Below are 461,373 nucleotides of genomic sequence, written 5' to 3' on the forward strand. Positions count from 1 at the left end.
GAAAAGCTTCTAGCGAGATAAAAGGTGCCTGTACCGCAAACCGACACAGGTAGGCGAGGAGAGAATCCTAAGGTGTGCGAGAGAACTCTGGTTAAGGAACTCGGCAAAATGACCCCGTAACTTCGGGAGAAGGGGTGCTTTCTTAACGGAAAGCCGCAGTGAATAGGCCCAAGCGACTGTTTAGCAAAAACACAGGTCTCTGCGAAGCCGTAAGGCGAAGTATAGGGGCTGACACCTGCCCGGTGCTGGAAGGTTAAGGAGAGGGGTTAGCGTAAGCGAAGCTCTGAACTGAAGCCCCAGTAAACGGCGGCCGTAACTATAACGGTCCTAAGGTAGCGAAATTCCTTGTCGGGTAAGTTCCGACCCGCACGAAAGGTGTAACGATTTGGGCACTGTCTCAACCAGAGACTCGGTGAAATTATAGTACCTGTGAAGATGCAGGTTACCCGCGACAGGACGGAAAGACCCCGTGGAGCTTTACTGTAGCCTGATATTGAATTTTGGTACAGTTTGTACAGGATAGGCGGGAGCCATTGAAACCGGAGCGCTAGCTTCGGTGGAGGCGCTGGTGGGATACCGCCCTGACTGTATTGAAATTCTAACCTACGGGTCTTATCGACCCGGGAGACAGTGTCAGGTGGGCAGTTTGACTGGGGCGGTCGCCTCCTAAAGTGTAACGGAGGCGCCCAAAGGTTCCCTCAGAATGGTTGGAAATCATTCGTAGAGTGCAAAGGCATAAGGGAGCTTGACTGCGAGACCTACAAGTCGAGCAGGGACGAAAGTCGGGCTTAGTGATCCGGTGGTTCCGCATGGAAGGGCCATCGCTCAACGGATAAAAGCTACCCCGGGGATAACAGGCTTATCTCCCCCAAGAGTCCACATCGACGGGGAGGTTTGGCACCTCGATGTCGGCTCATCGCATCCTGGGGCTGTAGTCGGTCCCAAGGGTTGGGCTGTTCGCCCATTAAAGCGGTACGCGAGCTGGGTTCAGAACGTCGTGAGACAGTTCGGTCCCTATCCGTCGTGGGCGCAGGAAATTTGAGAGGAGCTGTCCTTAGTACGAGAGGACCGGGATGGACGCACCGCTGGTGTACCAGTTGTTCTGCCAAGGGCATAGCTGGGTAGCTATGTGCGGAAGGGATAAGTGCTGAAAGCATCTAAGCATGAAGCCCCCCTCAAGATGAGATTTCCCATAGCGTAAGCTAGTAAGATCCCTGAAAGATGATCAGGTTGATAGGTTCGAGGTGGAAGCATGGTGACATGTGGAGCTGACGAATACTAATAGATCGAGGACTTAACCATATAATATGAAGCAAATGTTATCTAGTTTTGAAGGAATATACCTTCAATAGTTTGGTGATGATGGCAGAGAGGTCACACCCGTTCCCATACCGAACACGGAAGTTAAGCTCTCTAGCGCCGATGGTAGTTGGGACCTTGTCCCTGTGAGAGTAGGACGTCGCCAAGCAAAAACGAGAGAATATAAAAAACTTATTGACTTTCTAAGTGAATCAAGTATAGTAATGTTTCTCTCGAATGAATATAGTCTGGTAATGATGGCAGAGAGGTCACACCCGTTCCCATACCGAACACGGAAGTTAAGCTCTCTAGCGCCGATGGTAGTTGGGACCTTGTCCCTGTGAGAGTAGGACGTTGCCAGGCAAAATGGAGGATTAGCTCAGCTGGGAGAGCACCTGCCTTACAAGCAGGGGGTCGGCGGTTCGATCCCGTCATCCTCCACCATATATGTCGGAGGGGTAGCGAAGTGGCTAAACGCGGCGGACTGTAAATCCGCTCCTTTGGGTTCGGCAGTTCGAATCTGCCCCCCTCCACCATTTCTTAATTATTGGGCTATAGCCAAGCGGTAAGGCAACGGACTTTGACTCCGTCATGCGCTGGTTCGAATCCAGCTAGCCCAGCCATTAAGAGCCATTAGCTCAGTTGGTAGAGCATCTGACTTTTAATCAGAGGGTCGAAGGTTCGAATCCTTCATGGCTCACCATTTTCTTAAAAAAATATGCGGGTGTGGCGGAATTGGCAGACGCACCAGACTTAGGATCTGGCGCCTTTGGCGTGGGGGTTCGACTCCCTTCACCCGCACTTTTAATAAAATATCTCATACATGTCTTGCGGAAGTAGTTCAGTGGTAGAATACAACCTTGCCAAGGTTGGGGTCGCGGGTTCGAATCCCGTCTTCCGCTCCAATTTTCAATATGACATGCCGGGGTGGCGGAACAGGCAGACGCACAGGACTTAAAATCCTGCGGTGGGTGACCACCGTGCGGGTTCGACCCCCGCCCTCGGCACCATATGCGCCCGTAGCTCAATTGGATAGAGCGTTTGACTACGGATCAAGAGGTTAGGGGTTCGACTCCTCTCGGGCGCGCTTTTATTAACGGGAAGTGGCTCAGCTTGGTAGAGCACCTGGTTTGGGACCAGGGGGTCGCAGGTTCAAATCCTGTCTTCCCGATTTTCCCAAAAACATGGGGCCTTAGCTCAGCTGGGAGAGCGCCTGCCTTGCACGCAGGAGGTCAGCGGTTCGATCCCGCTAGGCTCCACTTTATTTTTTATATGTCGGAGGTATACCCAAGTTCGGCTGAAGGGATCGGTCTTGAAAACCGACAGGCGGCGAGAGTCGCGCGGGGGTTCGAATCCCTCTACCTCCTCCATTTTTTTAAAAAAGTGGTTTAGTTACATATAAAAATGAATAAGATATTAATTTTTTCCTTCATGGAGGTATACCCAAGTTCGGCTGAAGGGATCGGTCTTGAAAACCGACAGGCGGCGAGAGTCGCGCGGGGGTTCGAATCCCTCTACCTCCTCCATTTATTTTTAAAACATAATATCGTCGCGGGGTGGAGCAGTACGGTAGCTCGTCGGGCTCATAACCCGAAGGTCGCAGGTTCAAATCCTGTCCCCGCAACCAATGGTCCCGTGGTGTAGTGGTTAACATGCCTGCCTGTCACGCAGGAGATCGCCGGTTCGACCCCGGTCGGGACCGCCATTTTATGTTGGCTCGGTAGCTCAGTCGGTAGAGCAGAGGACTGAAAATCCTCGTGTCGGCGGTTCGATTCCGTCCCGAGCCACCATTTTTTTATTTTTTTTATTTATGCCGGCTTAGCTCAATTGGTAGAGCAACTGACTTGTAATCAGTAGGTTGGGGGTTCAAGTCCTCTAGCCGGCATCATTTAGGGGCATAGTTTAAAGGTAGAACTGAGGTCTCCAAAACCTCCAGTGTGGGTTCAATTCCTACTGCCCCTGTAAATTATATGGGCCTATAGCTCAGCTGGTTAGAGCGCACGCCTGATAAGCGTGAGGTCGATGGTTCGAGTCCATTTAGGCCCACCATATATTCCGCAGTAGCTCAGTGGTAGAGCTATCGGCTGTTAACCGATCGGTCGTAGGTTCGAGTCCTACCTGCGGAGCCATGGCCCGTTGGTCAAGTGGTTAAGACACCGCCCTTTCACGGCGGTAACACGGGTTCGAATCCCGTACGGGTCATAAAAAAAGAGTCAGCATATTGCTGACTCTTTTTTATTATGTATAAGCCTCTTTTTATCACCTTATTTTCCTGAAATAAATAAAGGGATTTAGGAAAAGCTATGGTATGTATTAAAAGGAGGAGATGAAAAATGACACAAGTTAGAGAACTTATGAGTACTCATATCGTACATTGTACCCCATTAGACAATGTATATGAGGCGGCTGTAAAAATGAAGGAAGAATCGGTTGGATTGATTCCTGTTATTGAAAATCAACAAGTTGTTGGGCTTGTTACTGATCGAGACTTAGTTGTTCGTGGGATTGCTGAAAAGCATCCTGGATCTAATCAAATTACAAATGTAATGACAACAAACATTGTTTCAGTTTCTCCAGATGATTCTATTGAAAAAGCTACAGAGTTAATGGCACAATATCAAATTAGACGATTACCGGTAGTTGAGAGCGGTCAACTTGTTGGGATGCTAGCACTAGGTGATTTAGCTATAAGACAATCAGCAGATGATCAAGCAGGGTTTGCTTTAAGTGAAATCTCGGAGCATACGGAATAAATTATGTATAAAGATCAGATACATTATTCTAGTATATATGGATTAAACTAATATGTTAGCGTGATGTATCTGAGACATTATATAATAAGTATAGAGTCAATATTTTTGACAGTTTTTTTAAATTTGTCATTCCTAATTTTTAATAAGAGAAAAAATGATATACTGAGAGATATAAGTATTATGAGAGATTTTGAATATAACAATATTTATTATTAATGATGTAATAATGAATTAATATTTCCTACATAGATAAAAAGGGAAGGGGAATTATATGAGGGCTGTACAGGGCGATCCAAATTGGAATTTGGTTACAGATACATATATAGAACCAAATAATTTCGCTGAGTTATTTTCTTTGCTTGTACCTTGTCATCCAAAAGGTGAAGGGAAAGAGCGAACTATATTAGTATGGAAAGAAAAAGAATTTTATAAAGAAGAAAATTTAGCGGCATTTATCGTATATGGCATGAATAAAGTAAAGAATTTACCGCAGTTTCATAAAGATGAAATTCCAACTCTAGTACGTATTCTTCGTTTATGTCAAGAGATTGGTTGGTATGAAGAGGCAAATGCTTTTATGATAGCCCAAGGACTAGATGAATTTGTCCAAACTTCATTGGAGTATGAAACATGGGATCTTTTGACGAAAGCAGTTGCTTTAAACTATTTAATTATTAAATATCGTATTGGTGAATTAACAGCTGAGGATGTAGAAATTTGGGATCGAGTTAAATTTAATGAGAAATGTATAACAAATTGTAAACATCTATTATCTCATAAAGAAGTATTGGAATTTACATTCTTTTATATGTGTAAGCGAGCAAAAACACTATCAAAAGAGCAATTAAATAGTGATATGATGAGTCTAGCAATGTATTGTAATACTTTTGTGTATGATTTATATACACATGACTTATTACGAAAGTATCGTAAGTGTACAGAATTCCTATCATATTATGGACCTAGTCAGGCAGTTTTAGCTTGTCAAAGAGCTGTACTTTCTCAAATTTCCGATCGATTAGACCCTTTAAAGACAACTCATGTAGATGATTATTTATATGTGATGAAAGAAATGATGGAGCATATGACGATAGGGGTAATGGATCGGTATGGTCATTTTATTGGAAAGTTACTATCATATGTACCATTTTTCGAAATGATCCAAGTTCCACAGCATGCATATTATTGTGAAGAATTACTGTATATTTGTAAGGGAATTGAATATAAAGAAGAAATACTACGCAATTATATATTTATACAATTACATGATTGTTTACCATCATTCTTTAAACTATTTCTTAAAAATAAGCGTTATGCAACGATTCATGATATTCTTTTCTATTGGTGCGACGATGAACAAAGAATGAGCTTAGAGAAAAAATATAATCTTAGTTTTATTTATGAAAAATATGCTTGTGGATAAACCATATTTTACATATTAAAAATTAATATAAATTAAAAAGGATCTCAAGTTTATGTGAGATCCTTTTTTGTTAGTAAAGCAAGGAGAAAGTAACTAAGATAAGAAATAACATTCCATAAAGGAGAAGTTGTGCAGTATAACTTCCTTGTATACCAAAAAAAGTATTCATTTTTTCATATAAATTCAATATATATTTCATTGGATTATCTTTGAAAGATGGGTACACAGTGTCTGCTCTTTCTAAGCTTCTTGTTCATGTTTTTGGTTATTAGGAACATGAACGTATCTAGCTATGAATAATAAAACACCTATAAAGAATACAGGAAGTACGGTAGATAAATAAAAACCATTATTAATTATATTTGTTATAAGAGCACTCAAAAGAAAAATTGCATTATAAATATGGGCAATTTTTTGTTTTAGCCGCATTTGTAATGCTTCCATAATGATTTCTAAAGCAACAAAAGCAATAATAATAGATAAGAATACAGTGTTCGTATTATAAATGATTAAACAACAGATTAAACCTAAAAAGGCCAGGTATTCAATAAAGAGAGGTATATTGCGTGGCATATAATTTACCTAACTAAATATGGCAGTGGGTTTACTGCATTTGTTTTTTCAAAATTCCATTCCCCATTATGTAATTCAAAATGGAGATGTTGCCCGTATGAATGACCTGTGTTTCCCATATGACCTACTAATTGTCCAGTTTGTACTTGATCACCAGCTTGTACAGTGCGATCCTTCATATGAGCATAAACTGTTGTATATGATTTCCCATTTATTTGATGGGCGATGAACACGACATTGCCGTAGCTAGCCGAATAATAAGATTTCACAACCTTACCCGCAGCAGCAGCTTGAATAGAGACATTTCCTTGTGCTGCTATATCTATACCATAATGCATTTGCTCCCAGCGCATATCAAAAGTGGAGCTGATTTTCCCTTGAGTAGGGAATTTGAAAACTGCTGGAATTGATGCAGGTTGAGCTGTTTTAGCTTGTGCTTGACTTTGATTTTGCACTACATAGTGTTTCGCTACATATCCGTATCCTGTGCCAAAACGAATTTTATACCAAGTACCTACCGTTTCTACTACTTGTACTTGTGTACCATTTTGTAATGAGCCAAGTAGAGTGCTACTTGTACTAGCATTGCTACGTACATTTAATTTTGGTGTTGCAACAGTATAAGAAGGAGAACCTTGTACAGTTACACCTTTTACTAGAGGTGTGGATCCATTAGATACAAATGTTTTTTGTACGTATCCAATTTGACCGTTATGTAATATTTTGTACCAATCCCCTTGTTCACCTTGAATGGTAATGAATTGACCATTTGGTAATATATCTAGAATAGAAGACTCTGTATTAGGTTCAGAACGAACGTTTAATGCGTTTGCATTTACGATATATTGATTCTTTGGTTGAACATTTTTTTTGAATAGAATTGCATCCTTTTTCATATAGCCTGTTTTGTTGTTAACAGATACTTTATACCAATCTTGAGTTGTCTCAAGAATAGTAACAGGGCTATTAAATCGAATGTTATCAATTATTGCACTGTCTGCATGGTTATTTTGATGTAGTGCAACGTTGTCAATTTTTACATATCCAGTTTTTACTGTAGATGGTTGCTTAGCAGCCGCTGTTTGTATATCGGATTCTCCCATAGAAGGAAGTAAAGAAGCAATTGCGATAGTAGTTGCTGTTAAAGCTGTAGCTTTCATATTCATGTAATAAAGACCTCCTCTAGTTGTATAGTTGTAATTTTATTATAGTATAAAGATATAATATATTGGTCGTATTCACATAAATGTAATATGAAATCAATAAAAATAATGTTAGAAGAGAGATTCGTATATAAATATTGTATATATCATTTGTGGGGTCGCATTTATATTTGTTTAACACGTTAAGATTTAATTCGCAATTAAGAAAATTAAAACAGTTGATGATGTCTTATGGCGGTGTTATACTGACAGTGATAATTTTATAGTTTGCTAGGAGGGCTGGTGTTGCCAGCTGAGAGTAAGACCTTAAGTCTTTGATCCTTTTTATTACCTGATCTAGATTATGCTAGCGTAGGGAAGCAATTCGGACACTAACAATGAGTCCCCGTTTCTTTGCGTATAGAAACGGGGCTTTTTTATTTGAAAATTTCATATTAACACCACTAGGGGTGCTTTTCGTGCTGAGAGAGGAATAATCCTTAACCCTTACAACACCTGATCTAGATAATACTAGCGAAGGGAAGTGGAACAACGAATAAATTATAATTTTATTTGCTGTAACCACTTCTTATATACAGAAGTGGTTTTTTTATTGAGATAAATAGATATATAGGAAGGGGAATTATTAATGAAATTTTGTGAAAGATTATTTGATACGGTGCATCCTGTTTGGGAGAAAAGTCATAATCATCCGTTTGTAGTAGGTATGGGGGATGGTACGTTGGAAAAAGACAAATTCCAGTACTATATTATTCAAGATTATTTATATTTGTTAGATTATGCAAAGCTATATGCAATTGGAGTTGTAAAGGCAACGAATCCACAAGTGATGGCAAAATTTGCAGAGCAAATTGATGGGATTTTAAATGGTGAAATGACGATTCATAAACAATATGCAAAAAGACTTGGCATTTCTGCACAAGAGATGGAATCTGCGAAACCATCTGCTAAAAATTTAGCCTATACAAATTACATGATGTCTGTATCTCAAAATGGCACACTTGCAGAATTAATATCAGCTTTACTTCCATGTATGTGGAGCTATTGGGAGATTGGAAAGCGTTTAAATGATATTCCTGGAGCAAGAGATCATGAGTTCTTTGGAGAGTGGATTCAAGGATATAGTTCTGAAGAATACGGTAACCTTTGTATTTGGTTAATAGATTTATTAAATGAAATGGCAGTTGGAAAGTCAGAGAAAGAGCTAGACCGATTAGAGGAGATTTTCTTATATTCGAGCCGATTTGAATATTTATTCTGGGATATGGCTTATCGTAAGGAGATGTGGGGTTTTGAGGAGCAAGAACATACTACAGTTTCATAATGTTTCCTTTCATTATGATGAGAAACCAATCATCGATGAATTAAATGCTTCTATACAAGATAAAGAGTTTGTAAGTATTATCGGACCGAGTGGGTGCGGGAAAAGTACTTTGTTTCGCCTTATTACAGGCTTAGAAGAGGCAAGTACTGGACAGATAGAGCTGACAGAAACAAAGAGTCATCCTGTAGGGTATATGCCCCAAAAAGATATGCTCTTGCCGTGGAGGACGATTATTGAGAATGCGGCTTTACCGCTAGAGTGCCAAGGTGTGGAGAAGAAAGAAGCACAAGTAAAAGCGAAAGAACTGTTACATAAATTTGGTTTACAAGGGTACGAGAAAAAATATCCGAAAGATTTATCTGGTGGTATGAGGCAACGCGTATCTTTTATCCGAACTTTATTAACAGGCGGGGAGATATTATTGTTAGATGAACCTTTTTGTGCATTGGACGCTTTAACGAAGGCATCTTTGCAAGAATGGTTGTTTGAACAATGGAAAGAGTGGGAAAAAACAATTTTATTTATCACTCATGATGTTGAAGAAGCATTGTTTCTTTCTAATCGAATTTTGGTTGTAGAAAATCAACCGATAGCAACTTTAACTGAGCGAATTGTGCCGCTTGATCGTAACCGAACAAGAAAAGATTTATATAAACCTGAAGTGTTAGCGCTTAAAGAAGAGATCCTTAGTATGTTACAAAGGCAGGTACTCGTATGATGAATCGCTTGAAGGAGTTATTACCTGCCCTCATATTAAGTGGAATTTTACTTGCTCTATGGGAAGTAGGCGCAAGAATTGTAGATGAGATGTACATTTTGCCATCACCTTCTGCAATTGTAATGAAGATATGGGCGCTGAAAGATATATTATTTACCGTTCATTTACCTGCAACGTTGTACGTCGTTTTAATAGGCGTTGTTATTTCTATCGTACTGGGCGTAGGGCTAGCAATGTTAATGAATGCGAGTACGTGGATGGAAAGAGCATTTTATCCATTATTAGTAGCTTCTCAAACAATCCCGATTACAGCACTTGCGCCACTATTTGTTTTATGGTTTGGATATACCATTTGGAGCAAGGTTGTTGTCACTGTCTTAATTACGTTTTTCCCAATTGCGGTAAATACGTATGATGGACTGCGTAGTACGAAGAAAGAATGGGAGGAGCTCTTAGTTACGTATGGTGCAACAAAAAAAGATATTTTTCTAAAGCTAAAGTTGCCATCTGCTCTTCCTTACTTTTTCTCAGCGTTAAAAATTGCAGTTCCGCTTAGTGTTATCGGGGCAGCAATTGGAGAATGGCTCGGTGCACAAGCTGGACTTGGATATTTCAGTAAAAGGATGATGACGCAGTTAGACGGAGCTGGTGTATTTGCACCAATTGTATTGCTATCATTGTTAGCTATTTTTTTCGTCATACTTATTTCTATATTAGAAAAGAAATTCATTAGTTGGAGGAAATATTCATGAAATTATTAAAACGCATCTTTGTGTTTACATTATTAGTTGCAATGATTGCAGGGTGCTCGAGTAATTCAGCATCAGATAAGAGTAAAAAAGAGAAAGAAATAACGGTCATGCTTGATTGGTATCCAAATGCGGTGCATAGCTTTATTTATGCAGCCATTGAAAAAGGCTACTTTAAAGAAGAAGGAGTAAAGGTAAATATTAAATTCCCTTCTAATCCGACTGATCCATTAACGTTAGCTGCAGCAGGAAAAGTGACAGTTGGCTTGTATTATCAGCCAGATGTTGTTATGGCTAGAGCAAATGAACAAATTCCAGTGAAATCAATTGGAGCTGTCGTGCGTTCACCGTTAAATCATGTCGTATCGCTGAAATCAGCAGGCATTCAATCACCGAAAGATTTAGAAGGAAAAACAGTTGGATATTCTGGAACACCTTTAAGTGAGATGTATTTAAAAACGATGGTAAAAGAAGCTGGTGGTAATCCAGATACAGTGAAAGTAGTTGATGTAGGCTTTGATTTAGTGCCAGCGTTAATTACGAAAAAAGTAGATGCTGTAACAGGAGCATACATTAACCATGAAGTACCTGTTATGCGTCATGAGGGTCATGAGCCGGCGTACTTTAATCCAGCTGATTACGGTGTACCGAATTATCATGAACTTGTATTTGTAACAGGTGATAAAACTTTGAAAAAGGATAAAGAAGCATTACAGGCCTTTTTACGTGGTGCGAAAAAAGGATATGATTTCATGAAGAAAAATCCGGATGAAGCATTAAATATTTTATTAAATCACCAAGAAAAAGAAAACTTCCCGCTTGTGCCAGAAGTTGAAAAAGAAAGTATGAAAATTTTATTAGAGAAGATGGAAACGAAAGATGAGCCATTCTTATCAGATTCAAAAGAGTCTTGGGAGAAACAAAATAAATGGCTGAAAGACAAAGGAATGACGAAAGAAAGTGTTCCAGCTGATGAGTTATTCGAAAATATTTTAAAGTAGGCGAATGAATATGAAAAATGAGCTCCACGTAATCTCAAATGGCCATATGCCGTTCGAAGAGTTAGTGAATGTAGCGATGCAAATTGAGAGTGAGATTGATTATTTGCATATTCGTGAGCGTGAGAAAAGTACGAAGGAATTATATGAAGGGGTGGAAAGCCTTTTAAAAAAAGGCTTTCCGGCATCTAAACTTGTTATAAATGACCGAATTGATATTGCTGTTTTATTAAATGTCCCGCGTGTACAGCTAGGGTATCGAAGTACAGATGTAAGGTCAGTGAAAGAAAAGTTTTCGTATTTGCATGTTGGTTATTCCGTACATTCTTTAGAAGAAGCGATAGAGGCTTTTAAGAATGGGGCTGATTCGCTCGTTTATGGTCATGTATTCCCAACAGAGTGCAAAAAAGGTGTACCGGCGAGAGGGTTAGAGGAAATTTCGGACATTGCAAAGAGCTTATCGATACCGATTATAGCTATTGGAGGAATTACTCCTGAAAATACAATGGATGTTCTTACAAGTGAAGTAAGTGGAATTGCTGTTATGTCTGGAATTGTAAGTAGTAGTAACCCGTATAGCAGAGCAAAATCTTATAAGGAATCAATAAGAAAGTGGGCGGAAAAACATGTGTAAGAAGTATGATGTAGCGATTATTGGCGGAGGTGTAATTGGTAGCTCAGTTGCACACTTTCTAGCAGAAAGAGGGCATAAAGTAGCGATTATAGAGAAACAAAGAATCGCATCTGAAGCTTCGAAAGCAGCTGCTGGTTTGCTCGGTGTGCAGGCAGAATGGGATGAATATGATCCGCTGTTTGAGCTTGCTAGAGAAAGCCGTGCTATATTTCCACAACTTGCAGAAGTTTTACGTGAAAAGACAGGCATCGATATTGGGTATGAGGAAAAAGGCATTTATCGCATTGCCCAAAATGAAGATGAGAAGGAAAGAATTCTTCATATTATGGATTGGCAACAGAAAACAGGTGAAGATTCCTATTTTCTAACGGGGGACCATTTACGGGAAAAAGAGCCGTTTCTATCCGAGTCAATTATAGGAGCGGTATATTATCCGAAAGATGGTCACGTTATTGCACCAGAGCTTACGAAAGCATTCGCGCATTCCGCGGCATTTTCTGGAGCTGACATATATGAACAAACAGAAGTGTTTGATATTCGTATTGAGAATAATAAAGTGACTGGGATTGTTACGAGTGAAGGTGTAATCACATGCGAAAAAGTCGTTATCGCTGGAGGGTCATGGAGTACGAAATTACTACATTATTTCCATAGTGATTGGGGTACATATCCTGTTAAGGGAGAGGTTGTTGCAGTAAGAAGCAGGAAACCGCTCTTGAAAGCTCCTATTTTCCAAGAGCGGTTTTATATTACGCCGAAGCGCGGTGGCCGTTATGTGATTGGGGCAACGATGAAGCCTCATACGTTCAATAAATCTGTACAACCAGAAAGTATTACTTCCATATTAGAGCGTGCTTATACGATATTGCCTGCTTTAAAAGAAGCAGAGTGGGAAAGTACATGGGCAGGATTAAGGCCACAATCGAATCATGAAGCTCCTTATATGGGAGAGCATGAAGAAATAAAAGGTTTATATGCTTGTACTGGACATTATCGAAACGGTATTTTATTAAGTCCTGTTTCGGGTCAGTATATGGCTGATTTAATAGAAGGAAAGCAGGAGAATCATCTGCTAGATTCATTGCTTTCTAAATCGGTTTAGAAAGGGGATGGAAGTTTGAATTTAAAAATTAATGGTAATCAAATTGAAGTACCAGTGAGTGTGGAAACAGTAGCTGAGCTACTTACACATTTAGAATTAGATAACAGAATTGTTGTAGTAGAGCGTAATAAAGATATTTTACAAAAAGATGATCATAAAGATACATCAGTTTTTGATGGAGACCAAATTGAGATTGTAACTTTCGTAGGAGGCGGTTGATTATGTTAAACATTGGACCATTTTCATTTCATTCTAGACTTTTATTAGGAACAGGGAAATTCTCTGATTTTGATGTACAGCAAAAAGCAATTGACGTTTCTGAGGCTGAAATTTTAACGTTCGCAGTACGTCGCATGGATATATTTGATGCGAAGCAACCTAATTTATTAGAGAAACTTGATGTGAAAAAATATACGTTATTACCAAATACAGCAGGAGCAAAAAATGCTGAAGAAGCTGTTCGAATTGCGAAATTAGCAAAAGCTTCTGGACTTTGTGACATGATAAAAGTAGAAGTTATTGGTGATGATAGAACGTTATTACCTGATCCGGTAGAAACGTTAAAAGCATCTGAAATGTTACTTGAAGAAGGATTTATCGTTCTACCGTACACATCTGATGATGTTGTATTAGCGCGTAAATTACAAGAACTTGGCGTGCATGCCATTATGCCAGGTGCATCACCGATTGGTTCAGGACTTGGTATTGTAAATCCATTAAATTTAAGTTTTATTATTGAACAAGCGACAGTACCAGTTATCGTGGATGCTGGTATTGGTAGCCCAGCTGATGCGGCATTTGCGATGGAATTAGGAGCAGATGGTGTTTTATTAAATACGGCTGTGTCGGGGGCAAAAGATCCTATTAAAATGGCATACGCAATGAAATTAGGTATTGAGGCAGGGCGGATAGGCTTTGAAGCAGGCCGTATTGCACGTAAACGTTGTGCAACGGCAAGTAGTCCTTTAGAAGGAATGAGCGTAGTTGAATAATCGATATTCTCGCCAAGAACTATTTTCTCCAATTGGGGGAGAAGGACAACAAAAGATAAGAGAAAAGCATGTACTTATTATCGGTGCAGGTGCATTAGGTAGTGCAAATGCAGAGATGTTTGTAAGAGCTGGCGTTGGTAAGGTGACAATTGTTGACCGCGATTATGTGGATTGGAGTAATTTACAAAGACAGCAATTGTATGCAGAGAGTGATGTAGAGAATAACCTTCCGAAGGCTGTGGCGGCAAAAAAACGTCTAGAAGAGATTAATAGTGAAGTAAGAGTAGAAGCTCTCGTTCAAGATGTAACGGCTGAAGAGTTAGAAGAACTCGTTACAAATGTTGATGTAATTATCGATGCGACTGATAATTTCGAAACGCGTTTCATTGTGAATGATATATCGCAAAAATATTCTATTCCATGGGTTTACGGGGCATGTGTAGGAAGTTACGGTCTTTCTTATACTATTATTCCAGGCAAAACGCCATGTTTATCTTGTTTATTACAATCGATTCCGCTTGGTGGAGCGACATGTGATACAGCGGGGATTATATCACCTGCTGTATCTCTTGTCGTTTCTCATCAAGTAACGGAAACACTTAAACTGTTAGTAGAAGATTATGACTCGCTTCGAGAGGGGCTTGTATCATTTGATGTATGGAAAAATGAGTATTCATGTATGAATGTGCAAAAGCTTCGTAAACATAATTGTCTATCATGTGGTGAGCAAGCATTATATCCGTATTTGAATAAAGAAAACACTTCAAAAACAGCAGTGTTATGCGGGAGAAATACAGTTCAAATTAGACCACCTCATAAAGAAGAAATGAATTTTGAGCAATATAAAGAATTGCTAAATAATCGCGTGAATGATTTGAATGTAAATCCATATTTATTATCATTTTCTGTTGAAGAAAAGAGATTAGTTGCTTTCAAAGATGGTCGTGTACTTGTGCATGGAACGAAAGATATAAGTGAAGCGAAAACAATTTATCATCGCTATTTTGGATAGAAGAGGATGAGTGGGATGAAAGTGAATAAAGCTTTAACGATTGCAGGATCTGATAGCGGAGGCGGCGCTGGAATTCAAGCAGATTTAAAAACATTCCAAGAGCTTGGTGTGTATGGAATGACGGCTATTACAGCAATTACTGCTCAAAATACGCTTGGCGTTCAAGGGGTATATCCTGTTTCTTTAGAAGGAATTACGGAACAGTTGAATTCAATTGGTACAGATTTAACACCAGATGCTGTGAAACTAGGGATGCTATTTAGTAGTGAAATTATTCAAATCGTTGCAGAACATATTAAGAAATTTGGCTGGAATAATATTGTACTAGATCCTGTTATGATTGCAAAAGGCGGAGCATCATTATTACAACAAGAAGCAGTACAAGCATTAAAGGAATATTTATTACCAGTAGCAACTGTTGTAACACCGAATGTTCCGGAAGCAGAAGTGTTAACTGGGATGGAGATTCAAAATATAGAAGATAGTAAAGAAGCTGCGAAAGTATTGCACGAATTAGGTGCTAAATATGTGCTTATGAAGGGCGGACATGCAGAATATCAAGGTAATGAAGTAATTGATTTACTCTTTGATGGAGAAGAGTTTATTGAATTTAGAAGTGAACGAATTCCTTCGAAGCAAACGCACGGAAGCGGATGTACATTCGCGTCTGCAGTTACAGCAGGACTTGCTAAAGGGTATTCAATTGAAGAGGCAGTTCAAGAGGCAAAACGATTTATTAGTATAGCGATTGAAGAGCCGTTGAATATTGGTAGTGGTCATGGACCGACGAATCATTTTGCGTACAAATTGAATAAAGCATAAGCATAAAGAATGGAAAAGCCAGTTTTACAACTGGCTTTTTTCTGTTTACTTTTTCCAAACACAGGAGTAATATATCAGCCAGAATACATTTTTGTAATATGCTGAGTCCAAATTTATGGAGCGGAGGAACCAATTTGTGCGTTGTCACTAGGGGTGAATCTTTCAATTTTGAAAGTAGGGCTACTCTCAAAGTCCGAATCCGACAGCTAACTTCGTAAGCGTCTTGAGAGAGGGCGGTGCCATGATGGATATATCACTTCGTCGGTCTGATTAGTATAGGAGAATATCAATCTATGTTTGAGTTCTTTTATGCTAAGGAGGATGAGGTACATGGAATTAACGCTTATTTGTGTTGGAGAAGAAAATAAGATAAAGAGTTTAAGAGAGCTAGTAGCATTTCAGCATGAGTTAATTATTTTTACAGCAAATGAAGAGATAGCAGCTGAAGTTAGGAATTGTGGATTTGATTCGACTTATAGCTGTAATAAGGAGCAGGATTTTACTAGTATTTGCGAGCGGATTAAGAAAGTAATTTTACTAGGAGATGAGCTTCCGATAGTTAGCTTTTTCACAGAATGCATTCGTTTCTCTTTTCAAGCGCCTATTACTGTTGTTACAAAGAATAAACGCTATCCAGCCAGGCTCTATGAAACAATTGGAGCTAAATTTGTAGTGTTTACGAACTGTGATAATATTTCTTTTTTATTTTTTGAATAGAGCGGGGGAAACGAAGATGAAGGTATTGTTACTAGGAGATATAGCGAATCGTTGGGTGGCATCGGTAGAGCGAGTTCAAGAATTGGTGGCGCTCGATCCTATTTTTCCAAGGCCATATATAATATTGCCATCGAAAGATGCCTTATATTTAAAAACAGATATTATCGAATATGAGCAGCTAAATGCAGAACTGTCGCAAGTTTATATTCGGGGAAGAAATTTACGTGCATTTTTACGAGGAGAATAAAGGTTGAATGAAAAAAGAGCGAATACTGAGTGCAGCAAGCTATGCACTTCATGTAATTCGCTCTTTCTATTTCATATTTAAAGGATCATTTTTATGAAAAAGAAAGAAAAGACAAGAAAACAGATGAAAGAATATTAATAACACGTAATGTAAGCGTTTAAAAGATGGAATATTTTCTTATTTTCAGTAATTTGCCCCTTTACAAGTTAAATATAGAGGAGTATATTTACTCTCATAAATCATTTATGAAATTTCCAAAAAAAACCTAAAATCGCTGAGTTCCAGAAATGGAGCGGGGGAACCAATTTTGTGCATCGTCACTTGGGGTGAATCTTTCAATTTTGAAAGTAGGGCTACTCTTTAGGCCCGAATCCGACAGCTAACCTCGTAAGCGTTTAGAGAGGAGGTTTACTTTGTGTTGTTCGTTTCGAACACTAAGTAGAGCTTAGTGTTCTTTTTTTGATAACCTGATGGTAAATTTTAACAAAAAGCGAGGGGTAGTTATGTTAGATGTTGTAATGATCGGGATTTTTGTTGGGTTAGTCGCATCGATGGCAAGTCTTGCAAGTTGGTCAGATAAAGTTGTGAAAGAAGGGAAGCAATCATGATGATTGCCTTATCGGTTATTGTTGCAGCGATTACGGTGTACTTAGTATACGCATTATTAAATCCAGAAAAGTTTTAATTAGGGGGAATCATTCATTATGATTTGGGTTGCAGTCGTTATTACAATGCTCTTGTTTATTTTAGTAGCAAAGCCAACGGGGATTTATTTAGAGAAAGCCTTTCAAGGTAGCAAAACGCTAGATAAAGTATTCGGGCCTTTTGAAAAACTTATTTTTAAAATTACGGGTGTAAAAGCATACAATCAAACGTGGAAACAGTACGCATTATCATTAGTTTTACTCAATGGATTCATGATTGTTGTCGTATATTTCATTTTCAGATTACAAGGTGTGCTGCCGCTAAATCCAGCACATATTGAAGGAATGGAGCCTACGCTCGCTTTTAATACAGCGATTAGTTTTATGGCTGATACAAACTTACAGCATTATAGCGGTGAAAATGGTTTATCTTATTTATCACAATTAATCGGGATTACATTTTTAATGTTTGCGGCACCAGCAACGACGTTAGCACTTGTTATGGCTTTTATTAGAGGACTCGCTGGAAAAGAACTCGGTAACTTTTTCGTTGATTTTACGAGAGCATTAACGAGAGTTTTTCTTCCTATCGCATTTATTGCAGCGCTAGTCTTTGTCACACTTGGTGTACCACAAACGTTAGACGGGGCAGTTACAGCACAAACAATTGATGGTGCGAAGCAAAGTATTTTGCGTGGTCCAGTTGCATCATTCGTTTCCATTAAGGAACTTGGAAATAACGGCGGTGGATTTTTCGGGGCAAATTCTACACATCCTTTCGAAAATCCAGGACAAATGAGTAATATTTTACAAATGATGCTTATGATGTTATTGCCAACAGCACTACCATTTACGTACGGACGAATGGTAGGAAATAAAAAACAAGGACGTATCCTTTTCGTTTCACTATTTATGGTGTTTTTACTAGGGTTTATAACGATTACTACAGCGGAATTAAATGGGAATCCAGCGTTAAATGGAATGGGTATTGAACATGTACAAGGAAGTACAGAAGGAAAAGAAGTACGATTTGGAACAGTATTTTCTTCACTATACGCAACAGTAACGACAGCTGCTGAAACAGGGGCCGTTAATACGATGCATGATACATTAACACCGATTGGCGGTTTAGTACCACTCGTAAATATGATGTTAAATACAGTATACGGTGGTGTTGGAGCAGGCTTTGTTAACATTATTATGTATGCAATTATTGCAGTCTTCATATCTGGGTTAATGGTTGGACGGACACCAGAGTTTTTAGGTAAGAAAATTGAAGGGAAGGAAATGAAATTAATTGCGGTAACGATTTTATTTCATCCATTGCTTATTTTAGGATTTTCAGCATTAGCTCTTTCAACAAGTTTAGGAACGGATGCAATTTCTCATTCAGGTTTCCACGGTTTAACGCAAGTTGTATATGAGTATACATCGTCAGCTGCGAATAACGGATCTGGATTTGAAGGATTAGCAGATAATACACCGTTTTGGAATATTACGACTGGTTTAGTTATGTTTTTAGGACGCTATTTCAGTTTAATTACGATGCTAGCTGTGGCAGCTTCGTTGAAAGAGAAGACGGTCGTACCAGAAACAGTCGGAACGTTCCGTACAGATAATGGTTTATTTGGAGGGATTTTTATCGGAACGATTGTAATTGTTGGTGCGTTAACATTTTTCCCGATGTTAGTACTCGGCCCAATTGCAGAATTTCTTACATTGAAGTAATGGAGGGTAAATGATGAGACCGGTAGTAGTAAAAGAAAAACAAGTAAATCAGTTACAAATACATGCTGTAGAAGATGAGGTTAGACAAGCGAAAACGTTGGATCGTGATATCGTGACGCATGCGATGAAACAATCCTTTGCGAAATTGAATCCGAAAGTAATGATAAAGAATCCGATTATGTTCATTGTGGAAATTGGCTTTATAATTACGTTCATTTTATCCTTTCTGCCAAGTAGTTCTAGTAGTGTACCAGGATGGTTTAATATAACAGTTTCTCTCATTCTATTATTTACAGTTTTATTTGCTAACTTTGCAGAAGCGTTAGCTGAAGGTCGTGGTAAAGCACAAGCAGATTCTTTAAAACAATCGAAGAAAGATGTGTTTGCAAATGTTGTAAAAGAAAATGGAGATATTGTTCAAGTTTCAGCAACTGATCTGAGAAAAGGTGACGTTGTTATTGTAAAACAAGGAGAAATGATTCCGAATGATGGTGAAGTAATTAAAGGATTAGCGTCTGTAGATGAATCTGCAATTACAGGGGAATCAGCTCCTGTAATAAAAGAGGCGGGCGGTGATTTTTGTTCCGTAACAGGCGGGACGATGGTCGTAAGTGATGAGATTACAATTGTAATTACGAGCAATCCTGGTGAATCATTTATTGATAAAATGATTTCTTTAGTAGAAGGAGCTGCTCGCCAAAAAACGCCGAATGAGATTGCTTTAAATACAGTATTAACGAGTTTAACTCTTATTTTCTTAATCGTTGTTGTGACGTTGCCGATTTTCACAAATTATCTAGGGTTTCAAATTGATACTGCTGTACTTGTAGCGTTGTTAGTTTGTTTAATTCCAACGACAATTGGTGGGTTATTATCAGCGATTGGTATTGCCGGGATGGACCGCGTGACAAAGTTTAATGTGCTAGCAATGTCAGGGAAAGCAGTAGAAGCTGCGGGTGATATTAATACAATTATTTTAGATAAAACGGGCACGATTACTTTCGGGAACCGAATGGCTCATACACTGCTACCTGTAGGAAATGAAACGATTGAACAAGTAGGAAAATGGGCCGCGATTAGCTCAGTTTTAGACGAAACGCCAGAAGGTCGATCAGTTATAGAATATGTACAAACGAAATCTATATCATATAATAGAGAACTTGCAGAACAAGGTGAATTTGTTCCGTTTAAAGCAGAAACGAGAATGAGTGGTGTTGATTTACAGGACGGAACGAAAGTGAGAAAAGGTGCTGTAGGTAGCGTGATTGAATGGGTTCAATCACAAGGCGGAACGATTCCGAAAGATGTGAATCAAAAAGCAGATTTAATTTCAAAAGAGGGCGGAACACCGCTTGTAGTTGCAGTAGATGATCGTGTTTACGGTTTAATTTATTTAAAGGATACAGTAAAACCTGGTATGCGTGAGCGTTTTGAACAATTGCGCCAAATGGGGATTAAAACGGTTATGTGTACAGGAGATAACCCATTAACAGCAGCAACAATTGCCAAAGAAGCAGGAGTGGATGAATTCGTTGCTGAGTGTAAGCCAGAAGATAAAATTGCGGTTATTAAAGCAGAGCAAGATAAAGGGAAACTTGTAGCAATGACAGGTGATGGTACAAATGATGCCCCGGCGTTAGCGCAAGCTGATGTTGGATTAGCGATGAATAGTGGTACCACAGCTGCAAAAGAAGCGGCCAATATGATCGATTTAGATTCGAATCCAACTAAAATTATTGAGGTTGTAGGAATCGGTAAGCAATTGTTAATGACACGTGGTGCGTTAACGACGTTTAGTATTGCGAATGATATTGCAAAATATTTTGCAATCATTCCAGCAATGTTTACACTTGCAATTCCGCAAATGGAAGCATTAAACATTATGAAATTAACATCACCGCTTTCAGCAATCTTATCAGCATTAATATTTAATGCGGTTATTATTCCGTTACTCATTCCGCTAGCGATGAAAGGTATTGCATATAAGCCGATGAGTTCGAATGCGCTGCTTAGCCGAAACTTACTCATTTACGGGCTTGGCGGGGTTATCGTTCCGTTCATTGGAATTAAAGTAATTGATATGATCGTCGGCTTGTTCATATAAGGAAGAGGGGAAAAAGATGGCGAAGAAACAAAGTATACTATCACCAATTATTCGTATTACTTTTACATTTTTAGTTTTGTGTGGCCTCGTATACCCACTTATTGTAACTGGTATTGCGCAAGCGGTAATGAAGGATAATGCGGATGGAAGTCTTATATATAATGATAAAGATGAAGTAATTGGTTCGAAATTAATCGGTCAAAATTTCACAGACCCACGTTATTTTCATGGACGTGTCTCTAGTATAGAATATAAAGCAGAGGCATCTGGTTCAAATAACTATGCACCGTCTAATCCAGATTTAGAGAAACGAGTAGAGAAAAGTATTGAAGACTGGAAGAAACAAAATCCAACCGTTCCAGTTACAGAAGTACCGATAGATTTAGTGACGAATTCAGGTTCAGGGCTTGATCCTGACATTAGTCCGAAGGCGGCTTCTGTACAGGTAGATCGCATCTCGAAATTAACGAATATTCCGAAAGAAAAGCTTGATCAATTGATTAAGGATCAAACGGAAGGCGCTGCACTCGGTTTATTTGGAGAAGATCGAGTGAACGTCTTAAAGTTAAATTTAGAATTACAGAAACTAATGAAATAGAAACAACGCTACCTCAATCTAAAGGATTGAGGTAGCGTTGTTTCAAAAGAAAGGGTGTGAGTATTTTGTATGCGGATGACTATAAACCGACGTTTCAAAGGCGAACGCCAGAAGAGTATTTAGAATATATTCGTCAGCAAAATCGAGGGAAGTTAAAGTTGTACGTAGGTGCTGCTCCAGGAGTAGGGAAAAGTTATAAGATGCTCTATGATGCTAGAGAAATGAAAAAGGATGGTATTGATATTGTAATTGGTTTAATTGAAACACATGGGAGGGAAGAGACAGAAGAAGCGATTGCTGATTTAGAAAAAGTCCCTTTAAAAGAAATAGATTATAAAGGAAAGGGATTTTATGAGCTTGATGTGGAAGGAATTATAAAGCGTGCACCGCAAGTAGTTGTAGTGGATGAACTCGCGCATAGTAATATTCCTGGATCTAAAAATAAGAAACGTTATATGGATGTACAAGAATTATTAGAAGCAGGCATATCCGTATTATCAGCATTTAATATTCAACATTTAGAGAGTGTTCATGATATTGTAGCTCAAATTACGAATGTCAAAGTACGAGAGCGTATCCCAGATTTTATTTTGCAAAAAGCAAATGAAATTCAACTCGTTGATGCAACGCCTGAGGTATTAAGGAAGAGATTAATAGATGGAAAGATATATAAGGAAGAAAAAATTCAACAAAGTTTACAAAATTTCTTCACACTCAATAATTTAGGGGCACTCAGAGAGTTATCGCTTCGTGAAGTGGCAGATGATATGGATGAGAAAATTAGTCAAACAGTTACAGAACCAATTGGGGTGAAAGAAAAAATTCTCGTTTGTGTACAATACAGTTCAACAGCAGAGAAGTTGATACGAAGAGGTTGGCGCATGGCTGACCGGTTAAACGCTGAATTGTATGTGTTAAACGTTGAGAGGGAAAATATAGATTCTCTTTCAGCAGGGAAAAAGCAAACAATTGAAGAGTGGAAATCGCTAACGAATCAATTTGAGGCGAGCTTTGTATTAGAAGAAGCGAAAGGAAGAAAGCCAGCTGACGTTATTATTGAAGTTGCGAAAAGACTACAGGTGACACAAGTTTTACTCGGACAATCGGCGAGAACACGGTGGGAAGAAATACGAAAAGGTTCTATTGTAAATGAAATTATGAGACAAACGAAGTATATTGATATTCATATCGTTGCGGATCAAAGAGCTTAAAATAGAGACTGGGTTGTTGAGGAGTCTCTATTTTTCTTTTTTCAAGCCTTTTGAATATAATTTCTGAAAGAACTCATATATAATAGAAAAAGATACTTAACATAGTGAATAATTAAAGAGTCAATGTATATAAAGAGGAGAGAATAACATGCTTGAAAATACGGGGTTAGTATTAGAAGGAGGCGGTATGCGTGGTGTATATACTGGTGGGATACTAGAATACTTTATGGAACAAGATTTATATTTTCCATATGTAGTCGGTGTATCAGCTGGTGCTTGTCATGCAGCGTCGTATCTTTCCAGACAAAGAAATAGAAACAAAACGGTCAATATTGATTATGTATCACATCCGAAGTATTTATCGTATAAAAACTTATGGAGAAAACGTCAGTTATTTGATATGGATTTCATTTTTCATGAAATACCAGAAAAGCATGTGCCGTTTGATTTTGAAACATACTTTAATAGTCCCGAACGCTTTCTTGTAGGAACAACGGATTGTGAAACAGGACAGTCTGTTTATTTTGAAAAAGAGGGAACGAATGATGATGCGCTAAATTTATTACAAGCGTCTAGTTCATTACCTTTCATTGCACCAGTAGTAAATTACCGTGGTAAGCAATTGTTAGATGGCGGGATTTCTGATCCGATTCCAGTTCGTAAAGCACAGGAGGATGGATTTAAAAAATCAGTCGTTATTTTGACGAGAAACCATGGTTACGCAAAGAAAAAATCAAAATTTGGCTGGGTTGCAACGAAAGCTTATAAAAAATACCCGAACCTTGTTAACACGATGCTAGCTCGTTATGAAGTGTATAATGAAACACTTCACTACATTGAAAAAGAAGAACAAGCTGGTAATTTATTTGTTATTCGCCCGGAAGTGCCGCTTCAAGTAGATCGTATGGAAAAGGATACGGCTAAATTACAAAATCTATATGAGCAAGGCTATGAAGATGCGAAGAGACAGTTTGCAGATTTACAGGCGTTTTTGCAAAAATAATAATTAGGCTGTGGAGAAGGAGTTCTCTGCAGCCTTTTTTGTATTGCTACTTATACGTTACTTTTTAAAAATGTATTAATGTTTAAGTGTTTAAAGAGTTTGTAAAACATATGGGTTTATTATTGAGAAAAATTGGCTTGAAGGGTATTATGACGATGTAGCGCTACTAAACTATTTAATTTATGAGGTGATTGTTAATGAAAGGAAAGGTTTTTTCAATTACGACTTTAGTATTATTAGCAACATCAATCTCAACAAGTGCATTCTATCCAACTTTAAGTGGTCACAAAAGCGGTAATCTACTATCTTACAGAGCTCAAACGACTACGAATCAAAATGCATCTCGCTGTTCAGTAGCAATTTCTTTTATTAATTCAAATGGAAATAATTCATATATTGAAAGCGCTTCGGATAAATTAGGATCCCATGAATCTGGAAGAGCATTAAATGCTACTGTGAGTAATGGTGCATATAACGCCTTTGGTGCAAAAGGACTATACTCTGAGCATTATGCTAATGAGGATAATGACTATCAAGAAGAGATTCGCAAAGGTAATTTTGATAGTAATGGAAACTTACGATTACAAAGGTACCTTTAATAGTAATAGGAACTTACGATTACAGTAATAAAAAATATTAAACAGTTGTCTTTGTAAATATTTGGATAAGGAGAAGGGGATGTATATCATCTCCTTCTTATTTAAAAGGAGCCGAGTCATGTATTTAGCTTTTAAAAATATAAAAAGCAACAAACTGTTTTCCGTAATTCTTCTTATGTCATTTTTTATTTCTTTTCTTTCTATATCAGTTGCCGCGCTTTTAACAGAGTCTAAACGAAATTTTATATCTGCTTTTCAAATCGGTTTCCCAGAAAAAAATCAAATTTTAACTGTTCCGATAGCGAATGCAACTGAATTGGAAGCGATAATTCCTTTCATACAAGATACTTTTGTGAAAAGTGATATTTACGTAGAGCATTTAAAAGCATTAAATAGTTCAGGGGCAACAAAGATCATAGCTGTGAACTTAAAAGATGAGTATTATTGGACGCCATATATTTCTGAAGGGCAATATTTTCATCGTGAAAATGTAAATGATATGGTTGTTGGTGATCAAACGAATGTAGAGGAATTATATGAATTTGATGATACATATAAAAAAATAGGAACTATATCGAGAAAAGACAGTGACGTCGGCGTAGCAGGCATATACGTTCCACTTCAAAACTTACCTACTATATCTAAAAAAGGTATTATCGCGAGTAAACAATTACAATTAACAGTTGTTAACCCTACATCATCTATCCATAACGAAATAAAAACTTTTATGAATAAGAGCAAAGAAGTAATTTCGGGTGAGGTTCAAATACTGAATGAAAGAGATCTTCAGGAACTAAATGTAACATATATAGATCCAGCAAATAAGTATTATTATAAATTCATTCTTGTTGCAATTGCTTCTGGCATTTCTGCGGTTTTATTTTGGATTTATAAAAAAGAAAGAGAGATTGCATTAAAAAAAGCAGTAGGTGCTTCTAATATGTCTATTTACTGCGAACTATATATTCAAATTTTGTTTATTTCTCTAGCAGCGATATTGTTGGTTTTTCTTACGTTAGAAATATTTTCTGGAACAATTCATACGTATTTTCAGACATACTTATTAAAACCATTAACACTATATGTATTGATATGTAATGTTGTTTTTATAATTTTTCTTACAATGTTTGTTACTATAATTCCAATCAAGCACATTATAAATATATATCCCGGAAAACATTTAAGAACGTAGGAGGTCGTCATGTTTTTTATATTTGATTCTATACGGTCTGTGAAAAAACGGTTGTTACCAAGTTTGATTATAGTAATTTCTTTAATTATTGCATTTTCTTCAGCAATAGAATTTATTAGTAATCTTTCGGGATATCGAAAAATGATGACAGTAGCAAATAATTTATCGACTCATAAAAATTTCTATGAACTTTATGCGACGCAAGATATAACGTTGTTTAGCGAAGAAAAAGCGAAAAGTGATTATCAACATTTCATTCAAGCGTTATCTAATACGATATCAATAACAAATACAACAAATTATTTGTTCCGTAACTATTCACTTAGCTTAAAAAAAGAAAATGGAACGATAAAGACTCTTATTATTGATAAAGATATTAATAAATACTTTCATATACGACTTTCACAAGGAAGATATTTTGAGGAATCGGAATTTCATAAATCAGTATTTGATATTAGACCTGTGATATTAGGTGCTAATTATAAAGAAAAGGTATCTATTGGTGATGTCATACCATCTGGAAAAATGAAGCTAAAAGTAATCGGTTTTTTAGAAAAAAATTCACCATTTACATATCCTCGAAGCGGTGAAATATCGGATAATCGTATTACATTATTAGATGACATGGCTATTTTACCAATTGGAACAGAAGAAATAGAATTTTATAGTGTAGAACTTTTATACAATGGGCTGATTATAGAAACAAATGGAAAAGTGGATATAAATGAATTTCAAAAGAAAGTATTAAAGGTAACAGAAGGTAAGGGGTATTCGTATTATATTACAAATCCGAATAAATTGTTAGAAAATGAAAAGCAAGGCATTGATAATATGTCATACCCCTTATTATTAAGCGGTACAGTTTTATTTTTTTCATTTATATCTATTTTATTAACATCAATGGCAGCGCTTTATATGGAGCGTAAAAATATTTCTATTAAATCAGCATTAGGAGCAAGTACTTTTCAACTATGTCTTACGTTTGTTATTGAGTATATGTTGTTATTCATTTTATCTATATGTATAGGAATTATGTATTTTCAATGGGAGAATAGCGGAGTAATTGAAATTCAGAAAGGGCTAGAAAATAGTACAGTATCTTTCTTTGGAACGTTACAAGTCTCTATAGAATCATTGATTGTTATAGGTGCTCTATCAATTGTAATGATCCTCATTATATATGCAATCATTTACTTCAATGTACTAAAAATAAAAAATACATATATGAAAGAGGTGTTATAGATGATTCAGCTCGCAAATGTGGCTAAGGGATACGGAAAGAGTAATTTTAGTGCTTTAAAAGATATTAATCTTACAATAGAAAAAGGCGAAATGATAGCTATTATGGGGCCATCTGGTTCGGGGAAATCAACCTTACTTAACATTATTGGCTTAATTGATAGCCCCTCTACTGGAAAGTATTTTTTAGATGGCATGGATACGAGTACATTAAAGTCAAACTATCATAAGTATAGAAATAAGGAAGTTGGATTTGTGTTTCAGAACTTTTCGCTACTAGATGATTATACAGTTATTGAAAATGTAATGCTTCCACTTATATATAGAAGAATTTCTCATAAGAAACGTATACAAATATCAAAAGAAATGCTGGAAATGGTAGGGCTTGAGAGGCATATTAACAAATATCCTTACGAGTTATCAGGTGGAGAACAGCAAAGAACAGCAATAGCAAGGGCTTTAGCACAAGATACAAAAATTATACTTGCTGATGAACCGACTGGTGCTCTCGATCAAGAAAACGGGGAAAAAATTATGAGCATTTTAAAAGAAATTAATAAACAAGGAAAAACGGTACTAGTTGTAACACACGATCAAAAGGTGGCTGAATATTGCCAGAGGACGATACGTTTACTTGATGGCAATATTCAATAAACGTTATGGTGTAATGTGGATAAAAGTATGTGATGATACATATGGAAAATGTATATAAAGGGCTTAGACATACTGGATTTACTGCAATGCTTATTTTTGGCGGTGCATTTCTGCTGCGCTGGTTGATTTATGATGAAATGCTACTAAATTAGCTTATTGGGTTTAGTGTAGGAATGATGATGGTTATTTCATCGGTTTTCATTCAAAAGTATAGTAAAGAATTACAGGTAGATGAGAGGTATTAGAAATTGTGAGCTCCCTTTATATTTGGAGGGGGCTTTTTTATTTATGAAAAAAATCCCTCTTTATGAGGGATTTTAATGTGGTAAGAAAACTAATTGATAAGCGAACAAGATCCCGAATAAATACACAAGTGGGTGAACAGCACGGAATTGTCCTTTTGCCACTTTCATAAGTGGGTATGAAATAAATCCAAGTGCGATACCTGTTGAGATACTTGATGTAAGTGGCATGCTTAAGATTACTAAAAATGCTGGGAATGCTTCATCGAACGTATCCCAATCGATATATCGAACTGAACCCATCATAAGGCTACCAACGATAATTAATGATGGTGCTGTAATAGCTGAAACGCCAGAAACAGCGCTCACTAACGGTCCGAAGAATGCTGCTAATGCAAATAGAACAGCTACTGTAACAGTTGTTAAACCAGTACGACCACCAGCTGCGACACCAGCAGATGATTCAATGTAAGCTGTTGATGGTGTTGTTCCGAACATAGCTCCAATTGTTGCTGAGAATGAGTCAGATAGAAGAGCTCGTCCTGCTTTTGGAAGCTTTCCGTCTTTCATAAATCCACCTTGTTGTGCTACACCAAGTAATGTTCCGGTTGTATCAAATAGTGTAACAAGGAAGAATGAGAACACAACGCCGTATAATCCGTAGTTAATTACATCAGATACAGCAGTAATTGGATTTGAAACGATAATTCCTTCTGGTAATCCAGGCATTGATGTAACGCCGTTTGAGAATGTTAATTGACCTGTGAAGTAAGCGATAATACCAGTTAATAACATTCCGATAAATAGTGCCCCGTTTATATTTAAAGACATAAGGATAATTGTAATTCCAAGGCCAGCTAATGCTAGTAGAACTGGAGGAGAGTGAAGATCGCCAAGCCCAACTAAGTTTGCATCATTTTTTGTAACAATTCCTGTTAAGCGCAAACCGATAAAAGCAATAAAAAGACCGATACCAGCAGTCAGTGCATGTTTTAAGTTTTCAGGAATTACTTCCATTAATTTCGTACGGAAAGATGTGAATGATAACAAAATCAAAATCATACCTGCTACGAATACAGCAGAGAATGCAATCGCGAAAGTCATGCCTTCATGAGCTTTTACAACAGAATAAGAGAAGTAAGCATTTAATCCCATACCCGGTGCAATTGCGATTGGTAAGTTTGTAAAGATTGCCATAAATAATGTTCCGACAACAGCTGCAATGATTGTCGCTGTAAATGCTTGTTCAAATGGAACGCCTGCATCCCCAAGGATGACAGGGTTTACGACAATGATATATGCCATTGTTAAAAAGGTAATAATACCTGCCATAATTTCAGTTTTAATAGAAGTTTTATGTTTTGAAAGGTTAAACATATAAACATCCTTTCTTTTTACGAATAATTTTCACAACAGTTATATATAATATTCGCTTTTTAACTATTTTGCAATAGTTTTGCATAAAAACTTTAGAACAATTCATATTTTATGTCGTAAATTCGAATATTAACCGTGAAAATGAGCGTGAATTGCGGTTTTTTAATGTGTAAGTAGTTTTTAATATTGTGTACATTATAAGGGGAAAGGAGTTGAAGGAAGTTATGCCACAGCAAAAAAACTTTTTAACGATGCCAGCGCAACATCAAAATAAACAGCCTGGTATTGAATCGTTAATGAATCCTCGTCCAAAGTTTGAAGATCCTAATTATAAAGGAAGCGAAAAGTTAAAAGGAAAGAATGTATTAATTACAGGGGGAGATAGCGGGATTGGACGAGCTGTGTCCATCGCTTTTGCAAAAGAGGGAGCAAATATTGCGATTGCTTATTTAGATGAGGACGAAGATGCGAATGAGACGAAACAACTTGTTGAGAAAGAAGGCGTGAATTGTGTATTGCTGCCGGGGGATTTAAGTAATGAGCAACATTGTAAAGATATTGTGGAAGAGACCGCCCGGCAGCTGGGGAGTTTAAATGTTCTTGTGAATAACGTCGCACAGCAATATCCGCAGCAAGGGCTAGAGTATATTACAGCGGAACAGTTAGAAAAAACGTTCCGTATTAATATTTTTTCTTATTTTCATGTTACAAAAGCAGCGCTCTCTCATTTAAAGCAAGGGGATGTAATTATAAACACGGCATCTATCGTTGCGTATGAAGGAAATGAAACGTTGATTGATTATTCTGCAACGAAAGGAGCGATTGTCGCTTTTACAAGATCGCTATCTCAGTCGTTAGTACAAAAAGGAATTCGTGTAAATGGGGTTGCACCAGGCCCAATTTGGACACCGCTTATTCCATCCAGTTTTGATGAGAAAAAAGTATCACAGTTTGGGAGCAATGTTCCTATGCAAAGGCCTGGTCAGCCGTATGAATTAGCGCCTGCATATGTATATTTGGCGTCTAGTGATTCGGCATATGTGACAGGGCAAATGATGCATGTAAATGGTGGAGTAATTGTGAATGGATAGTTTTCATTTATAAGAGCAAAGTAAAGTTAATTGCATTTATCCCGCATTAACGGGCAGTAAAATTCCACCTCAAAATTCAGGTGGAGCACAGAAGTTAGGTGGGAGATAACAGCCCGCAAATAGCGGGAGTGGTGAAGGCTAATACTTAGTGGGGGATGGACAAAACCCCCCACCGAGTAAAGTTTCACTTTATTATGATGTTAGTGCTAGGGAGGATTTAAATGAAGAAAGTATGGTTTATCGTAATCCTATTTTTCTGCCTGCCAGCTAGCGTTTTTGCTAATACAGATCATTTAATATTAGTTAACCTTACGACGAATCAGCTGTCTTTTTTTGAAGAGGGAAACTATACTAGAACATTTCCGATAACGACAGGAAGAGATAGCACCCCGACGCCTGAAGGGAATTTTTGTATTATAACTAAATATAAAAATAAAGAATACCATCGTAAAAAAATACCTGGGGGTGCACCGAATAATCCTCTCGGTACGAGATGGCTAGGTCTGGATAAAAAGGAATATGCCATTCACGGGACAAATCGTGAAGGAACGATTGGAAGCCGGGAATCGAATGGTTGTATTCGCATGCACGATCGGGACATACAATGGTTATACGACCGGGTACAATTACAGACAAAAGTAATTATTTCTCGTTTTCATACGAGTCCCGAATATGAAGCTTATAAGCTTGGTTATCGTGTTGTGAGTTGGAATGGTCGTAAAGTAGAAGAAGAACAAATTGGAATGCTTACGTTAGTAGATCGTGTAAATATATATTGGCAAGAACCAAATGGACAATTAACGAAAGTAAAAACGGTATTGCCAAATGAAAAATACGCAGTGTATTCCAAACGAAAAGATGGAACCTATTATATAGGAAACAATTTGTATATTGTAGAGGAAACGGGAGAAAAAATTCGTTATGAGCAATTACCTTATTCGATTTTAAGTAACATATATAAAAGGAAATATAATGTTCCATAATAGCTACCGTGTATAGGCGGTGGCTTATTTGTGATGAAGTTTAGTTGGTTTTAATGATTTCATACCAATCGTGTGCCTACAAATAGTGAGATGAAAAAATTGAAACAGCAACTATTATGTTTTGCTGAATATAATACAGTACAGACTGGGGGGCGGTCACATTATGAAAAGTGAATTTGCATTTAAAATTTTCTTAATCACGACTTGTTTATTTATCGTGTATGTATATGCTTTACTCGTCTTCTCCTTTTATGTTCCATATGTTGATTTAATATTGTTCATCGGATTTATTTGGGCATTTGTTAAAGCGAGGGAAGGGGAGAAGAGTGTATATCGACGCATTACTTTATGCGGGACGGTCCTTCTCGTTATTTTGTACTTCTTTATGATGCATGATTTTTGGAGGGGAATGTAAAAAAGCATACGACTAATCGTATGCTTTTACGTTTAATATTTCGGTTTAAATGTATGACAACAAGTCTCTACACTCGTTGTTACAGAGCTTTCTAGCGTCTCGTTTGTTAAAGCAGCGCTTGTATACGAACTGTTTTCAATTTGACCTGCTTCTTGTGCATCAGGTTGAACAACGATTGCACTTGCTTGACAAAGGTTACCTTGTCCCCAAAATGAGCAATTGGAAACAGAGCATTTCACTTCTGGCATAAAATCCCCTCCTTATACATTAGTGTGGGATTTTACACGCATTTCATGTATAGAAGGAGTTTCCTTTTCTTATTATTTTTTCGTTTGCTCAAGCCACTCTTTTAATTTGTCTTCCGGTTGTTCGCCGCTAATACGGCTCACTTCTTTACCATCTTTAAAATGAATGATTGTTGGAGTACCTTTAATTTTATATTCATCCCAAGGAGCATCTAATTTTTCAATATCCATAACTTTCATATCAATATTCAAGCCTTTAGCCATTGGTACTACGATAGGAGATAATTTTTGGCAATGAACGCAAGATGTTTGATAAAAGTATACTGTTTCTTCTTTTTTCTCTTTTAAATTCTTTTGGAGATCTGAAAGAGAAATTTTGTTTGTGTAGTAGTCAGGACCATCTGATTGACTAGTAGCATTATCAATTTTTTGGCTTGTTGAAGCATTTTTTTCTTCCATTTGTGTTACAGCGAAAATTGCTGCAAACAAGGCGATAATAATACCACCAAATATAAGCATTTTTTTCATTCTTTCATCTCCTTATTTGTTTTTAATTACAATAAAGCTGCAAATAGCGATTGTGATAAAGCCAATAAGAGCTAAAAACGGGATTGTCACAAAGCCGAACCAGTTTATGTATTCTCCCGTACAAGGTACGCGTCCGCAAGCTGCTCCTGCAGCTGATAGTGCTGAAAGTTTTTGAATTGCATAATGATATAAAGAAATACAAGCACCAATACTTGCAATTGGTAAGGAATAACTTGCAATGCGATAATCTTTTTTTACTACAGCAATGCCGAGCCATAAAACGAATGGATACATAAAGATACGTTGATACCAGCAAAGAACACAAGGCTCAAATTTCATGATTTCGGAAAAGTATAGGCTACCTAGCGTAGCAATAAAAGAAGCTCCCCATGCAGTAAATAAAGCATACTCTTGCTTTTTTTCTCGTCCCATATTTTATACCTCACTTATAATAGTTACATACTAAATTATAGTATGAAGTAGTACAGAAAAGAAAGAGAAAATATGTTTATCAATAAAAGTTTTGTAAAAGGAAACTTTTATTGATATAAAAATGTTCAAAAAAGCGCCATTCTCTAAGAGAGAATAGCGCTATATTTTACATTTGAATTTGCTCTACTACTTCTTCTACATGTGACTTCTGGGATGCATGGTCAATATATTGAAATAGGAGCTGCAATTGTTTGTCAACTTCTGGTAATTCTTTACTGTATTGATAAGCGTGTAAAAAGTGTTCAATACGCTTAGAAAATAGTTGGTCATTCGTTTGAACCATTAAAACGAGTAGTTTATCCCAATTACAGCAATACGTGTAATAGAGAGCTTTGTCATAGTCGTTATATGTTTGCACTGTGTTACCCTCCTTACCGAAGAGTTATATATAGTGTGTGACAAGCGAGGAGAAATACACTTGAAAGAATTTGTTAAGAAAAAAAGTGAATGAAAAGAAAAAAAACGAGGAGTCTCCTCGTTTTTTAAGCTTTTGGCATTGGCGTAGGTGTTGGTTTCCCATATCCTTCTTTGTATTTATTATCAATATAATTACGAATTTCAAGCGTTGATTTTCCTTTTTGTTTCATCGAAGCAGATTCAACTGCGATTTCTAAGCAATTTACACAAGTTGTTGCATGGGAATCCCAAACAACTTCACCATTCTTTTTGATTTCACGAATAAAGCAATTTTTATTATTTTTATGTCCTACACTTTCACCACAGCCGCAGTAACAAGGAATCCAATCCAATAGTTCAGCATTTTGTCCAGCGACAGTATAGATTTCTTTCATTTGTGGATCAAGTTTGTCTAGGAAGGTCGGAAGTGTGTCGACTCCTTTTGTCTTTTCTTGAATGTCAGCTTGCTGAGTATGTGATGCGTGGTCATGCTCTTCTTTTGATTCAGAAGATTTTTTTTCATTTGTACCAGTACTCCCGCATCCAGTAAGAATTAAGCTTAGTACTACAAGTAAAGAAAATACATATTTCTTCATAGGCTTGTCCCCTTTGCAAATGTATTAATCAAATTGTATCAAATATCATGGTGTGTCGGGTGAAGATTCTTTCGACTTATTTTTGAAGCGCCATCGTAGTGAATGGAATAGAAATAAGATTGGAATATAAGCGTATACAATATATAAGCCGGCCTGAGAAAGTACGGTATTTAATGTATTGATGCTTTCCCTGTTTGTGAAAAACAAAGATGAAACAAATATAGTCGCGATAAACAATGGCAATGTAATGTTAAATGGTATGTGAAAAGAGTAGTTACTAATACGACAAGCGGACCAAATCGTTAAACAAAGATTAGGTAAAATAATAAGAAACCATAAGAAAATAATAATGTATTCAAATCGCTGAATGAATGGGACTTTAATAATTTTTAGCATTGTTAAAGTAGGCCAAATTGTATGATGCAGTTGGCCCTGACTATAGTACATAAGGGAAACGATTGCTAGTACTACATATAAAATAGTTGTGAAAGCAATCCCGCCATGTGCCCATTTATGTAGTGATTTTCCCTTTTTAATAAGTGGGTAAAAGATAAGGATTGCTTCAAATCCAAGAAACTCTAATGCAGATGCTTTCGCTGAATATAGAATGTCTGCAGGTGAATGGGTGAAAATAGGTAAAATATTACGGACATGTGCGTATTTCATAGGGAAAACTAAGAAGAATAGTACGAAAATCGGTATTATGACGCCCCAAAAACACATTCCTGTTACAGAGCGGAAGCCGCCTTTTATTACATAATACGTCACGAGTAAAAATAATAATGTTAATTTCCATGGCTTAATTGTAGGAAAAACCCAAACTTGAATGACTTCAATATATGTACGAAGCACAGTAAGGCAAAATAAGAGAAGATATGCGGCAAAGCACATAGAGAAAAAGGTTCCAATCCATTTTCCGAAACATGTCGTATGAATGGTCATCAAATCATTGTCTTTTTCTAACATTTTTAACATACAAAACAGTACGATATGAGTTAAGACACCCGCAACAATAAGGGAAATCCAAGCATCATAACCAGCATATTGTGCAATAACTCGTTGGTATCCTAACACGCCTACTCCAATTTGAAGAGAGTGTAATAAAAGAAATGTGAAATAAGGGGAAACAGTCATTGTTTTATTTTGCTCAGCCATTGTAACACCTCACTATTCTCCGATACCAGATTGTACGATATTAACTTGCACATTAACCGCAACGTCTACGCTAGGGTACATTTCTTGAATTTGTTTCATACTCCATTTTCTCGAGTGACTACGAATTTCTTCACGTATACCTACTGGATCAATATCTTTTTCTTGGAATTGTTTTATTAATTCGTTTAAATGTTTTTCAATTGTTTTTTCTACATGTTTTTTTACGTAAGTTATATTCTCCTTTTTAGATAAATCAAGCCAATCAGGAGTGTTTTTTATGAGTCCATTTAGTTTTAAGTGGATGTGAACTTTTGGAAGACTACCGTTTTGAGAAACGTCACAGACACTTTTTCCAGATAAGTTTTGAGTAGCGATTAATCCTTTATGTTTACCTTGACGTATCGGAACTTCGTAACGTCCATTTTTAGTTGGATTAATGAGTAATTTTAATAAAAAAGAGCCTTTTTTATCTGTATACATAGCCACTTTATCTTTTTTTAAAAAAGCGATGCCTTTAATAGAAGCTGATTTGTCTTCGTCAACTTCAATATAGGGAAGAAAGGGATCGCCTCCTGATGAGTAAAAGTTATACAAAAAAATATTTAAAGCGGTCCGAGGAATTGTTTCAGTTTCTATATTTTGCTCAAGTAAATCAGCAAGATAGAGCGATCCATTTGTTTTAACATGCTTGAGAAGTTCTTCTGTTGATCCGTCTACAAGTGCTAGCTGTACGTCTCGGCCAATGTTAGGGTCACGTTGTAAGTTGTTAATAACATCCCCAATTCCACGTTCACCAAATGCTTTTCCAAATAAGACAACACGCATTTGACCTACAGCGATCGTATGTGGCGATTTGGCGTTTAGCTGTGAAGAGATTGTTTCAAGTGTACTTGCAGTAGTTGACTGAGTTTCTGGTTTAGATTGTACGCCCTTTGTATAATCTGGATAGAGAATTGTCCCGCGAAATTTTTTATCTTTCGTTATATCAAATCCACCTACATGAATAATTCGCTGTGTGTCTACTATATTTGGTTGTGTACAGCCTGATTGGAAAATTAAAATGATAATGGAAAAGCATAATAAAATATTTTTCATTTCTCCTCACCATCATGTTTTTCTTTCGCTTTGTTTGGATCATAGCGCCATTTCTTTTTTGGTCTTAGAACAGAAGCACGCTGTGCAGTTTGGCTAAATGGTAAGCGTAGAAAGCCTTCCGCTGTCCCTAAACCGCGAAATGGATATAAAGGTAATAAATAAGGCGATCCAAGTGATTTTAAACGAATTAAATGAGCTAATATGAATACGAATCCTACAATGAGACCTAAGCCCCCAAATGCACCAGCTAAAAGAATAAGCGGAAATCGTAGTATCCGGATAGTAGAAGACATTTTTACAGTTGGTGTTGTAAAAGAAGCGAGTGCTGATAAAGCGACCGCAATTAATAAAATTGTACTTGTTAAAGCAGCTTGAACAGATGCTTGCCCAATTACAATCCCACCAACGATACCGATTGTTTGTCCAACTTTTGTCGGTAATCGTGCCCCAGCTTCGCGAAGTAATTCAATTGTAATTTCTAAAAAAAGTGCCTCTAAAACAGGTGGGAAAGGTACATTAGCTCTAGAATAAATAATAGGGCCAAGTAAATCAGCTGGAATCATTTGATAGTGATATGTTAATACAGCTGTATAAATGGCTGACGAAAATAAAGAGAATGCAGCTCCAAAAAAACGAACCATCCGAAGAAATGAGCCCGCTATCCATGGTAAATAATAATCTTCTGGAGAGACGAAGAAATCGAGTAATGTCGCTGGTCCAGCTAATGCATATGGTGAACCGTCTGTTAAAATGACAACTCCTCCATTCAATAATGCATAAACGGAGCGATCTAAACGCTCTGTAGGGAGTAAAACAGGGAAGGGAGAGTTGCTGTTATCACTAATAAACTGTTCAATCATAGTCGCATCGAAAGGAACATCAAAGTCAATGTCTTGTAGGCGCTGCATTGCAGTATTAACGTGCTGTTCATTCGTAATGCCTTCGATGTAAGCAACTACGACTTTTGTTTTTGATATAGAGCCAACTACAACTTGTTTGAAAACTAATTGCTCCGTTACAATATTCCGGCGAAGTAAGTGTATATTTGTATCAATATTTTCAACAAATCCAACTTTTGGACCGATGACACTATATTCATTTTCTGTATCGTTATATAACCGTGTACCTAACACTGAACTCTCGGCACGAATAAGTGCATATTCTGCTGAGTGAGAATCATTTTTTAGCTGAATAAGTACATACCCACTTAATAATTTTTCACGAATATCATCAATAGAAGGGGCGGTGATAATCTCCTCGAGTGTGACGATATTTGCTATATCGCTTATATTTTCAATGTGATCTAATTCTCTTTTTATAGGTGTTAAAATGAATCGATTAATGAGGAGTGATTCGGCTGTAGATTTATAATAAAACAAACATAACGTCCCATCTTCTACGATGTTATAAGAAACGAAATCACTAGACCCTTTCATAGTTTGAATAAATTCTGGAATGGAACAGATTGTTTTTTTATTCTTTTTAGACGAAAAACGAAACATTTTCTCCCCCCTTACCTACATTATTTACTCGTGTTAGTTTTTGGGAAAGACAGGAATTTATACTTGAAAATTGAAAGTTCATAAAGTGAAACTTTAATCAGTGGGGGTTTTGTTCATCCCCCACTGATTATTAGCCCTCACCAATCGGGCGTTTACGGGCAGTTGATCTCCCACCTAACTTCTTTGCTCCAGCCGAATTTTGAGGTGGGAGTTTTACTACCCACAAATAGCGGGATAAAGAAAAGGAAGAGTATTGAATATCTCTTCCTTTTTGGCAGGCTAATTTGTTTTCTTTTCTTTAATAGACTTCACTAATTTAATCATTTCTGTCCGTATATCTTCTTTTTTAACATTTGATTTTTCCGCAATTTGTTTAATATCCATCCCATCTTTTTTCATTTTCAGTACATCATCGAGAGAAGTATTACTTTTTTGAGCGATGATTGTTAATACCGTGAGCTGACGTAAGCCTATGTTATACTCTTTCATTTTTTGTTTTAGTCCATCTGGTGTGGACTTTTGCATATTTGCTAATTTTTGCAGTAGTGCTTTTTTCGTTTCCTTATTCATATGATGCTTTTTCAATTTACTTGGATCTACACCGAAATGCTGTGCTGTTTTCTCCCAAGATTTATTTTGCTTATAGTAAGCTAAAACGTCCTTAATTTCTTTTTTGCTAATTCTTGCAATGTGGGCAGCTTTCCAAATTTCATGTTTGTTATAGCCGAGTTTTTCGAGAGACTGCATTTCTTCCTCTGAGATTAGCTTATGATGGTGCATTGTTACTTCTTTTGGCGGGGCAGCGGAAGCAGGGAAAACAGACACTCCGCATAATAATGCTGCTATAGTCATACTTACTGCGATTTTCTTATACATGTAAACTCCTCCTAGATGGGTAATGTGGAAAACTTACACATATCATTTCCATAAAATGTGAAAAACTTGTGAACAAGTTAAGTTTTTTTATTCACAGTATAAAAAGAAGTTTTTCTTGGTTTTCCAACATAAAACATTGATTAATAGTGAAAAACTAGGTTATAATCGAAATTGAAAATCAATATCAATAACAAACTTATACATATAGATAAAAATAAGGGGGAGAAAAATATGACTACATATACTTCCATCGCAAATGTGATTAAAGAAAGACGTTCTGTTCGTACATTTACAGATAAAGCAGTAGACAAAGAGCTATTAATTGAACTATTAAACGACGCAACATGGGCACCGAATCATAAAAACCGTGAACCATGGAATTGTAAATTATACATTGGAGAAGGCCGTCATAAATTAGTAGACGCAGTATTAAACTCTTTCACAGAAGAAGAAAGAGTGAAACGCGGCAAAATTTTATCTGACCGTTTTTTAAGCACACCTGCACAAATCGTTGTATATATGAATGAAGATCCGCGTCAAATTCCACGTGACGAAGATTACGCTGCAACATGTGCATTTATGCAAAACTTCCAATTACTTGCTTGGGAACGCGGCTTAGGATGTGTTTGGAAATCAGGTGGATTAAACTACAATCCACTATTTATAGAAGGAATCGGTTTAACAAGAGGCCAACGCATCGTTGGAATTCTTCATATCGGCTATTTTGATAAAGCACCAGAAGGAAAAGCTCGTACGCCGATTACGGAGAAGATGGAGATTATTGAGGGTTAATAGATGAGGCATTCTCGTTTTTTCGGGGGTGTCTTTTTATTATGCAATCAATCCTCATGAAAGCTTGTTCCCCATCATACACTTTCTTAAGGGAAATTGTAAGGAGGGAAAATAATGAGAGCAAGTGACGATAAAGCGCTGCAATATGCGATAGCGGAAATTACGGAAATTGCGACTGGATTTGGGCTTGATTTTTATCCGATGCGTTATGAAGTATGTCCAGCGGAAATTATTTATACATTTGGTGCATATGGGATGCCGACGAGGTTTTCACATTGGAGTTTTGGAAAGCAATTTTTCAGAATGAAATTACAATACGATTTGGGACTTAGTAAAATTTATGAACTCGTTATTAACTCTGATCCATGTTACGCCTTTTTATTAGATACGAATTCTTTAATTCAAAATAAACTAATCGTAGCGCACGTTTTAGCGCACTGTGATTTCTTTAAAAATAATATTCGTTTTTCGAATACGAAGCGAGACATGGTAGAAAGTATGGCTGCAACAGCGGATCGTGTGAAAGCATATGAGCATAAGTACGGAAAGGCAGAGGTAGAAACATTTTTAGATGCCGTACTTGCCATTCAAGAACATATTGACCCGTCACTTATGCGCCCGAAACTTGCATGGAGTATTGAAGATTTAGAAGAGGATGTAGAGAAGAAAAAGATATCACAGTACGATGATTTATGGAATTTAGATGATCGAAATAAAACACGAGAACGACCTAATATGCATAAAAAGAAGAAAATCCCTCCGCAACCAGAAAAAGATTTACTCCTCTTTATTGAAGAATATAGCCGTGAGCTAGAAGAGTGGCAGCGCGATATATTAACGATGATGCGTGAGGAAATGTTATATTTCTGGCCGCAGCTTGAAACGAAGATCATGAATGAAGGCTGGGCTTCCTACTGGCATCAACGCATACTTCGTGAAATGGACTTAACATCTGGTGAAGCAATTGAATTTGCGAAATTAAATGCAGGTGTCGTACAGCCATCAAAAACAAGTATTAATCCATACTACCTCGGTATTAAAATGTTTGAAGATATTGAAGAACGCTATAACAATCCGACAGAAGAAATGAAAAGGCGCGGTGTGAAGCCTGGTTCTGGTCGTGAGAAAATGTTTGAAGTACGGGAAATTGAATGGGACGTATCGTTCCTAAGAAACTACTTAAATAAAGAACTCGTAATGAGAGAAGATATGTACTTATTCCAGCGCCAAGGTAAGGAATATAAAGTAATTGACAAAGAGTGGGAACAAGTACGAGATCAACTCGTAAATATGCGTACAAATGGAGGTTTCCCGTACTTAGTAGTGGAAGATGGAGACTACTTAAAGAATGGGGAATTGTACATTAAACATAGTTACGAAGGAATTGAGCTAGACTTAAAATACTTAGAAAAAGTATTACCTTATCTTCATCAGTTATGGGGAAGAACGGTGCATATGGAGTCGATTGTGGAGAGTAAGGGCGTTGTGTTTTCTTATGATGGGAAGATGGTGCATCGGAAGTATGTGTAATAAAAAGAACGGACAAAGAATTTCTTGTCCGTTCTTTTTATTATATGGAGTTTTTGTTCACCAAACAGGTCGTATGCTCGATGATAATTTTCCTGTATTTTCTTTAGTAACGAATGTTGTTAAATCCTCTTTAAGCATTTGCATTCGTTCTGCACCTATGTTTGCAATCCATCGTTGTTCTATTTCAGCTACTATTTCTTCTTTTACTTTCATTACTGCTAAACCACGCTCGGTTAAAACAATAATTTTACCTCTTTTATCAGTAGGATGCGTTTGGCGCGTGACATAACCACTGTTCTCAAGAGAATCTACCATTTTACTTATGGCTTGTTTTGAAACCCCTAAATATTCAGCTAGTTCTATACCTGTTGCTCCATTAGGAAGGATGCGTTTGAACATAAAACCATGCGCTGGCCTAATATCTTCAAATCCCAATTCACTTAATTTGTCATGTAGTTCAGTAATTAGTGTGCTGAACGATAATGATAAAAGTGAAGTGAGATCTAATTCGTTAAATGTTTGATGATCCATGTATATAACCTCCGCACTTGTAGTCAATTAAGTTGACTATCGGTAAGGTCTATTGTACTATACATAATATAGTCAATCAAATTGACTATATTATGTTGGTAGAACAAATAAAGATTTATTTAAATAGAATCAATGGAGGTTTCACATGGTTAATATCGTTAAAATTAGAGGGAGTGTATTTGCACCGTATACTTTGCTGAAACCTATTCAGGATCCTGCAACAGGAAGAGCGTTTGAATATGCTGGAGATGCACGTGAATTTACACCATATGCTGTGAACACAAAGCGTTCAAGATTAGAACAAGAAGTGAATATTGATTTTTATAAAAGAGAAATTTTCACATATGCAGATGCTTGTATCGTCACTGTGAAAATTACAAATCCAGATGGCTCAATTGAGTATCAAAAAGGAGAAACAAGTACAGAAAACATTGCATGTACAAATATTGTATGGAGTGAAGATGAAGTTTCATTTGAAATGAGAGCAAGTGCAAGTAATCCTTTAAACGCGGCAGCACCTGCAGCTGATTATTTTTTGACTATACGAGTTAATGAAAGTGGTACTGTGCATGTTGAAGGTGTACATGATGGTTTCCCTTGCTATGAATTTTATAAACAAATAGACTTTGGTTCATTTGAATTAATATATACACATGATTTCAGAGAAACGGATGATACCTCAGCAGCACTAGCTGGAGAAATGGAATATAGCTTTAAAACGACAATCTAGATATAAATATAGCGCTATTTTTCAGAAGGAAGTAGCAAACGTAAAAGAGAAAGCTATTGATTATGGGAGCAAAATTGTGGTTTGTTTTACTCAATATTATGCAGTATTTAAAATAATATTATAGAGGTGTTTCTTATGACTAATATCGTTAAAATTAGAGCCAACGTATTTATTCCAATGTCTTGGACAGAACCGCGGAAGGATGCACAAACAGGGAAAGTAATCCAATTCGAAGGTGATTCACGTGAATTTACACCGCATGCGGTAAATACTATGCGCTCTAGAGTTGAGCAAGAGGTAGTAGTGGACTTTTATAAAGAAGAAGTGTTTTCATATGCAAACACGGGTATTACGACAGAGAAGGTTACAAATCCAGATGGTTCTGTGAATAAAAGAACAGGAAAAGCGAGTACTGAAAATATTGTGTGTACTGATATTGCATGGAATTCTGACGGTGTGCAATTCAAAATGAGTGCAAGTGCTAGTAATCCGTTAAATGTGTATGCCCCTCCTGTGGACTATTTATTAACTGTATGTGTGAAAAAGGATGGCAGTATCGATATTCAAGGAGAACATGATGGATTCCCTTGTTTCGAATTTTATAAGCAAGTAGATTTCGGTTCATTTGAACAAATTTATACACATGATTTTAGAAAAACTGGTGATACAGCTGAAGCGTTAGGTGGAGAGATGGATTATAGTTTTACAAAGAGGTTATAGGAAGTATGACAATGGAACGAGGGGTTACTTCATTCGTAAATGAAATGAATTTTTTGTAGTAGATATATTGTATTAGTCATATTATCCCCATGTTTGAAGCTTGTATAGTTACAAATATGGGATAAAAAGAAATGTGAGGAATGTATATGACAGTGAAAATTAGAGTTTATTCTGATTTTATTTGTCCATTTTGTTTTTTAGCTACTGTCCCTTTAGATGGGTTGCAAAGGAAAAAGATGTAGAAATAGAATGGATGCCACTTGAATTACGCCCTATCCCGCATCTTAAAGTTAAACCATGGAAATTGCCTTATGTGGTAGAAGCTTGGAGCTCGTTCATTCATCCTACTGCTAAAAAATTAGGAATAGAAATGAAATTACCTCGTTTATCGCGTCCGTATACTCATTTGCGATATTTACGTACCATGAAACAACTAATTACACTGTCTACAACTGAAATTCTCTTTGATTTCGAATGCCTTACAAACAAAATATTAGCACAAATGTTCGTGTGACGGTATAATTATAAGTATCTTAAAATTAAAGGAGGTCTTGCCTTATGAGTCAAAGAATTTCCTACTATGATGTTGCACCTGATGGCATGAAAATTATGATGGATATGGAGAAGTACACTAAGAAGTCTACAATTAATCGAATTACTAGAGAACTTATAAAGATTAGAGTCTCTCAAATTAACGGTTGTGCTTTCTGCATAGATATGCATACATCCGATGCTCGTAAGATGGGTGAAACCGAACAACGAATTTATTGTTTGAATGCTTGGAATGAATGTGATTTTTATACACCTGAAGAGAAAGTTGCTCTTGAACTATCTGAGCATATTACTCTAATTCCTACTAAAAGAGTTCCTGAAGACCTATATAAGCGAGTACGTGAACACTATGATGAGAAACAATATGTTGACCTTGTTTTGGTAATCAATCAAATCAACAGTTGGAATAGAATTTCTATTGCAATGGGAAATACAGCAACTAAAAAATAATTGCTCTCAACGAACGGAAAATAAGAATAAAATTAAAGATGTTTAAAAAATCACAATACGGTCGTTTCATTTTTCTTTATTACGCAGTTATCATAAACTGTGACATAACCAAAGTTATAAAAGTTATTGTTTCATCCTTTATAACTTTTATAATAATATTATCTTGAAACACGAAGGGACTGAACTATGCGCAGATATCAATATCTTGACCCCAAAATAAACACATAATGGAGGTAAAAATATTGATTACAGAACTACAAACCGAAAGATTAGTTTTAAGAAAAATGAAAGCATCAGACTCAGCTAGCATGTTTACAATTTGGTCTGATCCAGAAGTTACAAAATTTATGAATATCAATAGTTTTACTGATGAAAGCCAAGCGGTAGATATGATTGAAATGCTTGATAAGCTATCTCGGGAAAACAGAGCTATTCGTTATTCGATAATTGAATTAGAATCAAATGAAATTATCGGTTCTTGTGGTTATAATTCATTTGATTTCAAAAACGCCAAAGCAGAAATTGGTTACGATATTAGTAAAGCTTTTTGGGGTAAGGGATATGCGCCAGAAGCCATTCTCTCTTTAATGGATTATGCGTTTAGTACTTTAGAATTCAATAGAATAGAAGCAAAAGTTGAATCTGAAAACATTAATTCAATAAAAGTCTTACAAAAGTTAAACTTTACATTCGAAGGGACAATGAGAAAGTGTGAAAAATCTAATGAAAAGTTTATTGATCTAAGTATTTATTCAAAATTAATAACAGATTAACTTATATTGCTTAGCCTATATTCCTTAAAATGTAGGCTATTCTTATATCTTCTATTTCAAAGTTTAAATAATTTAATAAGTCGAACAGTATTTGTCTACACTTCATTATAAACTATACACTACCGTATTTTTAAACAACTTTGTTATTGAAATGGAACAGTTTAACAACGTAGCAATGCGGATTCACGCCCTCAAAATTAAACAACTTTATTATTATTAGTCAGTAAAGGCTGTCGATTAAGAGTTAGAAAAGGGTAAAGAGAATAAATTAGATGGACTACAATGCAGTGCATTTTTACTATACCCTAGAAGGTTTGACAAAAAAACAAACCGCTTTACAATATACCCTTCAGGGTATATGATATTATACAAAGTTACAAAGTAATGTATAATATAGTTATAATTACGGAGGTGGTTTACAGTGGAATATAATCAAGATATGAAAAATAGATTGAAACGTATTGAAGGTCAAGTTCGTGGTGTGCTTCGCATGATGGAAGAGGGAAAAGATTGCCGAGATGTTATTACACAGTTAACTGCATCCCGTTCTGCGCTAGATCGTACAATTGGACTCGTTGTGGGAACAAATTTAGAGCAATGTTTGCGCGAGCAGTTTGAAACAGGTAATGGCTCAAATGAAGAGTTAATTAAAGAAGCTGTTCAATTACTTGTAAAAAGCCGATAATCTGTCAAACGTATGTGTTGACAGATTTTTAAAAACATTTTAATATACCCCTATAGGTATAAGTGTATAAGTTATAGAGGAATCGACAATGAGTATAAAAGTTGATACGAGTTTAGACTGTAAAGGATTGGCTTGTCCGATGCCAATTGTGAAGACGAAAAAGGCGATGGAAGGGTTGGCAGCAGGGAAAGTTATTGAAATAGAGGCGACGGATAAGGGATCGACGTTAGATATAGAAAGTTGGTCAAGTAAAGTAGGGCATCAATATATCGGAACGAAACAAGAGGGAAATGTATTAAAGCATTATGTACGAAAATCACACGAACATGAAGTAAATGAAGTTGTGAAGTATCCTCATACAATTACGAATGGGGAATTGCAAAATATATTATTAAGTGGTGAAGATTGCACTGTATTAGATGTTCGTGAAGAAGCGGAATTCGTCTTTGGTCATATTCCATCCGCAATTTCGGTGCCGTTAGGTGAATTAGATAGTGCTATGTTAGACAGTGCGAAACCAATTTATGTTGTTTGCCGAACGGGTAATCGCAGTGATATAGCTTGCCAAATGTTGAAAGAGAAAGGTTATTCAAACGTGAAAAATGTCATTCCAGGTATGTTAGAGTGGCAAGGGAATATAGAAAAATAAAATTTTTTAAATGAAAATATACCTATGGGGGTAATTATATGGTCGCTAAGATGTTACAAGCAAAAGATGTTGCAGAGAAAGTTTTATTCGGAGAGTTATTTATTTTAGATGTTCGGAATGAAGCGGATTATGAAGAATGGAAAATTGAAGGGAAACAAATTTCTTCATTGAATAAACCGTATTTTGATTTATTAGATGGTGTAGAACATATTGTAGATGAATTACCGAGGGAGAAAGAGATTTTAGTTGTATGTGCGAAAGAGGGTTCTTCTCAGTTTGTTGCAGAGCAATTGTTAGATGAGGGTTTCAATAATATTTATTATTTAGCTGGCGGTATGAAAGCTTGGAGTGAGTATGTGAAGCCGGTAAAGGTAGGGGATGTACAGGGCGGGGGAAGTATATATCAATTTAATCGTCTTGGAAAAGGATGCTTGTCTTATATGGTAGTTTCAAACGGTGAAGCAGCAGTCATTGATGCGGTGAGAACGATTGAGGCGTACGAAGAGTTTGCAAAAGAGCACGGAGTTACTATTACTAACGTAATGGATACACATTTACATGCAGATCATATTTCAGGTGGACGTAAATTAGCTGGAAAAGTAGGCGGTACGTATTGGTTACCTCCAAAAGATGCGGAGGAAGTTGTTTTCTCTTACGAACCGCTAGTAGAAGGCACTGTTATTACGGTGGGGGGTACCCTAATTAACATTGATGCACTATACTCACCAGGGCATACGATTGGGAGTACATCATTTATTATCGATGAGACGTATTTATTATCAGGAGATATTTTATTTGTAGATTCAATTGGCCGTCCCGATCTTGCTGGGAAGGCGGAAGATTGGGTGAGTGATTTACGAAATACGTTATACAAACGTTATAAGGAACTGTCTCAAGAGTTAATCGTTTTACCAGCTCATTATTCAAAAGTAAGTGAAATGGATGAACGAGGCATTGTGAGTGCGAATTTACAAGATCTATTTAAGGAGAATATAGGATTAAATATTGTCGATGAGATAGAGTTTCGTAAAACTGTGACAGAGAATTTACCACCTCAGCCGAATGCTTATGAAGAAATTCGTCAAACGAATATGGGGAAAATCCATCCGAGTGTGGAAGAAGAGCGTGAAATGGAGATTGGTCTGAATCGTTGTGCAGTTCATGAATAATGGGATAAACAAAAAATGGAGGTATAGATGATGAATATAAAACAAGTATTAGATGCGAAAGGTTTAGCATGTCCGATGCCGATTGTAAGAACGAAGAGAGCGATGGATACTTTACAATCTGGAGAAGTGTTAGAAGTACATGTAACGGATAAAGGGTCAGTTAAGGATATTCCAGCATGGTCAAAAACAGGTGGTCATGAAATAGTAAAGCATAATATAGAAGACGATGTGCTGAAGTTTTGGATTAAGAAGGCGTAGTGAAGAACTAGTTTTGTAAATGCGGAGAGGGTGGTTATATGAATACAATATTAAGTACGCTTTTCATTGTACTTGCTGCATGGTTTGTTATTTCACGTGTTTTACCGGTGAAAGGTGTTCAAAATATAAATGGAAAAGAATTAAAGAGTATAGTGGGAAAACAGGGAAAACACTTTATCGATGTTCGTACAGTAGGTGAATATAGAGGAAATCATATGAAGGGATTTCAGAATATCCCGCTAAATGAGTTAGCTAGTAAAGTAAATCAGTTAGATAAAAATAAGGAAGTAATTGTTATTTGTCAGAGCGGGATGAGAAGTAAGCAAGCAGCAAAAGTATTAAAGAAATTAGGATTTCAGCGCGTTATAAATGTTTCAGGCGGTATGAACGCTTTGTAAGGGGAAAATAGTATCGGGTGTAGCTAGATAATTGGAGCCTTTTTACAATTTTTAAAATACCCCTATAGGTAATTAAGAGGAGGACAACATGGAACAACAGAAGAAAACGACGATTGTTTTATTTAGTGGAGATTATGATAAAGCGATGGCAGCTTATATTATTGCAAATGGTGCAGCGGCGTACGATCAAGAGGTGACTATTTTTCATACTTTCTGGGGCTTAAATGCCCTTAGGAAAGATGAGCATGTGAAAGTAAAGAAAACGTTTATAGAGAAAGTGTTTGGAAAAATGATGCCGCGCGGCGCTGATAAGATGGGATTATCAAAAATGAATTTTGCTGGTATGGGGCCAAAGATGATTAAAGGTATTATGAAGAAGCATAATGCGATGCCTTTGCCTGATTTAATTGATATGGCGAAAGAACAGGGAGTTAAGCTTGTAGCTTGTCAAATGACAGTAGATTTATTAGGGTTAAAAGAGGAAGAGATTATGGAAGGGGTAGAGTTTGCAGGAGTAGGTGTATATTTAGCAGATGCTTCGGATGGGAATGTGAATTTATTTATTTAAATCACCTTCTTTTTAGAAGGCGGGGGATACAATATGAGTTTAACAGTGCTACTTTTTATTATTGGGTTTATAGGGTCGTTTATTTCAGGAATGGTTGGGATTGGCGGGGCAATTATTAATTATCCGATGATCTTATACATGCCAGTATTGCTAGGATTTGCTGGATATACATCACATGAAGTGAGTGGTATTACAGCGATTCAAGTATTCTTTGCAACTTTTGCAGGCGCGTGGGCGTATAGGAAAAGTAACGATATGGATAAAACGTTAGTTGTGTATATGGGAGCTAGTATATTAATAGGAAGCTTTGTAGGTAGCTTTAGTGCGAATTTATTAAATGAGCATGCTGTAAATGTTGTTTACACATTACTAGCTACTATTGCGGCTATTATGATGTTTATACCAAAGCGAAGCAATCGTAAGGGGACAGAAGGAATTACGTACAATAAGTGGCTCGCTAGTTTGTTAGCGTTTATTGTAGGAAGTGTTTCCGGCATTATTGGGGCTGGTGGTGCGTTTCTTTTAGTCCCGATTATGCTAGTTGTTTTAAAACTACCGATACGTACAACAATAGCAACATCTATCGCTATTACTTTTATTTCCTCGATAGGAATTACTACTGGGAAAGTGATTACTGGACAAATAGTTGTTATTCCGGCTCTTATCGTTGCGATAGCAAGTTTATTTGCCGCTCCTCTTGGAGTGAGAGTAGGGAAGAGAGTGAATCAAAAAGTTTTGCAGTATGTATTGTCTACTTTAATTGTAGGAACTGCGATAAAGATGTGGGTTGATATGATATCGAAATAAAAAGATGGTGCTCTTGTAGCACCATCTTTTTATTTACGCCCAAATAACTTTCATTAAGTTCTTATATTCATCGTTTGCCAGTTTATATAGCATTCTCGTATGTTCAAAGACAAGTGCGGGATTAAAGTTTGGTTCTGAGAATGCAAGAGATGTTGAAATATCAATTGCATTTTGTTTGTTTAGCGTGAATTTTGCAAATCGATAAGATGTGTTTAATTCATTGATGACATGTAAAATGTCATTTTTTGATGTTGAATCAGGTACAAGAGCAACATTGAAGCAGTATATATCCACAGCAGGATGTTCGCTTTGGAAAGCAGCAATAAGTTGAATTTTTGCGCCAGCTTCTGTTTCTAATCCTACTGAAAAATGTACCGAACCATCATTTTCATCTATATTTTCTTCCATATATATATCGTTTGATTTTAAGTACTCTTTAAAATCTGAAATGTTATGTTTTACTGCAGCTTTCATATGTATGAGCCCCCTGATAATTGGAATAGATTACTATTATTTATTATAATTTAAAAATATTAAAAAAGATAGTTGGAAAGTTCTGATTTTTCATTTTAAAATAATTAAAAAGAAACAGTGCTCTACCTCCATAGAGCACTGCTTCACTTTATTCATTGTCATTAGACGATGTTTCTGTATCTTCACTGTTATTTTTATTCTTATCTTTAGTTTCATTGTTACTTGATTCGCGTTCACTCGTATTTTCAGACTTAGATTCTTTTGTTTTCTCTGAGCTTGTTTTTTTTGAATCAGAATCAGAATCAGATTTTGTATAGGCAGGTAGTCCAAGGTGACTACGAAGTTCGTTTGTAACATTAGCTAATTCTTTTTTATCTGGATTGTAGTAGTAAGTTCGGCCACCACCAGCTGACTTACTACATGTATCATCACCTTTTGCCATGTAACAGTCTTCACCTTGAATTTGTAATTTCTCAATTGAAGAATCTGCTCCATATTTATAGAATGAAAGCATATCATCGAATGTTAAGTTCGTAACGAATTGGCCATTAATGTCATCAATGATGTTACCAACTTTTGTTACTGATCCAACGCTCGTTAGTTTCTTTAAAATGGCTTCAATAACGAGTTGCTGACGTTGACCACGCATCGCATCACTATCGATGTGCCTTGTTCTAGCAAGAGCAAGAGCTTCTTCGCCATTTAACTTTTGAACACCTTTTTGCAGATGAATTGCCTCAGCAGTATCATTGCTATCTTGCTCAGTAAATTCAACTGGTACATCAACTTCAATTCCGCCCAAATCATCGACGATTTTTATAAATGATTTAAAGTTGAATTTTACAAAGTAATCGACAGGAACATTCGTTAATTTTTCAACTGCATCAATACTTGCTTGTGGTCCACCATCTTTTCCATTTTTGGTAGAACCGAATGCATGAGCGTGTGTAATTTTATCTTTTTTCTTTTCTACTGGAATATAAGTATATGTGTCTCGTGGAATACTTAATAGTTTTACCGTTTTGCTATCTTTATTAAACGTTGCAAGTAATAATGCATCCGTTCTTATAGCTTCACCATATTCTTTCCCGCGGACATCGCTTTCATCAACACCCATGATTAAGACAGAGACATTGTTTGTAATAGGTTTTACAGCCTTATCACGTAAATCAGATTTATCACCGCGCGCTAAATCGTGTGCGGCATTTCGAATAGCAGAAGATGCTTTATTTACTAAAAACCAAGTATAACCGCCACCTATTATTAAAAAGAATAAAATAACGCTTATAATAATTTTTGTTTTTTTCTTACTATTTTTCGGTTTACTTCGTGTATTTTCTTGCAAAGATGGGTTTTGCTCCATTTCTTGTACTCCTTCATTTGGATTGAAATACGACACTCATATCCACTTATTATAATGAAATTTAGCGAAAAAAAACATTACAAATCATTTACATTTCGTAAAAATTCAATTTATTTATAAAAAGTCAGATTTTCTATATTTTATTTTTAAGATGTAGGATAAGTATATGTTGTTTTAGTAGAAATGAAAATATGTATTGTGAGAAAGTGATAGAGAAGTAAGATTTGTTGAAATATAGCCAAGAAGAAGCGATTAGCTTTACATTCATTTTTTATATAATAAAGAAGTATTCTACGGATGAAGGAGAGAGCGTAATGAATCATACATCATTCCGAGCAATTGTCGTGAAAGAAAAGGAAAATAATCTATTTGAAAGAACGCTTGTTGAGAGAGAAGTAAATAGTTTACCTGAAGGAGACGTATTAATACGTGTTCATTATTCTTCATTAAATTATAAAGATGCCCTTTCAGCTACTGGTAATAAAGGTGTAACGAGAACATACCCTCATACACCAGGCATCGATGCAGCGGGAGAGGTAGTTAGTAGTGGAAATAACGCCTTTCAGGAAGGCGATCAAGTTATTGTAACTGGATATGATTTAGGTATGAATACTTCTGGTGGTTTCGGAGAATATATTCGCGTGCCATCCTCTTGGGTTGTTCCTTTACCAAAAGAAATGTCTTTGAAGGAAAGTATGATGTACGGGACAGCAGGTTTTACAGCTGCCTTATCGGTATATAAGCTCATTAGAGCGGGAATAACGCCTAGTACGGGAGATATTTTAGTAACGGGTGCTACGGGAGGAGTAGGCAGTGTAGCAGTTAGTATTTTAGGAAAGCTAGGATATAGCGTAGTAGGGGCAACAGGGAAAATGGAAGAGAAAGAGATGTTGCTACGTTTAGGTGCAAAAAAGATGATTCGCCGCGCGGAATTGAGTGATGAATCAGGAAGACCGATGCTTAAAGGAATATACGCTGGGGTTGTCGATACTGTAGGCGGAAACATGTTAGAAAGTTCTTTAAAGGTAGTTAAGTATGGAGGCTGTGTAACAACGTGTGGTAACGTAGCAGGGCATGAATTAAATACAACTGTATACCCATTCATATTACGAGGGATTAGCCTTTTAGGAATAGATTCAGTTCAATGTCCAGTAGATGTGAGAAGAGAAGTGTGGGCATTGCTAGCCGGTGAGTGGAAAAATTCAGAGCTATTATCTTATACAGAAGAATGTACATTAAAAGAATTAGATGAGAAGTTTGCACTTATACTGCAAGGAAAGTTAAAAGGAAGAACGGTTGTAAAGATGAAATGAAAAAAGAGACGCTAATTTGAGCGTCTCTTTTCCTATTATAATGATTGTTTTAAATTTACTTTTCCTTGTTCCCCTAAAACGCCATCAGCAATATTTACAGCGTGATCACCGATACGCTCTAAGTTACTTACCATATCAACGAAAATGATGCTTGCATCACCTGAACAGCTACGTTCGTTCAGACGTAATACATGACGTTTACGAAGAACACGTTCCATTTGGTCAATTTTACGTTCTTTTGCAATAACCGTTTGAGCTAGTTCAGTGTCGAAGTTTGTTAAAGCATTGATTGCATCTTGTAATGTTGAAATTGTTAATTCAAGCATTTCATTTAATTCAGCTAGTGCTTCATCTGATAGTGAAACGCGGTTTGAAATTTGGAAATCTACAAGTTCTACTAAGTTTTCTACATGATCACCAACACGTTCAATATCTCCAACAACACCTGCTAGAACTGAATGCTTTTCAGAGTCTGTATGTGAAAGTGGTTTTTCTGATAGTAAAACTAAATACTCGGTAATTTTTTTATCTAAATTGTTAATAGCTGCTTCTAATTGCGTAGCCATATCAGCGTGTTTCTTTTCTTGTGTATTTAAAAATTGGTTTGCTTCTTTTAATCCTTGTAAAGAAAACTCAGCCATGCGAACAATTTCTTTTTGCGCTTCTGTTAGTGCGATAGCAGGAGATTGTTCAATAAAGATTGGATTTAAATGTTGCGGTTTGAAATCAATAGCAGAATCTTCGCCGCGAATAAGTTTTGTTACAATCCATGCTAATACAGCGATGAATGGGAATTGAATAAGTGCATTTGTTACGTTAAATGTTCCGTGGGCAAATGCGATTGTCATTTCTGGATTTAAGTTTAAAGATGTTTGGAAATATTGAATTAAACTTGTAAATGGTACTAATAAAATCGTAAAGATAATTGTACCGACGATATTAAAGATAACGTGAACTAATGCTGCACGTCTTGCTGCAATAGAAGTACCAATTGCTGCTAATACAGCTGTAATTGTTGTACCGATGTTATCACCGAATAATACAGGAAGGGAAGCTTGTAAATCGATTGCACCCTGGCCGAATAGTTCTTGCAAAATACCGATTGTCGCACTTGAACTTTGTACGATTAAAGTGAAGACTGTACCAACAACGATTCCTAAGATTGGGTTATCACTCATGCTAACCATTAATTCTTGGAATGACTCTAAAGAACGAAGAGGTTTCATACCTGCGCTCATCAATTCTAAACCGAAGAATAACATACCAAATCCGAATACGACTTGACCTAAAGACTGTACTTTTTTATTTTTAAAGAAGAATAGTAAGATAGCTCCAACTGCCATAATTGGAAGAGCGTATTCTCCGATTTTAATTCCGATAATAAATGCAGTAACTGTCGTTCCGATGTTCGCACCCATAATAACACCAATTGCTTGTCTTAATGTCATAAATCCGGCACTTACAAGTCCGACTGTTAAAGCGGTTGTTCCTGAACTTGATTGAATTAATACTGTAACTAACATACCTGCTAGTACACCCATAAGAGGGTTTGTTGTAAAACGATCTAGAATATCGCGAAGACGATCTCCGGCTGCTTGTTGCAGTCCATCGCCCATGTATTTAATCCCGAATAAGAAAATACCTAATCCACCAATGAACTGGAAGATCATATCTTGAATATTGTATTCCACGCATTCCACTCCTTAAATTTCATGTACGATGTAATTATTAACTAAACCTTGAGGCACTGTAAACGGTTTGTCTATAATTTTTACACTAAATTTACAAAGTACTAAAAAGTTTACAATTCTTTAAAGAAACTCCTGGATTTAATTGGTTTTTATGCATGGTATCTGACTATTTCGTAAAGAAGTCACATTTATCACACTATTTATTGATAGTAAAAATAGGAGAGATAAACTATCCAAATTGGGTGTGCTAAGTAAAGTTTCACTTTATTTATAATGGTTCTTTGCATATTTTTTAATCAAAGTTAGAAAAATATGTAGGGGAAATGGGGAGGTTTGAAATGAGTGTACTGATGAAAGTGAAAAAATGATTGAAGTATATTAATCCACTTCTTTGGAGTGCTTGCAACATTAAAAAAGAGCAATTCGCATATGAATTTGCCCTGGTTTTTTATGTTAAAAAAGTTTGAGTACTTCGTATTGTAAAAACTGTGTGCAGTGTGCTTGTTTATCCTGCTATTTGTGGGAGATAAAGCTACCCACTGATTAAAGTTTCACTTTATTAGGAGTTGTCGTTATGTTTCAAGTTTATGACGACATTTCCCTTTTTGTGTCCTTTTTCAACATATATGTGAGCTTCAACAATTTCCTCAAAAGTGTATTGCCTATCAATGATCACTTTTATTTTACCGTTCTCAACTAGTTCTTTAAGGAAATTTAATGCTTCGGAAGTTTCAGGTGCGTTTTGACTTAATATGAGTTTCATGCGACTTGTCAATTTAGTCCAGAGCATTTGAGCACTTGGTAACGGTTCAACGATATTTATATAGGTACCATCTTCCTTTAACATTTTAATACAATCTGAAAAGGTACTCTTATTTACGGCTTCAAAGATAACATCATAAGCTCCGTCTATAGTAGAAAAATCGCTTGCGGTGTAATCAATTACTTCGTCAGCTCCTAGCGATTTGACCAATTCTAAATTGGAGCTACTGCACACCCCTGTAACTGTTGCGCCGAAATACTTGGAAATTTGTACTGCATAACTTCCGACACTTCCAGAAGCTCCGTAAATAAGAATGTTTTGACCGCTTCGAACGTTAGCTTTCCTAAGGAAAAACAAGGCTGTACGTGCTCCAATTGGGATGGCTGCGGCTTCTTCATAGGATATATTGGAGGGCTTCATGCACACTGCTCCATCTTCAGGTATACAAATGTACTCAGCATAAGAACCGAAATTTGCTTGGGTAGCAGCAAAAACTGGATCTCCTACTTTAAAACGCGTAACGTCTTTTCCTACTGATTCAACCTCACCAGCCAATTCCATTCCAAGTATTTGTTTTTTCGGTTGTTTAAAGCCAAGTGCAATTCGAGCGGGTAGCCAAACCGAAGAGGGAACTGTAAAACTTCTTGAACGAATATCTCCTGCTGTTACGGTTGTCGCATTAATTTTTATTAGTATTTCATTGTCTTTAGGTGTAGGTTTTTCAACTTCTTTCAATTGAAGTACGTCGGGGGGACCATATTTTGTATACAATATTGCTTTCATTAATGTTTCCTCCAATTCGTTCTATATATTAATATCATACGAACAACATGAATAAATAGAACAGCGGTTCACCTTTCAATACAATGCAAAAAGCAGTGCGATTTTTTTGGAATCCACTGCTTTTTTGCATTTGTGTATATATAATTTTTTTAGTGTAAGTACTTTGAAATGGAGCGAGTTAACATTACCCAACGGCTTTTTCGTTTATTTTATCTTTCTGTTTTTGTTTCCGTAAGCTTGTAATGTAAATGAACAGGAAAGCAATAAGTAATAGAGAGGAATAACGATATACAGTTGCATAGTTGGTAAAGTGTGCAATGAATCCAAAAATAATCGCTCCAGCACCAATTCCAAGATCAAATGCTGAGAAGAATGTTGCTGTTGCCACTCCTCTCCGGTGCGGTGCTACTCGGTCAATCATCCATGCTTGTAGTGCTGGTTGAATTGCTCCGAAACCACTTCCGTAGCACGCTGCGGCAATAATTAAGCTCGGAATTGTAGTTGTATATGACAGCAAAATAATACCTGTAAACGTAATAATAACTCCTGGAATGATGACGAATGTATGGCCTTTCGCATCATATAATCTTCCGGAAAACGGGCGGGTTACAGCGATTGCAAGTGCATTAAATAAAAAGAAGAGACTGATATCAGCAATCCCGACTTCTGTAGCAAATAATGTGATAAAGCTCCCAATTCCCCCGTACATTAATGTAATACATAATATTAATAATGAAGGAAGTAAAGCTTTACGCTCAATAAATCCATCGAGAAAGGTACCAGATGTTTGCTGTGGTGGTTGCGGCGATTTTTTGATTTGAAGTAGTTTCGTTAATACTAATGAAACTATTGTGCATGAAAGTGCACATAAAAAAAGAATCGTGAAGTTATATGTTTGCATAAGCCAAAGTCCGATAAGCGGACCGAGCGCCATGGCGATAGTTCCAGAAAGACCGAAATACCCCATGCCTTCACCGCGGCGAGCTTGCGGAATTAAATCTGAAACGACAGTTCCGTATGTAGTCGTTGTAATACCAAAACCAGCTCCGTGTAAAATTCGAACGGCAAGCAATAGGAAAATGGTTGAAGCGAAAAGATAACTGCCCATAGCGAGTAAACAAATAGCGGTACCGATCATTAAAATGATTTTTTTGTTGAATTTTTGCAAGGCATTTCCAGTTAGCGGCCTAATAAAAAGTGCTGCAACGGTAAACATACCGACAACGAATCCGATATTTGAACTTGTGCCCCCAATTTCTTTCACATAAACAGGTAAAGTTGGAATTAACATTTGAAATCCTAAAAACATACATAAGTTTGCTAGAATTAGCGCAATAAACTCTTTTGTCCATAACGGTTCTCGTTTTACGAGTACTGCCTCTCCCATATATTCATCCCCTATATAAAAGTTTTCCCGCATTAACGGGCAGTAAAACTCCCACTGATTAAAGTTTCACTTTATCTCTGTTCTTTCGAGTATATGTATTGGTCAACGTAACAGTCAAGGCGAAAAAACTGACAAATTTGTGGAAAGACTACACAACTTTGAAAAAAAGATGTAAAGTATAGATGTATAGACTAGTAGTTGTTATGAATGATAGAAATTATTTTTTCTTTAAAGAAAGCGGATTCAAATGGTAGTGGGCGAGAAGGGGATACATACTTTTTCACTACATATATTTGAAAAGGTTTACAATATGATGAAGAAAGAGGCGTGTACATATGAGACGATTAGGTATTTCTATTTATCCAGAACATTCGACAGTAGAGGAAGATAAAGAGTATGTAACATTAGCAAGTAAATACGGATTTACACGTGTATTCACATGTTTATTATCTGTAGATGGCGAAAAAGAGACGATTATAGAGGAGTTTAAGGAAACGATCTCTCATGCGAATGCGTTAGGGTTTCAAGTATTAGTTGATATTAGTCCATCTGTTTTTGAACAACTAGGTATTTCGTATAATGATTTATCGTTCTTCCATGAACTAGGTGCTTATGGTATTCGTTTAGATGTCGGTTTCTCAGGTTTAGAAGAATCAATTATGACGTACAATCCATACGGCTTAAAAATTGAAATTAATATGAGTAACGGTACGAAGTATGTAGATAACATTATGAGCCATAGACCAAATCGTGAAAATTTAATTGGCTGTCATAATTTCTATCCACATCGTTATTCAGGATTATCATACGATCATTTCATTAAATGCTCGAAACAATTTAAAGATTACGGTATGAGAACCGCTGCTTTTATTTCATCATTCGATGCAACATATGGGCCTTGGCCAGTAACGGAAGGCTTATGTACGTTAGAGCAGCATCGTAAATTACCGATGATAACACAAGCGAAGCATTTATTTGCGACAGAATTAATTGATGATGTTATTATTGCGAACGCCTATGCTTCAGAGGAAGAATTACAAGCACTAGGTGCATTAAATAAAGAGAAACAAACATTTGATATAGGACTATATGATACAACAACAGAATTAGAAAGAATTATTGTATTAGACGAACCGCATTTTTATCGCGGAGATGTATCTGAATATATGATTCGTTCTACACAGAGTCGTGTGAAATATAAAAAAGAAGAGTTCAAACCGCATAATACGCGCGAAATTAAGCGCGGTGATCTTTTAATTGATAATGAACAGTATGGTCAATATAAAGGTGAATTGCAAATTGCTTTAAAAGATATGGTGAATACAGGAAAAACAAATGTAGTTGGCCGAGTGGTAGAGGAAGAAATCTTCTTATTAGATTATTTACAAGCTTGGGATAAGTTTGGATTTACATTAAAGAAATAGAGAAAATGAAAAAGGAAAAAACTACTGACTTCAGCAGCTTTTTCCTTTTTATCCCGCATTAACGGGCAGTAAAACTCCACCTTAAAATTCAGCTGGTGCAAAGAAGCTAGGTGGAAGATTAACTGCCCGTAAACGCCCGATTGGTGAAGGCTAATAATCAGTGGGGGATGAACAAAACCCCCACTGATTAAAGTTTCACTTTATATAAAGAGCGAGAGGAAGAGCTATGACAAAAGTGCATCAGCGATTAATTTCCATTTTAGAGGAGTTTTTAGAAGAGAAATCGATGTTAAATCGAGCTTTTTTAGCGAGCCGTTTACATGTATCACCGAAGACGATTCAAAAGGATATAAAATTATTAAATGATATATTGGAAGAACACGGAGCGAAAATTGAATCACAAAGGGGGAATGGGTACGAACTAGAAATTATACAAACTAAGAAGTTTGAAGATTTTTGCTTAAATGTATTTCAAAAACAGACGGAAAAGATTCCCACTTCTTATGAAGAAAGAGTAGCTTATATTTTACAACGTATTTTAACGACAGATGGGTATATGAAGCTTTCACAGCTAGCGGAAGAGATTTATGTGAGTAAATCGACTGTAAACTTAATTATGAAAGATGTTACGGATATTTGTAGTCGCTATGAGTTACAAATTGAAAAAAGACCATATTATGGTATACGTATTGTGGGAGAAGAATTTAATATTCGTTCTTGTTTATCACAATATGGTTTACCGCGGTATGACCATACTCCGTTTCATGAGAACTATGAGCAGACGGACACGTATTTATCGTTACCCCATATTTCTCTCATCCGCTCAGTTATACTAAAGTATATCGAGGGAGGAACGATATATTTATCAGATATAGAAATTGATAATTTATCAATTCATATTGCGATTGCTTTAAAGAGATGCAGGGATGATCATTACATTCAAGCACTGCATGTAGAGGAATCTGAACTTATAATAAAGAAAGAATATAAAATTGCGAAACAGATTTTAGGGAATTTAGGGGAAGAGCTAAAACTTCAATTTCCAGAAGAAGAAATTTTATATGTGACGATGCATTTATTAAGTACTGCTGTTACAGCAAGAGATCGCTATGAAAATGTGGAAGAGCTATTAGGGAAAGACGTATATGCATTCATGCAGCATATTCTTTTCAAAGTAGCGGAAGAACGGAATCTTACTTTTTATTATGATGAAGAATTATTATTTGGTTTTGGTGTTCATTTAAAAACGTTATTAAATCGTTTGAAATATAAATTAAATACGAGAAATCCTCTTTTAGCAGAAGTGAAAAAAAATTATCCATATGCTTTTGAAATTGCAGTTCTCGTTGGAGATATAATTGGTGAATATACGGGTGAATCCATTCCAGAGAGTGAAATTGGTTATATTGCCATTCACTTTGGAGGGGCGATGAGCCGTTTACAAGAAAATAATCAAAAGAAAAGATGTTTATTAGTTTGTGCGACTGGTCAAGGGAGTGCACAGCTACTGAAATATAAAATTCTAGCACAGTTTCGAGATAAATTAGAGATTGTAGGTATTACAGGCTATTATCAATTGAAAGTAGAAGACCTTTATAAAGATAAAGTAGATTGTATTATTAGTACGATTCATATACCGAGTGGTTTGCCTGTGCCAGTTATAAAAGTGAATTCAATATTTGATGATAAAGAGATTAAATCGATTGGTCAGCAGTTATTTACGCATGTGAATAATAGTGTGCAGCAATATATTAAGGAAGATTTGATCTTCTTAAATCGTAGTGCTTCTACGAAAGAAGAGGTTATCCAGTTTTTATGTGAGAAAGCTGCTGCGAAAAGTTATGTACCCGCAAACTTTTATGCTTCTGTTATGGAGAGAGAGAACACATCTCCTACAGCGGTTGGGAATTTAGTTGCGATTCCACATCCGATGCAGTTATTAAGTGAACAAACATTTTTGATGTTTTGTACGCTTGAAAAGGCTGTTGACTGGGGAGATAAGAAAGTACAAGTTATTATTTTATTTAGTGTGAAGCGCAATAATAATGAAGATTTACAAAAGCTTTATGATTTTTTATATGATATTATGTCTAGTCAGAATACGATAGAGAAATTAACTCAGGCTGAAGTAATTGAAGATTTCCAAGAGATATTATTATCTTTATAAGAAAAGTATATAAAAACTTCCGTTACATAACGGAAGTTTTTTATGTTTAATTGTATGCGTTTTCATAATAAGATGAAAATATAGAAAAAACATAGCTTGGGGGAACTTAAAATGACTGATATGCAAACTCCATTTTCGTTAATTTTACATGGTGGCAATGCTAGAAGCGCGGCACTTGAAGCAATTGCTTTTGCAAGACAAGGAGATTTTGAGAATGCGAGTGAAAAGATGGAACTTGCTAGTGAGGAAATATCATCTGCTCATCGTATTCAAACGGATTTAATTCAAGAGGAAGCAAGGGGCAATCATGCAGAAATAAGTTTATTATTAGTGCATGCACAAGATCATTTAATGAATGCCATTACAGTGAAAGAACTTGCTGAGGAATTTATTACTCTTCATAAACGCGTGGAAGAGAAAGTGACAGTATAATATGTACATTTTATTATGTTGTGCAGCAGGCATGTCAACGAGTATGGTTGTAAGAAAAATGCAAGAAGAGGCAAAGAAACAAGGGAAGGATTATAAAATTAAAGCAGTCGATTCGGAACTTGTGAAACTGGAAATAAAAAATGCTGATGTTGTTTTAATTGGACCACAGGTGAAGTATTTGTTTCCAGCGGTAGAGTTTCTTGCGAAATCATACGATATACCAGTTGCAATTATAGAGCAACGAGATTATGGCATGTGTGATGGTTTGAAAGTACTTAAGCAAGCTGAACAATTAGTTTTAGCGTGATTATATTTTTTTAAATATAAACATTATAATGTTATAACTTTTGTTTTCGCCAGATTGAACATAGGGAGGGTTATCGATGAATGGTTTTATGAGTTTTATGGAACAGAAGATTATGCCAACAACGCAAAAGATTGCGGGGCAACGACATTTATTAGCAATTCGAAATGGAGTTATTTCTACATTACCGTTAACGATTGTCGGGTCATTTTTCGTTATCTTTTTAAACTTACCAATTGATGCATATATGGAGTGGATTGCACCGTTTCGCCATATTTTAGATATTCCATTCCGATTTACAGTAGGTTTAATGGCTTTATACGCAGCATTTGGGGTAGGGGCCTCACTCGCGAACTTTTATCAGCTCAATCAGTTAAGTGCAGGATTATTATCTGTACTCGCCTTTTTACTAGCATCAGTTGAACCTATTCAAATAACAAAAGCTGTACCAGGTGTTATTGATGCAGGAAGATATATTTCAGTAGGGACATTAAGTGCTACGTCTTTATTTGGAGCTATTGTGACAGCATTAATTGCAGTTGAAATTTATCATTTCATGATTAAGCATAATATCTCGATTAAATTACCAGACAGTGTACCACCAGCAGTTGCAAACTCGTTTGCAGCATTAATTCCAACTTTAGTAGTTATTCTTTTATTCTGGGGCATTCGTTACGGTTTGAAATTTGATGTAAATACAACGATCACATATTTAATTGCACCATTAAAGTCAGTATTAGTAGGTAATAATTTATTCGGTGGTTTATTAACAGTATTCCTAATCGTATTCTTCTGGTCGTTCGGTATACATGGTCCAGCGATTTTAGGACCAATCATTCGTCCAATGTGGGATTCAGCAATTCTTGAAAATATGGAAGTATTCACGGCTACAGGAAATGCACATCAATTACCAAACTTATTTACAGAGCAATTTATTCAATGGTTCGTATGGATTGGTGGATCAGGCTCAACGTTAGCTTTAGTAATTATGTTTATGTTCTCTAAATCTAAGTTCCTAAAAGAGTTAGGTAGATTATCATTCGTACCAGGTTTATTCAATATTAACGAGCCAATTATTTTCGGGGCACCAATTGTAATGAATCCAATTTTAATTATTCCGTTCGTTATTACACCGTTAGTTACAACGACAGTATCATATTTCGCAGTTGTTTCAGGTATGATTCCATTGATGATGGCGAAGCTGCCATTTACGATGTTAGCGCCAATTGCAGCTATTATTAGTACGGACTGGACAATTATGGCTGGTGTACTTGTACTTGTTAACTTTGTTATCTCATTCGTTATTTACTACCCATTCTTCAAAATGTATGAAAAACAACAATTAGCAGGAGAGGAGAAATCAGAATGCTCGGAGCAATTATCATCTTAATTACATTCGTAGCGGGGCAGTGTATTGCGCATTATTCAAAGTGGGTACAAAGTAAATCGTTATTAGTTTTACTACTTGTGTCGATATTATTTATCGGATGTTCAATGGGAGCTTATGTAGCATTTAGCTTACAATCACCATTCTTTATTATCGTACCAACGATTTTATGTGCAACATGTTTATCTGCAAAATATAGATTTACGAGCATGGCATTAATACAACGTGTGAAGGAGATGCAAAAGCATGGAGCGTAAATTAGGAATTTCACTTTATCCAGAGCATTCAACGAAAGAAAAAGATATGGCATATATTTCAGCAGCCGCACGCCACGGTTTTTCAAGAATATTCACTTGTTTATTATCCGTTAATCGTCCGAAAGAAGAGATTGTAGCTGAATTTAAAGAAATTATTAATCATGCAAAAGAGTACAATATGGAAGTTATTTTAGATGTAGCTCCGGCTGTATTCGATCAACTTGGTATTAGTTATAGTGATCTATCATTCTTTGCAGAGTTAGGTGCAGATGGAATTCGTTTAGATGTAGGGTTTGACGGATTAACAGAAGCGAAAATGACGAATAATCCGTACGGTTTAAAAATTGAGTTAAACGTAAGTAACGATATTGCGTATTTAGAAAATATCCTTTCGCATCAAGCGAATAAATCAGCTTTAATTGGTTGTCACAATTTTTATCCGCAAAAATTTACTGGCCTTCCGTATGATTATTTCATTTGCTGTAGTGAACGCTTTAAAAAACATGGTATTCGCACGGCAGCCTTTATTACGTCGCATGCAGCTGGCATCGGTCCATGGGATATTAACGACGGATTATGTACGCTTGAACAACATCGCCATCTACCAATGGAAGTACAAGCGAAGCATTTATGGGCGACAGGGCTGATCGATGATGTGATTATCGGAAATGCTTATGCGAGTGAAGAAGAGTTAGAGAACCTAGGAAACTTAAATCGTTACATGTTACAGCTAAAAGTACAATTTGTAGACGAAGCGACTGAAGTAGAGAAGAGAGCGACACTGCAAGAATTACACGTAAGACGCGGCGACATAACAGAATATATGGTACGTTCTACAGAAGTACGTAAAAAGTATAAAGACGACGATTTCCCAATGCGAGAAAGTGTACCGCAGGAAAGAGGCCAAGTTGTAATTGGTAACAACTCATTCGGAAAGTATAAAGGTGAACTACAAATCATCTTGAAAGAAATGCCGATAGATGAAAGGAAAAATATTGTCGGTACAATTGCTGAAGAAGAACTGTTTTTACTAGATTATGTAGGGGCTTGGACGCAGTTTACTTGTGTGGAATAGGGAAGATAAGGAGGGGGATGCTATGGCATCCTCTTTTTTCTGTTGAAATAGTAGTCTATCGTATATAGAATTCAAAGGGATAGATTTAATTTGGACGGGAGAGAAGGAGATGGAAGAGTATATAGATGATTTATTAGGGCGGATGGCTGATGAAGAAACAGAGATTTTCCATCGTGCTTATGATGAAGCAAAAGAGCTAAATGACCTATTAACTTTCCCTTATTTACAGAAGAAGATAATAAAAGCAAAAAAGCTATCTATGAAGAAAGATATGTATTATTTAATGACGAAACTCGCTATCAATACGAAAGAAATTTGTATTGCTGATTATCTTATAGATCGTTTGGAATATGAAGAGAGCCCGACTCTGTTAAGTGAATTGCTTAGTAATATTTATACATTACCAGAAGTAAGTAGTACAAATAAAATTATTCCTTATATGTATCATAAAAACGATGCTGTTCGTTTTTGGGCAGTTTCTTCCTTAAAGTTATATAAATCATTAGAAGCGGAAAGTGCATTACTAAAGTTGCTGGCTACTGAAGAAAATAAAGATGAGATTACAAATATTTGTTATACTTTGCTTGAGATTGGAACAAATCAATCAATTCTTCCATTAACAAAGCTTGTATATAGTGATAGCGCTTATGTTCGTTCAACTGTTATTGAGGTTTTAGCGAAAATAGGGGGAGCAGACTTACAAATTGTTTACATTGAAGCTTTAAAGGATAGAAATATCATAGTGAAATACGAGGCTGTTCGAGCTATTTATGCATATGGAGATGAAATGGCGACTAAGCCAATTTGCGAACGTGTAACTAAAGTTGTTTCTAGAAGACGTAAAAATGAAGTAGTACCTACCGATGAATCAGAGATTGTTATTGCTCTGCGTTTCTTACATAAGTTTGCTGATCATGAAGAAGTTTTAAAGACGTTTGGTAAGGTATATAAAAAACGAGGAAACTTGTTTATGTCAGAGAGAAAATGGATTCGGGATAATATTAGTTACTTTCAAGAGAAAGAAAGAATGTAAGAATCATAAAAAAAAGAGTTAGCCTCAATAATGAGACTAACTCTTTTTTTAATAATTAGTTTAAAATTTTCACTGTAACTGTTTTACGTCCCCAGTTACTTGATGTACCTTTATCTGGCATTAAAACGTCAATTTTATTTCCTTTAATAGCTCCACCAGTATCACCAGCGATTGCTACTCCGTAACCTTCAACCCATACTTTTGAACCTAATGGAATTACACTTGGATCAACTGCAATAAGTTTCATGTTTGGATTAGCTGTTAAGTTATGGCCTAAAGCTGATTTTACTTGGTCGCCTGCTTTATAACCATTTTCAAGTGGATCTGCTGTGTAAGCTGTTGCTACAACTTGGAACTCACGAGAAGAAGATTGTGTGTTTTTCTCAGTTTCTTTTGCAACAGGTTGTTGTGTAGCTGGTTTTTGAGCCTTATTAGCCGCTTCACGATCAGCTGCCTCTTGAGCCTTAGCTGCTTTACGAGCTTCAGCTGCTGCCTCTTGAGCCTTAGCTGCTTCACGAGCTTCAGCATCTGCCTGAGCTTTAGCCGCTTCACGAGCTTTAGCTGCTTCTTGAGCTTTAGCCGCTGCTTGAGCTTCAGCTGCTTCCTGAGCTTTAGCTGCTTCACGAGCTTTAGCTGCTTCTTGAGCTTTAGCTTCTGCTTGAGCTTCAGCATCTGCCTGAGCTTTAGTTTCTGCTTGAGCTTTAGTTTCTGCTTGAGCCTTAGCTGCTTCACGAGCTTTAGCTGCTTCCTGAGCTTTAACTTCTGCTTGAGCTTCAGCTGCTTCACGAGCTTTAGTTGCTTCTTGAGCTTTAGCTTTTGCTTGAGTTTCAGCTACTTCTCCAGCTTTAACTGCTTCACGAACTTTAGCTGTGTCTTGAACTTTAATTGCTTTTTCAACTTTAACTGCTGGTTGAACTTTAACTGGTGCTTTACCTGTTAAGTAAGGAACATGAACATAAGCTGTTTTTCCGTTATATTCAAATTGAATCCAGTCATTTTGCACTTCGTGTGTTGTTTCGATTACATCATCTTGTTTCAACTTACCAAGAATTTCTGAGTCTGTGTTTGCACCAGCACGTACGTTTAATACGTTTGCTGTTACGTAGTAAGTATCTTTTGTGTAGTCAGCGCTTATGAAAGCCTCTTTACCACTATTTAATTTAACTTTTGACCATCCGTTTTCTGTATGTAAAACGTTAACTTTATATCCATCTAATAACTTTCCGACAACTTGTGATTCAGTAGTTGGGTTTTCTCGTACATTTAGTACATCAGTCGTTACGATTGTTTCTGCTTTAGCAGATGTTGTGAAAATCCCAAGACCAAAAACCGCTGCTGTTGCTATACCCATAAATTTTTTCATAATAGCCTCCATTGCATTTGTTTTCGTTGACCTCATTATAGCAACCATTATTTTCTTATTTGCGGAAAACACAAAACTACAAAGCATTCGTAACGAGGCATTAATATTCTGTAATAATTCCATTAATATCCTGATAGCGTTTTCTTCGCGTTTTTTAGGGGATTAGAACATAGTATTCATAAAATCAATACTATTTTAATTACTAATAGATTAATAATGTATCAGTAGAGTTACACTGTCATTTCTATAACGTTACGAAATAGGGGTATTTAACTGTTTAAATTGCAATTTAGTTATAAAAATATAATTTTTTTGTGTGTGAAGTCATATATATAGGGTTAATTTTAATGAAATAGAGATATAATTGTTACAAAATAAGTTGTAGTATGGAAAAAATTACGCCTTGAATTTGTTCTTTTACATATTATTTTTGTAATAATAGGATTGCTTGATGGCTTTCGCAAGAAATGAAAGTTTAAATGATAAAAAGATATTCGTAACATGAAACATATATAATAGAAGAAACATGATTTAAAGGGACGATATCGTTATGAATTGGTTCACGAATTACAGTAGAATTATCCCGCTATTTGTGGGCAGTAAAACTCCCACCTCAAAATTTGGCTGGAGCAAAGAAGTTAGGTGGGAGACTAACTGCCCGTAAACGCCCGATTGGTGCGGGCTAATACTCAGTGGGGGATGAACAAAACTCCCACTGAGTATAGTTTCACTTTATATAATAGAAGTTAGAGGTTCTTATTTGTGTCAAAACGTCGATAAAATTACATTTGCCTTCAACAAAATAAAAACGTAGGAGTGTATACTCCTACGTTTTTTATTTACTCATATCGTAAACATTCAATTGGATCAAGTTTAGCAGCTTTGTTTGCTGGTAGTAAACCGAATGCAATACCGATTAGCATTGAGATACCTACTGAAAGAAGTCCAAGTTCTTTTGAGATAACGAGTGGCCATCCGGCAAAGGTTGAGACGATCCAAGCGAAGAAGATACCGAGCATGAATCCGATGAAACCACCGAGTCCTGTTAAAATACAAGATTCAATTAAGAATTGCGTTAATACTTTACCGCGCGTTGCACCAAGTGCTTTACGAATACCGATCTCACGTGTACGTTCTGTTACAGATACAAGCATGATATTCATTACACCGATACCACCAACAAGTAAAGAAATAGCAGCAATACCACCGAATACCATTTTCATCATACCGATTGATTCATCTAATTGCTTCGTAAACTCACCCATATCTTGAGCTTCAAATTTATGCTCAAATTTAGGAGCTTTCATTTCATTTAAAACGGAAACGGCTTGTTTTTCTACACTTTTACGTTCTGCTGGAGAAACTAGTGTTAGTTTTACAGAGTCATATTCATTTACTCCGGAAATGACAGGGGCGTTTTCAAGTGACGTGTAACCTTCAGCCATAGCCATTCCGAATTCATTTTTCGTTTCGTACACACCGACTATTTTATATGGTTTTCCTTTTATATCAGTGTATAAATTTGATTCCCAACCGTTAAATAATTTATTGAAAGCTTCTTCATTTAAAATAACAGCAGGGATTGCTTGCTTTAATTCACTATCATTTAATTCACGACCGTGAACTAATTTTATTTTCGCATCTGTCATGAAGGCGCCTGTTCCACCTTTTAAATCAAGAGAGACATCCTTTGAACCAGAAGATGCTTTTACTTTCATACTTACATCTGGATAAACATCTTTAACGCCTGGCACAGTTTGAAGACGTTTTAACATATCAGCTGTAATTTTGGCACTATCAGTTCCGTAATCAGGGTTGTTGTAGTAAATCGTTACTTCCGTATCTTTTCCTTGGCCTAACTCTTTTTTAAACTTTGCATTTGTACCATCACCCATTGAAATGATAGTAATAATGGCGCTAATACCAATAATAATACCTAGCATTGTTAATATAGAACGCATTTTATGAGCAAAGATAGAGGAAAGGGCCATGCGTATATTTTCACTCGTGTTCAAAATTAACCTCTCCAATCTTGGACGATATTTCCGTCACGAATTACAATTTGACGTGCTGCAGCTTCCCCGATTTCGCGGTCATGGGTAATCATAATGATTGTTGAGCCTTGTTTGTTTAATTCGTAAAAGAGGTCCATAATTTGTGTACTCGTTTTCGTATCAAGTGCACCCGTTGGTTCATCAGCTAAAATGAATTTTGGGTTATTTACAATTGCACGGGCAACGGCAACACGCTGCTTTTGACCACCAGATAATTCGTTTGGTAAGTGAGTAGCTCGATCAGCTAAACCAACTTTTGTTAAAGCGGCTAATGAGCGTTCGCGTCTTTCTTTTTTATCGACTCCAGCGTAAATAAGAGGTAGCTCTACATTTTGAAGTGCTGTAAGTCTCGGTAATAACATGAAGTTTTGGAATATGAACCCGATCTCTTTATTACGAACGTGTGCAAGTTCGGTCTCAGACATGTTTGAAATGTTTTGACCAGCTAGTTCGTACGTACCTGTCGTTGGTTTATCTAAGCAACCGATAATGTTCATTAATGTTGATTTACCAGAACCAGATGGTCCCATAATAGAAGTGAATTCTCCTTGGTTCAGTGTTACGTCAATTCCGTGTAATATTTGAACGGATTCTGCACCGTTTTGGAAGGATTTCGTGATGCCTTTTAAGTTAATCATTCAACGACAACCTCCATACCATCTTTTAAGTCTTTTTCAGGTTTAGAGATAATTTGCTCTCCTTTTTTCACTCCAGAAACTTTTGCTTCGCTATCTGTCTCGAATTCAACAGTAATCGCTTGTTCTTTCGCTTTACCATCTTTTACAACGAAGACAACATTTTTGTCACCTTTTTTCACGATGCTGCTTTTCGGAACAATTGTACCAGTTGCTTCGCCAGATTTACTTGTTACGTAAACGTGGAAGCCGTTTTGTAATTCTTCACTATTATCTAATGTGACAGTGAATTGATAGTTAGAAACAGTTTTATTTTCGTCCATGCTCTTTAATGGTGTAGAACCGATTTCCGTTACTTTTCCTGTCCAAGTCTTACCAGCGACCGTTTTTGATGAAACAGTTACTTCTTGCCCAACTTTCATACTAGCAAGTTCATATTCAGAAAGTTGACCTTTTACTTTAAATTGACCAGCGTGACGAAGAGTAATGCCACTCATACCTGTTTTTTCATCAGCAGTTTTTACGATATCGTCAATTACACCATCAGCAGGGCTTGTTACAGAAAGTGTGTTTACTTTCTCTTTTGCTGCTTTAATCATTTCATCAGCTTTTTCTACTTCAAACTTTTTCATTTCAAGTTGTGATTCTAATTGTTGCACTTCGATTTCCGATGCTTTTAATGCTTCCTGAGGAAGGCCGGCATTTTTATCTTTTTGTAATTTTTGTTTCGCTGCATCAATTTGTTTTTGATACAATGTTACTTCTTTTTGTGCGATTTTCTTCTGCATTTCTGCTTCCGTTACACCTTGTTTAGCGGTAGGGTCATTATATTTAAACAGAAGCTGACCTTTTTTTACTTCATCACCTTTTTTAACAGCTAATTCATACGTACCTTTTGTTGGATCGAATGAAATTGTTTCAATTCCATTTGGAATAACTTCGCCGCCAAATTTTTGTGCATTTTCAATTTGTTTTTCCGTAACTTTATAACCGCCATATGCCATTGCTACTTCTGAACTACCGCCAGCTAAAGCAAAATATGATCCAGCTGCAATTCCGATTGCTACTACACTAGTAATTAACACTTTATTTTTCTTCTTCATCTATTTATCACCTTTTCGTTCGTTTTAGTATCTACATTAAGTATAGAAGAGGTGAAGAATCTGACAAATCGTTTTAGCTTACAATAACCTTACAGTTTTGTAAGGTATGGATATGCAAATGTAAGGTAGAGGTTGTCCTAGTGAAACTTATGCTTTAAGCAGATGAATTGACTCGTTGTTTCTTTCTTACAATAATATTGTATGAAGGAGAGGAGGAAGGAAGGAAGATGGAAGCTTATTTTAGTGCGTATCCATTAAAACCATTTATTCCATACTCAAGACAACATGCCATTATATTATTTATTGTGTTGGTGGGGATAATTTTTCTGTATCAATACCAAGATGTATTACGTCAAAGTGAGTGGAATATAACGGTTCGATATGCGATTGCATTTCTATTTGTAGGAAGTGAGATTGGACTTCATATGTGGGAATGGAAAGCGGGTATTTTTGAGCTAGGCACTTCATTACCGCTTGAGTTATGTACGATAAGTTTATTGTTAGCGTCGATTATGATTGTAACGAAAAGTTATCGAATATATGAGATTGTATTTTTCACAGGAATTATTGGTGCCTCACAAGCCATTTTAACGCCAAACGTGCAATATGCTTTTCCGCATTTTCGTTTCATTGAGTTTTTTATCGCACATATATTGCTCATTTGGGCACCGCTCTTTATGACTTGGGTGGAAGGATATCGTCCAACATTACAATCTATTAAGCGTACGATGATATTTTTAAACATCTTAATTCCTATCGTTTCGTTTGTGAATTTTAAAACAGGTGGTAATTATATGTTTTTAGCTCATAAGCCAGAAACTGCTTCATTACTTGATATGTTAGGTCCGCATCCTTACTATATTATTTCATTGGAGATTACGGCTTTGATTGGATGTTTTATTTTGTATATGCCGTTTGCGAAAAGAGAAAAGCATGTGCATACGGAATCGCTGGGATCATAACCTAGCGATTTTTTTATGTTTGAATATTTACAATTCAGAAAATTGAGAATAAAATTGAAGGGTAAATCATAGAGAGAGAAGGGGAAAAATGGTCAAAAAAGTATTTTTGAATGGGATGGAAATGACGATTCAATTTATTATTTCGATTTTGGGGATTATTTGTTTAGGGGCACTGCCGAAATTATTTTATGGATTTGAGCTGCATGTATCAAAGTACATAAAGAGTTTAAAAGAAGTATTTTTGAACTTAATGGATCTCTCCAATTTGCAATATGTGAGAGATAAATTTTTATTCCCACAGTTGTTTGTCCATTATAAAGAAACGATTGTTATTTTTTTGGCCGCTTTTTTCATTTCATTATTTGTAGCATTTTGTATCGTTTATATGATTATGAGTAGTTCACCGCGTATACAACATCGAATTAAATCATTTCTTATCTTCCTAGAATCCATTCCAGACATTCTTCTTATTTTAGTGTCACAAATTTTAGTTATATGGTTTTTTAAACAAACAGGTTTTTTACCTTTTCAAATTGCGTCAATTGGAGGCGAGTCGATTAGAGGATTGCCAATATTTTGTTTGAGTATACCGACTACGATTATGTTTGTAAAAATGTTAGTGCTTCGTTTTGAAAATGAGCTGGAAAAAGATTATGTACTATTTGCTAAAGCGAAAGGGCTGGATCGCTTTCATATTTTAAATCGTCATATTTTACGAAATGTGTTGCTTAGTACACTTTTCTTTGCGAAAACGAATGTTTTTTTTATGTTATCTAATTTATATATTATAGAATGGATTTTTAATACGGGTGGTATTTTTATGTTTTTGAAATCGTATGAGGGTATTAGGGTTGAGGTTTTCATCGTTAGTGTGCTGCTTATTTATATTCCAATTTTTATTTTATTTAAATTGTTTCATTACCTCATTCCAGCTGCGATGAAGGAGAGATTATAATATGTGGACGTATATAAAACGCGATAAAAGGTTTTGGATAAGCATTGGGTTTCTTCTCATATTAGTTCTTTTGAGCATCGGAAATATGATATGGAATGATGGACAGATTAAAAAAGTTACACTGCAATATGATGCGTCAGGAAACCCAGAAGTGCCACCATTTTTACCTTCATTACAATTTTTACTCGGGACAGACCGGAAAGGATATGACCTTTTACATTTAGTCATTGAAGGCGCGAAGTGGACGATTGGTATATCTATTTTAATTGCGGCACTTAGAATGGTAATAGGTGTGTTTTTCGGTGTTGTACTCGGAACATATATAAAAAGAGGCTTTTCAAAGATTGAGGCTTTTTTTGATAGTTTCACAGTTATTCCGACGGTTATGATTGCGTATTTCTTTCTTCAATCTGTGAATAGATTTGGAAGTGGAGAGGAAACAACAACTTTTTTTGAAAGGGCTTCGTTTCAAGTTGTATTACTTGTAATGCTTGTGATGCCAGTTATTGCACTGTATGTTGCGAAGGAAGTTCGTAAATTACAAACGGAAGAATTTATTGATGCCGCGCGCATATTAGGTGGATCAAGAAGACACATTGTTATAAAGCATATTTTTCCGCACCTATATATGACGTTTATACTTGTATTTCTTCAGCAGTTTACGCAGACTCTTACTATTTTACTGCACTTAGGGTTACTGGAAGTATTCTTTGGCGGAACTGTTAAGTTTTTAGGACCGGTAGAAGAAATAGACTCTTACACACATGAATGGTCAGGTTTAATAGGAGTCTATTTTAGATCATTAACAGTGCATCCATGGATTCCTCTCGTCCCAATTACATTTTTCGGGCTTACTATTTTTTCAGGAAATATGATTGTAAAAAGTATAGAAGAGGCGATGATGAAAGTAAGGTTAGGGGGAGAGATAAAGAAGACAGTTGTAGAAGAAGAACAATCTGCCGTGCAGTCAAAAGAAGAGCTATTTACTTTTAAACATATGATGTGAAAATAAAGAAGAAGCAAGCATAATCAATGCTTGCTTCTTCTTTATTTTGTAGAAACTTCACCTTCAGCTTCTGTTTGCGGAATAAAGTATCCGATTATACCACCGATTATTGCTGGAACGATCCAGCCTATTCCTAAGTTATAAAAAGGAATTGTGTGTACGATATTAGCGATAAAACTTGGTATCATTCCCACATTATCAAGTGCATGAATACAGCTAATAATGAATGCCGCGATCATCGCTCCGATATAGACAGAAGGTTTACGTTTCGTATATTTATCAATAAATGATACGAAAATTAAAATGATTGTAATTGGATATAAAATAATTAATACAGGTAATGTAATTTTAATTAATAAGCTTAAGCCTAAGTTTGAAATGATGAAGCTAAAGATACAAACGTATAGTACCAGTTTCTTGTATGAAACATTCGTTAACACTGTTGCGAAATAGTTTGCGAATGCACTTACAACACCGATTGCAGTCGTTAAACAAGCAAAGATAATTGCGATACTTAATAAAACATTCCCGCTTGTCCCAAAGAATTGATACATAACAGTAGCTAATAGCTGACCGCCGTTTTCAAATTGTCCTAAGTTCCCGTTTGAAGCGCCAATATAACCGAGTAAGAAATAAACTATTGTTAAGAAAAGGGCAGCAATGCTTCCGCAAATAATTGTATATTTCGCAATGGATTTCTTAACTTGTATACCGTTTTGGCGAATTGCATTTACAACAATTGTTGATAATACGAGAGCTCCGATTGCATCTAATGTTAAAAAGCCTTCGAGAAATCCTTTGAAAAATGGGATTTCTTTATAGTCACCAACAGGTTCTGCGAACGATCCTGGTGAAAGAATCGCCTTTGTTGCCATAATTGCAATAATTCCAAGTAAAATTGGCGTTAATATTTTTCCGATATGATCTACTAGTTTGGATGGATTTAATGATAAGAAGTAGACGACTGTAAAGAAAATCGCACTAAAGACTAACATAGAGTACCATTGATCCGGGAAGAGTGGTGCGATTCCAATTTCGTAAGATACAGTTCCAGTTCGTGGAATAACAAATAGTGGGCCGATTGAAAGATAAATAATGATAGCGAATACTGCTGCGAATTTTGGATGAACACGGCTTGCTAAAGTATTAAAACTACCACCAGCAAGGGCAACAGCCACGATAGCTAGTAAAGATAAACCGACGTCCGTAATAATAAATCCTGTAATGGAAACCCACATATTTTCTCCGGAAGAAAGACCAAGAAGGGGCGGGAAAATCATATTACCAGCACCGAAGAAAACTGCGAATAGTAGTAAACTAATCGAAAGTATTTGCGCTGGTTTTAAAGTTGTACGCATATAAAGAAAATCCTCCTAATGAGTGTTTTTGTCGAAAATTCAAATAATTTGTCGAGTAACTGTTATTATTTTAAAGGTCTGATGACTAGAAAGCAAGAGGGAATTTTAAAAATATTTTAAAATAATGCGTAAAATTGAATAAATATACTATTTATATGTTAATGAAGGAAGGATTTGACTTTTAACGTAAAAAAACACATATCGCTAGGATATGTGTATTAAAAATAAATTTGTCTATCACGTTCTTCTTTTAAAATTTCTACAGCCTCTCGGAAACGTTGAGAATGGACAATTTCTCGTTCGCGTAAAAAGCGTAAGCTATCATTTATATCGGGATCGTCTGATAAATCAATTAGCCATTGATAAGTCGCTCGTGCTTTTTCTTCAGCTGCAATATCCTCGTATAAATCTGCGATAGGATCTCCTTTCGCTTGAATGTAAGTGGCAGTAAAAGGAACACCACCTGCATTATGATAAAACAAAGCGCTGTCATGATTCGCATAATGCGCGTCTAATCCGGCAGCTTTCATTTGTTCAGGTGTTGCATCTTTTGTTAATTTATAAATCATTGTAGCAATCATTTCTAAATGGGCGAACTCTTCTGTACCAATATCAGTTAGTAAGCCAACGACTTTGTCAGGAATAGTATAACGCTGATTTAAGTAGCGAAGAGCAGCAGCTAGTTCGCCGTCCGCACCACCGTACTGTTCAACTAATAATCTTGCGAGTGCTGGATTACAAGTACTCACTTTAACAGGATATTGTAATTTTTTTTCATAAATCCACATAGTTTCTCTCCTTTATCCCGCTATTTGCGGGCAGTAAGACTCCCACCTCAAAATTCGGCTGGAGCAAAGAAGTTGGGTGGAAGCCCTGCTGCCCGTAAACGCCCGATTGGTGAAGGTTAATAATCAGTGGGGGATGAACAAAACCCCCACTGATTAAAGTTTCACTTTATATTTGCCATGGCCAAGGGCCTTTGCTCCATTCCCATGGAGCGTTAGAATAACTGTTTCCAAACTGCTGAAGTGGTCCGTATCTTTCTTCAATTTTTTGTTTTAATACTCTTCGTTTATAAGAAAAATCGTTGAATTGATTTATAGCTGCAGTATCGTCGGGATGCGTATCTAAATAGAGAGTAAGTTCAACTAATACAAAGTCTAATTCTTGCAGCTCTTCAATCCATTTGTAATATTCATCAGGCAATGTTTGTGTCACGTTTTTATTCACCGTCCTTTTTTGTAAGGATTTTCATAATAATCATAAAAAGCAGGCCATAAAGTCCCTTTTCTTAAAGCTTCTTTTGGTGTGAATTGGGGTAAATTAGTTGGTTGAAAACCCATATATAGGTGCGGGGGAGTTGAATAATATTTCTTTCCAATTGGAGGACAAGGATCGTTTGGACCATGATAAGGTATGTAGGATTTCATGAATTTATCCATGTTACATTCCTCCTTTATAAATGAAATATTCATCACTACGTATTATATTCGTACATAATTGCAAATTATGACTCATATAGAAAACTAATAGAGACAGGGGGAGTGCGGATGGGAAGTATTACAACATGCATTGTATTAGAATCCAAAAACTTAAAGGAAACATTATATTTTTATGAAGGGATTTTAGGTTTTAAACCGAGCGAGGAGAGACCACAATTACGTGTAACAGGTGTTTGGTATGATGTTGGTTCAACGAGAATTTGTTTTGTGGTAAATCGGAATTTACGAGGGCGAGAGAAGGTTGCTAATTTTTCGTGTGAATTAATAACCTTTTCAATTCTTGATATGGAAAAAGTAAAGAGAAAATTACAGTTTTACAAAATATCTTTTGCGGAAGAACAGCATGCGGATGGGGTGGTAATTACTCTTTATGATCCAGATTGCTATAAGCTTCAAATTTCATCAGAGGCATGAGTAACCATAGGGGGGATAGCGTGGATAGAATGTATGAAGAAAGCGCACTGTTTGAACATAAATTTTGGCTCAAAGTTCTCGGGGATCATGCTCAGTTTTTACTAGATGCTTTAGCTCCACAGGAGAAAGAAGATATACAGAAAGCCACCTATTTTGTAGGGAAATTCACGAACTTTTTAAATGAAATTCATACTGTAAATTTTATTGCATTTTCAAAAGATGCAGAACAAGCTGCAGAGGAGATTCGAGCATTTAAATTAAATATTATACAAAAGCAATTGGAAGGTAAAATTGTAATTCATTTTACTCCGACTTTTATTAATCATATGGTGAATGAAGTGGAGGAATATATAACAGTATTAGAATACTTAGGGAGGGGAGAAGTCCCGCCCATTTTTCATGAACTACACTATCATCTCGCGTGGTTAACGGATGCAGCAGGGCATGCTGGTTCTATTTCAGGCGGATTAGATGTTGTGGAAAAAAGATTGAAGGAGAAAAGTGATTTGTTCGCTAAACATTTTGAACAATTTTATTTAAAAGCAGTTGAAATGACAGGTTATTTACGGGCAGAACTGAAACATTTTCCAGCTTTGAAGAAGTTTACAAAAGACGTTTCACTAGAGCTAAAGTTATTCTCGCATTTCCTTCGAGAAGTAGAAGAATTAGAGTTGTCTGAGCAAATATTAAGTTCATTATCAGCCAGGATGGCGGATCATATGGCGAGGGAGGAGTGTTACTATTTATTGAAGTTAGCACAATCCTCAGGGTTAGAGATACCGAAATATAATCCGCTTTAAAAATAGATTGTGGGGAAGAATAAGCAGACAAATTGTAACAGTGATAGAAGTATGTGAACAGGTTTCATTATGAAAAAAATATTGACAAGCCCCTCCAAATATCTTAATGTGATTGTATAAAATTGTGTATCTAAAGGGGAGTAACTTATTACAGTAAAGTCGTCATTACAGGGAGAAACCCTCGGCTTTATTGGCAACGTTTCGTTGTTAGTGAGACCTTTACCAGCAATGGTAAAGGCCCCTTATTGTCTTTTTTAGGACCTTACCATATTTGGTAGGGTCCTTTTTGTATACAAAGAGAGGAGCTAGAAAATGAAAAAACTTTTTAGTAGATTAAGAGTTGTATTTCATGTCCGCCGTTTTGTTCCATTCCTATTTGACTTTTTTACTTCAAAAGAGGTTTCCATAAAGAAGAAAATTTTATCTATTGCTTTTTTAGTTGGGTATGTTGCGATGCCACTCGACTTCATTCCAGACTTCTTGCCGTTTATTGGTATTTTAGATGATATTGGAATTGTGTTATTCATTTTGAATCGAATCGTAAAGATGGCGCCAGTTCAATTGCAAGAAAAGCATAATGTGAATATAGGATAGGGGGTTAAAAGTATGGAGCAAATTATTTTAGATATAATTGAGTATTTAAAGCAGTTTTCTTATTTTGGAGTTGTGTTAGCTTTAACTTTTGAGTTTATTCCAGCAGAGGTAGTTTTGCCGCTTGTTGGGTATTGGGTGTACGAGGGAGACATGAATTTTTGGCTTGCGGTGTTAGCCGGAACACTTGGTGGAACGACAGGACCATTAACGTTATATGCGCTCGGTTATTACGGCGGGCGCCCTGTATTGGTGAAATACGGTAAATACTTCTTCATTAAAGAAGAACAAATTCAAAAAGCAGATGATTTCTTTGAGAAATATGGACCGGTTGTAGCATTTGTTGGACGCTTCGTCCCGGGAGTTCGAACGCTTATTTCCATTCCATGTGGTATGGCGAAAATGAACATATGGAAATTTAGCATATATACATTTGTAGCAATGTTCCCGTTAACGACTTTGTATATTTATTTTGGAATGAAATTAGGTCCGCATTGGGAAAAAGCAGCGGGTGTTGTTGGACAATATATGTTACCTATATTAGTGGTCGTTCTTATTGTTGTAGGTAGTATCTTTATCTATAAATTTATGAAAAAACGAAACAAAACTGAATCTATTTAGTTTATTTTGCTATTTGCGGGCAGTAAGATTCCCACCTCAAAACTCAGCTGTAAGGCAAAGTATTGAGGTGGGAGTTTTACTTTAAATTATGATGTGATTATTTTTGGAAATAGATGAATAGTACAGGCAAAAGACTCTGCAGGACATACACATATAAGGAATAAAAAAGAAAGAAGGGAAAGACTATGTCTTGTGAATGCTCAGGATCAGCGTTAACTTGCTGTCCAGATAAAAATTATGTGCAAGATAAAGTGTGTAGTCCGTGGTCTGCTACTGTAGCTACAACAGCAATTGATAATGTTCTCTATACAAATAATATTAACCAAAATGTAATTGGTACTGGCTTTGTTAAATATGATGTTGGACCAGGCCCAATTACTGTAGAAGCACTTGATTCTGCTGGGGCTACAATTGATACACAAACATTAAACCCAGGAACGAGTATCGCGTTTACGTATCGCCGCTTTGATAGTATACAAGTTGTGTTACCTGCAACACCTGCTGGAACGTATCAGGGAGAATTTTGTATTACGACACGCTATTCACTTTCGTAGAAGAATAGGAGAGGGTTGAAATGGGAATGAGAAGTTCCAGTTTGTCTTGTTGTACTAATAAAACACTTGTGCAAGATCAAGTATGTGCAGACTGGTCAATTACAGGTGCGGGTACTCAAATTGTATATACGAATAATCTTACACAAGAAATATACGGTTCAGGTTATGTAAAATATGATACAGGTGCGAATCCAATTACAGTGGATTTTTTAGTAGGTGCTACAGTAGTCGATACGATTACTGTACAACCGCAAAGTAGTGGTACTTTCACAGTGAGGCACTTTACTACTGTTCGAATTACAACGACGGGAACGACTGTTAATCAAGGAGAGTTTTGTATTACAGTACGTTACTCAATTTCATAACAAGGCATACCTTAAATGGTATGCTTTTTTGAATAGAGGGAGTAATGAAATATTTATTTTATAAGCAACATGTAAATTGGCAACAGTACTTGCCTTCTAAATATAGAGAAGGATTACTTTGTATATTAATAATACTGACGGATTGTAAATCCTTACCCATATAAGATATTGTATTACCAGGAAATACAGTGAAAATATTGGTTACTGCTCCGACGATTTGAATTGTAATTGCTTCGGTGCTGCTAGTACTATTGTAAACCGAGACAGTACCTGATATAAGTAGTATCCCATCACTTTGCCACAGTATCATTGATTGTGATGCACCTTTGGCAGAGGGAATGGTGTTATTAGTTATGAGGAAATTTCCTGCAAATTCATTTGTTACTAGCTCGCAATTTGGATTTGGAGGAGGGGGCGGTGGACAAGGGTCTGGGCAAATGATAGATAAAGGAGCGAAACAGCCAATATTTTTTTTGTTTTTCAATATAACCCCTCCCTTTTAATTTATCTTTTACTACTATTAAATGTAACAGCATGGCCGATGTGCTAAGAATGGACAAAAAAAATAAAATCGTGATAGTTTCATAGGCTCATACCTCGTAATAGTTTTTATAGGGAAAAGTTAGTTGTCTATTAGACAAAACGTGCTCGTATAAATGTGGCAGTTCACATAAAGATAACTGTATATTTACAAAAATGAAACAAATTTCATTTTTAGTTTAAACGAAGTTAATATACGTTCGATACAATAACCATTGTAATTAGTTTATTATATGAGGAGGATTTACGTGGAAAGAACTGCTTTAAGAAAAGTAAAAGGACTTATTGGATTATTGATGGTTTTTGTATTAGCATTCGTGTCATTTCCGTGGAGTACGTCGGTTAAAGCGGAAGAGAAAAAGCAAGAAAAGGCACCAAGTGAGAAGAAAATCGTTTTTCCAGTTGTAAGTGATGTACATATTAAGAATAGTGGAACAGACGATACGTTTCGCTGGAAAAGAGCGATTGAACAGTTTAATACGCTTGCACCAAAGCAAGATGCTTTTGTTATTGTAGGTGATTTCACGGATACAGGATCGCTGCAGCAATATGATCGTTTCATGCAAGTGTATAACGAAAATGCAAATAAAGATGCGGTACGAATGAATTCTCTTGGTAATCATGATTATTGGAACGGCTTATCTGTAGAGGGAGCACAGAAGCGTTTCTTAGAAAAGACAGGAATGGAATCGATTTATTATCATAAAGTGGTAAAAGGGTATCATTTCCTTGTTATGTCTCCAGAGGATGGTACAACACATGGCTATTATTCGGACAAGCAAATTAATTGGTTAAAAGAAGAAATGGCAAAGGCACAAAAAGATGATCCAGAAAAACCGATTTTTGTGTTTTTACATCAACATATTAAAGATACAGTGTACGGTAGTCAAGAATGGGGAACGAAAGATAGTGCAAAAATTAATGCGGTATTAAAAGAATACCCACAAGTAATTACGTTTTCAGGTCATTCACATTATCCGTTAGATGATCCGAGATCGATTCATCAAAAAGACTTTACGTCTGTTGGAACATCTTCTGTAAGCTATATGGAAGTTGAAGGCGGTAAAGTACAAGGGAATATCCCCCCAGGAGCTAGCACATTAAGTCAAGGTTTATTAGTAGAAGTAGATGATAAAGAAGTAACAATTAATCGCCGTGATTTCCATACAAATTCTTGGACAGGCGAGCCATGGAAAATTCAGTTGCCATCAAAGAAAGAAACATTTACGCATGTAGAAGATCGTGATAAAGAAAAGCCATCTTTTGCGAAAGATGCGAAATTGTCAGTATCAAATGTAACGGAAAACGCAGCAACAGTAACATTCCCACAAGCGGTGGACAACCTTCTTGTTCATTCTTATCGTGTACAAGCGAAGGATAAACAAACAGGTGAGATTAAAAATAAGTTATTAGCATTCTCAGAGTTTTATCGTGATCCAGTTCCAAAAGAACTTACATTTACACTTGCAGGATTAGATGGCGGGAAATCATATACACTTGAAGTAGTTGCGATTGATTCGTTTGGCAATGAAAGCGCGCAGCCGTTAACGGCTGAAATTACTACGAAAAAAGATAATATTGATCCGAATGTAAAAGTGCCAAAGGCAGACGTTTTTGATGTGAATTTCTTAGATGGTACATTTAAAGATAACTCACCGTTTGGAACAAAAGGTGATGTGAAAGGGAATGTATCTATTGAATATGATAAAGCGTTGAAAACAAATGTAATGAAATTAAATGGAAAAGCAAATACATTTGGGTATCTTCCATTTTCAGCAGCACAAAAAGAAAAAGTAGCAAATTCATTTACGTTAGAAACTGTATTTTCAATGAATGAAATTCGCGGACAAGGTATTTTGCAAAATACAGAGAGTGGTGGAATTGGTTTTGAGTCTACAGGAAGTGGCTATGTAGAATTATGGGCTCATATTGGCGGAAGCTATAAACGTGTTGGCGTTCAATTAGAAGCAAACAAAACGTATCATTTAACAGGAACGTATAACGGAAGTGAAGTAGCAATTTATGTAGATGGTAAAAAAGTAAATAGTCAGCCAGCTAGTGGGAAAGTGTATCATCCGAACGTGCCATTTGCACTTGGTGCAGATCCAGACAGCAACGGAAATGGTGGTATTCCGTTAAACGGACAAATTGCATTAGCAAAATTATATAGTAAAGCATTAAGTTCTTCAGAAGTAGTAGCAGCATATAACGAGTTTTCTAATCGTACAAAATTAGAGCAAGTAAATGCGTTATATGAAGAGATTGCGAAAGTGAAAGAAGTATTGGCAGGTACTTATGAATTTGGTGAAAAGCCAGGTCAATATTCACAAGAAGCTTTTAATGAATTACAAAAAAACTATGACAATGCTAAGAAAGTGTTTGGGAATATGACAAGTACAGGTGAGCAATTTGTTCAAATGTATAATGAATTAAAAACAGCAAACCAAACATTTGTACAATCAAAAGTGGCAGAAGAACAGCCAAAAACACCGAAAGAAAAATTACAAGTGAATGTTGAAGCTGCAAAAGCAGTAGTGAAAAAAGCACAAGCTGCAAATGTAACGGACGGTTCAGTGAGATCATTGAGCCAAAAAATTACAGTTGCAGAAGCTGTATTAAAAGATGTGAAAGTAAAAGATGCACAGGTAGAAACGATGAATCGTACGTTAGAGCACGCTATTTCACTTGTTGAAAAAAGCATCAACAAGTAAGGTATAAGAAAAAGAAGCTTATCATGATAGGCTTCTTTTTTGTTATACTAAAAGTAGTATAGAAAAAGGGAGCGAATAATTTGGAAGAGAAAAAGCTAAAAAGAATTCTTGAATATGTATGGATCGCCGTTGTGCTCCTTGTAGGATATTATTTATTAAAAGATAAAAGTATATGGGTTCTATTTTTAATGACATTTGTATTAGCGGGATTAGGAACGCTATTTATTAACTTTTTCTTTGATAGTTTGAATGCATGGAGAAAGAAAAAGAAAGAGGCGAAGTAAGGGAGAAGAAGTATACAAAAGTTGCAGGTTATGTACGAACTTGCATCGGTATATTTTTCCCGCTATTAACGGGCAGTAAGACTCCCACCTCAAAATTTGGTGAATACGAGGAAGGTAGTGGGGAGACAATTGCCCGTAAGAGCCCGATTGGTGAGGGTTAATAATTAGTGGGGGATGGACAAAACCCCCACTGATTAAAGTTTCACTTTATCGTTTTACAAGCGTTAACGAAAAAACATAATAGAACGTGAAAATAGCTCGCCTTTATTATAGGCGAGCTATTTTTTATGCTTCTTTTTTCTCATCATTTGTTTTTTCAGTAGCTAAATGACTATGTTTTCTAGAGTAGAAGAAGTAGACGCATAAACCGACTATAAGCCAGACTGCAAAGCTGATCCATGTCGTTTTAGACAAATTAAGCATTAAATATAAACAACAAATAATAGCGACAACTGGTAGTGCAGGTACGAGTGGTGTACGAAAGCCTCGTTTTAAATCAGGATGAGTTTTCCGTAAAATAAGTACAGCAAAGCAAACGAATGAGAAGGCTGTTAACGTACCGATGTTTACTAAATTTGCTAGTAAATGTAGGTCTAAAAGTCCTGCTAATAAAGCTGCAAATACCCCAGTAATCCATGTGTTTAGTAAAGGGATTTTTACTTTTTTATTTACGCGTGATAACGCTTTTGGGAGCAAGCCGTCTCGGCTCATTGCATAAGAAACACGAACTTGTCCATACATAACGACTAAAAGAACGGTTGTCATTCCTGTCATCGCACCAACTGCAAGTAGCCCCGCAATAGTATCTTCGCCAACGAAATGCAGTGCAAATGCAACTGGATCAGAAACATCTAATTGCGTATAAGGAACCATACCTGTTAAAACGAAAGATACGATCATGTATAAAACCGTACAAATAAGAAGGGAACCGATAATGCCAATTGGTAAATCACGCTGCGGTTTTTTCGTTTCTTCTGCCGCAGTTGCGATTGCATCAAAACCTAAAAAGGCGAAGAAGACAGTGGCAGCACCAGTAATAATACCGTCGTACCCGAATGGAATGAACGGTGTCCAATTTTCAGGCTTTACATATTTTGCGCCTGCTATGATAAAGGCGATAATAACTGCTAATTTTATAAGGACCATAATATTATTAATGCGTGCGCTTTCGCGTATACCAAAACTTAAAAGCCCAGTAATGAGAAGTAAAATACAAACAGCCGGTAAATCAATGAGACCACCTTTTCCTGTTCCGGGGGCCGAGGAAATAATGGCGGGAAGGTGTATATTGAACCCTTGAAGCAATGATTGTAAATATCCAGACCAGCCAACAGCTACCGCTGCAACTGCGAGTAAATATTCGAGCATTAAACACCAACCAACGATGAAGGCGACAACTTCTCCTACGGTCATGTATGCATAAGTATAAACACTTCCTGAGACTGGTATAGAAGAAGCGAATTCGGCATAACAAAAAGCTACACAAGCACAAGTAAATGCAGCAATAAGGAATGATAGCATAATACCAGGACCAGAATGTTTTGCTGCTACAATACCTGTTAATACAAAAATCCCTGTCCCAATTACGGCGCCGATTCCTAAAAACGTTAAATCGAGTGCCGTTAATGTTCTATCTAGCTGCCGTGGTGATTCAGTACTAAGCGCTTTTTTTCGTAATAATGACTTCACTTTGAACTCTCCTCCTTTAGTTTTCATCTCCATAACTGCGAATATAGTACGAGCCCATCGGAAAAGAGTATGTAAGTGAATGAAGATACAGTTATGGTATGTAGTTTTTTTGAAATTTCTGGATTAATCTTATTATATTTCAGAATATTTTGTCAAATAAAACTTTAACAAATAAAATGCCGGCTGTAAGGAGAAGCTATGTGCAGACATAGATGCAGGTTAACAATCAGTAGGGATGAAGAATAACCCACTGACTAAAGATTTACTTTATATAGTAGGAGAAGATGCTATGTTATTTTATTTTGAACTTGTCGTCATTTTACTTTGTACGAAATTAGCTGGTGATATTAGCGTTAGACTCGGTCAGCCTTCTGTACTGGGTAAATTAATTGTTGGTATTATTATCGGTCCTGCGGTGCTAGGTATTATTAATAGTTCAGAACTTATTGATGAGCTTAGTGAAATTGGTGTTTTGCTACTTATGTTTATGGCGGGACTCGAAACAGATTTAGAAGAGTTAAATCGGAATTTAAAATCATCATTTGCAGTAGCGGCTGGTGGAATTATTTTTCCTTTCATCGGTGGTTATGTGGCAGGGTTGTTGTTTGGATTAATGCAATCTCATGCAATTTTTATAGGGTTATTACTTTGCGCAACATCGGTTAGTATTACAGTGCAAACGTTACGTGATTTAGGGAAGATGAATACGAGAGAAAGTACTACGATTTTAGGTGCTGCCGTATTTGATGATGTAATTGTCGTTATTTTATTAGCGTTTGTTATGAGCTTTTTAGGAACGCAAGATGTGAATATAACACTGGTTATCGCAAAGAAACTTATTTTCTTTGTAAGTATTGTTTTTATCGCATGGAAAGTTGTTCCGTGGATTATGAAAATGCTCGTACCACTTCGCGTGTCGGAAGCGTTAATTAGTGCGGCTCTTATTATTTGTTTTTCATTTGCTTATTATAGTGAGCAAATGGGAATCGCAGGTATTATTGGAGCTTTTGCAGCAGGAATTGCAATTTCTCAAACAGAGTATAAGCATGAAGTAGAACATAAAATTGAACCGATTGCGTATGCGATATTTGTACCAGTTTTCTTCGTAAGTATTGGAATGGAAATTACATTTCAAGGTATCGGAAGTCAACTTTGGTTCATTATCATTATGACGCTCATTGCAATATTCACAAAGTTAATTGGATCAGGTTTAGGAGCAAGATTAACAGGGTTTAATTTACAATCTTCTATTAGTATTGGTGCAGGGATGGTGTCGCGCGGAGAAGTAGCGCTTATTATCGCAGCAAATGGATTAACTGCGAATTTATTAGCGAAAGAAAATTTCACAGCTATTGTCATTGTTGTTATATTGACAACGATTATTACGCCGCCACTTTTGAAGAAGTACTTTGTATAGAAAGGGCTTATCTGATGTAGGTAAGCTCTTTTTTTTATCGCAAAAAAGCAATGGTTATGCAGCATGAACAGGTTGTAATTATGGTAAAATCTACGTATATGCTAGGGTAAGGAGAGAAATAGGTGAAGATTACGAGGGGGAAAGTTATAGGTGTAGTTATACTTCTTTTACTTTGCATACCATTTATTGTAGGAAAAGAATCAAAAGTAAAAGGTTTTCCGGTTTCTATTTTTTCTTCCTATGTGGAAGGGGATAATCCGAAAGAACATAAGTACACCGCATTTTTACCTGACTTCGCAATTTGGATAGACGGATGGGAAAAACAGAGATCTGAAGGTGAAATAACTGCATATAAAAAAGGGAATCGAACTGTAATTGTTCATCATCCTCCTGGTGATGATGGCTATTATCTCCATGAAGAAGAATATACGAAATAAAAAGCAGCTGTAAGAAGTGGAGGTGAAATGGTGAAAGCTTCAACATTACTATTTAAAATTGAAAATAATATGGATCAATTTTCACCAGCTGAAAAGAAGGTTGCCATGTACATAATGGAGAACGCAGAGATTGTTCCAAATTTAACGACAAAAGAAGTGTCTACAAATGCGGGATCGAGTGAGGCGAGTGTTGTACGTTTTTGTAAAACAATCGGTATTGGAAGCTTTAAAGCATTTAAGATAGCGCTCGTTCGTGAATTAACAATTGTTGATTATAATATTAACGATTTTTCAGTGATGAATACAGAAGATGGACCGTACGATTTGTTTAATAAAGTTACATATGTGAATAAAGCTGCAATTGAGGCGAGTGTTACTGCGATAGATAAGAAGGAACTTGAGAAAGCTGCAGATAGTATTGTAAATGCTAATAAGATCATATTTTATGGTGTAGGTGGATCAGCTACACCGGCGATGGACGGAGCTTATAAATTTACTAGGCTTGGATTTACTGCAATGATGCTATCCGATTTTCATATGATGTTGCCACTCGTAACAAATTTAAAAGAGGGAGATATATTTGTGGCGATTTCAACTTCTGGGCGGACGAAAGATGTGCTTGAAATGGCGCAATATGCGAAAAGACAAGGTGCTACAGTTATTGCGATTACGAAGCTAGATCAATCATCTCCTCTATATAAAGCGGCAGACATTCGCCTTTGTATGCCGGATGTAGAGCAAGATCATCGCATTGCAAGTATTGCTTCACGAATGACGCAACTGAATATGATTGATGCTTTATACGTTATTACTTTTAACCGTATTGGCAATAATGTGATAGATCAATTTATGGAGACGAGAGAAGAAGCTCTGCGGTTACGGAAGTTAAAGTGAAAAGATGGGGCAACCCATCTTTTTTGTGTGGCTGGACATAAATTTGTCATGAAAAGAAATAAAATTTCATAAAATAAGAGAGTAATATTGATTTTTAATTTCTTAAAGTTATAATGAAAGTATGAAATTAAATTTCAAAGAAGGTGACAATATGTTAGAAAATTTATCTACAGAACATCGTAATGAGAAGACGATGAATTTAGATGAGATGAGCATAAAAGAAGTTTTACAAAGTATGAATCAAGAAGATCGAACTGTTGCGTTAGCAGTTGAAAATGAAATAGAAGAAATTGAAAAGGTTGTACAGATTGTTATTAAATCTTTTGAAGAAGATGGACGATTAATTTATATTGGGGCTGGTACGAGTGGTCGTTTAGGCATTTTAGACGCAGTGGAATGTCCCCCGACATTTGGAACAGATGACAAAATGGTTCAAGGATTTATAGCAGGTGGATTGAAAGCGTTTACTAAAGCGGTGGAAGGCGCCGAAGATCGTGAAGAGTTAGCAGAAGAAGATTTAAAAAGTATTGGATTAAACGAGAAAGATACGGTTATTGGAATTGCAGCAAGTGGTAGAACACCTTATGTAATTGGCGGATTGAAATACGCAAGTAGCGTGGGAGCGAGTACAGCTAGCATTTCCTGTAATAAAAATGCTGAAATAAGTAAATATGCAAAACTAAATGTGGAAGTGGAGACAGGCGCAGAAATATTAACAGGCTCAACACGATTGAAGGCTGGCACAGCGCAAAAGTTAGTACTGAATATGATTTCTACAGCGTCTATGATTGGTGTAGGGAAAGTATATAAAAACTTAATGGTAGATGTTCAATCTACAAATGCAAAATTGGTAGAACGCTCAAAACGAATTATTGTGGAAGCGACAGGCGCTAGTTATGAAGTAGCTACAGAGTATTATGAGAAAGCAAATCGAAATGTGAAAGTTGCAATCGTTATGATATTACTACAGTGTGAATATGGGGAAGCACTAGAAAAATTAAAATGTGCGAAAGGATTTGTGAAGAAGGCACTTTAAACTCTGGGGAGGGGGATTCTGTTATGAAGAAAGAAGAGATAATGGCGAGTAGGATTACGGAGCAACTTGGGGGAGTAAAAAATATTCGTGGCATTGCTCATTGTATGACGAGGTTACGATTAACGCTTCATGATGAAAGTAAAGTGAACATGGACCTTTTGAAAAAGGTTGAAGGTGTTATGGGGGTCATTGAAGATGAAACACTTCAAGTTGTCGTTGGTCCAGGAACGGTAAATAAAGTAGCAGCTGAAATGGAAGTTTTAACAGGATTACGAATTGGTGAGGTGGCAGATCATCACCTTGAAGATCTCGGCCAAGAGATAAAGTCAGGGATAAAGAAGAAAAATAATACACCAGTGAAAAACTTTTTAAGAAAAATAGGAAGTATTTTCATTCCGTTAATACCTGGTCTTGTCGCATCAGGAATTATAAATGGGGTTGCTAACTTTGCGAAAAATGCAGGTGCTGACCCGAATGCAACATGGCTGCAAATGTTACTTTTAATTGGCGGCGGTATCTTTACATTCTTAGGCATTTTAGTCGGCTGGAATACAGCGAAAGAATTTGGCGGGACACCAGTTCTTGGGGCAATTGCAGGTATTTTAATTTTCAACCCAGCGATGGCGAATGTAAAATTATTCGGTGAAGCACTCGTACCCGGACGGGGCGGATTATTTGCAGTTATTTTTGCAGCATGGCTTATGGTTGTAGTTGAAAGACAAGTTCGAAAAGCAGTGCCAAATGCAGTTGATATTATCGTGACACCACTCATTACTGTATTAGTGGTAAGTATAGTAACGATGTTAGCAATTCAACCAGTTGCAGGTTTCTTATCTGAAGGAATTACAAGCGGAATTAATGCTATCTTAAATATTGGCGGAGCATTTGCCGGAGCTGTACTTGCCGGAACATTTTTACCTCTCGTTATGGTCGGATTGCATCACGGTTTAACACCGATTCATATGGAATTTATTAATCAAACGCACGTAACGCCTTTATTACCAGTATTGGCAATGGCAGGTGCTGGGCAAGTAGGAGCAGCGATTGCAATTTATGTAAAAACAAAAAACAAACGACTTCGCAACGTCATTAAAGGTGCATTACCAGTTGGTTTTTTAGGAATTGGCGAACCGTTATTATACGGGGTTACATTACCACTTGGGAAACCGTTTCTTACTGCTTGTTTAGGCGCAGCTGTCGGTGGTGCATTCCAAGCAGTTATGAAAACGGCTTCACTCGGAATCGGTGTATCAGGATTATCATTAATTCCGTTAATTGCTGATAATAAATATTTATTATATTTCTTAGGGTTAGTGATTGCATATACTTTCGGATTTATCTTTACGTACTTCTTCGGCTTTAAAGAAGAAATGGCAGAAAACATATAGAGAAAGGGATTCCTTTCTCTTTTTTTTATATTAGTAGAAGGAGAGATTTATATGTTAGGAGTTTCAATTTATCTTTCAAAAGAGCGAGTGGACAAACAAGAAGCATGGTTAAAAATAGCGAAAGAAAACGGATTTTCATCTATTTTTACATCTCTTCACATTCCAGAAGATGATCCGAATACGTATAAAGAGTTAATTCAAATACTTGGGAAACAAGCTCTCGAAAATGAAATGGAATTAATGGTCGATGTCTCTCCAAAGTCGTTACATCATTTAGGAATAACGTATGAAAATGTGGAAGAATTATTGGAGTGGGGCATTACTGGTTTACGAATGGATTACGGCATCGCGCCCAAAGAAATTGCGAGTGTATCTCATAAGATGAAGGTAGCGTTAAACGCGAGTACGATTACAGAATCATTTTGGAAAGAGTTAATTGCGGAAAATATACGAGTAGATCGTGTAGAAGCGTGGCATAATTTTTACCCGCGTCCAGAAACAGGACTAGCAAAGTCATTTTTACAAAAACAAAATAAGTATTTACATGATTGCGGAATAAAAACGATGGCATTTATTCCGGGAGATGGTGAAAAACGAGGTCCTTTATATGAAGGTTTACCAACGTTAGAAAAGCACCGCTATATGCGGCCACTTGAAGCGTATTTAGAACTTGTTCAAGAGTGTGACGTCGATAAAGTGCTAATTGGAGACATAAGCACGAGTCTAGAAAGTGTACAAGAAATCGCGATGGCGCGTAATGGGATTATTCCAGTGCGATATGAGCCATTTACAAATGAAATGGAAGTATTGAAAGTGTTAGAGAAAGTACATACGAACCGGCTTGATCCAGCACGTGATGTCATTCGCTCTGTCGAATCAAGAGAAGGAAATAAAGTTGTATTACAACCGATGAATACAATTTCAAGAAAGAAAGGTAGTATTACAATTGATAATGAATTGTACCGTAGATATGCTGGGGAGATGCAAATTGTTATAAGTGATTTACCTGAAGATGGGAAAGTGAATGTTGTTGGAATGGTGATTGAAGAAGATGTGTCTTTATTGTCTTATATAGGCGCTGGGAAAAATTTTCAACTTATTCTAAGTAATAGAGCGAAAGCTTGAATTAGCACTATTTTGTAAAAAACATTATCCGTAAAGGGGATAATGTTTTTTGGTTTCTTTAAAAAAGTATTTGACGAATGAAAAGAAATACCGTATTGTTTTGTCTTGTGAATAAATGTTCACCATAACAAAACAAAAAAGGGGAGTTCAGAATGAATCAATATATTGGTAATTTAATTATTCGTATCGTGTTAGGAGTTACGTTTTTTGCACACGGTTTAGCAAAGTTTCAATCAGGTATCGATAACGTAGCAGGATGGTTTACAAGCATCGGCTTACCAGGTGGTCTTGCATACGGCGTAGCAACAGTTGAATTAGTTGGTGGTATATTATTGATTATCGGTTTAGGCGTGAGGTATGTAGGATTGTTATTCGCTCTTATTTTGGCTGGAGCTATCGTAAAGGTAAATGGAGCAGCAGGCTTATTAGGAGATGGAAAGAATCCGGGATATGAATTAGATCTTGCATTATTATCAATGGGTGCGTATTTATTCGTTGTAAAAGCAGAAGGATATGTAGATCGTTTCTTAAAAGAGAAAGTAATGAAAATAAAGTAAATTTCATTTTTTAAGTGTTGACTTGACGACTTGTTGTAACTATATTGATTACATCAAGTCGATTAGTAATAAAATGATTCGTATATTTTTTTATTCTAGTTGTAACTAAGTCGGTTACAACTAGAATAAAGCTTAAAGAATAAAGGAATATAAAAGAGTAAATAAAAGTGGAGGAAATAACATGTCAAAATTACATTTAGAGGTTTTTACAGGATCTGAGCAAGCATTTCAAGTTACATCCACAATTGTATACGGAGAAAAAGATGCAATTCTTATCGATGCACAATTTTTATTAAGTGATGCGCACCGTTTAGCAGCTCAAATTATTGAAGCAGGAAAGAATTTAACTCATATTTATGTGACTCATTTCCATCCAGATCACTATTTTGGATTAAATGTATTACATGAAGCATTTCCAGAAGCAAAGATTGTTGCGTTACGGAATACTGTTGAAGATATTCGTAATACATTTGAGAAGAAAGTGGAACAGTGGAAACCATCTATTGGGCATAATGTTCCTCATCAACCAATTGTTCCAGAAGTATTAGAGGGAGATAAGCTTACGTTAGAGGGAAATGACTTAATCATTAAAGGTGGTCTACAAGGTGATACACCTAATAATAGTTACGTATGGATTCCGTCATTAAAAGCAGTAGTTACAGGAGATATCGTTTATAACAATACTTTCGCATGGACGTTAGAAACAGATGCTGAAGCTCGTCATAAATGGTTAGAAACATTAAGTGAAATTGAAAATCTTCATCCTGAAATTGTTGTAGCTGGACATCGTGATTATGATGCACCAAATACAGCAGATGCGATTAAGCATACTCGTAAATATTTAGTAGCATTTGATGAAGTTCTTGCAGGAAATCCTTCAAGTGAAGAAATTCAAACGGCAATAAAGGAACGATTCCCGCACGTTAAAGCGTTAGAAATTGGACTTGTTTTAGCGGCAAACGCATTTGGGGTGAAAAAATAATGGTACAAAAAACAAATTTAGAAATTGTTCGAAGCACATATGAAGGACCATCTTCTTCAAATGCAAAACATTTAGCGGAAGCTCTCTCTGAAAAAGTAGAGTGGACAGAGGCAGCCGGTTTTCCGTACGGTGGAACGTATATTGGTGTAGACGCAGTAATGGAAAATGTATTTAGCCGTTTAGGATCAGAATGGGATAATTATAAAGCGAGTGTAAATACGTACCATGAAGTAAACGGAAAAGATGTAATCATTGCTGAAGGTATGTATTCTGGAGTTTATAAAGAAACGGGAAAATCATTTGAAGCAGAATTCGTTCATATATGGCAGCTTGAAAATGGAAAAATCGTAAAATTCAAGCAATATGTGGATAGTTATATTGTGCGAGCAGCGATGAAGGTTTAAAATGAAATAAGGAAACAAATGGAATCGGCTGTGCGCAGGCGATTCCATTTGTTTATGTGATTATTAGGGGAATGGGGAATACATAATATGAAAAAATGGATTATAGGGACAATTACAATGATTGTAATTGCGATAGGAGCTGTATTCGGTGTTACTAAACTGCTTAATTATATAGAAGAAGAGGAGAAGAGTCTTAAAGCACAAAATGTAATGGGGCAACAAGGGAAGAAAGCAAAGGAAGAGAAGCAACAAGCTAGTGAAGATGAAATTATTTCTACAATGCATAGGATGGTACATCAAAAAGTGAAATCCTCTGAGAAATGGGGATTTATCGAAATGACAAATAAGGAAATTAGTAGTGCGAAGAACGCAGTAGAAAGCAGTACTAATTTTAAATATAAATCAAAGCTACTTTCTACTTTGGAGCGTTGGGAGAAAGGAGACTTTTCACAAACGGTTGAGGAGCATAACTTTTTGTGGGAAATTCAAGGTGGTGATACCGGAAAGGCAACAGAACGCTTATCGCCAGAAGAAGAAAAACAGTATGTGAAAGAAATGAAAGGTAAATAAAAACATCGCCACTCTGGTGGCGATGCTTTTTCATTAAGAATGCTTTCGCACTAAAGTTCTAGTTGGCTGAGAAGCAACGGTTTTAAAATGAGAAAATAAATAACATCCTGTCACGACGATAATTGTCCCGGAAATTTGAATCCATGTTAGTTCTTCTCCAAGGAAAATAAATGCTAAAATAGCTGTGAAAATTGGATTGAAATTTAGAAAAATACCCGATGTAGTAGCTCCTAATTTCTGTACACCAATGTTCCAAAATACCATACAAAGGACCGTTGAAACGAGTCCTGTATATAAAAGTGATGTTATGAAGGAAGAATTAATATTGGAAACAGTGAAGTTGCCTATGTTAAATGGAAGCAATAAAATGACGCCGAAAATACCAGAATATAACGTCGCCATTAGCGGTGTAACTGTTTTTGTCGCCCATTTACTGCAAACAGAGTAAATACCCCAAATACATACTGCCGCCATCATCCATAAATCTCCGCTATTAAAATGTAGTGAAAATAAAAGTGCGAAATTTCCTTTTAAAAGGACGAGCATAACCCCGAAAAATGAAAGAATCATAGAAAGAATTTGAAGTGTATTTACTTTTTCTTTTAGAAATAGCACAGAAAATAATGCAATCGAAATAGCGTTCAATGTAGAAATAAGACCTACATTCGTTGCGGATGTTTTTTCTAGTGCTAAAAATTGAAAAATGTTAAAAAGAACGACTCCTGAAATTCCCATAAGTATTAACGGAAGTATTGCAGAGCGTGGTGGAATGATTTTCTTCTCTTTAAACCATACCATTGGTAATAAACAAATGATCGCAATTAGCCATCTTAAACTTGTCAGTGTCATCGGAGATGCATGATCGACGAGTGATTTCCCAACGACGAAATTTCCTCCCCATAATAAGCTTGTTAATAATAGTAAAAAGACATAAAAATAAGGCATGCTAAAAACCCCTTTGTTGAAATAAGAATGAACTGTAAATAATTTTAGCATTTTTCTTTATTTTCTAATATATTCTTTTGTATAATGGTAAAAATCCGATAAAATATTTCGTTAGAAATATCATTTACAGAAAAATATTCAGTTTTATATAAGTTATGAGATGTTTCTTCGAATAATCATCGGTAAGAAAAAAGGAGGAATTTTGATGGAGTCATCTGTTATTAAAGTGCTTGATGATTTGGATGTGAAAATTTTAGATATATTGCAGAAAGAGTCACAAGTAAGTAATGCAGAGTTAGCACGCCGCATTAATTTATCACCAGCTGCTATGCATGCAAGAATAAAAAGATTAGACGGGGAAGGATTCATTGATAAGCAAGTAGCAATTTTAAATCAAGAAAAGCTTGGATTTGATTTATTATGTTTCATTTTTATGAGCACGAATATTCATCAATCAGATAAGCTGGAAGTGTTGGAAAAAGAATTAGAAGCGATGCCGGAAGTGTTAGAATGTCACTGTTTAACAGGAGAGTATGATTATTTATTAAAGGTTGCAAATCGTGATCGTAAAGAACTGGAGCAGTTTATCAGAAAGTTGAACAAGCTTGGTATTACACGGATACAGACGAGTTTAGCACTTCGTGAAATTAAATATTCGACGGTATTGCCGATACGAAATGAGGAACCGAGCATCGATTAAGTTGCTTGGTTTTTTGTTTGTGTAAAGTGAAACTTTAATCAGTGGGGGTTTTGTTCATCCACCACTGATTATTAGTTGAACCAATCGGGCGTTTAGGGGCAGTTGATCTCCCACCTACCTTCTTTGCTTCAGCCGAATTTTGAGGTGGGAGTCTTACTGCCCGTTAATGCGGGATAAAATTCAGAAAAGTGATTGACGGAGAGAAAAGAGAGATGTATTATTATATGAAATTATGAATTAAAATTCATATAATGTTATAAATATTAACACTGGGGGCAAGGGGATATAATATGAAAATCTTTAATGCGGTTACAAGTGATGTGAAAGAAATTTATAATCTCATTGAAATGTATGCAAAAGAAGGAGTTGTTTTGCCGCGTGCTCTTTTGTCTCTCTATCAATATTTACAATGTTTATATGTTATGAAAGAAGGAGAGGAAGTCGTTGGAGTTGCTGGCTTACATGTGTTAGGAGAGGATCTTGCAGAAGTACGATCGTTAGTAGTTTCGCATACATATGCAGGAAAAGGGATAGGGAGTAAGTTAGTGAATCATGTAATGAATGAGGCGGCAAAGATAAAAGTGAACAGGGTAATTTCTTTAACATATGAAACGGAATTTTTTCAAAAGTGCGGGTTTGATTTTGTGAATAGAGAAGCATTACCAGAAAAAGTGTGGATTGATTGTAGACATTGTCCAAAAGTTGATTATTGTGATGAGGTGGCGATGATACGGTATGTTGGGTGAAATTTTTAGAGAGAAAAAAGGCCCACTATTATTTAAGAAATAGTGGGTATCTATATTTTAGTCAGAAATGAGATGTTGTTAAGAATTTGAATTCGTTTGTCTTACTGTAAAATTATAAAGCGGATCTCTAAGCTCAAAGTTATACGTAGAACCATCGACAAGTCCTACAACTTTATCGTTATCATAAAGGTCAAGCATAAATTGTGCCATTTGTTTTGCAGTATGAAATTTCGGTACAACACCATCATATTGGAACTCATCAATATTAAATGAACGTTTCGCAAATTCTGTTTCAGTTGCAGCAGGAGCTAAAACTTTTGTTTGTAGTTTTGCACCTTGTTCTTTCAGTTCGTGAGATAGTCCTTCTGTAAATGCACTTACATAAAATTTCGTAGCACAGTACGTAACAGCATTAGCTACAATCGTGTATCCACCGCCCGATGAAACGTTAATAAGCTGTGTTCCATCAACCATTGAATAATCTCGAACGAAAAGAGAAGAGAGTATTGTTAGTGCTTCTATATTTACATGCAACATCGTCTCTATTTTATTTAAATTTTGTTCAGCAATTGAGGCGAAATTACCAAAACCTGCGTTGTTAATCCACGTTTCAATTTGAAAACTTTGTAGACTTTCATAAAATTTATAAACTTCTTCAGTGACGGATAAATCAGTTCTTCGAATGACAACATCCAACTCTGGATGCATTTCGTTAATTTTTAATTTTAATCCGTCTAATTCTTCTTGTCTTCGAGCTACAAGTACTAAATTTTTTCCGCGAGATGCAAAGGCTAAAGCGGATTCATAGCCAATTCCTGAACTAGCACCAGTAATAACAGTATATTTCATATAAAAGCCTCCTAAATTCAAATTAATTTATCATGGTTAGATTGTATTTGTTAGAGTATACTCTAAGTCAAATGTTTTTTATAATTTGGATAAGGCAGTAAAATATATGAGAGTAAATGGCGTGCGGAGGGAGTATGGTTATGTACACAATTAGCGAGGTAGCTAAATTATTAGGAGTGAGCACACATACATTACGTTATTATGAAAAGGAGAACATATTAATTGCAAATCGCGATGCAAATGGGAATAGATTGTATGAAGAGTCACATATAAAGTGGTTGCAGTTTGTAATGAAGTTAAAACAAACACAAATGCCGATAGCGAAAATAAGAGAATACGCTAGATTATATTTAGAAGGAGAGCATACAACCGAAGCTCGTTTACAACTGTTAGAAAATCATAAAAAATCTATTCGAACTCAAAGAGAAAACTTAGAAATTACAGAGAAGATGCTCGAAAATAAAATTATTGCATACAAAGGCTCGTTGAAAAGTAAATAGCGTACAAAATATTTCGTTCTTTGTTGCATGTTGAAAAGGGAGTACAGGTCTTTGTTTTGGAATTTATCTATGAGTATTTTATTATAATGTGCCGATAAATTAAAAAAGAGCAGTTAGCTAAAAGCAACTGCTCGATTCAAAGGGATCTCCAAGGGGGGAATGGAGAAAATATTATGTTACTACCATTATTGACAGATTATTAAGAAATATTCATGTGGATTTAAGAAATTTAAAATATTTTTTGGTTAATAGAATCCGGGTGTTGACACTTTATCAATTGGTCATGTAGAATGTTTATGAATGACATTCAGTCATTTTTTCTGTGAAAGGGTGTAGATAAGCAACTTTTATATGTAGTTAGCTTAATAACGGAACAAATATAAGGATAAATGAGGATGATATTGGTTTTTTAAATAGTAGTTAGAGTGAGATTATATTTTTTAAATTAAAAATGACTGACGATCAGTCAGTATATAATAGAAGGTGAGAGATATGAAAAATAAAGCTTGGTTATATGTCATATTAACATGTATTTTTGAAGTCTTTTGGGTGTTTGGTTTTAATACAGCTCATACTTGGTGGCATTGGGTCATTATTGTAGGAGTTATCGCTGTTGATTTTTACTTCCTATCGAAAGCGTGCGAACATCTTGCAACAGGGACTGTATATGCTGTGTTTGCCGGAGCTGGTACGGTAGGTACTTTCCTAATGGATGTATTCCTTTTCGGCGGCAGTTTCAGTGTAGGAAAACTATTCTTTATCGTGATGGTCGTAGCGGGCGTTATCGGTTTAAAATTGGCTGATAATAAAGAAGAAACCGCGGAAGAAACTATGGAAGGAGCTGCTTAAAAATGGGTTGGTTTTTCGTATTTTGTGCTGCAATTAGTGAAATAGTCGGTGTGATAGGCCTTAAAATGTATAGTAAAGATAAGACGTTAGCAAATGGAGCGATTTATATAGGTGGATTTGCAACTTCCTTCGCATTTTTATACACATCTTTCTTGTTCTTACAAGTAAGTGTAGCTTATGCGGTTTGGATTGGCATTGGAACAGCAGGAGCTGTTTTATTAAATATGTTTCTGTTTGGTGAATCAAAAAGTAAGGCACGTTTGATTAGTGTAGCTCTTATTGTATGTGGAGTTACGGGATTAAAGGCTCTTTCATAAGAAAAGGATATTAAAGTTAAATCTCCTAACGATTTGTTGGGAGATTTTTATTATGAAAAGTGCACGATGATTGACAGTACAGCTAGTTATTTTATAAAATGAGTGACAGTCATTCAATACGTGTGTGAAAGGGTTTAGATGATGAATAAAAAAGAAAAAATTGTCTATGCAGCTATTGAAGTGTTTCAGGAAAAGGGCGTTGAAAAAACGAAGATTTCTGATATCGTGAAATTGGCTGGCATTGCACAAGGAACTTTCTATTTATATTTTCCTTCTAAGTTATCTGTTATGCCTGCAATAGCAGAAGTGATGGTTGAGAAGATGATACTTGCAGTGAAAGAAAAAGTACAGAACGATTCACCTTTTTCAAGTAAAGTTGAGCAAGTAATAGATGCGGTATTTACCTTTATAGCTGAATATCGTGAAATACAAGCATTAATGTATGCGGGCCTTGCATCAACTGAACATATAAAAGAATGGGAAGCTGTATATGAGCCTCTTTATATATGGCTAAGTGACTTTTTAAGTGAGGCAAAAGAATCAGGTGAAATTCGTGATTCGGTTCACGCAGAGCGAACAGCGAAGTTATTTATCGCTCTTGTTGAATCAGCAGCGGAACAAGTTTATTTATATGATCATAAAGATGATGAGCAAGTCGAGCTACAAAAGGCAGAAGTACTAGATTTTTTAACACATGCACTACATATAAAGTGAAACTTTAATCAGTGGGAGGGTTCATCCCCACTGATTATTAGTTGAACCAATCGGGCATTTAAGGGCAGTTATCTCCCACCTAACTTCCTCGCATTCGCTGAATTTTGAGGTGGGAGTCTTACTGCCCGTTAATGCGGGATAAAGAAGTAGTAAGATGAACCTGTCTGAAAAGGTAGGTTCATTTCTGCGGGAAACTGAATGATAGTCATTCACCCTGTGTTCATGTATGTGTGGAAGGATAGAGTGAAATTCTAATGAGTGGGGACATCTTTACTCAGTATGAGCCCACAAATAGCAGGATAAAGAAAAAGCTTCTTGGGCATTATTTTTGAGAGGAACTACGGGAAGAGGTGTTAAAAATTGAAGAAACCGATAAAAGAACAAAAGATGGTATTGATCATTCTTTTGAGTAATATATTTATCGCTTTTTTAGGGATTGGATTAATCATTCCGGTTATGCCGTCCTTTATGAATGATATGAATTTAACAGGAAAGACGATGGGTTATCTCGTTGCAGTGTTTGCAATGGCGCAGCTTATTACTTCACCTATTACGGGTCGTTGGGTCGACATTTACGGTAGGAAGAAAATGATAATCATTGGATTATTTATTTTTGGTGTTTCAGAGCTTCTTTTTGGATTAGGTACAGATGTGTGGATGCTTTATGCAGCGAGGGTGTTAGGCGGAATTAGTGCCGCGTTTATTATGCCGGGTGTTACGGCATATGTTGCTGATATTACTTCTATTCAAGAACGTCCAAAAGCGATGGGATATCTTTCAGCGGCTATTAGTACCGGATTTATTATAGGGCCTGGAATCGGCGGGTTTATTGCAGAATACGGTATACGTGTGCCGTTCTTTGTGGCAGCAGTGATTGCCTTTGTTGCATGCGTGATTTCTATATTTATTTTGAAAGAGCCGTTAACGAAAGAAGAACTTGCAGAGATTGCAGCTAATACGAAAGAATCCAGCTTTATCGGAGATTTAAAGAAATCATTAAATCCAATGTATGCAATCGCATTTATTATTGTATTTGTACTCGCATTCGGTTTATCAGCATATGAAACTGTTTTTAGTTTGTTTTCTGATCATAAATTTGGTTTTACACCGAAAGATATTGCTGCAATTATTACGATTAGCTCCATCTTTGGGGTAGTGGTGCAAGTATTTATGTTTGGCAAATTGGTTGACATGTTCGGTGAGAAAGTATTAATTCAAATATGTTTAATTGTAGGTGCAGTATTAGCATTCGTCTCAACTGTAGTCTTTAATTATTGGATTGTACTTCTCGTTACTTGCTTTATTTTCCTAGCATTTGATTTGCTTCGTCCAGCTTTAACGACGTTTTTATCAAAAGCAGCTGGAAAAGAGCAAGGATTCGTTGCTGGTATGAACTCAACGTATACGAGTTTAGGAAATATCGCAGGACCAGCGATGGGCGGAATATTATTTGATATAAACATTAATTATCCATATGCATTTTCAGGTGTTGTTTTAATCGTTGGTCTCGGCATTACATTTATGTGGAGAGAGAGACAGTTAGCTGAAAGTTTTGCGAAGTAATGTAGTGAATAACGAAAAGCCTCTTACTATTTTTATGGTAAGGGGCTTTTCGTTTATAAACTTAATCCAAACCGCTTTAATTCAATAAATATCCCCTCTAATTGCTTTCCTTTATCCGTTAATGTGTACTCTACACGAGGCGGAACTTCTGGATATACTTTTCTCGTTATAATCCCTTGTGCTTCCAATTCTTTTAGGCGAAGCGATAAAGTTTTCGGACTAATCCCGTCCATTGATTTTTGTAAATCACTAAAGCGTAAAGTTCCTTCTATAAGAAGGTCACGAATGATTAAAAACGTCCATTTTGTACTAATTACGTCAAGCGTTTTAGCGATAGGACAAGGTATACCAGGTAAACCTTTCGTTAATACAACTGGATCTATATTGCTCATGGAAATAGCCTCCATAAAAATTTTTTGAATGAATTTGCCTTATCGTATCACAAAACTATCTTTTTGGTAACTATATGAAAAAAATATCACTACTTCCATAAAGGAAGTTAGTGCATATACAATAGCAATACGAAATACAAAGGGTTTGTATGAGGAGGAGGTGATTTCCATGGTTATAAAAAAGTTGTTTGCGTTCCTTAGTTTTTTTGTCATTTGCATTGTGCTTGTAGCATGTAGTGGTGAGCAAAAAACTGAAATTCAGTTATTAAAGGAAATGCCGAAGCCAAAAGCAATGACAATTGATTCTTCATTAAGTAAAAAGGAAGCGACAGAAATCGTGCATGCAGCTCAGCGTTTTTATGCATTTTGGGATACAGGTAAAGAGGATCTTATTCCACAGACTGTTACGGAAAATTTCTTCGATAATATGTTGCCGAAAGGCCGCCCACAAGGCACTGAAGGATTAAAATTTGCGGCACAAAATTTTCGGAAAATCGTTCCAAATATACATTGTGAGATTGAAGAATTACTAGTTGCTGGTGATAAAGTAACGGCTCGTCTTTCTTTTACAGGAACTCATAATGATAAGGAAATCAATTTTTTTGCAATTGATATTTTGCATGTGAAGGATGGCAAGATAACGGAAGATTGGCATTTAGAAGATAATCTTATGCTGAAACAACAACTTGGGTTAATAGCTGAGGAATAAAATAAGGGAGAGAAAAGTGATGAAAAATATATTTATTATAAATGGACATGAAAAATACGGTACGAAAGAAGGTCGATTAAATAGAACGTTAGTTGATTATATGATAACTGTATTAAGTGAGAATCATTATGTGAAAACAACGACGATTCAAGATGGATATAGTATGAAAGAAGAACAAGATAAATTTCTATGGGCTGATGTTGTAATTTATCAAACACCTATTTACTGGTTTAGTGTACCGGGATTATTTAAAACGTATATGGATGAAGTGTATGAATACGGTTTGTTCTTTAAAGGTGCAGATGAATATGGAACAGGCGGTTTATTAAAAGAGAAGCAGTATATGTTTTCTACAACTTGGAATGCACCTGAAAAAGCATTCGGAGATAAGACGAAGTTCTTTGAAGGAGAAAGTTTAGAATCAGCACTTAGTCATTTACATCGTGTGCAGAAGTTTCTTGGTATGAGTCCGTTAAAGAGTTTTGCTTGTTATGATGTGGTGAAAAACCCGGATATTGAGAAATTTTTGATGGACTTGAAGAATCATTTGGCTGAGGTAATTTAATAGTAGTTTGCATCTTTGTGCGTAAAAAGGTTCATCTTTAAACATGTAAGAGAAGGTACTACTAAGGAGGTAGTACCTTCTCTTGCATTCATAAAAATTGCTTAGTTTTTCTTAGCTTAAAGTCTTCATAAGCGGAATTTAACCTTTTATGAAATACGTTGAAAATCTTTACTCATACAGGACTGTTTTAGTTTTTTTGATTTGATTAAATGTTTAATATCAGAGATGTTATCGTATGAAAGCTGAGTATGATAATAGTTAATGTACTCAAGTAATGCAAAAATATAAATAAATAGAGTGAATGATAGCCCACCTAAAGGTAAGTGGGGATACCAAATTACAAAATCAATAGTAAACGTAATAAATCCCGTGATAAGTAATGCTATATTTATCTTTTTAAGTATTTTTAAATATTGAATCATCCTAATGGGTGTAACAGATGTTTTCTCTTTTTTTAGTCTTTTCCACTTTACGTACCAGTAAACAGTTCCTTGTAGTAAGAGAAACTCTAAAAGAAGAAATGAGACCCAAAAAGAGTATAGGGAATATAAATGTAATGTAGGATAAGCATAATTAATTAAGTAACTTGTAAAAATAAAAGTAATGACTGAAAATAACTCACCTGTGTATAGATACGAAAGCCTTTTTTCTAGGTTGCTTTTCATGGTTTTTCTCCTTTTATAAAAAACTACACATTTTAATACGGGGATGGCTGTATCCATAACTTCGCAAAATTCGCCCAACCAAATGAATCTATTGTTACATTTTTTAGAGAAGAGGGATATGTTTTTCTTTTTAAAACGTGATAGTTAAATAAAATGATGTGTTCTGCTTGTAAAAAATCTTCGATTTCATACATGAGCTCATAGCGCTTGTCTTTATTTTCTTCTAATAAAAAGGTATCTAGCAAACAATTGATTTGTTTTTCATAGTGCGGGTCCATGAACCGATTTACGAAGCAACTTTTATTTTTAAATACATTTAAGAATGCAATTTCATGCTCGGCGGCAAACACTTCTCCCATTAAAATGATATCGGCATGTTTATCAATAGAACAGTCCATATAATCTGAAACAAGAAATGGATGAAGCTCTACTTGTATGCCTAAACGGTCGCAACGTTTCTTTAGGAAGACTGTGTCATTTGCACTATCTTTAAACGCGAAGAAGTAAATATGTATCGTTTCACCTTTGTATGTGCTCTTCTTCAAATATTCTTTCGCCTTTTCTAATGAATAGGGTCTTCCCTGAGCTTGGCGACTTCTTTCAGGAAAGAAGCTTGATGCAGTGATTGTTCGATTTCCTTCTAAATCACGGAGGATCGTTTCAACGTCATATATTTCTCTCCAAGCTTTACGAAAGTAAATGTCGTGGTGGGGACCAGGTTTTGTAAAGTTGAAGCTAGCATAAATACAGCCTATTTCTTCTATTTGTATGTCATGTCTTTCATTTTCATTCTCATTTGGTAATTCATAATCAGAATGTATTTTCACATGATCTGGAATACGCCAAAACTCAATACGATCTAGTAATGCACGTTCTTTAAAATAATGCGTGAAAGCTTCTAGTACGATATTATCTTCAGAATAATGATTAAGTTTAAAAGGTCCAGTACCTATATAGTGATGATTTTGGATTACCGTATCATAGGGCAAAATTGCGAGTTGTATTGAACTTACATAATGTAAGAAAAACAAATTCGGTTTTGCTAAATGGAACCGTACTTGCAGTGGTGACGGTGTTTCAATTTGGACAATTTCCTGTGTTAACCATGCGTAAGGAGATTGAGCTTGCTGCAATCTTTCAAATGAAAATTGAACATCTTTAGAAGTTAAAAGAGTTTCATTATGAAAATGTATATCTTTTCGTAAATAAAACGTCCACGTAAGTTGATCCTGACTTAATTCCCACGTATGAGCAATGTGCGGTTCCATTTTTTCTGTAATATCGTTATAAATGACTAATGTATCAAAAATTTGGCTAATAAGATGACCCTCTGTTGTTACAGCCACAAAAGCGGGATCTAATGGTAATATCTTTCTTGATATAGGGATCTTTAATATGTCGTACATATCATTTGAAGGTTCGTATCCAAAATGATGATGTAGTTTATTTTCTATCTTTTTTTGAAGTGCAAGAGGAAGGGGTTCTTTTAAAAGAAGAAAGATATCTTTTAATTTTTCTTGCGCTAACAGTTCATCTGTATAGCATTCAATTGATTCTACTAAACTATGTACAAATATAATTTCAGTTTTATTCCCGCGGCCTCGCCCTGGAGTCCAGTAAATTAGTTGTTCTTCGCTCATTTTCTTTAATAAAATCTTCACGTTTTTCGTACTGCAATATAAAACATCCGCTAATTCTTGTAAGCTATTTCGCATATGTTGTTGATCTTGCGCATGCAACCTTAGTCTAATGTAATAGTCCATAATTTTCATATGTATACACTTCCTTCTATATAAAAGGGGAAACTCTTTAGAATATTCTAACCTTTTTCTTCCTCTTTTTCAAAGTAAAATGAATAAGCATAAGGAGGGGAAAACGATGGGGTTTTGGAGTATGCATCGAAATATAAAAATTAGAATTATAACATCATTTTTAACACGAGCTGTATCAACGATGATTTTTCCGTTTATGGCAATTTATTTTTCAATAAAGTTAGGTAGTGCGGTTGCTGGTGCTTTACTACTAATTAATGTAATAGCTTCATTAGTAATTGGTTTATATGGCGGGTATATTGGAGATCGGCTCGGTCGTAAAAAAGTAATGATTATTGGCCAAAGTATACAAGTCGTTTCCATTGCTTGTATGGGAATTGCGAACTCAGATTATGTAGATTCACCGTGGTTAACGTTTTTATTTATGCTCGTGAACAGCTTAGGATCTGGACTTATGAATCCAGCGACCGAAGCGATGTTAATCGATGTGAGTACACCTGAAAATCGAAAAGTGATGTACAGCATTAACTACTGGGCGATTAATTTATCAATTGCTATTGGAGCGATATTTGGCGGATTACTATTTGAAAACTATAGATTACAATTGTTTATCGTATTAACGGCTGTGGCGGTCATTACTTTATATGTGATGGCTATATATATGGAAGAAGTGTATGTGGCGCGAAAAACTGTAGAGAAGAAAAACGTATTAAAGGATATGGCGGATAGTTATAAGGTTGTGATGAAAGACCGAGCGTTTTTAATTTTTTGTGCAGCAAGTATATGTACATTATCTTTAGAGTTTCAAATTAATAATTATTTAGGGATACGTTTGCAGAAGGAATTTGAAACGATTCACTTTTTCTTCGGAAATGGTTTTACGTTTGATTTAACAGGTATTCGAATGCTGAGCTGGATATCTACAGAGAATACAATTTTAATTGTATTATTTTCGGCGCTTGTTATTAAAATGTTGAAGAGCTTCAACGATTTAAAAATCTTATATGTAGGCTTATTCATTTATACAATTGGATTCACCATACTTGGAACGAGCAATAGCTTATGGATTTTATTAATTGCGGGGCTTTTCCAAACTGTAGGAGAGATGATGTATGTACCGGTTCGTCAATCTATAATGGCGGATATGGTGCCAAGTGAGGCGCGAGGTTCTTATATGGCGATTAACGGAATGGTCTTTCAAGTGGCGAAAATGAACGGTGCATTAGGTGTTATGTTAGGTTCATTTATTGCATCTTGGGGAATGAGTGCGCTGTATTTTATCGTTGGTATGAGCAGTGTTTTATTATTTATGAAGGCGATTGGAAAAGAGAAGTATCAAGATGAACGAAACGTTTCTAAGATTGGATAAAGCTATCTAAAAAGCGAACTGGTTATGCTGGGACTCGCTTTTTAGATAGCTTCTAAAACGGATCAACTTCAGCTAAATTAGGATTGGCATTTGGATTTGTTAATAAGGTTTTTAGTTCACCCACTTCTGAGAGAGCGACGAGAATATAACCACTAATGAGGACGATGAGTCCGATGACTCGTAATGTTTGCAATTTAATGTCACGGCTATTTTCCTCTGAGGTGTTTTGGGGCGTTGCAGGCGGATTGTTGTTCATAATAGAGCTCCTATCTTTTTTATTTATATGTGCGAAATCATTATTAACGTATGGATAGGAATTGTATAGTCATTTTCACTATATGAGAAATGCCTATGAAAAGTGATTATAAATTTTAGGACGAGAAAAGAGGCTGTTATGTACAGCCTCTTTTTCGTTAAAATGAAGAAATCCTCTTCTTCGTTTTCGGTACGATAATAAATTTGATCCATAGCATCCCAATTACTGCAATGATAAAACTATGTAGTAACTGCCCTGTAGCAAAGAGTATAACACTTGAAAATACAATGAGTTGAATACTTAGTAATGTGAGAATTAAGCTGAGAAATTGATTCATTCTTTCTTCAGTAGCAATTGGATATAATGCCACGATAATATTTCCCGAAAAATATTTCCACAGCGAACGAAGCTGCATAGAGATCATGTATAGGACGATGTAAGCGATAGCGCCTTTTACATATAGATTCGGTACGAAATATACGATAAAGGAACCGATTAACCCCAAGCGAATATATATACCAAAATAATCATTCCCACGTAAAAACGATAGTGTATGTAAATAGAAGAAAGTAGCTTGTTTTTTATGTAGTAAAGGTTCGATCCAATTTGTAAGCCATTTTCTGCCGTTTACTTGTTTTTTTAGCTGCGGAACATCAGTGAAGATGCTAGCGAATTGATAAAAGCGTATGTCCATTTTTTCTTCTTGTTCGATTATGTATTCCCACGGTATTCGCTTTGTGGGCTGTTTTTTTGTATATAGGAGTAGGAAGGCAAGAAGTAATAGTAAGCCACCTAGCACAATGATATTTGCAACATAAAACAGCATGTAAATGATAAGGGCGTTACAAGCAATACGAATGATAAGCCATATGTTTTTTTCATAACTATCACGCCATATCCAATGTATGTATATGTTCCAGCCCTTTAGAATCATTAAAATGATAAAGATTGTACATAGAAAAGGTACGGTTAATTGTAATGATTGCATGGCAAGCGGTACGATAATAAGGAACATAAATATAAGCGGGAAAAGCTGAATGATGTAATTATATAGAAGAGATTTTTTAAAATAAGATGTTAATTTCTCTTCTAGCGCTAGTAAATAGACAGCATCAGGTTTTTGAATAAATGTGCGAATTGGGCATCTCGTTATAATGAGTGTAAGTACGATTGTGATGAGTAATAAAGATATTCCTTTAGAAGGATCCGTTTTAAGAAACTTGGCGTAATAATATGCACCTACACATGAGACGAAGATGAAGCTATATAGCAAACCGTTAATCATACGTGCAAAGTATGTGATGGCATTTTGAATATGTTGTTGAAAGCGAGAGCTCCATAGTGATTCGATTGACATGTTTTTCACCTCTTTTTTCTATTATATATGTTTTATTAAGTAAAAAACGAGCAAATTTGAACTGCACCCCAATTGTTAGACACAGTCTAACAATTGGAGGTGCAGTTTTTCTATGGCTAAATTTACAGCTGATGAAAAAATACATATCGTTCTACGTTATTTGAACGGAAATGAAAGTTATCGAGAAATTGGTAAAGCGATCGGTATAAGGGACACAGTAATTTTGAATTGGGTAAACCAATATAAGCAAAATGGTGTGGAAGCTTTTCTAAAACGGTATACAAATTACACACAACAATTTAAACTAGACGTACTAAATTATATGATTGAAAACGGTACGTCCTTATTTGAAACGGCAGCTATCTTTAACATTCCTGCCCCTTCAACGATTATTGTTTGGAAAAAACAACTCGAAACACAAGGAATCGATGCCCTTCAATCAAAGAAAAAGGGGCGTCCATCCATGAAAAAAGAGTCAAATAAACAATCAAAACAAGCACCAGTTGAAGGTTCAGTCGAAGCACTTGAAGCACGTATTAAACAGCTTGAAATGGAAAATGAGTACTTAAAAAAGTTGAATGCCTTAGTTCAAAACAAGGAAAAGTCACTAAACAAGACAAAGCGCAAGTAGTCTATGAATTAAGGCATAAATATTCGGTGAAGGCACTCGTGGAGCTAGCTGATATTCCACGAAGCACGTATTATGATTTAGTAAAGAAAATGAATCGTCCGGATTTAGATGCCGATTTGAAAGCCGAAATTAAAGCGATTTATGAGGAAAATGAAGGTCGTTATGGCTACCGTCGCATTCGTGATGAGTTGACGAATCGTGGTCAGAAAGTAAATCACAAGAAGGTTCAGCGCATTATGAAAGAGCTTGGATTAAAGTGTGTTGTGCGTATGAAAAAATATAAGTCTTATAAGGGGAAATTCGGTAAAATTGCACCAAATATTTTAGCGCGCAGTTTTCATGCAGATGCACCGAATCAAAAATGGGTAACAGACATCACAGAGTTTAAATTGTTTGGAGAGAAACTTTATTTATCACCTGTATTAGACTTGTATAATGGTGAAATTATTACATATACAATTGGCTCTAGACCGACGTATTCACTTGTTTCAGAAATGTTAGAGAAAGCATTAGAACGTTTACCTGAAAATCACCAACTATTGATACATTCAGATCAAGGGTGGCATTATCAAATGAAACAATATGTCCGTACACTTGAATCAAGAGGTATTGTGCAGAGTATGTCTCGAAAAGGAAACTGTTATGACAACGCAGTAATGGAGAATTTCTTTGGGATCATGAAGTCGGAATTCCTCTACATAAAAGAGTTTGAAAGTGTAGAGCATTTTAAAATAGAATTAGAAAAATATATAGATTATTATAATACGAAACGGATAAAGGCAAAATTAAAAATGAGCCCGGTACAATACCGGACTCACTTTTATCAAGCTGCCTAATGAAATAACCGTGTCTAACTTTTAGGGGTCACTTCAATTGCGTTATGCAACTTGCTCGTTTTTCTTTTCGTTATTTTTTTTCTGATCACGATTCATTAATGGATAGAAGGCAAAGCCAATTACGAATAAACCAATCCCGAGAAGGAATGTTTTTATATCGGATGCACCTGTTTTAATAACCCATAGTGCATAGCAAAGTGCGATCGCTGCGACTATGCCATCTGTAATTCTTGCCCGCATTTCATTTTTGTATGTTTCACCAGTTGCGACTAGCTTTAACTGGAAGATTGGTGAAACGAGATATGGAATGAGGTAGGCTAAAGTTGATACTGTAATAACGAATGTATAAGCTTCCGCAATTGTTCCTGATAATGTTGAGAATAAGAACACTTGCGACATAATGTTTGTTAATCGTAGTGAATGAATTGGACTTCCTTTTTTATTTGTTTTTGCGAAGAAGGAAGGGAAGAAACCTTCTTTTGCTGCTTGATAAGGTACTTCTGAGCTTAATAAAATCCAGCCTAATATGGAACCGAATAGGGAAGTAAGAGCAAGTAATGCCATAAGTTTCCCGCCGCCGTGACCCATTGCAGCGTTTAATGCATCTGCTAATGGACGTTCAGAAGCTTGTAATTTATCAACGTGAAGTACACCCATTGTTAAAATTGTAATTCCTAAGTAAATTGCAACTGTTATTAGTAAACCGGCAACTGTTGCACGTTTTACCGTTTTGGGAGAAGTAGCTCGGTTTGATAAAAGAACGGCTGATTCAATCCCGATAAATGCCCAAAGTGTTGTAAGAGCAGCTAAATTTACTTGTGAAAGGAGACCGTGTGATACGCCTTCTTTATCGATCATTGGTGTGTACCATTGTCCAAATTTTGAAGCTTCGAACGCAAATAACGTAACAATGATGAATAGAAGGAATCCAGTCACTTTCGTTGTTGTTGCTAAGAAGTTAAGTTTCCCAGCTCCGCTTACACCGTTTGTTAAAATTAAATGAGTGCCCCATAGTAAAACAGAACAAATAGTAAATGTAAGTAGTTTTCCAACTTCTATATTGAAAGAGCCGATCGAAAACAATAGTCGTGTATCTTTCATAATCGGGAAGAAGAGCGATAAATATCCCGCGAAAGATGTAATGATGGCAACGTTACTTGCCCAGTTTGCAACCCAATATCCCCATACTATGCTGAAACCAGCCATTTTTTTCTTTTTTGGTGATGAGAATAAAGCATATGCATGACTTTGTGGTCCTGTCGTTAAATCAGGACGACGAATTGCTAAATTACCGAAAACAAGAGCTAGCATTAAAACACCAAACCCTGTTGTTAACCAAGCTAAAGTGACACCGAGAGGGCTAGCTGTTTGTGCCAACGTACTTGGCACCATGAAAATACCAGCGCCAACCATGTTACCGACAACGAAAGCTGTTAGTACCCAAAAGCCCCATTTTTTTTGTTGCATAGAAAATACCTCCAAAGTTAGTATAACCAAGTCAAGCGAGGAGATATGTATGTCTTCCTAAGTAAGGAAGAGAAGTCCCAAACAAAACAAAAAAAGCACGTAATTTGCCGCTACATGCTTTCTATCTTATAAGAAACCCACGACATACCTCTCGATAGCTCTCCACAAACGAAACGTTTGTGACAGTTCTGCACTTATTAAATGCAGACCCAGCAAGCGCGCATGGTGGGCACGTCTTACTTCGGCAACCATTCCTTTCTCATTCCTTCATCAATGCCACTACATCTCCTGAAATGATACTTTTAATGATTGCAACCTCTACCTCACCGAGATACGAATGAGGATTTAAATATTAAATTAACGTATTTAAGAGTAACAAATGTATTTTTATACGTCAATTGATATGGTAATAATCAGATTATAGAGAAGAGTTTGTGATTAAAAGTGAGAGGGATTGTTATACAATATTTGAATTTTCGTAATATAATACATGTTATTAGCGCTAGAAGATTGAGAAGGGGATGAAGTATATGTCTGTATGTAATAAAAAATCCGTAATAGGTGTACTAGATTCAGGGGTCGGGGGATTAACAGTTGCTAGTGAGATTATGCGTCAATTGCCTAAAGAGAGCATTTACTATATTGGTGATAATGAGCGTTGTCCGTATGGGCCAAGAAGTGTAGAGGAGGTACAATCTTTCATATTTGAAATGGTTGAGTTCCTCAAACAGTTTCCATTAAAAGCTCTAGTGGTAGCATGTAATACTGGTGCAGCTGCTGCATTGACTGATTTGCAAGAAGCACTTTCCATTCCAGTTATTGGCGTTATACATCCGGGAGCAAGAGCTGCAATTAAAGTGACAAAGAAAGGGAAAATAGGGGTAATTGGAACTGTAGGTACGATAAAATCTAACATGTACGAAAAAGCATTACACGAGCTTGATACATATTTGGAAGTGCATAGTCATGTGTGTCCGACTTTAGCTACAGTTGTAGAAAATCACTTAGAAGATACAGCATATGTAACGCAGCAAGTGAAACAAGCTTTACTGCCATTAACGAAAGAAGATATAGATACGTTAATTCTTGGGTGTACGCATTATCCACTTTTAGAGTCCTATATAAAAAAGGAGTTAGGAGAGGCTGTGACAATTATTAGCTCTGCAGAAGAAACAGCGATAGAGTTAAGTACCATTTTACAGCACAAAGGAATTTTGTCTGACAATCTTAATCCGAAGCATCGATTTTTTACAACAGGCTCTGTTTTATCGTTTGAACATATTGCTGAGCGTTGGCTAGGGTATCAAATTTCTGTAGAATGTGTGAATTTACCTATGGAAAAACAACTCGTGAACTAAATTGTATAAAAAGAAGCTGATCTAAAACTAGATCAGCTTCCACATATAAGATTAAACTAAGTTTAATACAGTTACTTTTTCACGTGTCATAGACTCAAGGCTCTTATGAATACCTTGTGCGCCCATACCTGAACCTTTTATACCGATGAATGGGAAGTGGTCAGGGCCGCGCTCTGTGCGTCCGTTAATTTGAACAGAACCAGTGTCGATTTTGTTAGCAATTGCAAACGCTTTGTTAATGTCTTTTGTGAAGACACTTGCTTGTAGGCCGAAGTCTGATTTGTTAGCAATTTCAATCGCTTGTTCATCAGAAGAAACACGGATGATTGGAAGGATTGGGCCGAATGGCTCTTCCCAAGCAACTTTCATTTCTTCTGTTACGTGGTCAATTAATGTTGGGTAAATTAAGTTGCGCTCACGTTTGTTACCGATAACGATTGTTGCACCTTTTTCTACAGCATCATCAACTAAGCCTTGAACGAAGTCAGCAGATTTGTCGTCGATTAATGGGACGATTGTGCTGTCTTGTTCTGGAGATCCAACTGATAATTTAGCTACTTGCTCTTTTAATAAGTCAACAAGCTCGTCTGCTACATTTTCGTGTACAAGTACACGTTTAATAGCTGTACAACGTTGACCAGAGTAGGAGAATGCACCGCTTACGATATGGTTTGCAGCATCTTGTAAGTCAGCATCTTCACGAACGATACCAGGGTCTTTACCACCAAGTTCTAATACAAGTGGAATCATTGCAGCTTTTTTCGCTAAATGTTTACCTGTGTTTGTACCACCTGTGAACGATACCATATTGATGCCAGGATGTTCTACTAAGTAGTCACCAATTACAGAACCGCGTCCTGTAGCTACGTTTACAAGACCTTTTGGAAGGCCAGCTTTATGAAGTGCTTCAACCATTTTAACACCGCTAATTGCACCTTGAGTTGCTGGTTTGAAGATAACAGCGTTACCCATAATAAGTGCTGGTGCAAGTTTTGCAGCAGATAAGTTTACTGGGTAGTTAAATGGTGCGATTGCTAATACAACACCAAGTGGTGCGCGTTGGATAATCGCAAGTTTAGATTTCGTTCCGCCAGGGAAGCTATCGCCCATCATGCTTTCTCCGTGCATATGAAGAGCTTCTTCAATAGTGTAACGAATGAAGTCAGCTGTACGAACAACTTCTTTTTTCGCATCTTTATATCCTTTACCGACTTCTTTCATAATGATATCGGCAATTTCATCTTGCATATTTACGAGCTCATCAGCCCATTTATATAAATATTTTGCGCGATCTTGTAGAGAAGCTTCAGCCCATGATTTTTGAGCTTCTTTTGCAGATGCAATTGCTTCATCCACTTCTCCTTGAGTAATTGCTTGTACTTGCCCAATTACTTCGTGTAAGTATGGAGATGGAATGTCGATTGTTTGACCAGAAGAGCTTTCTCTCCATTCTCCGTTTAAATAAAATTTGTACGTATTGCTAGTTGTCATGATTAGTCCTCCTAAAATAGCAACTTGTAAGAGTGAGTATAAGGTGATTGTAGGTGGTTTGATAATATTTTTCAAATGAAATGTTTGTGAAAACGATTTCTTATTATTTTTTTATTTTGTATGCCCTTTCTTACAGAAGATTCTCTTATTTCAAACTGAATTATAAGTAGAATGCATCACTTTCATTTTTTGTGATAAAAGATTATTTTATTCTAAACCGAAAAAAATAATTGACAGAATACTTAATAAAGTTGTAAGATTATAAATGGAAAATAAATGAAGGGGGTGTGCGTAATGATTGTAATCGTAAATGTAATGGGCTTAGCTCTGTTAAATGGCGGAAAACATTCATATCATTACGCAACCCGTGCGGATATATAGGACCCTTTTGTCTTATGAGAAGCGTACGTTGCGTATATCGTAACGTACGCTTTTATGCATTCTATTGCATATCGTCAAGCGGCGGTATGCTTTTTTTTGTTTATTTTCCTCGTTACTATAAAAAATCAGAATTTGGAAGGTGGAAAAATGTGATGAAATACTGTGGTTTTCAAAATGTAAATGTGATGGATTTGGATAGCGGATAAAGAAATGTGAATCAAATGAGAACGAGAAAGGAGAGGTTATATTGTTTTCAGTATTACTAAAGTTAAGCTGGTTTTTTAGGGAGCATTGGAAAAGGTATAGTATCGCAATTGGGGTACTTTTAATTGTAAACGTGATAGAGGTAATTCCTCCGAAAGTGTTAGGAATTACAATTGATAATATTAAAACAGGAGCCTTAACGAACGAGGCAATTATGCAATATATTTTTATTTTATTTGGGGTAACGATTGGTGGGTATGTGCTTACTTTCATTTGGCAGCACCAACTATTTGGCGGTGCGTTCGTACTGGAGAAAACGATGCGTTCAAAATTTATGGGGCATTTACTCAAGATGACACCGACGTTTTATCAAAAAAACCGTACTGGCGATTTAATGGCGAGAGCGACAAATGATTTAAAAGCAATCTCCATGACAGCTGGTTTTGGTATATTAACGCTCGTTGATTCTAGTCTATATATGCTTACAATCGTTTGTATGATGGGCTTTTCAATTAGTTGGCAGTTAACATTTGCTGCGCTTATACCGCTTCCGATTATGGCGTATGCGATGAATAGATACGGAAAGAAATTGCATGAAAGATTTACTGTCGCACAAGATGCGTTCGGAGATATGAACGATAAAGTGCTGGAATCAATTGCGGGTGTACGCGTGATTCGTGCATACGTACAGGAGAATGCTGATCAAGAAAGGTTCCATCATTTAGGAGATGACGTATACGAGAAAAATATGAGAGTAGCAAGAATCGATGCATTATTCCAGCCGACTGTGAAAATGCTCGTCGGTCTTAGTTATTTAATTGGTTTAGTGTACGGTGCATATCTCGTATTCCAATCAAAGGTGACACTTGGTGAGCTCGTTTCTTTTAACGTCTATTTAGGGATGATGATTTGGCCGATGTTTGCAATTGGTGAATTGATTAATGTTATGCAAAGAGGAAATGCTTCGCTCGATCGTGTAAATGAAACGTTAGCTTATGAACCAGATGTAAAGAATCCGAAAGATCCAAAGGTTGTACAAGAGCCAGATTACATTCAATTTGATAACGTTACTTTTTCATATCCTTCATCAATTGAAACAAATTTAAAAAATGTTTCGTTCTCATTAAAACAAGGAGAGACACTTGGAGTTGTTGGGAAAACAGGAAGCGGGAAAACGACGCTCGTTCGTCAGCTTCTTCGTCAATATCCACTTGGAGAAGGGGATATTGCAGTTTCTGATGTGAAGCTAGATAAAATTCCGAATGATAACGTACTTGGCTGGATTGGGTACGTACCTCAGGAACACATTTTATTTTCAAAAACAGCGAAGGAAAATATTTTATTCGGTAACAGAGAAGCGACTGAAGAAGAACTTGAAAAAGCGATTGAAATAGCTGCGTTTAAAAAGGATTTAGAGTTTTTACCAGAAGGTTTAGAAACGCTCGTTGGGGAAAAAGGTGTTTCTTTATCAGGTGGGCAAAAGCAAAGGATTTCGATTGCGAGGGCTGTTATTCAAAATCCGGAAATTTTAATTTTGGACGATTCTTTATCAGCTGTTGATGCTCGTACGGAAGCGGCAATTATTGAAAACATACGAACAGAAAGAAGCGGGAAGACGACGATTATAACGACGCATCGCTTGTCAGCTGTGCAGCACGCGGATTGGATTCTCGTTATGGATAACGGTGAAGTTATTGAAGAAGGTTCGCATGAAGCGCTCATTCGAAATGGGGGCTGGTATGCAGAGCAGTTCGATAGACAACAAGGTGAAAGTGAAAGTGCGGATAGTGGGGTGAAAATATGAGTGTTTCAAAACGATTGTTTCAATATGCAATGAAAGTGAAGGGGCCGATCTTTGCAGCGATGGCGATGCTATTTGTTTTCGTCATTGCAGAACTCGCGGGTCCTTTCGTCGCAAAAACGATGATTGATGAGCATATCGTTGGAATAGAGAGACCTTGGTATGAAACAGAAAAGAGTGAGGATGCTGTTTCATATAATGGCGCCTTGTATAAGCGAAGTGATCGCTTTGAAGAAGGTGAGAAAAAAGGGAAAGAAGTCCGAGTGATTCAAGTTGGTTTTCAGTACTATTTTGTGCCGAATAAAATAACGCTTGAAGGAAGTCGTTCTGTTAAGGGTGATGTGCTTACAGTACAAAGTGGTAAGGCTGTGCAAGTGTATAAAACGAAAGCCTTAACGAAAGAAGAAGTATTTGCGTTTTATAAACCGGAAATAAATCGTTTACTATTACTTGGCGGTGGTTATTTCGCTTTACTAGTAGTCGTATCATTATTTGCATACGGAAAGCAGTTCTTCTTACAGAAGGCGGCAAACAAAATTATTCAAATTATGAGGGAAGACGTCTTTTCCCATATTCAAACGTTGCCAATTCGTTATTTCGATCATTTACCAGCAGGGAAAATTGTATCGCGTGTAACGAATGATACAGAAGCGATTCGTGATTTATATGTAACAGTGCTTGCGACATTCGTCTCTAGTATCATCTATATTATCGGGATTTTCGCTGCACTATTTTTACTTGATGTAAAACTGGCGGCACTATGCTTACTTATCATCCCAATTTTAATTGTTTGGGCGATTATGTATAGAAAGTATGCGTCTGTATACAATCATAAAATGCGTTCGCGTTTATCGGATATTAACGGAACAGTGAATGAATCGATTCAAGGGATGCCAATTATTCAAGCATTTCGTCAAGAACATGAAACGAAGAAGGAATTTGAAGAACTCAATGGTGATTATTTTAAATATCAAAATAAAATTTTAAATTTAAATGCAGCAACGTCGCATAATTTAGTGTCTGTATTAAGAAACATCGCTTTTACAGGTGTAATTTGGTATTTCGGTGGTGCTTCATTAAGTGCTTCTGGCCTCCTTTCTCTAGGGATACTATATGCTTTCGTCGATTATTTAACGAGATTATTCTCGCCAATTACGAATATGGTGAACCAACTTGCAAACTTAGAGCAATCGCGTGTTGCATCAGAGCGTGTCTTCGAATTGCTAGAGGAAAAGGGAGAGGTAGTAGAAGAAGAACGTATGCCTCGCTTAACCGGAAATGTGAAATTCGATAATGTTTCGTTTTCTTACAATGGAAAAGATGAAGTGTTAAAAAATATTTCTTTTGAAGCGAAACAAGGGGAGACAGTGGCACTTGTCGGTCATACTGGATCAGGAAAAAGTTCCATTATGAATGTGCTCTTTCAGTTTTATGAATTTCAAAAAGGGAAGCTTACGATTGATGGTCACGATGTAACAGAGATGCCGAAACAAGCAACGCGTGAACATATGGGAATTGTACTACAAGATCCGTTTTTATTTAGCGGGACAGTGGCATCCAATGTAAGCTTAGAAAATGAAAAAATTTCAAAAGATCGCATTGTAAAGGCATTACGTGATGTTGGTGCTGAAAGGTTTGCAAACAACATAGATGAAAAAATTACGGAGAAAGGAAGTACACTTTCAACCGGAGAACGTCAGCTTATATCGTTTGCTAGGGCACTTGCTTTTGATCCGGCGATTTTAATTTTAGATGAAGCGACTTCCAGCATTGACACTGAAACAGAAGCGATGATTCAACAAGCGCTAGAAGTTGTGAAGAAAGGACGAACGACGTTTATTATCGCTCATCGCCTTTCAACAATTAAGAGCGCTGATCAAATTATTGTGCTTGATAGAGGAACGATTTTGGAAAAAGGATCGCATGATGAATTAATGAAAAAGCGCGGGCGTTATTACGATATGTACAAAACGCAAATGGAAGGAAACCAGAGCGCTTAATTTTTAGAAGAACTTGCGATTTTCGCAAGTTCTTTTTTGATCGTATTGTCCGCTCAGAAGTTAATATATTTCACCGGTAGAAAAACTTATAAATAAGTAAGTATTGTTTTACCTTTTTCTTTATAAATGCTATATTAAAAAATGTTACTTATTTTTTGTATGTAGCGGTATTTTTCCATTTTGTTTGATTATGAAGAAAAAGGATAAACTAAATAAGAACATTTTCATTGAAAAATTGTTCGAAATTGCATACAATCAATATAGTTTTTAAATTCCTATCAGAATACTTGGAGGACTACTATCATGAAAAAAATATTTTCAGTGCTTGCAGTAACTACATTAGCGATTGGGATTGTAGCGGGTTGCGGCAAAGAAGAGAAAAAAGATACAGCTAGTCAAGATGCGTTACAGAAGATAAAACAAAGCGGTGAGCTTGTAATTGGTACAGAAGGTACATATCCACCATTTACGTTCCACGATTCAAAGGATAAATTAACTGGATTTGACGTTGAATTAGCAGAAGAAGTTGCAAAACGTTTAGGTGTAAAACCTGTATTTAAAGAAACACAATGGGATAGTTTACTTGCAGGAGTAGATGCAAAACGTTTCGATATGGTTGCGAACGAAGTTGGTATTCGTGAAGATCGCCAAAAGAAATATGACTTCTCTAGTCCATATATTTCTTCTTCAGCAGCATTAGTTATCGCAAAAGATAAAGATAAGCCTGCTACATTTGCTGATGTAAAAGGATTAAAAGGAGCACAATCTTTAACGAGTAACTACGCAGATATCGCTAAGAAAAACGGTGCGAACATCGAGGGTGTAGAAGGGTTTAGCCAAGCAGCTGAATTATTAAGTTCTGGCCGCGTTGATTTTACAATCAATGATAAATTATCAGTGTTAAACTATTTAGAAACGAAAAAAGATGCAAAAATTAAAATTGTAGATACAGAAAAAGAAGCGTCACAAAGTGGATTCTTATTCCGTAAAGGTAGCGACAAACTTGTACAAGAAGTAAATAAAGCGTTAGAAGATATGAAAAAAGATGGTACGTACGATAAAATAACGAAAAAATGGTTCGGTGAAAATGTTTCTAAGTAGTGCAGTGGTCTCAGATCGATTGTCTACATGGATAGATATTATGCAGACTTCCTTCTCGCCTATGCTGAAGGAAGCTGTCTTTACGACAATTCCGTTAACGCTTATTACATTTATTATCGGTATTATACTTGCGACGTTAACAGCGCTCGCGCGTATTTCAGGTAGTCGTATTTTACAATGGATTGCTCGTATCTATGTATCTATCATTCGCGGAACGCCACTTCTTGTACAGTTATTTATTATTTTCTATGGTCTTCCAACTCTTAATATTGAGGTTGAGCCATATACAGCAGCAATTGTTGGTTTTTCATTAAATGTCGGTGCATATGCATCTGAAATTATTCGTGCTTCTATTCTTTCTATTCCGAAAGGACAGTGGGAAGCAGCTTATACAATTGGGATGACATATCCGCAAGCATTAAAACGTGTTATTTTACCGCAAGCAACGCGTGTATCTATTCCGCCGCTTTCGAATACATTTATTAGCTTATTGAAGGATACGTCATTAGCGTCGTTAATTTTAGTAACAGAAATGTTCCGAAAAGCGCAGGAAATCGCGGCAATGAACTATGAGTTTTTAATTGTTTATTTCGAAGCAGGTCTAATTTATTGGGTAATTTGCTTCTTATTATCTATCGTGCAACAAATATTAGAAAAACGTTCAGAACGTTATACTCTAAAATAACCCTTTCATAAAAGGAGTTTTTGTTTTTATGATTTCAATTCAACATTTACAAAAAAGTTTCGGAGATAATACCGTACTAAAACATATAGACTTATCAGTTGAGAAGGGCGAAGTTGTTGTTATTATTGGGCCATCTGGATCTGGTAAAACGACATTCTTACGTTGCCTCAACGTGTTAGAAACGCCGAACGCTGGTAGCATTCGCATCGGTAATAAAGAGCTCGATTTCTCTCAAAAAGTATCGAAGAAAGATATTGTAAATCTTCGTACGCAAACAGGTATGGTATTCCAGCACCATAATCTATTCCCACATTTAACAGCAATTCACAATGTAATGGAAGGGCTCGTTACAGTGAAAAAGATGGGGAAAGAAGAAGCGAAGAAAAAAGCGAACTACTTCCTTGAAAAAGTTGGTCTTGCGGATAAAGTAGACTTATATCCGTTCCAATTATCAGGTGGACAACAACAGCGCGTTGGAATCGCTCGTGCGCTTGCGATGGAGCCGGAAGTATTACTATTTGATGAGCCAACGTCAGCACTTGATCCGGAGCTAGTTCAAGAAGTTTTAAAGGTTATGAAAGAGCTTGCTAAAGAAGGAATGACGATGGTCATTGTAACGCATGAAATGCGCTTTGCTCATCAAATTGCGAACCGTGTTATTTTCATGGATGGCGGTGTCGTTGTCGAACAAGGTACACCGGAAGATGTATTTACAAATCCAAAAGAAGAACGAACGAAGAAGTTTTTACAAATGTTGCAGTAAATTAAGGAAGGTCTCAGGGCATATGCCCTGAGACCTTTTTGCCATATATATTTATTTTTGGAATCCGCCAAGGCTTTGCTCAGCCATTGCAACTAGACGTTTTGTAATTTCTCCACCAACAGAACCGTTAGCGCGAGCCGTAGAATCTGCTCCTAATTGTACACCAAATTCTTGAGCGATTTCGTACTTCATTTGATCGATTGCTGCTGTTGCACCTGGTACTACTAATTGATTGTAAGAACTTTGGTTTGCCATAGGAATATATCCTCCTTAGAGTTATAAAAGTTTTTTGGTTGGACTAGCTGGATTTGAACCAGATTATCGCCCCGTTTGGCGCTAATCCATCGGTAATTAAGTTTGTACTCATAGTATGGATGTTACCTAGAAAGATATACAAAAAAATAATTTGTAAATTTTGTAAAAAATATTTCATCATTTCGTAAATTATGAAATAAGAGTAATCGTTGTATTTTTAAGAAAGAAGGCTAAACTAAGAGCGAAATCATATGCGTTTTTTCATTGTATAACCAGCTTGGCTTACTTAACTTATGATTTGTTAAAGTGAGAAAAATTCCAGCTTAGTAAAATGAAAACTAAATCGGTATTAACTGCATAGTTCTGTTTTAACTCGGGATGGGGCAGAAAAAGGAACTAACCGCGTCTACGCAAGGCTAGATGCTCTCTCCAATCTAAAAAAGAGAGGCTTTTAAACGAAAATATAATTAAAGTGAGAAAAATTCCAGCTTAGTAATATAACACCTAAAAAGGCATCAGCTGCATAGTTCTGTTTTAACCCGGGATGGGGCAAGAAAAAGGAACTAACCGCTCCTATGCAAGGCTAGATGCTCTCTTTAACCTAAAAAAAGAGGCTTTTTAATTGTTTTTAAACGATAACGTATGGAGGAATAACGATGGGAATTTGCCCGCTTTGCAACGCGCTAGAATCACAAACATATTCTTGTCAAAATTGCCAAGGAATACTCCAAGATTATGGGAAAGCTGTAGATTACATAGATGATTACAGTGCATATATGGATCAGGAATTATTAAGTGCGGTAGACGGTTTAACACATAATAATTCAAATGAGTGCTGCAATCATATTTTTTATTGCGGAGTATGTAATGTGGAAACGGAAGTTGTAGTGAAGTTTGTATAAATAGAAAACTTCCACCTTATGAGTGAGGTGGAAGTTTTTGTTTTTGTATTTGTGAGTTAATCATAGGGGACGGGATATTTCCGGTGTCAGGTGCAGTATTCGATTGGATTTGAGATGTTTTTTCTTTCGGACCGCACAAAGAATGTTCAGTTAAATAGATGGCATATTCATAAAATAATTGACGCGTAAGTTCACTTTGTTCTTTTAACTTTTCATCTTGGAATACAGTTCGCCCCGGTTTAGAATTTGCTTCAAATAGCCACGGATTTTCCGCGGTGTCTAAACCAATGTCAAAACCAATTTCTCCAATGTTCCCGGTTACTTGTTGGTCGAGTGCATAACTGATTTGTAAGGCTGTTTGTTTTAGTTTATTTTCAATTTGAACTTGCTTTGTTGAATCAGGAAACAGTTCCTGAAGTAATTTCGTATCACCACCGCTATTTACATGAGTTGTTAAGCTACCTTTGCCGGCGATTTTTGCGACGATTGCACTGACGACCCAATTACCAAAATGATTTTTATTTGTATGAATGCGAAAATCGACGGGTTGCCCTTCGAAGCGGAGCAGTGAGATACCTTGTTGTACGATAAACTTTTTTAAATCATGTCCTTTTAACACATGGTTAAGAAGTGCTTCTAATGATTGATACTTTCTTAGTTTATTTTGTTCATTTTCACGATAACGACAATAGTAGCAATTATCAGTTTGAGAATAGAGTATTTGATGAATATTTCTTCCGAAGCTACCGTGTATTGGTTTCATATAAATGTACTTATACGTACCGAGAAGTCGTTCTACTTGTTCAAAATGTTGAAATACTTCTGTATTTGGTAAGAATGGTTTAATTGAATCTTCTTTCATTAAAAGTTGATGCACTTCCCATTTATTGAAAAATCCCGGATTAAACCACGGAATCGCATAGTCGCTTTCTAAACGTTTTTTTGCTCTTACGATAGGTTTGTAATTTTCTGCTTGCCGATTTGGTAAACGGTCGTAAATGACATTTGGTAAAGGGACTTTGTTTTTTACCCATTTGCTTTCTTGAAAGAAGTACCCTTCAATTGTTTCCTCTTCCCAGTTTATATGTTGAATGCCAAAGACAAATACAAAGGGCTGCAATGTGAATGGTGGTGTTAGTAACTCGCCGAGAGAGATGGAACGATTCCCTAAAGGAGAATTAGAATCATCGTTAAAGCCAGTTGTGAAAATCCCGATTAATGGACCGAAAACAATGGTTTGATTTTGTATGAAGGCATGGATTGTTGCTGAATGCGGTAGTAAAAGTTTAGCAGCAATTTGTTCTCCAATAATGATTTCTCGAGTGAATGAATAATGAATTTTAATACTCTCACATGTAATATAACGTAAGCCAAAGGAAAGGGATGTAATTGGTGGTGTAATAGAAAAAACGTAAGGTAAAGTAATACTATTTGGATTCTCATCTGAAATACTTAATGTATATATGTGCTCTTTCAACGGGGATTTCCTCCTTTCGTTATGGTGTAAATCGGCTAAACTTTAATGGACCATGAAAAATTTGTTCAGCGAGTTCGTCGTTGTACCTAGTATAAACTTCGTAAGACGGCATCGTATTGACGTACATAAGCCAAATGGCACCTTTTTGATCCATAATGGTAGAAAGCTCTAATTCAAATAATGACGAATAGGACTGATCGAGTGTTTTAAACACTTCATTTACAACATCATGTAAAGCATCTTTCAATAATTGAACACCAGTTGAAGAAAGCAAATATTTAATTTTGGAAAATGGATGTAACATGGACCGCTCTGTTACTGAAAGTAAAAATTGCGCTGGGAATGAAGACTTTTGTATGAATTGACCAAGTACTTCCCAATTCTGTTCTTTGTTTTTTTGCATAATGGTTCGAATATGAATTGGATATGATAGTTGATTTGGAGGTTGTAACATTGGATGGATCATATAATGGGATGAGTGTACGTTCGATTTGCACCATGATATAAAGTCATCTGTTCGTTTGAACTTAGTAGAAGTACAATGCTGTTCATTTATTGTATCGATATGAAATGTTTTATGTTTGTAAGTGACTCGATATAAATTTTCATTAGAGTGTATATTGATAGGACGTATAACAATATCTCTTGTTTCTAGTAGTAATTTGAAAATTCCTTGGACCGTTCCTTTTTTTATTTTTGGAATGTAAGGAGAAAGACGTTTATTAGTAAGAAAAAGATTGTGTAAATCACTTGGATTAATAAGAGTGTTATTTAAAAAAGTAGTCGAGGAACGTTTGCGTAATGAATGAATAATCGATTTTGCTTGTTGGAATGCTTTATCCTCCTTGAAATGACAGCGATCATATATATATGAAGGAATGGGAAAGGTTTGATCTATCCAATTTCCTGTATCTGTATCGTAAATAAGACCAGAAACAAGATCTGTCTTTGAATCAATGCTAAACGGTGTGAATTGGGCAACGACGTTATGATAAAGACGAGCTCGCTTAGCGATTTGGGTGTAATACATTTGCTCGTGATGAAATTTAGAAGTTAAAAGACCAAGAACCAACGAAACCACTCCTTTATTAACAGGATGTTTGCATAATAGGCGAAGCTATATATTGCAAATACATTTTTATACCATTATACTTTTGTCCGTATGATGATATGCTATAGTTTTGGAGAAGTGAAAGGTTGATTATGATGAATATATGGTTGAATATGCTAACAACGACAGGACTCGGGGCGATTATTGGAGGGTACACGAATCATTTAGCAATAAAAATGTTATTCCGTCCTCATCGTCCTATTTATATTGGGAAGTTTCAAGTTCCATTTACGCCAGGGTTAATTCCGAAGCGTCGTGATGAGCTTGCTGTTCAATTAGGGAAAATGGTTGTAGAACATTTGTTAACACCAGAAGGAATCGGAAAGAAATTAACAAATGAAGAGTTTCAAGCCAGTTTAATTCGCTGGGCACAAGTGGAAGTTGATAAAGTAATTACGAATGAACAGTCGTTACGGGATATGTTAGAAAAATGGAATTTAGAACATGTAGAAGAAGAGGCGATTCAAAAAATTGAACATGTTATTACAGAAAAAATTCATGCATTTTTAGCAGAGTACTATACATATACATGGGAACAGGCTTTACCTCATTCTGTTCATGAAAAAGTAGAGAATACGATTCCGAATGTAGCATCTTTTATTTTGAAAAGAGGAATTCGCTTTTTTGAAAGTGAAGAAGGAAAGGCACGCCTTTCAAAAATGATTGATGAATTTTTCGCTTCCAGGGGAACGCTGCTTAATTTAGTCGGTATGTTTTTAGGGAATGTAAGTTTAGTGGATCGTGTGCAGCCGGAAGTGATTAAGTTTTTAGGACAAGATGGAACAGAGCGGCTGTTAACTGATGTACTGCAAAAAGAATGGGAAAAGTTAAAAGGAAGAGGCGTACAAGAATTAGAAACGTTTGTAGAGAAAGAAATGATTGTGAAATCCATATTGTCAGCTGTTAAAGTAGAGGAAACGGTGAGTAAATTTTTAAATCAATCTGTGCAGAAAGTATGTGAACCAGTTCGAGAAACAATCGTTGAAAAAGTGCTTCCTAGCGCAGTAGAGAAAGGCTTGAAGTGGGGAACAGAAAATGTAGCGAGCATACTAAACAATCTACAGCTTGCGGAAATTGTCCAGCAAGAAGTAGCTACATTTTCAACAGAGAGACTAGAAGATCTCGTATTGTCCATTACAAAAAATGAGTTAAAAATGATTACATATTTAGGGGCGTTACTAGGAGGAACAATTGGATTTATTCAAGGATTGCTACTCTTGTTCCTTAAGTAATAAAGATGGGGACATAGAAATAAAAGTGAAAATTCTTCACATCTCTTGCATAGTTTGATATGGTAAGAAGAGGTGCCTATGTAAAGGCACGTAAAAGGCAGTGCGAGCGAAAAGCGCTAGCCTTCTAAAGGAGGAAAAATAAAATGACAAAAAACATTCATGATGTTGCATATGAATTACAAAAAGCAATCGCTGAAAACGAAGATTTCCAAACATTAAAAGCAAGCTACGCAGCAGTACAAGGAGATGCAGAGTCAAAGAACTTATTCGAAGAGTTCCGCACGATGCAACTTGGCCTACAACAAAAAATGATGCAAGGTCAAGAAATCACTGAAGAAGACAACCAAAAAGCACAAGAAGTTGTAGCTCGCATTCAACAAGATGCTAAAATCACAAAGTTAATGGAAACTGAGCAACGTTTAAACATCGTTATCACTGACGTTAACAAAATCATCATGCAGCCACTTGAAGAATTATATAGCGCGCAACAACAAGCTTAATAGTGGAAGACGCTCCTAGTATGGGGGCGTTTTTTTTTATGTATACCATTAAGTTTATTAAAGCGCTTTGTGAAAGAAAAACCTGTCTTGAACAAGTTATCAACTTGTGTGAGTTTGTTTAATTTGTAAAATGAAACCCCAATTTTGAAGCAAAAGAAATATAAATTTCTCTCCAAACATATACATCAAAAGGGTAGGGGGGATATGATGGGAAACTCAATTACTATTAGTTTATGCATGATTGTAAAAGATGAAGAACAGACTATATCAAAATGCTTAGAATCGGTCAAAAGTGTTGTGGATGAAATTATTATTGTAGATACAGGTTCAACAGATGCTACAAAAGAGATTGTGAAGAAGTACGATGCGAAAGTTTATGATTTTCAATGGATTGAAGATTTTTCAACGGCACGAAATTTTGCATTTTCTAAAGCTACAAAAGAATATATTCTTTGGCTAGACGCAGATGACATAATAGGTACGGATGATGGAAAGAAATTGCTACAGTTAAAACGTACGTTAGATCGTAGTACGGATGCAGTATCTATGAAATATTATTTAACTTTTGATATAGAAGGAAATCCAACACATTCTTTAAGGAGATATCGATTAGTCAACAGAAGTAAAAATTTTCAATGGTATGGATTTGTTCATGAATATTTAGAGGTGTATGGAAATCTTATAAATAGTGATGTAGGGGTAAGTCATAAAAAAGAAAAAGCATATACTAATCGTAATTTGAAAATATATGAAAAACATATTGAGAGTGGAAAAGAATTTAGTCCCCGCGATGTGTACTATTATGCAAATGAATGTAAGGATCACGGATTATATGATAAGGCTGTTAAGTGGTATTCAAGGTTTTTAGATGAAGAAAAGGGTTGGGTTGAAGATAATATTCAAGCTTGTTTAAAAAGAGCCGAATGTTATTTTGAATTGGGGGACTTAAAAAAATCTATCCATTCTTGTTTACAATCATTTATGTATGACACACCTAGAGGAGAACTTTGTTGCCACTTAGGACGTGTATTTTTGCAACAAAGTGAATATGCCAAAGCAATATATTGGTACCATGCAGCAATTGACGGACCGCGATCAAAAGATTCTCCATTTGTCCGGGAAGAGTGTCATACATGGTTGCCGCATATTCAACTATGTATTTGTTATGATCGAATAAAAGAATATGAAAAGGCAATTTATCACAACGAACAAGCTGCACAGTTTATACCTAATAATCCGAGTATTGAATATAATAGAAAATATTTTGATGGTTTATTTAAAAAATAGTATTTAATAATACTAGATAATTATTTCGGTTGCTGAGAGGAGTCTGATTCATGCTCACAAGTATAATTATATTAACTCATAATCAATTACAATACACAAAAGAATGCATCCAAAGTATTAGAACTTATACAGTGGAACAAGAGTATGAGTTAATAGTTGTGGACAATGCATCAACAGATGGTACTGTAGAATGGTTACAAAAACAATCGGATATTATACTAGTGGAAAATGCAGAAAATATGGGTTTTCCAAAGGGATGCAACCAGGGAATTAAAAAGGCAAAAGGTGATAATATTCTATTATTAAATAATGATGTGGTCGTAACTAAAAATTGGTTAAGAAACTTAATTCGGTGTTTGTATGAAAACGAAGATACTGGAGCTGTAGGACCCGTCACTAATAATGCTGCTTACTATACTGCTATACAAACCTTTTATAAGGATATTCAAGGGATGCAGAATTTTGCAACTTTATATAATCAAAGTGATAAAAATAAATGGGAAGAACGTATGAAATTAATAGGATTTTGTATGCTTATAAAAAAATCAGTGTTAGATGAAGTTGGAGTATTAGATGAACGATTTACACCAGGGAATTATGAAGATGATGATTTGTCGTTAAGAATTTTTGAAAAGGGATATAAATTGTATTTATGTAAAGATACATTTATTCATCACTATGGAAGCGTATCGTGGAGAGAAGACAGTGTTAACTTTTCCATAGTTTTACATGCAAATAATATAAAATTGTATGAAAAATGGGGATTTTATGGTGAAAGTTTATACATTCATTATGATTTACTAGCAATTGTAGATCGATTTGCGCCTGATCAAGTAAATATTCTTCATATAGGAGCTGGATGTGGTGCAACTTTATTAGAAATGAAAAGGCGTTACCCGGCAGTTTCCACATTCGGTGCAGAAGTTAATGAAAAAGCGGCAGCTCTTGCAAATAGGGTAGGTCCTACAACTTCTAGCGAGTATGACAAGTTACACGAGGTATTTAAAGATGAAAAATTCCAGTACATTCTATTATCACATCCTATTGAGCCAGCGCAATTACCTCATGTCATACAATCTATTTCTCAGCTTTTAACGCCAACAGGAACTTTCATTATGACGAAATTCAATTTAGATAATTATAATGCATTAAAAAATTCATAAGAAAATTAATGTTTTTTTAGGTTCCTCTTCGGAGGTGAACTGTATTTGGGAATTTTGGAGAGGAAATGGTTCCTTCTATATATACAAAACCGAAATCCGAGCCCGGATTTCGGCTTTTCGATGTGTGATGAAATACGAAATTACTTTCGTATTTTTGTTAGTTTGGTCACTTGCAAATATACAGGATGGGGCAGTTCAAAGTCAGTGAAACATTATAGGATAGCTCCTTTACTTTGAAACACACGGATGCTTTTCATAATAAAACCGCCATGGATAGTGAACGGCTTCTTCTGCATAATCAATATTAATACGAGGACCAGCTAGTATGTTATGTGTGGATGATAAATGGCCTTCTTCAGGAACTAATTCAATATGTAACGTATCACTTTGAAGTGATACGCCGCGCTCTTCTAAAGTGATTCCGAGTGCGCGGCATAGTTTTCCGGGTCCATTTGTTAAGTTTTTATACTGAGCTTTCGTAATGTCAGTTTTGTTGTAGCGCGCTAGTGTCATGTCTTCGATTCCGTCTACAGGTTCAAGAGCACGAATAAGAACTCCTTGCGGGGTGCCGATTGGTGCTGTAATTACGTTAAAGCAATGATACATACCGTAAATTAAATATACGTAAGCATGCCCTGGTGCGCCGAACATTACTTCTGTTCGATTAGTCCGTCTTCCTCCGTAACTATGAGCGGCCTTATCATCTGGACCTTTGTATGCTTCTACTTCTACAATAATTCCGCTTCGCTTTATGTCGTCTACAATATGAACGAGTTTATGCCCGAGTAACTTCTTTGCGACCTCTAGCGTATCGCCTTCATAAAAAGAAGGTGGTGCCTGCATTGTACTATCTCCTTTGCTAGTCGTATATGTATATAGTAAACCAAATTTTGAGTAGTAATTCTAACTCGTTCTATTTACTACATTTATTTCATAAATTATGGATAGAGTACAACAGCGAAGAGGGGGAGTGCGACATGATTTATCGCTTACTAGCTCTTAATATAGATGGGACACTACTATACAACAACGGAAAAATCGCAAAAGGGTTACGGGAGACAATTGACTTTGTGAAAAGAAAAGATGTATACGTTACATTATTTACGAATCGTAATTTTCAATCTGCTCATAAAATAGCGAAGGCGTTAAAATTAGATTCTATATTAGTTACACACGGTGGAGCTTTCATTTCAGCAACGTTAGATAAGCCGTTCGCTCAAAGGAGATTATCTGAAGAGAAAACCTTTAATATTGTGCAAGTGTTAGAGCATTTTGATTGTAATGTTCGCATTTCTCATGAAAGATATTCAATTGGGAATCGTGAGAGAAATACACCAAACTTAATTGCGCGTACTGTATTATCAAGCGCAGATCCGTTATTTTATCCGGTTCAATTTGTAGATTCGCTAGGGGATGCCCTGCGTGATCATCCAGTAGCTGCACCAAAAATTGATATTGTTTTCCATACGAAAGGTGAAAAAGAAAGAGGGAGGAATACGTTAAGAAAGGCATTTCAAGATGTAGAGTACGTCGAGTGTGATGCGAGGCGTATAGAAATTCTCCCTCAAAATGTATCAAAACTACGTGGTTTACAATTACTTGGGGAGCATTTAAATATTAACCTTAGTGAAATGGTTGCGATTGGAGACAGCACAGAAGACTTAGAGGTAATTGAAAATGTTGGCCTTGGGGTAGCAATGGGGAACGCTCCGGTAGAATTAAAGCAAGCCGCAGACTGGATTACACGTTCTAATACTGAGAACGGCGTAGAGTATATGATTAAAGAGCATTTTCGTAAGCAATTCCCGCTTCCTTTTTTAAAGAATCATAAACATACACCGAAACGATGAAAGAAAAAGGCTTTAAAATGGGAACTGTATCTGAGATCTATACAATTCCTTTGAATACTTTAGGCAACTATTGATGTTGTCAAAACTTTATGACGTGAATGCATCAAGTTGTATAATCTTAGCGGCTGCAACTGGAGAACTAAGCGAAGGTTTAGAAAAACCACCAACAACAGAAAGCTTCCAGTTACAAGGTGTAGTACACATTCTCTGCCACTTATAGGTGTGATTTTTCTGTTACTTGGAATACGTTTAAGATTTATGACTAAAAATAGTTGATAGATGTATAAAAGGCAAAAGAGATAATATTATCTCTTTTGCCTTTTAAGTTAATACAGAAGGATTAAAGTAAAAACATTTAGTTATAAATATTTTTAAGCTTCAATCACGTTAAGCATTCTGTTTATAAATGCAGCAGCGTGAGCGCGTTGTGCCGGTCCTTTTGGTATGAATTGATTTTGGTCATCACCTTTTACAATTCCATACCCGTAAACTCTTTGTAGTTCTTCTTTAGCATAGATTAAGTCTTTGTCTACGAATGGTAGTTCAACTGGTTTTGCAAAAATACCAGCATATTTTAGTGCGCGGTCAATCATAATAACAGCTTCTTCGCGTGTAATTGTAGTATTTGGATCAAAGGTATTATCACCACGTCCGCGGATTATGCCTGCGCTTGCTGCACGATTAATACCGTCTCTTAAAGATGGATGTACTTGTTCTAAGTCTGTGAAATTAGCATTTCCATTTGGTAATTGTAAAGCACGAGTAATTAATGTAGCAAATTCAGCACGCGTTACAAGACGTTCTGGGAAGTACTTGCCGTTCCCTTCTCCTTGCATAATGCCTCTAGCTGCTAATTGACGAATGTCTTGTTCATACCATCCACCTGTAATGTCATCAGTTACTGGATCTTTTCGGTTTTCCTTATAGTATGTTTCAGTTCCTTTTAAGAAAGCATCCCATTGTCCGCGTTGAATCATATATGCAGGGCAGTTTTTTCCTGACCAAAATTGGTGTTTTTGGACATTATCTAGAGAAATATTTAATTCGTTCATTAAATAAGCTGCCAATTTACGGGCATTCTCTACCGCTTTTTCATAGTTTCCATCTTGATTAACGGCAATTTCAATTCCGATAGATTCATAGTTTCCAGTTTTATTTCCAGCATGCCATCCAACTTCATTTACTGGAAGATGTTGATAAATTTCTTTATCATCTACTGTGAAATGCCAAGATGCGGCGCGATCAGCTGTTCCGCGTGCTTGTCTATCTAAGAATTTTGCATGACTTAGAGCATTGGCACCTTTTTCTGGATTAGCCGTTTCGTGAATCGTAATATATTTAGGTACCATCGCGTAGCCAGGGCGAATATCGTCATTTCCTTTTGGGACAATCATTTCTTTAAATGTAACGCCATAAATATTGTTTGTTTGTAGAGTAGCTGGAGCTCTCAATAAATTGCTTTTAGCAGAACGGCCGTTTTTTAATAATGAAGCTTTTGTGCCTTCAAACGTAGCAGAAGGTGCATAAATCCATTTTGATGTTTCATTTATTTGGACTTTAAACCAATTTCCTGCTTGTTCAGTAGGAATAATTACTTGTGGCTGCAGTTTATCCTCTTCTTTAAACGATTGGAATGGTAATGAATGTATGGAAGCTTCTTCTTTCACAATTAATTTTTGATTAGATAGTTTATGAATCTCTTGAACTTCTAAGCTATTATCATTGTTATTTATCCACCCAGCGCCAGCTGGAGTTGTTATGTAGTATGCATTCCCTTTTTTCTTTGTCGCCATTACTACTTGTTCTGTAACCTCTACATTCGATTTGTTTTTTAAATCACTTGAGTCATATAATGAATGTTTTTTTGATGTGTATAGTAGGAATTCGCCAGTGACCTCGATATCCTCTTCATGTGTGCTATGCTCTTTAACATGTTCTTCAATACTTTTGAAAACTTGCTCATCCGTATATACTTCCGCGGATTTTTCAGCACTCTCTGCAAATGAATAAGTAGGTGCCATAACAGTTTGTAATGCAAGAGAGAGGGTTAAAACGCTATAAAGTTTCTTTTTCATATTTGTTTTTAACACATTAGATTGTTGAATCTTGTGTTAATATTCCTCCTTTATATATTTTATTTTTTGCTAAGCCTTAATTTAGCACTACTAAATTTTAACAAGAGTCAATCAGTGTGTCTATATATCTAAATAACATTCGAGAAAAAATATATGTAAGAGAAACAGGTAAAACCTTCTGTATTGACCTGTAAACGCCCTTCAAGTAAACTAAAGGGAGTTTGTAAATGAAAAGGTGATAATGTTGTTAATTTCAATTAAAACGTTACAAGATGATCGTTTTTTACGTCCGCTGCAAAATATTGGCGGCTTATTTTTTGAAGATAGTACGATTGGATTTGAACAAGAGGAAGCAAATCTTATCGTTGATATACACATTGAAGAGAATGTGAAAGCATCGGCTCGTTTAACAGATGTTGCAACCGGAAATGTGTATGAAGAAACATTCGCAAAAGATTTATCTGCTTTCACAGAAGAAAAAGAACGTATGAAGCAAGTGAAACATGTTGTTTCTTACGTATATCTTTCTGTACTTCAACAGCTAACTGGACTTGAACAGAGCTGGGGAATATTAACTGGGGTACGACCAACGAAACTTCTTCACAAACTGCTTCAAAATGGTATGTCAAAAGAAGAAGCGCATAAAGAACTTCGTGAAAGTTATTTAATTCATGAAGAAAAAATTGAGCTTCTTCAGCGTATCGTTGATTGCCAATTAGCGGTTGTTCCGGATTTATACCGTTTGAAAGAAGAAGTAAGTATTTACATCGGTATTCCGTTTTGTCCTACAAAATGTGCGTACTGTACGTTCCCGGCTTATGCAATTAACGGACGCCAAGGATCAGTTGATTCGTTCTTAGGCGGGTTACATTATGAAGTTCGTGAAATTGGTAAGTTTTTAAAAGAAAAAGGTGTTACAGTTACGACGATTTATTACGGCGGTGGTACGCCGACGAGTATTACAGCAGAAGAGATGGATATGCTGTATGAAGAAATGTACGAAGCGTTCCCTGATGTGAAAGATGTACGTGAAGTAACAGTTGAGGCAGGTCGTCCAGATACGATTACACCAGAGAAGCTAGAAGTGTTAAATAAATGGAACATTGACCGTATTAGTATTAATCCGCAGTCATACCATCAAGAAACACTAAAGGCAATTGGACGTCATCACACTGTAGAAGAAACGATTGAGAAGTATCATTTAGCACGTGAAATGGGAATGAACAATATTAATATGGATTTAATTATTGGTCTTCCTGGTGAAGGATTAGACATCTTTAAGCATACGTTAGATGAAACAGAAAAGTTAATGCCAGAATCGTTAACAGTTCATACGTTATCATTTAAACGTGCTTCTGAAATGACGCAAAACAAACGTAAATATAAAGTAGCAGGTCGCGAAGAAATTACTGCGATGATGCATGAGGCGGAAGAGTGGACGAAGAACCATAATTACGTGCCATACTATTTATATCGTCAAAAAAATATTTTAGGTAACTTAGAAAACGTTGGGTATGCAATACCGACGCAAGAAAGTATCTACAATATTGTTATTATGGAAGAAGTACAATCGATTATCGGACTTGGTTGCGGGGCATCAAGTAAATTTGTTCACCCACAAACAGGAGCAATTACACACTTTGCAAATCCGAAAGATCCAAAATCATATAACGATGGCTTCGTGAAATATACAGAAGATAAACTGAAAATTTTAGAAGAGCTATTCGTTTAAGGAGAAGGGGGTTGTTCCAATGTGGAACAACCTCTTTTTATATTGTCAGTTTTTGTCGGTAAGTCGATATATTCAAAAAATCGCCGATATAATTTCATTTACCATCAAACGGTCCATTTGTAAAACTATGTCGATAATAATCAGAAAAATTAGTCAAATTATTAGAGGACAATGTCTACTTATAGACGAAATGATAGATTTATGAAAGAGAAAAGGGGGAAATTGTTGGCATGTACATGACGATAGGGAGAATTTTTGATTTGGCAGTTGGCAAATATCCGAATAAAGAGGCGTTAGTAGAACCAGAAAAAAATATTCGCTGGACATATAAACAGTGGGATGAGCAAATAAATAAAACGGCGCAAGCTCTATTGAAAGAAGGAGTAAGAAAGGGAGATTGTGTATCTGTTTACTTATATAACTGTCGTGAATTTGTAAACGTTTACTTAGCCTGTGCCAAAATTGGAGCGATCTTTAATCCAATTAATTTCCGCTTAAAAGCAAAAGAATTATCGTATATCCTCCAAGATGCAGCCTCGAAAGTAGTTGTCTTTGAAAAAGCAGTTGAATCAACTGTTGCGATGATTGAACGAGATTTTCCAAATTCGTCTTTTTGGTATGTAGAAGACGATACACCTTCCTATGCTAGTTCTTACCATGAAAAAGTAAATGAAGCATCAGCTGAAAAAGTAGATATTGTAGTCGATGAAATGGATTATTGCTCTATGCTTTATACGAGTGGTACGACGGGTCATCCGAAAGGCGTACTACATCGCCATCGTGATATGGCTGAGCATAGTATGATTTGTACGTATTTCATAAAATATAACAGGGATAGTGCCGGACTTGTGGTAGCGCCTTTATATCACTGCGGCGAGTTAAATGCTGGAATCATACCGCGCATTCAAGTTGGTGGAAAGAATGTTATTTTACATCATTTTGATACGGATAGAGTATTACATACCATTCAAGAAGAGAAGATTACGACGTTTTTTGCAGCACCAACGATGTGGAATATGTTACTGCAAAAAGATCTAGCCGAGTATGATTTAACTTCGATGAAGATCGGTGTATATGGCGGGGCTGCGATGGCTCCAGCGCTAGTGAAGGAATGTAAAGAGCGTCTTTATATTGATCTTGTCCAAATTTATGGAATGACAGAAATGGGACCGGTTGTTGCGTTTCTCGTAGAAGAGGATCAAATTACGAAAGCTGGTTCAGCAGGAACACCGTGCTTTAGCCATGAAATTCGAATTGTCAAACCGAACGAAGATGCACCAGCAGAGCCAGATGATATGTTGCCCCCTTATGAAGTAGGGGAAATTATTTTACGCGGACCGACTATGATGGCTGGTTATCATAATCGAGAAGAAGCAAATAAAAAATCGATGTATAAAGGATGGTATCATTCTGGTGATTTAGGCTACTTCGATAAAGACGGTTATTTATTCGTTGCAGATCGCGTTGATGATATGGTAATTAGCGGTGGTGTAAATATTTACCCTCGTGAAGTGGAAGATTTCCTTCATAGTCACCCAGGTGTATTAGATGTTGCAGTACTTGGTGAGCCAGATGAACTATGGGGAGAGCGTGTCGTTGCGGTTGTTGTAAAGAAAGATGAAAATATTTCAGAAGCTGATTTAGAAATGTATTGCAAAGAAAGTGATGAATTAGCAGATTATAAACGTCCGCGTCATTACTTATTTGTAGATGAACTTCCGCGTAATGCGAGCGGGAAATTACAAAAGTTTGTGCTGAGAGAGTCGTTGAAAGGCGCGAAAAACTAGGCGGTAGAGCAGTTATCTATACAAATAAGGCTATCTTTCTTAATAAGGAAAGGTAGCCTTATTATTGTGAAATTATTAAAAATGAGGAGATAGCAAGCTTAAAAAATTTGTATGTACCCTCTATTTATACTTACTTTTTATTATTATAGTAGGATATATTTTATTGCTTACTGTTTTAATTTTAAAACCATATGATTTGTGTTAAATAGGTTGGGTTTTGAAGTGATGAGAAATATTAAAATAGTAAATGTGGATGTGTAATTTCGGAATATGTTCGTTCTTCAGTACTAGTGGAATAAAGTTATTAGGGGAGAATGGTAATGGATAATATTCGAAAGAGAAAAATGGTCAGTCATCAGATGACCATATGAATAAAGTGGTCATTCAGTACATTTTGGTTACTACTAACATAGTAACCAAAATAATATGTAAATGAACAGTCTTGTAATGCATTTTCATAAGTACTAATATTTATTGTTGGCTGCCAAAACAAGCGAACAATATGGTTAATGAATCGTGTTGTTTACTGCTTTGTTTTGCATGATTAAAGATAGTTTGATGCTGCAAATATTCTTTAGTTGTAACCCTTTTTCAGAGTGGTTTAGGGTGGAAAGGATTTCACCGCAGGAAAATTTGATAATTAAAAACGGAGGTGTTATGAGTACATATTTAAAAAGAATATCTGTAATTTGTTTTATTTTTACTGTTATTATTGGACAAGTTTTTATGCCTATTATAAGTCATGCTCAAGAATTAAACACAACAGGATTAGTTGATAGTTTTACATTCGACAAAACGGAATTAAATTATGGAGAACGTTCGGGAATAAGAGTAGATTTTAGTGATAAATCTGGAAATCAAATGAAGGCCGGAGATACGCTAACATTAACACTACCTGCAGAACTAACAGGGTATAGTAAACGAATTGACTTGAAGAATGATGCGGGTGTTAGTTTTGGTACTTGCGAAGTAACAACAACTAATGTGGTATGTACATTTAATGATACGGTTGAGAAACTTCAAAACATTAGAGGCTATTTGTATTTTGAATTCAAAGCAACTAGTAATGTAGGAGTGAATCAAACGATACCAGTTGATACAAATTTAGGTACAGGTTTAGCAACTCAAAGGGTAACAATTAAAGGGCCCACAGAATCGACGGGTTCATCATCATTTAGCTATAAAACAGGTGAAATGGGAGTTGAATGTAAACGCTAGTAGTAACAAGGAACAGTTAGGTGCTGATATTGTTTTGACTGATACTTTACAATCAGGTCAAACGCTGAAGCAGGAAGGGTTTATTATAATAGTCGGAAATACGGGGGTAACTCCGCAACAATTTATCGATCAAGGTTATGGTACGATTACGTTGAACGGTAACTCTTTTTCCCTTAGAGGTTATAAGGATCAGGTAAGTGGTAAGGGTATCAGCATTCGATATAGCTCGATTATAACTGATAGCGGAATGAATCAAGATGAGTTTTATAATGATTATACAATTGATTACCAGATTTTAAATCAGCCACCAGTAACTGTTTCAAAGAATGCATGGGTTAAAAATATAAACGCAGGTGGTGGTGCGCAAGGTGATTTACCTTCTAAAGGAACGTTAAGAATTGTTAAGTATATTGAAGGAGACGAGGGGAAGGTTATCCCAGGTGTTTCTTTTAAATTGTACACAGAGTCAGGTCAGCAAATTGGTGATTCTTATACAACAAATCAAGACGGAGTAGTTGAAGCACCAAACCTTGCTCCAGGTAATTACTATGTACAAGAAATTTCAGCACCGAACTATGTAGAGTTCGATCCGCAAACGAAAATTCCTTTTACAATTAAGAAGGATGATGTAAATGGAATAAAACTTATGGTTCCAAATAAGTTGAAAACTACATCTGTTGCAGGAACGAAAACGTGGAAAGACGACAAAGTAAAAGATCGCCCAGAAAACATTAAAGTAGATTTACTGCAAAATGGTAAAGTCATTGCAACGAAAGAAGTTACTGCAGCAAATGATTGGAAATACGAGTTTGAAAAGTTACCAGCAGTTGATAATGAGGGAAAAGCTCATAAGTATGAAGTAAAAGAACAACCTGTATCGGGATATCAATCGAAAGTTAATGGTTATGATATTACAAATATAAAGATACAGGAAGTAACAGAAGTAGAAGAGCAAGGTAAAGAAGAAACACTAGAAGAACTGGAAGACCCAACTAAACCGCAAGGGCCAACGGTGACAGAAGAACCAAATGAGTTAGAGAAGCCAGAGGTAACAGACAGACCGGAAATCTGGGTGAAACCAGAAGAAGAAGAAAATAAAGAAGAAACAACAGAAGAGTTAACAGAAGAAAAACCGGAAGCACCAAAGGTAACAGAAGAGCCGAATGAACTAGAGAAGCCAGAAGTTACAGAGAAACCGGAAATCTGGGTAAAACCAAAGGAAGAGAAAGTTGAAGAAGAAACAACAGAAGAGTTAAAAGAAGAAAAACCGGAAGAGCCAAAGGTAACAGAAGAACCGAATGTTCTAGAGAAACCAGAGGTAAAAGAGGAGCCGGAGATTTTGGTAAAACCGAAAGAGCCAAAGGTAACAGAAGAACCGAATGTTCTAGAGAAACCAGAGGTAAAAGAGAAGCCGGAGATTTTGGTAAAACCGAACGAAGAAGAAAATAAAGAAGAAACAACAGAAGAAATCGAAGAGTCATTAAAACCGGAAGAGCCAAAGGTAACAGAAGAACCGAATGTGTTCGAGAAACCAGAGGTAAAAGAGAAGCCGGAGATTTTGGTAAAACCGAACGAAGAAGAAAATAAAGAAGAAACAACAGAAGAAATCGAAGAATCATTAAAACCGGAAGAGCCAAAGGTAACAGAAGAACCGAATGTTCTAGAGAAACCAGAGGTAAAAGAGAAGCCGGAGATTTTGGTAAAACCGAAAGAAGAAGAAAATAAAGAAGAAACAACAGAAGAAATCGAAGAATCATTAAAACCGGAAGAACCAAAGGTAACAGAAGAACCGAATGTGTTCGAGAAACCAGAGGTAAAAGAGAAGCCGGAGATTTTGGTAAAACCAGAGGAAGAAGAAAATAAAGAAGAAACAACAAAAGAGTTAACAGAAGAAAAGCCGGAAGAGCCGAAGGTAACAGAAGAACCGAATGTGTTAGAAAAACCAGAGGTAAAAGAGAAACCGGAAGTATCAAACAAACAAGAGGTACAAGATAAAGTAGAAGTACAAAACAAACAAGAAGTACAAAGCAAACAAGATGTACAAAATAAATCTGAAGTACCATCTAGTAAAGAAAATAATAAGCAATCAAAATTACTTCCTCAAACAGGAGGAGCATCAACAGAATCTACTTCTATTATTGCAGGTATGTTTGCATTAATTTTGGGAGCGAGATTGTTTAGACGCCAAAAAAATTAATGGTGAGAGTTAGTTCGGAAACAAAATGTATGTGAAAAAGCGGAGACTATGGGTCTCCGCTTTTTATTATTTTTGCACGCAGCTAAGTGGGATGCTGCTTATTGATGAAAGATTTAAATGAAATGATTATTGTTTTAATTTATACGTTTTAAAATCACATGCTTTATTTTTTTGCGAAATCGGGTGATTAGCGCAATGATAATAATACCGAAGATAATTTTCCAAATGTGTTGTTCAAGTACTAGGAATATAACTTCTAGGTTTTCCCCTAACCAGTAACCACCGATTAAGAAGAAGGATACCCAAAATAGGGCGCCTGAATAAATTGTCATCGCAAAGCGGCGAAACGGTAAGTTGATAATTCCTGCAAAGTATCCTGTGAAGTGGCGAACGCCTGGAATGAAAAAGGCGATAAAGATTAGAAAATATCCGTATTTATCAAACCACATTTTCGTTAAATTAATTTTTCGTTCTGTTAAAAATACATATTTCCCGTATTTCTGAATGAAAGGCATACCAAGTTTAATTCCTAAAAAGTATTGGAATGTCATACCGACACTTGTCCCAATAAAGGATAAAATAATTAAAATTGGTAAACTCAAATCACCTTGATGTGATAAAAATCCTGCATAGGCTAATGTTGGCTCTCCTGGAAACGGAAGAGCAATATATTCTAAAAGTAATCCAACAAGTACTACATAATACCCATATTGCTGAAATAATTCGTGAATCCATTCCATGTTGTGCGCTCCTTTTTACATTGAAGTTGTTACACATCTTCCTCTTTTTCGCGCTAATCGAACTGAAACAATAGTAGTAGAAGAGTTTGGCAGGAGGATTTAAGCCAGTATGATTTTTTGACAACCACTCGCGAGTGATAGGTATACTTAATATAGCTCTTTGCTAATTAGCAAAGAGCATCGAAGTGTAAATGTTACTATTAGTTAAAGTTATAGCGGTACAAAAATACGTTGAAATCTTCTTCTTTTGGTCCAAAATTAATTGCTTTTTCTTGTATACGTTGGAAGTTTTGTCTGTCATAAAATTCATAGTTACATTCATTATCTGTATATAAATATAAAGATGTTACATCTTCTTTTGTCATGTATTGGAATAAATAATTTAATAAAGATTTCCCAACTCCAAGACCTCTAGATTCTTCGGATACGATGAATAATTGTATACAGCCTTGAAAATGATCTTCTTTTCCTTGAATTAGTTCTTTATATGTTTTTTGAACTTTTATAAATGCTTTTAAAAATCCTCTATTCTCTTTATTCGTCATGAATAGTTTCAGCGTGTTAAAGGAAAAGCTAACAGTATTATGGAATCTCTTTAAACGGTTTTTATCTTTTTCAGAATCGCCTAAAATGACACCGATAACTTTATTATCTTTTTCAGCTACCTTACTAAAGGAACTTCCTAAAATGCAACTGTGTAGGTAGAAGTTTAATAGTGAATTTAAAAATTTTTTATCTGTAATGAATTTATTAAACCCAAATGCCTCACCAATTAAATGTTTTATAGGCTCATAGTCTTCCTTAACAAGACTTCTATATTTTACTGTGTTCATATTGTATACTCCCTTTATTAATGTAAATGACTTATTATAAATAGTAAGGTCTCCTCTAAGGGGAGAGTCAATGGTTGCATGCGAAAAAATAAAAAGGAAGAGATTCAGGTGAAAACATTATTTTCTATTGGAGAAGTTGCAAAAATAAAGGATATAACGATAAAGGCATTAAGGTACTATCATAAGATGGGAATTCTTATTCCAAAACATATTGATGAATCAACAGGATATAGATATTATTCTATAGATCAATTCATTCACATTGATATTATAAAAAGTTGTAGAGAGTTGAATACGAGTATAGTAGAACTTCAAGAGATTTTTAAGGAATGCAATACGGACAAGTTGCTGCAATTTTTACAAGTAAAGAGAGCGGAAGCGGAAGAACATATAAAGAAAATGAAAGAGGTAATTGAAACGATTGATGGGTTAAATGAGAAAGTAGGGAGTTCACAGGAAATATTAAAAAGTGATGAAGTGTGTATTCAGTTCTTTGAAAAGCGGAATGTGATTGTAGCGCCATGCAAAGAAGTGGGGAGTTTACAAGAGTTACTGTATTATTCTAATTTAGAGAAAATCATTCAAGATTATGAAGATAAGATGTCAATGGAGATGGGTATTCTATACAATGTCAATGAAAAGTGGGATGTAGAGCCAAAGTATGTTTTTAATAAAGTACAAGATCATGTACATATGGAAGAGATGCCAAATATAAAAGTATTACCGGGCGGGAAATATGTAACATTAGCGTATAGTAAAGAAAATGAAGAAGAACGTAGAAATACTATGATTAAATATACAAAAGAAAACGATATAGAAGTGGAGAGTTTTATTGAAGTAGAGTTAGTTAATGATTTTTTTAATACGGAGTCGTATAGTTGTCAAATTCAAATTTTTATAGGGGATAGTGAAAATAAGAAGTTTTGATTCCATAATTTTATCCCGCTATTTGCCGGGCAGTAAAACTCCCACCTCAAAATTCGGCTGGAGCAAAGAAGTTAGGTGGGAGATCAACTGCCCGTAAACGCCCGATTGGTGAAGGCTAATAATCAGTGGGGGATGAACAAAACCCCCACTGATTATAGTTTCACTTTATGGATGGGACTGTCCCAAAAACGTAACTTTGAAATGGAGTTATGTTCTTATTGTGTAAAATTGCAACATAACTCTCGTTATATCGACTTAACTATAAAATACGACAATGATAGCCTACCTATTAATAAAGGCCGTCCCAAAAAACTTTTGGGACGGCCCTCATTAGTAGTAAGGAACGTATTATTTACGTGAGAAACCTTCTTCATCAAGGTATTCCGCAGCTTCTGGATAAGAGTTGAATGTACCGTCTAAGTTTACGCCAGCGTAAACATTCCACATGTCATCCTCTGAGATAAGAGTAAGAATATGACCATCTTCGTTACGCCATTCCTCTTCGGCAGCAGGTTCCATTGGTGCTACAATTTCCTCTTGCTCCTGTGATAGACGTTCAATTACTTTTTCAATTAATGAACGCAGTTCTTCTTCTGAAAACTCACGGATGTTAATCATACCTTTATCATCTGTTTTATAACCTTTAATGAAGTTTGCATATACAAATCCGTTTCCATTTGGGTGTAAATGATATACAACGTTCTTTTTATCTAAACGACTTTCTTCAAAGTGAAAGTTTACGCGTTTTAATGATACGTTCTTTCTTTCTAATTCCGGGAAAGATTCAATAATTGATAATTTTTCTTCAAAAGTTAGCATAGTGCCTCCAAGTATATAGTAAAAGATTTAATTTGTTCATTATAGCATAGTCAAGTTTGTTTCCAAAGGTAGATTCGTCATATTGCTGTTTTTTAGTTTGATTTGGGAAGGCTATTTATCAATGTAGACGTTTACTTCACGAGACTGTAAAGAGTTTTTTATAAATACGCTAACGAATGATTTGTTTTAGATGTACAATGGAACGTGGACTTTATACAAAGGTGGTTGTTTATATGTTTCAAAAAATAGCAAAGGAATGTTTAGCGGGGTTTACTGTTGCGATTGTTGCTTTGCCGCTAGCAATTGCATTTGGTATTGCCGCAACGGGAACGTCTGAGGGAGCATTGGTCGGATTGTATGGTGCGATTTTTGCAGGTTTGTTTGCGGCGTTATTTGGCGGTACACCGGGGCAAGTAACGGGTCCTACTGGGCCGATTACAGTTATTGCAACAGGCGTTATTGCAACTCACGGATTAGAAGCAAGTTTTATTGCATTTATGATGGCAGGGTTATTTCAAATCTTATTTGGTGTATGTAAGCTCGGCTCTTACGTTCGTTACATTCCGTATCCTGTTGTTTCAGGATTTATGAACGGAATTGCACTGATCATTATTTTAGGTGAAATGAAGCACGTACAAAATAGCTTTCTACTTGTGTTATTAACGATCATTGTAATGATTGTTTCTGGAAAATGGATTAAGTCCATTCCATCAAGTTTAGTAGCATTAGTAGGTGTTACAGTAACGTTGCCGTTATTTTCTTCTATGCTACAAGGAATTACGGTAAACTTACCAGTTGTAGGAACTCTTTCTTTAAATAAGATGATTGAAAAGATAGGTGCAATTCCAGAGGCGATGCCATCTCTTCACGTACCGACTTTAGACGCAAATGGCATGTTAGCGCTTGTATTACCAGCGCTTAGTATTGCTTTACTAGGATCAATTGACTCATTATTAACGTCTGTCGTAATGGATAATGTGACGGGGACACGTCATAAAAGTAATAAAGAGTTAATCGGACAAGGTATTGGTAATGTTGCGAGTGGTTTGTTCGGAGGATTAGCAGGAGCAGGTGCAACTGTTAGATCCATCGTCAATATAAGAAGCGGGGGGAAGACGGCACTTTCAGCTTGTATGCATAGCGTCATCTTATTCATTTTCATTATGGGACTCGGTTCAGTGGTACAATATATTCCGCTTGCTGTATTATCAGGCATTTTAATTTTAACTGGTATAGGGATGTTTGATTGGGAAAGCATGAGGAAAGCACATGTAGCACCGAGAGGTGATGTGATGGTTATGTTCGTGACGATGTTTGTGACAGTGAAATTCGATTTAATGGTTGCTGTTGCATTTGGCATTATTCTTTCTTTCATTATATACATGGTGAAGTGTAAAGAACGTAAATCTTCTATTATAAAAGAAAAAGAAGCGACGTATACGATTCAGGGACCACTTTCATTTCTATCAGTAGATCGTATTTTTGCTTCTTTACAAGATGTGAAGTCACCAGTTAGTTTACGTATGAAAGATGTACGCTATATGGATGTATCAGGAGCTATGGCGTTATTAAACTTTGTTGAGCAATCGGATAAAGTAGGAGCGAGTGTGACACTTGAACATGTACATCCGCATGTTGAAAAGACGATAGTGATGATGGCGAATGATGAACAAAAAGAGAAATTACAGTTTTTGAAAGCTGAGGCAATATAATAATAACCTTCACATGAATTGTATTATAGAGTGTGAAGGTTATTATTATTTGTATATGTTGAATACCTTCTTTTCCCTAAAAAAAGAAAGTATTCAACATATAAGAAATTTGTTATGATAATTTAATGAGAGAAAAGGAAGTCTCTATAGTTCATAACAATTTGTTTGAGAATATATGTTTGAACTACCCGCTAGTTATTTTAGTAGGCTTTACCCGTATTTCCTACAGTACAAAAAAATTTGTACATTGATTGGATCCACACGTCCCCGAATGGCTTGGTTTTCGCTCTACTTCGGTAGGTCCAGAATTTCACGTTGAAGATTTTACATTGTATACTCGCTACAACCTCACATGTTCAGTTTTCAATGAGAAATCTGTACAAAAAAACATACAAAAGAAACGTATGTTTATCTATAAGAAAAGCCGATTCATCTTCCTCAATTTGTGTTTTACACTTACACACAAATTGAGGAAGGAGTCTTCTTGGTTAAGAATGATAAAAGAAAAGAGAAGGAACATGAATAAGAAGTTTGTAAAAGGTGCAGCAATTTTAACAATTACAACTTTTTTGTCGAAATTGCTTGGGAGTTTCTTTCAAATTCCATTGCAAAATATTGCAGGAGATGAAGTGCTTGGTATTTTTCGTCTTGTTTTTCCTGTATATATGATTGCTCTTACATTATCAGTAGCTGGTGTTCCGCTAGCGATTTCGAAATTGATTGCGGAGTTGAATGAAAAAAATAATCAAAAAGGAATTGCGAAATTATTTAAATCGGCATCGATTATAGGAGTGGCATTTGGAGCCTTCGGATGTTTCGTGATTATATTATTTTCTACTGAAATTGCAAATATGCTTGGTGGACAAGAAACAAGGGTGCCGTTACTTGTTACTTCATTGGCGTTACTTGTTGCACCATATATGGCGGTTTATCGTGGTTATTTTCAAGGGTTCGGTGATATGAAACCGACGGGGATATCACAAGTAATTGAGCAATTTGTGCGAGTATTATTTATGTTAATAATCGCTTATATACTAGTATATTGGAATAAGAGTAGTGCTGTTATTACTAGTGGTGCAATGGTTGGATCTTTTCTCGGAGTAATTAGTTCACTTATATATTTGCGTATAAAGTATAATAAAAGTCCATACTATTATAAGGACAGCTCGTATTCGCTTCGAGATTTAAGAGAAGACGGAAAAAGGATACTACAGGTATCGATTCCAATCGCTATAGGGGCTTTATCAATGCCACTTTTAAACTTAGTAGACTCTCTTACAGTGCCACATGTGTTACAAGGATCACCGACAGAGATTCAAGTACAATTTGGAATATATAGCCGTGGCTTTGCATTCACGCAACTAATTGTTGTTTTCGCAAGTGCAATTGTATTTCCGTTAATACCGCTATTAACGTCTGCATTAGCAAAAAGAGATATAAATTTAGCGAAAATAACAGTTCAAAATACAAACAGACTAGCGCATGTTTTGACAGCACCATTAACAATATGGTTAATGGCATTAACAGTACCATTAAATGTGGGATTGTTCACAGATGCAAAAGGAAGCGGTATGTTAGCGGTTATGATTGGCAGTTCATATTTTACATCGGTTATGGTATTATCAATAGGGATTTTACAAGGGATTAACCGCTCTGCACAAGCTGCATGGATTGTTATTGGAGCAAGCTCTGTGAAAGTATTGTTAAACATCGTATTAGTGAGAAAGTTTGGCATCGATGGAGCGGCTTATAGCACATTGATTATATATATATTAATCTGTATCGTAAATCAACTGTGCATTCGAAAATCTCTTTCCTATCCTATTCATATAGGAAGATTTTTTGCTGTAATAGGAATAGCTTGCATTTTTGGATTAGGATTATATGAACTATCTACTATTATAGAGGCTACATCGTCAAGAATAATTACGCTATTTTATAGTGGTGTAGCACTTACTATTACGACAATTTTGTATGGGGTATGTGCTTTGAAATTAAACTGGATATCAAAAAAACAAATACCATTTTTGAAAAAATAAATATATAACTACGAAATTATAGTATTGGCATTTGGGCGTGCTTATTAAGAGGATACATTTTAAAGTATTTCGTTTTTTATGTAAGGAGTTGGCGCCAATTTATGATGTGTGAAAAATTGGTTGCCAAATGTTGGAGGAGATTAAGAGTGCAGTTAGTTTTATCAGGATATTATGGTTTTCATAACATTGGAGACGAAGCTATTCTACAATCGATTATCAAATCGTTAAAAAAAGAAATTCCGAATATTGAACTCGTTGTGATGTCAAATGATCCTGACTATACAAAGGAAATGTACGATGTAGAAGCTGTAAATCGCTGGGACGTAAAGGCGGTTTATGACGTGATAAAAAAAAGTGACGGACTTATTAGCGGTGGAGGAAGCCTTCTTCAAGATCAAACGAGTATGAAGAGCATTTTATATTATACAGGTATTCTGGGATTTGCGCGATTATTAAAAAAGCCCTATTATATTTATTCACAAGGAATAGGACCGATTAGGAAAAGACATAATCGTTTATTAGTAAAATGGCAGTTGTCGAAAGCAGCTTACATATCTGTGCGAGATGAGGATTCTTTTTTCTATTTAAAAGAACTTGGAGTGAAAAAGGATATTGAACTCGTTCCAGATCCAGTTTTAACATGGAAACGAGAGAAACAATCAGATTGGTTACAAAAGCATTCGCTACATGGGAAAATAATTGCGGTTAGTGTACGTTATTGGGGTGCAAATGAAGATTATATAAAAAAGTTAGCTATTGCACTGAAAAAATTGAAGCAAGAAGGGTACCAAATTTTATTTGTCCCGATGCACAGTCCATTTGATCAAGATGCTTCGCGTGAAGTAGCGGATTTAATGGATGAAGAGATTTATATGCTTCCAGATAAAATGGATATTGATGAAAAAATATCTATTTTATCAGAGTGTTCACTTTTAATAGGCATGCGTCTTCACGCTCTTATTTTTTCTGTCGTAGCGAAAACGCCAATGGTCGGAATTTCATACGATCCAAAAATTGATTCGTTCTCACGACAAGTGAAGCAACCAGTTATAGGAAGTGTAGATGGAGACTGGAGTGCCGAAGATTTATATAAGATTGCGAAAAAGCAAATGACGCAGCAAGACAATATACAGCAAGTTTTACAACGGACAATAGATGAGCTTCAGTTGGAAGGCGAACAGGCAACAAAGAAACTCGTTCATCATATAGAAAAAAACACTCTATTAAAAAAATAGAGTGTTTTTTGTATTGTTTTTCTTTACGTAGCAATTTATAAAAAATAATAGTGTTAATATTTGCAGTGATTTAAGTACAACAGAGCTATCCTACGTAGTTATTTCTATAGGAATAGAATTGAATATGAAATCATAAAGGATTCAATATAGGTTTGCGATATCTTAATATAATAAAAAACAAATGATGTTTTATATTAATTTTTGTTTATTATGCCGATATAATTAGTATATAATCAGTTTTGGAATAATAAATTCGTAGATTACGAGGAGGACAACCGTGAAGACTTTTTCAAAAGGTATAACAGCAGTGGCATTAACGGGTTCATTACTTTTAACTCCTATTTCAAGTTATGCGGCAAATGATGATATTACAGGTCATATGTTTGAGACGCATATGCGTTCGCTCATTACTAAAGGAATTTTGATGGGGTATGGAGAGAATGTATATGCACCTGATAAACAAGTAACGAGAGCAGAGTTTGCTACATTAATAGCAAGGTCTTTAAATTTACCGAAAGCTGATTCGAACTTCAAAGATGTACCACCATCTTACGGTTTATATGACGGTGTAAGTAGAGCATTTGGAGCGAAAATTATTAATGGACGTACTAACGAGACGTTTTCGCCAAATGATGTTATTACACGTGAAGAAATGGCGATAATGGTAAAGCGAGCATTAGACTATAAAAATATTAAAATAGCTGTAAGTCCGCTTACCTTTACTGATAAAGATAGTATTAACTATAAAGAGCATGTACAAGTTATGGTGGCTACTCAAATTATTAAAGGGTATCCAGAAGATAATACATTTAGACCACATTTATCAGCTACAAGAGGTATGGCTTCAGCTATGTTGGATCGAATGCTTGGAACGATTGGAAATACTGGGGGAGAAACTCCTATAGAAACAAAGAAATATGTAGTGACAAATGTAAAAGAAAATGGGATAGAGCAAGAACTAGAGCGCTATAGTACATATAAAGAAGCAGTTACAGCTGCGCAAAATAAAGGTATTAATGCAGTGAAGTATGAAAATGAATTCTTATGGATTAAAGATGGATTTGCAAGTGCGAAGCGAGTAGAAGGACAAAATATAATTAATGTTTATGGTAACGATTTACAAACAGTTTATACGTATGTTCAGTATGGAACGGAATTTAAAGTGCTAGAAGTTGGAGAAGATCGTGTGAAAGTTCAACTCTCTGATTTAACAGGTTATGTGAAGAAAAATGAAATTACTTTAATTCCTGAAAATGAAATGAAAAAGTCCTCGTATTATGTAAAAACAGATGGGGATTTATACCATAGATATTATACATATAATACAAGTTCACCTGGATATACAGAATTTAGATATGGTACGGCACCTTCTTTCATGAAGCAAGGACAGCAAATATATAGTGTAGATGGAAAGACGTTTGGAAATGAAACTTTCTATCAATATTTCAATTATTTATCATTACGTTCTAAAACAGAATATACAGCTGAACAATTAGATAGTTACATAAAATCAGTGAAACCAGATTCTCCACTGATCGGTTTAGGAAAGAAATTTAAAGAAGTAGAAAGTAAGTATAATGTAAATGCATTATTTCTATATTCATTAGCAGTTCATGAGAGCTATTATGGAACAAGTGCTCTTGCAAAAGATAAAAATAACTTATTTGGTTTAAAAGCGACAGACGATAGTCCGTATGGTAACGGAGAATCTTTCAATTCAAAAGAAGATTGTATTGAACATGCCGCAAAAGTATACATGAGTGAAGGGTATTTAAATCCAGGACATTGGCGTTATACAGCAACATATACAGGTGATAAAGCTGGCGGTTTAAATATGAAATATGCATCTGATGCGAACTGGGGCAAAAAAGTAGCTGGGCACATGTACCGTTTTGATTCTTATTTAGGTAAAAAAGAATACAACAAGTATAAACTTGCTCGTGTGACGAATGATGTGGAAGTGAAAAAGGATCCGCATAGATCAAATGAAAGACTTTATGGCTTAACTACAAATAAAGTTGTAACAGTTACAGGCGAAGAAACGATAAATGGACAAGCATGGGTTAAAATTATTTCTGATAATCCTGCTGTAAATGAAGCGTATATCGCAAAAGAAAATTTAGAATACGTAAAACACTAATTAAATATAAAAGAGAAAAACTGATTATCTAGATGCATTTTAAAAAAAGGTGCTCAAAAAGCCAGCATAACTGACTTTTTTGAGCACCTTCTTTTTTATTATTCAATTTCAAAATCAACAATTAAGTAAGCGAGTATAACGACGAAGAAAATACTAACGGACGGCGCTGTTAATACGTGGCCGGACATAAAGCCGATTCCGAGTGATAGTACAACGGTGCTAGCTAATAGCATATATTTCACAGTTAATATTTTCTTGAAGTTTGTGATGATGCGAATGAATAATTTAATACCGAAGTATAGAAGTGGTATTAAGTAAATAAGGAAACCGACGATTCCGAATGCAAAGAATAGGTCGTGGAAGTCCATTTCGATTAATTTAATTTTAACCGTATAGTTACCAGCATAGCCCATTCCGAATAATTTTTGTGATAGTGGTGCGTCTTTATAGTATTGTTTGTATACTTTTAAAAACTTATCGCGATCACTGTAAATTAAACTTTTGACCTCAGAGTCTGTTAGCTCACCTTTTGCATGTTTTTTTGCTTCGCCCGGGTCTTCTTTAATTACTTTTCCTTCTTTTCTATCCTTTTCTTCTTGTACTGATTTTTTGTATTCGTATATTTGCATGTGGATGCCCATATTTTTTGCGATAGGAGTATGTGGTGTAAGTACAATTAAACCTCCTAGTACAATAGCGGCAACAACTGTATTTACGAGATATGTGAATCCTTTTCCTTCTTTTTTGCGATGAATCATATATTCAATGAATGAGAATAACAGTGCCACGCCAAGCGTTAGAACAATTGCACCATATCCTACTTTCGTTCCGACCATAATACTTGCATACATCGCAAGTATTGTTGGAATCCAGTAATAGATTTTCGAGAAAGAAGTTGTTTTATGAATCGAATAGAGCACTACGATTGGGAACATAATTGCAAAAATAGAACTTAAATCATTTCCAGCAAAGAACCAACCTCTTGAGCCAATCTTTGAGTGAGGGTAGCTTGGGAAATCTGTACCAGTTTGCATTGCAACAATCAGTGTGATGCTTAAAATTAAAGTTGTATATAAGAAATATGTAATGATTTTATGCAACGTATATTCTTTATTTTTCAACTCTTTAAAGACGATAATATATCCAAACAGTAGCACAATTGGATATATGCTCTTTAAAATAAATTTCACTTCTTCGCCAAATGAAACTGGAGATTTAATCATCATATTATTTGCAAGACCAATTGCTAGTACGATCCCGAGTAGGCATAAATAGAGAATGTACTTTTTCGCTCCAGGTTGTTCTCTATGAAGAAGTAGATAACCTAATGCAAGAAGCATAAAGGCGAAACGGACTACGATTCCAACTGTTGCGCTCATGTGTAATACATAGATTGAAAAAGACGTTAATAAATCTAAAATTGGTTGAAACACAATGAATAGCAATAGGAAATGCGGGAAGTAGTTATCCGTTTGTTTCAACTTATTAACCATATATTCCTCCATGTCTTCATTCCTTTAGTTCAATACCCAAGAGATGGGGATAAAAGCCTTATTTACATAATAAGGCGAATGAATTTCAATATTTGTTTTTTTGCATCAAACTTAAGAATACACCATTTCATTGTAATGGTAAATAGATGAAAAGCATTGATAAACCGACTTTAATTTCTATATTTTTTAACGAAATTGTATGTTTTATACGGAGATATATACAAATTATGAGAAAATTAGACAGAAAATTAAGAAAAAAGAAGGATTTTTAATATGCTTTCTATAATTATATAAGTATAATCTTTATGTGGAAAAGAGGGGTATATATAATGGAAGTAACAAGTAAAACAGAATCTGTTGTTGTGAAATATGAAGGGCGCGTAGCGACGGTTATGGTCAATCGCCCAGAGGTTTTAAATGCATTAGATGAACCAACGTTAAAAGAGTTATTACAAAAGTTGAAAGAAGTGGCGGAAAGTTCTGTTCACGTTGTTGTGTTATGCGGAAGTGGCCGTGGTTTTTCTGCGGGTGGAGATATTAAATCAATGCTTTCAAGTAATGATGAAAGTAAGTTTGAAGGCATTATGAATACAATTTCTGAAATCGTTGTGACGTTATATACGATGCCGAAGCTTGTTATTAGTGCAATTCACGGGCCGACTGCTGGACTTGGATTAAGTATTGCATTAACAGCTGATTATGTCATGGCAGATATATCATCAGTTATTGCGATGAACTTTATTGGAATCGCTTTAATTCCAGATGGTGGCGGCCATTTCTTCCTTCAAAAGCGCGTCGGTGAAAATATGACGAAGAAAATCATTTGGGAAGGGAAAAAATTATCAGCGACAGAAGCGTTAGATATCGGTTTAATTGATGAAGTAATCGGTGAGGATTTCCAAACGGCTGTGAAGCAAAAAATTAATGAATGGTTACAAAAACCAATCAAGGCGATGATTCAAACGAAACAAATTTTATGTGAAGTAAATCGTTCTAATTTAGAACAAACGCTTCAGCTCGAAAAGCGTGGTCAATATGCGATGAGACAAACAGCGGATCATAAAGAAGGTATTGCTGCTTTTCTAGAAAAACGTTTACCAGCATTTAAAGGGGAATAAAGTGAAACTTTAATCCGTGGGTATTTGTTTATCCCCCACGGATTATTAGTCTTACTGCTTGTTAATTCGAGATAAAGGGAAGAAAGTGCTAACACATTTTAGTATAATTGTGTTAGCACTTTTTTTAGGAGTAATAAATGAAGAAAATTATCGGTGTTATCGTTATGATTTTACTTACATATTATGCTTTGCATAGTACACCATCTCTTGCGGTACGGACGGCATTATTCTTTGAGGGACATCCAACTGTTGCTTTCTCTGGTGAAGTGAAGAAAGAACGGGATGTGAAAAAAGAGGCGATTCCTGATGAGTATCAAACCTTATACGGCGATAAGAAAGAAGAACCAGAGCACTACTTCTTTCCGGTAGTAAGGGCGCACGGATCAGGAATTGATATGTTAAGTGCTTGTGTGAAAAAAGAGCGGTTTTTCTATAAAGCAGAGCTCGGGTGTTTTTAAAAATAGGAGGTAAGTGATGTCAACTTATAACAGGTTAGTAAGAGATCGTGTCCCGGAGAAAATTTTAATGTCTGGAAAAACATATACAGCACAAAAATTAACAGGACAAGCTTACATACAAGCGTTAGCGAAAATTGGTACAGAAGAAATTCGTGAATTTGCTTCGATGAAAGATCGTGAACATGCGCTAGATTCACTTGCAGATGCACTTGAAGTTATTGTTTCATTAGCTCGCGCAGAAGGTGCAACAATTGAAGATGTTGAGCGTATTCGTAAGCAGAAAGAAGAAGAGCGCGGCGGGTTTACAAGAGGGATTTATTTGATGGACGTTTCGGAAGAGTAGTTTTATAGAAAAAGCACAGCGTTAATGGAGATAATGCTGTGCTTTTTTGTCATTAAGATTAGGGTAAAGTGAATTTTATTACAATTTAGAAAATTAAACTATATTAGTAGAGGTTTTATAGTAAATTTTGTATACTGAATAGTAGAGAGAATGAGGAGGAAACGACAATGGCACATCATGCAAAAGAAACGATGGAATTAATTAAAGAGCTTGTCTCTATTCCAAGTCCATCTGGAAACACTGCGAAAATTATTAATTTTATTGAAAACTATGTAAGTGAGTGGAATATAGAGACGAAGCGTAATAATAAAGGCGCTCTTATTTTAACGGTTAAAGGGAAGAATGATGAGCAGCATCGTTTATTAACTGCACACGTTGATACGTTAGGTGCAATGGTGAAAGAAATTAAGCCTGATGGCCGTCTTAGTCTATCTATGATTGGTGGATTTCGCTGGAACTCTGTAGAAGGGGAATATTGCGAAATTGAAACGTCAAGCGGTAAGACGTATACAGGTACAATTTTAATGCATCAAACTTCTGTCCATGTGTACAAAGATGCAGGGGAAGCGAAGCGCGATGAGAAAAATATAGAAGTGCGTATTGATGAGCGTGTCTTTTCAGCAGATGCAGTACGTGAGTTAGGAATTGAAGTAGGAGACTTCGTTTCATTTGATCCACGCGTTCAAATTACAAAGAGTGGATACATAAAATCACGTCATTTAGACGATAAAGTAAGTGTAGCAATTCTATTAAAACTAATTAAAAGATTGCAAGATGAAAAGGTAACATTGCCATATACAACACATTTCTTAATTTCTAATAATGAAGAAATTGGATACGGTGGAAACTCAAATATTCCAGAAGAAACGGTAGAATATTTAGCAGTTGATATGGGAGCGTTAGGTGATGGACAAGCATCTGATGAATATACAGTATCCATTTGTGCGAAAGACTCTAGCGGCCCATATCATTACGCTTTACGTAAACATTTAGTTGAATTGGCGAAAGCGAACGCTATTGAATATAAAGTGGATATTTATCCATACTACGGATCAGATGCATCTGCTGCGATTCGCGCCGGATTTGATGTGAAACATGCATTAATTGGAGCTGGTATTGATTCTTCTCACGCATTTGAGCGTACGCATGAAAGCTCGATTGCACATACAGAAGCGCTTGTTTATGCATATGTAATGTCTAATTTAATTGAAGAATAATTTCATAGCAAATAGAGAGGGCTGATTGAAAATATTATTTTTAATCAGCTTTTCATTTTGGGGACAATATGAAGAAGCTATTGATGGGGAGTATCGTTGTAAGTTTAGCGTTAAGTGGATGTTCTAAAGAAAGTTCAGAGGAAAAAGTAGTGACGAAGGTAGAGGATACCGGGGGGAATAAAAGAGAGAGTAGAAAAATACAAGGATCACAAATAAATCCACAAGTGCAAAGTCGCTACACTGTCTCAATGAATTCTACTGAGGGAGAAACGTATACTTTGCATGTGTTTTCGAATAACGAACAACATGAAACACAACAAGAACCTTGGGTCGGTGCACAAGAAGGGGATCAAATATATAAAGGCGAATATCAGCTTGCATTACAATCTACAAGTGAGACATTATATTTGCAAGAGGCGCAAATTGGAGAGTTTGTATTTAATACGTCTAGAAAAAATGGGTTCGTTAGTAAAGGTACACCAGATTTTTTCGTAGCATTGCAGCGTGAATCTTCCAATTTATCAACAGCGAAAGTTTTTTATATTCATAAAGGAAAAGTACTCGAAGTGAAAATTGGCGAAGGTGACATAGGTATTGCCGGAACTTGTTTCAAGGCTTTAGATAAAGGGAAGTTCCTTATAGGGAATTATGATAATGGAGAAGGAATATGGTATTTCTCGACTTTCCAAACAAATCTTGAGACGGGAAAAGCAAAAAGGATCGATGAGATAAAGCTTCCTTTGGAGGAAGGGAATGTATATGTTAAAGACAATTTCAAATGATAGATTAGGAGAAGCGATTAGAGTAATATGTACTAATCGCTTTTTTATATACATTCATTATCAGTTATATATATACGGTTTTTGTTATGTGAAGGGAAAATGCATTTACTATACATATATAATGTTATAAACTATGAAAGGATTAATTATTAGTTAATATTTTATAGTTAGTTTCATGGGAATAATTGTATAAATATGAAGTTTCGAGAGGAGATTTATTTTTCATGAAGTACAAAGCAATAGCCGCAGGTATATTAGCAGCAAATTTACTAGCACATCCAATTAGTAGTTTAGCAGAAACGAAGAAATTTCCCGATGTTTCAGACAATGCGTGGTCAAAAGACGCAATTTATTATTTAGTAGAGAGAAATGTAATTAATGGTATGCCAGATGGTAACTTTATGCCACAAGGAAATTTAACACGTGCTCAGGCGGCAAAGATTATCGCAACAGCAATTGGCGTTAAAGTAGATCCAAACGCGAAGCCATCTTTTAATGATTCAAAAAATCATTGGGCAGCTCAATATATTGCAGCGATTGAAAAGAAGGATATTATTAAAGGACGAGGACCAGGAGTATTTGATCCTGAAGGGCAAGTAACTCGCGCTGAAATGGCGGCTATGCTTGTAAGGGCATATGAATTGAAAAGCCAAGTAACAGGACCAGTTCCCACAAAATTCGCTGATTTAGAAAATCATTGGGGTAAAGAAGAAGTAAATATTTTAGTAGAATTAAAACTTTCTTTAGGTACAGGTGACGGCTGGAAACCAGATAATTCTATTACGCGTGAACAGGCAGCTCAGCTTACTGCTCAAACAGATAAATTTGGAAAGAATAGTAATCGTCCAGTAGAAACAAAGAAAATATATATGGATAGAAAATTCATTACATATCACGGACCATCATTAACATCTGGGATTAGTGCAAATCAGCATGATCCACAAATGGTTGAAGTAAAAGAAGAGCGAGATGGATGGATCAAAATTGCAACAAGTAACGGTGATAAATGGACACCTTTAGTAGAGAAAACAGAAGCTATTAATGAAGGATTCACTACATATGCAGGGGCTTCCCATACTTCTAAAGTACTAGGTACATATGGAGCACAACAAGTAACTGTTATTGAAGAAAGCGGTAGCTGGATTCGCATTCGTACAAATAGTGGTTTCCAATGGGTTGATAAAAATCAATTGAACCCAGTGAAACAAGGGAACTTCTTAGAAGGAAAAGCGATTATTATTGATCCGGGGCATGGTGGGGTTGATCCAGGGCATTCTGGTGTGAAAATGGATGAAAGTGCTATCGTATTAGATACATCTTTACGCGTACAAAAACTATTTGAACAAAAGACACCATTTACTGTTTTATTAACACGTGATGATGATACACGTCCAGGAAATACCCCTGGTGAATCTTTGAAAAAACGTATAGAATTTGCGCAAGAAAATAAAGGTGATATTTTTGTAAGTATTCATGCGAACGGGTTTAATGAACAAGTAGAAGGAACGGAAACATTCTACTACAGATCAGCAACAAATCCAAACTCAGAAGAGAGCCGTGTACTAGCAGAAAAAGTACAAAAACGTTTAGTACAAGCACTTCAATCAAATGATAGAGGTGTAAAAACAGAAGACTTCTATGTAGTGAAATACAATACAATGCCTGCTATTTTAGCTGAACTAGGTTTCATCGATGCTAAAGGCGAAGGTGAAAAACTAGCTACTGAAAAATGGAGACAACGTGCAGCAGAAGCTATTTACGCAGGTATTCTAGATTACTACGAAGCGATGGGTAATGACGTATCTTCTTACCGTTAATAAATAGAGAGAATGATAGAAGAGATTGCTGAGAGGCAGTCTCTTTTATTTATTAAATGAATTATAAAGGTTTCTCTTTATTTCGGGCATGTGATATCATTTAATTTTATATAAATAGTATTCGAGTAATTGTAATCATAACAATTTAAAATGATAAAGGATGATCATAGATTGAATAATCATAGTAAAACACCTGCATGTATATATACGTATGCGTTTCGCGAAGAGGAGCGTGCTTTATGTTACTTGGAAATGCGCTCGTTCTTTGGGATGGAGTCTCACGTTAATATTTTGAAAAGTGAAGTCAAGATTGCTCCGAGTAGAAGTCCGTTTATTAAAGAGCGCGTTGAGGTTATGTATGAAGGAGACGACTTAGAAAGCATCTTGAAACAAGTGGAACAAATTGACTTGGCGGGAGCGACGTTCAAAGTCATCTTCGTTAAAATTAATGACCTTGTTGGAGAAAATAAAATTGAATATGGGGAAAGACGCCTTATTGAACGAGACCTTGGCATGCATATTGAAGGAGAAGCGGATGTTCGTAATCCAGAGCGTGTATTCGGGATTGTTCCTCTTGGAGGACGCTGGTACTTCGGACACTATGTAGAAAGTGATCCGGTTTGGTATCATCATATAAAAAAACCGCATAGCTATTCGACATCACTGAGCACACGTGTTGCTAGAGCTGTCGCAAATATCGCTGTGCCAAACCCAGATGGAGTGCGAGCAATTGACCCGTGCTGCGGTATTGGAACAGTAGTAGTAGAAGCACTTTCTATGGGGATTAACATCGTTGGTAGAGATATAAATCCACTTGTAGTTCTTGGAACGAGAAAAAACATCGCACATTTCGGGTTTGAAGGAACAGTAACAAAAGGCCCAATTGAAGAACTTACTGAGAACTACGACGTCGCAATTATCGATATGCCGTACGACCTATTTACGCACGCAACACCAGAAGATCAACTCTCGATTCTTTCAAGTGCGCGCCGCATTGCAAAAAAAGTAGTCGTTGTCACGATGGAAACAATGGACGACATGATTCATGAAGCGGGATTTGAAATTTCAGACCGCTGTATCACAAGAAAAGGATCATTTTCTAGACAAATTCTTGTTTGTGAATAGGAAAGGTCACCCGTTTATTAAATTTAGATAATAAATTACAGGATAGTTAGTCCATTATGAGGCTGATTATCCTTTTTTATTTACATAATGAATGAAATAAATAAAGGATGTGGAAAGAAGAGAAACTAAATGCATTGGACAACCCTTACTGGACGTGTCGTGCTAAGGGTAATTGTCCATTAGCAGTAGAGCCCCCTTGCTTTACAACAAACGACGGAAAACCTTGTTTTGACTTAGCAGTTGGTATGACAAGATTTGATGTAAAAAAATATGAGCTGCATATAGAAAGTGCAACCAAAATGATTGAAGCTTCAAAGGAATATGGTCGCCAAGATATGGTCGAAGCAAACGAAAAGAACTTAGAAAGATACAAAAACATTTACGAAACGATTAAAAACGGAAATGTCATTTTTGGACGTTTTGAACGTGTGAAGAGACAGTTAGAGGGCAAGAAAAGGAAAGGTGTTAAACGTGGATAATTTTAATCGTGAAGAGCAATTGAGGCAGCTACACGAAAAAAGAAATCAAACAACTAAAATTAAAGTTGAGGAAGCTATTAAACGCTTATTTAACAACAAATACAAAAACTCCATTTTGAATAAAGATTGATCAAAATGGAGTTACTCTTTTTAGCTAAGTATGAGATTTTTATAAAAAAGTTTGATTATTTTACTGAGCCTTAATGAATAATATTTCAAGAATACCAATAAAAAGCATAATCAGTCATAACTGAAGAATCACCCAACTGATGTAACATAGCTGAAATATTCCCTCTATGATAGGTTCCATGATTCACAACGTGTAAGACCATTTCAGATATACTTGTTTCTCTTAATCCTGCCCATGGATTATCCAACATTATTCTCTTTTCAATATCTTCCTGTCTGTTCAAAAAGGTTTTAAACCGGGATGTTAAAGTGTGAAATTCCGTTTCTAAGTCTTCAATGGGCAGTTTCGCAATCTTTTCTTGAATTTGAAATGAAGATTGCATTGCTTCGTTCATACTCTGACCCTCGAGGGTATTAAGCCATCCATATTCCACCAAATAGAGATGCGATAAAACCTTTGAAACAGAAGAAAAGACACTTTTCATTTCCTTTTGATATTTCTCAGGAGAAAGTGTCTTAAGATGATCAATAATCCGTTGATTTGCCCATACATGATAGCTATATAGATTTTCTACATGATTGGCCATACAATCGCCTCCTTATCATCACGTTTTTTAATGTTCTTTATCAGAATGAATTATTCCTTTAAATATTATTACTTATCTGATGAGATCTTCAACTAACCTGCCCCGTTAGTTGAAGTACATTTCTTCACAATGTTTATCGTTAGATTAAAATAAATATCCAACAAGAAAACATCAAACTTTATTATAAATAATCAATCTTTTTTACAAAGCTACACTTGTGACAAAAAAGCTTATTTTTTCGTTTTGTGGTGATTCTGAATTCTTAAGTTGATGGGCATGCCTGTTTGGGTGACCTTTTTTTAGTTTGTATCAATGTGTGATTAGTTGGTAGTTTAGGTGGGTGATTTGCCGGGATTTGTTGAATAGACGATATATCTCGAGAGTAATTTTGTTAGTAAATTACTCTTCTTTCGTTGTCTCTTGTTGTGCGATTAATAAATTGCGTAATACGTGTGCGCGGTAACTTTCTAGTTTTCGTCCTTCATGATAGCGAACACCTAATTTTTTAAGCTCAGCTACGTACCAGCCCTTTGTTCCGTAATACATTGGATCACTTCCTTTTTTCTTTTGAACAGTATATGTGGCGAGGTAAGAGAATTTTCTTTTTTTATTCATGAAATTTGCGAAAACGAACATTGAATATTCAGTCTTATTGTATTATGATTAACTTATTATCGGATGACAGTGATTAGCCTCTCTGTAAGCCCGGGTTTACTTTTGTTCAATTGAATAGCGGAGCTTCTTTCCACTTGAACTTCCTTAGCAGGAGGACGAGCCATACGGATAGAGACAGTAAAATCCAATGTAAATGTGTACATTGTTTTTCTGGCTCTTTTTATTTTTTAGTCAAAGTAGGAGGGGATTTTTAGAAAGCGTTGTCAATGGAAGATGGTGAACGTCCACGCTAATGGAGGGGCTGGTGAATTGTTTGGCTAAAGAGAAAAAGGAGTTACAGAAGGATTTAAAAACTCGGCATATAACAATGATTTCGATCGGCGGGGTTATCGGTGGTGGTTTGTTTGTAGGAAGTGGAACGATTATTCAATCGACGGGTCCAGCAGCGATTTTGTCCTATATTATCGGCGCTTTAATGGTTGTGCTCGTGATGCGGATGTTAGGAGAGATGGCAGCGGAAAATCCTGATAGCGGTTCTTTTGCAACGTATGCGAATAAAGCAATTGGGCCGTGGGCAGGGTATACGATTGGGTGGTTATATTGGTTTAACTGGGTCATTATTATCGCAATTGAAGCGGTGCTTTTAGGCGTGATGATTAACAATTGGTTCCCGTCGGTTCCAGCATGGCTGGCGAGTTTATGTATGGTCCTTTTAATGACGATGACGAATGTATATTCAGTAAAACTCTACGGTGAGTTTGAATATTGGTTAGCGTTTATTAAAGTTATTGCGATTGTTGCGTTTTTAATTTTAGGAGTTTCGATGTTTTTTGGATTTGTTCCAGGAGTGGAGAGACCGAGTCTCGCTATGGTTACGGAAAATGGAGGCTTCTTTCCAAATGGAATTGTCCCTGTTTTACTGAGCGTTGTATTTATTTCTTTCTCTTTATCGGGAAGCGAAGTAGCAGCGATTGCAGCCGGGGAATCGGAAAATCCAGAGAAGAATGTTATACGAGCTATTAATAGTGTAGTATGGCGCCTTATGCTTTTCTTCGTAGGTTCGGTAACGATTTTAGTTATGTTTATTCCGTGGACGGATAAGGAGTTATTAAAACTTCCGTATGCAAGTTTATTTAATATGGCAGGGGTACCTGCAGCCGCAGAAATTATGAATGGTGTTGTATTTTTATCACTACTTTCCGTTATGAACTCAGGTATATATACGAGTTCGCGTATGCTATTTTCACTTGCTAAAAAAGGCGATGCTCCGGCTAGTTTCTCACGGTTAAATAGTAGAGGGACACCGGTTGTAGCGATCTATGCAAGTATCGTATTTGCATTTATTTGCGCGATGTTGAAATTTATATCTCCTGATAAACTGTTTGCGTTTTTAGCGAATAGTTCAGGCGGGGTAACGATGCTGATGTATATGTTCGTTGCCGTTTCACATGTCAGGTTAAGACGAGAGAGGGAAAGAGACGGGGCTGGAAAGCTGAAAGTGAAAATGTGGTTATTCCCTTATCTCACATATGCAACGCTTTTAATGATTATTACGATATTTGTTTCACAAGCATTTATAGAAGATATGCGTATGCAGTTTTACATGACATTATTAGCTACGATTCTAGTAATCATAAGTTATTTTTTAAGAGTTAGAAAGTTCGATAAGCAAAAGTTGAATGATTTTACGATTATAAAAGATTCAGAAGTTAGCATAGAAAAAGAATAAGAAAAGGGGTAATGTTCCATGTTGAAAGAGAAGAAAGATATTACAACTACAAAATCTAGCATATTACATGAAAGAAGAAAAAATGCGGTGCCAGAAGGGCCTTACAATATTACAGAGTTGTATGTGCAATCAGCAAAAGGAGCGATTATTACTGATGTAGATGGTAATGAGTTAATCGATTTTGCGGGCGGAATTGGTATGCAAAACGTCGGGCATTGTCATCCGAAAGTAGTAAAGGCGATTCAAGATCAAGTGGAATCTTCTATTCATAGTTGTTTTCACGTAGCGCCTTATGAAAGTTATATTGCATTAGCTGAAAGACTGAATGAGTTAACGCCAGGTGATTTTAAGAAAAAAACGATGTTTGCGAATAGTGGTGCAGAAGCAGTAGAAAATGCGGTGAAGATTGCGAGAAAAGCTACTGGAAGAAGCGCGATTGTTTCGTTTGAGCGTGCATATCACGGACGTACACTTTTGACGATGTCACTGACAAGTAAAGTGAAACCGTACAAGCATGGATTTGGGCCGTTTGTATCAGAAGTATACAAATTACCATATCCGTACTATTACCGCGCTGAAGAAGGACTGACACCAGAAGAAGTAGACGAGCAAATTTTAGCGTATTTCGAACGCTTTATGTTAGAGGAAGTAGCAAGTGATAATATCGCTGCAATTATTTTGGAACCGCTTCAAGGAGAAGGTGGATTTATCGTTCCGACGACTACGTTCATGCAAGGTGTTCGAAATATTTGTGATAAATATGGAATTATTATGATTGCGGATGAAATTCAAACTGGTTTCGCTCGTACGGGAAGCTTATTTGCAATGGATCATTTCGGCGTAGCTCCTGATTTAATGACTTTTTCAAAATCAATCGCTGCCGGTATGCCGCTGAGCGCGATAACAGGAAGAGCGGATTTGATGGCTGCACCTGGACCAGGTCAATTAGGTGGTACTTTCTCAGGAAGTCCGGCTGCTTGCGCGGCTGCATTAGCTGTTTTAGATGTAATCGAAGAAGAGAATTTAGTAAATCGTGCTGTAGAAATTGGCGAGCGCATGATGGAAGTGTTTAATAGCTGGAAAGATAAATACGAACTAATTGGTGATGTCAGAGGCCTTGGCGCTATGACTGCAATCGAGCTTGTAAAAGATAAAGAGACGAAAGAGCCAGCAGCAGAAGAGGTTAAAGCGATTATGAAGGAAACGCATAGTAAAGGGGTCATTACGATAAGCGCTGGTATTTATAGTAACGTACTTCGCTTCTTACCGCCTCTCGTTATAACAGATGAACAGCTTGAAGAAGGGCTTACTATTTTAGAAGCTGCTATTGCGAAACTATCAAAATAAAAACGGTGGGGGCAGGGGAATGAGGTTTTTCAATTATATAAACGGTGAGTGGAGAGAACCTTCTACGAATGCATACGTGAAAAATTATAATCCGCATAACGGGGAAGTACTAGGTGAATTCCCGTTTAGTTCAGTAGAAGATACACGAGTAGCAATCGCATCAGCGAAAGAAGCTTTTCATAAATGGCAAAAGTTATCGTTTCAAGAAAGAGCAAGTTATTTATGGAAAGCGGCAGCTATTTTAAAAGAAAAGGTAAATGAAATTGGCCGGGATGTAACAAGCGAAGAAGGAAAGACGATTGCGGAAGGAATAGGAGAGACGAAGCGGGCGATTAGCATTCTTGAATATTATGCAGGGGAAGCAAATCAGCCGATTGGAGAGCTCATCCCGTCTGCTAATGAAAGTACAATGCTTTACAGTAAACGTGTAGCAGTAGGGCCAGTTGGATTAATTACGCCGTGGAACTTTCCAATTGCGATTCCAGCGTGGAAAATGGCGCCGGCACTTATTTACGGAAATACGATTGTCATTAAGCCGGCTGAAGTTACGCCAAAATCGGTGTACCATCTTGTAAATGCCTTTCATGAGGCAGGCATTCCAGCAGGCGTTATAAATTGTGTATTCGGAAAAGGATCTGAAGTTGGAGCAGAATTAACGGGAAATCCGGATATAAAAGCGGTATCCTTTACTGGTTCTAATCACGTTGGAAACATCATTCAAAAAGCAGCGGTTGAAACTCAGAAAAAAGTACAATTAGAAATGGGCGGAAAAAATCCGTTAGTTGTATTAAAAGATGCCGATATTGAAAAGGCGGTAAGTATTGCGATAAAAGGTGCGTTTATGTCAACAGGGCAAAAATGTACTGCAACAAGTAGAGTAATAGTCGAAGAGGACATTTATGAAGCGTTCAAGGGTCGACTGTTGCAGCGCACGGAAGTTCTTACAGTTGGGAACCCGCTAGAACCGGATACATTTATGGGCCCATGTGTTTCCAAGGGTCAGCAGCAATCTATTTTATCGATGATTGAAGTAGGAAAAGGAGAGGCTTATTTACTGTATGGAGGCAGCGTGCCGGACGAAGCAGAATTGCAGGACGGTTGTTACGTGTTACCGACTATTTTTGAAAATGTAGATGTAGATGCACGCATTGCAAGAGAAGAGATTTTCGGTCCAGTTATATGTTTATTTAAAGTGAATAGTTATGAAGAAGCGGTTTCTTTAGCGAATGATACAGAATACGGACTCAGTGCATCGATTTGCACGAATAATTTAAGTTTATCGCAAAGGTTTATTGATGATATGGAAGTTGCAATGGTACACGTGAATTCAGAAACTGCAGGAGCAGAACCACAAGTTCCGTTTGGCGGAATGAAAAACTCTAGTGCTGGACCGCGTGAACAAGGAAAAGCGGCGAAAGAATTTTATACAAGAATAAAGACAGTATACGTAGATCAAGTATAAGAGCCAAAAAACATAGTAACGGAGGATGAAATATGCGTAAAGGGACATTTTTTATGGCAGGACACTCGAGACTTCCGAAAGGGATGGCTGTTCGCAGTATGTACGAGACACTAACAATTACAATTGAGGCAGATCATAAATATCATGTCATTATTGAAGCGTCATGTACGCTTGCGACAGAGCATGGTAGAGACTTCGTCGCTCAAATGTTGAGAGGGCATAGTTTGCAAGATGGTATTGAAGAAATCGTTCAAGATATTATGGACCATTATCAAGGAAAAGCGCAAAATGCTATTGTCAGTGCGGTAAAAGATTTGCATCGCCAATACGTAAGTTATTTAAATGATGAACAGCCCAGGGGAGAGTACGAGGAAACAACATCATAAAAACTGTCTAGTTTATCACCGTAAACGAGAGCCAGTTGTATTTCTTTTAAAGGGATACGACTGGCTTTTTACATTGAGGAGGCAAAAACTATGAAAAAATTAAATGAAGTTCAAGTTGTAAAACAAGAGACGAAAAAAAGAGGATGTGCGGAAAGTAAGGGGTAATTAACTGTTACGATTTATTTAACCAATTATAACTAAAGTTAATTAAATATATCAGCAAGCCCTGCTAGTCAAGTGATTGGCTAGTAGTGAGGGTTAACTGCGGGCAATCCCTAAAGCTGATTGAACTACAACGTGGCTAGAAATGGTGAGCGTGAATGTTGCGAAAGCGGAAAAAATCAATCAGATGGTGCAAGGTTAAATCCTAAACACTAGAACAATGGGTCTTCCGCCTCGAATCATCTAAGTCAAAATTGATAAGATGAACGTTCAGCGACTATCTCGTATAACTGACGAGAGTATATCACAAGCCTATGGTGGTGGAAAAATTCTCTATCTCTAAGTAGATAAACATATAGTCTGCGCTCATGTGAAAATATGAGAAGTTCATAAGAGAACTGGCTAAGGAATTGCGCCCTTAGTTGAACAAGATAAATTTTATTGAATCTATCGAACGTATGTGCTATGGTGGATTCAATGAGGTGAGAATAATAATGAAATTTTTACGAGTTAGTCAAGTATCAGAATTAACAGGTTTGCATCCGAGTAGTTTCAGGAGAATGCACCAAAGTGGTGAATGAGTGCCTGAAAAGATTACTGCTGGCAAAACACGCTATTATTCAGAAGAACAGGAGGTCGTAGAAGACCTTGTTCAAATCATTACAGTATTTAGTTGTAAACTTCAAGGCAAGCGCTCTAAAAAGACCAAACAGATGATCAAGGAGTTGACTTCTGATGATATTGGCGAAGAAAGTCAGACTGATTCCAACGCCTGAACAAGAAAAAGTGCTTAGAAACCATGCTGGTGCTGCAAGATTCGCTTATAACTATTGTAAAAGAATGAGTGATAGATACTACAAGCTATTTGGAAAATCTGTTTCACAGTTAGCTTTACAGAAACGATTTACAAAGATCAAGAAGCGAAAGAGATATGAGTGGTTAAAAGACATCAATGCACAAGTTCCCAAACAGGCTTCAAAAGATTTTGACAAGGCGAGGAAAAATTCGTTCGAAAAGTACAAAAATGGTTATCACACTTCTTATAAATCCAAAAAAGATTTAATTCAAGGATTTTATGCCAATTATGAAAGACTGATTATAGGAAAGAAAGTAGTTGATATTCAGTCCATTGGAGAAGTGAAAACAAGCCAACAACTACCAAGAAACAAAAAACCATCAAATCCAAGAGTTACCTTTGATGGTCGTCACTGGTGGATTAGTGTAGGGTTCCAAGAAGACTTTGAATCACAAGAACTAACAAATGAGTCGATTGGTGTGGATGTTGGTTTAAAAGAGCTGTTTGTAGCTTCTAATGGTATGAAAGAACGAAATATAAACAAAGATGCTAAGGTTAAAAAACTTTTGAAAAGGAAAAAGTCAGCACAAAGAGATATGTCTAGGAGATTTAAAAAAGGTGTAAAAATTCAATCTGCCGGATATGAAAAAGCTAAAACTGAGCACCTGCGGTTATCTAGGAAAATTACGAATATCCGAAATAACCATATCCATCAAGCAACAGCTAACTTGGTGAAAACCAAACCAATGAGAATTGTTGTGGAAGACTTACCTATCTCAAACCTGTTAAAAAACAAAAAACTATCGAAAGCATTTTCATTTCAAAAATTAAACTTCTTCTTTCAATGTTTGTCATACAAGTGCGAGAAGTATGGCATTGAGTATGTAAAAGCTGATAAATGGTTCGCCTCAAGCAAGATTTGCTCATGTTGCGGAGTAAAATACGACCATTCAGTTCAACCAGAAGGACAGTGGAGTTTAAAAATACGTGAGTGGCGTTGTGTTCCATGCAATAGCCATCACGATAGGGATTTAAATGCTTCGATAAATTTATCAAGATGGGTAAAATAAATGCTTGATAATATGAGGTAACGATACTGCCTCGTGTGGAGTGTTATACCCCTCGTCCCTTTGGGGTTGCGAGAACACGATGAAGCACTAACTTGTGTAAATTTGATTGAATTGTATAGATTTAGTTAAGTTTATCGTATCGGATTTGTAAAATGTGTAAAGCATGTCGAGAAAATAAGAAAAAATAAATTGACAGTTAGAATATTTTGAATTATTATTTAATTAATAAGATCCATACGAGAAATTAGCCTTCTCTATATCCGATCTTGCTTTCCTGTTTTACAAATATTCTCATACAAACTGTCTATTATTATTGTACTTTAAGAGATTAAAGAACATTCGTAATTATGAGCCAGTTGTACGTTTCTACGATTTTATGTCGTGGATACGTATGACTGGCTTTTTCGATGTTAGGGCAGTAAGACCGAATCTCAGCATAAGAAGATAAGGATAACTGTCTGTAAAAAACGTCAATAAGTTCTTCATATTTAAATTAGGGAGGAATTGAAATGTCGATTATTACAGAACAAAGTACGAAGATGAAATTTGCAAAGAAATATGAGGGATATGAGATTGTTCCTCATCCAGAGCATAAGCGTTTATACCATATTGTGTTAAATCAGCAATTGCTTAAGCAGTTTTTTGAAGAGGTAAAAGAGCATTCAGAGCAGTCATTACAATACATTCCTTATTCTCGGTTTAATCTTGCTGATGGAATGAGAAAGATTTTTGGGCAATCATTTATGGATAACATTCGCGGCATTGTTCATGACCGTGAAACGGGCGGATTTACAATTGGGGTACAAGGTGAAACGGCAGATCCAGCAGACTACGTGAAATTTGCAACAGCGTTAACACATTTAATCGGGGAGCCAAACTTTGATGCAATGACGGGAACGTATTATGCTAGATTTAATGTGAAAGATACAGATAGTAGTGATTCTTACCTTCGTCAAGCGTACCGATTGTTTACACTTCATACAGACGGTACATTCGTTGATGAACCGACAGATTGGCTTCTTATGATGAAAATTGAAGAGCAAAATGCAGTAGGAGGGGAATCCCGTTTACTACATTTAGACGATTGGGAAGATCTTCAAAAATTTAGAAATCATTCGCTCGCATCTGTTAAAGTTACGTATAAAGCACCACCAAGTAAAAATGCGCAAGAAATCGTCTATCGTGAAACGTTTTTTGATGTGAATAACGCACCATGTATTTGTTTTATTGATCAGTTCGCTTATCCAGATAATATTGAACAAGCAAACTATCTGAAAGACTTATCATATTCTGTTGAAAACTCACCAGCAACACATGCATTGAAATTACCAATTGGTGACTTAGTTCTTTTAAACAATTTATTTTGGATGCACGGAAGAGCTGCATTTGAAAAAAATAAAGATTTATATAGAGAACTAATGCGTCAACGTGGTTGTTTTTCTAAATAATATGTACGGCGGGTCTCTCAAGGAGACCTGCCTTTTATACTATTAAGGGGGAAGTAGGATGTATGACTTTATAATTATTGGCGGAGGAATTGTTGGGCTTTCAACTGGAATGGCTTTAACGAAAAAATTCCCTCGTGCGAAAATCGCGATCATTGAAAAAGAAAAGGAACTTGCACATCATCAAACTGGACATAATAGCGGAGTAATTCACTCTGGAATTTACTATAAACCAGGGAGTTATAAAGCGAAGTTTGCCAAAGAAGGAAATGCAGCTATGGTTCAATTTTGTAAAGAAAATGACATCGCTTATGACATGTGCGGAAAAGTAATTGTCGCTACAGAAAAGGACGAACTTCCTCTTTTACATAACTTATATGAAAGAGGCTTACAAAACGATTTACATATTGAAAAAATAGGTAAGGAAGAATTAGCTGAAATTGAACCTCATGTAAAGGGACTTGGCGCAATCCGTGTTCCTTCTTGCGGGATTGCTGACTATAGAGGAGTAAGTTATGCATTTGCCCGCTTGATTCAAGAAAGCGGCGGGGAAGTACATTTAGGAACAACAGCAGAGCGTATTACTGAGAAGAAAGACGCTGTAACAATTGAGACGAATCAAGGTGTATTTAAAACGAAATTTCTCATTAACTGCGCTGGATTACATAGCGATCGTATTGCGAAAAAGACAGGAATATTAACGGATATGAAAATTGTTCCGTTTCGTGGTGAATATTACGAACTTGTCCCAGAAAAACGCCATCTTGTAAAACATTTAATCTATCCAGTTCCAAATCCAGAATTCCCATTTCTAGGTGTTCATTTCACAAGAATGATAAACGGAGACGTACATGCAGGACCAAATGCAGTATTAAGCTTTAAGCGAGAAGGCTATACGAAAACGGACTTTGATATTAAAGACTTCATGGAAACAATGACATACACAGGCTTTTGGAAAATGGCGATGCCCAATATGAAAGAAGGCATAAAAGAAATGGTGCGCTCATTTAGTAAACAATCATTCCTAAAAAGCTTACAGCACCTAATACCAGAACTTACAGAGAAAGATATCGTGCCAACCCATGCAGGTGTAAGGGCACAGGCTATATTATCAAACGGAAATATGGTTGATGATTTCTGCATTATCCCTGGCATCAATTCTCTGCATATTTGCAACGCACCATCTCCGGCCGCAACGGCTAGTATAAAGATTGGTGAGGAAATTGCTAAGCAAGTGCCGGATGTGGTGGCGGTTAGGGTTTGATGGATCCCCCGGGTTTCGGGGGGTTTTTTTGTTGGGGTTAGGTGTGTGGGTTTGAAATAAAGTTACGATGTTGCTAAAAAAGATGCAAAAAACAAATAGAGCTACATCACTTTGTTAAGTTAAATTAAGTAGTCGCCCTTATAATAGAGAAGTCCGCGCTATTATAAGGACGAATTAGTGCATTCTTATTTCCTTCCACTCAAAATCATTGCATTTCCTAATACTTTTTTGTTCAATAAGAGTTTTGGTAACTCCATTTCTTCAGCAAGCTTGTAGCTATTCAATTCAGATACACCATGTTTCTTTAAGACATTTAAGAGCTCTTTTTCATCTCCAAATATTTTTTCATCCATAAATAAATCTAAGAAAACAAACTCGCCACCAGGTTTTAATACTCTTAATGCCTCATTAATTACTTCAGTTTTATTTTCTCTATCTTTTACTTCATGAAATGTTAGACAGCTTACAATTATATCAAATTCATCATCAGTAAAAGGGAGTTCTGCAGCACTTGCTTTCAGAAAATCAATTCTATCAGAGACCCCTTCTATTTCAGCATTCTGTTGGCATTGGGATTTGGAATATTCCCAATTTCCGCCCCAATAATCAATTCCAGTTAGAAAGGACTTAGGAAAAGTCTTTGCCAGTTTAATAATCAGTGAACCACTACCGGTTCCTATATCTAGTATTTTTCCTTTTTTATCCCAATTCACTTTGGCAACAATTAAATCATGTATTTTTGACTGATAATTCCCCCCAACTGCTGCAAATTGGTAAACTGAATAAGAAAGTATAAATGCTATATAAATAAAAGGTAACGCAAAAATACCTGACAGGACTCGCAGATATAAATTAACAGGTAATAATGTTACCAAGAGAAGAATGAGTGAAATAACCAAAAAAATAATTAGTTTGTAAATTCGTATCCAAGTTTGATATTTAGTTTTTGTTTTCAACATATCAGCCATCCTTAAATAACCTATCTTTTGTTTACTATAATTATATAGGAAATAAATAATCCCGTCCTATAGTTTAAGTACATGACTTCATAATCCCCATCTATTTTAATATTAATATCCAATTATTTTAGAAGAGACCCTCAACAATCTGGCCCGTTTGTTGCAAAAGAAAAGGAGGTGCTACAGCACCTCCCAAGAACGAATATGTGGCTTGAATTCCACAATGAATCTTATGCACTATGAATAAATGACTTTTTTATTGGCTTATGAGCACATACACTACTGATTAACGCTCTACTTCATAAGTAATCCCATACTTTTTCAGCTTCTTATATAAGTTAGCCCGGGACATGCCTAAATTTTTCGCAGTGATGCTTTTATTTCCGTACGTGTCTTCGAGAGCTTGTATAATTCTGGTTTTTTCTAAGTTCTTTTTCTCATCAGTGAGTGAACGCTCTGTATGATGAACAGATTTTTGCGAAGGCAATAGCTGCAAAATATTTGCTTCCCGTATTTCTTTCCCGTCATGAAGGACAATTAATCTTTCTATTATATTGCGTAGTTCGCGAATATTACCCGGCCAAAAATATGTATGTAGCCTGTTCATTGCTTCTTGATGAACGAATGGAGCGGGCTTGTTATATTTAAAAGAAAATTCCTTTAAGAAATGATGAGTTAAAAAGGAAATATCGTCCGTTCGTTCCCGTAATGGCGGGATGTGCGCCGTAAAAACATTTAATCTATAAAACAAATCAGATCGAAACGTTCCGCTGAGCACCATGTCTTCTAACATACGATTCGTTGCAGCAATAATTCTTACGTTTATTTTTTTCGGCGTTTGCCCACCAATTCGGTAAATCTCTTTTTCTTGTAAAGCGCGAAGTAGTTTCACTTGCAGATCAAGCGGGAGCTCGCCTACTTCATCTAAAAATAAAGTACCGCCATTTGCTAATTCTAACTTTCCTGCCTTTCCGCCCTTAGCGGCTCCAGTATATGCTCCGGATTCATAACCAAATAACTCACTTTCAAATAGGGCGGCAGGAATAGCGCCGCAATTAATCGGGATAAAAGATTGCTTACTTCTCAGGCTTGCTTCATGAATGGCCTGGGCAAAGAGTTCCTTCCCAACGCCGCTTTCGCCTGTAATTAAAATCGTCGCATCTGTTTTTGCTACCTTTTTCATGTTGTGGATTATGTGCTGAAGTGTTGCGTTATTTCCTTTAATCGTGCTGAAGGGGTCATCTTGTTGATGCTGAATCATTTGCTTTAATTGCTGTAATTCTTCAGAAGTGGAGGATAGTTTTTCATTTAACTTAATCGTTGCGGTAATATCTCTTTCTACAGACATAGATCCAATTAATTCATTGCTTTCGTCATAAATAGGAGTCGTACTAATTAATACGTGCTTATCTGGCCGAGGAAGATGATAAATATCCCGGACCGGTTGCCCGCTCTCAAGAACTTTCAAATTCATAATATCTTCCTTTGAAAAAAACTCTTGCACATTTCTACCGATAATATCTTCTTTCTTAATGTCATACATTTTTTCTGCTGCCTCATTCCAGTACAACATAACGCCCTTCGTATTTACGATAGAAATCGCTTCTTCCACGTAAGAGAGGAGTGTATGCAACGTTGGAACTGCAAAGTTATCGAATTGTTTCATAGTGTATCCCCCAAAGTTTTTATAAAAAAGTAGACAGTGGTATACAGATTTGTTGCCAAAAGGATACACCTTTTTCTGAAAAATGTAAACAAATTAACGCTCTACACTTTGGCATGATACTTGCAATGGAAATGGTATAAAGATATGAAGGAGAGATAGAAATGAAGATTAGTAAAATATACACAACAATTGATGCTCACGTAGCTGGGGAACCACTTCGAATTATTACGGGCGGAGTGCCAGTGATAAAGGGAGAAACGCAACTAGAAAGACGCGCGTACTGCATGGAACATTTGGATCATCTTCGTGAGATTCTTATGTATGAACCGAGAGGACATCACGGAATGTACGGTTGTATCATTACTCCGCCTGCAAGTCCTCACGCTGATTTTGGCGTATTATTTATGCACAATGAAGGCTGGAGTACGATGTGTGGTCATGGCATTATTGCTGTTATTACAGTTGGAATTGAAACAGGTATGTTTGAAGTGACAGGTGAAAAACAAAAATTCATTATTGATAGCCCTGCTGGGGAAGTTATTGCGTACGCAAAATATAACGGAAGCGAAGTTGAATCCGTATCATTTGAAAACGTTCCTTCGTTCGTATATAAGAAAGACGTTCCTATCAAAATAGATGACTATGAATTTCAAGTAGATATCGCGTTTGGCGGAGCATTTTATGCTGTAGTGGATAGTAAAGAATTTGGTTTGAAAGTCGATTTCAAAGACTTAGCTGCTATTCAAACGTGGGGCGGTAAAATTAAGCACTACATTGAGAGTCAAATGGAAGTAAAACATCCACTTGAAGAAGATTTAAAAGGAATATACGGCGTTATTTTCTCAGATGAACCGAAAGGAGAAGACGCTACTTTACGAAATGTAACGATCTTCGCTGACGGGCAAGTAGACCGTTCCCCTTGCGGCACAGGAACTTCCGCAAGAATCGCAACCCTTTTTGAAAAAGATGCCTTACAAAAAGGAGAGATTTTCATCCACGAATGCATTACTGACGGCAAATTTGAGGGAGAAGTATTGTCGGTAACAGAGGTAGACAAATATGAAGCAGTCGTTCCGAAAGTAACGGGAAATGCATTTATTACAGGATTCCATCAGTTTGTTGTAGATCCGAGGGATGATTTGAATCGGGGGTTTTTGTTAGCTTAATGTTTTCTTAAGGGAGGGACCTTTGGATGAAGTGGTGGCGAAAACAAAATTTACCTGTGAAAATTTTGATAGGGGCATTAATCGGTATTGTTTTAGGTATAGCATTTGGACCGAAAGTAGCTGTTTTAAAGCCGATTGGGGATATATTTATTCGCTTATTACAAATGATTATTGTTCCTTTAACTTTTTTAAGTATCGTCTCAGGTATCGCGCAGCTTGAAAATCCGAAAATGTTAAGGGCGATTGGCGGCAGAATTTTTATTTACTATGCAGTCACAGCGGTATTAGCGACAAGCATTGGCGTAGTGATCGCTTTTATTATCAACCCTGGTAAAGGAGTAGAAGGTCTTCTTGCGAATGGGCAGAACTTTAAAGAAGAGAAGTTTAGTTTTGTAGATAATATCGTGCAATGGTTTCCTTCTAACGTCATTCAAGCAGCTTCAGAAACGAGTATGCTTCAAATTATTATCTTTGCTATTTTTGTCGGGGTGGCACTTATTCTTCTTGGGGATCAAGCGAAAGGAATTCGTAAATTAGTGCATGAAGGATCAGGAGTCATGATTAAAATTGCAGAGCTCGTTATCGGATTTGCCCCATACGGAATTATGGCGTTAATTGCTCATGTAGTTGGCACATTTGGAGCTGACATGCTTACTGCGGTTGTTAGCTATGTAGTAGCTGATTATTTATCATTGCTACTCATTGTGTTCATTATGTACCCAATTGTACTGAAAGTTTTCGGGAAGATAAGCCCAATTCATTTCTACAAACAAGTGAGTCCAGCTATGCTCGTAGCTGCTAGTACGACATCAAGTAGCGCAACGCTTCCGGTAACGATGGAAGTTGCGCAAAAAAGACTTCGTATCCCTGAATCGGTAGCTGGTTTCACCATTCCACTTGGAGCTACTGTTAATATGAACGGACTATCAGCAGCGCTCGGTGTTTTAGCGGTCTTCGCATTAAACGTATATGGTATTCCGATTACATTTGGGCTTATTCTGCAAACTGTATTTTTAGGAATTGTCCTTGCAGCGGGCTGCGCTGGAGTAAAAGGTGCGGACGTTATTACCGCGACCATTTTACTTTCTACACTAGGGCTCCCGCTAACAATTATCCCGATCATTGCGGCGGTTTCTCCGCTCGTTGATATGGGCCATACAGTTGTAAATATTACGGGTGATTTAGTAGGAGCGCAGGTCGTGAATGAAAATATCACATCTAGTGAAGAAAAGAATTTAGAAAAGGGTGAACAAATATGCTAGTCATAAGCGCGAACGAACAAAAAAACTTAGTAAATATGAATGAAGTCATTGAATACGCGGCGCTTGCTTTAAAAGAATTTTCAGCAGAAAGAACGATTACACCAATTCGCGGCTCATTACCATTTGCGAACGAGCAAAATACCGCATTAATTATGCCTTCAGTAGCGGAAGGACTTGAAGCACTCGGCTTAAAAGTAGTAACAGTAGCTCCTCATAATAAAAAGATAGGAAAGAAAACGATAAATGGGATCGTTATGCTATCAGATTTTCAAACGGGAGAACCGCTTGCGCTTTTAGAAGGATCCTACTTAACGATGATTCGAACGGGCGCATTATCAGGTGTAGCAACAAAACATTTAGCTCGTCATAACGCGAAAAACTTATGTATTATCGGTACAGGGGAACAAGCGAAAGGAATTGCAGAAGCGGTACTCGCCGTTAGGGACATTGAAAAAATCATTTTATATAACCGAACGGAAGAAAAAGCGTATGCATTCGCACAATATATACAAGAGAAGTTCAATAAACCAGCTTACGTCTACAGGAGTCCAAATGAAGCAATAAGCGAAGCAGACATCATCGTCACAACAACGAATGCATCCACACCAGTCTTCACAGAAACATTGCAAAAAGGCGTCCACATAAACGCCGTCGGTTCATTCAGACCGAGCATGCAAGAACTACCATCCCATGCCATCGCTAACGCAAACAAAGTAGTAGTTGAATCAAAAGAAGCAGCACTAGAAGAAACGGGTGACCTTCAAGTTCCGATAAAAGAAGGCTTATTTGAGGCAAGCAACATCCACGCCGAACTTGGTCAAATCATTAGCGGGGAAAAAGCTGGTAGAGAGAACGATGAAGAGATTACTATTTTCAAATCAGTAGGTTTAGCGGTAGTAGATATTATCGTTGCGAAGTATTTGTATGAAAAAGCGGTGGAGCGTGGAGTGGGGAATAGGATTGAGTTTTGAGGCTGCCTTTTGGTGGTCTTTTTATTTTACCCTCCGCATAAATATATTTTATCGCAAGAATTCATTAATAGATTTCAAACTTTCTACCTATGCGAAAAAGTTTGACTTTACATACGGGTAGTGGTAATTTAAAACCTATAAGAAAACTCGGTATTAATTCCGAGTTTTCTTATAGGTGTAAATAGTCGAGAGGGGTCGAAATATGAAAAAGAAGTTGTTTGCATTACCATTTGTCCTACTATTACTTATTGCATTAGCGGCTTGCTCAGGGGAGAAAGATTCTTCGAAGCAAGCAGGAACTAGTACGCCAGGGACTCCGAAAGATGGAGGAACGTTAACAGTTGGTGTTAGTGATAATCCAGATACGATGAATCCGCTTTATGCGAATGATCGAGTGTCATTAACGATACAGCAAGCTTTATATGCACCGCTGTATCATATGGAAGACGGTAAGAAAAAGTTTGTTCTTGCTGAGAGCTTTACGCCTTCAGAGGATCAATTAACATGGACTTTAAAACTAAAGGATAATTTGAAATGGCATGATGGTAAGAAAATTACATCAGATGATATTGCATTTACATTCCAATCTATTTTAGATGAGAAGCAAAATAGTTCAAGCCGTGAAAACTTTATTTTTAAAGGAAAGCCGCTTGAGGTGAAAAAAGTGGATGAGCTAACGACTCAATTTGTATTACCACAAGTAAGTGCATCTTTCGAAGGGGTTATGAATGATTTCTTCCCAATTCCGAAACATGTATTTGAAGGTGAAGCAGATTTAGTGAAGAGTAAGAAAAACCTACAACCTGTTGGATCAGGTCCATTTAAATTAAAAGAGTTTAAATCAGATGAATATGTTGCTTTAGAGCGATTCGATGATTATTTTGCTGGTAAAGCGAAATTAGATTCTATCGTGTACCGTGTTGTAAAAGACCGTAATACGGCAAACGTTTCACTACAAAATGGCCAAATCAATATGAAGATGATTGAACCGCAAGACTTTAAGAAATTAGATAGCACTGGGAACTTCTCAATGGTGACATTTCCTGAAGGTAGATTATTCTACTTAGCTTATAACTTTAATACAGATCTTATGAAGAAAAAAGAAGTGCGCCAAGCAATTGCGCATGCATTAGATAAGAAAGAAATGATTAACTCAGCATTCGTTTCTAGTCAATTTGCAGAACCGGCAAATTCAATCTTAACGCCAGACGCTATGTATTATGCGAAAGATATTAAAGAGTATAAGTATGATCAAAAAGAAGCGAAAGATTTATTAGCAAAAGCTGGTGTGAAAGATAAAGAAAAAGTACGCGTTATGTATGTAACGAATAATAAAATCATGGAAAGTTTAGCGCTATATACGCAGCAAAAATTACAAGAAGTTGGCTTGCAAGTTGAACTAAATGCATTAGATGCTAGTGCGGCAAGTGAGAAGAGCTTAGATAAAGAAAATAAAGAATATGACATTACATTCGGTGGTTACATAATGGGACCAGAGCCAGATTCATATAAGAGTCTGTACTTAAGTAATGCAGAATACAATTATGCACGTTATAAAAATGCTGACTTCGATAAATTATGGGAAGAAGCTGCGGTTGAAACAGATAAAACGAAACGAGCTGAGCTGTATCATAAAATCCAAGATACAGCTAGAGCGGACTTACCTTATCTTCCAATCGCATATCCGAAAGCAGTTATTGCAGTAGATAAAAAGTTTGATGGATTAAAAGAAGCAAAGGCAATTCCTGTCACAATGTTTGAAGATCTATCGAAAATTTATGAAGTGAAATAAGAAACTGTAAAGAAGCTGGTGAAAATCAGCTTCTTTATCCCGCTTTAATGGGCAGTAAGACTCCCACCTCAAAACTTGGCGAATGCGAGGAAGTTAGGTGGAAGTCCTGCTGATTAAAGTTTCACTTTATCCCGCATTAACGGGCAGTAAGACTCCCACCTCGAAATTCAACTGAAGCAAAGAAGTGAGGTGGGAGATCAACTGCCCGTAAATGCCCGATTGGTTCAACTAATAATCAGTGGGGGATGACCCCCCCACTGATTAAAGTTTCACGAGGGGGGAAGTTTGTGTATAAAGTAATTGCAAAGAGGCTTTTAAATGCAATTCCGCTTTTATTTGTTATTTCTATTATTTCTTTTCTATTAATAAAACTAGCGCCGGGCGATCCAGTTCGAAACTTTGTAACGCCGAATATGAGTCCGATTGACGTCGAGCGTATTCGCAAAAGTTTAGGACTAGATCAACCAATTTACATGCAATATATTTTATGGTTGAAAAATATTTTAACAGGGAATTTTGGATACTCACTTCAAAATCATCGCCCTGTTTTAGAACTTATCACAGAAAGATTACCCGCAACAATCGGCTTAATGGGATCATCTTTACTCGTCTCATTTGTAATCGCAATACCGCTTGGGCTATTTACAGGGGTGAAAAAGAACTCGTTCTTTGATCGCATCGTGAACTTCATCTCTTATGTGGGAATCTCAATGCCAGTCTTTTGGTTCGCGTTACTATTAATCTACTTGTTCTCTTTAAAGTTGAACATGCTTCCGAGTATGGGTATGCGCACAGTCGGTCAAGATTCCTTCTGGGATATTGTCCAGCACGGCATTTTACCTTGTACGGTGCTAGCGTTCCAAAACGTCTCTGTTTATATGAGATATATTCGTTCAAGCACAATTCAGCAATTAGAGGAAGATTACGTGCAAATTCAATATGCGTACGGCGCTTCAAAAAAAACAGTTTTATTTAATCACGTACTTCGAAACGTATTAATACCGATCATTACAATTTTTGGACTATCAATTCCGAGTTTAGTAGGCGGAGCGTTCATTACGGAAACAGTATTCTCATGGCCGGGACTCGGTTCACTCGGGGTAAATGCCATTTTTAGATTTGATTATCCAATTATTATGGCAATCACATTATTATCATCGTTCATGTTAATTCTCGGTAATTTAATTGCTGATATTTTATATGGCGTAGTAGATCCGCGCATTCGAATGAGGGGGTGATTTGGAATGAATAATAGGAGATTTCAAACGATAAAAAATAGTTTTACAAAAAATAAGTTTGTAGTAATGGGAGTTATTATACTTGGTGTTTTAACAATCGCGTCTCTTTTCGCATTCGTATCACCGTATGATCCTAGCAAAATGTCGATTCCAGATCGTTTACAAGAACCGAGTTTAAGTCATCCTTTCGGCACTGACGATTACGGAAGGGATTACTTAACGAGAGCGTTATATGGCGGACGAGTTTCCCTTGCTGTTGGTTTTCTAGCGATGGTTGTTTCCATTACAATCGGCACCGCAGTAGGAACAATAAGTGGATATTTTGGCGGAAAGTTAGACAACTTCTTAATGCGAATTGTCGAAGTTTTAATGTCAATTCCATCATTCTTTTTAATGCTGTTATTAAATGCTTATTTAAAACCGGGAATTACAACGCTTGTTCTTATTATCGGATTATTAACTTGGATGGATACCGCGCGTATCGTAAGGGCAGAAACGTTATCCGTAAAAGAGCGTGAGTACGTGTTATACGCAAAAGTATCTGGACAAAAATCACTCATGATTATTGTAAGACACATCATTCCTAACATTTTATCAACCATTATAATCGCAGCGACATTAACAATTGCGACATCGATTTTAATGGAATCGTCACTTAGCTTCTTAGGATTAGGTATTAGAGAACCAGATTCTTCTTGGGGCAGCATGCTAAATAATGCGCAAGGATATATAGGTGAAGCTTGGTATTTAACACTCTTCCCGGGGTTCCTTATTCTATTAACGGTACTGAGTTTTAACGTAATCGGTGAAGCATTGAAAAAAGCTTTCGCGCCAAAAGGGGCTGGGAATGAGAACTAAATTGTTAAGTGAAAGGAGTGAGAAGCGTGTCTGAAAAACTATTAGAAGTGAAAAATTTAAAGACTTCTTTTTTCATAGAAGACGGCGAAGTAGAAGCTGTCCGCGGCGTTTCATTTAGTTTGAAAAAGGGTGAAGTCGTTGGGATTGTTGGCGAATCGGGAAGCGGAAAGAGCGTTATGGCGAAATCCGTTATGGCTCTCGTTACGTCGCCAGGGAAAGTGAAAGAAGGAGAGATTCTTTTTCAAAATGAAAACGTGCTTTCTAAATCGGAGAAAGAATTGCGTTCTATTAGAGGAAATCAAATTTCACTCATATCCCAAGATCCAATGTCGGCATTAAATCCAGTTGTGAAAATTGGGAAGCAAATGACGGAAGTAATTATACGGCATCAAAAAGTGAAAAAGAAAGAAGCAGAGCACATTGCGGTCAATTTGCTAAAACAAGTCGGTCTTTCTTCACCGGAAGAAAGGGTAAGACAATATCCACATGAATTAAGCGGCGGAATGAAACAGCGGGTTATGATCGCGATGGCAATGTCTTGTAACCCAGACCTTCTCATTGCGGACGAACCGACGACAGCGCTTGATGTAACAATACAAGCACAAATACTAGATTTAATGAAAAACTTAAAAAACGAAACGAATATGTCGTTACTTCTTATTACACATGACCTAGGAATTGTCGCGCAAAACTGTACACGCGTTATCGTTATGTACGGTGGACTTATTATGGAAGAAGGACAGGTACTTGATATTTTCCAATCGCCGAATCATCCATATACGAAAGGGCTATTAAACTCTCTGCCAAAAATATCGAACGGAGTAAAAGAAAGACTAGCTCCAATTCAAGGTGTAACACCAAACTTACTACACCCGCCGAAAGGGTGCCCATTCGCAGAGCGTTGTCTACATAAAATGGACATTTGTGAAAAAGAACGTCCGCCATATTTTGAAATCGGAAACGGAAGACGCTCTATGTGCTGGTTAAACGATAGGGCGGTAGGTGATTCCCATGCATGAAGAAAACTTAATTGAAGTTCGGAACTTAAAAAAGTATTTTCCTATTAAAAAAGGACTATTCGGCAGAAAAACAGAGCAATTAAAGGCAGTCGATGACCTAAGCTTCACAATTAAAAAGGGTGAAACATTCGGATTAGTAGGAGAATCAGGCTGCGGAAAATCAACGACAGGAAGAAGTATCATTCGCTTACACGACGTCACTTCAGGTAACATCCTATTCGACGGAAAAGATATCGCAGATCTAAAAGAAAGTGAACTAAAAGATTATCGAAAAAGAATGCAAATCATTTTCCAAGACCCGTACGCATCATTAAACCCGACAATGAATGTATTCCAAATTATTAGCGAACCGATGAACATTCACGCTTCTTACACAGCGGAAGAAAGAAAAGAAATCATTCTAGACCTTCTCAAAAAAGTAGGCCTAAAAGAAGAACACCTATATCGCTACCCGCACGAATTTAGCGGAGGCCAAAGACAGCGCATTAGCATCGCGCGCGCACTATCTGTAAAACCTGACTTCATCCTATGTGACGAACCAATCTCGGCACTCGATGTCTCAGTCCAAGCACAAGTCGTAAACATGCTGCAGGATATTCAAGAAGAAACAGGCGTCACATACTTATTCATCGCACATGACCTATCCATGGTAAGACACATATCAGATAGAATCGGAGTCATGTACTTAGGAAACATAGTAGAAATTGCCGACAGCGAAGACCTATACACAAAACCGGCACATCCATACACACAAGCACTACTCTCATCCATGCCAGAACCAGATCCAACAAACACAGGCAAAGAACGGATCATCCTAGAGGGAGAAGTACCAAGCCCACTAAACTCACCATCCGGCTGCAAATTCAGAACGCGCTGCAAATTCGCTACTGAAAAATGCGCGCAGGAAGTACCAAAGATGGTTGAGATTGCGAAGGGACATGAGGTGGCTTGTCATTTGTTTTAGAGTTGAGGAAATGCACTGGGGGGACCTGGTGCTTTTTTCTTTTGTGTGGGGGTGTGGGATTAGTTGTAGACTAATGGTCAGCGACTGTCTATATTTGCATCTCCTATCATATAATTCCCCTTATTTTTTAACTATGATTTTAATGACGAACTTCTTTTTGTTGGGAAAGCACGTAAAGTAAGACAACGTATTAAAAAGCATTTTGAAGATAATGTATCACCAATTAAAAATCATCGTGATGAAGTGTATTGTATTGATGTATGTATTGTAGAAGATCCGATGGAAAGAGAAATTTACGAAACATATATGATTAACGAATTTCAAGCGAAGTATAATGTGGATAAAGTATTTTATAAATAACATCAACGTAAAACATGATCTTGGTACTACATCAAGATCATGTTTTTTATATGTAATAAAAACGATTGATTATTCTTAATCATTCGACAAAATACAACAATTTAAGATGGTATTTTTTGTTATGATAAGTAAGGAATTTACATATCGTGTTATTGGGGGATAAAAAGAGATGTTGAAAAAATTTACTACATGTATTTTAGGTGGCGCTTTAGTATTCAATTTATCTGGTTGCGGCAATACATCCGACAAAACTTCTTCAGAATCTAAAGAAACCAATTCTAAACAAGAAGAAAAGAAAGTGCAAACAACTGATGAGGCGAAAACGAAAGAGAATACAAAGCAGAAAAATACAGAACAAACAAAAGAGAAATCAAAAATAAAAGAAAAAGAGTATGCTGTAAACAAGGATTTTCATACACCTAAATTTGATGTAACTGTAAAAAGAGTTGTAGAAAGAGATAAGGTTGGTAAAGAAAGTATAGGATTCCAAAAACCTGAAGATGGACATGTCTTTATTGTTGTAGAAGCAGAAGGGAAAAACATCACAAACGAACCGATGAAATTAGCCGTTTTACCATCAGTGGATTTAGTGGATGAAAATGATAATGCTTACCAAAGTGATGTGTGGGCAGCTAGTAGTTATGGGGTTGAAAAAGGCGAGACCTCTACTATTACTAAGGAATTAAAACCAGGGGAGGTAAGGAGAGAAAGTAAAGTTTACGTGATTAATAAAGAAAAATTTGATACAGGAAAATGGTATGTACTTGTTAACCATGAGTATAAGGAACAAATTAAATAGTGTTTATTTATTAAGAGGAGATGGCTCCTCTTTTTTTTGTTACAAGTTAACACGAAATTTCATTCTGAGGACACTATTAAATTTTTAAGTTGATGGAGATAGGACGCTACCCCTAGATGAAGAGATTACTATTTTCAAATCAGTTGGTTTGGCTGTAGTAGATATTATCGTTGCGAATTATTTGTATGAGAAAGCGGTGGATAATATTCATTCAGTAGCCCAAGAGTTTGAGAGAATGGATAATGAACTTCACAACACTTTTCGCTAATGTGACAACCTACGTAAAGGTAAAATGGTAGGAGGAATATGATGAGTCAAGATATTGAAAAACAAATTAATCAAGTAAATCAAAAGTTAAGAAGTGTATTTGAAGAACAAGGCCGAAATCAATCCGCGATTCACATTCAGGAGCAAGCGGAAGCAGATTTTTATGAATGGAGAGGTCGAAGCCATCGTTTGTTTGATCGAATTTTAGGAACTTGGCATGGTGATAGAGAAATGTCTCAGTTTTTTATGAATACATATCAAGATGCAAAACATATTGAAAGAAAAGTCACATCTGAATTGGAAAACAAAAAAGAAACGTTGCTTAAAGAAAGACGAGACCTTAGTGATTTAGAAAACGACCTTTCTTATCAACAACAAAAATTAGCAAGGGAGGTTAATGCATGAGTTTAAATATGTATTTAGGAGAAGTACAAAGCCAAACTCAAAGCATGAATGCTGTATGTATCGCTACCATTCAAGGCATGGAACAAGCGATTCAGTCAATTGACGCTTTTGCAATTGATACTGTGTTACAAGGGCTAACATATAGTAGTGCAAAAGCATTTTTTGTTCAAACCTTTCGTCCTTTAGCGCAAGGAATCATTTATTTATGTGAAGAATTAATCCGTCAGAATGATGCTTTTCCAAGTCAATTTCAATCAAAGATAGCTTCAACTGATGTCATTGAACAAGAGTTACTAGAACAAATTCGAGAAATTGACCGAATGAAAGCAAGTATGGAAGCCATCAATCAAGCTATGCCAATCCCGGGTATGGACGCTATGGCGAATCTTTTTACTGTCATGAGGAAAAAACTGCAAGAAAAATTAGAACATCTATATGAATTTAATTATACTTCTAGTAGTAATTATGATACTGCACTCCAACTAGCCGCTAGCATTGCGACAGGTTTGGCGGAAGTTCAAAGTGGAAAAGGCTTTAGTCCTGCAAGTGGTACATTTAGTACGCAAGGGTTGAATATGGAGTGGACAACTTCTATTCAAGCGATTACAGAAGAAAAAAAACATCATTCTAAAGAAACCAGTATTATAGAAGAAACGTTGTTTGATAAACTTAAAGATACTGTTGAAAATAACGTAGAAGCGATGGATCAGTTGTACGAAAAATTTATTCGCCAGATAGAAAATACTCCTATTATCGGGCAATATCATAACTACAAAAAAGGGCAAAATGAAGCGGTGTTAGATGAACTTAAAGGGATATTAAACACAATTTTACATCCAATAGATAGTGTTGAGGGCGCTGTGTATGCTCTTTCTCACATCGACGAAACATTTGCTGCTGTAGAACAAGCAATTTCTGATTCGTGGAATCAAGATGTTGTAAATGGAGATTGGAATAGCAGAGCTAAATGGGTTGGAAATGTAGAGATGCAAGTTAAATTAGCAATTGCCGAATTATTTGTAGGAACAAAAGGTGTAGATAAAATTTCAAAATTAGGTAAAGTATCAAAGTTAGGCAAAACCTCAAAACTTAGTGAAAGTGTAAACTTTATACAAGGTATTAAAAACGTAATAAATTTCGATAAGTTTAAGCAAAGTGTTGACATGCTGAATAATATTCTAATGCCAAAAAATCAATTTGCTCTTGCCGATACCAATGCATTTAATCTAAAATCTTTTGATTACAGTACTTTTAATAAAGCCAAAGATACTTTTTCATTTGCTGAAAACATAGATAGATCCAATCAATATAGTCCACGTGTATTTGATGGTGATTTAAAGAAACACGAAGATAAAGGCGGACATTTAATAGAAAGACATGTTGAAATACCTGATGAGGCATTGGCTCAACGATTAATAGATGATCAGAACATCACTGGGTCTTCATCTTTTAATGATTTAGAAAAAGCCCAAAAAGTTGCTGATGCAGTATTAACTAATCCTCAAAATATACGTAAAATAGAAAGGTGGCTAGCTGATCCCTACAGCCCACCAACTTTAGCGTTAAGGTATAGAGGTGATGAAATTATTGGTCGATCTATATTAAGAACATCTGAAGATGTTTTAGAGGTAACGAATGCTAAAATTGTCTTAAAAAAAGATGGAGAAGGAAGTTATATTAGAACAGGATTCCCCATAAGATAGAAATTTAGGAGGCTATTTATGAATGATAAAGATTATATTTATGAAGAATTAAGTGATTTTTTAGATGGAACATTCCATCAAGATATGGGAACACCAGAAAAAGCCTTACACGAATTTATAGAAGAAGCTCACAAAATTTGTATAGAAAATACTATAAATTACATAACTGCATTTTTAAACAGTGATCTATCCACGGAAAAAAAAGAAGAATTCATTGAATATTATACAGATATTTATTTTCCTGCTTTAAAACTAGCTCCCCTAGAATGGCTTGAACAAACAGGTGAAACATTAAAACAAGCATTAAAAAATACTTAGTGAAAATCGACCGCTTATAGTAGGCGGTCTTTTCTTCTTCTTAATTTACATTCACATACGTATTGCTAACTGGGGTATCGCCAAATGCCATCGAGATAAAATTTTGAAGTACCCCCAAAATGAAAATTTTCTTTCTCTAGAGTTAGTTACTTTGAAAAGTCGGCAGTTTTTTCGTTTTGGCGCTGAATTTTGCGGAATTTGTCAGTAAATCGATATGTTGTGCCGAAACGTCGATATATTCGAAGTTACGATCGATATAATTGAATAATCGTTGATATATTTTTGTAGAGAGTGGGATTGGTTGTAGACTAATGGTCAGCGACTGTCTATATTTGCATGTCTTATCATAAAATTTCCCTTATATTCAAATATAATTTTAATGACATGTTAGATTATATATTCCGTCCTTAATATATTTAAAGGGTGATTGGGTATTAAGATTAACTAATAGAATGAAAGATTTGGATTAAATGCACCTATATTATTAAATTCGGGAATAATATCTCTAACGCTGAAAAGATATTTGATTTAGGGGTTATTTTCAGTATTTTAGAAATAATCAAAGCGAGAAAAAGTAGAATGTTTCATGATTAGAATTGATTATATGCTAATATTCAATAGAAAGATTAAATATTTAAAAATTCATAATAAAATCTTAGAGTATGTTTGGTGAAATCAACCAATTCATATTTTACTCATTATGTATTTAAAGGGGAAATGAAAAAAACTTGGTCAACAGTAGCAGGGTGGTTTAATTAACATGAAAAAAAGTATAGATTTTAATAAGAAAGCTTTTGCACATTATATGGCTCTTTATCCTGTAAATGAAATAAGAGTCCACGTAATTGGTCTGGTCCTTTTGGGGGCAGACGTGTTTGTTCTTTTGCCTGCTTTTGCGAATCCTTTTCGATTACTCTATGTATATATAGTAACTCCGCCAGTTATTTTTTTAAATTTGTGGGCGATATGGATTGCTATCAATCCTCGGAAACGACAATTACAATACACTCTATTTCGAGGAGTATATGGCACCATATGTTCAGTGGGATTATTGGTTATAACTCAAAAATATGCTTATGAAGTGTTACAATTACAAACTCCCATCTATTTTATTCTTTCATTTGGTTTGTATGGTTTTGCTTTGTATCATTTTTATAAAAACCATATTGAAAAACTTCAGGAACCAAGAAAAAAATCAAAATCATCGAAAGGAACTGGTGGTGTAAAAGTAGCAGCTATTGCAGCGGGATCGGGGCAGTTAATTGCTAATATAATTCTTAGCATTGCAACACAACAGATGGGGGCAATTGTATTTATGTGTGCATGCACAGTGTTTTCGTTTGCTTTGTTTTATATGATTATAGAACTCCATAAGTATTATTATTTACGGAAGCATATAGAAGATGGGGGGAAAATACGTATAGGCTTTTAAAGAGAATTTGTTGCATTTCAAGTATATAATCGCATTCTTCTTATGGAAGCCATTCACGAGACTTATAGCAATAAAAGATGTATAAGTGGAAGATTATATTCTAGTAAAACATCTGAAGGAATGGAAATTAGGTTTGTTCTTATTAATGATAAGATTATAACTGTTTATCCAATTTATTAAGGAATGTGAGGTACTCAAAAATGAAAGTAACTACTCAGCCCATAGTTAAAAATGCAAGACAATATAGAGGTAATTGCCAAGAAGCACTCCCCCTAAGTTTCAGATGAAATTAAATGATTGAATATTTATATTTAAATAATCGACTATTTATGCTTTAATATTTCTATGTACATAACTGGGATAATTAGGAATTTGTATTTAATATGTTTTAAGAAAGGGGAATGTTTTTTTATGGAAACTCCAGAAAATCAATTTAAACGTGCACTTAATCCTTGGTTCTCCATTTGGACAAAACCACGTGATACAATGAAAGAAATTTTTATATCCAAACCTAAGAATGTGTTTTTACTCATTTTATTAGGCTCATTCGTACAGACTTTAGATCGAGCATCTTCTAAAAATGTGGCGGATTCAATAAGTAGTCCATTTTCAATAATCTCAATAGTTATATTCGGTACCTTCATTGTTTTCTTAACTTATTATTTTTTGCTACCAGCGTTATTTAATTGGGTGGCAAAAAAACTTGGTGGACAAGGTACCTTTGAAAAAACACGTTACTCAGTTGCCTATTCTTATATCCCTTACGTTTATTCTCTTATATTAGTTTGGATGCCTTCATTTTTCTTGTTTGGGATTGAAAACTTTACGAGTGAGACACCGAAAATGGATAGTAGCATAACTTTAACGATTTTGTTTCTTATTTTTGCCATAATTGATGTAGTTATTGGAATTTGGACAATCATTATTTCCTTAAAATGTTTAGGAGAAGCACACCAATTTTCAGCATGGAAAGCATTATTAACAATAATAGTGTCCTTTATGATTATCATTCTTCCTTTGGTAATAATAGTATTTCTTATAGTAGGGGTTATAACCCTGTAATAATTTATTTGCTTCTTATGAACTTAGAACTTTAATTGAAGTTTGGGGACAAGAACAAAAAATGTATAAAAATAATAACTAAAAAATTAACTTTTATAAAAACACTTAAACTAAAATGCTTCTTAAGCGTGGGTCCAATAGCTCACGCTTTTTATTTTGGGTGACTATAACATTTATTTTTAAAATTTATAATCATACTATTTGTTACGAACAAACTTTCAAAGAATCTATTGGTGCTAAAGCTAATTGAAGGCGTATTAACAATTTGAGAGTAGTTATTGATAAGAATGGAAATGTAATAGCTGTGGTTCTTGTTGAAGGAATTAATCAACCTCTTATGGTTTACGGTAGAAAACAGGGACAAGTGAATGAAAATAAAATGTGGGATTACGTGTCTTATCCATATCCTCAAGGAAAATTGTCTAAAGAATACAATGTATTTTTTAATCATAATCAAATTGCTAGTTTGTTTTTTAAAGGTTTTGAAACAGTTGAAGAGTTAGAGTTAAGAAATAAACTAGCAAAATTTTAATGAAAAGGTAGATTAATTATATGTTTTCAGGATTTCAATGGTTTCCTAAAAAATGGGGAAAAAGAAAAGTTTCAGAACAGTTTCATCAATCAAAGTTTGCTGATGAAGGTAAAGGTATTTTGATTACTATTTATGCTATAGATTTGTATTTTATATCTATTCCTTTAAAGGTAAAAAAATATAATTAGTTTTAAACATATATATATTCTTTATTTGAAGATGGGGGTAGTACCCCTAAAATTTGAATTTACAATATTAATTTGTTTCTAGTCTTAAAAATGAATAACTTTAACATTGATAAGGATTTTGAGATAAGTCATACGAGATACTTGTAAGCCTTAGCTGAAGTGTAAAATTAATTAAATATCTATCAATGGATATAATTTTTTATTATAGTTATTTTTATAAGTTTAATGGTGAAAATTTTATTGGGAATAGAAGGGGTAATGATGGTGAAAATTTTTAAAAATACGATTTTATTTGTTTTGTGTTTAGTAATTCTTAGTGGTTGTTTTACAAGAGAGGGAACTATTGTTGGTGGTAAAGTTCATGGTTCTTCAGATAGTGTATCAGGTAGTATATCTGGAGATTATAGAAAATTTACTGGATCTGCAACTCAAGATAGGAAAGTTAAAAAAGGTGAGAATTGGATTTTTTCTTTTGATGATAAAACTAAACAAGGAACTATAATTGCTTATGTTGTGGATTCAAATGATAATACAATACTAGAGTTTAATAGTGGCGAAGGCGAAAAAAATATTAAAGTGCCTAAGGATGATACATATAAGGTTAAAATTAAAACGGAAGAACATGGTGGGGAATTTCGAATATCATGGAAAAAAGAAAAATAGTTTTTTGATTGAAAAAAGCATCTAAAGATAGATGCTTTTTTTTAGTCTTTAATTAAATAGTTTTGAATCTGTATTCTGGTGAAATATATAGTAATCATGTTTTTTAAGTAGAAAATCGAGTGAGAATCAGCTCCAATTTAATTCAAAGAATTATTAAGTAATTTTTTTAAATCTGATTGTATATCAAATTTTTCTTTATGTTGATCATATATGATTAGATATAGAAATTATCTAGTATATTATCTTTTTCTTCCTTATTGATGCCAATATATTTAAGTGTAATTTATGAGGTGCTATGATTGAGTATTTCTTACAACATAGCGAAATCTTTTGTTTATTTATAGAACCAATAGCCGAAGGTTTTGCGCATGGTGTGAGTCCCAATAGATTCGATACCAGCAAAATCTTTGGCTTTTTGAAATTTTTGATAAGCCTAGATTTTATTAATGGGTGGATCTTCTTTTCGAGAAGGGAATAATATTTCACAGAAGGTGTAAAATGGGATGTTGATTTAGATGGTGATGGTGAAGATGATAGTATTAAGGATATGGTGAAAACGGGTGCGAAAAAAGCTTGGTCAACAGTAGCGGGGTGGTTTAATTAACATGAAAAAAATACAGATTTTAATAAGAAAGCTTTTGAATATTATATGGCTCTTTACGCTGTAAATGATATAAGATCGACTATAATTACTCTTGTGATTGGGATAACAGATATATTTGTGCTTTTGCCTGCTTTTGCGAATCCTGTTCAACCGATATATATGTACATAATAGTTCCACCAGTTGCTTTTTTAAATTTATGGGCAATATGGATTGCTATCAATCCTCGGAAACGACAATTACAATACACTCTATTTCGTGGGGTATTTGGCATCGTATGTCCAGTAGGATTATTAGTTATAACCCAAAAGTTTGCATATGGAATGTTAGGGTTACAAACTCCAATCTATTTTGTTTTTTCAGTGGGTTTGTATATGTTTGCTTTGAATTATTATTATAAAAATCATATTAAAAAACTTCAGGAACCAATCAAAAAATCAAAGTCATCGAAAAAAAACTCTGGTTTCGGAGTAGTGGCTTTTATAGGATTGGGTCAACTCGTTGCTAATATCAGTCTTGGTTTTGCAACACAAAAGATGGTAGCAATTGTATTAATGTGTGTATACTCAATGCTTTCGTTTATTTTGATTCATTTTATTATGGAACTCCATAGGTATTATTATTTAAGGAAGCATATAGAAGGTGGAGGTAGAACACATGAAACCTTTTAAAGAGTCTGTATTGAATTTTAAGTATATAATCGCGGTTCTCTTATAGTCAGTAAAGACTATGGAAAAGAAAAGGGAGAAGCAACATCATGAATATAGAATTACATTTAGATAAAGGAAGGATGGGGAATTATGCAATTTTCTAAAGAAAAATTTTCACCAAATGGTTCTATTGTTCTGTTAAAAGGTGGGACGAAGAAAATTGTGATTTATGGAAGAAAATAAAAACTTATGGTTAAAGAGCCTGTAATGTATGACTATATTGTCTGTTTTTATCCAGAAGGCTACATTAATCCTGATTATACATTTGTATTTAATCATGAGGATATTGAAGAAATTATATTTGTAGGTTTTATAGATGAGGAAGAAGAGGCGTTTGTAGGATTGCTTAATTGAATATGATCTAGAAATAGGTGACCTCCAAATTCCGATAAAACTAGCAATCTCTACGCCGAACTTGGTTAAATTATAAGCGGGGAAAAAGCTGGACACGAAAATGATGAAGAGATTACTATTTTCAAATCAGTTGGTTTGGCAGTAGTAGATATTATCGTTGCGAAGTATTTGTATGGGAAAGCGGTGGAGTGCGGGATGGGGAATAGGATTGAGTTTTGAGACTGCCTTTTGGTGGTCTTTTTTGCATAAAATCTTGTAAAGCAAGAAAAAGTAGAATATTTAATGATTAGAATTGAATATTCATATTCTAATATTCAATAGAAAGATAAAACGTTTAAAAGTTCAGAATAATACATTATAATACGTTTGGTGAAATTAACCAATATATATTTTGCTCATTATGTATTAAAGGTGAGATTATAATAGGCGGGTATGGTTATAGATTCCATGCAGGTGAAGAATCAGGTTTTTCCGCAACCTCACCTAACGGTTATGGCGGGGGATTTTCATTTAAGTTTGAGAAGGAAGCGAGATAATAGAATGCGAAAATTTTCAAAAATAGTTATATGTGTTGGTGCGTTAATATGGTGATAAGGCATTATGGTTTGATGCTGGTATAGGTACTACGGAAAATTTTGAAGATGATTTTGGATGTTCTGGAGAATTAGATGAAATGATAAAAAAACCTGATAAGTCAGTAACCGAAATTGAAAAAGAGGAGAAAGCAAAAAACCACGAGTAGTTCTTGCAACTACTCGTGGCTTCTGTACCCTATTTTAGAAAGAGCATATGTTAACTAGCTTTGAATATAAGGGGATTTCCAATGAAGAAAGTAATGATTTTGGTTGTATCTGTTGTGATGCTCATAGCAGGAGGGCATTTTACTATGGAATACTTAAAGAAAAAAGAAAAAGAAGAAAAGTTTTGGAAGGTACAAGAGGCACGGATAGAAAAGTATATTCGTTATAATATTGAAGATGTAAAATCTATTACGTTTACAAAAAAAGATGTAAGTCCAATGGGCGTTCCTTATTTAGAAGGCCATATAAATCATAATAAAGAATTAGATTTTATAGCTAGTATAAGTACTACAGAAAATTTCGAAGATGATTTCACACGTTCTGGAGAACTTGGAAAACTAATAAAAAAACCAGCAAAGTCTGTATCCAAAATTGAAAAAGAAGAGAAAGAAAAAAGACAAGAGTAGTCTTTGAACTACTCTTTTTTGTATCCCATTCTAAGAAAAATGCATTGGTAAGTGTTTTTTATAAGGAGAATTTCCAATGAAGAAAGTAATGATTTTAGTTGTATCTGCTGTGATACTCATAGCAGGAGGGCATTTTACTATGGAATACTTAAAACAAAAAGAAAAAGAAGAAAAGTTTTGGAAAGACCAAGAAACACGGATAGAAAAGTATATTCGTTATAATATTAAAGATGTGCAATCGATTACTTTCACAAAACATGAAGTAAATCCGATGGGAGTTCCTTCTGTGGATGGATATATAAATAATGATAAAGAATTGAATTTCTCAGCTAGTATTAGTACTACGAAGAATTTTGAAGATAAACTTTCACGTTCTGGAAAATTAGGGGAACTTGTAAAAAAACCTGAAAAATCAGTATCTGAAATTCAAAAAGAAGAGAAGAAAAAGAAACAAGAGTAGTCTTTGCGATTACTCTTTTATTTTTATTATAGAAAAATAAAAGAGTTGAAAATATGAATGTGAACTAATAATAAAAAGTTTGCTTTCATATTAGAAAAGGTTAGTCCCTCACTTCACTCCAGTTAAAAACCTCACACCCAAAAACAAAGGGGAACTCAATTGTTCAAGCTCATATAAAGTTTCAATCTTGTCTAAGCATCCATTAGGATATACAATTGATCATCTATTTTTCTTTACATAATCTCCAGATACAGTCCATATCAACTATAGATTCTTGTCTTATGCTAAATGTAATCAAAAAGCAAGTAGATAAAGATAATGACTAAAACATTAACTCTAGATACTTTTTTGATGAATATTACAAATAAACAGGAGGTAATGAAAGATGTTTAAAACATTATTAGCAGGAGCACTTTTAAGTACAGGATTGGTAGCGGGAGGTGCAGTAGGTGCAGATGATGCGAAAATGGACAATTTAAAATCAAATGAAGGTAGTTCAAATCAAGTAATTACACAGAGTGCAGATGGAACAACGTCTTTCTCACAAAACTTTGATTTACCTAAAGATGCAGTGCCAGCAACTCCTAAAGGAGACGCAAAAACTGTTGAAAGACCAGAAGGTACAGGTTCTCAAGAAGGGAAAATGGTACCAACAAAAGAAGGTACAGGTTCTCAACCTGGATTTGAAATGGGAGCCCCTGAAAAACCAGAGCATGCAAAAACTGTTGAAAGAACAGAAGGTACAGACTCTCAAGAAGGAAAAATGGTGCCAACAAAAGAAGGAAATTAAATAATATATAGTTATAACGAAGAGCATCCAAAAAGTGGTGCTCTTTTTATATTATAGGGATTAACTAGTTTTACTCAATATAGAACTGTAGGAGGAATTGAGGCTAGAACATGGGGGACTATCTCTTCAAATCATGGTGTTTGAAGCACTAGTTTTGGTGGTAACGTTACAACATAAACATTTTATTAGAGATTTTTTAAATTTACATACACTCTAGATAAACTACATATCAACTTCAGATACTTGTTTTATGATACAAGTAATCAAACAAAAGGAGGGCAATACAAAATGATTACAACAGTATTAACAGGGCACTCTTTTAAGTACAGGAGATTATTAACAGGTGGAGCAAATGTTAAAGATGTACAGACAGATCAACATATTCCATATAAACAAGATGAATTGCAGCAAACTCTAGAAAAGTACGATTCGAAGAAATTTGAGTTATAAAAAGAAAATAGATAAATATAGTGAAAATAGATAAATTGACAAGAGAAAAGCACTTTGTGTATATCACAGGTGCTTTTTATTTTCATTTTGATATAGGGCTTGAATTAAATTTTCACACTAAAATATATACGGCAAAAAGGGGGGAGTACATTGCACAAAATTATTTATGGAATATTAATTTTAATGTATACTTTGTATTCATTTTTTGTAAGTGATGGAAGTGAAGTAAGGTTTATTATGCTGTTAACTATAGTACTTATCTTTTCTGTGGTTTTAGAAAAAGGAAATGCAAACAAAACGACTGATTAAAGGTCGTTTTGTTTGCATTTTTTAGTTGGCTATTACAGTCCAGATGTTTTAGGGATAGCACCAAATTTCGTTTTTGGGACACTATTAAATTTTTAGTTGATGAAAACACCCGCCTAAAATAGAAAACTTTTAACCTATTATCATTTATTCCGTAGCTTTTAAGGTATTTAACACGACTTTGGTTGCGTCTGCAATAAGTTTATCATCGTATTTAGCATCTTCTTTATCATGATTAGAAAGTATGGCGAGAACAATCGGCTTTTTATTTGGTGGCCAAATAATTGCGATGTCATTTCTTGTTCCGTAAGATCCCGCGCCTGTTTTATCAGCTACTTCCCATCCTTTTGGTACGCCCGCACGAATCAATTTATCTCCAGTTGTATTTCTCTTCATCCAATCTACTAATAGTTCACGTTTTTCTATTGGAAGTGCAGTTCCTAATGTAAATGATTGAAGTGTCTTAGCTATCGCTTCTGGTGTACTGGTATCATGTGTTTCTCCTGGATGCACTTCATTTAATTCAGGTTCAAATCGTTCTGAAGTAGTAACAGTATCTCCTATTTCTTTCAAGATTTTTTCAAATTCAGAGGGCCCCCCTAACTGTTTAAGAATCAAATTATGTGCTGTGCTGTCACTATATCGAACAGAAGCATCTGCAAGTTCTTTTAACGTCATTCCTGTATCAACATGCTTTTCAGTAATCGGATTATAATTAGAAAGATCTTCATGAGTATACGTAATCCTTTGATCAAGAGCTTCTAATGAGTTCTTGCGTAAAAGAGCGCCCACAGCTAATGATTTAGATGTAGATGCAAATGCAAAACGATCATCTGAATGATAAGCAACAGTTTGATTCGTACCTGTGTCCAGTGCATAAATACCAAGCTTAGCATCATATTCTTTTTCAAGTTTAGCAAAAGATTGATTACCTGTATTTTCTTGTTTAATTTGATTAGCTTGATTCGTTTGTTTAGGTGGTTCAGATTGAGTGTTACTATTGGAACAGCCTATAAGTGATACACATGAAAGTAATACTACAGGCACAATCTTTTTGTAATGTAAAATGTTAAAGAACTTGTTTAAAACGAACATAAATTTTCAACCTCTTTCAAGAATATATGGATTTTGTCTAGGTATTCTAAATACCAATGCAATTAAAGATGGCATAGGGTAACAATACTACTGCAGCTAAAATTTCACAGGTTAAAGGACATCCAAAACGTTTATCCCGCTATTCGCCGGGCAGTAAGACCCCTACCTCAAAATTCAGCGGAAGCAAAGAAGTTAGGTGGGGGTCGGGCTGCCCGTAAAAGCCCGATTGGTGAAGGCTAATAATCAGTGGGGGGATGAACAAAACCCCCACTGATTAAAGTTTCACTTTATATGATTGATAAGTCACGGTTTGGATTATTTCTTTTTTATTTTCACTTGTAATGGTTCACCTGTGAAAGTATTAAACTTGTAATACTTAACCGTAGTATTACGATGCATATTTTTCACTTTTTGGGATAATAAGTCCTTTCATTTTTTTGTAATACATAAAAATAGATGTCAAACGGGATATGTTGTATCCAATTTGGACAACTCATATTAGAAATACACTTATTAGACACTCTAAGTAATAAATTTGTTCCACTTTAAGATGAGGAAGAATTTGGGGTTTGTAAAATAACAATGGAACTACGTGTTTTTTCGTCATACAAAAACCTCTACATATAAGTAGAGGTTTTTAAATTATATATGAATGAATTATGCTTTTTTAGATAAAGCAAATCGAGTTCAGGTAAAAGAAGAACATAGAAGAAACGTTGTTTGATAAACTTAAAGATACTGTTGAAAATAACGTAGAAGCGATGGATCAGTTGTACGAAAAATTTATTCGCCAGATAGAAAATACTCCTATTATCGGGCAATATCATAACTACAAAAAAGGGCAAAATGAAGCGGTGTTAGATGAACTTAAAGGAATATTAAACACAATTTTACATCCAATAGATAGTGTTGAGGGCGCTGTGTATGATCTTTCTCACATCGACGGAACATTTGCTGCTATGGAATGAAAGATTTGGATTAAATGCACCTATTATTACATTCGGAAATAATATCTCTAACGCTGAAAAGATATTTGATCTAGGTATTCTTTTCTATATTTTAGAAACAATTGAAGCAAGAAAAAGTAGAATATTTAATGATTAGAATTGATAATATTCTAATATTCAATAGAAAGATAAAATATTTAAAAGTTCAAAATAATACAGTATAATATGTTTAGTAAAATTAACCAAAATATATTTTGCTTATTATGTATTAAAGGGGAAATGAAAATGGCTGGACAAATTCGTATGTCACCAGAGGAGCTTAAATCAAAAGCGACTCGATATGGACAAGGTGCAAATCAAATTGAGGATATTTTACGTCAATTACAAAACTTACAAAATGAATTAAGAGGAGAATGGGAAGGTCGTGCTTTCGAAGGTTTTGATCAACAGTTCAATGAATTAAAGCCAAAAGTACAAAACTTTGCACAGCTATTGCAAGAAATTAATATGCAGCTTAATAAAACTGCAGAGGCTGTTGCTTCTCATGATGAAGAATTATCACGTAATTTCGGTTTGAATTAAAAACGCTTTATTCTATATAACAAGCATTTCAAATGAGCCATACAGCTTATATTGTATGGCTCATTTGATTGCGTGCCCAGCGAGTGATATTGATAGGGATATATATTTAATGAGATTTCTTTGATGCGTTTGGAAAACTTATAGAAAGGGTTTGAAAGAATGGGACAATTTCAAAGTAATTTACAAACAGCAACGCAAATTGCTACGAAAATGGGATCAGCTTCTGATAGGATTCAAGGTGCAACAACTCGTTCTATAACAAAGGCGACGCGTACAACATTATCTGTTAATTTGAAAGCACAAGAAGCGAATCAGCAAGTTTTAGACTTGACGAAACAATTTTCCACTGCCTTTCAACAAGCGGTTGATAATATTCATTTGGTATCTAATGAATTTGAGAGAATGGATAACGAACTTCACAACACTTTTCGCTAATGTAACAACCTACGTAAAGTAAAATAGTAGGAGGAAAAAGATGGATCGAGATATTGAAAACAAAATTACACAGTTAAATCAAAAGTTACGAAGTGTATTTGAAGAACAGGACCGAAATCAATCTGCGATTCAAAAACAGGAAAAAGTAGAAGAAGATTTTCATGTATGGAAGAATCAAAACCATCGTTTGTTTGATCGTATTTTAGGAACTTGGCATAAAGATAGAGAAATGTCATTGTTTTTTATGGATATGCGTCAAGAAGCACAATACATCGAACGAAAACTTACATTTGAATTGGAAAGCCAAAAAGAAACATTGTTTAAAGAGAAACGAGATCTTAGTGACTTAGAAAATGATCTTTCACATCAGCAACAACAATTAGTAAAGGAGGCTAATTCATGAGTTTAAATATGTATTTGGGAGAAGTACAGAACCAAACTCAAAGTATGAACGCTGTATGTACGGCCACCATTCAAGGTATGGAACAAGCAATTCAGTTTTGCAACTGATACTGTGTTACAGGGGCAAACATATAGCAGTGCAAAAGCATTTTTTGTACAAACCTTTCGTCCTTTAGCGCAAGGAATTATTTACTTATGTGAAGAACTAATCCGTCAGAATAATGCCTTTCCAAGTCAATTTCAATCACAGGTAGCTTCAACTGATGTTATTGAACAAGAAGTGTTAGAACAAATTCGAGAAATTGACCGAATGAAAACAAGTATGGAAGCTGTTAATCAAGCTATGCCAATGCCGGGTATGGATGCCATGGTAAATCTTTTTATTGTTATGAGGCAAAAACTGCAAGAAAAGCTGGATCATTTGTATCAATTCAATCAGACCTCTAGTAATAATTATAGTACAGCACTTCAATTAGCAACTAGCATTGCTGCAGGTCTTGCGGAAGTTCAAAGTGGGAAAGGGTTTAGTGTTGTCAGCGGTACATTTAGTACACAAGGATTGAATATGGATTGGACGGGTCCTATTCAAAAAATTACAGAAGATAAAGCTCGTGAAGTTGAAAGGTTAAATAAGGATTCTGAATCTGGTGAAGTAGACAAAAAAGAGTCATTTTTAGGTATGACTGGCTTTGATCCGATGGTACCATTAGATGGAATGGGGAATATATTCGGAACACTTTCAGGTGCAGCTGCAGTAGGGAATACAGTTTATAAAGTAAGGAATGGTTATGAGATAAAAAAAGACTTTGATAGAAAAAACAAACGAGTTCTTGTAAGAGAGAGTTATGATTCTGTTAAAGATAATAAAAAAGTTAATGGACGGCATAGAGATCATAAGATTTACTATGTAAATGATATCGAAAAAAAAATCGAAAATGGAACAGCTACTCCTAAGATAAAAGAAATAGAAGCTATGTTAAAAAAAGGAAGCGCAGCTAAAATGGCCTTAAAGGATAGGCTTGGATGGGCTAGTGTAGCTATAGATTCATATACAGATACAAGTGATAATATTAAAGATAATGCCTCGAGTGATAAAATTGCAGGAGATATTATTGGTAATGTTGTAGTAGGAGGAGCAACAACTGTAGGGGCTGCGGTTCTGACCGTTGCCGCTTTTCCTGCTGCACCAGCTTTGGTAGTTGCAGCAGCAGGATTCGGTATTTCAGTAGGATTAACATACTTAACAGAAGGTGTAAAATGGGATGTTGATTTAGATGGTGATGGTGAAGATGATAGTATTAAGGATATGGTGAAAACGGGTGCGAAAAAAACTTGGTCAACAGTAGCAGGGTGGTTTAATTAACATGAAAAAAAATACAGATTTTAATAAAAAAGTTTTTGAATATTATATGGCTCTTTATGCTGTAAATGATATAAGATCGACTATAATTACTCTTGTGATTGGGATAGCAGATATATTTGTGCTTTTGCCTGCTTTTGCGAATCCTTTTCAACCGATATATATGTACATAATAGTTCCACCAGTTGTTTTTTTAAATTTATGGACAATATGGATTGTTATAAATCCTCGGAAACGGCAATTACAATACACTCTATTTCGTGGGGTATTTGGCATCGTATGTTCAGTAGGATTATTAGTTATAACCCAAAAGTTTGCATATGGAATGTTAGGATTACAAACTCCAATCTATTTTGTTTTTTCAGTTGGTTTGTATATTTTTGCTTTGAATCATTATTATAAAAACCATATTAAAAAACTTCAGGGACCAATCAAAAAATCAAAGTCATCGAAAAAAAATTCTGGCTTCGGAGTATTGGCTTTTGTAGGATTGGGTCAACTCATTGCTAATATCAGTCTTGGTTTTGCAACACAAAAGATGGTAGCAATTGTATTAATGTGTGTATACTCCATGCTTTCGTTTATGTTGTTTCATTTCATTATGGAACTCCATAGGTATTATTATTTAAGGAAGCATATAGAAGGTGGAGGTAGAACACATGAAACCATTTAAAGAGTCTGTATTGAATTTTAAGTATATAATCGTGGTTCTCCTATAGTCAGTAAAGACTGCGGAAAAGAAAAGGGAGAAGCAACATCATGAATATAGAATTACATTTAGATAAAGGAAGGATGGGGAATTATGCAATTTTCTAAAGAAAAGTTTTTACCAAATGGTTCTATTGTTCTATTAAAAGGTGGGACGAAGAAAATTGTGATTTATGGAAGAAAACAAAAACTTATGGTTAAAGAACCTGTGATGTATGACTATATTGGCTGTTTTTATCCAGAAGGCTACATTAATCCTGAGTATACATTTGTATTTAATCATGAGGATATTGAAGAAATTATATTTGTAGGTTTTATAGATGAGGAAGAAGAGGCATTTGTAGGATTTCTTAATTGAATATGATCTAGAAACAGATGACCTTCAAATTCCGATAAAACTAGCAATCTCCACGCCGAACTTGGACAAATCATAAGCGGGGAAAAAACCGGACGCGAAAATGATGAAGAGATTACTATTTTCAAATCAGTTGGTTTGGCAGTAGTAGATATTATCGCTGCGAAGTATTTGTATGAGAAAGCGGTGGAGTGCGGGATGGGGAATAGGATTGAGTTTTGAGACTGCCTTTTGGTGGTCTTTTTTGCATAAAATCTTGTAAAGCAAGAAAAAGTAGAATATTTAATGATTAGAATTGAATATTTATATTCTAATATTCAATAGAAAGATAAAGCGTTTAAAAGTTCAGAATAATACATCATAATGCGTTTGGTGAAATTAACCAATATATATTTTGCTCATTATGTATTAAAGGTGAGATTATAATAGGCCGGTATGGTTATAAATTCCATGCAGGTGAAGAATCAGGTTTTTCCGCAACCTCGCCTAACGGTTATGGCGGGGATTTTCATTTAAGTTTGAGAAGGAAGCGAGATAATAGAATGCGAAAATTTTCAAAAATAGTTATATGTGTTGGTGCGTTAATAATGATTATAATGGGCATGAATGTACATGATACATGGAAGGATAGGATTTATTTTTCTTTAGCTGTACTTTTTGTTACCGTACTTTCTTTACTATGGAATATAGTTGCTCATAATATTATGGATAAATTTAAAAAAGGAGAATAAATAGCTATGAAACTTTTACCGATTGGAACAGTAGCAGGGTGGTTTAATTAACATGAAAAAAAGTATAGATTTTAATAAGAAAGCTTTTGCACATTATATGGCTCTTTATCCTGTAAATGAAATAAGAGTCCATGTAATTGGTCTTGTCCTTTTGGGGGCAGACGTGTTTGTTCTTTTACCTGCTTTTGCGAATCCTTTTCGATTACTCTATGTATATATAGTAACTCCTCCAGTTATTTTTTTAAATTTGTGGGCGATAGGGATTGCTATCAATCCTCGGAAACGACAATTACAATACACTCTATTTCGAGGAGTATATGGCACCATATGTTCAGTCGGATTAGTGGTTATAACTCAAAAATATGCTTATGAAGTGTTACAATTACAAACTTCCATCTATTTTATTCTTTCATTTGGTTTGTATGGTTTTGCTTTGTATCATTTTTATAAAAACCATATTGAAAAACTTCAGGAACCAAGAAAAAAATCAAAATCATCGAAAGGAACTAGTGGTGTAAAAGTAGCAGCTATTGCAGTGGGATTAGGCGCAATAGGTTTGAAAGGTAGCGTTGGAAAAGAAACTGGTATAACGGTTCCTGCTTTAGAGGGTTTTACTGTGGGAAGTAGTTTAAAATTTGAAAAACCTGAGGAGAAAAAATGATATGAAAACTCCATCGTATAAACCATTATATATTTTAGTTTATGTCGTAATATCTGTATCTATTATAGGATTAATGATTACTCCATCCAACAATTTGTGGGAAAAATTGTTAGGAACTATCGTTCTCATTCTTTTGGGAGCAGGTTTAATATGTTTTTTAAAATTCGGACGGTGGGCGCAAGAGAAATTTTATGATAAATTTACAAAAAAACGGGATTAATATAAGACTGGAGTAATTAAGATATGCGTACAATAAATAGAATTCTGACTTTTACTGTATGTATTATGTTTATGTTGTTAATTGGGGCTTCTTCTACTATACGGTTAGAAGATAAACTTTTACTTATAGGTTTGTTACTAATTTGCAATGTTATTGCATACTTTACAGTAGAGTATATCTATAAACGTATAGACAATAAGAAAAAGCAGTGGATTTATAATTCGTAAAATTTATTTAATATTTAGAAGGCAAAAGTATCAATGAAACTATTACCAATTGGAACAGTAGTTAAGCTAGAAGATATGGAACAAAGCGTTATGATTATTGGAAGAATGGCTATTTCAGAAGATAAACGTGAATTTGATTATGTAGGTGTTCTTTACCCTATTGGATTTATAGGTAATGAGAATGTGTTGTGTTTTAACTACGATAAAATCACAGAAGAAATGCATAAAGGATACATGACAGATGAAGAATTAGTTTTACGTGAAAAGTTATTAGAAATGTAAATAAAGCTTTTGTTTATAAATATCCTTTTAGTAAGAATACTTTAAACGTCTTGGGAGAAATCTTTAAAAGATGACATGCTATAATTTAGCATGTCTTTTTTATGAAAAAAATTCTTTTCTATCTAAATATCTGCCTTTCTGCCAATTTCATATGCTGCTCTAGATGCTTCGAATAACTTTTGATTACGTTGCTGTTTAACTTGTTTTATGATAATTGTGGCATACTGATTTAAGGTGGTTTTGGTGCGAAATTCTTGTAAGTAATCTACTAAATTTGGATATATTGATATTATTAATCTACAAAAGATGTGTGATCAGTATGGAAAAGGAAATCTATGTTGATTTTCGATAAATTTAAATAAAAAATGTATCAAGAATATTATCTTTTTCTTCTTTGTTGATACCAATGTATTTTAGTGTGATTTGTGGTGTGCTGTGATTTGAAATTTCTTGCAACATGGCTACATCTTTAGTAGGTGGGGCTAATTTCTTAACATTCGTCGCAGAAGTAGGAAGTGGTGGGTTAGCATCACCAATTGTTCTTCCATTAGATGCAGTTGCTACAGCGGCTGGTGTTGGTGCTGTTGTACATGGTGGATTGGTTTGGGATAAATCGATTCAAAATGCTAAGGCTACTCTTCAAAAATTCGAGTCTTCTCCATCTTCTGGTGAGCGTATTAATAAAGTTAAAGAGAATGGTAAACTTAATAAAGAGGAAAATGCTACTAAAGGGATGGATAATACCAGTAATAAAACCAGCGGAGATAATCCAAAAGTAATTGAGGAATTAGAGGGACCTGTTATTGATGGAAAGCGAGTTGGAAGTGGAGAAAAGATTGATAAAGTAAAACCTATTTGGGGAAGAGATGTAAAAGGAAAGCCCATCATAGTAAAAGAGTTTCCTCATGTCCCTAAGGAACATGGCTTTTCTGATATTGTTGATAATTACTCAAGATTTGCTGATGAATTTCCATTAGTAGGAGGAGATCGCATTAATAGAAGATTCTTCCAAATAGAAGGAAGCAACGGTGGTAAAAAAGGTGTCTTTGAGTGGATTGTTGAACCAAATGGAAATGTAAGTCATAGAAGATTTATTGAAAATGGTACTGTTACAGGGAAACCAAATCAAGTTCCAAAAAAGTAAAAGGAGAATTATATGGATTTAATAGATTTTAAGAACAAAGGTCTTAAGTATGATTGGAAAACTATTTATACCGGTGTAAATAAAAAATATTTCGAACCGAATGTCATTTCTGATTATGCGGTGGAACTAATGGAAGCCGGTGATGATGAAGCTTTTGTTAATGAACTAGCTTGGGGAATTGATTCTAGTGATTTAGATAAAATTTTGTTTGAAATTAAAGATTTCTACTTTCCTAATCTAGAAGAAAATAGTGAAGAATTACAGAATGAGATAAGTAAACTCAGATTCGTTTACTTATCTAAGTTAAAAGAAAAGATTACTGATGAGGATGAACTATTAAATAGAATTGCAGAGTTTTATGATAGACATGATTATCCTGAAGATATGACAAGTTTAATTACTTATATGCCCCAAGATACCCCAACTACGAAGGAAGATTTATTAAATAGGTTTTATAAATTTTTGGATTCAGAGAAAAAATTTATTGAATAGCTACTTTGCTAGATTTTGAGGGCAAGAAATGAATTTTTTGAAGAACAAGCCTTCTTTAAGATTGAATATTTCAATGAACCATGTTATCTAGCTTGGAGTAAGTGAAGAGAAAGTTACATATGGAGAAAGATCAACAAAAGAGCCCTAACATTTGCGGTCTCTTTTGTTGATTTAAATTAAAAAGTATCATTTAAGTGGATGCCCTTTTGTACCTTTTACTTTACATACAAATAGGCTTCAATTGCTGATACATAGTATCTTTTACCCTTGCTGTTATGTACTTTGTATTGTGGCGCTCCATTCACAGTTACCTTTACATCAATGGTAAATCCTAATCTTACCTCTAAAGCACCAACAACATCTTTACCCTGCCAAGAAGGAGATTCATCGAGTTCAGATAAACGAAGAACATAGAATACATAACTTTAACTAGATTTATTATTAGCTAATTTATCCCCACCACTAAGCTCCGCCTCAATCTGCGAAGTCTTCGATGACTCATCCATACGCCAATACGTAATAAAGCTTATCGCGATACATCCAGCTACGTAGAAATAGAATAGTGATTCCATTCCGATACTCTTTAGCCATAATGCGATAAATTCCGCTGTTCCGCCGAATATCGCAACGGTTAGTGCATAAGGTAAACCTACGCCTAGTGCGCGAATTTCAGTTGGGAAGAGTTCTGCTTTTACAATTGCGTTAATGGAAGTGTAACCAGTAACGATAATAAGGCCGACCATCATGAGTAAAAATGCTACGATTGGTTCTGTCGTTTTTTCCATAAAGAAGAAGATCGGTGCTGTTAGTAACGTTCCGAGAATACCGAAAGCCATTAAGAGTGGGCGGCGTCCAATTTTATCGGATAATAGCCCCGCAATCGGCTGAAGCACAACGAAAATAAGTAGTGCGACAAAGTTAATCCAGCTCACAACTTCTTTCGGAAGACCGACTGTGTTTACCATGAATTTTTGTAAATATGTTGTGTACGTATAAAATGCAACAGTGCCTCCTAGTGTTAGGCCGACTACTGTTAATACTGCTTTCGGGTGTTTCATAAGAGCGCGAACGGTTCCTGCGCTTTCGCGGTTTTTCGATTCCATATTTGAGAACTGCTCTGATTCATCCATTGTACGTCGAAGCCATAATACAGCTACTGCTCCCATCGCACCAATAATGAATGGAATACGCCATCCCCAAGCTTTCATATCTGGTTCGCTTAGTAATTGCTGAAGAACAATTTGAACGCCTAACGCAACCATCTGTCCAGCAACGAGCGTTACATATTGAAAACTTGAATAAAAACCACGGCGACCACTACTAGCCATTTCAGATAAATACGTTGCGGAAGTTCCGTACTCTCCGCCAAGTGATAATCCTTGCAGTAAACGGGCAAGAACTAAAATAATTGGTGCCATAATACCGATGCTTTCGTAACTCGGTGTACAGGCAATAATTAAAGAACCACCGGCCATAACCGTAATCGAAAGCGTTAATGCTGCCCGGCGTCCGTGCCGATCTGCATATCGTCCCATTAGCAAACTGCCGATAGGGCGCATTAAAAATCCGACTGCGAAAATAGCGGCTGTGTTCAGTAATTGACTCGTTGGATCTCCTTTAGGAAAGAACTCTGCTGAGAAGTAAACAGCGAAAGCAGAGTAAACGTACCAGTCATACCATTCAATTAAATTGCCGACAGAACCTTTGAAGATATTGCCGGCGACTCGGTTAGATTTTGCTTGAGCCATAATAATTCCTCCTCTTGCTTATAAATAAAATGATAATTATGAAAGCGCGTTCAATATAGTTGAATTGTACTGTTCTTGAATTTAAATCTCAATATTATGACAATTTTATTCTTTTTGTACTTTATGTACATGGAGGTTTTTATAGTTGATTCATTTTCAGTTTTGTCATAATAATAGAAAAAGGAGATTGATAGTTTTGAATATTTTATCAAAGGATATGAAGTATGAAGAAATCACGAAAAGTGTCATTACAAACGAAAATACTAGGCTTAATTATTACGTTAATTTTATTTGTCGTTCTTCTGTTAGCGGGGATATTTGTTTACATTCAGTCTGTTGATACGAAACGTCAAGTGGAGCAATTAGCTCTGCAAACGGCGAAGTCACTTTCTTTTATGCCAGCTATAAAAGAGGCTTTTCAATATAACGAGCATAAAAGTATCATTCAATCCATTGCGGAACAAGTTCGTGAGCAAGCTGGTGCAGATTATGTCATTATAGAAGATCGCTATGGGGTTATGTATTCACATTCTAATTCGGAGTTGATTGGTACAAAGAGTAATAATCCATATAACTATGAAGCACTCACTTTTGGTGGCTATTATACGCTCGAAGGAAATGGTGCAAGTGGCCCGGCTTTAATGGCGAAAGCACCTATTATTATTCATAACGGAGACTATGATCAAGTCGTAGGCGTTGTGACAGTAGAGTTTTTAATAAAAGGTATTGAATCTAACATATTGAGCAGAACGAAAGAAATCATACTCTTTTCTTTAGCGGTATTACTAGTTGGAATCATTGGCGGTATTCTTTTAGCACGTAGTATTCGTAAAGATACACTCGGTTTAGAGCCGAATGAAATCGCAGCGCTATACCGGGAACGAAGCGCGATACTACTATCTATAAAAGAAGGTATTATAGCCATTGATCAAAATGGTTTTATTACGATGATGAACACTTCGGCAGAAGAGATGTTGCATGTAAATGATGATTATGTACAGCAACACATTTCAAAAGTTTTACCGGCTTTTCATATGGAAAGAGTGCTAGAAAACGATCAAGAAATAGCGTTTCAAGATAAAGTGTTTATTTTAAACATGACACCGATACTCGAAAATAACAGTACGGTAGGTGTTGTATGTAGTTTTAGAGATAAAACCGAATTGCAAAATCTTGTGAACACAATATCTGAGGTAAGAAAATATTCAGAGGACTTACGTGCTCAAACGCATGAATTTACAAATAAGCTTTTCGTCTTATCAGGATTACTTCAGTTAGGACATTACAAAGAAGCGATTGAATTTATCCAGCAAGAATCTAATATTCATCAAAGCCAAAACCATATTTTATTCCATCAAATTCACGATGCGAAAGTACAAGCTATTTTATTAGGAAAACTCGGAACAGCATCTGAGAAGAAAATTGATTTTCATATTGAAGGAGATAGTGCGCTTCAACTGTTACCAGACCATATAAAAGTTTCGCACCTTATTACGATCCTTGGAAACATAATCGACAATGCGTTTGATGCGGTGAGTGAACGAGAGGGGAAGAGTGTTTCCTTCTTTGTTACGGATATTGGACACGATATTGTGTTTGAAGTGATAGATAGTGGAGCAGGGATATCGGCGGAAAAAATCGCAACTATTTTTCAAAAAGGATTTTCAACGAAAGGAAATGATCGTGGTTACGGGCTAGCAAACGTGAAAGAAATGGTAGATCTACTAGAAGGAACAATTGAAATTCAAAACGAGAAAAATGGGGGAGCTATTTTTACAATTTACCTTCCAAAAACATTGAGAGAAAGTACATGACAAACAGGGGGATGGGCATATGTTGAAGGTTGCAATTGCAGAAGATGATTTCCGCGTAGCGCAAATTCAAGAGGAGTTTTTATTAAAAATAAAGGACGTAAAAGTGATCGGAAAAGCATTGAACGCAAAAGAAACGATGGAACTACTACAAAAGGAAGAAATCGATTTACTTCTATTAGATAATTATTTACCAGATGGAATTGGTACAGACTTATTGCCGAAAATCCATGCTGACTTTCCAAACGTTGACGTCATTATGGTTACAGCGGCGAATGAAAACCATATGTTAGAAAAGGCAATTCGAAACGGCGTAAGCAACTACCTTATAAAACCGGTCACGTTAGATAAATTTGTCCGCACAATTGAAGACTATAAAAGAAAGAAGCAATTATTACATAGTAACAATGAAGTAAATCAAGCACTAATCGATAATTTTTTCGGCACTTCGCAAATACAAGACATGAAAAACTTACCGACAGGTGTTGATCCACTAACACTTCAAAAGGTGAAAGGGATTATAAAAGGATTCGAAGAGGGAATTACAATAGAAGAAATGGGAGAACAAATGGGTGCCTCCAGAACAACCGCAAGAAGATATTTAGAATACTTAGTAGCGACAAACGAATGTACAGTAGAGTACACATACGGCATTATCGGACGACCAGAACGAAAATATCGAATAGGGCGAGGACTATGAAAAAACGATTATTACTATGTATATGGATCATGACAGGAGTAATAGCTGGTTGTTCCGTAGAAAAAACGCACAGGAATAAAGTGAACATAGAAGAAGTAGAAATCGTTGCGCCGAACGTTCAAGGAGCAGGATGGGACTTAACAGCACGGGCGATGCAAAAAACACTAACAGAAGAAAAAATCTTCACCAAACCAATCAAAGTCACAAATAAAGTAGGCGGCAGTGGTGATGTCGGATGGAAATATACGAAACAAAAAGGCGGTCACGTACTTGCGATTAACTCAAGCTTACTCATAACGAACAACCTACTAGGCCACAGTAAACTAACATATAAAGACTTCACCCCGCTCGCAACATTAGCATCAGATTGGGAAGTCGTTGTCGTATCAAAAGAATCAAACATAGAAAACGCAAACCAACTAATGGAACAACTAAAACAAGACAAGAAAAACTTCAAAATCGGCGTTGCCCCCGGCCTAGGAAACGACGATCACCTATCCTTCGTACAAGTAAGTAAAGCATTTGGCATAAACCCTGCCGAACTACAATTCTTCGTCTACGAAAACAAAGAAAAAATCATAAACGCTCTAACGAATAAACAAATCAATGCCGCAACCATGACCCTATCCGAAGCCGAAAAACAATACAAAGCCGGTAAAATAAAAATACTAGCCGTATCCGCACCAAAACGACTAGACCGACTACCAGAAATCCCAACATGGAAAGAACAAGGGATCGACGTCATATTCCAACACTGGAAAGGGATCATGGGCCCGAAAGATATGACAGAGGAAGAGGTTGCTTATTGGGATAGCATTATTAAGAGGATGGTGGAGAGTGATAGTTGGAAGGGGATTTTGAGGGAGAGGGGTTGGGAGAGTTTTTATAAGGGGAGTGGGGAGACGAGGGGGTTTTTTGAGGAGAGTTATGGTTGGTATGGGGGGATGGTGAAATTTAGTGACTAATACCCTTCTATTGGTTTATTTGTGAAAAATAGTATATGCAACATAAATAATGCTGAATTTTAAGTTATACTTTGGGAGTAGCAAATTAAGTGAATACCGAAGAAGTATTGTAACTAAGATATTTAGGGAGATAGAAAAATGAAAGTAGAAACATATTCTTATAGATATGCAGAAGAGATTTTGCAACATCCTCGTTTTGAAGCTGCATATAACGAATTAATAATGGTTTGTCGTGATTGTCCTGTTCCAATATACCAGGGGAAATCGGACAGTCAGTCACAACTGGAAGTTATACAGCAGATAATGAATACTTATTTTCTTTTGAGATTCGAAGAGCTTGGCTGGGAAAAGGAGCCTCGAGCTACACCAAATACATCTGATGATGAATTACGCTCGGATTTTCGAAAATACTATATCGATTCTGATACAGGAGAAGTTATTCTTAAACTTCAAATTGAAGTTGAGTTTGGTAACGTTGCTTCCAGTTATCGTAACTACTTCAAGTTTCAACTTAGCTTTTCGTATGATTTAGCAGATATATGTATTTTAATTGTTCCTTCTTATGAACTTTGTAAGAGAATTGATAGTGGTGTTTCAAATTATGAAAAAACAATAAGGGAAATACCAGCTGCAAAACTATCTGTTACCGTTCCAACTCTAGTTATTGGACTTTTTGATGATGGCTCCACAGTATGGAATGTAAAAGATATTACAGAAGATTTAAAAGTTCTTAAAGGAGCAAAAAAAGGTACCTATGCTAAACATTGTAAGATAGTGCAAGGATACATAAATGATTTAAAAGTATAAAAGATAGAGATAGCGCTTATTTTTATTGGGATTTTTTTGAATATTCATCAATTTTTAGTTATATTATTAGAGATTATAAATTCAACTAATGTTGGAATAAACATATGATTGGTTATTCCAACATTAGTTTTAAAATCGTAACAAACTGATAAACAAGCAGATATCTTTAGGAGTAAAAGTGATATCTGCTTTTTATATGAATGGTGAATTCTTCATAGAGTAAATTAAAATCTTATTATTTTTTGTCAGTAATAATATCAGCTATGTAAGAATTGTTTAACCAATAACACTGCTTTGTAATGTGCTGACCATTAGGTAAAGTTACTTTATCAGCACCATTGCGAGCTTTTGGTCTAATATGCGCGACACCGTTGAAATTTATTTTTGGTAGGTTATTTGCTTCGACGACTTTATCACCACGTGTTTTGTATTCAATTTGAATACCTTCATTTATCACTTTATTAACTTCTTCCCATAGTTCACGTATTTCTTTTTCTATTGTAGGGGCAGGCATGTTCCAAAGTTTAATACCTTTAAAGTAGAGTTTACGGTTTGGATTTTCTTTTTTTGTTTGTTTAAATTCAAAAATTACAAATAAGAATTTGGTTTGGTAGAAGCGTTCTCGAATTTCGCTCTCTTCCCATGATTCATTTGTCCATTGATGAAAATCAATAGTTTCAAATGACATGCTTTGTTCTGGTTTTCCGTTTGGCTCTAGGCGAATTGTTTTAAATTCTATATTGGCTTTTGCAAATTCTTCAATTTTATCGAGTCGAGTTCCTTTAATACCAAGTAAAGAGCTTACTAATAATGGAACAAAGCTCTTGGTTGTAGGTTTGTAATCAATAGATAATTTTTGAGCGATTTCTTGATCAGTTAGGCCTATGTAATTCTCAAATTTTGAGTAAAGGATTTCTTCTAATGATTTTCCTTTTAGTTCATTCTTTGTTGTGAAACTTACTAGTTCTTCGTTTAGGAGATATCTACGAACTAGTGCTGTCATATAGGACGGCTTTAATGAAAAAGCTCTTTGCATTACTTGAATTTCAGAATACGGTTGTGAGCGAAGTGAATTTTTATTGGAACCTTTTGTGCAAGCTCCTAAATAGTTTGTATCACCTTCAGATAATTCATGTGCTTTGCCAGTACGAATTTTATTTACGATGGTTTCCCAGTCTTGTTTAATTATTTCTAAATCAGCTTCAGGATAGGTGAATAGAAAGCTTTTTGTAATATGAAAATCCTTACGATCTACGTCAGGTACCCATTCATAGAACATTAATAGTAGCTTTTCGTTTTTCTTCCAAAAGCTTGATTTCTCAAAGTGTGTATGAACTTCTTCCATATAGTTGATAATATTTAAAACTAAGCGCTCTTTGGCTGATAATGAGCCGTTTTTATTTTGTTTAAATGCTGTTACTTTTAGTTCAATACCAAGGTGTTTAAAATCAGCTTCAGCATTTGAATTTACTTCATATCCGAAAAAGCTCTCCTCAATTACTTGACCTAATCCACCTTTTGATTTTGCGTTTGCGAGTCGGTCAGTTGTATCGATTTCACCAAATGTTTTTCCTTCAGCTTCATGTGCTTTTTTCATTAGTTCTTCTATTGTAGTGTATTCCATAATAAGCTCCTTTCCATATCTATTGCTGCATTATATGTTTATAAAACATTGCATATAAAGTTATGCTATAATTAAAAGCTGTTTCAATTTTATATAAGTAAAATTTATAAGAAGGAAAATACGATTTGTTTTATTAGATAACGGCTATATTGGATCTGTTCAAGGGAAGTTTCTTCCTTTATAATATTGATATAGTAGTGAACTTTTTTTGGGGAATATTAGAATCCCGATAAAGGAATTATGAAAAAGTATGGTTCTTGAAATGTTATAGTTGATCTTTTCCTCACTTTTTATTATAATGAAGCATAGATAAATAAAATACCGAAAGGATGTTCGTGTATTTATGGTGAAAGTAGTAGAACTTTTTGCGGGAGTAGGAGGTTTTAGATTAGGACTAGAAGCAAACGAAAACTTTGAAGTTCTTTGGGGAAACCAGTGGGAGCCCTCAACTAAAGCACAACATGCATTTAATTGTTATGCAACTCGCTTTGAAAATAAAGGAATACATGTAAATAGAGATATAGCGGAAGCTTGGCCGGAAATACCTGAGCATGATTTATTAGTAGGAGGCTTTCCTTGCCAAGACTATTCTGTAGCACGTACTTTATCAAATGAAAAAGGAATACAAGGGAAAAAAGGTGTTCTTTTTTGGGAGATAATGAACATAGTTAATTCTCGCAAGCCAAGATTTGTTTTGTTAGAGAATGTAGATAGATTATTGAAGTCACCAGCAAAACAAAGAGGTCGTGATTTTTCTATTATGCTGGCTAGCTTTAGAGATGCAGGATATGTAGTGGAATGGAGAGTTATTAACGCTGCGGATTATGGAAATTCTCAAAGAAGACGAAGAGTATTTATTTTTGCGTATTTAAAAGAATCTCATTTCACATCTGTTCAAAGTAAAATGAAGCCTTTAGAGATATTGTGTGAAAATGGATTCTTCGCTCCAATTTTTAATGTGCATGAAGCACCTGAAGAAAACAAAAAAAGAGGGCAATTTGAGTTGCCGGTCGATATTATTGAGGTTTCTGATACATTTAAAGTGGAATACTATAATTCTGGCCTAATGATGGATGGACAAGTTTATACTGAAGAAGTAGTTCCGGTAACTGAAAATCCAGAGACTTTAAGTGAAGTTGTTCAAAAAGTATATGATAAATTTGGTCCTGCAGATGAATCATATTATTTGAAAATGGATAAGGTTAACAAAAAGGGCAGAACGGAATTTGAGGAACTTAAGTATCTTAAAGGTCCTAAAAAGGAAGAAAGAGTATCAAAGGCGACAGGTCATAAATATTTCTACTCTGAGGGAGGAATGGCTTTCCCTGATGATTTAGATAAGCCTGGACGTACAATGTTAACAAGTGAAGGCACATGTAATAGAAGTTCCCATGTCATTGAAGATCCTTACACAAAAAAACTAAGATATTTAACACCAGCTGAATGTGAATTGTTAAATGGTTTCCCAATGGATTGGACGAATACGGGGATGCCACAAAGAAATAGATACTTTTGTATGGGAAATGCTTTAGTGGTTGATTTGGTGGAACGAATGGGTCAAAGGATTTTAGAGATTAACAAAGAAGAAGAGAAGATGGATAGTATTGTGCAGTTGAGTTTATTCTAGGAAATAAATATAGTTCATACTTATTAGACATATAAAACAACAAAGTATTGTGATAACCTGAGCCCTAAAGTTATAAGCTCAGGTTATTTTTATATACGTTTTTTGCGGATAGGGGGAATTACTAGGTATTTCATCTCCTAATTTAAAGAGTAAATTAATAAAAGAGATTGTTGATGTTATAATTAAAAAGGATTATTCATTAATAACTTAGGGAGAATACTAGTATGAATCAAAATAATGAGCTAATTCTTTCTGCTCAAAAAGAGTTAGATGAAAAACTGTCTAACTATAAAGGAAAGAAGGTTTCTGAAATTAAAGAGGAATTGGGACTATTTGAAAGGGATAGTAAAGCCTCTTTTGTAAATTTAGCTAGGAAGATGTTGAAAATAAGCAACAATCAATTTGGTTTATGTGATAACAAAGTACAAGCGGTTTTAAAAACGGTGCGTTTAACCGGAATGGAAACCCCAGCTGAAGCTATGTCTTTCATGCCGATTAATTTTGATGAATGGGTTGCAGCAGATTGTTGGAAGAGTAGTTCTTTGTATGAATATTTTAAAAGTAAGACATTAATTTTCTTCATCTTCCAACAATACCCTACTGGTAAGCGTGTGGATGATAGTGAAATGACTTTCTTGGATGCAAAGGTTTGGAAGATGTCAGAATATGATATGAATCATGGTTTGAAAGAAGTGTGGGATCAAGTCCGCTACTTGATTAATGAAAGAAAACTCGAAATCACACCTGTAAAACAAAAGAGTGGGAAAATTATCAATAAAAACAATCTACCATCTGGCAAATTTAATTTACTCGGTCACTTAAGACCAGGTGGAAAAAATGGCGATGATCAAGTGGAGTTGCCGACAGGGCAGAGTATAGTAAAACAGCGCTTTTGGTTCAATATCGACTATGTAAAAGAAATTATAGATTTATAGGGGATGAGGAAATAATGGAAAACATTAATCTGTTTGATTTGTATAATAAGAGATTTGTTAAGGAGGGGGGACATGAGATTAATGTTCCTATCAAAAAAGCGAATGGAGAAAAGTATAGTGGTAAAACCTATGCCATCCCATTAAAATATCTTTATTATAATGAGCAAAATGGTCGAATCGGTGTTGCACTGTCGGATTATGAAAGCGCTAATGGGAAATTGCATTCAGGGCATAACGAAGAATACAATATGATTGTTCAAAATATATTGACAAACGATGACGATAAGGCCAAAAAAGAAATGAAAGCCTTGAAGAGGGATATTGCAATGAAAGGTCAGAGTGAACCAGGCTATGTTTTAAGCGATGGGCGTGTCATTGATGGAAATCGCCGTTTTACAGCAAGACGATTACTTGATCAGGACCCTGCAATAACAGAACAACAATATTTCGAAGCAGTTATTTTAGATGATTTATTTGTAGAAAACATTGATGACCGAAAGAAGATTAAGTCGCTGGAATTACAGATTCAATTTGGAAAATTGGGTAAAGTAGATTATGACCCGGTTAATAGAGCAATCGATGCTTACAAAACCGTTTCAGTTAATACTATTATGACTGCGACGGAATATTCTAAATCCGCCAGATTAAAACCTGATGAGGTGGGCAAATTATTGCATGAAGCAGAACTAATCGTGAAATTTTTAGAGTTCTTGAATACCAATCCAGATAATTATGCATTGGCCAAACAATTAGATTTAAATGGACCACTTCGAGACATGATTCCTCAGTATAAAAAATTCAAGAACACAGCAAAAGCAGACCAATTATTGAACAGTTTGTTTGCAAAAATTATTCAGGTGCGTTCTGCCAAAGAGGATTATAAACAAGAATTCAGACAAATAATCAAACATGTTGTTGGTACAAAGAATGAAGTGAAATTCATTGAAGAAATGGAAGATTCAACCGATCTAATTGTGGAGGCCTTAGATAATAAAGGGCCAATTAAGAACAATGTCGAACTGTTTACTCTTTTGAATCATGATCAAGAGGTAGTTCAAGCAATCGCAGAAGTTCAAAAGATTTCAAAAAAGTACTCTGAAAAGGCAAAAAATCATAAAGAACAAAATGAGCCAGTAAAACTTGCGGATAAGGCAATCACTGCAATTGAATCAATCGATAAAAGAATTGTCCAAGAATTACCTAAAGCTGAAAGGCAGAAGTTAAATGAAAGTTTAGAGGAGCTAATGAAACAAATTGATGTGCTTCTTTCTATGGAGGGGTAAAGTTGTTAAAGAATCTGCAAGGTCAGCTTAAATCTAGCTATAACTCGATGATTCATAGTGTTTCAGATGAATTTTATAATCCAGTATTGGGTGAATCTATTAGCTATAAACGAGTGAGCGGCTATTTTTCTTGTAAAGCACTTTCTATATATGCTGAAGGACTAGATAAAATTGCTGAAAATGATGGCTATGTTCAATTCATCATTTCTCAAAATATTTCAGAAAAGGATTTTGAAGAAATCAAGACAGGTTATTATGAACGCTCAAAAGGGGAAATTTTAACCCAGATTGATAAGCAACGTCTAGGAAATCTAGCCTACTTAATATCACAGGGGAAAGCAGATGTCAAGTTTGGTCTAGTGAAAAACGGTTTGTTCCATACAAAATGGGGATTATTTGAAGATAAGCAGGGGGATATCATTTATTTCAATGGTTCACTCAATGAAACGGCAAATGCCATAGAGAATAATTTTGATTCCTTTGATGTGGATTTTTCTTGGGACGTAAGTAGCAATGTTCGTTCTCGCATAAATCAGAAAGCAGAAGAGTTTTCTCTTTTGTGGAACGATAATTATCCGGGTGTTCAAGTAATTGATGCCACTGAAATTATTTATCCTCTTCTACAAGAGTTCGATATAGGAAAGATTCAAAGGATACAAAACCCTGTTAATAATTCCGTTATTTTTGATATGAACGATGTACATTTCTTTTTCGTTGATAAAAGTGAAGATGAAATAAGCACAAAAAAAACCTTTAAGAATAAATTCAGCTTTTATGTAGATGAAGACAAGGGGTATCCCTTTTTTAGAGGAGATTTAACTTATCGAGAAATTGAAAGGATAATTGAACTTGCCAATAAGCAAGCAGATAAACATCAGTTTAACTTTATCGTTTCTTCACGTGTAGATAGTTATATTAATGGTCAGAAGTATTCCATAGAAGAATATCGAAAATCAGGCTTGACCTTGAAGAATCAAGATAGCAGGTGGGATGAAGAGTTTGAGGAGTTTAAGGAAGTCGTGGAAGCAGAAGTTTCCAGACCTTTAAAAGCACTACAGCTTCGTTCAGCTATGTATATGCTCACACAAAAAAGAGCAGCCAATTTCTCTGTTCCAGGAGCAGGGAAAACCGCTATGTTACTGGGTGTTTTCGCCTATCTGAATAGCAAGAAAAAAAGAGCTCCCATTAAGCGATTATTAGTTGTTAGTCCAATTAATGCCTTTATGTCTTGGAAGGATGAGTTTCAAGCGGTCTTCCAAGACAAAAAAGATTTAAGGGCGCTTAGTGTCCATGATCCATCTATTGGTGGGAACAGATATGCTCTAGAAGCTCAGTGGCCTTCTGCAAATTTGATTTTGATTAACTATGAATCACTACCAAAGTTTAAAGAGTCAATCATAAAATGCCTAGCCAATGATTCAGATACCATGCTCATTTATGACGAGGTTCATCGTGTAAAAGGGGTACAGGCTAAAAGAGCACTTGCTGCTTTGGAAATAGCAGACAAGGTTGATTATCGCTATGTCTTAACAGGAACACCTATTCCTAATGGTTATCTAGATATATATAACTTTTTAAATATCTTATTCAAGAAAGAATATAGTGCTTATTTTGGATTTGAGAAAAGTACGCTGAAAAATCCCGATATTAGGGAAATTGATGAAATTAATGAAAAATTGGTTCCTTATTTTTGGAGAACTAGCAAGGAAGATTTAGGCGTTCCATTAGCCGATAAAGACAATATTATAAAAGTACCTCCGTCTAAAGAGCAGCTTCGTCTAGCGGAAATACTCTACACAACAACGCAAAATCCACTAGCAACCTGGATAAGAATGATTCAATTATCAACCAACCCTGAAATCGTCAATCAAGCGATAAATTACAGTGATTTAGGTTATAGTGAAGATGACAGTATAGATAATGATTCTTATGATCAGATCAGCTCGAAGGTGAGAAAAGAGCTAGAAGAAAGTATTCATCAAGCAGTCATTGGTGAGGTAAGCGAATGGGATTTAGCGAATGTGCCTTCTCCTAAATTCAAAGCAGGCATTGAACTTGTGATGGATATAGTGAAAGAACATGGAAAGGTCGTAGTATGGGGGTTATTCGTAAATACATTGAAGAAAATCACTCATGTATTAAATGAAAGAGGTATCAATACAAAAGTGATTTATGGTGGCACACCTCGTGATGAGCGCGATGATATCATCCGCACATTTAAAGAGAACACAGATGAAATACAAGTACTAGTATCTAATCCGAACACGCTTGGAGAATCGGTGTCTCTACACCATATCGTCCATGATGCAATCTACTTTGAATATAACTATAACTTGACCTTTATGCTGCAATCACGTGATCGTATTCATCGACTTGGATTGCCTAAAAATCAAAGTACACGATATTATTATTTGATGACGGTGAGTGATGGAGAAATCTATAATTTTATTGACCAAAAGATTTATGACAAGCTGGCTGAAAAAGAAGCGCGGATGAGGGAAGCTATTGATGGAGGTTACCTTGTTCCTGAGTTTGCTGATGATGAGATTGAGGAAATGAAGCGGATTATTGAGTCGGAGCGTAGGTGTTAAATCATTATAATGGAAGACCATTTGATTGTTTAACTACAGATATCTGTTGAAAATTATTATTAGATAGCACTGAAGTAATGAGTTCAAATTAATGGGGATTTGATTATATTTCTGGTCGAAGTTTTCATTGAGAATTAGAATAAATAATAAGAATCATTAAGGGCCAAGGGAACTATTTCTTTGGTCTTCTTTTTTATGGAATAGTACTTTGAAAAAACTTATTTTATATACATTTGAAGTGAACCCGAATAGTGGTACATGAAAAAATACCTCCTGAATTTGCATACTAAGTATGCAAATTCAATGGAGGTGTTTTTCGTTGGAAGACAAGAGTTCATTACCCAGAAGAAATAAAGTGGAAAGTCATTGAAATGAAAAAGGATGGTTATTCAAATCGCACCATTTTCGGGGGTCACTTCAGTCATTGGTGGGTTTTATTTTTAGCAAGTCTTCTTGTGTTATAATTCTTGCTGTCGTTGACAAATATTTTATAGCGATATTTTTGTTGGTATTTGGTATAATATGACTGTGGAAAAATTCCATAACTAATAATCTTGTCATAGTATATAAAGATGGGTTAATATTAGCTATTAAAAAAGGAGGAAACTACTGTGAATTTCTTTAAAATCCTATTTCAGCCAAATGATAAGAAAAAACCTTTTTATAAGCAGATATCTTTGAATAATGTCATAGTGGGTGAAAATGGATATTCATATGGAATTCAGTATTTACCTCAATCTTTTAATGACTGGTTAATGGACGATAATATATATAAAATCTTTTTGGATAGTACAGTAAAACAACTTATAATGAGTAATCGTAAGTTTTTAGATCTGATAAAAGAGCAAGACAGACTCAATTTAACTCTCGTAGATTGTAAATTTAAAAATATTGATATTGATGATGTATTAGATGGTGAAAAATTTGATTCGGAAATATTAAAATCAATAATAGAAGACTATGAATATCAAATCATGCAAGTATACTTTCGTACAAAAAATCGTCACATGGTTACTTTAAAATCTAATGGAGTATTAGGAATAGATGATGATCTATCTGAAAATGAAATTAATGACATTAAAAAACTAATAGATTTTCTTGGCTTTGGCCCGGGGATGCTTGTATGAAAGAAAAAATTATTCCAGTATTAAAAACGTTTATAATTACACTAAGTGTTGCATTCATAGCCACTGATCAACAGAACTTTGTATATAATATTCTAGATACATTAGGATATGGAAATGACCTATTAAAGAAAACAGTTTTAAGTGCTGTAATTACATTGTTTATCGGGATTATGTCAATTTTAATATCATATTTATGGGCGAAAATAAAAACTAATATGAAAAAAATGAATGTCTTACTAATAACAAAGCTAGATGGGACTAAAAAAAGTAATTGTAAGTTTATGCCAAATAATTATGAATATGATGAAAAAGATGTTGAAGTAGAAATAGTTCTTAATCCAGGAGGAAGGATTCCGAATTTATTAATAAAAAAGCTTGGGTTTAAACTTGATATTTATTTTAATCCTGAATTATTAGATGTATCTTTTTTTGATAAGTGGGATTCAGATGAAGCTGGGGCATTTAAATTATCCGAACGAAATATCTCAATTAATTTACTTGGAGAAATTGAAATCAAAGGAAAGACTTTTCAAGAAAGAAGTCATAAATTAAACGAACAGTTTAAAGTAAAGCCTATTAGGGTGAAGAATGCGGAGACTGCTTTGGATTATGCTATAACATCAGATAAATTCGGGAAAATTACAAGGATAATTTCAGGGAATTTATTATCAATTGAGTGTGAGCCGTTGAAGGTAACTTGTAAGGGGGAGTAGAATTGGCAATTTCGAAATTAACATGTAAATTGTTTAAACTAACAGGAATAACTAGTTTAGATGATATAGAAAAAAATATAATAAGCAAAAGTTATGCTGAAGCTCTTAAAATATCTATAAAAGATACTAAAAAGGCAAAGGCTTTATCTGAGCAAGAAAAAAACTTTTATTTTACTTGGGAAGGCGTATCTGAACCAAATGAAATTATATTAAATGAAGCAAATGAAGAATCAGACGAGATTTTTGGGCGTTATTTATTTGCTACTGCGAATATTGAATATACAAAGAAAAAAAAGAAGAATTCAAATGGTCAATTTCTTCCTAAAGCAGAAAGAGTTAACTACACTCAAGTTATGACGTACTTTTTCTGTATGAACGAATCTGTTTATATAATTATCTGCTCATCAAATGAGTTTCATATAGAGAGGGTAAAAAAACTTATTGGAACCAATTACATAGCTAAGCAGGATCAAACTTATGATATTCAACCTGATTTATTTAATTGGTTATTTTTTAAGTATACTCAGGAAAAGGGTTCTCTAGCAGCCGGACTTAAGTTGATGAATATAAGTGGTTTTATTGGTAATATCGGTGATGAACAAAACATTTTTAAAGGAACCTCAGATCAAACATCGGAGCTTATAATAACTAAAGCTTTTATAAGTAACGGAGAAACTCTAAGAACAATGACTGCTAGATTGAAAAATGAAGACATAGACATAGTTTTTACAGTTGATGATAAGTCTAATACTCAAATTTATACAAATCAATCAGCAGTATTAAAAAGCCTTGAATTGCAAGACGATAATGCTTTCTTTATTATTTATTTATATAGTAAATTAATACCAGAGTTAAAATCATTATATAACAATGCTTCCGCGCAATTTCTCTCTGAAGAAAAAAAACAGTTTTCTGAGAAAATAGGTTTAGAGGTAATAGAATCGATAATAAAACAAAACCGCATAGCATTAGAAGATATCTCAGTTTTATTTGATAGCTTACCAAAAACTACAGCAAGTTGATAAGAGGGATAGATTTGTTTCTATCCCTCTTCGTTCTATTTCAGTTGAGAGCGTATAAAATGTCGTACATGGTTATTAACAAATCAAGAAAATGGTGGAACCGGGTATGCTCAGCTGTATGCCCGGCTAATTTTTGGACTGTTTCGCAAAATCCTAGATAAAGCTGTAGAAATGCAATATTTCGAGTATAATAGTTCAAAAAAGGTTAAAGTAATTGCACCATGTTGGAATGAATTGTAATTCTAAAATCGTTTTATACGTATGTTTGAATGTTATGTTGTTGGGCTGTTATATAATAAGAATTCGTGTGAATAAAGGAACAGCTTTATATTGGAATGACATTGATTTAATGAAGCATTTTTGTTAGTTGGCAATCCATTATAAGATAAAATATATTTTGAAGGGAATATTTCAATTGGTTTTTCCTTCTCTACCTTCAAAAAAGCAATCGTATCATCATCAAGTGTAATCAAACAATTGCTAGCTTTTATAGTACATTGATTTACTTACAGTTAGTGTTTTTTCTTCTAAGTCTATATCTTTATTCCATTCTAATGTTTGAGATTCTCAAAATCGTAGTTCAATCATAAATAGAAGCCAAATAGTGATGAAAGAGAATAGAAGAAAAAAACTAACGAAGGAACCGACATGCCACCCCACAACAAACTAATCCGAGACAAAATTCCAAAAATAATAAAAAACAACGGAAAAACACCCACAATAAGAACACTAAATGAAAATGAATACACAAAAGAACATAAACTAGAAGAACCATCCAACCTCCTAAAACTAATAAACCCCCTAGCCAAATACGAAGGCACACCACTAAAAGAAATCAACAAAATCTTCCTAATCAAACCAACCCCCAACTAGCCCCTCCCATACCCCTTCCAAGCCCCAACCAAGTAATAAATCACTAAGAAAAAACACAACAAAACAAAAACACCAACAAACACCGTAGTAGTAGTCAAAAAAAATTTGAAATAACACGCCAAAAACCTGGCCCTCCCGCCTATATATATTACAAAAGGGCTTTTACATTTTGAATGGGGACGGGAGGAACTTTGATGGCGGTGTATCGTAATGTGCAGGTGAATTTTTGGCAGGATGATTTTGTTTTGGATTTGACGCCGGAGGAGCGGTATTTTTATGTTTACTTGTTAACTTGTTCGAAGACGACGCAGTGCGGGATTTTTCCGTTTCCGAAGCGGTTAGCTGAGATGGAGACTGGTTATAATCGGGAAACTGTTGATAAGCTGGTGCAGCGCTTTATTGATTATGGAAAGATTCTTTATGATGCGGAGACGCGGGAGTTATTTATTTTAAATTGGCTTCGTTATAATCCTGTGACGAATACGAATGTGGAGAAGTGTGTGCTTCGTGAGCTGAAGGGTGTGAAGAATAAGGAGTTTGTACATATGTTTCTTCGTAAGTGCGTGGAGGAGGAGCTGAATGTTCCGATGCTTTTAGCACATTTCGGTATGCCTGGCGATTTGGCTGTTCATGATATTGATCCGGTTTGTGAAGAGGCGGAGGAAGAAGAGGTCGCCCAGGAAGAAACGGGAAGTAAGGTGTTCACGTTTTATGAGCAACATTTCGGTAGTTTGTCTCCTCATACTGTGGAGGAACTGAGTGCGTGGATGGAAGATTTGTCAGAGGAGCTTGTGCTGAAGGCTCTTCAAATTGCGTTTGAGAATAATAAGCGGACGGTTGCTTATGTGAAGGGGATTTTGAGGGGCTGGCACGGGAAAGGGTTTACGAAAGTGTGTGAGGTTGAGGCGGATACGACTCAGTTTAGGAAGAAGGATTCGTCTGTTAGTACTGGGGAGACGGAGGAGTTTTTGACGAGGTGCGAGGAGTGGGAGAAGAATGCACTGTCAGAGGAAGAGTTGCAGCGGTTTTTAGCGGAACGCGGGTGGCGTCCATGAGTATTCAAAATGTGGAGGCGGAAAAGACGGTGTTAGGTTCTCTATTACTTGATGGAGAGCTTATTAAGGAGTGCCGTTTGACGGAGCATTATTTTTCTATGCCGGTGCATAAGTCTATATTTCGGTTAATGCGAAAAATTGAAGATGAAGGGCAACCAATTGATCTTGTGACGCTTGTTTCTCGGATGAATCCTAATTTTTTGGAGAATATCGGGGGAATGGAGTATTTTATAGCATTAATAGAGGGTGTACCTACGACTAGCAACTTTTCTTATTATGAGGGGCTTGTTCGAGGTGCATGGAAAATGTATCAGGCTGGCGTTCTCGGGCACAAGATGGGAGAGCGTCTTATTGCGGAGAAGAATGAGAAAATTATTGGTGAGACGATTACGGCGCTTTGTGAGTTAGAGGAAAAGGACTATGTATGTGAGTTTGATTTGAAGGATGCTTTAGTTGGGCTATATGAGGAGCTTCATCAAGATACGAAAGAGAATACTGGTATTGAGACTGGTTATACATCGCTAAATAAGATGACGTGCGGATTGCAGGAAGGTGATTTTGTCGTTCTTGGAGCGCGTCCTTCTATGGGAAAAACGGCATTTGCGTTAAATATCGCACTGCATGCGGCGAAGTCTGGAGCGGCGGTTGGGTTGTTTTCGTTAGAGATGAGTAGTAAACAATTGTTAAAAAGGCTGGCGTCTTGCGCGGGTGAAGTGTCAGGAGGTAGGCTGAAAAATCCGAAGCATCGTTTTACGATAGAGGACTGGGAAAAGGTGAGTAAGGCGTTTGCGGAAATTGGTGAGTTGCCACTTGAGATTTATGATAAGGCAGGCGTTACAATGCAGGATATTTGGATGCAGACTCGTAAGTTAAAGAGGAAGCACGGTGATAAAAAGCTTTTAGTTATTGTAGATTATTTGCAGCTCATTACGGGCGATCCGAAGCATAAGGGCAATCGATTTCAAGAGATTAGTGAAATTTCACGTAAGCTTAAGTTGTTAGCGCGTGATTTAAATGTTTGTATAGTGGCGTTATCGCAATTGTCTCGTTCCGTAGAGTCACGGCAAGATAAGCGTCCTCTTTTATCTGATTTAAGAGAGACGGGACAAATTGAGCAAGATGCGGATGTCATTATGCTTATGTATCGTGAAGATTATTATGATAAGGAAACGATGCAGAAAGAGATGACGGAGATCCATGTGGCGAAGCATCGGAATGGGCCTGTGGGTAGTTTTAAGCTGAGGTTTTTGAAGGAGTTTGGGCGATTTGTGGAGATGGTGAACTAGTGGGAGGGGAAGATGTTTTGAAAATAGTATTTGTATGTGAACCAAAGTTGTAACGGCAATTTTATAAGTTATATAATAAAGAAAATGATAACTAATAGTTAAGGGGGATTAGCTATTGGCAGGGAATGATATTTCTTATCATAATAAAGATATTCTTATGAAGTTTTTAAGTGAATGTTATAAAGATAAAGGGCTTGAAGCATATGGATTAAAAGGTTTTCCAAAAATAAAAGAATTGTTGCCAAATGAATTTCCGAGAGTTCGTGCAGATCAAAGGCGCTCAGATACTTTATTTGAAATGGAAGATGGTTCAATCTTAATGTTAGAGTATGAAAGTAATAACCGTTTCCTTGAAAATCATTTGAAGTATATGGATTATGCGAATCAAATTATGTATCGTTATTATAATAAGAACAAAGAGTTAGCTGATATTCGAATCGTGGTTATTTATACAAGCGAGGTAATGAATCCAATAGAAGAAATAGATGTATGTAGCATACGTTTAAATTCCAAAGCTGTTTTATTAAGCGAATACAATGGTGATGCTATCCTTCAAAAGGTTATTAGGAAAATGGAAGAAGGAAAATCTTTGACGGATGAAGAAACCATGAAATTAATACTTGTACCACTTATGCATAGTAGAGAAAAAAGACAAATTTTAATTGAGAAGACGATAGAAGTAGCAAAATGTATCTCCGATGAGCAAGAACAAATTCAAGTTATTGCTGGAATTCTTGTAGCTACGGATAAATTTATTGATGAAGACTACGCAAAAAAGGTAAAGGAGTGGTTACGGTTGACAAAAGTTGGTCGTTTATATGAGCAAGAGAAGCAAGAAGAAATTGATAAAGCTCTTTCTGCAGCTGGAATGCTCTTTAAGGGAATGAGTATAGAAGAAGTAGCTAAGAAATTAGATGTAACAATTGAAAAGGTGAAAGAGTGGGAGAAGCGTTTATCCCATTAAAAGGGAGCAATGTTTAGTGTTGCTCCTTTTTTATTTCTTGTGACATAATGCGACAAAATTTGAGCCGTAGCTTTGTTAAGATGTGCTTGGGAATCTTAATATATATGTAATGGAAGGTAGTTGAATATAAAAAAGTTAAGGACACTTGTTTGAGGGAGTGCTGTGGTATTCAGTTTAGTAGTCTGTCATAGTAAGACAGGTGATTCTGTAACAGGGAAAGGCGGGGATACATACGAGTATACGGTTGCGGCGTTTGGAGTATGAAACTGATTGTCGCCAGTTGGATAAAAATAGCAACGGAGACTTTGGAGCAAGTATATGGGATAATGTCGCCGGAAATTTGCTGTAGGTAAAACACAAATAGGAATGAAGTAAGGAGCAGATATTCAAAATGAAACGTACAACAGAATTTGTATTAGGACTTATTGGTGGTATTTTCGGTATTTTATGCGCGTTTATTGCGTTATTTATTGGTGGGCTTGGTTCTGCTTTAGATGCGGATGGAGCGAATACACTTATCGGTTTAGGCTGGGGAAGTGTTCTTCTCTCTATAGTAGGAATTTGTGGATCTGTTGTAGTGAAGAGTAGAGCCAAGCTTGGCGGTGCGATGATGACAGTGGCTGCAGTTGGTGGATTAATTTGTATTTCTTTCTTTTATATTTTACCGGCCATTCTCCTGTTTATTGGCGGGTTAATGGGGATTTTGCGTAAAGAGAAAAAGCTAGTTTCCGCATAATGACGGTGAACTGTTACATGCAGTTCATCTAGTCTATGTAAAATAATAGGTTGAAAATCTAAATACCCGACTATTATATGAAATAATAGTCGGGTATTTGTTTTTTCTAATGAACCTAGACATGTGTGGTTACCTACTCCACATTCTTCTTATAACTAACCCGCAATAACCCCTTAAAATCCACCGCAGCAATCAACACACTTAACAATATAAGCGTCGCCCCTAAGTACCCTTTTCCTGTGAGTGTTTCACCTGTGAAGAAGAAGGCAAAGCCTGCTGAAAAGACAGGTTCTAATGAAAAGATAAGTCCTGTATGTGTGGGCGTCGTGTATTGCTGGGCGATAACTTGCACAATGAATGCGACGGCGGTGCAAAATATGCTTAAGGCTAAGATGATTAGCCATGAGTCGATAGTGCCAGGAAGTTTTGGGGTTTCCATAACTAATGAAAAAATAAGACTAAATAGGCCGACAAAACCGAGTTGTACTACCCCAAGTGCAATTGAATTTACATGTTTTGTTACGTTTCCAGTAATGATGACGTGAATCGCATAAAATAAGGCAGACAGTATGCAAAATATATCGCCGTTACCGATCTTGAATTCACTAGTTAATGTTAATAAGCCGATTCCTATTATCGTTAACACAATTCCTAATATAACTTTTTTCTCAGGAATGTGTTTTAAAAATATAGCTGATAATATTGGAATGAAAATGACTGTGAGACATAGTAAGAAACCGGCATTAGATACACTTGTATACTTTGTACCGAAAGTCGCGAAAATGTAGACGATAAATAAAACGGAAGCTAGTATAAAAGAATATTTTACAGTTTTAAGATCAATTTTGAATAAGTGTTTGTAAAATATTAAACCTGATAAAAGAAAGGCAATAATAAATCGTAATGCGATTAAATTATATTCTTCTATGCCATCAAGTCCAAGCTTTGTAAGTAGGATGGATGCACCCCAAAAAAATGTAACTAGTAGTAGCATTAAATCAGCTTTTAATTGAATTTTCATTTCTATTCCCTCGTTATGTATAATTTATGATCCCATACCCCTATCCCCATTGTTTATTTTAATATTAATTCTGAATATTTGGAACAAAAATTTATCGACGTTTTATTTCATAATAAAAAGGCTATTTTATAATCCGGTTCAATCGGTTTATAAAATAGCCTCTTTTCATTTAAAAGTTCCTATCTAGCAACAATCCAAGCTGCTTTGCAACAACTTCTGGCGGATCGGGAAGTCCTTTCATGAAATAGGTTTCGATTAATGAGTTGGTGGAGGCACTTATCCATTTTTATCGTTGTTTTTAAAAGAACAGATAAAGATGCCTTTCTACATTTCTTTCGTTATATCATACTGCAATAATTGCCGTTGATCATAAAATTTCTCAAAAACGATGCCCATTACATAGAAGAACAATAGACCAAAGCAAATGTGAATGAGTGTAAAGGTAGCTCCAAATGAAGAAAATTCATACACCATAATTGGTAATTTTGCAGTTGTCCAAACGCCTAAGAAAAATACGATGTACCTAATACTTGCGCCTTTTTTTAATAGTAGTGCTGCAATCGGAAAGGCAACATAGAGGGGACCAGCTGCAATTCCGCCTAATAATAGAGAAAATAAGATGCCATATATGCCGGACTTTTCTCCCATGTATTTCATTAGCGTTTCTTTCTTCACCCACTGATCAAGTAACCCTACAAATACTAGGACAGGGGGGAGTAGAAACAACATATCTAAAATGCTATTCCCCGTTAATTGTAATGCGCTCCATCCTAAAGATTGGTTTATAAAAGTTAATAAGAGGAGCCCAAACAGTAATATGAAAAAGAAGCGATATCTTTTTAGTTCCTTCATACCATCACCACCCAAATAATATATGAGAATAGGAGTGACATGAGTAATGCAGATGCATTACGAGCGTAAGCAAAGCTTCGTCCGAATATCTTTTGTTCCATTGGCAAGGTTGTCATTCCTACTGACATTAATGTAGACATGAGTGCCGCAACTTGAGGAAGCCCTGCGCCGTGCTGTATTAACGTATTACCAAGTGGGAACACGACAAAGCTTGGAATGAGTGCCACAGATCCGAGTATTGCTGAATAAATAATACCTAAGAATCCGGACTGTTCTCCAATGATAGAAGAGATAAAGGACGGTGTTAAGATAGAAAGTGATAGTCCGACGAAAAGCATAATGGAGAGCATGGCAGGGAGAAGGTTTTGAAATATTTTCCATGATTTTAATAGGGCAGCTTTCGTTTTATTCCGATCCTTCATAAAAGAAATCCCCGTAAGAATAATGGCCAAAGTGTAAAGGATAGCGCCATTAATCATGATAAGATTCCTTTAAGTCTTTATATTTGTCTAAGAAAAATGATAAGTTTTTCATTTTTTCCTCAATATCCATTTGAAAATCTGCTAATTGTTCTTTTCCGGCTGTAGTAATTTTGTACATCTTTCTCGGCTTATCTGGAACGGATGTACTTACATAAGATTCAATAGCACCTTCGTTTTCTAATTTCTTCAGCGTACGGTAAAGGATGGCACTATCGATTGGATTGACCGGAAGTTCTTCTTCACATTTCTGAAGTAGTTGCCCGCCATAGTTATCACCTTCTGCTAAAAATAACAAAAGAAATGCACCTGTATGTCTTCCTGTATGTTTCATGAATATACCTCCTAGAGTGAATTGGAATATATACTGTTAATGACAGTATACTGTTGTTAACAGTGTATGGTGCATGAAGTGCTATGTCAATTTTAAAATGTTGATTAGTGCAAAGAATAATCCCTGTTCTAATCTTTCTAAATAAAAAAATAAAAGCCTACTGTTTTCTTGTGACAGTGGCTTTCATAGTTGGTAAACTACTATATTACGCTTAGGGAATCTCGCCTTTTGATAGTAACACATATAGGTTAGTTGCATATTGAGAAATAAAAAAAGACACTCTCAAGAGTGCCTCTTATTAGCAGCCGATTCCGCCGCCCCAACAGCTAGCTCCAACGATGATTAATAAAATAAAGAGCACAACAAGTAAGGCGAATCCACCGCCAAAACCACAGCCTCCACCACAACTACCACCATAGCCCATATTAACTCCTCCTTCCATAAAGTCCATATATTAATGGATTTATTTCACTTTATGTTTTTACGGATAAACTTGAGCAGGTCCTTTTGAAAAATAAAAGTACTCGGTATTTTAAGAGAGTTGACGACCTTATTTTTGTCACGAGTATTACGCTTATTACATATGGTATTTTATTCTGTGCATTGGGGGAAAGGAGATCGTTATGGCTAATTCTGAGATGATATTACGTTTACTTACGGATTTAAAGATTGAGCAGCAAGCATTAAGAGAGCAGTTGGAGAAAATGCAAACAGCTTTGACTATTCTTGAAGAAAAATCAACTACTCCTGAAGAAAAACCAGCTGTTACAAAGCAGCGTGGACATTCTGGGTTTCCAACATCTTTTCGTGATTGGAGAGCATCTTCTCAAAAGAATTAAGGAATCTTGTTATAGTAAGTTATACAAAGTCACAAATGAAAAAGTACAGTTTACTGTAGTTAATACAGAGGCTGTACTTTTTGTTATGTTAGTATAAGGTGTGATAGGCGGTTTGTATTTTCTTTGACTATTCCACCTTTAACTCGATCCCTTTATCCAACATATCTCCATTAATTTTCAAAGTTAATCCTTGCGTTTTTTTCGGTACATCGAATACAATGTTCCCTTCTAAATTTTCACTAGGATTAAGAACACCAAATTTAAATGTAGCAGTATTTGCAGCTTTAAGTACTAATTGAGATTCATTAGAAATGTGATATTCTCTTCCGGTACTATCAATTAATTTAAAGTTGTTGCTATTTAGTGTAATGGGTTCCTCGTGACCATTATGTACTCTGACGTCTAATACTTTAAATACACCTTGTGCTTTAACTTCTCCATTACCTATAACATCTAATGAATCGACAGAGCCTATTGATATGTATACACCAGAAGAATCTTCATGGGTGGGAAGCTCTTTTTGAGGATCCTTGTTGCTAAGTTCATCATTTTTTGTTTCTTTAGAAGTCTCCTGTTCGTTTTTCGTGTTACTGCTAGATGTATCATGTGAACTGCAAGCTGATAATCCAAACAAGAATGTGCTACATAATAATGATGTTACTAACTTTTTGTTCATAGTTTGTTCCTCCAAAATAGAAGTACTTTTATGGGTGCCATAATGATTTGATAAATCTATATTTTTCTTTATATGTATTAAATGGTGCACCTTATTATATTGGTTTTGGAATTAAAAGGAAACTTGATGTAAATAAAAAAGACACTGTGAAGTGTCTTTTTTATTTAAGTTATGCGCATTACTTAATAAGACGTTAGTTACTCATCCTGAACATGAGTAACTATGTAGGGTGATTTAATTATAACATTTTAACCAGTAATGGGTCTATATGGAATTTGTTTGATGATTATGTTTGATTATTCGAAATTACAAATATAAAAAAGCACCGATGCTTGGAATGATGAATCGATTTACAGCCGCGATACTCGGTGCGATTATTATGTATGAAATTGAACACCATGATTTCATGTGGACATTTGCAGCTGGAATTATGGGTGGGTATTTCTTGATTATAATTAATTTAGGATATTACAGCATGAGAGATGCGAAGAAATAAAGTGCTGTGTAAATAACTAATTTGGATGACTTGAATGTATAAACCTAAAAACTTTCCTTTATAGAGAGCTTTTTATTACAAAGAAAAGACACCCATATAAGAGTGTCTTTTCCAATAGTTTTTTAGCAGAAGCAAGAAGCTCCAACAATGATCAATAAAATAAACAATACAACTAATAAAGCAAAGCCGCCACCACAACTACTACAACTACCACCAAATCCCATAATAGTTCCTCCTTTAATAAGAGGGGAAAACAAGGGTACACTCATGTATTTTAACGGATTCAAATTACTTTATGTTTTTTACGCAATAATTGAGCAGGTCCTTTTGAAAATAAAGAAAAGACACCCTAAGGTGCCTTCCTCCGACTTGAACCATCTTAATTTTAATAATATTGGACTCCCGTCCGAATATTATTTTACCATGTTAAGTTGTTTTTGGAAATATGCTATATCGATAATTACAATCATACCATTAATAAGAACCCCATAAATGATAAACCATTCCACTAACAAAAAACAATAATCCTAAAAACAAAACAATTAAAGCAAGTACTCCATTTTGATTATGTTCCATAAAACTAGCTCCTTTTAGATTTATTTTTATCCCGCTATTTGTGGGCAGTAAAACTCCCACCTCAAAATTCAGGTGGAGCAAAGAAGTTAGGTGGGAGATAAACTGCCCGTAAACGCCCGATTGGTGAAGGCTAATAATCAGTGGGGGGATGAACAAAACCCCCACTGATTAAAGTTTCACTTTATATACAAAAAAGCCTTTAGTCGTAATTATGGCTAAAGGCTTTGAGCATTATACTTGTCACTTTATAAAATCTTATGAGAAGAATTTATAATGTTTTTTTATCAAATTTGAAACTGAAAATGTACTAGCTTGATAATGAAGCCTGGCTATTAGAATTGAAAAATTTTAGTTTTATTATAATTAATAGGAATGAAAGTAGTGTGAATATAAATCCGCTCCAAATAAGCTGGTGAATACCTAGGTTTGAAATGAACCAGCCTCCAATAGTTGTTCCTAGAGTAATTCCGAGATTTGAGAACGAAACGAATAGACTATTACCAAATTCAGGTGCTTCTTTTGCTTCGCTTATTAACCATGTTTGACCAACAATTAATCCACCAGCATGTACGATTCCCCAAATGAATACGATAAAAATCATTGGAACAAGGTAGGAACCTAAATAATAAACCAATATGTAAACAACAGAATATAGAATAGGGAATGATATTACGGTATTTATTATGCTTTTTTGCAGGAGACCACCAAATAAATGATTACCTAAAATCATAACTATACCAAATATGAATAGCATGATACTGATGAGAGATCCATTCATGGAAGTTACTTTTGCAAGGTACTCGGCGAAGTAGCTGTATACGGAAAACATGGCTGCAAAAAGGAATGTGACGGTTAAAATATTTAACCATAATCCTGGTTTGCCAAGTATACGAATTTGTTTGCCGAAAGACATTTTTTCTTTAACAGGCATAGAAGGAAGTAGGATTAGTATTCCAATGAATGCAAGTGTGTTAACGAACGCTCCGAATAAGAAAGCAACTTCGAGTGAAAATTGGTCTGCAAGGTAAGAGGTTAGTGGTACACCTAAAGCAAAGCCAACAGTAATTCCCATGAAAACTTTTGTAACTGCTTGACCGCTCTTTTCTGGAGGGACAAGTTTAGCAGCTGTTACAAGAGCGATTGAAAAGAAGAGTGGATGAAGCGCTGCCGGTAAAATACGAAAAATAAGCATGATTTCAAATTGTGTTGTATAAGCGTAGATTATATTTGAAATAACAAATATGAAAATTGCTGTTAATAAAATTATTTTGCGATTAATACTAGAGACGAGCAGAATTAAAAACGGACCAGAAATAGCAACAACTAGTGCAAATATACTTACTAAAAATCCAGCTTGTGTAGTTGAAATTCCGAATTTTTGAGTGATTTGTGGTAATACGCCGACAATACCCATCTCGGTAGTAATAATTCCGAACACACCTATTGCGAGTGTCAGAATAAGTAAAGGATTTACTTTTTTCATTTATAAAACTCTCCATTCATATCAGTATTTTGAAAGTTAATTCATTAACAAAGAAGCATTATTACAAGCATGATTGGATGCCAATATTATCAGGACTATGTAATTTGAAATACAATAACAGATATCTAAATAACTAGATATGATATGTTAAAAAATTTTCTCCTTTCCATGTTTCTTGCTTTTATAGGTAGTGCAACTTTATAAAAAAGTAATTGGATACCTGTAAAAAAGCAGAATCTGTGAAAGCTAATAATCAATTGATTATTAGCTTTCATTTTATAATTCGTTTTGGACGTATTCAGAAAACTCTCGTATTGTTTTTTCATTTCGACGATAGTATGTCCATTTTCCAATTCGGTCAGATTCTAGTAAGCCTGCTTTTTTCATAGTTAATAAATAACTAGAAATAACCGATTGGGCTAAGCCAGTTTTAAGCTGGATATCTCCTACACATACTCCAACTTGAAAGTTAAGGCCTTGTTCTAGATAAGGCTTTTCATCGAAATGGTTTTCTGGATTTTTCAACCATGATAAAATTTGACATCTTGTTTCATTTGACAATGCTTTATAAATTAATAAAGGTTCCATAAGGATATTATATCTACTTTTATAGATTTGTAAATGGGTTTTGGTGATTTTAAGGGAAGAAGGTATATGTGATCCCCTTAAATAGGAATAAGGTGCTCTTGATCTGTACCCTTTGTAAAGGACATTCCAAAAAAGTTAGGCAACCTCAAGAAGATGATTTCTGTATGCTGATATGATCCCCTTATAGTAGACAGTTGAAAGAAAGTTACTTTACTGTTTATTATGGAGGGGATTTTTTATGGGGAAAATTAGAAGAACTTTTTCAATTGATTTTAAAATGAAAGCTATTGAATTGTACTTACATAGAGGAATTGGAAGTAAGCTAATTGGAAAGGAATTAGGAGTTACATATTCAGTTGTAGATAGATGGATTAAAAAATATAAAAATGAGGGTATTCTGGGCCTACAAGAAAAACGTGGAAGATCTAAACAAACAAATGAAATAAGTCAAGATGCTAGAATACAACGATTAGAAGCGGAAAATGCATACTTAAAAAAGCTATTAGATACGAAAAGGGGGATGAGATCAAAAAAAGTAAATCAGTAGAATATGAGGTCATTCATACCTTAAAACAAAATTTTTCAATTGTATTGCTTTGTGAAATTGCAGGTGTTTCAAGAAGTGGATATTATAAGTGGAAAAAAAGAATCAACAATCCCTCTGAAAAGATGAAAGAGGACCAATTTATCATGTCTAAAATAGGAGAATGCGAACGAGATCCAGATATAAATGGCAGCTATGGTTACCGAAGAATTTGTATATGGCTCAAAAAGTATTATGGTTTACAGGTAAATCACAAAAGAGTATATCGTTTAATGAGGAGAATGGGGCTACAAGCTAAGATTCGAAAGAAAAAGTGGCGGCATTTTGGTTTAAAAGAACAATGCGTCGTGTCGGAAAATCTGTTAAACAGAGAGTTTTCAACTACAAGACCAAATGAAAAATGGGTTACAGATATAACTTATCTTACCTTTAATAATAAGCGCATATATCTTTCAGTGATACTAGATCTTTACAATAACGAAGTTGTGGCCTACCAAATGAGCGAATACAACAATTTAAAATTAGTTACAGATACAGTCAATAAAGCCTTAAGAAAAAGAAAAGCCTGCGAAACAGTATTACATAGCGACCGAGGTTATCAGTATACGTCAAAAAAATATAACCAATTACTTAAAAAGCACAAAATAACTGTGAGTATGTCTAGGAAGGGAAATTGTTACGATAATGCATGTATAGAGAGCTTTTTTAGTCATTTTAAGGCAGAATGCTTTTATAGACATACCTTTTATGAAAAGGCAGAAGTTTTTAAGGCCACTAAAAGATATATAAGCTATTACAATAACAAAAGATTTCAAAAAAGATTAAACAACCTTAGTCCTATTGAATTTGGAACTAAGGCTGCTTAATGAAAAGGCACCTAATCTATTACTGTCTACTTGACAGGGGTAAGACCAAGATTGTGAAGTTACCTTATTAAACTAACGGGTGATTTTTTGGAGGGAAATATTGGGGATGTAGATTTTTTTAAACAAGTAGTAAAAAGACTTTGCAACTAATAAAATAATAAGGTTTACTTCAGTAAAATAAGGTATAGTATATTTGTTGAATAGATTCTCTTTAAAGACAAGAAAAGTAGGTGAACAAAGTGGGAAAATATCAATTGGATTACAAAGGTCAGGCAGCTGTGGCAAAGTTTCATGAAAAACAGACGCCTGCCAAATTTGATAAAAAGCAGCAACTTGAAAAATTGCGTGCGGAGTATTTGAAAAAGAAGCAAAAACAAACAGATAAATAATATGTTACGTTTTTCCCGATTTTCTGTATATGGTGCAAACACAAGAAAATAGGTAAGTTATTCATCGTTCAAATATATACAGGCTATTTTTTCAAACCTCTTACTTATGCAACTAACGCATGCGTTAGTTCATTAAGAATAACTAAAGAAGTCGATTCCTTGAGATGGAAATCGGCTTTTTTAATAAGTGACATTTCCTTAGCGTCAGGAAAATGCGGATTTACAACGTTAAGGAGTTTACAATATTAAAAAGTCCAATTTCTCGGTATTAAGAAATTGGACTTTTTTCGTTACTTTGGAAAGGCGCCCTTTTATTGAATAAGAATTTTCTTTAAATCGCAGCGTGAATGCTGTGTTATATGACGTACCCGATTTCTTCGAGTTACTTTACACTGCTTTTCTGTTTCAATTTTCACTTCAGTAATGTATATTTCATTAAAGGCTTTTTATAAAACATCACTTACTTATTTGTTACCGAGTTGTTCCGCCAAACCGATTAGAAGTCCTTCGGTTCCACGAATGTAGCAGAGACGATACGAGTCCTCGTACTGAACAACTTCGCCAACGAGCTGAGCACCATACTTAGTAATAAGTCTGGATACCATTTCGTCAATGTCTTCAACGGTGAACATGACGCGTAGATAACCGAGGGCGTTTACAGGAGCAGTCCGGTGATCTGCTATAGTAGGTGGGGTGAGAAATCGCGAAAGTTCAATTCGGCTGTGGCCATCTGGGGTAACCATCACAGCAATCTCTACGCACTGAGAACCGAGTCCCGTTACATGGCCAGCCCATTCACCTTCGACAGTGGCTCGCCCTTCGAGGTTCAAGCCAATCTCCTCGAAGAAAGAGATTGCGTCATCAAGGGATTCTACAACGATGCCGACATTGTCCATTCTTAGTAATTTGTTTTTTGCCATAGTTTTATCTCCTTATGTGTAAAAATTTATTATCTGGTCCTCTTCATAATTATTCTGTTACAAATTCCTTCCAAACAAAAAACACTTTGTCGCAATTCATGATAACAAAGAAAAGTCACAGTATAGGAAAATGTGAAATTGGGTTTTCGGGTATGTCATATAGCATCTTGTTAACGAACAACACTTCGTAAACCCTCTACTATTGGAATATTCGCGAACCTTATTTCGTGAATGCCATCATGTTCAAATAGTTTCAAAAATTCGATACCGTAGTTGCTATACGATAAAACAACTTCGACTTCCCCACAAAATATTCCTGCCCTGTACTCCATTAAATGGTCCTTTAAGGAATAAGGAATGATTATTTGTTCCCTCCGATTTCGTTCAATTGCTGAAATTGCCTTGAAGGATTTTGCCTAGTCGAACTGACACGAATATAACCGATTTTCCGCAAAATATCACCTCGTTTTGAGACAAATCTTATGAGACAATCATAACTATGATTTTATATATGCTTCATCGGTTAAAGTACTACGAGGCTGTTTTTTATGTAGTTTGCTCACTTGTAGGTGTGATGTTAATTTATTATCCAGCTGTATTTGGAAGACCTGTAATCCTCCAATGAGGTGATTAAGATACTGTCAGATAATATAAATATAGCAAATTAGTTCATAAAACAATTGGAAAAGGTTATAATGGTGCATTTAATGTATGGCATTTCCGTAAAGATACAGGGCATCATTATGTGTTGTGCAAGGGTATAAAGTTCAATATGGGGCGTGCTTCTAAAAGCTATTAAGATAGGTAGGTGTAAATGTGTTACGTGTTCAATTATCTCAATACTTACTAAAAGAGTCTCAATCTGCTCTTCATCCAGATGGAAAACGAGTGTATATGTTAAATGATGAAGGGTTATCACCTTATCCTATCTATTTAAATTATCCTATTATGATGGGTGTGGGAACGAATTGGAATCAGCATAAAGGATTTGAAGAAATCATTAAAGGATTTATAGGCGTAATTAACAAATTTCCTATGTATATGTTATTTGAAACTTATTTGTGTAGGGACTTTATTGAAGGGTTTTTAGAAGAGAATAAATTCCCGTTTGAGCTGGTTTTTACTAATAAGAAAAGGGATACGAACTTTTTTAACGTGTTAATTACTAATAGTGATGATATAACTACACTTATGAAGTATTTCTTCCAATCAGCACAAGATTCCCTCTATACGGTATTAAGTTATTCAGCGGGCTGTAAGATTATCAGCAATAATACTGAGGAGATTGGATTAAAGGCTGACAGTTTCTATCCAAGCTTTTCATTTATGTATGATGCGCAAGAATTATTTATTATTGGTGGGGAAGAAAAATGGTCAGATATCCATTATATAAAAAGATTTTTCCATCTTGAGCAGATTACAGATGAGCTAACTATTGATTTAAGAAAATGAATTTAATGATGATGTGTGTTTTAATTATATAAGTCTTGGATCTAAGGAATTAAAGTTAGTTGAGCAACTTTGTGTAGCGGAAGGATTATGTGTATGTCACACCACACTAAAGACCGAAAGTGATAAAGTGTTGTGTAAATAACTAATTTGGATGACTTGAATGTATAAACCTAAAAACTTTCCTTTATGGAGAGCTTTTTTATTACAAAGAAAAGACACCCATATAAGAGTGTCTTTTCCGATAGTTTTTTAGCAGAAGCAAGAAGCTCCAACAATGATCAATAAAATAAACAATACTACTAATAAAGCAAATCCTCCAGAAAAACCGCAGCTTCCGCCGCAACTACCACCAAATCCCATAATAGTTCCTCCTTTAATTAAGAGGGGAAAACAAGGGTACACTCATGTATTTTAACGGATTCAAATTACTTTATGTTTTTTACGCAATAATTGAGCAGGTCCTTTTGAAAATAAAGAAAAGACATCCTAAGGTGCCTTCCTCCGACTGGATAACGACATTTCATGTATTGGATTGTGGGAACTGGTGGATAAATTGCAAATTTGTTACCAACCACTCACTCCAACATCCGCCTTCAACCACTCCACCCAATCCAAATCTTCTACCTTAAGCAAACTGAGCGAAACACCTTTCATATCTAAAGAAGTGAGAAGGGTACCAACCTTTACGAATTTAACTTGTAAGCCTTCCAGCTCACATAAACGGCGAATGTCGTTTGCGAAAATGTATTGTTCCATTAATGGTGTCGCACCTAGTCCATTAATGAGGATGGCGAAGTTGTCGCCTTTTCTCCAGCGATAAATGCTTTTTAGTTTGTTCATCAGTTCGATCGCTAATATTTCAGAAGAAGATAGTGCTTCTTTACGGTAACCTTTTTCCCCGTGGATACCAACGCCGTAAAACACTTCATCATCATTTAATGTGAATGAAGCTTTTCCTTGTACTGGATCATTTGCAGGTGAAAGAGCGACTCCTAATGTGTGTAAGTTTTGGATGACAGAACGGCCAAGTGCTGTTAGTTCTTCTAAAGAATGTCCTTCAAGAGCGGCTGCGCCTAATATTTTTTGAACGAAAATGGTGCCCGCTACGCCGCGTCTTCTTTTATTAAAAGAAGCATCATCTTCAATTGAAACGTCGTCATTTACGATGATGTGGTCAATTTGTCTTCCTTCTTCTTTGGCGATTTGTTCTGCAGCTAAAAAGTTTTCTACGTCATCTTTAAAGTTTTTAATGATGAATAAAATACTTTTATCTTTTGGTATGAGGCGAGTTGCCGCTGCAATTTGTTCGACTGTAGGCGGAGTGAAGATACTTCCGTTTACTGCCGCTGTAAGCATTTCTTTTCCTACATAACCTATATCAGCAGGTTCGTGTCCGCTACCACCGCCGCTTATAAGGACAACGTTTTGCTTCATTTTTTCGATATCTTTTACATAAATGATGTTATGTGTTTCGTCATAGTTTACTTTGTCGTTATGTTCAAAATAAAAGCCATGCAGCATATCTTGAACAATATTTTGTACATCATTCATAATCTTTTTCATTGCTTTGGCCACCTTATGATTACTTTGCTGATTGCTCAAGTAAAAGTAGTAATTGATTGTTTATCATATTTTTCATGAGAGAAGACATAATGGATGGATCTACTTCACATTTACTTTCAATCCAATCTTTTATCGTTCCAACGAAGCCGTGACTATAAAAGGAGGCAATCGTATTTTTTGTTTCAATAGAAAGAGTTAATCTACAGCTCATAGATAGTTCATCAATAATCTTCATATATAAGTTTTTCGTATGCTCAAATAAATAGTGATTGAACGAGTTTTGTTCAATGACTTTAAAAGCATTTCGGTAAAATTTTTGATTTTCATAAAAGTAATCAAATAATAAATCAAAAATGTTTTCCCATGTTTCATAGTCGAGAAAGTCTATAATGTTTTCTTTCGTTTCTTCTCTATAAATCCAGCTTAATAGTTCAAATTTATCTTTAAAATGATAATAAAAAGTTTGCCTACGCATTTGACAGTGTAACATAATATCGCTCACTGATATTTTATGAAACGACTCTGTTTCCATTAAATGTTTCAATGAATTCGCGATTATCTTTTTAGAAATTATAGAAGAGGTCATCTTAATCATCCCTAGAATGTTAGTAATATAAGGCTGTTTTCTCAAAGATTGTTGCTGTTAAAACTAAAAGGCAGATTTAATCTACAAAACGTGTAGAATACTTTGCTATAATCAACCCAGGATATATAATTATGGTTAATCGAAAGGAGGGATAATAATGAAACAAGTAGCTCTCCATCATTTGCACAAAGAGCATAATAAACGAATAGCAGAATTTCATAAAAACCACGAAATTGAAATTCAGCGTGGTGAAAATGGGAACGGTTTGTTAGCTAAATGGGAAAGATTTTTTTATAACAAGGTAATTTCCCCTCTAAAGAATGTGAAATAATACCTACCTATTAAATGAATTGTCATCCTTGTACAGTTCATTTTGTATCGCATTTTAAGTCAAATACGCATTAATCTTTTTTTCTTATTCAACTAAACTGCTCCGTTAGTTACATAACAATAAACCACTGAATCTACCTAAAAAGCATCTGATTAATGATGCTTTTTATCTTTTCTTAATGCTTCAACTGTGAAATAGTTAGATTTTTGACAAGCTGAAATAAGCATTTGCTCTACTCGATTTTCAAATGCTAAGTTTTTATGTAACTCAAGCCAACGATACCAGTAGAGGTAACTATCCAAATAATACGTATCTCCACATTATTGAACGCCTCCTGAAAATGCATTATATTCAACCATAATCAGTATTTTCAAGAGAGCAACAATCTATACGAAAACAGCCTAATATAAAAATCCTATCCATAAATGAGAGCGGTGTCTTTAGACAGATTGTCCTTTTTGTCCGTTTACTATAAAACGCTTTCATTTTAACATGAGTAGTAAGAAGAAGATTTCAAATATATCACAATATATTAAAGGAATTGAGGGAGAATCACAATGAAAAAGATTATAAACAAACCAGAAACATTAGTAATGGAAATGTGCAACGGAATGGTTATGGCTCATCCAGAGCTTGAGCTTTTGAAAAAATATAAAGTGATTAAGAAGAAAGAAATGAACGAAAATAAAGTAACGTTAATTAGCGGCGGTGGTAGTGGTCATGAGCCAGCACATGCAGGATTAGTTGGAAAAGGAATGTTAGATGCGGCAGTGTGCGGAGATGTGTTTGCTTCTCCTTCACAAATTCAGGTATATCAAGCGATTAAAGAGACGGCAAGTAAAAAAGGTACGTTATTAATTATTAAAAATTATAGCGGCGATATTATGAATTTCAAAAACGGTGCGCATTTAGCGACTGAAGATGGAATTGAAGTAGACTACGTAAAAGTGGACGATGATATTGCGGTAGAAGATAGTCTGTACACAGTAGGACGCCGCGGCGTTGCGGGAGTTATTTTCGTTCATAAAATTGCCGGCGCAGCAGCGGAAGCAGGTATGGATTTGGGAGCGGTGAAAGCTATCGCTGAAAAGGCAGCTGCTAACGTGCGTACAATCGGTTTAGCGTTAACTTCTTGTACAGTTCCAGCGAGTGGATCACCTACTTTTACACTTGCGGAAGATGAAATGGAATACGGCGTAGGTATTCACGGCGAACCAGGTATTAAACGCGAAAAAATGCTGTCAGCTGATGAATTAGCTAACCGTATGACAAATGATTTAATGAAAGATTTAGGAGTAAAAGATGGCGAGGAAATCGCGCTTCTTGTAAATGGTTTTGGCGGCACACCACTGCAAGAACTTTACCTATTTAACAACGCAGTTACGAGAGAATTAGCTGCTAGAAACATTAAAATTAATAGAGTATTCGTCGGTAACTATATGACGAGTATTGATATGGCGGGTATGTCTTTAACAGTAATGAAATTAGATGACGAGCTAAAAACATTACTATCGAAAGAGTGTAATACACCAGCGTTTAAAGTAGATGGACCAGTTGAAAGTGTAGAGTATGTTAATGTGCTTGAAGATGTAGAAGAGAAGGAAGTTTCCTTTGAAATAGAAACAGCGGAAGAGCACGCTGTTATGAAAGATAATGTAATTACATTAAACAACATGATCTATCTCGTTGATAAAATGAGTGACATCATTATTAAAAATGAAGTACCGTTCTGTGAGTTAGATACACATGCAGGTGACGGCGACTTCGGAATGAGTGTGGCGAAAGGATTTAAGCAATTAAAGCGTGATTGGAGTTCTATTTTAGGAAAAGAGAATGTAACGATCGGATCATTCCTTGACGGTTGTTCGATGATTATTATGGAACATTGCGGCGGCGCTTCAGGTCCAATTTGGGGCGGTGCGTTCCGCGCAGCTAGTAAAGCAGCAGGCGAAAGACGTGAGCTAACAGTAGGAGAGTTCGCTGAAATGTTACAAGCAGCACTTCAAGGTATACAATCTATCGGTGAAAGATCGTTCGGAAGAGGAGCGGTAGTTGGTGATAAAACGCTTGTTGATGCACTTGCTCCATGTGTAGATTCTTGGTTAGACAGTGCATCAAACGAAGTAAACGTGAAAACTGCCTTTGAAAAAGGAGCAGAAGCAGCGGTTAAAGGCGCAGAGTATACGAAAGAAATCGTAGCTCGCATGGGCCGCGCTGGTACAGTTGGTGAAAGAAGCTTAGGATATCCTGATGCAGGTGCACATGCACTTGGGGTTATCTTTACGGAGATTTCGGGTAGTTTGAGATAGAAATTAGAAGATCCCTTCTACCTTAAGGTGGAGGGGGTTTTTAATATAGTTGAATGATATATTAATGTGGTTTAGAAGCAAATCAATTACTTTAGTTGCAAATGATTTCGGTGCAGAGTTCAAGGTTAAATGGGCTGAAGTTAATAAGTAGTCTGCTATATGTCGTTTAAGAAAGGGCACTCCATTGAGGGAGTGCCCTTTTCGTAATTAATGGTGTTAACGGATAAAAAACTCTTTGTATTACCAGGAGTCACCGTGGCTGGATTGCATGTACATAATTGTACTAGATTTAGTCGAATCAACTTGTTCCTTAGATTCTGATTGTGAAGGGAATGCTAATCCTATAGATAAAGCAGCTGAAAGGGTTAAACCTAAAATCGTTCCGAAAATTTTCTTCATTATTTCAACGCTCCTTTTTCGAAAGTTTTTTCTTTAGCTTGATGACTAAGATAAAAGTATTTACTAGCTTTTAAGTCGTTACTTTCTTCGTAAAACTTAACTGCTAATTTTTCAGTGTATTCTTGTGTGTAATTATAGAGTTGTTGTGTGTCGAAAAATGAGATAGCTTCCAAGAAAAAAACTTTTTCAATAATTTTCTGATAATTTAAAGGGTAATTAGAATATAAATAGAAATTCAACTAGGATTCCTTAGGTGGTGATCATTTATTTATTGTCAAAAAATAAGTGAATCGAGCAAGTATGACTATTGCACTTAAAATAAATAACAGCCTTTTTGTAAAATGAATCTACATAAACTGATTCAGAATCTTATAAGAATCTATTTATTCAAATAACAAACAGCCCAAGTTCCAATGAGGAACTTGGGCTGTTTGTATGTTTTATTTTCTTAGTATTGTAAATAAGCATTTTACTCCATCGTCATCAAGATAAAAAAACAAGTGATCATACTTTATGGTTGTGTAAAAAACTTGAAAAAAAAACATAAACCAGCAGAACCTTTGTATTTTGCTATCCTACGCATTTCACCCTGCACAAAAAAATATTTCTCAACATTTTATTTGTTGAAAAAGATTGAATATTCTCTATAAAGAGAATATTATGTTGCTATCGGCAAAAAAAATGATAATTCGCAGACACTGGGGAGGAAATACATTGAAAAAGAATAAGAAGTTAAAACCTTTATCAGTTTTAGCAACAGCGGCAGTACTAAGTAGTAGTTTTGCTTTTGGAAGTCATGCAGCTTATGCTGAGACACCACCAACATCATCTCTACCAATAGATGAGCATTTAATACCGGATGAGCGTTTGGCAGAAGCGCTAAAACAAAGGGGAGTAATTGATCAATCTGCATCACAAGCTGAGATGTCAAAGGCTGTCGAAAAATATGTTGAGAAAAAGAAAGGGGAAAACCCTGGTAAAGAAATCTTGACAGGAGATAGTCTTACGCAAGAAGCTTCTGATTTTATGAAAAAAGTAAAAGATGCAAAAATGAAGGAAAATGAACAGGCGCAGCAGCCTACAGTAGGGCCAGCAGCTGGACAAGGTGCTGGATTGAATTCTAGTAAATTAAATGGAAAAGTACCTACTGCACCAGCGAAGCAAGAAGAGTACAACGGTGCTGTTCGAAAAGATAAAGTACTTGTTTTACTTGTAGAATTTAGTGATTTTAAGCATAACAATATTGATCAAGAGCCAGGATACATGTATTCTAAGGACTTTAATCGTGAACATTATCAAAAAATGTTATTTGGTAATGAACCATTTACGTTGTTTGATGGATCGAAGATTAACACATTTAAACAATATTATGAAGAACAATCTGGCGGGAGCTACACAGTTGATGGAACTGTAACGGAATGGCTTACTGTTCCAGGGAAAGCTTCAGATTATGGTGCGGATGCGGGCACTGGTCATGATAACAAAGGTCCTTTAGGGCCACGTGATCTTGTGAAAGAAGCATTAAAAGCAGCGGTAGCAAAAGGAATTAACTTAGCAGACTATGATCAATTCGATCAATATGATCAAAATGGTGATGGAAATAAAAACGAGCCAGATGGCATTATTGATCATTTAATGGTTGTACATGCTGGCGTGGGTCAAGAAGCTGGCGGCGGTAAATTGAAAGATGATGCGATTTGGTCTCATCGTTCAAAACTTGGATCAAAACCATATGCGATTGATGGCACAAAATCTTCTGTTTCAAATTGGGGCGGAAAGATGGCTGCATACGATTATACAATCGAGCCTGAAGATGGAGCAGTTGGTGTGTTTGCGCATGAGTATGGTCATGATTTAGGCTTACCAGATGAGTACGATACAAAGTATTCAGGACAAGGTGAACCTGTTGAGTCATGGTCTATTATGAGCGGCGGTAGCTGGGCTGGAAAAATTGCAGGAACAGAGCCAACAAGTTTCTCACCACAAAATAAAGAGTTTTTCCAAAAGAATATGACGGGCAACTGGGCGAATATCGTTGAGGTAGATTATGATAAACTTCGCACAGGAGTCGGTGTTGCAACATATTTAGATCAAAGTGTTACAAAATCAAAACGACCAGGAATCGTTCGTGTTAACTTGCCAGACAAAGATATCAAAAATATCGAATCTGCATTTGGTAAGAAGTTTTATTACAGTACAAAAGGAAATGACATTCATACAACACTTGAGACACCAGTATTTGATTTAACAAATGCAAAAGATGCTAAGTTCGATTATAAGGCATTCTACGAACTTGAAGCGAAGTATGATTTCCTTGATGTATATGCGATTGCAGAAGATGGAACGAAGACACGTATTGATAGAATGGGCGAAAAAGATGTAAAAGGCGGCGCGGATACAACTGATGGTAAGTGGGTTGATAAAACTTACGATTTAAGCCAATTCAAAGGGAAAAAAGTAAAACTGCAATTTGAGTATTTAACAGATATTGCAGTAGCTTATAAAGGATTTGCGTTAGATAATGCAGCATTAACTGTAGATGGCAAAGTTGTTTTCTCTGATGATGCAGAAGGCCAGCCAGCAATGACGTTAAAAGGATTTACTGTATCTAACGGATTGGAACAGAAAAAAAATAACTACTATGTAGAGTGGAGAAATTACGCTGGTTCTGACACGGCGTTACAACATGCGCGTGGCCCAGTGTTTAATACAGGAATGGTTGTATGGTATGCGGATCAAAGCTTTACAGATAACTGGGTAGGCGTTCATCCAGGTGAAGGATTCTTAGGAGTAGTAGATTCTCATCCAGAGGCAATCGTAGGTACATTAAACGGACAACCAACTGTGAAGAGCAGTACGCGTTATCAAATTGCCGATGCGGCATTCTCATTTGATCAAGCGCCAGCATGGAAAGTGAATTCGCCAACTCGCGGTATCTTTGACTATAAAGGATTACCAGGAGTTGCAAAATTTGATGATTCTAAGCAGTACATCAACAGCATGATTCCAGATGCAGGACGTAAGTTGCCGAAACTAGGATTGAAGTTTGAAGTAGTAGGTCAAGCTGAAGACAAGTCTGCAGGTGCAGTTTGGATTCATCGATAGAATAAGGTGAAATTAAGAGGGAGCTGCCTCATAAGTTGGTGAAACCGACTTATGGACAGCTCTATTTTTATTGTGGAAACGAGGCAGTTTAGTTTAGGAACCAGTTTGTTGGAAAGGAAGATATAAAATTCATTTTCAATAAAAACGAAAAAGTTATGTTACAAAAAGGAATGGGCCTATTAATTATATGAAGAAAGGCATGTATTGTGTTATTAGACAAAAATACTTGATACACGAATGTTACCGTCACTCGCTTTCCTCATTATTATAAGCTAATAGTGGTTCGTACATCATTATAGCGTGATTCTCCGTTACATATTGGTCTTCTATAAACTGTTTCTGTTGATTATATACTCTACGTTGAATAACATTATGTCGTATATAACCACCCCAGTATGCAGATTGGATTGAGTGTTCTTTTTCATATACTTCATATTGATAAAGCTGCGGATGGGTAACTCTCCATTCACCGACTAAATGCTTATCTGTAATATAAAGGTGAAGTTGATACGATTGGTCCGTTTCATTTTTGATTTGTAAATCCAAATAGTTATAAGAACAAGTTGCGCCGCTTCCAAATGGTTGGGTCCGCTTGGAATCAGGAAAGACATCAAAACTATGACGATATCGCTCTGTTACTGTCAATGGTGTATGTAAGGTCATCCAATATATTAAATTTGAAAGCTGACAAAGCCCTCCTCCAATGCCTGCTTGAAAAGATCCATAGTGTAGTATCATGCCCTCTACATACCCTTTTCTCCTCGTAGGCTTACCTATTAAACGCCAGTAAGAGAATGTTTCTCCCGGTCTAATGACGATACCATTTAGTTGTTTAATAGCAATCTTCAAATTAACAACTTTATTTTGTTGATACCACATATCTACATCTTTGAGCTTACGAAGTAGTATCGTTCGGTGCTGAATCGCTGTATAGGGTAACTTTTCTTGTTGAAACGTTTTTGCATATGTTTTTCCGTCTGCTAACCACTGAATGTACCTCTTTGTAGAGTAATACCATGTCCCTAGTAGAATGCGATACTTAGACCGCTGTTTAGGACGTAAGTTCACTAAATTCATTTTATTTCCTCTCTCCATCAATAAGTTGTACTTTTTTTAGCTGCATAATAATTAACATAAATAGATAAAAGACGCAAAAGAACAGGATAATTAATCTAATGGGGACTTTATTTTTTCCATTTTTAAATTGCTTATAGTGATGTGAAAATCCGCTTCAATACGATAAATTCAAATAACACATTATAAATATAAAGGACAATCTTAAATAAAAAATAATGAAAATTAAAGAAATTCTAAAGTATTAATATGTTTTTACTAAATATTGATTGATAATAAGTTGTTTTTTGAGACTTTACTAGGTTCTGTTGCAATGCTTCTTAGCAAATAAAAAGTTAAGTTAATTACAATGAAAGATTATGCAACTCTTAGTAATTACTGTAATTCATTGTACGTCGAAAAACCGCAGTCTAGTCCCTGACTGCGGTTTCGTTTATATAGAGATAGAATCAAAATTCTATACTTTCGGAATTTTTTACACGGGCAAACCATTGACCTATTATCTCGTTATGATGCTCAATAATTTGAGACGCCGATAATAATGTAGAGTTATATGTACTATGTCCATTCTTTACAAGAGTAACGTCATATCCTAAGCTGTATGCACGCCGGCATGTTGCATCTATGCAAATTTCAGATTGAATTCCTGCTATAACAACTCGTTTTATATTTCTCATTTCCAGCTCTTGTTGAAGACTCGTTTTATGAAAAGAATCCGGATGATTCTTTTCAAGAACGACATCTCCTGTTGCTGGAGTAATTGATTTATGAATTTCCCATCCAGGTGTCCCTTGTCTAAGCGAAGAACCAGACTTCCCATTAAACTTCATATAAAAAATAGGGGCTGAAGCAGAACGGGCTTTAGAAATCAATAATTGAATGACTCTTAATAATTCCGTTCTATTATATAGGACTTTTCTCTCCTCAAATGAACCTACCTGTACATCAATAATAAGGAATGCTGTACAGCTTTTCATCATAAATACCCTCCTAATACTTGGTTCAAAAATACAAAAGTGAAATATATGCAAACTACAATGCTATGCATATTTAATGTATCCAAAAGTTCCAAAGAATATTGCATGGAGGTATGAAGTGGATTCCAATAATTGTATCTATTCTTTTTCTAGAATCTGTTATTAAACCTGAAATCAAATATATAATTATTGGTGCAGCTATAATTGCTATTCTAGCCAATGTTGTTGCCGGAACGAAGCGTCTCTTTAAATAAATCGACTTCAAATTAATATCCAAGACACTCAAAAGTATAAATAATTTAAGTGTCTTGGAAATATTTTATCCTTTAAATATTTCTGGTTTTTCCACTCTGAATGATTTCACCTCACCGCACTCTAAACAGAATGTTGTTAATAGTTTAGAACGGTCTCCTGCTTTAAAGAGCGAACTAGACGTATCTTCACAAACATATGCATGATAAGCAAATCCAACTTTCCCCTCTTTAAATTTAGTAGAACCGCAATTATCACATCTCTTATTTTTCATAGTACTAACACCTCTTTAGGTTGATATTTATTTTGGTGTGTTTTTCTATTGTAAAATACATTTCTCCATCTCCTTTACAAATAGAAGTAAATTAACTTGGTTATAAATAGTGTTTTCGACATGATACACCATGTCCCTTTGTAAAACTTTGTGAAATATGCTGCGGAGGGCTGTCTGTATGTTATATTTCCTTTTTATTTATATATTCGCAAGTAAAATAGCATGATATCAGTATGAATCCCTATAGTAATATGAATTTTTGCATATTTTGAAATTCAGTATATCCTCCGAAAAGTTTTAATTGTATAATGTGTTTTGTCATATTCTTTTAGATTTTTCGACAAAAAATAACAAAAAATAGAAGACGTATTGGGAGAAGGCATTATGTACACAAAACTATTAAAATCAATTACATCATTATCACTAATAGGTGGTGCTTTATTATATACAAATGGCAGTGATGTGAAAGCTGCTGAAGCGGGCGTTTTTTCTGATGTGCCTACATCGCATTGGTCGTATCCTGCGATTAAAGATTTAGCGAGCAAAAATATTATTTCAGGTTATGGAAATGGGATATTTGGCTTTGGGGATGTTGCGACGAGGGAGCAAGTTGCAGCTTTAATTTATCGAGTGCTAGTGCCGAATAAGCAAGGCGGTTCGTTTAGTAATGATGGAACTCGTTACGTATTAAAAGATGGCTCTACGTTTAAAAATCCTTACGGTGATATTAATCGAGATTCTACAATGTTTCCAGAAGAGGTATTAACTTTAACGAATTTAGGGGTTTTTAAAGGTGATGAAAATGGCCGATTTAGACCTAAAGCTTCTGTGAGTCGTGCGGAAATGGCACAAATTCTTACAAATGCTTTTCATCTTGCTGCTAAACAAAAACATACATTTAATGATGTTCCAAGTCCATTTTGGGCAGAAAATGCGATTAGTGCGGTGCAATCAAACGGAATCGCAGATGGTACAGGCAACGGGGAATTTGAACCATATGGCACAGTAACACGTGAACAGTATGCACAGTTTTTATATAAAACTTTGAAATATAAAAATACTGATGTAAAGGATACAGGAGATGCGGCATTATTAACAGCATTCAAAAATGAAGTACAAAAGCGTATTAATACATACGAAACGAATATTACACTTCCATATTACACGAGAAATAGTAATAAAGAAGAAGTTATGAATACACTTTTTAACGCATATAAAGAAGTCGCAAATAAAAATGAGTATACAAATTATAATAGATCGAATGTTTCATACTCACTATCTGGATCGCCCGGGAATTATACGTTTACGCTACATATTACATATCGCGAAACGAAAGAACAAACCGAGTATGTGATGAAAGAAGCGAAAGCAATCGTTTCTTCTATTATTCAAGTAGGGATGGATGATCATGAAAAAGTGAAGGCGGTTCATGATTACGTAGTAAAACATGTTTCTTACGATACGTCTTATAAAGCGTATACAGCATATGAGGCAATCGCGAATCGTTCTGCCGTTTGCCAAGGTTACACCCTATTAACCTATCAATTATTAAAAGAAGCTGGAATTGAGAATCATTTTGTAGTAGGAACTGGAGACGGTCAGCCTCATGCTTGGAATTTAGTTAAAATCAATAACAAATGGTACCATCTTGATACAACATTCGATGATCCAATACCTGATAAACAAGGGCGAGTAACATATTCTTATTTCAACTTATCAGATGAACAAATTGCAAGAAATCACGAGTGGAACCGCGGGGACTATCCGCAGGCTACAACAAATTATTATGATACACTTACAAATAAAATTGCAGCGGGTAGCTCTAAAACAACTGCATACGAGCAAATATTAAAAGATACAAAACTAAATTATTTAGCAAATGAATACGTTGCGAATAACTATAACGAATTAAAAAGTAAAATGCAGCAGCGCTATAGTGCAAAAGTAGAAAAGATTGAGGTTCTTTATAAGCAATCAATGGACGGTTCCTTACAAGATGTGAAAAAAGCAATTGGAGAAATAGGTTTTCCAAAAGGAGCGAACCGTGTTTCTTATAAAGCGGAGCCGTATAATGCAAAAGAAGGGTATTCTTTGGTGACGATTACGTTTATGTATTGAGAATGAGAAAAAGCATCTGTTTCAGATGCTTTTTTATTATTTTGATTCGACATAATGTGATAACGGAACATAACTGCATCTGTTATGATAACCTTGGGAATTTTACATTTTGGAGGATTAGTAATGGACAAAAAGAAGATTTTTGCTGTGTTAATAGGAATCGTGGTTTACTTGCTTTTGTTATCCATCCAGGCGTCCCAGACAAACGTGTTCCTCTAAAAAATAAACTTGCAGTAATCCTTCCATTGATTGTTATATTCGGTTTAATTTCCTTATATATATAATTAAAACAAGTACTTATCAAGTAACGTTAAAGATATCGATATAGTTAACTGGAAAAATGCATCTCACGCAATCAATGGTGAGTTCTCTAACGAAGTTAATGCCAGGATTCTTGATTTTGTAGAAAAACATTCTAATGACAACTAAGTTGAAAGTGGAAAATATGTTGTAATAACAACTTTATCTCTATATAGCTATTTAAGGGGATTTAGCTCATTTTTTATTTTGGGACATTTTAAAATCTTAGCTTGCTGGAGATAGGGTATCGCCAGCATTTCGGAAAAAAACACGCTAAGAGCATGCAGGACTTTATACAGTTTTCCGGTTAATCCAGTACCAAACTAAACTCATGGTCCGGAACACCAACAGGTGATTGGAGTTGGGCTAAGATTAATATGAACGATTACTACTATGCAGATATGCAAAACTACGATACCAACACTGAACGTGTTGTTTCTCATGAAATAGGGCATGCTTTTGGTCTTGCTCATAACGATATTAGTACAAGTGTAATGCGTGATAAATGGCCGCAAGTACTTGCGCCAAGTAAAGCTGATTTAGATGAAATTACAAGGATGTACCCATAATAATTAATAGGAGGACCTTAAAATGAAAAAATATATTCCATTTTCTATAATAACAACAGTTGTATTATTGGCTTCTGGATGTTCTCAGTTTAATAGTAAAACCGATGCAACGGTAAATAAAACTCAGATAAAAACTGCTGAGGTAGCAAATAACTCCCAGTCAAATGATTTTCCTGTAATTAATATGGGTGGAAAAATGGTGAAATACTATGACGACACATCCACTTTGGTAAATGACAGCTCCTCTGCAATTGAAGGGAATATAGTTAAAAATAAATATATTATATATAACGAAGTATATTTTACCATTTCAACAGTTGTTGTCACAGATGTATTAGAAAGTAATGATAATATTAAAGTAGGCGATAAAATAACGGTTCTTCAAACTGGTGGAGTTTTCGAATATAAGTCCGATCCAAAAAATAAAAAGACATTTGATACGGAGCAATCAATGAAAGATGGCCAACAATTTGAAGTAGTTTTTGAGAAGGCTCCTGTGATAAAAGAAAATAAAAAAGTAATTCTTTTTTTGGAAAAATATAAAGGCCCAATTAGTTGCCAATATGTAACTAGTGGTGATTTCCAAGGGAGATTTCCAGTGGATGAAAATACAGATACTGTGAGTCCGCAAAATAAAGATTTTAAAGAAAAATTCATAAAAACAAATGACTTAAAAGAAAAAATTAAAAAGTTAAAAAAGGAAGAACAATAAAACGAAAATAATTAAGCTACTAAATAATAGAAACGAAACCAACTGTGCTATTTAAAATGGTACAGTTGGTTTCGTTTTGGTACTAACGCTTGCGAAGGTAAAGTTTTTTGCGATTTTGGGCATTTTTTCATGAAGAAAAGACACTCACATGAGTGTCTTTTCCGATAGTTTTTTAGCAGAAGCAAGAAGCTCCAACTATGATTAATAAAATAAATAATACAACTAATAAAGCAAAGCCGCCGCCACAACTACTACAACTACCACCAAAGCCCATAACAGTTCCTCCTTTAGATAAGAGGAGAAAACAAGAGGTCACTCATGTATTTTAACGGATTCAATTTACTTTATGTATTTACGCATGAATTGAGCAGGTCCTTTTGAAAATAAAGAAAAGACACCTTCTAAGGTGTCTTTCTCCGATTTGAACCATCTCAAGTTTAATGATAGGGGGTCTCGCCACACATCCATCAACTTAACGTATATTTTTATACAAAATGCGGTCTTTCCACGTAGTTTTTTATTATCTTTTATAGATGTTATAAAAGTAGGCACATCAAATAAACCCTGACGGGTTTCAAATTTTCGCTATGCTACCTGATGGGCAGAAGTGGTATACTCATACACAACACCTAAAATATCAAAGACTGTTTTTTTCTCATATCTGTGAGATTTTCGTCCGTTTCGCTGTAGGAGGTTAAACAGACGAAGGAGAATCTTTGATAATTCTTGGGTGTTTTTATGTAGTGCTTGATGAAAAAGCAAGAAATAATCTTTAATTATGTACATCGCTTTATATTCACTTAGTTCTTTCTGTTTCTTACGTAACAGGAGTTCTCTCATTTTAAACATAGTAGAAGAACATAATAGGATACTAATGAGTTGTCCATAAAGGTGGCATTCTAATCGCTCTTGTTTAATAGATTTACAACGATGAATTCGAAACCAAGATTTCCATATTTTAAATAACAGCTCAATTTGCCAACGCAGTGAATATAAATCATAGATTTTCTCTTTCGGTACCCATTCCGTAGGAATGTTTGTCATATATACCGTAATTCCTTGTAAAAGTTTCGTACGCTCTGTATATGTAATCCCTTTTTTCTTTTCACGAATAGCTCGATCATGTAGACGTTTCTGTTTTTGCTCCTCTGTACATCTATAAACCACAATGCGAGTGGGTAGTTTGTCTTTGCTCCCTACATATACATCATGTAATTCATACACTTGGACAGGTTGTAATTGGTTCATGATGTCTTCCAAATGAATTTGTATATATACCGGTCTCAATTGAGCAGGTTTTGTTTTAAATACCACTGTTTCGAATTCTTTTCTATATATTTTAGTTGGTAATTTAAGACGCGATAAATAATACCCTTCCTTATCTTGGATCGATTTAAAGTCTTGTAAACGAAAATACCCTAAGTCACGAATATATAGTTCATTCTTTTGTGTCATGTCCATTCGAGTCGTCCCATATGCCTGATCACTTCGTTTTCCTGGTTCAATTTTCACATCAGAAAACTCTCCACTCAACAAGTCATACTCTAATTGAATTTTCACACCAGCTGTATGACTACAGCCTCCGGCACCAGGATAAGTAGCTGCGAATCAATCTGGAACTTGAAAGGTTGTAGAATCAAGGATGCGAATCCGCTCAAAGTAAGCAGAAAGAGAATGAGAAATTGTAGATGATCCTCCAATTTTAGCTTGTAGAAGTGTAGTAAATACATTTCGAAAGAAGGCTAAAGAAGCCGAGTTAAATCGTCGATTCAGTCCCTCAGGACTTAATAAAATTCCTGTTGAAGTTTCTAATTGACTACAAAGTTGAGTAAGAGAGGTTGTAGCGATTTGTTGATTTAACCATACACACAAAGATAAAAAATGGTGCCCATGGCACTTACGTTTTCGTTTCATTCCACCTGCTTCTATAGCTAATTGATTAAGTGTAGCGGGAGATATATATCGATATAACTCTTCGGCAAATAAAGACAGCTCTTGTTTTTGATGCATATTCATAAAAAGCACGTCACCCTTTCTCATTAACATAAGAGAATAGTAACGTGCTTTTAAGTTTAAGAATAGTCTACATCCTTAAGTTGATGGATGTGGGGTCTCGCCACATACCTATCAAGCTGAAGGGGATCTTTTTTTTAGCTTTTAAAGAAATCCTTCATCGTCTTAGCGCCTTCAATGTTCAATGTCACACCTTCTACTGTATCCTTCTTCTCATCTTTAGCGATCGTAATTTGCTCCTTATTATCAACCCACACAAGAAATTCTTCTTTTGAGTCATCTTTATATGTAACGGTTATAGTAGAATGTGCAGATGCTCTCTTTTTTTGATCTAATGTGATTGTTTTCGTTGTTCCTTTTTGGACTGCTGAAGCGATTGATTGTATCATTTCCTGGTTATCTGTTTGAGATTTGGAACTAGTATTACTTGTTGTTCTAAGTAATTCAATGTTTGTTATGTCTGCGGAGTTGAATGGAATGGCATTTTGCACATGTTCTTGCTTAGTTTTTGGAGTATTATTTGTAGTAGAAGTGCTTGTACAACCAATTAAAGTAAAAGATAGAACACTTAGAGCACATATATAAGTGATTTTTTTCATTTTATCCCCTCCTCCAATTTAATTATAACAATATTCTGTTAGTTTAGGTGGTTATTGTAAAAGGAAGGTAGAATAATATTTCATCCTTACAAAATTGTCACATTCATGTAAGGTAATTCAATAGATTAGATACTTTTTCCATGTCATAATAAAGACATAAGAAAGCTAATTAAAACTACAACTTATTAGGAGAGTGTCAGTCATGATTGTAACAACAACGTCTGGAATTCAAGGTAAAGAAATTATAGAGTATATTGATATTGTAAATGGTGAAGCTATTATGGGTGCAAATATTGTCCGCGATTTATTCGCTTCAGTTCGTGATGTTGTCGGTGGTCGTGCTGGTGCTTATGAAAGCAAGCTAAAAGAAGCTCGTGATATTGCAATGGGAGAAATGAAAGAACTTGCAAAACAAAAAGGTGCGAACGCTATCGTTGGTATTGACGTAGATTATGAAGTTGTTCGTGATGGAATGTTAATGGTTGCTGTAAGTGGTACAGCTGTACGTATATAATTAAATAAAAAACAGGCTCACCCCTTGAAGTTTATGCTTTAAGGGGATTTTTTTGTTTTCAAGTAGTAGAAGTAAAAAGAATGAGCTTGATCCTTTAGGAAAAAGCCCATTCTTTTAATTTAAGCTATAAGATCTTTCGCTTTTATTTTTCTTTTGTTCATGACTAAAGTTAAAATGAACAAAATTAAGCTTAGGATTGCTATTATAATAAAAACTTGCGTATAACCATCAAAATAGTCGCGGGTAATTCCTGCTAAGACAGGAATGAATCCGCCCATAATATATCCTCCTGACTGCATCATAGCAGTCCATGCACTCGCATCTTCTGAAGTTTTTGTTTCATATAGCGGTAGCATAAGAGCGAGTGGGAATACGCCGCCGAGCCCGATACCTAGTAAAATAGAAGGGATCCATGGTGTAGTTAGTGGATAAATCATAAGCGATAAACCTACGAGTACGAAGCATATACTCCCTAATAACCAAAGTGCTCGGTTTTTATAAATATCCGCTAATGTTGGAATTAAAAAGCTGCATATCATTTGAATAACTGTAAAAACAGTTATAAGAGTACCAGCTTGTTCGCTACTGACACCCATACTTTGATTTGCTGGCGCAAGCCACGTCGTAATGGAGTAAAAGATTCCTGATTGTAGTCCGAAAAAGATTGTGAACAACCATGCTTTTTTATTTCTTAAAGGTAAACTATTATTCTTTTTATCTTGTGTACTCGTATTCTTTTTTCGTTTCATAACCGGATACCAAAATATAATAGCGATAATAGTAAGTACACCCCAAAAAGCGAGTGCCATATTCCAAGATCCTTTTAATACATGTTGTAAAGGAATCGTTAATCCTGCACTTAAAGAAGCGCCAGTTCCCATGCCTACTGAATATATTCCAATCATTAAGCCGATTTTCGTAGGGGATTTTTCTTTAATAAAACCTGATAGTAACGGACCTGCAAGTGCGATCCCAATACCGATAAATAAAGAGCTCGCGAATAATGTGGAAATGGAAGAGGTAAAAGCCCTCATACATGTTGCGAAGCCAATTAAAATAAGACAAGCCATAATTGCTTTTTCTGCCCCATATTTTTTAATGACCTTCCCAGTCAGTAAGGCGAATGTCCCCATACAAAAAACAGGAATAGCTGTTAAAAAACTAACGGAAAAATTGCTTATATTTAAATCTTGTCGGATTGTTTCTAATAAAGGTGAAATAGATGTAATTCCGATACGTAAATTAATGGAAACAAAAAATAGTGCTAGTATATACAAATAAGTTCGTCCTTGATGTTTCAATTTAATTTTCTCCCCTCTTAAACATCGGACGTTATTGAGTATATCATCTGATGTTTGAGTGTAATATATAAGGAGCTTATTTCAGCTCCAAATTTTGAACGGCGTATGTTCGTGCCTCTTCGGCATTTTGTTTAAAAATAGCTTGGAATAACTTTTCATGAATGTCAGAGTTATCTTCATAGTTCACTGTATTTAATATTAATTGGCTTAAAATGTGGCGAAGGGCAGGTACGAAAGATTGATATAAATCAAGTAGAACTTCGTTTTTGCTCGCCTTTGCAATTGCTAGATGAAACTGAATATCTGCGTCTATGTATGCTACATAATTTCCTTCTTGAAGGGCATTTTTTCTTTTATTCAAATGTCCTTTTAAGTATAAAAGGTCCTCTTCACTTCGGCGCTGTGCCGCTAACATCGCTACTTCTTTATCCAACATATTTCGTGCTTCATATACATGATTAATATTAGCTGTTTGCAATCGTTTTTCAAATGAATCCTGTGTTGTATTTAGTGAGACAATACGAGTACCTTGTCCTTGTCGAACTTCTAAGATGCCGGCATGTACTAATATCTTTATGCTTTCTCGCAGCGTCGAACGCCCTACACCTAACTCTTCCATTAATTGCGGCTCTGTAGGGAGGCGATCACCAACTTCATACTCGCCAGAAAAGATTTTTTCTTGTAAACGTTCCAACACTTCATCGACTAATTTCCGTCGAGAAACTTTTGAAAAAGATTTCTTTTCGTTTATATTCATCTGCTCATCTCCTGTTATATTCGCTTTTATGATAACCAATTTAAGTTCTGTTGACAATGTTATTTTTTAGATAGTTGGAGCGGGAGGGGATAACGTTGATGAATAAATGAAAGGACAGCACATATTTTATATGACTCATATGTACTGTCCTCGCTTATTCCACAATTGTGTTTGTTTTTAGATTATGAAAAATCGTTTCCTGTCTTGCTATAAATTTCATAGGCAAAAAATCCAAATAAATAGCCTATTCCAGCTCCTAAACCAACTGTAAACAGTGAATAATCCGGGAAAAATATGTCGACAATTATACCGATTAAACACCCTAAAAGCATTCCCATTGGTATTAAACTATCTAATAAAACTTGAGCGTTTTTTGATTTTTTCTTACCTAAGTTACCGTTGTTATATTTATGTTTAAGCCTTCCAATTACAAATAATATAATTCCTCCGACTATTACAACAGGCGCAATTGCTGTAATTAACCACATGTTAGAATCTCCTTTCACTTTTCAATTAAACTATACCATAAATTTACAATTATTTTTCATTAAACGTACTATCCACGGATTAATTTAGTCTATTTAAAAGATTAATCAAAAAGAATTTAATCACTCGTCAAAAATACTTTCCCTTTTGTTTTTTCAGCAGATTGAACGACATCAACCGCACTTTTTACATCTGCTAAGTCATACGTAGAATGGACTGTCATGAAACGTAATTGTTTATCTTCTACTAAGCGGATTAAGTGACGAAATGTCTCCTGCCATTTATATGATGACACGTCTTTATTCCAATGTCGTAAATGAAATATATTCGCCTTCACTTTTGCTTTCGTGACAATCTCTGCCCAGTTTACTTGTATTCCTGATAGAAGGCCTATAGTTAAAAAGTGCCCATTTGGACGTAAGCAAAATGCTAATTCATTTCCATCCGGTCCTCCAATAGAATCAATCGCAGCATCTGCACCTAGCCCATTTGTTAACTCCATAACTGTTTCATAAAGCGGGGTAGTGGAAGTATCTATTACATGATGGGCACTAAGCTGAAGTAATTCTTCTGTATGTTTACTATTTCTAGTTACTGCAATTAATCGGAAGTTTAAAATTTGTGATAATTGAACAAAAAGGTGTCCAATAGCGGATCCACAAGCGTTCACTAATAAAACATCATTCTGTTTTAAGTTTAGCGTTTCTGTACACGTAACCCACGCTGTAAGGGGATTAATATACATTTGTGCCGCTGTGAAATCATCAATGGAATCAGGAATAGGGACTACAAAGTCAGCTGATGTTTTCACATATTCTTGCCAAGTACCTTCTCCGCGTAAAGGTAAAACACGTTTACCGATAAGGTCTCTAGAAACGCCGGCACCTACATCTTCTACAATACCAACACCTTCATAACCAGGTACGTTAGGTAAAGGGATTCTATGTGAGTATGCTCCACTTACTGGAATTAAGTCAGATGGATTAATCGGTCTGACTAGCATACGAACGAAAACTTCATTATCTTTTAATGGTTCTATATTTTTATATTCAACCTGTAACACATCTTTCGGATTGCCAAACTCATGAAATTGAATGCATGTTCCGCGCAAAATAAATGGTCCCCCTTAGTGTGATTGGGTTAATTATAGCATTTTTGGTTTAAATGATTATTTCATTAGCACTAAATAAAAGGGAACAGAAAGTCGTCGTTTATACATCTGATAAAATCGTAGAAAATGGTATTGCTGTGTTTAAAAAATTTAATAAAAAATAGGCTCGACCCTTGAAGTTTATGCTTTGAGGGGATTTTTATTGTGCAAATTTCAAAAAGATACATTAATTATGTAGCATTGTATGAATTGTAGAATTGATTTTCTAAATAAGTTATTAGGTACATAGTAATATAATAAAAAGACGCCCTTGTGAGCGTCTTTTTCCAACTTGAGATAGATGTATCATTATTGTTCTGCTAAGGTACATAATTCTCGTTTAAAGCTTTCTCACACAAATGATCTGTGTATCAATTTTTTTGATATACAGATCATTTGTATGATAATTCTTATAGATAATTGCTGAATAATAATTTTACATAAATGCTTTTAAAAGTTCTTGAACCAATGGAATTACTCCACCTACAAATTTTAAAACTGCCATTGCGATTTCCATATGATTGCCTCCTTTTTTTAATAGTAAGATGTAATGAATCTTTATACCCTCATTATAGTAAGCGTTTACAAATACATCAATGCATTTCGATATGCAATATTTCATATTTGTATTCGGTAATGAGGATAAAGAGGAATCAGTAACCTATCAAAATATAAGTCGCATCTTGTATAGTATAATGTAATGGTGGAGGTCAGATATGAAAAAAATAAGTTCAAATATAGATTTGGATACAAATGTATTGGAAGCGGTATTTATTCCAAGAAGGTTTATTATTTTATGGATCACACTCGTATATATAGCTTCAATGCTTTTAGAATTTCGTAATAATATTTTCTCTATGGATAGTTTTTTCTTTACAATAGTCATTGTTATTCATACTATTTTTCATTGGTATTCGAGTTCATTAAAAAATAGGCAATTGTTGTACTTCTTTTTTGTACAACTTTTCATTGTGTTTTTGGCTGCATTTATTGCAACAAATGCTTCGATAGCGATTTTTGTTGGATTAACTCCTATTTTAATCGCTCAAAGTTTATATGTTTATCACAATATATTTAAAGTAATGATAGTTTTTACTCTTATGTATGCAATATTTTGTGCTGCAATTAGTATTAATTATGGTGTGAATAAATTAGCTATTCTTATCTCTATGTTTCTTTTAGTGTTAGCAATTATTATTCCTTTTTCTTATATTAATAAGCAGCAATTTGATGCACGTAATCGTATACAGAGCTATATTCAAGAGTTAGAGTCTGCATATATGAGAGTGGAAGAATTGACGTTGGCTAATGAAAGGCAGCGTATGGCAAGAGATTTACATGATACGTTAGCGCAAGGTGTAGCGAGCTTAATTATGCAATTGGAAGCAATAGATGCCCATATGCAAAAAGGGAATACAGGACGATCTCAAGAGATTATGAAACAAACTATGATAAGAGCGAGACAAACTTTACATGATGCAAGGTTGGTTATTGATGATTTGCGTCATACTACTAATTCATTTAATGAAGCAGTAAAGGAAGAGGTTCAACGTTTTTCTGAAGCTACGTCTATACATGTGAGACTTACTATTCAAAGTCCACCGTATATTTCAAGCGTAGTAAAAGAGCACTGTTTATATGTAATTAGTGAATGTTTAACGAATATCGCAAAACATTCGCAGGCAACAGATGTAAATTTAAAAGTTGAATACATCGCTGACATTGAAAAGCTTACTATTGAAGTTGAAGATAATGGAATTGGTTTTGACACTGGATATATCGGTAAGAATCCTGGACACTATGGTTTAATTGGCTTAAATGAGCGTGTTCGATTGATTAAGGGAGAAATACATATATTGAGTGAAAAGATGAAGGGTACGAAAGTGTATATTCAAGTGCCTATAAATAAAGAAGGAGATAGCCATGAAGTATAACGTATTAATTGTGGATGATCATTTCGTTGTAAGAGAAGGTCTGAAATTAATAATAGAAACGAGTGATTCATTTCAAATTATAGGTGAGGCTACAAACGGAGAAGAAGCCCTTTCTTTCATAGAAAAAAAGAAACCCGATGTTATTTTAATGGATTTAAATATGCCTAAAATGAGTGGTTTAGAAACGATTGAGGCTTTGAATAAAAAACAAAATCATACGCCGATTATTATATTAACTACTTATAACGAAGATGAATTAATGTTAAAGGGAATTGAGCTAGGAGCAAAAGGATATTTGCTAAAAGATACGGATCGTGAGAATTTATTTCGAACGTTGGAAGCGGCTATTCGAGGTGAGATTTTACTACAACCAAATATTATGGAAAAGATAGTGAAGTATAAAAGGAAAGAAGTACATGCTGATAAGGTTGCAGAAAATAACTTAACAGATAAAGAATTGTTTGTGTTGAAAGCTATTGCGCGCGGATATAAGAATAAAGAAATTGCATTTGATATGGGGATAGCTGAGCGAACGGTAAAAGCGCATTTAACAAATATATACAATAAATTAGGCGTTAACTCACGGTCAGAAGCAGTAGCTGTGTCTATTGAAAGGAAGTTAATTCATTTTTAAAACATTATATATGCCCAATCGTACATTATAGGCTTGCCCTTTTGTACGATTTTTTTATTTCTTCCTTATGTTATGCTTCAGAAAGTATGAGAGATCTAAGAACAGTACAATTACAGACTTTTTCTTTTATCCCAACATAGAACGTATTGCTGTAAATTCATTCAAAGATTGCAGTTGATAAGAAATGGGGGAGTTAACACAGATGTTTCTACCTATTACTACATTTGATAGGTTTAGTTGGCTGGGAAATGTTGCATTCTCTTCAGAAAAGATTAGCAGGAATCGAGCGCTTTCGAGGGCCGAAGAACTAAATGCTAATTTGTATGAAGAGAAATGTATAGATTCAGTTAGTAATATTCATGAGGAAATAACGATAGATTTTGTGAAATATGGTGATAATTATGTATCGGGTCATGCGGAACCTTATGCAACAATTGTCATAACGAGCGGCGATATGCTTGTTGGAAGTGGACGGGTTAATGAGTATGGAGAATTTAAAATATATACGAATAATCATCTGGAAGAGTATTTGATAATAAAAGTTCAGTTGATATTAGGTGGTTTTTATCAAGATAGTATAATAGTAAAGGTAGATTGTTAATTTATAATGATTCCAGTTTTTATTTTCTAAATAAAAATGAAAGGAAGCAACAAATTGTTGCTTCCTTTTTCTATTAAGCCGAAGCTTTCTTCATTCTCTCAAGTAAACTAGATAAAATATGCGTACGATAAGATTCTAGTTTTTTACCTTCGTAAGTACGAATACCTAATTTTTTAAGTTCTTTTACATACCAACCTTTGCTTCCGAAATACATGTGATCGCTCCCCTTCAACTTTGTTTATTTGTCCTGATTGTACTTGGAGGTACGGGCAATATAATGAAGGAAATGAATTTCGCGCGAAAATGGTTAACTTTGTTGCAAAAGACATATATACTAAGGGTAGTATATAACGAGGTGGGCAAGACGTGATTATAGAAAAGCACGAAATTCAAATTGACCAAATTACGAGCGGTAAAGTGAATATCTTTACTTTCTATAGAAATAGAAAGCAAGTTGACGATTACTTTTTACAATTGCAAGAACCATCGCTTACAGCAAACTACTTCTTCCATTTTCATTTTGATGCAGAGAGCCTTCATCTTCTGCAGGAAGAGTTTCCGAGCGTATATCCGTACGACCGTATTGACACGATTCACGACTGGACGGAAAAGATGAAAGCGGAATTGCAACATCAGATCCAAACAGGAAAATGGAATAAGCGCATACGTATCGGTAATCGTATTCTAGATGTGGCGTTTACGTGGTGTGACGAAGATATAGTAGAGTGAAAAAGAAGCGGATGACGCTTCTTTTTTTAGCGCTGGAATAAAACGAGCTTACCTGCAGAAGATGTGCAGCGATGTGTTTTTTCATGCAATCCTTTTTCTTGTAAAATAGATTCGCCTTTTGCTTTCGCTTCTTTTTCAGTTGCTGCCTCGAATGATTCATCTAATGCTTTTGAACCATCTTTTTCAAAGACTGTTAGAACGTATACTCCCATGAAAATTCCCTCCAATGATTAAAATCAGAATCTTATAACTATTTTGTCATAAATCAATAGAATATGCAAAGAAATATATGACATTGCGTGGTAAAATAAAGTGAAACTTTAATTAGTGGGAAGTCTTTTCACTCCGCTAATTATTAGTTTTTAGCTATTTTAATATTGATAAAATGAAACTTTTGAACTATAGAAAGGATCGTTATTTGTGAAACAAGTGAAGTTTATACATGCGGCTGATTTGCATTTGGATAGTCCGTTTAAAGGGATGGAAATGAATGTTGCGCAGTCTGTTTGGGAAAGAATGAAGCAAAGTACGTTTGAATCGTTCGAGCGTATTGTTGATAAAGCGATTCAAGAGCGCGTGGATTTCGTATTACTAGCTGGGGATTTGTATGATGCGGAGACGAGAAGTTTGAGGGCGCAAGTGTTTGTGCGTGAGCAAATGAAGCGACTTTCGCAGTACGATATTCCCGTTTTTATTATTCACGGTAACCACGATCATTTAGGGGGAAGCTGGGCGGCAATTGAGTTTCCGGAAAATGTTCATGTGTTTACGGAACCTTATGTAGAAGAGAAGTCGTTTTATAAAAATGGTGAGTTGTTAGCTTCTATTTACGGGTTTAGTTATTTGCAGCAAGCGGTAACGGATAATATGACAGCGCAGTATACGAAAATGAGTGATGCGCCTTTTCATATTGGTATGCTTCACGGAAGTGTGGAAGGGGATGCAGAGCATAATCGCTATGCACCGTTTCAAATTCGTGAGCTGAAAGAAAAGCAGTTTGATTATTGGGCTCTCGGCCATATACATAAACGTGAAATTTTATCAGAAGAGCCATGCATTATTTATCCAGGTAATATACAAGGTCGTCATCGTAAGGAAATGGGCGAGAAGGGTGCATACCTTATCGAGTTAACGAAACAAGGATCGCAATGTTCGTTTTTCCATACGGCGGATGTTGTATGGGATGAGATAGAAGTGAGTATCGATGGACTTGAAACTGTTGATGATCTTATGACGAGCGCGTCAACTGCGATGAATGAATGCCGAAGAGAAGAGGAAGGGACGCTTTTAACTGTCGTATTTACAGGGCAGGGACCACTTTCTCCATATTTACGTGAAGACAAGCGTGTAGAAGAGATTTTTCATATTTTAGCAGCTGGCGAAGAGCGAAAAGACTTCGTATATGCGATGAAGTGGAAAAATGAGACGGTTTCTTTTGCGGAAATTGAACGTTTGAAAGAAGAAAATCATTTCGTCGGTAGTGTGCTAAAAGAGTTAGAAGCTTTTACAAATATGGACGGAGTGTTGCGCACGATTTGGACATCTCCTGTAGCGCGTAATAGTATTGAAGCTTTTACGGAAGAAGAGAAGAAAGAGATTCAAAAGGAAGCGGAAAATATTATTTTAGAGCAATTATTCCAGCAAGAGAGGGATAAAAAATGAGAATTGAAAAACTCCATATTTATGGGTACGGAAAATTAGAAAATGTGGAAATGGATCTTTCATTGCTGACGGTGTTGTACGGTGAAAATGAAGCGGGGAAATCGACAATCCGCTCATTTATGAAAAGTATTCTGTTCGGTTTCCCAACGAGAGGACAGCGCCGTTATGAGCCGAAAGAAGGCGGTAAGTACGGCGGAGCGGTCACTGTGCGAACAGAGAAGTACGGCCGTTTGAAAATTGAACGATTGCCAAAGACGGCAGCTGGTGAGGTGACCGTTTATTTTGAAGACGGGAAAACTGGCGGCGAAGATATTTTAAACGATATATTAAGCGGTGTGAATGAAAGCTTATTTGATTCTGTTTTTTCGTTTGATATGCATGGTCTTCAAAATATTCATCAGCTCGGCGAAGCGGATATCGGTAATTATTTATTTTCGGCAAGCACAGTCGGAAGCGATGCGTTATTGCAGTTAGATAAGAAATTAGAAAAAGAAATGAATCAGCGTTTTAAGCCGAGTGGTCGTAACCCTGAAATTAACGTGTCACTGCAAGAGATGAAGAAAATTGAGGAAAAGATGAAAGAGTGGCAAGGGAAGATTGGCACGTATGAAAAACAGGTCGAGCAGTTAAAAGAAAGTGAAGAGAAACTTGCTTCTGTTCGTGCGGAAAAAGAGTCAGCCGAAAGACGAAAGCAAGACTATGAAATATTAGCAGCGCTGGAGCCTCTCGTTATTGAAAAGAGTGCGCACGAGAAAGTGTTAGAAAACGAAAACGGGCAGTTTCCTGTAAACGGGATGGCGCGCTATGAGGCGGTAAAGGCAAAGATAGAACCGCTGCAAGTACAAGTAGATTCACTTCAAAAAAAGATAGAAACAGTGCAATCAGAAATTGATTCCACAAAAATAGATGAAGCATTTTTACAAAAAGAAAGTTATGTAGAAGAACTTCGTATGCAGCATATGTCTTATGAAAATGCACGTCAAGAAATGCGTGATATGACAGGAAGTATTGCGAATATAAAAGAAGAAATCGCAGAACTACAGCAACAAATTGGTGCTACTTTTGAACAAGAGACTGTTCTTTCATTTGATATAAGTTTAGCGACGAAAGAATTAATTACGCAAACTGTGCAAAAGGCGCGCGAATTAGAAACGCAAAAAGCACAACTAGATGATCGTTTTAAAACGGCTCAAGAGCAATTAGAAGAGCAAGAAGAAAATATAAGACAGATCAAGAAACAAATGTTAGCTGATGAAGAGCGAAATACGTTAGTTGAGAAAGAAAAATCATTTCAAGATGCTGCATTTTTAGGTATGGGCGCAGAAAGAATGAAGCGCAAGTATGAGGAAAAAGCAGGAGCGGCTATGCAAAAGAAAAAACAGTGGCAAAGAGTTTGTCTTCTGTTACTTCTTATTAACACGCTTGTTTTATTCACGAGTCTATTTATAGATAACCGCGTGCTGTTATTTATTAGTGTGATTGTTTTTGTAGGGATTGTCCTTGCTCTTGTTTTATATAAAGATCCATCAGGTGGATTACAAGAAGAGCTTCTTACTCTTCAGCAAAGTGCTGGCGGACGTCAAAGTGAAGAAGTGATGTCGGTTCGCTATCAGTTAGAAAAGGATGAAGAGATTCGAAAATTATTTGAGCGAGAGTCGTATAAATTACAGCAAATGGAACGTGCTTATGATAAAGTCGTTTCATCTTATGAAGAATGGGAGAGAGAAATTTTCCGTACGGGAGAACAAGTAGATGCATATAAAACGCGCTATATGTTCCCTGAATTTTATACGTATGCGCACATATTGCCGGCGTTTGAGCGTATTGAAAAAATGCAGTCATTATATCGTGATTTAGAGAAGCAAAGTAAGCGAAAATCTGCATTGTATGAAATGATTTCGCACTTTGAACATAAACTAGAAACTGTTATCGGTAGTAAAGAGTATAGTAATTTGCATGAGGCGCAAAGTCGTATGCAAAATGAGAAAGAGAAGCGCCAAACTTGTAAGCAGCTGAAAGAGAAGCTGGCGGAATGGCAAGAAGAATATGAGTTCATGCAAGAGCAATTAAAACAACTGCTAGTAGAGCGAGATGGGTTATGGCATATTGCAGAATCTACAGATGAAGAGATGTTTTTAGAAGCAGGTAAACTGGCAGAGAAACGTGAAGATGCGGATAAGCAAGTGGGGCGTTTATTACCTCAAATTGATCTTTTAGAACAGCGCTTAACGAGTTTGTCATTAGCTGAGCATTATGAGGCTGACGGTTATGATGAAAAATTAAAGCAAGAGATTACAGCCGCACAAAACTGTCTTGCACAAGAGAAAGAACTGACAGAGCGTATTGCGAAGCATCGAATAGAAATTGCGAATTTAGAAGAAGGCAGTACGTATGGTGATTTACTACATGAGTGGGAAATGAAAAAATCACAAGTGCGTGAACAAGTGAAGAAGTGGGCTGCATATGCGGCCGCGAAGACAGTATTAACGAAAACGAAGCAATATTATCATGAAGTGCATTTGCCGCGCATTTTACAAAAATCCGAAGAGTATTTCGTGTATTTAACGGGCGGACGATATAGTAAAATATTCTCACCGTCAGAGGCGGAACCGTTCATTGTCGAACGTAACGATGGTATGCGTTTTTACAGTCATGAACTGAGCCAAGCGACAGCGGAGCAGTTATATTTATCATTGCGATTTGCGCTAGCGAAAACGTTTGAGCATGATTATCCATTTATTATTGACGATAGTTTCGTGCATTTTGACGCGGTAAGGACGAATCGAACGATTGAACTAATAAAGGAAATTGCGAAAGATAGACAAGTTATCTTCTTTACGTGCCATGCGCATCTACTCACGTATTTTACAGAAAATGAGATTATAAAATTAACGCGTAAGCGTAAAGAAAATGAGTTGTAGTGTGCTATACTAAAAGTAACTGATTTGGTGGAGGAATTCGAATGAAAAAGAAAATTGTAGAATATGAAGTTGGTGAACAAGTCGATGTTTTCTTGTTAATTAAAACAGCGACAAAAGGTCTCGCAAGCAATGGTAAGCCGTTTTTAACAGTAATCTTACAAGACCCAAGTGGAGATATTGAAGCGAAGCTATGGGATGTATCACCAGAAGTTGAGAAACAATATGTAGCGGAAACGATCGTTAAAGTAGCTGGAGATATTTTAAACTATAAAGGACGTATTCAATTACGTGTGAAACAAATCCGTGTTGCGAATGAGAATGAAGTAACGGACATTTCAGACTTTGTAGAAAAAGCTCCAATAAAAAAAGAAGATATGGTTGAGAAAATTACGCAATACATATTTGAAATGAGAAACCCGAACATTCAGCGTCTAACAAGACATTTGTTAAATAAGCACCAAAACGAATTTTTAGAATATCCAGCAGCGACGAAAAATCATCACGAGTTCGTATCTGGACTAGCTTATCACGTAGTATCGATGTTAGATTTAGCGAAAGCTATCTCGGCTCTATACCCATCGTTAGATAAAGACTTACTATATGCGGGCGTTATTTTACACGATCTTGGTAAAGTATTTGAGCTATCTGGCCCGATTTCTACGACGTATACGTTAGAAGGAAATTTACTTGGCCACATCTCTATCATGGTGAACGAAATTGGTAAAGCAGCAGAGGAACTACAAATCGATGCAGAAGAAGTATTAATCCTTCAGCACATCGTCCTTTCCCATCACGGAAAAGCAGAATGGGGTAGCCCAAAACCACCATTAGTAAAAGAAGCAGAAATTCTGCACTACATCGATAACTTAGATGCAAAAATGAACATGATGGACCGCGCATTAGGACGTACAAAACCAGGCGAATACACAGAACGTGTCTTTGCTCTTGATAATCGTTCGTTCTATAAACCGACGTTCCATAATTAAGATTGTAAATAGAAGGGCCTCATTAAGTGTTAAAAAACTTAATGAGGCTGTTTTTGTATGAATAACATATTAAAAATATCTCGAATCCGAGATAAATCACTTGCTTTTTAATCACTTGAGTTGTAAAGTGATAGTAACGAAAGGAAATGCTTCATATGAGAAAGGTACACTTCGTTCTCTAAATTGCTTTCGTACGAATTATTTTCCAACTATCACTTGACTAGTAAAATGAATTGATTACTTATTATAAACACGTGCTTCGTTGACCAGCGAGCCGAAATAAAACCATTAAATATAAATGAAAATTATTGGAGGAATATATAATGAACCAGTTAAAAGGAATACACCACGTTACAGCGATTACAAGTAGTGCAGAAAAGAACTATGAATTTTTCACTCATGTTTTAGGAATGCGTCTCGTTAAAAAAACAGTAAACCAAGATGATATTCAAACGTACCATTTATTCTTTGCAGATGATAAAGGTAGTGCCGGAACAGATATGACATTCTTTGACTTCCCAGGTGTTCCAAAAGGAGTACACGGTACAAATGAAATTTCAAAAACTTCATTCCGCGTTCCAACTGATGCAGCATTAGCATATTGGGTGAAACGTTTTGACCGCCTTGAAGTGGAGCATACAGGAATTAAAGAGCAATTCGGTAAGAAAACTCTTTCTTTCGTTGACTTTGATGATCAACACTATCAATTAATCTCTGACGAATTGGATAAAGGGATAGAATCAGGTACACCGTGGCAAAACGGTCCAGTTCCATTAGAATATGCAATTACTGGATTAGGACCTGTATTTATTCGTATCGCGAACTTTAGTTATTTCAAAGAAGTACTAGAAAAAGTTCTATTATTTAAAGAGATTGCTCAAGAAGGAGAATTCTATTTGTTTGAAGTAAACGAAGGTGGAAATGGTGCCTCTGTCATTGTAGAACATAATACGGTTCTTCCTGAAGCACAACAAGGTTTTGGTACAGTGCACCATGCTGCATTCCGCGTAGAGGATCGAGCTGTATTAGAAGAGTGGATTGAGCGACTAAGTCGAGTTGGACTCCCTTCATCTGGTTATGTAAATCGTCACTTCTTTGAGTCATTATACGCAAGAGTTGCGCCGCAAATTTTATTCGAGTTTGCAACAGATGGCCCTGGTTTTATGGGAGATGAGCCATATGAAACGCTTGGAGAGAAATTATCTTTACCTCCGTTCTTAGAGCCAAAGCGTGAAGAAATCGAAAAATTAGTTCGTCCGATTGATACAGTGAGAAGTACTAAGGAATTTATTAAAGAGTAAAAATAGAGATAATAAGTAGAAGAGCAAGTAGTTTTAGCGGATCGCTGGAATTGCTTGTTTTTTTATTTTCTCTTTATAAGTATTTTGCTAAAATGTATGTAAAACTGATGGAGGAATAGAATGACGAAAATTAGTGGGTATACTTGTAGATGCTGCGATACATATCATGAAGAAATTCCAACGAGTTATGGATCATCAGCTCCTGTTTATTATTATGATGCTGAACCTGAAGAGCGAGAAGATAGATTTGAAATGAACGATGATTTATGCGTGATGGATGGAGAACATTTCTTCATTCGAGGGAGTATTGAAATTCCTATCATTGGTACAGATGAACATTTCATATGGGGTGTATGGGTTTCGTTAAGCGAAGCGAATTTTGATAAGGTGAATGAATTCTGGGATAAGCAACAATTATTAGAGCCGATGTTTGGTTGGCTTTCGACAGATTTACCATATGAGTTGGAGACAGTAAGCTTAAAAGCGATGGTCCATCCGAGAGCGGACGGTATTCGCCCTTATATTGAACTGGAACCGACAGACCATCCTCTAGCAGTGGAGTTTAGAGAAGGAATGACGATGGAACGTGTACAAGAAATAGCGGAACAACTTTGTATAAAGTGAAACTATAATCAGTGGGGGTTTTGTTCATCCCCCACTGATTATTAGCCCTCACCAATCGGGCGTTTACGGGCAGCAGGGCTCCCACCTAACTTCTTTGCTTCAGCCGAATTTTGAGGTGGGAGTTTTACTGCCCGGCAAATAGCGGGATAAATAACGAGGGTGATGAAAAAGAGTGCTGATGTCTGTTCAGCGCTCTTTTTCATTAGTAAAATAATTGACTTACTTTTAATGCGTAACTATAATGGTTACATAACAACCATCGGTAATAGCGGTGAGTAATATTTTTTTGATATAATTGTAACTATAACAGTTACAATTAAAAAAGAACATAAAACAACCAAAAAATGTAAAAACTTTAAATAGCAACATGAGAAAGGAGACGGGGATTTTGAAACGGTTTAAGTTTTATATGATTAGCGGTATTGTTCTTGTTTTATTAATAGTATGTAACTTCGTTGATAAGCCGATTGCGAAGGTTGAAGAAGTGAAGGATACTGTTATGATGAAGATAAATACGAAAGAGAAGATGGCACAGATTGATGGACAGACGATTTATTTTAAGCAAATTGGTGAGGGAAAACCGCCCTTACTTATGCTTCACGGATTCGGTGGTTCTTCAGATGGATTTAGTGATATTTATCCGGAACTAGCGGGAGACCATACGATTATCGCTGTTGATATTTTAGGATTTGGGCGTTCTTCTAAGCCGATTGATTTTCAGTATTCGTTTCCTGCGCAAGTGAATTTATATTATAAGTTAATGAAGAAACTTGGATATGATCAATTTGCGGTACTTGGACATTCGATGGGGGGAGAGATGTCCCTTAATTTAGCGTATTTATATCCGGACGCGGTTACCCATCTCGTTTTAGCGGATTCTACAGGGATTGAATCTTTCCAGCAAAAAGAAAGTTATGAAGTGACGCCACTATCGACGGACTTACAAACTGTAACAGAGATTACGGATTATAATAAAAATGAAGTGAAAAATAGTCGTGATGATAAAAAGCATTATGATGAGCTTACGAAAATGAGAGAGCGTCGCATTGCGATGGAAGCGGATAAAATTAAGGTGCCGACTTTAATTATTTGGGGTAGGCACGATAAGAGCGTTTCTTGGAAAAATGGTGAGCTGTATCATCAGTTATTTGCAAATAGTACGTTTCATATTATTGAAAAAGGATACCACGCGCCGTTCCGTCAAGAGCCAATCGAGTTTATGGAATATGTACAAGCGTTCTTCGCGAAGAATCCACAATGAAATTTTAAGCATAAATCCACTTCTTTCCTCATAAAGTGAAACTAATAAGGCTTGTCTAAGGAAAGGGATGAACGAAAGTGGAAATTTTACCATGGTGGATTTATCTTGTAATCATTGGGATTGTATTGAGTGGCTACATGGTTTTATATACTTCGAAAAAAGAGCAAGAGATGGATAACGATTTTATCGAAAAAGAAGGCGAAGTATATATGAAGCGCTTAGAAGAAGAACGAGAGAAACGGAATCAGGATAGCGATAAAGATTCGGTATTGCTTTAATAGAAATTTTTGAAGAAGAGAAAAGGATTTTGTTTCTCTTCTTTTTATTGTTCGGGAAATTATTATAGAAGAAAAACATATGAAATCTGCATGGCATAGAGTATGAAATGGCGCCATTTTAAGGTGTAACGCACAAGTTGCACAGGCTATGCAACGATAACTAGCTTTACTCTTCATCATTTATTTGACCATACTAGACGTAGAGAGGTGATAAACACAGTATGATTTTTAGTGAACGTTTAAAAGAAGAAAGGGAAAAAAGAAATTGGTCGCAAAATGATTTGGCTGAAAAAATTCATGTAAGTAGGCAGTCTGTTTCGAAATGGGAGACGGGAAAGAACTATCCGAGCATTGAAATTATTATTCATTTAAGTGATCTGTTCGGTATTACGATTGATGAGTTATTGAGGAGTGATGAAGAGTTGACGCAGAAAGTAATTGAAGATAGTAAACAATTAGCGTATCCAAAATGGAAGGTGTTTTTCGATAGTCTATTCATGCTGGGAGTATTTTTGTTTATTACAAAAATCGTTGTATGGATGGTAAATAAGTTTGCAGGAGCAAGCATTACAATTGTAGCAGATGCACCATATGTAATGAATTTTTTACCGCTCCTATTAATGATTATAGGTGGTACGGTTTCTGATAAGTTGAAGAAAATATATAGGTAGAGGAAAGATTCGAAAGAAATTCCCCACACTAGCTGTTCTTTCTATTCAAATTGTGTACTATAAAGGATAGATAGGAAGGGGACATTTAGAATGGAATTTCATGAACAGAAGATTTTGCCGGCAGTGAGACAAATTAAAGATTTGGAAAAGCTATTACATAGTTCGTATGAGTATATTGTTATTTTAGACATTCATGTTGGTCAATTGAAGAGTGTTGTGTCACTTGCAAAGCAGCATAATAAAAAAGTATTTTTACATGTTGATTTGATCCATGGATTACAAAGTGATGGGCATGCGACGGAGTTTTTATGCCAAGAATATAAACCGTACGGGTTATTATCGACAAAGGCGAGCGTAATTATGAAGGCGAAGCAAAAAGGTGTCGTCTCCATTCAACGCATCTTTTTAATTGATTCTAGCGCAATGGAAAAGAGCTGTAATTTACTAGAAAAGACGAAGCCGGATTATATAGAGGTGCTTCCTGGTGCGTTAACGGGTGTCATTGCTGAGGTGAAAGAGCGTACAGGTGTACCGATTTTAGCAGGTGGTTTTATTCGAACTGTAGAAGACGTTGAAAGAGCGTTAAATGCTGGTGCGACAGCAATTACGACATCGAAAAAAGAATTATGGAAACATTACCAAAAAAAGTGACGGAAATGTGAAAAAATTCTGTTGACACCGCTTTCATTAGAGGTTAACATTATAGACAAGTTAATAAACGTGACGGAGAAAAGAAGAGATCCACATTTTATTGTTTCTATATATTATATAGAAGCATGTAAGCTGTGGATCTTTTTCTTTTGAAAAAAAAACGAATGGCCATTCATTTTACCTCTATCACACTTGAAAACGTTAAAATTGATAGTGGAGGGATACTATGTCAGCATTTTTAGGAGAGTTAATAGGGACTGCGTTGTTAATCTTACTTGGTGGCGGTGTTTGCGCTGGTGTAAGTTTAAAGAAATCGTTTGCGAAAGATTCTGGTTGGATTGTAATTACAATGGGCTGGGGCTTAGCGGTAGCGATGGCAGCGTATGCAGTTGGATCAATTAGTGGGGCACATTTGAATCCGGCTTTAACGATAGGACTTGCTTTTAAGGGAGCGTTCCCATGGAGTGACGTACCTATGTATATCGCAGCACAAATGATTGGGGCAATTATCGGGGCAGTTCTCGTATATTTACATTACTTACCACACTGGAAAGAAACAGAAGATCCAGGAACAAAGTTAGGTGTATTTGCAACAGGTCCAGCAATTCCGAACACATTTACAAACCTTTTAAGTGAAATGATTGGAACATTCGTTTTAGTATTTGGTATATTAGCAATTGGAGCAAATAAATTTGCAGATGGTTTAAATCCATTTATCGTAGGTTTCTTAATTGTAAGTATTGGTTTATCATTAGGTGGAACAACAGGATACGCAATCAACCCGGCTCGTGATTTAGGTCCGCGTATTGCACACTTCTTCCTTCCGATTGCAGGAAAGGGCGGTTCAAACTGGAAGTATGCATGGATTCCAGTAGTTGGTCCGATTCTAGGTGGATCACTTGCAGGATTATTCCATCAAGTTGTATTTGAAGGAAAACAAAATTCAGCACTTATTTATGTGATTATTGCAACTGTGATTGTACTAGCAATCTCTTATATGACAAGTAAAAAAAGTGAAACTACTACAAATAGTAGAAAAGTAGCATAGGGGGAAACTGATATGAAAAAATATATTCTTTCATTAGACCAAGGAACAACAAGCTCACGCGCAATTCTTTTCAATAAAGAAGGAAAAATCGTTCATTCAGCTCAAAAAGAGTTTACGCAACATTTTCCAAAGCCAGGCTGGGTTGAGCATAATGCACAAGAAATTTGGGGATCTATTTTAGCAGTTATCGCAACTTGCTTAAGCGAAGCAGATGTGAAGCCAGAACAAATCGCTGGTATCGGTATTACGAACCAACGTGAAACAGCGGTTGTATGGGATAAAACGACTGGAAAACCAATTTATAACGCAATCGTATGGCAATCTCGTCAAACAGTTGAAATTTGTGATGAGTTAAAAGAAAAAGGTTATAGCGAGATGGTTCGCGAAAAAACAGGTCTTTTAATTGATGCATACTTCTCTGGTACGAAAGTAAAATGGATTTTAGATAACGTTGAAGGTGCAAGAGAAAAAGCGGAAAACGGTGAGTTATTATTCGGAACAATTGATACATGGCTTGTATGGAAATTGTCTGGTGGTAAAGCGCACGTAACAGATTACTCAAATGCATCACGTACATTAATGTTTAACATTCACGACTTACAGTGGGATGATGAGCTTCTAGACATGTTAACAGTACCAAAGAGCATGCTTCCAGAAGTACGTCAATCATCTGAAATATATGGAGAAACAATTGATTACCACTTCTTCGGTCAAAATGTACCGATTGCAGGTGTAGCTGGTGACCAGCAAGCAGCATTATTTGGACAAGCTTGTTTCGGTGAAGGTATGGCGAAGAACACTTACGGAACTGGTTGCTTCATGTTAATGAACACAGGCGAAAAGGCAGTAGCTTCTGAGCATGGCCTATTAACAACAATTGCATGGGGTTTAGATGGTAAAGTGAATTACGCATTAGAAGGAAGTATTTTCGTAGCAGGTTCTGCAATTCAGTGGTTACGTGACGGAATGCGCATGTTTAAAGATGCGAGTGAGAGTGAAGTGTATGCTAGCCGTGTTGAATCAACTGAAGGTGTATACATAGTACCAGCATTCGTAGGATTAGGTACACCGTACTGGGATAGTGAAGTACGCGGCGCTATGTTTGGTGTAACGCGCGGTACGACGAAGGAGCATTTCATTCGTGCAACGCTAGAATCTTTAGCATACCAAACGAAAGATGTACTATGCGCGATGGAAGCAGATTCAGGTATTGAACTGAATACATTACGCGTTGATGGCGGGGCAGTTAAGAATAACTTCTTAATGCAGTTCCAAAGCGATATGTTAGACGTTCCTGTAGAGCGTCCAGTGATCAGTGAAACGACAGCATTAGGTGCAGCATACTTAGCTGGTCTTGCGGTTGGGTATTGGAAAAACCAAGATGAAATTAAAGCGCAGTGGAATATGGATAAACGCTTTACACCGGCAATGGAAGCGGAAACAAGCGAAGAGCTATATGCTGGATGGAAAAAGGCAATTGAAGCAACTAAAGCTTTCAAATAATCATAAACAGTGTTATAATGATGACAAGTTAATAATTCGGTAGGAGATTTGGAGAGACCACAACACGCTATAGAGGCGAAATCTATAGCGGAGTTCGTGGTCTCTTTTTTCGTTATCAAAGGGAGGAATTACCATGAAATTTTCAAGTAAACAACGTAAAGACGTATTAAACGGAGTAAATAAACAAGAGTTAGATGTGATCGTAATTGGTGGAGGTATTACTGGTTCTGGTATTGCATTAGATGGGGCAACACGCGGTTTATCAACAATTGTGTTTGAAATGCAGGACTTTGCAGCAGGTACATCAAGTCGTTCAACGAAACTTGTACACGGCGGTTTACGTTATTTAAAACAACTTGAAGTGAAAATGGTAGCAGAGGTGGGGAAAGAGCGTGCGATCGTATATGAGAACGGTCCCCATGTAACAACACCAGAGTGGATGTTACTTCCGTTCCATACAGGCGGCACGTTCGGGTCATTTAGTACATCAATTGGTCTTCGTGTATACGACTTCTTAGCAGGTGTAAAACGAAGCGAGCGCAGAAAGATGTTTAACCGTGAAGAAACGCTAAATAAAGAGCCTCTTGTAAAACAAGAAGGATTAAAAGGCGGCGGTTACTACGTAGAATATCGTACAGACGATGCGCGTCTTACAATTGAAGTAATGAAAGAAGCGATTGAACACGGTGCGAAAGCTGTTAACTACGCAAAAGTAGACAGTTTCTTATATAAAGATGGAAAAGTATGCGGTGTACGTGTAATCGATTTACTAGACGGAGAAGTGTACGAAGTTTACGGTAAGAAAATTGTAAACGCAGCTGGTCCTTGGGTAGATACACTTCGTGAAAAAGATAACTCTAAAAAAGGGAAAGTACTTCAATTATCAAAAGGTGTGCATTTAGTAATTGACCAAAAACGTTTCCCATTAGGGCAAGCGATTTACTTTGATACACCAGATAAACGTATGGTGTTCGCGATTCCTCGCGAAGGAAAAACGTACGTAGGTACAACAGATACGTTCTATGATAAAGACGCAGCTGTACCGCACATGACAACAGAAGATCGCACATATATCATTAATGCGATTAACTACATGTTCCCAAGCGTGAAAATTACAGAAAAAGATGTGGAGTCAAGCTGGGCTGGTGTACGTCCGTTAATTTATGAAGAAGGTAAGAATGCATCTGAAATTTCTCGTAAAGATGAAATTTGGACTTCTGAATCTGGTTTAATTACAATCGCAGGTGGTAAATTAACAGGATACCGCAAAATGGCTGAAATGGTAGTAGACTACGTAACGAATCTATTACAAAAAGAAGGACATAGCGCATATCCGAAGAGCGATACGAAACATATGCCAATCTCTGGTGGTCATGTAAGTGGTTCACACGGATTCTCAGCATTTATCGCGAAAAAAGCAGGAGAAGGTACGAAATATGGTTTAACGACAGCTCAAGCTGAAGAATTCGCGAAATTCTACGGCTCTAACGTTGACGTACTGTTCGACTTAGCGAAAAAACATAAAGACGAAGCGAAAGAATACAACATGCCGTTAGATGTTCTAATCCCGCTTGTATACGCGATGGATTACGAAATGACAGCGAAACCAGTTGACTTCTTCGTACGCCGCAGAGGCGCTGTATTCTTCAACATCCACTGGGTATATGAGTGGAAAGAAGCAGTAATCAACTACATGGCTGCAAAACTTGGCTGGAGCAAAGAAGAGCAAATGAAATACACAGCTGAACTAGAAAAAGCATTAAGAGATGCTGTAATTCCTGTAGATCAACAAGAGCAGGCAGCTGCGTTAGCGTAAAATAGAGAACCACCTGAAGGGGAGCCTTTAGGTGGTTTTTTTATGGGTTATTTTTCTAACTATGTTGCATAACGACATGTGTTGTTATACGATGTATATAAGGGGGTGGTATTGTTGGACAAAGAAATCTTGAAGGGAAGTATAGATATTTTATTACTTTCTATCATTGCAAAACGTGATACATATGGATATGAAATAGCTCAAAGTTTAAAGGATGCAAGTGAAGATTTGTATAGTATGGGGCAGGGAACTTTGTATCCAGCTTTAAAGCGATTAGAAAAAAAGGAATTTCTTGAATCTTATTGGAATCAATCTGAGAATGGGATGAAAAGGAAATTTTATACTATTACAAGTAAAGGGAAAAAAGAATTGCAGAAGAAAGTGAACTCTTGGGAGCGTGTAACATCATTAATTCAAGCTTGTCAGAAAGGAGTTATTTATGAGTGAATTTGATGAGTATATTAAATCCATTTTAGCTTATTCAGAACTTAGTAATATTGAGCAGGATGAGCTATTTCTAGAAATGTATGATCACTTGAACAGCTTGAAAGAAGAATATATGGAACAAGGTATGAACGAAAAAGAAGCGGTTTATAAAGCGATTCAAAGTTTTGGAGAATCAAAAGTTATTGGTTTAGGGATTAATCAATCGGTATACGAAGTTCCTAGGCCATTAAAGATATTATCAAAAATTTTATGTATTCCTTATATAATGATTTGTTTTATTGTCTTTTTGGGAACATTTATTTCAACTTCTACATTTGACTCTATTCGTAGTTTGACAGGTGGAACTGTCTATCGTCCTATTGAATTTTGGCAGCAATTTTTACATATATCTGACTTAGAAACGCTGTTACAACTTTTTGGAATAACACTTTGGCAAATTAAAGATTTTATTGCGCATCCGGGTCTGTGGGGAAACTCAACTTATTGGTTAATCGTTTTACAACATATAATATTGTTAGTTCCATTTGGATTTTTCGTTCCAGTATTGATTAATAAAGTGACTAACTATAAGAAAGCTTGTAAGTGGTATGTTATGACCTTTCTTGCTTGGGAGTTATTACATTTACTAACTTTATCTGATGTTTTTGATGTGTGGCGGATTGCTATAAATATGCTCGGTGCATCGATAGGATATCTTTTATTTATAAGCATGATACAAATGGATAATAAATTTAGGGTTATGCGAAAGAAGATATTTGAAAATTAACTTGCTATCATGTAGTTAAAATTATATAAATTTAGTTCGGTGGTAATAGAGTATCACTGAAAACATAGGTATTATGTATTGAGCCGATTTTTTATACTCGTAATAGATGTTGTTAGTTGTTTATTCATACTGTTATGAAACTGTTGCATAATCTGTCTTTATTGGCGCCATAAATGATGATAGCGTCGAAATGAAATACACAGCTGAACTAGAAAAAGCATTAACAGATGCTGTAATTCCTGTAGATCAACAAGAACAAGCGGCTGCGTTAGCGTAAAATAGAGAACCACCTGAAGGGGAGCCTTTAGGTGGTTTTTTGTTTTATTATGAATGCGCTAAAATTTTGACTATAAGTGAATATAAAGTGTTGTATCATAATAAAAGGTTTACTCTTAGTAAAGCAAAATTAAGGTTTCAAAAAACGGTATGGACATTGCCAGCCGTATTTTTTTATGAATTTATAAAACTTTTCCATGGCGTGCGTCGTCTAATAAATGGGAAGGAGGAAATGATGTGGATGAATTAACGGTAGAAGCGTTTGAAATAGAAGATAAGGAACTCCTTATCGATGAAATAATGAACAAGTATGGACAAGAAGTCTTACAGCTTGTGTACTCATATGTGAATAATAAAGAAGTTGCGGAGGATTTAACGCAAGATATATTTGTGAAATGCTATAAATCTCTTCATACATATAAAGGGAATTCGAACTTAAAAACATGGTTATGGAGAATCGCAATTAATCATTGTAAGGATTATATAAAAAGTTGGTATAACAAAAAGGTAATCGTGACAGAGGATGAGTCTACGTATATTGGGAGTCAAAAAGAAAGTGTTGAACAAACTGTTATTCAAAATGCAGAGGACCGTAGGTTGGCTTCTGCAGTAATGAATTTACCAATAAAATATCGAGAAGTGATTTATCTATTTTATTATGAAGAATTATCAATTAAAGAGATTGCTATTGTAATAGAAGTGAAGGAAAACACGATAAAGACTAGACTGAAAAGAGCTAAGGAACTATTGAAGAAAGGATTGGAGGAATAATCAAATGGAAGATCGATTAAAAGGCCTACGAAAATCAATGGAGAATACAACTTTTAAACATTTGAGTTTTTCTGATCAGCATCGAAAACGGGTGCGCGAAAAAATCAATCAATCGTCCGAAAAGGAAGAAGATATCCTTTTAGCAGTGTTGCAACTTCTTATGAATGAAAAAACGGGTTATGAATTGATACAGTTACTGAGGGGGAGAGGGATTCAAAAATTCGAAGGCGATGAAGGGTCTCTATACACTTTATTACATCGTCTAGAACAGAATCGTTTTATCCAATCAAGTTGGGATCATTCAGGAGCTAAATATTATCAATTAAATGATAAAGGAAACAAGATGCTGCGAAAGGCAGAGAAGAATGCTACGAAGGCACGATTTATATTAAAAGGCTTAGTACAGGAGTGAGGCGAAATTGAACAAAAAAGGGGAGCGTTTTTTAACGGAAGTTACCAATCATATTAAATCAAAAGAAGCAAAGAGCTTTGTGGCTACTGAACTAGATTTTCACATGAAACAGGCGAAGAACACGTGGATAGAAAAAGGGTTAAGTGAGGAAGTTGCTGAAGACAAGGCTGTTGAGCAAATGGGAAGCCCAATTAAACTTGGCAGGGAACTTAACAAACTTCATAAGCCAAAGGTTGATTGGTTCCTAATTATTTTATTAGTGACTGCTATGGGGCTAGGATTTCTGCCAATTATAGCTTTTGGACATACGAATGATTTACTAATGAATAAGGTGATTTTTGTTATTCTCGGCATTGCAACAGCTTTTGGGATGATGCTACTTGATTATCGGAAGTTAGAAAGACTTGGATGGCTGTTTTACATAATCGGAGTACTCATCCTTTTAATGCTATACTGTTTTCCAAACGCTTCGATGACTGGAGAGCCGTTAATGAAAATTGGTCCTATCGCAATTGACTGTTTAATGGCAGTACCATTCTTTTTTCTAGCTTGGGCTTCTTTTTTCAATAATAGTAGGATAAAGGTTATGCATCTTGTGATTTTGTATTTATTTTCTTTGTATTTATTTTTAATTGTATCAACTCTTTCAACAATTTTTATCTATATCACGATGGTACTCGTTATGCTTTGGTGGAGTAAGGTAGGAAAGAAAAAGGCACTGATTATTACAATTGTCCCCATTTGTTTATTTATTATCAAGGTATCCGTATCCTGGTCCTCAGGATACCATTTGGATAGATTTCTAGGGTATTTAAATCCAGAGCGTGATGCAGGTGGCGCGGGGTTTATGTATATACGTTTAAAAGAGGTAATGTCGTCAGCGGATTGGTTTGGTACATATGGAGATATAAAGTTCATCCCTGCTCCAGATACTGATTTTGTGTTTGCGAGTTTGACTTACTATTATGGGTATGTGCTTGCACTGGTCCTTGTTTTAGTTCTTTCTCTTTTTGTGGCAAGGTTAGTGATCATATCTTATAAAATAAATGATCGGTATGGTAAATTGCTTATCGTTGGAGGAATGACTCTTTTTGTAGTCCAGTTCATTTATAACGTTGGAATGATACTAGGTTTATTGCCGCTTGCTGCTATATCCTTACCTTTTATTAGCTATGGATTAACACCAACTGTATTTCATGCGCTTTTAATGGGGATTGTGTTAAGTGTGTATCGACGTAAAGATATGTTGTTTAGAATGAGAAAAACACCTTGATAAAAATCAAGGTGTTTTCGTTATACACTTAAAACTCGCTGAATCAGCCCCGAGTACAAAAGGACTAACCTCACCAACGCTATACATATGCAACTCATGCATTGCGCGTGTACAAGCGGTGTAGAACAATCTACGAAGGCTTGCATCACTGTACACATCTTTAGAGGCATTGTAAATAATGACAGCATCAAATTCGATACCCTTCGCTAAATAAGCAGGGATAATGACAATGCCTTGCTCATACTCAGCAGAGTTACTTTTCACAAGTTTAATATTCTCGATATGGCTGAGTGCTTCGTAGGCAGCGGCACTCTCGGCTGCGGATTTACATATAATTGCGATCGTATTGTGCTGTTGTTCTTGTAGTTCAACAACTTTGGAAGTAATACAATTATGCAGTTCGTTGTAATCAGAAACTTTCGTTACTGTAGGTTTCTCGCCGTCACGTTCAAAGGCGTTAATGTTCTTTCCTTCCGGTACGAGATAGCGTGTAAATTCAATAATCGGTTTTGTTGAGCGATAGCTACGAGTTAAGTTGATGCCGTTTGTTTCGTCTGGCCCGTATAAGCTAGTAAGTGTATTGAAATTAACCGTTTCCCTCGCATGAGCGAATATCGCTTGGTTAAAGTCTCCGAGTACCGTCATTTTTGCGGCAGGGAAGAGACGTTTTAAAAACTCGAATTGAAACGGAGAATAATCTTGTGCTTCGTCTACGAGTACGTGTTTAATGGATCTGTTCGTTTGGAAGCCTTCAATTAATTCTTTTAAAAGTAAAAATGGAGTCGCATCCTCGTAATATAGCTTTCCTTCATCAAGCATGTTTACTGTTAATGAGCAAATGTCGTCCCATTCTTTCGGTTTTTCTCCAGTAACCCATGATGAATTTGTGAAGAGTTGTTTATATATTCCTGTGAAATTGATGAAGCGTAGCGTTTGAACGCCTTTACGCAATGGCTTTAATTTTTTGCGGACAATCATACGTCCGAGTACTTTCGTTTCTTTCTCATAATCATTAAAGGAATTGTCGTCAAACTCTCCTTTTTTCTGTAAGTATTTATAAGCCTTTTGATATTCATCTTTACTAAGTAATTCAATTTCCTCTTCTACCCAAGGTTTTTTCAGTTCTGTTTTTTCGATTGTATCTATTTGTTTATTTAGCCAATCCGTTAACTTCTCGATTCTATTATGGAAGCGGAGGGAGGAATCAGTATTATAAAATTGCTCTGTAATTTCTTTAGCAGAGGCAATCAGTTTTCCTCTAAACTTCATTCCTCTAAATAACATGCCTGAAGATTCAAGCGATTGTCTGTACGTTCTAATCATATCGAAAAATTGAGTAGATGCTTTAAATCGAATGCTCGCATTTCTAGTTTTATAGGCAGGGCTATTCGTTTCAGTTAGCATATATTCTAGTTGTTCATAAGGGTCTTCAACGTCAAATGACTTGCTTAGTCTATGGTTTAAATATTCCTGGAATGTAACTTGCTGCATATTCTCTTCACCGAGTTCTGGCAATACGTTAGACACGTAGCTGTTGAACATGGAGTTAGGGGAGAAGAGAATGATTTGATCCGCTTTTAGCCATTCGCGATATTTATATAGTAAGTAGGCGATTCGCTGCAATGCAGCTGATGTTTTACCACTACCAGCAGCGCCTTGAACGATAAGTAGTCGCCCTTCATCGTGACGGATAATTTCATTTTGCTCGCGCTGGATAGTAGCAACAATACTTTGCATATGTTTGTTTGTACCTTTTCCGAGCGCTTGTTGCAGGATTTCATCTCCAATTGTGAGGCTCGTATCGAACATGGAATCAATCTCGCCATTTTGAATAATATATTGTAATTTTTTCTCCACATTGCCGCGGATTACGCCTCCTGGTGTACTGTACTCAGCTGGTCCTGGTGGATAATCGTAGTAGACACTTGAAATGGGTGCGCGCCAATCGTATATAAGAAAGTTTTCTCCGCTTGCATCGGTAAGGGTAGCCACCCCGATATAAATTTGTTCTGCACCAACTTCTCCTTCTTCTTTGAAATCGATTCGTCCGAAGTAAGGTGCTTTATGCATACGGCGTAGTGCAGCAAGTCGGTTAAAGGTGTGCTTATGGGTAATTTGTGTTACGGCTAGTGACTGAGCTTGTTGTCTTAAGTTGATAACTGTTTCAAGATAATCGTCAAAAGTATCAGTGTTAACTTTTACATCATCCCAGAAGTGTTTGCGAATGTTGATTACTTCTGCCCGGCGTCTGCCAGTTTCGCTTTCCAGTTTATCAATTTGCTCCGTAATCGTTTCTATTACGGTATCCAAGCGTTTTTGCTCTTGATCAAGTTTTTTGTTCATACGGTAAGCACTCCTTTAAAAGTGAAAAATAGAGGTTGACTGAAGATGTGTTTTGTTGTACAATTAAGATACGGATAAATACATTCTCTTATTTTTTAAGAATGCGTTTCTGTACTAATTTAACATAGTTTTTTAATTTAATCAATGATAATAAGATAAACCTTGGTTCCGCATGTGGTGGAATCGAGGTTTTTTGTTGTTTTTTAAGAGGGAAGAGCGATCATTGTCAGTTTTTGTCGGTAAGTCGATATAATTGAAAAATCGCCGATATAATTGGAGTTATGGTCGATAAATTTTGAGAATCGCCGATATAATTGGAGTTGCGGTCGATATAATTGAAAAATCGCTGATATAATTAGATCCGCAGCTGATTGATCCGGAGAACGGATCGTATAATTTCATTTACCGAATCTGAACGTAATGTAACGCAAGGAGAGGGCATACAAAAAAAGCTCGGGCTTAGCCCGAGCTTTTCATTATTTCTTTTCGTCTTTTTTAGCGTCAGCTTTTGGTTCTTCGAAAAGATCTTTTAAATCTTTATCGTCAACTTTTACGTCAGCTTTTTTGATTTCTTTCATCATAAGGTCGTTCATAAATTGAGCATCTTGTGCTTTCTTTTGAACAAGTTCTTTTTTGATGTCGCCTTTTACTTCATCAAATGGTTTTTGTTCTTTAATATCTGTTACTTTAATGATGTGGTAACCGAATTGTGATTTTACAGGTTCGCTTACTTCATCTTTTTTCATTTTATAAGCTGCGTCTTCGAATTCTTTAACCATTTTACCAGCTGTAAAGTAGCCAAGGTCTCCGCCTTTTTCTTTTGAACCAGTATCTTCAGAGTATTGTTTCGCTAACTCTTCGAAAGATTTACCTTGTCCAAGCTCTTCTTTAACCTTTTTCGCAGTAGCTTCATCTTTTACAAGAATGTGGCTTGCTTTAATTTCAGGCTTGTAGTTTTCTTTTAGTTCTTTATCAGTGATTGTTTTTTCAATCGCTTGTTCTTGAGCTAATGAAGCGCGAACGCCATTTTTAACTGTTTCTTCTTTAAGACCTTGTTGTTTCATTAGTGTATCGAATTGGTCACCGACTTGCTTTTTCATTTCATCGTACTTTTTGTCCACTTCTTTGTCATCGACTTTGTAGTTTTTAATAAGTACTTTTTCCATAACCATGTTATTTAGTACTTGTTTACCAGCTGTTTGTTTCATTTGAGTGTAGAACTCTTCTTTAGTGATGTCACCAGCTTTAGATGTAACAACTTTGTCTGATGATGATGTTCCACATGCTGATAATGCGATTACACTTGTTGCGGCTAAGGCAAGCATAGCTTTCTTCATTCAATAAACACTCCTACTATTATGTATTTTTAATTTATCCCGTACAAATGAAGAAACGCCTTATGATAGGTTATTTTCGTTCATAAGAACCTGATTAAGTCTCACTGATGTCTTTGCTTTTTTTATATGTAAAAGCACGCTTAACAGGGCTTACCTAGGCTTTAGGATAAAGTTTAGATGCGTGTCGTTTATTTCATAGTATAAGTAATATGTACAAAATTTAATATATCATATTTCGACGAGTTTTCCTATTGATAAAGAAATTTTAACCAGTTTGTGTCAGATTTTGAAAGGGTACCATATTGGGCGAATGCCGCATATATAGAAAAGAGGAGGGGATGGGGGATGAATTCTCAACTTATTTTATTACTTGTACTGTTTATTTTATTGGTTATAGTAGGTATAATTTGCTTATAGAGGAAAAAAATGAGGAAGGGGCTTTCCTTCCTCACTTTCCATGAAATATAATTTCTATATAACTAGAAATTAATAGAATGGTAATACATACATTAATAACTCGAAAGACACCGGGCTGGCGGCTCGCAGATATTTGTTTTCGCTCACACAGTGTATGTGTCATGAAATTCGTGTAAAATATAACAAGAAGTGCGAATGCAACAAAAACAACGGTTATAAGAGTCATGAGGCGAGACCTCCTTTTGGCTAAAATACATATACTTTATATATTGTATCATACGATATTTTGTTCGTGTTACAAAATTCAGAAATAGAAGACTTTGTGTTAGGAAGCGAGGGAGAAAATGGACGTTGTAAGAAGACTAGAACAAGCTGAATATTACGTAGACTTACTATTTAAAATGATTGATGAAGAAAAGTGTCCATTTTATTCTTTAATCATAAAGAAAAAAGCTCGTAAAAAAGACATTGAACGTATACTAAAACTTTGTGAAAAACTGAACGAACAATATGTAGTGGAGAAAGCAGAAGGCCTACTATTGTTTGATGCGTTATTAGATCAATTTGAAAAAGCGCTTCCACATCAGCTCGAAGTACACGAAACTGCGGAAGCGCTAGCAAAACAAGGTTTATTTAAGCCACTTATGAATGAATTCTTACGCATGATTGCGAAAAAATAAATAGATTATTTCTTAACTAACTTTTGATCGGATTCCGTAAAGTTCTCCTCGATATCTTCTAATGATTTCTCAAAAATATCGATGAAGTCTTGTCCGTAAATATTGCGAAGGATCGCAATCAGTTCGATATTTTCTGGGAACTTACCGTAAAAATTACGAAGTTCAAGTGCCCCATTAAAAACAGAATTATTTTCAGGATCATACTCCTCCATTAAGCAAAGTAGTAATTCTTCCCCTTTGTCTGTAATTTCAATGTACGTATTTCGTTTATCATCTTCTTTTTTTGAGAATACAAGATAGCCGCGTTCTTCAAGCTTTTTAGAGAAGTTAAACGCCGTTGAGACGTGCATAACTCCAAATTTAGCAATCTCAGAAATAGAAGCCCCTTTTAAATGATAAGCGATGGTTAAAATGTGATGCTCATTAATGTTTAAATCATAAGGTTTAATCCACTGTTGCCAATCTTTCTCTACGCATTTCCATAACGCTTTCGATAATTGAGCAATACGTTGGCTGAAAATCATCGCTTCTTTTACCGAGTAATTTTTTTCTCCACTTTTCATTTACTCACCCACTTTAACATTCTTTTTTCATTATTATCTATTATGCCAGTAAAATAAAAATTAATAAAGTCTTTTTGTGAGAATTGTGAAAATTTTTCGGAAAAACAATATTCTATACAAATCATGCATAACTATGGAAGCGTTTTATGAGTCAAGAATACATGTGTTTTCTTTACATGTTAAGAGATAACATATATTGTAAATGCATAAAAACACGGCATATCTATGTGATATGCCGTGTTAAGGTCAATTCGTGTGAAAAATATTTGTTATATGCAAAAAACTAAGCAGGAATATGTTTACGCTTTTTCTGGAACGGCTTCTTGTAGTTTCTCAATTGACTTTTGAATGTCTAAAATTTCTTTTTCAATATGTCGTTTGTTTTGAGAAATATCTTGTTTCCAGTTAGAAAGCGTGTCTTGCATATCGTCTTTTAGTTCTTGAAATACTTCTTTACCTTCTGAAGCAGTTTCAACGATTTGGCGCTTTAATAATTTTGTATCAGCTGTAATATCAGCTAAAGTCTTTTTAATATCAGTTCCTTTTTCTTTCAGCTTACCGCGCATAGCTTTACCAGAAGAAGGAGTTGAGAAAAGAACGGCTATTCCAGCAACTGCTCCGCCGCAAAGTACACCTGTAATAAAGGATTTAGCTTTTGACATAAAAGGAAACCTCCTTATTTTTCGTTCGTATTCATGATGTATAAAAGTGTGCATATCTTTAAGACAAGGGGAAGAAAAGTGAGCTTTTCTCTCTCTTGTACATGCTATGCACAAAAAATCATATCCCCGGCATTTTTTGTGAAGAAACAAGCCATACAATAAATGCCAGAGGAATCGGCTTGATATGTATTACTTCTTATTATAGTGGCACTATTTCACACTATTTGCAATTGTGCTTGCGATGTTTTGTAAATTTTCCATTGTATATTCATTTTGGTGTGATTTCCAAACAGCACCGAAACCATCGTTTTCACCGTAGCGTGGAATTAAATGAAGGTGGAAGTGGAATACAGTTTGTCCAGCTTTCTCGCCGTTATTGTTAAGTAGGTTGAAGCCAACTGGATTAAATTCTGCTTTCATTGCATTTGCGATTTTTGGAACGACAGCAAAAATATGTGATGCGATTTCTGGCGTTAACGCAAAAATGTCTTGTTTGTGAGCTTTCGGAATAACAAGAGTATGTCCTTTTGTTACTTGACTAATATCTAAAAATGCAAGTACATGTTCATCTTCGTATACTTTTGAGCAAGGGATTTGCCCGTCAATGATTTTACAAAAAATACAATTGTCCGCTGTATGATTCATCGATCTCATCCTTTCAAATAGTCTTAGCCGTATTTTACCATAATTACATAGGAGAACAAACACGAAAAACAGGAAGCTGACTCAGCTTCCTGTTTTCTGAAGAGGGATTGAAAAAGCATTTTTTTATAATTTACGGTTCGCAGACACCTCATTTATATAAGAAATGCACGGTAAATCGGCTAAAGTTTCTGCCGTAGACACCCCATTTTCAAGTGAAATGAATTGCAATCTTTTTAAAAATGAAATTGTTTATTTTTTAAAACAGTATATGCTCTTTCGGAGACACCCCGTTTCGAAAATGAAACAAATTATCTGGTTATGTGTAAATTTCATTGTCCAATTTGGACACCCCATTTCATGATGACTTCACTATGTTGTTGTACTCATCAATTGGTGGTTGCTTTTTCAAGTGTGTTCCTTCTTCACTAATTATGATGTCCGCTTTCGTAAAAATATATGCAAAGAAATTTAATTTTTTTTTTGGAGACATCGATACTATGTAGTGCACCATGATTTTTGGTAAGATGAATATATACATTTCTTACAAAAGTGAATGAATATAAATGAAGAAAGTGGTGTCGTATGAGCGAGTTATTGCGTGTAGAAAATGTTACAGGAGGATATACGAAACGACCTGTACTGCAAAATGTTTCGTTCTCTGTTAATAAAGGCGAACTTGTCGGCTTAATCGGTTTAAATGGAGCCGGGAAGAGTACGACAATTAAACATATCATCGGTTTAATGGAGCCGAAAAAAGGAACTGTCACAATTAACGGGAAAACAATTCGTGATGATATGACAGCGTACCGTTCTAGTTTCTCCTTCATTCCAGAAACGCCAGTATTATATGATGAGTTAACGTTAGAAGAGCATTTGAAATTAACAGCGATGGCGTACGGTGTAGATGAAAAACAGTACGAAGAACGTGTAGGACAACTATTACAAGAATTTCGCATGAAAAATCGCTTGAAATGGTTTCCGTCTCATTTCTCAAAAGGGATGAAACAAAAAGTGATGATTATGAGTGCATTTTTAGTTGAACCATCACTGTACATTGTGGACGAACCTTTCGTCGGGCTTGATCCGTTAGCGATTCAATCACTTCTTCAAATGATGGATCAAATGAAAAAGAGTGGTGCGGGCATCTTAATGAGTACACATATTTTAGCGACAGCAGAGCGCTATTGTGATTCATTCATTATTTTGCATCAAGGTGAAGTGAGAGCGAAAGGAACGTTGGCTGAATTGCAATCAAAATTTAACATGCCTGGTGCAACGTTAGATGATATTTACATTGCATTAACAAAGGAAGAAGATTATGAATAGCACAGCGTTATGGAAAGAACGATTTCGGCACTTTCTAAAAGAAGTTCGTACATATAGTAAATACGTATTTAATGATCATTTGAAATTTATTTTCGTATTTATCATCGGCGCAGGAGCGTATTATTACCAGCAATGGTTACAAACGTTAACACCATCGTTTCCGACAGCGGTCGTTATGGCAGTTTTACTTGGCCTCGTATTAACAGCCGGATCCATACAAACGCTATTAAAAGAAGCGGACCTTGTGTACTTGCTGCCAGTTGAAGAAAAGTTAAAGCCTTACTTTACAAAGGCATTTCTCTTTACGTTTATGATTCAGTTATACATAATCGCAATGGTAGCCGCTGCGCTTGCCCCGTTATACTTCCAGCAAATGAAACAAACAGGAGCGGCGTACATATGGATTGTAATCGCGTTCGTCATTGTAAAGGCGTGGAATTTATTCGTAGCGTGGGAAAAATCATTTTTAACAGATCAAAGCGTTCAAAAAGCAGATGGGTTCATTCGCTTTATCTTAAACGGCTTATTTGTGTACGTCCTTGTAGAACGTACTTCAGTTATTTTTACCGGTGTAATTGTTTTTCTTATGGCGCTATACCTTGCTGTTATGCATCAAAAGGTGAAGGGAAAGCCGCTAAACTGGGAGTATTTAATTTCTGAAGAAGGTAAAAAAATGATGCTGCTGTACCGCATTGCGAATATGTTCGTTGATGTACCAGCGTTAAAAGAGAGAGTATCACGTAGGAAATGGCTTGATTTCATTCTTTCGATAATTGGTGAGAACCGTACATATTTATACTTATATACGAGAACGTTTTTAAGATCAGGTAACTATTTCGGCTTATATATGCGTTTACTCGTTCTTGGAGGAGTCATTCTTTACTTCATCCCATTTTTATATGGACGTTTTATCGTAAGTCTTATTTTCTTATACTTAATCGGCTATCAGCTATTAACCCTTTGGAAACATCACCGCATGAAAATTTGGCTTGATTTATATCCAGTAGGGGTAGACGAGAAGAAGAACGATTTTCTTACTTTATTAAATGCGATTCTCATCATCGGTAGCGTTGTATTTACAGTTATATTTGCACTTGCGACGAAAGATTTCATAATGACCGGCATTTTATTTGTCGTAAGCATATTATTTAGTATTGGTTTCGTTTATCAATACGGTGCGAAACGCATTGAGCGTTTAAACTGAAGGGAATGAACCTATGATTACATATGAAGAGAAGGTTATAAAAGAATTGGAGCAGTGGAAAGCTACATTCATGAAAGATTCTTCTATGATGACACGGTTCTCTAAAAAAGTGCAGGTGAAAGTGCAACAACTAGTGCCGGCGAAAGTGCAAAAGGTACTAACAGAAACGATTCGGATGATGGTACAAACAATTAGTGCTGGATCAAACTTCATAAAACCGAAGCTAAAAGAAACGAACTGGTCACTGCAAAGACGAGACGATGAAGTACGTAAAAAAATGGATGAGTACAAAAAAGTCGCAGCGGCAGAAGGAGCAGGAACGGGAGCAGGTGGTATTCTCCTCGGTCTTGCTGATTTTCCGCTTCTACTTACCATTAAAATAAAATTTTTATTTGATGCAGCGACATTGTACGGATTTGATACGAGTAAAAAAGAAGAGCGTCTTTTTATTCTTCACGTTTTCCAGCTTGCTTTTTCGAGTGATGACCATAGAAAAGAAATATGGAAAGCAATTGAAACGTGGGATACAGAAGAAGAAAATCATATGGACTGGGAAAAGTTCCAAACAGAGTACCGAGACTATATCGATTTAGCGAAAATGCTTCAGCTTGTCCCAATCATCGGTGCCCCGGTCGGCGCGTATGCGAACTATCAATTATTGCAAAGGCTTGGGGAAGTGACGATGAATTGTTATCGTATGCGCTTGCTTAATAGAAATTAATTTGCTTTATAAAAAAGAAGGCATCCTAAATTACACATTTAGGATGCCTTCTTTTTATTTATATTTATTATTCCCTGACGAATGAAGGAATGGAGCGCAGTCCCTATAATATATTTACGGAAATCTTATTAAACCATAACAATATCTTTACCACCTCTAATCAATTACTTATAAGTGGGGTCTCGCCACATCGCCATCAACTTAAGAAATTGGCATTTCCCCATATCGAAAAAAATGAGCTGAATTATTATAAATAACTCTGGAAAGATAAAATTTTTATTTTGGGGATACTTCAAAATATTAGCTTGGTGGACATAGGTATCACCACATGTCCATGGATTAAAGAAAGAGCCTATTATTAAACTGTACCCTACTCTTTGGGTCGGAAGAGGTGCTATAGATGAATGTAAAGACATATAGGGCTCAAGTGTTTTCTTGGTCTAAGGAGACCAAGGTAGAAATAGTAGAACTCATTTCCGCCGGCATAGGTATGGCCGGACCTGTTCTGTTCGCCACAGTTCTAGGCTATCCCGCTCTTGGTTTTGCTGCATCGGTCGGCAGTTTGGCAGTCAGTAGCGTGAAAGTCGGTTCGAGTTTTATAAATCACGGGAAAAAGTTGGCATCAGCGCTGCTATCAGTAGTGCTCGCTGCGATTGCTGCTGTTCTCTCTTTCGGACATGGCTATCTGACATTTGGAGTCTTGATCCTGCTGGTAAGCCTTGCTGCGTTAATTGGCGGATATAGTCGTGCCTTGGCGGTGGCAACAACACGCTTTGTCGTATTCCTGATCATCATCCTCAACATGGTCGACCAGACGGAGTACCGGATGGAACTAATTTTTTCAATCTTAGCAGGGGCGATTTGGACCGTCAGTATCAGCTTGGTGCTAGGCATCTGGGTACACCGTTGTTATAAATCATCGCTGGATGGAGATGTGAAAGGGCCAACATCGAAAAAAATCATTCTATGGCGGAATTCTCTTGCACACCTATCCGGTTGGCAATTCCCAATCAGGCTCGCATTATGTCTAGGTATAGCTGAGGGATTGCGAATACTTTGGCCCGAGCACCACTTCTATTGGATTGCAATTACCGTAGCGATCCTTACTCAGCGGAAAATAGAACTCTTTCCAATCAAAACAACACAACGAGTGCTTGGTACAGTAATCGGCGTGATTGTTGCGAGCTTGCTTCTCGCAACTAGTCTACCAATTTGGGGGTTAGTTATAAGTATCGGGCTATTCGCAGGTGTTCGACCTCTTCTAAAGGTTCGAAATTATCTTGTATACTCTGCAACCATGATCCCGCTCATTATTTTGATCATGGAAGCCGGCAAGCCGTTCCAGTTTATCATTCTGTTCGACCGTGTATTTGCAACCCTTATCGGTGCAGTCATCGTGATTGCAGTGAACTTGATATTCAGTAGAGCGATGGCGAAATCAGTGTAAAGGTGGTTATCTAGCGAAAGATGCTTTACTTGGAATAAAGTTTGATTAAATTAACTTAATAAACCTTGATAAAAGAGCAAATAAAAAAAGCGTGGTTCGAAAAAAGATTGTTCAAAACACGCTTTTTCTATATTCAATTAAACCATCCTTTTATTAAACTTTGTTTCATGGCCACAAAATGACATCTAAAAGTTAGACACGTTATTTCATTAGGAAGCTTCTTGGGCATGGGTCCGGTATTGTACGAGGGCTCATGCCTTTTAGTTTTGCCTTTGCTGTTGTGTATTTTATATTGTGGATCCATTGACAGTTACTTTTGCGTCTATAGTAAATCCTAATCTTGCATCTACAGATGCCTACAACATTATTATCCTGCCAATATGGAGAATCATAGAAACATAGGTTGTCCACTTTAGACACGACACGTTTTCCTACATTTAAATTGTTTCGTTCCAATCGACTGCAAAATGAACGAATACGTTTCTCCCTGTCTCACCAGATTTCTTGGATTTAAAGCCATTTTCCCTTTTAGGGTGATGTAGTCCTTAAGATCGTGTTAAACCTGTGCAATTACGGTTGGAATTTCATGCTGTTTGACACATATCCCCAGGCTATCTGGACATGATAAAAGATGAGGTGACTGACATGAAGGATAAAATATTAGAATTAGTACCAGGATCGGTAAAAAAATTACTCCAGAAAAAAGTTAAAGATGGAAACCGATGCATCATTGATTTGGTTGTGGATGATGCAACTGCTTATGGATTTGAACCGGAGCAAGTAGTCCCCTGTATCATGGCGGGTTATTATGTTTATGAATCCACCACCTATCCCAGTGAAATGGAGGAAGAATGGAAGCTGAACTTGGTTTTTCATGCGGCCAATCGCTCGGCAATGAAGCTTCTGTCTTATGGGAAGTATAAAGCGAAACAATCTGAAAGTGGATGGATGAGATATACAAATCCATAAGGTTTACTTAACATACACTAACTAGCTTGGTGAGCATGAGGCACCGTCACATGCCCATCAACCTGAGATTTTGAAATAGCACCAAGTATTTTGGTGAAAAAAAGAAACATTTAAGTTCCTAATGACATTTTTCTAATGTAAGTTATAACATTGCCTAAACAACAACTACCTTGTGGATTGTTTACTTCACAACCACATCGGTTTTCTCTTATGTTTTCGCGAATAAGCTCTACTGGATTAGGAGTAAGTCCATTTTTCACATATTGTTTAATTTTTTTTAGTTCTTGAATTTTACGTTGGATGTCCTCTAATTTAAGAACAGTGAAATCATATATGTCACCGCACTTTGCTTCATTGCGATCGACCATTTGTATCGAATGGTCTCCGTGTTAACGCCACACTTTTCAGCCAGTCCTCCAATAAGATATTGCATCTATCGCACCTCATATAAAGTATTATTTACTATATTATCGATCTACTTTCTTAAAATAAACTGTCATTATTCAATAAGTCTTATTCAACAATATGGTCCGATTGCGAAATTCTAAAACTACATTTAGAGCGATTAACCTTTATCACCACGTAACTCTTTACTACAACGTTTTACAAAAAACGCTGTTATTAAAATAATAATTCCTATACTCAAAACAAGTAATTGATCGAGTGCAATCACATCACGAAAAATCCAACGAGAAACAAAACCGAAGCTAGACATGCACACACATATAAAACCAAAATAATTTAACCATCTATGTACATTTTTCATTCTTTCCCCTCCTAAAACTACATTTTATCATTCCCTCCTGTTTTTGGGTGTGAGTGCTGGCTAGTCGTGTGGCGATACCCCATACCCATCAAGATAAGGTCTTTAAGTACCCCCTAAACAAAATTTTTAATTTTTTTACAGTTATTTATGTGAATTCAACTCGTTTTTTTCGTTTTAGGAACAATGCATTTTTTAAGTTGATGGCTATGCTCAAATTTGAGAGTCTTTTTTTTTGCTATTTCTATTCATATTTTTTTGTTTTTTACCAATAATATACAGATAAGGTGGATTTGTTTATAAAGCTACTTGAGCTTACTTTAGTGTATTTAGGGGTGCAAATATGAAAGTATCAATATTTATTACTTGTGTTGCAGATGTTTTTTATCCAGAAGTAGGAAGAAATGTTGTGGAAATTCTTGAAGATTTAGGGTGTGAAGTGGATTTTCCTAAAACTCAAACTTGCTGCGGACAACCAGCTTATAATAGCGGGTATGTTATAGAAACAAAAACAGCTGCAAAACATATGATTGAAGCCTTTGCTAGTTCAGAATATGTTGTGGCACCATCGGGCTCTTGCGCTATGATGGTTCACGAGTTTTCTAGCTTATTTTCTGAAAGTGAAGCGGAGTGGAAGAAAAAAGCTACTGAACTTGGAAATAAAACATATGAGTTCACACAATTTCTTGTGGAAGTATTAGGGAAAGAAGACTTAGGTGCGGAGCTTCATAAAAAAGCAACGGTTCATACATCTTGTCATATGAGCCGATTAATGGGGATTAAGGAACCACCGCAAAAATTATTAAAATGTGTAAAGGGACTGGAAGTTGTTTCACTGCCGCATAATTATGATTGCTGCGGATTTGGGGGTACATTCTCAGTGAAAATGCCAGAAATTTCTGAGCAAATGGTTGAGGAAAAAGTAAAGCATATTATGGAAACCGGTGCGGAAGTGTTAATTGGGATGGATTGTAGCTGCTTAATGAATATAAAAGGACGTTTAACACGCAATGGTTATCCAATTGATGTAAAACATATTGCTCAAGTATTAAATGAAGATCGAAAACAAGGGGGGATATAGAGATGGGAATGAAAATTGGGAACGATCCCTTTCATAAGCGTACTAAAACAGGCATTGGGGATCCATTTATGCGACAGGCTGTCAGGAAAGCGCAAGATGGTCTTAGAATCAAGAAATTAAAAGCTACTGAGAGTCTTGGAAACTGGGAAGAATGGCGAGCTTTAGGAGAAGAAATTCGAAAGCATACATTAGAAAACCTTGATTATTATTTATATGAGCTGAGTGAAAATATCGAGAAAAACGGTGGTTTTGTTTATTTCGCAAAGACTGCAGAAGACGCAAGGGAATATGTAAAAGGGATTGTAAAAAAGAAAAACGCGAAAAAAATTGTGAAATCAAAATCGATGGTAACGGAAGAAATCAGTTTAAATGAAGCGATTGAAGAAGCTGGAGCGGAAGTGTTAGAAACAGATCTTGCTGAATTTATTCTACAAGTGAACGACCACGATCCGCCGTCACATATTGTTGTTCCGTGCCTTCACAAGGATAAAGAACACATTTGTGAAATATTTAAAACAAAGTTAGATTATACGGGAACATCTGATCCGACGGAAATGGCGAGGTTTGTAAGATCGTATATACGTGATGATTTTTTTGCAGCGGATATAGGGGTGACTGGATGTAACTTTGCTGTTGCAGAGTCTGGATCAATTTCTATCGTAGCAAACGAAGGAAATGCAAGACTTACTACGACACTTCCGAAAACGTTGATTACAGTTATGGGGATGGAACGTATTGTTCCAACATGGGAAGAGCTTGATGTTTTAGTAACACTTCTATGCCGAAGTTCTGTAGGACAAAAGTTAACAAGTTATATTACAGGGTTAACTGAGCCTGGCGGAACAGATGGACCTGAGGAATTTCATTTAGTCATTGTTGATAATGGTCGTTCCGATATTGTAGGAACGGAATTCCAAAGTGTCCTCCAGTGCATTCGTTGTGCGGCATGTATTAATGTGTGTCCTGTATACAGGCATATTGGTGGACATGCATATGGTTCTATTTATCCAGGACCAATTGGAGCTGTGTTGACACCGCTTTTAGGGGGATATGATGAATATAAGGATTTACCTTACGCATCTAGCCTTTGTGGTGCTTGTACAGAAGCGTGTCCAGTGAAAATCCCGTTACATGACTTATTAATTAAACATCGCAGCCGCATTATAGAAGAAAAACAATCCCCCGTAGCTTGGAACGTGGCTATGAAAGGTTTTGAAAAAGTGGTGAAGAGTCCTAGACTATTTTCTTTTGCAGCGAAGAGCGCTCCGTATGCATTAAAACCTCTCGCAAAAGGAGATAAGATTGAGCGCGGCATTGGACCGTTAAAAGCTTGGACGGATGCGAGAGATTTTCCAGTTCCGAAAAAACAACCGTTTCGAGAGTGGTTTGAAAAACACGAAAAGGAGAACAATGATGGCCAGCCAAAATCGTGAGGAATTTTTACTCCAGTTATCAGAAAAGCTTGGTAGGAAACGTCCAGAAGCAGTGGAAAAACCGAACTGGTCTTTTTCCCCGCAGTGGACTGTTTTTGACGGACTGGCGCAAGACGAACTTGTATTAAAGTTAATAGAGCACTGCGAAGTCATTCATACAGAAGTAAAGCGAACAACAAAGGAAAATCTTGTTGAAACATTGGGGTCTTTTATAAAAGATTGGAATATCAAATCTGTTATATGTTCGAATGATGAGCGCTTTAATGAGTATGGTCTTACACCATGTTTCAGCAATGAAGGAACAACACATTTTCGTACATGGGGATTAGATCATAAAGAAGAGGACATAAAATTTGCGAAAGCTGCTGACCTTGGCATTACGTTCAGTGATATGACTTTGGCAGAATCAGGAACCGTTGTACTATTTAATGACGGGTTAAAAGGAAGACATGTGAGTCTTCTTCCGGAGTCATATATTGCAATCGTTCCTAAAAGTACGATTGTACCAAGATTAACCCAAGCTACAAAACTGATCCATAATCAAAATAAAGCGGGAGAAAACTTGCCGGCTTGTGTGAACTTCGTTTCTGGTCCGTCAAATAGTGCGGATATTGAAATGAACCTTGTCGTAGGTGTACATGGGCCAATTAGAACAGCCTATATTATTGTGGATGATCAATAATGATTTACGTTTGCGACAGAGCGCGAAATATAGCTGAAGCATTATAAGAATACTGAAAATAGAAAGCGCTGGCTGTTAAATATAACCGGGGCTTTTTATTTTGTGTGCCCTTATTGGTGAAGAAACCTTAAGAAGGAAAATTTTAATCTGTTTCAGTTTTCTACGCTACTATAACTAATTGAATTGTGTCTTTTCTTAGAAGCTAAGCACACTATAACTAGCTCCAATTATAATGAATACGATAAAGAGCAGAATGAGTAATAAAAGCCCACTACTACCGCTCTTACCATCTTCACCGCCAGATCCCATATGAAAATCCTCCTTATCGTTATACATTGCTTTTACTTTATATTTTTCTAGGTTCATCAAGAAGTTCCTTTTAAAACTCTAATTAACTTGCAAATCATTCATTTTCATTTTACAATTTACTTACCGACCGGTAAGTAAAAATAAAAGAGGTACGCTATGACAAAAAATTTACAAACATCGCAGAACATTGTAGAGGCATCATTTAAACTGATGGCAGAGCATGGCATTGAGAAGATGAGTCTTTCAATGATTGCGAAAGAAGTAGGCATATCAAAGCCCGCTATTTATTATCATTTTCCGTCTAAAGAAGCACTAGTTGATTTTTTATTTGAAGAGATTTTTTCTGAATATCAATTCGCGGGTTACTTCGTTAAAGAACAATATACGAAAGAAAACTTTGCAGAAAAGTTAATCGAAGATGGTTTACATATGTTGTCCGAGTATAGAGGTCAAGAAGGCATATTACGCGTTATAAATGAATTCATCGTAACTGCGACGCGAAATGAAAAGTACCAGAAACGCTTATTTGAAATACAAGAAGATTTCTTAAATGGATTCCACGATTTATTAAAGCAAGGTGTGGAACTTGGCGTTGTGTCACAACATGCAACAGAAGAAAACGCGCATACGTTAGCGCTCGTTATTGATAATATGAGTAATTACATATTAATAGGATTCCAGTTAAAGTATAAAGAAATTTGGATTCGAAATGTGAAAAACGTAATGAAGGAGAAATAAATAATAAATTTTCAATTTTATGTAAAGTTATGTAAAATATAGATTGAGACAATTCATATATTAGATTAATAGATTTGGAGTGGTTACATGGATCCATTGAAAAATGAAATTCATCCTGACATGGTCAAGGTGTGGAAAATTCGTGCTGTAATTGAAGAAGGGATAGGTATTCTCGTCATCTTAGTATACCTTTTCCTCATGATAAAGTTTGATTGGTGGGCGTGGATTTTGTATGTGATGGTTGGGTTAACAGTTGCGCTAGCACCATTTTCGTACTTCGTATTCCCGAAACTGCGTCAACGTTATTATAGCTATCAATTAAATGAAGAAGAGCTTGAAATTCAGCACGGTCTTTTCGTTGTAAAGCGCGTATTAGTACCGATGATTCGTGTACAGCACGTTACCATTGAACAAGGGCCAATTATGAGAAAACATGGATTAGCAGAATTACATATTGCAACGGCAGCAACTTCTCATAGCATTCCCGGCTTAACGATGTATGAAGCAGAAATGCTGAAAACGAGAATCGCAGAATTAGCGAAAGTGAGTGATGAGGATGTATAAGAGACAGCATCCAATCACGATGTTATTAGAATTAAAATTAACAGATTTTATACCATTAATTATTTTCATGTTTAGTTTAAACGGAAAGTTCCCATTTTGGTATTTAATTCCCGCTGGATTCGGTTTACTCACCGTTTTTTCAGCGTTTGAAAAATGGTATTACACAACATACTGGGTTGAAAATAACGTATTACATGTGAAACAAGGGCTCTTTGTGAAGAAGGAGAGCTACTTAAATAAAGAACGTGTCCAAACGATTAATACGAGTTCAGGCATGCTGTATCAAGTGTTAGGACTAAAGAAAATTAAAATCGAAACAGCTGGCGGAGGCGATGATGCAGAAGTTAGCTTAGCTGGTATTACAGTAGAAGAGGCGACTGAGCTTATTGCAATGCTAAATGAGCCAACGCCAGAAGTGAAAGCAGAAGAAACATCAGAAGAAGTAGTAGAAACAGAAATTATTACAGAGGAAGAACAAGCGACAGAGTACAAGTTAACGTGGAAAGAAATTTTATTAGCGTCTATTACATCTGGTCAATTTGGATTATTATTCTCTTTAATATTTGTCGTTTATAACCAAGTGGATGAGTACATTCCGAAATGGATAAAAAATAGCGTAGAGTCGTATGTAATGGATCATGATATATATGGCTGGATTTACATGGTAGCCATTTTGCTCGTCGTTTCTTGGATTATATCCACAATTGGTTACGCGTTAAAACATGGTAATTTCACAGTAAATCGAAAAAATGATGAAGTTCGTATTTCGCAAGGGTTACTTGAGAAAAAAGAACTCGTACTAAAGTTACACCGCATTCAAGGTATTACGATAAAGGAAGGTATATTACGCCAACCGTTCGGTTATTGTGCTGTGCAAGTAGAAGTCATTCAAAGTGAAGGAAAAGAAGAAAAAGTTACGCTACATCCAATTATTCGAAAAGATCGCGTGCAACAGTTACTCGCACATTTACAATTACCATACGAACTGAATACAAATATTATTTCATTACCAAAAGCAGCATTACGGCGCTATCTCATTGATAGTTTCATCTTCTTCGCAATGCTAGCAATCCCGCTGACGGGAATAAGCATATACTTTGAAAAGTATTACATCATGTGGGCGTTATTACCGCTAGCAATCCTTATCTTTACACTTGGATACGCAACATTTAAAACAAATGGTTACAGTGTAAATGGAGAACAAATTACGATTGTACATCGTAGTATTGGAAAACATACAGGACTTGTCAGAAGAAGACACGTCCAGTCAATCGAGAAAACACAATCATATTTCCAGCGCCGAGCGGATTTATGTACGTATACGTTTTCTAGTGCATCATCGAACTATAAACTAGAGCATACGAGAGTAGAAGATGCGGAGAGAATGCAGGATTGGTATAAGAAGAGAATAAGTGAGAATTAATTTGGAATGGCTTGCCTAGTATGAAAGGCAGGCCTTTTTGTTATAGAAAAATGAGTAGTTTGCAATTGGACTAGGTTTTTTTAGTTTAATTCATATATTGGTGCAAATACAGCGCACATTTCTCAATACGTATCAGAAAAAAAGGTAGTACCTTCTATTTCAGGGGAATTCGTGAAATTTTCGATATAAATGGTATACTAATATAGAAATAATAGTAGGAGGTTATATATGATAAGTCAGTTGAAAAGAGAAGCACTTGATGCATTAAAAGGAAAATGGGGATTAGCGGTAGGTGCAACCCTATTACTTGGAATCCTTATTGGAGCTGTTGAACTTCTAATCACAGGTGTTTTCTCGATGTTTTGGGGTTGGAAAGAAGCAAGTGATTCGCTTACAGTAAGTATTATTGCAATGCTTGTTATCGGTCCGTTAACAATAGGCGCCTATTATCTTGTTTTAAATGCAATCCGTGGGACTAGTGTTCGCATCGGTCATATATTTAGATGGTTTAGCGATGGAAGTAAGCTTATGAAGTCGTTTTTAACATATTTATTAATGTATGTATACTTGATTCTATGGACATTACTTCTTATTATTCCGGGTATTATTAAATCATTTTCTTATTCTATGACTTATTTTATTTTGAATGATCATCCAGAATACACAGCAAATCAAGCAATTACCGAAAGTCGCCGTATGATGAATGGACATAAAATGGATTACTTTTTACTATGCTTAAGTTTCCTTGGCTGGTTCCTTTTAAGTATTCTTACCTTAGGAATCGGTTTCTTATGGTTAGCACCTTATTTCTACGCGACATCGGCAGCATTTTATGAAGAGATTTCAAAAGAATATTATAAAAAAGAAGGTACTACCTTCTAATAAACCACCTAAACCACTTATCCCCTAAAGAATATAGGGAACAGATGGTTTAGGTGTTTTGATATGTGTTCTGTTTTCGGGTTCACTTCAGGACAAGGTATAGGTTTTTATCCCGCTATTTGTGGGCAGTAAAACTCCCACCTCAAAATTCAGGTGGAGCAAAGAAGTTAGGTGGGAGATCAACTGCCCGTAAACGCCCGATTGGTGCGGGCTGATAATCAGTGGGGGATGAACAAAACCCCCACTGATTAAAGTTTCACTTTATATAGAAATTCTTCCCTCTATGTTTTATCATAGAGGGTTATTTTTTTATGTAAAAATGATAGAAAATAATGAATAATATATGTAAAGGAAAAAGTGAGGTGAGTGAGATTGAGCAAATTTTTAATTCCGTATTCATTTTCTATATTAAGTTTCTTTATTTCAGTAACGGTACTTGATTTATATGATAGGATGGGAAAAAATAATGAGATGACTTCGCCGAACATACTTGGAAAGGTAATTCAATCTACTTCGCAAATGGGAGTCCTTACATTGTATTTTGGAGCACCTATTATTTTAGGTGGCTGTCTTCTTGGAGAGTTATTGTTTAGATTTATCATTTTACCATTTAAATTAAGCTATATTATATCTTTACTATTATATCTGCTTTTAGCTTTTAGTATTGTTTTTATCTTTTTGTCTGTAATGGTAGGAGTTCCAGCAGCATATGAAGAAGTTCGTACTCTTCAAATGATGTATTTCATGGGGATAACTATGATTTGCGCTGTTACATTTTTTGTGAACCGGAATATATGGGAGAAAAAAATAAGTTAATAATGGAGTGACAAAATGAAATACACGTGTCCATGCTGCGGATATAAAACATTAGAAGAAGAACCACCCGGCACATATGAAATTTGTAACATATGTTATTGGGAAGATGATCCCGTTCAGTTTAACGATCAGGACTATGAAGGCGGAGCAAATGAAGTTTCGCTAAGGCAAGCACAGAAAAATTTCATTGCATTTGGTGCTTGCGAGGAATGTTGTGTGGGATTAGTTAGAAAGCCGGCTAGCGAAGATGTGAAGGATGCTAGTTGGAGAGAAATTTGTTAAGTGGTTTATAAATAAAAATATTATTACTCAATTCAATAGGAGTAATAACATTTTTTTATTTAAGGATTTAATACGAATCAAGCTCAAGTTCGTATATTTGAAAATTCAAATGGGAAATGGAGAGAGCAAAAGAATATAAGTGGATATATTGGAAAAAAAGGTTTTGCAGTTGAGAGGAGTGAAAGTGGTATGAGTTCGCCAAGAGGAAAATACACAATTGGTTCAGCTTTCGGTAGACAAGGGAATCCTGGTACGAAACTTCCCTTTATTAATTTAACGCAAAATCACGTTTGGGTAGATGATTCGACATCTCCATACTATAATACTTTACAGGAAAAGCCTGTAAGAGGTAGATGGAAATCAGCTAAAAATATGTATATTCCAGCATATGATTATGGATTCGTAATTAATTATAATACTGAATCACGTACACCATACAAAGGAAGCGCAATCTTCTTCCATGTTTCTACTTCATGGACAGAAGGGTGTACAGGTGTAGATAAACAAAATGTTATTGATATGTTGAGATGGATCGATCCAGGGAAAAATCCTGTTATTATTCAAACTCCTGAACATGAACTGACAAACTATTAATTTGATAATCTTAAAAATTTTTATGTATAAAAGTTATATGTCATCTTTTTGTGTTAACCAATTGCACGAAAAGATGGCATTATTTTAAGTCTACTTTAATTAGTAGGCTTTTTTTGTTAATGTCGTACGCTAAGGCATTATTTAATTAAAAAACTTGGTGTTACCATTTTTTTTTGTTGTTATTAGGATTATCAATGATAACCTTGCCTTTTATTGAATTTTTGGTTGCCAAAAAGTATCAGTAGTGTAATAAAGCTTTTCATATATAAGGATTAGCATTTCTTGTGTTGAATGAATTCTTTGATTTAGAAGGTTAGCTAGAACTTGTTCAAGAAACTGTACTGCGGAAGCATTAAATCGTTGGTTAAGTCCTTCAGGGCTGATAAGAACACCTGTAGATACTTCAAGGCAGCTAACATAATTGTGTGAGTGATGTACTTGCGACCTGTTGGCTAATCCATACACATAAAGCAACGCCATCCTTTCCTATAATTCTAAAGAAAGGATAACGTCTTTTTTGCTTTATGGGTAGTGTAAAACCTCAGCTTGATAGTGATGGGATAAGGTCGGATTTATAACGCTAAGCATATTTTCAAGATGTTTCCCCTGATTTTAACAACGTTAAGAAAGTTTTAATGGTCTTAAAGAATCTGACGAGACCATTTTTCAAAATTAAAATGATAGCCCCCAGTAAATGAATATGTTCTCAGCCTAAAAAGGACATAGCGGGCAACAAATCCAGATTGAAATAATCTAACCGTTTTTGATATTCTATACTATAAACGTTGAGATACTGGGTTCTTTATTTCGGCATGAGTATCTTTTTTATCTAATCGATAACTAATAAAAGCTAGACCAGAAGCAATTAATGCTGCTAATCCTCCAACCCAAGAAAGATGTTCAAAGCTTCCTGTTTTTACAACAATTCCGCCTAATGCAGAACCTAATGCAATGCCAACATTAGTGGCTACTGGAGTTAAAGAGGAGGCAAAGTCTTTTGTTGCTGGAGAATACTTTTCCGCTAAATCCATAAAATACACCTGAATGGTTGCATTCGCAGCATATAACATCACAGCCATTAACATAATGCTTATAAGACCCATAATAGTCGAAGCCATTGTAAAATACAGCGAGATTAAAATGATGGCCTGAATAATAAAGGTATAGCGAAGTTTGCTAACTCCGTTTTGCTTGGCAATTCTTCCTGCTAAAAAGTTGCTGAATATTGAAAATACACCGTAAATAAATAATACAAAACTTACGAATTTTGATGGAATAGCCAATGCGTTTTCTAAAACAGGAGTGATATAAGTGTATATCGTGTAAGTTCCTGCAATAGTAAATGTAGGAATAAAGAAGGCCAAAATAATTCTTGGCTGTGTAAATAAGCTGAGCTGATCCTTTAGAGAACTCTTTGCACTTTGTAAATTTCTCGGTAGAACTAACATACTCATTATAAATGCTATAACTCCTAGTAAAGCAGTTAACCAAAAGGTCACATGCCAACTACCAAATTGACCAACAAACGTTCCAAGTGGTACACCCATCACGTTCGCTATGGTGAATCCTGAGAAAATTAAAGCGATGATGGATGATCTTTTCGCTTTCGGCATCGTATCATTGGCAATTGACATAGACAAAGCAGTCAATACACCACTAACAACTGCCGTTACAACTCTTGAAACGATTAAAATCGTGTAGGAAATTGCCATCGCGCTAACGACGTTTCCAAGGATAAATATCGAAATAAGAATCAACATCAGTGGATATTTTGGAAATCTACCTACAAATCCGGTAAATACGGGTGTACCGATTGCATAAGCAATTGCGAACCCTGAAATTAATGTGCCGGCAGTTGTTACAGAGATTCTTAAATCTGTAGAAACTTCTGTTAATAAACCTACGATAACAAACTCACTTGTTCCCATTACAAAGGTAAGCAGGGTTAAAGTAAAGGCTAAAATTTTTTGTTTATTACGTAGAGAACTTTCTTTGACATTAGTGGTCATATATCATTCACTCCCATTTTTATTATGTGAAGTAGACAAATTGAACAATGTTGCGCAACTGATATAGAAATATCGAGAATACTCGATATGTATATGAACAAAACAGAAACCTATCTAATTATTTTAGATGTCTGTTTTGAGAAATGAAGCGATCTGATGAATTGTTTCTTCGTTAATCTTATAATAAGTCCATTGACCATGCCGAATAGATTCGAGAAGCCCAGCTTTTTGCATCATATTCAAGTAGTGAGAAACCGTAGATTGAGAAGCTTTAGCTTTTTCCTGGATGTCCCCTACACAAACACCGCCCTCGATACTGATTTTTGGAAAATGCTTCTCCGGCTCTTTCAGCCACTGTAAAATGTTAAGCCGAGTCTCGTTTGACAATGCTTTAAATACTTCAACTGGTTCCATGACAATATAATATATCGAACCTTCTCGATATGTCAAATGTTAACATATCATTTTATAGTGTTTTGGGGGCATTTAATTCCTTAGCTTGATGGTAATGAGGCGAGATCCTCTGCACGCTTTTATGAAGAATTCTTATTTACACTAAGGATTGAAATCTTATTGGTATCTTAAAATGTAGGGAGGGGAAAATATTGTAAAAAAATATTGTATGTTTTAAAACCATATGTTACATTGATGTTACAAATGGATTACTGAGTGTGACTTTTGTTACATTTTGTTTTCTGGTTGTTTTCGGTGTGTTACGAATTGTAGTTTGTATTTCTAATTAATTGAAAATATTTAAAGTTGAAGAAATAGCAAACTATAAAATAAAAATGGTTTTTTTATGTGTATAAGAGTGTGTGTAGTAAAGAGCCTGAGTGAGAGCTTTATGCACATTATTAAAATTCCTTTCTGTCTTAAAAGAAGAAGACTACCAACTATTTAGGAATTTTAAGTAATGATAGTGAATGAAATGTACTTCTTTTCCAACACACAATGTAGTACATAGTTTACTTTCAGTCTAATTACTACACAGACTTTTATACATATGACGTTATTGTTTTAGGCATATATAGGGGGAGAGAAAATGAGAAAGTTATTAACAGTAATTGGACTTACGTTTTTAATGCTAGCGGGATGTAGTAATGGGGATTTTGAAAAAGAGATGGATGAGGGGAAGACGGCGTTAACGAATAAAGAATATAAAAATGCTTTATCATCATTTGAAAGAGCACTAGATGAGAAAAAAGATGATTCAGATGCAAAAGTGTTTGTAGAGCAAACGAAAGCAATGATTGAAGCAGTGAGGCTAAAAGAAGAAGCAAAATTAGAAGAATCGATCAAGTCACTTGAAAAAGTAGAGAGCGTGAAGAATGGAAGTAATGCGCTTATAAAACAAGCAAAGGAAGAACGAACAGCATTAGTAGCTATCTTAGAACAAAAAAAGAAGTATGAAGAGCAGCTGGTGAAAAGTGAAGAGTTAATAAGTAAGAAAAATTATGCAGAAGCGAAAGAGATGTTAAATAAGGTAGTTTCAGAAACAAAAGATAACAAGAACCTTGAAGAGTATAATAAAAAAGCTTTAGGATTAATCACTAAAATTGGTGAAGAAGAAAAAAAAGAAAAGAGTGAAACAGCAGCAGCGAAGGCACAAAAAACAGATGCAGGAACGAGTCAAAAAGTAGCGACAGAAAAGAACCAAAAAGTGGAGTCTGAAAAGAACCAAAAGGTAGCGACAGAAAAGAATCAAAAAGTAGTCACAGAAAAGAACCAAAAAGTAGAGACAGAGAAGAATCAAAAGGTAGAGACAGAGAAGAATCAAAAGGTAGAGACAGAGAAGAATCAAAAAGTAGAGACGGAAAAGAATCAAAAGGTAGAGACAGAGAAGAAGCAAGATGAATTTACTTTTGAGAAAGCTAAAGGATATATTAAAAAAGAATATAATGAAGAATATCAATACACTTTAGAGGATACTCAAGTCGAAAATGGAAAGAAATATTATAAGATTAGAGTGCGTACGACATATAAAATAGAAGGCGCAGCTGGATCAGGATTTACTGGAGTATTCAAGGTATTCGAAGATGGTACAGTTATTGAAATGCACTAAATCGATGAAAAGGTATCCTCAAAGTATTTGAGGGTACCTTTTTTATATTATTTGGCATAAAAAAAGCATCTAGCAAAAGTACTAGATGCAAATAAAAACACAAGGGAAGATAAATGTCTTCCCTTTTCCCGTAAGTAATTATATCAAAAAAATTATAAAAAACTAGCTTTATTTTTAATATAATTGATGTGTGAGGCTATGAAAGTAAAAGATTACACTATTTTCGTAGTGTTTTATCCCGCATTAACTGCCCGTAAAAGCCCGATTGGTTCAACTAATAATCAGTGGGGGATGAACAAAACCCCCACTGATTATAGTTTCACTTTATTAAGAAAAGGAGTTGTGTCCATGATTAATTTCAAACCAGAAAATTTAAACCAACTATTAAAAGTGATGCTGATTAGTGCGAATAAGTCTTATGACGCGATTAAAGAGTATGAATTTACAGGCGAAGCGGTAGTATTCCGTATAGATTTTGAGTATATAGATGTTGCTCTTATGGTTACGGATATGTTAGGAAGACCTGCTTCTAAATTTAACATTTTGCCATATGCTCGTCCTAATACGAATGAAATAGATTACATTCAGTTTCAAGTGTATTCCATTAATGAAGGGAATTTTAAAGAAATGCTCGATATGATGTGATAACTATAATTTTACAAAATTGTATATAAAGCCTTATTTTCTGCTAATATATAATTAATAAATTCATATAATTGGAGTGATGAGATGCAGCCGTTAGAAAGGGAGATTCATTCTAATATGCTAAAAGTGTGGAGAATTCACGCTTTAATTGGGGCGGCGGTTATACTAGCAGTCGTAATTGCGTATTTCTTTTTTATGATTAACTTTAACTGGTGGGGCTGGTTGTTTGGATTGTTAGTAACAGGTGCTATTACATTTATCCCGCTTGATTATTTTGTGTTTCCAAATTTACGGCAGCGCTATTATAGTTACAGATTAAATGAAGAAGAGATTGAAATTCAAAAGGGAATGTTCGTTGTAAAGCGCGTGCTTATTCCGATGATCCGCGTGCAGCACGTTACAATTGAACAAGGGCCGATTATGAGAAAGTATAATTTAGCAGAATTACATATTTCAACAGCGGCAACTTCTCATAGTATTCCAGGTTTAACGAAAGAAGAAGCAGAGCAGTTGAAAAGACAAATTGGAGAGCTTGCGAAAGTGAGTGATGAGGGTGTATAAGAGGCAACATCCGATCACGATTTTGTTAGGTATTCGAATTGCGAGTTTGTTACCACTTATTATTCTTGTTATGTTTAAACCTGAAGAACAAGTGAAGCCTTGGTATTTATTTTATCTTTTCCTTCTGTTTGTTTTATTCATTATGGCTATTTTTTCAGCTGTAAAATGGTATTTCAAAGTGTACTGGATTGAGAATAATATTTTACATATAAAACACGGTGTTTTTGTGAAGAAGGAAAGCTATTTAAATAAAGATCGTGTACAAAATATTAGTACGTCTTCTAATGTGATCTATCAGCTATTTGGACTTACGAAATTAAATATAGAAGTAGCTGGCGGCGGTAGTGAGCCGGAAGTTATGTTAGCTGGTGTTAAAGAAGACGAGGCGAAGCAACTCATTGCATTATTGAATAAAAAAGAAAGTGTTGTAACTGAAGAGATACCTGAAGAGGTAAACGAGGTTGTTTACCAATTAACAGCGAAAGAAATTTTATTCGCATCTATTACATCTGGCAGATTTGGATTAGTGTTTTCTATGTTAGTAATCCTTTACTCAGAGTTTAATCAATTTCTACCAAAATGGCTCATAAATAAAGTGGAAGCGTATGTGATGGATAACGGTGTATATGAATTAATCGTTATGGCCGCGATTTTAATGGTAATTTCGTGGGTCATTTCTACAGCCGGCTATGCGTTAAAATATGCGAACTTTAAAATTGAGCGAACCAGAAATGAAATTCGTATCGTTCAAGGGCTATTTGATAAGAAAGAGTTTGTTTTAAAATTACACCGCATTCAAGCGATTACTGTGAAAGAAGGAATTCTCCGCCAGCCTTTCGGTTATTGTTCTGTCGAAGTGGAAGTGATTCAAAGTATAGAATCCGCCGGGGATGAAGTGATGTTACATCCTTTTATGAAGAAGAAAGATGTGCAGCAGTTACTCGCCTATTTACAGTTGCCGTATGAAATAGAAGAAGCAATCGTTCATTTACCGAAGGCTGCATTGCGTCGTTATGTCGTAATGGGCTGGATTACAAGTGCTGTGCTCGCAATGCCGATCGCCGGTGCGAGTATATATTTTAAACAACATACTGCGTTGTTCGTTCTTATACCGTTATTTATTGTATTTACGTTACTTGCATACGCTAGATATAAAAGTGGTGGATATATGATACGAGAAAATCAGTTAGTAATGGTGTACCGAGGCCTTGCGAAATATACAGGGATCATGCGAAGAAGGCATGTTCAAGCAGTAGGATATAATCAGTCGCATTTTCAAAAGAAAGACGAGTTATGTACAGCTGCCGTATCGGTAGCGGGACATGGTTATGAAGTGAAGCATATGCGAAAAGAAGACGCGCTTCGCATATATAATTGGTACAAAGAAAAAGGAAACACCAGTGTGTAATGGTGTTTCCTTTTTTGTGTCGTCATTTGTCGATAAGTCGATATATTTCAAAAATCGCTGATATAATTCGAGTTGCGCCGATATATTCGAAAAATCGCCGATATAATTTCACATATCGCAGGCTCCGAACTCCGAAAATTAAACTAACACATCAAAAGTAGTCACAAAAGAAGGACGAGAGAAAATGCTTTTTTGCTGTTCTGCATGTGGATGCGCCTGTGCTTGTCCTTCTGCTTGTGCAGGGCGTTTTTTATGAGCGTTTTCGAATGAACGTGATTCTGTCCAGTCTTTAAAGTTTTGCTCTGTTTCCCACATCGTTAAAATGACATATGTATCATTACTTAATGGGCGAAGAACGCGGATTGCTTGGAAACCAGGTTCGTTTTCGATAAGACCTGCGCGGTTTTTAAAACGGTTTTCAAATACAGGGCGACCTTCGTCTGTTACAGAAATGTTGTTACAAACGATGTAGCCAGGTTGTCCTTTAAATTCTCCAACAGCGTCTAATACATCATATTGAAGTGAGGATTCTACAGATTCTTCAGTATTTTCTTTATAAAACATATCTTTTTCGTTATTTTTTGCAGTGAAATGTGCTTGTTCTAGAGGTGTTTCGTATGAAATAATAGCCTTCATTTTAATGCCCCCTTTATAGTTTGTCTCTATTATATCAACTCTTGTGAAAAACTTCGAAGATTATATACATAAAGATACTTCTTTTTCAAATAATAAATGTACCATCATTTGGAAAGAAGGCCGATGTATGAAGAAAGCAAAGTGGACTTTATTAGGCGGGGTAGCAACGTTTGTAGTAGCGATTGTACTTTATAAACTTATTGTGTTAGCTGGTGGCTATATGATGGATGAAAAGCAGCTTGTTTTCCACTCTTCATCACGTATCGTTGACCAGAAAGGAAAAGAAATTACGAAGTTATATGTAGAAAATAGAGAGCTCGTGCCGATTGAAGAAATTCCAAAGTACGTGCAGCAAGCATTTATTGCTGTGGAAGATTCTCGTTTTTATGAGCATCAAGGAATTGATTACCCTTCTATATTTCGGGCGCTTTATAAAGACGCTTTAGCTGGAGAGAAGGTAGAAGGCGGTAGTACAATTACGCAGCAACTAGCTAAAAATGTCTTTTTAACTCGCGAAAAAACATTTACGCGTAAATTGAAAGAGGTCGCAATTTCTCTTCAATTAGAGCAAAAATATACGAAGCAGCAAATTCTTGAAATGTACATGAACCATATTTATTTTGGTCACGGGGCATATGGTATTCAAGCGGCGGCTAAATTGTATTTTAATAAAAATGTAGAAGATTTAACAGTGGAAGAGGGAGCTATGCTTGCAGGGCTTCCGAAAGCGCCAAATGGCTATTCACCGTACTTATCTCCTGAGAAGAGCAAGGAACGCCGTGATCTTGTTTTGTCCCTTATGCATAAACAAGGCTATTTAACAGCGGAAGATAGTGTTCGTTACCAAGGGAAAACAATCGCTCTTTATAAAAATGCAGATGAACGTGAACTCGCATATATGCCGTATATCGATATGGTTATAGATGAAGCGGCGCGTTTATATGGTTTATCGCATCAAGAAGTACTACGCGGAGGATATACGTTTGTCGTACCGATGGATGAAAAAGTTCAAAAGGTGGCATATAACCAGTTTCAAGATGCGAGAAATTTCCCTGGTAAAGAAAACGGGGCGCAAGGTGCATTTTTATTAATGGATAACCAGACAGGCGGAATTAAAGCCGCGATTGGCGGAAGAGAGTATGTTCCGAGAGGGCTTAATCGCGTTTTTGCAAAGCGGCAGCCTGGTTCTGTTTTAAAGCCACTTATCGTATATGGCCCAGCACTCGAGACGAAAAAATATAATCCATATTCTTTATTAACGAATGAAAAAAGTTCGTTTGAAGGATATGAACCTCGAAATTATAATCATGAGTACACGAAAGAGATGACGATGTACGATGCGGTATTAGAATCAGCAAACGTGCCAGCTGTATCTTTATTAAATGAATTAGGGGTAGATGAGGGAAAGCAATATTTAGAGAAAGGGAATGTTCATATTGCAGACTCAGGTTTAAGCACAGCACTTGGCGGGCTGAAAAATGGTGTTTCTCCATTTGATCTTGTCAAAATGTACCGATCTTTTTTAGCAAACGGGAATATTATCGAACCGCACGTTATTGATAAAGTGTTAAATAGACACGGGGCAGTCATTGGAGAATCATCAAAAGCTGAAACGAAAGTCTTTTCAAAGCAAACGGCATGGTATATGACAAAGATGCTTGAAGGAGTTGTGAAAGAAGGTACGGCGAAAGCTGGCGTATATAATGGAGCTTTAGCTGGAAAAACAGGCACAACTTCACTGCCGAATGACGACCATGGTGCGCGTGATATGTGGTTTGTTGGATATACACCGAATTTAGTAGGTGCAGTTTGGATTGGCTATGACCGCACCGATAAAGAGCATCAATTACAAGATGGAAATGCATCTGCAACGATGTTATTTAAAAAGATTTTAACGAAAGCAAATATACAAGATAAAGCGAGTTTTCATAGACCAAAAGGTGTTGAAACAATTGGGCTGCCAATTCGTTTAGATAAGATTAAAAACGTGGAAGCAAAACTAGCTTTTAGTCCTTTCGGTTTATTTGCAATGAAACTAAGCTGGACGCCGCTTCCTGATGAGAGAATTATGTATCGAATTTATAAAGTTGAAAAAGGAATGCATACTCACTTTGGAACGGTAAAAGGAACAGGGAAATATGAGGAAAAGTTTATTAATATATTCTCAAAATCAAGTTTTTACGTTGTGCCATATAACACACAAACGAACCGTGAAGGAGAAAAGTCAAAAGTAGCTAAACCATAGTTTTTCTCTGTGTTATAATAAGAATGTTGTGAAAATAGTAAGCGGTTTTACGAATGTTTGTGTCAATTTAATGAACAACGTACATAATGTTATGCATTTTGTTTTTACAAGCTGTATAGTAAAAAAAGATAAATATCGGAATAGAGCATATTTAAAGAAAAAGCATTGGTAAGGAAGGGAGCTAGGGTCTTGGTAAGAACTATAAATGAGACATTTTTAAAAGCATGTAGGGGGGAACGCACGGAGTATGTACCAGCATGGTATATGCGTCAAGCAGGTCGTTCGCAGCCGGAATATAGAAAGATAAAAGAAAAGTATTCTTTATTTGAAATTACACATAATCCAGAGTTATGTGCTTACGTTACAAAGTTACCAGTTGATCAATATAACGTAGATGCAGCAATTCTGTATAAAGATATTATGTCACCACTACCTGCAATTGGTGTTGATGTGGAAATTAAATCTGGCATTGGTCCAGTTATCGATAATCCAATCCGTTCTTTACAAGATGTAGAAAAATTAGGGGAAATCAATCCAGAAGATGATGTACCTTACATATTAGATACAATTCGCTTATTAACGACAGAAATGTTAGATGTACCGTTAATCGGTTTTTCAGGAGCTCCATTTACGTTAGCGAGCTATATGATTGAAGGCGGTCCTTCTCGTAACTATCATAATACGAAAGCGTTTATGTATGCAGAGCCGAAAGCTTGGTTCGCTTTAATGGATAAGCTGGCAGATATGGTTATTACATATTTAAAAGCGCAAATTAATGCAGGAGCAAAAGCGGTTCAAATTTTCGATTCTTGGGTTGGAACAGTAAATGTAGCGGATTACCGCATATTTATTAAACCAGCGATGGAACGTATTTTTGCAGAAGTTCGCACGATGGGTGTTCCAATGATTATGCACGGCGTTGGGGCTGGACACTTAGTGAATGAATGGCACGACTTACCGCTTGATGTAGTCGGTTTAGATTGGCGCTTATCAATCGAAGAAGCACGCACGCGTGGCGTTCATAAGGCGGTACAAGGAAATATGGATCCTTCATTCTTACTAGCACCTTGGCCTGTTATTGAAGAACATGTAAAAGGTATTTTAGATCAAGGGATGAAGCAGCCAGGTTACATCTTTAACTTAGGTCATGGCGTATTCCCAGAAGTAAATCCAGATACATTAAAACGCTTAACTACATTTATTCATGAGTACTCTAAAGAACAGTTAGCGAAGTAAAGGAGATTGGCTGTATGAAAAAGAAAATTGGTTTGCTTGTAATGGCATACGGAACGCCATATAAAGAAGAAGATATTGAACGTTACTATACACATATTCGCAGAGGAAGAAAGCCAAGTCCTGAAATGCTAGAAGATTTAACAGAGCGTTACCGTGCAATTGGTGGTATTTCCCCTTTAGCTACTATTACATTAGAGCAAGCTAAAAAGTTAGAGACGCGTTTAAATGAAATGCAAGATGAAGTAGAGTACCACATGTATCTTGGTTTAAAACATATTGAACCGTTCATTGAAGATGCAGTACAAGCTATGCATAAAGATGGAATAGAAGATGCAATTGCACTCGTTCTTGCCCCTCACTATTCTACTTTTAGTGTGAAGTCGTATGTAGGACGAGCGCAAGAAGAAGCAGAAAAACTTGGAAACTTAACAATTCACGGCATCGATAGCTGGTATAAAGAACCGAAATTTATTCAGTATTGGGTTGATGCAGTGAAAGGTATATATAACGGTATGTCAGAAGCAGAACGTGAAAAAGCTGTGTTAATCGTAGCTGCACATAGCTTACCAGAAAAAATTATCGCACTCGGCGATCCATATCCAGATCAATTAAATGAAACAGCTGACTATATTGCACGCGGTGCTGAAGTAGCAAATTATGCAGTTGGCTGGCAAAGTGCCGGAAATACACCAGATCCTTGGATTGGTCCAGATGTACAAGATTTAACGAGAGAACTAAATGAAAAGTACGGATACAGTTCATTCGTATATGCACCAGTTGGATTTGTTGCGGAACATTTAGAAGTTTTATATGACAATGACTTTGAGTGTAAAGTTGTAACGGATGAAATTGGCGCGAAATATTATCGTCCAGAAATGCCAAACGCATCGGACGCATTTATCGACTGTTTAGCAGATGTTGTATTAAAGAAAAAAGAATCTGTAATGTAAGTAGAAAGGGGGAGCTTACTTGAGGAAAAAAGTTGTGATCATCGGCGGTGGCATCACAGGATTAACAACAATGTATAACTTACAAAAAGAAATTCGTGAAAAAAACTTGCCGATAGATGCATTGCTTATAGAAGCGTCCGGTAAACTTGGCGGGAAAATTCAAACCGTTCAAAAAGATGGATTTACAATTGAACGTGGCCCTGATTCTTTCTTAGCAAGAAAAGAGAGCGCAGCTAAATTAGTGAAAGAATTAGGACTTGATGCTGAACTTGTAAATAATGCGACCGGTCAATCGTTCGTTCTCGTAAACAATCGGTTACATAAAATGCCGAGCGGTTCAATGATGGGAATTCCAACGCAAATTACGCCGTTTCTATTTTCCGGATTGTTCTCCCCAATTGGTAAACTAAGAGCTGGTTTTGATCTGTTAATGCCTAGATCAAAGCCAGTATCTGACCAATCACTCGGGCAGTTTTTCAGGCATCGCCTTGGAAATGAAGTCGTTGAAAATTTAATTGAGCCATTATTATCTGGTATTTATGCAGGGGATATTGATGAAATGAGTTTAATGTCAACATTCCCTCAAATTTATCAAATTGAACAGGAGCATCGTAGCATTTCACTCGGTATGCGTACGCTCGCTCCAAAGCAAGAGAAGGCTGAATTGAAAAAGGGAATCTTTAAAACTGTGAAAAACGGTTTAGAATCTATAGTGGAATCTCTTGAAGTGAAGATTCCTAATGATATGGTAATGAAGGGAACTCGTATTGAAAAAGTTGCAAAACTTGGTGATAGTTATACGATTACTCTTAGTAACGGAAAAGAAATGGAAGCAGACGCGATTGTAGTTACAGCACCGCATAAAATATTGCCGTCTATGTTTGCGCAGTACAAGCAGTTTCGTTTCTTCCGTAACATTCCGTCTACATCAGTTGCAAACGTGGCACTTGCTTTCCCGAAGTCTGCAATTCAGCGTGATATTGATGGTACGGGATTTGTCGTATCAAGAAATAGTGATTACACGATTACAGCGTGTACGTGGACACATAAAAAATGGCCGCATACAACGCCAGAAGGAAAGGCACTTCTTCGTTGTTACGTTGGACGACCTGGTGATGAAGCGATTGTTGAACAAACTGACGAAGAAATTGTGCAGCTTGTATTAGAGGACTTACAAAAGACAATGGATATTACAGAGGATCCAGATTTTACAATTGTAAGCCGCTGGAAAGAAGCGATGCCTCAATATACAGTTGGCCATAAAGAGCGAATGAAAAAGCTCACAACATTTATGGAGAATGAGTTGCCAGGTGTGTATTTGGCAGGTAGTTCTTACGCTGGTTCTGGTCTTCCGGCTTGTATTGAGCAAGGTGAGTTAGCGGTGAAACGTGTGTTATCTCATTTAGAGAAAGAAATGGAAACCGAATTAGTCGCACATTAAAATAGTTCAAGCAAAACGCCTTTAATTATATTGAAGGCGTTTTGTTTATTGGATAAAATACCTGTTAGTCAATAAACCTATATAAGTTATTTTGTATTATAGTTTGAAAAGTTGTAAATTAAATGAATTTTGTGTAAAAGTTGTCGAAATATAGTTCTATATAACGAATCATTTGATATGATAGAAATGTTGAGAAAATATGAAATAGGGAGAGGGAGATGGCTGTGAAGAAATTATTAAGTGTCTTTTTATCATTGATGTTATTGCTTTCATTTACTGGAACTTTAGCGCAGGCGGAAGAAACTACTTCTATGTCAGTAGAAAAAGCAATTCAAGTATTTAAGCAGCAAGGGAAAACGAAGGGGATAGTGGAAGGATATATCGTTGGGTATACGCAAAGTCCTTCTAAATACACGAAAGATCCGGCTAAGTTTGACGACACAAACGTGGCAATTGCCGATTCGCCAAACGAAACGAATCCAGACAAGATTATGCCTGTTCAGTTGCCAAAAGGCGATGTGAGATCGGCTGTAAATGTGAAAGACCATCCTGAAAATATCGGGAAGAAAGTTAGGTTAACAGGGACGCTTGAGTTATATTTCGGTAGCCCAGGTTTAAAATCAGTAACAGCTCATAAGTTTTACGGAGAAGAACAAAACCGCGTTAGCGATGTAGTGGCATCACCAAATGGCGGGGAAGTTGCAAAAGGGACAGCGGTAACATTAACAACGAATACAGAAGGAGCAACAATCTACTATACGTTGGATGGCTCTAATCCTACAAATAAAAGCGTTCGTTATAACGGACAAATTGTAGTGAATGAAAATAGTGTAGTGAAAGCAATCGCAGAAAAAGAAGGGCTTACTTCTTCAGCGATTTCAACATTTTCATTTATTATCGTAAACAATGAACCAGTTCGTATTCATGATATTCAAGGGAAATCACATATTTCTCCTTACAATGGGAAGAAAGTAAACAATGTGGAAGGCGTTGTAACAGCGCTTGATAAAAACGGTTTTTATATAGAAGATAATCAGCCGGATAATGATCCAGCTACTTCAGAAGGTATGTACGTATACAAAAAAGATGCGAATGTAGCGGTAGGAGACCTTGTCCAAGTTGATGGAGAAGTAGAAGAATATGTTGGGCCTGGATATGCAGAACGCTTTGAAACAGACTTAACGACGACAGAAATTAAAGCGAGTCGCATTGGTGTAATCGCAAAAGATCAGACTTTACCAGAAGCGATTGTATTAGGAGAAACCGGAGTGAAAATCCCAGATCAAATTATTGATAATGATGGATTTGGTCTATTTGATCCGAACGAAGATGCAATTGATTTTTATGAGAGTGTAGAAGGCATGCGCGTTACGATGCCAACACCAAAAATTATCGCTCCTCAGAAAAATGGTAACTTATATGTAACAGTAGAAAATGGTGGGGATAAAGTTATAACGAAGTATGGCACACCGCTATTAGATAAAGAGCAATTAAACCCAGAGCGTCTTTCTGTAAAAGTACCTCGTGATTATGTCGCGAAAGTAGGAGATACGTTCACTGGTAATATAACAGGCGTAGTAGGATATGACTACGGTGCGTTCCGCATTTCGCCAGTAACGGAATTACCATCTGTAGTAGACGGTGGGTTTAAGCAAGTAGGGGCAAATATTCAGCCGCGTCTTGATAAGTTAACAGTTGCTACATATAACATTGAAAACTTCTCGGCGAATAAGAAAGAAACAACAGATGAAAAAGTAAAAGCGTTGGCGTATTCTATTAAATACAATTTAAAAATGCCAGATATTATCGGTGTAGAGGAAATGCAAGATAATAACGGATCGATTAATGACGGTACAACAGATGCTTCATTAAGCGCAAAACGTATCATTGATGCAGTGGTAGAAATTCGTGGTCCGAAGTATGAGTATGTAGAAATCGCTCCAAACAACAATCAAGACGGAGGAGCACCAGGAGCTAACATTCGCGTCGGTTTCTTCTATAACCCATCACGCGTGAAATTAGCAGCAGTACCGAAGTTACTTGATAAAAATGTTGTTCGTATCGGAGACGAAAATTCATTATTTGAAAGTACACGTAAACCGTTAGCGGCAGAATTTACGTTCCAAGGACAAAACGTTGTTGTCGTTGCAAATCACTTAAACTCCAAAATAGGAGATGCAACGCCATTTGGAAAAGTACAGCCGCTCGTATTAAAGAGTGAAGAAAAACGAGTTCAATTAGCACAAGAAGTGAATCATTTCGTACAAGATATTCAGAAAAAGAATACGAATGCGCCAGTTGTTGTATTAGGTGATATGAATGACTTTGAATTCTCTAAACCTTTAGAAGCACTAGAGGGAACGATATTAAAAGATATGTTAAACACAGTGCCGAAAGAGAATCGTTACACGTACATTCATGAAGGTAACGCACAAGTGCTAGATCATATTTTAGTAACAAATAACATTGTACAGCACACAATTGTAGACCCAGTACACTTAAACTCAAACATTATGAAAGAACATGGACGTGTAAGTGACCACGATCCAGTACTTGCTCAAATTGATTTGAAGAAGGCTTCTTAAAGTAGGGGAACGCTTAGGTAACTAAGCGTTCTTTTTTGTTTTTACATCGTCATATAATTATGAAGATAGAATTCCTTTTTTTGTAATATGGTGATAAAATTAATTGAATATTTAGTTTTCGGAAGGGGGGCTAAAGATGCAAGCGCTAATAAGTGGGAAATTAATGAATCAAATCGCAATCTTTTTTAGTAGTATCGTCATGATTCAGTTTATAGCCGAGATAACAGGACTTACACAGAATTTAGATATTACGTATAACCTAATAAATACAGCAAGTTCTTATATAACATTTAGTTTGGCAGTCATTTTTACTTTAATAGGAGCAAGAAGAGAATTGAGTAAATATGCAATTATTTCATTATGTTTAGTGGTAGCTATTAAAGCAATTTACTTTGCGGCTGTTGTTATTTTGTGGGGATTGGCTGGTACGCCGTAAATGAATATAAAAAACCTAATTTCCAAGATAAAATGTGGAAATTAGGTTTTTTATGCTTGAAACGCTTTTCTACACCGATCTCTTCTTTGCAGTCTTCTTCTATATTTTTTTCTATCGCGCTTTACTCCTTGTATATACATGAATAAGCTAACGAGGAGGAAGAAGGTACATTGTATTGTTAAAATATATGGTGACATGCCATGCAGCGGTTGCCTTGGATCATATAAATGAATAGGTGCCCCGCCTATTGTAGGGAATATCGTATTTAGCAGGATGTAAGGAATGGCGGTAGTTGCAAATGGAAATAGAAGCGCCATATAATCTTTTTGTGACCATGCAGATGCAGCAAGTCCTAAAAGAGCCATTAAACCTGCAAATAAAAAATTAATTCCGATATATACAGTAATGTAAGTGATGGGAGTATCGTAATATAAGTTTGCGAACATCCCATTATCATTTATAATGCCTGAACCAGCCGTCGGTTCTCCGTCTGGAATGGTTAATTTGCAAAATAATAATGATAAGATGAATGGAAACGTATAAAGAGTCCCTCCGCAAAAAAATGTAACGATATATTTCATTACTGAATAAGGAAATATAGCAATTTCTTTACTGACAAACGGTTTAAAACCATCTGATTTATCCGAGTTGTAACTTGTACTAAAGGGAAGGCTCGCAATAACTGGCATTAATAACAAATAAACATCCATTTCATTGCCACGAAATCCAATCCATTTAATATCCGTTGATATAGGTCCATTCGCAGCATCTCCTAAATAACGAATTACATAATAATAATGATAAATACAAATAAGAACGAATCCACTAAACATAATAATTAAAGAAACACGATTACAAAAAGCTTGCTTTATATTTAAACGAAGCGCACGCATCATGACTAAAAAAGCCTCCACTATTTTGATAAACTTGTCTATTTTCTATATTACTATTAATTGTAAACATTTTCTTGTTTTTTTATTTGATTATTAGAAAAAGAGGAATTTTTGTATTGTTAGGTAAGGTTTAACTTTAGAAGAAGATTGTCAGAGTGAAAGGAAAAGAGAGGACATATTGAATTCTAGTTTAGACAAAATTGCGCTTTCTACGCTGAAATAAGAAAAAGGTGTTCATAAAAATTATATCTGAAGAACATCTTTTCCTTTCCCCTTTTTTTCTGATACACTATGACAGTATTATATAGATTGACTGGAATTTTTTTAAACTGGGAATAACTAAAAAGAGAACTTGTATAGAATGTAAGCGTGTGGTAATATCAAAGATGTACTGATTGACTATATTGTCCGATTGGTCATTTTTGGAGGTGATGATGTGGCGATGGATCGAAAACGTTCTATTATTGAAGCTGCAACAAAGTCTTTTTCAGCATTCGGTTATAAGGCGACGACGATGGATCAAGTTGCGAAGTTAGCGAATGTAGGAAAAGGAACAATTTATACTTTTTTCAAAAATAAAGAAGAACTATTTGGCGAAATTATTTCTAATTTAATTACAGAAATGAAGCAAGTCGCAAAAGACGCAATTCGTTCAGATATTTCATTTTTTGAAAATGTACATAGAGCATTATATAGTATATTAGAATTTAGAAAAGAACATCAGCTCATGATTAAACTAATTCAAGAAGAGCGTGATATGGGAACGAAAGAAGTACAAGAAGTGATGCAACAAGTAGATGTGGAAATCATTTCTGTCATTCAATCTTATTTAGAGATTGCGATTGAAAAAGGTGAGATTAGCAAATGTGATCCAGAAATTACAGCATTTATTATGCTTCGCCTATACGTATCGCTTATTTTTGATTGGGAAAAAAATCATGAACCGTTAGAAAAAGAAAAGATCTCGGAATTATTCGAACTTTATTTACTAAAAGGATTGTCAAATTAAGATAATCCTTTTAATATTATAAAAAATGACTAATTGAACGAATTGGTCATTTATATGAGGAGGGTGGTTAAATAGTATAATCAAGTAGTTGAAAATGTGCATAGTATAAATTCGGGGATAAGGCATATGCATGAACAGATATAGCCTTTTTATTTGGTAAAAAATGACTAAATAGACATTTTGGTCATTTTTGAAAAGGGGGATAAATTATGAAATGGCATAAGTTGCTTAGTAAAGAATTTGCAGAGATTATAAAAAGTAAAAAAATATTAATCCCAATCATTGCGGTTTTATTTGTACCGATTTTATATGCGGGTATGTTTTTATGGGCCTTTTGGGATCCGTATGAGCAGCTAGATGACTTGCCAGTTGCGGTAGTCAATTTAGATAAAGGTGCAGAACTTGATGGGAAACCAATTGAGGTCGGGAAAGGGCTCGTTGATAACTTAAAAGATAATAAAAGTTTTAAATGGGAATTTGTAAGTGAAAAAGAAGCGAAAGAGGGAATGGAAGGCAGAAAGTATTACATGTTAGTACGTATTCCAGATGACTTCTCAAGTAACGCTACAACGTTATTACAAGACGATCCGAAACCATTAAACTTAGAATATATTCCAAATGAAAGTTTAAACTTCTTATCTTCACAAATTGGCGGAACAGCAATTGAAAAAATTAAAGGTGAAGTATCAAGCACGTTAACGAAAACATATGCAGAGAAAATGTTTGATTCCATTAAAGACGTATCAAAAGGATTAGCAGATGGAGCGGACGGAGCAAATAAGTTACATGATGGAGCTAGTGAGTTGCATGATGGATCAAGTAAAGTGACGGATGGACTCTATACGCTGCAAGGGAAGTCAGGAGAAATGAAGGATGGAGTTGGGAAGTTATTAGATGGATCTGGTCAGGTAACAGATGGATTGCATATGTTGCAAGGAAAGTCTGGAGAAATGACAACAGGTATTAATAAATTGTTAGATGGATCTGGAAAGGTGACAGATGGATCAAGTCAAGTAACGAATGGTTTAAATATGTTAAACAGTAAAACCGGAGAAATGAAGATTGGAATTACTGAATTGTTAAATGGAGCAGGACAGCTTTACGGTGGTTCTAGTCAAGTTAATAGTGGATTAAATGTGCTAGTTAATAAATCGGGCGAGTTACAAAAAGGGATAGGTAATCTGTCTGATGGCTCAGGTCAATTATATGGTGGTTTAAAAAAATTAGAGAGTAAATCTATTGAATTAAACGATGGTTTGCAAAGGGCTGCTACAGGTTCTAGCGAGTTAGAAAAAGGTATAGTCAAATTTTCGAGCGGCGTAGAAAACCTTGATGGTGCAAACGGTCAACTAGAAGAAGGGGCGAAAAAAATTCAGAAAGATTTGCAAAATTTAAGTGATCAAGCACAAAGTGTTGTAACTGGTCAATCAAATGTACAGAAATCGTCAAATACAGTACAACAAGTAAATACAGAGATAAATAAAGCAGTGGAAAGTGTTGGGAAACTGAAAGAAGATTCTCTATCTAATGCAGATAGTGTAAATCAAACAACAAAAGATGTGGCAGCCTTGAAAGAACAAATTGCAAGTCTACCACAAGAATATCAAGATAAGTTAGAACCATTTATAGTAAACGTTCAGAAAGGTACAGAGACAGTTCAAAAAAAATCAACAGAATTTGTAGGTACAACAAGTACAGTACATAAAAATGTATCACAGTTAAAAAGTGTAATGAACGAGGAGAGAGATGGAGTACAAACAAAAGTATCAACTCCAGAAAGTCTAAATGGTTTAGTAGATGGTATTGAAAAAGTAACAAAAGAGCAAACGAAATTCATTAGTGGTTTCCAAGAATTTGGTAAAGGATTAGGGGAGGCGAAATTCGGAGCAAAAGCAGCAGCAGAGAGAAGTAAAGAATTAAGTACTGGTATTAGTAAAATGGCGGGAAATGGGCCGGAACTTGTAAGTGGAGTTAATGAATTAATAAATGGAGCGGGTAAGCTAAATAATGGTTTAGGTGAATTATCTACAGGATCCAATCAATTAATTACAGGTGTAAATCAATTAGCGGATGGCTCTGGAAAAGTGACAAGTGGTTTAGGTGAACTAAATGGTGGCTTAGGTGAATTATCTAATGGCGCCAATCAAATGGCAGGGGGGATAAATCAGTTAGCGGGAGGGGCTAGCCAAGTAACAAATGGATCAGGTCAAGTAACAGCAGGTTTAGGAACATTATCAGGTGGAACAGGACAATTAGTTGATGGAGTAAACAAATTAGCATCTGGTTCAGGCCAAGTAACAACAGGCTTAGGGGCATTATCAACTGGCTCAACCCAGCTAATCGATGGAGTAAATAAACTAACAGACGGTTCAGGAAAAGTGACAGATGGACTCGTAAAGGTAAATGATGGATCAGGTACACTTGCTGAGAAACTTGGTGAAGGCGCAGAAAAAACAGGAGAAGTAAAAGGAACGGATAAAACGTATGATATGTTTGCAAGCCCAGTAAAAGTGAAGGTGGAGAAAATAGCGGAAGTTCCAAACTACGGAACAGGATTTACACCGTATTTCTTATCGCTCGGTTTATTCGTTGGGGCATTACTATTATCTATCGTATACCCATTACGCGATACAGTAGGTGTTCCGAAATCAGGATTCAGCTGGTTTATTAGTAAGTTTGGCGTTTTATTATCAGTCGGTATTATTCAAGCAATAGTAGCAGATGTCATATTACTATTCGGATTAGGTGTAGAAGTACAAAGCATTCCATACTTCATACTCTTTAGCATTATTACAAGTTTAGCATTCATTGCATTAATTCAATGTTTAGTAACAGCATTCGGTGATGCGGGCCGTTTCATTGCGATCTTAACATTAATTATGCAGCTTACAACTAGTGCTGGAACATTCCCGCTAGAGTTGATTCCGAAGTATTTACAACCCTTTAATGCTTGGCTACCGATGACATACTCTGTATCAGGGTTTAAAGCAGTCGTATCAAGCGGTGATTTTAACTTCATGTGGCAAAATATAGGGATACTCATGATCTTTATCGTTGTATTATCACTTGGAACAATCGCTTCATTAACTTGGATGCACAAACGACAATTTAGAAATATTGCTGAAAATCAATCACTTGAAGCGTAAATAAAAAAGCACCGAAATGGTGCTTTTTTATTTATCTTATTTTAATTAGAGGATTATCCTCCATACTTTTGCTGTAGTTCTTTATTTTTAGTGAGCACACTTTCAAATTTTTCTTCATGTCCTTTTGGGAAGAGGACGCCTAAACCGTACGAATGTGAAAATTCTAGATGAGGGTATTGTGCTTTTAAAGTATCCCATAATAGATGTACACCAAACCCATTTTCGAAGACGGCTATATCATGAAATAAAATAATACCGTTCTTTTTAAGTTTTGGTAACCATGTAACATAATCGTGTGAGACCGCCTCAAACGTATGAAACCCATCGATATGTAATAAATCGATGCTTTCATCTTCAAATTGATTTAAAGCATCATCAAATGTAGAACGAATCGTTTTTCCGATTCCTGGATAACACGTGTCCAGCACACTTGTTACGGTTTCGAATACATTTTCTCCATAGTAACCACCGTGTGGATCTCCTTGCCAAGTATCAATTGCAGTACATTGTGTCGGGAGTTGTTCATCTTTAACAGCCTGACAAAAACTGTAGAAGGAAGATCCATAATATGTTCCTAATTCTACTAGTGTATTAGGTTTGAAAAATGTAACGAGATCGTAAGCAAACTTGTTATGCCCAGCCCATGGCGAAGAAGTTCTAACAGATGGAACGACTTGATCTACTTCAAACAAAGGATCATAATAAATCCACCGCATTCATATTCCCCCTTGACTTGTAATTCATCCATGTAAATATATGTGAAAGATCATTGGATAGAACATATCACTTTTATTTAAAAATTCCTGTAGACCTACCTAAAGGAGAGGGGAATATTAAAAAAGGGATTACAAAGATTTGAATAGAATCATATACAGAAAGAGGAGGAGCTATGAGAAAAAAATTCAACTATTATTTCATACTATATCCATGCGTCTATTTCCTCGTTTTCACCATATCACCTATTTTGTTTCGCAAAGAAGAACATACTAGCGTAAAAGATACGTTAGCATTTCTTGGATTCTACTATTTCCTTATAAGCGTAGGGTATGCACTGGACCTTTTCGGTGAAAAAGACAAGGAAAAGGATAAATAATAAGGAGGAAAATAAAATGACCGAAAGCCAAATGAAATTTCGTGATACGACCATTCGTAACTTTTTCGATAAAGAGGACCGCTTAAAATCGATTCCAGGTCAAAAAAAGAAAAAACTAGTATTGTTAGAGCATTTAATTAGCAAGTTAAACGCTGAAAATCAATATACAGAAAAAGAAATTAATGCATTCATAAAACAATATCATGATGATTTTTGTACGATTAGACGAGAGTTTATCGTGAATGGGTTTATGGATCGAGAGGATAATGTGTATCGTATAAATGGGAGAGAAGTATGGAAGAAGTGGGAAGAGCTATAAATGTAATGAGAAAGGGGAATTTTCTTGCAAGCTAGTAGTCTTATGCATGAAGAACTTTCGGAAAAACCATCGATTTTGGGAATATTTACTTCGCCAACACTGCAATTCAAAAGGATGAAGAATCAAAGAAATATATTATTTCCACTAGCTCTTTTAATGGTACTTATTATAATTTCAAGTGCTTTAATGTCTTGGAATGCTTTAAACAATCCTGCACTTAGTATGTTTCATGATAAAACGGGATTTACTGTTCCAAAATACATAACTTTCTTTACCACATTTGGGATATCCGCAGTTAGTGGCATCGTAGCTATATTTTTTGCCCCTATATTCTACAAGAATATTATGATTTTTTTTGGAGTTGATATTAGCTATAAAGAAACATTCCCGGTAATTATTTATGCTTCGTTTGTATTAAGGGTAGGGATGATTTTAAACGGATTAATTACATTTTCTCTAAGTGGATATGAGATATCTTATACAGGTTTAGGTGCAATAGCGACAGATAATATGATTCTACATACAATCGCTCAAAGAATAGATATATTTAACATTTGGTATTACGTTTTATTAGGAATAGGTTTAAAAACGATTACGAATTTAAATAAAGATAAACTTATCCCTCTTATTATTGTACTTTTCGTGTTCACTAGTTTATTAGCGAGCATGGCTGGGTTTATGCAGGAAATATCTAAACCATAAAAAAAGCTGTTGGTAAATCGATATCCCTTGTTGAATCGTTGATATATTTGAAGTTACGATAGATATATTCGAAAAATCGTTAATATAATTTTATTTGCCATGATATTGTTCAGAAAAGGAGATCGCCTAGTTAGAAGTTGGACTGAGGGGATACTCCTTTTATAATTCTTTACACTAAAACTTTTTTATCCAATCTTTCTTTCTGACGAAGATGGTGTGCAAAATGCATAGAAATGAGCTGGAACCACTCTGCCGCATTTAAGTAACCAAGTCCAGGGTGCTCTACTTTACAATCATTAGGAATAGAAGTAAGTGTTGGCTCAATGTCTTTAACAACTGTAATTAATTCCAGAAAACGTTCTTGTACTTCTTCTTTGTTAGTTGGATTTTCGGGTGCATATCCCGGATGATCTGGCACTTTTATTTGTATGTCAGGAAAAGCCCCCATTATATATACTTTTTCACCCATATCCGTTTTTTTGTTAGTTACAGAGGGCATTTCAGTTCTACATTTTGCGATTGCATCTAACTGCATATATGTAGCCGAAAGTAAATGATTATACATTTGACCAAGAGACCATTCTTCTGTAGAAGGTTTCGTTCTAAATTGTTCGAGAGAGTATTTTTCTAATTCCTCTATGTAATACGTTGCTAAATCCTCAAATTTGTTCATATTGTTATCCCCTTTTTAAGAAAATGTATTTGTTAATACCTACAATAAAGGAGGGCTACTGACAACATTATGTCAGTAGTAAAATAAAAAATTAAAGTTTTAACATTTTTTTTACTTCATCATATATTTTCTCAGAAAGAATTTTTGGCTCTAGTACTTGTACTTGGCTACCCCAGCTTAATATCCATTGAAAGACTTCATCTATATTTCTTGATTTCAAAAAGACATGAAAACCATTATCCTGATGCTCGTATGAATCTATAAAAAAGTATCGTGATTCAATAATTTTATGTGCAATATGGGATGGAAATAATAAATGAATCGTAACAGTACGATTGTTTTCAGGTTGATAGTCTTGTAAAGAAAAGTCCTTCGGTTTTGTAAAGAATTCTTGTTCTTGCTGTAATGTATCCATACGGTCTAAACGAAAATTACGTATTTGTTTTCGCAGTAAGCAATGAGCAACGATGTACCAAATTCCTGAAATATTGACTAAACCGTAAGGATGAACGGTCCGATTTATTTTTGTAGTTTCTCTTGGTTTACGATAAGAAAAAGAGATAGCTTGTTCTTTTTGAATAGATTCTTGCAATAAGAAAAGTTGGTTTTCTAGTTGTTCTCGCTCGGGTTGCTGATGAGAAAATATAGGAGAAAGGAAACGGAAAGTTCCTCGCAGCTCTTCAACTTTCTTTTTTTGATCAGTAGAGAGGACAACCTCAAGTTTCTCTTTTGCCGATTGCGCATGTACAGAAAAAGAAGAATTGAAAGTTTTCTCAATATAATCACCGCCTAATAAAAGAGTAACAGCCTCTTCAGGTGTAAGTTGAATGGGTGGTAAGAAATAACCATCCATTAATGAATAACCGTGACCAGGCATTGCGAAAAGCGGGACGCCAGATTCACTAAGTGCATCCATATCTCGATAAATAGTGCGTATACTTGTCTCGAATTTTTCAGCTAAGCTTTGTGCTGTAACGGTTTGTTTTCTTTGTAATTCAATTAATATAGCTAATAAACGATCCGTCCGATTCATGAAATATCATCCTTTATTTTATAAATATTCTTATTGTGAAATTCTAAAAGTAGTGTGTAATTCCCTGCCATTAACAGACTTTTCCCTATGTATAATATTAATATAGTAAAATCATAAGAACCTATATTGCAGTTTCCAATAATATACTATATAATCAGGATAAGAAAACGTTTTCATGCAAAGGGGGAAAATTTCGTGTCGACTATCGAGGACGTGGCGAAATTAGCGGGGTTATCAAGGACAACGGTTTCTAGGGTGATCAATAATCATCCATATGTTTCAGATGAGAAGAAGAAAAGGGTTCAATTAGCAATGAAGCATTTAGGCTTTGTTCCTAATTCTGCGGCGAGAAGGCTTCGTAAACAAAAAACAGAAACAATTGCGGTGCTTGTTCCAAGGATTACAAATCCTTTTTTTAGTAGATTTATTGAAGCAATCGAGATTGCTGCTTCTGAACATAAATATAAACTGATTATTTGTCAAACAAGATATTTACCGGAAAAAGAGATGGAGTATTTACAATTATTATCTACGAAACAAGTAGATGGGATTATTCTATGTTCACTAGAAAATCCATGGGAAAACGTGGAGCCATACTTGCAACACGGTCCAATCGTGTTATGTAATGAATATATTGAGGAAGCAAATGTTCCAACAGTGAAATTTGATCATGCACAGGGAGCATACATAGCTGCCAATCATGTATTAGAACAGGGATATCGTAATCTTATTTTTTGCCGTGGTAACGAAACGAAAGTAGTGAGCCAACAGCGAAAAATGGGCTTTTTACGCGCTATTACTGAAAAGAGTAGAGAAGTGGAAGCAATCGATTTTCTTGAAAACGCTTTCTCTTGGGATGATGGAAAACGAATATTCCATGAAGTATTAAAGGACAAAAAAAATCCTACCGCGATTTTGGCAGGAGGCGACGAGGTTGCAGCTGGAATTATCTCAGAGGCGAAACGTCATGATTGGAGTATTCCAGAAGATCTCGCTGTTATCGGTTTTGATAATCAAATTTTAGCGCAGATTACAGAGCCAGGTATTACGACAATTGAACAGCCAATCGACGAGATGGCCCGAAAAGTTGTCGAATTAATGATGGATAAAATCCATACGAAAAATTATCGACAAAAAGAATTGTATGAGTTTGAACTGGAGCTCTTGGTGAAAGGTTCAACGATGAAGGATACGATGTTATTAGCCTAGTAGACTATGTCTGCTAGGTTTTTTTATGTTCACAAACTACTATTCTTCGTGAACGCAATCGTCACATTTGTTATGGTATGCTTCGTGTTGCTCATCAATTTCCTTCCCGCAGTGTGCACAAGTTTTCGTCGGTAAATTTCGGAAAAACTCCATTGGTTGATCAATCATGTCAATCCCTCCATTTCCATTTCTTACTATCATTGTATTAGTACAAAAAACAAAAGTCAACAACTGTTTTATAACAAAATTGAAAATTAATGAAAAAGTTTAGGAAATGGATTATAGTTAACAATGTAGGATGTAAGTAAAAAACTTTCTCAAGTACGGAGAAAAACCGCATTCCTACACGGTTTTAGAAAGGATGGATACATATGAAGATGACTGTTGTCGGCTTTTGGGGAGGCTTTCCAGAAGCGGGAGAAGCAACGTCGGGGTATTTGTTTGAACACGATGGTTTTCGTTTACTTGTAGACTGTGGTAGTGGTGTACTAGCACAGCTTCAAAAATATATAACACCATCTGATATAGATGCAGTTGTATTGTCGCACTATCATCACGATCATGTTGCAGATATTGGGGTATTGCAATATGCAAGATTAATTACGAGTGTGACAAAAGGACAACTACCGGAGTTACCAATATACGGTCATTCGTTTGATGAGAATGGATTCCATTCTTTAACGCATGAACCGCATACGAAAGGAATCGCGTACAATCCAGAAGAAACACTTCAAATTGGACCGTTCTCCATTTCATTCTTAAAAACTGTTCATCCTGTTACATGCTTTGCGATGCGTATTACAGCTGGCGATGATGTTGTTGTATACAGTGCAGATTCAAGTTATATTCCTGAATTTATTCCGTTCACAAAAGATGCTGATCTTTTCATTTGTGAATGTAATATGTATGCACATCAAGAGGCTGCCAAAGCAGGGCATATGAATAGTACAGAAGTAGCAAGTATTGCGAAAACTGCGAATGTAAAAGAACTTTTATTAACGCATTTGCCGCATACAGGCAATCCATCTGATTTAGTAACAGAAGCAAAACAAATTTTCAGTGGCCATATTACGCTTGCGCATAGTGGTTACGTTTGGAATTCATGAGGTGATACGATGTTATTTATTGATAATAAAGGGATTACAGATCCTACGATAAACTTAGCGATTGAAGAATATTGTGTTAAAAATTTAGATATTAACGAAACATATTTACTGTTCTACATTAATGAGCCTTCGATTATCATTGGTAAAAACCAAAACACAGTGGAAGAAATTAATGCAGATTACGTAAAAGAAAAAGGCATTCATGTCGTTCGTCGTTTATCAGGCGGAGGCGCAGTATATCATGATTTAGGAAACTTAAACTTCAGCTTTATTACGAAAGATGATGGAGACAGTTTCAGCAACTTCAAAAAATTCACAGAACCTGTAACGAAAGCGCTTGGTAAACTAGGCGTAAATGCAGAGCTAAGTGGTCGTAACGACATTTTAGCTGAAGGTAGAAAAATTTCAGGTAACGCGCAGTTTTCAACGAAAGGTCGTATGTTTAGTCACGGTACGTTATTATTTGACTCTGAAATCGATCACGTTGTATCAGCACTAAAAGTGAAAATGGATAAGATTCAATCAAAAGGAATTAAATCAATCCGTAGCCGCGTTGCGAATATTACAGAGTTCTTAAACGAAAAAATGACGACAGAAGAGTTTAGACAACTTCTGCTAGAAACAATTTTCGAAGGAGAAACAGAAATTCCAACGTACGAATTAACAGAAGCTGATTGGAAAGAGATTTATAAAATTTCTGAAGAACGTTACCGCAATTGGGACTGGAACTACGGGAAGTCTCCGAAGTTCAACTTACAACATTCACACCGCTTCCCAGTTGGACAAGTTGATGTTCGCCTTGAAGTGAAAAAAGGAACAGTAACAGAATGTAAAATTTACGGTGATTTCTTCGGATCACTAGATGTTCATGACATTGAAGAACGTCTAACAGGCGTACAATTTGATAAAGATACATTCACTGTAGCTTTAGAAGGCGTAGATATCGCGCGCTACTTTGGTAATATTACAACAGAAGATTTCTTACATTTATTCTTCTAAACAGAGGAGGCTGTCAAATGGCAGCCTCTTTCTTTTTGCGTAGATTGTCAGGTTTTGTCGGTAAGTCGATATATTTCAAAAATCGCTGATATATTTCGAGTTATAGTCGATATATTCGAAAAATCGCCGATATAATTTCACTTACCGCAAAACGTATATTTACAGGACATCTGCTCCTTATAAAGGAATATATATGATAAAAGGAGGCGAATCGAAATGAAACGTTTAGTAGCGTTGGTAAAACGCCAGATGTTGTCTTGTCGATAGATGAAGACAATAAGGGATTACCGACAGTATATGTTACAGTGTACGTTCATGAAAATAGAGCGGACGCTCTCAATTTGTATGGAGAGTATACGGCTTTAAATAAAGAGGAAATTGAAAAACTTAGCGGAAAGATGAGTGCATATTATCCTACAATGATTTTAGCTACAGTTTAACTATATGTTTGTACCTGTTTCTTTCACATATAATTCTCGCATCTTACTAAAGTGTTCTGGAAGAAAGTGGTTGATGTATATTCGATTAATAGAATATCACTTGCTACTTTAATTTTCTTTTAATATAATTAATTTAGAATTTTTAAATATTCTAAATTTTATAAAGGTGGGATTTGTGTGAATCTCGTTCAATCTTTGGCTGAAACGGCAAAAAAGAAGGGGGATAAACCGGCGTACATATTTATGGATCAGTCGGTCTCGTATGACCAATTAAACAAAGTAGTCACTAGGTTTTCTAGCAATTTAGCAAAAATGGGCATTGGAAAAGGGGACAATGTCGCATTAGCTGTAGGCAATTCACCACATTTTTTAGTAGGTTTATACGGAACAATGAAAGCCGGAGCAACTGTCATTCCGATTAATCCAATTTATACAGCAGACGAAATACATTACATATTACAAAATGGAGATGTAAAAACAATCATCGTACTCGACGTCCTTCTACCTGTTATACAATCTCTTACAACAAGACTTCCTTCACTTGAAAATATCATCATATGCGAAACCTCATCAGATTTTAACCATATAGAAACCGAAAAAATGAAAACGTTTACTAGTTTTATAGGAAATGGAGATGTAACTTACGAAGGTCCTGAACTAGATGAAGAAGATGTAGCTGTTATTTTATACACTTCAGGTACAACTGGAAAGCCAAAAGGCGCTATGTTAACGCATAAAAATTTATATAGTAATGCTAGCGATGTTGCGTCATATTTACAATATACTGCGGATGATCGCGTCGTTGCGGCACTGCCGATGTTCCATGTGTTCTGTTTAACAGTTGCGGTAAATGCGCCGATTGTGAACGGGGCAACAATTTTAATGTTACCGAAGTTTAGTCCGAAAGAAGTATTTCGCATTTGTCGTACGTATGAACCAACGATTTTTGCGGGTGTACCGACAATGTATAATTACTTATATTTATTTGAAGAAGCAAGCGCAGAAGATGTGAAGACACTTCGGCTTTGTATTTCAGGTGGTGCATCGATGCCTGTTGCGCTTCTAAAAAACTTTGAAAAACGTTTTGACGTTATCGTTTCAGAAGGATACGGTTTATCAGAAGCATCACCAGTTACTTGTTTTAACCCGTTAGACCGTCCTCGTAAACCAGGATCAATTGGCACGAATATTTGGCACGTAGAAAATAAAATTGTGAATGAACTTGGGGAAGAAGTACCTGTTGGTGCAGTTGGGGAGTTAATTGTTCGCGGACCTAACGTTATGAAGGGTTACTATAATGCGCCAGAAGATACTGCGGCGACAATTAAAGATGGCTGGCTATATACAGGTGACTTAGCGAAAATGGATGAAGAAGGTTACTTCTATATCGTCGATCGTAAAAAAGATATTGTTTTAGTTGGCGGTTATAACGTATATCCTCGTGAAGTAGAGGAAGTATTATATACTCATGATTCGGTAGCTGAAGTTGTCGTAATCGGTGTTCCTGATGAAAACTTAGGAGAAGCAGTGCGAGCTTACGTCGTTCTGAAACAAACGAGCGTAACAGAAGAAGAGCTTACGCATTACTGCACGTTACATTTAGCGAAATATAAAGTGCCAATGAGTATTGAGTTTTTAACAGAATTGCCGAAGAATACAACTGGTAAATTGTTAAGAAGAGCTTTGAGAGAGAAGGCATTACAAGTATAAAAATAAAGATATCCATCTCTATGACTACATGTTTAGAGATGGATATCTTTTTGTCCTGTAAAGGCTCGATTCGTGTGGATGGACAAAATCCCTACTCATTAAAGTTTCACTTTATTTTTTAGAATTGGTTAAGCTATAAGCCCATATATTTAAACCGTAATATGACTAATAAGGAGGAGATATGTATGGAGCAGAAGGAATTACGCTTACGGAAAGTACAATATCTTATTTGTGACATTATGGATGAAATGAATATGGAGAGTGAAAAGAAGAACTTAGAAACATTGCAAAAGGTAATTGATCACCTTTCAGGGGCGATTGGGGATTTAGTTGATCCATCAAGTTCGTATTCTATCGATTATTTAGAGAGAAAGGTTCATACGGCTCATTATTTACTTTTTAAAAATGAACGGAAAGCATACTTATGTAGGAAATAAAAAAGATTGGCTTTTATTTTTCTTTTCAATTGATAATCATTATCAATACGATAGTTATGATGGATAAATGAATATAAAAGGAAATGTCATATTGATAATGATTAAAAAAGATTTATTCATATATTTGTTGTTGATGGTGAAAGGGAATAGTTAGGGATATTTGTATAAGCCCCCGAAGCGATAAAGTGAAATTCCAAGTTGACACATATGAATTACGTAATTAAAATGAAAAGAAATCAAACAGAATACAATAGAAGCTCATCAGAGAAACTGAAGGCGCACAACGTTCACTTTTGTGAATAGGTTGTGTGCCTTTTTCTATTGTACAAACTAAGGGGGCTTTATATATGAAAAAGTGGGGTAAGACAGCGTTTATGAAAAGTACAGGTGTCTTATTGTCAGCATTTGTTCTTTTGTCAGGGTGTTGTGGCTCGGCAACATCTACTAGTAATTCTGAAGGAGGCGGGGATAAGAAGACAGTTGAACTTTTAAATGTTTCATATGACCCGACGCGTGAGTTGTATCAAGATTTTAATAAAGACTTTGCGAAGTATTGGAAAGAGAAGCATGGTCAAACAGTAAATGTAAAACAATCACACGGGGGATCTGGAAGTCAGGCACGCTCTGTTATTGACGGTTTAGAAGCAGACGTTGTAACACTAGCGCTCGCTTATGATATTGACGCGATTAGTAAGAAGAAACAACTAGCAGAAGATTGGCAGAAGCGACTTGCGGATAATTCTACTCCGTATACATCAACGATTGTATTTCTTGTGAGAAAAGGAAACCCGAAAGGAATTAAAGACTGGGATGATTTAACGAAAAAAGGTGTGTCTGTCATTACACCGAATCCAAAAACATCTGGAGGAGCACGGTGGAACTATTTAGGGGCGTGGGGATACGCACTAAAGAAATATAACAATAGTGAAGATAAAGCGAAAGAATTTGTCGGTCAAATTTATAAAAACGTAGAAGTGCTTGATTCTGGTGCACGCGGGGCAACGACGACTTTCGTTGAAAAAGGAATTGGTGACGTGTTAATTGCTTGGGAAAATGAAGCATTATTATCACAAAAAGAACTTGGAAAAGATAAATTTGAAATTGTAACGCCTTCGATTAGTATACTTGCAGAACCGCCAGTAGCTGTTGTAGATATAGTAGTTGATAAAAAAGGAACGAAAAAAGTAGCAGAAGGATACCTTGAATATTTGTATTCAGAAAAAGGGCAAGAAATTGCGGCGAAAAACTTTTATCGCCCTCGTAATGAAAAAGTAGCAGAAAAGTACGCATCACAATTTCCGAAAGTTCAATTATTTACAGTAGATGAACTATTTGGAGGCTGGAAAAAAGCGCAAGAAAAGCATTTTAATGATGGCGGCGTATTCGATCAAATGTATAAAAAATAAGGGGGGATGAGGTGACGTTATATGAGGAAGAAGCGTGTCTTACCAGGGTTTGGATTATCTCTTGGATTTACAATGCTGTATATGAGTTTATTCGTACTTATACCACTTTCTATCGTATTTATTCAAACTTCGCAGCTAGGCTGGAAGAAGTTCGCACAAGTTATAACGAGTGAGCGCGTGTTGCATTCCTATCAAGTAAGTTTCACAACTTCACTTGCAGCGGCAGTTGTAAATGCCATTTTTGGTTTATTAATTGCTTGGGTACTCGTTCGATATACATTTCCAGGGAAACGGTTATTAGACGGACTAATCGATTTACCATTCGCTCTTCCGACTGCAGTAGCTGGTATTACACTTACGACGCTTTATGCGGAAAATGGCTGGGTTGGAAAAATATTTAGTGTGTTTCATATAAAAGTAGCTTTTACCCAGCTCGGCATTATTGTGGCGCTTACGTTTATTGGCTTACCCTTTGTCGTCCGAATGGTGCAACCAGTACTACAAAGTATTGATAAAGAAGTAGAAGAAGCAGCTTCTAGTTTAGGGGCGTCACGTTTCCAAATATTTGTGAAAATCATTTTGCCCGAAATATTTCCAGCTCTACTTGCTGGTTTTTCACTCGCCTTCGCGCGGGCGTTAGGAGAATATGGATCTGTCGTGTTCATTGCTGGTAATATGCCGATGAAAACAGAGATCGCACCGCTTATGATTATGACGAAACTAGAACAATATGATTACGCAGGAGCAACAGCGGTAGCGGCTGTGATGCTTATCATTTCTCTTCTTTTCCTACTTCTTATTAATATGATTCAAACTTGGAGCAGAAGGCATGAACTGAAAAGCGAATAGGAGGGGAGAAAATGGAACCAACATTACTAGAGAAAAAAATAGTAAAAAGCGTATCAGCTAAAAAAGAATCTAAATGGGTACCAATTCTATTCATTACGATAACAGTTTTATTTTTATCTCTCTTTTTATTACTGCCGCTCGTGACAATTTTTATGAAAGCATTTGAACGCGGGCTTGATGTATATATTACCGCCGTAACAGATCAAGAAGCATTTTCAGCGATTCGATTAACGCTTCTCGTTGCATTCATCGTTGTACCGCTTAATACGATATTCGGAATAGCGGCCGCTTGGCTTATTACGAAGTTTCAGTTTAAAGGAAAGCAAATATTATTATCTCTTATTGAACTGCCGTTTGCTGTATCACCAGTCATTGCAGGATTAGTATTCGTTTTACTTTTCACACCTCGTGCTGCTCTTGGCGGATGGTTATTGGAACACGGGATAAAGCTCATCTTCTCTGTCCCTGGCATTATCATTGCGACGATATTTGTTACGTTTCCGTTCGTTGCCCGTGAATTAATCCCGGTAATGCAAGCGCAAGGGAAAAGTGAAGAAGAAGCAGCTCTATCACTTGGCGCAAGCGGCTGGAAAATGTTTTGGCGCGTCACATTACCAAATATAAAATGGGGTCTATTATACGGCATGATTTTATGTAATGCCCGCGCCATTGGTGAGTTCGGCGCCGTTTCCGTTGTGTCTGGTCACGTGCGCGGCATGACAAATACAATGCCGCTTCATATTGAAATTTTGTACAATGAATATCAATTTTCAGCAGCGTTCGCTGTGGCGACTTTAATGTCACTTATCGCAGTTGTTACGCTCGTTATAAAAAACTGGATTGAATGGAGAATGGAAAAACGACAATAAGGGGTGAGTGCGGTGAGTATTCAAATTCAAAATGTATCAAAACAATATGGCACATTTCAAGCGTTGGCAGACATTCATTTGGATATTCCAAAAGGTGAACTGGTCGCTTTATTAGGTCCATCAGGTTCTGGGAAAACGACGTTATTACGAATTATTGCAGGGCTAGAAGAAGCGGATGGAGGTTCCATTTCATTTGATGGGGAAGATTTAACAGATATTCATGTGAAAAATCGGCAAGTTGGTTTCGTCTTCCAGCATTATGCACTTTTTAAACATATGAACGTGTTTGAAAATGTCGCTTTCGGTTTAAAAGTAAGAAAGAAAAGTGTAAGACCTTCAGCAGAGGCAATAGAAGAAAAAGTAATAGAACTATTGAAACTAGTAAAAATGGATGGTTTCGCAAAACGATACCCAGCGCAATTATCTGGCGGACAACGACAGCGTATCGCACTAGCCCGGGCACTTGCAGTCGAACCGAAAATTTTATTACTTGATGAACCGTTCGGTGCACTTGATGCGAAAGTGCGGAAAGAATTGCGAAGGTGGCTCCGGAAACTACATGACGAATTTCAAATTACGAGTGTATTCGTAACGCATGACCAAGAAGAAGCGTTAGACGTTGCAGACCGTATCGTCGTGATGAATGAAGGGCGTATTGAACAAATGGGAACGCCGGAAGAAGTGTATGAAAATCCAGCAAGCCCGTTCGTGTACGACTTTTTAGGAAACGTAAACTTATTTCATGGCCGCGTCCATAAAGGTAAGCTAAATGTAGGATCGGTGGAACTAGAAGCGCCAGAGCATAAGCACGTTTCAAACGTAGACGGAGTGGGATACGTAAGACCACATCATCTTTCAATCGATCGTACGAAACAAAGTGTAGATGCCATCCCGGCGAAAGTAACATACTCACATGCAGTTGGCCCTGTCGTATATGTAGAATTAAGACGCGATGGAACAGATGAATATTTAGAAGCGGAAATTAGTAAAGAACAGTTCAGACAGCTCAACATTCAAACGGGTGAGTTTGTATACGTACATCCGAGAGAAGTGAAGGTGTTTATTCCGGAGGATTTTGTTATTTAATAGTGGAATGCCGTACCTATACGAGTATTTGTAGGTGCGGCTTTTCTTTGTTTGCGTGAATGTTATATTTTTATATATTCCTCCTCATCAACTCCCCAACCTGCGTCGCAACATACGCAATATCACTATCAATTTCTTCTAACACGTAAGATTCCAAAATCCCCATTACAGCGGTCCCTAAAAATTTTAAAACGATGTGTTTATCAATGTTTTTATTTATAGACGTATTCGTATTTAAATTTTTTTCAATTTCACCCATGATGAAAGTTAATAACTTTTTCTGAAATGATAATGTACTGTTGCATTTAAACAATGCCGTGAAAAATGGTTTATGCTCTTTGAAGTATTCAAATCATATAACTGTACCTTCAAAATCCCCTTTGTTTTGTAGTAAATACAAGAGTTTTATTATCGTTCGTTTGAAGTGCTTAATATTTACGTTAAACGTGCATAACAAGATATAATAGAAGAAATCAATAAGGAGGCTAGCAGTGAAAAATTTTCGTTATCTCAATATATTCACTATTTTAATTGTATACACACTACTTATGTTTTACATTGGCTGGAACGGCTGGGTTTGGCTCAGTACGGTATTTGGCTGGGAATCTTGGGGATATTACGCTTTCATAGTCGGATTTATTTCATATGCGTATATTCTCGTGCAAGTGTTTAAATTCCTTCCTTTCCTGCGAACTGTCGGTTCAATTTGGTTTGCGGTTATACAATATGCGCTCATGTTATTGCCATTAGCCGATATTGCAGTCTTCTTTTTACAGTTTTCTATAGAGAAAGACACGGCAATTATTTGGACAGGGGCAGTCACTTTACTCGTATTTTTCTTTATCTTCGCATACGGGGTATTTAATGCGTATAGCCCGGTTGTAAGAAAGTATGATGTACATATACCGAAAAAAGTAGAAGGACGTAAAAGTTTACGTATTGCGATGGCTTCGGATATGCATTTCGGTAAATTGTCTGGTGTTTCGCATTTAAAGAGACTTGTCTGTCATGTAAATGAAATGGAGCCCGATATTATTTTACTGCCTGGTGATATTATCGACGATCATCCAGGTGTGTTCATTCAAAAAAATATGGGACCAATCATGAAACAGATGAAAGCTCCATTAGGCGTATATGGTGTGTTAGGAAACCATGAATATTACGGCCGAGCTGTTCCTGAGTTTTTACAAGAGATGGATAAGATTGATATTCGTATTCTTTTAGATGAAGTCATTACAATTGAAGATGATTTTTATCTCGTTGGAAGAAGAGATAAAACAGAGCGTGATCGTCAAAGTTTTGAAAATCTAATGAGTACGGTAGATAAATCGCTTCCTGTTATCGCAATGGATCACCAACCATTTGAATTAAAACAAGCAGCGGATGCCGGCGTCGATTTACTATTATCCGGTCACACGCACCGCGGACAAATGGCGCCGAATCATATTGTGACGAGAAGAATGTACGAACTAGACTGGGGATACGCACAAAAAGGTGCATTCCACGCCATTGTTTCTTCTGGATTTGGATTCTGGGGACCACCGCTTAGACTTGGAAGTAGATCTGAGATTGTGCAGGTGGAAGTTACGTTTGAATAGGTATGTGAAATAGAGAGCTGAGTGCTCTCTATTTTTTAATTTAAAGGCACAAAATATTCGAGTGAAGTTCTTTATTTACTCTCTGAAAAAAGAGATACTATAAGAAGACTCTGCTTGAAAAGGGGGATTATAAGTGATCATATCAGATGTTATATACGGTGAGTTTAAAGTAGATAAAGTGTTAGAAGAATTAATTTTAAGTAAACATGTGCAAAGGCTGAAAGGGGTTCATCAGGCCGGAGCAAGTTACTTAATGAATGAGAAATGGAATGTAACACGTTTTGATCATTCAGTTGGTGCTATGTTGTTAATTAAAAAACTTGGTGGTTCAGTAGAAGAACAGATTGCTGGTTTACTGCATGACGTATCGCATACTGCTTTTTCTCATGTGATTGATTATGTTTTTGATAACGAAAATGAAAGTTATCATGAAGAAATATTTAGTGCTGTCGTTAAAAACTCGGAAATCCCGGCGATTCTTTCAAAACATGGTTATAACTATGAAGATATTTTATTAGATGATTCGAAGTGGACGTTACTTGAAAGATCTGCGCCAGAATTATGTGCAGACCGAGTGGATTACACATTACGGGATATGTTTACATATGGATATATTTCTTTAGAAGAAGCTCAAGACTTTTTAAATGATTTAATCGAAGTTAATGGGAAAATGGTTCTTCAAAATATTGAAATTGCAGAATGGTTTACGAAGACGTATTACAAAGAAGTAATCGACTTCTTTATGAAACCACTTAATATTTATGGAAATGATATGTTATCCAAAACGTTAAAGTTAGCTCTTCATAAAAAGATAATCCATCCAGATGATTTTCTTCTTGAAGATCATGAGCTTATTACGAAATTGCGGCTATGTAAAGATCAAGAAGTAGATACTTTATTAAGAAAAATTCATCCAAGTATAGAAGTAAAAGAAGATAGAAATGAGTATGATCTACATCAGAAAAATAAAGTGCGTCTCATTGACCCGCCCTTACTTCGTGAAGGGAAAATCGTTCAGTCGTCTGTCGTATCAGAAAAAATAAGACAGATGAGCGATATCGCTTATGAAAAGGCGGTAAGAGGGATGTATGTGAAAGTGATTTCCAATTAGTTTATTTGTAATAGGAAAAGGTGTCATCAATTATGATGACACCTTTTCGCTTTAAAGGGTTGTTCGTATGGAAATGTGTTACATTTTTACGAGACTATTTTATTTTACTAGAAAAATACCTTTTATGGTAAAAAATATTTTTTTGTAAAGTTTTCCATTAAAAATAATTTGTGAAAAAAGTACTAATTTTTAATGTGACAAAAATAATATATTTTTCAATAATCTCTTTAGAATCTTTCGTTCTTTATATATGGATTTTTATATTATTTAAGGTAATTCAAAGGTTTTTGTCGTTTTTTGTTGTGATTTTCATATTATGATAAACCAAATGTTCGGAATCAGCCATTATAACATAAAAATTTTTAAAAAACAGAATTGAATCACATTGTTTATTTTAATATAATTTATTTGTTAATTAATAACATATTTGGGATGTGATTCTTTATTGCGGCGAGAATTCTTTTTAACATAGGGGGATTTACAGAATGGTTAAAACGGCGGAAACTGAAATGATGAATGAATTAAAAGAAACAGTTTACAAATTCTTTCCGAAAAATATTGTGAAAGAAGAAGAATTGTACGAGGAGTCTAAAGAGTATAAAAGGTTTGTAGACTTAAAAGAGAGCTTTATAAAAAACGAGAGCTCTCAAAAGGAAATTTTGTCTGTAATCGAGTCAACATTTTGCGATTATCACGTGTCAGACTATACAGATTTAAACCTATACAATTGTCTAGAGTATAACGTGTTATTAAATGGAAAAGAACCGATGTTAAATGATGATATTGATTGGATACGGAAATCAAGAGGCGAGCGCCTTGATCTAGGGGTTTTTGTTAGCTTACTTAATAAATATTATTATTACTACGTATTAAAAACAACATATGATGAAGAGTTAAGAGAATGGACTTTTGAAACAACCGATGTAGAAATGGATACCATTTGTGAATTTGAAAAACTAATGAACACAAAAGGGTTTATAAGAGTAGAACGAGAGGTTGCTAGAACTGCAATTCCTGATATAGAAACGGAATGTTTACGTATGGGGGAAGTTAACGTGTTTCACGCTTTATTCACGGATTCTGTTAGTGAAATATAAAATTGTTACATTGTTTAGGGCATTATTAAAAGGGATGCACAGGAAATAGTAGTTAGTTTTTTCTAATCTTTTATCATTATTAAGATTTCGAAAGTTACTGTTTTTAGTGAGTAGTAAACGAAAAAAGAAGTAGCACATCATTTTTTAATGTGCTACTTCTTTTTCAGTATCAATCAAACCAATTCCAAACCTCAATATCTCCAAGAGTCGCATAACGTATGTGAGGCGAGTTTTGTAATTTTAATAATTCTTTTGACGGGCCAGTAATGACAATGCCGTATACTTTTACGCCGTTATCTTTTACATATTTATAACGTTTATCTAAGTTTAGTTCGCTTTCAGGAAGCATAGCAACTGTACTTACAGTTTTTTTATGTGTAGAAAGAATACGCATCATTTCAATTACTTTGTCTTCTTGCGTTTTCTGTTTTTCTGTTTCATCATCAAGGAATCCTATATGTTCTGGAAATCCTATAAAGTCGCTTCCAGATAGTATGAAATCTTCTTCATTTATTCTTTCTTGTCCTGTGTCTAAAGCGTACCATACAGGAGTTGGAGGGAGTTCTTGTGCTTCAAATACGCTATATAAAAGTGGTTCTAATTCTTTTAAAGTGTAAGCTTTGTCAAAAGAAATTGCTACTTCTGCAACTGTTCCCTCATGTACCTTTGCAAGGGTATCCCAAACCTTTTTAGATGCTTCTTTCAAATAATCACCTTGTTTTATTTTTGGATGAACAAAGTGGATGTTCGGTTGATAGTGCATATTCACCCAAGATTGATTTGTGATATTTAAAGAAGATAAGAAGCTGCTCGTTTCTATTGTACCGAGTGGCATTTCTTTTTTACCAATCGTTTTTACTAAATCAAATTGGCTGTTTGTTCGAAAGAAAGCTTCTACACTTGTTCCGCCGCCCATAACGCGGCTATTTGGGATAGTTGCTTCAAGTGCAAGAGAGGGAACATCTCTTATTTCTTTTAGCCTTTTATCATTATTAGCTTGAAAATAAAAGGCAGACAATACTCCGCCGATCATATATATAACGATACAAATTGCTAGTATAAAACCAAGCGTTTGTAAACGATGTTTCCACTTAATCCTCCAAAAAGGAACTTTAAGATCTTTTGGTGGTAACTTTTTCTTAACGGGTTCTGTTTTTATTAATAATGCATCCAAATGCACTTCACACTCTTCACATGTCTCAATATGACTTTCTAATTTTTCTTGTTCGTCATGTGTGAGTGTTCCGTTTTCATATTTCTCCCACAGTTTTTTAAACTCTGCACAACCCATCTGTATCACTCCTTTATGCTTTTTGTTTCTTTTCGTCCTCGGTGTAATTCAATTTTCACCTTTGCTAACGAGAGACCGGTCATTTCTGCTATTTCCTTATAGGAGAATCCGTAGTAATCTCGTAGTAGCAATACATTTCGTCTTTCTAGCGGAAGAGAGGATATACTTTGTAACCAACTAGTAATCTCATGTTTTACGAAATAAGAGTGCTCTGTACTTGGCACGCTTGGTAAATGGAATTCTTCAAGCGTAGTTGTTTTATACTTCTTTTCTTTTCGGTACCAATCGATAAAGGCGTTGTAGGCAATTGTAAATAACCAAGGCCTAATTTCTTCTCCTTTATAATAGTCAATATGGACGAGCATTCGGTAAAAAGTTTCTTGCATGAGATCTTCAGCATGGTGGGGGTCTCCGGTTAGGGAGAGAAGATAGCGAAATAAATCATGCATGTGCTCTGAGTAAATGTCTTCTAATGATTGACTTTGTTTCACTACATTTCCCTCCCTTCATACATAACAACGAAATACATATAAAAAAGTTACATTTTTTTATGGAATTATAGTAAAAAACGTCAAGAATTGGATAGGATTCTCTTTTATCATAATACATATAAGGCGGGTGAACAGAGTTGGAAAGCTATGAAACTCAAATTCAAAGGGCAATTGATTATATTGAAGAAGATGTAATGGAAAAGCAAACGCTACGTAATTTAGCTCGCATTGCATGTTTTTCTGAATCGCATTTTCATCGTGTATTTCAGGCGTTAGTAGGCGATACAGTAATGGAGTATGTTCGGAAGAGGAGGTTAGCCCGGGCAGCTTATCAACTTTCTCATACGGATGAAAAAATTATTGATGTCGCATTTGAGCATGGCTTTCAATCTCACGAGACGTTCACGAGAGCCTTTAAAAAATTATTTCAAATGACACCAAGTGAATATCGAAAACAAGAAATTGAAACACCAATGTATTATAGAGTGAATGTAAAACAAAGAAAATTAAATCCATATTTAGGGGGCATACAAATGGAATATCGTATTGTAAATAAACCAGAATTTTTAATGGCGGGTTATGAGCTGAAGACGACAAGTAAAGAGGGGAAAAATCATCAAGATATCCCGGTCTTCTGGCAGGAGTATTTACAAAAGGATCTTGGAACGACAATTCCAAATCGTAAAGATACGAGCCAATGGGTAGAGCTTGGATTATGTACAGATTTTAATTTAGAAACAGGGGACTTCACTTATATTATCGGAATGGAAGTTACAGACTTTGACAATGTACCAAATGCAATTGCAAAGCGTACATTCCCATCCGCAACGTATGCAGTATTTACAACGCCAAAAGTTCCTCATGAAGAAATGGTATCGTCTATTCACCAAACGTGGAATGCAGTATTCTCAGAATGGTTCCCGCATTCAGGATATGAACATTGCGGAGTTACAGAGTTTGAACTATACGATGAGCGTTGCCATGCAGATAAGAGTGAGTTCGCTCAAGTTGAGCTTTGGATACCGGTGAAGAAAAAGTAATAGATTAAGAGCGAGTCATTGAGAGATGGTTCGCTTTTTTTATAAAAGGGAAATGTATTTGTTAATAGTTTTATTTTTAATTTGTATAGTAGGGGAAGAAGACTGTTATTGTCAGTTTTTGTCGGTAAATCGATATATCTTGAAAATCGCTGATATATTTGGAGTTACGGTCGATATATTTGAAAAATCGCTGATATATTTCGAGTTGCGCCGATATATTTAGAAAATCGTCGATATAATTTCATTTATCAACAAATTAACCGGAAAAGAGAAAAAAAAGACACTCAATATAAGTTTATTCACCGAATAATTACCAAAAACAGAAAAGGCGCCATATAGCACCTTTTCCTACGAACTAAACGGAAACACAAGTATAATCGTCGTTCCTTTTCCAAGTTCACTATCAATGGAAATCGTTCCGTTATGGGCATGAACGAGCTGTTTTGTAATGGCGAGGCCAAGGCCAGTTCCAATGTTGCTTTCTTCTGTATTCGTTCCTCTGTAATATCGCTCGAATAGAAGCTCTTTCGTTTTATCGTCCATACCTTTTCCATCATCTGAAATAGATAGTGTAAATGAATTTGTATTTTGCGAAAGTTTTACGATTACGTTTGTTGTTTCATTATTATGTTTTACAGCGTTTGCTAATAAGTTTTCGATAATACGTTGGAACCATTTTTCTTCAATAAAATATTGGATTTTGCTTGAACTTGGTACGAATTCAATGTTTTGATTTTGTAGTGTCGGGTTATTAATAAATTGTAATAATACTTTTTGGACGAACTGATTAATTTCAACATTTACGTGTTGTGCAGGAAGAGTATCATTTTTTAATTGATATGTTAAGCTTAAGTCGTCAATTAATGTAGTCATATATTGAGATTTTTCTTTCATTACATGGCCAAATTGTTGAATGTCTTGATCAGTCCAATTATATTGCTTCGATTCTAGTAATAATGCATAGCCGTATATAGAGCTAAGCGGTGTTTTTAGATCATGCGTCAGGCCGGTAATCCACTCTTCACGTGTTTGTTGCAAAACTTTTCTCATTGCATCGTTCTTTTTCAAAGTAATAGAAAGGTGCTCTAGTGAGTTTGTAACATCTTTAAATATGCGGAACGACCATTTTTCTTTACCGGAGCGCCGGAACCGAACAGGTTTGCCTTTTTTACTAACAGGCTCTTCATATTTTCCACCAGCTATGTTTTTAAGCCAGCGCATCGTGTGTAATAGAGGCTTTCCAAACTTATTTCCATACCAAATTGAAAGAATGACTAAATAAACAAACACAATAAGGAGGATTAAGCTACATCCGATTAGAAGTTTCTTGGTAAATACATCATCTAATACATCATCTGGATAATAATGAGCGTTTGGGGCGGATACAACGACGAGATGACCGCTATTTGAATCGTAAAAACTAGATGTATTTTCTTTATAATTCCACGGTTCTTTTTCATTAAGAGCCGTTTTTATAGCCGAAAATGTTTTTTTCTTCCCAGTTGGATAGGAAAAAACTTCTTCGCCATTGTTATTAAATATTTGCAGTGTTGCTTTTTCTTTAGAAAGTAATTGTTTTTCTTGTTCAGTTAATGCAAATTCATTTAATGATAAAGAAGGATGTCCTTGTTGTATCGTTTTTAGTAATGCATTACTTTTTAGTTTGGCACCGTAAATAACGAGCACTGGTTTCTTTTCTAATTTAATTTCCCAATAGTTAAGCTTATAAAGATTTTCGCTACTATTTTGTAAATATGTAAGTAAGGATGTCTTCGTGTAAGAAGTCGGAACATCGTTAGGTGTATTAAAGTTGTAAAGGGCCTTTCCATCTTCATCTACAATCTGAAGCCAATCACTCTTTTCTGTTATTAAATCTTTCACCTTAGAATTTAAAGTAATATTATTTCCTTCGGAAGAAATGTATTCGGAGATTGTAAAGGTATCATAATCAGAAATATTAGGTTCATATAAAGTACTATTAAGAAGAAAAATTAAATAAGAAAAAGAAGCAACTACTGCGATAAGTAACGTAACTAAGACAAAAACGTGTTGTAAGATAAACTGGATTATAAGTCGTTTATTAAAATTCATATCGTCACCCTACTTTGTAACGAACTTATAGCCAAGTCCACGAACCGTTTTGATGTACAATGGATTACTTGGATTTTGTTCAATTTTTTCACGTAGTTTTCGAATGTGAACCATAACAGTATTGTCATCGCCATTATAGGCTGGTGCTCCCCAAACTTTTTCGTATATTTCTTCTTTCGAAAATACGTAGTTGGGATTCTCGCAAAAGAAGAGTAGTAGTTGAAACAGTTGAGCGGAACATTCGACAACGTTCCCATCTACTGTTAGTTCCGCAGAATGTTGATCAATTTCAAATCTCCCAAATGAAATGGAGTGTGCGTTTTGTTCGTGTGGTACTGTTTGTTTCATATGTCTTCGAAGTTGTGCTTTCATACGAGCTACGACTTCTAATGGATTAAATGGCTTCGTAATATAATCATCTGCACCGTATGAAAATCCAGATATTTTATCTAAATCAGATGCCTTCGCTGATAGGAAGAAAATCGGACAATCTGTTTGTTGGCGAATAATCGGACAAATATCAAAACCAGATTGTCCAGGAAGCATGACATCTAAAATAATTAAATCGTAATTGTTTTTTTCGGTGAGAGATAAAGCTAATTCAGCTGATGTTGCAGTTGTAATATGAGAAAAACCTTCTTTTTCAAGAATGGTAGTTAGTAGTTGTAAAATTGCTGTTTCATCATCGATGAGTAATATATTTGCTTGATACATAAGAATCCCCCTTAATTTCCTCGAATATCATATCATCTTTTTGTAACATATGGAATTTTTAAGGAAAATTTAAGGTTTTCTTTCACAAAAAATTAAGAATCAAATGATATGATAAAAGTAACATAGGGGAGGAGATGAGTGTGAATCCGTTTCAAATGATGCGAGCTAGATATTTTTTAATTGTATTTGCACTATTAATTTTAGTAGCGAGAAGTAGCGGGGAATTGTTAGAAAGTACATTTCATATACAAAATTCTTCTTTTATAAATATACTTATATTTTATATCCTTCCGATTGCATGGATTTTTTATGAGTATAGAAAGCACCGTGTTTCATTTTCATTATTTGTTAATAAAAATGAAACATTTAACTTGGTGCAAGTTTTGTACATCGCGATTATGCTTTGTATGTTTAGTTACGGCTATCTTATTTTGTACATGTACAGCTTTGCATGGATTACACCAGATTTTATTATGAATGCCTTGCATGAACCGATTATAGATAGTACCGGGGGATATGTATATCAATTTATTATGGTTGTATTTATCGCGCCTATTATTGGGGAATTTGTTTTTCGTGGATTTTTACTTCAGCGCTTTGCTGCAAAATGGGGAACGAGTATAGCGATGATTGCAGTGGCACTTTTATTTGCGATATTACATGTCGATTTTCTCGGTGCCGCCGTATTTAGTATCGTATTATCAATCGTATATATCCGTACGAAAAGCTTACTCATGCCAATTGCGATACACATGTTAAACAATACATTTGTACTCTGTGCATCTTTCCTAGTAAGTAGAGAAAAGATCATGAGTTTTGCAGATTTCTCAAACTATACGACGTTCTTTCCAGGACTTATTATTTTTATAACAGGATTAAATTTAGTACTCATTTTTTTATTTGTTAACCGCAAATACTGGAGTAAAGAAGTGCCAGTTATATATGCAGAGCAGGTAAAGAGTTTTGCAGATGTAGTGGGAGATAAATGAGATGAAGAAGACGATTGAAAAAATATTGAAAGACATTATAGATTCTACGTCTATTACAGATATGTGTGATAGAAACGTTTGCCATTGGCTTCAACCTGTAGTAGATACGATTGTGTTTCCAGAGTATTACTTATTTTCTAGTACTCATTTAAAAGAAAATATTATTTCTCTTCTTATTGTATTAGGGGTTTTACTAATATTTGGTCTAATTGTAGAAGAAATGATGAAGCGCATCTTCAGAAAAAATGAAGAGAAGTATATGTGGGTTCATAAAATATTCGTGAAAGTAATAGTGGCTTTCCTTTTGTTTTATAGTATGAAAACAATCATTTACTTTATAGCTTTGAAACATCATTAATTCGAAATTTGAAAGGGATGTATAAAATTATATGAATGAAACGATATCATCAAATAAGTTTTTTTATTTGATTTTACTTAGCATAGTGCTAATAACGACAGTAAATGTTATTCTCCGCTGGGAGGAAGCCTACTTTTTCATGTATTTAGCGCTCCATTTATTAGGGGTTTTATGTATAAGTGGTGGCATGGTTACTGAAAAAAAGAGTGACGAAAGTGTTAACTATATGTGTGTGATCGGTCTTGTTTTACTTTTAGCTGTACAAGGTATTATGAAATATAGTTCTTTTTCTGTACAAGATTTCAGTTTGTTAATAGATGTACTGCCTTAAGGGGGGAGTATCTATGTTATCGAAGAAACAAATAGGATATATACTTGTTTTAGTAGGTTTTTTTACGATTATTATAACGACGCTATTTTTTCAAGACTATGAATATATAAAATATGTAAAAGGCGACGGTTTAATGTGTTGGTTTGTAAGTGCTTTTCTTATTCCGGATTATGAACCGAGGAAAGTGTCTAAAAATAGGTGAAACTCTTCTTGTAATAGAAGAGTTTTTTTATGTAAATTGAACGGGCTAGAACAATTCTCACGATTAGCTTGTTCTAATTTTGAAAGTATGAACTTACAATAATAATAGACAGGCAGCATAGAGGAGGGAATAACGTGAGGAAAGTTATTGGGTGGTCGCTTTTTTTGTACGTTGGGTTTGCGTTATTTATATATTGGTATTTATTTGGATGGAATCATGAACTCATTCCGGAGATGTATAAAGGAACGAGTGCAGATCCAGAAACTTTTATGAATGCGAAAGAGCTTACGCTAAGCCAAGATTATTCGCGCGTGAAAAATTTACTGTTCTTTTTAGCGACGCCTCTTGAATGGATTATCTTATTATTTGTACTCGTGCTCGGTATTTCAAAAAAGTTTGAGAAATGGTCAAAGGAAACGACTAAAATAAGTGTCTTACAAGTTGCGATTTATTTCTTTTATTTATCACTACTGACAACAATTCTTGCATTACCGATGCAATGGATCGGTCGTAAAGTGTCCGTTGATTACGGCATTTCAACGCAAAGTACACAAAGCTGGATTAAAGATCACGTCATCGATTTTTGGGTGAACTATGCGACTATGTTCCTCATTGTTACGGTTTTATTATGGCTCATCCGTAAATTCCCGAAGAGATGGTGGCTAGCAGGATGGGCACTCTCTGTTCCGTTTACGATTTTTTTAACGTTTGTGCAACCTGTTATTATTGATCCACTTTATAACGATTTCTCGACGCTGAAAAATAAAGAGTTAGAAACGAAAATTTTAGCGATGGCAGACAAAGCTGACATTCCTGCTAAACATGTATATGAAGTAAATATGTCGAAAAAAACGAATTCGTTAAATGCATATGTAACAGGAATTGGTCTTAACTCGCGTATTGTAATGTGGGATACAACGCTTAAGCAATTAAAAGATAAAGAGATTTTATTTATAATGGCCCATGAAATGGGACATTATGTTATGAAACATATATATTGGGGCGTTGCGAGCTATGTCTTGCTATCGTTTATAGGTATGTATGTAATTAGTCGTATTTTAAATATGTGTATTCGAAAATGGGGAGATACGCTGCAAATTTCAAAAGTGGCATGTTTCTCAATTTTACCTTTGTTTTTCTTAATTTCCTCGTTATTATCTTTTGCATCACAGCCAGCAACAAACTATGTTTCACGTATAGAAGAACGCGCGGCAGATCAATATGCTTTAAATATGACGAAAGATGGGAAATCAGGTGTGAAAACATTTCAATATCTATCAAAAACAAGTTTAAGTCAAGTGAATCCGCCTGCATTAGTAAAATTCTTCTTATACACGCACCCACCAATTTTTGAAAGAATTCATACGTTTGAACAATATGAAAAACAAAAGAAGCAGTAGTTTAAAATGTACCCTATAGAATAGACACTGAAAAAAAAGTCTATTCTATAGGGTATTTCTTGTATAATGAGAGAAAATTGGGATCGGAGAAAGTTCAAAATGACAAAAAAGCTATTTACAGAAAGAGACATTCAAATTCTATCAAATAACCCCTACATAAAATCTGTAAGTCAGAAAGGTATCACTTATACAGATGAATTTAAGCGTATTTTTATTGAGGAAAATGAGAAAGGAAAACTACCTCGAAATATTTTTGAAGAATGTGGTTTTGATATAGATATGATTGGAATGAAACGAATTATGTCATCAGGAAGTAGGTGGCGTGCTGCTTACAGAAAAAATGGTGTATTTGGTTTGCGAGATACACGCACCCAAAACGCGGGAAGAACTCTTGAGAGAGAGCTTACGTTAGAAGAGAAGTATGCTCGTTTAGAAGCCGAACGGAACTTACTAAAGGCAGAAAATGAATTGTTAAAAAAGATCAAACTTATGGAAGGGAGGATGAGAAGGAAATAACGTTATCACCTAGTCAGAAATATATCCTGATTCGTTCTGTCATCATAAAATATAACTTAAGAAATATGGTGAGTTATTTGTGTAAAGTAGCTGGTGTATCCCGTTCGGGATACTATAATTATTTTTCCATTTCATCTCAAGAACAACGGAAACAAAAGAACAATCAAGATGAAATCGTGAAAGAAATCATATTAAAAGCACTTCGATTTAGAAATCGAAAGAAAGGGGCTCGTCAAATAAAAATGACATTGGTGGGTCATTTTCAAGTTGTCTACAATTTAAAGCGTATCCGTAGAATCATGAAAAAATATGAGATTGTCTGTCCGATTCGGAAAGCAAATCCTTATAAAAGAATGCTGAAAGCTTCAAAAGAACATCGAGTAGTGCCGAATCAATTAAATCGAGAATTTAAACAAAACACCCCAGGAAAAACGCTTCTTACAGATATCACTTATTTAGTTTACGGTAAGAATAAAAGAGCTTATTTATCTACAATTTTAGATGGCTCAACCAATGAAATTTTAGCTTACCATGTTTCAGAACAGATGACATTAGACCTCGTAATAACAACTCTTCATAAACTAAAACGGAATAAGAAGATTCGATTGACTGAAGGTGCATATATTCATTCAGATCAAGGAGCCCACTACACAAGCCCTACCTACCAAAAATTAGTCAAAAAGCTAAAGCTCGGACAATCTATGTCAAGAAGAGGGAACTGTTGGGATAACGCTCCACAAGAATCATTTTTTGGTCATCTGAAAGATGAAGCACATATAAAACCTTGCGAGTCTTTTACTGAGTTGAAACAAGAGATTAAGAAATATATGACGTACTATAATCACTATAGATATCAATGGAATTTAAAAAAGATGACTCCTGTTGGATACAGAAATCATCTTCTTGATGTTGCCTAACTTTTTTAAAAATGTCCTTTACAAAGGGTACAGATTAGTTTACTGCTTCTTTTTATTATGGATGATTCGAGTTTTGGAAGATTATAGTGTATAATTCGTAGAATATTCAGTGAAAAATTTAGGAGGTTAATATTTTGTTTCATTCAAAATCAATGCCGGCAATAAAAATGATACTATCGATGTCTATTTTCGGATCGATTGGATTTTTTTCAGTACAAACAGGTTTACCTTCCTTTGAATTAGTGTTTATTCGCTGTATTTGTGCGACTGTATTTTTAACATTATGTTGGTTCGTAACAGGGCAATATAAAAATGAGAAATGGAACAAAAAAGAAATGATACAAATATTAGCTTGTGGTGTATTTCTCGTTTTTAACTGGGTATTTTTATTTAAAGCATTTGAAGTAATGTCGATTACAATTGCGATTTCTGTCTATCATCTTGCTCCAATCATCGTATTAATGATTGGCAGTATCGTATTTAAAGAGAGGCTAACAGTATTTGCGGTTATATCGATCGTTATTTGTTTTATTGGTACAGTTTTAGTAGCTGGTGTAGATGGAAGTGTGTCGTTAGAAAAGCTAATGTCATCTGGAATGGTGTGGGCACTTCTTGCAGCTTTATTTTATGCTTTTACAACGTTGCTAGGAAAAGGAATTAAGCATACGAGTGCATATGCGATGACCTTTGTACAAACATTTTTAGGTATATTTTTATTATTACCATTTATAGATTTCGGGAAATTTCAAGGATTAACAGAGATGAACTGGATGATGATCACAGCGACAGGTCTTATGCATACTGGGTTTGTATATTACTTGTTTTTTGACAGTTTAAGAGATTTATCGACGAGACTTATTTCCATATTAGTATTTTTAGATCCTGCGGTTGCAATACTATTAGATACAGTTTTTACCGGATTTAGACCGACTAGTATGCAAATAGTAGGGATTGTGCTTATATTCGTAGGGATGGCAATAACTTTTCGCAAGGGAACAGAGAAGGAACTATCGGTGAAGGAAAGTGCTATTTCTTAACAATAGAGAATGAGTGTAGAGGATATCTTTGCTTCATATAGAATTGAAAAAGACGCAAATATATATTATTTGCGTCTTTTTGTGGCAATAAAGTGAAATTTAAAAATGCGAAGGAGTTCACAAAGAGATTGTAGAATATTTTATTATATAACACCTAAGATGTGACAACTTCCTTTTGAAAAAGAAAGAAGGAGGTATAAAGCAGAAAGGTAGTCAAAATGTTTCTTTTAGAAGATGTGCATTTTATCTTACATTCACCAACAAATTAGTACTCCTGAAACAATGAAGTTCAATGCTTCGTATTATCTATTATTTTTCTATTTAACATACAATAGAAATAGGGAGAGAGGACAATGAAGAAAAAAATATTGGGTGTAATGATGATTGCGACAATGGTAGGAGGTATATTTGCAGGAACGAATGTGGCGCCTGTAAAAGCGGAAGAGTATCCGGAAATGATTGTATTTGATGATGTTCCATACGGATTTTGGGCATATGATGCTATTTTAGATTTAGCTTATAATAAAATTATAGTTGGGTATGGAAATGGAAAGTATGGTGTTGGAGATCTTACAACACGTGAGCAAGTAGCTGGGGTTATTTACAAAACACTTGAAATGAAAGAAGAAGGGGCAGTAGCAAATCCATACAAAGATATTTCTGAAAGTTCAACTAATTTTCAAAAGGAAATTTTAGCGTTAACAAAACGTGGTGTTTTTAAAGGTGATGAAAACGGGAACTTTAGACCGAAAGCACCAATTTCTCGAGCTGAAATGGCAGTAGTACTTCAAAAAGCATTTACTTTCGAAGCAAAACAAAAGCAGACATTTAAAGATGTACCAAAAGGTCATTGGGCAGAAGAGGCAATTAGTGCACTGCAATCTAATCAGGTTGTTACAGGAACTGGAAAAGGTATGTATGAATTAAATGGCTTCGTGCCTAGAGAACAATATGCTCAGTTTATAAACAATGCGCTTATTAATTATCATTTGAAAGAGGATTGGAAATAGAGTGAGAAAGCACAAATAGAAATATTTGTGCTTTTTTTGTTCGTTTACAAAAGAATTATTATACGTTTTTATGTATGTTTATCACTATACATAAGCTTGATAATCAACCTCGTAAAAAAGAAATGATGTGTAATATGATTCACAAAACTGTCACGAAATATGTCGAAAATCATGTTGTCACTATACCATTTGTTCTGTATATTTTTTTAAAAACATATACATATTAGGGAGATAATTTGATGAGCAAAAAATTATTAAAAACAGCTACAGCATTAACAATTATGGGTGGGGTATTATTCTCAGCAGAGAGTAATAATGTAAAAGCGGAAAGTGCACCGCTACAAAATACAAATACAATTGTATTTAAAGATGTACCAATAGGACATTGGTCATATGAGGCGATTCATAATTTAGCGGCACAAGAAATTATTTTTGGATATGGAGATGGGGTGTTCGGTTTTGGGGATGATGTAACACGTGAGCAAGTGGCAGCTTTAATTTATCGTGTGTTTGATATAGAAGAACAAGATGCATATGAGAACCCATATGGGGATATCGATGAAAATTCGACAGACTTTATCGAGGAAATATTAGCTTTAACAGAAATGGAAATTTTCATGGGGGATGAGCATGGAAACTTTAGACCGAAAGCGACGTTAACGCGTGCGGAAATGGCACAAGTTCTTACGAATGCTTTTGACTTACAGGCAAAGGGATCTCATACTTTTAATGATGTTTCAGCAGATTCATGGGCAAAAAATGCAATTAGTGCAATAAAAACAAATGATATTACAGTGGGAATCGGAGAAAATAAATTTGGTCCGTCCATGAAAGTAACAAGAGAACAATACGCACAGTTTTTATATAAAGCAATGTTGAATGATATGACACAGCAATAAAAAAAATACGTAAAGGCCGTTGTTGTATAACAGTGGCCTTTTTTGCGTGAAATAAAGTGCAAAAGAAAGGAGTTGTAAAAAAATCATTAAATTTTCAAAAAAAACTTCCTTTTCTGAAGATTTGTTATATAATATAAAACATAAAATCAAATCTGTTATAAGACAGTTTAAGAAGGGGATGCTAATATGTCGACGCAAACTTCACGGGTTACACTCGTTGGAGAAATGTTACCAGCGTACAACGAAATATTGACACCTGAGGCGCTTAGTTTTTTAAAGGAATTACATGAAAATTTCAATGAACGCCGCACGGAACTTTTACAAAAGCGTGTGGAGAAACAAAAAAGAATTGATGCAGGGGAGTTTCCTAAGTTTTTAGAAGAAACAAAGCATATACGTGAAGGGGATTGGACAATCGCTGAGCTTCCGAAAGATTTAGAGGATCGCCGCGTGGAGATTACTGGGCCGGTGGATAGAAAGATGGTCATTAACGCTTTAAATTCAGGAGCACATCTTTTTATGGCAGACTTTGAAGATTCGAATGCACCAACTTGGAGAAATGCTGTCGAAGGTCAAATTAACTTACGAGATGCGAGTAAGGGAACGATTTCACATAAAAATGAAAACGGAAAAGAATATCGTTTAAATAGTAAAACAGCTGTATTAATTGTGCGTCCGAGAGGGTGGCATTTAGAAGAAAAACATATGCAAGTTGACGGCAAGAACATGTCTGGCAGTTTAGTAGATTTTGGCTTGTACTTTTTCCATAATGCGAAGGTGCTTTTAGCAAAAGGAAGTGGCCCGTACTTTTACTTACCGAAAATGGAAAGTTACTTAGAGGCAAGATTATGGAATGATGTTTTCGTATTTGCTCAAAAGTATATCGGCATTCCGAATGGAACGATTAAAGCGACTGTGTTAATAGAAACGATTCACGCTTCATTTGAAATGGATGAAATTCTGTATGAACTAAGAGATCATTCTGCTGGTTTAAACTGCGGGCGATGGGATTATATATTTAGTTTCTTAAAGAGTTTCCGTAATCATAATACTTTTTTACTTCCGGATAGAGCGCAAGTCACGATGACAGCGCCGTTTATGCGCGCGTATTCTTTGAAAGTTATTCAAACGTGTCATCGTCGTAACGCGCCAGCAATCGGAGGAATGGCAGCGCAAATTCCAATTAAAAATGATCCAGAAGCAAATGAGGCGGCTTTCGAGAAAGTGCGTGCTGATAAGGAGCGCGAAGCTTTAGACGGTCATGACGGGACTTGGGTTGCCCACCCGGGACTTGTACCGGTTGCAATGGAAGTATTTAATCACATAATGAAAACGCCAAATCAAATTTTTAGAAAGCGTGAAGAAATACGTGTAACAGAAAAGGATTTATTAGAAGTACCGATGGGAACGATTACAGAAGGTGGTCTTCGCACAAATATTAATGTAGGTATTCAATATATTGCATCTTGGTTAAGCGGGAGAGGAGCAGCTCCTATTTATAACTTAATGGAAGATGCGGCAACAGCGGAAATATCAAGAGCACAAGTATGGCAGTGGATTCGTCATGAGGGCGGGAAGCTAAGTGATGGCCGTAATATCACTTTTAAATTGATGGAAGAATTGAAAGAAGAAGAACTAGCAAAAATAGAAAGTGAGATTGGTAAGGAAGCGTTTAAGAAAGGGAGATTTGAAGAAGCTACAAAACTGTTTACAAACCTTGTTCGTAATAACGAGTTCATGCCGTTTTTAACATTACCTGGTTATGAAATTTTATAAGAAACAAGAAAAGGGGATGGAACATATGAAAAACGAAAGAATTGATAAATTGCAGGAAAGCTGGGAATTAGATACGCGCTGGAAAGGAATCACACGTCCATATACAGCTGAAGATGTAATTCGTCTGCGTGGATCGATTGATATTGAACATACGTTAGCGCGCTGCGGTGCAGAGAAGCTTTGGAAATCACTTCATACCGAAGATTATATTAATGCACTTGGGGCATTAACAGGAAACCAAGCGATGCAACAAGTGAAGGCTGGATTAAAAGCAATTTATTTAAGCGGTTGGCAAGTAGCGGCAGATGCGAATCTTTCTGGACATATGTATCCTGATCAAAGCTTATACCCAGCGAACAGTGTGCCGGCTGTTGTAAAACGAATTAACCAAACACTTCAACGTGCTGATCAAATTCAGCATATGGAAGGAAGCGGTGATACAGATTATTTCGTACCGATTGTGGCAGATGCTGAAGCTGGTTTTGGTGGACAGTTAAACGTATTTGAACTAATGAAAGGGATGATTGAAGCGGGTGCATCTGGCGTGCACTTTGAAGATCAATTATCTTCAGAGAAAAAATGCGGGCATTTAGGCGGAAAAGTATTATTACCGACACAAACAGCGGTGCGTAATTTAATTTCGGCACGTCTTGCTGCTGATGTAATGGGTGTACCAACAATTATCGTCGCAAGAACAGATGCAGATGCTGCAGATTTAATTACGAGCGATATCGATCCAGTTGATCAAGAGTTTATTACAGGTGAAAGAACGCCAGAAGGGTTTTATCGTACGAAAGCAGGTCTTGATCAAGCAATTGCACGTGGTTTAGCGTATGCGCCGTATGCAGATCTCGTTTGGTGTGAAACGTCGGAGCCAAATTTAGAAGATGCAAAACGCTTTGCGGACGCAATTCATAAGAAATATCCAGGGAAGTTACTCGCTTACAACTGTTCCCCTTCATTTAACTGGAAACAAAAGTTAGATGAAAAAACGATTGCAAGCTTCCAAAAAGAAATTGCATCATACGGTTATAAATTCCAGTTCGTAACGCTTGCTGGATTCCATTCATTAAATTACGGCATGTTTGAATTAGCGCGTGGTTATAAAGAGCGCGGTATGGCAGCGTACTCTGAATTACAACAAGCAGAGTTCGCAGCAGAAAAAGATGGTTACTCTGCAACGCGCCATCAACGCGAAGTAGGAACAGGATACTTTGATGAAGTAGCACAAGTAATTACGGGCGGTACTTCATCAACGACTGCTTTAAAAGGATCTACGGAAGAAGAACAGTTTACGAAATAATGATAGAAGTAGGTGCCTGTTATAGGCACCTGCTTCTATTTAAAATATCCAATCCAATATAGTGAATATACCAATAATAGCAGTAAAAAGAAGGAATGCGAATAATGCTAGACAGCCCCATGTAAATAGTTTGTCTTTCCATGTTTCTTCATAATCATCAATTAGTTCTTCTACCACTTTTTTCTGCAATGGCTGTAAAGGATGTTCGGTGTATAGTCCTGTAATAATGTTATGATCTCCTTTGAATTTTAAAGCACGTACAATATGATAAGAGTCGTTTCCCATCGATTGTTCAAATTGTAGACATGCCGCGTGCATAACATCTGTTTTCTCTTTTTCAAGATACCAATACCGTCCAGCCATTTCTGGGTATTGTAATGTAAAGTAAATATCACCGAGCTTTTTTCTAAGTGCTAATTCATTCGGATAAGTAGCGATTAATCCGTGTAATCTATCTCTTGCTTTTCCAAGGTTATTATTTTCAATATCTTTTTCAATTCTCTTTAATGTTTTTTCAGGGATTATTTCTGCCATATACGCCTCCTTATTAGAATAGGTGTGGTTATCTTGTATAAGAAATACTAAAATTTAGAAATTTTATTTTTAAAAAGGATTGTACATTCTATTTTAAGTATGCTATGATAATACCAGTTGAATAATTAAATTAAGCAATCCATATATTATCAAATGCCGAAAACAAACGGGGAAAAGTATGTGAGAACTAGTTTATGTTTCGAATTTGATAATGTGTGGATTCTTTTTTTATACATGAAGACTAAATAAAATGTATTTTCGTAGGAGGAAATAATTATGACAGTTACAGGACAAGTAAAATGGTTTAACAACGAAAAAGGCTTCGGTTTCATCGAAGTTCCAGGCGAAAACGATGTATTCGTACATTTCTCTGCAATCGAAACTGAAGGTTTCAAATCTTTAGAAGAAGGCCAAAAAGTTAGCTTCGAAATCGAAGAAGGCAACCGTGGACCTCAAGCTAAAAACGTAATCAAACTATAATTTTATAGTTTATTATAGAAAAAAGGATGGCTTATGCCATCCTTTTTTTTGTTGAATATGAAGAATAATGAACTGGATAATCAGTATGTAAAAAGGCTTTCCGTAAAGGAAGGCCTTTTAGTGTTCTTTCACAGCTTTTTTCTTTTCACGTTTCTTACATTCTGGACATTTAGATTTACGAAAAGGCTTCGCGAAGAACAGTAAAATAAAAAATAAACCGAATATAATACTCGCTGAATTTTTTACGATAACAATGCTACTATTTTTCATTTGAATTGTTGGATGATCTTGCTTTTCTTCCATGAGAGACCTCCGTATATTTGATTTATCCCGCTATTTGCCGGGCAGTAAAACTCCCACCTCAAAATTCAGGTGGAGCAAAGAAGTTAGGTGGAAGCCCTGCTGCCCGTAAAAGCCCGATTGGTGAGGGCTGATTAAAGTTTCACTTTATATTTTAATTATAGCAAAATTAATCACTGTAATTATATGGAAAACATAATGTGTTAAACATATTACAAATAATATAAATTCTTTTTTCGTATATAGAATCCTCTTTTTATATAATTCACTTCTTTATTATTCTTATATTATTATTAAATGATTTATAGTGTAGTTGATTTATTATAAGTATTTGTAAAGAATCGTAGAATGTAAACCATTTCCTTTTCGTAGATGCTACTATAAAAGGGAAATGAAGAAGGGAAATTAAACAGCGATCGAAAATTTTAAAAAGAGAGGTGAAAAATCTGTTACTAACAAAAGAGTGAATATAGATAAAAATATTCTTAGCGTGCAAAAACTACATATTCTAAGGATATACATTTGTCTATATATTTAGTAGCAGATAGTAGACTATGGAAAGTAAAGTAGAACGTTATGTCGAAAACTATGTTATAAGCAAAAATACAATGGCCTTACTTCCTGTTGTTCTAGGGGAAAAGAAAGTTGTTACGCGAATTATTGAAATGGAAGATTCTTTTTTCGTATTTCAAAAGCCTCTTGATATTATAGAGAGAAGTTGCCGGAAACATGGTTCTAGTTTCTTTGGAAGAAAAGAAGGAACGAAGGAGTTAACTCGTATTACACATAAAGCTCCTATCGCAATTAGCCCGACAGATCAACTTTATTTTTTCCCTACGTATTCTTATTCTCGAAAAGAGTGTGCGTGGTTGTCTCATTTTCATATTGAAGGTAATAAAGAATTAAAAGATGGAAATCTTATTATTAGATTTATAAATGGTTTCGCTGTGAAACTAGAAATGTCAAAAAGTAGCTTTGAAAATCAGCAAAATCGTACAGCGAAATTGCGGACAGAATATGAAGACCGTAAGAAAAAACAAGGGAATCCTTGCTTTAAAGAGATTGATAAAAATGAAGAATCTAAATTAACACCAGCATATGAGAAAGTGTATTTTGTGAAGGAAAGCGAAGTGTGAGAGGGAAAGGATGGGGAGACTCATCCTTTTTGATTTCGTTATATATACTATTTACACGGTAAGATTCATAAATAAAACAAGGTTAATTTCCTGAATTTTCGTTCTCTAATAACTTAAGATAATATACAATTACAATATAAGGGTTATTTTCCTAAATATACTTAATGTAGTGTGATTATATATCATTTTATATTCGCGGTATACAGGATAGTTCTTTCCTTATTATATAAAAAAGGAGGTTGGTATTTTGCAAAGAAACATTTTATTTTGGTCGCAATATATCCTTGTTTTTCCTATATTGTTTATTACATTTATATTTACTGGAGTCGTTGGTAGTCAGTTAATGATAAGTGATGCTAAAGAGCATTTTGTTTTTACGCCTCAAAGTGTAACAGATTATAGTCAAATTTATGAAATTGATAAATTGCTATTTTCTTTTTCAATTCAACCGTTTGTCACTATAGTTTTTCTACTGTTGATAGTATACTTATTGACACTTATTGTCTTTCAAATTATTGAATGTAAGAAGCAAAGAAAGGTATTACATAGCGTTCAATATATGATTCTGATACCGATTTTTCTTTATTTGTGGCTAGGGATGATGCAATTTTCTGCAGTTGATTTAGCCTGGATTGATAATTGGAAAGACTACCTTATATTCACTCCTACTACTATAACGAGTGAGCAAGATATATATATGATCGATCGTTTTCTATACAAATTTCGAATTTTGCCTATTCAGAGTACAGTATTAATACTATCTTTCTTATATCTATTAATACTTATCATGATTGATAGTATACGTTTGCTAAAAAAGTTACGTGTAAGAACTGGTCATTAAAAAAGGTGAATTGTTTGAATGTACAACAATTATCAGTCACTACTCATTTCTATATAGGTAGAAATAACCTTACGCGCAGTAAGGTTATTTTTTGAAAAATATTGATTATCACTTTCTATGTATTCTTCTTTTTCATAATATGTAACCGTTAAGTAATAATTTAGGTATAGTATCTAAATTAACTTCAAATCCTGTCGAATATTGATAGATTATCATAGCATAATAATGAAGGAATTCTAACGAAAGATATGGAAACTTTAATAAATGCATCTCCATATGTCGTATCTACCATTTCCTCTTTCATTTAAGCAATGATACAGTAGAGGTAGTAATTAGAGTAAAGGGGTAAAGTGTAGAATGGATTTTCAAACGATCAAAGAATATTTTTCACCAGAAAATATGGATCATATTGTTGAAAGTTATCGTGCGTTCGGACCGCTTCTCGGTATTGGCTTACCAATGATAGAGGCGCTTATTCCGGCATTGCCACTCATTGTTTTTGTGTTGGCGAATGCTGTTGCATTTGGCTTTTGGTTCGGTTTTCTTTATTCATGGCTTGGGTCAGTAATTGGTGCAATGCTTGTATTTTTCATTATTCGCAGCTTTGGACGAAGTCGTTTCTTTTCTTTTGTAAATAAGCATGAGAGAGTGCGAAAAGCGATGGGATGGATTGAAAGAAAAGGATTCGCGCCAATCTTTGTTATATTTTGTTTTCCGTTTACACCATCTGCGCTTATAAACGTTGTAGCTGGTTTGTCTCGCGTTAGCGTAAAACAGTTTGGACTAGCATTAGCATTCGGAAAGCTTGTGATGATCTTTATTTTAACTTATATCGGTCATGATTTAGTGTCATTTATTCATAAGCCGGTGAAATCGGTTATTGTTGGCGTTGTTATTTTTATTTTATGGTATGTCGGTAAAAAAATTGAAGTAAAGTTAGAACTACATTAGGAAAAGTCTTCTTTGTAAAGAAAAGCTTCATTATTAAAGGGCGAGGGGAGAAGCGAATGAAGAAAACTTTGAAAAAAGAAGGGCTAGAGTGGATAAGAACAATTTTAATTGGTGTACTATTAGCTGTATTTTTTCGAACGTTTTTCTTTTCAACGTACGTTGTAGAGGGGAAGTCAATGATGCCGACATTGCAAGATGGAAATATGCTCGTTGTGAATAAGGTGAGTTATCAAGTAGGGGACTTGAATCGATTTGATGTCGTCGTTTTTCATGCGAATAAAAAAGAGGACTATGTAAAGCGAATTGTCGGTTTACCTGGGGATCATATCGAATATAAGCAGGATAAACTATATATAAACGGACAATTCGTGGAGGAACCTTATTTAGAGACGTATAAGAAAGAGACAAATGGACGGCAATTAACAGGTGATTTTAAACTAGAAGAGTTAACGAAAGAAAAGTTTGTACCACCTGGTTCTATTTTTGTAGTTGGTGACAACCGCCTTGGTAGCTGGGATAGTAGGCACTTCGGTTTTGTAAAAGCTGATACAGTTGTCGGTAAAGTTGATTTGCGATATTGGCCGATTCGAGAGGTGCAAACGAATTTTTCAAAAGGCTGATATAATAAAATGAAGTATAAGGAAAAGACAAACAGCTCAGTTTGTCTTTTTTCGTGTCCTATAATACAATTATGGTAGCAAACTAACGTTCGTTATGTAAGTGAAAGGTGGGGTTACATGTCACTTCGATTTGTGATTGGTAGAGCTGGAAGTGGAAAAAGTACACTTTGTTTACACGAAGTGCAAGAAGAGTTAAAGCAGCGCCCAAGAGGGAAAACAATATTATATCTTGTGCCAGAACAGATGACATTCCAAACGCAGCAGGCGTTAATTGGGAGCGAAGATGTAAGAGGTTCTATTCGGGCACAAGTTTTTAGTTTTTCGCGATTAGCGTGGAAGGTGCTGCAAGAAGTTGGTGGAGCGAGTCGTCTTCATATTGATGAAGCTGGTGTACATATGTTGCTTCGTAAAATTGTAGAATCTCGTAAAGATGGACTATCTGTGTTTCAAAAAGCAGCGGAGCAAAATGGCTTCTTTGAACATCTTGGTAGTATGATTGCGGAGTTTAAACGTTACAATGTGACGCCGTCTAACGTATATGAAATGTGGCAACAATTAGATACGCATAGCAGTAGTGCAGAACAAAAGCTACTAGCGAATAAAGTGTATGATTTACAGTTACTATATGATGATTTTGAACGTGCTTTAATCGGAAAATATTTAGATTCAGAAGACTACTTACAATTATTAATTGAGAAGCTTTCAGACTCTGAGTATGTAAAAGGCGCGGAAATTTATATAGATGGATTCCATTCATTTTCTCCTCAAGAGCTAGAAATTGTTAGAGGGCTAATGAGATTAGGGACTAGAGTAACAATAACATTAACGATAGATGAAAAAACGTTAGCGCAGCCAGTGAATGAACTGGATTTATTTTATGAAACGACGTTAACGTATGAAAGAATAAAACAAGTAGCGCGTGAAGAGAAAATAGAGGTTGAAAAAACAATTCCACTTATGAAACAGCCGCGTTTTCATTCGCAAGCATTAGCACATTTAGAAATGCATTACGAAGCGCGTCCAAATGAAAAGTTTCACGGCGAAGCGAGTGTGACAATTAGTACAGCAGCTAATTTACGAGCTGAAGTAGAAGGTGTTGCTCGTGAAATTCGAAGACTTGTGGCGACTGAAGACTATCGTTACCGAGATATCGCAGTCCTTCTTCGTAACGGAGAAAGTTATTACGATGTAATGCGAACGTTATTTACGGATTATAATATCCCGCATTTCATCGATGAAAAACGCCCGATGTCACATCATCCGCTAGTAGAATGTATTCGTTCGGCTTTAGAGATTATTAGCGGAAATTGGCGTTATGATGCAGTGTTCCGCTGTGTGAAAACAGAACTTTTATATCCACTAGACGTAAGAAAAGAAACGATGCGCGAAGAGATGGATGAGTTCGAAAACTACTGTTTAGCGTACGGTGTACAAGGGAAGAGATGGACTTCTGAAGATCCGTGGATGTATCGTCGTTATCGTTCTCTTGATGATGCGAGCGAAATGATAACAGACAGTGAGCGTGAAATGGAAGAGAAAATAAATCGACTTCGCGACGTTGTAAGAACGCCAGTTATTCGTATGCAAAAAAGACTGAAGCGTGCTGGAACAGTTATGCAAATGTGCGAAGCGGTATATTTATTTTTAGAGGAGCTTGACGTTCCGAAAAAACTAGAAGCATTACGTATTCGTGCAGAAGAAAGCGGAGATTTCTTATTTGCGACAGACCATGAGCAAGTATGGGAAGAAGTGATGAGCCTTCTTGATACGTTCGTTGAGATGCTTGGCGAAGAGAAGATGTCCCTGTCTATGTTTACTGATGTAATGACGACAGGTCTTGAGGCGCTTCAATTTGCGAACATTCCGCCGTCACTAGATCAAGTGTTAGTTGCTAATATTGATCATTCTAGATTATCAGATGTTAAAGCGACGTTCATTATTGGCGTAAATGAAGGAGTGATTCCAGCAGCGCCTATGGATGAAGGTATGCTTTCTGATGAGGAAAGAAATGTTCTCAACGCTGCAGGTATCGAATTAGCACCAACGACGAGACAAACTTTATTAGAAGAACAGTTCGTTATGTATCAAATGGTGACGAGAGCATCTGAGAAGTTATACATTTCCTGTCCGCTTGCGGATGAAGAAGGAAAGACGTTACTTGCTTCTAGTTTTATTAAGAAAATAAAAAGAATGTTCCCTGATGTGAAAGAATCGTTTATTACGAATGATGTAAATGACTTATCGCGTTCGGAACAAATCTCATATGTAGCAACGCCAGAAGTAACGTTGTCTTATGTCATGCAGCAACTGCAAACGTGGAAGCGTTACGGATTTGAAGGCAATTTAGACTTTTGGTGGGACGTATATAACTTCTACGTTACTTCAGATGAATGGAAGCAAAAAAGTAGCCGCGTGTTATCGAGTTTATTCTACCGAAATCGTGCACAGAAACTAAGTACAGATGTAAGTAGGGATTTATATGGAGATACAATTAAGGGAAGCGTTTCTCGTATGGAACTATTTAATCGCTGTGCGTACGCTCATTTTGCTCAGCACGGTTTATCGCTAAGAGAGCGTGATATTTTCAAACTTGATGCGCCAGATATCGGTGAACTATTCCATGCAGCGCTGAAGAGAATTGCAGACAAGCTATTACGTGAAAATCGTACTTGGGCAGATTTATCAATAAAAGAGTGTGAGCACCTTTCTGCTTTAGTAATAGAAGAAATTGCACCGTTATTACAAAGACAAATTTTATTAAGTTCAAACCGTCATTTCTATTTAAAACAAAAACTACAACAAATCATTTTCCGTACATCACTTATTCTTCGTGAACATGCGAAGTCGAGTGGCTTTGTACCAGTTGATTTAGAAGTACCGTTCGGTATGGGTGGTACTGGATCGCTTCCGCCAATGGAATTTGCGTTGCCAAATGGCGTGAAGATGGAAGTAGTTGGCCGTATTGACCGTGTTGATAAGGCGGAAGATGAGAGTGGTACGTTCCTTCGTATTATTGACTATAAATCAAGTTCGAAAGCGTTAGATTTAACAGAAGTGTATTACGGACTCGCACTTCAAATGTTAACGTATTTAGATGTTGTTACTTCAAATGCACATACGTGGATGAAAAAGGGCAGTACTGCATCACCGGCGGGTGTATTGTATTTTCATATTCATAACCCGATTGTTGAGATGAAAGGCGATGCATCTGAAGAAGAAATTGAGAAAGAAATTTTAAAGAAATTTAAAATGAAAGGGCTCGTACTAGGAGATGCTGATGTTGTTCGTTTAATGGATAATAAACTTTCAACAGGAAGCTCTGATATTATTTCTGCTGGTTTGAAAAAAGATGGTAGTTTTAGTGCGCGTTCTAGCATTGCAAGTGAACAAGAGTTTAACGTACTTCAAAAATATGTACACCACTCGTTTGAAAATATCGGAAAAGACATTACAGAAGGTGTTATCGATATTGCTCCTTACAAAAAGGGGAATAAAGCGGCATGTACGTTCTGTAACTTCAAATCTGTTTGTCAATTTGATGAATCACTTGAAGATAATCAATTCCGTACGTTAAAAGATATGAAAGATAGCGAAGCGATGGAGAAAATTAGAGAGGAGGTTGGCGGAGAATGATAGAAAATTGGCCTCAGAAACCAGAAGGTAGTCAGTGGACAGATGACCAGTGGAAAGCGGTTGTAGCGAACGGACGTGATATTTTAGTCGCAGCGGCAGCTGGGTCAGGGAAAACAGCGGTATTAGTTGAACGTATTATTAAAAAGATTATAAGTGAGGAAAATCCAGTCGATGTCGACCGCCTGCTCGTTGTAACATTTACGAATGCAGCGGCGCAAGAAATGAAAAATCGAATTGGGGAAGCGTTAGAAAAAGTATTAATTGATGGGCCAGGTTCACAGCATATAAGAAAGCAGCTTAGCTTATTAAATAAAGCTTCCATTTCTACCATTCATTCATTTTGTTTACAAGTTATTAGAGGATATTATTACATGCTTGATGTCGATCCTCGTTTTCGTATTGGGAACCAAACAGAAAATGAGTTATTAAAAGAAGAAGTGCTAGATGACATATTAGAAGAAGAATATGGAATCGAAGATAATAGTATTTTCTTTGAATTAGTTGATCGTTATACGAGTGACCGTAGTGACGATGACTTACAACGAATGATTTTAGCGCTTCATACAGAATCAAGAGCGCATCCAAATCCGGAGAAGTGGCTTGATAAATTAGTAGAAGCATACGACGTTGAAGGAAAGACGATTGAAGATTTAGTGTACGCTTCTTACTTATTAGAAGATGTGAAGTTTCAGCTTGAAACAGCGGAAGAGCATATTCGTAAAGCGACTGAACTCGCAATGCTTCCTGATGGTCCAGCGCCTCGCGTTGAAACGTTACAAGCGGATGTAGCTTTACTTGGAATGTTATCCTCAGCAGCTCGCGGGTCGTGGACAAGCGTTTATGAAGCGATGCAAAATGTATCGTGGCAAACATTAAAGCGTATTAAGAAAAGTGATTATAACGAAGATGTTGTAAAGCAAGTAGATTCTCTTCGTAATAAAGCGAAAGATGAAGTGAAGAAATTACAAGAAGAACTATTTAGCCGCAGACCTGAAAGTTTCTTACGAGATTTTCAAGATATGCATCCTGTATTAGAAAAACTCGTGAAGCTTGTAAAAGTATTTACAGAGCGTTTCCAAGCGATTAAGCGAGATAAAGGAATGGTCGATTTCACAGATTTAGAGCATTTCTGTTTGCAAATTTTAAGTGAGCAAAGTGAAGACGGTGAAATGAAGCCGTCAGCAGTAGCACTTCAATATCGTAATAAATTTGCTGAAGTACTAGTCGATGAATATCAAGATACGAATTTCGTACAGGAATCAATTATTAAATTTGTAACGAAAGATTCCGAGAGTGAAGGAAACTTGTTCATGGTTGGTGACGTAAAACAGTCAATCTATCGTTTCCGACTAGCAGAGCCTGGTTTATTCTTAGGAAAATATAAACGTTTCACACAAGAAGGATTAGACGGCGGAATGAAGATTGACTTAGCGAAAAACTTCCGTAGCCGTCATGAAGTGCTAGCAGGTACGAACTTTATCTTCAAACAAATTATGGGCGAAGAAGTCGGAGAAATCGATTATGATGCTGACGCTGAATTAAAGCTAGGTGCTAGCTATCCAGAAGGTGAAGATGTAGCGGCAGAGCTATTATGTATTCAGCAAACTGAGGAAGAAGTGCAAGACGGTGAAGAAGGTGCAGAAGTAGAAAAAGCGCAGCTTGAAGCTCGTCTTATGGCGCAGCGTATTAAAGCGATGGTTGATTCAGATTATGAAGTGTATGATCGTAAAACTGATAGTATGCGCCCTGTACAATACCGTGATTTCGTTATTTTACTTCGCTCCATGCCATGGGCGCCGCAAATTATGGAAGAGTTAAAATTACAAGGAATTCCGGTATATGCTGACCTTGCGACTGGTTACTTTGAAGCGACAGAAGTAAATATTATGATGAACGTATTCCGCGTTATTGATAATCCGATGCAAGATATTCCGCTTGCAGCTGTACTTCGTTCACCGATCGTTGGACTAAATGACGAAGAACTTGCGACGCTTCGTGCTCATGGAAAGAAAGGCTCGTTTTATGAAGTAATGAGTTCATTCTTAAAAGGAGCGCCGCTTGAAGAAGAACAAGAACTGCATGATAAATTAGAGTGGTTTTATAAATTACTGCAAGGATGGCGTGAATTTGCGCGTCAACAATCTCTTTCCGATTTAATTTGGAAAGTGTACGGTGAGACAGGCTATTACGACTTTGTCGGCGGTTTACCAGCCGGAAAGCAAAGACAGGCAAACTTACGCGTATTATATGACCGCGCGAGACAATATGAAGCAACATCGTTTAGAGGATTATTCCGCTTCTTACGCTTTATTGAGCGGATTTTAGAACGCGGAGATGACATGGGAACGGCGAGAGCTCTTGGTGAACAAGAAGACGTTGTTCGCATTATGACGATTCATAAAAGTAAAGGGCTAGAGTTCCCAGTCGTATTTGTAGCTGGACTTGGTCGCCGTTTTAATACACAAGATTTAATGAAGCGTTTCTTACTTCATAAAGATTTCGGTTTCGGTTCACAATTTATCGATCCTCGTAAACGAATTAAATATACGACATTATCGCAACTAGCGATTAAGCGTAAAATGAAGATGGAATTAATTGCGGAAGAAATGCGCGTATTATACGTAGCGTTAACGCGTGCAAAAGAGAAGTTAATTTTAATTGGAACAGTTAAGGATGCCAATAAAGAAATGGAAAAATGGCTCGATGCAAGAGAGCATAGTGAATGGTTATTACCAGATCATATACGTGCCGGAGCGTCATGTTATTTAGATTGGATTGCACCTTCATTATATAGACATCGTGATAGTGAAATGCTTCTTGAATTAGGACAAGGGAATATTCCAGTCGAAATTTATGGGTATAGTGCGAGCTGGAAAGTAGAAGTTGTTGACGGCAAAACGTTACTTGCACCAGAACCAGTTCAAGAAGAGAAACAAGAGTTATTAGAAGCGCTTCGTGAGAAAAAGGCTGTTCCGTTAGAAAGTGAACGGAAAGAAGAAGTATATGACAGATTAATGTGGGAATACGGGTATGAGGACGCAACATCTCACCGTGCGAAACAGTCTGTTACAGAAATAAAGAGAAATTATCAATCTGAAGAAGGTAGCGATAACGCCTTTATTAAGAAACTCCGTGCACCAATTAAAACACGTCCGCGCTTTATGGAGAAAAAAGGGCTAACATACGCAGAGCGAGGGACAGCAGTCCATGCCGTTATGCAGCATGTAGATTTGAAGAAACCAATTACGATTGAAGTTCTTCAAGAGCAAATTGCAAGAATGGTAAATAAAGAACTATTAACATTTGAACAAGCTGAAGAAATAGCGATTGAAAAAGTAATTTCATTCTTTGACAGTGACTTAGGTAGAAGGGTATTAGCAGCAAAAAGTGTTGAACGTGAAGTACCATTTACGATGATGCTTTCAGCAGAAGAAGCGTATCAAGATTGGCAAGGTAAGAGCGACGAAACAATACTTGTCCAAGGGGTTATCGACTGCATGATCGAAGAGGAAGATGGAATTACTTTAATCGACTTTAAAACAGATACGATTGAAGGAAAGTTCCCAGGCGGATTTGATCAAGCGAAACCAACTTTAGAAGACCGATACAAAGTGCAGCTTTCACTATATGCAAAAGCACTCGAGAAAAGCTTAAAACATCCTGTGAAAGAGAAATGTTTATACTTCTTTGATGGGAATCATGTTGTAAATATTGACGAATAGAGCTTAGAAAGGGGTTATGGAGTATGGCGACGTTAAGAACTTGTGATCAAGGACACGAGTACTACAAAAGTAGCGATTGTCCAACTTGCCCAACCTGTGAGAAAGAGAGAAAGCCAAAAGAAGGCTTTCTTTCTCTTCTTTCAGCACCAGCAAGGCGAGCGTTAGAACATTATGAAATTCATATTTTAGAAGAACTTTCAAAGTATAGTGAAAAAGAAATTTTGAAACTGCACGGTATAGGGCCAGCATCTTTACCTAAATTGAGAACGGCTTTAGAAGATAAGGGATTATCATTTAAATAAAGAAAAACTAATCATTAGCGGGGAGTAGCATCTTCATTAATGATTAGTTTATATAATCGGTATTAATTAGCTGGATAAACGCGTATAACGAAATCCCATTTTGAAAATCGTAAATCGATGGACAAAACGCTTTAAAAGATGGAGTTATGAAGTGTAGAGAACTTGATAAAGAAGATAAGTGAATGGATTATAATATTAAGGAAGGAAGTGCAACATGATGGATTTTGAAACAGTAATGCAAGAGCTTGAAACTCTCGGTAAGGAACGAACTAAAAAAATATACATATCTAATGGTGCAAAGGATCCACTTTTTGGCGTAGCTACAGGTGCTATGAAACCAATCGCAAAGAAAATAAAAATAAATCAAAGTTTAGCTGAAGAGCTGTATGCCACAGGTAACTACGATGCAATGTACTTTGCAGGCATTATTGCAGACCCAAAAACTATGAATGAATCGGATTTTGATCGTTGGATGGATGGAGCGTACTTTTATATGCTGTCCGATTATGTGGTGGCAGTAACTTTATCAGAATCAAACTTTGCACAAGACGTGGCTGATAAATGGATTGCAAGTGGTGACGAACTAAGAATGTCAGCGGGATGGAGTTGCTACTGCTGGCTTTTAGGGAATCGAAAAGACAATGAATTTTCCGAAAGTAAGATTGCCAATATGCTAGAAGTTGTGAAAAATACAATTCACGATGCGCCAGAACGAACGAAATCCGCTATGAATAATTTTCTAAACACCGTGGGGATTTCATATGTGCCGCTACATGAAAAGGCAGTTGAAACCGCAAAGGAAGTAGGCATAGTAGAACTAAAACGAGACAAGAAGAAAAGCAGTTTTCTAAATGCTTACGAAAGTATTCATAAAGAACTTGATAGAGGAAGACTGGGATTCAAACGTAAATATGTAAGGTGCTAAAAAATAGAAGAAAAAGCCTTAGCTCTATACAATATAGAGCTAAGGCTTTTTTTACGCTGTTGCAATTTGATCTTGGTCTGCAACGTCCGAATCGAATGTATTTGTTGCACTAACGCCGCTAAAAGTATTAACGACAAATCCGACATTGGAAGCCCCAGATCCGTTATAAGCTTTCGTATTTTCTTTCGGAGACACGTTATAAAAATCTCCTAAGTTGAAAGAGCCGTTACTGTTTTGAACGACAAGATTTCCTACAACCGAAGGCATACCATCCACCTACTTTACTAAGCTTTTTAATTACTATATGAATTATTTATTGGAAGGTTCATCAGTAATGTATTGGCGGATTTGCATAATACGAGAGTTATTAAAAGCATAATCAACATTTCCAATTTGAAAGCAACCAGAATTTAAAAGTGTCCGCAAGTGAACATCATTTACTTCAATAAAAGGGCACTCATTTACAATATTCATTCTTACATCTGTGGTTCGCTTTGGAATAGTAATGTGTTCATCTGTGAAAATTTCAAAAGCATCTAAGCGACCTTCTCCTTTTAAATAACAAGGAATTTCCCGATGAACCAAAAGCGCCCTGCTTTTTAATTCCATTTGATTTGCATCACCAACTTGAAATACTGCAGCAATCCCCAAAGAAATAATAGAAACATTTTGGACAACTGAAACATGATGTAACATAATTTTGAGTCTCCTCAACCTGGAGTCGTAGGGACAGCTGTTACTAATGGTACAAATGGCCCCTCTGTAACGGATTCGAATGGCGTATCAAGAATAGAAGAAAGGATGAGAAGGTTTGCATCTCCAATTAAAAATAATGCGGCAGAAGAAACCCCGTTCATTTTAATCTGCCCTACTTTTAACTCGCGGTTTACAACATTTAAATTCATACATACTTACTCCTTTCGAAAATTGCCCGGTATGTGTTGAATAAAGGAAAGAAAGGCTTTGTCAATATCTTGTTTCATTGCTTGAATAATGACGTCTCGTAAATAATCGGGATCTGTGGAAATACCCTCATACGATTGAACTTGTGATAAATAATACGGAAGTCTATGTTCCATCTGTTTTTTTATGTCATCCACCATCATTTGTCGATACATCTCATCAAGCGGCGTTCTCTCTTCTTGTTCAAAATGGAGAATTCGACTATATGCTTCTTCATCTAAATAGCGATGCATTTCTTGAAGGATACCTTGATAAAAGTCTGGATTTATTTCTGTTTCGGGATTTACTTTTAGTGTTTCTGTATCTACTTGAAAATCTTCAATTTGTTGCTCTTTTGTTGAAAATGGATTCAAGCCAATATTTAAAGTACCGTTTAAATTTTCTACTTTTAATTGATCGAATTTATATTCCACTTTTCCTATAGAAGAGGAGGGACGACTTTTTAACTCATTAAGCTCTTCTTGTAGTAGGCGAACTTGCTCTTCAAGATTTAGAATAGTTTGCTGCTGTATTTGGAGAGCTTGCTGAAGTTGGTGTAGGTAAGTGTATATATCTTGATTCATTTTGTGAAACCTCCTTTTCAATAGGGAGGGTATATTACTGCTATATATTTATGATAAGGATGGTCTAAGAAGAACTAGTTGAAGGTTTAATAGAAATAATTTGTCCTTTCGCACTTAAAGGGCGAAGAGGTTCTGTAAATCCGCCAGAATTTGAGAATTTAGAAAGAGCCTTAATACTACCTGCAGTTCCAATTTGAAAAACGGAAGAGGTCGTAATGCTATCGATTTTAATGCTGTTAATGATGATACTTTGGTTCACATAAAAATTCAATGCAATCGCCTCCCTTAGTTCGAACCGATTATTGCTTGATCAATTACATCTGAATCATTGACAGTCGTTGAGCTTTGATAATTGTAGACAGAGATGTTATCCCCAACATTAAATGAACCGGCTCCGGCAAAAGCGCGTGAATAACTAATAGGCCTAATCGCAAATACATCTCCAATATGAAAAATACCACTTGATCCAATATTAACGATACGAATATGTCCGACCATAGCTGGCATACAAAACACCTTTCATTTTTAAAATTTTCTTTTCTACTATTGTATGGGCGTTTTCAATAAAATGTGTATTTTTTTGAAATAAAAGAAACACATACGTTATTGCGTATGTGTTTCGAACATTTGAGTATGTGTGCAATCTGTATGTATAGGCCAAACAACATTTAAGAGCCTGTCCAGTTCTTGGCTACAATCCACTGTTTTTTGAGAAGTCATTCCGTAGCGTTCAGCAAAATAGATCATTTTTTCGCGTTTTTTTTCGATAGCTTGCTCAAACATTGAAATCGGCTCCATCTCTCAATAAATTTTATGTATATATGTAGTACATATTATACAAAAATTCCATAAAAAAGAAACACCTTCGCCAAAAAAAGTATAATTTCTACATTTTATGTCAAATGAAGGGTGAGGAACGAATGTAAGAAGGGAGGAATATTGTAAAAATTAGCGTGCGTGAGAAGGTTTTTTTCTTAAGGATGCGAATACAATTATAAGGTATGAGTTTTAGGATGGAGAGTGGGAATGTTGCGTTTTGTAACGGCGAAGAAAGAAGAAAAGGTATTTGTAGGTATTGTGGATGAAGAGGAAGAAAAGGTATTACATTTAAGAGAAGCGCAAAGACAAAAAGGGGAAAAGGTTACTATCCCAATTACCATGTTAGAGTGTATTGAAAGAGGAAGCGAATGTCTTGAGAAAGTGTGCGACATTGTAAATTGGGCGAAGGAAAATGCGGGATCGGCGTATTATCCGTTAGCAGAGGTGAAAATATTAGCACCGATTCCAAGGCCGAGAAAAAATATTCTTTGTGTTGGAAAGAACTATCGTGAGCATGCGATAGAAATGGGCGGAGTAGAGTCTATCCCTGAAAATATAATGATTTTTACAAAGGCGCCAACAACAGTGATCGGAATTGATGAGCAAATTAATGGTCACCCTCATGCAACGAATGAACTTGATTACGAAGGTGAACTAGCAATCGTTATCGGTAAGCGAGGGAAACAAATAAAAATAGAAAAAGCTCTTGATCATGTTTTTGGATATACAGTTATAAATGATGTAACTGCTCGGGATATTCAAAGAAAACATAAACAATTTTTCCTAGGGAAAAGTTTCGATACATTTTGTCCAATGGGACCGTATTTAATTCATAAATCGATGGTTAGAACGCCGAATGCATTACACATTGAAACAGTGGTAAATGGAGAAGTAAGGCAAACTTCAAATACGAGAGAAATGATTTTTTCAGTAGAAGAAATTATTTCAACTATAAGTAAAGGTATGACATTAGAGCCAGGAGATATCATTGCAACAGGGACACCAGCTGGTGTTGGTAAAGGTTTTACACCACCGAAGTTTTTGCATGCTGGTGATGAAGTTGTTGTTACAGTAGAGGGAATTGGTACGCTAAGAAATATAGTGAAATGAGAAAAGGGCTATCTTGTGAAAAGATAGCTCTTTTCTATGGGCGTGGATTAACGGAGTAATCTATAATGGCGAAAATATACAATCCGATTAATGCTAAAGTGCAAATTCCAATTAGCATAACTGCAAGTGCGCTTCTCTCACGGCCAAAACCGATAACTGTAAGGAAAACAGCAGCCCAAAATGATGTTTTAAGTAGTGTGAATGTATTAGGAGTTGAATAATGACTGAGTAAAGTTGTAGATAATATGAAGCCGATGAATGTCATAGAAATAAAAATTGTAGCTAAATAGTTAATGTGTTTACCGTATTTCAACAGCATACAGTTACCCCCTTTTTACATAAAACAGAATATTCAATTTTATTTTACGGTAAATTACTAAAAAAGGAAAGAGGTTGTCCTATATTTAGGACAACCTCACTATGATTAAGATAGTACAGCTTTAATTTTTTGGAATGCCCACTCTAAATCTTCTTCAGAGATTACTAGAGGTGGTGCAATACGAATTACGTTTTCGTGTGTTTCTTTACATAATAGCCCAGCTGCTTTTAGTTGTTCACAGTAAGGACGAGCTGGCTCGTTTAATTCGATGCCGATGAATAAACCTTTACCGCGAATGTCAGTAATCATTGGGTTATCAATTTCTTTTAATTGTCCAACTAGTTTTTCTCCTAATTGAAGAGAACGCTCTGTTAATTTTTCTTCTTCTAATACTTCAAGAGATGCGATAGAAACAGCACATGCAAGTGGATTACCACCGAATGTAGAACCGTGAGAACCTGGCTCGAATACGCCTAAAATGTCGCTGTTTGCTGCAACACAAGAGATTGGGAATACGCCGCCGCCAAGTGCTTTACCAAGTATGTACATGTCAGGAGTTACATTGTCCCAGTCGCAAGCAAATACTTTACCAGTACGGCCTAAGCCTGTTTGGATTTCATCTGCTACGAATAAAACGTTTTCTTTTTTACATACTTCAAAAGCTTCTTGTAAGAAACCAGCTGGTGGAATGTTAATTCCTGCTTCACCTTGAATTGGCTCTAAAATGAATGCAGCTGTATTTGGTGTAATCGCAGCTTTTAACGCTTCTAAATCACCGTAAGGAATTACAATAATGCCAGGAAGCATTGGACCGAAGCCGCGCTTGTACTCTTCGTTTGATGACATAGAAACAGCACCCATTGTACGTCCGTGGAAGTTATCTTCACAAACGATGATTTCTGCACGGTTTGCCTCTACCTTTTTCACATCGTAAGCCCAGCGACGAGCTGTTTTAATTGCAGTTTCAACAGCCTCTGCGCCTGTATTCATAGGAAGTACCATATTTTTATTTGTTAGTTTCGCAACTTTTTCGTACCAAGGACCTAATTGATCGCTATGGAAAGCACGAGAAGTTAACGTCACTCGATTAGCTTGGTCAATTAAAGCGTTAATGATTTTTGGGTGACGATGACCTTGGTTTACTGCAGAATATGCACTTAATAAGTCCATATAGCGGTTTCCTTCAGGATCTTCTACCCAAACGCCTTCTGCTTTAGAAATAACGATTGGAAGTGGATGGTAGTTATTTGCCCCGTATGTGTCTGTAAGTTCGATAATATCTTTAGTTTGAATCATGATTGTTCCCCCTTTTGTTATTACAAGAAGTTTGTAAATACTCTAAATATTATATCATTTAAATATAAAAAAGCGAAACATTTCCTGAAAATAAATGAACATGTTATCATATAGAGTGAAAAAGTGTGAAAAGAGGAGGCAGGGATACGATGGTACATATGCATATTACAGCATGGGCGTTAGGATTAATTTTATTCTTCGTTGCGTATTCACTTTATTCAGCAGGAAGAAAAGGTAAAGGTGTACATATGGGGCTTCGCCTTATGTACATTATCATTATTGTGACAGGTTTCATGTTGTACATGAGTATTGTGAAGACGGCAACAGGTAGCATGCACATGTGGTACGGCATGAAAATGTTAGCGGGTATTTTAGTTATCGGTGGTATGGAAATGGTTCTTGTAAAAATGAGCAAGAACAAGGCGACAGGGGCAGTTTGGGGATTATTTATTGTCGCGCTAGTAGCGGTATTTTATCTTGGATTGAAATTACCAATTGGCTGGAAAGTATTTTAATTAAAAATAAAACCACCTTATGATCTCAAATGTTTGGGAGATAAGGTGGTTTTTTTATTTTATGTCGCATCGAGATGCAACTCTTCTCCGTTTACTTTCGTAAATCGTAAAATATTTTTATTAGAGGAAGAGTGGCGTACGAAATGATGTTGCAATGTACAAATCATTTCGTCGTTATCGAACAAAAGAATATTTACTCCTTCGCATGCTTCATCTTTCGGTAAGAATGATAAATAATTATGACAATACATGCAATCATATAAAGAGTAATTAAGCGATTGCAATGATTCGGTTAATAATGTAAAGACAGAGTCAGGTAACTCCTCAAGCCATTCATTATAGCTAAGAAGTAATTTTTTTCGAATTCGTATCATTTCCCCGTTTTGGAGAGAATGTTGTTCATTTGCAATTTGTAATATGTCTTGTTCATAAAAACGAGCTGGTAGCCAATTGTTGTTATATAAAATTTCAAAACCATCTTCGGCAATATCTTCTAATAGAAAAGCCTCATCATTTTCATCATCAAAGAATACCCATTCTTTGTTTATATATTCTACATTACCGACTGTATGAGCGCGCGGTTGGTTATACAAAATATGTTTGCGTTGTACCATAGTTCATTTCTCCTTTTATAGAAGTAGTTATTCTTGTTATGGACAGTTCGTGCGTTCTTTATAACTAGACACACCTAAAGAGAGATGGGCATACAATAAAACACGCTTTACACTGTGAAACTGCTATTCCATATATGGATAGTTAGTTATCGTCAAGTTTGTTGTTTTTATGTATCCGCACTCGTAGGGTGGGGATTACTGCACGTTCAGAAACAGATATTAGATTAGGAAGGATGATTTTATGTGCGGGATTACAGGATGGGTGGATTATAAACGCTCATTAGAAGGGGAAAGGGACATCGTGACGAAGATGGCGGAAACGCTAGCGAAACGCGGTCCAGATGATAATAAAGTTTGGATTAAAGGGAACGTCGCATTTGGGCATAAACGGTTAATCGTTGTAGATCCTGAAGGTGGTAAACAACCCATGACTTGTTTGAAAGATGAAACTAGTTATGCGATTTGCTATAACGGAGAGCTCTACAATACAGAAGATATTCGCAAAGAGTTATTAAGAAGAGGTTATACATTTAAAGGGCATTCCGATACAGAAGTACTATTGGCCTCTTATATTGAATGGAAAGAAGAATGTGTTGATCATTTAAACGGCATATATGCGTTTGCAGTATGGGATGAGAAAAATGAACGAGTCTTTATTGCGAGAGATAGATTAGGTGTAAAACCGCTTTTTTATAAATATGATAGCGGACGATTATTATTTGGTTCAGAATTAAAAGCGATACTAGCGCATCCAGATGTGAAGGCGGAAGTAACGTTAGAAGGATTATCGGAAATATTCGGCCTTGGCCCATCTAGAACACCTGGTCACGGTATATATGCTGGTATTCAAGAACTGCGCCCGGGTCATGCAATGACGTTCTCAAAAGACGGTTTATGCATATGGAGATATTGGAATGTGGAAAGTAAAAAACATGAAGATTCATTTGAAGAAACAGTAGAGAAAACTCGTTTTTTATTACAAGATGCGATTACGAGACAATTAGTTTCTGACGTACCACTATGCACTTTTTTATCAGGCGGTGTAGATTCAAGTGCTATAACAGCAATAGCTGCAAAAGAGTATGAAAGATCAGGAAAAGGGCAATTACACACGTATTCTGTTGACTATGAAGATAACGAAAAATACTTTAAAGCGAATGCGTTTCAGCCGAATTCAGATGCTCCATTTATTAATTTAATGACAGAGACATTTCAAACAATCCACCATCGCTGCGTCATTTCTAATGAACAACTAGCACAGTATTTAACAGAAGCAGTACTCGTTCGTGATTTGCCTGGTATGGCAGATATTGATTCGTCATTATTATGGTTTTGCCGTGAAATAAAACAAGATTTTGTCGTCGGTTTATCTGGAGAATGTGCAGATGAAATATTCGGTGGTTATCCGTGGTTTTATAGAGAAGATGATTTGCAATCAAGTGCATTTCCGTGGATGCGTTCTACAGAAGCGCGTGAACAACTTCTAAAGAAAGAGTGGAGAAATAAATTAAATTTACAACAATATGTACAACGCCGCTATGAAGAATCGATTCAAGAAGTTCCTATTTTAGAGGGAGAAAGCCCATTAGAAGCGAAGAGGCGACAATTATTTTATTTAAACATGGTATGGTTTATGACAACATTATTAGACAGAAAAGACCGTATGAGTATGGGGGCAAGCTTAGAAGTACGCGTTCCGTTTGCGGACCACCGACTTGTCGAATATGCGTGGAATATTCCTTGGGAAATGAAAATGTATAAAAACCGCGAAAAAGGTCTATTGCGTAAGGCGTTAGAAGGATTACTTCCAAATGATATATTGTATAGAAAGAAAAGTCCGTATCCGAAAACGCATAATCCGCACTATACGAAAGCAGTCACAGTATGGCTACAAGATTTATTAACGGATAAAGGCTCAATTTTGCATGAATTGTTCGATAAAGAGCAATTGGGCGGATTGATCGAGTCTGGCGGCAGTGCATTTCAAAAACCTTGGTATGGGCAATTAATGACAGGTCCTCAACTTTTAGCTCATTTAGCGCAAATTCATGTTTGGTTTAAAGAGTATGGGGTAAATATTAAAGAATAGGGGAAAGGGCGGCTTACAACATATATGTAAGTCGCTGTTTTATTAAATAAATTGTCATATAAAATTAAAAATCATATTAGAAATAATGTTTATTTAGAATTGTTATTTTGACGTATTTATTATTACTTGTTATACTTGGAAACAAATGTTCTTGAAAAAGATTCTCATTTCCAAAATTGAGGTGTTATATAGAGGGCGAAGAAGAAAATAGGTTTGCTTGTGATGGCGTATGGAACGCCAGAGTCATTAGATGATGTAGAGGTCGATTATACTCACATTCGTCACGGGCGTAAATCATCTGAAGAAGCGCTCAAAATGTATAAAACAATTGGAGGAATTTCACCGCTTGCGAAAATAACGAAAGAGCAGGCGCATAAATTAACAGATTCAATGAATAAAATGTTTATAGAGTATGAATTTTTTTGTTACTTAGGTTTAAAACACATTGCTCGATTTAGAAGTTTTATATGACACCGATTATGAATGTAAAGTTGTAACTGATGAATTAAATACGGCATATTTCAGACCAAATATGCCGCATGCACAATCTGTATTTATTGATTGTTTAGCTGAAATTGTTTCCAAAAAAATGAAGGAAATAGTTGACAAGGATTTAGTTTTGAACAATAATTAGTTTATAATAATTTTAAATAAATAATAATTACTAGGAAAGAAAGAGGAGGATCCCCTTGATGAATCCAAATAATCGCTTAACAACAAACCAAGGTGCTCCAGTTGGAGATAATCAAAACTCTCGTACAGCTGGTCGCCGTGGACCGGTATTGTTAGAAGACTATCATTTAGTAGAAAAACTTGCGCACTTTGATCGTGAACGTATTCCAGAGCGCGTGGTGCATGCGCGTGGTGCAGGTGCTCACGGTGTATTCGTAACGAAAAACAGCATGAAGCAATATACGAAAGCAGCGTTTTTACAAAATGAAGGAACTGAAACACCTGTATTCGTTCGTTTTTCAACGGTTATTCATGGCCAAGGTTCTCCAGAGACAGCTCGTGATCCGCGCGGGTTCGCTGTTAAATTTTATACAGAAGAAGGAAACTACGATATCGTAGGTAACCATTTACCTGTTTTCTTCATTCGTGATGCCATTAAATTCCCCGACATGGTGCATTCTTTAAAGCCAGCACCTGATACAAATGTTCAAACACCAGATCGTTACTGGGATTTCATGACGTTAACTCCAGAATCTACACATATGATGACATGGGTATTTTCTGATTATGGTACACCGGCAAACTACCGTGAAATGGAAGGTTTCGGCGTACATTCATTTAAATGGATTAATGCAGAAGGTAAAATCGTTTACATTAAATATCATTGGAAACCACAGCAAGGTGTGCGTAACTTAAGTGCAAAAGAAGTCGAGCAAGTGCAAGGTAAAGACTTCAATCATGCAACTCGTGACTTATTCGATGCAATCGAAAAAGGAAACTACCCAAAATGGGATTTACACGTACAAGTAATGCAACTAGATGAAACGGACTCTTTAGATTTCGATCCACTAGATCCAACGAAAGTATGGCCAGAAGATCGCTTCCCGTTAATAGAAGTAGGGACAATGACGTTAAATCGTAACCCGAAAAACTTCTTTGCGGAAGTAGAACAAGCGGCGTTCACGCCAAGTGCAACTGTAAATGGTATTGAACCATCTGAAGATAAATTATTACAAGGACGTTTATTCTCTTACCCAGATACGCAGCGTTATCGCCTTGGTGCAAACTATTTACAAATTCCTGTAAACTGCCCGTACGCAGCTGTTCGTAACCAACAACGTGATGGTGCGATGCAAGTGGATCAAAACCCATCTACAATAAACTACGAACCGAGCCGTCATACTGAAAATCCAGTTGAAGATCCAACTTACCGCGATTCAACTATGAAAGTAGAAGGCTACGTATCTCGTGAAAAAATTGAGAAACCAAATGACTTCAAACAAGCGGGTGAGCGTTACCGTTCATTCTCTAAAGAAGAGCAAGATAACTTAATTGCAAACTTAACAAATGATCTAAAAGACGTAAATGAACGTACGAAATTATTAGCTGTTTGTAACTTCTTCCGTGCAGATCAAGAGTACGGCATGCGTTTAGCGCAGGCATTAAATGTTGATATTACGCAATATGTAGGAAATGCTCCGAAATAAATAGGGAAAGACGACTGAATTTCGGTCGTCTTTTTTATTTTACTTGTAGCGTTAGGGGGTATTCTTCGCTTTTGTCATGTCGACATTTGTTGGTAAATCGATATGTTGTGTCGAAATGTTGATATATTGAAAGAAACGATCGATATATTTAAAAAATCGTCGATATATCCGAAGAATCGCTGATATATTTATATTGATACAGGTCGGGGTATACAGCCAACAAGTACGATAAAAAGAGATGCAATCTATCAGTAGTAGATTGCATCTCTTTTTTAGTTCATTCGCTCTGTATACTCATAAGCTTTCTCCCCGTGCATCGAAATATCAAGCCCCATTTGTTCTTCGTGCTCATCGACGCGAACAGGGAGGAAGAAGTTAATGGTTTTAATGATGGCGTACGTCATTATGATCGTGAATGCATATGTTGCGCCGATTGCTACAAGTTGTTTGAAAAGGAGAGTGGCGTTTCCGTAAAATAATCCGTTAGCGCCATCACCGTTTACAGTAGTAGTTGCAAATAGTCCGGTTGCGATACCGCCCCAAGTTCCTCCGATGCCGTGACATCCAAAGGCATCAAGTGTATCATCGTATCCGAATTTGTTTTTTAAGAAGAAGACAGCGCCGAAGCATAATATACCGCCAATTGCTCCGATAAGAAGAGCGGAGAAAGGTGTAACGAATCCACAAGCCGGCGTAATTGCGACTAAACCAGAAACAACCCCGCAAGCAGCTCCCATCGCAGTCGGTTTTGATTGAAAGAACCATTCAGAAAGCATCCAAGTTAGAGCTGAGGCAGCGGCGGCTATATTTGTATTAATAAATGCAGTTAAAGCTACGTCATTTAAAGATAATGCACTACCGACGTTAAAACCGAACCAGCCGAACCAGAGTAAGCCTGCGCCTAACATTGTAAATGGTAAATGATGAGGAGAGGTACCGCTTATGTTTTTTCGTTTTCCAAGGAAAATAGCTAATACAAGACCGGCAACGCCAGATGTGATATGAACGACATTACCACCAGCGAAGTCTAACGCGCCGAGTTCTCTCAGCCATCCACCAACGCCCCATACCCAATGAGCGACAGGATTGTAAACGATTGTTGTCCAAAGAAGGATAAAAATAAGAAAGGCAGAAAATCGCATTCTTTCAGCGAATGCACCTGAAATTAAAGCGGGAGTTAAAATAGCGAACATGAGTTGGAACATCATAAATAAATTGTGAGGAATAGTAGATGAGTAGTCTGGGTTTGGTGCGTAGGTAACTCCGTTTAAACCGAACCAATCGAGATTGCCGATAAGTCCGTGCCAATCTGGTCCGAATGATAAAGAATAACCGATAACAATCCATTGAATCGAAACGATAGCCATTGCGCTATAACTGTGCATGGTCGTGCTGAGTACGTTTTTACTGCGAACCATACCTCCATAAAAAAGTGCCAATCCTGGTGTCATCAACATAACCATTACTGTCGTTACAAAAATAAAAACTGTATCTCCCGTATTCATTCTCTCTCCTCCTATGATGTTAGGAAATATAACATCTATTCGTTATGTTTCATATCATATTCGAAATAAAAAGAAAAATCAACTAAAAATTCAGAAAACTTTTTATGTAATGTTAGAAAACCTAACATGATGTATTTTGGAGGGGTAAAATGAAACTTTAATCAGTGGGGGTTTTGTCCATCCCCCACTGATTATTAGCTGAACCAATCGGGCTTTTACGGGCTGTTATCTCCCACCTAACTTCCTCGCACTCGCCGAATTTCGAGGTGGGAGTCTTACTGCCCGTTAATGCGGGATAAAATCAACGTATGCGATTTGCTCTAAAAATTGGTATAATATTCTTACAATTGGAAGTTTGGGGGATGCGTGTGAAAAAAATATGGACTAAGGAACTATTCATTTGTTTTTGTTTAGCTGTTATTTTGTTTGTACCAGTACATACTTTTGCGGAAGAAAAAAGGGAATGGCGAGATGAAGTTATATATTCCATTATGATTGATCGCTTCAATAACGGAGAACCGAAAAATGACAAACAGTTAGACGTTGGTAATTTAGAAGGGTATCAGGGCGGAGATATAAGAGGGATTATAAAAAGATTGGACTACATAAAAGAAATGGGATTTACTACTATTATGCTTTCTCCGCTTTTTGAAAGTGAAAAGTATGATGGATTAGGCGTTCGAAACTTTCAAAAAGTAAATGAACATTTCGGAACAGAAAATGATGTGAAAGAACTTGTAAATGAGGCTCATCAAAAAGGAATGAAAGTTGTCTTTCAATTTCCGTATGAAGAAAATGAACAACAATTAATAGACTCGATGAAATGGTGGATAAAAGAAGTCGATTTAGACGGAAGTTATGTGATACATAGTGAAAAAAAGCCGCGTACTTTTTGGGATGAAGTGCAAAAGGATTTGCAGAAGGTAAAGAAAGATTTTCGCATTATGACAAAGGAAGATAATGAGTACTATAAAAAAATAGTAGAGTCATTTTCAAAAGTAGATATGTCTGTGAAACCTTTATATGATGTGAGCGGAAAAGAAGAGGAATTCGCTACGTTTTTAGATAATCAAGAAACAAAGCGATTTGCGCGTATTGCAAAAGAAAACATGTATTACCCGCCGTCTCGTTTAAAACTAGCGATCACTTACTTATTAACATCCCCGGGGATACCGAATTTTTATTACGGAACTGAAATCGCATTAGATGGGGGGGATGCTCCAGATAATAGACGATTAATGGATTTTAAATCGGATGAAAAGTTTATGCAGCACATAACGAAGCTAGGTGAACTTAGACAAACGAGAACATCTTTACGACGTGGTACGTTTGAACTTCTATATGATAAAGATGGAATGAGTATATTAAAACGAAAGTATAAAGATGAAGTAACACTAGTAGCGATTAATAATACGAAAGAAACGCAAAAGGTTTCCTTACCTGTAAGTACAATTGGTGAAAAACAAGAGTTAAGAGGATTGTTAGAAGACGAAATTATAAGAGAAGAAAACGGAAAATTTTATCTTGTTTTAAAGCGCGAAGAGTCGAATGTGTATAAAGTTAGCGAAGAAACAGGTGTGAATTGGTTATTTATCTCCTTAATAGTCGGTGTGAACGTATTATTTATTGCTTTTTTAATTGCGGTTAAAAAGAGGCGGAAATGAAGGGGCTCTCTTTTGCTCTTAATAAGTAGAAAACCTCCTCTGAATAGAGGAGGTTTCTTTTTAGCGATAGTTAATGAACTGTACGTCGATTGGCAAATCAACGCTGCGAACGGCTGCGATTACTGCTTGTAAGTCATCACGGCTTTTCGCTGTTACGCGTACTTGGTCATCTTGAACTTGTGTTTTCACTTTTAATTTCATTTCTTTAATGATGTTGTTGATTTTTTTCGCGTTATCTTTATCGATACCTTGTTGCAGAGTTGCACGTTGGCGAACAGTGTTACCAGATGCAGTTTCAACTTTTCCGTAGTCCAAGTTTTTAATTGGAACGTTACGTTTTACAAGTTTAGAAATTAGAACGTCTTTTACTTGGTCTAATTTGAACTCGTCATCAGAAGTTAAAACAAGTACTTCTTTTTCTAATTTAATATCACTTTTACTACCTTTAAAGTCATATCGGTTTTGGATTTCCTTTAATGCGATGTTAATTGCGTTTGTTACTTCAGGTAATTCTACTTTCGAAACGATGTCAAAAGAACTCTCTTTTGCCATAGTTAGCACCTCCAAATAAATTTCTATCTTTTAATGCACCTAAATAGGCTATGTAATATACATATTAAAGTATAGCGGAAAATACATCGATTAGATAGAGTGTTGCAACTTAAGTGTTTTGACGGATCATCCGTAGGGTAATATAGTCCTATAGATAAAGTCTTTATTTAATTATAGTGAATTTTGGGCAGTTGGACAAATAAAGGAAAAATCGTGTTATAATTAACTTTTGTTTGGAATGATAAAAAAGATAACTTTATATATATAGAAGGGAATTAAAAAATATGTATTTGCAATTAGGATCGATTGAACAGGTAACTGTTTTACGCGAAACGGAAATCGGATATATGGTTGGAAACGAAGAGGAAGAAATCTTCCTACATAAAAACGAATTAGCTGGAGAAATTGAAGAAGGCAATACGATTGATGTATTCTTATACCTTGATCACCAAAATCGTATTTCAGCAACAATGAAGGAACCAATTATTACAACACATGATTGGAATTGGGTAAAGGTTGTAGAAGTTATTCCTAGTTTAGGTGTGTTTGTTGATATTGGTGTATCAAAAGATATACTAATTCCACTTGATGAGTTTCCAATTTATATGCCAGTTTGGCCTCAAGAAGGCGACGAATTATATTGTACGTTAAAATTAACGAATCGTGATCGTTTAATTGCTCTTCCGGCAAGAGACAGTGATATGCAAGAAATTATCGTAGATGCAACGCCATCTATGCGTAATAAAAACGTAAATGGACGTGTGTATCGCTCACTTCAAGTTGGTTCATTCATACTAACTGACGAGCATTTCCGTGCTTTCTTACACCATACAGAAAGAAAAGAACAAGTCCGCATCGGTGAGCGCGTAACAGGCCGTATCATTGACGTAAAAGATGACGGTACAATTAACATTTCACTTCTTCCTCGTAAAGAAGAAGGAATGGAAGATGATGCAGCAGTACTTTATGCATATATGGAAGAACGAGGCGGAGCGATGCCGTTTTGGGATAAGAGCAACCCAGAAGACATTAAAGAACGTTTCAATATGAGTAAAGCTGCCTTTAAGCGTGCACTTGGTAAACTGATGAAAGAAGAAAAGATTTACCAAGAAGAAGGCTGGACTTACTTTAAAAAATAAATTGGATTAAAAAGAACTATCTTTTCTTTAAGTTTATTAAGGGAGGGATAGTTCTTTTTGCGTTCAGCAAAATAAAGACGGCTTAATAGATATATTAATTGAAGTAGAGATAGAACTAGATCACATCAATTGGCATTATAAAAGTCTGAAGAAAAAGCTGAAAGTATTAATGAAAGAATAAAAGAAGTAGGCTGCTTGAACAGCCTACTTCTTTATGTTGTCATTTTTTGTCCGTAAATTGATATATTTGAAAAATCGCCGATATAATTTCATTTATCATCTCATCATGCATACTGTTTAAAAATTTTGTACTCTCGTTTTTTAGTTCCCTTTCCCAAAAAGATGAGAAAATGTATCTTTCAAATCATTATCGTTTATTTTAATATTCGCCTTCTTTAATTCATCTTGTAATAATTTTTGACCGAAGGAAGGGTCGGCAATACGTTCTTCTTCTAAGTCTTTACGTATAGAGTCTTTCACTTTATCGTAAGGTTTTAAATCTTTTTTATCAGTTAGTTTAATAATGTGATAGCCGTTTGGTGATTTAACGGGATTGCTAATTTGTCCAACCTTTAATTTGTAGGCAGCTTTTTCAAATTCAGGTGTCATTTTGCCTGCCCCGAAGTATCCGAGGTCTCCGCCATTATCTTTTGATAATATATCTTGAGACTCTTGTTTCGCTAATTCTTCAAATGAAGTGCCGGTATCTAATTTCTTCTTTATTTCTTTCGCTTCATTTTCGTCACTTACTAAAATGTGACTAGCTTTAATTTCTGGTTTATAGTGGTCTTTCACATCTTTTTCTGTAACGCTTTGTTTAATCGCTTCATTTAATGAAAGTTTGAATCTAATTTGATTTTTGAAATCTTCTTCATCTTTTAAACGATTATTTTCTAGTGTTGCTTTGAATTGTTCTCCATATTGATCTTTTGCTTTTTCTACTTCTTTATCTACTGCATCATTAGATACTTTATATTTTTTAGTAATAACATCTTGTGCTACCATTTCGTATAGCATGTCTTTTCCATATCGATCTTTCAATTGTTTTTCGAAATCGCTCTTCGTAATGGTTGAGTTTGTTGTTGTAGCGATTGTGGCCGAGTCATTTTTTTGTCCGCAAGCAGATAGCATTAATATACTTATTAGTGCAGTGATAATGAATGTACTTTTTCCTTTCATGCTAACACCTCATCCGAATATGTTATCGCTATTGTAGAATATAGAAGTGAACATGAAGTGAATTTTTAATGTTTTTTCCCTGTAAAATGTAAAAAAAGTACATCAACATTAACGTTGATGTACGATGTAATCAAAGGTGATCGGTTTTCTTAGAATATGCACGTTTTCCTTGCTGAATATTTTTTTGCTCTTGTTCATTTTTTTGAGTACGCTTTGCATTATTGTCGCGTGCTTTTTTGTCGTTATCGCTCGTGTGTGGCATATGTATCAACTCCATTTCTAAACGTTGTATGTTTATCATTTCCTTTTTCGTAAAGACTATGTATAGCGGTGCATTCATGAATACTAAAGGTGGATTAGAAATGGATTTGAAGCTGAATTATACTGAACTTATTAAGAAGTTAGTCGTTGTGATTATTGCAGGTTTATTAAATGCGATTGGGATGAATTTATTTTTAACACCAGCGAAAGTATATGCGAGTGGCTTTGCTGGATTGTCTCAATTATTATCGCAAGTATTAGGTGACTTTTTATCCATTCATATATCTACGGGTGTATTGTTTAGTTTATTTAATATTCCCGTCGTTATTTTAGCGTGGAAAAAGGTTGGAAAGGCTTTTACGTTTTTTAGTTTTCTCTGTGTTATATTTATGACTTTGTTTTTAGAAATTATCCCAGTTAGAGCGGTTTCGAATGATATTATATTGAATGCGATTTTTGGTGGTATTATTTCAGCGATTGGGGTAGGAGTTGCTTTAAAGTGGGGTGCTTCTACAGGTGGCCTAGATATTATCGCCATGATTTTATCAAAGATAAAAGATAAGCCTATCGGCACGTATTTTTTCTTCTTTAATGCACTTATCATTATCGCTGCTGGCTATGTGTATGGATGGGAAAAAGCATTATATACTTTAGTCACTTTGTATATATCAACGAGAATTATTGATGCGATTCATACCCGTCATGTGAAGATTACGGCATTAATTGTTACAAAGAACGGGGCAGATGTGCGAAAAGCGATTCACTCTCGCTTAGTGAGAGGGATTACAACTATACCAGCAACAGGTGCTTATACAAATGAAAATAAAGAAATGTTAATGATTGTTATTACTCGTTACGAGCTGTACGAATTAGAGAGGGTTATTAAACAAGTGGACCCAGGTGCATTTACAAATATACTGCAAACGGTCGGAGTGTTTGGGTTATTTCGAAAAGATTAAAGAGGACCAAAGCTGGTCCTCTTTTTTAGTGCGAATTCGTAATGTTTTGCAATTGCTCCTGCATTTCACGTAGCTGAACTTTTTCAGCAGTTGAAGAGTTTGCATAAGCAGAGTGCAAAGAGTTTTTTGCTCTATAAACGAGTTCCTGTTGTTCAGCGCCACTTGAACAAGAAACGGCACTTGAAACAGCGTCTCTAGCTTGTTGGAATAGTAAGTTTCCCATTAAACCCCTCCAAACGAAGAGTTACTTCTCGCTTTTTCTGCCTCAGCTAATGTACCTCTGTACGGGAATCTTGCATCATGCTTCATAACAGCATCGGCTCCTTGCTGGATAAAACGTTTTGATTTGTTCTTTTTACCCATTCGAAAAACCCCCTTTATTTAGCTGAAAACAATTGACGCGCTGACTTTTGCGTCTAATAATAGTATGAGCGTTTGGCGAGAAACTATAAGCAGGGAATTTTTAGATTACAATCCAAGAACCTCTTCTAAATATAGAGCGATACCATCTTCTTCATTCGTTAATGTCGTATGATTTGCGAGTGATTTTAATTCAGGAATTGCATTACCCATTGCGATTCCATGACCAGCAAATTCGATCATTTCAAAGTCGTTATCCTCATCACCAAAAGCGATAATTCGCTCTTTAGGAATATTATAATGGCCTGAAATTTTTTGTAATCCGACAGCTTTATTTAATCCGCTTTTTACAATTTCAATAATTGGCCAAGGTGCACCCCATTTTCTATGGTCGATGACTTCAGCATGCATATCTGTTAAATGTTGGCGAATTGCAGCAGAATGCTCGTCATGTGCATCGATTAATAAGCAAGTTGGATGGTCGTTTAAAGTATTTAATAAATCTCCTGTGAAAATCTTAGGAGAACCGAATTCAAAAATATGTTTTTTATCTTCATCAATTTCACGGACATACACATCATCGATGACTTCAGCATAGACATTTTTCACGCCGAAATCAAAGCAAGCTCGGACGATTTCTTGCGCTGTTGAAAGTTCAAGAGGAGAGTGATGTGTTCCCCAACTTGAATCAAGAGGGTGATGCACGTAAGCTCCATTAAAGTTTACGATTGGTGTGTTAAGGCTAAGCTCTTTATAATAATCGTAACTAGCGCGGAATGGACGCCCTGTTGAAATAACAACAATATGTCCTTGTTCTTTTGCTTTTGCAATTGTGTTTTTCGTTCTTGGAGAAATTATTTTGTTGTCTGTTAATAAAGTTCCGTCTAAGTCTAATGCGATTAAATGTTGTTTATTCATAATTTCACCTCTTATAATAATTTTTTTGTTTCTATCTGTATTTCCGTTTTTAATATGCAGAAATAAGAGGTTAGACTGGGTGAAACTACTGTAGATGAAAGTTTCACTATATATCCATCTTACGTCGCGAAGCGCTGTGGTGTCTACTATTTCTCATTGGAAATCAGGGAAAAGTCAATATCTTTTTAGAAAGTTCAAACAATGTTTCTTTCATTATGTACAATTTGTGAAAAGGGTTACATTGTTTGAATGATGCGACTTATAATGAACATGTAATCTTCTCGTATATGTTTGACTCTCCTTTGGAACTGGCCTAAACTTAGGTTGGTTTCTTTTTTTTCAACAAATATACCAATAATTCCTGCTTAAGGTTGTGTAATTATATATATGTACATGGATAAACGGTAGTACTGTTTCCTAAACATGACAGAAAATCTTTCTTTTAAAATGGATATACTAATGAGGCAAGACGTCATGGAAGGAGAATGGAAATGGGACAAAATCGCAGGTTTCGTTCAGGGCAAAAGGCGCCAAATGATGGCATTTACGTAGAAATTGGTGAAACGGGAAGTATGGTGAAAGATCCACAAATGGTGAAATTAACTGCAGGGGAAAGGTTTCCAGAGAACGCAAATCATAACCGTCAGTGGACATATAAAAGAAAACCGTAACAGAAGCCGCAATCGTTATTGCGGCTTTTTTTGATTAGGAAAATGAATGTTACTTTTTTCTTTTTCCAATAATAAGTTTGAGCTACATAAGCAAAATTATTGTATAAAAAAGTCAGTTGGCGTATAATCAAATCAAAGGTCAAAGAAAGTCAAACATTTGGAGGGCTGTAAAGATGGACTTAAATCAAATGACAACGAAAACTCAGGAAGCGATTATGAGTGCTCAATCTTTAGCGGTATCTCATCATCATCAAGAAGTAGATACTGTTCATCTATTGCTTACGTTATTAGAGCAGCAAGACGGATTAACAGTACGTATTTTTCAAAAAATGAATGTCGATATAGAAGCGTTAAAGCAAGGTGTAGAAAGTTTAATTAAGAAAAAGCCTTCTGTAACTGGAAGCGGGGCAGAGGCAGGGAAATTATATGTAACAGGTGCTTTGCAACAACTGCTTGTAAAAGCGGGAAAAGAAGCGGAGAAATTGCAAGATGACTATATTTCAGTCGAACATGTATTACTTGCTTTTTCTGAAGAAAAAGGCGATATAAATCAATTATTTACAAAATTTCATATTACGAAAGATAACTTATTACAGTCTTTAATGACAGTTCGGGGGAATCAAAGAGTGACTAGTCAAAATCCAGAAGCAACTTATGAAGCGTTAGAAAAATATGGTCGTGATTTAGTGGCGGAAGTAAGAGCAGGGAAAATTGATCCTGTAATTGGCCGAGATAGTGAAATTCGCCGTGTGATCCGCATTCTTTCACGTAAAACGAAAAATAACCCTGTTTTAATCGGGGAACCAGGTGTTGGTAAAACAGCAATTGTTGAAGGATTAGCACAGCGTATTGTGAAAAAAGATGTCCCAGAAGGATTAAAAGATAGAACAATTTTCGCTTTAGATATGAGTGCACTTGTGGCCGGAGCGAAATTCCGCGGTGAGTTTGAAGAGCGCCTGCAAGCTGTATTAAATGAAATTAAAAAGAGTGAAGGTCGCATTTTATTATTCATTGATGAACTTCATACAATCGTAGGCGCTGGTAAAACAGAAGGAGCGATGGATGCAGGAAATATGTTAAAACCAATGCTAGCACGTGGTGAACTGCATTGTATCGGGGCAACGACATTAGATGAATACCGTAAATATATTGAGAAAGATCCAGCATTAGAAAGACGTTTCCAACAAGTATTAGCAGAAGAGCCAACTGTTGAGGATACAATTTCCATTTTACGTGGTTTAAAAGAGCGTTTTGAAATTTATCACGGTGTAAATATTCATGACCGCGCGATTGTAGCAGCATCTGTTTTATCAGATCGATATATTTCAGATCGTTTTTTGCCCGATAAAGCAATTGATCTTGTTGATGAAGCTTGTGCAACAATTCGAACAGAAATTGATTCTATGCCAACAGAATTAGATGAAGTAACGCGCCGCATTATGCAGCTGGAAATTGAAGAAGCTGCTCTTGGGAAAGAAAAGGACTTAGGTAGTCAAGAGCGCCTAAAAACATTGCAACGTGAATTATCGGATTTAAAAGAAGTTGCAAGTAGTATGAGAGCGAAATGGGAGAAAGAAAAAGAAGACATTCATAAAGTGCGTGACTTACGTGAACATTTAGAGCGTTTGCGCCGTGAGTTAGAAGAAGCAGAAGGAAATTACGATTTAAATAAAGCAGCTGAGCTTCGCCACGGGAAAATTCCAGCTATCGAAAAAGAGTTAAAAGAAGCGGAAGAGATGGGTGCACATAATAAACAAGAGAATCGTTTATTACGCGAGGAAGTAAGTGAAGAAGAAATTGCAGACATTGTTTCAAGGTGGACTGGTATTCCTGTCGCAAAACTCGTTGAAGGTGAACGTGAGAAATTATTACGTCTTGAACAAATTTTATCAGAGCGTGTTATCGGTCAAGAGGAAGCGGTAAGCCTTGTATCAGACGCAGTTCTTCGTGCTCGCGCTGGCATTAAAGATCCGAATCGTCCAATTGGTTCATTCATTTTCTTAGGCCCTACAGGTGTTGGTAAAACTGAGCTTGCAAAAACGTTAGCACAAACGTTATTTGACAGTGAAGAGCAAATGATTCGTATCGATATGTCTGAGTATATGGAGAAACACGCAGTGTCACGCTTAATTGGTGCGCCTCCTGGATATGTTGGATATGAAGAAGGCGGACAATTAACAGAAGCAGTAAGACGTAAACCGTATTCTGTTATTTTGTTAGATGAAATCGAAAAAGCACATCCAGAAGTATTCAACATTTTATTACAAATGTTAGACGATGGACGCATTACAGATTCACAAGGACGTACAGTAGACTTTAAAAACACAGTTATTATTATGACTTCAAATATTGGATCGGCTCACTTATTAGAAGGGCTAGAAGAAGATGGTTCTATTAAAGAAGAGTCAAGAGAACTTGTAATGGGACAATTAAGAGGACATTTCCGACCAGAATTTTTAAACCGTGTCGATGAAATTATTTTATTTAAACCTCTTACAAGGAATGAAATTAAAGGTATTGTTGATAAGATTGTACAAGAATTACAAGGGCGTTTAGCAGATCGCCACATATCATTAGAATTGACGGAATCTGCAAAAGAATTTGTTGTAGAAGCTGGGTTCGATCCGATGTACGGAGCTCGTCCGTTAAAACGATACGTACAGCGTCAAGTTGAAACGAAATTAGCGAGAGAATTAATTGCAGGAACGATTACGGACAATAGTCACGTAGTGGTCGATGTTGAAAATAACGAATTAGTCGTTCATGTAAAGTAAAAAAAGAGTTCGGATAAAATCCGGACTCTTTTTAGTGTTGTTCTACTGGCTCGTTTGGAATCGCAGCTGCAATCGCTAATACTAATACCGCAAGAACAACTGAGAAAATAGACGCTTGGTTAAAATCGTATGTACCGCCAGTCATAGAGCCGATTACGTAGCTCATCATATGTACAAGCGCGAACGACCAAATTAATGCCCAAATGAAACGCATATTTTACACCTCTATTCGTTCAATCTGTCCTTATTGTAACACAATTGAAAAAAGAATATAGAAAAATATTTGTAGATTTTTCAACGCAAATTTGCATTCTGTTCATACATTATAAAAGAGTACTTTTATACGTTTAGAAAATAAGGCGGGGGAAAAATGAGTATTACAGAACGTTTTTTTTACTTAGAAAAAGAACCATGTGTAATTTATTTACCGGAAAAGCCAAATGGATTTTCTGTTATGCTCCTAGGAGATTATAACTATTTTATTGAGAATGGTACAAGTTTATGGACACAGCATGCAGGGAGAGCTTATTTTTTACAGGGCCTTATTGAAAAAGGTTACACAGTCTTTTCGTCTAACTTATACGGAAGGCATTGGGGGAACGACCGAGCTGTTCGTCTAGCAAAACGTTTGTATGATGTCGTTCTAAGAAAAGAGACATTGAATACGAAAATGCATATTATGGCAGATGGTATGGGAGCACTTGTAGCACTTGAGATGATGAACAAATACCCTGAATGTATACGTTCTGTCGTTATGTTAAATCCGTGTTTAGATTTACCAGAATATGTGGAGTTTGAGAAAGAGCATAAGTTTTTTTACAAAAGATTAGTGAAGGAATTAAGTTTGGCGTATGATTCCAAAGAAGAAGAATTAGAATCAAAAATAAATAAGAAATCATTTGCACTTCTTCCGTCTTGTGTACCTGTTAAAATTTTCGTATCAACACAAGAAAAAAGAGGAAGAAAACAATTGTTACGTAAATACGAGAAAATGAGGCAATTAAATCAATGCGATACTTCTGTTTTATTCCATCTGCAAGATGTGAAATATAAAATGGTTAGACAAACGACTGATTTTTTTAAAAAATATGAAGAAGAATTGTGAAGCTCCCATATACATAAATGAGGAGCTATTTGTTTCAAGGGGAAAGGGTTGGTGGTATGAAACGCGTGCTGATTATAGGTGCACTTACGTTTGTAGGTTATCACCTTGTAAATAAAATGATTGCAGAAGAAATAGAAGTGTATGGTCTTGATTTTGATGAATTTGATAGTATGACAAAAATTAATGAAGAGAAATTATTGTTGATTGGGCGAAATGCGTTATTTACGTACTATTCTATAAGGGATGAAGACGGATGGCGATCGGTAGAGGAAGAGAGTTTCGATACAGTTTATTTTTGTTTGTATGAGCCGAATCAGCAAAGTGGATTTCGGAATGAAAGGGTCATATTACAATATTTAAAACGAATCGTAAGGATGTGTGAAAAAAATAACGTAAAGTTAAATCTAATTTCTTCTATTGAAATAGGAAGCACTGAAGAATCCGAAAACAAACGTCTATTTTCGAAGGTGGAAGAAGGGGTGAAAAAAGGCGAATTACAATATAGTGCATATCGAGTTCCTACATTATATGGGCCGTGGCAACCGTCGTTTATGATGTATCATCAGCTTATTTTATCAGAACTTGATGAAAAAGAGTGCCGTTGTATAAATGGAGAAATAGGAAGCGATTTACTTTACATTGAAGATGTATGTGAATATTTATGGGAACATGGAATGAATGTAAAGCACCTCGGTATATATAATTTACTTAGCGGAAAAGAAGAGTTATGGGAAAAAGGTATGACCTTGCTGCATGCAGATGATAAAGTAAATAAAAAAAATGTGGAAGTAAGAGATGAAGCTGTAGAGGTTATTTCTATTCAAAAAAATACACCAGTAGAATTCGGTTTAAATAAACAATTGGCACATATGAAAAAATATAAAGAGTTATACGAAGGGTAGCGCACGTGTTAAACTATTGTATGGATAATTGATTGAAAAGCTTTAATGGAGAGGAAGAGATTACATGAACGAAAAAAGTATGCAATTTTTACAAATCGCAATGAAGCATTTACCAGAAGCTAAGGCAATTTTAGATTCTAATGGAATTGCGCTTGATATGGAGAAAGCACAGCCGGTGTTAGAGCTATTGATGAAAGTAATGGGCGAAGCATATGAGCTTGGGAAAGCGGATAAAGAATAAAACTGAAAAACAAAACCTTCTTTTTGGGAGGGGAGAGGGGCTCGAGCCGTGAGTAGAAGCGGTAAGGGCCTTTTTTAGTCTCGAGCGAGGTAAGAACAGAGGGATGATGAGGTTAAAGGAGAACGCCTTAGTTTTGAAGGAAAGCGGATAAAGAATAGAAACCCCTTCTTTTTTGATGGGAGAGAGGTTCGAACCGTGGATAGAAGCGGTAAGAGCCTTTTTTTGTTTCGAGCGGAGTAAGGGTATGGAATAATTTGTATTTTGAAAGGACAGGAATTTTTCTGTTTCTTTTAATGAAAAATAAAGTTAGTAATACGCTGTCTTTATTTTTTTAGCTGAAATATATTCTAGACAAAAGTACATTTATGTTTTAAAATTAGTACCAAGTCATAATAATTGATATAAAATGGAGGGCTGCGATGTGAACGTGGGCATTTTAGGGGTCGGAAGATATGTGCCAGAAAAAGTAGTCACAAATCACGATTTAGAGAAAATCGTAGATACATCTGATGAATGGATTCGTACGAGAACGGGAATTGCAGAAAGACGCATTGCCGATGATACAATAGATACTTCATATATGGCGGTAGAGGCTTCTAAAAAAGCACTTGAAGATGCCGGGATTAGCGGAGAAGATATCGATCTTATTTTAGTGGCAACAGTAACGCCAGATCGCGCATTCCCAGCAGTAGCTTGTGTAATCCAAGAAGCAATTGGCGCAAAACACGCAGCCGCAATGGATTTAAGTGCAGCGTGTGCTGGCTTTATGTACGGAATGATTACAGCGCAGCAATTTATTCAAACGGGAACTTATAAAAATGTATTAGTAGTTGGTAGTGACAAACTATCTAAAATTGTAGACTGGAACGATCGAAATACAGCAGTACTATTTGGGGACGGAGCAGGTGCTATCGTAATGGGAGCTGTTTCGGAAGGAAAAGGTGTACTTTCCTTTGAATTAGGAGCGGACGGAAGTGGCGGTAAGCATCTTTATCAAGACGAGTATGTTATGATGAACGGCAGAGAAGTCTTTAAATTTGCTGTTCGCCAACTTGGTGATTCCTGTCTTCGCGTGTTAGAAAAAGCGGGACTTACGAAAGAGGATGTGGACTTCTTAGTACCACATCAAGCGAATATTCGTATTATGGAATCTGCAAGAGAAAGATTAAATTTACCGAAAGAAAAAATGAGTATGACAATTGAAAAGTTCGGTAATACATCGGCTTCTTCAATTCCAATTGCAATGGTAGAGGAATTGCAAAATGGACGTATTCAAGATGGTGATTTAATTATACTAGTCGGTTTTGGCGGCGGGTTAACATGGGGAGCAGTAGCTCTTCGTTGGGGTAAATAAGGACTGAGAGAAAAAAAGGAGTGTATTTTGTATGGAAAAAAAGAGGGTCGTAATTACAGGGCTAGGAGCTGTTACACCGATCGGAACAGATGTTGAAACAGCTTGGGAAAACATTAAAAACGGTGTATCCGGAATTGGACGACTTACAAGAATAGATTCAGAACAAATTCCTGCAAAAGTAGCAGCAGAAATTAACGACTTTGAAGTCGAAAAATATATAGATAAAAAAGAAGCGCGCCGTATGGACCGCTTTACGCAATATGCAGTAGCAGCAGCGAAAATGGCAGTAGCAGATGCGAAGCTTGAAATTACAGAAGAAAATGCACCACGCATTGGTGTATGGGTTGGTTCTGGTATTGGTGGTATGGAAACATACGAAGAACAATTTAAGATTTTTACTGAAAAAGGTCCGCGCCGCGTGAGCCCATTCTTCGTACCAATGATGATTCCAGATATGGCAGCAGGTCAAGTGTCAATCGCTACAGGAGCGAAAGGAATTAATACTTGCTCTGTAACAGCTTGTGCATCTGGAGCAAACTCAATTGGTGATGCGTTTAAAGTAATCCAGCGCGGTGATGCTGATGCGATGATAACAGGCGGAGCAGAAGCGCCGTTAACAAGCATGGCATTCGCTGGGTTTAGTTCAGCGAAAGCATTAACATTCAATGAAGATCCAGCAACGGCTTGCCGCCCATTTGATAAAAACCGTAGTGGTTTCGTAATGGGTGAAGGATCAGGAATTCTTATTCTTGAAGAATTAGAGCACGCATTAGCACGTGGTGCTCACATTTATGCGGAAATTGCTGGTTATGGTGCAACTGGTGATGCGTTCCATATTACAATGCCTGCTCCTGGCGGTGAAGGCGGAGTTCGTGCGATGCGTCAAGCTTTAGCTGATGCAGGTCTAGAGCCAGAAGATATTGATTACATTAATGCACATGGTACAAGTACAGATGCAAATGAAAAGTATGAAACGATGGCAATTAAAGAAACTTTCGGTGAGCATGCATATAAAGTAGCGATTAGTTCAACGAAATCAATGACAGGTCATTTATTAGGAGCAGCTGGTGCTGTTGAAGCGATCTTCTCTATTAAATCAATTACAGACGGAGTAATTCCTCCGACGATTAACTATGAAACACCAGATCCAGAATGTGATTTAGATTACGTACCAAATACAGCGAGACATCAAGAAGTGCGGGCTGTATTAAGTAATTCATTAGGATTCGGTGGTCATAACGCAGTATTAGTATTTAAAGCATATAAGTAATATGTACAATAAGGTGTCTTTTCGTAAAGTACTACGAAAAGACACCTTATTTATTTTTTATCACCTTTACGTTCCTTTCTTTTTTTGCATATACATAAGAAAAGGAGGGATGAAGGGTGGGGGTTGTTGAAACGGCAGAATGGTTACATCTGTATTATGGACGCCCAGAAAAGATTTGTGAGAAATTTACAAAGTATATTCCATTGCCAAAAGAGAGGCTGTATCGTTTTTTAATCTCTAAAGGTATGTATCGCCCAGTAATGCGGGGGGAGCAGGAAATTAAAGAGTTAGAGAAGAAGGAAATTTGGAAAGAACTTAGCATGGAGTATGAAAAATTGAAAAGTTGGCTAAAAGGTCCAGATGTCCCTATCTTTATTTTATTATCAGATTCATATAATCGAACGGTACAAGAGGAATATAACGGGAAGGCTGGTTTATCTATGCGTCACGTTATTTTCTTATTCGTATGTGGACGTAATTCAGTAGAGGAACTAAAAGCTTTATTAACGCATGAATACCACCATATATGTAGATTACATCAAATTGAGACGAAGGAAACAGAGTATACATTACTTGATACGATGATTATGGAAGGGTTAGCTGAGCAAGCTGTGTATGAAAGGTATACAGAAAAAAGATGTGCACCATGGACTACTTACATTTCAAAAGAAGATGCTATTTATTATTGGAGAAATTCAATACAAGAACGAATAGATGTAAAGAGAGGTACGAGGGAGCATGATGTTTTATTAAATGGACTGCACTCGTATCCGAAAATGCTTGGCTATGCACTTGGATTTCATATTGTGAAAGACTGTGTAGCATTTGAAGGAGAAAATACACTGTCTTTATTATCTATAGATGCGAAAGAAATATTGAATAAAGCAAATACATTTCATATTTCATAAAAAAAACAGGAGCGTTACCTCCTGTTTTTTTTATTATAGAAGAAAAAATAATAATTAGAATATATTTCCTTAAGTGGAATAAAGTTAAGCAAAAATGAACATAATGATTGGTACAAACAGTAGTGAAGTGAGGGGTAGTGAATGTTATATCTACATGATGTATGGGTAAATTGGTTTGAAGGTGAAGAGAATGGGTATAACGTTTGTCATTTTTACGAATGGCGGAAAGATGATACGATTGAGCTATTAGATCAAGTGCCATTATTAAAAGTAGATGCCACATTATATCATTACATCGAGAACGAATTATTAGAGCTTCCGCAAAAATTATTGGAAGACGTATATCATAAGGCTTATATTCGTAAAAATCACGAACGTTTGCAACAAGAATATTGTTTTGTAGTTACAGATGGAAAAGGAATTATTGCGATTGATTCAATCGGCTATAATGTGCCAATTAGAAAAAGTAGGCTTATACCTCGTCAAGAACAGATGGTATATGAGATGGTAGAAAATGTGCAAGAAGAAAAGTATGAGTTCCAAGTGGAAGAGATTGAAAAAGAACATCATATTTTATCGCCGTCACCTTTCATTATGAACGGCCTAACTCGTAAAGAAAGACAGTTAAAACAATTATTATTTATGGCATTAGATCAATTACATACAACGAAAAATCCAGCTGAAATTCGCTATTGGTTCACAGAGTGGGATCCATCAGCGTATGGAATGGTCCAACATATGGAGTTTGAAGATGTTTGGGCTAAACTTTATGATGAAGCGAAAACTGGATGGTCTGAGAAGCACGAGCAATTATGTGAGCGCCTTGTAAAAGGACAGCCGTTTTTTGAAAAGTTATGGGAAATGGAAAATGAGCAGAAGGTAAATTAAAAAAACCGCCAATTGGCGGTTTTTTTTATGGAGGTGGCAAGAATGTTCGGTGGCTTCGCGCCTTCCTGCGAGGCAAAAAACGCCTCTACGTCAGGAGCTCCATCCTCCTCACATTCTGAACGAGCCGCTTCCGCTTTATGTGGAATCTAGCTCCGGCTCCTAGCCCTTCGCGTCTAAGCACCTTCTGTGGGGAAGAACCTTATCCGTCAGGGCTAAGCAGTCGCCTCCGCTTTATAAATAAATCTAGCTCCAGCGGCAAGCTCTTCGTGTCTAAGAACCTTCCGCATAAGAAGGCAAAAAGCGCCTTTTATGCGAAAGAACCTTAGCCAGTCAGAGCTGAACGAGCCGCTTCCGCTTTTTATGTTACCTACGTTTTCTGCTTAGTCCCATTGCGTTTTCTACTTTGCGTAGTTGTTTGAATGCAACGCGGTTTGCTTTTTCGGCACCTTTGTCTAGAATTTCGTCTAGTTCTGGGGAGTTGATTAGTTCGTTATATTTGTCTTGGATTGGACGAATTGCTTCTACGACTACTTGTGCTAGGTCACCTTTGAAGTCGCCGTATCCTTTTCCTTCGTACATTGCTTCTATTTCTTCTACTGTTTTTCCTGAGAATGAAGAGTAAATTGTTAATAAGTTAGAGATTCCAGGTTTGTTCTCTTTATCAAATTTAACGATGCCTTCAGAGTCAGTTACGGCACTTTTTATTTTCTTTTCGATTGTTTTTGGCTCATCAAGCATACTGATCATTGATTTTGGATTTGGATCAGATTTACTCATTTTTTTCGTAGGTTCTGTTAATGACATAACGCGAGCTCCTACTTTTGGAATACGAATTTCAGGAACTATGAACACTTCACGGAAGCGTTTGTTGAAACGCTCTGCTAGATCACGTGTTAATTCCATATGTTGCTTTTGGTCATCACCAACAGGCACGATTTCTGTGTTGTAAAGTAAAATATCAGCAGCCATTAATGGTGGATATGTAAGTAATCCAGCTGGAACTGAATCTCTTCCTGAAGCTTTGTCTTTATATTGTGTCATACGTTCTAATTCTCCAACGTAAGCAACGGATTGCATAATCCATCCTAGTTGAGCGTGTGCTGGTACTTCTGATTGTACAAATAAAGTAGCTTTTTCAGGATCGATGCCGCATGCAACGTATAGCGCAGCAAGACTGCGGATGTTTTTGCGAAGCCCTACAGGGTCTTGAGGTACTGTAATCGCATGTTGGTTTACAATACAGAAATAACAGTCGTGTTCGTTTTGAAGCTCTGTAAATTGCTTCATAGCTCCCAAATAGTTTCCAAGTGTAATTGTTCCGCTTGGCTGAATACCAGAAAAGATAACTGACATAAGTAATTCCTCCTAAAATTGAATGTGCGATGGGGAAGAGAAGGCATACAAAAAAGCCCATTCATCCCAAATTACATAGGGACGAATGGACCGCGGTACCACCCTAATTATTTCACAGCTGTGAAATCTCTCAAGATCCATAATAACGTCTGGATATAACGCCAAAGCCTACTACTTTCGGTTCGGTTTGGTGCTCAAAAGCCCATTCCATACTGTACAATTACTTGTTCACACCACCCACAAGCTCTCTGAAATTGCCCCAATATGTACTCTTCTTTATCATCGCATACATATAAATTTATTGTTAACTGAGTCCTTTTAATATGAAAGAACTAAAGTTTTATAACAAAATGTTTTGCTGATTATTATATCATATGGAGCAGTGTTTGCAAACTACATCAAAATAGTAAAGCTAATGAGGATCGAGAACAACCCAAGTACGATACCGGTAATACAAATCGGATACGTCCATTTGAATGAATATGTTTTATAAATACGTTCTTTCTTATCGATAGGTTCCTCTGCTTCTTCAATTAAAGAGTCAATTTTTTTATTCGTACCAAATACTCTTTGGAATGCGTAAATTGTTACGTTAAAAAATCCATTTTGAAATATGAATAAAAAACCACCTATAAGAATAAAAATCAATGCAATATAGAATGAGATGTTGACAAAATTCAACAAAAACTGAGATGAAACGAGGAATGCGCCCACACTAGAAGCGATTATCGCAACCAAAAATAGTATACAAGTATGAAAAAAAACTTTATTCAAAATATTCCCCTCCGTCAAAATATTACTAGAATTATTATACTATAAAAGCTATAATAAGTAATATAAATAATTTTTTGAAAATTATACGCAATTGTGGTTCTAATTTCAAGATGATGGTAGCAATGTTAACCTATCCCTTTACGAAAAATTAAAAATATAAACATTTTATTAAAAATTTTAACAAAAAAACAAAAAACTATATTCACAATCGTCATATTATATGTATAATGAAAATTGTAGAAACTTGGAGATTATTCTTTCAATTCTGTTTTTCTACAAGTGAGGGTACAGGAAGTGCAATTAGGGGAGGCAACACTACATGAAGAAAAAGATACCGTTATTACTTGCATCAACTTTAACTGCAAGTATGTTGCTTGGCGCGTGTAGCTACCAGAAAGAGGACGCTAAAGCAAAAGGAAAAGAAAACGCTACTAGTAGTAGTAACGGAAAGCAGATTCTTAATTTAACAGAGTTATCTGAAATTCCATCAATGGATGCATCGTTAGCATCAGATTCTGCATCTTCAACAGCATTAAATAATACGATGGAAGGTTTATATCGTACTGGCAAAGATCAAAAGAGAATGCCTGGGATTGCTGAAGATGTCCAAAAGCTAGATGATGGGAAGAAATACATATTTAAATTAAGAAAAGATGCGAAATGGTCGAATGGGGAACCTGTAACAGCGAAAGACTTTGTGTATTCATGGAAAAGAGCAGTAAATCCAGATACAAAAGCGACGTATTCGTACATTATGTTCGATATTAAAAATGCAGAAAAAATTCATAAAAAAGAATTACCTGCTGACCAATTAGGTGTAAAAGCGATTGATGATTATACATTAGAAGTGGAATTAGACAATCCCGTTCCTTACTTTATTGATTTAACGGTTTATCCGGTGTTTTACCCACTAAATGAGAACTTTGTGAAATCACAAGGTGATAAGTTTGGTTTAGAGGCAAATACAACATTATATAACGGGCCATTCGTTATGAGTGATTGGAAACATGAACAAAGCTTCCAATTTAAGAAGAACCCATCATATTGGGATAACAAGACGGTTAAAATCGAAGAAATAAATTTCAATATTGTGAAAAATACATCGACTGATGTAAATTTATATGAGACAAATGCGATTGATCGTGCGGCTCTAACGTCGGAATTTGTTGATAAATTTAAACAAACTCCAGAGTTCCAAGCACGACAAGAAGCAGGAGTTGCCTACTTAAGATTCAATCAAAATAATAAGTATTTGAGTAATAAAAACTTAAGAAAAGCAATTTCAATGTCCTTTGACCGTGATAACATTGCAAAAGTTATTTTAAACAACGGCGCAATTGGTGCTTACGGATTTGTTGGAAAAGATTTCGCTGAAGGTCCGAATAAAAAAGACTTCCGTGCTGAAAATGGAAAGCTAGTTGAAACGGATTCAAAAGAAGCGAAAAAACTTTGGGAAACAGCGAAGAAAGAGCTTGGCACTGATAAAATCGAATTAGAATTCTTAAGCTTCGATAATGAAGATGCGAAAAAAATTGGCGAATTCTTAAAAGGTGAGATGGAAAAGAACTTACCTGGTTTATCGATCAAAATTAAACAGCAGCCATTCGCACAAAAAAATAAATTAGAAGATTCTCAGCAATATGATATTGCGTTTGGTGTTTGGGGTCCAGATTTCCCAGATCCAATCTCATATTTAGATATGTTTGTTACGAATGGTTCACAAAACAAAACGGGATATTCTAATCCGAAATATGATGAACTAATTCTAAAAGCAAAAACAGATACAAAAGATTTACAGGCTCGCTGGAACAACCTTTTAGAGGTAGAGAAGATGTTAATTAAAGAGGATGCAGTTATTGCTCCAGTCTATCAAAAAGGTTCAGCGTATGTAGTAAAAGGTGCTGTAAAAGATATTATCCCGATTAACTACGGTGGTAAATTAACTTACAAATGGGCATCTGTTGAACAAAAATAATCTTTTTTCCATCGTTTACAAGGGTATATGCCTATGATGGGCATGTGCTCTTATTTTAAAAAAATAAAAGTAAGAATATTTCAAACTATCTTATTGCTTTTGAGAAAAACGGGGAGGTGCTTGACTATGGGACGTTATGTATTAAAACGTTTCGTGTACATGGCTTTGACATTATTTTTAATTACTACACTGACTTTCTTTTTGATGAAATTACTACCGGGTTCTCCACTTAAAAACCAGGAGAAACTATCACCGGCACAAAAAGAAATCATTCTTGAAAAATATGGTTTAAATGATCCAGTACCAGTTCAATATGCGCGTTACTTAGGTAACTTAGCAAAAGGTGATTTAGGGGTATCATTCCAATATGATAACCGCCCAGTAACAGATATGATTGTGGATCGTATTGGACCATCAGCACAACTTGGTTTACAAGCGATTATATTAGGAACATTTATCGGTTTAATTTTAGGAATCGTTGCGGCACTTCGGAACAATACGTGGGTCGATTATGGGGCGACAATTATTTCCGTACTCGGGATGTCGGTACCCTCATTCGTATTCGCCGCATTACTACAATATTTCGTAGGGGTAAAACTTGGTTGGTTCCCAGTAGCATTCTGGAAAGGACCGGAGTTTACAGTAATGCCTACAATTGCCTTATCGATGGCAGTTATCGCAACAATCGCACGTTTCGCTCGTGCAGAGTTAATTGAGGTTATGCAAGCTGACTACATTTTAACAGCGAAAGCGAAAGGGATTAGCCAAGGCGTTATCATTATCAAGCACGCACTGCGTAACGCATTAATTCCAGTTGTAACAATTTTAGGACCAATGGTTGCAGGATTAATTACAGGGACACTAGTTATTGAGCAAATTTACGCTGTACCTGGACTTGGGGAACAATTCGTTAAATCGATTACAGTGAATGACTATACAGTTATTATGGGAACTACAATTTTCTATAGTGCGATCTTCATCTTAGTTATTTTCATTGTCGATATTTTATACGGAATTATTGATCCTCGTATTCGTTTAGCGGGAGGGAAAAAATGATGAAAGATGTACAAAAATTATCTCCAGATTTATTTCAACCAGCCAATCAAAGTAATGTTGATAATGAAGTCATTGCCCGTCCAAGCTTAACGTTTTGGCAAGATGTAAGAAGACGTTTGTTCCAACATAAAGGTGCGATGTTTGGTTTCGTATTATTAAGCCTGATTATATTACTAGCAATTATAGGACCGATGGTAAGTAAACACTCATATAAAGAGCAGGATTTAGGTCGTGCGAAAATGCCACCGAAAATTCCAGTGATTGAAAATGTTCATTGGCTACCATTTGACGGTACAGATCAATATGGTGTTGACCAATATGAAAAACGTGATATTAAAGAGTATTTCTGGTTTGGTACAGATGATCTTGGCCGTGATTTATGGACAAGAACATGGGAAGGTACACGAGTATCATTATATATCGCTCTTTTAGCAGCAGCGATTGACTTAGTAATTGGGGTTGCATACGGAGGTATTTCAGCCTTCTATGGCGGCAGAGTAGATAATATTATGCAACGTATTATGGAGATTATTAACGGTATTCCATACTTAATCATCGTTATTTTAATGGTAATCATTATGGGATCAGGTATTTGGTCGATTACACTTGCGATGGCAATTACAGGTTGGATAGGGATGTCGCGTATCGTTCGTGGACAGATCCTAAAATTAAAAAACCAAGAATATGTATTAGCATCTCGTACATTAGGGGCAACGAATACACAGTTAATTGTGAAACACTTAATTCCGAACGTAATGGGACCAATTATCGTAATGACAATGTTTACAATTCCAACAGCGGTATTTGGTGAAGCATTCTTAAGCTTCATCGGACTAGGCATTCAGCCACCATTCGCATCACTTGGTTCTCTTGTAAACGATGGTTATAAATCAATTCAAACGTATCCACATATGATGTTCATCCCAGCGGTTGTCATCAGTATGTTAATCTTAGCATTCAACTTAATGGCAGACGGATTACGCGACGCGTTAGATCCAAAAATGCGTAAGTAAAAGAGGGGAGAAGTAAAAATGAAAACATTGCTAGAGGTAAAAGATTTGCAAGTCTCCTTTGATACACATGCAGGTGAAGTACAAGCTGTACGCGGTGTTACTTTTGATTTGAAAAAAGGAGAGACATTAGCGATTGTAGGAGAATCTGGTTCTGGTAAATCAGTTACTTCTAAAGCGTTAATGGGATTAATTCCGAATCCTCCAGGACGTATTAAAAACGGTGAAATCGTATTTGAAGGTCGTGACTTAACGAAACTAACAGAAAAAGAAATGCAGCAAGTACGCGGTAAAGATATTGCGATGATTTTCCAAGATCCAATGACATCGTTAAATCCAACGATGACAATTGGTAATCAGATTATGGAAGGTCTTATTAAACACCAAGGGATGAGTAAAGCAGACGCACGTAAAGTTGCTGTAGAATTAATCGACCTTGTAGGTATTCCAAATCCAGAAGCTCGTTTAAAACAATATCCTCACCAATTCTCAGGTGGTATGAGACAGCGTGTAGTTATTGCGATGGCGTTAGCTTGTAACCCAAAATTATTAATTGCCGATGAGCCGACAACGGCGCTAGACGTTACAATTCAGGCGCAAATTTTAGAGCTTATGAAGGACATTCAGCAAAAAACAGAAGCAGCAATCATTTTCATTACGCATGACTTAGGTGTAGTGGCAAACGTTGCAGACCGAGTTGCGGTTATGTACGCTGGTAAAGTTGTTGAAATTGGAACTGTTGATGAAATTTTCTACAATCCACAACATCCATACACATGGGGCTTAATCGCATCTATGCCAAGCTTAGATGGTTCAGAGGACGAGCTATATGCGATTCCAGGAACGCCTCCAGACTTATTAAAACCGCCAAAGGGTGATGCTTTTGCACCACGTAACCCGCAGGCGCTGAAAATTGATTTTGAAATGGAACCACCTTTATTTAAAATAAGTGATACACATTATGCGGCAACTTGGTTACTTCATGAGCAAGCGCCAGAAGTAAAACCACCAGCAGTTGTTGAAAAACGTATTCTTCAAATGAAAGCAGGTGAACAACATGACTAAACAACGTGAGAAATTAATTGAAGTGAAAAATGTGAAACAACACTTTGATGTGAGTGGTGGTGTTGTTAAAGCAGTTAATGATATTTCATTTGATATTTACCGCGGTGAAACATTTGGACTTGTAGGAGAATCTGGTTGTGGTAAGTCAACAACTGGAAGAACGATCATTCGTTTATACGATGCAACTGCCGGTGAAGTGTTGTTCGATGGTGAAAATGTACATGGGAAAAAGTCACGCGCAGAACTTAAGAAATTCAACCGTAAAATGCAAATGATTTTCCAAGATCCATATGCATCATTAAATCCTCGTATGACAGTAGGGGATATTATCGCAGAAGGTATTGATATTCACGGACTAGCAAAAGGTAAAAAAGAGCGTATGGACCGTGTTCACGAGCTGTTAAATACAGTTGGTTTAAATAAAGAGCACGCGAACCGTTTCCCGCATGAATTCTCAGGCGGACAACGTCAACGTATCGGTATCGCTCGTGCGCTAGCTGTAGAACCTGAATTTATCATTGCTGATGAACCAATCTCAGCACTTGACGTATCGATTCAGGCGCAAGTTGTAAACTTACTGAAACAGTTACAAAGAGAAAAAGGTTTAACATACTTATTCATCGCCCATGATTTATCGATGGTAAAATACATTAGTGATCGCATTGGTGTAATGTACCGTGGTCAAATCGTTGAGCTGACAACAAGTGAAGAGTTATATGCGAATCCAATGCATCCATATACAAAATCACTACTATCAGCAATTCCACTTCCAGATCCAGATTATGAGCGCAATCGTAAACGTATCGTATACGACCCATCGCAGCATGATTATGGTAGTGAAGTGCCAACAATGCGCGAAATTCGCCCAGGACATTTCGTATTATGTTCTGAAGCAGAGTATAAGAAATATAAAGAAATCTATCAATAAAAAAGTAGAGCCATTCTTCTATTACAGAAGGATGGCTCTATTTTTTTATACTAGTTAAACTTAAGTTAGTATAAAGCGATTTTATCCAAGTTCTTTTTCTGTTTAAAGACAGCGAAGTAAGAGTTTCCGAGAATGAAGAAAAAGGCGACTGAAATCAGCCGCCTTTTCTTCATTTAGAAACACTTTTATTTTATTGCGCTTGAACAGAAACGCTCTCATCTTGCTCATCAGGTTTAACAAGTGCATAACTTTCCCACGATCTACTTCTCCATCGGAAGAACATAATAATCGCCCGCGTCCATTCATCGATAGCAATCGCTAGCCAAATACCAACGAGACCCATATCTAAATGGAAGGTGAAAAAGTAACCGAGTGGTAAGCTCATTAACACCATGGAGAATGCTCCGATTAAAACAGGATATTTGGCATCTCCAGCCGCACGAAGTGAATTAATGATGACGATGTTCATCGTCCGTCCTGTTTCCAGTAGTACACTTAGTAAAAGAACGCTTGCTCCTAGAGAGATAATATGTGGATTATCCGTAAATAGTCCCATTAATTGTGTTCGGAATGTAACAACGAGAATGACCATAAATAGAGTTACACCAATCGCCCATTGTACACTTTTCCATACACGTGTGTACGCTTCATCTTTTTCATTTCCGCCAACTAGGCGTCCAACGATAATAGCTGTTCCCATACCGATAGCAATGGCGAATAAATAAGTGAACATGGAAATGTTAGTAGCGTATTGTCTTGCTGCTAATGATTCCGTACCTAAGTATGTTGCGTAATATAAGAAGACAATTTGACAAGCTTGATACATGACTTGCTCGAATGCCGATGGAATGCCGATCTTTAAAATTTTGCCAACGTATTCTTTTGATAAAGTGAAGTAATATTGTAATTTCACACGGTATTCCATAACGCGATACAGTAACCAGAAGAAAACGATAAGTGCGATTAACCGGCTGACAGCAGAAGAAATAGCAGCCCCTTGCACACCAAGTTCAGGGAAACCGAATTTCCCGAAAATAAGTACGTAGTTTCCGGCGATATGAATAATATTCATTCCAAGCGAAACAAACATCGCTTGCTTTGTAAAGCCGTGAACGCGGATAATTGCGGCTAATGAGTTAATAATAGCTTGAAGGAAAATAGCTCCTCCGACGATGGATAGATAGCTTTGTGCATACGTTAATACATCGCCTTGTAAGTTCATTGCCATCATCATATGTTTTGAGAATAAAAGAAAACCGGCGCTTATAACGAGCCCGACTCCTAAATTTAATGTTACTGCTAATGCTGATATTTTTGATGCTTCCATAAAGCGTTTAGAACCGAGGTATTGGGATACAACGATAGCTGCACCATTCCCGATGACTTCTAGTACTAAAATCGCGATATGAAGGTATTGATTCGCTGCACCAACCCCAGATACAGCATCGTCTGATAATGCACTTAACATGAAAGTATCAGCGATCCCCATCAGCATAAAAAGAAAAACTTCTAGAAAAATAGGCCATGTTAATAAGAATAAACTTAATTTCTCTGTTGGCCCGTTTTTTGAGCGAATTGCTGTCATGTCCGTCCCCTCTTTACCGATATCTATTTTTAGCAAAGTGTATCGTAACACACTTTCATATCCTTTGCACTTATTTTAGCCTACATATTTTCAATATGAATAAACCTTCATTTTATGACAAAAAAGGAAGAATAATTATACGTAAGATATTATAGGATATAAAATTTGTTTTTCTCTGATAATTTAGAAAAGTATAAAATTTGATATTTTTAACACTTTAGTTCAATAAATACGCAGTATGAAACGTTTACAAATATACTGAACGTTAACAGAAAATTTTAATAAAATAGAAATATAAATATACAAAGAATATATTTGTGTGTATAATATGAATTATTAGAACATATATATATTTCTTTCTGTTTGAAAATGAAAGGGCTAACATTTTTTTGGAGGGGTGGAAGTATGAAAAAAAAGATACCAGTTTTTGTAGCATCAACAGTAGCAATGAGCATGATTTTAGGGGCATGTGGCTACCAAAAAGATGAACCGCAAGCGAACGCAAAAGGGGATAGCGGGAAAAGCGGTGCGAAGCAAGTTATTAACTTAATTGAAACACAAGAAATTCCAACGATGGACCCAGCGTTATCAGCTGATGCAGTTTCTTCAAAAGTAATGAACAATACGATGGAAGGTCTATACCGCCTTGGGAAAGATGATAAATTAGTTCCAGGTGTAGCGAAAGAATTCCAAAAGTCAGAAGACGGTAAAAAGTATACATTTAAATTACGTGAAGATGCAAAATGGTCAAATGGTGACCCTGTAACGGCGAAAGATTTCGTGTATGCATGGCAAAGAGCGATTAATCCAGATACAGCTGCGAAATCGGCGTACATTATGTACGATATAAAAAATGCTGAGAAAATTAATAAAAAAGAGATGAGTCCAGATCAATTAGGCGTGAAAGCGATTGATGATCATACATTAGAAGTAGAATTGGATAATTCTATTCCATATCTTGTTGATTTAATGGTCTATCCGATCTTCTATCCTGTTAATGAAAAGTATGTGAAAGAGCAAGGTGTGAAGTTTGGTTTAGAAGCAAATACAACACTCTATAACGGACCATTTACATTAAGTGATTGGCAACATGAACGTAGCTTCAAAATGACAAAGAGCCCATCATATTGGGACAATAAAGAAGTGAAGCTTGAGGAAGTAAACTTTAATATTGTAAAAGATACATCTACGCCAATTAATTTATATGAAACAAACGCAGTCGATCGAGCGACGTTATTAGCAGAGTTCATCGATAAATATAAAGGAAAACCAGATTTCAAAACGGTAGAAGATACTTCTGTATTCTTCCTTCGCTTAAATCAAAAAGACCCAGCTTTAGCAAATAAAAATATTCGTAAAGCAATTTCTCTTGGTTTTGACCGTAAACCATTCGTTGATACATTATTAAATAACGGTTCTAAGCCAGCGACGGGATTAATTCCTGACAATTTCATTAAAGGACCGGATAAACAAGATTTCCGTGCTGAAAATGGAGATATTGTAAAACCAAATGTAAAAGAAGCGAAAAAGTATTGGGAAGCTGGTAAAAAAGAGCTTGGTAAAAACGAAATTGAGTTAGAGTTATTAAATGAAGATGTTGAATTATCGAAGAAAACTGGTGAATATTTAAAAGGTGAGTTAGAAAAGAATTTACCAGGATTAACAGTGAAAATTAAACAACAACCATTCGCGCAAAAACTAAAATTAGAAGATGCTGGCGATTATGTAATGTCATTCTCTGGATGGAGTGCAGACTTCCCGGATCCAGTTACATATCTTGATATGTTTGTAACTGATGGAGCGCAAAACAAAATGAAGTATTCTAATCCGAAGTACGATGAGATTATTATGAAAGCGAAAAAAGACGGAAGCGATGTAAATGCTCGCTGGAAAAACTTATTAGAAGCAGAAAAAATGTTACTTGATGATGCTGCGATTGTTCCAGTATATCAACGTGGTAGAGCATATTTACAAAGAGAAACAATTAAAGATATGTACAACCATAAGTATGGTGGCGAAGTAAGCTTCAAATGGGCATCAGTAGAGAAATAACAAAAAAAGCAGGTGATTACCTGCTTTTTTTAGTACGTACGTTTTTTATAAATGCCTTTTCCGCCAACTTGGTTCCAGCCAGATTGTACATCTAAACTTTTGTTAACAAACTTCATTTTTTCTTTCCCACCAAAGAGTTTTTCACCGATGCTATTTGTAATGACACCAATCAATGCTGTTATTCCGATGATGAGGGTAGCAACAATGATAAAATCAGTAAAAAAAGCGATCATATGCACATTCCCCCTTTGCCTGTCTTTATTTTTATTGTATGAGATAAATGGTAAAAAAGAAAGAAATGTCAGAAAAATATTCGATTTACTTTAGAAAGCATATAGACATGAGCGGGGAGATTTGTTAAAACAAGAACAAGTGTTCTTTTTGTTTCTAATCTTTAGAGTCTTACATTTCTCAATTGTTTTGTCGGGAAAAGGTAAGAAAACGTTCTCTTTTTAATGGGGAAGATTATGAAACTGTAATTGTATATCAAGTGAAAATTATTGTAGAAAGCAAGTATCAAAAGGGTTGAAGGCCGTTGTTAAAGGACAGTTTTAATGAGTGTAATCATGTTACATAGCAGTGGAGTACACGGAGGATTTTTCTCAACTAGCAGTAAATTCACTGTATATTTCTTGCAAAAACTATTGTATAATGATTATAGAAGTTACTTATTAAAAGTAATTGTTGTTGCTTACATGAATTGCGATTTTTTACTTTGCTATAAGACAAGTTATCGCGAAAAATTGCGGAAGTTAGAAATTTAAACTGTAATTAGTACAGAATTTGTACTCTTTAAGGAGAGTGAGCTTTGTATGGTAACATTATATAGTTCTCCAAGCTGTACGTCTTGTAGAAAGGCGAAATTATGGCTAGAGGAAAATCATATTCCTTATACAGAACGTAATATTTTCTCAGATCCATTAACGATTGATGAGATTAAAGAGATTTTACGTATGACAGAAAGCGGAACGGATGAGATTATTTCTACTCGTTCAAAAGTTTTCCAAGAATTGAATGTGAACTTAGAGTCTTTACCACTTCAAGATTTATATAAGATGATTCGTGACTATCCAGGTATTTTACGTCGTCCAATTATGATTGACGAAAAACGCCTTCAAGTAGGTTACAACGAAGACGAAATCCGTCGTTTCTTACCACGTACAGTAAGAACGTTCCAATTACGTGAAGCACAGCGTCTTGTAAATTAATTATAATAATATGAAAACCTTCTACCTATTATAGAGTAGAAGGTTTTTTTTTACTGTTTAACATTACGTAATCGCACTTGTTGAACGATAAAGCCTATGCATAAAATCGTGAAAATGAACAAATAAGGGATACTTGCGGTAAAACTAGGATTATGATGAAAAAACGTTGCAAGTCTGTCTTCATGTGTAATCATTTTTCCTGCTGTATAGGCGAGAACTGCTGCTCCGCAATAAATGAGAAATGGAAAGCGTTCCATGAGTATTAAAATAAGTTTGCTTCCCCAAATGATGATCGGGATAGAAATGAATAAACCGATAATTACGAGTGAAAGTCTTCCGTGAGCTGCTCCTGCAATGGCAATAACATTGTCAAACCCCATAACGAGATCCGCGAATACAATTGTACGCACAGCTTGAAATAAAGTTGTTTTTCCTTTGATAGAAGAAAGATCGTTGTTATTATCAGTGAGTAAATTTACCGCAATTAATGTGAGTAAGATTCCGCCGATGAGTTGTAAAAATGGGATATCAAGTAAATAGACAGCTAGTATTGTGAGGAGAATTCGTAGCACAATTGCTAAAATAGTACCAATCAAAATGGCTTTATTTCGTTTTGCTTCAGGTAAATTTCGGCTAGCTAGTGCGATGACAATTGCGTTATCGCCACCTAGTACAACATCGATACCGACAATCATTAGTACAGATGTTAAAAACTCTAAGTCCATTCGTCTGCCTCCATTTATGATGTTTTAATAAGCGAAATATATGTATGTGGTGAAGAAAGTTTGTCTAGTTTTGATCCCGCGCCCCCCGGGGACAAAATAATCACCTATAATAGAAGTTTCACTTTATTACAGTGTACGGGGGAATATGGGAATGTATGTCCAAATTTTTTGTGAACAGTGAATTGGTATAATGGTATATTTATCCCGATTAGTGCGAGCTAATAATCAGTGGAGGATGAAAAAAATACTGATTAATGTTTCACTTTATGTAAACGGTCGAATACAGATAGGTATATAACTATTTTTGTAAAATAAATCGATTTTATTTCCATTCTGGAGAATCTTATCATAAAATGAGAGTACAAGAATCTATTGTTTTGTCATATGAGTGGGGAATCCCTTCATAATAATTCTAAGCAGGAAGGGAGAGTTGTATTTTGGATATTGAAAGAATTAATGACCATACGATGAAATTTTTTATTACGTACATTGATATAGAGGACAGAGGGTTTAACCGTGAAGAAATTTGGTATGATCGCGAACGAAGTGAAGAGCTCTTTTGGGAGATGATGGACGAAGCTCGTGATCATGATGATTTCTTTGTCGATGGGCCGTTATGGATTCAAGTGCAAGCAGTCGATAAGGGGATTGAAGTACTTGTAACGAAAGCGGAGCTTTCAAAGGATGGACAAAAGCTGGAACTACCAATAGGTGTGGATAAAATTATAGACATTCCTCTAGATGAAGGCATCGAATCATTATTCCAGCAAGAATTAGTGGAAGAGGTAGAAGAACCAGTAGGAACAAACTTTAATGAAGATGGTACGTTTGGCTTTTTAATTAAGTTTAATGATTTTGAAGATGTCATTTCATTAAGTCATCGTCTTATCTTTGAAGATATAAAAGATGAATTGCATTCATTTGAGGACCGCTATTATGTATATGTGGAATTTGATGAAGTGCTACATGATGAAGAAGAGATTGATCGTATTTTAAGTATTGTTTTAGAATATGGAGAAGAATCTACTTTAACGATTCACCGTGTAAGTGAGTATGGGAAACAGGTTGTGAAAGAGCGTGCGCTTGAGACAATTCGCAACAATTTCCCTCCTAAAATGTAGGCCGATTTCTATAGTATGAAATCGGCTTTTTTTATGAAGAATAGGAAGGCTTTCTTATTTAGGGGGTAGGGGGTAAGAGATGAAAAATACACTAAAACTACTTTTCTTTTTTCTACTACTGTTCGCATTATTTGTTTCATTACGCATGTTTATTGATGTAGCATTTTATTCGGATGTCATGGGGATAAAGGATGTTTCGATTTTAGGTATTATTAGTATTTTATTTACGGTTTCCGCATTTTTAATTGGATGTGTTATTTTCTTAGAAAACCGCCATCCGTCAAAAACACTTACGTGGTTAATCGTACTAGGTATTTTTCCAGTGTTCGGTTTCTTTGCTTATCTTTTATTTGGACAAAACTTTCGCAGAAAAAGAATGTTCCAAAAGAAGGCATTACTCGATGAACAGGCGTTTTTACAATATAAGGGACACGAAGATTACGAAGAACGGATTTTACGAAATCATAAGCATCAAGAATTGTTATTTCGTTTAGCAGATCGATTGGGTGCTTTAAATATTTCATTTCAAACTGAAACGAGGACATTAACAAATGGAGACGAAACGTTTCAGGCAATTTTAGATGGGTTAAATCGAGCGAAACACCACATTCATATGGAGTATTACATTGTGCGTGATGACAAGCTCGGTACAGAAATTAAAGATATTTTAATAAAAAAATCAAAAGAAGGCGTTGTCGTTCGTTTTTTATATGACGCGGTTGGAAGCTTTAAATTATCAAATTCGTATATTGAAGAATTGAATGATTCAGGAGTAGAAATGATTCCATTTTTCCCTGTGCGTTTTCCGATTTTAAACGATAAAATTAATTATCGAAACCACCGAAAAATCGTTATTATAGATGGAAATGAAGGGTTTGTAGGTGGATTAAATATTGGTGATGAGTATTTAGGGAAGGATAAATATTTCGGTTTTTGGCGAGACACGCATTTATATTTACGCGGTGAAGCAGTTCAAAGTTTACAGCTAATTTTCCTTCAAGACTGGTTTTATATGACTGGTGAGGCGGTATTAGCACCTGAATATTTACAAGCGGAAGCAGTTGAGGGTGATCATTGGGGCGGAGTCCAACTTGTTGGAGGTGGACCAGATAATAAATGGGAAACAATTAAACATTTATATTTTGCAATGATTGCTTCAGCTAGGAAATCGATTTGGATTGCAACACCATATTTTATTCCAGATGATGATATTTTATCTGCATTAAAAGTAGCTGCACTTGCTGGTATTGATGTTCGTTTGTTAATGCCAAGTAAGCCAGATAAGCGGACTGTCTTTTATGCATCAAGATCGTACTTTCCGGAGTTATTAGATGCAGGAGTAAAAATATATGAATATGAAAAAGGTTTTCTTCATAGTAAAGTCGTTATCGTGGATTCTGATCTCGCATCAATTGGGACAGCTAATATGGATATGAGAAGTTTTCATTTAAACTTTGAAGTAAATGCCTTTTTGTATGATACAGATAGCATTCGAAAGCTCGTTCAAGATTTTAAAGACGATTTAGAAGAATCCAGTGAAATTCATGTTGACCGATTTCATAAGAGACGTCTTCATAGGCGGATTGTTGAATCGACGTATCGGCTATTATCACCTTTATTATAGAAAGAGATGTCCTAATTTAGGACATCTCTTTTTTTGAGAGGAATTTGTAGTAATTTGTAGAATACAAGGAGTTGAAAGGGTGTGATTGTGATGTTTATTGCAAGGAGAGAAAACGGAGAAAAAATTCATCTATTATATAACCGGGATGAAGAGCGTTTACGCGAAATGCGTAAACGAGAAAAATTCTTTTGTACAGCTTGCGGAAAAGAAGTGCAAATGAAATTAGGAAAACAGAAGAGCTGGCATTTTGCTCATAAGAAAGTGGATTCATGTCTTACCTTTTATGAAGCAGAATCTATGTATCATATGCACGGTAAAGAATTGTTATATAGATGGTTAAAACGTCAAGATTTTCATGTCGATATAGAGCATTATCTGCCGGTAATCAAGCAACGACCAGATATTTACGTAGAGAGAGCGGATAGAAAAATTGCGATTGAATATCAATGTGCAAATCTTTCCGTAGAGCAGCTTTATAAGCGAACATATTCGTATTGGCAAGCTAGTATACAAGTCATCTGGATAATCGGTGGAAATCAGTTGAAAAAGCAATCAGCCTATTGGATGACATTCTCCGCCCTTATGGCGTTCTCCTTACAACCTTATCCTCAGCCATTTCTTATTTTCTTTTGTCCGAAACAAAAATCGTTTATGAAATGCGCATTTATCACTCCGTTTTCTACAAATGTTTCTTTCTCACATACTATTTATTTACCAACCGATACGACTACCGTTGACATGCTCTTTTCTCCCGTTCCTTTCCGGAAAGAGTTATTAGGACAAGAGTGGAAGAGAAAAAAGAACCATTTTCGGCAAAACGCTCTATCTATCTGGAATTATAATCATAAGTCACTACTCCGCCTCTTATATCAATATAAATGTACCCCAGCGAGTTTTCCTTCTGAAATCGGTGTTCCGCTCCCATCCTCATTTGCTTTTCAAACAAATCCATTTATATGGCAAGCTTCTCTTTATATGAAGTGTATAGGTATGCTTAAGGTAGGGGAGTATATTTCTCTGCAATACGTATGTAACTATGTGGCGAAGTATACGAAGAGGCGTCTACTTCCGTATTTTGCACAACATATATGGAAGGTAGCAGTTGCAGAGTATATGACATTTTTATGTTATGCAGGTGTATTAATAAAAATAGGTATTAATAAGTATCGAAAAATAAGAGATGTTGTGTTGGTAAAAACAGAGGAAGAAATTATGAAATATGATGAAATTTGCTTAGCGCATGCACTATCTCTATTTGAGACAAAGTACAACATGAGAGAGGGAAAAGGGGATATAATAAAGACTGATCGTGAAGGAATTACATAAGAAAAATCGAATTGTACTTAAGTAGAGATATTATAAGGAGGGCTTAAAGAATGGCTGAAAAAAATACAGTAAAATCATTACCAAATCGTAATGAGATTGAAGAAGCAAACACATGGCGATTAGAACATATTTTCCAAACAGATGCAGAATGGGAAAAAGAATTCCAAGCTATTAAAGAGCTATTGCCAAAGTTAACTGAATTTAAAGGGAAGCTTGGCGACTCTGCAGACAATTTGCTTGAGGCATTGCAATATGAAGATGAAATTTCAATGCGATTAGGTAAGCTATATACATATGCACATATGCGTTACGATCAAGATACAACAAACTCTGTGTATCAAGCATTAAATGATCGCGCAACAAATTTATACTCACAAGTATCTAGTAGCACAGCTTATATCGTACCTGAAATTTTATCTATTTCAGAAGATACATTGCAAACTTTCTTACAAGAAAATCGAGAACTAAGTGTATATGAGCATGCATTAGAAGAAATTACACGTCAACGCCCGCACGTATTATCTGAGGCAGAAGAAGCGTTATTAGCAGAAGCATCTGAAGTGATGAGTGCATCAAGTAATACATTCGGTATGTTGAATAATGCGGATTTGAAATTCCCATCTATTAAAGGTGAGGATGGAGAAGAGGTAGAAATAACACATGGTCGTTACATTCAGTTTTTAGAAAGTGATGATCGTCGTGTGCGTGAAGATGCATTCAAAGCTGTATATGAAACATACGGAACATATAAGAACACATTTGCAAGTACGCTAAGCGGGGCTGTGAAACGTAATAATTTCAATGCACGCGTTCGTAAATACGATTCTGCACGTCAAGCTGCATTAAGTAATAATAATATTCCTGAGGCGGTGTATGATCAACTTATTGAATCGGTAAATGATAATTTACACTTACTACATCGATACATTGATATTCGTAAGCGTGCCCTAGGTCTTGATGAGCTTCATATGTACGATTTATATACACCACTTGTACCAGAAGTGAAAATGACTGTGAAGTATGAAGAAGCGCAAGAAATGTTATTGAAATCTTTAAATGTACTTGGTGATGAATATGTTGAAATTTTAAAAGAAGCATATGAAAATCGCTGGGTAGATGTATACGAGAATAAAGGAAAACGAAGCGGAGCATATTCATCTGGTGCATACGGAACAAATCCATATATTTTAATGAACTGGCATGATAATGTAAATAATTTATTTACACTTGCTCATGAGTTTGGTCATTCAGTGCATAGTTACTATACAAGGAAGACACAACCGCACGTATATGGTGATTATTCAATCTTCGTTGCAGAAGTAGCTTCAACTTGTAATGAAGCGCTTCTAAATGATTACTTATTGAAGACGACAGAAGATAAGAAAGAGCGTCTATATTTATTAAATCACTATTTAGAAGGATTCCGTGGTACTGTATTCCGTCAAACAATGTTTGCAGAGTTCGAGCATATCATTCATAAAAAAGTACAAGAAGGACATGCTGTTACGCCAGATATGTTAACGGAGATTTACTACGATTTAAATAAGAAATATTTCGGGGACGCTTTAGTAATTGATAAAGAAATTGGTTTAGAATGGTCTCGTATTCCGCACTTCTATTACAACTATTACGTATATCAATACGCAACAGGATTTAGTGCAGCGACAGCTTTGTCAAAACAAATTTTAGAAGAGGGACAACCAGCAGTAGAACGTTACATTAACGAATTCTTAAAAGCTGGAAGCTCTGATTACCCAATTGAAGTGTTGAAAAAAGCAGGAGTAGATATGGCATCGCCAGAACCTGTAAAAGAAGCATTACAAGTATTTGAAGAGAAGTTAAATGAATTAGAAGCACTATTGTTTGAAGAGAAATAATGAGAAAAGACGAGGGATTTTATCCTCGTCTTTTTTGTTTGGAACATTTTCTCAAAAGCACACCATGTCGATATTTGTCGAATAATTAAGGTGATTTTCTTTACTTTTTCTACATTAGAAGGAATTTTTACGACTTATTTTTGTAGTTAAAATCCTTTAAATCGTTTTCTATAGTTGAAATAAGAGACAGCGGTGACGATAACTCCGAATAAAAGAGGGAAGGCAATAATTTTAGGAAAAGCTTGTAATAGAGAGAGGATGTACAAGAAAAAAGAAACAATAACACATAGAAAGATAAGAAATATATGAGACTTTTTCATAAGGAAACCTCCTAAATTGCTTTTTTTATAGCTTATTCAAGAATGAAAACGTTTAGAATGTGACAAAAGTGTGAAATTCGACAAAAGGGGTTGTCATCTGACGTCGAATCTTGTAATATAATAAGCGTGAACGAATTCACATACAAACATATACCCCTTTGTTTGAACGTGAAAATTTCTCCCATCCCCTTTAATATTTTTATAAGCCGTAAAGAAAAAGACCTGGTGTTTACACCAGGTCTTTTTCTTTTGCTATCCATTTCCAATAACGCTCGTACTTCACTTCAATCATTTGTACTTTTCGTTTTAGTTGTAATTTCTTTAGTTCACGCTCTATTTCTTGTTGAGGACAGTCATATATAAATGAGATTTCCTTTGAAGAAATAAATTGTGTTGCTTCTAGTAATACTTCTAAAGGAGGTAATGGCTCTGGCTCAATCTCGCATTTTACAAGTTCTTTTAATAGCTGTACGTATACATCATAGGAATAAATTCCCGCGATTTTAATACCTTCCTCATCTGAATTTGCATGAAAAAATAGGAGGGAAGGTATTTCTGTAATATGCATCTCATTTGTGAATTTTAGGTCGCATTGGAAAGCTTTTTTTGCGCTAACTGAGTGTAGGTCTTTTTTAAATTCCTCTACATCAATGCCACTATCTTTAGCGCATGTCAGCAATAATTCACAGTCAGGGTTTGATACATTTTCAAGAAGAATGTATTCTTGGAGTTTTCGCAAAAATTTCGAACCTGCTTTTCGGCCTTGCAACTCCGCCGCCTTAATTGCCATCGAAACTAAATATGGTGTTGACGATGCCTCTTGCATATGTACTTTTCCATCACATGAAAACCCTTGTAAACTTGTTGTTTTTTCCCACACAAATCGAATATTAGCAGGTTTATTCCATTTGTGTGAGGAAGCGTTTGCTCCGTCCACTTTTCCTGTTACGATATGACGAATAGAGAAGTATTTCCCATACTCAAGCCATAGTTTAATAATAAATGGCTCGATATCCCAGCAATCTTTACAAAGTGGATCAATAAATAAATAGGCTTCTACAGATTTATGCTCGCATGTGGAAGGAGAAGGCATATTTATATGCTTTGCTTCCTGCTTATCCATTACACTTCACCTGTTTCATTTGGAGTATTGACCATATGTTGAGCAGTTAATGCTAAACGTTCAAAAACAAACTCTCTTATATGACCGTGCACTCCTGTATCATCCATTGCTTGCTCCATACATGATAGCCAAGCTTCTGCGCGTTTTGGAGTAATCTCAAACGGAAGATGGCGTGCTCTTAGCATAGGATGCCCATGTTCTTCAGTGTATAAATTAGGACCACCTAAATATTGTGTTAAAAATTGTTTCTGCTTCCTAGCAGTTTCTGTTAAATCATCCGGGAAGATCGGAGATAAGTCAGGGTGTTCACTGACATAGGAATAAAATGTATCCACTAATGTTGCAATGCATTGTTCTCCGCCAATTGCTTCAAATGGTGTCATCGGTTGCTTGCTCATCCTTTATAAACTCCTTTTTCCATGAAATGTATATCTATTGTAGCAATGGAATGTTATGAAGGGCAACTAAACAGCCTTCATAACATTCTTTGCTTATTCTATATGTTGCTAATAAATCTGCACTTTCCAAAAAGGTGAAACATAGCCACCAGTAAATCACTTCTGCACTGATGGAAATTTTACTTTAGCGCTCTTCGTTTTGTTTGGCAAGGAAAAAGCGTTTTACTTTGTTGTTTGTATGACGAACTGGTACGTTATGTTGCTTTAATAACCTTATAAATGCTGCTTTACCGGTCTTTTCATCTTGCACTTCGTATTCAATTTCATAATCATCGTGATTGTAATAGAAACTATGATCAAAGACAAGCGTTCCGCCTTCAAATAATGTTTCAGCTCTTTCTGTTGTTAAACTACCCATATAAGTTAAAGAGGAAACGGGAATTTGTAATTTGTGTAGCTGATCCATTACAGTTCCTTGAATGAGTGCGTTTGTTTCCATCATAAGTTTTGCTTCTTTTTCTGTTACAGACTGATGAGTTTCTAATAAACCAATTTCAGCAGGTTGTTTTAATGTTAATGTATAAGTTCCATCTTTATGACGAATACGAAGTGCAGAGCCTGCATCTTTTAAAGAGAAGTGAGGTGTTTCAAAGTAGTGATTCACTTGTTTTGTAAATGCTTCAATAGAAAAAGATTTGCATAATGTTTGGAATTCTTCCTCTGTAACCATATTTTTAAATTCAATTTCAATTTCTTGTGTCATTTTATGCGCTCCTTTTGAAAAATAATTCTTTCCACATTATCGCTTTTTCGCAAATTTGGTTCAATGTTTTATTTGTTTGCGTCCATGTTATGATACAATAATACTGTTAAGTAAGACAGGAAGTTGAGATGGAGGAGTTTGAGCATGCAAAATAAAATTCAAGTTAAGAGCGTAGAAATGAGAGAGAATGCGCTTATTTTTTGTGCGGAAAATACTGAAATAGAGGTAAAGGAGTTAAGTGCGCGTAATCACGTACTTGTAGACTCAGACAATTTATCATTTTTATATATCTTAGAAAATGAATCATCTTTCATTTATGTAAGTATTCCGCATACATGCTGGGAAGCAATGCATGAAGCGATGAATAAAGATACAGCGATGTTTATTCGCGTGAATGATGTTGAAATAGAATTAGAAGGATTAAAAGAAGAAGTAGAATATTTAGTTGAAAATATTGAAGGTAATGCAAATTACGGAGAAGAACTAGTAACTGCTGTAGAAAAAGTGTTTCTATAAGCAAATGGATTGATTTTGGTGGTGGTTGAAATGAATCGTAATTGGGAAGAATTTTTAGCGCCTTATCACCAAGCGGTGGCGGAGCTGAAAGTGAAACTAAAAGGAATGCGTACTCAATTTGCAATGTTAACGGAGCATTCCCCAATTGAGTTTGTAACAGGAAGGGTAAAGTCGGTTGCAAGTATTATTGATAAAGCGGAGAAGAGAAATGTACCGCTAGACCGAATTAGAGAAGATATGCAGGACATCGCGGGCCTTCGAATGATGTGTCAATTTGTTGATGAGATTAAGCCTGTTGTAGAATATCTTCGAAAACGAAATGATTTTGAAATTGTGGAAGAACGTGATTATGTAACGCAAAAGAAAGATAGCGGCTATCGCTCTTACCACGTTGTCATTAGTTATCCTGTTCAAACGATACAGGGAGAAAAAAAAGTGTTAGTGGAAATTCAAATTCGCACGTTAGCAATGAATTTTTGGGCAACGATTGAGCATTCTTTAAATTACAAATATAGTGGACGTTTTCCTGAAGATATTAAAATACGCTTACAACGTGCAGCGGAAGCGGCGTTTTTATTAGATGAAGAAATGTCTTCCATTCGTCTTGAAATTCAAGAAGCGCAAAAGGTCTTTTCACGAAAGCAGGAAACGAAAGATTCTGAATCATAAACTAAAGGGTGTTGGGCGATGAAATTTACAATTATGTCAAAGGGAGATCAATCATCAGATACACTAGCAAGTACGATGAAAGAATACTTGCTAGATTTTGGGTTTACAATGGATGAAAAGGAACCTGATATTGTAATTTCTGTTGGGGGAGATGGAACGCTTTTATATGCATTCCATCGTTACTATAATCGATTAGATGAAACCGCATTTGTTGGTGTACATACAGGACATTTAGGTTTCTATGCAGATTGGTTACCGACGGAAGTAGAGAAGTTGGTGATTGCAATCGCTAAAACACCGTTCCAAGTGGTTGAATATCCACTTTTAGAAGTGATTATTCGCTATGTGAATGGTAGTAAAGAGTCGCAGTATTTGGCGATGAATGAAGCGACTGTAAAAAGTGCAGAAGGTACATTAGTAACAGAAGTGGAAATACGCGGAGAGTATTTCGAAACGTTTCGCGGAGATGGTCTTTGTATTTCTACTCCTTCAGGAAGTACCGCGTATAATAAGGCGCTTGGCGGAGCAATTATTCACCCTTCTATTGAAGCGATTCAAATTGCAGAAATGGCATCTATCAACAATCGTGTATTTCGTACGGTAGGTTCGCCGCTCGTGCTGCCGAAGCATCATACATGCGTTTTAAAGCCGGCTGCAGGAATGAACTTGCAAATTACGGTGGATCATTTGACGATGGTTCATCAAGATGTGAAATCAATTCAGTATCGCGTTGCAAACGAGAAAGTACGATTTGTTCGTTTCCGTCCGTTCCCATTCTGGAAACGTGTTCGTGACTCGTTTGTTGCAGATAAATAGAGAGGGTTTATATATTTGAACAGATTTACATTGAAATGGGATATAGGGCTGGCTGAAGAAGGAACTTTAGTTAGAGAATTTTTGAAAACAAAAGGGATTTCGAAAGCTGCTTTAACGGATATAAAGTTCCGTGGTGGAGCAATTGAAGTAAACAGTCAACACACGAGTGTTCGTCATAAGTTACAAGCTGGTGAAGAGTTACAAGTCTTTTTTCCAGTGGAGGAAAGAAGTGAAGGGATGGAAGTGGAAGAGATCCCTTTATGTATCGTATATGAAGATGATGCGGTTCTTGTTATAAATAAAGAAGCAAATATGTCAACGATTCCGTCTAGGGAGCACCCGTCAGGAAGTGTTGCAAACGCTCTTTTACATCATTATGATAAACAAAATCTTGCAAGTACGGTGCACATTGTGACGAGGTTAGACCGTGATACTTCAGGGCTTATGTTAATTGCGAAAAATAGATTCGTTCACCACCTTTTATCGAAGCAGCATCAACAAAAAGGGGTGAAACGAACGTATGAGGCAATCGTTCATGGGACTATTTTAGAAGAAGTAGGAACGATTGACGCGCCAATCGGACGAAAAGCGGATAGTATTATCGAGCGAACTGTCTGTGAAGATGGTCAAAGAGCTGTTACTCATTTTAGAGTGATGGAGAGTTCTTCCAATAAGACGCATGTAGCGCTTGAGCTCGAGACGGGAAGAACACATCAAATTCGTGTACACATGGCATATATGGGACATCCGCTACTTGGGGATGATTTATACGGTGGCCGAAGAGATGTGATAAAACGTCAAGCGCTTCATAGTACATCTTTGACGTTTTATCATCCTATTTTAGAAAAGGGAATGACTTTTACCGTAAGTATCCCAGAGGATATGCAATACGCTTTACATAACAATTAAAAGGGAACAAAATTCTTATCATAAAAAGAATTTTGTTCCCTTTTTTTAGCGGAATAATATTAAAACTTGATTCTCACTAGTACGCTTTATAACGAAAAAGCCACTTTCAGCTTTTGTAGCAATGCCGTCATCATTTGGACGACAATACCCGTGTGTTTCGCAAGTGCCGTCATCACGTACTAACATTTGTCCAATTAATCCGACAGGAAGCCACTCAGTACGGTCTTTTCTTGATATATACTTACAAGCTGGATCCCATTCTGTATTTAAAAGGGGTTGTATTTCTTGTTTGTTAGTACGTGTATATTGACGTTTTCCGAAGCTATCTGTTTCATAGCGTTTTTGCCAACTTAAAGCACCGCTATTTCCTATGAGAGCGGGAGTGGCGCTAGATATTCCTAATATGAATGAATCATTTGAAGTAGCTTTTCGGATTTTTTCTTCTCTACTAAATGTAACGAAATAACCGACATCAATAGGGCGATGATCTACTGTCTCAAACATTTGTGCAAAATCAGTACCGCCCGCATTGTAAGAAGCACCATCGATATACATTTCTCCGTTATGGGCAAGCCATTTGGCACCTATATTATAATCAGTGTCATTTGTCCCATTTGCAATAAACCAGGAATAAGCTTCTTCTGCTGTACCAAATTTCCCCATAATATGGCTGCCTGCAAAATTAGCTGTTGATGTATGATTTCCTTCCGCATGAGATGAGAATCCGTTAGCGATAGTTGCGGTTCCTTCTGCATGTGCTGCTTCGCCGAAAGTAATTGTATGATTTCCTTCCGCGTGAGAATAAGGACCGCCTGCTGTCGTTTCACTTCCTTCACTATGCGAACTATGTCCAGTTGCCTTTGTTTTTGAACCTTCTGCATGAGAAAAGGCACCCTCTGTATGAGTAAGAAATCCTTCTGCATGTGAGGCTATCCCGTCAGCCGTAGAGTGAAGGCCCTCCTTATATGCGTATCTGGCTACTTTTTCATTCTCAGCAGGAGTAGGTGAAAGTATAGGGGGCTGAGTGATAGTAGAATCCTCTTTTTTTATGTCATTGGTTAAAGTTAATCCCTCTTTTATTTTTGTTACTTGCTGTATAATATTGGTGGGAATTTCAGCCTGTGCTTTTTCTTTAATTGCTTTAGGAATTTCAGCTTGGGCTTTTTCTTTAATTGCTTTAGGAATTTCAGCCTGTGCTTTTTCTTTAATTGCTTTAGGAATTTCAGCTTGGGCTTTTTCTTTAATTGCTTTAGGAATTTCAGCTTGGACCTTTTCTTTAATTGTTTCAGGAATTTCTTTGTTTATATTCTCCTGTAAATTCTTTGACTCAAGTATAGGCTCATTGTTATGAGAAAAGCGTTTCTTTTTTTGTAGTGCCTTTATTTTTCTGTTATCTATAATTCGTTTCATAACAGCATGTTCTAAAGAAATATATGTTCCTCTCGTTTTCACTGTTTTTGTTTCCACACGTTCTTCTATCTCTTCAATAGCCGCAGCTCGTATGCTACACCAGTTGTTAATTCCATATATGGGATGATATAAAGGAGAGAAATTTCTTTTTTGTTTCGATCGTTTTTTCTTCATTCCGTCACCTCCTGCGACAGTATATGCCGCATAGTAAAAAAAAGATGCACTTCATAGCATCTTTTTTTACTGTATGACCGATTTTTAACGAGGAATTCGCCTAGAAATCATTCTTTATACGTACTCGGAATGAATTGTACAAAGGTAAATGTAATTATGAAATTGGGCGGAACTTCTCAGTGACAAAAGGTAGGGAAGAAGGAACGGAAATGGCCTCCATTTCAGGATAACGAAGTCCAGTTAGTTTGCCGCCAAATACAGCGCCGGTATCAATATTGATTGTATGATTCACAAAGCGAGGCTCGTTGACAGGTGTATGTCCATATATAATCCATGTTTCCCCCTTATACTCTTTCGCCCAATCTCGGCGTACAGGTGAGCCGTCAGGATGCTTTTCTCCTGTAATATCACCATATAATACAAATGTTTGCACTTTTTTATCATTTCTTTCTATGTAATCCTGACGAATGCCAGCATGGCATACGATTAATTTCTTGTTATCCAGTATGTGATACAGGGGGGACTGCTCGTAAAGCGTAATGAACTTTTCTTTTATGATTTGTTGTTTATTAGAAGGTAATGCTTCATATTCGGCAACAGTTGTTTCGAGTCCATGAGCGATTGAAACATTACGCCCAAGGAAAAAACGATACAGTTTATTACAGTGATTCCCAGGCGCATAATAAGCTTCTTTTCTATTTATTACGAGCTCCCATACGATTTCAATCATACGTAATGAATGAGGGCCTCGGTCTGTAATATCACCAACGAACGCCAGCTTTCGTTTGGCGTTATGTATAGGGAGACCACTAGCCCAGCTGTATCCTAGTTTCGTTGTTAAATCTTGAAACTCTTGGAAGCATCCGTGAATATCACCTATAATGTCATACTTCATATGTAAACCTCCAGTTCATCTTTTCATTAGTATATCTAAAATGAATATAGAAAAAAACATACCGGTTTTCCGATATGGTTCATTTAAACATAAAGATTTGTGTTCTTGAACGTACGTTTAAAATAAATCCAATAGCAATCATGTATGTGAGTAGTGAACTCCCGCCATAGCTCATAAGAGGTAATGTTATTCCTGTAATAGGGAGTAAACCGATTGTCATCCCAATATTTTGGAATACTTGGAAGGTGAACATTCCGATTGTACCAGCGCAAATATAACTACCGAAAGGTTCATTGCTTTCTAAAGCGATATGGATCATTCGGTAAATGAGTAAGAAAAAAAGTGAAATAATAACACTTGCTCCTAAAAAACCGAATTGTTCAGCGACATTTGTGAAAATAAAATCTGTATGTGGCTCTGGAAAATATACTTGTCCATTTTCCCATCCTTTTCCTTGCATTTCTCCTGATCCGGTAGCTAAAAATGCCTGTCTTAATTGGTATCCTTGTGAGTCATATTTGTAAGGAGATAACCAGCCATAGAAGCGGTTTAATTGATATTCTTTAAGAATATGCTCTTTAAAGAACTCTGTATGAGTGAAATAAATATATATTAAGGTAGAGCCTATGACGAAAATGACGGAGGTTAATCCGAGAATAAGGCGCCAACGTATACCAGAAACTAAAATCATTGCTGCAAGCATCGCTGATATTACCATAGTGTTTCCTAAATCAGGTTCTTTTGCGATTAAAAGTAGTGGAGGTAAACTAGCTGCGAATATTTTCCCAAGTAAAATAAAATCTTCACGGGTTGTCCGGAAAAAGTACTTTTCATTATGATTTGCTATAATTCGTCCAATGATGATAATTAAAAATAATTTCATAATTTCAGAAGGTTGAAAGTTTCCGATGCCTGGGAGTCTATACCATGCGGTAGCCCCTTTAATCGTAACGGCACCCGGAACTTGAAGTTCTAGACCAATAAGAAGTATGAGAGCAAAGCTATACAAATACCAAGCAATTTGTTTATATCGATCGAAATCAATGATCATAATAACGCCAATGGCCACAAATCCAATGACATACCATTGGATTTGTTTTAATGCAAAATTTATGTGTTGTAAAAATGGTGGTAAAGAAGCTTGTGCACTTGCAATAGCAAAGCAGCTAACAGTCCCAATGGCAAATAAAATAAAGATTAGTAAGTAGTCTATTTGATATTGAGAGTTCGTATCTTTCACGGTATGTATTCCTTTCTATCGCCTAGTAAGTGTGATGATGACGTGAGTGCAAAAAAATAATATGCAAGTAGACTGTTCATACATTTATTCCACTATTTATGGAAAGTCATACATAATAGGAAGGAATATCTCTTTTGTAATTATATTCAAGTTATAGGGAAGATGTACATCCGCATTTAGAATGAGGTTGGGATGTTATCTATAAAATTGCGAAAGCAGTAAAACTGATACCAGTTTTACTGCTAAGGAAACAATTATGCAATTTTTTCAATAACAATTGATGCCCCCGTACCAACAGCTAGTGATAATACCGCCTCTATACCAATTACTTCAACTGATACTGGAGCTGTTGTAATTTGTATAATCGCTTGGATAACGATAGGTGTTCCAAGTGAAACTAAGTTTCTTGCAGCACCTGGTACTGCTAGGCCATTTACTTGAATTTCAATGCCACCGAGTAAACCTGATGTTGCAGTATATGCGATAACAGTAATTTTATATAATCCATTTTGGTGTATGGTGAAAGTATAGCTATCTAATTGAGTAATCGCTGTACCGAGCTCTGACCCAGCGGTATTAAATGGTACAGGCGTGTTAATCCCAACGTTGATGCTACTCGCAGCGGAGTTAAATGCGTACAATCCTGCTGGAAGTCCTAATCTAGATGGTCCAGTAGCACCAGTCGGTCCGGTAGTACCAGATGGTCCAGTAGCACCAGTCGGTCCGGTAGTACCAGATGGTCCAGTAGCACCAGTCGGTCCGGTAGTACCAGATGGTCCAGTAGCACCAGTCGGCCCAGTATCGCCGATTGGTCCAGTAGTACCAGTAGACCCGATAGCGCCAGATGGTCCAGTGTTGCCAGTCTGTCCAGTAGCACCAGTCGGTCCGGTAGTGCCAGATGGTCCAGTGTTGCCAGTCTGTCCGGTAGTGCCAGATGGTCCAGTGTTGCCAGTCGGCCCAGTATCGCCGATCGGTCCAGTGTTACCGATTGGTCCAGTAGCACCAGTCGGCCCAGTGTTGCCAGTCTGTCCAGTGGCACCAATCGGTCCGGTAGTACCAGATGGCCCAGTCGGTCCAGGTGGCAAAGAAAATTGTGGAAATGTAGGGTCAAATATGCTGGAAGATAAAGAATCACCTGGATTTAAGCCATTTGAATCATTATGATTGGACATAAATTCACCTCCGTAAATCTCTCGTTATATAATAGATGGAAATTAATGAGAAAATGACATAGATATTTGTATGCTTGAAAAGAAACTTTAATTATATGGAACAATATAAAAAAATGGAAAGTTTTGTGTGCATATAACATATGATTGAGATGGAACAGATTAAATATAATGAAGCAATTTTTTGGTTTAAATTAGCAACTGAAGTACTAATAGCTACGAAAACGCCCTTTCATAGTTCAGTAAGTTATACGTGGCTTCCTGGCTGAAACGATTATTTTCAAATACATTATTGAAGTCGAGAAAACAGACTTATGAATGATCTGAATAACAAAATTGTTTGTCACATGTATAAATAATCCAAACATGTATGCAAAATGTGAGAGACATATAGTGAGGTTATCGATTCCTCTCGGATATGATATCAAGTTTCGCCCAATTCGAAATGTAAAAGTATGACGATTGGGTATAAGCAAGCGCTCTCGAATCCTGTGAAATATAGAGTATATTTGCATTAAGATCCTTGGTGTATTCATTAGCATACCGATATAGATATGACGAATTACGAGAAATATCAGGGGATTTTTGTGAAGAATTATAAGTCAGTAGTAAGTAAAGCAAAACAAAGGGGGCTATACAGATGAAAGATAATACGATATTAGTCGTTGTTTGTGTAAATAATGAAGAGCTTTTCGAGCAGTGCGAGAGACAAATAAGAAACATTTTTGTTCCCCCTGGCTATGTAGTACAAATTTTTCCGATACGAGATGCAAAAAGTATGGCGAGTGCGTACAATCGAGCACTTTCATATTCGGCAAAATACAAAGTATATATACATCAAGATACTTACCTTATTAATCGTGATATGTTTTATACTCTTATTTCTCTTTTTAAAGAAAATGAAAAACTTGGTTTAATTGGAGTAGCTGGTGCTCAATTTTTACCGAGTAACGGGATATGGTGGGAAGGTGAAAATTTAGTAGGGAAAGTGATTGAATATAGAAGACAGAATTATCAATCATTAAATTTAGGTCAGGATTTTTATGGGGATAAACCATTTATGTCAGTTCAGGCAGTTGATGGTTTACTAATGGCAACGCAATATGATCTTCCATGGCGAGAGGATTTGTTTCAAGGGTTCCACTTTTATGATGTGTCACAGTCTTTAGAGTTTCAAAAGGCTGGATATTTAATTGGTATCCCTAATCAAGAAAATTTATGGTGTATTCATTACAGTGGAGATGAGTTTGATGCGGATACATATGAGAAGTACCGGAAAGTGTTTGTAGAACATTATAAAGATATATTATCTCCATCATAAGGGAGAGATGCATAATGAAAGGGATTATTTTAGCAGGCGGAACTGGATCGAGACTATATCCAATAACGAAAGTAACGAATAAACATCTACTTCCCGTTGGGCGGTACCCGATGATTTATCATGCAGTATATAAACTGAAACAATGTGAGATTACAGATATTATGATTATTACAGGTAAAGAGCATATGGGAGATGTTGTTAGCTTTTTAGGAAGTGGTCACGAATTTGGTGTGTCCTTTACGTATCGTGTGCAAGATAAGGCAGGCGGAATTGCGCAAGCGTTAGGGCTTTGTGAGGATTTCATCGGGAATAATCGTATGATAGTTATATTAGGAGATAATATCTTTTCAGATGATATTCGTCCATATGTTGAAGAATTCACAAATCAAAAAGAAGGTGCTAAAGTGCTGCTTCAATCTGTAGAAGATCCCGAAAGATTTGGTGTGGCACATATTCAAAACCGAAAAATAATTGAAATTGAAGAAAAGCCGAAGAAACCGAAAAGTTCTTATGCTGTTACAGGAATTTATTTGTATGATTCGAAAGTCTTTTCTTATATAAAAGAATTAAAACCTTCCGCAAGGGGAGAACTTGAAATTACGGATATAAATAATTGGTATTTAAAACGAGGGGTACTTACTTATAATGAAATGAGCGGCTGGTGGACGGATGCAGGAACTCATGCTTCTCTTCAAAGGGCGAATACGTTAGCGCGGGATATAAACTTTGGGAAACAGTTTAATGGAAAATAGGTGAGAATATGAAAGTTGTTGACACAAATTTTACCGATGCGAAATTGTTAGAACCGAAGTTATTTGAAGACGATCGAGGTTTCTTTATAGAAAGTTATAATAAGAGGGTGCTAGAAACATTAGGAATTACGGATTCATTTGTACAGGATAACGTATCTTATTCAGCTAAAGCGGGAACGATTCGAGGACTACACTTCCAGAAAAAACCGAAAGCACAAACGAAACTCATTCAAGTTGTTCAAGGGGCAATTTATGATGTTATCGTAGATTTAAGAAAAGATTCGCCAACCTTTAAACAGTGGAAAGGGTATATTTTAAGCGCGGATAATCACCGGCAATTATTAGTGCCAAAGGGATTTGCTCATGGTTTTTGTACGCTTGTACCTCATACAATTGTTATGTATAAAGTAGATGAGTATTATAGTGCTGAGCATGATTCAGGGTTGCTTTGGGAAGATAAAGAACTAGCAATTCCATGGCCGGTAACAAACCCTATTTTGTCTGATAAAGATCGAATATTACCAGTACTTCAAGAATATGAAGATAGTTTTTAAGTAGGAGAGTTGTTTATGAATATACTAGTAACAGGTGGAGCAGGATTTATTGGAAGTAATTTCATTCACTATATGTTAAAAAACTATGAAACATATAGAATTATTAATTACGATGCATTAACATATAGCGGGAATTTAAATAATGTAAAGTCAATTCAAGACAATCCTAACTATTCATTCATAAAGGGAAAAATCCAAAATGGAGAGCTGCTGGAGCATATTATTAATGAACGTGACGTGCAAATAATTGTAAATTTTGCAGCGGAATCACATGTGGATCGTAGCATTGAAAATCCTATTCCTTTTTATGATACGAATGTAATCGGGACAGTCACCTTATTAGAGTTAGTGAAAAAATATCCACATATTAAACTCGTGCAAGTATCAACAGATGAAGTGTACGGGTCTTTAGGGAAAACAGGGAAGTTTACCGAGGAAACCCCGTTAGCTCCAAATAGTCCATACTCTTCCAGTAAGGCGAGCGCTGACATGATAGCTTTATCTTATTATAAAACATATCAATTACCAGTCATAGTGACGCGTTGTTCCAATAACTATGGGCCGTATCAATATCCTGAGAAGTTAATTCCATTAATGGTTACGAATGCGCTGGAAGGAAAAAACCTACCGTTATATGGTGATGGATTAAATGTAAGAGATTGGTTACATGTAACGGATCATTGTAGCTCGATTGATGTTGTTTTGCATAAGGGGCGTTTAGGAGAAGTATATAATATAGGCGGAAATAACGAAAAAACAAATGTAGATGTTGTGGAACAAATTATTAATCTATTGGGAAAAACGAAAAAAGATATTGAATTTGTTACAGACCGTTTAGGTCACGATCGTCGTTATGCGATTGATGCACAAAAGATGAAGAATGAGTTTGATTGGGAACCGAAGTATACGTTTGAACAAGGGTTAAAAGAAACGGTGGAATGGTATGAAAACAATACGGAATGGTGGAGACCACTAAAAGAAAAGTAAGGGGCATGTAAATGAAAGAGCGGGTTATCATAACAGGAGCAAATGGTCAATTAGGAAAACAACTACAAGAAGAATTAAATCCTAAAGAATATGATATATATCCATTTGATAAAAAGTTACTAGATGTAACAAATATATCCCGAATTCAGCAAGTGGTACAAGAAATAAGACCACATATAATCATTCATTGTGCAGCGTATACGAAGGTTGATCATGCTGAGAAAGAACAAGATCTTGCTTATTTAATAAATGCGATAGGAGCTCGAAATATAGCGGTTTCTTCACAATTAGTAGGGGCTAAGTTAGTTTATATTAGTACCGATTATGTATTTCAAGGGGACAGACCGGATGGATATGATGAATTTCATAATCCAGCGCCGATAAATATATACGGGGCCTCTAAGTTTGCGGGGGAGCAGTTCGTTAAAGAGCTACATAATAAATATTTTATCGTTCGTACATCGTGGCTATATGGTAAGTATGGAAATAATTTTGTGAAAACGATGATGCGATTAGGAAAAGAAAGAGAAGAAATATCTGTTGTAGCGGATCAAATCGGCTCTCCTACGTATGTGGCGGATTTAAATATGATTATTAATAAGCTCATTCATACTTCTTTATACGGTACGTATCACGTATCAAATAGAGGCTCATGTTCTTGGTTTGAATTTGCTCAAAAAATATTTTTATATACAAATATGAAAGTGAATGTATTACCTGTTTCAACCGAAGAATTCGGATCGGCGGCAGCGAGACCGAAATATTCTATCTTTCAACATAACATGCTACGATTAAGTGGTTTTTCACAAATGCCTTCTTGGGAAGAAGGATTAGAGCGTTTTTTTATAGAAACAAAAAGTCATTAACAAATTTAAGTTAATGACTTTTTTGTTTGCCTTTAAGAGGTTTTATGGTACTATTATTATAGTATCAGGTACTAATAACAAGTATAAGTATTTCTGGGAGGATATATCATGGAACTATTACAAGGGAAAACATTTGTTGTTATGGGCGTTGCGAACCAAAGAAGTATTGCATGGGGAATTGCTCGCTCTTTGCATAATGCAGGTGCAAAATTAATATTCACATTTGCAGGAGAACGTTTAGAAAGAAACGTTCGTGAATTAGCGGATACATTAGAAGGGCAAGAATCACTTGTATTACCTTGTGATGTAACGAATGATGAAGAACTTACAGCTTGCTTTGAAACGATCAAGCAAGAAGTTGGTACAATTCACGGTGTTGCACACTGTATTGCTTTTGCAAATCGTGATGATTTAAAAGGTGAATTTGTAGACACTTCTCGCGATGGATTTTTACTTGCACAAAATATTAGTGCATTCTCTTTAACAGCTGTAGCAAGAGAAGCGAAGAAAGTGATGACAGAAGGCGGAAATATTTTAACTTTAACATACCTTGGCGGCGAGCGCGTTGTGAAAAACTATAACGTTATGGGTGTTGCGAAAGCTTCATTAGAAGCTAGCGTGAAATATTTAGCAAATGATTTAGGTCAACATGGCATTCGCGTTAACGCTATTTCTGCAGGACCAATTCGTACGTTATCTGCGAAAGGTGTAGGCGATTTTAACTCAATCTTAAGAGAAATCGAGGAGCGCGCACCACTTCGTCGTACAACAACTCCAGAAGAAGTTGGGGATACAGCAGTATTCTTATTCAGTGATTTAGCACGCGGAGTAACAGGTGAGAATATTCATGTTGATTCAGGATATCATATTTTAGGATAAATATAATATTTATTATAGTTTGTTAAAGGACAGTCTCTATATATTGAGGCTGTCCTTTTTAATTGTTCTCGGAAAGAACGATTTTTAACGAAAGTTCTTGCATTGTTATGAATATAACTATAATAGTACACGATTTATCCAGCTATGTATGGAAGTGGGAGGGACGAGTGTGAAGAATAAAAATAAAAGCTCAACAGTTGGAAAACCGTTGTTATATATTGCGCAAGTAAATTTAGAACTCGATACACCGAAAATAAAAAGAATTCTGCTTACAAATTTTAAAAATGATGGTAGGCGTGAGCAAAGCGATAGAGATCAAAGTATTGTCAATAGTGCGGTGGAAGAGGTGATAGAGCAAGAACGACAAGAGCAAGAGGAGAATCAAGTAGAAGAAGGAAAAATAGAAGAAGAGGAGCAAGAAGAGCAAGAAGAGCAAGAGCAGGTGAGAACAGTCCCGCACAATAAATCGTTTAAGGATATGAATAATGAAGAAAAAATTCACTTCTTATTAAACCGCCCTCATTATATTCCGAAAATAAGATGCAGAATAAAAACAGCGACGATATCATATGTCGGATCGATTATATCGTACCGTAATGGGGTTGTATCGATTATGCCGCCAAATAGTATGAGAGACATTAAGTTATCTATAGAAGATATAAAATCAATTGATATGACCGGTTTATAAATATGTAAAGGTGGTAGAAAGACTCTACCACCCCAATAGTTTTTTAGTTTACCTATTAAATAGAAACATCGCGTAAGCACTGAATACCACAGAAATAGCTTAAATCAACAGTAATGCAAGTAGAGGTAGCTCTTAAGGTTGTAGTTGAATCATTTAAAAAATCACAAGTTGTTAAATCTCTAGGAGGGGTGGGGGGGGTATGGTCTACTACAGTTAATGCACGTAATACAGCACAACTATCATCATCTACACTCTCGACACGGAAAATCTGAGACTTACAGTTCGGGTAATTTCCTGGTCCTGGTGCAAATGTTTCAAAAGGTGTTCCGATTTTTGTGTATAAAATAAAAGGACGTGTATTCGCTACTGATGCGCTATTGTGTGCTCCTAAAAATGGGATTTCACAACCAGATCCACATGTTGACGTAGAGCAATCTTGTAATTCATTGATGAATTTTACAACGTCAGCTACGCAGTAAGAAGAGCTATGGTGTTTATTTTCGTTACAACTCATTAATGTCACTCCTTATCTTCTTGTTTGTATTTACATTAATAAGATATTGGAGTGGAGGAGATTTGGTCACAATCTCAAGACCTTTTTTTAAAAATAGGCTAAAGAGGATAAGGGAAGGTGGAATCATGTTATTTACAAGCTGGCTTTTATTTTTTATTTTTGCGCTAGCTACTTTTCGATTAACACGTCTTATTGTTTATGATAAAATTACAGCCTTTGTGCGAAGACCGTTTATTGAAGAGTTAGAAATTACAGAACCTGATGGAAGTGTATCGACTTATACAAAGGTGAAAGGAAAAGGGCTCAGGAAGTGGATTGGAGAACTATTAAGTTGTTATTGGTGTACAGGTGTATGGGTTAGTGCTTTTTTATTAGTTTTATATAATTGGAGTCCTATCGTTGCAGAGCCACTACTAGCATTATTAGCCATTGCAGGTGCGGCAGCGATCATTGAAACAATTACAGGATATTTTATGGGAGAATAATAAAGTGGAACTTTAACTAGTAGGCTCTCCATTTCATAGCCGCCTAATGTCCATGTTTTCTTTGCATATTGAGGTAGGAGTCGCAAATAACAGGATGAATTTTTATATTGAAAAGGCGGAGTTTAGGGGAGTGAGGGAACAAAAATAAGGGGTTATTCATATAGTAAAAAGACAGAATTGACAGTAGAGGAGATGTTTGCTGTGAGCAATAATCCAAGGCCAAATTCATATGATCTGCAGCAGTGGTATAACATACAGCAACAGCAACAGGTACATCAAGAGCAATTACAGCAACAAGGCTTTGTGAAGAAAAAGGGATGTAATTGCGGAAAGAAGAAGAATATAATAAAACAATCTGAAGAATGAAACACTCATGTTACTGTGAGTGTTTTTCATTTAATAATTAAAAGTGGCATCTCAAATAAGAAATACCACTTTTAGTTAACCAATTTGTGCGACTGTTAATGCCGCAGCACGAATATCTATACTACCTTGTAATTCAATTGGCACGATTTGAATGAAATTACCAGGGTTTAAGTTAATAAGAATAATACCACTGGAAACGTCTACTTCACCGGTACGAATAACGTTAGAGCATACTGTTGTACCAGACCCAGGAATAATATTCTGGGGTGTATTTAATGATAAGAAGAAACGAGCCGCTTTTGGTATAGCATTAGAGTTAGATAAACATATTGATAATGTATAGCTGATTTGATAAATACCAGTTCTTTGTATTTTAATACCAGTTCCTACACTTACTGTATCATTTATTACTGGAATAGTGATATCTGGGTTTGAACTTGTACTAGGTAATAATAGTGGTGTGAATAATGAAGCGAATTGAGGGGCGAGAGCGTTGAATGCAAAGCCGAAAGCTGGCAATGTACTAACGGATTTTGCGTTGCAATCAATTCTATTGAATTTATAATCTTCAGAGTATAACATGTTTTTCACTCCTTTATTTTTTCTACTTTCTGTTAATGTAAGGGATAAGTTCTTTGCTCTAGACAAGTTCCCAATTTTATAAAAAATACATAATAATACCTTTTAAGCATGGATTGGGTGGCAGAATTCTCTGCCACCCAATCCACACTTAAATCGTTATTTAGTTTTGAATAGAAACATCGCGTAAGCATTGAATAGCGCAGAAGCAGCTTAAATCAACAGTAAGGCAAATAGATGTCGATATTAACCTTGCATTTGGTACATTTAAAAACGTACAAATCGGATCGTTATCAATTGGTACAGGGGAACCATCACCTAATACTACAGTTAATACGCGTAGCACAGCACAGTCGTCATCATCTATGCTTTCAACGCGAAAAATCGGAGAAGTACAGCTAGTAAGGCTTCCAGATGGTGCAAATGCTTCAAAAGGTATACCAGCTTTTGTGTATAAAATAAAGGGACGCGTATTCGCTATTGCTGCAGTGTTATGTGCTCCTAAAAATGGAACTTCGCAACCAGATCCGCATGTTGTGGTTGCACATTCTTGTAGTTCATGTATAAAACGAACGACATTAGATACGCAGTTGAAATCAAAATCATGGTGATGATGATCTTCTTTACAATTGCAGCTCATTATGTTCACTCCTTATCGTGAGTTCTGACATACACTATTACAATATGAACGGGATATGGTTGATATTACGTTAATTCTCAGGATAGAAACAGGGAATTTATCCCGCATTAACGAGCAGTAAGACTCCCGCCTCAAAATTCGGTAGGAGCAAAGACGGTAAGTGGGAGCCCTGCTGCCCGTAAACGCCCGATTGGTGCGGGCTAATAATCAGTGGGGGATGAACAAAACCCCCACTGATTAAAGTTTCACTTTATATAGAGGGGATGTACATATCGTGATATGGAAAAAAGACATCCTTATTTAGCGGATGTCTTTTCAGGTAAATCTTTTCGCGTAGTATATAAAAAACGAGATATATCTAGTTTCTTTCCTCTGAAAAATTGCGGGGAGGAAATGTAAAGTTCTTCTTTAGCACGCGTAATTGCGACATAGAGTAATCGTCGTTCTTCTTCTAATGCTTCAGAAGTCTCCGTCACACGGTCATTGGCATCTTTTAAAGAAGAAGTATGCGGCAGTATGCCATCGCTTGCACCGAGTAAAAAGACGCATGGAAACTCAAGGCCTTTCGCGTTATGAATCGACATAAGCGATACGGCATCTTTTTGCGGCATTGTTTTTAATGCTTCCATTTCTTTTTGACCTTGAATGGCCTCATTAATAAATTGTAAGTAAGCTGAAATATCCGTAAAGCGAGTTGCTGATTCCATTAATTCTTCTAACATCTCTTCTTGTATGTCCTTATGCATCGTAAAGGAAGAACGATCATTACTTTGTAAGTACTCTAAATACTTTCCTTTACCATGAATAATTTCTTTCAATGCTTTTTTCGGTTCAAGTTCTTTTATAAACTTAATAAAATCGATTCGCTCATTTACTTTTTTAACTTGAAAAGGCTTCAAGCTTGGGTTTAGTAATAGAAAATGAAGAAGAGAAGGGAAACGGCCCTCACCATATTTCCATTGTTCACGTTCAATAAATGAAATGCACTCATCACGGCCAATATACATTGTTGGTAATATATTTGAAAGTGATTCGAGGCGGAACGGTTCAAGCACGAGTCGTAAGTGATCTAATACGGGCCTAATTAAAGAATGTTCGTAGAACGATTGGCTCGCTCCATGTTTAATAAATGGAATCTTATGAATTGTAAGCTGATCAAGTAAAGAACGGCTTACAGAATGTGTACGATATAATAAACAAAAATCTTTATAATTTCGTTCACCACTATCTACTTTTTCCTGAATGAGTTGCAAAATTTGATTTGCTTCATCAAGAGTTGTCGCAGGTCGTGCATAAAACGGCTGCATGCCATCGTTACGAACAGAATATAGCTCTTTATCAAAACGTTCTTGATTGAGCTTAATAACTTCATTTCCAAGTCCGACGATAAATGGATTAGATCGATAATTCGTATTAAGTGCGATAATCGTTGTATTATCAAATTCCTTTGGAAAAGATAAAATAATTTGGTGACTTGCCCCTCGCCAGCCGTAAATCGCTTGATCGTCATCACCTGCGATAAATAAATTATTTCTTGGCGTGGCTAACAATTTTACAATTTCATATTGTGCATACGACGTATCTTGAAACTCATCTACTTCAATGTAATGAAAACGCTCTTGTAATTGAGTAAGCAGGGGAGCGTTATTTTCTAACAGATAATACATTTCTAATAAGATGTCGTCAAAATCGATATAATTGTACCGTTGTTTTACCTCTTCGAAACGTTCGTATACTTCTTTGAACTCTTGTTCAACCGGTGTTTTCGCTTTTACATCTTTCGGACGATTCAATTTGTTTTTCTCAAGTGAAATCATAGCGAGTATCGTTTCGGCATCATAAGCGTCTTTTAAGCGTAATTCTTTCAAAATTTTCTTTATCATAATTTGTTTATGTTTTTCATTTGCTAAAATTTGCTGATTATATCCTTGACTACGAAGCAATTTTAAAAAGACAGAGTGGAATGTACCAGCAACGACATAGCTACTTGCGGCATGATTCATACCAGGTAAATTCGCTACACGGCTTCGAATTTCTTCAGCTGCTTTTTGTGTAAACGTCAGCAGCAAAATATTTCGTGGATGAACATGTTTTACATTAACTAAATAACCAACGCGAGTTGTTAAAACAGATGTTTTACCACTTCCAGCACCAGCTAGTGTAAGGACAGGTCCTTCTGTCGTTTGCACTGCTTCTAACTGTTTTTCATTTAAATAAACACCTTGCTGTTCTAAAGCGCGGAAATACGCCGCATCTGCATCTTCTTCCATAATTAAATGGGTAGATGTTTTCGGAATATGATACGTCGCTTGCGGAATACCAGCGTGTGTTAACGGTTTTTGTGAAAATTTTTCTTGTGTCATATATTCACCTTCAAAACTATAGCATCAACATTTAACTTTAGCGGAAGAAAAAGAAAATAGCAATGTAAAAAACAGGAGGGGCTACCTCCTGCTACAAAATTACAATTCTTTTATCATTACGACGTGCGGGATATTTGCTTCCATAAATACATCAGAAGCCGTCACGTATCCTAGCTTTTTATAGAAAACTTCAGCATGTGTTTGAGCATGGAGTTTCAATTTCGGTAGAGACTCTTCTTTTGCATGCGCTTCAAGTGCATCCATAATGATTTTGCCAATACCTTTTTTGCGATGGGAGGCCAGTACGCAAATGCGTTCCATTTTTCCAACTCCATCAACAATGCGAAAGCGGCCCGCACCGACTGGAATGTCATTGTCATATACAACAACGTGCACCGAAGTATCTTCAAATTCATCATATTCTTCTTCAGAAGAAACACGTTGTTCTTCTACAAAAACCTGTTTACGTACAGAGAATGCATCACTTAGCTGCTCGTCTGTTTGTACGATTTGTGCGTGCAAATTAGTTGCTCCCCTTTCCAAGGTGGAATGTTTCATGTACAGTCCATGTTCCGTTTTCTAATTGATATAGAAGGTGGAAACGATCGATTGGTTGCTCATAATAGAAATCTTTCATACGTAATCGACCTAATACATCAGCGTGCTCTGCATCTGACAGGCTTTGACCGATTGTTAAATGAGGTACGAAAGAGTACTCGCGCTCTTGTGTAAAGAATCCATTATGCATTTCTTCATTTAAGAAAGTAAGTTCAGGTGTTTTTTCTACTTTAAAATAAAGAACATTATTAACAGGTGCGAATGAACCAACTTTTCCAACATGAAGGGTGAAAGGGTTCGTTTTGTTTGCGATTGTATGTAACTCATTCACAATCGATTCTAATTGTTCATCTTGCGTTTCAAAGGGTGTTTTCAATGTAATATGTGGCGGAACTAATGCGTAATGTGGATCATAACGTTTACGCAATCCGTTCGCTTTATCTTGAATCATTTTTGATGGGAAAATTACAATTCCTAATTTCATGTTCCAATTCCTCCCTTTGCAAGTCTAGTTAGATTTTGAGAATAAATCTCTTTATCTATTATATCAAATTATTCTGAATATCGCTCTCTATTATTTCATTGATAGAATATGAGAAAATGCTTTCGGTAAATCTGCTTGCCAATATTTCCATGTGTGATTCCCTTCAAACTCTTCATAATGCGTGATGAAATTTCTATCTGTAAGAAGAGTATTTAGCTCACGGTTCGGTTCTACGAAATCAGATACTTGTCCATCTGTGCGCTTGACAGCTGTTTCTTCTGTCCCAATGACGTGATAAAGTTCTAACGCCCCCGGATTTTTAAAGTCTCTTGCTAAGTTCATCACTGTTTCATCAACAAATGGTGACTGCATAACGACTTTACCGAATGTATGCGGATACATAAGTGCAGTCATAAAGGAAACTGTACCGCCAAGAGAATCTCCAATTAAAACGCGTCCTTTACCCATTTGATACGTTGGATAATTTTCATCAATATATGGAGCAAGCTCATGAGCAAGGAAACGAATGTAAGCAGCATTCTTTACATCGCTCGGGAAATATTTTTCCTTACGATCGTGTACATTTTTATATGGAATGCCGACAATAATTGTACGGTCGATTTCTTCAGTTTCACGAAGACGCTCAATTACACGGTGCGCTTTACCAAGCTGAAAATAATCTCTACCATCTTGTGCAATAACAACCGTATGCTTATGGAGAGGTGTGTAATTTACTGGTAAATAAACAAGAAGTGTAAGTTCCTCTTGAAGTGATGTACTAAAAAATGAAATTTCTTCAATTCGCCCTATTGTTTGATTCATGTAGATCCCCCTAAATAAAAATTTACTGTAATGATTGTAAGAGCGACGCTTGTAGTGAAAAGGAAAGAAATAATCACTAATAGGTGCCTTAATTTCTATTTTACCATAATGGTACGAAGAATCTAAAAAATTAGTATTTAAGTTATGAAAGAAAACGGATATAATGAAGTGGGATTTTTTACAGGTGAGAGGGGAGACAGGATTTGAAACAAGAAAGATCAATCGCACTACCATTAGCAATTTCCATTATAGCCATTTCATTCGCAGCTGTTTTTGTAAAGATGTCCTCAGCACCATCTTCAATTTTAAGTATGTATCGATTATGGATTATCGTACTTATTATGCTGCCTATCGTTTGGAAAAAACGGGAAGAGTTTAGTAAGATTCAAATAAAGGATTGGGGATTTTTAATTGGATCTGGTTTCTTTTTAGCACTTCATTTTCTTTTATGGTTTGAATCCTTAAAGCATACGACAGTAGCAAGTTCGACGATTATTTTAGCGCTGCAACCTATCGTATCTTTAGTTGGAGGTTTTTTTCTATTTAAAGAAAGAACAACCTATTCAGCAATTGCGACGATGGGAATTGCGATACTAGGCGTAATGTGTATTGGCTGGGGAGATTTAGGGCTAAGTGAGCAAGCAATTTATGGGGATATATTATCCTTTTTAAGTGTAATAGCAGTTGTCGGTTATTTATTTATCGGACAAACGACAGTAAAGAAAGTATCGCATTGGATTTATAGTTTCACTGTATTTGCCTTCGCTGGTATATTTATAGCGATTTATAACGTTATACTTCAAGTGCCATTTACAGGCTATACGAAGTGGGATTGGAGTATTTTTCTTTTACTTGCGATTGTACCGACAGTGTCACACGTCATTAATAATTGGTTATTAAACTACGTAAATGCAACAACAATTTCAATGAGTATTCTAGGGGAACCAGTTGGGGCATCTATACTAGCGTTCTTCTTACTTGGAGAAAAATTAAACGCAATGCAAATTATCGGTAGCATGCTCGTATTGTTTGGTGTATCTGTTTTCTTACTACAGCAACAAAAGCGAACAGCAAAAAATGTGGTGAACAAACCGGTGTATACACAGGAATTATAATGTTAGGGGAGAAAAGAGAAGTTGTGATACTTCTCTTTTTGTTTTATAGAAATTTAAGTGAAGAAGGGGGAGAGAAATGGAAGAGATATTAAAGAAGTATATGAAGAGTTTTACAACATTAAGTGAAGAAGAGCAGCAACTGATCCTGAGTGAATTACAAATTGAAGAATATAAAAAAGGAACAGTGCTCCTAAGACAAGGAGATGTTCCGTCTAAATGTTATTTTGTATTAAAAGGATGCGTGAGGCAGCACTGTATAGATGAAGCAGGGAGAGAGGTTACATCAAATTTTTATACAGAAGAACAAGCAATCGCAAATTTCAATCATCATAAACAAGATAAATCATCCCCGCATACGTTAACGTGTTTAGAAGACTGTATAGTAGTAGTTGGCGATCTGTATAGTGAAAAGGACATGTATAAGAAATATTCACAGTTAGAAGAAATGACGCGCCAAATGATTGAATACAATTTTGGTGAAGTACAAGAAGAACTTACATTATTTATTGCATCGACACCAGAAGAGCGCTACAAATCATTATTACAAAAACGCCCGCATTTAATTCATCGTGTTCCTCAATATCAATTGGCAAGTTATCTAGGTATTACGCCAGAATCATTAAGCAGAATTAAGAAACGACTCAAACAGTAGAGTTTTTTCCACCTCTAAGCAATAGCCATATACTAAATCCTAGTTCACCTGCGATCATCGGTAGTTGAAAGACAACGTTAAGAATGGAAATAATCGCATCATATTGTGAAAACATCGTATTCATTACGTTAATGATGATATAGCCGATTGCAGCAATGAGCAGTAATATACTAATAGTTTTCGGTATGTTTTTAGATTGAAAGGTTACGTATCCTAAGGTGAGAAGATGTAAACCGAAAATGATTAATCCTACAGACCAAATGTATTCAAAAGCTTCTAGAAATAACATTGTATATGCTTCTGAATTAGCAACTATGCTTTTTGAAAGCAGCAATACCAATGTTAAATTGAATATAGCAATCCCAAGTATAGCTGTATACATAAGACGAAGACAGGCAGCCAGTAATGAGAAGCGAGCATGGATAGGTTTTAGAAAGAAGTAAAGAGCCCACGAGGCGATAATATCTGTAATAAAAATGATAATCCAACCAAAGATTTCTGCTTTGAAAAGTGAACTTGAAGTTTGAATATTATGGAGTGTCGTGCTCAAATCTCCTTGTACAACGAGATTTCCGTGAACAAAACCGTAAGAAAAAAATGCAGCGAATGCCATAATGAGAAGAGAAGTACCAGCAAATAAGGCAAACTTTCGTTCATTCATATGTCGTCCTCCTATTTCAATATTACTTTTATTTTAATAAGAGAAGGAGGGGAATTCATTAACTTAAATCAAGAGAGGAGGGAGCGTAATGGAATTTCCATCAAAAAAAGATGCATGGTTATATCTGGTCTTTATAATCGTTATAGGTGCCTGTTTTGCTCCAATATTTGCAGGGAGAGAATACTTTCTCTTATTTTTTACAATTCCATTAGCTATACTGTTTAGTTGGAGTTGGTTTTCAACAAAATATATCGTTAAGGAAGAAATAATTATGATTACATCAGGTCCCGTTAAAAAACGTATATTTATAGGAGACATAAAACGAATTTCCAATACAAAAAATCCAATAGCGTCTTATGCATTATCATTTGATCGACTTGAAATTGTTTACGGATCATATGAAACCGAACTTATTTCTCCAAGAAATAAAGAAGAATTTATTTTGTTGTTAAAAAGAAAAAATCCTGGAATTGAGATAAAGTAAGAGAGTGGATTCGTATCCACTCTCTTTATGTCACTTTGGATTGGTCATATAAGGTTGTACGTGAACGACACATAAGTCGCGGAATTTTCCTTCAGCAGTTGTGACAATAACAACTGCTCTTCCTGCACTTTTTCCAGTAATCGTTACCGTATCACCTTTTGGATAGATTGTGATGACATCAGAATTCATATTTGTCCAAATAAGCTCTTGGTTCGTCGCTTGCATTGGCAAAACGGAAGCTGATAACTCAGTACTTTGCCCAGTTTTTATTTTTAACTTATTTTTTCCCATATGAACACCGATAACTGAAATAACAGAAGGAGCAATTGAAATTTTGGGCGGATTAGGTTGAATGTTTAAACAAGAAGCAGAAGTATTTGTGATAGGTGAAAATTTTCTTATATGCTTTTGCTGGAAAGCTGCTAACATTGGTGGAGTCCCCTTTCTGTATAAGTGCTGATACTCATACTATAAAGGAGTAGTGTTATGTTAAATTTAACGAAACATAAAGAATTTGTTAAATTTGAGAAGAAGATTGTCGAACTGTAATAAAAAAAGCTCTGCTGTTACGATAACAGCAAAGCTTTTTTATAGACTATGACTATGTTGTTTTTCAAAATTCTCAAATTGCTCTTCAACTTCTTTTGAAGGTTTAGTTAGTAAACTAACAATTATGATCACTATTAAACTAATAGCGAAACCAGGAATCATTTCATATAAGAAATCTTTTAAGAATTTAAACTGTGTCCAAATAATTACTGTGGCTGCACCTGAAATCATACCAGCAAGCGCGCCCCACTTCGTCATACGTTTCCAATATAAGCTTAATAAAATGGCAGGTCCAAATGAAGAACCAAATCCAGCCCAAGCATATCCAACAAGAGCTAAAATCGTATCATTTTGTTTAAGCGCTAATGCACACCCAATTAAAGCAATACCAAGAACAGCCATACGACCGACAAATACAAGTTCTTTATCAGAAGCATCGCGCTTAAAGAATGTTCTATATAAGTCTTCTGTTACTGCACTTGAAGTAACGAGAAGTTGAGATGAGATTGTACTCATAATAGCTGCTAAAATAGCCGCTAATAAAAATCCAGTAATAAGCGGATGGAATAAAATACTGCCAAGTTCAACGAAAATCGTTTCTGGGTCAGAAAGTTTTAAACCCGCTTTTGAATAGTATGCGATACCGATAAGACCAGTAAACATAGCTCCGACAACAGAGAAAATCATCCAGCTCATACCGATTCGGCGTGCGCTTTTAATTTCTTTTACAGACGAAATTGCCATAAAGCGTACGATAATATGAGGTTGTCCAACATAACCAAGGCCCCATGCGAATAATGAAATAATACCTAATACAGAAGTGCCTTTAAAAATATCTAATAATGTTGGATCGATAGATCTAATAGTGTCAAATGCTGGACCAAGTCCGTTTACATGCATAATTGTTACGATTGGAACAAGAATAAGAGCGACTACCATAATGATTCCTTGTACGAAGTCTGTCCAACTTACAGCTAAAAATCCACCAAATAATGTGTAAGCTACGACAACACTTCCAACGATAAGAAGGCCAACATGGTAATTGAGTCCAAATGAATTTTCGAATAATACAGCGCCGGAAACAAATCCTGAAGCTACATAAAATGTGAAAAAAATCATAATAACAAGTCCAGATACGAGGCGTAGCATATGAGATTTGTCGTGGAAACGATGTTCTAAAAATTCTGGAATAGTAATAGAGTTGTTTGCAATTTCTGAGTAGGTACGTAAGCGAGGAGCGACATAGATCCAGTTTGCGTATGCGCCAAGTGTTAGGCCAATCGCAATCCAGCTACTACTTAATCCAACGCTAAACATTGCACCGGGTAAGCCCATTAAAAGCCAACCGCTCATATCAGCTGCTCCAGCACTTAATGCTGTTACTGCGGGGCCTAGTGTACGCCCGCCAAGCATATAATCTGTTAAGTTGGACGTTCGTTTATAGGCAAAATAGCCGATAACTAGCATCCCGAGCATGTAAATAGAGATAGAAGTTAAAATTAACATCTGCGTACTCATGTAGTTCCCCTTCCTTTTGTCATGTCTTTTGATGCATTTTGCATATTTATAATCTATCATGATTATTCAGAAAAATCCATGCACAAATAAGAATTTTCTGAAATTTAAGCGGTTTTTGACATCTCTTTACTTTTGGGATATATAACTTTCTGGCAAAAAACCTTAATTTTAATAGAGTATTTATTATTTTTACATAAAAACAGGTTGTTTTGTCAATATAATATCGAACGAAGAAATAATATTTTTTTCGGAAAAAGTATTGACTTATTAGAAATATGAGGAATATAATGAGTGCAACTTAAAAAAATGCAAGCGTTGATGAAGAAGAGTACACATGATGAACATGTCAGAGAGCTGATGGTTGGTGCGAATCAGTATGGGATTGATGTGGAATGGGCTTCGGAGCTTCCAAACCGAAACGAAAGAAGTAGGCTTTGGCGACATGATCTCATCGATACAAGAGACACGTATTATTTTTTGATACGGCAAAGTGCGTTACATTCGTAACGAATTAAGGTGGCACCACGGGAGTACCCGTCCTTTCTATAGGATGAGTACTCCCTTTTTGTGTACAAAAAATTGTTGAACGCACTATAAAAATTAAATAAGTTAAATCGTTTAAGTAAGAAGAGTACGTATATTTGGAGACGTTACAGAGAGCCGGGGGCAGGTGGGAGCCCGGTGCGGTGCCATATACGGAATGGGCTTACGAGAGGTATGCTGAACAATTGTTTTCAGTAGGCAACCCGGGTTCCGCCGTTACAAGGATAAGGTATATATTTTGTACCTGAATAAAGCGGGATGCTTTTGCGTCCAACCTGAGGTGGTACCACGGTAAATTTATCGTCCTCTACATATTTCGATATGTAGGGGACTTTTTTATTTTTCAGAGTGAGGTGAAAGGCATGATGACAAAAGAGGAATTTATGAAGCAAAAAGAACAAGGAAAAACATTTTTAGTAATCGCTGAAGAAGAAGGAGATAGCATTACGCCAATTTCTTTATATAGACGTATGAAAGGGAAGAAGAAGTTTTTACTAGAAAGCTCACAGCTTCATCAAGATAAAGGACGCTATTCTTGCTTAGGATATAATCCGTATGGTGAAGTGAAAAGTGTTGGTACGGAAGTGGAACGAACGATTTACAGCCAAACAGAAAAGCTGCAAGGTAACGTACTGCAAATGTTAGAAGAGGTAATCGCACCAGCGCAAGTAGACAGTCCATTCCCGTTTTGCGGGGGAGCAGTTGGATATATCGGCTACGACGTAATTCGGCAGTATGAAAATATAGGAGTAGACTTACATGATCCATTAAATATTCCAGAAGTACACCTTTTACTGTATCGCGAGTTTATCGTTTACGATCATTTACGCCAAAAACTATCGTTTGTATATGTATGCAAGGAAGATGAATCAGCTTCTTATGAGGAAGTATACGAGAGATTGCAACGATACAAAGAGGAAGTGCTAAACGTAGAAGAAGAGAAGGTGAGTGAAGTAATATCATCTTTAGCATTCACTTCTTCAGTAACGGAAAAAGAATTTTGTGAAATGGTGGAAACAGCGAAAGAATACATTCGGGCCGGAGATATTTTTCAAGTTGTATTATCCCAGCGATTAAAAAGTGAGTGTAAAGGAGATCCGTTCGCATTATACAGGAAACTTCGAATTGCGAATCCATCACCATATATGTTCTATATCGATTTTCAAGATTATGTTGTACTGGGCTCTTCGCCAGAAAGTTTACTATCAGTAAGAGATGATAAGGTAATGACAAATCCAATTGCCGGCACGAGACCGAGAGGGAAAACGAAGCAGGAAGATGAGGAAATCGAAAAAGAACTGTTAGGAAATGAGAAAGAGCGGGCGGAGCATATGATGCTTGTGGATCTAGGCCGAAATGATATTGGCAGAGTAAGTGAAATTGGCTCTGTGACGATAGATAAATATATGAAAGTAGAGAAATACTCTCACGTTATGCACATTGTATCTGAAGTTTACGGAAAATTGCGAAAACAAATGAGTGGATTTGATGCATTAGCGTATTGTTTACCAGCTGGCACAGTATCAGGCGCTCCGAAAATAAGGGCGATGGAAATTATTAATACGTTAGAGCATGAAAAAAGAAATGTATACGCCGGAGCAGTTGGATATATTTCATTCTCAGGAAATCTTGATATGGCGCTAGCAATTCGAACGATGGTTGTAAAAGATGAGAAAGCGTACGTTCAGGCAGGAGCGGGTATCGTCTACGATTCAGACCCTGTAGCTGAATATGAAGAAACATTAAATAAAGCGAGAGCGCTTTTGGAGGTTATGAAATGATTGTACTGATCGATAATTATGATTCATTCACATATAACTTGTATCAACTATTAGGCGAGTACGAGGAAGAAATTGTTGTAGTAAGAAATGATCAAATAACAATTGAACAATTAGAGGAGATGAAGCCGAAAGGAATTGTGCTATCACCAGGACCTGGAGAACCAGAAGATGCTGGAATTTGTATCGATGTTATTCGTCACTTTTATAAGAACGTTCCCATCTTAGGAATTTGCCTTGGCCATCAAGCAATCATATCCGCATTTGGAGGAGCAATTGTTAGAGCAGAGCGTATTAAACACGGAAAAACATCGCGTGTGAAACATAACGGAACGTCAATCTTTTCGTACGTTACGCAGCCGCTAACAGCGATGCGTTACCATTCACTCGTCGCAGCGCAAAATGGTTTGCCGCAGTGTTTTGACATACTCGCGACAGCGATGGATGACGGAGAAATCATGGCAGTTCGTCACAACTATTATCCGCTCTTCGGATTACAGTTTCACCCAGAATCAATTGCAACAGAAGAAGGCGGAAAGTTAATACGTGCCTTTTTAGCAGAAGTGAAAGAGGAGGAGAGAGTATGAACAGTTATCTTCGAAAGTTAGTAGAGGGACAACATTTAACAGAAGAGGAAATGTATGAAGCGGGACTTCTTTTATTAAGTGACAATATATTGGAAAGTGAAGTTGCAGCTTTCTTAGTATTGCTGAAAGCGAAAGGCGAAACAGCAGAAGAAATATACGGTCTCGTTCGTGCTCTTCGCGAAAAGGCATTACCGTTTTCAAATCATATAAAAGGCGCGATGGACAATTGCGGAACGGGTGGTGACGGTGCGCAAACATTCAATATTAGTACAACATCGGCATTTGTACTTGCCGGAGCTGGTGTAAAGGTTGCGAAACATGGAAACCGCGCTGTTTCTAGTAAAACAGGAAGTGCTGATTTATTAGAAGAACTCGGTGTAAACATTAGTTGTACGCCAGGTGAGATTGACTACTTATTAGAAAATGTAGGAATTGCCTTCTTATTTGCACCAGCGATGCATCCAGCATTAAGACGCATTATGAAAATAAGAAAAGAATTAAACGTTCCGACGATCTTTAACTTAATTGGACCGCTGACGAATCCGGTTAATTTAGAAACACAATTTGTCGGTATTTATAAACGAGATATGTTATTGCCGGTAGCGGAAGTATTGCAGAAACTAGGCAGAAAACAAGCGCTCGTCGTAAACGGAAGTGGATTTTTAGATGAAGCATCATTACAAGGAGAAAACTGCGTCGCTATTTTAAAAGACAATGAAATAATTGAAATGAGTATTGCACCAGAAAACTACGGTTTTTCAAGAGTGAAAAATGAGGAAATTAGAGGCGGAAATTCAAAAGAAAACGCAAAAATTACGCTCGGAGTATTGAGCGGAGAAAAAAGTGTATACCGCGATACCGTTTTACTAAATGCAGGGCTTGCTCTTTTCGCAAACGGAAAAGCGGAAACGATTGAAGAAGGAATTAAACTAGCGGCACATAGCATTGACTCTGGAAAGGCATTAGAAAAATTAAACTTATTAATTACAGCAAGTCATGAAAAATTAGAAAGGGTGAATTAAAGTGGGGACGATTTTAGACAAAATTGTAGAGCAGAAGAAAGTAGAAATTGAGGGGTTATATGAAACATATTCACCAGTGAAAGAAAAAAGGAAAACACACTCACTTGTAAAAGCTTTAGAGCAGTTTACTGTAATCGCCGAGGTAAAGCGAGCGTCTCCATCAAAAGGCGATATAAATTTACACGTTGATGTACCAAAACAAGTGAAAACATATGAAGAATGCGGCGCTGGAGCGGTTTCCGTTTTAACAGACGGTCAATTTTTTAAAGGATCGTTTCACGACTTACAAACTGCAAGAGCAGAAAGTAACATTCCTCTTTTATGTAAAGATTTTATAATTGATAAAATTCAAATTGATAGAGCTTATGAAGCTGGTGCAGATCTTATTTTATTAATCGTTGCAGCATTGTCAAAAGAGAAATTAAAAGAGCTTTATAACTACGTACTAGAAATGGGATTAGAAGCGATTGTTGAAGTTCATGATGAACAGGAATTAGAAATTGCAATCGAATTAAATCCGCACGTTATCGGAATTAATAATCGTAATTTAAAAACGTTTGAAGTAGATTTAAGCCAAACTGAAAAACTCGGAAAAAGACTGAATGAGGAAAACTTACTTTGGATTAGTGAAAGTGGTATTCATTCAAAAGAAGATATTATTCGCGTCAAACGAGCTGGTGCAAAAGGTGTATTAGTTGGTGAAGCACTTATGACAACGTCTTCTATTAGTAGCTTTTTCGATGAATGCAAGGTGAAAATATGAAAGTGAAGATTTGCGGCATCACTGATATGGAAACAGCGAAAAGAGCTTGCGAATACGGAGCAGATGCAATCGGATTCGTTTTTGCAGAAAGTAAACGCCAAATCACTCCAGGGCAAGCGAAAGAAATTATTGGGGAAATTCCAGCCCACGTTTTCAAGGTCGGTGTTTTCGTAAATGAATCGGTAGAAGTGATCCAGAAAATTGCAGAGGAGTGCGGGTTAACGCATGTGCAATTACATGGGGATGAAGACAACCATCAAATCAGAAGATTGAAGATTCCGTCTATAAAAGCGTTAGGAGTAGCTTTAGAACAAGATATTGAACATGCGAAAAAATACGAAACAGATTATCTGTTATTTGATAGCCCGAAAGAAAAGTTTTACGGAGGGAATGGTAAGACATTTTCATGGGAGTTACTCGCACATATGCCAAACGAGTTGCGAGAGAAAACGATATTAGCTGGCGGATTAAACGTCATTAATATAGAAGAAGCTATTCAAACCGTTCAGCCATATATGGTCGATGTGAGTAGCGGGGTAGAGACAGAAGGAAAGAAAGATTTGGAGAAAATAAAACAATTTATTAAAAAAGCGAAGGAGTGTTCCAAATGAACTACGCATATCCAGATGAAAAAGGTCATTACGGTATATACGGAGGACGATACGTTCCAGAAACGTTAATGCAATCCGTACTAGAACTAGAAGAAGCGTATAAAGAAGCGATGCAAGATGAAGCGTTTCAAAAGGAATTAAATCATTATTTACAAACGTATGTTGGAAGAGAAACACCGCTTTATTTCGCTGAAAATATGACGAAGTATTGCGGCGGAGCAAAAATCTATTTGAAACGTGAAGATTTGAACCATACGGGAGCTCATAAAATTAACAATACAATCGGTCAGGCACTTCTTGCGGTAAGAATGGGTAAGAAAAAAGTTGTCGCTGAAACAGGAGCAGGACAACACGGAGTTGCAACAGCTACTGTATGTGCCCTTCTCGGTTTAGAATGCGTCATCTTCATGGGAGAAGAAGATGTGAGACGACAAAAATTAAACGTGTTCCGAATGGAATTACTCGGAGCAAAAGTAGAAAGCGTAGCGGCAGGTAGCGGCACGTTAAAAGATGCGGTAAACGAGGCGCTTCGTTACTGGGTTTCACATGTACACGATACGCACTACATTATGGGATCAGTTCTCGGACCACATCCATTTCCGCAAATTGTTCGTGATTTCCAAAGTGTAATTGGAAAAGAAACGAAAAAACAATACGAAGCGTTAGAAGGGAAATTACCAGAAGCAGTCGTTGCTTGTATTGGTGGCGGTAGTAATGCAATGGGAATGTTTTATCCGTTCGTACACGATGAAGAAGTTGCCCTTTACGGCGTAGAAGCAGCTGGGAAAGGCGTTCATACAGAAAAGCACGCGGCGACTTTAACGAAAGGAAGCGTCGGTGTTTTACACGGATCGATGATGTATCTTCTGCAAAATGAAGAAGGACAAATTCAAGAAGCGCATTCTATTTCGGCAGGACTGGATTACCCAGGTGTTGGACCAGAACATAGTTTACTAAAAGATATTGGACGCGTTTCTTATCATTCAATCACAGATGACGAAGCGTTAGACGCGTTTCAATTATTAACGAAAAAAGAAGGGATTATCCCGGCGTTAGAAAGCTCACATGCTGTCGCATACGCTTTAAAATTAGCGCCGAAAATGAAGAAAGACGAAGGTCTTGTCATTTGCTTATCTGGCCGCGGTGATAAAGATGTAGAGAGTATAAAACGTTATATGGGAGAGGTGTAAAAAATGGGAGTAGAAAAAATTAAAGCAGCGTTTGAAAATGGCAAGAAAGCATTTATTCCGTACGTAATGGGCGGAGATGGTGGACTTGAAAAGTTAAAAGAAAGAATCCGTTTTCTAGATGAAGCAGGAGCAAGCATCGTTGAAATCGGTATTCCGTTTTCAGATCCAGTCGCAGACGGTCCAACTATTCAAAGAGCAGGAAAACGTGCGCTAGATAGCGGTGTAACATTAAAAGGGATTTTTCATGCATTAGCAGAAGTGAGGCAAGAAGTTCAAATTCCATTTGTCCTCATGACATATTTAAATCCAGTACTAGCATTCGGAAAAGAACGTTTCATCGAGAGCTGTCTTGAAGCAGGTGTGGATGGCATTATCGTTCCAGACTTACCGTATGAAGAACAACATATTATTGCGCCGCTTCTACGTGAGGCGAAAATAGCTTTAATTCCACTCGTAACTGTAACAAGCCCAATTGAACGAATCAAGAAAATTACGAGTGAATCACAAGGATTCGTTTACGCCGTTACAGTAGCGGGCGTAACGGGAGTACGTCAAAACTTTAAGGACGAGATTCATAGTTACTTGGAAAAAGTAAAATCACACGTTCACTTACCAGTTGTTGCAGGATTCGGTATTTCAACACGAGAGCAAATAGAAGAAATGATTACAATATGTGACGGTGTTGTCGTTGGAAGTAAAGTCATTGAGCTATTAGAAAATGAAAAGCACGAAGAAATATGTGAGTTAATACATGCAGTAAAAGAAACAGAAGAGGCATAAGTCTCTTCTGTTTCTTTTATGTGAAAAGTGTTAAAATATACAGAAAACACTTATAATTCAGAGGTGAGAAGGCATGCTAAGACGTAAACTATTATATCTTCTTTTAACCGTACCACTATACGCTTGGCTAATTAGCATGACGAAAATAGAATTACTAGCTCTGTTTCTAGGGTACTTATTCATCTTCTCTAACCTAAATCGGATTCAAGAGCAATCTATTTTCGAAGTATGTATATTTTCGGTTAGTATAGAACTATTTAGTATCGTTTCGATTGTATTATTAAATGAATTATTCCAATGGATCCATTCATTTGAATTAATGAAACTTGGGAATATTGTATTGCAAGTAATATGTGCTTATATTGTGTTTGTTGTGTTAGACAAAATAATCGGACAGCAGACGGTTTTTCAGGATAAAAGAAAATGGGATTGATTCAAAAAAAGAGCTGTTTGGCTCTTTTTTTAATCTGTTATAAAATTAATTGAAAATTACAATATCTGTTATATAATAGTTAAAAATTGCATTTTTTACGAAAAGAGATGATAGCATGGCCATATTGTTGGCACTTATCCCGATTATGATGATTTTTATTTGTTTGTTTTTGTTTAAACAAACGTCATTAAGAGCTTCATTAATCTCTTATGCCGTTTCTGTCGGAATCGTTTTACTCTCGCCAACGTTTCAATTAGGGATAAGTGAAACTGTACACGCAACGATTAAAGGGTGGTTAATTTGTTTTATTGTCGGGTACGTGTTGTTTTTCGGTATTTTTTTATTTCACCTCATGAACAAAATGGGATACATCGATCAAGTAGCGAGATTTCTAGAACAAGTCACGCACGATAGATTATTACAAATGCTTCTTATGTGTTTTGGAATTTGTCCACTTATTGAATCAGTAAGTGGGTTCGGAATTGGTTTTATGGTTGCAGCACCTATTTTTCTTTCATTAGGCTATAAACCATTTCAAGCTGTACTGCTCTCATTTATCGGCTTACTAGCTAGTTCATGGGGTGCAATGGCAACAGGTACGATTATCGGTTCTCAGCTTATCAACATGCCACTCACAACTCTTGGTACAAATACAGCATTATTAAGCATACCGATTTTCGCATACTTTATCATCCTTTCTTTATACGTTGTCGGTGGCTTTCAGGCAGTTATAGAAAAGTGGAAGGAAGGGATAGGATTCTTTCTATTATTTTCTCTCGGAATCTATCTTTCTAACGCATACGTAAGTGTTGAACTAGCAGGAATATTAAGTTCTATCGTTACAATTTCATTTGGCTTTTTAATCATTAAATTAAAAGGAAAAGGTGAGCAAAACCTTTTAACAGAACATGCGGCGGCTACGGAGAGAGAAGTATCCATTATAAAAATTATTAGCCCTTATATTTTTTTAACGGTTTGTATTTTACTTTCTCGCCTCGTTCCAGCATTACATGATCTGCTCAGGTCATATGCAGTTCTCGATTTAAAATCATATTCTTACAAACTAGAGCTACTATATTCGCCAGGGTTTTGGCTCGCCATGACTTGTTTATTTACAATCATTTTCTTCCGCACTCCATCTAATATTATTAAACAATCACTCTCGCAAACGATAAAACAATGGATTCCATTCGCAATTACAACGACAATGTTTATTGCGATTTCAGAGCTAATGGGGGCATCTGGTATGCATTCATTGCTCGCAAAGACAGCTGGTGAAACATTTGGCACCTTTTTCGTTTTCGTTGCTCCATTCATTGGCGGAATTGGCGGCTTTTTAACAGGTAGTAATGCAGGATCAAATGCGATGTTTATTAAACTCCAAATGCAAACAGCGCAAAACGTAGCACTTCCGTGGCAATACGTTACAACACTTCAAAACACCGCATCATCAGTAGCGACAATTGCTTGCCCATCACGGATTACACTTGGTGCTTATTTATGTAATATTCCGTATCGTGAAAACGAACTACTAAAGAAGACGACGTTAATGATTTTTGGTGCGGTGTTACTTGTAGTGGTAGAGGTGATTTTTTGGTATATGTTGATAAAGTGAAACTTTAATTAGTGGGGAGTGTTTTTCATCCCCACTAATTATTAGCTTCACCAATCGGGCTTTTATGGGCAGTTAGGCTCCAGTTAGATTTTTTGGTGGGAGTCTTACTGCCCGTTAATGCGGGGAAAAATAAAAAATCCTCCTGGCAAAGGAGGGTTTTCTTTTTATATGGATAATGCCTTAAGTATGAACAGCTTCTACTAAATGAATAGGAGATGAAAGGTATGCCCTTAAAAAACTACGGTGTATTAAAAGGTACAGTTATACAATCTAAGATTGGAAAAGGCAAAACACCTCATTATCAAGTTCATTTACAAGGTGAAGCAGGAGTAGATTATCGTATTGCAATTAACGTAAAGTCGCAAAGTTATCCGTCAGAAGTTTTATATTTTGCAAGCGAACATATTGATTCAGAAGCTATTCACATTTTACCAACATTACCGTTTGGGTTTACAGAAGTGAAAAACAATAAACCGAAAGTGGCCTTAGATTATGTAAGAGGTAATTTATTTGACTCAAAGAAAATGATTCCTTTACCTGCTGAAAGAGCAGGAGTTGATAATGATTTAAATGAAATGATTGAACGTTATATAAAACGAGCAAAAGAGGAAAAAGCGATTATTTATGCGTTTGGCGAAAGATGGGGACCAGAAGAAAATACACCCGATTCTTACTTTCATTTCAAACCTGGAAACGGTATACACGATATTCATATGAATCAAGGGAATGTAGAGAAATGGAAAGGTGATAATGGTATATGGCAAGACGGAGGAATACTCATTCACTTTGAAAAGGAAGAAGAATGGATCGGTATCTTTCTTGCCTTCCAATCACAGTCATGGTGCACCGATGAAGAAGGGCATGCTCGTGTTCCGGTTGAGAATTGTGATTATAAGAGAAATGATTGATGAGAAGAGCTAGTTCAAAATGGACTAGCTCTTCTCATTGTATACAAGATATATAGTGATGAAATTATGTTTGTAATATTAAAAAATGGTGATAGGGTTATTGATTTTTATTCGTATTAGAAAGTAGGTACCCAATTAGCAGGACAAGGAGGTCTACCTTTGAAGATAACGGAAGAAAATGTTGTGCAACAAATTAAAAAGCGTAATGAGAAAAGCGTTACGTTTATTATTCAAACATACGGCGGTTTACTAAGCGTGATTATTAAAAGATATGTACAGAGTAATCAGCAAGATTATGAAGAATGCTTAGATGATGTATTATTAGCCATTTGGTTTCATATCGATTCATTTGATTCAAGTAAAAATACGTTTAAACAATGGATAGCAGCCATTGCTAAATATCGGGCAATTGATTATCAGCGGAAAAATGCGAGAAATCAGCAACAAACTGTCTGTACAGAGATTAATGATCGTCTGTATCAAGAACAAAGAAAACAAAATGACTTCTTAGACGTACAGGAATTGCTTAGTGAGTTGTCAGCAACAGAGCGTAACATTTTTGAAAAGTATTATTTAGAAGGTGTACCGTCTCGTGAAATTGCATCCCACCTTAATGTGAAAGAGTCATGGATTCATAACAAACTGTCACGCGGACGAAAAAAGCTCAAACAGATTTTTATTTTTAAAAATGGAGTGTGAGGGCATGTCTATTTATAAAGAGTTAAATGATATTCAGTTGGACATCACAGAGTTTGAGGAGACTCCCTTAACCAAAATAGAGGAAAAGCAGTGGGAAAAACGTGTGAAAAATAAGCTACGCAAAAATAAAAAAACAAAAAAATGGTTCGGAGTCGCAGCAGCTTGCATGTTAATTGTCAGTATTACAGTGCCACTTGGACAAACATCTTTAGCGAATATGCCATTTATTGCGGGATTGATTGAAAAATATATTGATAAACAGCAACCACTTGACTATTCTCCCTATAAAACGGCTATTGGGAAAACTGCTGAAAATAAATACGGTAAACTGACGTTAAATGAGGTATTAGTGGATGACAATAAATTATTCATCAGTTCAACATTTGAGCCAGCGAAGGGTGTGAAATTTGATTATCAAACATATTTAATTCCACAGGTACGAATAAATGGGCGTGACTTTTCTAATACAAAGGATGCACAATCAATTGCAGTAAATGATTCTATGTTTACAATTTACGGTGGTATCGAGTTAAGTGAAATGCCACAAACTGATGAACTTCAAATCGAAATTACTTATGATACATTCAACAGGGATACTGTAATTGAGCAACCATGGATATTTGCTATTGAAGTATCACAAGCTCAGTTGATGAAAGAGAAGCGGACGTTTGATTTAAATGAAACAATTGCTTTATACGATGGCAATAAAGTAACTGTTAACAAAGTAGTTTCTACGCCGATTTCCACAACGATTTATTATGATGTGACACAAAGTACAAATGAAGATATTTATTTTAAAATCGAATCAGAATCTGGGGAAGCACATACATTTAAAGAGGTGGTTATATCGAATGAAGATGGCGGTATTTCTTTTAGTAGATTTGATGGAATAAATGTAGCGGTGGGAAAATATTCACTTGTACCGTATTCGGGGAAAGAAAACAAAAAAATTGGACCACCTATTCTGATTCAATAACTTATTAAAGCTGATAAATAATTATTTAAGGAGAGAAGAGGACGTTCACAACGAACGTCCTCCTCTTATTTTATAAAACCCAAAACTCACAAGTGTAGAAATACAAGAGAAAAGAAGCGCCACACTAGAAAACGCGATGAGATACATATTATACTTCATCATTTTTCCGATGAGTTGGTTACTGTCGTACTGAAAAAGTCCTGCAATTATATTGAATAAAAATAACATGATAAACATGACGATGACGCCGTCTATTGATCCTTTAATGTCTGGTTTACTTAAAGCAATATGTGCGGAAATACAAATAGCTATAAATAAAAATAACCAAAAAGAAGGGGTTAATAAATTGCTCATTGTAAACAAGCTCTTTAATAAAAAGAATGTTGATAAAAACATGTTTTGGATCATGTCTAAGTTAATAGAAGTCGATGCAATTGTTGTTTCAAGAGTCGTATTAAATAAAGAATATGACTCTGGTACGAAATAGCGCATTAAAAGTATTAAGGCAGTAATACCAGAAATAATAGGGCCGATTCCGATGAAGAAATTCCCAATTCGTTGATATATACTTTTTTGATTGTATTGATGTTGTACGTAACCTAAAGCTCCCTGACTTGTATCTGTTGGGAAGAACTGCGTTGCTACAATTTTATGACGAAATAATAGACACATAATTGCATGTCCAAGTTCATGAATAGGGACACCGATCCATGCAGTCAAAAGAAAGCCTTTCCTTCCGAAAGCTCTCGACCAATACGTTCGTGTGAGAGATTCTAAATAACCTAATATAAATCCAATTACAATGATGACACCAATTAAAGAAAATAATTGGATCACACTTGTAAGGAGTGTTTGAAAAATCGAGTTTACAAATTCCACTGTCTTCATCCAATCTATTAAAAATGTTATTTGCTCTGTTTCATAATAACATTATTTTTCTATATTACTAGCATACATAGTTTCGTTTAAA

Annotated in this window: 463 protein-coding genes, 20 tRNA genes, 3 rRNA genes, 31 pseudogenes, 5 riboswitches and 3 other annotated features (1 of these 525 cut by a window edge); of the genes and pseudogenes, 364 read left to right on the forward strand and 153 right to left on the reverse strand. The window is 36.0% G+C overall.

The features are described from left to right. The 25 genes from MHI07_RS03555 to MHI07_RS03675 form a co-directional block, all read left to right on the forward strand. Window positions 1-1,302: ribosomal RNA gene (locus MHI07_RS03555) — 23S ribosomal RNA — on the forward strand; it begins 1,620 nt to the left of the window's first position. A 50-nt stretch (window positions 1,303-1,352) separates the two neighbouring features. Continuing rightward, window positions 1,353-1,468 (forward strand): 5S ribosomal RNA (gene rrf / locus MHI07_RS03560). 78 nt (window positions 1,469-1,546) lie between these two features. Beyond that, a 5S ribosomal RNA gene (rrf, locus tag MHI07_RS03565) occupies window positions 1,547-1,662 on the forward strand. 5 nt (window positions 1,663-1,667) lie between these two features. Beyond that, window positions 1,668-1,743: transfer RNA gene (locus MHI07_RS03570), tRNA-Val, on the forward strand. 8 nt (window positions 1,744-1,751) lie between these two features. Further along, window positions 1,752-1,835, forward strand: a tRNA-Tyr gene (locus MHI07_RS03575). Between the two features lie 12 nt (window positions 1,836-1,847). Then, a tRNA-Gln gene (locus MHI07_RS03580) sits at window positions 1,848-1,922 on the forward strand. Window positions 1,923-1,926: 4 nt separating this feature from the next. Beyond that, window positions 1,927-2,002 (forward strand) — tRNA-Lys (locus MHI07_RS03585). Between the two features lie 17 nt (window positions 2,003-2,019). Then, window positions 2,020-2,100, forward strand: a tRNA-Leu gene (locus tag MHI07_RS03590). 29 nt (window positions 2,101-2,129) lie between these two features. Then, window positions 2,130-2,204: transfer RNA gene (locus MHI07_RS03595), tRNA-Gly, on the forward strand. Between the two features lie 16 nt (window positions 2,205-2,220). Next, window positions 2,221-2,309, forward strand: a tRNA-Leu gene (locus MHI07_RS03600). A gap of 3 nt (window positions 2,310-2,312) precedes the next feature. Further along, window positions 2,313-2,386 (forward strand) — tRNA-Arg (locus MHI07_RS03605). 10 nt (window positions 2,387-2,396) lie between these two features. Then, window positions 2,397-2,470, forward strand: a tRNA-Pro gene (locus MHI07_RS03610). A 15-nt stretch (window positions 2,471-2,485) separates the two neighbouring features. Further along, a tRNA-Ala gene (locus MHI07_RS03615) sits at window positions 2,486-2,558 on the forward strand. A gap of 18 nt (window positions 2,559-2,576) precedes the next feature. After that, window positions 2,577-2,669 (forward strand) — tRNA-Ser (locus MHI07_RS03620). Window positions 2,670-2,732: 63 nt separating this feature from the next. After that, window positions 2,733-2,825: transfer RNA gene (locus MHI07_RS03625), tRNA-Ser, on the forward strand. 24 nt (window positions 2,826-2,849) lie between these two features. Beyond that, window positions 2,850-2,926: transfer RNA gene (locus MHI07_RS03630), tRNA-Met, on the forward strand. Window positions 2,927-2,928: 2 nt separating this feature from the next. Beyond that, window positions 2,929-3,004: transfer RNA gene (locus tag MHI07_RS03635), tRNA-Asp, on the forward strand. A 9-nt stretch (window positions 3,005-3,013) separates the two neighbouring features. After that, a tRNA-Phe gene (locus MHI07_RS03640) sits at window positions 3,014-3,089 on the forward strand. Between the two features lie 22 nt (window positions 3,090-3,111). After that, window positions 3,112-3,184, forward strand: a tRNA-Thr gene (locus tag MHI07_RS03645). 6 nt (window positions 3,185-3,190) lie between these two features. Next, window positions 3,191-3,261: transfer RNA gene (locus tag MHI07_RS03650), tRNA-Trp, on the forward strand. 10 nt (window positions 3,262-3,271) lie between these two features. Next, window positions 3,272-3,348, forward strand: a tRNA-Ile gene (locus MHI07_RS03655). Window positions 3,349-3,353: 5 nt separating this feature from the next. After that, window positions 3,354-3,428, forward strand: a tRNA-Asn gene (locus MHI07_RS03660). A gap of 1 nt (window position 3,429) precedes the next feature. Continuing rightward, window positions 3,430-3,501: transfer RNA gene (locus MHI07_RS03665), tRNA-Glu, on the forward strand. A 131-nt stretch (window positions 3,502-3,632) separates the two neighbouring features. Then, window positions 3,633-4,052, forward strand: coding sequence for a CBS domain-containing protein (locus tag MHI07_RS03670; RefSeq protein ID WP_002159245.1), 420 nt, complete (start codon window positions 3,633-3,635; stop codon window positions 4,050-4,052). Window positions 4,053-4,323: 271 nt separating this feature from the next. Further along, window positions 4,324-5,475 carry a DUF3965 domain-containing protein gene (locus tag MHI07_RS03675; protein WP_340821983.1) on the forward strand — a complete coding sequence of 384 codons (1,152 nt, stop codon included), beginning with the start codon at window positions 4,324-4,326 and terminating at the stop codon, window positions 5,473-5,475. A 240-nt stretch (window positions 5,476-5,715) separates the two neighbouring features. On the opposite strand, the gene MHI07_RS03680 is transcribed toward MHI07_RS03675, so the two are convergent. Both MHI07_RS03680 and MHI07_RS03685 read right to left on the reverse strand, forming a co-directional pair. Continuing rightward, the gene (locus MHI07_RS03680) at window positions 5,716-6,048 is read right to left on the reverse strand and encodes a hypothetical protein (protein WP_002159243.1); all 333 of its coding nucleotides are present in this window, start codon (window positions 6,046-6,048) and stop codon (window positions 5,716-5,718) included. Window positions 6,049-6,053: 5 nt separating this feature from the next. Beyond that, window positions 6,054-7,214 (reverse strand): SH3 domain-containing protein, encoded by a 1,161-nt coding sequence (locus tag MHI07_RS03685; RefSeq protein WP_340821987.1) that lies wholly within the window; start codon window positions 7,212-7,214, stop codon window positions 6,054-6,056. 259 nt (window positions 7,215-7,473) lie between these two features. Continuing rightward, window positions 7,474-7,586, forward strand: a riboswitch (TPP riboswitch). 60 nt (window positions 7,587-7,646) lie between these two features. Next, window positions 7,647-7,750: riboswitch (TPP riboswitch) on the forward strand. An 89-nt stretch (window positions 7,751-7,839) separates the two neighbouring features. On the opposite strand from MHI07_RS03685, the gene tenA reads away from it, so the two are divergent. The 24 genes and pseudogenes from tenA to MHI07_RS03805 all read left to right on the forward strand — a co-directional run bounded on the left by tenA (window position 7,840) and on the right by MHI07_RS03805 (window position 27,743). Next, the gene (gene tenA / locus MHI07_RS03690) at window positions 7,840-8,535 is read left to right on the forward strand and encodes a thiaminase II (protein WP_340821989.1); all 696 of its coding nucleotides are present in this window, start codon (window positions 7,840-7,842) and stop codon (window positions 8,533-8,535) included. Next, window positions 8,504-9,253 carry an ABC transporter ATP-binding protein gene (locus tag MHI07_RS03695; RefSeq protein ID WP_340821991.1) on the forward strand — a complete coding sequence of 250 codons (750 nt, stop codon included), beginning with the start codon at window positions 8,504-8,506 and terminating at the stop codon, window positions 9,251-9,253. Before tenA ends, MHI07_RS03695 begins: the two co-directional genes overlap by 32 nt. Beyond that, window positions 9,253-10,005, forward strand: a complete 753-nt coding sequence (locus MHI07_RS03700; RefSeq protein ID WP_016103756.1) for an ABC transporter permease — start codon at window positions 9,253-9,255, stop codon at window positions 10,003-10,005. The genes MHI07_RS03695 and MHI07_RS03700 overlap by 1 nt, the downstream gene beginning before the upstream one ends. Next, the gene (locus tag MHI07_RS03705) at window positions 10,002-11,003 is read left to right on the forward strand and encodes an ABC transporter substrate-binding protein (protein WP_002159238.1); all 1,002 of its coding nucleotides are present in this window, start codon (window positions 10,002-10,004) and stop codon (window positions 11,001-11,003) included. Before MHI07_RS03700 ends, MHI07_RS03705 begins: the two co-directional genes overlap by 4 nt. Before the next feature lie 10 nt (window positions 11,004-11,013). Continuing rightward, window positions 11,014-11,634 (forward strand): thiazole tautomerase TenI, encoded by a 621-nt coding sequence (tenI, locus tag MHI07_RS03710; RefSeq protein WP_215569785.1) that lies wholly within the window; start codon window positions 11,014-11,016, stop codon window positions 11,632-11,634. Then, window positions 11,627-12,736, forward strand: a complete 1,110-nt coding sequence (gene thiO, locus MHI07_RS03715) for a glycine oxidase ThiO (RefSeq protein ID WP_002201726.1) — start codon at window positions 11,627-11,629, stop codon at window positions 12,734-12,736. Before tenI ends, thiO begins: the two co-directional genes overlap by 8 nt. Window positions 12,737-12,751: 15 nt before the next feature. After that, entirely contained in the window at window positions 12,752-12,955 is a 204-nt protein-coding gene (thiS, locus tag MHI07_RS03720) for a sulfur carrier protein ThiS (protein WP_002201725.1), read from the forward strand. A gap of 2 nt (window positions 12,956-12,957) precedes the next feature. Beyond that, window positions 12,958-13,728 (forward strand): thiazole synthase, encoded by a 771-nt coding sequence (gene thiG / locus MHI07_RS03725; RefSeq protein ID WP_002201724.1) that lies wholly within the window; start codon window positions 12,958-12,960, stop codon window positions 13,726-13,728. Next, window positions 13,721-14,740, forward strand: coding sequence for a thiazole biosynthesis adenylyltransferase ThiF (locus MHI07_RS03730; RefSeq protein WP_002201723.1), 1,020 nt, complete (start codon window positions 13,721-13,723; stop codon window positions 14,738-14,740). Before thiG ends, MHI07_RS03730 begins: the two co-directional genes overlap by 8 nt. Before the next feature lie 6 nt (window positions 14,741-14,746). After that, a complete protein-coding gene (gene thiD / locus MHI07_RS03735) occupies window positions 14,747-15,562 on the forward strand; it encodes a bifunctional hydroxymethylpyrimidine kinase/phosphomethylpyrimidine kinase (protein ID WP_078174074.1) in 816 nt (271 codons plus the stop codon). 89 nt (window positions 15,563-15,651) lie between these two features. Then, a riboswitch (cyclic di-AMP (ydaO/yuaA leader) is annotated at window positions 15,652-15,799 on the forward strand. Window positions 15,800-15,892: 93 nt separating this feature from the next. Continuing rightward, entirely contained in the window at window positions 15,893-16,279 is a 387-nt protein-coding gene (locus MHI07_RS03740; RefSeq protein WP_340822003.1) for a hypothetical protein, read from the forward strand. Window positions 16,280-16,295: 16 nt separating this feature from the next. Beyond that, on the forward strand, window positions 16,296-16,526 hold the full coding sequence (locus MHI07_RS03745; RefSeq protein WP_340822005.1) for a hypothetical protein: 231 nt from the start codon (window positions 16,296-16,298) through the stop codon (window positions 16,524-16,526). Window positions 16,527-16,788: 262 nt separating this feature from the next. Further along, window positions 16,789-16,934, forward strand: a riboswitch (cyclic di-AMP (ydaO/yuaA leader). A 95-nt stretch (window positions 16,935-17,029) separates the two neighbouring features. Further along, the gene (locus MHI07_RS03750) at window positions 17,030-17,134 is read left to right on the forward strand and encodes a SipW-dependent-type signal peptide-containing protein (RefSeq protein ID WP_000887888.1); all 105 of its coding nucleotides are present in this window, start codon (window positions 17,030-17,032) and stop codon (window positions 17,132-17,134) included. Beyond that, entirely contained in the window at window positions 17,131-17,211 is an 81-nt protein-coding gene (gene kdpF / locus MHI07_RS03755; RefSeq protein ID WP_000972378.1) for a K(+)-transporting ATPase subunit F, read from the forward strand. Before MHI07_RS03750 ends, kdpF begins: the two co-directional genes overlap by 4 nt. A 19-nt stretch (window positions 17,212-17,230) precedes the next feature. Further along, window positions 17,231-18,898, forward strand: coding sequence for a potassium-transporting ATPase subunit KdpA (gene kdpA, locus MHI07_RS03760; protein WP_340822007.1), 1,668 nt, complete (start codon window positions 17,231-17,233; stop codon window positions 18,896-18,898). A 13-nt stretch (window positions 18,899-18,911) separates the two neighbouring features. After that, entirely contained in the window at window positions 18,912-21,002 is a 2,091-nt protein-coding gene (gene kdpB / locus MHI07_RS03765; protein ID WP_340822010.1) for a potassium-transporting ATPase subunit KdpB, read from the forward strand. A 16-nt stretch (window positions 21,003-21,018) separates the two neighbouring features. Further along, window positions 21,019-21,600, forward strand: a complete 582-nt coding sequence (gene kdpC, locus MHI07_RS03770; protein ID WP_340822012.1) for a K(+)-transporting ATPase subunit C — start codon at window positions 21,019-21,021, stop codon at window positions 21,598-21,600. 56 nt (window positions 21,601-21,656) lie between these two features. Beyond that, window positions 21,657-22,811 (forward strand): KdpD-like non-kinase potassium sensor, encoded by a 1,155-nt coding sequence (gene kdpDN, locus MHI07_RS03775; RefSeq protein ID WP_340822014.1) that lies wholly within the window; start codon window positions 21,657-21,659, stop codon window positions 22,809-22,811. A 148-nt stretch (window positions 22,812-22,959) separates the two neighbouring features. Further along, the gene (locus tag MHI07_RS03780) at window positions 22,960-23,814 is read left to right on the forward strand and encodes a patatin-like phospholipase family protein (protein WP_078179816.1); all 855 of its coding nucleotides are present in this window, start codon (window positions 22,960-22,962) and stop codon (window positions 23,812-23,814) included. A gap of 197 nt (window positions 23,815-24,011) precedes the next feature. Continuing rightward, window positions 24,012-24,413 carry a hypothetical protein gene (locus MHI07_RS03785; protein WP_002159224.1) on the forward strand — a complete coding sequence of 134 codons (402 nt, stop codon included), beginning with the start codon at window positions 24,012-24,014 and terminating at the stop codon, window positions 24,411-24,413. Between the two features lie 118 nt (window positions 24,414-24,531). Beyond that, window positions 24,532-25,605 carry an ABC transporter permease gene (locus tag MHI07_RS03790; RefSeq protein WP_340822018.1) on the forward strand — a complete coding sequence of 358 codons (1,074 nt, stop codon included), beginning with the start codon at window positions 24,532-24,534 and terminating at the stop codon, window positions 25,603-25,605. Window positions 25,606-25,614: 9 nt separating this feature from the next. Then, window positions 25,615-26,847 (forward strand): ABC transporter permease, encoded by a 1,233-nt coding sequence (locus MHI07_RS03795; protein WP_002203378.1) that lies wholly within the window; start codon window positions 25,615-25,617, stop codon window positions 26,845-26,847. Continuing rightward, window positions 26,848-27,498 carry an ABC transporter ATP-binding protein gene (locus MHI07_RS03800; RefSeq protein WP_002159221.1) on the forward strand — a complete coding sequence of 217 codons (651 nt, stop codon included), beginning with the start codon at window positions 26,848-26,850 and terminating at the stop codon, window positions 27,496-27,498. A gap of 32 nt (window positions 27,499-27,530) precedes the next feature. Next, window positions 27,531-27,743 (forward strand): annotated as a pseudogene (locus tag MHI07_RS03805) (hypothetical protein). Window positions 27,744-27,815: 72 nt separating this feature from the next. Here MHI07_RS03805 and MHI07_RS03810 read toward each other — a convergent pair. Continuing rightward, window positions 27,816-29,117, reverse strand: coding sequence for an NCS2 family permease (locus MHI07_RS03810; protein ID WP_078174069.1), 1,302 nt, complete (start codon window positions 29,115-29,117; stop codon window positions 27,816-27,818). A 224-nt stretch (window positions 29,118-29,341) separates the two neighbouring features. On the opposite strand from MHI07_RS03810, the gene MHI07_RS03815 reads away from it, so the two are divergent. The 3 genes from MHI07_RS03815 (at window position 29,342) to MHI07_RS03825 (ending at window position 31,606) form a co-directional block, all read left to right on the forward strand. Next, a complete protein-coding gene (locus tag MHI07_RS03815) occupies window positions 29,342-30,208 on the forward strand; it encodes an SDR family oxidoreductase (protein WP_215557974.1) in 867 nt (288 codons plus the stop codon). A 221-nt stretch (window positions 30,209-30,429) separates the two neighbouring features. After that, window positions 30,430-31,191, forward strand: a complete 762-nt coding sequence (locus MHI07_RS03820) for a L,D-transpeptidase (RefSeq protein WP_002159216.1) — start codon at window positions 30,430-30,432, stop codon at window positions 31,189-31,191. 163 nt (window positions 31,192-31,354) lie between these two features. After that, window positions 31,355-31,606: a hypothetical protein gene (locus MHI07_RS03825; protein ID WP_002159215.1), complete on the forward strand. Its 252-nt coding sequence runs from the start codon at window positions 31,355-31,357 to the stop codon at window positions 31,604-31,606. 32 nt (window positions 31,607-31,638) lie between these two features. On the opposite strand, the gene MHI07_RS03830 is transcribed toward MHI07_RS03825, so the two are convergent. The 9 genes from MHI07_RS03830 to MHI07_RS03870 form a co-directional block, all read right to left on the reverse strand. Next, complete coding sequence (locus MHI07_RS03830) at window positions 31,639-31,854, reverse strand: DUF1540 domain-containing protein (protein ID WP_002150465.1); 216 nt, start codon at window positions 31,852-31,854, stop codon at window positions 31,639-31,641. A 72-nt stretch (window positions 31,855-31,926) separates the two neighbouring features. Further along, window positions 31,927-32,379 (reverse strand): thioredoxin family protein, encoded by a 453-nt coding sequence (locus MHI07_RS03835; RefSeq protein WP_002159214.1) that lies wholly within the window; start codon window positions 32,377-32,379, stop codon window positions 31,927-31,929. A gap of 12 nt (window positions 32,380-32,391) precedes the next feature. Then, entirely contained in the window at window positions 32,392-32,811 is a 420-nt protein-coding gene (locus MHI07_RS03840; RefSeq protein ID WP_002159213.1) for a disulfide formation protein C, read from the reverse strand. Window positions 32,812-32,977: 166 nt separating this feature from the next. Continuing rightward, the gene (locus tag MHI07_RS03845; protein WP_002150460.1) at window positions 32,978-33,229 is read right to left on the reverse strand and encodes a YhdB family protein; all 252 of its coding nucleotides are present in this window, start codon (window positions 33,227-33,229) and stop codon (window positions 32,978-32,980) included. A 124-nt stretch (window positions 33,230-33,353) separates the two neighbouring features. Further along, complete coding sequence (locus MHI07_RS03850; RefSeq protein WP_002159212.1) at window positions 33,354-33,863, reverse strand: PCYCGC motif-containing (lipo)protein; 510 nt, start codon at window positions 33,861-33,863, stop codon at window positions 33,354-33,356. A 45-nt stretch (window positions 33,864-33,908) separates the two neighbouring features. Continuing rightward, the gene (locus MHI07_RS03855) at window positions 33,909-35,018 is read right to left on the reverse strand and encodes a GerAB/ArcD/ProY family transporter (RefSeq protein WP_131232360.1); all 1,110 of its coding nucleotides are present in this window, start codon (window positions 35,016-35,018) and stop codon (window positions 33,909-33,911) included. A 12-nt stretch (window positions 35,019-35,030) separates the two neighbouring features. Further along, window positions 35,031-36,113, reverse strand: coding sequence for a spore germination protein GerYC (gene gerYC, locus MHI07_RS03860; RefSeq protein ID WP_078174064.1), 1,083 nt, complete (start codon window positions 36,111-36,113; stop codon window positions 35,031-35,033). Beyond that, window positions 36,110-37,615 carry a spore germination protein gene (locus tag MHI07_RS03865; protein WP_340822026.1) on the reverse strand — a complete coding sequence of 502 codons (1,506 nt, stop codon included), beginning with the start codon at window positions 37,613-37,615 and terminating at the stop codon, window positions 36,110-36,112. The genes gerYC and MHI07_RS03865 overlap by 4 nt, the downstream gene beginning before the upstream one ends. A gap of 279 nt (window positions 37,616-37,894) precedes the next feature. Then, window positions 37,895-38,491: a hypothetical protein gene (locus MHI07_RS03870; RefSeq protein WP_340822030.1), complete on the reverse strand. Its 597-nt coding sequence runs from the start codon at window positions 38,489-38,491 to the stop codon at window positions 37,895-37,897. A gap of 231 nt (window positions 38,492-38,722) precedes the next feature. Between MHI07_RS03870 and MHI07_RS03875 the strand changes: the two genes are divergently transcribed. Further along, the gene (locus MHI07_RS03875) at window positions 38,723-39,283 is read left to right on the forward strand and encodes a nitroreductase family protein (RefSeq protein WP_340822031.1); all 561 of its coding nucleotides are present in this window, start codon (window positions 38,723-38,725) and stop codon (window positions 39,281-39,283) included. Between the two features lie 114 nt (window positions 39,284-39,397). Continuing rightward, complete coding sequence (spoVR, locus tag MHI07_RS03880) at window positions 39,398-40,813, forward strand: stage V sporulation protein SpoVR (protein ID WP_131232357.1); 1,416 nt, start codon at window positions 39,398-39,400, stop codon at window positions 40,811-40,813. A gap of 57 nt (window positions 40,814-40,870) precedes the next feature. Here spoVR and MHI07_RS03885 read toward each other — a convergent pair whose 3' ends face one another. Next, entirely contained in the window at window positions 40,871-41,344 is a 474-nt protein-coding gene (locus MHI07_RS03885) for a MarR family winged helix-turn-helix transcriptional regulator (RefSeq protein ID WP_340822034.1), read from the reverse strand. Window positions 41,345-41,489: 145 nt separating this feature from the next. Between MHI07_RS03885 and MHI07_RS03890 the strand changes: the two genes are divergently transcribed. The 12 genes and pseudogenes from MHI07_RS03890 to MHI07_RS03945 all read left to right on the forward strand — a co-directional run bounded on the left by MHI07_RS03890 (window position 41,490) and on the right by MHI07_RS03945 (window position 49,103). Further along, on the forward strand, window positions 41,490-42,074 hold the full coding sequence (locus MHI07_RS03890; RefSeq protein ID WP_002159204.1) for a DUF3238 domain-containing protein: 585 nt from the start codon (window positions 41,490-41,492) through the stop codon (window positions 42,072-42,074). A 135-nt stretch (window positions 42,075-42,209) separates the two neighbouring features. Further along, on the forward strand, window positions 42,210-42,794 hold the full coding sequence (locus MHI07_RS03895) for a DUF3238 domain-containing protein (protein WP_002159203.1): 585 nt from the start codon (window positions 42,210-42,212) through the stop codon (window positions 42,792-42,794). A gap of 146 nt (window positions 42,795-42,940) precedes the next feature. Continuing rightward, window positions 42,941-43,209: pseudogene (locus MHI07_RS03900) on the forward strand (DsbA family oxidoreductase); the annotation flags it as partial. Between the two features lie 143 nt (window positions 43,210-43,352). Further along, window positions 43,353-43,796, forward strand: coding sequence for a carboxymuconolactone decarboxylase family protein (locus MHI07_RS03905; RefSeq protein ID WP_002010721.1), 444 nt, complete (start codon window positions 43,353-43,355; stop codon window positions 43,794-43,796). 242 nt (window positions 43,797-44,038) lie between these two features. Beyond that, complete coding sequence (locus tag MHI07_RS03910; RefSeq protein ID WP_002159200.1) at window positions 44,039-44,569, forward strand: GNAT family N-acetyltransferase; 531 nt, start codon at window positions 44,039-44,041, stop codon at window positions 44,567-44,569. A gap of 421 nt (window positions 44,570-44,990) precedes the next feature. Then, on the forward strand, window positions 44,991-45,254 hold the full coding sequence (locus MHI07_RS03915) for a metal-sensitive transcriptional regulator (RefSeq protein WP_000456201.1): 264 nt from the start codon (window positions 44,991-44,993) through the stop codon (window positions 45,252-45,254). Between the two features lie 88 nt (window positions 45,255-45,342). Beyond that, window positions 45,343-45,903, forward strand: coding sequence for a sulfurtransferase TusA family protein (locus tag MHI07_RS03920; protein ID WP_340822038.1), 561 nt, complete (start codon window positions 45,343-45,345; stop codon window positions 45,901-45,903). A gap of 38 nt (window positions 45,904-45,941) precedes the next feature. Next, window positions 45,942-47,072 (forward strand): MBL fold metallo-hydrolase, encoded by a 1,131-nt coding sequence (locus tag MHI07_RS03925; protein WP_340822041.1) that lies wholly within the window; start codon window positions 45,942-45,944, stop codon window positions 47,070-47,072. A gap of 27 nt (window positions 47,073-47,099) precedes the next feature. Further along, a complete protein-coding gene (locus MHI07_RS03930; protein ID WP_002150428.1) occupies window positions 47,100-47,330 on the forward strand; it encodes a sulfurtransferase TusA family protein in 231 nt (76 codons plus the stop codon). A gap of 38 nt (window positions 47,331-47,368) precedes the next feature. Next, complete coding sequence (locus MHI07_RS03935; RefSeq protein ID WP_078174054.1) at window positions 47,369-47,728, forward strand: rhodanese-like domain-containing protein; 360 nt, start codon at window positions 47,369-47,371, stop codon at window positions 47,726-47,728. Between the two features lie 88 nt (window positions 47,729-47,816). After that, on the forward strand, window positions 47,817-48,296 hold the full coding sequence (locus tag MHI07_RS03940) for a DsrE/DsrF/DrsH-like family protein (protein ID WP_002159190.1): 480 nt from the start codon (window positions 47,817-47,819) through the stop codon (window positions 48,294-48,296). Between the two features lie 33 nt (window positions 48,297-48,329). After that, a complete protein-coding gene (locus MHI07_RS03945; RefSeq protein ID WP_199709859.1) occupies window positions 48,330-49,103 on the forward strand; it encodes a TSUP family transporter in 774 nt (257 codons plus the stop codon). A 33-nt stretch (window positions 49,104-49,136) separates the two neighbouring features. Here the strand turns inward: MHI07_RS03945 and MHI07_RS03950 are convergent, their stop codons facing one another. Both MHI07_RS03950 and MHI07_RS03955 read right to left on the reverse strand, forming a co-directional pair. Further along, the gene (locus MHI07_RS03950; protein WP_002010734.1) at window positions 49,137-49,577 is read right to left on the reverse strand and encodes a hypothetical protein; all 441 of its coding nucleotides are present in this window, start codon (window positions 49,575-49,577) and stop codon (window positions 49,137-49,139) included. A 148-nt stretch (window positions 49,578-49,725) separates the two neighbouring features. Further along, window positions 49,726-50,940, reverse strand: a complete 1,215-nt coding sequence (locus tag MHI07_RS03955; protein ID WP_002159188.1) for an LCP family protein — start codon at window positions 50,938-50,940, stop codon at window positions 49,726-49,728. Between the two features lie 314 nt (window positions 50,941-51,254). Between MHI07_RS03955 and MHI07_RS03960 the strand changes: the two genes are divergently transcribed. Then, window positions 51,255-52,253, forward strand: a complete 999-nt coding sequence (locus tag MHI07_RS03960; protein ID WP_340822046.1) for a YhdH/YhfP family quinone oxidoreductase — start codon at window positions 51,255-51,257, stop codon at window positions 52,251-52,253. 35 nt (window positions 52,254-52,288) lie between these two features. Here the strand turns inward: MHI07_RS03960 and MHI07_RS03965 are convergent, their stop codons facing one another. The 3 genes from MHI07_RS03965 to MHI07_RS03975 form a co-directional block, all read right to left on the reverse strand. Then, the gene (locus MHI07_RS03965) at window positions 52,289-53,944 is read right to left on the reverse strand and encodes a Na/Pi cotransporter family protein (RefSeq protein WP_016103794.1); all 1,656 of its coding nucleotides are present in this window, start codon (window positions 53,942-53,944) and stop codon (window positions 52,289-52,291) included. A gap of 559 nt (window positions 53,945-54,503) precedes the next feature. Beyond that, window positions 54,504-55,490: an NAD(P)-dependent alcohol dehydrogenase gene (locus MHI07_RS03970; protein ID WP_340822049.1), complete on the reverse strand. Its 987-nt coding sequence runs from the start codon at window positions 55,488-55,490 to the stop codon at window positions 54,504-54,506. Between the two features lie 184 nt (window positions 55,491-55,674). Then, entirely contained in the window at window positions 55,675-56,877 is a 1,203-nt protein-coding gene (locus MHI07_RS03975) for an MFS transporter (RefSeq protein ID WP_340822051.1), read from the reverse strand. Between the two features lie 335 nt (window positions 56,878-57,212). On the opposite strand from MHI07_RS03975, the gene MHI07_RS03980 reads away from it, so the two are divergent. The 8 genes from MHI07_RS03980 (at window position 57,213) to MHI07_RS04015 (ending at window position 64,956) form a co-directional block, all read left to right on the forward strand. Next, window positions 57,213-58,301 carry a DUF871 domain-containing protein gene (locus tag MHI07_RS03980; RefSeq protein WP_340822053.1) on the forward strand — a complete coding sequence of 363 codons (1,089 nt, stop codon included), beginning with the start codon at window positions 57,213-57,215 and terminating at the stop codon, window positions 58,299-58,301. Window positions 58,302-58,527: 226 nt separating this feature from the next. Continuing rightward, window positions 58,528-60,468, forward strand: coding sequence for a BglG family transcription antiterminator (locus MHI07_RS03985; RefSeq protein WP_340822055.1), 1,941 nt, complete (start codon window positions 58,528-58,530; stop codon window positions 60,466-60,468). Between the two features lie 111 nt (window positions 60,469-60,579). Continuing rightward, window positions 60,580-60,900: a PTS lactose/cellobiose transporter subunit IIA gene (locus tag MHI07_RS03990; protein WP_002203350.1), complete on the forward strand. Its 321-nt coding sequence runs from the start codon at window positions 60,580-60,582 to the stop codon at window positions 60,898-60,900. A 1-nt stretch (window position 60,901) separates the two neighbouring features. Further along, window positions 60,902-61,207, forward strand: coding sequence for a PTS sugar transporter subunit IIB (locus tag MHI07_RS03995; RefSeq protein ID WP_002087440.1), 306 nt, complete (start codon window positions 60,902-60,904; stop codon window positions 61,205-61,207). Between the two features lie 76 nt (window positions 61,208-61,283). Then, entirely contained in the window at window positions 61,284-62,594 is a 1,311-nt protein-coding gene (locus tag MHI07_RS04000; RefSeq protein ID WP_002201677.1) for a PTS sugar transporter subunit IIC, read from the forward strand. Further along, complete coding sequence (locus MHI07_RS04005; RefSeq protein ID WP_002150399.1) at window positions 62,570-62,848, forward strand: hypothetical protein; 279 nt, start codon at window positions 62,570-62,572, stop codon at window positions 62,846-62,848. The genes MHI07_RS04000 and MHI07_RS04005 overlap by 25 nt, the downstream gene beginning before the upstream one ends. Continuing rightward, window positions 62,838-63,923 carry a DUF871 domain-containing protein gene (locus MHI07_RS04010; RefSeq protein WP_340822059.1) on the forward strand — a complete coding sequence of 362 codons (1,086 nt, stop codon included), beginning with the start codon at window positions 62,838-62,840 and terminating at the stop codon, window positions 63,921-63,923. The genes MHI07_RS04005 and MHI07_RS04010 overlap by 11 nt, the downstream gene beginning before the upstream one ends. 109 nt (window positions 63,924-64,032) lie before the next feature. Further along, window positions 64,033-64,956 carry a HEAT repeat domain-containing protein gene (locus MHI07_RS04015; protein ID WP_002159180.1) on the forward strand — a complete coding sequence of 308 codons (924 nt, stop codon included), beginning with the start codon at window positions 64,033-64,035 and terminating at the stop codon, window positions 64,954-64,956. 55 nt (window positions 64,957-65,011) lie between these two features. On the opposite strand, the gene entC is transcribed toward MHI07_RS04015, so the two are convergent. The 4 genes from entC to MHI07_RS04035 form a co-directional block, all read right to left on the reverse strand. Beyond that, window positions 65,012-66,442, reverse strand: coding sequence for a cell wall-binding protein EntC (entC, locus tag MHI07_RS04020; protein ID WP_340822061.1), 1,431 nt, complete (start codon window positions 66,440-66,442; stop codon window positions 65,012-65,014). 716 nt (window positions 66,443-67,158) lie between these two features. Beyond that, a complete protein-coding gene (locus tag MHI07_RS04025; RefSeq protein ID WP_445661754.1) occupies window positions 67,159-68,310 on the reverse strand; it encodes an ABC transporter permease in 1,152 nt (383 codons plus the stop codon). 26 nt (window positions 68,311-68,336) lie between these two features. Next, window positions 68,337-69,011 (reverse strand): ABC transporter ATP-binding protein, encoded by a 675-nt coding sequence (locus MHI07_RS04030; RefSeq protein WP_016094728.1) that lies wholly within the window; start codon window positions 69,009-69,011, stop codon window positions 68,337-68,339. Further along, window positions 69,008-70,111: an efflux RND transporter periplasmic adaptor subunit gene (locus MHI07_RS04035; RefSeq protein WP_002159176.1), complete on the reverse strand. Its 1,104-nt coding sequence runs from the start codon at window positions 70,109-70,111 to the stop codon at window positions 69,008-69,010. Before MHI07_RS04035 ends, MHI07_RS04030 begins: the two co-directional genes overlap by 4 nt. 227 nt (window positions 70,112-70,338) lie before the next feature. Here MHI07_RS04035 and MHI07_RS04040 point away from each other — a divergent pair, with 227 nt between their 5' ends. From MHI07_RS04040 to MHI07_RS04050, 3 genes are all read left to right on the forward strand, one after another. Next, window positions 70,339-71,073, forward strand: coding sequence for a YwaF family protein (locus MHI07_RS04040; RefSeq protein WP_340822067.1), 735 nt, complete (start codon window positions 70,339-70,341; stop codon window positions 71,071-71,073). Between the two features lie 88 nt (window positions 71,074-71,161). Continuing rightward, window positions 71,162-72,028, forward strand: coding sequence for an ABC transporter permease subunit (locus MHI07_RS04045; RefSeq protein WP_131232347.1), 867 nt, complete (start codon window positions 71,162-71,164; stop codon window positions 72,026-72,028). Between the two features lies 1 nt (window position 72,029). Continuing rightward, entirely contained in the window at window positions 72,030-73,034 is a 1,005-nt protein-coding gene (locus tag MHI07_RS04050) for an ABC transporter permease (RefSeq protein ID WP_340822070.1), read from the forward strand. Window positions 73,035-73,075: 41 nt separating this feature from the next. Here MHI07_RS04050 and brnQ2 read toward each other — a convergent pair whose 3' ends face one another. The 4 genes from brnQ2 to MHI07_RS04070 all read right to left on the reverse strand — a co-directional run bounded on the left by brnQ2 (window position 73,076) and on the right by MHI07_RS04070 (window position 75,834). Next, window positions 73,076-74,392: a branched-chain amino acid transport system II carrier protein BrnQ2 gene (gene brnQ2, locus MHI07_RS04055; RefSeq protein WP_340822072.1), complete on the reverse strand. Its 1,317-nt coding sequence runs from the start codon at window positions 74,390-74,392 to the stop codon at window positions 73,076-73,078. Between the two features lie 218 nt (window positions 74,393-74,610). Next, window positions 74,611-75,180, reverse strand: a complete 570-nt coding sequence (gene cotJC, locus MHI07_RS04060) for a spore coat protein CotJC (RefSeq protein ID WP_002140479.1) — start codon at window positions 75,178-75,180, stop codon at window positions 74,611-74,613. Between the two features lie 166 nt (window positions 75,181-75,346). Continuing rightward, on the reverse strand, window positions 75,347-75,610 hold the full coding sequence (locus MHI07_RS04065; RefSeq protein WP_000194952.1) for a spore coat protein CotJB: 264 nt from the start codon (window positions 75,608-75,610) through the stop codon (window positions 75,347-75,349). An 8-nt stretch (window positions 75,611-75,618) separates the two neighbouring features. After that, complete coding sequence (locus tag MHI07_RS04070; protein WP_000357172.1) at window positions 75,619-75,834, reverse strand: spore coat associated protein CotJA; 216 nt, start codon at window positions 75,832-75,834, stop codon at window positions 75,619-75,621. Window positions 75,835-75,942: 108 nt separating this feature from the next. Here MHI07_RS04070 and MHI07_RS04075 point away from each other — a divergent pair, with 108 nt between their 5' ends. The 6 genes from MHI07_RS04075 (at window position 75,943) to MHI07_RS04100 (ending at window position 79,239) form a co-directional block, all read left to right on the forward strand. Then, entirely contained in the window at window positions 75,943-76,308 is a 366-nt protein-coding gene (locus tag MHI07_RS04075) for a VOC family protein (protein WP_340822074.1), read from the forward strand. A gap of 20 nt (window positions 76,309-76,328) precedes the next feature. After that, entirely contained in the window at window positions 76,329-77,108 is a 780-nt protein-coding gene (locus tag MHI07_RS04080) for a DUF2935 domain-containing protein (protein ID WP_340822076.1), read from the forward strand. A 312-nt stretch (window positions 77,109-77,420) separates the two neighbouring features. Continuing rightward, window positions 77,421-77,702, forward strand: a complete 282-nt coding sequence (locus MHI07_RS04085; RefSeq protein ID WP_340822078.1) for a YkvA family protein — start codon at window positions 77,421-77,423, stop codon at window positions 77,700-77,702. A 12-nt stretch (window positions 77,703-77,714) separates the two neighbouring features. Beyond that, entirely contained in the window at window positions 77,715-78,320 is a 606-nt protein-coding gene (locus MHI07_RS04090) for a DedA family protein (RefSeq protein WP_002203339.1), read from the forward strand. Between the two features lie 185 nt (window positions 78,321-78,505). Further along, window positions 78,506-78,874, forward strand: coding sequence for a DUF3992 domain-containing protein (locus MHI07_RS04095; RefSeq protein WP_002203338.1), 369 nt, complete (start codon window positions 78,506-78,508; stop codon window positions 78,872-78,874). Between the two features lie 20 nt (window positions 78,875-78,894). Then, window positions 78,895-79,239 (forward strand): DUF3992 domain-containing protein, encoded by a 345-nt coding sequence (locus MHI07_RS04100; protein WP_002159166.1) that lies wholly within the window; start codon window positions 78,895-78,897, stop codon window positions 79,237-79,239. Window positions 79,240-79,297: 58 nt separating this feature from the next. On the opposite strand, the gene MHI07_RS04105 is transcribed toward MHI07_RS04100, so the two are convergent. Further along, window positions 79,298-79,723, reverse strand: a complete 426-nt coding sequence (locus MHI07_RS04105; protein WP_002159165.1) for an S-Ena type endospore appendage — start codon at window positions 79,721-79,723, stop codon at window positions 79,298-79,300. A 304-nt stretch (window positions 79,724-80,027) separates the two neighbouring features. Between MHI07_RS04105 and MHI07_RS04110 the strand changes: the two genes are divergently transcribed. Both MHI07_RS04110 and MHI07_RS04115 read left to right on the forward strand, forming a co-directional pair. Further along, entirely contained in the window at window positions 80,028-82,490 is a 2,463-nt protein-coding gene (locus tag MHI07_RS04110; RefSeq protein ID WP_340822083.1) for an FN3 and LamG domain-containing metallophosphoesterase family protein, read from the forward strand. An 80-nt stretch (window positions 82,491-82,570) separates the two neighbouring features. Then, window positions 82,571-82,774 carry a hypothetical protein gene (locus tag MHI07_RS04115; RefSeq protein WP_002159163.1) on the forward strand — a complete coding sequence of 68 codons (204 nt, stop codon included), beginning with the start codon at window positions 82,571-82,573 and terminating at the stop codon, window positions 82,772-82,774. Between the two features lie 285 nt (window positions 82,775-83,059). On the opposite strand, the gene MHI07_RS04120 is transcribed toward MHI07_RS04115, so the two are convergent. Further along, window positions 83,060-84,463 (reverse strand): amino acid permease, encoded by a 1,404-nt coding sequence (locus MHI07_RS04120; protein WP_002159162.1) that lies wholly within the window; start codon window positions 84,461-84,463, stop codon window positions 83,060-83,062. Between the two features lie 235 nt (window positions 84,464-84,698). On the opposite strand from MHI07_RS04120, the gene MHI07_RS04125 reads away from it, so the two are divergent. The 10 genes from MHI07_RS04125 (at window position 84,699) to MHI07_RS04170 (ending at window position 93,273) form a co-directional block, all read left to right on the forward strand. After that, window positions 84,699-85,880 (forward strand): cation:proton antiporter, encoded by a 1,182-nt coding sequence (locus MHI07_RS04125; protein ID WP_340822086.1) that lies wholly within the window; start codon window positions 84,699-84,701, stop codon window positions 85,878-85,880. A gap of 122 nt (window positions 85,881-86,002) precedes the next feature. Beyond that, entirely contained in the window at window positions 86,003-86,317 is a 315-nt protein-coding gene (locus MHI07_RS04130; RefSeq protein ID WP_002159160.1) for a hypothetical protein, read from the forward strand. Between the two features lie 30 nt (window positions 86,318-86,347). After that, window positions 86,348-87,211 (forward strand): MurR/RpiR family transcriptional regulator, encoded by an 864-nt coding sequence (locus tag MHI07_RS04135; RefSeq protein ID WP_033710460.1) that lies wholly within the window; start codon window positions 86,348-86,350, stop codon window positions 87,209-87,211. A 151-nt stretch (window positions 87,212-87,362) separates the two neighbouring features. Beyond that, window positions 87,363-88,247 (forward strand): N-acetylmuramic acid 6-phosphate etherase, encoded by an 885-nt coding sequence (murQ, locus tag MHI07_RS04140; protein WP_340822089.1) that lies wholly within the window; start codon window positions 87,363-87,365, stop codon window positions 88,245-88,247. A gap of 23 nt (window positions 88,248-88,270) precedes the next feature. Further along, window positions 88,271-89,635, forward strand: a complete 1,365-nt coding sequence (locus tag MHI07_RS04145) for a PTS transporter subunit EIIC (protein WP_340822092.1) — start codon at window positions 88,271-88,273, stop codon at window positions 89,633-89,635. Window positions 89,636-89,686: 51 nt separating this feature from the next. Further along, a complete protein-coding gene (locus MHI07_RS04150; RefSeq protein WP_340822094.1) occupies window positions 89,687-90,760 on the forward strand; it encodes a DUF871 domain-containing protein in 1,074 nt (357 codons plus the stop codon). Window positions 90,761-90,912: 152 nt separating this feature from the next. After that, complete coding sequence (locus MHI07_RS04155; RefSeq protein WP_340822099.1) at window positions 90,913-91,317, forward strand: DoxX family protein; 405 nt, start codon at window positions 90,913-90,915, stop codon at window positions 91,315-91,317. Window positions 91,318-91,498: 181 nt separating this feature from the next. Then, window positions 91,499-92,299 carry an MBL fold metallo-hydrolase gene (locus MHI07_RS04160; RefSeq protein ID WP_002159155.1) on the forward strand — a complete coding sequence of 267 codons (801 nt, stop codon included), beginning with the start codon at window positions 91,499-91,501 and terminating at the stop codon, window positions 92,297-92,299. After that, entirely contained in the window at window positions 92,299-92,703 is a 405-nt protein-coding gene (locus MHI07_RS04165) for a nuclear transport factor 2 family protein (protein ID WP_002159154.1), read from the forward strand. The genes MHI07_RS04160 and MHI07_RS04165 overlap by 1 nt, the downstream gene beginning before the upstream one ends. Before the next feature lie 87 nt (window positions 92,704-92,790). After that, on the forward strand, window positions 92,791-93,273 hold the full coding sequence (locus tag MHI07_RS04170) for a PRK06770 family protein (protein ID WP_340822103.1): 483 nt from the start codon (window positions 92,791-92,793) through the stop codon (window positions 93,271-93,273). Window positions 93,274-93,306: 33 nt separating this feature from the next. Here MHI07_RS04170 and MHI07_RS04175 read toward each other — a convergent pair whose 3' ends face one another. Further along, window positions 93,307-94,218 carry a DMT family transporter gene (locus MHI07_RS04175; RefSeq protein WP_070127966.1) on the reverse strand — a complete coding sequence of 304 codons (912 nt, stop codon included), beginning with the start codon at window positions 94,216-94,218 and terminating at the stop codon, window positions 93,307-93,309. A 205-nt stretch (window positions 94,219-94,423) separates the two neighbouring features. Between MHI07_RS04175 and MHI07_RS04180 the strand changes: the two genes are divergently transcribed. Both MHI07_RS04180 and MHI07_RS04185 read left to right on the forward strand, forming a co-directional pair. Then, complete coding sequence (locus tag MHI07_RS04180) at window positions 94,424-94,918, forward strand: Lrp/AsnC family transcriptional regulator (protein ID WP_340822106.1); 495 nt, start codon at window positions 94,424-94,426, stop codon at window positions 94,916-94,918. A 290-nt stretch (window positions 94,919-95,208) separates the two neighbouring features. Further along, the gene (locus tag MHI07_RS04185) at window positions 95,209-95,664 is read left to right on the forward strand and encodes an N-acetyltransferase (RefSeq protein WP_002159150.1); all 456 of its coding nucleotides are present in this window, start codon (window positions 95,209-95,211) and stop codon (window positions 95,662-95,664) included. A 78-nt stretch (window positions 95,665-95,742) separates the two neighbouring features. Here the strand turns inward: MHI07_RS04185 and MHI07_RS04190 are convergent, their stop codons facing one another. Then, a complete protein-coding gene (locus MHI07_RS04190) occupies window positions 95,743-96,513 on the reverse strand; it encodes an SDR family NAD(P)-dependent oxidoreductase (protein ID WP_340822110.1) in 771 nt (256 codons plus the stop codon). A gap of 140 nt (window positions 96,514-96,653) precedes the next feature. Here MHI07_RS04190 and MHI07_RS04195 point away from each other — a divergent pair, with 140 nt between their 5' ends. The 5 genes from MHI07_RS04195 to MHI07_RS04215 all read left to right on the forward strand — a co-directional run bounded on the left by MHI07_RS04195 (window position 96,654) and on the right by MHI07_RS04215 (window position 100,456). Continuing rightward, window positions 96,654-97,013 carry a MerR family transcriptional regulator gene (locus tag MHI07_RS04195; protein ID WP_340822112.1) on the forward strand — a complete coding sequence of 120 codons (360 nt, stop codon included), beginning with the start codon at window positions 96,654-96,656 and terminating at the stop codon, window positions 97,011-97,013. Window positions 97,014-97,505: 492 nt separating this feature from the next. Further along, a complete protein-coding gene (locus tag MHI07_RS04200; RefSeq protein ID WP_002010813.1) occupies window positions 97,506-97,862 on the forward strand; it encodes a DMT family transporter in 357 nt (118 codons plus the stop codon). Between the two features lie 2 nt (window positions 97,863-97,864). Beyond that, window positions 97,865-98,179, forward strand: coding sequence for a DMT family transporter (locus MHI07_RS04205; RefSeq protein ID WP_000539672.1), 315 nt, complete (start codon window positions 97,865-97,867; stop codon window positions 98,177-98,179). Between the two features lie 138 nt (window positions 98,180-98,317). Continuing rightward, window positions 98,318-98,893 carry a TetR family transcriptional regulator gene (locus tag MHI07_RS04210; protein WP_002029987.1) on the forward strand — a complete coding sequence of 192 codons (576 nt, stop codon included), beginning with the start codon at window positions 98,318-98,320 and terminating at the stop codon, window positions 98,891-98,893. Between the two features lie 360 nt (window positions 98,894-99,253). Then, window positions 99,254-100,456, forward strand: a complete 1,203-nt coding sequence (locus MHI07_RS04215; RefSeq protein WP_340822116.1) for an MFS transporter — start codon at window positions 99,254-99,256, stop codon at window positions 100,454-100,456. A gap of 53 nt (window positions 100,457-100,509) precedes the next feature. Here the strand turns inward: MHI07_RS04215 and MHI07_RS04220 are convergent, their stop codons facing one another. Continuing rightward, window positions 100,510-100,848: a winged helix-turn-helix transcriptional regulator gene (locus MHI07_RS04220; protein ID WP_002166316.1), complete on the reverse strand. Its 339-nt coding sequence runs from the start codon at window positions 100,846-100,848 to the stop codon at window positions 100,510-100,512. 169 nt (window positions 100,849-101,017) lie between these two features. Here MHI07_RS04220 and MHI07_RS04225 point away from each other — a divergent pair, with 169 nt between their 5' ends. Both MHI07_RS04225 and MHI07_RS04230 read left to right on the forward strand, forming a co-directional pair. Continuing rightward, window positions 101,018-101,557 carry an ester cyclase gene (locus tag MHI07_RS04225; protein WP_340822117.1) on the forward strand — a complete coding sequence of 180 codons (540 nt, stop codon included), beginning with the start codon at window positions 101,018-101,020 and terminating at the stop codon, window positions 101,555-101,557. A gap of 19 nt (window positions 101,558-101,576) precedes the next feature. Next, the gene (locus MHI07_RS04230) at window positions 101,577-102,122 is read left to right on the forward strand and encodes an NAD(P)H-dependent oxidoreductase (protein WP_340822119.1); all 546 of its coding nucleotides are present in this window, start codon (window positions 101,577-101,579) and stop codon (window positions 102,120-102,122) included. 146 nt (window positions 102,123-102,268) lie between these two features. Here the strand turns inward: MHI07_RS04230 and MHI07_RS04235 are convergent, their stop codons facing one another. Both MHI07_RS04235 and MHI07_RS04240 read right to left on the reverse strand, forming a co-directional pair. Continuing rightward, window positions 102,269-102,787, reverse strand: coding sequence for a general stress protein (locus MHI07_RS04235; RefSeq protein WP_340822121.1), 519 nt, complete (start codon window positions 102,785-102,787; stop codon window positions 102,269-102,271). Window positions 102,788-102,819: 32 nt separating this feature from the next. Beyond that, window positions 102,820-104,559, reverse strand: coding sequence for an SgrR family transcriptional regulator (locus tag MHI07_RS04240; protein ID WP_340822123.1), 1,740 nt, complete (start codon window positions 104,557-104,559; stop codon window positions 102,820-102,822). 106 nt (window positions 104,560-104,665) lie between these two features. On the opposite strand from MHI07_RS04240, the gene MHI07_RS04245 reads away from it, so the two are divergent. After that, window positions 104,666-105,928, forward strand: a complete 1,263-nt coding sequence (locus tag MHI07_RS04245) for an MDR family MFS transporter (RefSeq protein ID WP_340822125.1) — start codon at window positions 104,666-104,668, stop codon at window positions 105,926-105,928. 52 nt (window positions 105,929-105,980) lie between these two features. On the opposite strand, the gene MHI07_RS04250 is transcribed toward MHI07_RS04245, so the two are convergent. Continuing rightward, window positions 105,981-106,184, reverse strand: a complete 204-nt coding sequence (locus tag MHI07_RS04250) for a hypothetical protein (RefSeq protein WP_002114883.1) — start codon at window positions 106,182-106,184, stop codon at window positions 105,981-105,983. Window positions 106,185-106,341: 157 nt separating this feature from the next. Then, complete coding sequence (locus MHI07_RS04255) at window positions 106,342-107,541, reverse strand: ABC transporter permease (protein WP_340822127.1); 1,200 nt, start codon at window positions 107,539-107,541, stop codon at window positions 106,342-106,344. Window positions 107,542-107,653: 112 nt separating this feature from the next. On the opposite strand from MHI07_RS04255, the gene MHI07_RS04260 reads away from it, so the two are divergent. After that, window positions 107,654-109,008 (forward strand): IS3 family transposase gene (locus tag MHI07_RS04260; RefSeq protein ID WP_215579378.1). Its coding sequence is split into 2 segments (ribosomal slippage): window positions 107,654-108,107 and window positions 108,107-109,008, totalling 1,356 coding nucleotides; the frame shifts between segments, so codons are not numbered across the junction. A gap of 42 nt (window positions 109,009-109,050) precedes the next feature. On the opposite strand, the gene MHI07_RS04265 is transcribed toward MHI07_RS04260, so the two are convergent. Continuing rightward, entirely contained in the window at window positions 109,051-110,475 is a 1,425-nt protein-coding gene (locus MHI07_RS04265; protein ID WP_002114879.1) for an amino acid permease, read from the reverse strand. 147 nt (window positions 110,476-110,622) lie between these two features. Further along, a riboswitch (Lysine riboswitch) is annotated at window positions 110,623-110,804 on the reverse strand. Window positions 110,805-111,005: 201 nt separating this feature from the next. Between MHI07_RS04265 and racE the strand changes: the two genes are divergently transcribed. Further along, on the forward strand, window positions 111,006-111,833 hold the full coding sequence (gene racE, locus MHI07_RS04270) for a glutamate racemase (protein WP_340822132.1): 828 nt from the start codon (window positions 111,006-111,008) through the stop codon (window positions 111,831-111,833). A 51-nt stretch (window positions 111,834-111,884) separates the two neighbouring features. Here racE and gapN read toward each other — a convergent pair whose 3' ends face one another. Further along, a complete protein-coding gene (gapN, locus tag MHI07_RS04275; RefSeq protein ID WP_002114874.1) occupies window positions 111,885-113,324 on the reverse strand; it encodes an NADP-dependent glyceraldehyde-3-phosphate dehydrogenase in 1,440 nt (479 codons plus the stop codon). Window positions 113,325-113,952: 628 nt separating this feature from the next. Between gapN and MHI07_RS04280 the strand changes: the two genes are divergently transcribed. The 5 genes from MHI07_RS04280 (at window position 113,953) to MHI07_RS04300 (ending at window position 120,259) form a co-directional block, all read left to right on the forward strand. Beyond that, window positions 113,953-115,713 (forward strand): ABC transporter ATP-binding protein, encoded by a 1,761-nt coding sequence (locus MHI07_RS04280; RefSeq protein ID WP_002159136.1) that lies wholly within the window; start codon window positions 113,953-113,955, stop codon window positions 115,711-115,713. Beyond that, complete coding sequence (locus MHI07_RS04285; protein WP_340822135.1) at window positions 115,710-117,710, forward strand: ABC transporter ATP-binding protein; 2,001 nt, start codon at window positions 115,710-115,712, stop codon at window positions 117,708-117,710. The genes MHI07_RS04280 and MHI07_RS04285 overlap by 4 nt, the downstream gene beginning before the upstream one ends. Before the next feature lie 303 nt (window positions 117,711-118,013). Beyond that, complete coding sequence (locus MHI07_RS04290) at window positions 118,014-118,811, forward strand: amino acid ABC transporter substrate-binding protein (protein WP_002159134.1); 798 nt, start codon at window positions 118,014-118,016, stop codon at window positions 118,809-118,811. Then, entirely contained in the window at window positions 118,798-119,496 is a 699-nt protein-coding gene (locus MHI07_RS04295; protein WP_002114865.1) for an amino acid ABC transporter permease, read from the forward strand. The genes MHI07_RS04290 and MHI07_RS04295 overlap by 14 nt, the downstream gene beginning before the upstream one ends. A gap of 28 nt (window positions 119,497-119,524) precedes the next feature. Next, window positions 119,525-120,259, forward strand: a complete 735-nt coding sequence (locus tag MHI07_RS04300; RefSeq protein WP_002201630.1) for an amino acid ABC transporter ATP-binding protein — start codon at window positions 119,525-119,527, stop codon at window positions 120,257-120,259. A gap of 51 nt (window positions 120,260-120,310) precedes the next feature. On the opposite strand, the gene sasP is transcribed toward MHI07_RS04300, so the two are convergent. Further along, entirely contained in the window at window positions 120,311-120,514 is a 204-nt protein-coding gene (gene sasP / locus MHI07_RS04305; RefSeq protein WP_000013349.1) for a small acid-soluble spore protein, SasP family, read from the reverse strand. Window positions 120,515-121,170: 656 nt separating this feature from the next. Here sasP and MHI07_RS04310 point away from each other — a divergent pair. Further along, window positions 121,171-121,416, forward strand: coding sequence for a hypothetical protein (locus MHI07_RS04310; RefSeq protein ID WP_016103832.1), 246 nt, complete (start codon window positions 121,171-121,173; stop codon window positions 121,414-121,416). A 16-nt stretch (window positions 121,417-121,432) separates the two neighbouring features. Here the strand turns inward: MHI07_RS04310 and MHI07_RS04315 are convergent, their stop codons facing one another. Both MHI07_RS04315 and MHI07_RS04320 read right to left on the reverse strand, forming a co-directional pair. Continuing rightward, the gene (locus tag MHI07_RS04315; RefSeq protein ID WP_340822140.1) at window positions 121,433-122,893 is read right to left on the reverse strand and encodes a YheC/YheD family endospore coat-associated protein; all 1,461 of its coding nucleotides are present in this window, start codon (window positions 122,891-122,893) and stop codon (window positions 121,433-121,435) included. 19 nt (window positions 122,894-122,912) lie between these two features. Continuing rightward, on the reverse strand, window positions 122,913-123,965 hold the full coding sequence (locus MHI07_RS04320; RefSeq protein WP_215580646.1) for a YheC/YheD family protein: 1,053 nt from the start codon (window positions 123,963-123,965) through the stop codon (window positions 122,913-122,915). Between the two features lie 125 nt (window positions 123,966-124,090). On the opposite strand from MHI07_RS04320, the gene MHI07_RS04325 reads away from it, so the two are divergent. From MHI07_RS04325 to MHI07_RS04340, 4 genes are all read left to right on the forward strand, one after another. Further along, window positions 124,091-125,236 carry a DUF445 domain-containing protein gene (locus tag MHI07_RS04325; protein ID WP_340822145.1) on the forward strand — a complete coding sequence of 382 codons (1,146 nt, stop codon included), beginning with the start codon at window positions 124,091-124,093 and terminating at the stop codon, window positions 125,234-125,236. A 143-nt stretch (window positions 125,237-125,379) separates the two neighbouring features. Continuing rightward, complete coding sequence (locus MHI07_RS04330; protein ID WP_002159128.1) at window positions 125,380-125,736, forward strand: YlbF/YmcA family competence regulator; 357 nt, start codon at window positions 125,380-125,382, stop codon at window positions 125,734-125,736. Between the two features lie 207 nt (window positions 125,737-125,943). Further along, window positions 125,944-127,023, forward strand: coding sequence for a tetratricopeptide repeat-containing glycosyltransferase family 2 protein (locus MHI07_RS04335; protein ID WP_215580650.1), 1,080 nt, complete (start codon window positions 125,944-125,946; stop codon window positions 127,021-127,023). A 50-nt stretch (window positions 127,024-127,073) separates the two neighbouring features. Next, window positions 127,074-128,186, forward strand: a complete 1,113-nt coding sequence (locus MHI07_RS04340) for a glycosyltransferase (RefSeq protein ID WP_002159126.1) — start codon at window positions 127,074-127,076, stop codon at window positions 128,184-128,186. 228 nt (window positions 128,187-128,414) lie between these two features. On the opposite strand, the gene MHI07_RS04345 is transcribed toward MHI07_RS04340, so the two are convergent. After that, complete coding sequence (locus tag MHI07_RS04345; protein WP_070127979.1) at window positions 128,415-129,029, reverse strand: DNA-3-methyladenine glycosylase; 615 nt, start codon at window positions 129,027-129,029, stop codon at window positions 128,415-128,417. A gap of 134 nt (window positions 129,030-129,163) precedes the next feature. Here MHI07_RS04345 and MHI07_RS04350 point away from each other — a divergent pair, with 134 nt between their 5' ends. Together MHI07_RS04350 and MHI07_RS04355 are read left to right on the forward strand one after the other, a co-directional pair. Then, window positions 129,164-130,036, forward strand: coding sequence for a Cof-type HAD-IIB family hydrolase (locus MHI07_RS04350; protein WP_340822150.1), 873 nt, complete (start codon window positions 129,164-129,166; stop codon window positions 130,034-130,036). 73 nt (window positions 130,037-130,109) lie between these two features. After that, window positions 130,110-130,256 carry a hypothetical protein gene (locus MHI07_RS04355; protein ID WP_171902545.1) on the forward strand — a complete coding sequence of 49 codons (147 nt, stop codon included), beginning with the start codon at window positions 130,110-130,112 and terminating at the stop codon, window positions 130,254-130,256. 151 nt (window positions 130,257-130,407) lie between these two features. On the opposite strand, the gene MHI07_RS04360 is transcribed toward MHI07_RS04355, so the two are convergent. Further along, complete coding sequence (locus MHI07_RS04360) at window positions 130,408-132,111, reverse strand: S-layer homology domain-containing protein (protein ID WP_215580652.1); 1,704 nt, start codon at window positions 132,109-132,111, stop codon at window positions 130,408-130,410. 241 nt (window positions 132,112-132,352) lie between these two features. Between MHI07_RS04360 and MHI07_RS04365 the strand changes: the two genes are divergently transcribed. From MHI07_RS04365 to MHI07_RS04380, 3 genes and pseudogenes are all read left to right on the forward strand, one after another. After that, window positions 132,353-133,843 carry a coproporphyrinogen III oxidase gene (locus MHI07_RS04365; RefSeq protein ID WP_215580654.1) on the forward strand — a complete coding sequence of 497 codons (1,491 nt, stop codon included), beginning with the start codon at window positions 132,353-132,355 and terminating at the stop codon, window positions 133,841-133,843. Between the two features lie 230 nt (window positions 133,844-134,073). After that, a complete protein-coding gene (locus tag MHI07_RS04370; protein WP_215580656.1) occupies window positions 134,074-135,630 on the forward strand; it encodes a fatty acid--CoA ligase in 1,557 nt (518 codons plus the stop codon). A gap of 657 nt (window positions 135,631-136,287) precedes the next feature. Further along, window positions 136,288-139,045, forward strand: a pseudogene (locus tag MHI07_RS04380) (Cna B-type domain-containing protein). A 134-nt stretch (window positions 139,046-139,179) separates the two neighbouring features. On the opposite strand, the gene MHI07_RS04385 reads toward MHI07_RS04380, so the two are convergent. Both MHI07_RS04385 and MHI07_RS04390 read right to left on the reverse strand, forming a co-directional pair. After that, the gene (locus MHI07_RS04385; protein WP_215580659.1) at window positions 139,180-139,785 is read right to left on the reverse strand and encodes a DedA family protein; all 606 of its coding nucleotides are present in this window, start codon (window positions 139,783-139,785) and stop codon (window positions 139,180-139,182) included. A gap of 200 nt (window positions 139,786-139,985) precedes the next feature. Beyond that, window positions 139,986-140,618 carry a GNAT family N-acetyltransferase gene (locus tag MHI07_RS04390; protein WP_215580661.1) on the reverse strand — a complete coding sequence of 211 codons (633 nt, stop codon included), beginning with the start codon at window positions 140,616-140,618 and terminating at the stop codon, window positions 139,986-139,988. Window positions 140,619-140,696: 78 nt separating this feature from the next. Between MHI07_RS04390 and MHI07_RS04395 the strand changes: the two genes are divergently transcribed. Further along, a complete protein-coding gene (locus MHI07_RS04395) occupies window positions 140,697-141,545 on the forward strand; it encodes a MerR family transcriptional regulator (protein ID WP_002114821.1) in 849 nt (282 codons plus the stop codon). A 348-nt stretch (window positions 141,546-141,893) separates the two neighbouring features. Here MHI07_RS04395 and MHI07_RS04400 read toward each other — a convergent pair whose 3' ends face one another. Continuing rightward, a complete protein-coding gene (locus tag MHI07_RS04400) occupies window positions 141,894-142,364 on the reverse strand; it encodes a hypothetical protein (RefSeq protein WP_016103847.1) in 471 nt (156 codons plus the stop codon). Window positions 142,365-142,597: 233 nt separating this feature from the next. Here MHI07_RS04400 and MHI07_RS04405 point away from each other — a divergent pair, with 233 nt between their 5' ends. The 4 genes from MHI07_RS04405 (at window position 142,598) to MHI07_RS04420 (ending at window position 149,490) form a co-directional block, all read left to right on the forward strand. After that, the gene (locus tag MHI07_RS04405) at window positions 142,598-144,076 is read left to right on the forward strand and encodes a SulP family inorganic anion transporter (protein ID WP_215580663.1); all 1,479 of its coding nucleotides are present in this window, start codon (window positions 142,598-142,600) and stop codon (window positions 144,074-144,076) included. 518 nt (window positions 144,077-144,594) lie between these two features. Continuing rightward, on the forward strand, window positions 144,595-146,115 hold the full coding sequence (locus MHI07_RS04410) for a putative polysaccharide biosynthesis protein (RefSeq protein WP_215580664.1): 1,521 nt from the start codon (window positions 144,595-144,597) through the stop codon (window positions 146,113-146,115). A gap of 146 nt (window positions 146,116-146,261) precedes the next feature. Further along, window positions 146,262-147,350: a polysaccharide pyruvyl transferase CsaB gene (csaB, locus tag MHI07_RS04415; RefSeq protein ID WP_215580666.1), complete on the forward strand. Its 1,089-nt coding sequence runs from the start codon at window positions 146,262-146,264 to the stop codon at window positions 147,348-147,350. A gap of 277 nt (window positions 147,351-147,627) precedes the next feature. Beyond that, window positions 147,628-149,490, forward strand: a complete 1,863-nt coding sequence (locus MHI07_RS04420) for an S-layer homology domain-containing protein (protein ID WP_340822166.1) — start codon at window positions 147,628-147,630, stop codon at window positions 149,488-149,490. Between the two features lie 98 nt (window positions 149,491-149,588). Here MHI07_RS04420 and MHI07_RS04425 read toward each other — a convergent pair whose 3' ends face one another. Continuing rightward, entirely contained in the window at window positions 149,589-150,983 is a 1,395-nt protein-coding gene (locus MHI07_RS04425) for an O-antigen ligase family protein (protein ID WP_340822168.1), read from the reverse strand. Between the two features lie 329 nt (window positions 150,984-151,312). On the opposite strand from MHI07_RS04425, the gene MHI07_RS04430 reads away from it, so the two are divergent. From MHI07_RS04430 to MHI07_RS04465, 8 genes and pseudogenes are all read left to right on the forward strand, one after another. Then, entirely contained in the window at window positions 151,313-152,101 is a 789-nt protein-coding gene (locus tag MHI07_RS04430) for an enoyl-CoA hydratase (RefSeq protein WP_002010905.1), read from the forward strand. A gap of 137 nt (window positions 152,102-152,238) precedes the next feature. Beyond that, a complete protein-coding gene (locus tag MHI07_RS04435) occupies window positions 152,239-152,559 on the forward strand; it encodes a hypothetical protein (protein ID WP_215580674.1) in 321 nt (106 codons plus the stop codon). 16 nt (window positions 152,560-152,575) lie between these two features. Continuing rightward, window positions 152,576-152,902, forward strand: a complete 327-nt coding sequence (locus tag MHI07_RS04440) for a nucleoside triphosphate pyrophosphohydrolase (RefSeq protein WP_002201613.1) — start codon at window positions 152,576-152,578, stop codon at window positions 152,900-152,902. A gap of 167 nt (window positions 152,903-153,069) precedes the next feature. Then, a complete protein-coding gene (locus MHI07_RS04445) occupies window positions 153,070-154,119 on the forward strand; it encodes a M42 family metallopeptidase (RefSeq protein WP_215580676.1) in 1,050 nt (349 codons plus the stop codon). 68 nt (window positions 154,120-154,187) lie between these two features. Further along, on the forward strand, window positions 154,188-154,901 hold the full coding sequence (locus MHI07_RS04450) for a hypothetical protein (protein WP_215580678.1): 714 nt from the start codon (window positions 154,188-154,190) through the stop codon (window positions 154,899-154,901). 224 nt (window positions 154,902-155,125) lie between these two features. Continuing rightward, window positions 155,126-156,718, forward strand: coding sequence for an N-acetylmuramoyl-L-alanine amidase (locus MHI07_RS04455; protein ID WP_340822173.1), 1,593 nt, complete (start codon window positions 155,126-155,128; stop codon window positions 156,716-156,718). A gap of 171 nt (window positions 156,719-156,889) precedes the next feature. Beyond that, the gene (locus MHI07_RS04460) at window positions 156,890-157,843 is read left to right on the forward strand and encodes a TRM11 family SAM-dependent methyltransferase (RefSeq protein WP_340822175.1); all 954 of its coding nucleotides are present in this window, start codon (window positions 156,890-156,892) and stop codon (window positions 157,841-157,843) included. Between the two features lie 107 nt (window positions 157,844-157,950). Beyond that, window positions 157,951-158,322 (forward strand): annotated as a pseudogene (locus tag MHI07_RS04465) (tyrosine-type recombinase/integrase); the annotation flags it as partial. A 215-nt stretch (window positions 158,323-158,537) separates the two neighbouring features. On the opposite strand, the gene MHI07_RS04475 reads toward MHI07_RS04465, so the two are convergent. Both MHI07_RS04475 and MHI07_RS04480 read right to left on the reverse strand, forming a co-directional pair. Next, window positions 158,538-159,038, reverse strand: coding sequence for a DinB family protein (locus tag MHI07_RS04475; protein WP_340822177.1), 501 nt, complete (start codon window positions 159,036-159,038; stop codon window positions 158,538-158,540). A 399-nt stretch (window positions 159,039-159,437) separates the two neighbouring features. After that, complete coding sequence (locus MHI07_RS04480) at window positions 159,438-159,653, reverse strand: YflJ family protein (RefSeq protein WP_033710642.1); 216 nt, start codon at window positions 159,651-159,653, stop codon at window positions 159,438-159,440. Between the two features lie 304 nt (window positions 159,654-159,957). Between MHI07_RS04480 and MHI07_RS04485 the strand changes: the two genes are divergently transcribed. The 8 genes and pseudogenes from MHI07_RS04485 (at window position 159,958) to lhgO (ending at window position 169,314) form a co-directional block, all read left to right on the forward strand. Then, a complete protein-coding gene (locus MHI07_RS04485) occupies window positions 159,958-161,382 on the forward strand; it encodes an amino acid permease (RefSeq protein WP_340822180.1) in 1,425 nt (474 codons plus the stop codon). Window positions 161,383-161,400: 18 nt separating this feature from the next. Then, window positions 161,401-162,729 carry a 4-aminobutyrate--2-oxoglutarate transaminase gene (gene gabT, locus MHI07_RS04490; protein ID WP_340822182.1) on the forward strand — a complete coding sequence of 443 codons (1,329 nt, stop codon included), beginning with the start codon at window positions 161,401-161,403 and terminating at the stop codon, window positions 162,727-162,729. A 19-nt stretch (window positions 162,730-162,748) separates the two neighbouring features. Further along, a complete protein-coding gene (locus MHI07_RS04495) occupies window positions 162,749-164,191 on the forward strand; it encodes an aldehyde dehydrogenase family protein (protein ID WP_340822184.1) in 1,443 nt (480 codons plus the stop codon). A gap of 32 nt (window positions 164,192-164,223) precedes the next feature. After that, the gene (locus tag MHI07_RS04500) at window positions 164,224-164,577 is read left to right on the forward strand and encodes a DUF3870 domain-containing protein (protein ID WP_340822186.1); all 354 of its coding nucleotides are present in this window, start codon (window positions 164,224-164,226) and stop codon (window positions 164,575-164,577) included. Between the two features lie 782 nt (window positions 164,578-165,359). After that, window positions 165,360-165,515: pseudogene (locus MHI07_RS04505) on the forward strand (IS607 family transposase); the annotation flags it as partial. Then, on the forward strand, window positions 165,475-166,605 hold the full coding sequence (locus tag MHI07_RS04510; RefSeq protein ID WP_340822187.1) for an RNA-guided endonuclease InsQ/TnpB family protein: 1,131 nt from the start codon (window positions 165,475-165,477) through the stop codon (window positions 166,603-166,605). The pseudogene MHI07_RS04505 and the gene MHI07_RS04510, both read left to right, overlap by 41 nt. Window positions 166,606-167,114: 509 nt before the next feature. After that, entirely contained in the window at window positions 167,115-168,053 is a 939-nt protein-coding gene (glaH, locus tag MHI07_RS04515; RefSeq protein WP_002114772.1) for a glutarate dioxygenase GlaH, read from the forward strand. A 58-nt stretch (window positions 168,054-168,111) separates the two neighbouring features. Beyond that, on the forward strand, window positions 168,112-169,314 hold the full coding sequence (lhgO, locus tag MHI07_RS04520; protein WP_340822190.1) for an L-2-hydroxyglutarate oxidase: 1,203 nt from the start codon (window positions 168,112-168,114) through the stop codon (window positions 169,312-169,314). 185 nt (window positions 169,315-169,499) lie between these two features. Here lhgO and MHI07_RS04525 read toward each other — a convergent pair whose 3' ends face one another. Next, window positions 169,500-170,273 carry a class I SAM-dependent methyltransferase gene (locus MHI07_RS04525; RefSeq protein ID WP_078173982.1) on the reverse strand — a complete coding sequence of 258 codons (774 nt, stop codon included), beginning with the start codon at window positions 170,271-170,273 and terminating at the stop codon, window positions 169,500-169,502. 286 nt (window positions 170,274-170,559) lie between these two features. Then, on the reverse strand, window positions 170,560-171,939 hold the full coding sequence (locus tag MHI07_RS04530; protein ID WP_340822191.1) for a sigma-54 interaction domain-containing protein: 1,380 nt from the start codon (window positions 171,937-171,939) through the stop codon (window positions 170,560-170,562). Between the two features lie 161 nt (window positions 171,940-172,100). Here MHI07_RS04530 and MHI07_RS04535 point away from each other — a divergent pair, with 161 nt between their 5' ends. From MHI07_RS04535 to MHI07_RS04625, 19 genes and pseudogenes are all read left to right on the forward strand, one after another. Then, window positions 172,101-173,105: a proline racemase family protein gene (locus MHI07_RS04535; RefSeq protein ID WP_078173980.1), complete on the forward strand. Its 1,005-nt coding sequence runs from the start codon at window positions 172,101-172,103 to the stop codon at window positions 173,103-173,105. Between the two features lie 26 nt (window positions 173,106-173,131). Beyond that, window positions 173,132-174,367, forward strand: coding sequence for a dicarboxylate/amino acid:cation symporter (locus MHI07_RS04540; protein ID WP_016103873.1), 1,236 nt, complete (start codon window positions 173,132-173,134; stop codon window positions 174,365-174,367). Then, window positions 174,361-175,338: an ornithine cyclodeaminase family protein gene (locus MHI07_RS04545; protein WP_199709790.1), complete on the forward strand. Its 978-nt coding sequence runs from the start codon at window positions 174,361-174,363 to the stop codon at window positions 175,336-175,338. The genes MHI07_RS04540 and MHI07_RS04545 overlap by 7 nt, the downstream gene beginning before the upstream one ends. A gap of 202 nt (window positions 175,339-175,540) precedes the next feature. Next, complete coding sequence (locus tag MHI07_RS04550; RefSeq protein ID WP_078173978.1) at window positions 175,541-177,130, forward strand: ABC transporter substrate-binding protein; 1,590 nt, start codon at window positions 175,541-175,543, stop codon at window positions 177,128-177,130. Window positions 177,131-177,417: 287 nt separating this feature from the next. After that, the gene (locus tag MHI07_RS04555) at window positions 177,418-178,368 is read left to right on the forward strand and encodes an ABC transporter permease (RefSeq protein ID WP_199709791.1); all 951 of its coding nucleotides are present in this window, start codon (window positions 177,418-177,420) and stop codon (window positions 178,366-178,368) included. A gap of 6 nt (window positions 178,369-178,374) precedes the next feature. After that, the gene (locus MHI07_RS04560; RefSeq protein ID WP_033730874.1) at window positions 178,375-179,226 is read left to right on the forward strand and encodes an ABC transporter permease; all 852 of its coding nucleotides are present in this window, start codon (window positions 178,375-178,377) and stop codon (window positions 179,224-179,226) included. Window positions 179,227-179,252: 26 nt separating this feature from the next. Further along, window positions 179,253-180,245 (forward strand): ABC transporter ATP-binding protein, encoded by a 993-nt coding sequence (locus MHI07_RS04565; RefSeq protein WP_199709792.1) that lies wholly within the window; start codon window positions 179,253-179,255, stop codon window positions 180,243-180,245. Continuing rightward, window positions 180,238-181,209, forward strand: coding sequence for an ABC transporter ATP-binding protein (locus MHI07_RS04570; protein ID WP_199709793.1), 972 nt, complete (start codon window positions 180,238-180,240; stop codon window positions 181,207-181,209). The genes MHI07_RS04565 and MHI07_RS04570 overlap by 8 nt, the downstream gene beginning before the upstream one ends. A gap of 138 nt (window positions 181,210-181,347) precedes the next feature. After that, a pseudogene (locus MHI07_RS04575) lies at window positions 181,348-181,569 on the forward strand (nucleotide excision repair endonuclease); the annotation flags it as partial. 169 nt (window positions 181,570-181,738) lie between these two features. After that, on the forward strand, window positions 181,739-182,368 hold the full coding sequence (locus MHI07_RS04580; protein WP_002069205.1) for a hypothetical protein: 630 nt from the start codon (window positions 181,739-181,741) through the stop codon (window positions 182,366-182,368). Window positions 182,369-182,492: 124 nt separating this feature from the next. After that, window positions 182,493-182,636: a TIGR04197 family type VII secretion effector gene (locus tag MHI07_RS04585; protein ID WP_176107997.1), complete on the forward strand. Its 144-nt coding sequence runs from the start codon at window positions 182,493-182,495 to the stop codon at window positions 182,634-182,636. A gap of 41 nt (window positions 182,637-182,677) precedes the next feature. Then, window positions 182,678-183,040 carry a DUF3958 family protein gene (locus MHI07_RS04590; RefSeq protein ID WP_340822194.1) on the forward strand — a complete coding sequence of 121 codons (363 nt, stop codon included), beginning with the start codon at window positions 182,678-182,680 and terminating at the stop codon, window positions 183,038-183,040. Further along, window positions 183,037-184,743, forward strand: a complete 1,707-nt coding sequence (locus tag MHI07_RS04595) for an RNase A-like domain-containing protein (RefSeq protein ID WP_340822196.1) — start codon at window positions 183,037-183,039, stop codon at window positions 184,741-184,743. The genes MHI07_RS04590 and MHI07_RS04595 overlap by 4 nt, the downstream gene beginning before the upstream one ends. 18 nt (window positions 184,744-184,761) lie before the next feature. Then, complete coding sequence (locus MHI07_RS04600; RefSeq protein ID WP_016101713.1) at window positions 184,762-185,061, forward strand: contact-dependent growth inhibition system immunity protein; 300 nt, start codon at window positions 184,762-184,764, stop codon at window positions 185,059-185,061. A gap of 760 nt (window positions 185,062-185,821) precedes the next feature. After that, window positions 185,822-186,493, forward strand: coding sequence for a hypothetical protein (locus MHI07_RS04605; protein WP_002114720.1), 672 nt, complete (start codon window positions 185,822-185,824; stop codon window positions 186,491-186,493). Between the two features lie 411 nt (window positions 186,494-186,904). After that, window positions 186,905-187,555: a Yip1 family protein gene (locus MHI07_RS04610; RefSeq protein ID WP_002114719.1), complete on the forward strand. Its 651-nt coding sequence runs from the start codon at window positions 186,905-186,907 to the stop codon at window positions 187,553-187,555. A 265-nt stretch (window positions 187,556-187,820) separates the two neighbouring features. After that, window positions 187,821-188,087, forward strand: a complete 267-nt coding sequence (locus MHI07_RS04615; protein ID WP_002114713.1) for a DUF4176 domain-containing protein — start codon at window positions 187,821-187,823, stop codon at window positions 188,085-188,087. Window positions 188,088-188,107: 20 nt separating this feature from the next. Beyond that, window positions 188,108-188,275, forward strand: coding sequence for a hypothetical protein (locus tag MHI07_RS04620; protein ID WP_000490950.1), 168 nt, complete (start codon window positions 188,108-188,110; stop codon window positions 188,273-188,275). Window positions 188,276-188,536: 261 nt separating this feature from the next. After that, window positions 188,537-188,938 carry a hypothetical protein gene (locus MHI07_RS04625; RefSeq protein WP_002202960.1) on the forward strand — a complete coding sequence of 134 codons (402 nt, stop codon included), beginning with the start codon at window positions 188,537-188,539 and terminating at the stop codon, window positions 188,936-188,938. A 214-nt stretch (window positions 188,939-189,152) separates the two neighbouring features. Here the strand turns inward: MHI07_RS04625 and MHI07_RS04630 are convergent. Beyond that, window positions 189,153-189,416, reverse strand: a pseudogene (locus MHI07_RS04630) (tyrosine-type recombinase/integrase); the annotation flags it as partial. A 171-nt stretch (window positions 189,417-189,587) separates the two neighbouring features. Between MHI07_RS04630 and MHI07_RS04635 the strand changes: the two are divergent. The 9 genes and pseudogenes from MHI07_RS04635 to MHI07_RS04675 all read left to right on the forward strand — a co-directional run bounded on the left by MHI07_RS04635 (window position 189,588) and on the right by MHI07_RS04675 (window position 193,820). Next, on the forward strand, window positions 189,588-190,211 hold the full coding sequence (locus tag MHI07_RS04635; protein WP_078175221.1) for a hypothetical protein: 624 nt from the start codon (window positions 189,588-189,590) through the stop codon (window positions 190,209-190,211). Between the two features lie 129 nt (window positions 190,212-190,340). Continuing rightward, a pseudogene (locus MHI07_RS04640) lies at window positions 190,341-190,604 on the forward strand (DUF4176 domain-containing protein). 48 nt (window positions 190,605-190,652) lie between these two features. Next, window positions 190,653-190,823: pseudogene (locus MHI07_RS04645) on the forward strand (ornithine cyclodeaminase family protein); the annotation flags it as partial. Window positions 190,824-191,193: 370 nt separating this feature from the next. Next, window positions 191,194-191,346: pseudogene (locus tag MHI07_RS04650) on the forward strand (DUF1433 domain-containing protein); the annotation flags it as partial. Window positions 191,347-191,427: 81 nt separating this feature from the next. Beyond that, window positions 191,428-191,811, forward strand: a complete 384-nt coding sequence (locus MHI07_RS04655; protein WP_078175222.1) for a DUF1433 domain-containing protein — start codon at window positions 191,428-191,430, stop codon at window positions 191,809-191,811. 76 nt (window positions 191,812-191,887) lie between these two features. Next, entirely contained in the window at window positions 191,888-192,271 is a 384-nt protein-coding gene (locus MHI07_RS04660) for a DUF1433 domain-containing protein (RefSeq protein ID WP_078175223.1), read from the forward strand. Between the two features lie 385 nt (window positions 192,272-192,656). Then, entirely contained in the window at window positions 192,657-193,061 is a 405-nt protein-coding gene (locus MHI07_RS04665; protein ID WP_078175224.1) for an alpha-ketoglutarate permease, read from the forward strand. A gap of 288 nt (window positions 193,062-193,349) precedes the next feature. Further along, the gene (locus tag MHI07_RS04670; protein WP_340822208.1) at window positions 193,350-193,511 is read left to right on the forward strand and encodes a hypothetical protein; all 162 of its coding nucleotides are present in this window, start codon (window positions 193,350-193,352) and stop codon (window positions 193,509-193,511) included. Between the two features lie 150 nt (window positions 193,512-193,661). Further along, window positions 193,662-193,820: a hypothetical protein gene (locus MHI07_RS04675; RefSeq protein WP_002159080.1), complete on the forward strand. Its 159-nt coding sequence runs from the start codon at window positions 193,662-193,664 to the stop codon at window positions 193,818-193,820. Window positions 193,821-193,964: 144 nt separating this feature from the next. Here the strand turns inward: MHI07_RS04675 and blaIII are convergent, their stop codons facing one another. Continuing rightward, window positions 193,965-194,912, reverse strand: coding sequence for a class A beta-lactamase BlaIII (gene blaIII / locus MHI07_RS04680; protein WP_078175225.1), 948 nt, complete (start codon window positions 194,910-194,912; stop codon window positions 193,965-193,967). A 704-nt stretch (window positions 194,913-195,616) separates the two neighbouring features. On the opposite strand from blaIII, the pseudogene MHI07_RS04685 reads away from it, so the two are divergent. The 12 genes and pseudogenes from MHI07_RS04685 to MHI07_RS04740 form a co-directional block, all read left to right on the forward strand. Next, window positions 195,617-195,877, forward strand: a pseudogene (locus MHI07_RS04685) (hypothetical protein); the annotation flags it as partial. Between the two features lie 267 nt (window positions 195,878-196,144). Further along, a complete protein-coding gene (locus tag MHI07_RS04690) occupies window positions 196,145-196,441 on the forward strand; it encodes a WXG100 family type VII secretion target (protein WP_000918597.1) in 297 nt (98 codons plus the stop codon). Window positions 196,442-196,600: 159 nt separating this feature from the next. Then, the gene (locus MHI07_RS04695; RefSeq protein WP_078175282.1) at window positions 196,601-196,876 is read left to right on the forward strand and encodes a TIGR04197 family type VII secretion effector; all 276 of its coding nucleotides are present in this window, start codon (window positions 196,601-196,603) and stop codon (window positions 196,874-196,876) included. Window positions 196,877-196,916: 40 nt separating this feature from the next. Continuing rightward, window positions 196,917-197,279 carry a DUF3958 family protein gene (locus tag MHI07_RS04700; RefSeq protein WP_078175281.1) on the forward strand — a complete coding sequence of 121 codons (363 nt, stop codon included), beginning with the start codon at window positions 196,917-196,919 and terminating at the stop codon, window positions 197,277-197,279. Next, window positions 197,276-198,641 (forward strand): annotated as a pseudogene (locus tag MHI07_RS04705) (T7SS effector LXG polymorphic toxin). The gene MHI07_RS04700 and the pseudogene MHI07_RS04705 overlap by 4 nt, the downstream one beginning before the upstream one ends. A 1-nt stretch (window position 198,642) precedes the next feature. Continuing rightward, window positions 198,643-199,311, forward strand: a complete 669-nt coding sequence (locus MHI07_RS04710; protein ID WP_070169883.1) for a hypothetical protein — start codon at window positions 198,643-198,645, stop codon at window positions 199,309-199,311. A gap of 129 nt (window positions 199,312-199,440) precedes the next feature. Next, the gene (locus MHI07_RS04715) at window positions 199,441-199,704 is read left to right on the forward strand and encodes a DUF4176 domain-containing protein (protein WP_070146215.1); all 264 of its coding nucleotides are present in this window, start codon (window positions 199,441-199,443) and stop codon (window positions 199,702-199,704) included. Window positions 199,705-199,714: 10 nt separating this feature from the next. Beyond that, a pseudogene (locus MHI07_RS04720) lies at window positions 199,715-199,923 on the forward strand (ornithine cyclodeaminase family protein); the annotation flags it as partial. Between the two features lie 561 nt (window positions 199,924-200,484). Beyond that, window positions 200,485-200,985 (forward strand): annotated as a pseudogene (locus tag MHI07_RS04725) (hypothetical protein); the annotation flags it as partial. Between the two features lie 109 nt (window positions 200,986-201,094). After that, window positions 201,095-201,313, forward strand: coding sequence for a hypothetical protein (locus MHI07_RS04730; protein ID WP_000856860.1), 219 nt, complete (start codon window positions 201,095-201,097; stop codon window positions 201,311-201,313). A gap of 23 nt (window positions 201,314-201,336) precedes the next feature. Beyond that, complete coding sequence (locus MHI07_RS04735) at window positions 201,337-201,540, forward strand: hypothetical protein (RefSeq protein WP_078175158.1); 204 nt, start codon at window positions 201,337-201,339, stop codon at window positions 201,538-201,540. Between the two features lie 33 nt (window positions 201,541-201,573). Then, a complete protein-coding gene (locus MHI07_RS04740) occupies window positions 201,574-201,822 on the forward strand; it encodes a DUF4176 domain-containing protein (protein WP_000771621.1) in 249 nt (82 codons plus the stop codon). A 354-nt stretch (window positions 201,823-202,176) separates the two neighbouring features. Here the strand turns inward: MHI07_RS04740 and MHI07_RS04745 are convergent. Then, window positions 202,177-202,296: pseudogene (locus MHI07_RS04745) on the reverse strand (tyrosine-type recombinase/integrase); the annotation flags it as partial. Here MHI07_RS04745 and MHI07_RS04750 point away from each other — a divergent pair. Together MHI07_RS04750 and MHI07_RS04755 are read left to right on the forward strand one after the other, a co-directional pair. Next, window positions 202,289-202,966 (forward strand): annotated as a pseudogene (locus MHI07_RS04750) (hypothetical protein); the annotation flags it as partial. The pseudogenes MHI07_RS04745 and MHI07_RS04750 sit on opposite strands and share 8 nt — an antisense overlap. 12 nt (window positions 202,967-202,978) lie before the next feature. Beyond that, window positions 202,979-203,458: a DUF2247 family protein gene (locus MHI07_RS04755; RefSeq protein WP_078175155.1), complete on the forward strand. Its 480-nt coding sequence runs from the start codon at window positions 202,979-202,981 to the stop codon at window positions 203,456-203,458. Between the two features lie 215 nt (window positions 203,459-203,673). Here MHI07_RS04755 and MHI07_RS04760 read toward each other — a convergent pair. Together MHI07_RS04760 and MHI07_RS04765 are read right to left on the reverse strand one after the other, a co-directional pair. After that, window positions 203,674-203,844, reverse strand: a pseudogene (locus tag MHI07_RS04760) (N-acetylmuramoyl-L-alanine amidase); the annotation flags it as partial. A 39-nt stretch (window positions 203,845-203,883) separates the two neighbouring features. After that, complete coding sequence (locus tag MHI07_RS04765) at window positions 203,884-205,206, reverse strand: MFS transporter (RefSeq protein WP_078175154.1); 1,323 nt, start codon at window positions 205,204-205,206, stop codon at window positions 203,884-203,886. 224 nt (window positions 205,207-205,430) lie between these two features. Between MHI07_RS04765 and MHI07_RS04770 the strand changes: the two genes are divergently transcribed. From MHI07_RS04770 to MHI07_RS04785, 4 genes are all read left to right on the forward strand, one after another. Further along, a complete protein-coding gene (locus MHI07_RS04770) occupies window positions 205,431-207,020 on the forward strand; it encodes an ATP-binding protein (protein WP_078175153.1) in 1,590 nt (529 codons plus the stop codon). A 19-nt stretch (window positions 207,021-207,039) separates the two neighbouring features. After that, window positions 207,040-207,717 carry a response regulator gene (locus MHI07_RS04775; RefSeq protein ID WP_078175152.1) on the forward strand — a complete coding sequence of 226 codons (678 nt, stop codon included), beginning with the start codon at window positions 207,040-207,042 and terminating at the stop codon, window positions 207,715-207,717. Beyond that, window positions 207,714-208,682: a tripartite tricarboxylate transporter substrate binding protein gene (locus tag MHI07_RS04780; protein WP_340822219.1), complete on the forward strand. Its 969-nt coding sequence runs from the start codon at window positions 207,714-207,716 to the stop codon at window positions 208,680-208,682. Before MHI07_RS04775 ends, MHI07_RS04780 begins: the two co-directional genes overlap by 4 nt. Before the next feature lie 138 nt (window positions 208,683-208,820). After that, a complete protein-coding gene (locus tag MHI07_RS04785) occupies window positions 208,821-209,489 on the forward strand; it encodes a BglII/BstYI family type II restriction endonuclease (RefSeq protein WP_340822223.1) in 669 nt (222 codons plus the stop codon). Window positions 209,490-209,724: 235 nt separating this feature from the next. Here the strand turns inward: MHI07_RS04785 and MHI07_RS04790 are convergent, their stop codons facing one another. Beyond that, a complete protein-coding gene (locus tag MHI07_RS04790) occupies window positions 209,725-211,113 on the reverse strand; it encodes a Sau3AI family type II restriction endonuclease (RefSeq protein WP_340822227.1) in 1,389 nt (462 codons plus the stop codon). Between the two features lie 343 nt (window positions 211,114-211,456). Here MHI07_RS04790 and dcm point away from each other — a divergent pair, with 343 nt between their 5' ends. The 12 genes from dcm to MHI07_RS04850 all read left to right on the forward strand — a co-directional run bounded on the left by dcm (window position 211,457) and on the right by MHI07_RS04850 (window position 225,325). Further along, window positions 211,457-212,740: a DNA (cytosine-5-)-methyltransferase gene (gene dcm, locus MHI07_RS04795; protein ID WP_340822230.1), complete on the forward strand. Its 1,284-nt coding sequence runs from the start codon at window positions 211,457-211,459 to the stop codon at window positions 212,738-212,740. A gap of 224 nt (window positions 212,741-212,964) precedes the next feature. Further along, on the forward strand, window positions 212,965-213,675 hold the full coding sequence (locus MHI07_RS04800) for a DNA mismatch repair protein MutH (RefSeq protein WP_340822232.1): 711 nt from the start codon (window positions 212,965-212,967) through the stop codon (window positions 213,673-213,675). 14 nt (window positions 213,676-213,689) lie between these two features. Next, window positions 213,690-214,958 (forward strand): RNA polymerase subunit sigma-70, encoded by a 1,269-nt coding sequence (locus tag MHI07_RS04805; RefSeq protein WP_340822234.1) that lies wholly within the window; start codon window positions 213,690-213,692, stop codon window positions 214,956-214,958. A 2-nt stretch (window positions 214,959-214,960) separates the two neighbouring features. Then, the gene (locus tag MHI07_RS04810; protein WP_340822236.1) at window positions 214,961-217,549 is read left to right on the forward strand and encodes an SNF2-related protein; all 2,589 of its coding nucleotides are present in this window, start codon (window positions 214,961-214,963) and stop codon (window positions 217,547-217,549) included. A gap of 611 nt (window positions 217,550-218,160) precedes the next feature. Further along, window positions 218,161-218,676 carry a TetR family transcriptional regulator gene (locus MHI07_RS04815; RefSeq protein WP_340822238.1) on the forward strand — a complete coding sequence of 172 codons (516 nt, stop codon included), beginning with the start codon at window positions 218,161-218,163 and terminating at the stop codon, window positions 218,674-218,676. Continuing rightward, window positions 218,673-219,389, forward strand: a complete 717-nt coding sequence (locus MHI07_RS04820) for a hypothetical protein (RefSeq protein WP_340822239.1) — start codon at window positions 218,673-218,675, stop codon at window positions 219,387-219,389. Before MHI07_RS04815 ends, MHI07_RS04820 begins: the two co-directional genes overlap by 4 nt. Before the next feature lie 2 nt (window positions 219,390-219,391). After that, the gene (locus MHI07_RS04825) at window positions 219,392-220,411 is read left to right on the forward strand and encodes a hypothetical protein (RefSeq protein WP_340822241.1); all 1,020 of its coding nucleotides are present in this window, start codon (window positions 219,392-219,394) and stop codon (window positions 220,409-220,411) included. A 648-nt stretch (window positions 220,412-221,059) separates the two neighbouring features. Beyond that, a complete protein-coding gene (locus MHI07_RS04830; RefSeq protein WP_340822244.1) occupies window positions 221,060-221,284 on the forward strand; it encodes a nucleoside triphosphate pyrophosphohydrolase in 225 nt (74 codons plus the stop codon). 194 nt (window positions 221,285-221,478) lie between these two features. Further along, on the forward strand, window positions 221,479-222,339 hold the full coding sequence (locus MHI07_RS04835; RefSeq protein WP_078175148.1) for a DnaD domain-containing protein: 861 nt from the start codon (window positions 221,479-221,481) through the stop codon (window positions 222,337-222,339). Continuing rightward, a complete protein-coding gene (gene dnaB, locus MHI07_RS04840; RefSeq protein WP_078175147.1) occupies window positions 222,336-223,625 on the forward strand; it encodes a replicative DNA helicase in 1,290 nt (429 codons plus the stop codon). The genes MHI07_RS04835 and dnaB overlap by 4 nt, the downstream gene beginning before the upstream one ends. Window positions 223,626-223,740: 115 nt before the next feature. Further along, window positions 223,741-224,589: a transcriptional regulator gene (locus MHI07_RS04845; RefSeq protein WP_078175146.1), complete on the forward strand. Its 849-nt coding sequence runs from the start codon at window positions 223,741-223,743 to the stop codon at window positions 224,587-224,589. A 391-nt stretch (window positions 224,590-224,980) separates the two neighbouring features. Beyond that, window positions 224,981-225,325 carry a DUF4064 domain-containing protein gene (locus tag MHI07_RS04850; RefSeq protein ID WP_078175145.1) on the forward strand — a complete coding sequence of 115 codons (345 nt, stop codon included), beginning with the start codon at window positions 224,981-224,983 and terminating at the stop codon, window positions 225,323-225,325. A 133-nt stretch (window positions 225,326-225,458) separates the two neighbouring features. Here MHI07_RS04850 and MHI07_RS04855 read toward each other — a convergent pair whose 3' ends face one another. From MHI07_RS04855 to MHI07_RS04875, 5 genes are all read right to left on the reverse strand, one after another. Beyond that, window positions 225,459-226,346 (reverse strand): DMT family transporter, encoded by an 888-nt coding sequence (locus MHI07_RS04855; protein ID WP_340822253.1) that lies wholly within the window; start codon window positions 226,344-226,346, stop codon window positions 225,459-225,461. Window positions 226,347-226,670: 324 nt separating this feature from the next. Beyond that, complete coding sequence (locus tag MHI07_RS04860) at window positions 226,671-227,198, reverse strand: permease (RefSeq protein WP_078175143.1); 528 nt, start codon at window positions 227,196-227,198, stop codon at window positions 226,671-226,673. Further along, window positions 227,195-227,677 carry a hypothetical protein gene (locus MHI07_RS04865; protein WP_078175142.1) on the reverse strand — a complete coding sequence of 161 codons (483 nt, stop codon included), beginning with the start codon at window positions 227,675-227,677 and terminating at the stop codon, window positions 227,195-227,197. Before MHI07_RS04865 ends, MHI07_RS04860 begins: the two co-directional genes overlap by 4 nt. Further along, complete coding sequence (locus MHI07_RS04870; RefSeq protein ID WP_002202937.1) at window positions 227,670-228,011, reverse strand: PadR family transcriptional regulator; 342 nt, start codon at window positions 228,009-228,011, stop codon at window positions 227,670-227,672. The genes MHI07_RS04865 and MHI07_RS04870 overlap by 8 nt, the downstream gene beginning before the upstream one ends. A 298-nt stretch (window positions 228,012-228,309) precedes the next feature. Then, window positions 228,310-228,435 (reverse strand): YjcZ family sporulation protein, encoded by a 126-nt coding sequence (locus tag MHI07_RS04875; protein WP_000540378.1) that lies wholly within the window; start codon window positions 228,433-228,435, stop codon window positions 228,310-228,312. Between the two features lie 199 nt (window positions 228,436-228,634). Here MHI07_RS04875 and MHI07_RS04880 point away from each other — a divergent pair, with 199 nt between their 5' ends. After that, the gene (locus MHI07_RS04880) at window positions 228,635-228,850 is read left to right on the forward strand and encodes a hypothetical protein (RefSeq protein ID WP_002159059.1); all 216 of its coding nucleotides are present in this window, start codon (window positions 228,635-228,637) and stop codon (window positions 228,848-228,850) included. A 127-nt stretch (window positions 228,851-228,977) separates the two neighbouring features. Here MHI07_RS04880 and MHI07_RS04885 read toward each other — a convergent pair whose 3' ends face one another. Next, a complete protein-coding gene (locus MHI07_RS04885; RefSeq protein ID WP_078175141.1) occupies window positions 228,978-229,526 on the reverse strand; it encodes a DUF4352 domain-containing protein in 549 nt (182 codons plus the stop codon). A 310-nt stretch (window positions 229,527-229,836) separates the two neighbouring features. On the opposite strand from MHI07_RS04885, the pseudogene MHI07_RS04890 reads away from it, so the two are divergent. Further along, a pseudogene (locus tag MHI07_RS04890) lies at window positions 229,837-230,022 on the forward strand (ATP synthase I); the annotation flags it as partial. 122 nt (window positions 230,023-230,144) lie between these two features. On the opposite strand, the gene MHI07_RS04895 reads toward MHI07_RS04890, so the two are convergent. From MHI07_RS04895 to MHI07_RS04905, 3 genes are all read right to left on the reverse strand, one after another. Continuing rightward, window positions 230,145-230,246 (reverse strand): YjcZ family sporulation protein, encoded by a 102-nt coding sequence (locus tag MHI07_RS04895; protein ID WP_000505688.1) that lies wholly within the window; start codon window positions 230,244-230,246, stop codon window positions 230,145-230,147. A gap of 659 nt (window positions 230,247-230,905) precedes the next feature. Continuing rightward, window positions 230,906-232,081: an MFS transporter gene (locus MHI07_RS04900; protein ID WP_340822259.1), complete on the reverse strand. Its 1,176-nt coding sequence runs from the start codon at window positions 232,079-232,081 to the stop codon at window positions 230,906-230,908. A 276-nt stretch (window positions 232,082-232,357) separates the two neighbouring features. Further along, the gene (locus tag MHI07_RS04905) at window positions 232,358-232,669 is read right to left on the reverse strand and encodes an ArsR/SmtB family transcription factor (RefSeq protein ID WP_002159054.1); all 312 of its coding nucleotides are present in this window, start codon (window positions 232,667-232,669) and stop codon (window positions 232,358-232,360) included. A gap of 238 nt (window positions 232,670-232,907) precedes the next feature. On the opposite strand from MHI07_RS04905, the gene MHI07_RS04910 reads away from it, so the two are divergent. From MHI07_RS04910 to MHI07_RS04920, 3 genes are all read left to right on the forward strand, one after another. Beyond that, window positions 232,908-233,216, forward strand: a complete 309-nt coding sequence (locus tag MHI07_RS04910) for a helix-turn-helix domain-containing protein (RefSeq protein ID WP_078175295.1) — start codon at window positions 232,908-232,910, stop codon at window positions 233,214-233,216. Beyond that, the gene (locus MHI07_RS04915) at window positions 233,195-234,079 is read left to right on the forward strand and encodes an IS3 family transposase (RefSeq protein ID WP_254866035.1); all 885 of its coding nucleotides are present in this window, start codon (window positions 233,195-233,197) and stop codon (window positions 234,077-234,079) included. The genes MHI07_RS04910 and MHI07_RS04915 overlap by 22 nt, the downstream gene beginning before the upstream one ends. A 239-nt stretch (window positions 234,080-234,318) precedes the next feature. Further along, window positions 234,319-234,468: a hypothetical protein gene (locus MHI07_RS04920; protein WP_002069316.1), complete on the forward strand. Its 150-nt coding sequence runs from the start codon at window positions 234,319-234,321 to the stop codon at window positions 234,466-234,468. A 464-nt stretch (window positions 234,469-234,932) separates the two neighbouring features. On the opposite strand, the gene MHI07_RS04925 is transcribed toward MHI07_RS04920, so the two are convergent. After that, on the reverse strand, window positions 234,933-235,388 hold the full coding sequence (locus MHI07_RS04925; RefSeq protein WP_002159053.1) for a VOC family protein: 456 nt from the start codon (window positions 235,386-235,388) through the stop codon (window positions 234,933-234,935). A 532-nt stretch (window positions 235,389-235,920) separates the two neighbouring features. Between MHI07_RS04925 and MHI07_RS04930 the strand changes: the two are divergent. Beyond that, window positions 235,921-236,013 (forward strand): annotated as a pseudogene (locus MHI07_RS04930) (VanZ family protein); the annotation flags it as partial. Window positions 236,014-236,204: 191 nt separating this feature from the next. Then, entirely contained in the window at window positions 236,205-236,840 is a 636-nt protein-coding gene (locus tag MHI07_RS04935) for a hypothetical protein (protein ID WP_340822265.1), read from the forward strand. Between the two features lie 249 nt (window positions 236,841-237,089). Here the strand turns inward: MHI07_RS04935 and MHI07_RS04940 are convergent, their stop codons facing one another. From MHI07_RS04940 to dhaS, 3 genes are all read right to left on the reverse strand, one after another. After that, the gene (locus MHI07_RS04940) at window positions 237,090-237,200 is read right to left on the reverse strand and encodes a YjcZ family sporulation protein (protein WP_000505686.1); all 111 of its coding nucleotides are present in this window, start codon (window positions 237,198-237,200) and stop codon (window positions 237,090-237,092) included. Window positions 237,201-237,404: 204 nt separating this feature from the next. Beyond that, window positions 237,405-238,403, reverse strand: a complete 999-nt coding sequence (gene dhaQ, locus MHI07_RS04945) for a DhaKLM operon coactivator DhaQ (RefSeq protein WP_340822268.1) — start codon at window positions 238,401-238,403, stop codon at window positions 237,405-237,407. A gap of 19 nt (window positions 238,404-238,422) precedes the next feature. Further along, window positions 238,423-238,989, reverse strand: coding sequence for a dihydroxyacetone kinase transcriptional activator DhaS (gene dhaS / locus MHI07_RS04950; protein WP_002202924.1), 567 nt, complete (start codon window positions 238,987-238,989; stop codon window positions 238,423-238,425). A gap of 157 nt (window positions 238,990-239,146) precedes the next feature. Here dhaS and MHI07_RS04955 point away from each other — a divergent pair, with 157 nt between their 5' ends. Next, on the forward strand, window positions 239,147-239,320 hold the full coding sequence (locus MHI07_RS04955; protein ID WP_016103924.1) for a hypothetical protein: 174 nt from the start codon (window positions 239,147-239,149) through the stop codon (window positions 239,318-239,320). A gap of 152 nt (window positions 239,321-239,472) precedes the next feature. Here the strand turns inward: MHI07_RS04955 and MHI07_RS04960 are convergent. Next, window positions 239,473-239,631 (reverse strand): annotated as a pseudogene (locus MHI07_RS04960) (IS1595 family transposase); the annotation flags it as partial. A gap of 246 nt (window positions 239,632-239,877) precedes the next feature. Here MHI07_RS04960 and dhaK point away from each other — a divergent pair. Further along, the gene (gene dhaK, locus MHI07_RS04965) at window positions 239,878-241,629 is read left to right on the forward strand and encodes a dihydroxyacetone kinase subunit DhaK (RefSeq protein WP_340822274.1); all 1,752 of its coding nucleotides are present in this window, start codon (window positions 239,878-239,880) and stop codon (window positions 241,627-241,629) included. A gap of 240 nt (window positions 241,630-241,869) precedes the next feature. On the opposite strand, the gene MHI07_RS04970 is transcribed toward dhaK, so the two are convergent. Beyond that, window positions 241,870-242,028, reverse strand: a complete 159-nt coding sequence (locus MHI07_RS04970) for a general stress protein (protein WP_088077832.1) — start codon at window positions 242,026-242,028, stop codon at window positions 241,870-241,872. Beyond that, window positions 242,028-242,201, reverse strand: a pseudogene (locus MHI07_RS04975) (hypothetical protein); the annotation flags it as partial. The gene MHI07_RS04970 and the pseudogene MHI07_RS04975, both read right to left, overlap by 1 nt. 541 nt (window positions 242,202-242,742) lie before the next feature. On the opposite strand from MHI07_RS04975, the gene MHI07_RS04980 reads away from it, so the two are divergent. Continuing rightward, window positions 242,743-245,133 carry an immune inhibitor A domain-containing protein gene (locus tag MHI07_RS04980; protein ID WP_340822279.1) on the forward strand — a complete coding sequence of 797 codons (2,391 nt, stop codon included), beginning with the start codon at window positions 242,743-242,745 and terminating at the stop codon, window positions 245,131-245,133. A gap of 246 nt (window positions 245,134-245,379) precedes the next feature. Here the strand turns inward: MHI07_RS04980 and MHI07_RS04985 are convergent, their stop codons facing one another. Then, entirely contained in the window at window positions 245,380-246,210 is an 831-nt protein-coding gene (locus tag MHI07_RS04985) for a VanW family protein (RefSeq protein WP_078179746.1), read from the reverse strand. Window positions 246,211-246,656: 446 nt separating this feature from the next. Continuing rightward, window positions 246,657-247,187 (reverse strand): cysteine hydrolase family protein, encoded by a 531-nt coding sequence (locus MHI07_RS04990; protein ID WP_002011048.1) that lies wholly within the window; start codon window positions 247,185-247,187, stop codon window positions 246,657-246,659. Window positions 247,188-247,297: 110 nt separating this feature from the next. Between MHI07_RS04990 and MHI07_RS04995 the strand changes: the two genes are divergently transcribed. Then, window positions 247,298-247,438, forward strand: coding sequence for a hypothetical protein (locus tag MHI07_RS04995; RefSeq protein WP_002011050.1), 141 nt, complete (start codon window positions 247,298-247,300; stop codon window positions 247,436-247,438). 65 nt (window positions 247,439-247,503) lie between these two features. Here the strand turns inward: MHI07_RS04995 and MHI07_RS05000 are convergent, their stop codons facing one another. Next, window positions 247,504-247,710, reverse strand: a complete 207-nt coding sequence (locus tag MHI07_RS05000; RefSeq protein ID WP_002011051.1) for a hypothetical protein — start codon at window positions 247,708-247,710, stop codon at window positions 247,504-247,506. Between the two features lie 384 nt (window positions 247,711-248,094). On the opposite strand from MHI07_RS05000, the gene MHI07_RS05005 reads away from it, so the two are divergent. The 4 genes and pseudogenes from MHI07_RS05005 to MHI07_RS05020 all read left to right on the forward strand — a co-directional run bounded on the left by MHI07_RS05005 (window position 248,095) and on the right by MHI07_RS05020 (window position 251,409). Continuing rightward, entirely contained in the window at window positions 248,095-249,828 is a 1,734-nt protein-coding gene (locus MHI07_RS05005; protein ID WP_340822286.1) for an S-layer homology domain-containing protein, read from the forward strand. 309 nt (window positions 249,829-250,137) lie between these two features. After that, window positions 250,138-250,257: pseudogene (locus tag MHI07_RS05010) on the forward strand (alpha/beta fold hydrolase); the annotation flags it as partial. Window positions 250,258-250,475: 218 nt separating this feature from the next. Continuing rightward, window positions 250,476-250,697 (forward strand): annotated as a pseudogene (locus MHI07_RS05015) (matrixin family metalloprotease); the annotation flags it as partial. 22 nt (window positions 250,698-250,719) lie between these two features. Further along, complete coding sequence (locus MHI07_RS05020) at window positions 250,720-251,409, forward strand: hypothetical protein (protein WP_340822293.1); 690 nt, start codon at window positions 250,720-250,722, stop codon at window positions 251,407-251,409. Window positions 251,410-251,581: 172 nt separating this feature from the next. On the opposite strand, the gene MHI07_RS05025 is transcribed toward MHI07_RS05020, so the two are convergent. The 3 genes and pseudogenes from MHI07_RS05025 to MHI07_RS05035 form a co-directional block, all read right to left on the reverse strand. Next, the gene (locus tag MHI07_RS05025) at window positions 251,582-251,683 is read right to left on the reverse strand and encodes a YjcZ family sporulation protein (protein ID WP_000505688.1); all 102 of its coding nucleotides are present in this window, start codon (window positions 251,681-251,683) and stop codon (window positions 251,582-251,584) included. A 311-nt stretch (window positions 251,684-251,994) separates the two neighbouring features. Further along, a pseudogene (locus MHI07_RS05030) lies at window positions 251,995-253,425 on the reverse strand (IS4-like element ISBce2 family transposase). Window positions 253,426-253,559: 134 nt separating this feature from the next. Beyond that, entirely contained in the window at window positions 253,560-254,021 is a 462-nt protein-coding gene (locus MHI07_RS05035) for a hypothetical protein (protein WP_340822295.1), read from the reverse strand. A gap of 202 nt (window positions 254,022-254,223) precedes the next feature. Between MHI07_RS05035 and MHI07_RS05040 the strand changes: the two genes are divergently transcribed. Beyond that, window positions 254,224-254,535, forward strand: a complete 312-nt coding sequence (locus MHI07_RS05040) for a heavy metal-binding domain-containing protein (RefSeq protein ID WP_000637508.1) — start codon at window positions 254,224-254,226, stop codon at window positions 254,533-254,535. Between the two features lie 119 nt (window positions 254,536-254,654). Here MHI07_RS05040 and MHI07_RS05045 read toward each other — a convergent pair whose 3' ends face one another. The 5 genes from MHI07_RS05045 to MHI07_RS05065 all read right to left on the reverse strand — a co-directional run bounded on the left by MHI07_RS05045 (window position 254,655) and on the right by MHI07_RS05065 (window position 258,851). Next, complete coding sequence (locus tag MHI07_RS05045; RefSeq protein ID WP_340826866.1) at window positions 254,655-255,842, reverse strand: MFS transporter; 1,188 nt, start codon at window positions 255,840-255,842, stop codon at window positions 254,655-254,657. 70 nt (window positions 255,843-255,912) lie between these two features. Next, window positions 255,913-256,593: a FadR/GntR family transcriptional regulator gene (locus MHI07_RS05050; protein ID WP_002201513.1), complete on the reverse strand. Its 681-nt coding sequence runs from the start codon at window positions 256,591-256,593 to the stop codon at window positions 255,913-255,915. A 182-nt stretch (window positions 256,594-256,775) separates the two neighbouring features. Further along, the gene (locus tag MHI07_RS05055) at window positions 256,776-257,081 is read right to left on the reverse strand and encodes a hypothetical protein (protein ID WP_002159033.1); all 306 of its coding nucleotides are present in this window, start codon (window positions 257,079-257,081) and stop codon (window positions 256,776-256,778) included. 116 nt (window positions 257,082-257,197) lie between these two features. Continuing rightward, entirely contained in the window at window positions 257,198-258,193 is a 996-nt protein-coding gene (locus MHI07_RS05060) for a zinc-dependent alcohol dehydrogenase family protein (RefSeq protein ID WP_445661755.1), read from the reverse strand. Window positions 258,194-258,665: 472 nt separating this feature from the next. Beyond that, window positions 258,666-258,851 carry a hypothetical protein gene (locus MHI07_RS05065; protein WP_002030171.1) on the reverse strand — a complete coding sequence of 62 codons (186 nt, stop codon included), beginning with the start codon at window positions 258,849-258,851 and terminating at the stop codon, window positions 258,666-258,668. A 94-nt stretch (window positions 258,852-258,945) separates the two neighbouring features. Here MHI07_RS05065 and MHI07_RS05070 point away from each other — a divergent pair, with 94 nt between their 5' ends. The 3 genes from MHI07_RS05070 to MHI07_RS05080 all read left to right on the forward strand — a co-directional run bounded on the left by MHI07_RS05070 (window position 258,946) and on the right by MHI07_RS05080 (window position 261,398). Beyond that, window positions 258,946-260,163: a sensor histidine kinase gene (locus tag MHI07_RS05070; RefSeq protein WP_340822301.1), complete on the forward strand. Its 1,218-nt coding sequence runs from the start codon at window positions 258,946-258,948 to the stop codon at window positions 260,161-260,163. Further along, entirely contained in the window at window positions 260,153-260,797 is a 645-nt protein-coding gene (locus MHI07_RS05075) for a response regulator transcription factor (RefSeq protein ID WP_340822303.1), read from the forward strand. Before MHI07_RS05070 ends, MHI07_RS05075 begins: the two co-directional genes overlap by 11 nt. A gap of 202 nt (window positions 260,798-260,999) precedes the next feature. Then, window positions 261,000-261,398, forward strand: a complete 399-nt coding sequence (locus MHI07_RS05080) for an Ig-like domain-containing protein (protein ID WP_215569947.1) — start codon at window positions 261,000-261,002, stop codon at window positions 261,396-261,398. A gap of 73 nt (window positions 261,399-261,471) precedes the next feature. Here MHI07_RS05080 and MHI07_RS05085 read toward each other — a convergent pair whose 3' ends face one another. Then, window positions 261,472-261,612 carry a YflJ family protein gene (locus MHI07_RS05085; RefSeq protein ID WP_000273535.1) on the reverse strand — a complete coding sequence of 47 codons (141 nt, stop codon included), beginning with the start codon at window positions 261,610-261,612 and terminating at the stop codon, window positions 261,472-261,474. 152 nt (window positions 261,613-261,764) lie between these two features. Here MHI07_RS05085 and MHI07_RS05090 point away from each other — a divergent pair, with 152 nt between their 5' ends. Further along, the gene (locus MHI07_RS05090) at window positions 261,765-262,127 is read left to right on the forward strand and encodes a hypothetical protein (protein ID WP_340822304.1); all 363 of its coding nucleotides are present in this window, start codon (window positions 261,765-261,767) and stop codon (window positions 262,125-262,127) included. 26 nt (window positions 262,128-262,153) lie between these two features. Here MHI07_RS05090 and MHI07_RS05095 read toward each other — a convergent pair whose 3' ends face one another. Beyond that, entirely contained in the window at window positions 262,154-262,339 is a 186-nt protein-coding gene (locus tag MHI07_RS05095; protein ID WP_000539550.1) for a YhzD family protein, read from the reverse strand. A gap of 208 nt (window positions 262,340-262,547) precedes the next feature. Between MHI07_RS05095 and MHI07_RS05100 the strand changes: the two genes are divergently transcribed. The 5 genes from MHI07_RS05100 to MHI07_RS05120 all read left to right on the forward strand — a co-directional run bounded on the left by MHI07_RS05100 (window position 262,548) and on the right by MHI07_RS05120 (window position 269,621). Further along, window positions 262,548-263,789 (forward strand): metallophosphoesterase family protein, encoded by a 1,242-nt coding sequence (locus tag MHI07_RS05100; RefSeq protein ID WP_340822307.1) that lies wholly within the window; start codon window positions 262,548-262,550, stop codon window positions 263,787-263,789. Beyond that, window positions 263,786-266,710: an ATP-binding protein gene (locus MHI07_RS05105; protein ID WP_340822309.1), complete on the forward strand. Its 2,925-nt coding sequence runs from the start codon at window positions 263,786-263,788 to the stop codon at window positions 266,708-266,710. The genes MHI07_RS05100 and MHI07_RS05105 overlap by 4 nt, the downstream gene beginning before the upstream one ends. 41 nt (window positions 266,711-266,751) lie before the next feature. After that, complete coding sequence (gene yhaM / locus MHI07_RS05110) at window positions 266,752-267,696, forward strand: 3'-5' exoribonuclease YhaM (protein ID WP_002030183.1); 945 nt, start codon at window positions 266,752-266,754, stop codon at window positions 267,694-267,696. A 323-nt stretch (window positions 267,697-268,019) separates the two neighbouring features. Further along, window positions 268,020-268,997: a ring-cleaving dioxygenase gene (locus MHI07_RS05115; protein ID WP_002159024.1), complete on the forward strand. Its 978-nt coding sequence runs from the start codon at window positions 268,020-268,022 to the stop codon at window positions 268,995-268,997. Between the two features lie 120 nt (window positions 268,998-269,117). Next, window positions 269,118-269,621, forward strand: coding sequence for a DUF2199 domain-containing protein (locus MHI07_RS05120; protein ID WP_002159023.1), 504 nt, complete (start codon window positions 269,118-269,120; stop codon window positions 269,619-269,621). A gap of 41 nt (window positions 269,622-269,662) precedes the next feature. Here the strand turns inward: MHI07_RS05120 and MHI07_RS05125 are convergent, their stop codons facing one another. Next, window positions 269,663-269,824: a hypothetical protein gene (locus MHI07_RS05125; protein ID WP_340822313.1), complete on the reverse strand. Its 162-nt coding sequence runs from the start codon at window positions 269,822-269,824 to the stop codon at window positions 269,663-269,665. Between the two features lie 185 nt (window positions 269,825-270,009). Here MHI07_RS05125 and MHI07_RS05130 point away from each other — a divergent pair, with 185 nt between their 5' ends. The 12 genes from MHI07_RS05130 (at window position 270,010) to MHI07_RS05185 (ending at window position 280,794) form a co-directional block, all read left to right on the forward strand. Then, the gene (locus tag MHI07_RS05130) at window positions 270,010-270,882 is read left to right on the forward strand and encodes an alpha/beta fold hydrolase (RefSeq protein ID WP_340822315.1); all 873 of its coding nucleotides are present in this window, start codon (window positions 270,010-270,012) and stop codon (window positions 270,880-270,882) included. A 77-nt stretch (window positions 270,883-270,959) separates the two neighbouring features. Then, complete coding sequence (locus MHI07_RS05135) at window positions 270,960-271,160, forward strand: sporulation YhaL family protein (RefSeq protein ID WP_002064098.1); 201 nt, start codon at window positions 270,960-270,962, stop codon at window positions 271,158-271,160. Between the two features lie 221 nt (window positions 271,161-271,381). Further along, entirely contained in the window at window positions 271,382-271,831 is a 450-nt protein-coding gene (locus MHI07_RS05140; protein WP_340822318.1) for a helix-turn-helix domain-containing protein, read from the forward strand. A 90-nt stretch (window positions 271,832-271,921) separates the two neighbouring features. After that, on the forward strand, window positions 271,922-272,482 hold the full coding sequence (gene glpP, locus MHI07_RS05145; protein WP_000394293.1) for a glycerol uptake operon antiterminator GlpP: 561 nt from the start codon (window positions 271,922-271,924) through the stop codon (window positions 272,480-272,482). Window positions 272,483-272,708: 226 nt separating this feature from the next. Then, on the forward strand, window positions 272,709-273,530 hold the full coding sequence (gene glpF, locus MHI07_RS05150; protein WP_002159020.1) for a glycerol uptake facilitator protein GlpF: 822 nt from the start codon (window positions 272,709-272,711) through the stop codon (window positions 273,528-273,530). 12 nt (window positions 273,531-273,542) lie between these two features. Further along, window positions 273,543-275,033, forward strand: a complete 1,491-nt coding sequence (gene glpK / locus MHI07_RS05155; protein ID WP_002201498.1) for a glycerol kinase GlpK — start codon at window positions 273,543-273,545, stop codon at window positions 275,031-275,033. A 133-nt stretch (window positions 275,034-275,166) separates the two neighbouring features. After that, a complete protein-coding gene (glpD, locus tag MHI07_RS05160; RefSeq protein ID WP_070128066.1) occupies window positions 275,167-276,849 on the forward strand; it encodes an aerobic glycerol-3-phosphate dehydrogenase in 1,683 nt (560 codons plus the stop codon). Window positions 276,850-276,963: 114 nt separating this feature from the next. After that, window positions 276,964-277,296 (forward strand): PadR family transcriptional regulator, encoded by a 333-nt coding sequence (locus MHI07_RS05165; protein ID WP_016104079.1) that lies wholly within the window; start codon window positions 276,964-276,966, stop codon window positions 277,294-277,296. Next, window positions 277,289-278,062: a permease prefix domain 1-containing protein gene (locus MHI07_RS05170; RefSeq protein ID WP_199710017.1), complete on the forward strand. Its 774-nt coding sequence runs from the start codon at window positions 277,289-277,291 to the stop codon at window positions 278,060-278,062. Before MHI07_RS05165 ends, MHI07_RS05170 begins: the two co-directional genes overlap by 8 nt. A 513-nt stretch (window positions 278,063-278,575) precedes the next feature. Beyond that, window positions 278,576-279,109, forward strand: a complete 534-nt coding sequence (locus MHI07_RS05175; RefSeq protein WP_340822325.1) for a sigma-70 family RNA polymerase sigma factor — start codon at window positions 278,576-278,578, stop codon at window positions 279,107-279,109. A 4-nt stretch (window positions 279,110-279,113) separates the two neighbouring features. Further along, window positions 279,114-279,521, forward strand: a complete 408-nt coding sequence (locus MHI07_RS05180) for a PadR family transcriptional regulator (RefSeq protein WP_340822326.1) — start codon at window positions 279,114-279,116, stop codon at window positions 279,519-279,521. A gap of 7 nt (window positions 279,522-279,528) precedes the next feature. Then, window positions 279,529-280,794 carry an FtsW/RodA/SpoVE family cell cycle protein gene (locus MHI07_RS05185; RefSeq protein ID WP_340822328.1) on the forward strand — a complete coding sequence of 422 codons (1,266 nt, stop codon included), beginning with the start codon at window positions 279,529-279,531 and terminating at the stop codon, window positions 280,792-280,794. A gap of 6 nt (window positions 280,795-280,800) precedes the next feature. Here MHI07_RS05185 and helD read toward each other — a convergent pair whose 3' ends face one another. The 3 genes from helD to MHI07_RS05200 form a co-directional block, all read right to left on the reverse strand. Further along, on the reverse strand, window positions 280,801-283,137 hold the full coding sequence (helD, locus tag MHI07_RS05190; RefSeq protein ID WP_340822330.1) for an RNA polymerase recycling motor HelD: 2,337 nt from the start codon (window positions 283,135-283,137) through the stop codon (window positions 280,801-280,803). A 476-nt stretch (window positions 283,138-283,613) separates the two neighbouring features. Next, window positions 283,614-284,474, reverse strand: coding sequence for a peptidylprolyl isomerase PrsA (prsA, locus tag MHI07_RS05195; protein WP_088098780.1), 861 nt, complete (start codon window positions 284,472-284,474; stop codon window positions 283,614-283,616). Window positions 284,475-284,922: 448 nt separating this feature from the next. Beyond that, a complete protein-coding gene (locus MHI07_RS05200) occupies window positions 284,923-285,117 on the reverse strand; it encodes a hypothetical protein (protein ID WP_000172692.1) in 195 nt (64 codons plus the stop codon). 118 nt (window positions 285,118-285,235) lie between these two features. Between MHI07_RS05200 and MHI07_RS05205 the strand changes: the two genes are divergently transcribed. Then, window positions 285,236-285,571: a DUF1878 family protein gene (locus MHI07_RS05205; RefSeq protein ID WP_002150076.1), complete on the forward strand. Its 336-nt coding sequence runs from the start codon at window positions 285,236-285,238 to the stop codon at window positions 285,569-285,571. Between the two features lie 5 nt (window positions 285,572-285,576). On the opposite strand, the gene MHI07_RS05210 is transcribed toward MHI07_RS05205, so the two are convergent. From MHI07_RS05210 to MHI07_RS05220, 3 genes are all read right to left on the reverse strand, one after another. Then, on the reverse strand, window positions 285,577-286,134 hold the full coding sequence (locus tag MHI07_RS05210) for an HTH-type transcriptional regulator Hpr (RefSeq protein WP_002159009.1): 558 nt from the start codon (window positions 286,132-286,134) through the stop codon (window positions 285,577-285,579). 299 nt (window positions 286,135-286,433) lie between these two features. Then, window positions 286,434-286,796 (reverse strand): YtxH domain-containing protein, encoded by a 363-nt coding sequence (locus tag MHI07_RS05215; RefSeq protein WP_002159008.1) that lies wholly within the window; start codon window positions 286,794-286,796, stop codon window positions 286,434-286,436. 210 nt (window positions 286,797-287,006) lie between these two features. Further along, a complete protein-coding gene (locus MHI07_RS05220; protein ID WP_340822334.1) occupies window positions 287,007-287,441 on the reverse strand; it encodes an HIT family protein in 435 nt (144 codons plus the stop codon). A gap of 582 nt (window positions 287,442-288,023) precedes the next feature. Between MHI07_RS05220 and ecsA the strand changes: the two genes are divergently transcribed. The 4 genes from ecsA to MHI07_RS05240 all read left to right on the forward strand — a co-directional run bounded on the left by ecsA (window position 288,024) and on the right by MHI07_RS05240 (window position 292,139). Beyond that, window positions 288,024-288,767 (forward strand): ABC transporter ATP-binding protein EcsA, encoded by a 744-nt coding sequence (gene ecsA, locus MHI07_RS05225; protein WP_340822335.1) that lies wholly within the window; start codon window positions 288,024-288,026, stop codon window positions 288,765-288,767. Continuing rightward, window positions 288,760-289,971: an ABC transporter permease gene (locus MHI07_RS05230; protein ID WP_340822336.1), complete on the forward strand. Its 1,212-nt coding sequence runs from the start codon at window positions 288,760-288,762 to the stop codon at window positions 289,969-289,971. The genes ecsA and MHI07_RS05230 overlap by 8 nt, the downstream gene beginning before the upstream one ends. Before the next feature lie 13 nt (window positions 289,972-289,984). Then, window positions 289,985-290,692 (forward strand): ecs operon protein EcsC, encoded by a 708-nt coding sequence (ecsC, locus tag MHI07_RS05235; protein ID WP_340822338.1) that lies wholly within the window; start codon window positions 289,985-289,987, stop codon window positions 290,690-290,692. Window positions 290,693-291,092: 400 nt separating this feature from the next. Next, window positions 291,093-292,139, forward strand: coding sequence for an FUSC family protein (locus MHI07_RS05240; protein WP_204208935.1), 1,047 nt, complete (start codon window positions 291,093-291,095; stop codon window positions 292,137-292,139). A gap of 133 nt (window positions 292,140-292,272) precedes the next feature. On the opposite strand, the pseudogene MHI07_RS05245 reads toward MHI07_RS05240, so the two are convergent. Next, a pseudogene (locus tag MHI07_RS05245) lies at window positions 292,273-292,574 on the reverse strand (hypothetical protein); the annotation flags it as partial. Between the two features lie 210 nt (window positions 292,575-292,784). Between MHI07_RS05245 and MHI07_RS05250 the strand changes: the two are divergent. Further along, window positions 292,785-293,108, forward strand: a complete 324-nt coding sequence (locus MHI07_RS05250) for a hypothetical protein (RefSeq protein ID WP_002146752.1) — start codon at window positions 292,785-292,787, stop codon at window positions 293,106-293,108. A gap of 110 nt (window positions 293,109-293,218) precedes the next feature. On the opposite strand, the gene MHI07_RS05255 is transcribed toward MHI07_RS05250, so the two are convergent. Both MHI07_RS05255 and MHI07_RS05260 read right to left on the reverse strand, forming a co-directional pair. Beyond that, window positions 293,219-293,476, reverse strand: coding sequence for a hypothetical protein (locus MHI07_RS05255; protein WP_002158999.1), 258 nt, complete (start codon window positions 293,474-293,476; stop codon window positions 293,219-293,221). A gap of 197 nt (window positions 293,477-293,673) precedes the next feature. Beyond that, window positions 293,674-293,874, reverse strand: a complete 201-nt coding sequence (locus MHI07_RS05260; RefSeq protein ID WP_002158997.1) for a hypothetical protein — start codon at window positions 293,872-293,874, stop codon at window positions 293,674-293,676. A 340-nt stretch (window positions 293,875-294,214) separates the two neighbouring features. Here MHI07_RS05260 and MHI07_RS05265 point away from each other — a divergent pair, with 340 nt between their 5' ends. From MHI07_RS05265 to MHI07_RS05275, 3 genes are read left to right on the forward strand one after another with little or no spacing between them, the layout of a single operon-like run. Next, window positions 294,215-294,952, forward strand: coding sequence for a (Fe-S)-binding protein (locus tag MHI07_RS05265; RefSeq protein ID WP_340822343.1), 738 nt, complete (start codon window positions 294,215-294,217; stop codon window positions 294,950-294,952). A gap of 2 nt (window positions 294,953-294,954) precedes the next feature. Beyond that, complete coding sequence (locus tag MHI07_RS05270) at window positions 294,955-296,385, forward strand: LutB/LldF family L-lactate oxidation iron-sulfur protein (protein ID WP_340822344.1); 1,431 nt, start codon at window positions 294,955-294,957, stop codon at window positions 296,383-296,385. Then, the gene (locus tag MHI07_RS05275; protein WP_340822346.1) at window positions 296,366-297,067 is read left to right on the forward strand and encodes a LutC/YkgG family protein; all 702 of its coding nucleotides are present in this window, start codon (window positions 296,366-296,368) and stop codon (window positions 297,065-297,067) included. Before MHI07_RS05270 ends, MHI07_RS05275 begins: the two co-directional genes overlap by 20 nt. Before the next feature lie 195 nt (window positions 297,068-297,262). Here MHI07_RS05275 and MHI07_RS05280 read toward each other — a convergent pair whose 3' ends face one another. Then, window positions 297,263-297,433, reverse strand: coding sequence for a sporulation protein YjcZ (locus MHI07_RS05280; RefSeq protein WP_445661745.1), 171 nt, complete (start codon window positions 297,431-297,433; stop codon window positions 297,263-297,265). Window positions 297,434-297,532: 99 nt separating this feature from the next. On the opposite strand from MHI07_RS05280, the gene MHI07_RS05285 reads away from it, so the two are divergent. The 7 genes from MHI07_RS05285 (at window position 297,533) to MHI07_RS05315 (ending at window position 302,675) form a co-directional block, all read left to right on the forward strand. After that, complete coding sequence (locus MHI07_RS05285; protein ID WP_340822348.1) at window positions 297,533-298,114, forward strand: TetR/AcrR family transcriptional regulator; 582 nt, start codon at window positions 297,533-297,535, stop codon at window positions 298,112-298,114. A gap of 87 nt (window positions 298,115-298,201) precedes the next feature. Beyond that, window positions 298,202-298,678 (forward strand): PH domain-containing protein, encoded by a 477-nt coding sequence (locus tag MHI07_RS05290; protein WP_340822350.1) that lies wholly within the window; start codon window positions 298,202-298,204, stop codon window positions 298,676-298,678. After that, complete coding sequence (locus tag MHI07_RS05295) at window positions 298,671-300,101, forward strand: PH domain-containing protein (RefSeq protein ID WP_078174787.1); 1,431 nt, start codon at window positions 298,671-298,673, stop codon at window positions 300,099-300,101. Before MHI07_RS05290 ends, MHI07_RS05295 begins: the two co-directional genes overlap by 8 nt. Window positions 300,102-300,329: 228 nt before the next feature. Next, window positions 300,330-300,983, forward strand: a complete 654-nt coding sequence (locus MHI07_RS05300; protein WP_002158990.1) for a DUF975 family protein — start codon at window positions 300,330-300,332, stop codon at window positions 300,981-300,983. Window positions 300,984-301,349: 366 nt separating this feature from the next. Further along, the gene (locus tag MHI07_RS05305) at window positions 301,350-301,799 is read left to right on the forward strand and encodes a hypothetical protein (protein ID WP_374222300.1); all 450 of its coding nucleotides are present in this window, start codon (window positions 301,350-301,352) and stop codon (window positions 301,797-301,799) included. A gap of 15 nt (window positions 301,800-301,814) precedes the next feature. Further along, window positions 301,815-302,081 carry a CPCC family cysteine-rich protein gene (locus MHI07_RS05310; RefSeq protein WP_088077899.1) on the forward strand — a complete coding sequence of 89 codons (267 nt, stop codon included), beginning with the start codon at window positions 301,815-301,817 and terminating at the stop codon, window positions 302,079-302,081. A gap of 147 nt (window positions 302,082-302,228) precedes the next feature. Beyond that, a complete protein-coding gene (locus MHI07_RS05315) occupies window positions 302,229-302,675 on the forward strand; it encodes a L,D-transpeptidase family protein (protein ID WP_324287103.1) in 447 nt (148 codons plus the stop codon). 285 nt (window positions 302,676-302,960) lie between these two features. Here MHI07_RS05315 and MHI07_RS05320 read toward each other — a convergent pair. From MHI07_RS05320 to MHI07_RS05330, 3 genes and pseudogenes are all read right to left on the reverse strand, one after another. After that, window positions 302,961-303,159 (reverse strand): annotated as a pseudogene (locus MHI07_RS05320) (IS4 family transposase); the annotation flags it as partial. A gap of 292 nt (window positions 303,160-303,451) precedes the next feature. Then, window positions 303,452-304,684 carry an MFS transporter gene (locus MHI07_RS05325; protein WP_340822356.1) on the reverse strand — a complete coding sequence of 411 codons (1,233 nt, stop codon included), beginning with the start codon at window positions 304,682-304,684 and terminating at the stop codon, window positions 303,452-303,454. Window positions 304,685-304,807: 123 nt separating this feature from the next. Continuing rightward, on the reverse strand, window positions 304,808-305,098 hold the full coding sequence (locus MHI07_RS05330) for an ArsR/SmtB family transcription factor (protein ID WP_002158984.1): 291 nt from the start codon (window positions 305,096-305,098) through the stop codon (window positions 304,808-304,810). A gap of 628 nt (window positions 305,099-305,726) precedes the next feature. Between MHI07_RS05330 and MHI07_RS05335 the strand changes: the two genes are divergently transcribed. The 4 genes from MHI07_RS05335 to MHI07_RS05350 all read left to right on the forward strand — a co-directional run bounded on the left by MHI07_RS05335 (window position 305,727) and on the right by MHI07_RS05350 (window position 309,360). Beyond that, on the forward strand, window positions 305,727-306,746 hold the full coding sequence (locus MHI07_RS05335) for a hypothetical protein (RefSeq protein WP_340822359.1): 1,020 nt from the start codon (window positions 305,727-305,729) through the stop codon (window positions 306,744-306,746). Window positions 306,747-307,094: 348 nt separating this feature from the next. After that, the gene (locus MHI07_RS05340) at window positions 307,095-307,391 is read left to right on the forward strand and encodes a protoporphyrinogen oxidase (protein WP_340822362.1); all 297 of its coding nucleotides are present in this window, start codon (window positions 307,095-307,097) and stop codon (window positions 307,389-307,391) included. An 84-nt stretch (window positions 307,392-307,475) separates the two neighbouring features. Continuing rightward, on the forward strand, window positions 307,476-307,952 hold the full coding sequence (locus MHI07_RS05345; RefSeq protein ID WP_219917405.1) for a PH domain-containing protein: 477 nt from the start codon (window positions 307,476-307,478) through the stop codon (window positions 307,950-307,952). Next, on the forward strand, window positions 307,945-309,360 hold the full coding sequence (locus tag MHI07_RS05350; RefSeq protein WP_340822368.1) for a PH domain-containing protein: 1,416 nt from the start codon (window positions 307,945-307,947) through the stop codon (window positions 309,358-309,360). The genes MHI07_RS05345 and MHI07_RS05350 overlap by 8 nt, the downstream gene beginning before the upstream one ends. 138 nt (window positions 309,361-309,498) lie before the next feature. On the opposite strand, the gene hmoB is transcribed toward MHI07_RS05350, so the two are convergent. Next, window positions 309,499-309,996 carry a heme-degrading monooxygenase HmoB gene (hmoB, locus tag MHI07_RS05355; protein ID WP_016104107.1) on the reverse strand — a complete coding sequence of 166 codons (498 nt, stop codon included), beginning with the start codon at window positions 309,994-309,996 and terminating at the stop codon, window positions 309,499-309,501. A 127-nt stretch (window positions 309,997-310,123) separates the two neighbouring features. Between hmoB and MHI07_RS05360 the strand changes: the two genes are divergently transcribed. From MHI07_RS05360 to MHI07_RS05385, 6 genes are all read left to right on the forward strand, one after another. Continuing rightward, the gene (locus MHI07_RS05360) at window positions 310,124-312,241 is read left to right on the forward strand and encodes a transglycosylase domain-containing protein (protein WP_340822371.1); all 2,118 of its coding nucleotides are present in this window, start codon (window positions 310,124-310,126) and stop codon (window positions 312,239-312,241) included. 189 nt (window positions 312,242-312,430) lie between these two features. Beyond that, entirely contained in the window at window positions 312,431-313,477 is a 1,047-nt protein-coding gene (gene hemE, locus MHI07_RS05365; RefSeq protein WP_340822373.1) for a uroporphyrinogen decarboxylase, read from the forward strand. 14 nt (window positions 313,478-313,491) lie between these two features. Next, window positions 313,492-314,427: a ferrochelatase gene (gene hemH, locus MHI07_RS05370; RefSeq protein ID WP_340822376.1), complete on the forward strand. Its 936-nt coding sequence runs from the start codon at window positions 313,492-313,494 to the stop codon at window positions 314,425-314,427. A gap of 19 nt (window positions 314,428-314,446) precedes the next feature. Then, window positions 314,447-315,868 carry a protoporphyrinogen oxidase gene (gene hemY, locus MHI07_RS05375; RefSeq protein ID WP_340822378.1) on the forward strand — a complete coding sequence of 474 codons (1,422 nt, stop codon included), beginning with the start codon at window positions 314,447-314,449 and terminating at the stop codon, window positions 315,866-315,868. 218 nt (window positions 315,869-316,086) lie between these two features. Beyond that, complete coding sequence (locus MHI07_RS05380; RefSeq protein WP_340822380.1) at window positions 316,087-318,453, forward strand: DUF6359 domain-containing protein; 2,367 nt, start codon at window positions 316,087-316,089, stop codon at window positions 318,451-318,453. 136 nt (window positions 318,454-318,589) lie between these two features. Beyond that, window positions 318,590-318,889 (forward strand): hypothetical protein, encoded by a 300-nt coding sequence (locus tag MHI07_RS05385; RefSeq protein WP_002116837.1) that lies wholly within the window; start codon window positions 318,590-318,592, stop codon window positions 318,887-318,889. A 50-nt stretch (window positions 318,890-318,939) separates the two neighbouring features. On the opposite strand, the gene MHI07_RS05390 is transcribed toward MHI07_RS05385, so the two are convergent. Then, window positions 318,940-319,785, reverse strand: coding sequence for a hypothetical protein (locus MHI07_RS05390; RefSeq protein ID WP_078173351.1), 846 nt, complete (start codon window positions 319,783-319,785; stop codon window positions 318,940-318,942). A gap of 433 nt (window positions 319,786-320,218) precedes the next feature. On the opposite strand from MHI07_RS05390, the gene MHI07_RS05395 reads away from it, so the two are divergent. Together MHI07_RS05395 and MHI07_RS05400 are read left to right on the forward strand one after the other, a co-directional pair. Next, window positions 320,219-320,791: a TetR/AcrR family transcriptional regulator gene (locus MHI07_RS05395; RefSeq protein WP_002202855.1), complete on the forward strand. Its 573-nt coding sequence runs from the start codon at window positions 320,219-320,221 to the stop codon at window positions 320,789-320,791. Window positions 320,792-321,000: 209 nt separating this feature from the next. Continuing rightward, window positions 321,001-323,937, forward strand: coding sequence for a YhgE/Pip domain-containing protein (locus MHI07_RS05400; RefSeq protein ID WP_340822387.1), 2,937 nt, complete (start codon window positions 321,001-321,003; stop codon window positions 323,935-323,937). Between the two features lie 53 nt (window positions 323,938-323,990). On the opposite strand, the gene MHI07_RS05405 is transcribed toward MHI07_RS05400, so the two are convergent. After that, window positions 323,991-324,653, reverse strand: coding sequence for a class I SAM-dependent methyltransferase (locus tag MHI07_RS05405; RefSeq protein ID WP_340822389.1), 663 nt, complete (start codon window positions 324,651-324,653; stop codon window positions 323,991-323,993). 173 nt (window positions 324,654-324,826) lie between these two features. On the opposite strand from MHI07_RS05405, the gene MHI07_RS05410 reads away from it, so the two are divergent. Genes MHI07_RS05410 through MHI07_RS05420 form a run of 3 tightly spaced genes read left to right on the forward strand, consistent with a single transcriptional unit; the run spans window position 324,827 to window position 326,051 of the window. Further along, window positions 324,827-325,030 carry a hypothetical protein gene (locus MHI07_RS05410; protein WP_002201454.1) on the forward strand — a complete coding sequence of 68 codons (204 nt, stop codon included), beginning with the start codon at window positions 324,827-324,829 and terminating at the stop codon, window positions 325,028-325,030. Window positions 325,031-325,046: 16 nt separating this feature from the next. Beyond that, a complete protein-coding gene (locus tag MHI07_RS05415; RefSeq protein WP_340822392.1) occupies window positions 325,047-325,349 on the forward strand; it encodes a DUF2087 domain-containing protein in 303 nt (100 codons plus the stop codon). Between the two features lie 24 nt (window positions 325,350-325,373). Further along, a complete protein-coding gene (locus tag MHI07_RS05420; RefSeq protein WP_340822394.1) occupies window positions 325,374-326,051 on the forward strand; it encodes a Yip1 family protein in 678 nt (225 codons plus the stop codon). Between the two features lie 169 nt (window positions 326,052-326,220). On the opposite strand, the gene MHI07_RS05425 is transcribed toward MHI07_RS05420, so the two are convergent. Together MHI07_RS05425 and MHI07_RS05430 are read right to left on the reverse strand one after the other, a co-directional pair. Then, entirely contained in the window at window positions 326,221-326,724 is a 504-nt protein-coding gene (locus tag MHI07_RS05425; protein ID WP_088098789.1) for a DinB family protein, read from the reverse strand. 91 nt (window positions 326,725-326,815) lie between these two features. Continuing rightward, window positions 326,816-327,757, reverse strand: coding sequence for a helix-turn-helix transcriptional regulator (locus MHI07_RS05430; protein WP_016104118.1), 942 nt, complete (start codon window positions 327,755-327,757; stop codon window positions 326,816-326,818). Between the two features lie 195 nt (window positions 327,758-327,952). Between MHI07_RS05430 and MHI07_RS05435 the strand changes: the two genes are divergently transcribed. After that, window positions 327,953-328,966 carry a LacI family DNA-binding transcriptional regulator gene (locus MHI07_RS05435; RefSeq protein ID WP_002158960.1) on the forward strand — a complete coding sequence of 338 codons (1,014 nt, stop codon included), beginning with the start codon at window positions 327,953-327,955 and terminating at the stop codon, window positions 328,964-328,966. Window positions 328,967-329,005: 39 nt separating this feature from the next. Here the strand turns inward: MHI07_RS05435 and yhfH are convergent, their stop codons facing one another. Then, the gene (gene yhfH / locus MHI07_RS05440) at window positions 329,006-329,134 is read right to left on the reverse strand and encodes a protein YhfH (RefSeq protein ID WP_000567010.1); all 129 of its coding nucleotides are present in this window, start codon (window positions 329,132-329,134) and stop codon (window positions 329,006-329,008) included. 203 nt (window positions 329,135-329,337) lie between these two features. On the opposite strand from yhfH, the gene MHI07_RS05445 reads away from it, so the two are divergent. The 9 genes and pseudogenes from MHI07_RS05445 to MHI07_RS05485 all read left to right on the forward strand — a co-directional run bounded on the left by MHI07_RS05445 (window position 329,338) and on the right by MHI07_RS05485 (window position 337,868). After that, window positions 329,338-330,072, forward strand: a complete 735-nt coding sequence (locus MHI07_RS05445) for an MBL fold metallo-hydrolase (RefSeq protein ID WP_215555503.1) — start codon at window positions 329,338-329,340, stop codon at window positions 330,070-330,072. 9 nt (window positions 330,073-330,081) lie between these two features. Further along, window positions 330,082-331,071, forward strand: coding sequence for a lipoate--protein ligase (locus tag MHI07_RS05450; protein WP_002158958.1), 990 nt, complete (start codon window positions 330,082-330,084; stop codon window positions 331,069-331,071). 200 nt (window positions 331,072-331,271) lie between these two features. Next, window positions 331,272-331,511: pseudogene (locus tag MHI07_RS05455) on the forward strand (hypothetical protein); the annotation flags it as partial. Window positions 331,512-331,688: 177 nt separating this feature from the next. Continuing rightward, window positions 331,689-333,221, forward strand: coding sequence for a fatty acid--CoA ligase family protein (locus tag MHI07_RS05460; RefSeq protein WP_002158957.1), 1,533 nt, complete (start codon window positions 331,689-331,691; stop codon window positions 333,219-333,221). Window positions 333,222-333,406: 185 nt separating this feature from the next. Next, window positions 333,407-333,658: a hypothetical protein gene (locus tag MHI07_RS05465; RefSeq protein WP_000435464.1), complete on the forward strand. Its 252-nt coding sequence runs from the start codon at window positions 333,407-333,409 to the stop codon at window positions 333,656-333,658. A 347-nt stretch (window positions 333,659-334,005) separates the two neighbouring features. Continuing rightward, the gene (locus tag MHI07_RS05470) at window positions 334,006-335,064 is read left to right on the forward strand and encodes a sulfate ABC transporter substrate-binding protein (RefSeq protein ID WP_340822403.1); all 1,059 of its coding nucleotides are present in this window, start codon (window positions 334,006-334,008) and stop codon (window positions 335,062-335,064) included. A gap of 21 nt (window positions 335,065-335,085) precedes the next feature. Next, window positions 335,086-335,913 (forward strand): sulfate ABC transporter permease subunit CysT, encoded by an 828-nt coding sequence (cysT, locus tag MHI07_RS05475; protein ID WP_215580845.1) that lies wholly within the window; start codon window positions 335,086-335,088, stop codon window positions 335,911-335,913. An 11-nt stretch (window positions 335,914-335,924) separates the two neighbouring features. Next, a complete protein-coding gene (gene cysW, locus MHI07_RS05480; protein ID WP_215580847.1) occupies window positions 335,925-336,782 on the forward strand; it encodes a sulfate ABC transporter permease subunit CysW in 858 nt (285 codons plus the stop codon). A 12-nt stretch (window positions 336,783-336,794) separates the two neighbouring features. Next, a complete protein-coding gene (locus tag MHI07_RS05485) occupies window positions 336,795-337,868 on the forward strand; it encodes a sulfate/molybdate ABC transporter ATP-binding protein (RefSeq protein WP_215580849.1) in 1,074 nt (357 codons plus the stop codon). 70 nt (window positions 337,869-337,938) lie between these two features. On the opposite strand, the pseudogene MHI07_RS05490 reads toward MHI07_RS05485, so the two are convergent. Next, window positions 337,939-338,265: pseudogene (locus tag MHI07_RS05490) on the reverse strand (TetR-like C-terminal domain-containing protein); the annotation flags it as partial. Window positions 338,266-338,359: 94 nt separating this feature from the next. On the opposite strand from MHI07_RS05490, the gene MHI07_RS05495 reads away from it, so the two are divergent. From MHI07_RS05495 to MHI07_RS05505, 3 genes are all read left to right on the forward strand, one after another. Further along, window positions 338,360-339,466 carry a metallophosphoesterase gene (locus MHI07_RS05495; RefSeq protein WP_215580853.1) on the forward strand — a complete coding sequence of 369 codons (1,107 nt, stop codon included), beginning with the start codon at window positions 338,360-338,362 and terminating at the stop codon, window positions 339,464-339,466. 133 nt (window positions 339,467-339,599) lie between these two features. Then, the gene (locus MHI07_RS05500; RefSeq protein ID WP_340822411.1) at window positions 339,600-340,577 is read left to right on the forward strand and encodes an HD domain-containing protein; all 978 of its coding nucleotides are present in this window, start codon (window positions 339,600-339,602) and stop codon (window positions 340,575-340,577) included. 485 nt (window positions 340,578-341,062) lie between these two features. Next, complete coding sequence (locus tag MHI07_RS05505) at window positions 341,063-341,674, forward strand: hypothetical protein (RefSeq protein WP_215580857.1); 612 nt, start codon at window positions 341,063-341,065, stop codon at window positions 341,672-341,674. 169 nt (window positions 341,675-341,843) lie between these two features. On the opposite strand, the gene MHI07_RS05510 is transcribed toward MHI07_RS05505, so the two are convergent. Both MHI07_RS05510 and MHI07_RS05515 read right to left on the reverse strand, forming a co-directional pair. After that, window positions 341,844-342,965 (reverse strand): anti-sigma factor, encoded by a 1,122-nt coding sequence (locus tag MHI07_RS05510; protein WP_215580858.1) that lies wholly within the window; start codon window positions 342,963-342,965, stop codon window positions 341,844-341,846. 5 nt (window positions 342,966-342,970) lie between these two features. Beyond that, complete coding sequence (locus MHI07_RS05515) at window positions 342,971-343,456, reverse strand: RNA polymerase sigma factor (protein WP_215580860.1); 486 nt, start codon at window positions 343,454-343,456, stop codon at window positions 342,971-342,973. 137 nt (window positions 343,457-343,593) lie between these two features. Here MHI07_RS05515 and MHI07_RS05520 point away from each other — a divergent pair, with 137 nt between their 5' ends. Next, entirely contained in the window at window positions 343,594-344,496 is a 903-nt protein-coding gene (locus tag MHI07_RS05520) for an AraC family transcriptional regulator (protein WP_002158937.1), read from the forward strand. A 348-nt stretch (window positions 344,497-344,844) separates the two neighbouring features. Here MHI07_RS05520 and MHI07_RS05525 read toward each other — a convergent pair whose 3' ends face one another. Both MHI07_RS05525 and MHI07_RS05530 read right to left on the reverse strand, forming a co-directional pair. Then, complete coding sequence (locus MHI07_RS05525) at window positions 344,845-346,587, reverse strand: ATP-binding response regulator (protein WP_002158936.1); 1,743 nt, start codon at window positions 346,585-346,587, stop codon at window positions 344,845-344,847. A gap of 9 nt (window positions 346,588-346,596) precedes the next feature. Then, window positions 346,597-347,301, reverse strand: coding sequence for a response regulator transcription factor (locus MHI07_RS05530; protein WP_002158935.1), 705 nt, complete (start codon window positions 347,299-347,301; stop codon window positions 346,597-346,599). Window positions 347,302-347,441: 140 nt separating this feature from the next. On the opposite strand from MHI07_RS05530, the gene MHI07_RS05535 reads away from it, so the two are divergent. The 11 genes from MHI07_RS05535 (at window position 347,442) to aceA (ending at window position 358,039) form a co-directional block, all read left to right on the forward strand. Beyond that, on the forward strand, window positions 347,442-348,290 hold the full coding sequence (locus MHI07_RS05535) for a CPBP family intramembrane glutamic endopeptidase (RefSeq protein ID WP_078179683.1): 849 nt from the start codon (window positions 347,442-347,444) through the stop codon (window positions 348,288-348,290). A 1-nt stretch (window position 348,291) separates the two neighbouring features. Beyond that, the gene (locus MHI07_RS05540; protein ID WP_002011228.1) at window positions 348,292-348,648 is read left to right on the forward strand and encodes a hypothetical protein; all 357 of its coding nucleotides are present in this window, start codon (window positions 348,292-348,294) and stop codon (window positions 348,646-348,648) included. 31 nt (window positions 348,649-348,679) lie between these two features. Further along, window positions 348,680-348,979 (forward strand): DUF2101 family protein, encoded by a 300-nt coding sequence (locus tag MHI07_RS05545; protein WP_002201425.1) that lies wholly within the window; start codon window positions 348,680-348,682, stop codon window positions 348,977-348,979. A 13-nt stretch (window positions 348,980-348,992) separates the two neighbouring features. Continuing rightward, window positions 348,993-349,181 (forward strand): hypothetical protein, encoded by a 189-nt coding sequence (locus MHI07_RS05550; RefSeq protein ID WP_340822430.1) that lies wholly within the window; start codon window positions 348,993-348,995, stop codon window positions 349,179-349,181. 134 nt (window positions 349,182-349,315) lie between these two features. Beyond that, window positions 349,316-350,581 carry a M48 family metallopeptidase gene (locus MHI07_RS05555; RefSeq protein ID WP_340822432.1) on the forward strand — a complete coding sequence of 422 codons (1,266 nt, stop codon included), beginning with the start codon at window positions 349,316-349,318 and terminating at the stop codon, window positions 350,579-350,581. Between the two features lie 99 nt (window positions 350,582-350,680). Then, window positions 350,681-352,014, forward strand: a protein-coding gene (locus MHI07_RS05560) for an IS3 family transposase (RefSeq protein WP_215579587.1) whose coding sequence is annotated in 2 segments (ribosomal slippage) — window positions 350,681-351,068 and window positions 351,068-352,014 — 1,335 coding nt in all. Because the reading frame shifts where the segments join, the coding sequence is not laid out codon by codon here. 134 nt (window positions 352,015-352,148) lie between these two features. Further along, a complete protein-coding gene (locus tag MHI07_RS05565) occupies window positions 352,149-353,051 on the forward strand; it encodes a DMT family transporter (protein WP_340822435.1) in 903 nt (300 codons plus the stop codon). Window positions 353,052-353,404: 353 nt separating this feature from the next. Beyond that, the gene (locus MHI07_RS05570; RefSeq protein ID WP_340822437.1) at window positions 353,405-354,061 is read left to right on the forward strand and encodes an S-layer homology domain-containing protein; all 657 of its coding nucleotides are present in this window, start codon (window positions 353,405-353,407) and stop codon (window positions 354,059-354,061) included. A gap of 239 nt (window positions 354,062-354,300) precedes the next feature. Continuing rightward, a complete protein-coding gene (locus tag MHI07_RS05575) occupies window positions 354,301-354,960 on the forward strand; it encodes an S-layer homology domain-containing protein (RefSeq protein ID WP_340822438.1) in 660 nt (219 codons plus the stop codon). 186 nt (window positions 354,961-355,146) lie between these two features. After that, entirely contained in the window at window positions 355,147-356,736 is a 1,590-nt protein-coding gene (gene aceB, locus MHI07_RS05580; protein ID WP_199710048.1) for a malate synthase A, read from the forward strand. A gap of 25 nt (window positions 356,737-356,761) precedes the next feature. Beyond that, a complete protein-coding gene (aceA, locus tag MHI07_RS05585; RefSeq protein WP_002149914.1) occupies window positions 356,762-358,039 on the forward strand; it encodes an isocitrate lyase in 1,278 nt (425 codons plus the stop codon). Window positions 358,040-358,078: 39 nt separating this feature from the next. Here aceA and MHI07_RS05590 read toward each other — a convergent pair whose 3' ends face one another. Continuing rightward, entirely contained in the window at window positions 358,079-358,573 is a 495-nt protein-coding gene (locus MHI07_RS05590) for a DUF6584 family protein (protein ID WP_215580876.1), read from the reverse strand. 276 nt (window positions 358,574-358,849) lie between these two features. On the opposite strand from MHI07_RS05590, the gene cspA reads away from it, so the two are divergent. Further along, the gene (cspA, locus tag MHI07_RS05595) at window positions 358,850-359,053 is read left to right on the forward strand and encodes an RNA chaperone/antiterminator CspA (protein WP_000218989.1); all 204 of its coding nucleotides are present in this window, start codon (window positions 358,850-358,852) and stop codon (window positions 359,051-359,053) included. A 117-nt stretch (window positions 359,054-359,170) separates the two neighbouring features. Here cspA and MHI07_RS05600 read toward each other — a convergent pair whose 3' ends face one another. Further along, the gene (locus MHI07_RS05600) at window positions 359,171-359,356 is read right to left on the reverse strand and encodes a hypothetical protein (RefSeq protein WP_002011281.1); all 186 of its coding nucleotides are present in this window, start codon (window positions 359,354-359,356) and stop codon (window positions 359,171-359,173) included. A 415-nt stretch (window positions 359,357-359,771) separates the two neighbouring features. Here MHI07_RS05600 and MHI07_RS29350 point away from each other — a divergent pair. The 9 genes and pseudogenes from MHI07_RS29350 to MHI07_RS05640 all read left to right on the forward strand — a co-directional run. Then, window positions 359,772-359,858, forward strand: a pseudogene (locus MHI07_RS29350) (RNA-guided endonuclease TnpB family protein); the annotation flags it as partial. A gap of 49 nt (window positions 359,859-359,907) precedes the next feature. Further along, window positions 359,908-360,489, forward strand: a complete 582-nt coding sequence (locus tag MHI07_RS05605; protein ID WP_204209402.1) for a competence protein ComK — start codon at window positions 359,908-359,910, stop codon at window positions 360,487-360,489. Window positions 360,490-360,733: 244 nt separating this feature from the next. After that, complete coding sequence (locus MHI07_RS05610; protein ID WP_340826871.1) at window positions 360,734-361,330, forward strand: DUF4306 domain-containing protein; 597 nt, start codon at window positions 360,734-360,736, stop codon at window positions 361,328-361,330. Between the two features lie 357 nt (window positions 361,331-361,687). After that, window positions 361,688-362,281, forward strand: a complete 594-nt coding sequence (locus MHI07_RS05615; protein ID WP_002158925.1) for a TVP38/TMEM64 family protein — start codon at window positions 361,688-361,690, stop codon at window positions 362,279-362,281. Window positions 362,282-362,337: 56 nt separating this feature from the next. Further along, complete coding sequence (lepB, locus tag MHI07_RS05620; protein WP_016104147.1) at window positions 362,338-362,901, forward strand: signal peptidase I; 564 nt, start codon at window positions 362,338-362,340, stop codon at window positions 362,899-362,901. Window positions 362,902-363,018: 117 nt separating this feature from the next. Further along, on the forward strand, window positions 363,019-366,534 hold the full coding sequence (gene addB, locus MHI07_RS05625) for a helicase-exonuclease AddAB subunit AddB (RefSeq protein ID WP_340822451.1): 3,516 nt from the start codon (window positions 363,019-363,021) through the stop codon (window positions 366,532-366,534). Next, window positions 366,531-370,256, forward strand: a complete 3,726-nt coding sequence (addA, locus tag MHI07_RS05630) for a helicase-exonuclease AddAB subunit AddA (protein WP_340822452.1) — start codon at window positions 366,531-366,533, stop codon at window positions 370,254-370,256. The genes addB and addA overlap by 4 nt, the downstream gene beginning before the upstream one ends. Window positions 370,257-370,279: 23 nt before the next feature. Next, window positions 370,280-370,558: an RNA polymerase alpha subunit C-terminal domain-containing protein gene (locus tag MHI07_RS05635; protein ID WP_215580886.1), complete on the forward strand. Its 279-nt coding sequence runs from the start codon at window positions 370,280-370,282 to the stop codon at window positions 370,556-370,558. A 217-nt stretch (window positions 370,559-370,775) separates the two neighbouring features. Beyond that, window positions 370,776-371,483 (forward strand): DNA alkylation repair protein, encoded by a 708-nt coding sequence (locus MHI07_RS05640; protein WP_215580887.1) that lies wholly within the window; start codon window positions 370,776-370,778, stop codon window positions 371,481-371,483. A 51-nt stretch (window positions 371,484-371,534) separates the two neighbouring features. Here the strand turns inward: MHI07_RS05640 and gerPF are convergent, their stop codons facing one another. The 7 genes from gerPF to MHI07_RS05675 all read right to left on the reverse strand — a co-directional run bounded on the left by gerPF (window position 371,535) and on the right by MHI07_RS05675 (window position 373,792). Continuing rightward, window positions 371,535-371,750, reverse strand: a complete 216-nt coding sequence (gene gerPF / locus MHI07_RS05645) for a spore germination protein GerPF (RefSeq protein WP_002170786.1) — start codon at window positions 371,748-371,750, stop codon at window positions 371,535-371,537. A gap of 42 nt (window positions 371,751-371,792) precedes the next feature. After that, on the reverse strand, window positions 371,793-372,179 hold the full coding sequence (locus MHI07_RS05650) for a spore germination protein GerPE (protein WP_044437740.1): 387 nt from the start codon (window positions 372,177-372,179) through the stop codon (window positions 371,793-371,795). Window positions 372,180-372,193: 14 nt separating this feature from the next. Further along, a complete protein-coding gene (locus MHI07_RS05655) occupies window positions 372,194-372,388 on the reverse strand; it encodes a spore gernimation protein GerPD (RefSeq protein WP_113734011.1) in 195 nt (64 codons plus the stop codon). Between the two features lie 6 nt (window positions 372,389-372,394). Beyond that, window positions 372,395-373,009, reverse strand: coding sequence for a spore germination protein GerPC (locus MHI07_RS05660; RefSeq protein ID WP_002158914.1), 615 nt, complete (start codon window positions 373,007-373,009; stop codon window positions 372,395-372,397). 64 nt (window positions 373,010-373,073) lie between these two features. Further along, a complete protein-coding gene (gene gerPB, locus MHI07_RS05665) occupies window positions 373,074-373,280 on the reverse strand; it encodes a spore germination protein GerPB (protein ID WP_002149891.1) in 207 nt (68 codons plus the stop codon). Window positions 373,281-373,294: 14 nt separating this feature from the next. Then, window positions 373,295-373,516 carry a spore germination protein GerPA gene (gerPA, locus tag MHI07_RS05670; RefSeq protein ID WP_002149890.1) on the reverse strand — a complete coding sequence of 74 codons (222 nt, stop codon included), beginning with the start codon at window positions 373,514-373,516 and terminating at the stop codon, window positions 373,295-373,297. A 96-nt stretch (window positions 373,517-373,612) separates the two neighbouring features. Then, on the reverse strand, window positions 373,613-373,792 hold the full coding sequence (locus MHI07_RS05675) for an aspartyl-phosphate phosphatase Spo0E family protein (RefSeq protein WP_002087032.1): 180 nt from the start codon (window positions 373,790-373,792) through the stop codon (window positions 373,613-373,615). Window positions 373,793-374,035: 243 nt separating this feature from the next. Between MHI07_RS05675 and MHI07_RS05680 the strand changes: the two genes are divergently transcribed. Beyond that, entirely contained in the window at window positions 374,036-374,938 is a 903-nt protein-coding gene (locus MHI07_RS05680; RefSeq protein WP_016104153.1) for a fumarylacetoacetate hydrolase family protein, read from the forward strand. Between the two features lie 34 nt (window positions 374,939-374,972). On the opposite strand, the gene MHI07_RS05685 is transcribed toward MHI07_RS05680, so the two are convergent. Next, the gene (locus tag MHI07_RS05685; RefSeq protein ID WP_215580889.1) at window positions 374,973-375,257 is read right to left on the reverse strand and encodes a hypothetical protein; all 285 of its coding nucleotides are present in this window, start codon (window positions 375,255-375,257) and stop codon (window positions 374,973-374,975) included. A gap of 105 nt (window positions 375,258-375,362) precedes the next feature. Then, window positions 375,363-376,553: an ornithine aminotransferase gene (rocD, locus tag MHI07_RS05690; protein ID WP_131231853.1), complete on the reverse strand. Its 1,191-nt coding sequence runs from the start codon at window positions 376,551-376,553 to the stop codon at window positions 375,363-375,365. Window positions 376,554-376,702: 149 nt separating this feature from the next. On the opposite strand from rocD, the gene MHI07_RS05695 reads away from it, so the two are divergent. Continuing rightward, complete coding sequence (locus tag MHI07_RS05695; protein ID WP_002201404.1) at window positions 376,703-377,068, forward strand: YisL family protein; 366 nt, start codon at window positions 376,703-376,705, stop codon at window positions 377,066-377,068. A 59-nt stretch (window positions 377,069-377,127) separates the two neighbouring features. Here the strand turns inward: MHI07_RS05695 and MHI07_RS05700 are convergent, their stop codons facing one another. Further along, window positions 377,128-377,682: a DUF2777 domain-containing protein gene (locus MHI07_RS05700; protein ID WP_215580892.1), complete on the reverse strand. Its 555-nt coding sequence runs from the start codon at window positions 377,680-377,682 to the stop codon at window positions 377,128-377,130. A gap of 241 nt (window positions 377,683-377,923) precedes the next feature. On the opposite strand from MHI07_RS05700, the gene asnB reads away from it, so the two are divergent. The 3 genes and pseudogenes from asnB to katB all read left to right on the forward strand — a co-directional run bounded on the left by asnB (window position 377,924) and on the right by katB (window position 381,930). Beyond that, window positions 377,924-379,771 (forward strand): asparagine synthase (glutamine-hydrolyzing), encoded by a 1,848-nt coding sequence (gene asnB, locus MHI07_RS05705; RefSeq protein ID WP_340822462.1) that lies wholly within the window; start codon window positions 377,924-377,926, stop codon window positions 379,769-379,771. 222 nt (window positions 379,772-379,993) lie between these two features. Then, window positions 379,994-380,405, forward strand: a pseudogene (locus MHI07_RS05710) (ferrochelatase). Between the two features lie 58 nt (window positions 380,406-380,463). After that, a complete protein-coding gene (katB, locus tag MHI07_RS05715) occupies window positions 380,464-381,930 on the forward strand; it encodes a catalase KatB (protein WP_340822464.1) in 1,467 nt (488 codons plus the stop codon). Window positions 381,931-382,202: 272 nt separating this feature from the next. Here katB and MHI07_RS05720 read toward each other — a convergent pair whose 3' ends face one another. Beyond that, window positions 382,203-383,435, reverse strand: coding sequence for an ammonium transporter (locus MHI07_RS05720; protein WP_340822467.1), 1,233 nt, complete (start codon window positions 383,433-383,435; stop codon window positions 382,203-382,205). 308 nt (window positions 383,436-383,743) lie between these two features. Between MHI07_RS05720 and MHI07_RS05725 the strand changes: the two genes are divergently transcribed. Beyond that, window positions 383,744-385,099, forward strand: a complete 1,356-nt coding sequence (locus MHI07_RS05725; RefSeq protein ID WP_340822469.1) for an alpha-amylase family glycosyl hydrolase — start codon at window positions 383,744-383,746, stop codon at window positions 385,097-385,099. Window positions 385,100-385,159: 60 nt separating this feature from the next. On the opposite strand, the gene MHI07_RS05730 is transcribed toward MHI07_RS05725, so the two are convergent. Beyond that, a complete protein-coding gene (locus tag MHI07_RS05730; RefSeq protein ID WP_002030284.1) occupies window positions 385,160-385,651 on the reverse strand; it encodes a YajQ family cyclic di-GMP-binding protein in 492 nt (163 codons plus the stop codon). 284 nt (window positions 385,652-385,935) lie between these two features. Between MHI07_RS05730 and MHI07_RS05735 the strand changes: the two genes are divergently transcribed. Further along, complete coding sequence (locus MHI07_RS05735) at window positions 385,936-386,790, forward strand: CvfB family protein (protein ID WP_215580900.1); 855 nt, start codon at window positions 385,936-385,938, stop codon at window positions 386,788-386,790. Window positions 386,791-387,111: 321 nt separating this feature from the next. On the opposite strand, the gene prsA (MHI07_RS05740) is transcribed toward MHI07_RS05735, so the two are convergent. Both prsA (MHI07_RS05740) and MHI07_RS05745 read right to left on the reverse strand, forming a co-directional pair. Next, on the reverse strand, window positions 387,112-387,969 hold the full coding sequence (prsA, locus tag MHI07_RS05740; RefSeq protein WP_215580902.1) for a peptidylprolyl isomerase PrsA: 858 nt from the start codon (window positions 387,967-387,969) through the stop codon (window positions 387,112-387,114). A 130-nt stretch (window positions 387,970-388,099) separates the two neighbouring features. Then, the gene (locus MHI07_RS05745) at window positions 388,100-388,231 is read right to left on the reverse strand and encodes a DUF3941 domain-containing protein (RefSeq protein ID WP_001120851.1); all 132 of its coding nucleotides are present in this window, start codon (window positions 388,229-388,231) and stop codon (window positions 388,100-388,102) included. Window positions 388,232-388,331: 100 nt separating this feature from the next. Here MHI07_RS05745 and MHI07_RS05750 point away from each other — a divergent pair, with 100 nt between their 5' ends. Further along, window positions 388,332-389,189 carry a YitT family protein gene (locus MHI07_RS05750; RefSeq protein ID WP_078173322.1) on the forward strand — a complete coding sequence of 286 codons (858 nt, stop codon included), beginning with the start codon at window positions 388,332-388,334 and terminating at the stop codon, window positions 389,187-389,189. Between the two features lie 25 nt (window positions 389,190-389,214). Here the strand turns inward: MHI07_RS05750 and MHI07_RS05755 are convergent, their stop codons facing one another. The 3 genes from MHI07_RS05755 to MHI07_RS05765 form a co-directional block, all read right to left on the reverse strand. Then, window positions 389,215-389,412 (reverse strand): DUF3813 domain-containing protein, encoded by a 198-nt coding sequence (locus tag MHI07_RS05755; RefSeq protein ID WP_002011309.1) that lies wholly within the window; start codon window positions 389,410-389,412, stop codon window positions 389,215-389,217. After that, window positions 389,412-389,552, reverse strand: a complete 141-nt coding sequence (locus MHI07_RS05760) for a hypothetical protein (RefSeq protein ID WP_000516816.1) — start codon at window positions 389,550-389,552, stop codon at window positions 389,412-389,414. Before MHI07_RS05760 ends, MHI07_RS05755 begins: the two co-directional genes overlap by 1 nt. A 105-nt stretch (window positions 389,553-389,657) precedes the next feature. Beyond that, window positions 389,658-390,467, reverse strand: coding sequence for a Cof-type HAD-IIB family hydrolase (locus MHI07_RS05765; protein WP_002201383.1), 810 nt, complete (start codon window positions 390,465-390,467; stop codon window positions 389,658-389,660). A 491-nt stretch (window positions 390,468-390,958) separates the two neighbouring features. Here MHI07_RS05765 and MHI07_RS05770 point away from each other — a divergent pair, with 491 nt between their 5' ends. Together MHI07_RS05770 and clpB are read left to right on the forward strand one after the other, a co-directional pair. Continuing rightward, the gene (locus tag MHI07_RS05770; protein ID WP_002117000.1) at window positions 390,959-391,138 is read left to right on the forward strand and encodes a YjzC family protein; all 180 of its coding nucleotides are present in this window, start codon (window positions 390,959-390,961) and stop codon (window positions 391,136-391,138) included. Between the two features lie 173 nt (window positions 391,139-391,311). Further along, window positions 391,312-393,912 (forward strand): ATP-dependent chaperone ClpB, encoded by a 2,601-nt coding sequence (gene clpB / locus MHI07_RS05775; protein ID WP_340822475.1) that lies wholly within the window; start codon window positions 391,312-391,314, stop codon window positions 393,910-393,912. 31 nt (window positions 393,913-393,943) lie between these two features. Here the strand turns inward: clpB and MHI07_RS05780 are convergent, their stop codons facing one another. Continuing rightward, window positions 393,944-394,126, reverse strand: coding sequence for a YjzD family protein (locus tag MHI07_RS05780; RefSeq protein ID WP_001211111.1), 183 nt, complete (start codon window positions 394,124-394,126; stop codon window positions 393,944-393,946). Window positions 394,127-394,282: 156 nt separating this feature from the next. Between MHI07_RS05780 and MHI07_RS05785 the strand changes: the two genes are divergently transcribed. The 7 genes from MHI07_RS05785 (at window position 394,283) to MHI07_RS05815 (ending at window position 400,580) form a co-directional block, all read left to right on the forward strand. After that, window positions 394,283-395,017 (forward strand): hypothetical protein, encoded by a 735-nt coding sequence (locus tag MHI07_RS05785; protein ID WP_002149846.1) that lies wholly within the window; start codon window positions 394,283-394,285, stop codon window positions 395,015-395,017. 29 nt (window positions 395,018-395,046) lie between these two features. Beyond that, window positions 395,047-395,919: an NAD(P)-dependent oxidoreductase gene (locus MHI07_RS05790; RefSeq protein WP_340826873.1), complete on the forward strand. Its 873-nt coding sequence runs from the start codon at window positions 395,047-395,049 to the stop codon at window positions 395,917-395,919. Window positions 395,920-395,983: 64 nt separating this feature from the next. Then, entirely contained in the window at window positions 395,984-396,160 is a 177-nt protein-coding gene (locus MHI07_RS05795) for a ComZ family protein (RefSeq protein ID WP_002011319.1), read from the forward strand. A 421-nt stretch (window positions 396,161-396,581) separates the two neighbouring features. Continuing rightward, window positions 396,582-397,514: a beta-ketoacyl-ACP synthase III gene (fabH, locus tag MHI07_RS05800; protein WP_002149840.1), complete on the forward strand. Its 933-nt coding sequence runs from the start codon at window positions 396,582-396,584 to the stop codon at window positions 397,512-397,514. A gap of 31 nt (window positions 397,515-397,545) precedes the next feature. Beyond that, a complete protein-coding gene (fabF, locus tag MHI07_RS05805) occupies window positions 397,546-398,784 on the forward strand; it encodes a beta-ketoacyl-ACP synthase II (RefSeq protein WP_002011323.1) in 1,239 nt (412 codons plus the stop codon). 116 nt (window positions 398,785-398,900) lie between these two features. Then, window positions 398,901-399,692, forward strand: a complete 792-nt coding sequence (locus tag MHI07_RS05810) for a DUF2268 domain-containing protein (RefSeq protein WP_340822477.1) — start codon at window positions 398,901-398,903, stop codon at window positions 399,690-399,692. A gap of 141 nt (window positions 399,693-399,833) precedes the next feature. Beyond that, on the forward strand, window positions 399,834-400,580 hold the full coding sequence (locus tag MHI07_RS05815; RefSeq protein ID WP_215555563.1) for a YjbA family protein: 747 nt from the start codon (window positions 399,834-399,836) through the stop codon (window positions 400,578-400,580). A 363-nt stretch (window positions 400,581-400,943) separates the two neighbouring features. On the opposite strand, the gene trpS is transcribed toward MHI07_RS05815, so the two are convergent. Next, on the reverse strand, window positions 400,944-401,933 hold the full coding sequence (trpS, locus tag MHI07_RS05820) for a tryptophan--tRNA ligase (RefSeq protein WP_002158892.1): 990 nt from the start codon (window positions 401,931-401,933) through the stop codon (window positions 400,944-400,946). A gap of 74 nt (window positions 401,934-402,007) precedes the next feature. Next, window positions 402,008-402,225 (reverse strand) — a binding site (T-box leader). A gap of 101 nt (window positions 402,226-402,326) precedes the next feature. Then, a complete protein-coding gene (locus MHI07_RS05825) occupies window positions 402,327-402,707 on the reverse strand; it encodes a DUF3899 domain-containing protein (protein ID WP_002158891.1) in 381 nt (126 codons plus the stop codon). A 110-nt stretch (window positions 402,708-402,817) separates the two neighbouring features. On the opposite strand from MHI07_RS05825, the pseudogene MHI07_RS05830 reads away from it, so the two are divergent. From MHI07_RS05830 to MHI07_RS05855, 6 genes and pseudogenes are all read left to right on the forward strand, one after another. Next, window positions 402,818-403,030: pseudogene (locus tag MHI07_RS05830) on the forward strand (hypothetical protein). Next, on the forward strand, window positions 403,027-404,682 hold the full coding sequence (locus MHI07_RS05835; protein ID WP_215580908.1) for a peptide ABC transporter substrate-binding protein: 1,656 nt from the start codon (window positions 403,027-403,029) through the stop codon (window positions 404,680-404,682). The pseudogene MHI07_RS05830 and the gene MHI07_RS05835 overlap by 4 nt, the downstream one beginning before the upstream one ends. Window positions 404,683-404,808: 126 nt before the next feature. After that, a complete protein-coding gene (gene opp3b, locus MHI07_RS05840) occupies window positions 404,809-405,738 on the forward strand; it encodes an oligopeptide ABC transporter permease (protein WP_000534165.1) in 930 nt (309 codons plus the stop codon). Further along, the gene (gene opp3C, locus MHI07_RS05845) at window positions 405,735-406,751 is read left to right on the forward strand and encodes an oligopeptide ABC transporter permease (protein WP_340822479.1); all 1,017 of its coding nucleotides are present in this window, start codon (window positions 405,735-405,737) and stop codon (window positions 406,749-406,751) included. The genes opp3b and opp3C overlap by 4 nt, the downstream gene beginning before the upstream one ends. Before the next feature lie 18 nt (window positions 406,752-406,769). Further along, on the forward strand, window positions 406,770-407,813 hold the full coding sequence (locus MHI07_RS05850; RefSeq protein WP_088077988.1) for an ABC transporter ATP-binding protein: 1,044 nt from the start codon (window positions 406,770-406,772) through the stop codon (window positions 407,811-407,813). Next, window positions 407,806-408,741 (forward strand): ABC transporter ATP-binding protein, encoded by a 936-nt coding sequence (locus tag MHI07_RS05855; protein WP_002125930.1) that lies wholly within the window; start codon window positions 407,806-407,808, stop codon window positions 408,739-408,741. The genes MHI07_RS05850 and MHI07_RS05855 overlap by 8 nt, the downstream gene beginning before the upstream one ends. 190 nt (window positions 408,742-408,931) lie before the next feature. On the opposite strand, the gene MHI07_RS05860 is transcribed toward MHI07_RS05855, so the two are convergent. Beyond that, window positions 408,932-410,377: an MATE family efflux transporter gene (locus MHI07_RS05860; protein WP_070138921.1), complete on the reverse strand. Its 1,446-nt coding sequence runs from the start codon at window positions 410,375-410,377 to the stop codon at window positions 408,932-408,934. Window positions 410,378-410,731: 354 nt separating this feature from the next. Here MHI07_RS05860 and MHI07_RS05865 point away from each other — a divergent pair, with 354 nt between their 5' ends. Continuing rightward, the gene (locus MHI07_RS05865) at window positions 410,732-412,378 is read left to right on the forward strand and encodes a peptide ABC transporter substrate-binding protein (RefSeq protein ID WP_002158887.1); all 1,647 of its coding nucleotides are present in this window, start codon (window positions 410,732-410,734) and stop codon (window positions 412,376-412,378) included. Between the two features lie 29 nt (window positions 412,379-412,407). Here MHI07_RS05865 and MHI07_RS05870 read toward each other — a convergent pair whose 3' ends face one another. Next, complete coding sequence (locus tag MHI07_RS05870) at window positions 412,408-412,611, reverse strand: hypothetical protein (protein ID WP_000559981.1); 204 nt, start codon at window positions 412,609-412,611, stop codon at window positions 412,408-412,410. Between the two features lie 321 nt (window positions 412,612-412,932). Between MHI07_RS05870 and MHI07_RS05875 the strand changes: the two genes are divergently transcribed. Both MHI07_RS05875 and spx read left to right on the forward strand, forming a co-directional pair. Then, complete coding sequence (locus MHI07_RS05875; RefSeq protein WP_078173315.1) at window positions 412,933-413,142, forward strand: hypothetical protein; 210 nt, start codon at window positions 412,933-412,935, stop codon at window positions 413,140-413,142. A 48-nt stretch (window positions 413,143-413,190) separates the two neighbouring features. After that, window positions 413,191-413,586, forward strand: coding sequence for a transcriptional regulator Spx (gene spx / locus MHI07_RS05880; protein WP_002011348.1), 396 nt, complete (start codon window positions 413,191-413,193; stop codon window positions 413,584-413,586). 50 nt (window positions 413,587-413,636) lie between these two features. On the opposite strand, the gene MHI07_RS05885 is transcribed toward spx, so the two are convergent. Then, on the reverse strand, window positions 413,637-414,311 hold the full coding sequence (locus MHI07_RS05885; protein ID WP_002158886.1) for a TerC family protein: 675 nt from the start codon (window positions 414,309-414,311) through the stop codon (window positions 413,637-413,639). Window positions 414,312-414,748: 437 nt separating this feature from the next. Here MHI07_RS05885 and mecA point away from each other — a divergent pair, with 437 nt between their 5' ends. The 4 genes from mecA to pepF all read left to right on the forward strand — a co-directional run bounded on the left by mecA (window position 414,749) and on the right by pepF (window position 420,259). Further along, window positions 414,749-415,432: an adaptor protein MecA gene (gene mecA, locus MHI07_RS05890; RefSeq protein ID WP_215580912.1), complete on the forward strand. Its 684-nt coding sequence runs from the start codon at window positions 414,749-414,751 to the stop codon at window positions 415,430-415,432. Window positions 415,433-415,511: 79 nt separating this feature from the next. Then, window positions 415,512-417,056, forward strand: coding sequence for a cardiolipin synthase (locus MHI07_RS05895; RefSeq protein WP_340822488.1), 1,545 nt, complete (start codon window positions 415,512-415,514; stop codon window positions 417,054-417,056). A 90-nt stretch (window positions 417,057-417,146) separates the two neighbouring features. Continuing rightward, on the forward strand, window positions 417,147-418,382 hold the full coding sequence (locus MHI07_RS05900) for a competence protein CoiA (protein WP_340826874.1): 1,236 nt from the start codon (window positions 417,147-417,149) through the stop codon (window positions 418,380-418,382). Between the two features lie 50 nt (window positions 418,383-418,432). Beyond that, complete coding sequence (gene pepF, locus MHI07_RS05905; protein WP_340822490.1) at window positions 418,433-420,259, forward strand: oligoendopeptidase F; 1,827 nt, start codon at window positions 418,433-418,435, stop codon at window positions 420,257-420,259. Window positions 420,260-420,808: 549 nt separating this feature from the next. On the opposite strand, the gene MHI07_RS05910 is transcribed toward pepF, so the two are convergent. From MHI07_RS05910 to MHI07_RS05920, 3 genes are all read right to left on the reverse strand, one after another. After that, window positions 420,809-421,702 (reverse strand): ClpXP adapter SpxH family protein, encoded by an 894-nt coding sequence (locus MHI07_RS05910; RefSeq protein ID WP_340822492.1) that lies wholly within the window; start codon window positions 421,700-421,702, stop codon window positions 420,809-420,811. Next, window positions 421,702-422,100 (reverse strand): globin domain-containing protein, encoded by a 399-nt coding sequence (locus tag MHI07_RS05915; RefSeq protein WP_000043388.1) that lies wholly within the window; start codon window positions 422,098-422,100, stop codon window positions 421,702-421,704. Before MHI07_RS05915 ends, MHI07_RS05910 begins: the two co-directional genes overlap by 1 nt. 184 nt (window positions 422,101-422,284) lie before the next feature. Beyond that, a complete protein-coding gene (locus MHI07_RS05920; protein ID WP_002158881.1) occupies window positions 422,285-422,863 on the reverse strand; it encodes a CYTH domain-containing protein in 579 nt (192 codons plus the stop codon). A 144-nt stretch (window positions 422,864-423,007) separates the two neighbouring features. On the opposite strand from MHI07_RS05920, the gene MHI07_RS05925 reads away from it, so the two are divergent. The 4 genes from MHI07_RS05925 to MHI07_RS05940 are packed head-to-tail and all read left to right on the forward strand — an operon-like array spanning window position 423,008 to window position 425,773. Further along, complete coding sequence (locus MHI07_RS05925; protein WP_002149812.1) at window positions 423,008-423,379, forward strand: UPF0738 family protein; 372 nt, start codon at window positions 423,008-423,010, stop codon at window positions 423,377-423,379. A 30-nt stretch (window positions 423,380-423,409) separates the two neighbouring features. Beyond that, on the forward strand, window positions 423,410-424,048 hold the full coding sequence (locus tag MHI07_RS05930; protein WP_002201371.1) for a GTP pyrophosphokinase: 639 nt from the start codon (window positions 423,410-423,412) through the stop codon (window positions 424,046-424,048). Window positions 424,049-424,066: 18 nt separating this feature from the next. Continuing rightward, window positions 424,067-424,864 carry an NAD kinase gene (locus tag MHI07_RS05935; RefSeq protein WP_000673196.1) on the forward strand — a complete coding sequence of 266 codons (798 nt, stop codon included), beginning with the start codon at window positions 424,067-424,069 and terminating at the stop codon, window positions 424,862-424,864. A 15-nt stretch (window positions 424,865-424,879) separates the two neighbouring features. Then, complete coding sequence (locus MHI07_RS05940) at window positions 424,880-425,773, forward strand: RluA family pseudouridine synthase (RefSeq protein WP_215580920.1); 894 nt, start codon at window positions 424,880-424,882, stop codon at window positions 425,771-425,773. A 45-nt stretch (window positions 425,774-425,818) separates the two neighbouring features. Here MHI07_RS05940 and MHI07_RS05945 read toward each other — a convergent pair whose 3' ends face one another. From MHI07_RS05945 to MHI07_RS05960, 4 genes are all read right to left on the reverse strand, one after another. Beyond that, window positions 425,819-427,357, reverse strand: coding sequence for a peptidase G2 autoproteolytic cleavage domain-containing protein (locus MHI07_RS05945; RefSeq protein ID WP_340822496.1), 1,539 nt, complete (start codon window positions 427,355-427,357; stop codon window positions 425,819-425,821). A 154-nt stretch (window positions 427,358-427,511) separates the two neighbouring features. Continuing rightward, complete coding sequence (gene prpE, locus MHI07_RS05950) at window positions 427,512-428,252, reverse strand: bis(5'-nucleosyl)-tetraphosphatase PrpE (RefSeq protein WP_002158876.1); 741 nt, start codon at window positions 428,250-428,252, stop codon at window positions 427,512-427,514. A gap of 79 nt (window positions 428,253-428,331) precedes the next feature. After that, window positions 428,332-429,492: an FtsW/RodA/SpoVE family cell cycle protein gene (locus MHI07_RS05955; RefSeq protein WP_340822500.1), complete on the reverse strand. Its 1,161-nt coding sequence runs from the start codon at window positions 429,490-429,492 to the stop codon at window positions 428,332-428,334. Window positions 429,493-429,746: 254 nt separating this feature from the next. Then, window positions 429,747-430,664: a BclA C-terminal domain-containing protein gene (locus MHI07_RS05960; RefSeq protein ID WP_340822502.1), complete on the reverse strand. Its 918-nt coding sequence runs from the start codon at window positions 430,662-430,664 to the stop codon at window positions 429,747-429,749. A gap of 363 nt (window positions 430,665-431,027) precedes the next feature. On the opposite strand from MHI07_RS05960, the gene MHI07_RS05965 reads away from it, so the two are divergent. The 8 genes from MHI07_RS05965 to MHI07_RS06000 all read left to right on the forward strand — a co-directional run bounded on the left by MHI07_RS05965 (window position 431,028) and on the right by MHI07_RS06000 (window position 436,708). Beyond that, window positions 431,028-431,120: a hypothetical protein gene (locus MHI07_RS05965; RefSeq protein ID WP_340826876.1), complete on the forward strand. Its 93-nt coding sequence runs from the start codon at window positions 431,028-431,030 to the stop codon at window positions 431,118-431,120. Between the two features lie 181 nt (window positions 431,121-431,301). After that, entirely contained in the window at window positions 431,302-431,982 is a 681-nt protein-coding gene (locus tag MHI07_RS05970; RefSeq protein ID WP_340822504.1) for a glycosyltransferase family protein, read from the forward strand. A gap of 14 nt (window positions 431,983-431,996) precedes the next feature. Beyond that, complete coding sequence (locus MHI07_RS05975; protein WP_340822506.1) at window positions 431,997-432,734, forward strand: sugar phosphate nucleotidyltransferase; 738 nt, start codon at window positions 431,997-431,999, stop codon at window positions 432,732-432,734. 8 nt (window positions 432,735-432,742) lie between these two features. Beyond that, window positions 432,743-433,288, forward strand: a complete 546-nt coding sequence (rfbC, locus tag MHI07_RS05980) for a dTDP-4-dehydrorhamnose 3,5-epimerase (protein ID WP_340822508.1) — start codon at window positions 432,743-432,745, stop codon at window positions 433,286-433,288. A gap of 15 nt (window positions 433,289-433,303) precedes the next feature. After that, window positions 433,304-434,275, forward strand: a complete 972-nt coding sequence (gene rfbB / locus MHI07_RS05985) for a dTDP-glucose 4,6-dehydratase (RefSeq protein ID WP_215580932.1) — start codon at window positions 433,304-433,306, stop codon at window positions 434,273-434,275. Window positions 434,276-434,286: 11 nt separating this feature from the next. Then, on the forward strand, window positions 434,287-435,141 hold the full coding sequence (gene rfbD, locus MHI07_RS05990) for a dTDP-4-dehydrorhamnose reductase (protein WP_340822511.1): 855 nt from the start codon (window positions 434,287-434,289) through the stop codon (window positions 435,139-435,141). Window positions 435,142-435,249: 108 nt separating this feature from the next. Further along, complete coding sequence (gene fabI, locus MHI07_RS05995; RefSeq protein WP_002158869.1) at window positions 435,250-436,020, forward strand: enoyl-ACP reductase FabI; 771 nt, start codon at window positions 435,250-435,252, stop codon at window positions 436,018-436,020. A gap of 148 nt (window positions 436,021-436,168) precedes the next feature. Further along, entirely contained in the window at window positions 436,169-436,708 is a 540-nt protein-coding gene (locus MHI07_RS06000) for a CotO family spore coat protein (protein ID WP_340822514.1), read from the forward strand. A 55-nt stretch (window positions 436,709-436,763) separates the two neighbouring features. Here the strand turns inward: MHI07_RS06000 and MHI07_RS06005 are convergent, their stop codons facing one another. Continuing rightward, window positions 436,764-437,222 carry a CotY/CotZ family spore coat protein gene (locus tag MHI07_RS06005; protein ID WP_340822517.1) on the reverse strand — a complete coding sequence of 153 codons (459 nt, stop codon included), beginning with the start codon at window positions 437,220-437,222 and terminating at the stop codon, window positions 436,764-436,766. Window positions 437,223-437,347: 125 nt separating this feature from the next. Here MHI07_RS06005 and MHI07_RS06010 point away from each other — a divergent pair, with 125 nt between their 5' ends. Then, a complete protein-coding gene (locus tag MHI07_RS06010) occupies window positions 437,348-437,707 on the forward strand; it encodes a DUF1360 domain-containing protein (RefSeq protein ID WP_340822519.1) in 360 nt (119 codons plus the stop codon). A 192-nt stretch (window positions 437,708-437,899) separates the two neighbouring features. Beyond that, window positions 437,900-438,073: a hypothetical protein gene (locus MHI07_RS06015; RefSeq protein ID WP_044740991.1), complete on the forward strand. Its 174-nt coding sequence runs from the start codon at window positions 437,900-437,902 to the stop codon at window positions 438,071-438,073. A 75-nt stretch (window positions 438,074-438,148) separates the two neighbouring features. Here MHI07_RS06015 and exsF read toward each other — a convergent pair whose 3' ends face one another. From exsF to MHI07_RS06045, 6 genes are all read right to left on the reverse strand, one after another. Further along, window positions 438,149-438,655, reverse strand: coding sequence for an exosporium protein ExsF (gene exsF / locus MHI07_RS06020; RefSeq protein ID WP_340822521.1), 507 nt, complete (start codon window positions 438,653-438,655; stop codon window positions 438,149-438,151). Window positions 438,656-438,815: 160 nt separating this feature from the next. Beyond that, on the reverse strand, window positions 438,816-439,292 hold the full coding sequence (locus MHI07_RS06025; RefSeq protein WP_340822522.1) for a CotY/CotZ family spore coat protein: 477 nt from the start codon (window positions 439,290-439,292) through the stop codon (window positions 438,816-438,818). 296 nt (window positions 439,293-439,588) lie between these two features. Next, entirely contained in the window at window positions 439,589-441,655 is a 2,067-nt protein-coding gene (locus MHI07_RS06030; RefSeq protein ID WP_002201354.1) for an ATP-dependent helicase, read from the reverse strand. A 99-nt stretch (window positions 441,656-441,754) separates the two neighbouring features. Next, window positions 441,755-442,177, reverse strand: a complete 423-nt coding sequence (locus MHI07_RS06035) for a GNAT family N-acetyltransferase (protein WP_215558154.1) — start codon at window positions 442,175-442,177, stop codon at window positions 441,755-441,757. A 1-nt stretch (window position 442,178) separates the two neighbouring features. Next, entirely contained in the window at window positions 442,179-442,697 is a 519-nt protein-coding gene (locus MHI07_RS06040) for a YjcG family protein (protein ID WP_002201352.1), read from the reverse strand. A gap of 90 nt (window positions 442,698-442,787) precedes the next feature. After that, window positions 442,788-443,519: an alpha/beta hydrolase gene (locus MHI07_RS06045; protein WP_002158859.1), complete on the reverse strand. Its 732-nt coding sequence runs from the start codon at window positions 443,517-443,519 to the stop codon at window positions 442,788-442,790. Between the two features lie 203 nt (window positions 443,520-443,722). Between MHI07_RS06045 and MHI07_RS06050 the strand changes: the two genes are divergently transcribed. Next, complete coding sequence (locus MHI07_RS06050; protein ID WP_002158858.1) at window positions 443,723-444,634, forward strand: DMT family transporter; 912 nt, start codon at window positions 443,723-443,725, stop codon at window positions 444,632-444,634. 76 nt (window positions 444,635-444,710) lie between these two features. Next, window positions 444,711-445,286 (forward strand): Crp/Fnr family transcriptional regulator, encoded by a 576-nt coding sequence (locus tag MHI07_RS06055; protein WP_002158855.1) that lies wholly within the window; start codon window positions 444,711-444,713, stop codon window positions 445,284-445,286. Here the strand turns inward: MHI07_RS06055 and MHI07_RS06060 are convergent. Then, the gene (locus MHI07_RS06060; RefSeq protein ID WP_340822531.1) at window positions 445,276-445,947 is read right to left on the reverse strand and encodes a DUF4386 domain-containing protein; all 672 of its coding nucleotides are present in this window, start codon (window positions 445,945-445,947) and stop codon (window positions 445,276-445,278) included. The genes MHI07_RS06055 and MHI07_RS06060 overlap by 11 nt on opposite strands. An 88-nt stretch (window positions 445,948-446,035) precedes the next feature. Here MHI07_RS06060 and MHI07_RS06065 point away from each other — a divergent pair, with 88 nt between their 5' ends. Continuing rightward, entirely contained in the window at window positions 446,036-446,431 is a 396-nt protein-coding gene (locus MHI07_RS06065; protein WP_340822532.1) for a PH domain-containing protein, read from the forward strand. A gap of 30 nt (window positions 446,432-446,461) precedes the next feature. Here MHI07_RS06065 and MHI07_RS06070 read toward each other — a convergent pair whose 3' ends face one another. Continuing rightward, window positions 446,462-446,860, reverse strand: coding sequence for an Ig-like domain-containing protein (locus tag MHI07_RS06070; RefSeq protein ID WP_002202749.1), 399 nt, complete (start codon window positions 446,858-446,860; stop codon window positions 446,462-446,464). Window positions 446,861-447,019: 159 nt separating this feature from the next. Next, window positions 447,020-448,498 carry a sodium/proline symporter PutP gene (gene putP / locus MHI07_RS06075; RefSeq protein WP_340822534.1) on the reverse strand — a complete coding sequence of 493 codons (1,479 nt, stop codon included), beginning with the start codon at window positions 448,496-448,498 and terminating at the stop codon, window positions 447,020-447,022. Window positions 448,499-448,804: 306 nt separating this feature from the next. Beyond that, window positions 448,805-449,043, forward strand: a binding site (T-box leader). Window positions 449,044-449,106: 63 nt separating this feature from the next. After that, window positions 449,107-449,352, forward strand: a binding site (T-box leader). A gap of 51 nt (window positions 449,353-449,403) precedes the next feature. Between putP and trpE the strand changes: the two genes are divergently transcribed. From trpE to MHI07_RS06135, 12 genes are all read left to right on the forward strand, one after another. After that, complete coding sequence (gene trpE, locus MHI07_RS06080; RefSeq protein WP_340822536.1) at window positions 449,404-450,822, forward strand: anthranilate synthase component I; 1,419 nt, start codon at window positions 449,404-449,406, stop codon at window positions 450,820-450,822. Then, window positions 450,819-451,406 (forward strand): aminodeoxychorismate/anthranilate synthase component II, encoded by a 588-nt coding sequence (locus tag MHI07_RS06085; protein WP_340822538.1) that lies wholly within the window; start codon window positions 450,819-450,821, stop codon window positions 451,404-451,406. Before trpE ends, MHI07_RS06085 begins: the two co-directional genes overlap by 4 nt. After that, complete coding sequence (trpD, locus tag MHI07_RS06090; protein ID WP_016104197.1) at window positions 451,403-452,428, forward strand: anthranilate phosphoribosyltransferase; 1,026 nt, start codon at window positions 451,403-451,405, stop codon at window positions 452,426-452,428. The genes MHI07_RS06085 and trpD overlap by 4 nt, the downstream gene beginning before the upstream one ends. A gap of 1 nt (window position 452,429) precedes the next feature. Further along, window positions 452,430-453,191 (forward strand): indole-3-glycerol phosphate synthase TrpC, encoded by a 762-nt coding sequence (trpC, locus tag MHI07_RS06095; RefSeq protein WP_340822543.1) that lies wholly within the window; start codon window positions 452,430-452,432, stop codon window positions 453,189-453,191. Next, complete coding sequence (locus tag MHI07_RS06100) at window positions 453,188-453,802, forward strand: phosphoribosylanthranilate isomerase (protein ID WP_340822546.1); 615 nt, start codon at window positions 453,188-453,190, stop codon at window positions 453,800-453,802. Before trpC ends, MHI07_RS06100 begins: the two co-directional genes overlap by 4 nt. Beyond that, window positions 453,799-454,992, forward strand: coding sequence for a tryptophan synthase subunit beta (gene trpB, locus MHI07_RS06105; protein WP_002158844.1), 1,194 nt, complete (start codon window positions 453,799-453,801; stop codon window positions 454,990-454,992). The genes MHI07_RS06100 and trpB overlap by 4 nt, the downstream gene beginning before the upstream one ends. 3 nt (window positions 454,993-454,995) lie before the next feature. Further along, window positions 454,996-455,772 (forward strand): tryptophan synthase subunit alpha, encoded by a 777-nt coding sequence (gene trpA / locus MHI07_RS06110; protein ID WP_002201343.1) that lies wholly within the window; start codon window positions 454,996-454,998, stop codon window positions 455,770-455,772. Between the two features lie 73 nt (window positions 455,773-455,845). Further along, the gene (locus MHI07_RS06115) at window positions 455,846-456,205 is read left to right on the forward strand and encodes a DUF4029 domain-containing protein (protein WP_215570015.1); all 360 of its coding nucleotides are present in this window, start codon (window positions 455,846-455,848) and stop codon (window positions 456,203-456,205) included. A gap of 115 nt (window positions 456,206-456,320) precedes the next feature. Continuing rightward, on the forward strand, window positions 456,321-457,820 hold the full coding sequence (locus MHI07_RS06120) for an L-lactate permease (RefSeq protein ID WP_340822552.1): 1,500 nt from the start codon (window positions 456,321-456,323) through the stop codon (window positions 457,818-457,820). A 224-nt stretch (window positions 457,821-458,044) separates the two neighbouring features. Next, on the forward strand, window positions 458,045-458,728 hold the full coding sequence (locus tag MHI07_RS06125; RefSeq protein ID WP_340822554.1) for a YukJ family protein: 684 nt from the start codon (window positions 458,045-458,047) through the stop codon (window positions 458,726-458,728). 159 nt (window positions 458,729-458,887) lie between these two features. After that, window positions 458,888-459,427 carry a sigma-70 family RNA polymerase sigma factor gene (locus MHI07_RS06130; protein WP_002202739.1) on the forward strand — a complete coding sequence of 180 codons (540 nt, stop codon included), beginning with the start codon at window positions 458,888-458,890 and terminating at the stop codon, window positions 459,425-459,427. Between the two features lie 4 nt (window positions 459,428-459,431). After that, on the forward strand, window positions 459,432-460,403 hold the full coding sequence (locus MHI07_RS06135) for a DUF4179 domain-containing protein (protein ID WP_340822556.1): 972 nt from the start codon (window positions 459,432-459,434) through the stop codon (window positions 460,401-460,403). 45 nt (window positions 460,404-460,448) lie between these two features. On the opposite strand, the gene MHI07_RS06140 is transcribed toward MHI07_RS06135, so the two are convergent. Further along, window positions 460,449-461,282 carry a hypothetical protein gene (locus tag MHI07_RS06140; RefSeq protein WP_002158837.1) on the reverse strand — a complete coding sequence of 278 codons (834 nt, stop codon included), beginning with the start codon at window positions 461,280-461,282 and terminating at the stop codon, window positions 460,449-460,451. Between the last annotated feature and the right edge of the window lie 91 nt (window positions 461,283-461,373).

It is taken from the genome of Bacillus sp. FSL H8-0545, from assembly GCF_038006105.1.
GTDB lineage: Bacteria > Bacillota > Bacilli > Bacillales > Bacillaceae_G > Bacillus_A > Bacillus_A cereus_U.

Bases quoted from the DNA above. Each gene is read 5' to 3' on its own strand.
- MHI07_RS03670 (WP_002159245.1), top strand. From the start codon at position 3,633: ATGACACAAGTTAGAGAACTTATGAGTACTCATATCGTACATTGTACC.
- MHI07_RS03675 (WP_340821983.1), top strand. From the start codon at position 4,324: ATGAGGGCTGTACAGGGCGATCCAAATTGGAATTTGGTTACAGATACA.
- MHI07_RS03680 (WP_002159243.1), bottom strand. From the start codon at position 6,048: ATGCCACGCAATATACCTCTCTTTATTGAATACCTGGCCTTTTTAGGT.
- MHI07_RS03685 (WP_340821987.1), bottom strand. From the start codon at position 7,214: ATGAATATGAAAGCTACAGCTTTAACAGCAACTACTATCGCAATTGCT.
- tenA (WP_340821989.1), top strand. From the start codon at position 7,840: ATGAAATTTTGTGAAAGATTATTTGATACGGTGCATCCTGTTTGGGAG.
- MHI07_RS03700 (WP_016103756.1), top strand. From the start codon at position 9,253: ATGAATCGCTTGAAGGAGTTATTACCTGCCCTCATATTAAGTGGAATT.
- MHI07_RS03705 (WP_002159238.1), top strand. From the start codon at position 10,002: ATGAAATTATTAAAACGCATCTTTGTGTTTACATTATTAGTTGCAATG.
- tenI (WP_215569785.1), top strand. From the start codon at position 11,014: ATGAAAAATGAGCTCCACGTAATCTCAAATGGCCATATGCCGTTCGAA.
- thiO (WP_002201726.1), top strand. From the start codon at position 11,627: ATGTGTAAGAAGTATGATGTAGCGATTATTGGCGGAGGTGTAATTGGT.
- thiG (WP_002201724.1), top strand. From the start codon at position 12,958: ATGTTAAACATTGGACCATTTTCATTTCATTCTAGACTTTTATTAGGA.
- thiD (WP_078174074.1), top strand. From the start codon at position 14,747: ATGAGTGGGATGAAAGTGAATAAAGCTTTAACGATTGCAGGATCTGAT.
- MHI07_RS03740 (WP_340822003.1), top strand. From the start codon at position 15,893: ATGGAATTAACGCTTATTTGTGTTGGAGAAGAAAATAAGATAAAGAGT.
- MHI07_RS03745 (WP_340822005.1), top strand. From the start codon at position 16,296: ATGAAGGTATTGTTACTAGGAGATATAGCGAATCGTTGGGTGGCATCG.
- MHI07_RS03750 (WP_000887888.1), top strand. From the start codon at position 17,030: ATGTTAGATGTTGTAATGATCGGGATTTTTGTTGGGTTAGTCGCATCG.
- kdpF (WP_000972378.1), top strand. From the start codon at position 17,131: ATGATGATTGCCTTATCGGTTATTGTTGCAGCGATTACGGTGTACTTA.
- kdpA (WP_340822007.1), top strand. From the start codon at position 17,231: ATGATTTGGGTTGCAGTCGTTATTACAATGCTCTTGTTTATTTTAGTA.
- kdpB (WP_340822010.1), top strand. From the start codon at position 18,912: ATGAGACCGGTAGTAGTAAAAGAAAAACAAGTAAATCAGTTACAAATA.
- kdpC (WP_340822012.1), top strand. From the start codon at position 21,019: ATGGCGAAGAAACAAAGTATACTATCACCAATTATTCGTATTACTTTT.
- MHI07_RS03780 (WP_078179816.1), top strand. From the start codon at position 22,960: ATGCTTGAAAATACGGGGTTAGTATTAGAAGGAGGCGGTATGCGTGGT.
- MHI07_RS03785 (WP_002159224.1), top strand. From the start codon at position 24,012: ATGAAAGGAAAGGTTTTTTCAATTACGACTTTAGTATTATTAGCAACA.
- MHI07_RS03790 (WP_340822018.1), top strand. From the start codon at position 24,532: ATGTATTTAGCTTTTAAAAATATAAAAAGCAACAAACTGTTTTCCGTA.
- MHI07_RS03795 (WP_002203378.1), top strand. From the start codon at position 25,615: ATGTTTTTTATATTTGATTCTATACGGTCTGTGAAAAAACGGTTGTTA.
- MHI07_RS03800 (WP_002159221.1), top strand. From the start codon at position 26,848: ATGATTCAGCTCGCAAATGTGGCTAAGGGATACGGAAAGAGTAATTTT.
- MHI07_RS03810 (WP_078174069.1), bottom strand. From the start codon at position 29,117: ATGTTTAACCTTTCAAAACATAAAACTTCTATTAAAACTGAAATTATG.
- MHI07_RS03815 (WP_215557974.1), top strand. From the start codon at position 29,342: ATGCCACAGCAAAAAAACTTTTTAACGATGCCAGCGCAACATCAAAAT.
- MHI07_RS03820 (WP_002159216.1), top strand. From the start codon at position 30,430: ATGAAGAAAGTATGGTTTATCGTAATCCTATTTTTCTGCCTGCCAGCT.
- MHI07_RS03825 (WP_002159215.1), top strand. From the start codon at position 31,355: ATGAAAAGTGAATTTGCATTTAAAATTTTCTTAATCACGACTTGTTTA.
- MHI07_RS03830 (WP_002150465.1), bottom strand. From the start codon at position 31,854: ATGCCAGAAGTGAAATGCTCTGTTTCCAATTGCTCATTTTGGGGACAA.
- MHI07_RS03835 (WP_002159214.1), bottom strand. From the start codon at position 32,379: ATGAAAAAAATGCTTATATTTGGTGGTATTATTATCGCCTTGTTTGCA.
- MHI07_RS03840 (WP_002159213.1), bottom strand. From the start codon at position 32,811: ATGGGACGAGAAAAAAAGCAAGAGTATGCTTTATTTACTGCATGGGGA.
- MHI07_RS03850 (WP_002159212.1), bottom strand. From the start codon at position 33,863: ATGAAGAAATATGTATTTTCTTTACTTGTAGTACTAAGCTTAATTCTT.
- MHI07_RS03855 (WP_131232360.1), bottom strand. From the start codon at position 35,018: ATGGCTGAGCAAAATAAAACAATGACTGTTTCCCCTTATTTCACATTT.
- gerYC (WP_078174064.1), bottom strand. From the start codon at position 36,113: ATGAAAAATATTTTATTATGCTTTTCCATTATCATTTTAATTTTCCAA.
- MHI07_RS03865 (WP_340822026.1), bottom strand. From the start codon at position 37,615: ATGTTTCGTTTTTCGTCTAAAAAGAATAAAAAAACAATCTGTTCCATT.
- MHI07_RS03870 (WP_340822030.1), bottom strand. From the start codon at position 38,491: ATGTATAAGAAAATCGCAGTAAGTATGACTATAGCAGCATTATTATGC.
- MHI07_RS03875 (WP_340822031.1), top strand. From the start codon at position 38,723: ATGACTACATATACTTCCATCGCAAATGTGATTAAAGAAAGACGTTCT.
- spoVR (WP_131232357.1), top strand. From the start codon at position 39,398: ATGAGAGCAAGTGACGATAAAGCGCTGCAATATGCGATAGCGGAAATT.
- MHI07_RS03885 (WP_340822034.1), bottom strand. From the start codon at position 41,344: ATGGATCATCAAACATTTAACGAATTAGATCTCACTTCACTTTTATCA.
- MHI07_RS03890 (WP_002159204.1), top strand. From the start codon at position 41,490: ATGGTTAATATCGTTAAAATTAGAGGGAGTGTATTTGCACCGTATACT.
- MHI07_RS03895 (WP_002159203.1), top strand. From the start codon at position 42,210: ATGACTAATATCGTTAAAATTAGAGCCAACGTATTTATTCCAATGTCT.
- MHI07_RS03905 (WP_002010721.1), top strand. From the start codon at position 43,353: ATGAGTCAAAGAATTTCCTACTATGATGTTGCACCTGATGGCATGAAA.
- MHI07_RS03920 (WP_340822038.1), top strand. From the start codon at position 45,343: ATGAGTATAAAAGTTGATACGAGTTTAGACTGTAAAGGATTGGCTTGT.
- MHI07_RS03925 (WP_340822041.1), top strand. From the start codon at position 45,942: ATGGTCGCTAAGATGTTACAAGCAAAAGATGTTGCAGAGAAAGTTTTA.
- MHI07_RS03930 (WP_002150428.1), top strand. From the start codon at position 47,100: ATGATGAATATAAAACAAGTATTAGATGCGAAAGGTTTAGCATGTCCG.
- MHI07_RS03935 (WP_078174054.1), top strand. From the start codon at position 47,369: ATGAATACAATATTAAGTACGCTTTTCATTGTACTTGCTGCATGGTTT.
- MHI07_RS03940 (WP_002159190.1), top strand. From the start codon at position 47,817: ATGGAACAACAGAAGAAAACGACGATTGTTTTATTTAGTGGAGATTAT.
- MHI07_RS03945 (WP_199709859.1), top strand. From the start codon at position 48,330: ATGAGTTTAACAGTGCTACTTTTTATTATTGGGTTTATAGGGTCGTTT.
- MHI07_RS03950 (WP_002010734.1), bottom strand. From the start codon at position 49,577: ATGAAAGCTGCAGTAAAACATAACATTTCAGATTTTAAAGAGTACTTA.
- MHI07_RS03955 (WP_002159188.1), bottom strand. From the start codon at position 50,940: ATGGAGCAAAACCCATCTTTGCAAGAAAATACACGAAGTAAACCGAAA.
- MHI07_RS03960 (WP_340822046.1), top strand. From the start codon at position 51,255: ATGAATCATACATCATTCCGAGCAATTGTCGTGAAAGAAAAGGAAAAT.
- MHI07_RS03970 (WP_340822049.1), bottom strand. From the start codon at position 55,490: ATGAAAGCAATATTGTATACAAAATATGGTCCCCCCGACGTACTTCAA.
- MHI07_RS03975 (WP_340822051.1), bottom strand. From the start codon at position 56,877: ATGGGAGAGGCAGTACTCGTAAAACGAGAACCGTTATGGACAAAAGAG.
- MHI07_RS03980 (WP_340822053.1), top strand. From the start codon at position 57,213: ATGAGACGATTAGGTATTTCTATTTATCCAGAACATTCGACAGTAGAG.
- MHI07_RS03985 (WP_340822055.1), top strand. From the start codon at position 58,528: ATGACAAAAGTGCATCAGCGATTAATTTCCATTTTAGAGGAGTTTTTA.
- MHI07_RS03990 (WP_002203350.1), top strand. From the start codon at position 60,580: ATGACTGATATGCAAACTCCATTTTCGTTAATTTTACATGGTGGCAAT.
- MHI07_RS03995 (WP_002087440.1), top strand. From the start codon at position 60,902: ATGTACATTTTATTATGTTGTGCAGCAGGCATGTCAACGAGTATGGTT.
- MHI07_RS04000 (WP_002201677.1), top strand. From the start codon at position 61,284: ATGAATGGTTTTATGAGTTTTATGGAACAGAAGATTATGCCAACAACG.
- MHI07_RS04005 (WP_002150399.1), top strand. From the start codon at position 62,570: ATGCTCGGAGCAATTATCATCTTAATTACATTCGTAGCGGGGCAGTGT.
- MHI07_RS04010 (WP_340822059.1), top strand. From the start codon at position 62,838: ATGGAGCGTAAATTAGGAATTTCACTTTATCCAGAGCATTCAACGAAA.
- MHI07_RS04015 (WP_002159180.1), top strand. From the start codon at position 64,033: ATGGAAGAGTATATAGATGATTTATTAGGGCGGATGGCTGATGAAGAA.
- entC (WP_340822061.1), bottom strand. From the start codon at position 66,442: ATGGAATTATTACAGAATATTAATGCCTCGTTACGAATGCTTTGTAGT.
- MHI07_RS04025 (WP_445661754.1), bottom strand. From the start codon at position 68,310: ATGGCCCTTTCCTCTATCTTTGCTCATAAAATGCGTTCTATATTAACA.
- MHI07_RS04030 (WP_016094728.1), bottom strand. From the start codon at position 69,011: ATGATTAACTTAAAAGGCATCACGAAATCCTTCCAAAACGGTGCAGAA.
- MHI07_RS04035 (WP_002159176.1), bottom strand. From the start codon at position 70,111: ATGAAGAAGAAAAATAAAGTGTTAATTACTAGTGTAGTAGCAATCGGA.
- MHI07_RS04040 (WP_340822067.1), top strand. From the start codon at position 70,339: ATGGAAGCTTATTTTAGTGCGTATCCATTAAAACCATTTATTCCATAC.
- MHI07_RS04045 (WP_131232347.1), top strand. From the start codon at position 71,162: ATGGTCAAAAAAGTATTTTTGAATGGGATGGAAATGACGATTCAATTT.
- MHI07_RS04050 (WP_340822070.1), top strand. From the start codon at position 72,030: ATGTGGACGTATATAAAACGCGATAAAAGGTTTTGGATAAGCATTGGG.
- brnQ2 (WP_340822072.1), bottom strand. From the start codon at position 74,392: ATGCGTACAACTTTAAAACCAGCGCAAATACTTTCGATTAGTTTACTA.
- cotJC (WP_002140479.1), bottom strand. From the start codon at position 75,180: ATGTGGATTTATGAAAAAAAATTACAATATCCTGTTAAAGTGAGTACT.
- MHI07_RS04070 (WP_000357172.1), bottom strand. From the start codon at position 75,834: ATGGATAAATTCATGAAATCCTACATACCTTATCATGGTCCAAACGAT.
- MHI07_RS04075 (WP_340822074.1), top strand. From the start codon at position 75,943: ATGGGAAGTATTACAACATGCATTGTATTAGAATCCAAAAACTTAAAG.
- MHI07_RS04085 (WP_340822078.1), top strand. From the start codon at position 77,421: ATGAAAAAACTTTTTAGTAGATTAAGAGTTGTATTTCATGTCCGCCGT.
- MHI07_RS04090 (WP_002203339.1), top strand. From the start codon at position 77,715: ATGGAGCAAATTATTTTAGATATAATTGAGTATTTAAAGCAGTTTTCT.
- MHI07_RS04095 (WP_002203338.1), top strand. From the start codon at position 78,506: ATGTCTTGTGAATGCTCAGGATCAGCGTTAACTTGCTGTCCAGATAAA.
- MHI07_RS04100 (WP_002159166.1), top strand. From the start codon at position 78,895: ATGGGAATGAGAAGTTCCAGTTTGTCTTGTTGTACTAATAAAACACTT.
- MHI07_RS04125 (WP_340822086.1), top strand. From the start codon at position 84,699: ATGAAGAATAACCCACTGACTAAAGATTTACTTTATATAGTAGGAGAA.
- murQ (WP_340822089.1), top strand. From the start codon at position 87,363: ATGTTAGAAAATTTATCTACAGAACATCGTAATGAGAAGACGATGAAT.
- MHI07_RS04145 (WP_340822092.1), top strand. From the start codon at position 88,271: ATGAAGAAAGAAGAGATAATGGCGAGTAGGATTACGGAGCAACTTGGG.
- MHI07_RS04150 (WP_340822094.1), top strand. From the start codon at position 89,687: ATGTTAGGAGTTTCAATTTATCTTTCAAAAGAGCGAGTGGACAAACAA.
- MHI07_RS04155 (WP_340822099.1), top strand. From the start codon at position 90,913: ATGAATCAATATATTGGTAATTTAATTATTCGTATCGTGTTAGGAGTT.
- MHI07_RS04160 (WP_002159155.1), top strand. From the start codon at position 91,499: ATGTCAAAATTACATTTAGAGGTTTTTACAGGATCTGAGCAAGCATTT.
- MHI07_RS04165 (WP_002159154.1), top strand. From the start codon at position 92,299: ATGGTACAAAAAACAAATTTAGAAATTGTTCGAAGCACATATGAAGGA.
- MHI07_RS04170 (WP_340822103.1), top strand. From the start codon at position 92,791: ATGAAAAAATGGATTATAGGGACAATTACAATGATTGTAATTGCGATA.
- MHI07_RS04175 (WP_070127966.1), bottom strand. From the start codon at position 94,218: ATGCCTTATTTTTATGTCTTTTTACTATTATTAACAAGCTTATTATGG.
- MHI07_RS04180 (WP_340822106.1), top strand. From the start codon at position 94,424: ATGGAGTCATCTGTTATTAAAGTGCTTGATGATTTGGATGTGAAAATT.
- MHI07_RS04185 (WP_002159150.1), top strand. From the start codon at position 95,209: ATGAAAATCTTTAATGCGGTTACAAGTGATGTGAAAGAAATTTATAAT.
- MHI07_RS04190 (WP_340822110.1), bottom strand. From the start codon at position 96,513: ATGAAATATACTGTTATTACTGGTGCTAGTTCAGGAATTGGCTATGAA.
- MHI07_RS04195 (WP_340822112.1), top strand. From the start codon at position 96,654: ATGTACACAATTAGCGAGGTAGCTAAATTATTAGGAGTGAGCACACAT.
- MHI07_RS04200 (WP_002010813.1), top strand. From the start codon at position 97,506: ATGAAAAATAAAGCTTGGTTATATGTCATATTAACATGTATTTTTGAA.
- MHI07_RS04205 (WP_000539672.1), top strand. From the start codon at position 97,865: ATGGGTTGGTTTTTCGTATTTTGTGCTGCAATTAGTGAAATAGTCGGT.
- MHI07_RS04210 (WP_002029987.1), top strand. From the start codon at position 98,318: ATGATGAATAAAAAAGAAAAAATTGTCTATGCAGCTATTGAAGTGTTT.
- MHI07_RS04220 (WP_002166316.1), bottom strand. From the start codon at position 100,848: ATGAGCAATATAGATCCAGTTGTATTAACGAAAGGTTTACCTGGTATA.
- MHI07_RS04225 (WP_340822117.1), top strand. From the start codon at position 101,018: ATGGTTATAAAAAAGTTGTTTGCGTTCCTTAGTTTTTTTGTCATTTGC.
- MHI07_RS04230 (WP_340822119.1), top strand. From the start codon at position 101,577: ATGAAAAATATATTTATTATAAATGGACATGAAAAATACGGTACGAAA.
- MHI07_RS04235 (WP_340822121.1), bottom strand. From the start codon at position 102,787: ATGAAAAGCAACCTAGAAAAAAGGCTTTCGTATCTATACACAGGTGAG.
- MHI07_RS04240 (WP_340822123.1), bottom strand. From the start codon at position 104,559: ATGAAAATTATGGACTATTACATTAGACTAAGGTTGCATGCGCAAGAT.
- MHI07_RS04245 (WP_340822125.1), top strand. From the start codon at position 104,666: ATGGGGTTTTGGAGTATGCATCGAAATATAAAAATTAGAATTATAACA.
- MHI07_RS04250 (WP_002114883.1), bottom strand. From the start codon at position 106,184: ATGAACAACAATCCGCCTGCAACGCCCCAAAACACCTCAGAGGAAAAT.
- MHI07_RS04255 (WP_340822127.1), bottom strand. From the start codon at position 107,541: ATGTCAATCGAATCACTATGGAGCTCTCGCTTTCAACAACATATTCAA.
- MHI07_RS04265 (WP_002114879.1), bottom strand. From the start codon at position 110,475: ATGCAACAAAAAAAATGGGGCTTTTGGGTACTAACAGCTTTCGTTGTC.
- racE (WP_340822132.1), top strand. From the start codon at position 111,006: ATGTCTGTATGTAATAAAAAATCCGTAATAGGTGTACTAGATTCAGGG.
- gapN (WP_002114874.1), bottom strand. From the start codon at position 113,324: ATGACAACTAGCAATACGTACAAATTTTATTTAAACGGAGAATGGAGA.
- MHI07_RS04285 (WP_340822135.1), top strand. From the start codon at position 115,710: ATGAGTGTTTCAAAACGATTGTTTCAATATGCAATGAAAGTGAAGGGG.
- MHI07_RS04290 (WP_002159134.1), top strand. From the start codon at position 118,014: ATGAAAAAAATATTTTCAGTGCTTGCAGTAACTACATTAGCGATTGGG.
- MHI07_RS04295 (WP_002114865.1), top strand. From the start codon at position 118,798: ATGTTTCTAAGTAGTGCAGTGGTCTCAGATCGATTGTCTACATGGATA.
- MHI07_RS04300 (WP_002201630.1), top strand. From the start codon at position 119,525: ATGATTTCAATTCAACATTTACAAAAAAGTTTCGGAGATAATACCGTA.
- sasP (WP_000013349.1), bottom strand. From the start codon at position 120,514: ATGGCAAACCAAAGTTCTTACAATCAATTAGTAGTACCAGGTGCAACA.
- MHI07_RS04310 (WP_016103832.1), top strand. From the start codon at position 121,171: ATGGGAATTTGCCCGCTTTGCAACGCGCTAGAATCACAAACATATTCT.
- MHI07_RS04330 (WP_002159128.1), top strand. From the start codon at position 125,380: ATGACAAAAAACATTCATGATGTTGCATATGAATTACAAAAAGCAATC.
- MHI07_RS04335 (WP_215580650.1), top strand. From the start codon at position 125,944: ATGGGAAACTCAATTACTATTAGTTTATGCATGATTGTAAAAGATGAA.
- MHI07_RS04340 (WP_002159126.1), top strand. From the start codon at position 127,074: ATGCTCACAAGTATAATTATATTAACTCATAATCAATTACAATACACA.
- MHI07_RS04345 (WP_070127979.1), bottom strand. From the start codon at position 129,029: ATGCAGGCACCACCTTCTTTTTATGAAGGCGATACGCTAGAGGTCGCA.
- MHI07_RS04350 (WP_340822150.1), top strand. From the start codon at position 129,164: ATGATTTATCGCTTACTAGCTCTTAATATAGATGGGACACTACTATAC.
- MHI07_RS04355 (WP_171902545.1), top strand. From the start codon at position 130,110: ATGTTGTCAAAACTTTATGACGTGAATGCATCAAGTTGTATAATCTTA.
- MHI07_RS04360 (WP_215580652.1), bottom strand. From the start codon at position 132,111: ATGAAAAAGAAACTTTATAGCGTTTTAACCCTCTCTCTTGCATTACAA.
- MHI07_RS04365 (WP_215580654.1), top strand. From the start codon at position 132,353: ATGTTGTTAATTTCAATTAAAACGTTACAAGATGATCGTTTTTTACGT.
- MHI07_RS04370 (WP_215580656.1), top strand. From the start codon at position 134,074: ATGTACATGACGATAGGGAGAATTTTTGATTTGGCAGTTGGCAAATAT.
- MHI07_RS04385 (WP_215580659.1), bottom strand. From the start codon at position 139,785: ATGGAATGGATTCACGAATTATTTCAGCAATATGGGTATTATGTAGTA.
- MHI07_RS04390 (WP_215580661.1), bottom strand. From the start codon at position 140,618: ATGAACACAGTAAAATATAGAAGTCTTGTTAAGGAAGACTATGAGCCT.
- MHI07_RS04395 (WP_002114821.1), top strand. From the start codon at position 140,697: ATGCGAAAAAATAAAAAGGAAGAGATTCAGGTGAAAACATTATTTTCT.
- MHI07_RS04400 (WP_016103847.1), bottom strand. From the start codon at position 142,364: ATGCTAACTTTTGAAGAAAAATTATCAATTATTGAATCTTTCCCGGAA.
- MHI07_RS04405 (WP_215580663.1), top strand. From the start codon at position 142,598: ATGTTTCAAAAAATAGCAAAGGAATGTTTAGCGGGGTTTACTGTTGCG.
- MHI07_RS04410 (WP_215580664.1), top strand. From the start codon at position 144,595: ATGAATAAGAAGTTTGTAAAAGGTGCAGCAATTTTAACAATTACAACT.
- MHI07_RS04425 (WP_340822168.1), bottom strand. From the start codon at position 150,983: ATGGTTAATAAGTTGAAACAAACGGATAACTACTTCCCGCATTTCCTA.
- MHI07_RS04430 (WP_002010905.1), top strand. From the start codon at position 151,313: ATGGAAGTAACAAGTAAAACAGAATCTGTTGTTGTGAAATATGAAGGG.
- MHI07_RS04435 (WP_215580674.1), top strand. From the start codon at position 152,239: ATGAAGAAAATTATCGGTGTTATCGTTATGATTTTACTTACATATTAT.
- MHI07_RS04440 (WP_002201613.1), top strand. From the start codon at position 152,576: ATGTCAACTTATAACAGGTTAGTAAGAGATCGTGTCCCGGAGAAAATT.
- MHI07_RS04445 (WP_215580676.1), top strand. From the start codon at position 153,070: ATGGCACATCATGCAAAAGAAACGATGGAATTAATTAAAGAGCTTGTC.
- MHI07_RS04450 (WP_215580678.1), top strand. From the start codon at position 154,188: ATGAAGAAGCTATTGATGGGGAGTATCGTTGTAAGTTTAGCGTTAAGT.
- MHI07_RS04455 (WP_340822173.1), top strand. From the start codon at position 155,126: ATGAAGTACAAAGCAATAGCCGCAGGTATATTAGCAGCAAATTTACTA.
- MHI07_RS04475 (WP_340822177.1), bottom strand. From the start codon at position 159,038: ATGGCCAATCATGTAGAAAATCTATATAGCTATCATGTATGGGCAAAT.
- MHI07_RS04480 (WP_033710642.1), bottom strand. From the start codon at position 159,653: ATGAATAAAAAAAGAAAATTCTCTTACCTCGCCACATATACTGTTCAA.
- gabT (WP_340822182.1), top strand. From the start codon at position 161,401: ATGTTGAAAGAGAAGAAAGATATTACAACTACAAAATCTAGCATATTA.
- MHI07_RS04495 (WP_340822184.1), top strand. From the start codon at position 162,749: ATGAGGTTTTTCAATTATATAAACGGTGAGTGGAGAGAACCTTCTACG.
- MHI07_RS04500 (WP_340822186.1), top strand. From the start codon at position 164,224: ATGCGTAAAGGGACATTTTTTATGGCAGGACACTCGAGACTTCCGAAA.
- MHI07_RS04510 (WP_340822187.1), top strand. From the start codon at position 165,475: ATGATATTGGCGAAGAAAGTCAGACTGATTCCAACGCCTGAACAAGAA.
- glaH (WP_002114772.1), top strand. From the start codon at position 167,115: ATGTCGATTATTACAGAACAAAGTACGAAGATGAAATTTGCAAAGAAA.
- lhgO (WP_340822190.1), top strand. From the start codon at position 168,112: ATGTATGACTTTATAATTATTGGCGGAGGAATTGTTGGGCTTTCAACT.
- MHI07_RS04525 (WP_078173982.1), bottom strand. From the start codon at position 170,273: ATGTTGAAAACAAAAACTAAATATCAAACTTGGATACGAATTTACAAA.
- MHI07_RS04530 (WP_340822191.1), bottom strand. From the start codon at position 171,939: ATGAAACAATTCGATAACTTTGCAGTTCCAACGTTGCATACACTCCTC.
- MHI07_RS04535 (WP_078173980.1), top strand. From the start codon at position 172,101: ATGAAGATTAGTAAAATATACACAACAATTGATGCTCACGTAGCTGGG.
- MHI07_RS04540 (WP_016103873.1), top strand. From the start codon at position 173,132: ATGAAGTGGTGGCGAAAACAAAATTTACCTGTGAAAATTTTGATAGGG.
- MHI07_RS04545 (WP_199709790.1), top strand. From the start codon at position 174,361: ATGCTAGTCATAAGCGCGAACGAACAAAAAAACTTAGTAAATATGAAT.
- MHI07_RS04550 (WP_078173978.1), top strand. From the start codon at position 175,541: ATGAAAAAGAAGTTGTTTGCATTACCATTTGTCCTACTATTACTTATT.
- MHI07_RS04560 (WP_033730874.1), top strand. From the start codon at position 178,375: ATGAATAATAGGAGATTTCAAACGATAAAAAATAGTTTTACAAAAAAT.
- MHI07_RS04570 (WP_199709793.1), top strand. From the start codon at position 180,238: ATGCATGAAGAAAACTTAATTGAAGTTCGGAACTTAAAAAAGTATTTT.
- MHI07_RS04580 (WP_002069205.1), top strand. From the start codon at position 181,739: ATGTTGAAAAAATTTACTACATGTATTTTAGGTGGCGCTTTAGTATTC.
- MHI07_RS04590 (WP_340822194.1), top strand. From the start codon at position 182,678: ATGAGTCAAGATATTGAAAAACAAATTAATCAAGTAAATCAAAAGTTA.
- MHI07_RS04595 (WP_340822196.1), top strand. From the start codon at position 183,037: ATGAGTTTAAATATGTATTTAGGAGAAGTACAAAGCCAAACTCAAAGC.
- MHI07_RS04600 (WP_016101713.1), top strand. From the start codon at position 184,762: ATGAATGATAAAGATTATATTTATGAAGAATTAAGTGATTTTTTAGAT.
- MHI07_RS04605 (WP_002114720.1), top strand. From the start codon at position 185,822: ATGAAAAAAAGTATAGATTTTAATAAGAAAGCTTTTGCACATTATATG.
- MHI07_RS04610 (WP_002114719.1), top strand. From the start codon at position 186,905: ATGGAAACTCCAGAAAATCAATTTAAACGTGCACTTAATCCTTGGTTC.
- MHI07_RS04620 (WP_000490950.1), top strand. From the start codon at position 188,108: ATGTTTTCAGGATTTCAATGGTTTCCTAAAAAATGGGGAAAAAGAAAA.
- MHI07_RS04625 (WP_002202960.1), top strand. From the start codon at position 188,537: ATGGTGAAAATTTTTAAAAATACGATTTTATTTGTTTTGTGTTTAGTA.
- MHI07_RS04635 (WP_078175221.1), top strand. From the start codon at position 189,588: ATGGCTCTTTACGCTGTAAATGATATAAGATCGACTATAATTACTCTT.
- MHI07_RS04655 (WP_078175222.1), top strand. From the start codon at position 191,428: ATGAAGAAAGTAATGATTTTGGTTGTATCTGTTGTGATGCTCATAGCA.
- MHI07_RS04660 (WP_078175223.1), top strand. From the start codon at position 191,888: ATGAAGAAAGTAATGATTTTAGTTGTATCTGCTGTGATACTCATAGCA.
- MHI07_RS04665 (WP_078175224.1), top strand. From the start codon at position 192,657: ATGTTTAAAACATTATTAGCAGGAGCACTTTTAAGTACAGGATTGGTA.
- MHI07_RS04670 (WP_340822208.1), top strand. From the start codon at position 193,350: ATGATTACAACAGTATTAACAGGGCACTCTTTTAAGTACAGGAGATTA.
- blaIII (WP_078175225.1), bottom strand. From the start codon at position 194,912: ATGTTCGTTTTAAACAAGTTCTTTAACATTTTACATTACAAAAAGATT.
- MHI07_RS04690 (WP_000918597.1), top strand. From the start codon at position 196,145: ATGGCTGGACAAATTCGTATGTCACCAGAGGAGCTTAAATCAAAAGCG.
- MHI07_RS04695 (WP_078175282.1), top strand. From the start codon at position 196,601: ATGGGACAATTTCAAAGTAATTTACAAACAGCAACGCAAATTGCTACG.
- MHI07_RS04700 (WP_078175281.1), top strand. From the start codon at position 196,917: ATGGATCGAGATATTGAAAACAAAATTACACAGTTAAATCAAAAGTTA.
- MHI07_RS04710 (WP_070169883.1), top strand. From the start codon at position 198,643: ATGAAAAAAAATACAGATTTTAATAAAAAAGTTTTTGAATATTATATG.
- MHI07_RS04715 (WP_070146215.1), top strand. From the start codon at position 199,441: ATGCAATTTTCTAAAGAAAAGTTTTTACCAAATGGTTCTATTGTTCTA.
- MHI07_RS04730 (WP_000856860.1), top strand. From the start codon at position 201,095: ATGAAAACTCCATCGTATAAACCATTATATATTTTAGTTTATGTCGTA.
- MHI07_RS04735 (WP_078175158.1), top strand. From the start codon at position 201,337: ATGCGTACAATAAATAGAATTCTGACTTTTACTGTATGTATTATGTTT.
- MHI07_RS04740 (WP_000771621.1), top strand. From the start codon at position 201,574: ATGAAACTATTACCAATTGGAACAGTAGTTAAGCTAGAAGATATGGAA.
- MHI07_RS04755 (WP_078175155.1), top strand. From the start codon at position 202,979: ATGGATTTAATAGATTTTAAGAACAAAGGTCTTAAGTATGATTGGAAA.
- MHI07_RS04765 (WP_078175154.1), bottom strand. From the start codon at position 205,206: ATGGCTCAAGCAAAATCTAACCGAGTCGCCGGCAATATCTTCAAAGGT.
- MHI07_RS04770 (WP_078175153.1), top strand. From the start codon at position 205,431: ATGAAGAAATCACGAAAAGTGTCATTACAAACGAAAATACTAGGCTTA.
- MHI07_RS04775 (WP_078175152.1), top strand. From the start codon at position 207,040: ATGTTGAAGGTTGCAATTGCAGAAGATGATTTCCGCGTAGCGCAAATT.
- MHI07_RS04780 (WP_340822219.1), top strand. From the start codon at position 207,714: ATGAAAAAACGATTATTACTATGTATATGGATCATGACAGGAGTAATA.
- MHI07_RS04785 (WP_340822223.1), top strand. From the start codon at position 208,821: ATGAAAGTAGAAACATATTCTTATAGATATGCAGAAGAGATTTTGCAA.
- MHI07_RS04790 (WP_340822227.1), bottom strand. From the start codon at position 211,113: ATGGAATACACTACAATAGAAGAACTAATGAAAAAAGCACATGAAGCT.
- dcm (WP_340822230.1), top strand. From the start codon at position 211,457: ATGGTGAAAGTAGTAGAACTTTTTGCGGGAGTAGGAGGTTTTAGATTA.
- MHI07_RS04800 (WP_340822232.1), top strand. From the start codon at position 212,965: ATGAATCAAAATAATGAGCTAATTCTTTCTGCTCAAAAAGAGTTAGAT.
- MHI07_RS04805 (WP_340822234.1), top strand. From the start codon at position 213,690: ATGGAAAACATTAATCTGTTTGATTTGTATAATAAGAGATTTGTTAAG.
- MHI07_RS04820 (WP_340822239.1), top strand. From the start codon at position 218,673: ATGAAAGAAAAAATTATTCCAGTATTAAAAACGTTTATAATTACACTA.
- MHI07_RS04830 (WP_340822244.1), top strand. From the start codon at position 221,060: ATGCCACCCCACAACAAACTAATCCGAGACAAAATTCCAAAAATAATA.
- MHI07_RS04835 (WP_078175148.1), top strand. From the start codon at position 221,479: ATGGCGGTGTATCGTAATGTGCAGGTGAATTTTTGGCAGGATGATTTT.
- dnaB (WP_078175147.1), top strand. From the start codon at position 222,336: ATGAGTATTCAAAATGTGGAGGCGGAAAAGACGGTGTTAGGTTCTCTA.
- MHI07_RS04850 (WP_078175145.1), top strand. From the start codon at position 224,981: ATGAAACGTACAACAGAATTTGTATTAGGACTTATTGGTGGTATTTTC.
- MHI07_RS04855 (WP_340822253.1), bottom strand. From the start codon at position 226,346: ATGAAAATTCAATTAAAAGCTGATTTAATGCTACTACTAGTTACATTT.
- MHI07_RS04860 (WP_078175143.1), bottom strand. From the start codon at position 227,198: ATGAAGGAACTAAAAAGATATCGCTTCTTTTTCATATTACTGTTTGGG.
- MHI07_RS04865 (WP_078175142.1), bottom strand. From the start codon at position 227,677: ATGATTAATGGCGCTATCCTTTACACTTTGGCCATTATTCTTACGGGG.
- MHI07_RS04870 (WP_002202937.1), bottom strand. From the start codon at position 228,011: ATGAAACATACAGGAAGACATACAGGTGCATTTCTTTTGTTATTTTTA.
- MHI07_RS04875 (WP_000540378.1), bottom strand. From the start codon at position 228,435: ATGGGCTATGGTGGTAGTTGTGGTGGAGGCTGTGGTTTTGGCGGTGGA.
- MHI07_RS04880 (WP_002159059.1), top strand. From the start codon at position 228,635: ATGGCTAATTCTGAGATGATATTACGTTTACTTACGGATTTAAAGATT.
- MHI07_RS04885 (WP_078175141.1), bottom strand. From the start codon at position 229,526: ATGAACAAAAAGTTAGTAACATCATTATTATGTAGCACATTCTTGTTT.
- MHI07_RS04895 (WP_000505688.1), bottom strand. From the start codon at position 230,246: ATGGGATTTGGTGGTAGTTGTAGTAGTTGTGGTGGCGGCTTTGCTTTA.
- MHI07_RS04900 (WP_340822259.1), bottom strand. From the start codon at position 232,081: ATGAAAAAAGTAAATCCTTTACTTATTCTGACACTCGCAATAGGTGTG.
- MHI07_RS04905 (WP_002159054.1), bottom strand. From the start codon at position 232,669: ATGGAACCTTTATTAATTTATAAAGCATTGTCAAATGAAACAAGATGT.
- MHI07_RS04910 (WP_078175295.1), top strand. From the start codon at position 232,908: ATGGGGAAAATTAGAAGAACTTTTTCAATTGATTTTAAAATGAAAGCT.
- MHI07_RS04925 (WP_002159053.1), bottom strand. From the start codon at position 235,388: ATGGCAAAAAACAAATTACTAAGAATGGACAATGTCGGCATCGTTGTA.
- MHI07_RS04940 (WP_000505686.1), bottom strand. From the start codon at position 237,200: ATGGGATTTGGTGGTAGTTGCGGCGGAAGCTGCGGTTTTTCTGGAGGA.
- dhaQ (WP_340822268.1), bottom strand. From the start codon at position 238,403: ATGAAAAAGATTATGAATGATGTACAAAATATTGTTCAAGATATGCTG.
- dhaS (WP_002202924.1), bottom strand. From the start codon at position 238,989: ATGACCTCTTCTATAATTTCTAAAAAGATAATCGCGAATTCATTGAAA.
- MHI07_RS04955 (WP_016103924.1), top strand. From the start codon at position 239,147: ATGAAACAAGTAGCTCTCCATCATTTGCACAAAGAGCATAATAAACGA.
- dhaK (WP_340822274.1), top strand. From the start codon at position 239,878: ATGAAAAAGATTATAAACAAACCAGAAACATTAGTAATGGAAATGTGC.
- MHI07_RS04970 (WP_088077832.1), bottom strand. From the start codon at position 242,028: ATGAAGAAAATTTTCGGAACGATTTTAGGTTTAACCCTTTCAGCTGCT.
- MHI07_RS04985 (WP_078179746.1), bottom strand. From the start codon at position 246,210: ATGAATTTAGTGAACTTACGTCCTAAACAGCGGTCTAAGTATCGCATT.
- MHI07_RS04990 (WP_002011048.1), bottom strand. From the start codon at position 247,187: ATGATGAAAAGCTGTACAGCATTCCTTATTATTGATGTACAGGTAGGT.
- MHI07_RS04995 (WP_002011050.1), top strand. From the start codon at position 247,298: ATGAAGTGGATTCCAATAATTGTATCTATTCTTTTTCTAGAATCTGTT.
- MHI07_RS05000 (WP_002011051.1), bottom strand. From the start codon at position 247,710: ATGAAAAATAAGAGATGTGATAATTGCGGTTCTACTAAATTTAAAGAG.
- MHI07_RS05005 (WP_340822286.1), top strand. From the start codon at position 248,095: ATGTACACAAAACTATTAAAATCAATTACATCATTATCACTAATAGGT.
- MHI07_RS05020 (WP_340822293.1), top strand. From the start codon at position 250,720: ATGAAAAAATATATTCCATTTTCTATAATAACAACAGTTGTATTATTG.
- MHI07_RS05025 (WP_000505688.1), bottom strand. From the start codon at position 251,683: ATGGGCTTTGGTGGTAGTTGTAGTAGTTGTGGCGGCGGCTTTGCTTTA.
- MHI07_RS05035 (WP_340822295.1), bottom strand. From the start codon at position 254,021: ATGAAAAAAATCACTTATATATGTGCTCTAAGTGTTCTATCTTTTACT.
- MHI07_RS05040 (WP_000637508.1), top strand. From the start codon at position 254,224: ATGATTGTAACAACAACGTCTGGAATTCAAGGTAAAGAAATTATAGAG.
- MHI07_RS05050 (WP_002201513.1), bottom strand. From the start codon at position 256,593: ATGAATATAAACGAAAAGAAATCTTTTTCAAAAGTTTCTCGACGGAAA.
- MHI07_RS05055 (WP_002159033.1), bottom strand. From the start codon at position 257,081: ATGTGGTTAATTACAGCAATTGCGCCTGTTGTAATAGTCGGAGGAATT.
- MHI07_RS05065 (WP_002030171.1), bottom strand. From the start codon at position 258,851: ATGAAATATTGCATATCGAAATGCATTGATGTATTTGTAAACGCTTAC.
- MHI07_RS05070 (WP_340822301.1), top strand. From the start codon at position 258,946: ATGAAAAAAATAAGTTCAAATATAGATTTGGATACAAATGTATTGGAA.
- MHI07_RS05075 (WP_340822303.1), top strand. From the start codon at position 260,153: ATGAAGTATAACGTATTAATTGTGGATGATCATTTCGTTGTAAGAGAA.
- MHI07_RS05080 (WP_215569947.1), top strand. From the start codon at position 261,000: ATGTTTCTACCTATTACTACATTTGATAGGTTTAGTTGGCTGGGAAAT.
- MHI07_RS05085 (WP_000273535.1), bottom strand. From the start codon at position 261,612: ATGTATTTCGGAAGCAAAGGTTGGTATGTAAAAGAACTTAAAAAATTA.
- MHI07_RS05095 (WP_000539550.1), bottom strand. From the start codon at position 262,339: ATGGGAGTATACGTTCTAACAGTCTTTGAAAAAGATGGTTCAAAAGCA.
- MHI07_RS05105 (WP_340822309.1), top strand. From the start codon at position 263,786: ATGAGAATTGAAAAACTCCATATTTATGGGTACGGAAAATTAGAAAAT.
- yhaM (WP_002030183.1), top strand. From the start codon at position 266,752: ATGAAAAAGAAAATTGTAGAATATGAAGTTGGTGAACAAGTCGATGTT.
- MHI07_RS05115 (WP_002159024.1), top strand. From the start codon at position 268,020: ATGAACCAGTTAAAAGGAATACACCACGTTACAGCGATTACAAGTAGT.
- MHI07_RS05120 (WP_002159023.1), top strand. From the start codon at position 269,118: ATGACGAAAATTAGTGGGTATACTTGTAGATGCTGCGATACATATCAT.
- MHI07_RS05125 (WP_340822313.1), bottom strand. From the start codon at position 269,824: ATGAAAAAGAGCGCTGAACAGACATCAGCACTCTTTTTCATCACCCTC.
- MHI07_RS05140 (WP_340822318.1), top strand. From the start codon at position 271,382: ATGATTTTTAGTGAACGTTTAAAAGAAGAAAGGGAAAAAAGAAATTGG.
- glpP (WP_000394293.1), top strand. From the start codon at position 271,922: ATGGAATTTCATGAACAGAAGATTTTGCCGGCAGTGAGACAAATTAAA.
- glpF (WP_002159020.1), top strand. From the start codon at position 272,709: ATGTCAGCATTTTTAGGAGAGTTAATAGGGACTGCGTTGTTAATCTTA.
- glpK (WP_002201498.1), top strand. From the start codon at position 273,543: ATGAAAAAATATATTCTTTCATTAGACCAAGGAACAACAAGCTCACGC.
- glpD (WP_070128066.1), top strand. From the start codon at position 275,167: ATGAAATTTTCAAGTAAACAACGTAAAGACGTATTAAACGGAGTAAAT.
- MHI07_RS05170 (WP_199710017.1), top strand. From the start codon at position 277,289: ATGAGTGAATTTGATGAGTATATTAAATCCATTTTAGCTTATTCAGAA.
- MHI07_RS05180 (WP_340822326.1), top strand. From the start codon at position 279,114: ATGGAAGATCGATTAAAAGGCCTACGAAAATCAATGGAGAATACAACT.
- helD (WP_340822330.1), bottom strand. From the start codon at position 283,137: ATGAACAAAAAACTTGATCAAGAGCAAAAACGCTTGGATACCGTAATA.
- prsA (WP_088098780.1), bottom strand. From the start codon at position 284,474: ATGAAGAAAGCTATGCTTGCCTTAGCCGCAACAAGTGTAATCGCATTA.
- MHI07_RS05200 (WP_000172692.1), bottom strand. From the start codon at position 285,117: ATGACTCTTATAACCGTTGTTTTTGTTGCATTCGCACTTCTTGTTATA.
- MHI07_RS05205 (WP_002150076.1), top strand. From the start codon at position 285,236: ATGGACGTTGTAAGAAGACTAGAACAAGCTGAATATTACGTAGACTTA.
- MHI07_RS05210 (WP_002159009.1), bottom strand. From the start codon at position 286,134: ATGAAAAGTGGAGAAAAAAATTACTCGGTAAAAGAAGCGATGATTTTC.
- MHI07_RS05215 (WP_002159008.1), bottom strand. From the start codon at position 286,796: ATGTCAAAAGCTAAATCCTTTATTACAGGTGTACTTTGCGGCGGAGCA.
- MHI07_RS05220 (WP_340822334.1), bottom strand. From the start codon at position 287,441: ATGAATCATACAGCGGACAATTGTATTTTTTGTAAAATCATTGACGGG.
- ecsA (WP_340822335.1), top strand. From the start codon at position 288,024: ATGAGCGAGTTATTGCGTGTAGAAAATGTTACAGGAGGATATACGAAA.
- MHI07_RS05230 (WP_340822336.1), top strand. From the start codon at position 288,760: ATGAATAGCACAGCGTTATGGAAAGAACGATTTCGGCACTTTCTAAAA.
- ecsC (WP_340822338.1), top strand. From the start codon at position 289,985: ATGATTACATATGAAGAGAAGGTTATAAAAGAATTGGAGCAGTGGAAA.
- MHI07_RS05240 (WP_204208935.1), top strand. From the start codon at position 291,093: ATGAATGTAAAGACATATAGGGCTCAAGTGTTTTCTTGGTCTAAGGAG.
- MHI07_RS05250 (WP_002146752.1), top strand. From the start codon at position 292,785: ATGAAGGATAAAATATTAGAATTAGTACCAGGATCGGTAAAAAAATTA.
- MHI07_RS05255 (WP_002158999.1), bottom strand. From the start codon at position 293,476: ATGGTCGATCGCAATGAAGCAAAGTGCGGTGACATATATGATTTCACT.
- MHI07_RS05260 (WP_002158997.1), bottom strand. From the start codon at position 293,874: ATGAAAAATGTACATAGATGGTTAAATTATTTTGGTTTTATATGTGTG.
- MHI07_RS05265 (WP_340822343.1), top strand. From the start codon at position 294,215: ATGAAAGTATCAATATTTATTACTTGTGTTGCAGATGTTTTTTATCCA.
- MHI07_RS05270 (WP_340822344.1), top strand. From the start codon at position 294,955: ATGGGAATGAAAATTGGGAACGATCCCTTTCATAAGCGTACTAAAACA.
- MHI07_RS05275 (WP_340822346.1), top strand. From the start codon at position 296,366: ATGGCCAGCCAAAATCGTGAGGAATTTTTACTCCAGTTATCAGAAAAG.
- MHI07_RS05280 (WP_445661745.1), bottom strand. From the start codon at position 297,433: ATGAACCTAGAAAAATATAAAGTAAAAGCAATGTATAACGATAAGGAG.
- MHI07_RS05285 (WP_340822348.1), top strand. From the start codon at position 297,533: ATGACAAAAAATTTACAAACATCGCAGAACATTGTAGAGGCATCATTT.
- MHI07_RS05290 (WP_340822350.1), top strand. From the start codon at position 298,202: ATGGATCCATTGAAAAATGAAATTCATCCTGACATGGTCAAGGTGTGG.
- MHI07_RS05295 (WP_078174787.1), top strand. From the start codon at position 298,671: ATGTATAAGAGACAGCATCCAATCACGATGTTATTAGAATTAAAATTA.
- MHI07_RS05300 (WP_002158990.1), top strand. From the start codon at position 300,330: ATGATAAGTCAGTTGAAAAGAGAAGCACTTGATGCATTAAAAGGAAAA.
- MHI07_RS05310 (WP_088077899.1), top strand. From the start codon at position 301,815: ATGAAATACACGTGTCCATGCTGCGGATATAAAACATTAGAAGAAGAA.
- MHI07_RS05325 (WP_340822356.1), bottom strand. From the start codon at position 304,684: ATGACCACTAATGTCAAAGAAAGTTCTCTACGTAATAAACAAAAAATT.
- MHI07_RS05330 (WP_002158984.1), bottom strand. From the start codon at position 305,098: ATGGAACCAGTTGAAGTATTTAAAGCATTGTCAAACGAGACTCGGCTT.
- MHI07_RS05335 (WP_340822359.1), top strand. From the start codon at position 305,727: ATGAGAAAGTTATTAACAGTAATTGGACTTACGTTTTTAATGCTAGCG.
- MHI07_RS05340 (WP_340822362.1), top strand. From the start codon at position 307,095: ATGATTAATTTCAAACCAGAAAATTTAAACCAACTATTAAAAGTGATG.
- MHI07_RS05345 (WP_219917405.1), top strand. From the start codon at position 307,476: ATGCAGCCGTTAGAAAGGGAGATTCATTCTAATATGCTAAAAGTGTGG.
- hmoB (WP_016104107.1), bottom strand. From the start codon at position 309,996: ATGAAGGCTATTATTTCATACGAAACACCTCTAGAACAAGCACATTTC.
- MHI07_RS05360 (WP_340822371.1), top strand. From the start codon at position 310,124: ATGAAGAAAGCAAAGTGGACTTTATTAGGCGGGGTAGCAACGTTTGTA.
- hemH (WP_340822376.1), top strand. From the start codon at position 313,492: ATGAAAAAGAAAATTGGTTTGCTTGTAATGGCATACGGAACGCCATAT.
- MHI07_RS05380 (WP_340822380.1), top strand. From the start codon at position 316,087: ATGGCTGTGAAGAAATTATTAAGTGTCTTTTTATCATTGATGTTATTG.
- MHI07_RS05385 (WP_002116837.1), top strand. From the start codon at position 318,590: ATGCAAGCGCTAATAAGTGGGAAATTAATGAATCAAATCGCAATCTTT.
- MHI07_RS05390 (WP_078173351.1), bottom strand. From the start codon at position 319,785: ATGATGCGTGCGCTTCGTTTAAATATAAAGCAAGCTTTTTGTAATCGT.
- MHI07_RS05400 (WP_340822387.1), top strand. From the start codon at position 321,001: ATGAAATGGCATAAGTTGCTTAGTAAAGAATTTGCAGAGATTATAAAA.
- MHI07_RS05405 (WP_340822389.1), bottom strand. From the start codon at position 324,653: ATGCGGTGGATTTATTATGATCCTTTGTTTGAAGTAGATCAAGTCGTT.
- MHI07_RS05410 (WP_002201454.1), top strand. From the start codon at position 324,827: ATGAGAAAAAAATTCAACTATTATTTCATACTATATCCATGCGTCTAT.
- MHI07_RS05415 (WP_340822392.1), top strand. From the start codon at position 325,047: ATGACCGAAAGCCAAATGAAATTTCGTGATACGACCATTCGTAACTTT.
- MHI07_RS05425 (WP_088098789.1), bottom strand. From the start codon at position 326,724: ATGAACAAATTTGAGGATTTAGCAACGTATTACATAGAGGAATTAGAA.
- MHI07_RS05430 (WP_016104118.1), bottom strand. From the start codon at position 327,757: ATGAATCGGACGGATCGTTTATTAGCTATATTAATTGAATTACAAAGA.
- yhfH (WP_000567010.1), bottom strand. From the start codon at position 329,134: ATGATTGATCAACCAATGGAGTTTTTCCGAAATTTACCGACGAAAACT.
- MHI07_RS05445 (WP_215555503.1), top strand. From the start codon at position 329,338: ATGAAGATGACTGTTGTCGGCTTTTGGGGAGGCTTTCCAGAAGCGGGA.
- MHI07_RS05450 (WP_002158958.1), top strand. From the start codon at position 330,082: ATGTTATTTATTGATAATAAAGGGATTACAGATCCTACGATAAACTTA.
- MHI07_RS05465 (WP_000435464.1), top strand. From the start codon at position 333,407: ATGGAGCAGAAGGAATTACGCTTACGGAAAGTACAATATCTTATTTGT.
- MHI07_RS05470 (WP_340822403.1), top strand. From the start codon at position 334,006: ATGAAAAAGTGGGGTAAGACAGCGTTTATGAAAAGTACAGGTGTCTTA.
- cysT (WP_215580845.1), top strand. From the start codon at position 335,086: ATGAGGAAGAAGCGTGTCTTACCAGGGTTTGGATTATCTCTTGGATTT.
- cysW (WP_215580847.1), top strand. From the start codon at position 335,925: ATGGAACCAACATTACTAGAGAAAAAAATAGTAAAAAGCGTATCAGCT.
- MHI07_RS05505 (WP_215580857.1), top strand. From the start codon at position 341,063: ATGGTTAAAACGGCGGAAACTGAAATGATGAATGAATTAAAAGAAACA.
- MHI07_RS05510 (WP_215580858.1), bottom strand. From the start codon at position 342,965: ATGGGTTGTGCAGAGTTTAAAAAACTGTGGGAGAAATATGAAAACGGA.
- MHI07_RS05525 (WP_002158936.1), bottom strand. From the start codon at position 346,587: ATGAATTTTAATAAACGACTTATAATCCAGTTTATCTTACAACACGTT.
- MHI07_RS05530 (WP_002158935.1), bottom strand. From the start codon at position 347,301: ATGTATCAAGCAAATATATTACTCATCGATGATGAAACAGCAATTTTA.
- MHI07_RS05540 (WP_002011228.1), top strand. From the start codon at position 348,292: ATGAAGAAGACGATTGAAAAAATATTGAAAGACATTATAGATTCTACG.
- MHI07_RS05545 (WP_002201425.1), top strand. From the start codon at position 348,680: ATGAATGAAACGATATCATCAAATAAGTTTTTTTATTTGATTTTACTT.
- MHI07_RS05550 (WP_340822430.1), top strand. From the start codon at position 348,993: ATGTTATCGAAGAAACAAATAGGATATATACTTGTTTTAGTAGGTTTT.
- MHI07_RS05570 (WP_340822437.1), top strand. From the start codon at position 353,405: ATGAAGAAAAAAATATTGGGTGTAATGATGATTGCGACAATGGTAGGA.
- MHI07_RS05575 (WP_340822438.1), top strand. From the start codon at position 354,301: ATGAGCAAAAAATTATTAAAAACAGCTACAGCATTAACAATTATGGGT.
- aceB (WP_199710048.1), top strand. From the start codon at position 355,147: ATGTCGACGCAAACTTCACGGGTTACACTCGTTGGAGAAATGTTACCA.
- aceA (WP_002149914.1), top strand. From the start codon at position 356,762: ATGAAAAACGAAAGAATTGATAAATTGCAGGAAAGCTGGGAATTAGAT.
- MHI07_RS05590 (WP_215580876.1), bottom strand. From the start codon at position 358,573: ATGGCAGAAATAATCCCTGAAAAAACATTAAAGAGAATTGAAAAAGAT.
- cspA (WP_000218989.1), top strand. From the start codon at position 358,850: ATGACAGTTACAGGACAAGTAAAATGGTTTAACAACGAAAAAGGCTTC.
- MHI07_RS05600 (WP_002011281.1), bottom strand. From the start codon at position 359,356: ATGGAAGAAAAGCAAGATCATCCAACAATTCAAATGAAAAATAGTAGC.
- MHI07_RS05605 (WP_204209402.1), top strand. From the start codon at position 359,908: ATGGAAAGTAAAGTAGAACGTTATGTCGAAAACTATGTTATAAGCAAA.
- MHI07_RS05615 (WP_002158925.1), top strand. From the start codon at position 361,688: ATGGATTTTCAAACGATCAAAGAATATTTTTCACCAGAAAATATGGAT.
- lepB (WP_016104147.1), top strand. From the start codon at position 362,338: ATGAAGAAAACTTTGAAAAAAGAAGGGCTAGAGTGGATAAGAACAATT.
- addB (WP_340822451.1), top strand. From the start codon at position 363,019: ATGTCACTTCGATTTGTGATTGGTAGAGCTGGAAGTGGAAAAAGTACA.
- addA (WP_340822452.1), top strand. From the start codon at position 366,531: ATGATAGAAAATTGGCCTCAGAAACCAGAAGGTAGTCAGTGGACAGAT.
- MHI07_RS05635 (WP_215580886.1), top strand. From the start codon at position 370,280: ATGGCGACGTTAAGAACTTGTGATCAAGGACACGAGTACTACAAAAGT.
- MHI07_RS05640 (WP_215580887.1), top strand. From the start codon at position 370,776: ATGGATTTTGAAACAGTAATGCAAGAGCTTGAAACTCTCGGTAAGGAA.
- gerPF (WP_002170786.1), bottom strand. From the start codon at position 371,750: ATGCCTTCGGTTGTAGGAAATCTTGTCGTTCAAAACAGTAACGGCTCT.
- MHI07_RS05650 (WP_044437740.1), bottom strand. From the start codon at position 372,179: ATGTTACATCATGTTTCAGTTGTCCAAAATGTTTCTATTATTTCTTTG.
- MHI07_RS05655 (WP_113734011.1), bottom strand. From the start codon at position 372,388: ATGAATTTAAATGTTGTAAACCGCGAGTTAAAAGTAGGGCAGATTAAA.
- MHI07_RS05660 (WP_002158914.1), bottom strand. From the start codon at position 373,009: ATGAATCAAGATATATACACTTACCTACACCAACTTCAGCAAGCTCTC.
- gerPA (WP_002149890.1), bottom strand. From the start codon at position 373,516: ATGCCAGCTATGGTCGGACATATTCGTATCGTTAATATTGGATCAAGT.
- MHI07_RS05675 (WP_002087032.1), bottom strand. From the start codon at position 373,792: ATGTTTGAGCAAGCTATCGAAAAAAAACGCGAAAAAATGATCTATTTT.
- MHI07_RS05680 (WP_016104153.1), top strand. From the start codon at position 374,036: ATGTTGCGTTTTGTAACGGCGAAGAAAGAAGAAAAGGTATTTGTAGGT.
- MHI07_RS05685 (WP_215580889.1), bottom strand. From the start codon at position 375,257: ATGCTGTTGAAATACGGTAAACACATTAACTATTTAGCTACAATTTTT.
- rocD (WP_131231853.1), bottom strand. From the start codon at position 376,553: ATGATTCAAACTAAAGATATTATCGAACTTACAGACACATACGGGGCA.
- MHI07_RS05695 (WP_002201404.1), top strand. From the start codon at position 376,703: ATGGTACATATGCATATTACAGCATGGGCGTTAGGATTAATTTTATTC.
- MHI07_RS05700 (WP_215580892.1), bottom strand. From the start codon at position 377,682: ATGGTACAACGCAAACATATTTTGTATAACCAACCGCGCGCTCATACA.
- asnB (WP_340822462.1), top strand. From the start codon at position 377,924: ATGTGCGGGATTACAGGATGGGTGGATTATAAACGCTCATTAGAAGGG.
- katB (WP_340822464.1), top strand. From the start codon at position 380,464: ATGAATCCAAATAATCGCTTAACAACAAACCAAGGTGCTCCAGTTGGA.
- MHI07_RS05720 (WP_340822467.1), bottom strand. From the start codon at position 383,435: ATGAATACGGGAGATACAGTTTTTATTTTTGTAACGACAGTAATGGTT.
- MHI07_RS05725 (WP_340822469.1), top strand. From the start codon at position 383,744: ATGCGATTTGCTCTAAAAATTGGTATAATATTCTTACAATTGGAAGTT.
- MHI07_RS05730 (WP_002030284.1), bottom strand. From the start codon at position 385,651: ATGGCAAAAGAGAGTTCTTTTGACATCGTTTCGAAAGTAGAATTACCT.
- MHI07_RS05735 (WP_215580900.1), top strand. From the start codon at position 385,936: ATGTATTTGCAATTAGGATCGATTGAACAGGTAACTGTTTTACGCGAA.
- prsA (WP_215580902.1), bottom strand. From the start codon at position 387,969: ATGAAAGGAAAAAGTACATTCATTATCACTGCACTAATAAGTATATTA.
- MHI07_RS05745 (WP_001120851.1), bottom strand. From the start codon at position 388,231: ATGCCACACACGAGCGATAACGACAAAAAAGCACGCGACAATAATGCA.
- MHI07_RS05750 (WP_078173322.1), top strand. From the start codon at position 388,332: ATGGATTTGAAGCTGAATTATACTGAACTTATTAAGAAGTTAGTCGTT.
- MHI07_RS05755 (WP_002011309.1), bottom strand. From the start codon at position 389,412: ATGGGAAACTTACTATTCCAACAAGCTAGAGACGCTGTTTCAAGTGCC.
- MHI07_RS05760 (WP_000516816.1), bottom strand. From the start codon at position 389,552: ATGGGTAAAAAGAACAAATCAAAACGTTTTATCCAGCAAGGAGCCGAT.
- MHI07_RS05765 (WP_002201383.1), bottom strand. From the start codon at position 390,467: ATGAATAAACAACATTTAATCGCATTAGACTTAGACGGAACTTTATTA.
- MHI07_RS05770 (WP_002117000.1), top strand. From the start codon at position 390,959: ATGGGACAAAATCGCAGGTTTCGTTCAGGGCAAAAGGCGCCAAATGAT.
- clpB (WP_340822475.1), top strand. From the start codon at position 391,312: ATGGACTTAAATCAAATGACAACGAAAACTCAGGAAGCGATTATGAGT.
- MHI07_RS05780 (WP_001211111.1), bottom strand. From the start codon at position 394,126: ATGCGTTTCATTTGGGCATTAATTTGGTCGTTCGCGCTTGTACATATG.
- MHI07_RS05785 (WP_002149846.1), top strand. From the start codon at position 394,283: ATGAGTATTACAGAACGTTTTTTTTACTTAGAAAAAGAACCATGTGTA.
- MHI07_RS05795 (WP_002011319.1), top strand. From the start codon at position 395,984: ATGAACGAAAAAAGTATGCAATTTTTACAAATCGCAATGAAGCATTTA.
- fabF (WP_002011323.1), top strand. From the start codon at position 397,546: ATGGAAAAAAAGAGGGTCGTAATTACAGGGCTAGGAGCTGTTACACCG.
- MHI07_RS05815 (WP_215555563.1), top strand. From the start codon at position 399,834: ATGTTATATCTACATGATGTATGGGTAAATTGGTTTGAAGGTGAAGAG.
- trpS (WP_002158892.1), bottom strand. From the start codon at position 401,933: ATGTCAGTTATCTTTTCTGGTATTCAGCCAAGCGGAACAATTACACTT.
- MHI07_RS05835 (WP_215580908.1), top strand. From the start codon at position 403,027: ATGAAGAAAAAGATACCGTTATTACTTGCATCAACTTTAACTGCAAGT.
- opp3b (WP_000534165.1), top strand. From the start codon at position 404,809: ATGGGACGTTATGTATTAAAACGTTTCGTGTACATGGCTTTGACATTA.
- opp3C (WP_340822479.1), top strand. From the start codon at position 405,735: ATGATGAAAGATGTACAAAAATTATCTCCAGATTTATTTCAACCAGCC.
- MHI07_RS05850 (WP_088077988.1), top strand. From the start codon at position 406,770: ATGAAAACATTGCTAGAGGTAAAAGATTTGCAAGTCTCCTTTGATACA.
- MHI07_RS05855 (WP_002125930.1), top strand. From the start codon at position 407,806: ATGACTAAACAACGTGAGAAATTAATTGAAGTGAAAAATGTGAAACAA.
- MHI07_RS05865 (WP_002158887.1), top strand. From the start codon at position 410,732: ATGAAAAAAAAGATACCAGTTTTTGTAGCATCAACAGTAGCAATGAGC.
- MHI07_RS05870 (WP_000559981.1), bottom strand. From the start codon at position 412,611: ATGATCGCTTTTTTTACTGATTTTATCATTGTTGCTACCCTCATCATC.
- MHI07_RS05875 (WP_078173315.1), top strand. From the start codon at position 412,933: ATGAGTGTAATCATGTTACATAGCAGTGGAGTACACGGAGGATTTTTC.
- spx (WP_002011348.1), top strand. From the start codon at position 413,191: ATGGTAACATTATATAGTTCTCCAAGCTGTACGTCTTGTAGAAAGGCG.
- MHI07_RS05885 (WP_002158886.1), bottom strand. From the start codon at position 414,311: ATGGACTTAGAGTTTTTAACATCTGTACTAATGATTGTCGGTATCGAT.
- MHI07_RS05895 (WP_340822488.1), top strand. From the start codon at position 415,512: ATGAAAAATACACTAAAACTACTTTTCTTTTTTCTACTACTGTTCGCA.
- MHI07_RS05900 (WP_340826874.1), top strand. From the start codon at position 417,147: ATGTTTATTGCAAGGAGAGAAAACGGAGAAAAAATTCATCTATTATAT.
- pepF (WP_340822490.1), top strand. From the start codon at position 418,433: ATGGCTGAAAAAAATACAGTAAAATCATTACCAAATCGTAATGAGATT.
- MHI07_RS05910 (WP_340822492.1), bottom strand. From the start codon at position 421,702: ATGGATAAGCAGGAAGCAAAGCATATAAATATGCCTTCTCCTTCCACA.
- MHI07_RS05915 (WP_000043388.1), bottom strand. From the start codon at position 422,100: ATGAGCAAGCAACCGATGACACCATTTGAAGCAATTGGCGGAGAACAA.
- MHI07_RS05920 (WP_002158881.1), bottom strand. From the start codon at position 422,863: ATGACACAAGAAATTGAAATTGAATTTAAAAATATGGTTACAGAGGAA.
- MHI07_RS05925 (WP_002149812.1), top strand. From the start codon at position 423,008: ATGCAAAATAAAATTCAAGTTAAGAGCGTAGAAATGAGAGAGAATGCG.
- MHI07_RS05930 (WP_002201371.1), top strand. From the start codon at position 423,410: ATGAATCGTAATTGGGAAGAATTTTTAGCGCCTTATCACCAAGCGGTG.
- MHI07_RS05935 (WP_000673196.1), top strand. From the start codon at position 424,067: ATGAAATTTACAATTATGTCAAAGGGAGATCAATCATCAGATACACTA.
- MHI07_RS05945 (WP_340822496.1), bottom strand. From the start codon at position 427,357: ATGAAGAAAAAACGATCGAAACAAAAAAGAAATTTCTCTCCTTTATAT.
- prpE (WP_002158876.1), bottom strand. From the start codon at position 428,252: ATGAAGTATGACATTATAGGTGATATTCACGGATGCTTCCAAGAGTTT.
- MHI07_RS05960 (WP_340822502.1), bottom strand. From the start codon at position 430,664: ATGTCCAATCATAATGATTCAAATGGCTTAAATCCAGGTGATTCTTTA.
- MHI07_RS05965 (WP_340826876.1), top strand. From the start codon at position 431,028: ATGTATGCAAAATGTGAGAGACATATAGTGAGGTTATCGATTCCTCTC.
- MHI07_RS05970 (WP_340822504.1), top strand. From the start codon at position 431,302: ATGAAAGATAATACGATATTAGTCGTTGTTTGTGTAAATAATGAAGAG.
- MHI07_RS05975 (WP_340822506.1), top strand. From the start codon at position 431,997: ATGAAAGGGATTATTTTAGCAGGCGGAACTGGATCGAGACTATATCCA.
- rfbC (WP_340822508.1), top strand. From the start codon at position 432,743: ATGAAAGTTGTTGACACAAATTTTACCGATGCGAAATTGTTAGAACCG.
- rfbB (WP_215580932.1), top strand. From the start codon at position 433,304: ATGAATATACTAGTAACAGGTGGAGCAGGATTTATTGGAAGTAATTTC.
- rfbD (WP_340822511.1), top strand. From the start codon at position 434,287: ATGAAAGAGCGGGTTATCATAACAGGAGCAAATGGTCAATTAGGAAAA.
- fabI (WP_002158869.1), top strand. From the start codon at position 435,250: ATGGAACTATTACAAGGGAAAACATTTGTTGTTATGGGCGTTGCGAAC.
- MHI07_RS06000 (WP_340822514.1), top strand. From the start codon at position 436,169: ATGGAAGTGGGAGGGACGAGTGTGAAGAATAAAAATAAAAGCTCAACA.
- MHI07_RS06005 (WP_340822517.1), bottom strand. From the start codon at position 437,222: ATGAGTTGTAACGAAAATAAACACCATAGCTCTTCTTACTGCGTAGCT.
- MHI07_RS06010 (WP_340822519.1), top strand. From the start codon at position 437,348: ATGTTATTTACAAGCTGGCTTTTATTTTTTATTTTTGCGCTAGCTACT.
- MHI07_RS06015 (WP_044740991.1), top strand. From the start codon at position 437,900: ATGTTTGCTGTGAGCAATAATCCAAGGCCAAATTCATATGATCTGCAG.
- exsF (WP_340822521.1), bottom strand. From the start codon at position 438,655: ATGTTATACTCTGAAGATTATAAATTCAATAGAATTGATTGCAACGCA.
- MHI07_RS06025 (WP_340822522.1), bottom strand. From the start codon at position 439,292: ATGAGCTGCAATTGTAAAGAAGATCATCATCACCATGATTTTGATTTC.
- MHI07_RS06030 (WP_002201354.1), bottom strand. From the start codon at position 441,655: ATGACACAAGAAAAATTTTCACAAAAACCGTTAACACACGCTGGTATT.
- MHI07_RS06040 (WP_002201352.1), bottom strand. From the start codon at position 442,697: ATGAAATTAGGAATTGTAATTTTCCCATCAAAAATGATTCAAGATAAA.
- MHI07_RS06045 (WP_002158859.1), bottom strand. From the start codon at position 443,519: ATGAATCAAACAATAGGGCGAATTGAAGAAATTTCATTTTTTAGTACA.
- MHI07_RS06055 (WP_002158855.1), top strand. From the start codon at position 444,711: ATGGAAGAGATATTAAAGAAGTATATGAAGAGTTTTACAACATTAAGT.
- MHI07_RS06060 (WP_340822531.1), bottom strand. From the start codon at position 445,947: ATGAATGAACGAAAGTTTGCCTTATTTGCTGGTACTTCTCTTCTCATT.
- MHI07_RS06065 (WP_340822532.1), top strand. From the start codon at position 446,036: ATGGAATTTCCATCAAAAAAAGATGCATGGTTATATCTGGTCTTTATA.
- MHI07_RS06070 (WP_002202749.1), bottom strand. From the start codon at position 446,860: ATGTTAGCAGCTTTCCAGCAAAAGCATATAAGAAAATTTTCACCTATC.
- putP (WP_340822534.1), bottom strand. From the start codon at position 448,498: ATGAGTACGCAGATGTTAATTTTAACTTCTATCTCTATTTACATGCTC.
- trpE (WP_340822536.1), top strand. From the start codon at position 449,404: ATGATGACAAAAGAGGAATTTATGAAGCAAAAAGAACAAGGAAAAACA.
- MHI07_RS06085 (WP_340822538.1), top strand. From the start codon at position 450,819: ATGATTGTACTGATCGATAATTATGATTCATTCACATATAACTTGTAT.
- trpD (WP_016104197.1), top strand. From the start codon at position 451,403: ATGAACAGTTATCTTCGAAAGTTAGTAGAGGGACAACATTTAACAGAA.
- MHI07_RS06100 (WP_340822546.1), top strand. From the start codon at position 453,188: ATGAAAGTGAAGATTTGCGGCATCACTGATATGGAAACAGCGAAAAGA.
- trpB (WP_002158844.1), top strand. From the start codon at position 453,799: ATGAACTACGCATATCCAGATGAAAAAGGTCATTACGGTATATACGGA.
- trpA (WP_002201343.1), top strand. From the start codon at position 454,996: ATGGGAGTAGAAAAAATTAAAGCAGCGTTTGAAAATGGCAAGAAAGCA.
- MHI07_RS06115 (WP_215570015.1), top strand. From the start codon at position 455,846: ATGCTAAGACGTAAACTATTATATCTTCTTTTAACCGTACCACTATAC.
- MHI07_RS06120 (WP_340822552.1), top strand. From the start codon at position 456,321: ATGGCCATATTGTTGGCACTTATCCCGATTATGATGATTTTTATTTGT.
- MHI07_RS06125 (WP_340822554.1), top strand. From the start codon at position 458,045: ATGCCCTTAAAAAACTACGGTGTATTAAAAGGTACAGTTATACAATCT.
- MHI07_RS06135 (WP_340822556.1), top strand. From the start codon at position 459,432: ATGTCTATTTATAAAGAGTTAAATGATATTCAGTTGGACATCACAGAG.